This window comes from Pseudomonas artemisiae (genome assembly GCF_057128685.1).
The window spans coordinates 1-371,833 of record NZ_JBSKHS010000002.1; the positions used below are offsets into that span (position 1 = coordinate 1).

A 371,833-nucleotide genomic window follows, 5' to 3' on the forward strand; every position below is an offset into this window, starting at 1 on the left:
CAGCACAACGGCTTCGTACCGCCGGCTGTAGCAGAAGAAAAACTTAATTCTGTGTCCGGGAATTGTTGACCACTACATAGACCATTCTGAAAAATTACATGATTTTGTTTTGCCGGGCGTGAGGCTGATAGGCATACCAGGTGAGACCCCAAGAAAATCCTATTTCAGGAGAGCATCAATACGAAGCGGAAGATTCCAGCCCATTTAATTTGCAGCAGATCATAGTCCAATAGAGCGCTTGTGTAGAAGGTTACGATTTTCGCACCGAGCCATTCAATGGGCGGCACCACGAATGCCCATCTCTAGGCTTTCCTCAAACCACCGCACCCGGCTTAGGCTGAATTTTCACAGGAGCAGCTCACCATCATACGGAGGGCCATACACGATGTACTCCAGCCGACTCTAGAAGTCGTTCTAGGGGATCCCGCAGAAAACGGAAAAAATCGTACGTTAAGCGTTGCGATAGTAAGGCAATCCCTTACGCCCTGGGCCGTGTCTAATTGGAGTACACCTTAATTAGGCGTCAGGCAGATCACTCCTTAGCATCACATTATGGTCGGTTTATGCATTTTCTGACGCTTTCGCGTCACCCTCTATAGGCCTAACCTGACAGGCCGAATGCTTAGCGTACGATTTTTTCCGTTTTCTCTATCGTCCCCTTACCAAACATGCGGCTACAGCAAATCTCCTACTTGGGTGGGTCGGGCTCGTCCAGCTCCATACACGACACACCGGCCAGCTCGCGGGCCGTGCGTTCAAGGACCACGCTGAATTTGGCTCTCAAGGTCACAGGGTTGGCTTTGGCGACATCCATGGCCGACTGGATGCCCATGCCCTGTAGGTGCGCGCCCTCTCTTTGTGCTGAGGCTGCGCCCCGAGCGTCAGCCTAGACGCCTTTGACATCTATACCACTAAGTGGTACATTTTTCCCACTAGGAGAGTCTATGCCAATCAGGGTGTTCAAAACGAAAATCTTTGTTGCCGCAGCAAAGAAGGCCCAAATCCCTGATGCCGATCTGTGCGAAGCGATGCAGGAAGTGATGAAGGGGCAGGCGGTCGATTTGGGTGGGGGCGTTTGGAAAAAACGTCTCAATGAAAACCTTCATCGATCGATCATTTTGGCAAAGGGTGGCGACTACTGGGTGTATCAGTTTCTCTTTGCTAAAAGTGACCTGGGTAATATCAGTAAAAAGGAGCTGGACGGGTTCAAGAAGCTTGCCAAGGCCTATGAAGGCTTGAGCAACGATCAAATCCAGCTTCTATTGAAGCGAAAAGACTTCGCGGAGATCTGTAATGGCTAAAAAATTCAAAAGCGACGCTTTCGAGTCAATTCACAGCTCAGCCAATGCACTGTTAGCCATTGGCGCCATCGACAAGGCGACCATGCGCCAATTCGATGAATCCTGCATTGCCGAGGTGGCAGACATCAGGCCCGAGCAAATCAAGGAAATCCGTAAACGCAGCCACGTCAGTCAGCCGATCTTTGCCCGGTACTTGAACACTAGCGCATCAACAGTCAAACAGTGGGAAGCCGGCGATAAGCGCCCTAGTGGGATGGCGCTCAAGCTGCTAAGTATCGTGGAAAAGCACGGTATTGAGATTCTGGCCTAGCCCCTTGCTGGTGGGCGTGCAAGCCTTGCCCCGGCAGGGCTTTCTGGTGAGCACGATTTAACATATCACCCGTTATCTAAAGCGGCCGCCCGCGCATACTGAAATCCTAACCCACGTGGCCAGTACTCAAAGGGAAACTTAAGACGTCGACCGTGCGAGGTGGCGGGGCACGGTCTAGGCACGGGATGGGCACAAAAAAAGGGCTTAGGTTTTCACCTAAGCCCTTATCTGTATGGCGCACTCGACGGGATTCGAACCCATGACCCCTGCCTTCGGAGGGCAGTACTCTATCCAGCTGAGCTACGAGTGCAGCGCGGGCGCCATGATACCCATGTCGGCGGTGGCCGTCTATCCTGATCGGCCGCGCATCGTTTGCGAGTGTGTACGGTCCTATGCACACAGAGGGCAATCTCAACCCCCATGCGCACCGCTGTTCTTTTTTTCGAACGGCTATTGTCCTTTTTGGCCCCAGATCCTAGGATGCGTTTGAGATTTCAAACGCCCAGCCCTTGGGCAGCCTTCAGTCAACCTTAGGCTTCGCTGCGGCGAGGTCAGCTTAGGGAGCCGATATGCAACTCAAAGACGTGCAACTGTTCCGCCAGCAGGCCTACATCGATGGTGCCTGGGCGAACGCTGACAGCGGTCAAACCATTAACGTGAATAACCCCGCCACGGGCGAAGTGCTGGGCAACGTGCCGAAGATGGGCAAGGCTGAAACCCGCCGTGCCATTGAAGCGGCGGACCGTGCCCTGCCGGCCTGGCGCGCGCTCACTGCTAAAGAGCGTGGGGCCAAGCTGCGCCGTTGGTATGAGCTGATGCTGGAAAACCAGGACGACCTAGGCCGCTTGATGACCCTGGAGCAAGGTAAGCCGCTGGCCGAGGCCAAGGGCGAGATCGCTTATGCAGCGTCCTTCCTGGAGTGGTTCGCTGAAGAGGCCAAGCGGGTGTACGGCGACGTGATCCCGGGCCATCAGCCAGACAAGCGTTTGATCGTGCTCAAGCAGCCGATCGGCGTCACCGCAGCCATCACGCCCTGGAACTTCCCGGCGGCGATGATCACCCGTAAAGCTGGGCCGGCCTTGGCCGCGGGCTGCACCATGGTGCTCAAGCCTGCGTCGCAAACCCCGTATTCGGCCTTGGCCTTGGCCGAGCTGGCTGAGCGCGCGGGCATCCCCAAGGGGGTGTTCAACGTGATCACCGGCAGCGCCGGCGAAGTGGGTAGCGAGCTGACCAGCAACCCGACCGTGCGCAAGCTGTCATTCACCGGCTCCACCGACATTGGCCGCCAGTTGATGGCCGAGTGCGCCAAGGACATCAAAAAGGTATCCCTGGAGTTGGGTGGCAACGCGCCCTTTATCGTGTTCGACGACGCAGACCTGGATAAGGCCGTCGAAGGCGCGATGATTTCCAAATACCGCAACAACGGCCAAACCTGCGTGTGCGCTAACCGCCTCTACGTTCAGGATGGCGTGTACGACGCCTTTGCCGAGAAGCTTAAGGCGGCCGTGGCCAAGCTGAAGATCGGTAATGGCCTGGAAGAGGGCACCACCACGGGCCCAATGATCGATGAGAAAGCCGTGGCCAAGGTTAAGGAGCACATTGCGGACGCGGTGAGTAAGGGCGCCAGCGTGTTGACCGGTGGTGAGCAGATGGAAGGCAACTTCTTCCAGCCTACCGTGCTGCTGAACGTGCCGGCTAACGCCGCCGTGGCCAAGGAAGAGACCTTCGGCCCACTGGCGCCGCTGTTCCGTTTCAAGGACGAAGCTGAAGTGATCGCAGCCGCTAACGATACCGAGTTCGGCCTGGCGTCGTACTTCTACGCTCAAGACCTTAGCCGTGTGTTCCGCGTAGCCGAAGCCCTGGAATACGGCATGGTGGGCATCAACACCGGGCTGATCTCCAACGAGGTCGCGCCTTTTGGTGGGGTCAAGGCGTCGGGCCTGGGGCGTGAAGGCTCCAAGTACGGCATCGAAGACTACCTGGAAATCAAATACCTCTGCCTGAGCATCTAAGCACCGGCAGCTACAACCTGGGTGCTGGTAGGGCTGGGCAGTCGATCATCGTATGCTGCCCAGCGGCTCCCACCCCTTTTTCCTGATTAGCGCCGACGATGAGCGGCGAATAAGGAGCCTCCATGAGCAAGACCAACGAATCCCTGATGCAGCGGCGCATGGCCGCTGTTCCCCGTGGTGTTGGGCAGATCCACCCGATCTTCGCCGACCACGCGAAAAACTCCACTGTCACCGACGTAGAAGGCCGCGAGTTCATTGACTTCGCTGGCGGTATAGCGGTGCTCAATACCGGCCACCTGCACCCGAAGATTGTTGCGGCGGTGGAAGCGCAGCTCCACAAACTGACCCACACCTGCTTCCAGGTGCTGGCGTATGAGCCCTACGTTGAGCTGTGCGAAAAAATCAACGCCAAGGTACCAGGCGACTTCGCCAAGAAAACCCTGCTGGTGACTACTGGCTCCGAAGCCGTTGAGAACGCCGTGAAGATCGCCCGCGCCGCTACTGGCCGCGCTGGCGTGATCGCCTTCACCGGCGGCTACCATGGCCGCACCATGATGACCCTGGGCCTGACCGGTAAGGTTGTGCCGTACTCCGCAGGCATGGGCCTGATGCCCGGCGGTATCTTCCGCGCGCAATTCCCGTGCGAGCTGCACGGCATAAGCACTGATGACGCCATTGCCAGCATCGAGCGGATTTTCAAGAACGATGCCGAGCCGCGTGACATTGCCGCGATCATTATCGAGCCGGTGCAGGGTGAGGGCGGCTTCTACGTTGCGCCTAAAGACTTTATGCAGCGGCTGCGTGCCCTGTGTGACCAGCACGGCATTTTGTTGATTGCCGATGAAGTGCAGACCGGCGCTGGCCGTACCGGCACCTTCTTCGCCATGGAGCAGATGGGCGTTACCCCAGACCTAACCACCTTTGCCAAATCCATCGCTGGCGGCTTCCCCCTGGCTGGTGTGTGCGGCAAGGCTGAGATCATGGACGCCATCGCGCCAGGCGGCCTGGGCGGCACCTACGCGGGTAGCCCGCTGGGCTGCGCGGCTGCCTTAGCGGTGATGGAGGTGTTCGACGAAGAAAAGCTGCTGCAGCGTTGCCAGGGCGTGGCTGAACGCTTGACCTCCCGCCTGCGGGATATTCAAGCCAAGTACCCGGTCATCGGTGACGTGCGCGGCTTGGGCGCGATGATCGCGGTGGAGCTGTTCGAAGATGGCGATAGCCATAAGCCGAATGCTGCTGCGGTGTCTCAGGTGGTGGCCAAGGCGCGTGAGAAGGGCTTGATCCTGCTGTCCTGTGGTACTTACGGCAATGTGCTGCGCATCCTGGTGCCGCTAACCGCGCCGGATGACGTGCTGGAGCAGGGCCTGAACATTCTGGAAGCGTGTTTCGCTGAGTTGTAAGCCCTGGTTCGCCAGCTTGGCTGGCTCCTACGTTGATGGTAGGTGTATGCACAATCGCTGTAGGAGCCAACGTAAGTTGGCGAAAGGGGACAGGAACCCTTATCGGCAGGCGCGGTAGGCCTGGTTCGCCAGCTTGGCTGGCTCCTACGTTGATGGTAGATGTATGCACAATCGCTGGAGGAGCCAACGAAAGTTGGCGAACCTACCTTAGGACATAATGATCTGGTTCTTGCCCTGGCGTTTGGCTTGGTACATGGCCGCATCGGCCCTGGAATACAGGTTGTCCAAGGCTTCGTCGTCTTCCTTGAGGTTGGTTAACCCCTGGCTAACGGTAATACCGTAGGTTTTGCCACCGCTGGTGAAACTCAGGCGCTGCACTTCCCGTTGCAGGCGCTCGGCGATCTGCCGGGCCATGTCAGGGGCGCACCCTGGGAATACCGCGGCGAACTCTTCCCCGCCGATACGCCCGAACAGGTCCCCACGCCGGAGCGCGGCCTTGCCGCTTTCAGCGATGCGCTGCAACACCAGGTCACCGTCCTGGTGGCCATAGGTGTCGTTGATCATCTTGAAGTCATCAATGTCCAGCAACAGGAAAGCCAGGGGGGTGTCGTTAAGCCTGGACTGCTCGAACTCCCGGTGGGCGCAATCGAAGAAGTGTCGACGGTTGCTGCTCTGGGTGAGTACGTCGGTGGTGGCCAGGCGTTGCAGCTCATCTTCCAAGTGTTTTTTCTCGGTGATGTCTTCGGCAATGCCTACCACGATCACGCGCTGCCCAGCCTCGGGCTGGTGGCTGATAAAACACTTGTCGCTCAACCAGCGGATCTGCCCATCGGCGCGGATGATGCGGTATTCCCGATCCTCGATAGAGCCCTTTTCCAGCACTTCGGCCCGGCTGCGCTCGGCGTAATCCAGGTCGTCCGGGTAAATGCTATCGCGCCATTCGTTGAAGTCGGCCAGCAACAGCCCCGCCGAGCGACCAAAGATGCGCTCATAGGCTGGGCTGACATAAATCATTTGCTGGGTTTCCCAATCGAATGCCCACAGCACGGCATTCACACTGACCAGCAAGGCACTAAAAAGCTCTTCTCGCTCTTTAAGGCGTGCTACTTCGCCTTGGGCATGCATAAGCGCGAGCAAGGTCTGCGCGAGTTCAGGGGCTTGTTCGAGGGAGGTAGGGGGCGTTTGAGTGTTGGCCATCATCACGGCTTCTTGTGGAACACGGCGAGGAATGGCTTACCGGAGGGTGGCCATGACATGGCCCGCTGCAACAGCGAGTATGTGCCTCAGACCACTGGGCGCCTTTGGAGTTCCCTCCGGCGCCGTGGCCGCGGCGGGCTAGTCAGGCAGTGACGGGGCGTAGCGAGTAGGTTTTAAGCCCACTGGCGAAGTCCCGCAAACCTTGAATGCCACTCGCTTCTGCCTCATGGATCCAGTCCTTTATGGCGGCGAGCATATCATGACCATTGGAGCTAGTGCGCGCCCAGATTTGCTGCAGGGCCAAGCGTTTTTCGTAAATCACTTTCAGGGCTTGGCTGGTTTCCAGCATGCTATCGATACGGGCCTGATGGCGTTCTTGCAGCAGGCTAGGCTCGCGTGACAGCAGCCCCTTGGCCCGCCGCAGCCGATACCGCAGGGAGTGGTCCACCCGGGCCAGCTCCAGTTTTACCGAGGGCGCGATCACTTGCTTGCGGTACTGGGCCATGATTTGAAAACGGTTATTGAGGATGGCCATGGCGGTGTCCATGTCCAGCGAGCCTTTGCCGGGTACGCGGTGGGCGATAGGCGCCACGCGGTTGACCTTGGCCAGCTTCAAGGTGCTGAACAGGCGTATCCACAGCCAGCCTATGTCGAACTCCCAGGGGTGAACGGACAGTTTGGCCGAGTTGGGGTAGGTGTGGTGATTGTTGTGCAGTTCTTCCCCACCGATCACGATGCCCCAAGGCACCAGGTTGGTAGCCGCGTCTCGGCACTCGAAGTTACGGTAACCCACCGCGTGCCCCAAGCCATTGACTACACCGGCGGCCCACACGGGTATCCACATCATCTGTACAGCCCAAACGGTGATCCCTAGCGCGCCGAACAGCAGCAGGTCGATCACGGCCATCAGCGCCACGCCGCCGAAGGTGAAGCGGCTGTACAGGTTGCGCTCGATCCAGTCGTCCGGGCAGTTCTTACCGTAGATACGCAGGGTTTCCGGGTTTTTCGCCTCGGCCTGATACAGCTCGGCACCAGTACGCAAAACCGTACCCAAGCCCTTGACCACTGGGCTGTGAGGGTCGTCGACGGTTTCGCATTTGGCATGGTGCTTACGGTGGATCGCGGTCCACTCGCGGGTGTTCTGGCCGGTGGTAAGCCACAGCCAGAAGCGGAAGAAGTGTTTGAGCCCGGCGTTGAGTTCCAGCGAGCGATGAGCGGAGTAACGGTGCAAGTACACCGTAACGCCGATGATGGTGATGTGGGTCATCACCAAGGTAACGCCTACCAATTGCCAAGGGGTAAGGTCAAGCAAACCGTTGTGCCACATAGGCGTGAAGCCTCAATCAATGGAGAGTGCCGCTCGAATTTATCGGTTACTTGAGCTGAGCAGTAGGCATTTGCGACCACGACCCGACTAAATGGTAAGCAGTTGTGTAGGCGCAATAGTGGCCAACCTTCGCTTATGCTTTTATGAGCTATAAAAATTCTTAAATATTATTTTTGCGAATAAAACCACCCTCGTATAGTGGCAACAGGCTTGGTATGAGGCCAGGCAGTCCATTTCACAGGAGCGAACCATGAACGCACCGCTGCGTAGCGTCGACGGGCAGGACGAAGCCGCGATCCTTCGGGAAATTCAAAGCGCGCTGCGCGACCTGCGTTTCGGCGCGGTGGAGATAACCGTTCACAACGCCCAGGTTGTACAGATCGAGCGTAAAGAGAAATTCCGTTTGCAGCAGCCGGGCGCCAAGCCTAACTGACTGAGCGTTCCCCAACCGGGCCACCGGGGGGGGCACAGGTACTGTTCGGGGGAGCGGTGCCTGCGCCTTGTAAACGCACACTAAACCAGATCAGCCGCCATCAGGAGCCCTACCATGCCCACCCGCCGTTATGCGTTGGCAGCCATCGCCGCCGTTGTCTTCGCAGGTTCTGCCGTCGCCAAGGATTACGAACTGCTCAATGTCTCGTACGACCCTACTCGGGAGCTGTATCAAGAGTACAACACAGAGTTCGCTGGCTTCTGGAAGCAAAGCCACCCAGGCGACACAGTGAAAGTACAGCAATCCCACGGCGGTTCAGGCAAGCAGGGCCGGTCAGTGATCGATGGGCTGCGCGCGGATGTGGTCACGCTGGCGCTGGCTGGGGACATTGACGAGATCGCCAACCTGGGCAAGTTGCTGCCCACCGACTGGCAACAGCGCCTGCCGGAGGCCAGCACCCCTTACACCTCTACCATTGTGTTCCTGGTGCGCAAGGGCAACCCTAAGGGCATCAAGGATTGGGGCGACCTGGTAAAAGACGGCGTGTCGGTCATTACCCCCAACCCCAAAACCTCCGGCGGCGCCCGCTGGAATTTCCTGGCGGCCTACGCCTACGGCTTGAAGGCCAACAATGGCGATGAAGCCAAAGCCAAGGCCTATGTGAGGGAGCTGTTCAAGCACGTGCCCGTACTGGATACCGGCGCCCGTGGCTCGACCATTACCTTTGTTAACAACGGCCAGGGTGACGTGCTGCTGGCTTGGGAAAACGAAGCCCACCTGGCGCTCAAAGAAGAGGGCGGCGCGGACAAGTTCGAAATCGTTACCCCTTCGTTGTCCATCCTCGCCGAACCACCGGTTGCCGTGGTGGACAAAAACGCCGAGAAAAAAGGCAACACCGAGGTGGCCACCGCGTACCTCAAGCACCTGTATAGCCCGGCAGGCCAAGAAATTGCCGCTAAAAACTTCTACCGCCCGCGTGATGCCGAGGTGGCGAAGAAATACCAGGGGACCTTCCCGCAGCTGAACCTGGTGACTATCGACAAAGATTTCGGCGGCTGGAAAACTGCCCAACCGAAGTTCTTCAATGATGGCGGGATCTTCGACCAGATCTACCAGGCCCAGTAACGCTTGGCTTGACCAGGCCCGGAGCATTTCGGGCCTTGCTCGTTTACACAAGGACCGCTATGTCGCGCCGTATTTCCCCCGTCATACCCGGCTTCGGGCTGACGCTAGGCTACACCTTGGTGTACCTCAGCCTGATCGTGCTGATACCTCTGGTCGCCATGTTCGTCAACGCCGCGCAGCTTAGTGCTGAGCAGCTCTGGGTGATCATCACCGCGCCCCGGGTGATCGCGGCGCTCAAGCTGAGCTTCGGCACCGCCCTCTACGCCGCGGTGCTCAATGGCGTGATCGGTACCCTGCTGGCCTGGGTGCTGGTGCGCTACAGCTTCCCCGGTCGGCGCATCATCGACGCCATGATCGACCTGCCGTTTGCCTTGCCCACGGCCGTTGCCGGCATCGCCCTGACTGCGCTTTACGCGCCAGCGGGCCTGGTCGGCCAGTTCGCCACCGAGCTGGGCTTCAAGATCGCCTATACCCCCTTGGGTATTACCCTGGCATTGACCTTCGTGACCCTGCCGTTCGTGGTGCGCACGGTGCAGCCGGTACTGGCGGACATTCCCCGTGAAGTAGAAGAAGCCGCCGCGTGCCTGGGCGCCCGCCCTTGGCAGGTGTTTCGGCATATTCTGGCGCCGGCGCTGCTGCCTGCCTGGCTCACCGGCTTTGCCCTGGCCTTCGCCCGAGGGGTAGGGGAATACGGCTCGGTAATTTTCATTGCCGGCAACATGCCGATGAAAACCGAAATCCTGCCGCTGCTGATCATGGTCAAGCTGGACCAGTACGACTATGCCGGGGCTACGGCCATTGGCGTGTTGATGCTGGTGGTGTCGTTCATCTTGTTGCTGCTGATCAACCTGCTTCAGCGCCGCATCGAAACCCCTTAAGGAGGCCGCATGTCCAGTTCGACCGTTTCGGCCGCGCAGGCGGCCAATGCCGCGCGCCGTGGCAGCTCAGGCGCCCGCTGGGTATTGATCACGCTGGCGTGGGTGATCTTTGCGCTGTTTTTGCTGTTGCCGTTATTTATCGTGGTGTCCCAAGCGTTCAAGGCCGGGGTGGGCACCTTCTTCACCGCCATCCTGGAGCCGGACGCCTTGAGCGCGCTCAAACTCACGGTGCTGGCGGTGGCCATTTCCGTGCCCTTGAACCTGGTGTTCGGTGTGAGCGCGGCCTGGTGCGCCAGCAAATATGAGTTCCGGGGCAAAAGCCTGCTGATTACCCTGATCGACTTGCCGTTCTCGGTATCCCCAGTGATCGCGGGCCTGGTGTATGTGCTGATGTTCGGCGCGCGGGGGGTGTTCGGCCCTTGGCTGTCCGACCACGACGTGCAGATCGTCTTTGCCCTGCCGGGCATCGTGCTGGCGACCATCTTCGTGACCGTTCCCTTCGTGGCCCGCGAGTTGATTCCGCTGATGCAGGAGCAGGGCACGCAGGAAGAAGAAGCCGCGCGCTTGCTGGGCGCCAATGGCTGGCAGATGTTCTGGCACGTGACCCTGCCCAACATCAAATGGGGCCTGACCTATGGCGTGGTGCTATGCACCGCCCGGGCCATGGGGGAATTCGGCGCCGTGTCAGTGGTGTCGGGGCATATTCGTGGCGTGACCAACACCCTGCCGCTGCACGTGGAAATTCTTTACAACGAATACAACCACGTGGCTGCCTTTAGCGTGGCAAGCCTGTTGCTAGCCCTTGCCTTGTTCATTCTGCTGCTCAAGCAGTGGAGCGAAAGCCGTCTTGACCGCTTGCGCCATAGCGCCGCGGAGGAATAATTCATGTCGATCGAAGTTCGCAATGTCAGCAAGCGTTTCAACCAATTCCAAGCGCTGAACAGCATCGACCTGGACATCCGCAGCGGCGAGCTGGTCGCCCTGCTGGGGCCTTCCGGGTGTGGCAAAACCACGCTGCTGCGCATCATTGCCGGGCTGGAAACCCCCGACCAGGGCAACATTGTGTTCCATGGCGAGGACGTCTCCGGGCACGATGTGCGGGACCGCAACGTAGGCTTTGTTTTCCAGCACTACGCGCTGTTCCGGCATATGAGCGTGTTCGATAACGTGGCCTTCGGCTTGCGGATGAAGCCCCGTAGCCAACGCCCCAACGAAACCACCATCGCCACCAAAGTCCATGAGTTGTTGAACATGGTGCAGTTGGACTGGCTAGCGGATCGCTACCCGGAGCAACTCTCCGGCGGCCAGCGCCAGCGCATCGCCTTGGCGCGGGCCCTGGCGGTGGAGCCTAAGGTGCTGCTGCTGGACGAACCCTTCGGCGCCCTCGATGCCAAGGTACGTAAAGAGCTGCGGCGCTGGCTGGCGCGCTTGCATGAGGACATCAACCTGACCTCGGTATTCGTGACCCATGACCAGGAAGAAGCCATGGAAGTGGCGGACCGCATCGTGGTGATGAACAAAGGCGTGATCGAACAGATCGGCTCGCCAGGGGAGGTGTACGAGCACCCCGCCAGCGACTTTGTGTACCACTTTCTGGGGGACTCCAACCGCTTGCACCTAGGGGGCGACCAACCGCTGCAATTCCGCCCTCACGAAGTGTCCCTCTCCCGGGCCGAAGTGGAGGCGCATCATGCGGCGCAGGTGCGGGACATTCGCCCGTTGGGTGCTACCACGCGCATTACCCTTAAGGTAGAGGGCCAGGATGAGCTGATCGAGGCCGAAGTGGTAAAGGACCATGACAGCCTTACCGGGTTGAGCAAGGGCGATACCTTGTTCTTCAGGCCTAAAGGGTTCTAGGCCGGGCCATGCCCCGCTAGCGTTTCGCAGGCGGGGCGCACCTTGCGGCATAGCTCCAGAAGTTATTAATCAATAGCCTCTTATTCCTTAACCTCGCTATGACCGGCCTTTATACTTTGCCCATGCACGTACACTGGGCAGGAGAAGCCGCCATGCGCACAGATTCCATTCGCTACTTGATTGTCCCTGGCTGGCAGGGCTCACCTTCTGAACATTGGCAGCAACACTGGCATGCCAACCTGCCCAACAGCCATTGGCTGGAGCAGGCAGATTGGATGAACCCGACCCGCGAAGCCTGGGTAGCCGCGCTGGACCATGCCATTGCCAGCTCAAGCGCGCCTACGGTGGTCATCGCCCATAGCCTTGGCTGCATCACAGTCGCCCATTGGGCCGCACAAGCCCCCGCGCAATTGCTGCGCCGTATTCAAGGCGCCTTGCTGGTGGCCCCCGCCGATGTCGAACGCCCCAATCGGCCAGCCGCGCTTGCCAACTTCGCGCCAGTGCCCCGTGCGCCCTTGCTCTTTCCCAGCCAAGTGGTGGCGTCCGATAACGACCCTGCTGTAACCGTGCCTCGCGCCTTGGAAATGGCCCGGAACTGGGGCGCCGAGGCGGGGATTCTTGCCGGCGCGGGCCATATCAACGTGAAGTCCGGGCATCACCAGTGGGAGCAGGGCTTTGCCTACCTGTATCGCCTGCAAAGCCTTGCCCAGCGAGGCGTGCTTCGCCGCGCCTGATGGCCTGTTGTGTTAAGAGCCCAGCGAATTTAGCCATGAGCAGTCATTTCCCTTCAGCCCAAGCCTTTCTGACCTTCCCCGACGGGGACCGCAGCCCCTTGAGCATCCGCGCCAAGGCGCTTGTATTCGCTGACCCGCGCTCCCAAGCGTTGCGCGGGCGCATGGACGCATTGGCGTCCACTACATTGCCGGTGCTGATCCAGGGAGAAAACGGCACGGGTAAAGACATTCTTCCATTGCACCTCAATCAGGCCGGGGTAGCTGACCCTATCGCGGCCTTGGAGCGGCAACTGGCGTTGTGCCTAGGCGCGAGCAATGCTGAAACACAGCGAGCAGCGGTAGCGCTTATAGCCCGTTACACACCTTTGCTCGAAAAAAATTATAAGCAGCTGTAAAAAAGATATTTCATTGGCATAAGGGAATTGAGTATTGTCCCCGGCATGCCAACCTGCTGGCACATTGAACATTAAGGACCACTCATGAAAAAAGCGTTTCTGTTCACGGCGTTCGCCGCCGCGCTCTCTGTTGCCGGTTTCGCTCAGGCTGCTGAAAAACTGGTAGTAGCCGCTACCCCGATTCCTCACGCGGAGATTCTTGAGCTGGTCAAGCCGATTTTGGCCAAAGAAGGCGTGGAGCTTGAAGTAAAAGTCTTCACCGACTACGTTCAGCCCAACGTGCAGGTGGACCAAAAGCGCCTGGACGCTAACTACTTCCAAACCCTGCCTTACCTGAAGAGTTTCAACGAAGGCAAAGGCACCCACCTGGAAACCGTAATCGGCGTTCATGTGGAGCCCTTCGGCGGCTACTCCAAGAAAATCAAGAACCTGTCCGAGCTCAAGGATGGCGCCACCGTGGCAATCCCGAACGAGGGCAGCAACAGTGGCCGCGCGCTGATCCTGTTGCAGAAGAACGGCATACTGACTCTGAAAGACCCAAGCAATGCCTTGGCCACGCCTAAAGATATCGCCAGCAACCCTAAGAACCTCAAGTTCAAAGAGCTGGAATCGGCCATGCTGCCCCGCGTGCTGGACCAGGTAGACCTTGACATGATCAACACCAACTACGCCCTGGAAGCAGGCTTGAACCCTGCCAAAGATGCACTGGTGATCGAAGACAAAGACTCCCCATACGTGAACTACTTGGTTGCGCGCCCAGACAACAAGAACAGCGATGCCATCCAGAAGCTCGCCAAGGCCCTGACCTCCCCGGAAGTGAAGGCCTTTATCGAGAAGAAGTATAACGGCGCGGTATTGCCAGCCTTCTAAGCGCCTACAGCGATCGTGCCTCCGCCGATGTCAGCGTAGGAGCCAGCAAGGCTGGCGAACCAGGCCTACAGCTCTTTCTGACGTTAGCCCCTTGGCGCTAGGTTTTGTAAGTGTACAAAACCTAGCGCCAACCAGGGCTTCCCGCCTTGGTCGTTCGCTGAATTCCAAACCCCCCTCCGTTAACGCGTTAAAAGCGCGCCTTCCTGCTATCGGCACTCTCACAATCGGTTACAGTCGCATCCATGGTGTTAACCGTGCAAAAGGGAGTGTGCATGACGCGCGCGTGGGGAAGGGGAGCGGCCTGTGTGCTGCTGGCAATATTGTGTGGTTGTGGTGAAAAACCAGCGCCGCAGCCTGAGCGGCCGCGGGTGAGCGTACAGAAGGTGCAGGCCAAGGCCTTTGCGCCCACCGTGGAAGTCACTGGCGACGTGCAAGCGCGGGTGCAAACGCAACTGTCGTTTCGGGTGGGCGGGAAAATCATCGAGCGTAAGGTGGATGTAGGCGACCGCGTGACGCCACGCCAAGTGCTGGCCCGCCTCGACCCTAAGGACCTACAGATCAATGTGGATTCGGCCACGGCGGCGGTAGCGGCCGAGCAAGCCCGCGTGGCCCAGGCCAGCGCGGCGTTCGACCGTCAGGCCAAGCTATTGCCCAAGGGCTATACCAGCCGGAGCGAGTATGACAACGCCCAGGCAAGCCTGCGCAGCAGCCAAAGCGCCCTGGCGGCCGCCCGCGCGCAGTTGGCCAACGCTCGAGAACAGTTGGGCTATACCGACCTTGTGGCCGATGCCCCCGGTGTGATCACCGCGCGCCAGGCGGAGGTGGGCCAGGTGGTGCAGGCTACCCAGCCCATGTTCGACCTCGCCCGGGATGGGCAGCGGGACGCGGTGTTCAACGTGTTTGAAGGGCTGTTCGTGCAGCCAACTGGCGGCGCGCCCATTACCGTACGTTTGCTCGAAGACCCAAGCGTTGCGGTGCAAGGCAAGGTGCGCGAGGTCACCCCCACGGTGTCCGCGCAAACCGGCACCCTACAGGTTAAGGTTGCCCTGGACGCCCTGCCGCCGCGTATGCGCTTGGGCTCGGTAGTCAGCGGCGTGCTGGAGGCCCCTGCAAAACCTGCGGTCGAGCTGCCGTGGTCGGCCCTCACCAAAGCTGTCCACGACCCTGCGGTGTGGTTGCTCAAGGGCGATACGGTGAGCCTGCATAAGGTCACGGTGGGCCGCTATCTCACTGCCAAGGTGGTGATCATCGACGGGTTGGCCGATGGCGACCAGGTGGTAGTGGCTGGCGGGCAACTGTTGCACCCGGATATGCAGGTAGAAGTGGCCCAGGAGGCAGCACAATGAAACTGTGGCGGGCCCTTCCCTTATTGTTGTTGACCGGTTGCTCCGACGACGCGCCACCACCTGAACCCGTGCGCCCAGTGCTGGCTGCCCCGGTGGTGGCCGTGGATCGGCAAGCCCTCGGGCGCTTTGCCGGCAACATCGAGCCCCGCTACCAGAGCACCCTGGGCTTTAGGGTGAATGGACGTATTGCCCAGCGCCTGGTAGACGTAGGCAGCGAGGTCAAGCAGGGCGACCTGTTGGCCGTGCTGGACCCTATCGACCAACAAAACCAACTGCGCTCGCGCCAGGGCGACCTGAGCCGCGTAGAAGCCCAATGGATTAATGCCCAGGCTAACAGCCGTCGCCAGCAAGAGTTGTATGATCGGGGCGTGGGTTCCACGGCGCTGTTGGACCGCGCCACCGCCGACCTGAAAACCTCCCGCGCATCGCTGGAGCAGGCCAAGGCCGCCGCGAGCCAGGCGCAGGATCAGCTCAGTTACAGCGAGCTGCGCGCCGACCACGATGCTGTGGTCACCGGCTTGAGCGCTGAGGCGGGGCAAGTAGTGGCCGCCGGGCAGGAAGTGGTTACCCTGGCCCGGCCCGATGTGAAAGAGGCCGTGATCGACCTGCCGGAGTCGGTGGCTGAGCAGTTGCCGCCGGACGTGGACTTCTACGTTCAGGCTCAACTCGCCCCCGACGTGGGCACCCATGCCAGCTTGCGTGAGATAGAACCCCAGGCCAACAGCACCACACGCACCCGCCAGGTGCGCTTGAGCCTGACCGACACGCCCCCCGCGCTGCGGCTGGGTACGGCGATCAGCGTAACGGTCACCCGGCAAGTCGCGCTCCGTGGCGAAGTGCCCGTGCGCGCTTTGCAGGAACGCGACGGCCACACCCAGGTGTGGGTGATCGACGAGCAAGCCCGCACCGTAGCCCCTCGGCAGGTAAAGGTGCTTGAGCGCCGGCGCGAGGTGGCCATTGTCGATGCCAGCCTGCACGCCGGGGAGCGGGTAGTAATTGCCGGCCTGAACAGCCTCAAGCCGGGGCAACAGATCAAACTTGACCAAGGGAAGGGCCAATGAGCGGCAGTAAGTTCAACCTCTCGGACTGGGCCCTGCGGCATCAGTCGTTCGTGTGGTACCTGATGTTCGTGGCCTTGCTGATGGGCGTGTTCTCGTACATGAAGCTGGGGCGCGAGGAAGACCCGGCCTTCACCATCAAAACCATGGTGATTCAAACCCGCTGGCCTGGCGCTACTCAAGATGAAACCCTCAAGCAGGTCACCGACCGCATAGAGAAGAAGCTCGAAGAGCTCGATTCCCTGGACTACACCAAAAGCTATACCCGCCCAGGCGAGTCCACGGTGTTCGTATACCTGCGCGATACCACTCAAGCCGAGGCCATTCCGCACATCTGGTATGAGGTGCGGAAAAAGATCGACGACATTCGCGGTGATTTCCCCCAAGGGCTCCAAGGGCCAGCGTTCAACGATGAGTTCGGTGACGTATTCGGTTCCATCTACGCCTTTACCGCCGATGGCCTGAGCATGCGCCAGCTGCGTGACTATGTGGAACAGGTGCGCGCGGGGATTCGCCAGGTAGAAAACCTGGGCAAGGTGGAGATGGTCGGGGAGCAGGAAGAGGTTATCTACCTGAACTTCTCCACCCGCAAGCTGGCAGCTCTGGGCCTGGATCAACGCCAAGTGGTGCAAGCCTTGCAGGCCCAGAACGCGGTAACGCCCGCCGGGGTGATAGAGGCCGGGCCAGAGCGTATCTCCGTGCGTACCACTGGCCAGTTCCGCTCCGAGGCAGACCTGCGGGAGCTTAACCTGCGGGTGAACGACCGCTTCTACCGGCTGGCCGACGTGGCGGACATCACCCGTGGCTACGCCGAGCCGCCTACCCCGATGTTCCGCTTCAATGGCCAGCCTGCCCTGGGCCTGGCGGTGGCCATGCGCGACGGCGGCAATATCCAGGCCTTCGGCAAGGCCTTGCATGCCCGCATGACCGAACTCACCGGCGAACTCCCGGTAGGGGTAGGGGTGCATACGGTGTCAGACCAGGCGGCGGTGGTGGAAAAAGCCGTGGGGGGCTTTACCAGCGCATTGTTCGAGGCGGTGGTCATCGTGATGGTGGTGAGCTTTGTTAGCCTGGGTATTAGGGCAGGCTTGGTAGTGGCCTGCTCGATCCCCCTGGTACTGGCTCTAGTGTTCGTGTTCATGGAGTACAGCGGCATCACCATGCAGCGGATCTCCCTGGGAGCGTTGATTATTGCCCTGGGCCTGTTGGTGGACGATGCCATGATCACCGTGGAGATGATGGTGACCCGGCTCGAGTTAGGGGACAGCCGCAAAAAGGCAGCCACCTTTGCCTATACCTCCACCGCTTTCCCCATGCTGACCGGCACCCTGGTTACCGTGGCAGGCTTTACCCCCATCGGCTTGAACGCCAGCTCGGCCGGTGAGTACACCTTCACGCTGTTTGCCGTGATCGCGGTGGCCATGCTGGTGTCGTGGGTGGTGGCGGTGTTTTTCGCGCCGGTCATCGGTGTGCATATTCTCAGCGACAAGGTCGCCGGCAAGCACTCGGATGAGCCTGGGCGCATTGGCCGGGCATTCAATGGCGCGCTGGTAGGTTGCATGCGCCATCGCTGGCTGACCATTATTGGCACCTTGGTGTTATTTGCCTTGTCGCTGTTTTGCATGCGCTTCGTTCAGAACCAATTCTTCCCGTCCTCGGACCGCCCCGAGCTGCTGGTAGACCTTAACCTGCCGCAAAACGCCTCGATCCACGAAACGGAGCGGGCCGTGAACAAGCTCGAAGCCTTGATCAAGGATGACCCAGACATCGTTCACTGGAGCACTTACATCGGCGAAGGGGCGATCCGCTTCTACCTGCCCTTGGACCAGCAGCTGCAAAACCCTTACTACGCCCAGTTGGTAATCGTCAGCAAGGGCCTGGAAGAACGGGAAGGCCTAGCCCAGCGGCTGCGCGAAAAGCTGCGTAAAGACTTCGTAGGCATCGGCACTTACGTGCAACCCTTGGAAATGGGGCCACCAGTGGGCCGGCCTGTGCAGTACCGGGTCAGCGGGCGGGACCTGGACGAAGTACGCCGCCACGCCATTGACCTGGCTACCTTGCTGGACAAAAACCCCCATGTGGGGGACATGATCTTCGACTGGAACGAGCCGGGTAAGGTACTGCGCATCGATATCGCCCAAGACCGCGCGCGGCAATTGGGGCTGTCTTCCGAGGACGTGGCCAAGCTGATGAACACCATCGTCAGCGGCGCGCCGATCACCCAGGTGAATGATGATATCTACCTGGTGAACGTGGTTGGCCGGGCGGAAGATGCCGAGCGTAACTCGCCCGATACCTTGCAAAACCTGCAGATCGTTACCCCAAGTGGCGTGTCTATCCCACTGATGTCTTTCGCTACCGTGCGCTATGAGCTGGAACAGCCGCTGGTTTGGCGCCGCGATCGGATGCCCACCGTTACCCTTAAGGCCGCTGTGCGGGATGACTTGCAACCCACCGACCTGGTGGCGCAGCTCAAGCCTGAGATCGACCGTTTCTCCGCCGACCTGCCAGCGGGCTACCACGTGGCAACGGGCGGTACCGTAGAGGAGAGCGGCAAGGCCCAAGGGCCGATTGCCCAGGTAGTGCCGCTGATGCTGTTCCTGATGGCCACCTTCTTGATGATCCAGCTGCACAGTGTGCAGAAGATGTTCCTGGTGGCCAGCGTGGCGCCCCTTGGGCTGATTGGTGTGGTGGTGGCCCTGGTACCCACCGGCACGCCCTTGGGCTTTGTGGCGATTCTGGGGGTACTGGCGTTGATTGGGATCATCATCCGTAACTCGGTGATTCTGGTGACCCAGATCGACATCTTCGAGAAGGACGGCTATACGCCCTGGGATGCCGTGGTAGAAGCCACGCAACACCGGCGCCGGCCCATCCTGCTGACCGCAGCCGCGGCCAGCCTAGGCATGATCCCCATTGCCCGTGAAGTGTTCTGGGGGCCCATGGCCTACGCCATGATCGGCGGCATCATCAGTGCCACCTTGCTTACGCTGTTGTTCCTACCGGCGTTGTATGTGGCTTGGTACCGGATCAAGGAAGATGCCTAATTCATGGTCGCCGTCTTGATCCTTATCGCAATAGCGGAGCTGGTGTAGGAGCCAGCAAAGCTGGCGAACAGGCCTTGAATCGTCCCTTCGCAAGCTTGCGCTCGCGCCTACACGCGATAGAGGCCCGTGTAGCAACCGAGCCAGGCCGCCGCCGGTATCTAACGCGTGTTGAGGCGCTGGGCCAGCCTATCGCCACCGAATTGAATCACGGCTACCAGCGCTACCAGCAGCACGATGACGCTGAACATCACCTGCGTATCGAAGCGCTGGTAGCCATAGCGGTAGGCGATATCCCCCAACCCACCCGCGCCCACCGCGCCGGCCATGGCCGAGCTGTTGATCATGGCAACCAAGGTGATGGTAAAGCCCCCAACGATGCCCGGCCGGGCTTCGGGCAACAGTACATGCCAAACGATCTGCCAGCGGCGGCAGCCCATGGCCTGGGCCGCTTCGATCAGGCCGTGGTCTACCTCGCGCAGGCTGACCTCTACGATTCTGGCAAAGAACGGCGTGGCGGCCAGAGTAAGGGGCACTATAGCGGCCCACACCCCATAGGTAGTGCCCACGACCCAGCGGGTAAAGGGGATAAGCGCCACCATCAGGATCAGAAACGGCACAGAGCGGAATAGATTGACGAACCCGCCCAGCAGGCGGTTCAGCAAGGGCGCTTCGAACAGCCCGCCCCGGCCACTGGTTACTAGAATCACCGCCATGGGTATCCCCACCAGCAAGGCGATCAGCGACGACACCCCCACCATCAACAAGGTGTCCAAGGCCCCCTGGAGCAAACGGTCAAGCCACATAGCCCAGCACCTCCACTCGGTCTGCCCATTGGCTGGCACGCTCTAGCAACTGGTCCGGCTCCAAAGGGGAGCGCGCCACTGACAGCAACAAGTGGCCCAGGCTGCGCCCTTGAATAGCTTCCAGGCCGCCGTGCAACAGCCGCACTTGGCCGCCTACCGCCCGAAACAACCCTGCCAGGTCAGGTTCCTCGGCCCCCGCGCCGGTGAACCGCAACGCTAGCACTACGGCCGCGCCAGGTTGCGAGGTAGGCAGCAAGCGGCTTGTCAGGTCCGCTGGCAACGCCTGTTGCAGCGGCGCCAACAGGGTGCGACTCACCGCATGCTGGGGGTCGCCAAACACCTGCCACACCGGGCCCTGTTCTACGATAACGCCACGCTCAAGCACTACCACGCGGTCGCAAACCTCACGGATCACTGCCATTTCATGGGTGATCAGCACCAAGGTAAGGTTCAGGCGCTGGTTGATGTCTCGCAGCAGCGCCAGAATGGAGGCAGTGGTTTCAGGGTCCAGGGCAGAAGTGGCCTCGTCGCACAGAAGCACCGAAGGGTCATGCACCAGCGCCCGGGCAATGCCGACACGCTGCTTCTGCCCGCCCGACAGCTGCGCGGGGTAGGCGCCGTGCTTGTCCTCCAGGCCTACCAACGCCAGCAACGCTCGTACCTTGTGCTGGCGCACGGCCCGTGGCACACCCGCTACCTTTAGCGGTAATTCCACGTTTTGCGCAACGGTTTTGGCGGACATCAAATTAAAATGCTGGAAGATCATGCCTATGTCGCGGCGCAGCGCCACCAGGCGGTTTTCATCGAGCCCTGCCAGGCTCACATCGCCTACCCGCACGTCGCCTGCGCAGGGCTGTTCCAAACGGTTGAAGGTCCTTAACAAGGAGGATTTGCCCGCGCCGCTCCGGCCAATAATGCCGAAGATTTCCCCGCGCTGAATATCTAGGTCGATGCCTTGCAAGGCGGTGATCGGCCCTTGAAGGCCCTGATACACCTTGCTGACCCCGCGCAGGCGAATGTAGGGGGCTAGTGTGTCCGCAACGGGCAGGTTAGGTGCTTCAGCTAGAGAGCGTGGCACCAGCCGCACAGAAGGCAGGTTCATGGCTTACCCCTTCCAAGCAGGTTGGTAGAGCGTACCCAGTGACTTATCCAACGCCGCTTTCACTACCGGCGAATGCTGGTAGATGTCGATGAATTTGGCTAGCCGCGGGTCCTGCTGGTGGCTGGGCTGGATCACGAATTGAATCACGTATTCAGGGTGGTCCAAGCCATCGAACAGCAGGGCGGACTCGGCATCGAAGGTTTTAGCCAGGCGAATATAGGCCGGGTAGCCCTGTACCACGTCGGCGTCATCGTAAGCGCGCACCAGCTGAACCGCCTCTACCTGAAGGATCTTCAGGTGTCTGGGGTTGCTGACAATGTCATCTTCGGTGGCCTTGTAGCCCACCCCTGGTTTGAGCGCGATCAAGCCCGCCTTGGCCAACAGTTGCAGGCCCCGGCCGCTGTTAATGGGGTCATTGGCGATAGCTACGGAGGCACCCTCGGGCAAGGCATCAATGCTTTTGAAACGCTTGGAATACAACCCTACGTTATTGATGATCCCCGGCGCATAAGGCACCAAATCAAAGCCAGCCGCCTGCTTGGCGTTTTCCAGAAAGGGAATGTGCTGGAAGTAATTCACGTCGATATCCCCTGCGGCGAGGCTGACGTTAGGGGCGATCCAGTCGGTGTATTCCACCAACTCCACCTTCAAGCCCTGCTTTTCAGCTTCAGCGGCGGCCGCTTCCAGCGGGATGGCAAACGCTGCCGTGGTACCGACCTTCAGTGAAGGCTCGGCGGCGTGAGCGGGCCCAGCCAGCAGGCCTGCCGTGAGCAACAGGAAACGTATTGGAGTGAACACAGAAGCCCGAACCATACCGCCCTCACAATAAGAACGCCGCGCAGTGGCGGCCGGTGTGTGATGGTCCGGTGGTCCGGTGGTTATACCCTAGAGGAGCTTAAAGCCTTTTTGAAATAACCCTTTGTGCTTTGGATAGAAGGGATTTGAGCGCTCAACGTCCTTCACCCCAAAAACTTCCCCAAAAACTGCCGCGTACGCTCATGCTGCGGCGAGGCGAACATTTCTTTAGGGTCTCCCTGTTCGATGATCCGGCCTTTGTCGAAGAACACTACGCGATTGGCTACGTCCCGCGCGAAACTCATCTCATGGGTCACGATGATCATGGTGCGCTTTTCCTCGGCCAGGCCACGGATGGTGGCCAGTACCTCGCCGACCAATTCCGGGTCCAGGGCTGAGGTGGGTTCGTCAAACAGGATGACCTGCGGCTGCATGGCCAGGGCACGGGCGATAGCGACCCGTTGTTGCTGGCCGCCGGACAGCCTGCGGGGGTAGGCGGCTTCCTTGCCCGCCAGGCCAACCTTGGCCAGCAGCTCACGGCCCATGGCTTGGGCCTCGGCCAAGGGGGTTTTCTTTACGATCACCGGCCCCTCGATCACATTTTCCAACGCCGTGCGGTGAGGGAACAGGTTGAAGTTCTGGAACACGAAGCCTACCTGCTGGCGCAGCTGTCGCACCTGGGCTTGCTGCTTGGCAAGGGGCTGGCCGGCATTTATATGCACCTGGCCGAGCTGAATTTGCCCGGAGGAGGGGGTTTCCAGCAGGTTGAGGCAGCGCAGAAAGGTGGTTTTACCAGAGCCACTGGGCCCAATGATCGCCACCACTTCCCCTTCGGCGACCGTGAGGTCAATAGCGTCCAGCACTAGGGTGTCATTGAACCGTTTGGTCAGGTGTTCCACCACAATCATTGCTCAACGCTCCAAGTCGTGGCGGTTGGCACGCCGTTCCAAGCGGTTCTGGAAGTACGCAAGAATGCTGGCCAGCACCCAATAGATCAGCGCGGCGCTCAGGTACATGGCGAAGATCTCGAAAGTGCGGGCCGTGACCAACTGCGCCTGGCGGAACAGCTCCGGTACCTGAATGGTTGCCGCCAGGGCAGTGTCCTTGACCAGCGAAATGAAACTGTTACCCAAGGGTGGCAGGGCGGTGCGCGCCGCTTGCGGCAGGATGGTGCGGCGCAGGGTTTGCGCTCGGGTCATGCCGATGCTGGCAGCGGCTTCCCATTGGCCTCGGTCGATGGAGCCAATGGCTGCTCGCAAAATTTCGCAGGCATAAGCCGCCATGTTTAAAGAAAACCCGATCAGCGCCGCCATCAAGGGGCTTAACTCAAGCCCGACCGAGGGTAAGCCGTAATAGATCAGGAACAACTGCACTAGCAGCGGCGTGCCGCGGAAAAACGACACGTACACCCGCGAAATGCCCCGGGCGATTGCCAGGCGAGACAGGCGCATCATCGCCAGGGCAAAGCCCAGCAACAGCCCGAAGAACATGCCCCCCAGGCTGAGTATTACCGTGAACCAGGCGCCCTGAAGCAGAAACGGGAGAGACTCCAGGGCGACGCGCAGGCTTTCTTGGTTCATTGGGTCACGTCAGCGCCGAACCACTTTTGCGACAGTTTGGCCAGGGAGCCGTCCTTGCGCATAGTCGCCAAGGCATCGTCGAGGGCTTTGAGCATTTCAGGTTCGCCTTTGCGCAGGGCAATGCCAGATTCCTGCCGAGAGAACGCCTCGCCTGCCACGGCCAGCCGGTCGCCGGTTTTCTTCACGGTGTCCAGCGCGGCAAGGCGATCTACCAGGATTGCGTCGATACGCTTGTTCATCAGGTCCTGGAATTTGGTGGGGTCGTCTTCATAGGTGCGTACATCAGCGCCCGGTACGTTCGCCTTGACCCATTGCTCGTAGTTGGTCCCCAAGCCCACGCCTACTTTCTTACCCGACAGGTCGGCCGGCTTGGCGATGGTGTTGGCGTCGGCCTTGCGGGTCAGGGCTTGGATACCCGATACGGTGTAGGGCACGGAGAAGTCATACTTTTTCTTGCGCTCGTCAGAGATGGTCACTTGGTTGATCACCACATCCAGCCGCTTGGACTCCAGCGCCGCCAGAATGCCGTCCCACTTGGTGGGCTGTACCTTGGCCTTCACGCCCAGCTGTTTGGCCAGGGCCTCGGCCAGCTCCACTTCGAAGCCGGTCAGCTTGCCTTGGTCATCCACGTAACTGAAGGGCGGGTAGGTGCCTTCAAGGCCAACGTTGATCACGCCAGCATCTTTAACGTGCTGAAGTTGCTCGCCTGCTTGGGCCTGGTTCGCGAAAGCGGCCAGGGCAAGGGCGGTAAAAGCCAGGTGACGCAAAGCGTTCAAACGCATGAGAGGGTCCTTATAATGAAGGTCAAGCCGACCAAACGTCGGTATAAGCGAACAGCGCTGGAGTACCACCGGTGTGCAGGAACAACACCGGGCCGTCTTCGAAGCGCTGGCGGCCAACGCCGTCCAGCAACCCCGCCATGGCCTTGCCGGTGTATACCGGGTCCAGCAAGATGCCTTCTTGGGCGGCGAGCAGTTTGATCGCAGCCAGGCCCCCTGCGTTCGGTTCGCCATAGCCAGGGCCGTAGTATTCATCCCACAGGTGCACCTTGAACGCCCCTGGCAGCGGCACGCCCAACAGCTGCGCGGTGGCTTCGGCCAACCCTTGCACCTTGGGCCGCTGTTGATCTTCTTCGCGGGAAACCGTTACCCCAATGACCGGCAACTCAGGCAGACGTTCGCTAAGGGCCAGGGCCAGGCCGGCTTGTGTGCCAGCGCTGCCACTGGCCAGCACCACGGCAGCAAAGGTCACGCCGCTGGCTTCGATCTGGTCCGCCAGTTCCAGCCCTGCACGCACATAACCCAACGTACCGACCGGGTTCGATCCACCAATAGGCACGATATAGGGCTGCTTGCCGCCATTGCGCAAACGCGCGGCCAGCGCCTCCATGGACGCCTGGGCGTTGTCCAGGTTTTCCACCAGCTCGACCCGAGCCTCGAACAGCTCCAGCAGCAGGCGGTTGCCGTTGTGCAGGTAGTCAGTGTTCTCAGTGCCTGTGGGGTTTTCCAGCAGCGCGAAGCAGGACAGCCCCAGGCGGGCCGCCAGCGCTGCTGTTTGGCGCACGTGGTTGCTTTGGATGGCGCCAGCGGTGATCAGCGTATCGGCGCCTTGAGCCAACGCGTCGGCGACCAAGTACTCAAGCTTGCGCAGCTTGTTGCCACCCAACGCCAGTGGGGTCAGATCATCGCGCTTGATGTAGATATCGCGTGCTAGCCAGGCGCAGAGCCGGTCGAGCTTTTCCAGTGGGGTTGCGGCCGGCATCAGGTCCAGGCGGGCGAAACGGGAAAGCTGCTCGGTGATCATGGGGCTTCCGGGAAATGGCCAATGCGCGATCATAGGCATGGCACCACGCTCAGGCAATACGTTCCCTGCCCTATGATGAGCATTCGTATCCATATGCCTGTGAGTTCGCTCCACTGCTGAAAGGGTTATTTTTTCAGAGGTGTAATTTCCCGTAGAGTGGGCGCCGGAGCGGCGCCATGCGCAGCCTTAACGCAGGAGAAAGTATCGTGAGCGAACAGGGGCAAGGGCGGAGCAACGGCAAGGGCCATTGGCAGCTCCAAGGTATCGTCGCTGAATTGCGCGGCGCCCGGGAGCAATGGCGGCGGCAGAACGGCCGCAGCTGTGGGTATGGCGGGGGCCGGGAGCTGCCATCGCGCGAGGCGATGGCGACCATTCTCGAGCAATTGTGCGGGGCGCTCTTCCCCATGCGCCTGGGCCCGGTAGACCTGCGCGAGGAAAGCGAAGACTTCTATGTGGGCCATACCCTCGATGCCGCGCTTAACGGCCTGTTGGCCCAGGCCCGGTTGGAGCTGCGCTACGCCGGGCGTCATGGCCCGTGCAACGCCGAACAACTGGACGCCACCGCGCTGAGCATTACTCAGGGCTTCGCCGCGGCGCTGCCGGCGCTGCGTCAACTGCTGGATACCGACGTGCTGGCCGCCTACCAGGGTGACCCTGCGGCGCGCAGTGTGGACGAAGTGCTGCTGTGCTACCCCGGCGTGACCGCGATCATCCACCACCGCCTGGCGCATCACCTGTACCAGGCAGGGGTGCCGTTGCTGGCGCGAATTGCTTCGGAGCTGGCGCACTCCAGCACCGGTATCGATATTCACCCCGGCGCGCGGATCGGCCCAAGCTTCTTTATCGACCACGGCACCGGTGTGGTCATTGGTGAAACCGCGATCATTGGCGAGCGGGTGCGCATCTATCAGGCGGTTACCCTGGGCGCCAAGCGTTTCCCTTCCGCCGAAGATGGCACCTTGCAGAAGGGCTTGCCGCGCCACCCTATCGTGGAGGACGACGTGGTCATCTATGCCGGGGCGACCATTTTGGGCCGAATTACCATTGGCAAGGGCTCTATCATCGGGGGTAACGTGTGGTTGACCCGCAGCGTGCCACCGGGCAGCAACCTGACCCAGGCTAGCTTGCAGCAGAACGAAGGCAGCACTCGGTAAAGGCCCCGTACAGGCGCTGATCGGCGCCCCCGGTTTGGTCTCAGCGCATAATCGTGTTTAAATTGAACGCTCGTTCAATATAAAACATGTTCGCACGCTGCGTTCATCCGGAGGCCCGACCTGCCTGTGACCAGTCATTCCGCACCTGTTCGTATGAATCCACCGGTGTTTATATTCGCCGCCGGTGCCATCTTGCTGTTCGCCGCTGTCGTATTGGCGTTTCCCACTGAGGCCGGGGCCTGGCTCCAGGCTGCTCAGAGCTGGGCGGCCAACACCGTTGGCTGGTATTACCTGCTGGCGATGACGCTGTACCTGATTTTCGTGGTGGCCACGGCGCTGTCCGGCTATGGGCGGCTCAAGCTTGGCGCGGATCATGACGAGCCGGAGTTCAGCTACCTCTCTTGGGCCGGCATGCTGTTCGCCGCCGGTATCAGTATCACGCTGTTCTTCTTTTGCGTATCCGAGCCGCTGACCCACTTCGCCCAACCGCCTCAAGGCGAAAGCGGCAACCCCGCCGCCGCACGGCAGGCCATGCAGTTGCTGTTCCTGCACTGGGGTTTGCATGGCTGGGGGGTGTTCGCCTTCGTTGGCATGGCCCTGGGGTACTTTGCCTACCGCCACAACCTGCCGCTGGCGCTGCGCTCGGCCTTGTATCCGCTCATTGGCAAGCGCATCAACGGGCCTATCGGCTATGCCGTCGATGGCTTTGGCATTATCGCCACCGTATTTGGCCTGGGCGCGGACATGGGCTTCGGCGTGCTGCACCTCAATGCAGGCCTGGACCAACTGTTCGGTGTGCCCCATAACCATTGGGTACAGCTGGGGCTGATCACCCTGATGATGGGGGCGGCCATCCTGGTGGCGGTCTCCGGCGTGGACAAGGGCGTGCGGGTGATGTCCGACCTGAACATGCTGTTGGCCTGCGGGCTGCTGCTGTTCGTGCTGTTCGCCGGGCCCACCCAGCACCTGCTCAACACTCTGGTGCAAAATATCGGCGATTACCTCTCCGTGTTGCCAGGCAAGAGCTTCGACCTCTATGCCTATGGCGAGTCCGGCCACTGGCTGGGCGATTGGACAGTGTTCTACTGGGCGTGGTGGATTGCATGGGCACCGTTCGTGGGCCTGTTTATCGCCCGCATTTCCCGTGGCCGCACCATCCGTGAGTTCGTGTTTGGCGTGCTGTTTATTCCGCTGGGTTTTACCTTGGCATGGATGTCGATCTTCGCCAACAGCGCCCTGGACCTGCAACTGCATGGGGTGCTGAACCTGGCGGCCTCGGCCGTGGCAGACCCTTCGCAAACCCTCTACCTGATGCTCCAGCAGTACCCATGGAGCCGCGCGGTGATAGGCGTAACGGTGTTCGTCAGCTTCGTGTTTTTCGTAACCTCCGCGGATTCCGGCACCGTGGTGCTGTCTACGCTATCGGCCAGGGGTGGCGGGCCCGACGAAGACGGCCCCAAATGGCTGCGTGTGTTCTGGGGCACTGCCACGGCACTGGTAACCGGTGGTTTGTTGTTCGCCGGTAGCATCGACTCGCTCAAGTCGGCAGTGGTGCTGACCTCGCTACCGTTTTCGCTGATCCTGCTGCTGATGATGTGGGGGCTGCACAAGGCCTTCTATATGGAATCCCAGCGCAAAATCGCTCAGTTGTACTCCCTGGCGCCTACCACCCTGGCGGGCCGGGGCAAAGGGCGTGGCGGGTGGCGCCAACGGTTGAGCCAAGCGGTGCACTTCCCTTCCCGAGACGAGGTGTACCGTTTTATGGAGGGCTCGGTACGGCCGGCCTTGCAAGACGTCTGCGCCGAGTTCGTGGGCAAAGGGCTTAATGCCCGCGTAGAAGAAGACACCGGCCACGGCGCTGAAAGCCTGATCGTCACCCACGGGGAAGAGCGGCCGTTCATTTATCAGGTACGGATGCGCGGTTACTTCACGCCATCCTTTGCCAGGGGCGGCATGGGTAATCGCGAACTGAAGAACCGCCGCTATTACCGCGCCGAAGTGCACCTATCCGAAGGCAGCCAGGACTACGACCTGGTGGGTTACCACAAGGACCAGATCATTACCGACGTGCTGGACCAATACGAACGGCATATGCAGTTCCTGCACTTGGTGCGGTAAGCGTTGGTTTGTAGGAGCCAACGAAGTTGGCGAACCGGGGATGCTCTGAACCGTATTCGCCAACTGCGTTGGCGCCTACCCGCCGGTGAACACCGGCGTTGGTCAATGCCCTTGCTCAGACGATCCCGCCATTGGCCCGCAGTACCTGGCCATTGATCCAGCCGCCCTCTGGCCCTACCAAAAAGGCCACGATACCCGCAATATCATGGGGTTCGCCCAGGCGCTCCAAAGGCGGGCGCTTAGCCAGTTGCTGGATCAGCGCCTCGCTTTTCCCTTCGAAGAACAAATCAGTGGCCACAGGCCCCGGCGCCACGGCATTGACCGTGATGTCGCGCCCCCGCAATTCCTGGGCGAACACCTTGGTCAGGGATTCCACCGCAGCCTTACTGGCGATATAGAGCGAATAGTTCGGCAAGTTCATGCCTACGGTGCTGCTGGAGAAATTCACGATGCGCCCGCCATCGTTCAAGCGTTTGGCGGCTTCGCGCAAGGTATTAAAGGTGCCCCGGGTATTGATGTTGAAGGTACTGTCGTACAGTTCATCGGTGCTGTCGGCCAGCGGCACCATCTTCAGCACGCCAGCGTTGTTGATCAGTACATCCACCTTACCCAAGGCTGCCTCGGCTTGCTCGAATAGCCGGGCCACGTCCGCGCTTTTTGACACGTCTGCCTGCACGGCTACGGCCCGTCCACCCTCATCGGTAATGCGCTGTACGAGCGTTTCGGCATCCTTGGCGCTGTTGGCGTAATTGATGACGACCGCGAAGCCATCGTCCACCAGGCGCAAGGCCAGCGACGCGCCGATGCCACGGGAGGCGCCAGTGATCAAGGCGACTTTCTGAGCAGGCTTTATCATGGGGTGCTCCTTTTCATAGAGGGGTTGATAGGTAAGCTGAGTAAGGCTCAGCGCGTTAAGTTCGTTTCGAGCAACTTCACGGTGACAGGCGACGTATAGATGGCCTTGGCGCTATGCCCCGCGCCGGGTACCTGTGCTTGTACATGCTTGATAGGTACACGCCATTCTTTGCCGAGCAGTTGCTCATAGGCCAGGTATTGCTGCTGACGCGCCAAGCGGTTAGGGCCCTGGGCTTGCGCCGCGCAGCTTTTATCCAGCAAGCGGTGGTGCGGGTCGTCGTCCTGGGCACCCACCAGGTAGGTGATAGGGGTGCTGGCATAGCGTTGGAACAGTTCGCGGGCGCTGGCCGGTTGCTTCCCCAGGAAACTAGGTAGCCCTTCAAGCCCATAGCGGTAATGGTTGACCTCCGGGCATTGAGCGACCGCGCGCTCGGTAAAGCCAGCCCCGGCTGGGCGCCGATCGTCGAAGTAGAGGTAGCTGGAGGGGCTGGAGATCACATAGCGCAGGGCGATGCCATGGGCCGCCAACTGCTGTTGGGCCTGGCTGAACACCGCATGGCGCTGTACCAATTGGCCGCCCGCGGAGTGGCCGATGAGCACGATCTGCTTCAAGTTCGGGTAACGCTTGGTGTTGCCCACCCAAGCAAGCAGGTCATCCAGCGCCCGCAACGGCGTGATGCCTACCTGGCCCTGCACCGATGGGCGGCCCTGCATCCAGCGGCTGTCCCAAAGCGGCAGGTCAGCCCCGGCTGGGCGATCCCGCGCGGTAAAAAAGCCAGGTGCCAGAAGCAGCGTGCGGGTCTCAGCCCACTGAGTGGCGGCCAGCAGGTGCTCCCCCGTTTCGAAGTAATCCTGCGCGTTACGGCGTGCCCCGTGTACGACGATGACCGCCCGCTCAATGCCAGCATCGACAATAGCGGGCGCTTCCACGGAGTGGTTGGCATACACCGCCAGCGCATAATCTGGCGATACTTGGGCGGTTTGTGCCTCTTGCGCGAGCCCGGCGAGGGACCATAGCGACAGAACGAAGAGGGTCAGGTAGCGATAGCTCATTGGCAGGCTCCATGATTAGGCCCTGCTAGAGACTGGCTTACTCTGGCGGGCTGTCAATGTGGCACGTCACCAAGGATGGTAGCGCGGTGCATGACCCTTCGCGCGGGGCGGTAGTCGTCCACCGCATAATGTTGGGTAATGCGATTATCCCAGAAGGCAACATCGTTCGCCTGCCACTGCCAGCGCACGGTGAATTCAGGGCGCGTGGCGTGGGCGAAAAGCATGGGCAACAGCGCGGTGCTTTCCTGTTCGCTCAACTCATTTATGCGGGTGGTGAACCCGTCGTTGACGAAGAGCGCTTTGCGCCCGCTGCGGGGATGAACCCGCACCACCGGGTGGCTGACCGGTGGATGCCGCAGACGCGTCGCCTCCCAGCGGGCCAGGTCTTCTGCGGTAGTGCCGAAACGCGCCAGCGGAAACGATCTGGTGAAGTCGTGGGTGGCGGTTAGCCCTTCCAGTAGGTGCTGCATCGGCGCCGACAGTGCCTCGAAGGCCGCAATGCCACTGGCCCATAGGGTGTCCCCGCCATAGGCAGGCACCTCTTTGGCCGCCAGCACGGCGCCCATGGCCGGGGCCGGCAGGAAGGTTACGTCGGTGTGCCAGGTGGCGTTGTCACGCACATCGGTCACGGCGGTGTCCAGTATCAATATTTCAGGCTGTTCAGCCACGTTGGGGTAGATGGGGTGAATGTGCAGTTCGCCGAATGCCATGGCCAGTCGGGCGTGTTGTCGTGGCGTGAGAGGCTGACCACGGAAGAACAGCACGTGGTGCTCCAATAGCGCCTGTTTAAGGGCGCCCCGCAATTCGGGGGTAAGCGCGGTGGCAAGGTCGATGCCCTCGACCCGCGCGCCGATGGCCGGGTTAAGGGGCGTGATAGCAAGGCTCATAAGTCATTCGCTCGGTTGGCCCATATGAAAGGCAGTCAGTGGCTTTGCCCGTGCCAGGGCACCAGATGGCGTTGCAGGGCGCGCAGTCCAAGTTCCAAAGCGAAGGCCACCACAGCGATGATCAGGATCCCCAGCACTACCACGTCGGTGACCAAAAACTGAGCCGCTGACTGCACCATAAAGCCCAGGCCGCTGGTGGCGGCGATCAACTCGGCCGCCACCAGCGTGGACCAGCCCACGCCAAGGCCGATGCGGATGCCGGTAAGGATGTCAGGCAGGGCGCTGGGCAAAATCACATGGCGCACCAGTTGGGCGCGGGTTGCCCCCAGGCACTGGGCGGCGCGCACCCGGGCTGGGTCCACGGTACGTACGCCAGTGGCGGTGGCAATCGCGATAGGGGCAAAGATGGCCAGGTAAATGAGTAGCACCTTAGAAAATTCGCCAATGCCGCACCAGATCACGATCAACGGCAGATACGCCAGTGGGGGGATGGGCCGGTAGAACTCGATTAGCGGGTCCAGAATACCCCGAGCGATACGGTTACGGCCGATGGCGATGCCTAAAGGAATGGCCGTGACCACCGCCAGGTTCAAGGCAATGCCAATACGTTGCAAACTGGCGCCCAAGTGTTGCCAGAGGGTCGAATCCATATAGCCGGTGGTGGCCAGCAACCAGGCTTTGTTCGCTACCGCCGCCGGTGACGGCAGAAACAGCGGGTCGATCCAGCTCCAGCCCGTAGCGGCCCACCAGGTCAGCAGCAGGCTAATTGCGGTAAGGGTGCTGATCATCCGGGTGCTAAGGCGCCAGCGCGCGGGCGGCGCGGCTGGTAGGGAGGGTTCAAGGGCCAATTCGGCGCTGCTCATACGGCCTCCTCAGAAATGCCACGTTGAGAAAATACGCGGGCGAGTACGTGTTCACGGGTTTCAATGAAGCGCGGGTCGGATTTGATTGCCCGCACCGGCTCACCCTCGGCGAACCGTTGGCCGAAGCCAAGGGCCAGCCGCTCTACGATTCGGCCAGGGTTGGGGGCCAGCAGTATCAGCTCCGTGGCCAGGAACACGGCTTCCTCAATGTCATGGGTAATCAGAAACACAGGCTTGACTGTTTGCCGCCACACAGTGAGCAACAACGCTTGCATCTGCTCCCGAGTGAACGCATCCAGCGCGCCGAAGGGCTCATCCATCAGTAATACCCGTGGGTCCGCGGCTAAAGCGCGAGCCAGGCCCACCCGCTGCTTTTGCCCACCAGACAGTTCCCATACGCGGCGCTCGGCAAAGGCTTCCAAGCCAACCAGCCCCAGCAGCGACCTGGCGCGGGCCTCTCGCTCGGCGCGCGGCGCGCCTGCTAGCTCCAGGCCGAAAGCGACGTTCTGCAACACGTTCTGCCAGGGGAGCAGTACGTCATCCTGGAACACTACCCCACGGTCCGCGCCTGGCCCCTGTACCGGCGCGCCGTCCAGGCGAAGGCTGCCAATGCTGGGTGCCACGAAGCCTGCTATCAGGTTAAGTAGGGTGGTTTTGCCGCTGCCCGATGGGCCCAGCACCACTGTTAGTTGCCCAGGCCACAAGCGCAGGGAGATATCCTGCAATACTGGCAAGGTTGCATTCGGGTAGTGGGCGCTGACGCGGTCCAGTTCTAGCGCTGCCATGGCGTTAACCCCTCTCGCTGACAGCTTTCACTGGAGGTATTTGGCGCTGACATAGGGGCTGTAATCTGGCAGCACCGCCTCGACCTTGCCCTGTTCCTTGAGGAAGGTAGCGGTCTCGCTGATCGCCTTGGCGGTGCCCCCATTCAGCAGCGCAGCAGAAGCCTGCGCCTTGGCATCAGGGAAGGCGGAGCCGGCCAACAACTCCGGTACATCGCTGGCATTGGCGCCGGTTAATTTGGCGATTTTCTGCACAGCCTCGGAGTTAGCGGTCCAGCTGTCTTTATGGGCCGCATAGTCGGCATAAGCGTCCAGGGTCACGCGGGCGAACTTGGCGATTACCTCCGGGTGTTTTTCAGCGTAATCCTTGCGGGCGACCCACACTTCGAAGGTAGGCGCGCCCCATTGGCCTACTTGGGCCGCGTCGGTCAGTACAGTACCTGTTTTGCGGATTTCCCCGAGGGCAGGGGACCACACAAAAGCGCCGTCGATGTCACCGCGCTTCCAGGCGGCAGCGATTTCCAACGGTTGCAGGTTCACGACCTTCACTTGGCTGGTATTCAGGCCCCAGTGCTTGAGCGCACCTAGCAAGCTGTAGTGAGAGGTGGACACGAAGGGCGTGGCGATGGTTTTGCCGATCAGGTCTTCAGGCTTGGTAATGCCACTGCCGTTACGCACCACAAGTTGTTCAGAGCTGTTGATTTGCGCCGACACGATAAACGCCACAATCGGTAGTTTACGAGAAGCCGCGGCCGCCAATGGGCTGGAGCCCAAGTTGCCGATTTGCAGGTCACCCGAGGCCAGCGCGGTCACCACTTCCGGGCCGCTATTGAAGCGGCGCCAGTCGATTTTTTCGCCAATGGCTTTTTCGTAGGCGCCGTCGGCCTGGGGCACTTTGCTCGGGTCGATCCCGGTTTGATAGCCCACGGTAAGGCTGGCGGCCTGCGCGCACACTGCCGCGGCTAACGTGAAGGCGGTGAGCAGAAGGCGAGGGGCGAGGGTATGGGCCATAAAGGTGCCTAAGGTAGTTGACCGAGTGGCGCCTAGACTATCGTTATAAAAAAGCTGCGATAAATACCGTTTGGTTACTAGCTTATGGCCCTTGGTAGGCACTGCAACACCGCTGCGCGCGACGAATCCGTTACCCTGGGCTAAACCTAATCTGCGCCAGTACACTCCAACAGCAGGCACGGTACGGTTATAGCCTCATTGCTTTTTATTCTTTTTAAGTTTGCGAGCCTTGGCGCACCCTTCTCGCCAACGGACCGCTACCCTTTACAGGAGCTGACACCATGAGCCTCAAGCTCGGCGATATCGCCCCCGATTTTGAACAGGATTCCAGCTTTGGCAAGATTCGCTTCCATGAATGGCTGGGCAACAGTTGGGGCGTGTTGTTTTCCCACCCCGCGGATTTCACGCCGGTGTGCACCACCGAGCTTGGGCTGACCGCAAAGCTCAAGGGCGAATTCGACAAGCGCAATGTTAAAGCCATCGCCCTGTCCGTAGACGCCGTGGATTCACACAACCAGTGGATCGAAGACATCAACGAAACCCAGAACACCGTCGTTAATTTCCCGATTCTGGCGGACACCGACCGTAAGGTGTCGGGCCTTTACGACATGATCCATCCCAACGCCAACGACACCCTCACCGTGCGCTCGCTGTTCGTGATCGACCCGAACAAAAAAGTGCGGCTGATCATCACGTACCCAGCCAGCACGGGCCGCAACTTCAATGAAGTGCTGCGGGTGATCGATTCGCTGCAATTGACCGACACCCACAAGGTGGCCACCCCAGGCAACTGGCAGGACGGTGACGAAGTGGTGATCGTGCCTTCGATCAAAGACGAAGCGGAAATCGCCGAGCGCTTTCCCAAGGGTTACCGCGCGGTCAAGCCTTACCTGCGCCTGACACCGCAACCCAATCGCTGAGTCATTACCTAGCAAGGCTTTAGGGGTCACATGTGTGACCCCTTTTTTATGTCGGAAATTGGCCTGACGGGCCTGCTCTGAAGCTTTTGAACATCATTGCAGACAAGGGGCTTCAAGCACTCTTGTAGCCCCAATCAGGCGCTTTTAAACAAACTGCCTGAACAACCAATACAGGCCGGCCGACAGCGCAATGGCCGCAGGCAGGGTGAGCACCCAGGCCATCAGCAGGTTACGCACGGTGCGCATTTGCAGGCCGGAGCCATTGGCCGCCATGGTGCCCGCTACGCCGGAGCTGAGCACATGGGTGGTAGACACCGGTAGCCCGTACATATCCGCGGCGGCAATGGTCAGCATGGCAACGGTTTCCGCGCTGGCGCCTTGGGCATAGGTGAGGTGGGTTTTGCCGATGCGCTCGCCTACGGTGACCACGATGCGGCGCCAGCCGACCAGGGTGCCCAGCCCCAGGGCAATGGCCACCGCCACTTTCACCCACGGCGGGATAAACCGCGTGGCCTCACCGATATAGGCCTGGAAGGCCTTGAGCTTGTCCCGTGTATCGGCGTCGAAGGTGCCGATCTTGCCCTTGTCCATCAAACGCATGGCTTCCGTGGCCAGGTACATGTCGTTACGCACGTTGGAGCTGGCTTGGGCCGGTACGCGGTCCAACGAGCCATAGGCCCTTACCTGGTCGCCAATGCTGCCCACCACTGCTGCCAGTGCCGGCACCAGCGAAGGCGACGCTTTGTGATCGAGCAGGAAGTTCTCCAGGCGCTTGCGAGGTTCTTCGGTAAGCGGCTGAGGCTCGGCGCGTATCAAGGCTTGCTGGGTAACCACGGCCAAGGCGGCGAAACGCTGGGTTTCAGGTTCAGGGATCGCGCGGTTCAAGGCATAAGCCATGGGCAAGGTGCCGATAAGAATCAGCATGATCAAGCCCATGCCTTTTTGCCCGTCGTTGGAGCCGTGGGCGAAGGACACACCGGTACACGTAAGGATAAGCAACCCGCGAATCCAGAACGGCGGTGGGCTAGTGCCTTCCGGTGCCTGGTACAGCTCGCGGTTCTTGACCACTTTGCGCAGAAGCAGCAACACGCCACCGGCGCAGACGAAACCTATAAGCGGCGACAGCAACAGGGCGTAACCCACTTTGGCGGCCTGGCCCCAATCAACCCCGGAGGTGCCATTGCGGCCAGCCATCCAGGCATTGGCCACGCCCACACCGATGATCGAGCCGATCAAGGTATGGGAAGAGGACGCGGGCAAGCCCAACCACCAGGTGCCCAGGTTCCAGATGATCGCGGCAATCAACAGCGCGAAAATCATCGCGAAGCCCGCTGAAGACCCTACCTGCAAGATCAGGTCGACCGGCAGCAAGGCAATAATGCCGAACGCCACCGCGCCGCTGGAGGTAAGCACCCCGATAAAGTTGAAGCAGCCCGACCACATCACAGCCACATGGGCTGGCAGCGAGTGGGTATAGATCACGGTCGCGACCGCGTTGGCGGTGTCATGAAAGCCGTTCACGAACTCGAAGCCCAATGCGATGATCAGCGCCACACCCAGCAAAATGTACGGCGACCACGTGGCCGCTGATGCATTGCTGGTGTTCAGGTCGCGGCCTAGGCTCCAGAACATATATACCACGCCTACCAGCAGCAGCAGATAGAACACGCCTTTAACCAGCGGGCTGGCACGGCGATCAAGCACGGGCCCGCTGGTGCGGGCACCGGTACCTAACGTGTGAGTGGACATGAGCAGGCTCCAAGGCCAAGGGGGTTACCTCATGATCCGCGCTAATTGTGACAGAAAATTTCCAAATAACGGCTGCAATGGCTTGTTAGACGTGTGGTAATCACTTATTGGAATAACTACATGAATAAATATGATTTATGGATATAAAACTTTGCGCGTTACTCTCGGGGCTCGTTAGCTGAATGCGTAGAGGAGCCCTTGATGCTTGTCGTTTCAATTGGAGGAAGCCCAAGCCTGCGTTCTCGTTCGCAGGGGCGCTACCCCCGCAGCCTGGTTCCGGTCCTAGAGCAGCGCTTGGAAAACGCATTGGAAGAACTTCACCAAGCCATGACCCGACGGCCGCGCCCGTTGGCGCCAGGCCAGCTCAGCCGCAGTTTGATCGACGCGCGCTGGAGCATTTAACACTGTTATCCACCGTCTTCTGACCCGACCACGGGAAGCAGGCGCCGGAACCCCGCATTTTTTATCAAGGAGAGCGCTATGCGCCCATTTACCTTGCGTGGCGGTCTGGTCGCGCTGTTTACCCTGTCCCTTGCCTGGGGCACGTTGAGCCAGGCTCAGGCCGATACCCTGCGCATCGGCTATCAGAAGTACGGCACCCTGGTGCTGCTCAAAGCCAAGGGCACGCTTGAAAAGCGCTTGGCCGACCAAGGCGCCACCGTGCAGTGGACAGAGTTCCCGGGTGGGCCCCAGTTGCTCGAAGGCCTGAACGTCGGCTCCATCGACTTTGGCGTTACCGGCGAAACCCCGCCCGTGTTTGCCCAGGCCGCTGGCGCAGACTTGCTGTATGTGGCCCATGAGCCGCCGGCCCCTACCAGTGAGGCCATTCTGGTGCCCAAGGGTTCGCCCATCACCCGCGTGAAAGACCTCAAGGGCAAGAAGGTTGTGCTCAACAAGGGCTCCAACGTGCATTACCTGCTGGTTCGCGCGCTGCAAGACGCTGGCTTGGACTACCGCGACATCCAGACGGTGTTCCTGCCGCCGGCCGATGCCCGCGCGGCCTTCGAGCGTGGCAGCGTGGACGCTTGGGTCATCTGGGACCCGTACCAGGCCGCCGCCGAACAGCAACTCAATGCCCGCACCCTACGCGACGGTACAGGGTTGGTGGACAACCATCAGTTTTACCTGGCTACCCGGCCCTATGCTCAAGCCCACCCCCGGGTGATCGCCGCCCTGGTGGATGAAATACGCAAAACCGGCGAGTGGTCCCGTGCCAACCCCAGCGACGTAACCCAACAGGTGGCGCCCTTGCTTGGCCTGCCCGCGCCCATCGTGAAAACCACCGTAGAACGGCAAGGCTTCGGCGCCAGTTACCTCTCCCCAGACGTGGTCAGCGCGCAGCAAAAAATCGCCGACGCGTTTTACCAGCTCAAGCTGATTCCCAAGCCATTGAGCATTAAGGACGTGATCTGGGCCCCACCCGCGGGCCTGGCCGCTCAATGACTTGCGCCGGCCCGGCCGGTAACACACTTTGGAGACAACGCCCATGAGCCTGAACATCTTTTGGTTTCTGCCAACCCATGGCGATGGCCATTACCTGGGAACCTCCGAAGGCGCCCGCGCCGTCGATCATGGTTACCTGCAGCAAATTGCCCAGGCCGCTGACCGCCTGGGTTATGGCGGCGTGCTGATCCCTACCGGTCGATCCTGCGAAGACTCCTGGCTGGTGGCGGCGTCGCTGATTCCCGTGACCCAGCGGCTGAAATTCCTGGTAGCCCTGCGCCCCGGGATCATTTCGCCCACGGTGGCCGCGCGGCAGGCCGCTACCCTGGACCGGCTGTCTGGGGGCCGTGCCTTGTTTAACCTGGTTACCGGCGGCGACCCGGACGAACTGGCCGGTGATGGCCTGTTTCTTAGCCATGAGGAGCGCTACGAGGCCTCCGTAGAGTTCACCCGCATCTGGCGCCGTGTACTGGAAGGCGAAACCGTAACCTACGAAGGCAAGCACTTGCAGGTCAAAGGCGCCAAGTTGCTGTACCCGCCTATCCAGCAACCACGGCCGCCGTTGTATTTCGGCGGGTCGTCCGATGCTGCCCAAGACTTGGCCGCCGAGCAGGTAGAGCTGTACTTGACCTGGGGCGAGCCGCCGGCCGCTGTGGCCGAGAAGATCGCTCAGGTACGGGCCAAGGCCGCCGCTCAAGGCCGCAGCGTGCGCTTTGGTATCCGTTTGCATGTGATTGTGCGTGAAACCAACGAAGAAGCCTGGCGCGCGGCCGATCGGCTGATTGCCGAGCTGGACGACGCCACCATCGCCAAGGCACAGTCGGCCTTTGCCCGTTTCGACTCAGTGGGCCAGCAACGCATGGCTGCCCTGCACGGAGGGCGCCGCGACAACCTGGAAGTAAGCCCGAATCTGTGGGCTGGCGTTGGGCTGGTACGCGGCGGCGCCGGTACCGCCCTGGTGGGCGACGGCCCCACGGTAGCGGCGCGGGTCAAGGAATACGCAGACTTGGGCATCGATACCTTTATCTTCTCGGGTTACCCCCACTTAGAAGAGTCCTACCGCGTAGCCGAGCTGTTGTTCCCTCATCTGGACGTCCAGCGGCCACAGGCCCAGGGTGGTGCGGGCTATATCAGCCCATTTGGTGAGATGGTCGCCAATGACATCCTTCCCAAAGCGGCGGCGCAGCGTTAAGGGCGGCTATGAGCATTTTTCAGAAAACCGCTGACCGGCTTGCGCCTTGGGCGCTGCCCATACTGTTACTGGCGGCCTGGCAATTGGCCGTGAGTGCGGGCTGGTTGTCTACCCGGATCCTGCCCGCCCCCAGCGCGGTATTGGAAGCTGGCGTTCAGCTAGTGCGCTCCGGGGAGCTGTGGACGCACCTGGCCATTAGCAGCTGGCGCGCGGCTGTAGGCTTTGCCATCGGCGGCAGTATTGGCTTGGCGCTGGGCTTTATCACAGGGTTGTCTCGCTGGGGTGAGCGCTTGCTGGACAGTTCGGTACAGATGATCCGCAACGTGCCCCACCTGGCGCTTATCCCGTTGGTCATCCTGTGGTTCGGCATCGACGAGGCGGCGAAGATCTTCCTGGTTGCGCTTGGCACCCTGTTCCCTATCTACCTCAACACTTACCACGGCATCCGCAACGTAGATCCGGCCTTGCTGGAAATGGCCCGCAGTTATGGGCTGTCCGGTTTCGGGCTGTTCTGGCAAGTGATCCTGCCTGGGGCACTGCCTTCGATCTTGGTGGGTGTGCGCTTTGCGCTGGGCTTTATGTGGCTCACGCTGATCGTGGCGGAAACCATCTCTGCCAGCTCTGGCATTGGTTACTTGGCCATGAATGCCCGTGAGTTCCTGCAAACGGATGTGGTGGTGCTGGCCATCGTGCTGTACGCGGTGCTGGGCAAGCTGGCGGACTTGGCGGCACGGGGCCTGGAGCGGGTATGGCTGCGCTGGCACCCAGCCTATCAAACAGCGAAGGAGGGGCGTGCATGAGTGTCCTGAACAACACACCGCACCTCTTGCGTGGCATCCCTCTGGACCTTCAGCAGTTGGGTAAAACCTTTGGTGAGCGCCAGGTGCTGCAGGAGATAGACCTGCACGTACCGGCCGGGCAGTTCGTGGCCGTGGTGGGCCGTAGCGGTTGCGGCAAAAGCACCTTGCTGCGGCTGTTGGCAGGTTTGGACACGCCAACCGATGGCCGCTTGGGTAGCGGCACTGGAAACCTTGCCCAAGTGCGTGAAGGCACCCGGTTGATGTTCCAGGAGCCCCGCCTGCTGCCCTGGAAAACCGTGAGCGAGAACGTGGGCCTGGGCCTGAGGGGCGATTGGCGGCCCAAGGCGCTGGAGGCCTTGAATGCCGTGGGCCTGGCCGAGCGTGCCAAGGAATGGCCCGCGACGCTGTCTGGCGGGCAAAAGCAACGGGTGGCCCTTGCCCGCGCGTTGATTCACGAGCCTCGGTTGCTATTACTGGATGAGCCCCTGGGGGCGCTGGATGCCCTGACCCGCATCGAAATGCAGCAGCTGTTAGAGCGCCTATGGGCGCAACACCGGTTCACCGTGGTGCTGGTCACCCACGACGTGGCCGAAGCGGTGGCTGTGGCCGACCGTGTGATCTTGATCGAGGAAGGCCGCATTGGCCTTGACCTGGCAGTAGACCTGCCACGCCCCCGCCAGCGCGGCTCTCACGCCTTGGCGGCCTTGGAAAGCCGTGTGCTGGAGCGGGTGCTTGCCCTGCCTGGGCACGACACCCTCCGTGAACCTGACTACCCCCTGCCCGCGCAACTGCGCTGGGCCTACTGACACTCCCGAGGAAAACACCATGACCATTAAAGCCATCAACGTTCGCAACCAGTTCAAAGGCACCGTCAAGGAAATCATTGAGGGTTCGGTATTGTCGGAAATCGACGTACAAACCGCTTCGGGCATCGTCACCTCCGTGATCACCACCCGCTCGGTCAAAGAGCTGGAGTTGGTAGTAGGTAGCGAAGTGATCGCCTTCGTGAAGTCCACCGAAGTGTCCATCGCTAAGCTGTAACGGCAGTATGCCCCGTAGCAGCCGAGCTTGCTCGCGACCCGATTCAACACGATGCTAAGGCGGTCGCGGCCAAGGCCGGCTGCTACGGTGTGGCCTGTATGTTCCCGTAGCAGCCGAGCTTGCTCGCGACCAGATCAACACGGTGCTAAGGCGGTTGCGGCCAAGGCCGGCTGCTACGGTGTGGCCTGTATGTTCCCGTAGCAGCCGAGCTTGCTCGCGACCAGATTCAACACGATGCCGAGGCGGTCGCGGCCAAGGCCGGCTGCTACGGTATGGCCTGTATGTTCCCGTAGCAGCCGAGCTTGCTCGCGACCAGATTCAACAGCCCGCCGGCCTACACCGTATGCAGGTACCAGTTGTATTCCAGGTCGGAAATCGAATGCTCGAACTCCGCCAGTTCACTTTCCTTGCACGCCACGAAAATATCGATGTATTTGGGGTCGATATAGCGGGCCATGATCTCGCTGTCGTCCAGCGCCCGTAAGGCATCGCGCAGGTTGTTGGGCAGGCTGGGCTCGGTCTGCTCGTAAGCATTGCCTTCCAGCGGCTCACCAGGCTCGACCTTGGTGGTCAGGCCGTGGTGGATACCCGCCAGCACCGCGGACATTAGCAGGTAAGGGTTGGCATCTGCCCCAGCTACCCGGTGTTCGATCCGAACTGAATCCGGTGTGCCGGTAGGCACGCGCAGCGCGACGGTTCGGTTGTCCAGGCCCCAGGTAGGCGAGTTGGGCACGTAGAACTGCGCGCCAAAGCGGCGGTAGGAGTTGACGTTAGGGCAGAGGAAGGCCATGGAGGCCGGCAGGGTCTCGAGCACACCGCCGATTGCGTGACGCAATGCGGCGTTCTGCTCGGGATCCTCGCTGGTGAAGATATTCTTGCCGTCGCGGTCCAGGATCGAGATATGCACGTGCAAGCCATTGCCTGCCTGCCCTGGGTAAGGCTTGGCCATGAAGGTGGTGTCCATTTCATGGTCATAGGCGATGTTCTTGATCAGCCGCTTGAGCAGCACGGCATAGTCACAGGCTTTCAAGGGGTCGGCCACATGGTGCAGGTTCACCTCAAACTGGGCCGGGGCGCTTTCCTTGACGATGGCATCCGCAGGGATGTGCTGTTCCTTGGCGCCTTCGAGAATATCCTGCAGGCAGTCGACGTATTCATCCAGGTCATCGATCAGGTATACCTGGGTCGACTGTGGGCGTTTGCCAGAAATGGGCGAGCGGGGCGGTTGTGGTCGGCCGTTTACGTTTTCCTGGTCGATCAGGTAGAACTCCAACTCGAACGCGGCGCAGATGGTCAGGCCCATGTCATCGAACTTCTGCACAACCTGGCGCAATACTTCACGGGGGTCTGCAAAGAAGGGTTCGCCTTCGAGTTCGTGCATGGTCATCAACAGCTGGGCAGTGGGGCGTTTCTGCCAAGGCTCGTTGCTGAGGGTGTTGGGGATGGGATAACAGATGCGATCGGCGTCGCCGATGTCCAGGCCCAGACCGGTGCTTTCCACCGTGGACCCGTTGATGTCCAGAGCAAACAAGGAAGCGGGCAGGTTAATGCCTTTCTCGTACACCTTGTGCAGGCTAGTACGCTCAATGCGCTTGCCACGCACTACGCCATTCATATCTGCAATCAGAAGGTCGACGTACAGAACCTCAGGATGATCCTTAAGGAATGCGTTCGCTTCATTAAGCTGAACGGCACGCGGGGGTACCGACATGATGCAACACCTTTGTTGTTAAAAATATCAATCATTGGCTTACAATTACCTCAGTCAATCTGAAAGCCAACCTGAAGTCAAGCTGCCCCATGTTGCTCTTAAAGGGGGCATTTAAGCGATTTTTGTGCAATTAAGGTGCTTTTTCTGCTGCATTTATCGCCATGATATTAATCTCCAGTTATAGCGTGCTGAATTTTTTACAGGGTGTTGTGTAAAAAATTGAACAACGCTAAGCTCGGTCACATCCCATAACAGCAACAATAACGGGGACCTTCATGGCACGCCTGTTTTGTGCTGGCGCTAATGGCGCCGCGGCCGGTAACCAAGCGCCTAGCCTCGTACCCTACCATTACCACGCCTCCTGCTCGACTGGAGCGCGCCCCGAACCTGCATCGTTTCCTATTACCATACTGCCAGAAGTGCCCTTAGCCTGCCTGCTCGTCTTGCGAATGGTGGTGTACGCACGCATGTGGGAGCGCCGTTCGATAATGCCAGCGCGCTATGGGCTAGCTGATCAAGGCTGCGGCTCCAAGGAAAATACCGCACACTCTGATGCACCGGCATTAAACACTCCTGGCCCTCTGGCCTGGGCCTTTACCTCCTGAGGTATTTATGAGTACCAACCTCGACCAGCTCACTGATTGGTTGAAAAAACACAAGATCACTGAAGTTGAATGCTTGATCAGTGACTTGACCGGCATTACCCGGGGCAAGATCTCACCGACCAACAAGTTCATCGCCGAAAAGGGTATGCGCCTCCCTGAAAGCGTATTGTTGCAAACCGTGACCGGTGACTATGTAGAAGACGACATCTATTACGAGTTGCTGGACCCCGCCGACATCGACATGCTCTGTCGCCCTGACCAGAACGCGGTGTTTCTGGTGCCTTGGGCCATCGAGCCCACCGCTCAGGTGATCCACGATACCTACGACAAGCAGGGCAACCCCATCGAGCTGTCGCCCCGCAACGTGCTGAAAAAAGTACTGAAGTTGTACGCCGACCGTGGCTGGCAGCCGATCGTGGCGCCAGAAATGGAGTTCTACCTCACCAAGCGCTGCGATGACCCTGACTTCCCCCTGCAGCCGCCCATAGGCCGCTCTGGCCGGCCAGAAACCGGTCGCCAGTCGTTTTCCATCGAGGCAGCAAACGAGTTCGACCCGTTGTTCGAAGACGTATACGACTGGTGTGAGTTGCAACACCTGGACCTGGATACGCTGATTCACGAAGACGGCACCGCCCAGATGGAAATCAATTTCCGTCACGGCAGCGCCCTGGCCCTGGCGGATCAGATCGTGGTATTCAAGCGCACCATGCGCGAGGCCGCCCTCAAGCACAATGTGGCCGCCACCTTTATGGCCAAGCCCATGACCGGTGAGCCTGGCAGCGCCATGCACCTGCATCAAAGCGTAGTGGATGTGGCCACTGGAAAGAGCATCTTTTCCAGCGAAGACGGCTCCATGAGCCAGCTGTTCCTGCACCACGTGGGCGGCTTGCAGAAATACATTCCCGAGCTGCTGCCGCTGTTTGCGCCTAACGTCAACTCGTTCCGCCGCTTCCTGCCGGACACCTCCGCTCCGGTCAATGTGGAATGGGGCGAGGAAAACCGCACCGTTGGCCTGCGTGTGCCAGACGCAACCCCGCAGAACCGCCGAGTGGAAAACCGCTTGCCGGGCGCTGACGCCAACCCGTACCTGGCCATCGCCGCGAGCCTGCTGTGTGGGTACATGGGCATGGTCGAGGGCATTCCACCCAGCGCGCCGGTACACGGCCGGGGGTACGAGCGACGCAACCTGCGCCTGCCGCTGACCATCGAAGACGCCCTGGAGCGCATGGAAAACTCCAAGGCTGTGGAGAAGTACCTGGGGCACAAATTCGTGACCGGGTATGTGGCGGTCAAGCGTGCCGAACATGAAAACTTCAAGCGCGTGATCAGCTCATGGGAACGGGAATTCCTGCTGTTCGCGGTGTGATCGCTACCGGGCCTCCAGGGCCCGGCCCAGGAGAAACAGATGACCGACAACACTTCCCAAACCCAGCAATGGCAAACCCTTAGCGGCGACCATCACCTGGCGCCCTTCAGCGACTATAAACAGCTGAAGGAAAAAGGCCCGCGCATTATCACCAAAGCGCAGGGCGTACACCTTTGGGACAGCGAAGGGCACAAGATCCTCGACGGTATGGCAGGGCTATGGTGCGTCGCCATCGGCTATGGCCGTGAAGAACTGGTTCAGGCCGCGGCCAATCAAATGCGCGAGTTGCCGTACTACAACCTGTTCTTCCAAACCGCGCATCCGCCCGCTCTGGAACTGGCCAAGGCCATCACCGACGTTGCGCCTGCTGGCATGAGCCACGTGTTTTTCACCGGCTCAGGCTCCGAAGGCAATGACACCGTACTGCGGTTGGTGCGCCATTATTGGGCGCTCAAGGGCAAGCCCGAGAAAAAGACCATCATCAGCCGGGTCAATGGCTATCACGGCTCTACCGTGGCAGGCGCCAGCCTGGGCGGCATGAGTGGCATGCACGAACAGGGCGACCTGCCCATCCCCGGCATCGTGCACATCGCTCAACCCTACTGGTATGGCGAAGGCGGTGACCGGTCTCCTGAGGCTTTTGGCATCTGGGCGGCCAACCAGTTAGAAGAGAAAATCCTTGAGCTTGGCGAAGATCAGGTAGGCGCCTTTATCGCAGAACCCATTCAAGGGGCCGGTGGGGTGATCATTCCGCCGGCCAGCTACTGGCCGCGTATCAAGGAAATCCTCACCAAGTACGACATTCTTTTCGTGGCCGACGAGGTGATCTGTGGCTTTGGCCGTACCGGCGAGTGGTTCGGCAGCGACTACTACCACCTGCAACCAGACCTGATGACCATCGCCAAGGGCCTGACCTCCGGTTATGTGCCCATGGGGGGTGTGATCGTCCGTGATGAGGTCGCCCGTACCATTAGCGAAGGCGGGGACTTCAATCACGGCTTTACCTATTCCGGCCACCCCGTGGCGGCTGCGGTCGGGCTGGAAAACCTGCGGCTGATGCGTGAAGAGCAGATCATCGAGCGGGTAAAAAACGAAACGGCACCTTATTTGCAAAAGCGCTTGCGTGAACTCTCGGATCATCCATTGGTGGGTGAGGTCCGAGGGTTGGGCATGTTGGGCGCCATTGAACTGGTGAAGGACAAAACCACCCGTGAGCGGCATGAGGGCCGCGGTGTTGGCATGATCTGCCGTCAGTATTGCTTCGACAATGGGCTGATCATGCGGGCCGTGGGCGATACCATGATCATCGCGCCGCCCTTGGTGATCAGCCAGGGGGAGATCGACGAGCTGGTGGAAAAGGCCCGGTTGTGCCTGGACCTGACCCTTAAGGCGCTTAATGGCTAAATGCTAATTTGTGCGGCGGCGCTTTTCCGGAGCACGTGAACGAAGCGCCGGCGCACCTTAGGTGCTTATCAGAAAATATTTGGAGCAGACGCATGAAAAAATTAGGCAAGACGCTGGTCGCGCTGTCGCTGATAGCCGCTGGGGTTGGGGCGGCTCACGCTGACGATAAAGTGCTGCACGTTTACAACTGGTCTGACTACATCGCGCCGGATACCGTGAAAAAGTTCGAGCAAGAATCGGGCATCAAGGTGGTGTACGACGTGTTCGACAGCAACGAAACACTGGAAGCCAAGCTGCTCGCAGGCAAGTCCGGGTACGACGTTGTGGTGCCGTCGAATAACTTCCTGGCCAAGCAGATCAAGGCCGGCGTTTACCAAGAACTGGACAAATCCAAGCTGCCCAACTGGAAAAACCTGGATGAATCCCTGCTCAAGGCCGTGGGCGATGCCAGCGACCCAGGTAATACCCATGCCTTCCCTTATATGTGGGGCACCATCGGCATTGGCTATAACCCTGAGAAGGTCAAAGCCGCGCTGGGCGTGGACAAGATCGACTCCTGGGACGTGCTGCTCAAGCCTGAGAACATCGCCAAGCTCAAATCCTGTGGCGTGAGCTTCCTTGATTCACCCACCGAGATGCTGCCGGTAGCCTTGCACTACCTGGGGTTGCCAACCAATACCCAGAAGAAGGACGAGCTCAAGCAGGCTGAAGAACTGTTCCTGAAAATCCGCCCAAGCATTGGGTATTTCCATTCATCCAAGTACATCTCGGACTTGGCCAACGGCAATATCTGCGTGGCCGTAGGGTATTCGGGTGACATCCAGCAGTCGAAAACCCGGGCTGAAGAAGCCGGCGGCAAGGTGAAGGTCAGCTACACCATTCCGAAGGAAGGCGCTGGTACCTTCTATGACATGGTCGCCATTCCGAAGGATGCCGAGAACGTCGATGGGGCTTATAAGTTCATGGATTTCCTGCTCAAGCCGGACGTCATGGCTGAAATCACCAATGCCGTGCAGTTCCCCAACGGTAACAAAGCTGCCACCGCGTTCGTGGACGATGCCATCAAGACCGACCCTAATATCTACCCGTCCGACGAGGTGAAAGCCAAGTTCTATGCTATTTCGGATCTGCCCCAGCCGATTCAGCGGGAGATGACCCGTAGCTGGACCAAGATCAAATCCGGTAAGTAAACCCTGTACCCAGGGCAGCCAGGCAGAGTGCTTGGCGGCCTATCTGACTGTCCTGGTTAGCCTGTGCCAGCAAGCGCTGGGCCCTTGTGGTAAAGAATTAACTTTGCCCCCGCGGGTTATCGAAGGTAAGTTGCGCGCCGGTTTCTCATTCCGGTCGGTCCATGGCCGTCTGAAAAGAACACTTTCGAGAGGATTTCACGTGTCTGACTCCCTTTTTGGTAAGGCCATGCTGTTCGCCGCAACCCTGACCGTCACGGCAGGCGCTCAGGCGGCGGGTGCGGTGAAGGTTTATAACTGGTCCGACTACATTGGCGAGACCACCCTGGCCGACTTCGAAAAGGCTACCGGCATCAAACCGTCCTACGACGTGTTCGACTCCAACGAAACCCTGGAAGGCAAGTTGCTGGCTGGGCACACCGGCTATGACGTGGTAGTGCCCTCCAACCACTTTCTGGGCAAGCAGATCAAGGCCGGCGCCTTCCAAAAGCTGGATCGCAGCCAGTTGCCGAACTGGAACAACCTGGACCCGGCCCTGATGAAGCGCCTGGAAGCCAACGACCCAGGCAACCAGTACGCTGTGCCTTACCTATGGGGCACCAATGGCATCGGTTATAACCCGGCCAAGATCAAAGCCGTGTTGGGCGTGGACACCATCGATTCGTGGGCCACGCTGTTCGAGCCTGAGAACATGAAAAAACTGCAAAAATGCGGCGTGGCCTTTCTTGACTCACCCGATGAAATGATGCCCGCGGTACTGCAATATTTGGGGCTGGACCCCAACAGCACCAACCCGGACGACTACAAGAAGGCTGAGGCCAAGCTGCTGGCTGTGCGCCCCTACGTGCGCTACTTCCATTCGTCCAAGTACATCACCGACCTGTCCTCCGGCAACATTTGCGTGGCCGCAGGCTTCTCCGGCGATGTATTCCAGGCCCGCAACCGTGCCAAGGAAGCGAAGAACGGCGTTACCGTGGCTTATGCGGTTCCCAAGGAAGGCGGCAACCTCTGGTTCGACATGCTGGCGATCCCCGCGGACGCGCCGGATACCAAAGAAGCCCATGCCTTCATTAACTACCTGTTGGAGCCCAAGGTCATCGCCCAAGTGAGCGACTATGTGGGCTACGCCAACCCGAACCCCCAGGCCAAAGCTGACATGGATAAAACCGTGAGCGAGGACCCGGCGGTGTACCCGCCTCAAGCCGTGCTCGACAAGGCGTACGTCAACCATGAGCTGCCGCCGAAGATTCAGCGTTTGATGACCCGTTCCTGGACCCGAATCAAGACGGGCAAGTAATTAACCTACGCCCACCCGCTGCGGTGGGCATGCGAAACAGTTGGGAGTTCGTTGATGGCCGTTGCCTCCAGTGCCTACAAGAAAGCCCTCGAAGGCGGACAGCACCTCAAAGAAGTGCTGGTCAAGATCGACCGGGTAACCAAAAAGTTCGACGAGACGATCGCCGTGGATGACGTGTCCCTGCAGATCCACAAGGGCGAGATTTTCGCCTTGCTGGGTGGATCGGGTTCAGGTAAGTCGACCCTGCTGCGTATGCTGGCGGGCTTCGAACGGCCTACGGAAGGGCGGATTTTCCTCGACGGCGTAGACATTACCGACATGCCGCCCTACAAGCGGCCCATCAATATGATGTTCCAGTCCTATGCGCTGTTCCCCCACATGACCGTGGCCCAGAACATCGCCTTTGGCCTGAAACAGGACAAAATGCCCAGCGCCGAGATCGACGCGCGGGTCAGCGAAATGCTCAAGCTGGTGCACATGACCCAGTTTGCGCGGCGCAAGCCGCATCAGCTTTCCGGTGGCCAGCGCCAGCGAGTGGCCTTGGCTCGCTCACTGGCCAAACGGCCCAAGCTGTTGCTGCTCGATGAACCCATGGGCGCCCTGGACAAAAAGCTGCGTTCGGAAATGCAGTTGGAGTTGGTAGAGATCATCGAGCGGGTCGGCGTGACCTGCGTGATGGTGACCCACGACCAGGAAGAGGCCATGACCATGGCCCAGCGCATCGCCATCATGCACCTGGGCTGGATCGCCCAGATCGGCAGCCCCATTGATATCTACGAAACGCCCACCAGCCGCCTGGTGTGTGAGTTTATCGGCAACGTCAACTTGTTCGACGGCCAAGTAATAGAGGACATGGAAGGCTATGTGCTGATCAGCTCCCCGGAACTGGAACGCAGCATCTATATAGGCCATGGGGTCAGTACCGCCGCTGAGGACAAGAGTGTCACCTACGCTATTCGCCCCGAAAAACTCTTGGTCACCACCGAGCAGCCTACCGCTGAGCACAACTGGTCCAGGGGCAAGGTGCATGACATCGCCTATCTGGGTGGCCATTCGGTGTTCTACGTGCAATTGCCCAGCGGCAAGGTCGTGCAGTCCTTCGTGGCCAACGCCGAACGCCGTGGCGCCCGGCCGACCTGGGACGACGAAGTGTTCGTATGGTGGGAAGACGACAGCGGCGTGGTGCTTCGCTCATGAACAAAAAGCTCAAGCGTGTGTACAACCGTTGGATGCCTGGCGGCCGCCAGTTGGTGATCGGCATCCCCTTCGTATGGCTGTTCCTGTTCTTCATGCTGCCGTTTTTCATTGTGCTGAAGATCAGCTTCGCTGAAGCAGACGTGGCCATCCCGCCGTACACGGCTATTTGGCAGTATGCCGAAGGCAAGATCGACATTGCCCTGAACCTGGCCAACTACCTGCTGCTGGGCGATGACGAGCTGTATTTCTCGGCCTACCTGGGCTCGCTGAAAATGGCGTTTTTCAGCACCTTGCTGTGCGTGCTGATCGGCTACCCCATGGCCTACGCCATGTCGGTGGCCAAGAAAGAGACCCAGACCGTATTGCTGCTGCTGATCATGATGCCTACTTGGACGGCCATTCTGATCCGCGTGTATGCCTGGATGGGCTTGCTCAGCAATAACGGCTTGCTCAATGGTTTTCTGATGTACCTGGGTGTGATCGATCAGCCGCTGCAGATCCTCAACACTAACCTGGCGGTGTATATCGGTGTGGTGTACTCCTACCTGCCGTTTATGATCCTGCCGCTATTCGCCAACCTGGTAAAGCATGACCAGAGCTTGCTGGAGGCAGCCTCCGACCTGGGGTCGAGCCGGTTCAACAACTTCTGGAAAATCACCGTGCCCTTGTCGAAGAACGGCATCATCGCCGGCTGCATGTTGGTGTTCATTCCAGTAGTGGGCGAGTTTGTGATCCCCGAACTGCTGGGCGGCCCTGAAACCTTGATGATCGGCAAAGTGCTGTGGCAAGAGTTCTTCAACAATCGCGACTGGCCGGTGGCGTCTGCGCTGGCGGTGGTGATGTTGGGCCTGCTGATCGTGCCCATCATTCTCTTCAACCGCAGCCAGGCCAAAGAGATAGAGGGCAAGATATGACGTCCCGTTTCCGGTTTTCCACCTTTATGCTGTGGGTGGGCCTGATCTTTATCTACGCGCCCATGCTGATCCTGGTGATCTACTCGTTCAACGCTTCGCGGCTGGTTACCGTGTGGGGCGGCTGGTCAGTGAAGTGGTACGTTGGCCTGCTGCATAACGATCAACTGATGAGCGCGGTGTTCCGCTCCCTGGAAATCGCCACTTACACGGCGATTTCCTCGGTGGTGCTCGGCACCCTGGCTGCCTTTGTGCTGACCCGCGTGCCGCGCTTCAAGGGGCGGACCTTGTTCGGCGGGCTGGTGACGGCCCCGCTGGTCATGCCTGAAGTCATTACCGGTCTGTCGCTATTGCTGCTGTTCGTTGCCATGGCGCAAATCATCGGCTGGCCGCAGGAGCGCGGCGTGCCGACCATCTGGATCGCCCATACCACCTTTTGCGCGGCTTACGTGGCGGTGGTGGTGTCGGCGCGCTTGCGGGAACTGGACCTGTCCATCGAAGAGGCCGCCATGGACTTGGGCGCACGGCCCTGGAAGGTGTTTCTATTGATCACCATCCCGATGATCGCGCCCTCTTTGGCGGCAGGGGGCATGATGTCCTTCGCGCTGTCGCTGGATGACTTGGTACTGGCCAGCTTTGTTGCCGGCCCTGGCTCCACCACCCTGCCCATGGAGGTGTTCTCCCAGGTTCGCTTGGGCGTGAAGCCTGAAATCAATGCCATCGCCAGCTTGATTCTGCTGGTGGTCTCGATCTTCACCTTCTTCGTGTGGTTCTTCAGCCGCCGTGCCGAGGAGCGCCGCCGCCGTGCGATCCAGCAGGCCATCGAGGAAGCCGCCGCGGGCAATTCGTCCCAACCAGAACCTCGGCGCGCCAAAGCCGAGGTGACCGCGGCTTGATAGGCGTTGGTTAGTCAGCGTAGGGTTACCTGTATAGCCAGGTAACCCTTATGACTGCAACGTTCCACCCCGACCATCTGCGCGCAAGCCTTCGCCCCTGTAGCGAGGGCCTTCCCTTATGCGAGCAGGGCCGTGCCTACCAGCGCTTTTACGGGCTGGACTTCCCAGGCAGTGGCCTGGCCTTTGACACCTATTTGAGCGTGTTCGAGGCGGAGGGCTTCGAGTTGGTCTGTCAGGCCTGGGTGCCGCGCCAAGCCCGTGGCACCTTGGTGCTACTGCACGGTTTTTACGACCATATGGGGCTGTTCCGCCATCTGGTTGCCTGGGGGCTGCATTGTGGCCTTGCGGTGGTGTCGTGCGACCTGCCAGGCCATGGGCTGTCCAGTGGCGCGCGGGCAAGCATCCGAGACTTTTCCCATTACCAAGCGACCCTTGAGGGGCTATTTGACCAGGCGAGGGCCATGGGCCTACCACGACCTTGGCATGTGCTCGGGCAGAGTACCGGTGGGGCCATTGTTATTGACCATGCGCTGCACAGTGGCGGTACCAGCCCTGTGGATGGGCACCTAATGCTCTTGGCGCCCTTGGTGCGCCCGCGCTCATGGGGCGTGTCCAGGCTCAGCTATCACCTACTCAGCCCGTTCGTCAGCAGCATCGCCAGGCGCTTTAGTGAAAACAGCACTGACCCTGCGTTTTTGCCTTTTCTTCAAGCAGACCCATTACAGCCTCAGCGCTTACCTACCGCCTGGGTAGGCGCGTTGATACGTTGGATTGCCCGTATCGAGGCCGCCCCTGCGTGTGGCCTTAGCCCGATAATCGTGCAAGGTGAGCAGGACATGACCGTGGACTGGCGGCATAACCTGCGGGTGCTGGAAACAAAGTTCAAACAGCCCCAGGTGCTGCGTTTACCTCTGGCGCGTCATCACCTGGCCAATGAAACCACGGCCATACGGGAAACGTACCTGCCGTTTTTGGAGCGATACCTATAGAACCGGGCCAATAGGTTTTCTATCGCGCCCCGACGGCCAACCCGGCCTTCACCGCCGCCAAGGCAGCTTGGTAATAGGCATGCCCCTCGGGGGACTCGGCAAAGGCTACAAACGCCTCCAGCTCTGGATCGCTTAACCCTCGGTACACATACAACAGGGTGTTATCCAGGTCGACGCTGATCTGCTGCTGCAGGCGCTCGCGCTGCCCATCCAGCATCCCTTGGGCCGGGCCACTGCCCAACAGCCCGGGAATCATCGAGCTCAAGCTGTCGGCGGCCACGCCTGCGATGGCCAGGCTTACTTCCGCGCCGGCCTCTTTGGCGGGGATCGCGCGCGTCAGGTGCCCGATCAACAGCTGTCGAGTGTCACTCACTTGCATCTTCGGCAAGCCTTGGGCATTGCGGGCCAGTTGATCAGGGCGGGTGGCAAGCAATTCAGCGGCGACGATCTTGCGGCCCAAGGGCGACTGGAAAAACGCAAGGGCCGATTGAGGGTTAGGCAATGCCTTGCGCAGGCTGCCTTCGGCGCGCTGGTCTACTGCCTGGGGGGCGAAACGCTGGTTACTGTTGCTGACCAAGGCCTGGAACACCGCCGGCGGCAGGCTGTTTTGATAGCGTTGCTGGGCCGCCTTCAGTGCGTCCGTGAAATGAACCCGTTGCTCTGGCCAGCCTGCTGCCTTGTAGAGTTCGTCGTGCGTGTCCGCCCACGCCGGCAGGGCGCAGCACAGCAACACAACGCAAAGAAAACGACGCATGAGGGACTCCTGTCAGCAGGGCGCTATTGTCTGTGTCAAGGGCGGCATTTGTCGAGAGAGGCGAGACGGTCCCCGATGAACTCGATAACGCTATGATCATTGACGTGCTGAGCCACTGTTGGTTTGGTTCAAGGGTCGCTAACATGCGCCATGAACCTTTCTCCCTCGCATCCGTTGTTTTCCCTGATTGCCTCTGACCTGGCCGAACACGGCTGGTCGCAGCAAACTATCTTCATGCCTGAAGCGCTCACCCATGAGCTGGGCCAGGATTGCCGCCAGCGTGCCAAGGCAGGTCAACTGGTGCCCGCCGCCACAGGGCGGGGCGTTGGGGCACGAGTGCGCGAGGCTATCCGCGGCGATGCCATCGAGTGGGTGGAGCCCGGCCAAAGTAGCGCCATCGACCGTTATCTCGGGATCATGGAAGGCTTGCGGCAAGGCCTGAATCAGGCGCTCTACCTTGGGCTTGAGGCGTTCGAGGCGCACTTTGCGTGTTACCCCAAAGGTGCCTATTACCTGCGCCATGTGGACCGCTTCAACGATGACGACCGGCGCATGGTCTCCACCGTGCTGTACCTGAACACTGCCTGGCTGCCGGAGGACGGCGGCCAGCTACGGCTGTACCTGCCCAATAACCGAGTTCATGACGTGCTGCCTACGGGCGGTGCCTTGATCACTTTCCTGTCTGATCGCATCCCCCACGAGGTACTACCGGCCCGCCGCCAGCGCCTATCGCTCACGGGTTGGTTCCGCAGGCGCGGGGAGGGGGTGCTGTAGTGATGTGTAAAGCGTTGTTCGCCAACGGCGTTGGCTCATACAGAGAGGCGAGTTTCATGCCCGTGTAGGAGCCAACGCCAGTTGGCGAACAGGGCTTAGAACAACACCCGGCTACGGATGGTGCCTTTGATCTGCTGCAACTTGGCCTGTGCCAGGTCGGAGTAGTCGGCGTCCACGTCGATCACTACATAGCCAACGTTCTCGTTGGTTTGCAGGAATTGGCCAGAGATGTTGATACCGTTTTCAGCGAACACTTTGTTGATTTCGCTGAGCACGCCAGGAATGTTTTCGTGGATGTGCAACAGGCGGTGCTTGCCGGGGTGGGCGGGCAGGGCTACTTCCGGGAAGTTGACCGAGGATACCGAAGTACCGTTGTCGCTGTACTTCACCAGTTTCTCGGCCACTTCCAGGCCGATGTTGGCTTGGGCTTCGGCAGTGGAGCCGCCGATGTGTGGCGTAAGGATGACGTTGTCCAGGCCGCGTAGCGGGCTTTCGAAAATGTCATCGTTCGAGCGAGGCTCCACCGGGAACACGTCGATGGCGGCACCGATCAGGTGCTTGTCCTTGATGGCTTCGGCCAGGGCTTCGAGTCGAACCACAGTGCCACGGGCGGCGTTGATCAGGATGCCGCCTTTTTTCATGGCGCGGATTTCTTCTTCGCCAATCATCCACTTGGTGGAGGGCAACTCCGGTACGTGCAGAGATACGATATCAGCCATGCCGAGCAGTTCTTTGAGGGTAGGTACCTGAGTGGCGTTACCCAAAGGCAGCTTGGTGAGCGGGTCGTAGAAGTACACTTGCATGCCCAGGCTTTCAGCCAATACCGACAGCTGGGTGCCAATGGAACCGTAGCCAACGATACCCAGCTTCTTGCCCCGGATCTCGAAGGAATTGGCCGCGCTCTTGATCCAGCCGCCCCGATGGCAGGAAGCGTTTTTCTCTGGAATGCCACGCAACAGCAGAATGGCTTCGGCCAATACCAGCTCGGCCACCGAACGGGTATTAGAGTAGGGGGCGTTAAAAACCGCAATGCCGCGTGCGCGGGCGGCGCTGAGGTCGACCTGGTTGGTGCCGATGCAGAAGCAGCCTACCGCTACCAGCTTTTTGGCGCGCTCGAACAGGTCTTCGGTCAGATGAGTACGAGAGCGAATGCCGATAAAGTGCGCATCGGCGATCTTTTCCTTGAGGTCCGCTTCCGGCAGGGAACTGGGATGGTACTCGATGTTGGTGTAACCGGCCGCCTTGAGCGTATCAACGGCGGTCTGGTGTACGCCTTCGAGAAGAAGGAACTTGATCTTGCTCTTGTCGAGAGAAGTCTTGCTCATCTGCTTAAACCTGGTTCCAAAAAGTGGCAGGGAAGGAAAAGCCCGCTGCGCTCGGGCTGCGCTGTAAGCGCCATGGCAGGGGCCTATGCTAGCATGTTCACTTTCCTCGCCGCCCGCTTCGCATGTGAATATGGCTCAGGCATCCCATGAGCAGATCGCGGGTTCGCTTGCCCTTTCCGAGCCTGACTGGCCGTACCTGACTGGCCATACCGATTTCAATTCAGCATCACCCGTACAACTACATTTCGTGCACAGCCCAGGAGTCGATGATGAGCTACCAACACCAGTATGCCGACGGCACCCGCATTCATTTTCCGCTTGGGAAGGTGGTTTGCATCGGCCGCAATTATGCCGAGCACGCCAAGGAGCTGGACAACCCCGTGCCCAGCGAGCCGCTGCTGTTCATCAAGCCGGGTAGCTGCGTAGTGGGCACCGAGGGCGGTTTTAAAATCCCGACCGATCGGGGCTCGGTCCACTACGAAACCGAAATCGCCGTATTATTGGGCAAGGCGCTGTCCACCAACCCCAGCGAAGAGGAAGTACGGGATGCAATCTCAGGCTTTGCCCCGGCCCTGGACCTGACCCTGCGGGACGTACAAGCCAAGCTCAAGGAAAAGGGCCTGCCTTGGGAACTGGCGAAGTCCTTCGATGGCGCGTGCGTACTGGCCCCCTTCATGGCCGCCAGCACCTTCCCAGACTTCACGGACATTCCCGTGCGCCTGACCCTTAATGGCGAAGTGCGCCAGGACGGCAACAGTTCGCTGATGCTCAACCCCATCGTACCGATGATTCAGTACATGGCCAGGCACTTTTCGCTGCTGGCCGGGGACGTGATCCTGACCGGTACTCCAGCAGGGGTTGGCCCACTGAACCCTGGCGATGAACTGGTGATCGCGCTATCCAGGGATAGCGGGGTAACTACCCGAGTGCTATGAACCATTAGCGGAAAACAAGGTCAGGGGTTGCCATATTTTTCACATGGTTCACGCATAATACTTCGACCAGCGCCCCTGATCGAAGGTAAGACCATGCCCAGCACAGCCGCCCTACCCACTGCCGGTGCTCCGCGCCGTTCGCCGATGCGTATACGGCGCGTGTTGCTAGGGGTTGCCCTGCTGCTGGCGGCCTATGCCGGGGCTGCGGCGCTGCATTGGGATGACCGGGCAGTGCTGTGGCTAAAGGAATGGTTCGCCTCTCCAGCGGCACGCGCCCAGGCGGTGTGGCTGCCGGATTACCGCGTTAGCATTGAGGCCCGCCCACTGGTAGGCATGGAAAACGACGAAGCTTCGGACCTTACCTACGACCCCGCTACTCACACGCTTTTCGCGGTGATGGGCAAGCACCCCTTTTTAGTGCAACTGAGCCTTCAAGGCGATGTGCTGCGCAAGATCCCGCTACAAGGGTGGTCGAACCCCGAGGGTGTAGCGGCCCTGCCCAACGGCCAGTTGGCAATCACTGACGAGCGCTTGCATACCTTGGCGCAGGTAGAGGTAAGCGCCACAACCACTAGCCTCAACTACGCGGATTTTCCAAAGATCGACCTGGGCACCTCGCCTAACCAGAACAAAGGTTTCGAAGGGGCAGCCTGGGACCCACGGCGTGACCAGTTGCTGCTGGGCCAAGAGCGGCCCGCGGCCTTGTTTGGGTTGAAGCGAAGCGCCGACGGGCAATTGGCAGCGGATAAACACCCCCTGACCAGCGACGCGCTGGACCTGCGCAACCTGTCCGCCATGGGCATCGATCCACGCACCGGCAACCTGCTGCTGCTCTCGGCAGACTCTCACTTGCTGATAGAGGCTAATAGCGAAGGCGGCCCGGTGAGCTTCATGACCCTGCTCGGAGGCATGAATGGCCTTAAAGATACGATCCCCCGCGCGGAAGGCGTGGCCATCGACGAGCAAGGCACCCTGTACATGGTCAGCGAACCCAACCTGTTCTACGCCTTCAAGAAACAATAAGCCTGCGCCTTAAGAGGAAATTCAGCCAACTGTGGTTTCATCAGCAGGTTATCTACTGCTGGTGTTGCCATGTTCATGCGTCTTTCTTCCCGCCCAGGCCGTTTCGGTTTATTACTTGCTTTAGGGTTACTGGTTGCCATCGCCCTGGCATTGAACTGGAGCGGCACGGCACGCGCCTGGTTCGCCCTGAATCAGTGGGTATCACCCAGTGAGTCTGCACTAGGGCTGGCGCGCTATCAGGTGGCGGTGGAAGCCAAGCCCATCGACGGGCTCAGTGGCGATGTATCAGCGCTTACGTTCGATCCAGACCGCAATACCCTGTTTACCGTGACCAACAAAACGCCAGAGCTGGTGGAGCTATCCCTGGAGGGCGAGGTGGTGCGGCGTATTCCGTTGGCAGGCTTCGCCGACCCTGAAGCGGTAGAGTATGTGGCTCCCAATACCTATGTGATCAGCGACGAACGCCAGCAACGGCTGGTGCAAGTTGAGGTGACAGACGCCACCGAAGTTGTGAATGCCGCCGAGGGTAACCAACTGGCTTTGGGGTTGGGGCTCAATGGCAACAAGGGGTTCGAGGGGCTAGCCTACGATAGCGTGGGGCAGCGGTTGTTCGTGGCCAAGGAGCGGGACCCTGTGCGCATTTACGAGATACGAGGCTTCCCGCTACAGGATAAAAACGCCAACCTGGCCATCGAGGTGCGCGAAGACGCCGCCCGAGACCGGGCGCTGTTCGTTCGTGACCTTTCCAGTTTGCAGTTCGACCCTGGCAGCGGGCACTTGCTGGTGGTGTCGGACGAGTCGCGGGTGGTGGTAGAGCTTGGCGCCGATGGCAAGCCCGTGGGCAGCCTGTCGCTAGTGGCTGGCACCGCTGGGCTGAAAAACAAGGTGCCCCAGGCCGAAGGCATCGCCATGGATGCCGTCGGCGCCTTGTATATCGTCAGCGAACCGAACCTGCTTTATAAATTCAAGCCTCGGCCCGCCGAATAATTACGTTTAACGCTTGTAGGTTTTCACGCCTTTGGCGGTGCCCAGCAACAGCAGGTCGGCTGGGCGAGCGGCGAACAAGCCATTGGTCACCACGCCCACGATCTGGTTGATGCTGGCCTCAAGGCCAACGGGGTCGGTGATGTGCAGGTTGTGCACGTCCAGAATGATATTGCCGTTATCGGTTACGACCCCTTCACGGTAAACCGGGTCCCCACCAAGGGCGACCAACGCCCGCGCCACGTGGCCGCGGGCCATGGGCACCACCTCCACAGGCAAGGGGAACTGCCCCAGCACCGGCACCAGCTTGCTGCCATCGGCGATGCAGATAAACGTACGCGCCACGGCCGCCACGATCTTTTCCCGGGTCAGGGCCGCGCCGCCGCCCTTGATCAGGTGCAGGTGCTCGTCGGTTTCGTCAGTGCCGTCCACATAAAATTCCAGCTCACCCGCGGCGTTGAGGTCGTACACCGGAATGCCATGCCCCTTGAGCCGCGCGGCAGTGGCTTGCGAGCTTGCCACCGCGCCGTCAAATGCGCCCTTATGGCGCGCCAGCGCGTCGATGAACAGGTTGGCCGTAGACCCAGTGCCCACGCCGACGATGCTCTTGTCAGTCAGGCCGGGCAGAATGTGGTCCACCGCGGCCTGAGCCACGGCCTGTTTGAGTTGATCCTGGGTCATGCTGGCGCTCCACAAGCGGCTGGTGGTCAAAAAGGGCCGCATTATAGCCATACGGGCCGTACAAACCTTGCCCAAATGTGGTTTGCGAACCGAGCGCTGCGGTAGACTCGTTGACCCCGTCGTCGTCAGCAGTGACCGTGCGCCATGCTTGAGCAATACGTAAAGAAGATTCTGACCTCGCCCGTTTATGACGTCGCGGTCGAAACCCCGCTTCAGCGGGCCAACCAATTGTCCGAGCGCTTGAGCAACCACGTGTTGCTCAAGCGCGAAGACCTGCAGCCGGTGTTCTCTTTCAAGATACGGGGCGCCTACAACAAGTTGTCCCAGCTAACAGACAGCGAGCGCAGCCGTGGCGTGGTCACGGCCTCGGCGGGCAATCATGCCCAGGGGCTGGCCTTGGCCGCTCAGGCAATGGGCGTGCGGGCTGTCATCGTGATGCCAGTGACCACGCCGGAAATCAAAGTCGAAGGGGTGCGCTCCCGAGGTGGCGAGGTGGTCTTGCATGGGGACTCCTTCCCCGACGCCCTGGCCTGGTCGCTCAAACTGGTGGAAGAAAAAGGCTACGTCTACATACACCCCTACGATGACCCTGACACCATTGCCGGCCAAGGCACGGTGGCCATGGAGATCCTTCGCCAGCACCGTGGGCCGCTGGACGCCATTTTCGTGCCGGTAGGTGGGGGTGGGCTTATCTCCGGCATCGCCGCTTACGTGAAATACCTGCGCCCCGAGGTCAAAATCATCGGCGTGGAGCCAGACGATTCCAACTGCTTGCAAGCCGCTCTGGCCGCTGGCGAGCGGGTGGTGCTGTCACAGGTAGGGCTGTTTGCCGATGGCGTGGCGGTAGCGCAGATCGGCCACCACACCTTCGAGGTTTGCCGGCGTTATGTCGATGAGGTGATTACCGTCAGCAGTGACGAGATCTGCGCTGCCATCAAGGACATCTACGACGATACCCGCTCCATCACCGAGCCGTCGGGCGCCTTGGGCGTGGCGGGTATCAAGAAGTACGTGGACACCCAGGGCGTGGCAGGGCAAACCCTGATCGCCATTGACTCGGGCGCTAACGTCAACTTCGACCGGTTGCGCCATGTGGCTGAACGTGCCGAGCTAGGCGAGGGTCGCGAGGCCATCATCGCCGTGACCATCCCGGAGCGGGCGGGCAGCTTCAAAGCCTTTTGCGAAGCGGTGGGCAAGCGGCAAATCACCGAGTTCAACTACCGTTACCATACCGGCCATGAGGCACATATCTTCGTGGGGGTGCAGACTCACCCCGAGCGTGACCCGCGGGCGGGCTTGATCGCCAGCCTTACCGCGCAAGGGTTCCCGGTACAAGACCTGACCGATAACGAACTGGCCAAGCTGCACATCCGCCATATGGTGGGCGGCCATGCGGTGAAGGTCAGCGACGAGAGGGTGCTGCGCTTCGAGTTCCCGGAACGCCCAGGCGCCTTGTTCAACTTCCTCAACAAACTGGGCGGGCGTTGGAATATTTCGATGTTCCACTACCGCAACCATGGCTCCGCCGATGGGCGAGTAGTAGCGGGGCTGCAAGTACCCCAGGCCGAGCGTGGCCAGGTATATGCCGCCTTGGAGGAGATCGGTTATCCCTACTGGGATGAAACCGATAACCCCGCGTACCAATTGTTTTTGGGGTAAAGCTAAGGCCGCCCGCCCTCGTAGCAGCCTGGCTCGCCAGCGACCGGGCCGCACCACCGTGTTGAACCCGGTCGCGGCCAAGGCCTGCTGCTACAATCGCCACGGTGCGGGTACGGGTATATTGCGTAGCAGCCTGGTCGCCACGAACGTAGACCCAGTGCGCGGATCAATCCCGCAGGGAAATCACTTTCCAGCCCCGGCGCATGGCCTCACCCTGCAATACCGGGTCGGGGTCCACTGCCACGGGGTGTTGCACGCGCTCTAGCAGCGGCAAGTCGTTCATCGAATCGCTGTAGAAGTAACTGCCTTCCAAGCCCACGCCGGTTTCCTGCAACCAGTGCTCCAGGCGGGTGACCTTACCTTCGCGGAAGCAGGGCACCCCGGTGCCGCGGCCGGTATAGCGGTCGCCGTCCATCTCGCATTCGGTGGCCAGCAGCATGCTCACGCCCAGACGCTTGGCGATGGGCCCGGTTACGAAGCGATTGGTGGCGGTGATGATCATCAACTGATCGCCCGCGGCTCGGTGCTGATCGAGCAAGGCCAAGGCCTTGGGCAGGATCATCGGCTCGATGCAGTCACGCATAAAGGCCGCGTGCCAGTGCTCCAGCTGCGCGGGCTCGGTAGCGGCGAGGATTTCCAGGCTAAATGCCAGGTAGGCTTGCAAGTCCAGGCGCCCAGCCAGGTAATCCTGGTAAAAGGCGTCGTTGCGCGCTTTGTATTCCACCGGGTCGAGGATGCCTTTGGCGCATAGGTAGTCACCCCAGGCGTGGTCGCTGTCACCACCGAGCAGGGTGTTATCGAGGTCGAAAAGAGCCAGGGCCATGAATTCACTCGCCTAAACGCAAAAATGGCCTACAGAATACGGCCTTTTATTAATGCTGCACATAAGGCTGCAAGCTTCGTTGCCGCTCTGCCGGGCTTTGTGGAACAATGCGTGGACATGCGTTTGCGAGGTTGCCGCCGTGATCGACCCCGATGGATTCCGCCCCAACGTGGGCATCATTCTTACCAATGATGCTGGGCAGGTGCTATGGGCACGCCGGATCAACCAAGATGCCTGGCAGTTCCCTCAAGGTGGCATCAACTCAGAGGAAACCCCAGAGCAGGCCTTGTACCGCGAGCTGAATGAAGAAGTGGGCCTGGAGCGTGAAGACGTGGAAATCCTGGCCTGCACCCGTGGTTGGCTGCGCTACCGTCTACCCCAGCGATTGGTACGCACTCACAGCCAGCCGTTATGCATCGGGCAAAAACAGAAGTGGTTTTTGTTGCGCCTGGTGTCTAACGAGCAGCGGGTACGGATGGACCTCACCGGCAAGCCGGAATTCGACGGCTGGCGTTGGGTAAGTTATTGGTACCCGCTGGGGCAAGTAGTGACTTTCAAGCGCGAGGTATACCGCCGAGCCTTGAAAGAGCTGGCGCCACGCCTCTTATCGCGCGACTGACCACGGAGTCCGACCCCGAGCCATGCTCAATACGCTGCGCAAGATCGTTCAGGAAGTTAACTCCGCCAAGGATCTCAAAACGGCGTTGGGGATCATTGTCATCCGCGTACAGGAGGCCATGAGCAGCCAGGTCTGCTCGGTGTACTTGCTTGACCCGGAGAGCAACCGCTTCGTGCTCATGGCCACTGAAGGCTTGAACAAGCGGTCCATCGGTCGTGTGAGCATGGCGCCCAATGAGGGCCTGGTAGGCCTGGTGGGTACTCGGGAAGAACCCCTGAACCTGGAAGACGCCGCCGCTCACCCCCGCTATCGCTACTTTGCCGAAACCGGCGAGGAGCGCTACGCCTCCTTCCTGGGCGCGCCTATCATCCACCACCGCCGCGTAGTCGGGGTGCTGGTGATCCAGCAGAAAGAGCGCCGCCAGTTTGACGAGGGTGAAGAAGCCTTCCTCGTGACCATGAGCGCGCAGTTGGCCGGGGTTATCGCCCACGCCGAGGCCACCGGTTCTATCCGCGGCCTGGGCCGGCAGGGCAAGGGTACTCAAGAGGCACGTTTCGTGGGCGTTCCGGGTTCGCCCGGTGCCGCGGTGGGTACTGCGGTCGTGATGCTGCCGCCGGCCGATCTCGAGGTGGTCCCGGATCGCACGGTAACGGACGTGCAGGCAGAAATAACCCTGTTCGAAACCGCCCTGGAGGGTGTGCGCAACGACATGCGTACATTGTCGGCCAAGCTGGCAACCCAACTGCGGCCAGAAGAACGGGCACTGTTCGATGTCTACCTGATGATGCTCGACGATGCCTCCCTGGGCAGCGAAGTGCGCAATGTCATCAAAACCAGTCAATGGGCCCAAGGCGCGTTGCGTCAGGTGGTGAGCGAGCACGTCAGCCGCTTTGAATTGATGGACGACGCCTACCTGCGTGAGCGCGCCGCCGATGTGAAAGACCTGGGGCGCCGCTTGCTGGCCTACCTTCAGCAAGCCCGCCAGCAAACGCTGGTATACCCGGACAACACTATTTTGGTCAGTGAAGAGCTGTCCCCGGCAATGCTTGGCGAAGTGCCTGAAGGCAAGCTGGTGGGGCTGATCTCGGTAATGGGGTCCGGCAACTCCCACGTGGCCATTTTGGCGCGGGCCATGGGCATCCCTACGGTGATGGGGTTGGTAGACCTGCCGTATTCGAAGGTCGACGGCATCAATATGATCGTCGACGGCTATCACGGCGAGGTGTTCACCAACCCGAGCGAGATCCTCTCCAAGCAATACGCTGCCGTAATGGAAGAGGAGCGGGAGCTGGCCAAGGGCCTGGAAACCCTGCGTGAATTGCCTTGTGTCACCCTGGATGGCTATCGCATGCCGTTGTGGGTGAACACTGGGTTGCTGGCCGACGTGGCTCGAGCACAGCAGCGGGGTGCCGAGGGCGTGGGGCTGTACCGCACCGAAGTGCCCTTTATGATCAACCAGCGCTTCCCTTCGGAAAAAGAACAGCTGGCCATTTACCGTGAGCAACTGGCGGCCTTCCACCCGTTGCCGGTGACCATGCGCAGCCTGGATATCGGCGGCGACAAATCGCTGTCGTACTTCCCCATCAAGGAAGAAAACCCCTTCTTGGGCTGGCGTGGTATTCGTGTGACGCTGGACCACCCGGAGATTTTCCTGGTGCAGGCCCGGGCCATGCTCAAGGCCAGCGAAGGGCTCAACAACCTGCGCATCCTCTTGCCAATGATCTCTGGCATTCATGAACTTGAAGAGGCGCTGCACTTGCTGCACCGTGCCTGGGCCGAGGTGCGTGACGAAGGCACCGACGTGCCCATGCCACCGATTGGCGTGATGGTGGAAATTCCGGCGGCGGTCTATCAAACCCGAGACCTGGCTCGCCAGGTGGACTTCCTGTCGGTTGGCTCCAACGACCTTACCCAATACCTGCTGGCCGTGGACCGCAACAACCCACGGGTAGCGGACTTGTACGATTACCTGCACCCCGCCGTGTTGCAGGCCTTGCAGCATGTGGTGACCGAAGCCCATGCCGAGGGCAAGCCGGTGAGCATCTGTGGCGAAATGGCGGGCGACCCGGCGGCTGCGGTGCTGCTCATGGCCATGGGCTTCGACAGCCTGTCCATGAACGCCACCAACCTGCCCAAAGTGAAATGGATGCTGCGCCAGGTGAGCTACGAAAAATCCCGCGAACTGTTGGCCCAGTTGATGAAGATCGACAATCCTCGGGTTATCCATAGCTCGCTGCAACTGGCCCTGAAAAACCAAGGCCTGGCGCGGATGATCAACCCGGCGGCGCCCAAGGCGCTGTAACCGGCGCCTTACACCTCTACGGTTACCTGCCCCAATACTGCGCCGCCAGGGCCGAAGCTACGTTCGGTCAATGAGCGGCGGCCATCTTGATGGACGATCAATGCCGAGCTGGCACGAGTGCCATAGCTGGCAGTGGCGATAAAGGTGCTGGACAGCAGCCGTTCTGTGGCCAGGCCAACGCCGGTTTCGGGCAGCTCTGCGTCGCTGGTCGGAGTAGGGTCCGCCATGATGCCAAGCCATTGCTCCGCCGTGCCATCCAGCTGGGCCTCGAAAGCGCGGCGGGTGTTCAGTAGCTTCGGCCATGGGGTGTTCAGGGCCGCGTTGGACAGCCCGTATACCCCTGCGCCCAAGGCCTCGGGACCGGTGCTAGCGTTGGTCAGGTAGTACAGCTGCTGACCATCGCTCAGTAGCAGGTTAAAGCCTGCGTAATCACCGGCGTGGGTGCACAGGTGCCAAGCGTAATCATCTAGCGATTGCTCGCCTTTGAGGTAAGCGGCGCAGAGTTCGCCGCGGGACCGACGGCCGGGCCCGTTACGCCCACGAATGTTGGTAACCGTGGCGAAGCGCCCATTAGGCCCGACCCCCAACCAAGTGCCCCCAGCTTCCAGGTCTCGGCCAGCATACACGCCGGGTGCATCAGGCCATTGCGCCAAGGCCAGGGTAGGGCGGGCATAGAACTCATCCCGGTTGGCGGCCAGCACCAGCGGCTGCCCATGGCCGGGGCGCCAAGCAAATACGATCAAGCACATAGGGCAGGCATCCTGTTTTCGCTTACTGTACACGCTGGCCACCCTGCGCTTCTATCGCCGCAACTGGAGCGGACAGGGTCGATCCGGTACCATGCGCCCTCGCGCGAGGAACTTACATGGAATATGCGCTCTACCTGGCCCTTGGGGCTTGCGCTGGGGTATTGGCGGGGCTGTTCGGCGTAGGCGGTGGCATTATCATCGTGCCGGTGCTGGTGTTCAGCTTCGGTCTGCAAGGCTTTGCCCCCGACATACTGACGCACTTAGCGGTGGGCACATCGCTGGCCACTATCGTTTTTACATCGGTCAATGCCATACGCGAACACCACAAACGCGGCGCCGTGCGCTGGCCCGTGTTCGCCTGGATGACGCTGGGCATCGTGGTCGGCGGCGCCTTGGGCGCAAAGACCGCGTCCCTGATCCAAGGCCCTCACTTGCAGAAGATCATCGGCGTGTTCGCGTTGCTGGTTAGCATACAGATGTTCCTGGACTTCAAGCCAAAAGCCAGCCGTGATGTTCCCGGCAAGGGCGGGCTGACCCTGGCAGGCGTTGTGATTGGCTGGGCCTCGGCCATTTTCGGCATCGGGGGCGGTTCGCTGACGGTGCCTTACCTGAGTTGGCGCAGCGTGCCCATGCAGCAAGCAGTGGCCACCTCGTCAGCCTGTGGGCTGCCCATCGCTTTGTCGGGCGCTGCAAGTTTCATTCTGCTGGGCTGGCACCAGCCGCTGCTTCCAGCGCATAGTTTCGGCTTCGTTTATTTGCCAGCGCTGGTGGGTATCGCGATCACCAGTATGCTATGCGCCCGTTACGGCGCGCGCCTGGCTCACAAGCTGTCGCCTCGGCTGCTCAAGCGGTTGTTCGCGTTGTTGCTGTTTAGCGTTGGCCTTAGTTTTTTGCTTTGATCGAGGAAGATAGATGCTGCCTTACCCGCAGATAGACCCCGTGGCACTGGAGCTCGGGCCGTTGAAGATTCACTGGTACGGTTTGATGTACTTGGTGGGGATTGGCAGCGCCTGGCTGCTGGCGCCACGCCGCATGCACCGCTTCGACCCCACTTGGACCCGTGAAAAATTATCTGACCTGGTGTTTTGGGTCGCCATGGGGGTGATCATTGGTGGGCGCCTAGGCTATGTGCTGTTTTACGACCTGCCTGCCTACATTGCCCACCCGGCGCTGATCTTCGAGGTGTGGAAAGGCGGTATGTCCTTCCATGGCGGGCTGATCGGGGTAATGTTATCCACTTGGTGGTTTGGTAAGCGTAACGATAAAACCTTCTTCCAGCTGATGGATTTCATCGCACCTTTCGTACCCCTGGGCTTGGGCGCGGGCCGTATCGGTAACTTTATCAACGCCGAACTGTGGGGCAAGCCTACCGACCTGCCTTGGGCGATGATCTTCCCACCGTTCAGCGACCCCGCTCAGTTGCCCCGGCACCCCTCGCAGCTGTACCAGTTCGCGCTCGAGGGCGTGGCGCTGTTTATCATTCTCTGGCTCTACTCCAGCAAGCCGCGCCCCACCATGGCCGTATCGGGCATGTTTGCGTTGTTCTACGGCATCTTCAGGTTCTTGGTGGAATTCGTGCGGGTGCCGGACGCGCAACTGGGCTATCTCGCCTTTGGCTGGCTGACCATGGGCCAGGTACTATGCTTGCCGATGGTCTTGGGTGGCGCCGCTCTCATCTGGTGGGCCTATCACCGCGACCCCGCGGCTCGGCAGGCCGCCTAACGTTGCCGGCGGGGCTTCGGCCCCGCTGTGTTCAGGTTTAAAAGTCGCCTTTTTTATTGCGACGGATCAGAGGCATCATGAAAACGTATCTGGATCTCTTAACCGATGTCATCAGTAATGGCGTAGTCAAGGGTGACCGTACCGGAACAGGCACCAAGGCTGTGTTCGCTCGCCAGTTTCGACACAACTTGGCCAATGGCTTCCCGTTGCTTACTACGAAGAAGCTTCATTTCAAGAGTATTGCCAACGAACTGATTTGGATGTTGAGCGGCAATACAAACGTGAAATGGCTCAATGAACATGGAGTGAGCATCTGGGACGAATGGGCCACTGAAGAAGGGAATCTTGGTCCGGTTTACGGTGAGCAATGGACAGCCTGGCCGACCCAGGACGGTCGTAAAATCAACCAGATCGACTATATGGTCGAAACGTTGAAGACCAATCCAAACAGCCGGCGCATCCTATTCCATGGCTGGAATGTTGAATACCTTCCTGACGAGCGACTAAGCCCCCAAGAGAACGCACGCAACGGATTACAGGCATTGCCTCCTTGTCACCTGCTGTACCAAGCATTTGTACATGACAAGCACCTTTCCATGCAGCTTTACATCCGTAGTTCCGATGTGTTTTTAGGCCTTCCTTACAACACTGCGGCCCTGGCTCTGTTGACACATATGTTGGCGCAACAATGTGACCTTATACCTCACGAGATCATCGTCACAACGGGCGACACCCATGCTTACTCCAATCACATGGAACAGATCAAGGAACAGCTGAGCCGAACGCCAAAACCACTTCCCAAGCTAGAGATCCTTCGGCGCCCGGAATCCATCTATGACTATAAATTTGAGGATTTCCGGATTGTTGGATACGACGCAGACCCGAGTATCAAGGCACCCGTAGCAATATAAGTTCAATAGCGTAGGCGATCCCCTGCCGCCAGTAGGCTACGAGGAATATTTGCGCTCATAGGCCAATCTGTTTACGTTGATGCATTGCTCAAATGGACCTGGGAATGACTCGACAGAAAACCGCTTTGGGCCCCGCGTTGCCTGAATCTACCCGCCAGCGGCGAGCACCGAAGGGCGAAAAACGCCGTGAAGAGCTGCTCAATGCCGCATTGGAGATGTTTTCCGTGGAAGGTTACAGTGGCGCGTCAATCGCCAGGATCGCACAGAATGTAGGGATTACCGTGGCTGGCGTGTTGCATCACTTTCCTAGCAAGATCGCTCTGCTGACGGCCGTATTGAAGCGGCGCGACGAGGCTATGATACAAATGGCCGAAAACATCAGCAGCGATGAGAGCCTGAACGGTTTTTTCTCCGCGCTCAAGGCCATCAACCGGGCGAACATCAGCCATCCAGGTGTGATTCGGGCCTTCAGCATCCTTAATGCCGAGAGCCTGGCGGAAGGGCACCCTGCCTGGGAGTGGTACCAATCCCGTTATCAAGCCATCTATGCACGTATGCGTGAGCAGTTGTACGCTTTGATGGATAAGGGCGAGGTCCGCGGCGATGTGGACGTGGACGCGACTATCCAGCACATACTGGCCATGATGGACGGCTTGCAACTGCAATGGTTGAGGTTTCCAGAAAGGGTAGACCTGGCCCAATGTTTCGAGACCTATCTTGCCCAAGTAGAGCAGGCGATCAAGCAAACCAACGCGTGTGCGTAGATGGCTTAAAAGCAACCTACTGATGAATTCGAATATGTCGATGGGCATGCCAGCGTGGATGAAAAGGCTCGTCCCTGAGCCTGCAGCCCCGGCTATAACAACGCCGGAGCCTGTCCTTTAGTAGTTTGAGTTGCCGTAGTCGTCGGAATCGTTCGTGGTGGTTTCACCCGTGGCCTGGTCATACACGCCGCCGGTCTTCACCGCTGTCGATGTGACCTTGGTGGCGTTCAGCGCCGAACGTGGCAGGGGGTTGCTGGTGGTAGTGGACAGCTCCTGGCGGAATTGGTTGACCAGCTTGCCTTGCAGGCGGATATCCTGTGAAGAAGCACCCAGCGAGATGTTAAAGGTATCGGCATCGACCACCCACTGTTTGCTGGCTACGTCAAAGTAAGCCAGCGAGCGGTCGTTCAGCTCGATGGTCACGTGACGGGTTTCGCCCGGCTGCAGGAACACCTTCTTGTAGCCTTTGAGCTCTTTGAGCGCGCGGGCGACTTTCGGGTTGGCCTGGCCAACATACAACTCGGCAACTTCGGAGCCTGCGACCTTGCCAGTGTTGGTAAGGTCGAAGGACACCTTGATCGGCGTGTTGCCGACAGCCACGCCTGGCGTCACGCTGATGTTGCTATAGCCGAAGGAGGTGTACGACAGCCCGTAGCCGAACGGATACAGCGGCTTGGTGCCTTTCTTTTCATAGCCACGGTAACCCATGAACAGGTCGTTCTTGTAGCTGGTTTCCTTGAGGTTCAGGTTGTTGTCGTAGTTGGGGAAGTCCGCGTACAGCGGGTTGTCCTCGATGTTGCGTTCGATACTGATCGGCAGTTTGGCGGAAGGGTTGACCTTGCCGAAGAGGATCTCCGCCAGGGCCTGGCCGCCGTTCTGACCGGGGTAGAAGGCATGCAGCGCGGCAGGAACCGAATCGATCCAGTCGGCCATGTTCAAGCCGGTGCCACCATGCAGGGTAACGATGGTGTGCTTGTTGACCTTGCTGATGTTCTGGATGAGCTGGCCTTGGTACTCAGGCAGGTCGAACCCGTGGTCGAAGCCTTCGCCTTCGTACTCGTTGTTGTTACCGACCGCCACCACCACGGCATCGTACTTGGCCAGGTCTTGCGGGGCCGCCAAGGAAGCCCAGGCCAGTTGAACGCCTACCATGCCGCCCATGGTCGAGATGTAGCCGGCGCGACGCGAGTACTCAAGCTTGATGTCGTATGCCTTGCCAGCTTCGAGGGTCACCTTGCCCGACGCCGGAATGGTCGGCGGGATGCTGTTGGTCGGCAGCGGATGGCCGTCACCGTTATTGATGATTTCCTGGCCATTGACCCACAGGCGCACGGCGCCATCGGCACGTACCTTGAACACTTGCTCGCCACTGGTGGTCGGGGTGACCTTGCCGCTCCAGCGGATCGAGGTGTTGGACGTGTCACCATTGATCGGCAGCGTGTCGGTAGACCAGTCCATGTTCACATGGGTGTCTATCCGGGTAGCGGCGGCATCACCGGACCAGTTGGCATTGTTGAAGAACTCGGCCTTCAAGCCCGCGACGCTCGTGCCCTTGCTGTTTTCAGTAGTCCAGGAGGACACGGCCGGATCCAGCGACAGGCCGTCAAGGAATTCCACTTTGGCGTTCGGCGCGATTTGCTGCAAACCGCTCAGCTCGCTGATGTAGTGGGTGGCCTGAACATTGGCGCTGCCGAAACCGGTAGGTGGTGCGTACTTGGCCAGGTTACCGACCACCGCGATGGTCTTGACCGTGCTTTTGTTCAGCGGCAGCAGGCTGCTGTCGTTCTTGAGCAGCACGATACCTTCGCGGGCTACGTTCAGGGCGACCTTGTTGCTGGTGGCGCTGTTCATGTTGTGGGTGGTGAGTGGTGCGAACTTGTCGAACTGGTACAGGTAGATCGCCCGCAGAATACGGCGCACCTTGTCGTCGATGGTCGCAACGCTCAGCTCGCCGCTGTCTAGGTACGGCTTGAGAAGGGTGCTGTTCATCTGGTAGCCCATCATGTCCAGGTCAGTACCGGCCTGGGCAGCGGGCAAACCATGGACTACCGCGTTGTAGTCGCTCTGGATAAAGCCTTTGTAGCCCCATTCCTTCTTCAGAATCTGCTTGATCAGGTGCGAGTTTTCACAGACATACTCGCCGTTCACCAGCTGGAACGAGCACATCATCATCGCGACCAGGCCATTCTTCGAAGCCGACTCGAAGCTGGGTAGGGTCATTTCCCGGAGCACGCGTTCGGGGATCTTTTCGTTCAGGATGAACCGGTTGGTTTCCTGATCGTTCGCCGCATAATGCTTGGCCTCGGCCCATACGCGACGGGATTGAATACCGTTAATGGTGGCGGCACCGATGGTCGCGCCGATGAACGGGTCTTCACCGGACAAGTACTCGAACGCGCGGCCGCCGAACGGAGTGCGGTACAAGTTCATGCCAGGGCCGGTGATGAACTGGTAGCCACCGCTGGCGGTGTCGTAACCCAAGGCGCGGCCGAAGTCGATGGCTCTGCGTGGGTTCCAAGTGGCGGCAAGGTTCGGGCCGGAGGGGTAGACCACGCCTTGGTTATTACCCTGGCTGGTGTAGCGAACCCCGGCACCCCCGTCGGCACCGTTGATTTCAGGTACGCCGTATTGGGCCAGGGGCTTGACGTTCCAGCCACCCTTACCGCCGATATACGCAAGTTTTTCTTCCAGGCTCATCTTCGCCAGAGTAGCGGCGGCGGCCTTTTCGGCGCGCTGTTCCTTGGCTTCGAGCTGCGTCTGCGTGCTGTCTGCGGCGTGCACCTGGGAAATGGCCAAAGCCAATAACGCTAGGGCCGATTGGGCCCCTATAAGTGTTCGTTTGCGCATCTGTGATAACTCCATTTGCCGATCAAACCCCTGCGCTGTTATGCCGCAGGTCAGTAGCGCAACGCCTTGCTGCAGGCAAGCCTCCACCCCTCCCGTCATTATTGGGCAAGAAAGAAGCAGGCAGCAGCAGGCAACGCTATTGCCGTGCGATGCAGTGGGAAGTTAATTTTGTTGAAAATAAAACCGCCCTGGGTGTGCGGATAATTGCCGAGGCGGTTTGACCTTCTTTTAAATTAAGAAGGGTTTTTTCAAAATGTGTCAATACGGCTGTGTAAGAAAAATCAGGTTAAAAATTTATTTTCGCGATGTGTGAACCGACGCTAAACCTACAGGTCTGTTGGTTTAGCAAAATCCTGGGAGCCCCAGTTTTGCTGGGTTTGTAGCGAAAAATCGCCCGCCAGTGAGCCTGCTTGCGGCTTCACTCGCTTGTGAAGGCGGTCGGGCCGGTCGCTTGCGATTACTGCTTTTCCTCACACTGTATTGGAGTTGATAAGTATGAAATTGCCCCTCTTTGCCGCCTCGGCTGTATTGTCAATGCTCTTTGCGGGCGTCACTTTGGCTGATGACTCTGCTGATTCAACCAGTGCTTCCGGTACATCGGATTCAACTGTCATGACTCAAACTCACGACACTAAGGCCGAAAAGAAACAAGCGCAGCAAACTACTAAGGGCGGCCGCCCAATTGATACAGCTAAAACCACTCGTTAAATAAGCCATAGAATCTGAAGAGGGTTGCAAAGGCCCTCTTTATTTATAGCCCGCAGTATTTACACCCAGAAGCGCCTCCATGCCGTTACCCCCCATCGATGCCTTGCACGCGCAATTGCCTAGCGACGAGCAGATCTGCCAGTGGCTGCTCGCCCACGGCGGGCTGAAGCTCGCGGACCTGGAGCGGGCGCGGCGTCTCGGGCTGGAATCGGCGGGCAATGATTTGCTGGCGCTATTGACGCGCCTGGGGTTGGTTTCGGAATTGTCCCTGGCCCAGGCGTGGGCGGCTTGCCTACCGGCGCCTTTATGGAATGCAGAGGATGCGCCGATGGAAGCCGAGGCGCTGCCAGCCTTGAGTGAGCGCTTCCTGCGCCACCACCGGGTAGTGCCACTGGGCAGGGAACGCGATGGCGTGCATGTGCTGGCGGTTAACCCGGCGGCCCTTTACCCACTGCAAGCACTGGCATACGCCTATCAGGCGCCGGTGTACTTGTCGGTGGGCCCAGGCAACGAAGTGGAAGCGCTGATCGAGCGCTATTTTGGCCAGGGTCGTTCGGCCATGGGCTCGCTGATCGAGACGCTGGACGGGGAAGAGGGTACCAAGGAAGACATCGAGCACCTCAAGGACCTGGCCTCCGAAGCACCGGTAATCCGCCTGGTCAATCTGATTCTGCAGCGTGCCGTGGAACAGCGGGCGTCTGACATCCATATCGAACCCTTCGAAACCCAACTCAAGGTGCGCTATCGGATCGATGGCGTACTGCACGATGCCGAGGCGCCACCGTCTAGCTCCTCGGCTGCGGTCATTTCTCGCCTCAAGATCATGGCGCGGCTAGACATCGCCGAACGGCGCCTGCCTCAGGATGGTCGGATCATGCTGCGCATCCAGGGCAAGGCCCTCGACCTGCGGGTGTCCACGGTGCCCACCAGCTTTGGGGAGTCAGTGGTGATGCGCCTGCTGGACCGGCAGACGGTCAGTTTCGACTTCCAGAGCCTGGGCATGGACGGTGAGCGTCTGGACGGCTTCCTTGAAGTGCTAAGCAACCCCCATGGAATCTTGCTGGTCACCGGCCCAACCGGCTCGGGCAAGACCACCACCTTGTATACCGCGCTCTCGGGGCTCAATACCGCCGAGCGCAAGATCATCACCGTGGAAGACCCGGTCGAATATCAGCTCGAAGGGATCAACCAGATCCAGGTCAAGCCGTCGATTGGCCTGGATTTCGCCACCGCGCTACGCTCCATCGTGCGACAGGACCCGGACGTGATCATGATCGGCGAAATGCGCGACCTGGAAACCTGCCGCATCGCCATTCAATCCTCCCTCACCGGCCACCTGGTGCTGTCGACCCTTCACACCAATAGCGCGGCGGCCAGTATCACTCGCTTGCTGGACATGGGTGTGGAAAGCTATCTGATCGCCTCAACGGTCAAGGGCATTCTGGCTCAACGGTTAGTGCGCCGGCTTGATCCGCATACCCGCATCGCTTTTGAAGCGCCTGCGCAACTGATCGCCGAGCATGGCCTTGAGCGCTTTACCGACCAGCGCCCGATCAAGCTGTACCGGCCCGACACGGCCGCCATCGGTGGCGGCTATCACGGGCGCAGCGCGGTCACCGAGTTGCTGGTAATGAACGAAGAATTGCGCGGCCTCCTGATGCGCCAAGCCGATGCGGCCACCCTGGAGCACGCCGCGCGCCGTGGAGGCCTGCGCACCTTGTATGAGGAAGGCCTGCGCCAGGCAGTGACCGGTATCACCTCCCTCGAAGAGGTACTGCGCGTGACGCGCGGTGACTGACATGGCCCACTTCAACTATCACGCCTTGGATGGGGAGGGCGTTGCTCAACGCGGGACCCTCGCCGCCAGTGATCAGGCAGCCGCTGTCGCTTTGTTGCAAAAACGCGGGCTGATGGTACTCAGCATTGATGCGAGCCTGGGCGCACGCCGTGCTGGCGCCCGCAAAGGCGCCTTAGGGGGGGCAGCGCTGGTCAGTTTCACTCAGCAACTGGCAACCTTGCTCGGCGCCGGGCAACCCCTGGAAAAATCCCTAGGCATCGTGCTCAGGCAGAGCACCGAACCTCGGCGCCGGGCGTTGCTGGAACGGGTTCGTGAGCAGGTCAAGGCAGGCAAGCCGCTGTCCCAGGCGCTGGAAGAAGAGGGCGGGCAGTTCTCCACGCTGTACATCAGCATGATTCGCGCCGGGGAAGCCGGTGGCGAACTGGAGCGCACGCTGCGCCAGCTTTCCGACTACCTGGAGCGCAGCGAAACCGTGCGCGGCGAAGTCGTCAATGCCTTGATCTACCCGGTTTTCCTGGTGTTGGGCGTGTTGGGTTCATTGGCGTTGCTGCTGGCTTATGTAGTACCGCAGTTCGTACCGATCTTTCGCGATCTGGGCGTGCCGCTTCCGCTGATTACTGAAATCATCCTGCATGTGGGCCAAGTACTTAGCGACGATGGCCTGCTGCTGTTGGCCGGGGTGATCGCGCTGGCCTGGGGGTTGGCGTGGCGTCGGCGAGACCCGGCGCGACGCTTGCGCATGGACCGTCGGCTGTTAGCCGTAGGGGTCATTGGCCCCCTCCTGCAGCGTATTGAAGCGGCACGGCTGGCCCGTACCCTGGGCACCTTGCTGAGCAACGGCGTGCCCTTGCTACAGGCGTTGCTCACCGTGCGCCAGGTCTGTGGCAATCAGGCCATCGTTGAACAAGTGGGACAGGCCGGCGAGTGGGTCAAGGGAGGCGGCACCCTGGCCACGGCCTTCGGCCCGCAGCCGCTATTGCCCGAACTTGCCCTGCAGATGATCGAAGTCGGTGAACAGGCCGGCAACCTCCACATGATGCTGCTCAAGGTTGCCGACGTGTTCGACGTTGAAGCCAAGCGTGGCATCGACCGTTTGCTTGCCGCCCTGGTGCCGACCCTGACCGTTGTGATGGCGGTGATGGTGGCGGTCATCATGCTCGCCATCATGCTCCCGCTAATGAGCCTTACCAGTAATATCTGAGGACTTTCCATGCCCCGCACCATCGCTATTGCGCGCCGCCAGCAAGGCGGCTTTACCCTGCTCGAAATGCTTGCGGTGATCGTGCTGCTAGGCATCGTTGCCACCATCGTGGTCCGCCAGGTGGGCGGCAACGTGGACAAAGGCAAGTACGGCGCTGGCAAAGCGCAGTTGGCCAGCTTGAGCATGAAAATCGAAAGTTATTCCTTGGACATGGGCGCGCCACCGGCAAACCTGGCGCAACTGACCACCAAGCCTGCCAATGCTCAGGGCTGGATGGGCCCTTATGCCAAGCCATCGGACCTCAAGGACCCTTTCAGCCATGATTTTGGCTACCGTGTTCCAGGTGAGCATGGCAGCTATGACCTGATTTTCTTCGGCCAGGATGGCGTGACCGGCGGCGACGGCTATAAGGCCGACCTTGGCAACTGGCAGTAACCCTCCATGCACCTGTCAGCACGCGCTCGCGGCTTTACCCTATTCGAAATGCTAGTGGTGCTTATGTTGATCGGCATCACCATGGGCGTTGTCGCCTTTGGCGTAGGTAAAGGGCTGCACGCGGCCAGTGAGCGGCGGGTCTTGGCGCAAGTGGTGCTGGGCCTGCGCGCGGCGCGAGTGCAAGCCATTGTCAGTGGGCAACCAGCCCAGGCGCGTTTTGACTTGGTTACTCACCGCTTCGCCGCGCCCGGCCAGGCGTTGCAAACCCTGCCGGTCGACTTGGCCGTTGAGCTACACACCGCCCAAGCACTGGGTGCCGCCTTCGAGTTCTACCCAGATGGCGGCTCCAGTGGCGGCCAGGTGGTGCTCAGCCAGCCTGGCAAGCGTTGGCGCATCGATATCGGTTGGCTGGACGGCAGTGTGGCGCTGCGGGACTTGCCATGAACGCACCCGTTCTTCCACAGCGCGGGTTTACCTTGCTGGAAATGCTCGCTGCCTTGACCGTGCTGGCCTTGTGTTGTGCCGTGTTGCTTACAGCCTTTGGCCAAAGCGCCAGGTCCTTGGGGCAGGTTGAGCGCAGTGACCGGCTTAGCCTGGCGGCACGATCGTTCATGGATGAAGTGAACAGCGGCCCCTTGGCGCCGGGCCATAGCGCCGGGCAGTGGGATCAGAACGTGCGCTGGGAACTGGACATCCGCCAGCAGCCGAGCAGCGTGCCTCACGTGGCGCTCTATCGCCTTGACCTGAGCCTCGCCAACGGCGGCCAACGGGCGCGTTATAGCACCCTGCAAATACGCACCGTCGGCACGGGCGCTGTACCGGGGGGCGGCCAGTGAAGCGACGCGGCGCGGGCTTTACCCTGATCGAATTGCTTATCGTGATAAGCCTGCTGGGCGTGATGCTCACGTTGATCGGCGGGGCGATCGTGGGCGCCAACCGCGCGGTGGCTAAGGCCGACCGTTATAACGCCCGGCTCGACGAGGTTCGCGCCAGCCAGCAGTTTTTGCGCCGCTCGATCAGCCAGGCGCTGCCGCTGGCGGCCGGTGCCGTCAGTGACGGGCCGCCGGTGGTGTTTCGAGGCACGGCCCAGAGCCTGATGTTCTATGCACCGCTGCCTACGCGCATGGGCGGCGGGTTATATCAGTACCAACTGAGCTTGCAAGGCGAACGCGTGCAGCTTTACCTGGCGCGCCTGGACGGGCAGGCCTTACGCACCTTCGGTGAGCCCCAGGTGCTGCTGCATGAGGTTCGAGCGTTACACCTGAGCTACCGAGGGGTTACCCCTGGCGGGCAACCCAGCGGCTGGCTGGACGAGTGGCCGTGGCCGGCACGCCTGCCCCAGGCGGTACGCATCGATGCCAGCCTGAGCGGCCCGGTGCCTTGGGTGTTGCAAAGCGTTTCGATGAAGCTGGATTTATCCGCCCAAGCAGGTGGGTCATGAAGCTGCAACGGGGTGTCGCTTTGCTGGTGGTGCTGTGGGTATTGGCGTTGCTTAGCCTGTTGCTCGCAAGCCTTGCCGGCGGCGTGCGTCTGGAGGCCCGCCAGGCCCTCTGGCAACGCCAGCATACGCAAGGACTGTTGGCTGCCGAGGCCGGTATGAACCTGGCCGTTGTGGGGTTGCTAGAGCGCAACCCAACGCTGCGCTGGCGCGCCGATGGTCAGCCCCACTCGCTCACGTTCGACGACGCTCAGGTGCAGGTCCGCGTGTTCAGCGAGCGCGGGAAGCTGGACCTCAACGTTGCCGCCTCGGCGGATGTTGGCCGACTGCTTAAGGCGGTAGGCGCTTCTAACACCCAGGCCGACGACCTTGAGCACGCCCTCGACCAACGCCGCGGCGGCCTGCGGCCACCGCTGCGGCTGCTGGAAGAACTGCGTGAATTGCCAGGCATGAGTGAGCAGTTGTACAGCGCCCTGTTAAGTGAAGTAACGCTCTGGAGCGGCCTGGAAAGCCCTATGGCTGCCTTCGCCAGCCCGCGGCTCAAGCAGGCACTTGGGCTTGGACGGGCGGTGGGCGAGGGTGTTACCGATGCCAGTGATCCGGGCGACATTCTTACCCTCTACAGCCAGGCGCGCATGGCTGATGGTTTTACCTCGGCGCTTAGCGTCACGCTGTTACTTACGGCATCAAAGGAGGGGACGCGGCCGTACCGGGTCCTGCGTTGGCAAGAATGAACCCACTGAATTCGTCTTCATTGACACTGCTGCGGGGGCAACTTGAGCGCCTGCGCGGTCACTGGCATCGCAGCCCAGCCCAAGGGCTGTGGCGGGCCTGGCTGCGTGAGCTGCACGGCGCGTTGCCGGACCGCTGGCGCGCGCGGCTTAGCACGGCCCCGGCGGTATTGGTCCTCGACTGGCCCGCCAGCCCGGGTGTGGCGCCTGAGGGGGCGGTAGCCGGCGCCCAGGCAGTCTCGGCACAGCGTTACGTGCTGATGCTGCCAGCGTCGATGGTGTTGGCCCAGGAGTTGAGCGTGCCACTGATCGCTACACGCAGCCTGCATAACGTGCTTGGTTTCGAACTGGATAAACACACGCCCTTCAGCGCCGCCCAATTGTATTTCGACGCGCGCGTGCTCAACCGTACCAACCCGTATGCTCAAGTGCTGCTGGTGGCCGTGTTGCGCGACCGCCTGAACGGTATCCTTGATCACTACCGACAACAGGGCATTGCCTTGCACAGCGTCGATGCTCGCGACCTGCAAGGCGCGCCCCTGTGCATTGACCTGTTGCCTCCCGACCGCCGGCCTGTCGCGCCTGCTGGGAACCGGCTCAAGCGCGTGTTGCTGGCGGCGCTGGTGGCGTTGCTCCTGACCAGCATGCTGCTGTGGCTGAATGCCCGCCAAAGCCTGTTGAGCGACATGCAAGCCACGGTTGCCGAGCAACGCCAGCAGGTGGACCAACTGCAGCACTTGCGCAGCGAACTGCTCAATACCCGTGGCGCCGCGCGCTACTTGGCCCAGCAAAAAGCCGCGCAGCCGACCCTTAGCCGACTGCTTGCCGAGCTGAGCGACTGCTTGGGCGCTGATACCTGGCTCGAACAGTTGGAAGTCAACGAGAGCGGGGAAGTCCTGGTGTCTGGGCAAAGCGCCAAGGCCAGCGACTTGATCAGCCGTGTCAAGGCTTGCCCCAGCCTGGTCGATGCTCGGTTCCAAGGCATCATTGCGCCCGACAGCGAGAGCGGCAAGGACCGCTTTTCGTTGCACGCACAATTACGCAAGGAGGCTGCCGATGCGTCGCCCACTCAACGCCCGTGAACGCCGTGGCGCCGCGCTTATCGTTCTGGCATTGCTGCTTTGGGCGGCCTGGTGGTTGTTGGTGCAAAGCTGGTTCTCTGGCCCCCTGTACGACATCGAAGACCAGTTACAAAGCGTCCGCGAACAGCAGCAACGTTACGCAGGCCTGCTCGCGCAGCGCCCCGCACTACAGAAGCAACTTGAGCAGGCCCGGCAGGACCCCGCCAGCCGTAGCAGTCTGTTGCCCGGCGATGACCTCAGCGCCGTGGCCGCGCAACTGATGCAACACAGCGTTGAACGGGTAAACGCTTATGCCGGGACGGGGCCTGGGTGTGAGGTCGTCCAGCGCATGCCCATCACGCCAGAGCAGGACAGTGCCCAGCCCTATCGCCAAGTCAAGGTCAGCCTGACCCTGGACTGCGCCACGGAGCCGCTGGCTCGGCTGCTGCACGACTTGGAATACAGTCAGCCCGCGCTGTTCATCGATAATCTCAGCATTCGCCGCGCCAGTGGCGCGCTGCCCACCGGCGGGCCAGGCCGGTTGCGCGTACACTTGTTGATCCGCGGCTATCTCCAGCTACCTGCGGCGAAGGAGCAGCGGTGATGGCCACGTTATCCACCCCTCTTAAGGCATTGCGCGCTAACCTCCCATTGGTGGCCCTGTGTGCCACGCTCCTGATCCTCTGCGCCGGGCTGCTGGGCGGCGCCGGCCGTGACCCCCAGTGGTTGCCGCCGCAGTCGGCGCCCACGGCAACCGCCACCAGCGCTACTGGCATAAACATGCCAGGCCTGCCCGAGCAGCAGTTGGCGCTCATCTGGCGCCAGCCTCTGTTCAGCCCCGAGCGCAAGCCCGACGCCGCTGTCGTGGGCCGAGCCGCAGACGCTGGCCTTGCCGGGCTCACCCTCAGCGGCGTAATACTCAACGGCCAGGCCCAGTGGGCGCTGCTACGCCAGGGCCCACGCAGCTTCACGCTCAAGGTGGGCGACAGGTTAAGCAATGGCTGGCTGCTGGAAGTGCTTAGCCCCCGGGAGGCCACCTTCCGCTACCAGGGCCAGCAACGCCGCCTCGACCTGGCCACCCCACGCCTGCCCCCACAGGGCGAGGACGCCTCACCTCGTTTACCCGCCCCATCTGTTTCGCACAACGGCGAGCCCGACGAAGCCGAGCCTTTGGAAGACGCGCCATGAATTCAGTATTTTCAGGAGTCAGTAACATCGCCACTTTGCGCACCCCCCTGTTTTGCCTGGCCACCGCTGTGGCCCTGGCCGGCTGCGCCCTGCCGCCCAGCAAAACCGAAAACGACCCAGCGCTGATGCATGAGGCCTTGCGCGGGACAGGTGACCAGCGCCCAGTGATCGATGACGCGCCCCTCACCACACCCACTGCCAGCCCCAACACGCAGTCGGCGGCGCCTACCCGCCAACAGATCATCCGCGGCAACCAGCGCTTCATTCGCGCGCCGGGCACCCGCGCGCCCTTGGCATCCGGGCCAGCCCCGGGGCAGGATAGGGCGGGCGACATCATGTTCAACTTCACCAACCAGCCCATCGAGGCGGTGATCAACACGGTGATGGGCGACCTGCTACACGAGAACTACAGCATTACCCAAGGGGTGGCCGGCGACGTCAGCTTCTCCACCTCGCAACCGGTGAACAAGACCGAGGCGCTTTCGATTCTCGAAACCTTGCTGTCGTGGACCAACAACGCAATGATCCGCCAGGGTAATCGCTACGTGATCTTGCCGGCCAACCAAGCGGTCAGTGGCAAGCTCACCCCAACGCTGCCCGCGGCTCGGCCCGCCAGTGGCCTGTCGGCACGGCTGTTCTCGCTGCGCTACATTTCTGCCACCGAAATGCAGAAGTTGCTCAAGCCTTTCGCCCGGGAAAACGCCTTCCTGCTGGTAGACCCCGCGCGCAATGTGCTTAGCCTGGCCGGTACCCCTGAAGAGCTTGCCAACTACCAGGACACCATTGATACCTTCGACGTGGATTGGCTCAAGGGTATGTCCATCGGCGTCTACGGTTTGCAGCGCGCCACCGTTGGCGAACTCATGCCGCAGCTACAGAAGATGTTTGGCCCCGACAGTGGCATGCCTCTGGCTGGAATGGTGCGTTTCTTGCCTATCGAGCGGACCAACTCGGTGGTGGCTATCTCTTCGCAACCGCAATATCTGCACGAGGTAGGCGAGTGGATACAGACCATCGACGAAGGCGGTGGCAACGAGCCGCAGTTGTATGTGTATGACGTGCGCAACATGAAGGCCACGGACCTTGCCAGGTACTTGCGGCAGATCTACGGCAGCGGCCAGATCAAGGACGACTCCGCCGCCCGGGTAACGCCTGGCGTGCGTACCACCACCTTGTCCTCGCTCACTGGCAACAGTAGTTCGGGCGCAAGCTTTAGCAGTGGCGGCTTTAACGGTACCACCAGCCAGGGCCTGGGCAACCAGGGCATGAACGCCAGCACTGGCGTGCAAGCTACCACTAGCGATGAAGACCCCAGCCAGGCTGGCAGCGAAGCCGAAGACGGCAACGAAGAAGGCACCGATAGCAGTGGCCAGGCTAGCAGCGGCCAAGGCGCCCAGAGCCTGGACCAAAGTACCCGGATCACCGCGCAGAAAAGCAGTAACCAGCTGTTGATTCGTACACGCCCCGCCCAGTGGGCGGAAATCGAAGGGGCGATCAAGCGCCTGGATAACCCGCCGATGCAGGTACAGATTGAAACCCGCATCCTGGAGGTCAACCTCACCGGGGAACTGGACTTGGGCGTTCAGTGGTACCTGGGCCGGCTGGCGGGCAATTCCACCAGCACCACGGTTGCCAATGCCAGCGGTAGCCAGGGCGCATTGGGTAGCGGCGGGGCAGGCCTGGCCAGCACCGATACCTTCTTCTATTCGTTCGTGAGCAACAACCTGCAAGTGGCTTTGCATGCGCTGGAAAGCAATGGCCGCACCCAGGTGCTTTCGGCGCCGTCGCTGGTGGTGATGAACAACCAGCAGGCACAGATCCAGGTCGGCGAGAACATTCCAATCAACCAGACCACGGTGAACACCACCCTATCCGACACCACCTTGAGCAGCGTTGAATACGTGCAGACCGGGGTGATTCTGGACGTGGTGCCGCGCATTAACCCGGGCGGCCTGGTGTATATGGATATCAAGCAACAGGTCAGTAACGCCGACTACAGCAATGTCACCAGCACTTCGACCAACCCGGCGATCGCGGCACGGTCCGTTGCCACCCAGGTGGCCGTGCAAAGTGGGCAAACGGTATTGCTGGGGGGGTTGATCCAGCAGGACAACAGCGACACCAGCACCCGAGTGCCTTACCTAGGGCGTGTGCCGGGCCTGCGCTGGCTGTTCGGCAGCACCAGCAAATCCAAAGCGCGTACTGAGCTGATTGTGCTGATTACCCCGAGGGTGGTGACGGGGAATAGCCAGGCGCGGCAGGTCACCGATGACTATCGACAGCAAATGCAGTTGCTCAAGCCCTAAGGCAGTGGGCTGTGTTTGTAGCCATCATGCAGGCGGTGGTGAAAGGGGATCGGTGAGCCGGCCCCTGCAAGGACGGTATTCAGTGTTATGGAGTGGGCAACTGATTCCGGAGGCTGCGTTACCAGGGCCTTGGAGTCTGCGACTGCGCCGGTCGCCCTTCCGCTTATGGGTCATAACTCTCAGCGTTCAATTCAGTGCCCATGGCTGCGCCCCACATGGCTGCGCTCGGCGCAGGGCAACTCTACCGCGCCGTTGACTTCCAGCCGTTCCAGAATCCCGCAATGGGCATTGGCGTCAGTGGCCTGGCAGCGTTCGCGCAGGGTTAGCAGTTGGCCCTCCAGGGCCAGCAACCCGTTGATACGGGCGCGTACGTGCTCGATATGGGCATCCACCAGGCTGTTGACTTCGGCACAGGGCGCAATGCCCGTGTCGCGCAGGGCGAGCAGGGCGCGGATTTCGTCCAGGGTCATGTCCAGGGTGCGGCAGTTGCGAATGAACGTCAGTTGCTCCACATGCGCCTGGGTGTATTCCCGGTAGTTGCCCCCGGTTCGGGAAGGGGCGGGCAGCAACTGCTCTTTCTCATAGTAACGGATGGTTTCGACCTGACAGTCAGTGGCTTTGGCCAGTGCGCCGATTTTCATGAAGGGTCTCCAGAAGGCTTGACCCTATAGTGGCTACAGGGTGTTGACTAAGCAATAGTTAACCTTTGGAGCCGACCATGGACCGCATTACTTCCCCACAAGGCAACGCCGTAAGCCCAGGCGCAAGCGCCTGTGACCATGGGCATGCTCACCACGATCACGATCACGATCATGGAGGTAATGCTTCCAGTAGCGTCAGCTTCGGCGATGCCACCGAGGGCACCCTGAGCCGTTTCCGTATCGAGGCCATGGACTGCCCCACCGAACAGGTGCTGCTGGAAAAGCGCCTTGGCACGGTGCCGGGCGTTCATGGGCTGGAATTCAACCTGATCAACCGTGTGTTGGGTGTCAGGCATTCGTTGGCGGATACCGCACCTTTGGTAGCGGCCATCGCGGAGCTTGGCATGACCGCGATACCGCTGGCCCAGGCCCAAGCGGAGCAGGCCCAGGCACCTGCACCGAGCAGGCGTAGCCAAGGTGCGTTGGCACTGGGTTTCGTGACTGCGGCTGCGGCGGAACTGTGCCACTTGTTCAGCCTTGGGCCAAAAGGGCTGGTGGTTGGTTTGGCACTGGTGGCCATCGCCGTTACTGGGCTGGGCACCTACCGAAAAGGGTTGATTGCCTTACGCCAGCGTAACCTGAACATCAACGCGCTGATGAGCATCGCCGTGACGGGTGCGGCCTTGATCGGGCAGTGGCCCGAGGCGGCGATGGTCATGGTGCTGTTCGCTATCGCCGAGCGCATCGAGGCCCACTCCCTGGAGCGGGCGCGTAATGCCATCGGCGCCCTGATGAAGCTGGCGCCAGACACAGCCACGGTACGTGGCGAAGACGGCCAGTGGACTACCCAGGCCGTGGCGCCGCTTGCCGTGGGCAGCCTGCTTCGGGTGCGCCCTGGTGAGCGTATCGCGCTCGATGGCGTGGTGACCGCTGGCCGGTCGAGCCTGAACCAGGCGTCTATCACTGGCGAAAGCCTGCCTGTGGATAAAACCGTAGGCGATACGGTGTTCGCAGGCACCATCAACCAGGCTGGCGAACTGGAATACCGCGCGACTCAACCCGCCAGTGGGTCCACCCTCAGCCGTATTTTGCGTGTGGTGGAGCAAGCCCAGGGCAGCCGAGCACCAACTCAGCGTTTCGTGGACCGCTTCTCGCGTATTTACACCCCAGCTGTCATGGCCCTGGCTTGCGCCGTGGCTGTAATACCGCCTTTATTAGGCCTGGGCCCGTGGCTGGATTGGCTTTATCGGGCCTTGGTGTTGCTAGTGGTTGCGTGCCCTTGTGCGCTGGTGATTTCTACGCCGGTGACCTTGGTTAGCGGGCTGGCGGCGGCGGCCAAGCGGGGCATTCTGGTCAAGGGCAGTGCGTACCTGGAAACCGCTCACCGCTTACGCTGGCTAGCGCTGGATAAAACCGGCACCTTGACCCAAGGCGCGCCCAAGCTTACAGACACCTTGCCCTTGCAAGGGGAGCTGGCACACGCCAAAGCCATCGCCGCTAGCTTGGCTGACCGCTCCGACCATCCCGTTTCCAGAGCCCTTGCAGCTGGCTTGGTGGGTCATGAGCGCCGTGCCTTGACAGCGTTCGAAGCCCTGCCGGGGCACGGCAGCCGGGGGCGGGTCGATGGGCAAGTGTATACCCTCGGTAATCATCGGCTAGTAGAGCAGCAGGGGTTATGCACGCCTGCGCTTGAGGCCCTACTCGCTACGCTGGAGCAGGCCGGTAAAAGTGTGGCGGTGCTGTGTGATGCCCGTCAGCCCCTGGCTGTGTTTGCCGTGGCCGATACGCTGCGAGCGACCAGCGTGGCGGCGATTGCTGATTTGCACCAACTGGGCGTAAAAACCCTGATGCTTAGCGGAGATAACCCTTCGGCGGTGGCGGCGATTGCAACCGAAGTGGGCATCGACCAAGCCCGTGGCAATCTATTGCCCGAAGACAAGCTGACCGCCATTGAGGCGCTGGTGCATAAAGGCGAGGTGGTAGGCATGGTGGGCGATGGCATCAACGATGCTCCGGCCCTGGCAAGGGCGCATATTGGTTTTGCCATGGGGGCCGCAGGCTCGCATACCGCCATCGAAACGGCGGACGTGGCCTTGATGGATGACGACCTGCGCAAGGTAGGCGAATTCATCAGGCTGTCCCGTCGCACGCGCGCCTTGCTCCTTCAGAACATCGTGTTGGCATTGGGCATAAAAGCGGTGTTTCTCGGTTTGACCCTGGCGGGCATGGCCACCTTGTGGATGGCCGTATTCGCCGACATGGGCGTAAGCCTGCTGGTGGTGTTCAACGGTTTGCGCCTGCTGCGCGGGCAGCGCTAAGCTCGCGGGCTAAGGTGGTCAATGCGTCTTCGCGATCGGCGCGGCCTGGTTTAAAGCCAGGGTTGAGGCTGGACCATTCCGGGTGAGCGCGGGTGCGCTTGAGTACCGCGGGCAGCCGGCCCTGGCGCCAGTGCTGCGGGTCATGGGTAGGCAGTTGCAGGCTGTCTTGCGCCGCATGGCCCCGGCGAGCCAGGGCCAGTAGCAACGCCTGTTGCCGCAGGCCCAGCAAGCGCAATACGGCATCGTCCACGCTTAGTACGTGCTCGCCACGCCATTTGCCGATCAGCCGGCCACCGTAGCCCCGGGCGGTTTGTACGGCGCCCCCAGCCACGGCGCCAGCGAGCGTAGCCAGGCCTAAAGTCAGCCCGCCCGTAAGCAGGTCTACCCCGGCGCCAGCCGCCGCGCCAGCCGCCAGGCCGCCCCCCACCTTGATGCCCATCTGGCGCAGGGTTTCAGGGTTGAACAGGTCATCTCCCCAGCGGCCGTCAAGCAGCGGCAAGGCACCGGCCTCGGCATCCCCTGGGCGGAAGCCAAATACCGTCAGTAGCGCACTGACGCAGGCTTGCTCCCGTTGGCGCACGGCTGTTTGCAATGCTTGAATCCCCTCAGGCTGGGCGGTTTGTGGGACGGTTCGGCGGCAGGCGGCGCAGTCCACCAACAACTCGGCAATCAGCCGTCGGCCGGCCGCCAAGCGCTGCTCGGCTTGCTGACGCAAATCGTCTATCAACCGCTCCAAGGCAGGGCGCGCCCGTTCGATCAATAACGCCAGGCTTTCATACAGGCGACGCTCGCCATCTTCAGGCGGCGCCACGCTGTCGAACGCCACCAGGGCATGTAAACCCAGCCGCGCCAATGCCGCTTGCCATGCCTCGCGCCGCGCCGTGGGCGCGCTGACGAAATTGAGCACCGGCAGCAATGGCTTGCCGCAGCTAGCGAGAACGTGCAGCTCATCGCGGTATTTGGCCAGGATGGGCTCCCGGGCGTCGATCACGTACAAGCCTGCATCTGAAGCCCGGAGTTGGCGCACGACCTTGGCCTCTTGTTCGAAGCGCTGGCGCGACTCGCTCGAGCCTAAGAAGGCTTCAATCCGCCCAGGGCCATCCAGCCGTAGTTGGCCGCTGCCCAGCCGCTCCAGGTACTCCAGCAAGGCGACGGCATCCTCCAGGCCAGGCGTGTCGTAAAGCTCAAGCAGGGCTTGGCCGTCTACCAGCAAGCGCGCGCCTTCGACGTGCCGCGTGGTGCCTGGGCGATGGGATACATCCCCGAAGGTCACATCTCGGGTGAGGGTACGCAGCAATGAGGTCTTTCCCACGTTAGTGTGGCCCACTACAGCGAGCGTCAGTGCATCAGGCATGATCATGCTCCAACCAGGCCAAAGGAAACGTGGCTTCCTGGGGGAGTTTCAACTGCGCCAGGGTATCGAGCCAATCTGCCCAACGGGCAGCGTCCGCCACATGCCCCGCCGGCGGCGGTATCAGCCATACCCGTGTTTCGGCGGCGTTGCGTGACAGCTCGGCCAGCAGCGCCTGGGTGCCCCGGTCAGGTGAGCGGCGGGGGTCGCAGACCACTAGCAAGCGGTCGGCAGGCTGGGCGGCCAAGGCGTCCAGCAGGTACTGGCGGGAATGGCGATCATCCAAAATGCCGCCATCGGTAATGGCTGGGCTGGCCGTGGGCGGCCATGGGTGGTCGTCATCCAGTTCGATGCCAACCACCAGCGCACCCGTGCCTAGCGTGGCCTGGGCCGACAGCGGGGTTGCCCAGCTTTGTTCGGCTGGCAAGTCACTGACCCCTAGGCGCTCGGTGGAGGGCATCAAATGCTCACGCAGGCTGTTGACCTCTGGTGTTTCCAGGTCTGTACTCAGGCGGGCCACGCCATGACGCCAACGCAGCCAGCAGGCGGCTGCCAGCACTGCCCGGGGAAGCACGCCGTAACACACCAGTACCCCGACCAGCCAACCGGCCCAGGCCTGGCGAGCCCCTTCTAGGGCTGCTGGGCCGTCTCCGCTGGCGCGAATCAGCCCCTCTGCTGGCATGGGGAAGCCCAGCCACCCAGGGAATTTGCCCAGGTACGCGGTCAATGCCACGAAGGTATCGCTCTGCAACAGCGTGGTTTCCCACACGAAATCGTAACGGCGGGTGGCGAACATCAACAACAGCGTGATCAGGCTGGCCAGCAGGCACAGTGTCCACAGGCCGTTGACCGTGGCCCCGAAGAGCCAGCGGTTGAGCCTGTGCCGGTGCAGCATTACCAGCAGCGCGGCGCCCAAGTGCGAGGCCTTGGCGTCTCGCGCCAGGCGCTGACCTAACCCCACCCACACCCTGCCTAGCCAGGGGCCATGATCCCCACCCACTACCAGCCCCACCCACCAGCCCAGCAGCAACAGTAGGTTTACCCCCAATAGGCTGCCGGTGGCCCAGAACACGTTCACCGCTGCGGGCGAGCCGGCCAGCGCCGTGGCGGCCATGCCCGCACCGCTGACCAGCGCCAGTAGGGCCAACAGAATCAGCCCCAGCCGTGCGCCTTGCTTCCAGTGTTCCAAGGCTTCCACCAAGCCATCGCGCCGCGCTAACCACAAGGCACGAGCGTGCACCCGCTGGACAAAGTCGCCGCCAGCCTGACGGGCATGGCGGTTGGCTTCGCTGTCTTGAAGGGCGCCTGTCTGGCGTTCGCGGAGGCTGACGGCTTCGGTCAACCAGAGGGTATCCAGCCTGTTCACGGGTGCTCCTGTGGGCCTGCAAGCCGCCAGCATACCGTACCCCGGCTGCTCCAGGCGCGCGGCTCTGCTATCCTCGCGCCCATGAACAAGACCCTTACCCTAAGCCTGATCGCCGCCCATGCCGAGAACGGTGTGATCGGTATCGACAACCGCATGCCCTGGCATTTGCCTGGGGATTTTCGTTATTTCAAAGCCTGCACCCTGGGCAAGCCCATCATCATGGGGCGCAAAACCTGGGCTTCGCTTGGCCGGCCCTTGCCGGGGCGGCTCAACCTGGTGGTCAGCCGCCAGGCAGGCCTGGTGCTACCAGGCGCTGAGGTGTTCCCTTCGTTGGACGCGGCCATTGCCCGTGGCGAAACCTGGGCCTGCGAAAACAGCCAAAACGAAGTGATGCTGATCGGTGGCGCGCAGCTCTATGAACTGGGCCTGCCCTTTGCCGACCGCCTGTACCTTACCCGCGTAGAGGCCGCGCCAGCGGGTGACGCCTTCTTCCCCGTATTTGACCGTAGCGCATGGGTCAAGGTGACGAGCACGCCCAACCCCGCCGAAGGCGAGGCCCCGGCGTATCACTTTGAGGTATGGGAGCGGGCTCCGGCCTGACTCGGCCCTCGCCCTGGCGTTTGCCTGGTCCCAAGGGCGTTAACCCTGGGGCCAGGCAGGCAGGTTTAGCCGTCCAGCATCGCCTTGTTGCGCACCGCGCCCTTGTCGGCGCTGGTGGCTAACAGGGCGTAAGCCTTGAGCGCCGTAGTGACCTTGCGCGGGCGCGTTTCCGCAGGCTTCCAGCCCTTTTCGTCTTGCTCGGCACGGCGCGCTGCCAGCTCGCCATCGTCCACTAGCAGGTTGATGGCGCGGTTAGGGATGTCGATCAGCACCTTGTCGCCATCCCGCGCCAAGGCAATGATGCCGCCAGCCGCGGCTTCAGGCGACGCATGACCGATGGACAACCCCGAGGTACCGCCCGAGAAGCGACCGTCGGTGAGCAACGCGCACGCCTTGCCCAACCCCTTGGACTTCAAATAGGACGTGGGGTACAGCATCTCTTGCATGCCTGGGCCGCCCTTGGGGCCTTCGTAGCGAATGATCACCACGTCCCCGGCGTTTACCTCGTCATTGAGGATGCCGCGTACCGCGCTGTCCTGGCTTTCGAAAATCTTGGCGTTGCCTTCGAAGCGGTGGATCGACTCGTCCACGCCCGCGGTTTTCACGACGCACCCGTCGACTGCCAGGTTGCCGTAGAGCACCGCCAAGCCGCCTTCCAGGGAGTAGGCATGCGCCAGGTTGCGGATACAGCCCTCAGCGCGATCATCATCGAGTGAATCCCAGCGCGTGCTTTGGCTGAACGCCACCTGGGTAGGAATACCCGCGGGGCCTGCGCGGTAGAACTCATGCACGGCGGCATCGGTGGTTTGGGTGATGTCCCACTGGGCAATGGCCGTGGCCATGGTCGGGCTGTGAACGGTGGGTACATCGGTGTGCAACAGCCCGGCCCGGGCCAGCTCACCGAGAATGCCAAAGATGCCGCCGGCACGGTGCACGTCTTCCATGTGGTACTTGGGCGTATTGGGCGCGACCTTGCACAGCTGCGGTACCAGCCGGGACAGGCGGTCGATATCGCGCAGGTCGAAGTGCATCTCCGCTTCTTGGGCGGCTGCCAGCAGGTGCAGGATGGTATTGGTGGAACCGCCCATGGCGATGTCCAGGGTCATGGCATTCTCGAACGCCTTGAACGAAGCAATGTTGCGCGGCAACAGCGACTCGTCGTTATCGTGGTAGTAGCGCTTGGCAACGTCCACGATGGTGCGGCCCGCGCGCAGGAACAGTTGCTCGCGGTCTGCGTGGGTCGCCAGCAGTGAGCCGTTGCCGGGCAAGGCCAGGCCCAAGGCTTCGGTCAGGCAGTTCATGGAGTTGGCGGTGAACATGCCGGAGCACGAGCCACAGGTAGGGCAGGCGCTACGTTCGTATTCAGCGACCTTTTCGTCAGACGCCGTGCTGTCGGCAGCGATCACCATGGCGTCGACCAGGTCCAGGCCATGGCTCGCCAGTTTGGTTTTGCCCGCTTCCATCGGCCCGCCAGACACGAAAATCACCGGGATATTCAAGCGCAAGGCGGCCATGAGCATACCGGGCGTGATTTTGTCGCAATTTGAAATGCATACGATGGCGTCGGCGCAGTGCGCATTGACCATGTACTCCACCGAGTCGGCGATGATTTCGCGGCTCGGCAAGGAATACAGCATGCCGTCATGGCCCATGGCGATGCCATCGTCCACCGCGATGGTGTTGAATTCCTTGGCCACGCCCCCCGCGCGTTCTACCTCGCGGGCCACCAGTTGGCCCAGGTCCTTGAGGTGCACATGGCCCGGTACGAACTGGGTGAAGGAGTTGGCGATGGCGATGATGGGCTTTTTGAAGTCCTCGTCTTTCATCCCTGTGGCGCGCCACAGGGCACGGGCGCCGGCCATATTGCGGCCATGGGTAGATGTTTTCGAGCGGTAATCAGGCATGAAGCACTCCGGGCGGCTAATCAGGTTCCAGGGAAATTGAGCCTTGTGCGGTTCCAGGATGAAGTGGCCGTTGGGCTGCCCTCAGGGAAGTGGCCGACAGCTGCGCGGGATCGCCGCAAGCGCTGGCCTGGCTCATAAACCCGCCGGGGATATTTGGCGATGAATACGCCGATTCTACACCGCTAACCGCGGGAAGGAACGTGGTTGCTGACCATGAGCATGTGATAAACGCAAGTGGACATTATATGTAGGAAGTTTCAGAGAAACGTTTCAGCATCGCCTTATGGGGTGGCTCGTGCCCAGCACCCTTCCTATCATGCCCGCGCCGCATATGCGGTGATCAGAGAACTTCTATTAATGGACCTTCCCAGTTCATTGCACTTATACAACCTGATACAGGCGCACTGGCGCCTGGCCGGGGGAGCTGAGCGGTAAATGCCGCAGGCGTGTTCCGGCTGCGCTAGCTTGCCCGGAGAACGCCATGACTGACACTCTCTCCATGAACACCCTACACGGCCAGCCAGGCGCTGTGTCCCAGGCCAAGGCTCAATTGGCTGCGGATACCGCCCGTTATCTGGCACTTATGAGCTGTGAGGGCGCGCTGCAAACCCTTGAGAAAATAGACCTCACCAAGCGCGCGGAAGTCTTCGGCTACCTGCCCCTCGCACGTCAGGTAGAGCTCACTGAAAACATGCCTCGCGCGCAGTTGGCACGACTTGTCAGCGCAATGTCCGCCGATGAGCGGGCCGATCTGTTCCAGCGTCTGGGCGAGGGGGCCCGCGAGCCTCTTCTGACCGCACTGGCCCAGGCCGAGCGCGATGATCTGCTCAAGCTCAGCGCCCATCGCCAAGGTACGGCGGGCGCCATCATGACCAGTGAGTATTGCACCGTTGACAACGCCATGAGCGTGACCGAGGCCATTGCCGCGCTGCGCCGAAGCGCGCCAGCGGCCGAAACCATCTACCAGGCCTATGTGCTTGACGCCCAACGGCGGCTGATCGGCGTGTTGTCGCTACGGGATCTGGTACTGGCCGAGCCCAGCGCTCAGGTTGCCTCCTTGGTTCGCGAACAGGTGGTAAGCGCCCTGGCGGACTGCTCTCAGGAGCAGGCAGCCAGGCTGATCAACGATTACGACCTGTTGGCGCTGCCTATCGTCAATGAGCAACAGCAACTGGTGGGGATCGTTACCTGCGACGATGCCATGGATGTGGTGGTGGATGAAGCCACGGAGGATTTCCACAAAGGCGCGTCCATCGCGGTGCATATCGGCAACTTGCGTGATGCTACCGTGGGCCTGCTCTATCGTAAGCGGGTGCTGTGGCTAGTGCTGCTGGTATTCGGCAACCTCTTCTCTGGAGCCGGTATCGCTGCGTTCGAAGACGTGATCGCCGCCAATATCGCGTTGGTGTTCTTCCTGCCGCTGCTGGTGGACAGCGGCGGCAATGCCGGTGCCCAGTCCGCCACCTTGATGGTGCGAGCCTTGGCCACGGGCGAGGTCATGCTGCGGGATTGGATGAAGCTGCTGGGCCGTGAATGCGCGGTGGCCCTGGCGCTCGGTACGACCATGGCCGCCGCCGTGGCCCTGTTAGGCGTGATGCGAGGCGGCCCCGACATCGCCGTTATCGTAGCCTGCAGCATGGTAGTGATCGTGATGATTGGCAGCGTTATCGGCATGAGCCTGCCCTTTATGCTTAGCCGTCTACGGCTGGACCCCGCGACCGCCAGCGGCCCGCTGATCACCTCCATTGCCGACGCGGTCGGTGTGCTGGTGTACTTCGCCATCGCTACTCAGGTGTTGGAGTTGTAACTGTCATAGCGCGTGGCGTGGCCAGGGCAACTAAAACGAGCCCGGCCGTGCCCATTGCCAATAACATGCTGGGCAACCAGATAAGGGCTTGCCCAGCCATCAAGCTTAAGCCAAAACTGACAAGGCCCCCGCCAGCAAAGGTAATGGTATTCAAGCCAGCGGCTGCGGTGCCTGCCTGCCTGCCCTGGTAGTGCATTCATGGCTAAGGTGGTCGCTGCGGGGCGCGCCAGGGTCACACCAAAGGTCACCCCGCATGCGCCCGCAAGAACGGCCACTGCGTCGGCGGCGCCTATGGTCCGTAACGCCGCGATCACCAAGCCGCCCGCGATGATCAGGCCCATCCCCAGGCACATCTGCCTACTTTCACTGATATACCGCATAGCCCGGTTCGCTATCGCCCCTCCGACCACATAGCTGGCGCCATACACCAGCATCAGCAGCCCATAGGCCTTAGGGCTGAGCGCCAAGGTGTCCATAAACAAAAGAGGAGAGAGCAGCACGAAGGAGAAATGGCTGGCGAACGCGATCGTCGTCACCGCGCTAGCCAATATAAACCGTGCGTAGTGGGCAGGTTGTTTTACGGCCTCTGGGCACTGGCGGCTAAAAGCCTTGGGCTTGGCGGGCACTACGTTCACGGCCAGCAGGCCAGTGAACAGCGCTAAGGCCGCGAAGCCATAGAAGCTCCCTTTCCAGCCAAGGTAATACTCTAGAACCACGCCAAACAATGGCGAAATGGAGATAAACACGCCGCTGGCCATACTGAGCCAGATACGCTGTCGCGTGCGCTGGGCACCGTTGAACACGTCTTGAACCAGCGCGTTGGCCAGCACAAAGCCACCGCAGCCGATGGCCTGTACCGTTCGCCAAGCATGGAAGACCCCGCTACTGGTTGCCACCGTGCAGCCCATTGCACCAACCGTGGCTATTGCCATGCAGGCCAGTAACAAAGGCTTGCGCCCATACCGGTCTGACGCAGGCCCAATCACCAATTGAGCAAGGGCCACGGTTACGACGAACAACCCGATCCCCGCGGTAATCGCATGGGCAGGGGTATGAAATTGCCGAGCGAGTGCTGGCACCGAAGGCAAGATGACGTCCATTGCAAACACACCCAGGAACGTCATCACCACGAGCATGGCCGTGATAAGCCGAGGGGCTGACATAGGCAATCTCATCAATTGAAGAGAGAGCCAGATTAGCCCCGAGTGCCTTCAGGCTGGGAGCCGAAACTTATGTAGGAAAAGCCTGCAGTTGCAGGCTACTCAAAGAGGGGCCCCTCGCAGCGCCGCAAGGTGCGTAGGGCAACGAATTGCCCATGTCACAAGAGGGCGGTCGCATACGAGGCGAGGGGCAGGCTTAATTTCTCAGAAAATGCGTGGAAAAGAACCCCCCATCAGCTATTAGGCAGCAGCCGGCAGGTAATGCTTTTGATATAGCGGGTTTCCGGAATGGCTGGGTGTACCGGGTGATCGGGCCCTTGGCCGCCACGCTCGAGCAGCTGGATATTACGGTCCAGGTGCCGGGCACTGGTGAGCAGGATGTTTTGCAGGTCGTCTTCGGGCAAGTGCATCGAGCACGAGGCGCTTACCAGAATGCCGTCTTTGCTGAGCAAGCGCATGGCCTGCTCGTTGAGGCGGCGGTAGGCACCTTCGCCGTTTTTCAGGTCTTTCTTGCGCTTGATGAAGGCAGGCGGGTCCGCCACGATCACGTCGAAACGCTCCTCGGCGGCCTTCAGCTCTTTCATCGCTTCGAATACATCCCCTTCGATGCAGGTGACCTTTTCAGCGAAGCCGTTGAGCCCGGCATTGCGTTCCACGCCGTCGAGGGCAAACCCGGAGGCATCCACACAAAACACTTCGCTTGCGCCAAAGGCCCCGGCTTGCACACCCCAACCGCCAATATAGCTGAACAGGTCCAGTACCCGCTTGCCCTTCACATAGGGCGCCAAGCGCGCGCGATTCATGCGATGGTCATAGAACCAGCCGGTCTTCTGGCCCTGCATCACGGGCGCCTCGAACTTCACACCGTTTTCTTCCAGCGCGACCCATTCAGGCACCACGCCGAAAGGTGTTTCCACATAGCGCTGCAAACCCTCGGCATCCCGCGCGGAAGCGTCATTCTTGAACAGCACGCCCGTGGGCTTGAGCACCTGAACCAATGCGGCTAGCACGTCGCCTTTGTGTGCTTCCATGGTGGCCGAGGCCAACTGTACAACCAGCATGTCGCCGAAGCGGTCCACTACCAAGCCAGGGAGCAGATCGGAGTCACCATAGACCAGCCGATAGAAGGGCTTATCGAACAAGCGCTCGCGCAGGGAAAGTGCGACGTTAAGGCGGTGCACCAGCAGGGATTTGTCCAAGGCCAGCTTGGGGTCACGCGACACCAGCCGTGCGCAGATCAGGTTGTTGGGGCTGATCGCGACCACGCCCAGGGCCTTGCCACCAGCGGCTTCGAGTATTGCCTGGTCCCCAGCCTGGAAACCATTAAGGGGCGTTGCGGCAACGTCCACCTCATTGCTGAACACCCACAGGTGCCCCGCGCGCAACCGGCGGTCGGCGTTGGCTTTAAGGCGAAGGCTGGGCAGGGACATGGGGATACTCCGGGGAAAGGCAAAGGGCGCGATTATACCCACCTGTTCGGCCCTAGGCCCACGCATGGCTGACGTGCAGCAGGCTTATCCTTTTAATAGGAACGCTATGGGAACCCCATGGGCACGCCGGGGCTCGATTTAGGTAAGGCTGAGCGAATAGGATTACCCTGCCGAATGTAAATTGCCCCCGCGTGGGTACCCTTAGCCCTCTATCGAGCCCGTGCATGCCCGAATTACCAGAAGTCGAAACCACCCGCCGTGGCATTGCCCCTCATTTGGAAGGCCAGCGCGTCGACCGCGTAATCATCCGTGACCGACGGCTTCGCTGGCCAATACCCGATGACCTTGATGTGCGGCTGTCTGGCCAGCGCTTCTTGAGCGTAGAGCGGCGGGCCAAATATTTGCTGCTCAATGCTGAAGTGGGTACCTTGATCGCCCATTTGGGTATGTCGGGGAACTTGCGGTTGGTGCCCGTGGGCCAAGCGCCGCTCAAGCATGAGCATGTGGATATCGAGCTGGAGAACGGCCTGGCCTTGCGCTACACCGACCCTCGCCGGTTCGGCGCCATGCTCTGGAGCAGCGACCCCCATGCCCACGAATTGCTCACCGGACTGGGCCCTGAACCCCTGACCGATGCCTTCGATGGCGATCGCCTGTTCAAGCTGTCACGGGGGCGTAGCGCCGCGGTAAAGCCATTCATTATGGATAACCATGTGGTGGTGGGTGTAGGCAACATCTACGCCACGGAAGCACTCTTCGCCGCCGGCATCGACCCTCGGCGTGCAGCGGGCGGTATCTCACGCGGGCGCTACGTGCGGCTGGCCGTGGAGATCAAACGCATCCTGGCCTATGCCATTGAGCGTGGCGGCACTACCCTGCGGGACTTTATCGGCGGCGATGGCCAGCCAGGGTATTTTCAACAAGAACTGTTCGCCTATGGCCGAGGCGATGAGCCTTGCAAGGTCTGCGGGAAGGTATTGCGGGAGATACGCTTAGGCCAGCGTGCCAGTGTTTATTGCCCGGCATGTCAGAAATAATTCGCCGCCTGACATTCCAGCCCGCGCTGATATAGTGAAGTGACCTAGCCGTCGCATTCCCGGTGGGAAAAAGGAAGCCTCATGAAGCCGTTCCGCGCCCTGTCATTCGCCGTGGCCCTCGCCATGGCGACGCCGCCCCTGCCAGCCTTTGCCGAAGTGTCCCAAAGCAACACCAGTGGCAACCCGGCGTACGATGTACAGGGTCCTCCAGCCTTCGCGATGATCGGGGACCTGGTCATCGCCCGCCCATTGCTTATCGCCGCCACGGTAGTAGGCGCCGGGCTGTTCGTGGTGTCGTTACCCTTTACCGCGCTGGGCGGTAATGTAGGCGAAGCCGGCAAGGCGCTGGTGGTGGACCCTGGCAAGGCGGCCTTCGTGCGGTGCCTGGGGTGTACCGAGAGCGGCTACAAGCGATAACCGCCTGGCTCAGGCGTTGCCAGTGATTCGCTGGTACTTGGCCATAAGCTGGTCATGGCTCTCGGGGTTGGCTTCGTCCAGGGGAATGCAATCCACCGGGCACACCTGCTGGCATTGTGGCTCGTCATAATGGCCCACGCACTGGGTGCACAGGTTAGGGTCGATGACGTAGATTTCCTCGCCCTGGGAGATAGCGGCGTTCGGGCACTCGGGTTCGCAGACGTCGCAATTGATGCAATCGTCGGTGATGATCAAAGACATGGGAGCTCCAGCCCAGGGCTGCGCCAGGGCATTCAAAAACAAGTCCTGCATTTTGCCCCAATCGCTGACGCCTTGCACGCCAGCATGTCGGGTTCAGCCTTGGAAGCGCTGTTTCAAGGCCTCGGCGACCGCAGGGTGCACGAATTTGTTGATATCTCCGCCCAGCGCAGCGATTTCCCGCACTAATGTAGAAGAAATAAACGAATAACGCTCTGAGGGAGTTAAGAATAGGCTTTCGATATCTGGCGCTAACTGGCGGTTCATATTGGCCAACTGGAATTCATACTCGAAGTCCGACACTGCTCGTAGGCCACGCAGCAATACGTTAGCGCCCTGTTCCTTGGCAAATGTAGCCAAGAGCGTGGAAAAGCCTACTACTTCCACATTTGGCAAATGAGCGTTGACTTCACGAGCCAGCTCGACTCGTTTTTCCAACGTGAACAGCGGGTTCTTCTTCGGGCTGGCGGCGACAGCGATCACCACGGTGTCGAACAGGCGGGAAGCCCGCTCGACCAGATCGCCATGGCCCTTGGTAATAGGGTCGAAGGTGCCTGGATACAACACTCGGTTCATCGCGTCGTCCTGAAGGGGAAGCCGTTAGGGACTCGGATGGTAGCGCAGCCAGCGGCTGACGCGCCAGCGATGTAGCCACCGTAGTGCAATAAGTCATTCGTCTAGGTAGTGAGTGAACCCTGCTAAAAAGGCCATTTATTTGTAACAATGATACAAGGCCCAATCCATACAGGCCAAGGAGTACAGGTTGAGGGCCTCCGTAAGCACTCGCTCACGCATTACTCGCGTCAGCCTTGATTTGTTCAACGAACGGGGTGAGCGAAATATTTCTACTAATCACATCGCCGTGGCGGCAGATATTTCCTCGGGTAACCTCTATTACCACTTCGCTAACAAGCAACAGATCGTGGCGTTGCTGGTGGGCGAGTATCAGGCGCGCGTTCGTAGCGCGCTTACTCCAGTAGCAGGGGCCGTATCCGGGATAGAGCGCTTGCGAACCTGCTTGGACGGGGTGATAGCAGCACTATGGGAATACCGGTTCATTTATCGGGACCTTGAGCATTTGGTGCAGGCCGATCCGGCCCTTGCAGCGGCCCACCGAGGGTTCTCCATAAACTGTCTGCGCGACGCTCGGGTGCTTCTTGAAGCGCTCTGTGCCAATGGCCTATTAGCAATGACGGCCCAAGCACAGCAAGCATTGGCCATCAATGCGTGGTTGATTCTGACGTCTTGGGTGCGTTACCTGTACACCACCTCGCCCGCCCCAGTCGTTATTACGGCTGCCGCTGTACGCCGCGGGGCTTGGCAAGCGCTCAACCTGTTGCACGGGTTCATTACGCCCCAAGCGGCTTCTACCATGGCGGCACTGATGGAAGGCTTTAGAAATGGCAAAGCGCCCGAGCCGCTTGAACAGGCGCTTGCGCACACCCCAGGAACTTCGGCCTGACCGGCGACTCAATCCTCCAATTTCCCGGGAAACCTGCCATGTCCATCGCCCGATTGATTACGCCTACCCAGCTGTACCAGCGGCTTGAAGAGCCTGGTTTGGTTATCCTCGATTGCCGAGCTGCCTTGGACGACTTGGACTATGGCAGACGCAGCTATGCCCAAGGGCATATCGAAGGCGCCAGGCTAGCGGACCTGGAACGGGATTTAAGTGGGAAGGTCGTCAAGGGCGTGACCGGTCGACACCCGCTTCCCAGCCCTGGGCACCTGTTGGAACGCTTTCAGGCGTGGGGTATCAGCGCGGGCTCCGATGTAGTGCTGTACGACGATGGTCCCGGCGCCTTTGCGGCCCGTGCATGGTGGCTGCTGGTGTGGCTGGGCAAGCGCAATGGCTTGTATATCCTTGATGGCGGCTTGAAAGCCTGGCATGGGGCACATTTGCCGTTAAGCCTCAATGCACCCCCCGGCGAACGTGGGCATTTGAGGGGTAAACCGGATACCGAGCTTGTAGTCAGCGCGCAGCAAGTGCATGAACAGTTGGAAAACCCAGAATTGACCTTGCTCGATGCTCGCGCCCAAGCTCGCTATAACGGGGAAGTAGAGCCGATAGACCCTGTTGCTGGCCATATTCCAGGTGCCCATTGCATGGAGTTCACACAAAACTTGCAGCCGGATGGCACCTTCCTGGCGCCCGAGCAATTGCGAGAGCGGTTCCGCCCGTATACAGAGGGCGAGCAAGGCAATGCTAACGTGGTGGCCTATTGCGGTTCGGGGGTAACGGCCTGTCACAACCTCTTCGCAATGTGCCTGGCCGGGCTGCCGTTGGCGAAACTCTATGCGGGTTCTTGGAGCGAATGGATCACTGACCCTCGGCGCCCGTTGGCCCCCTCAAGCCGTTGAGCTCAAGCCTGAGATAGCCTCAGTTCCTGCAGCCACTGCGGTATGCGCCGCTCCAGATAGTACTCGGGGCGGCGCACGCTCCCCTCGATAAACCCTACATGCCCACCCTGCGCATGGCGCTCGAATGTGGTGCAAGCGGTAAGCTCATCAATTTGGGGCAAGCTGTGAGGGAATACGAAAGGGTCGTCCTCGGCCTGAATAAGCAGGCATGGCCGGTCGATGTGCTTGAGGTAATACCGGCTTGAGGAGCGACGGTAGTAATCCTTGGCATCGCTGAAGCCATGTAAGGGCGCGGTAATCCGCCCATCAAAGTCCCAGAAGGTGCGAATCCCATCCAAAGGACCGAGCGCAGCCAACGCGTCCAAATGTTGCCCGTGCCCCTCTTGCTCGAAACGCTGTTGCTTGTGCTTGAGGTAACCCAGCATCTCGCGCATGAAGTGTGCTTGGTAAATGCGTGAAAAGCCCAGCCCCATGCGGTCTGCGCATTCGTCCAGGCGAAACGGCACTGACACCGCGACAGCGCCCTGCAAAGGGCAGCTACTACCGGTTTCCCCCAAATATTTGAGCAAGATGTTGCCGCCTAAGGAGTAGCCCACGGCATAGAGCGGTGCCAGTGGCCGCCGCGCCTGTAGCAGCTGCGTGACTTCTGCCAGGTCTTCGGTGGCCCCTGAGTGGTAGCTGCGGGGCAGCAGATTGGGTTCACCCGAACAGCCGCGCCAGTTGAGGGCCACGCTTGCCCAGCCTTGCTCGGCCAGCCCCCGCTGCAAGCCCACTATGTAGGGGGAATGCGACGAGCCGGTCAGCCCATGCAAGACCATCACCAAGGGCGCTTGAGGGGTATGCGGGCCGTGCCAATCTACGTCAATGAAATCGCCATCGGCCAGCCAGAGGCGTTCACGCGTGCGGGCCAGAGTAGGCTGTTTGCGCCAGAGCGGCCCCCAAAGCGTTTGCAAATGAGGGTTACCCAGGCCCCGAGCAGGGCGGAACGATGGTGCGGTATTCGGCATCGAACTAGCGGCCTTTTGCCCAGAGCGCGTAGTACACCTGGCCAGCTTGTTTTTCCCGATGCAATTGCCAACCAGCCGGTAGGGCCAGGTTGGAGGGTGGCGCCTCACTTTCGGTATAGACCCAGGCCTGTTCAGCGAGCCAACCCTTGGTGTCGAGCAAGGCGCACACGGGCTCCAGGAGGCTCTGGTGAAACGGGGGGTCGAGGAATACCAGGTCGAACGGCTGAGACGGTTGGTTTTCCAGATAACGCACGGCGTCCCCTTGCATCAGCTGGCCTGTTGGGCATTTAAGCAAATCCAGGTTGCCACGCAGGCTCGCAATGGCCGCGGCATTGTTATCCAGTGCCAGGCCCATGGAGGCGCCGCGCGACAGCGCCTCAAGGTAGAGCGCGCCGCTGCCGACGAAAGGGTCGAGCACTCGGGCGCCCGCTACATAAGGGGCTAGCCAGTTGAACAGGGTTTCGCGTACCCGGTCTGGCGTTGGGCGAAGGCCCGGGCCATCAGGGAAGGTGACCCTGCGGCTGCGCCACTGGCCGCCGATGATGCGTAGTTGGCCTTGCCCACCACGGGGGCCGGATTTGGCAGGTTGAATAGCCATTAGTGCTCCGGAATACCGAGCGGTGGCTCGGTGGGATGGTCGGTTGGAGGAGGTAATGGGTCCTGGGGCACGGTGGGCCCTACGGTGACCACGAGCATTTTGTCCGCATCCAGGTGACGATTCATAGCGCTCTTCACTTGCTCCACGGTCAATTGCTGGGATTGAGCCATATAGTCCTCTAACCAAGAAGGCGGAAGGTTATAGAAGCCCATGCTCACCAACTGGCCAACGATGCTCGCATTACTGGCGTTGGACAGGGGGAAGCTCCCTGCCAACTCCTTTTTGGCTGCCGCCAGTTCGTTTTCCGTGGGGCCATCGCGTAGGTAATCACGCAGTACCTGGCGTACCAACTCCAGGGTACCGGTACTGACAGGGGCGCGGGTTTGCAGGCTGATGGTGAAAGGCCCCTGGGCCTGCATGGCCGTAAAGCCCGAGTACACGCCGTAAGCCAGGCCTCGCCGTTCCCGCACCTCGGTCATCAGGCGCGTACCGAAACCGCCCCCGCCTAGCATCTGGTTGCCCAGGGTAAGGGCTACGTAGTCTGGGTCGTCACGAGCAATGCCCAATTGGCCGATCAGCAGGTGGCTTTGCTTGGACGGGAACTCGATGTGCGTGATGGATGCCGCCAGCGGCTTTGCCGCGGGAATCGTTGGCAAGGCCGGGCCCGCGGGCAGCGCGCTGGACACGCGTTCAGCGATGGCTTCGGCGTGGGCGCGGTCCAGGTCACCCACCAGGGCGATCACGGCGTTGCCTGAGGCATAGGCACGCTTGTGGAAAGTGCGCATTTGCTCTGCGGTAATGGCTTGTATGGATTTCGGGGTGCCTTCGCTGGGGTGACCGTAGGGGTGGTTGCCGTACAGCTTGGCAAGGAAGGCCTGGTTGGCCAGGGTAGTAGGGCTTTGCTTCTGTTGCTCGAAGCCAGCCATCAGTTGGTTCTTGATTCGAGCGACCGAGTCGGCTGGGAACGTAGGTTTGCCTATCACCTGGGTAAACAGGCTCAGGGCAGGCTGGCGCTTGCTTTCATCCACCAGGCTGCGCAGGTTGACCACTGCCATGTCCCGGTAGGAGCCGTTGCTGAAGTCCGCGCCCAAGTCCTCGAAGCCACGGGCAATGGCGTCTACATTTTTGCCAGGCACACCTTCATTGAGCATGGCATTGGTCATCAGCGCCAAGCCCGGGGAGGGGCCGTCCTGGGCGCTGCCCGCGGCGAAGGTCACGCGTAGGTCGAACATCGGCAACTCATGGGCTTCGACGAACAATACCCTGGCGCCCCCCTTGGTTTGCCAGCGCTGTACGTCGAGCTTGCGGTAGGCAGGCGTTGCGGCTTCGGCGCTGGCCAGGGTTTCCAAGCGCGCGGATGTTGGCGTGGGCTCGGCGGCGCTCAGTGGGCCGCTGGCAATGGCGAGCAAGGCCAGCAGCAGGGCTGCGAACGGGCGGTGCTCAGTCATGGGATGAAGCCTCCGGAAGGATATGAGCGACGGTTAGGCGGTCGCGGGTGAACCAGGTACGGGCAGCCTGCTGAATGTCGGCGGGGGTGACCTGGGACAGGGCTTGGACTTCGTTGTCCAGCAAGGTCCAAGGCAGGCCAACGGTTTCCAGCTGGCCAAGGGAGGTGGCCTGGGCCGTGATCGAATCCTGCTCGTATACCAGCCCGGCAATGTATTGCGCGCGTACCCGCTCCAATTCCTGAGGCGAAGGCGGCGTGCGCTTGAGGTCTTCCAGCAGAGCCCACAGCGCTTTTTCAGCCTGTGCCAAGGTTTTGTGTTTTTCCACATTAGGCGTGGCGGAGAGGATGAACAGGCTATCGCCCCGGTCATAGGCGTCGTAGCTGGCCGAGGCACTGGACACCACTTCCGCGCCTCGCTCAAGCTGTGAGGCCATGCGTGCGCTGTAGCCACCGTCCAATAGCGCCACGATCAAGCGCAAGGCCTGAACGCTCCTGGGGTCGCTTGCGGTCGCCACGCTGGGCACATTGAAGCCCATAAGCAAGCTAGGCAGTTGGGTACGCACCTGCGCGTTCAGCCGCCGCTCGCCCGGTTGGGGCAGCTCGACAGGGCGCTTGGCCTCTGGAACGGGGCGACGTTCGATGCCCCCGAAAAACCGCTCGGCCAGGGCTTTGACTTCGTCGGGCTGCACATCCCCAACCACCACCAGTGTTGCGTTATTAGGCGCATACCAGGTGCGGTACCAGTTACGCAGGTCGGTGATGGTCATGCGTTGCAGGTCTGCCATCCAGCCGATGGTAGGCGTGCGGTAGCCGGTGGAGGGGTAGGCCGCGGCCTTGAACAGTTCGAACGCCTTTTGCGAAGGTTTGTCTTCGGTACGCAGGCGCCGCTCTTCTTTTATCACTTCTATTTCGCGGGTGAACTCCGCTTCGGGCAGCGCCAGGGTAGCCATGCGATCGGCTTCCATTTCCAGTGCAACGGGCAGGCGGTCGCGGGCCAGCACCTGATAGAAGGCGGTGTAGTCGTCGCTGGTAAAGGCGTTTTCGTCGGCGCCCAAGTCCCGCAGTATGCGGGACGCTTCACCTGGGCCCAGCTTGCTGCTGCCTTTGAACATCATGTGTTCCAAGGCATGGGACAGGCCGGTTTGGCCCGGGCCTTCGTAGCTGGAACCTACCTTGTACCAGAGCTGGGACACCACGACCGGGGCGCGATGGTCCTCGCGCACGATGACCTTGAGCCCATTGGCGAGTACGAATTCGTGGGTAGGCTGGGCGGCATGCGCGGCTGTGGCCAATATAGAGCAGGCCAAGCCTGCCAGCAGCCTGGCGAGGGAACGTGTAAGAACGGTCATTTTCGATGCGGAACCTGTACGGATGCCCCTTGCCTTAGCGTCGGCGGGCGAGGAGGTGCTAGGATACTGATCCGCCCGGCCTACGGCCACGCCTGCGGCAGCGGTTTGCCAGGTGTCTTGGCTCAAGATGTTGCACGAACGCGCCGGGCGAAAAAAGGTCTGTTTCGCGACCTCCAGACTCCCCGAAGCGCCCCGGCTGGCGCTTCGCTACCTTGAGATAGCCGCCTTCCATGTTTGGTTCCAGTGACGATAAGAAGACCCCGGCCGCGGCCGGAGAGAAAAAAGGCTTGTTTGGCTGGTTGCGCAAGAAGCCCCAAGAGGTGCCTGTGCAGCCCGAGCCCGCGCCGGCCGAGACCACGGTCGAACGGGCGCTAGACCTGGCGCCGGAGCCTGTACTGGCCCCTGAGCCCGCCGCTAGCCCAGAGCCGCAACCTACCTTTGAGCGGGTGGAGGTACCCGAAGCCAGGCTCGAATTGCCTGTGCCAGAAGAGCCCGTAGGGATCGACCCCGAGCCAGAGCCGGCGCCCCTGCCGCCACCTACCGCCGCGCAACAGGCCCAGGCAGAGGCCATCGCGCCACTATCAGCGCCCCTCGAAGCCCTGGCGCCTATGCCGGTAGCGGACGCACTCGCGCCTATGGCCGACCCGCCCGCCAAGGCCGGTTTCTTCTCGCGCCTCAAACAGGGCCTGAGTAAAACCAGCGCCAGCATTGGCGAAGGCATGGCAAGCCTGTTCCTGGGCAAGAAGGCCATTGACGATGACCTGCTCGATGAAATCGAAACTCGCCTGCTTACGGCTGACGTAGGCGTGGAGGCCACCTCGGTCATCGTGCGCAACCTGACCCAGAAAGTTGCCCGTAAGCAGCTCACCGACGCCCAGGCCTTGTACGCGTCGTTGCAGGGCGAACTGGCCGACATGTTGCGTCCCGTGGAGCAGCCTCTGGTGATCGACGCCCAACATAGCCCCTTCGTCATCTTGGTGGTGGGCGTGAATGGCGCGGGTAAAACCACCACCATCGGCAAGCTGGCCGCGCGCTTCCAGCGTGAAGGCAAGAAAGTCATGCTGGCCGCCGGGGATACCTTCCGCGCTGCCGCGGTAGAGCAGTTGCAGGTGTGGGGGGAGCGCAACAATGTTCCTGTTATCGCCCAACACACCGGCGCCGATTCCGCCTCGGTGATTTTCGACGCTGTACAGGCAGCCAAGGCACGGGGTATGGATGTGCTGATCGCCGATACCGCTGGCCGGCTGCACACCAAGGACAACCTTATGGAAGAGCTGAAAAAGGTGCGCCGAGTCATCGGTAAACTGGACGCGGCCGCCCCTCACGAGGTGTTGTTGGTGCTCGACGCCGGTACGGGCCAGAACGCGATCAACCAGGCCAAGCATTTCAACCAGTCCGTGGCACTCACCGGCCTGGCCTTGACCAAGCTCGACGGCACCGCCAAAGGTGGGGTGATCTTCGCGCTGGCCAAGCAATTCAACTTGCCTATCCGCTACATCGGTGTGGGTGAAGGTATCGACGACCTGCGTACGTTCGAGGCCGAGCCCTTTGTTAGCGCTCTGTTCGCCGAACGGGACCGCTCATGATTCGCTTCGAGCAAGTAGGCAAACGGTACGCTAATGGTCATGTAGGGCTGCACGAGCTGAGCTTTCGTGTGCGGCGGGGCGAGTTTTTGTTCGTAACCGGGCATTCCGGCGCGGGCAAAAGTACCCTGCTGCGGTTGCTGCTGGCCATGGAACGCCCCACCAGCGGCAAACTGCTATTGGCAGGGCAGGACCTGGGGCAGATCAGCAACGCTCAGATTCCCTTCCTGCGCCGGCAAATTGGTGTGGTGTTCCAGAACCACCAGTTGCTGTTCGACCGTACGGTCTTCAATAACATTGCCCTGCCGCTGCAAATCCTCGGCTTGGCCAAGACGGAGATCGCCCAGCGGGTGGATGCCGCCTTGGAGCGGGTATCCTTGGGTGACAAAGGCGACCTCTACCCTGGCGACCTCTCCACCGGCCAGCAGCAGCGCGTAGGTATTGCCCGCGCCATCGTGCATAAGCCGGCGTTGCTATTGGCGGACGAACCTACTGGCAACCTGGACCCACGCCTGGCGGCGGAAATCATGGGCGTGTTCGAAGACATCAACCGCCTGGGCACCAGCGTACTGATCGCCAGCCATGACCTGGCATTGATCGCACGCATGCGCCACCGCATGCTGACACTGCAACGTGGCCGCTTGATCGGCGACGGGGAGGCCGGGCAATGAGCGCGACACGCAGCCCCAAGGTTTCAGATCGAGTAGCCCCCAAGCCGGCCGACCCAAGCCCGAAAAAGCCCAAGCGGCGCGATGAAGACGAGGGCCCGGATTTCGGTACCCTGTTCCAGGCCTGGCTGGAAAGCCATAGGGCCAGCCTGGCCGATAGCTTCAAGCGGCTGGGTCGGCATCCCTTTGGCAGCTTCTTCACCTGCCTGGTGATGGCAGTGGCGTTGAGTCTGCCCATGGGGCTGTCGCTATTGCTCAAAAACGTAGAGCGGCTCGGTGGTTCCTGGCAACGGGCCGCGCAGATTTCGTTGTATATGCGCATGGAGGCCGGTGATCGCGAGGGCGAAACGCTAGTCGCCCAAGCCAAGGCGCTCGGTGGCGTAGCCGATGCCGAGTTCATCAGCCGGGAAAAAGCCCTGGAGGAATTCCAGCAGCAATCCGGCCTGGGCGAGGCAGTAAAAGAGCTGCCAGACAACCCTCTGCCGGGCGTGGTGGTGGTTACGCCCCATGAAGTGGATAAACCTGCACTGGAGGCCCTGCGCGAGCAACTGGCGCAATTGCCTAACGTAGCCCAGGCGCAGTTGGACCTCGTATGGGTAGAGCGCCTAGCGGCGATTCTCAAACTGGGGGACCGCTTCGTGTTTGGCCTGGCAGTGCTGTTGATTTCGGCCTTGTTGTTGGTCATCGGTAATACCATCCGGCTGCACATTGAAAACCGCCGTAACGAAATCGAAGTCATCAAACTCGTGGGCGGTACCGACGCCTACGTTCGCCGGCCTTTCCTCTATATGGGCGCGCTCTATGGCTTTGGCGCGGGCCTGCTGGCCTGGGGCGTACTGGCCTATGGGCTAGACTGGCTCAACGGGGCAGTGGTTAACCTGGCTGGGCTGTATGGCAGTGACTTTGCCTTGGAGGGGGTGCCTGCCTCGGACGGTCTTTCCCTATTGCTTGGGGCCGTATTGTTGGGGTATATCGGTGCGTGGATTGCAGTGGCTAGGCACCTTCGGGAGCTGGCGCCACGGTAAAAAATGCTTTTTTGACGTCAAAGCCCCTACGCCTGGAACTCACCCCAGGTGTGGGGGTCTATTGAGTCGGCGCTCACAAGGCGCATACCTGTTTGTTGGAGGTTTTTAAATGACCACGTCCTTGCAACCTGCCTATATGCTCGTCCCGGGTGCGAACCTTGAGGCCTACGTGCATGCGGTGAACAGCATCCCACTGCTGACACCGGAGCGGGAGCGTGAGCTGGCAGAAAAACTCTATTACGACCAAGACCTGGACGCAGCCCGGGAGATGGTACTTGCCCACCTGCGTTTCGTTGTTCACATCGCGCGCAGCTACTCAGGTTATGGCTTGGCTCAAGCCGACCTGGTTCAGGAAGGCAACGTTGGCCTGATGAAGGCCGTCAAGCGCTTCAACCCTGAAATGGGCGTTCGCCTGGTGTCCTTTGCCGTGCACTGGATCAAAGCGGAAATCCACGAATTCATCCTGCGCAATTGGCGTATCGTCAAAGTGGCTACCACCAAGGCGCAGCGCAAGTTGTTCTTCAACCTGCGTAGCCAGAAAAAACGCCTGGCCTGGTTGAATAACGAAGAAGTGCACCGTGTAGCGGAAAGCCTGGGTGTAGAGCCGCGCGAAGTACGCGAGATGGAAAGCCGGCTGACTGGTCAGGACATGGCCTTCGATCCGGCCGCGGAAGCGGACGACGACAGCGCTTTCCAGTCCCCGGCGCATTACCTGGAAGACCATCGCTACGATCCGGCCCGCCAGTTGGAAGATGCCGATTGGGCCGATACGTCTACCAGCAACCTGCACGAAGCCTTGGAAGTACTGGACGAGCGTAGCCGAGATATTCTCTACCAACGCTGGTTGGCCGAGGAAAAAGCTACTCTCCATGACCTGGCGGCCAAATACAACGTATCCGCCGAACGTATACGCCAGTTGGAAAAGAATGCGATGAACAAGCTCAAGGGCTCCATCGCCGCCTAAGCCACATAGCAATTGGGCAGGCCTGTTTCGTATGGGTCTGCCCAATAAATCTGCTGTTCGCTGGCTTCGCCAGCTCCTACGCCTTGCGCTTTAGGCGGTTACATGGCCCAAGGTGCCTGGCGGGCCTGGTTCAAGTTGGCCAAATAATCCGAACCGCCCAGTTGCCCCATTTGCTGACGAATCCACGCGGCCCTGCGTAGCACATAAGGGCTGGGATGCGCGGCACTCCACTCCCTTGGCGCCGGCAGAACGGCTGCCAAGAGGCTGGCCTGCTGGCGCGACAGGCTGGCTGCACCCACATTGAAGTGATGCCGCGCCGCGGCCTCGGCCCCAAATACCCCATCGTCCCACTCGGCGCTGTTGAGGTACACCTCCAAAATGCGCTGTTTGGGCCACAACACTTCCAACAACACGGTAAACCAGGCCTCTAGCCCCTTGCGCAGGTAACTGCGGCCGGACCACAGGAAGAGGTTCTTTGCCACTTGCTGGCTCAGGGTACTGGCGCCTCGAAGGGCACCGCCGCGCTCATTGTGAGAAAACGCTGCACGTATGGCAGGCAGGTCGAAGCCCCAATGGAAGGCGAACTTTTGGTCTTCTCCTGCGACCACCGCTACCTTGAGGTCATCCGGAAGGTTGTCCCAGGAACGCCATGAGCGCTGCAGGTCGATAGGCTGACCATCGAGCCAAGATTGGACCTTACGCTCGGCCATCAATGCCGTACCAGGCGGTGGCACCCAACGGAACACCACTACCAACGCCACGCTGAGCAACACAAAGCCTATCAGGAAGCGACAAACGAGCTTAAGTAACGTACCTAGCATGGTGAGCTTGGCCCCGACGGAAGAGCGGGCCATTATACAGACCTTGTTCCACGACAATCGGACCGACACCTATGTTGCGCAGTTTTCTCATGTTGGCCGCGGTTTTTGGCTTCACAGGCGTGGGGTTGGGCGCCTTTGCCGCTCATGGCCTGAAGGGGCGGCTGTCCGCTGAGTATTTGGCCATCTTTCAAACCGGTGTGCAGTACCAACTGGTCCATGCCTTGGCGCTACTAGGGGTTGCGCTACTGGCAAACCTGTTATCTGGCCGTTTGATTGGCTGGGCGGGTGGTTTGTTCTGCCTGGGTATCCTGTTATTTTCTGGCAGCCTCTATGCACTCACCTTAACCGGCATTCCTCGCCTGGGCATTATCACGCCCTTCGGTGGAGCGGCGTTTCTCGCGGGCTGGGCCTGCCTGGGTGTGGCCGCCTGGCGGCTAGGGTAGCCTTCGCGGGCGAGAGCGCCTTGGTCGTAGCCAGTGATCGGGCTAGAATGCACGCCCCACACGCCAAGGGCGCCCCACATGCGCATTCAGTTGAATGGAGACACCTTTGAGCTGCCCGAGGGCGAAACCATCGCAGGGCTGTTGGCTCGCATGGGTTTGGCCGAGCGGCGGGTCGCGGTAGAGCGGAACCTGGATATCGTACCGCGCAGTGAACACGCCAGCACGCCGCTTAGCGAGGGCGATCAGGTGGAAGTCGTGCAGGCCATCGGTGGCGGCTAGGCCGCTTGCCGCAATGCTTCCCTTACACTACGAGGACCTTCCATGAACACATCACGTAGCGACAAGCCTTTCGTTCTGGCAGGCCGCACCTATCAGTCACGCCTGTTGGTAGGCACCGGCAAATACCGTGACCTGGACGAAACCCGCCAGGCCATTGAGGCCTCGGGCGCGGAGATCGTGACCGTGGCGGTGCGCCGTACCAATATCGGCCAGAACCCAGGCGAGCCCAACCTTCTGGATGTGTTGCCGCCAGATCGCTACACCATCCTGCCCAACACCGCTGGCTGCTATGACGCCATCGAAGCGGTGCGCACCTGTCGCCTGGCCCGCGAACTGCTGGATGGCCACAAACTGGTGAAGCTAGAGGTATTGGCCGATCAGAAAACCTTGTTCCCCAACGTGATCGAAACCCTCAAGGCCGCCGACGTGCTGGTCAAGGAAGGCTTCGACGTAATGGTATACACCAGCGATGACCCCATCATCGCGCGTCAACTGGCGGAAATCGGCTGCATCGCGGTCATGCCTTTGGCGGGTTTGATTGGCACCGGCCTGGGAATCTGCAACCCCTACAACCTTCAGATCATTCTGGAAGAGGCCAAAGTGCCGGTGTTGGTAGATGCGGGCGTAGGTACCGCGTCTGACGCCACCATCGCCATGGAGCTGGGCTGCGAGGCGGTGCTGATGAACTCCGCCATTGCCCACGCGCAATACCCCGTACAAATGGCTGAGGCCATGAAACACGCGATCATTGCCGGGCGTTTGGCCTGGCTTGCCGGTCGCATGCCGAAAAAACTGTATGCCAGCGCGTCTTCGCCGCTCGATGGCCTGATCAAGTAAGAGCCCATGACAGATTTAACCCCTAACCCGGCCCAGGCCGAAGGCACCGAGCCGCATCGGCGCGCAATCAAAAGCTTCGTGATGCGTGCCGGTCGTATGACCGAAGGGCAGCAGCGCGGTCTTGATCAGGGTGGGCCTAGGTTTATCCTGCCATTGGCTGACGCACCTGTGGATTTCGACCACGTGTTCGGCCGCTCGGCGCCACGCACTTTAGAGATTGGCTTTGGCATGGGGCACTCCCTGCTGGAGATGGCCGCGGCGGCGCCTGAGCAGGATTTCATCGGCGTTGAAGTCCATCGCCCTGGCGTAGGCGCGCTGCTCAATGGCGTGCTTACCCAAGGCTTGAGCAATCTGCGGGTGTACGACTGCGATGCGATCGAGGTGCTTAAGCGCTGCATCGCCGACGCCAGCCTGGATCGTTTATTACTATTTTTCCCCGACCCTTGGCACAAAAGCCGCCACCACAAGCGGCGTATTGTGCAACCGGCCTTCGCCGAACAGGTGCGTACCAAGCTCAAGCCCGGCGGTGTGCTGCACATGGCAACCGACTGGGAGCCCTATGCCGATTACATGCTGGACGTGATGAGCGTAGCGCCGGGGTATCGCAACCAGGCCAGCGATGGCCGCTGGGTAGAACGCCCGAGCGAACGCCCGGTTACCAAGTTCGAGCGCCGGGGTGAGCGTTTGGGCCATGGGGTATGGGATTTGAAGTTCGAGCGGGTAGATTGACCAAGGCCGGGCGGAACCTACCGCCTGCAGGAGCGAGCGCAAGCTCGCGAAGAGACGGCACAGGTAATGAACCAATGACGTTCTGTTCGCCAGCTCTGCTGGCTCCTACAGCAATCCCGCTTCGGCTACTTGCGGTCCGCGACCACGCCGATGACCACCAATACCACCAGCAATACCGGCGCCAGGCTGTTGTTGCCGAACTGCTGTAGCCCTTTGAGCACCCAGGGCGTGGCGTAGATCAGCAGTGCTCCGCTGCCTACCATGCACGCCAGCGCCATCATGGGTATGCGCATAAAGCCGCCCATGCTACCAATCTTCTGCTCGCCCCAGGCTTTGACCTGGGCTCCGAACAACACCAGCACGCAACCTACCAACGCCAGGGCGATTTCCGAGAGGTTGCCTCGGCACCAGCGTGAAACGGTCGAAAGCACATCAAAAAGCTGATCCATCCAGGGTCCTTAACTTAAAAACAGTTGCAAAAGGTCATTGAGAAACAGCTGGCCCCGCTCGGTTGCGACCAGGCGCGTCGGTTCGGCCTGCAGCAGCCCCTTGTATTCGGCGCTGCGACGGCCCGCGTCCAGAGCAGACAGGGGCAAGCCGGTGCGTTCGGTAAACAGCAGCGCCGGTACACCCTCCGTCAGGCGCAAAGCATTGATCAGGAATTCAAACGGCAACTCATCCGGCGTCAGGATTTTCTCACCAGCGATATAGGGCTTGGTCAGGTTGAGGTAATCCTTGGGCAGGCGGGTTTTCCACGTACGGCGTATCACTCCATCCAGGCGCGTCAGCTTGCCGTGGGCCCCCGCGCCAATACCAATGAAATCGCCAAAGCTCCAGTAGTTGAGGTTGTGTCGCGCGGCACGCCCTGAACGGGCATAGGCCGAGACTTCGTACTGAGCGAAGCCTGCACTGGCCAAGAGGGCCTGACCTGCCTCCTGGATGTCCCACAGGGTGTCATCCTCGGGCAACTGGGGCGGCTGATTCCAAAACACCGTGTTCGGTTCCAGGGTCAACTGGTACCAAGAGAGGTGGGTCGGGGCCAAGGCGATGGCTTGGCGCAAGTCGTCCAAGGCCTCTTCCAAGCTTTGCCCAGGCAGGCCATGCATAAGGTCCAGGTTGACGTTATCGAACCCTGCCCGCCGAGCCATCTCAGTGGCGCGTAGCGCTTCATCGCCTGTATGAATGCGCCCTAGTGCTTCGAGTTTGCTTGCCTGGAAGCTTTGCACCCCGATCGATAGCCTATTGATACCAATCTTGCGGTAGGCAATGAACTTGCCCTGCTCGAAGGTCCCTGGGTTGGCTTCCAGGGTGATTTCCGCATCCGGCGCCAGGGGGGTGCGTTGAGCAATACCTTCGAGCAAGCGGCCCAGGGCCTGGGCGCTGAACAGGCTAGGTGTACCGCCGCCAAAAAAAATGGACGTGATAGGCCGGCCCAACACGGCTGGCAGTTCACGGTCCAGGTCGTCGAGCAAGGCGCTGACGTAGGCGTCTTCGGGTAGCTCGGGGCCTGCGGCGTGGGAGTTGAAATCACAGTAAGGGCATTTGCGCACGCACCACGGAATGTGGATATACAGCGCCAGCGGCGGCAACGGGCTCATTCGATACCCAAGCGCTGGCGCAGCAAGGCCATGGCCCTGGCCCGGTGGCTTAATTGGTTTTTTTCTGCCGGGGTGAGGTCGGCGCTGGAACACTTACGCTCTGGTACCCAGAACAGCGGATCGTAACCAAAGCCATTGGCGCCGCTGGCCGCAGGCAAAATGCGCCCATGCCATAGCCCCTCGCAGAGGATGGGCAGCGGGTCGTCCGCGTGGCGTACCAAGGCCAACACGCATACGAACTGCGCGCCACGTTCGGCTTCAGGTACACCGTCCAGCGCGGCCAACAGCTTGGCGTTGTTGGCGGTGTCGCCTTGACCGTCAGCGTAGCGGGCCGAGTAAATACCCGGCGCGCCACCCAAGTGGTCCACAGCCAAGCCGGAGTCATCGGCCAAGGCCGGCAAGCCTGACAAGCGCGAAGCGTTGCGCGCTTTGAGGATGGCGTTTTCCACGAAGGATAAACCGGTTTCTTCGGGTTCTAGCTGGCTGAATTCGCCAACTGAGCGCAGTTGCACCCTATCGCCCAGCATTGCTTGAAGCTCTTTGAGTTTGCCAGCGTTATGGCTGGCCAGTACTAATTGGCTGAAGGTCATCATAGGAGGATAAAGACGTTTAATAAGAGGGGCGGTGCTTGATAGCGGCAGGATGCCCCGCGCGGGCCGCCCCGGCAAGCGCACCAGCCCGGTGGTCACACCGCCATGTGCTCGGGTTTGAGTTGAGGGCTGCTCACTCGGTAGATGCCGATTTCACCCAACAGGTTAGGCCAGGCTTTGCTGGCCCAACCGTGGCGGTGCTGGTGGTCAACCGCCAAACGGTCCAATACCCGGGCATTGCGCTCCCTGCACAGTGCTTCGAAATCTTCGAAGGTGCAGAAGTGAATGTTGGGCGTGTTGTACCAAGTGTAGGGCAAGAACTCCGACACCGGCATGCGGCCCTTGGTTGCCAGGTGCCAGCGGCAGCGCCAATGGCCGAAATTGGGGAAGGTAATGATGCACTGGCGCCCGACCCTAAGCATCTCATCGAGAATACGGTCAGGGTACTCCATGGCCTGCAGGGCCTGAGTCATGACCACTACGTCAAAACTGTCGCTGGCAAAGTTGCCCAGCCCTTTATCGACGTTCTGCTCCACCACGTTCACGCCTTTGCGTACGCACTCGTTGATGTTGTCCGGGTCGATTTCCAAGCCATAACCGGTGACGTTCTTATGATCACGCAGCCAGGCCAGGAGCTCACCGTTGCCGCAGCCCAGGTCGAGCACCCGGCTACCGGCCGGTATCCATTCCTGGATAATTTCCAAGTCGGCTCTCATGGGGACCTCAGATCGAAATTCGGTTCATGTAACTACCAAAGGCCTGCAAGTATCGCGGGATGGGGATCAAAAACGCGTCGTGGCCTTGTGGGGCATCGATTTCCAGGTAGGAGACGTTCTTGCGCGCGGCGGTTAGGGCATCAACGATCTCCCGCGAGCGCGCCGGGGAAAAGCGCCAGTCGGTGGTAAAACTCATGATGCAGAAGTCTGCCGTGACCTGGGCCAGGGTTTTTGCCAAGTCATCGTTGTGCGCGGCGGCTGGGTCGAAATAATCCAAAGCCTTTGTCATCAGCAAGTACGTGTTGGCGTCGAAGCGGCCCGAGAACTCTTCGCCTTGGTAGCGCAGGTAGCTTTCGACCTGGAAGGCCACGCTGTGGAAATCATAGGCGAGCTGATCGTGCTTGAGTTCACGGCCGAATTTCTCGCCCATGGAGTCATCGGACAGGTAGGTAATGTGCCCGACCATCCGGGCCAGCATCAGCCCTCGCTTGGGGATCACGCCTTCGGCCTGAAAGTCACCGCCATGAAACTCAGGGTCGGACAGAATCGCCTGGCGCGCGACTTCGTTGAAGGCGATGTTCTGGGCCGATAGCTTGGGTGCCGAGGCGATTGCCACACAATGGCGCAGGCGTTGGGGGTAGCTGATTGCCCATTGCAGAGCCTGCATGCCGCCCAAGCTACCGCCTACCACCGCTGCCCACTGGCCGATGCCTAGGCGGTCAGCCAGGCGGGCCTGGCTGTTGACCCAGTCCTCGACTGTGAGCACCGGGAAGGTCGCGCCGAAGGGCTTGCCGGTCGTAGGGTCAAGGCTACTTGGCCCAGTGGAACCGTTGCACCCGCCCAGATTGTTCAACGCCACCACGAAAAACCGCCGAGTATCGATAGGCTTACCCGGGCCGATGGCGCTGTCCCACCAGCCGGGTTTGCGATCGCTTTCGCTGTGGTAGCCCGCGGCGTGGTGATGGCCCGATAACGCGTGGCAGATCAATACCGCGTTGCTGGCCTCGGCGTTGAGCTGGCCGTAGGTCTCGTACACCAGTTCATAGGCATTGAGCGAGCGGCCACAGGCCAAGGCCAGGGGCTCGTCGAAGTGCGCGACCTGTGGTGTGACCAAACCTACGGAATCTTCGGGGAAGACTGTGGACATCGACCCTGCTCTCACTTAAATGAGGCGTAAGGATAAGGAGGGGGTGCGGAGGGAGCAAGCGCGATTGTGGAGGGGAGGGTGGCTATGCGCGCAATCTTCTGATCCGTAACGACCCGGCCATACCATCGTGTTGAGCCCAGTCGCGGCCGAGGCCGGCTGCTACGGGGTGGTCTGTATGTTCCCGTAGCAGCCGAGCTTGCCCGCGACCAGGGTCTAGATCAGAGTACGGAGGATCTGCGGCATACCGGTCATGGCCGCCAGGTTGTTGATTACCAGCATGTCCAGCAGCTTCAGCACCATGAATGCCAGGATCGGCGAGATATCCAGGCCGCCCAGGTTTGGCAGCATACGCCGGAAGGGCGCTAGTATCGGTTCGCAGATCTGGTTGACCAATTCCGCCCCTGGGTTGTGGCTGGTTGGCGCGACCCACGAGAGGATGACGCTGATGATCATGGCAAAGAAGAAGATGTTCAGGAACAACGCGGTCACCCCAATCAGCGACCAGATGAGCAACTGCACCGGGTTGCCTGTGGTGCCGTAGGCCAGCAGCAGCGTGAGCGCCATAAGTATCATTTGGATGATGATTGCCAGAATCAACGAAGACATGTCCAAGCCGAACAGGCTAGGGATGATCCTGCGCAGCGGGCGTAACAAAGGCTGGGTTGCGCGCACGGCGAACTGGCTCAGCGGGTTGTAGAAATCCGCCCTGACCAATTGCAGTACAAAGCGCAGCAGCACGATGAGCAAGTACAGGCTGCCAATGGTTTGCAGCACATAAATCAACGCAGTGTTTAATCCAATCATCTAAGGCTCCTTAGCGGCCGAGTTGTTCGGCCAATTCCGCCGAGCGATGCGCTGCCGCATCCAGGGCCTTGTGTACCAATGCTTCGAAGCCCCCGGCCTGGAACGTTTTGATGGCGGCTTCGGTGGTGCCTGCCGGGGACGTGACCCGACGGCGAAGTTCGGCGGCATCCACGTCACTGGCGCTAGCCATGTGCGCTGCGCCAAGGGCGGTTTGCAGGGTAAGCCGAGCCGCGGTATCCCCAGGCAAGCCAAGGGCTTTGCCCGCTTGGGTCATGGCTTCGATCAGCAAGAAGAAATACGCTGGGCCGCTGCCGGACACCGCCGTAACGGCATCGAGCTGGGCTTCGGTATCCAGCCATAGCGCTAGCCCGACCGCTTCGAGCAAATGTTCAGCGGCGCCCCTTTGCCGGGGGGTAACGTCAGCGGTGGCGTAAAGGCCGCTCGCGCCCTGACCTACCAGCGAAGGCGTGTTGGGCATGCAGCGCACCAGTGGCCGCTCTCCGAGCCACGCGATCAGGCTGGAGCAAGCAAGGCCAGCGGCAATGGAAACGATCAATTGGTCTGGCCGCAACGCGGGGCGCAGGGCTTCGCACACGGCTCTCATGGCCTGAGGCTTGACCGCCAATACCACTACATCGGCATTGGCCACGGCCGCGGCATTGTCTTCAAAGGTTTCGACGCCATGGGTAGCGCTGATACGTTGGCGCGTTTCGGCACCGGGGTCGCTGGCGGTGATTCGGCTAGGGTCTACCCCTTTGGCGCGCAAGCCGCCAATCAGGCTCGCCGCCATGTTGCCGGCGCCGATGAACGCGATACGTGGTGAGTCCATGGAAAGTCCTATGATTCGGTATTCAAACTGAGGAAGCGGGCACGCCATAGTCGCGCGCGCCGAACAATGCAGTGCCAACACGTACCCAGGTCGCCCCCTGAGCAATGGCGGCTTCGAGGTCTTCGCTCATGCCCATGGACAAAGTGTCCAGGCCTAGATTCAGGCTTTCATTGAGTGCCCTGACTTCGGCGAAGACCGCGTTCTGCCGTGCAGGGTCGGCGCTGGGCTCGGGGATGGCCATCAACCCGCGCAGGCGCAACCCTGGCAGCGCGGCCACGGCCTTGGCCAGCTCGGGGAGGTCTGCCGGCGCGCAACCGGCCTTGCTGGCTTCGCCACTGATGTTCACCTGCAGGCAGATATTGAGCGGCGCAAGCCCGGCAGGCCGTTGCTCGGCCAAACGTTGGGCGATTTTTAGCCGGTCCACCGAGTGCACCCAGTCGAAATGCTCGGCGATGGCGCGGGTTTTATTGGACTGGATAGGCCCAATGAAATGCCAGGTAAGCGTTAGGTCGGCTAATGCCGCTTGCTTGCTCAGCGCTTCTTGCAGGTAATTTTCGCCAACGTCTCTAATCCCGGCGGCATAGGCCTCGCGCAGTGCTTGAGCGGGTTTGGTCTTGCTCACCGCGAGCAGGCCGACGCTGGTTGTATCCCGCCCGGCGGCGCGGGCGGCGGCGTCGATTCGCGCGCTCACCGAGGAAAGGTTGTCTGCTATGGTGGACATAACTTGGCGCCAGCGGCTTTAGGGGTCTGCGGCATTCTACCTGCTTGTCTGTTTTTGGGGAGCCTCATGGACATTACCGAGTTGTTGGCCTTCAGCGCGAAACAGGGCGCTTCGGACCTGCACCTTTCCGCTGGCCTGCCACCGATGATCCGGGTGGACGGCGACGTGCGTCGGATCAACCTGCCGCCCTTGGACCATAAAGCGGTGCAGGGGCTGATCTACGACATCATGAATGACAAGCAGCGCCAGGACTTCGAAGAAGCCATGGAAACGGACTTTTCCTTTGAAGTGCCTGGGGTGGCGCGCTTTCGGGTGAATGCGTTCAACCAGAACCGTGGCGCTGGGGCCGTGTTCCGTACCATTCCGTCAAAGGTACTGAGCATGGAAGATTTAGGCATGGGGGATGTGTTTCGGCGTATTACCGATGTGCCCAGGGGGCTGGTGCTGGTCACGGGCCCTACCGGCTCGGGTAAGTCCACTACCCTGGCGGCGATGATCGACTACCTGAACAACCATAAGCACCACCACATTCTTACCATCGAAGACCCGATCGAGTTCGTCCACGAGTCCAAGAAGTGCCTGGTTAACCAGCGTGAGGTGCACCGCGATACCCTGGGCTTCGCCAATGCGTTGCGCTCGGCGCTGCGTGAAGACCCGGACGTGATTCTGGTGGGGGAAATGCGCGATTTGGAAACCATCCGCCTGGCCCTTACTGCGGCGGAAACGGGCCATTTAGTGTTTGGCACTTTGCACACGACCTCCGCGGCCAAAACCATCGACCGGGTTGTAGATGTGTTCCCAGCCGAAGAGAAGGCCATGGTGCGATCAATGTTGTCCGAGTCGCTGCAAGCGGTGGTGTCGCAAACCCTGCTACGCAAGATAGGCGGAGGGAGGGTCGCGGCTCACGAGATCATGATAGGCACGCCTGCCATCCGTAACCTTATCCGAGAAGATAAGGTCGCCCAGATGTACTCAGCCATTCAAACCGGGGGCTCGTTGGGAATGCAAACCCTCGACGCCTGCTTGAAGGAGCTGCTGAGCAAGGGCTTGATCAGCAAAGAGGCGGCGAGGGAGAAGGCCAAGAGCCCTGATTCGCTTTAGCGCTGGCTTACGCGCAACGTTGGGGCGGCGGTCTGTTTGGGCAGTACGCGCTTGGCCACCACGTAGTGGCTGTTCCAGTAGGGCTTGCTCAGCGTGTCGATGGACACGGCCTTGCCACGGCGGGGCGCATGGATGAACTTGTCATCGCCCATGTAGATAGCCACATGGTTAACCTGGCGGCCTTTGATCTTGAAGAAGATCAGGTCGCCAGGTTTTAGGTCCGCGCGGGCGACTTTGATGCCGTGGCCGTCGGCCATGGCATTGGACGTACGTGGCAAGTTCAGGGCTTTAACATCGTTAAACGCATACTTGACCAAGCCGCTGCAATCGAAGCCCTTGCTTGGGCTGCTGCCACCCCATTTATAAGGGGTGCCCAGTACATTCACTGCGCGGCTAAGCACTGCATTGCTCTGGCGCGAAGCCATTTGCGCGGTGGCGGCTTGAGCAGAGTGGGGGGCTGACTTGTACAGCTTGCGTACTGGAGGGCGGGGGGCGGATTGGGTGTTGCCAGCTTGCGCGGTATAGCCTGAGAAGCTGGAGGGAAGCGATTGCTCACGGTTGGAGGCGTAAGCGGCCAGTGGACATAAAAGGCAAATAGTTAGCCATGTCTTGATCATTAGGTGCATTAGGCAGGGCTCAGTAGGTTGGCGCGAAACTTTATAACAGCTTTTTTGGCCAGGTTTGGGCCGCTGGTCGATGCGTCATCGAGCCAGGGCGAACCATTTCTAAGAATTCCTGTCTATGTTTGTCACCCAGCCCCCGTAATAGCGGCCTCTGCCGCCATTCGAGCTCGCCTGACCGCTTGTCGGAAAGCCGCGTAAAAGTCACACTCCTTCCAAGAAATTTTAATAATCGGGAGGCACGTCACACTTTATGAATACCTATCACCATGAGCCCCAACTGCACGATACCCACAGTATTGTGTTCGGATATGCGCTTTGGATTTTCGGATTCACTGGCGCCCATCGTTTTTATTATGGCAAGCCAGTGACCGGCACCTTGTGGTTCCTCACCTTTGGGTTGTTCGGCATTGGTTGGCTGATTGACCTGTTCCTCATCCCGGCCATGGACCGCCAGGCCGACCTGCGCTTCAACAGCGGCCCGCTCGATTACAACATCGCCTGGCTGTTGCTGACCTTCCTTGGCCTGTTCGGCGTGCACCGGCTGTACCAGCGCAAATGGATCACCGCCGTGCTCTACTTCTTCACGGGCGGGTTGTTTTTGGTGGGCGTGCTGTACGACTTCTGGACACTCAACAGCCAGGTGTCCCAGAGGAACTTAGAGGCGTATCGCGGGTAGGCGCTAGCAAAGCTAGCGAACGCGGTGTCTTAGCCAACGACGAGACGAGCTTTAGAACCAGATCGCCAACTGTCGTTGGCTCCTACACACGCTGGCGAGCAGTGCCGCAATGCCCGCCCAGGCATGCTTACGCTTGGTGGCTGATCTTCCCACCCATCAAGGTATAACGTACCGCTCCAGGCAAGCAGTGGCCTTGGAAGGGGTTGTTCTGCCCGCGCGACAGCCATTGCTCCCCAGCCACGGTGGTAGCGCCGGGGTCGAACAGCACGAGGTCTGCGGCGCCACCTACCTTGAGTTCACCCACAGGCAACCGCAACGCCTTGGCCGGGCCATGGGTCAAGCGGGCGAGCAGGGCAGGCAGGGTCAGCACGCCTTCCGCTACCAACGTCAGCGCCAGCGGCAGCAATAGCTCAACACTGCTGATGCCAGGCTCGGTAGCGCCGAAGGGCGCTTGCTTGGCGTCGCGCTCATGGGGTTGGTGATGGCTGGAGATGGCCTGGATCACACCCGCGCGTACGGCTTCGCGCAGGCCGTCACGGTCCTTGCGGGTACGTAGCGGGGGTTGCACGTGGTACAGGCTGGAAAAGCCTGTGAGCGCTTCGTCCGTCAGGATCAGTTGGTAAAGCGCCACGTCAGCGGTCACTGGCAAACCCCGGGCCTGCGCCTGGGCGATCATCTCAGCACCCCGTGCCGTGGTGAGTTGGCTGAAGTGCGCACGTACACCGCTTTGTTCTACCAGCAACAAGTCCCGAGCCAAGGCCACGGTTTCAGCGGTTTCCGGCACCCCGGTCAGGCCGAGAAAGCTGGCCGTTGGGCCTTCATGGGCCAGGCCGCCCGCTGCGAGGTCTCGGTCCTGAGAGTTGAACATCACCGTCAGGTCGAAGGTAGCCGCATATTCCAAGGCGCGGCACAGGGTGCGCGTATTGGGGAAGTTATTCAGCCCATTACCGAAAGCCACGCAGCCGGCGTCGCGCAGGGCGATCAGTTCGGCCAGTTGTTCGCCTTCCAACCCCTTGCTCAGGGCCCCTACCGGGAACACCCGGCAATGGCCAGCGTCCTGGGCACGGTCCAGTATCAGTTCGGCCACCGCCGAGGTATCCAGTACGGGGCGAGTTTGGGGTGGGCAGCACAGGGCCGTCACGCCGCCTGCGGCCGCCGCCCGGGTTTCGCTGGCGATGGTGCCTTTACGGCTGTAACCCGGTTCGCGCAGGGCTACGTTCAGGTCCACCAGCCCTGGCGCGGCAATCAGCCCCTGTGCCTGTAGCTGTTGATCTGCCACGAACCCCACCGGGGCCGTGCCGATGGCAACGACTAGGCCGTCGGCGATATGCAGGTCTGCCAGTTGATCAAGGTTCGAGGCAGGGTCGATAACCTGGGCGCCAATGATGCTTACACTCACTTAGAGGTCTCCTGCTCGATCTGCCGCTGGGCCGCTTGGCCACTCATGGCCATGGACAGCACCGCCATGCGTACGGCAATGCCATACGTGACTTGGTTAAGAATCACCGACTGCGGGCCGTCGGCCACCGCGGATTCAATCTCTACGCCACGGTTGATAGGGCCGGGGTGCATCACGATGGCATCCGGGCGGGCCAGGGCCAGGCGTTGCGTGGTCAGGCCGAACAAGCGGTAGAACTCACCCTCGCTCGGCAGCAGGCCGCCTTGCATGCGCTCACGCTGCAGGCGCAGCATGATCACTACGTCTACGTCCTTCAGCCCCTGGGCCAGATCGGTGTACACCTTCACACCGTATTGCTCGATACCCACCGGAAGCAGGGTTTTTGGCGCGATCACGCGAATTTCCGGGCAGCCCAAAGCCTTGAGGGCGATCATGTTGGAGCGCGCTACCCGCGAGTGGAGAATGTCCCCCACAATGGCCACCGACAAGTGCTCGAACCCGCCTTTATGGCGGCGGATGGTCAGCATGTCCAGCATGCCCTGGGTAGGATGAGCATGGCGGCCATCACCGCCATTGATCACGGCCACCTCGGGGCTCACATGCTCGGCGATATAGTGCGCCGCGCCGGAGTCGGCATGGCGCACCACGAACATGTCAGCGGCCATGGCTTCGAGGTTACGCAAGGTATCGAACAGGGTCTCGCCCTTACTGGTGGAGGAGGTGGACACGTTCAGGGTGATCACATCCGCCGACAGCCGCTGGGCCGCCAGTTCGAAGGTGGTTCGGGTGCGGGTGGAGTTCTCGAAGAACACGTTGCACACCGTTTTACCGCGTAGCAATGGGACTTTTTTCACCGCTCGCGCGCCTACCTCAAGGAAGGAGTCGGCGGTGTCGAGAATTTCAGTGAGTAGCGCGCGGGGCAGGCCGTCAAGGGAGAGGAAATGCCGTAGCTGACCCTGGTCGTTGAGCTGCAAGGGGCGCTTGGCGTCGGTTGGCATCATCGAGGGGACTCTTGAAGGCTAGAGGCGGTGTTGAGAGCCTGACGCTCCAGAGCGAGCGGGGCAGGGCCGATCAATTTTACCCGTTCATCCGGGCCCAGGGCCAGGGTAGCGCCAACGATGTCTGGGCGGATGGGCAATTCGCCAGCGTTCAGGTCCAGCAGGCTGATCAGGGTCACACTGGCCGGGCGGCCATAGTCGAACAGCTCATTAAGGGCAGCGCGTACTGTACGGCCACTCATCAACACGTCATCGATCAATACCAAGTGCTGGCCTTCGATTTCAAACGGCAATTCAGAGGGCCGAACCTGAGGGTGCAGGCCGTTCTGGCTGAAATCGTCGCGATAAAAGGAAACGTCCAGGGTGCCCAGGGGCGCATCGCTGCCCAGGCGTTCGAGAAGCGCCTTGGCGACCCACACACCGCCGGTGCGTATGCCAATGAAACGTGGTGTTTCGATCTTCCGGGCTTGCAGCCTGTCGGCCAGGGCGCTGGCCATCTGATCGATCAGGTCGGCGGGGTTGGGTAAGGTCATGCACGCTCCAAAGGGCCGCACCCGGCGGCCCGGCAGGTCAGGATTCAGAACGGCGGGCGGCATTGGCTTCCAGCCAGCCCTCCAATAACAGACGGGCAGCGATGGCGTCCACGGGGTTGTCCCGGTAACTGCCACCGCGCTGCCCTCGGGCCATCTGCTCACCCTTGGCCTCGAAGGTGGTCAGCCGTTCGTCGTGGGTGTGGACTGGCAGGTTGAAGCGGCCATTGAGCTGACGCGCGAACCGCTCAGCGCGGGCGCTCATGTCGCTAGGCGTGCCATCCATGTTCAACGGCAAGCCCACCACTAAGGCGTCGGGCTTCCACTCCTTGAGCAGGGCTTCGACCCGCGGCCAATCCGGTACGCCATTCTGCGCCTTGAGTACGCACAATTCACGGGCCTGGCCGGTGATGACCTGGCCCACGGCCAGGCCAATCTGTTTGCTGCCATAGTCGAAACCCAGCAGTAAGCGTACGGCCATCAGGCGTGGCCCGCCTGGCTGGTAAGCAGGCTCAGGTTCACGCCCAGCCGCGCCGCGGCGGCCCCCAGGCGCTGTTCATTGGGCACAGCAAAGAGGATATCGGCATCGAAGGGGCAACTGAGCCAAGCGTTCTCAGCAAATTCTTTTTCCAACTGGCCCGCTTCCCAGCCTGCGTAGCCCAAGGTAATGAGGCTATGTTCAGGGCCACTGCCGTCGGCGATGGCGAACAGCACGTCCTGGGAGGTAGACAGCGACACGCCACCTAGCTCCACGGTCGCGTCGAACACCGGGCCGCTGGTGTGCAGCACGAACCCACGGTCCATCTGCACTGGCCCGCCACCGTACACCGGCACTAGTTGCGAAGACAGCGGCGGCGCAGAGTCCGGGCGCAGTTGTTCGAGGATATCGGCCAGGTTGAGCTCCTGCGGCCGATTGACCACCAGGCCCATGGCGCCATGCTCGGTATGCTCGACGATATAGGTGAGGGTTTGCGCGAAGTTCGGATCGGCCATGTGCGGCATGGCGATCAGGAACTGGTGCTTGAGGTAGCTGGTTTCAAGGGTTTTCATAGGCGTAGTTTGGCGCTGCCTTGAGGGGCTTACAAGTGGCGAAAGAGGGTTATGCCCCCAGCGTCAGTGCTGTGCTGGGCGGGCCTGAGGGAAAGAGTGAAACCGTACAGGTTCGTATGAGAACGCGCTATGAAGTTCCCTCACTCGGCAAGGGGCCGTGGGCAACCAGCAGCGCGCCATGCAGATGATTGAACGCTTTGTGCGCTTGCTACCGGAAAACCGGCGGCGGCATGCCTTGGGTAGGAAGGACGAACTGCGGCAGCGAAGCGTATAGCTGCTACAGGACAGGGGCCGCCACTGTCGTTTCAAGATCGGCCATGCCGCGGCTAAGAATAATGCTGCAGCGCACGAGAGCGCTATTGGTAGGCCTTGGCTACTACTGGTCATTAGCATTGCGCTGACCAGTGGCCCTAGGAGACTGCCTACGCCCCACAACAGACCAGCACTGGCGTTAGCAGTAATCAAATCGGCGCCAGAGAAGCGCTCACCGATCAAGATAATCGCCAGCGTATACACGCCTCCTGCGACAGCCCTTAATACCGTCAGAATAAACCACAAAACAGGGCCTGCCCCCATTAACCATGGTAGGCACACACCGATCAACAACGAGAGAGCCCCGCACCCTAAGTAGAGGAACGGCCGGGGGAAGCTGATCCGATAACCAGCCTAGGGGGATCTGCAAAGCAGCATCCCCCAACAGGATTACAGTAACCATCAAGGCAGCCAGCTTTACTTCATAACCCTGGTCTGCTGCATACACCGGAAACATCTTAGCCCCCTAGTTACTCGACAACCGATCCCCTTTCGCAAACCGCCACGTTCTGATGATTTCAAGCCGGTCGATGTCGGAAAGGTCGCCAGTAAAGGGCGCGAAGGGCGCGGCCAGGCGCACGATGCGTTTGGCGGCTTCGTCCAGTAGGGGCTGGCCGGAAGATTCCAGTACCAGTACCTCGTACAGCGAGCCATCGCGGTTGATGGACACTAGCATGCGCAAGCTGCCGTAGATCTGCTGGCGGCGGGCTTCTTCGGGGTAGTTGAGGTTGCCGACGCGTTCTACTTTCTTGCGCCAGTCCTCTTTGTACCAGGCACCTTTGTCGCGCATGGTGGAAGCCGCGCTCAGGCGGTAGATCCGCGGGCGCTTGGCGTAGGCTTGCTGCTCGTTGGATAGCTCGGCTTCAAGGCTGGCGATTTCGCTGGAAAGCTGAGCGCTGTCGAAATCGGGCGTGGCGGCCTTGGGGCGTTCGTCCGCGGGTTGTTTTTGCGGGCGGGCTTCGGTTTTACGAGGTTGGCTGGCGGTGGTCGCCACTTCCTTGGTTTTCTGCGGCGCCTGTTCACGCACCGGGCGCGGGGCCGGGGGAGGGGTAACCCGGTTGATTTGCTCGCTCTGGAATGGCGCTACTTCCGTGGTCTTGGGCACGGCCTTGTATTCCAGGGTGCCGCTGCCTTGTTGGTTGTTCTGAGCAAGGTAATCGGCATTTTCCGGGGCCTTGTCGCTTTTGAAGGTCGACAGGGTCACTTCCAGGGTTTTACTGATCTGGGGCGGGGGCTCCCGGGTAAAACTCACGCCCAGTATCACCGCCAGGTGCAACAAGGCAGCAACCACCAAGGCAAAGCCAAGCCGGTCGGCGGGGCGCGCGGCCTTTGGCGCGAGTTTCGAGAAGTCGGTAAAGCTGGTCATCGGGAACCTGGCACCCTACCTGCGGATAGATGGTCGGGGCGGCATCATAGCGCAAAACCCCCGGCGCGGCTGTTCAGCGGCGCCGGGCGGAAAGCGATTAGCGCGAGCGTGCTGCCAGCTTGCGGTCAATGGCGTCCATCAACAAACCGCCGATATCAGTGCCGAAGGCTGCGTCAATCTCTCGGGCACAGGTGGGGCTGGTTACGTTGATTTCGGTCAGGTATTCACCAATCACATCCAGGCCTACGAACATCAAGCCCTTTTCACGCAGGCTTGGGCCTACTTGCGCGGCGATCCAGCGATCGCGCTCACTGAGCGGGCGCGCTTCGCCACGGCCGCCAGCGGCCAGGTTGCCTCGGGTTTCACCGGCAGCGGGGATCCGCGCCAGGCAATAGTCCACCGGCTCGCCGTCGATCATTAGAATGCGCTTGTCGCCTTCTGTGATAGCCGGAATGTACTTCTGCGCCATGGTTTGGTGGGTACCGTGCACGGTGAGGGTTTCCAGGATCACCGATAGGTTAGGGTCACCCTGGCGGTGGCGGAAGATAGACGCACCGCCCATTTCGTCCAGCGGCTTGAGAATCACGTCGCCGTGCTCGGCCACGAAGTCACGGATAATGTCTTGGCGGCGGCTTACCAGGGTAGGCGGGTTGCACTGTGGGAACTGGGTGGCGAACAACTTCTCGTTGCAGTCGCGCAGGCTTTGCGGCTTGTTGACCACCAGCACACCGGCTCGCTCGGCCTGTTCCAGGAAGTACGTGGCGTACACGAACTCGATATTGAAAGGCGGATCCTTGCGCATCAGGATCACGTCCAAATCTTCCAGGGCAATATCCTGGGGCTCGTCCAGGGTGTACCACTGTTCGGGGTTGGCGAACACGTTCAACCCGCAAGCCTTGGCGCGGGGCTGGCCGTTGGCCTGGTAAAGGTCTGGCAGCTCCATATAGGTCAGCTCCCAGCCACGGGCCTGGGCGGCGAGCAACAGGGCCAGGGAAGTGTCTTTCTTATAGGCAATGCGCGAAATGGGGTCCATGACGATGCCGACGCGAATGGGCATGGTGGTGAGTCTCCAGAAAAAAGGGCAGGCGTTATGGCTGTCAGGGTGGCCCGCCTGGCAGTTGCGGTCAAGGTGCATGCCAGGCGCCAACATGGAAGCGGCCGGGAGAGTGTGCTACAAAGCTTCGAGTAAAGGCTTCAAGGCACCGCCGGCATTACCTGAATGCGCCTGGCCTGCCCGCCGACGCACACCGAACGAGCAACCATGGAACAGCATTCGCGGCCCTTGCGGGTCATGGTGGTAGACGACTCCAAAACGATTCGCCATACGGCCGAAATCTTTCTGGAGCAAGCCGGGTGTGAGGTGGTGACCGCCGTGGATGGCTTCGATGCTCTGGCGCGGCTGACTGACCACCACCCCAAAGTGGTGTTCATCGATGTGATGATGCCCCGCCTGGACGGCTACCAAACCTGCCAACTGATCAAACAGAATGCGCGCTTTACCGGAACATCGGTGATAATGCTGTCATCACGCGAGGGTTTGTTCGATCGGGCCCGCGCGCGCGCGGTAGGCGCTGATCGGTTTCTCACCAAACCCTTCGACCGGGCGTCTTTACTGGCTGCGATTCAGGCCGAAGTACCAGAGTTTGAGCCTGTTTCACCTTCTTTTACTCGCGCGCCTAACATTCCAACGAACGAGGACCAGCATGGCTCGAATCCTGATCATCGATGATTCCTTGACCGAACTGCAAAGGCTGACCCAGATGCTTGAGCGGCTCGGTCACCAGGTGCTCAAGGCAGCCAACGGCGCCGACGGGGTGGCCTTGGCCCGCCAGGAAGTGCCCGACGCCGTGCTTATGGACATCGTGATGCCTGGGCTGAATGGCTTCCAGGCTACCCGTCAGCTCACCAAGGATGAGGCCACCGCGGGCATTCCAATCATCATCATCACCAGCAAGGATCAGGAAACCGACAAGGTATGGGGCGCGCGCCAGGGCGCCAGGGCCTACCTGACCAAGCCTTTCGAAGAAAGCGCGCTGATCGCCGCGCTCGACGACGCTTTGGCCCCCCAAGCCGGCGCATGAGCGCGTCCTACACCGCGTTTGAGCTACTGCTGGCCATGGACCAGCGCTGCCGGGCCCGTGCGGGCGAGTTGCCGGTGCAGCAAGGCACCGAGCAGCCCTGGAGCGGGATCAGCTTTCGCCTGGGCAATGGCTGGTTCGTGGCCCCCATGAGCGAAGTGGCCGAGGTATTGCCCGAGCCACGCATGACGCGAATTCCAGGGGCGAAGCCCTGGGTACTGGGAGTCGCCAACCTGCGCGGGCGCCTATTGCCGGTGATGAACCTGTCTGGATATTTCGGGGCGGCCTTGTCCAGTCATCGGCGCCAGCGGCGGGTCTTGGTGGTCGACCACGATGAAGTCTTCATTGGCTTGCTGGTGGACGAAGCCCCTGGTTTGCAGCATTTTCCCCCAGCGGACCTGGCTACGGTGCGCCCGGAAAACCTCGATGACGCCCTGGCGCCTTACGTAAAAGGTTATTTTTTCAACGACCGTGAGTGGGCGGTATTCAGCCCCGTGGCTCTGGTCACCGCGGCAGAGTTCCTGAATGTGGCGGCTTGACCCCTTGGCGGAGCGTAGTGAATGAGCAGTCACTCCAATAACGGCCTTAGCGTGCAGGGCTCGCGCAGCATGGCCCAGATTGCCGGCCTGTTCGTGGCCCTGGTCATTTTGATCGTTCTGTTGTTCGCCAACTTCGCTTACCTTAGTACCCAGGCCAACCACGACAAACAGTACATCGGCCATGCTGGCGAACTGCGAGTGGTGTCCCAGCGCATCGCTAAAAATGCAACCGAGGCCGCCGCGGGCAAAGGCGAGGCCTTCCAAGAGCTGACCGCCGCGCGTAACGAATTCGAGCGTCGCTGGGGCTACCTGATCGAGGGCGATACCCACACCGGGCTGCCACCGGCGCCCCACGCCATGCACGAGCAGATGGTTGCGGTGCAGCGCGATTGGGAGCGCCTGCGCAAGAGTGCGGATGCCATTCTGGCCAGCGAACAAACTGTGTTATCCCTGCACCAGGTTGCGGCCACGCTAGCCGAGACGGTGCCGCAGCTACAGCTGGAGTCCGAGAAAGTCGTAGACAGCCTGCTGAAACGGGGCGCCCCCGCGGATCAAGTTGCCGTCGCCCAGCGCCAATCCTTGCTGGCTGAGCGCATTCTGGGGTCGGTCAATATCGTGCTGGCCGGTGACGAAAACGCGGCCAGGGCCGCTGAGGCCTTTGGCCGAGATGCCAACCGTTTTGGTGTGGTGCTCAACGGCATGCTCAACGGCAGTACCAGCCAAGGGATCCGCCAGGTGCAAGACCCACTGGCCCGTGGGCGGCTGCAGGAGATCGCCGAGCTGTTCGCGTTCGTTTCCGGCTCGGTGGGTGAGATTCTGGAAACCTCGCCAGCGCTGTTCAAGGTACGTGCCGCCGCCACGGACATCTTCAACTTGTCGCAAACCCTGCTCGACGAAGCCTCGCGCTTGGCGGACGGCTTTGAAGGCCTGGCCGGCGGGCGCAAGCTGGACGTGGCCGGCGGTTACCTGCTGGGGTTGCTCGCATTGGGCTGCATCATCCTGATGGCCGTGGTCATGGTGCGCGAAACCAACCGCCGGCTGCGTGAAACCGCCGAAAAGAACGAACGTAACCAGCAGGCGATCATGCGCTTGCTGGATGAAATCGAAGGGCTGGCCGCGGGTGACCTGACCGTTACTGCCTCGGTGACCGAGGACTTCACTGGCACCATCGCCGATTCCATCAATTATTCCATCGATCAATTGCGGGATCTCGTGGCCACCATCAACCGCGCCGCCGAGCGGGTAGCCACCGCCGTGCAGGACACCCAAGGTACCGCTCGGCAGTTGGCCAAGGCTTCGGAGCATCAGGCACAACAGATCGGCGAAGCGTCCAAGGCCATCAGTGACATGGCGCAGTCCATCGACCATGTGTCCTCCAACGCGTATGAGTCCGCCAAGGTAGCCGAGCGCTCGGTCGATATCGCCAACAAGGGCAGTGAAGTGGTGAACAACACTATCCAGGGCATGGACGTGATTCGCTTCCAGATCCAGGACACCTCCAAACGCATCAAGCGCTTGGGTGAGTCCTCCCAAGAGATTGGCGACATTGTAGGGTTGATCGACGACATTGCCGAACAGACCAACATCCTGGCCCTCAACGCTGCGATTCAGGCCTCCATGGCGGGCGAGGCGGGGCGAGGGTTTGCCGTGGTGGCAGACGAAGTGCAGCGCCTGGCCGAGCGCTCCTCGGCGGCTACCCGGCAAATAGAAATGCTGGTGCGGGCCATCCAGGCGGATACCAACGAAGCCGTTATGTCCATGGAACAGACCACCTACGAGGTGGTACACGGCGCCCGTTTGGCGCAGGATGCCGGCGTGGCCCTGGAAGAAATCGAAAGCGTGTCACAGGATCTGGCTGCGTTGATCCAGCGCATTTCCAATGCCGCCGGGCAGCAAACGTCTTCAGCGGGGCAGATTTCCCACACCATGGCGGTTATCCAGGAAATTACTACCCAAACCTCCGCCGACTCCACCGCGGCGGCGGAAAGCATGAGCAACCTGGCGCAGATGGCCAGCGAAATGCGGCGCTCGGTATCAGGCTTTACCTTGCCCGCGACCGACGCGGATTGAGGCTACGATGAAACTCGACCGAGAAGGGCGCGCCGATATAGTGGGCCTGCAGTGGCTCCGCCCGGAGCTAACGGCCAATCTGACGCAGGCGCGGCAGTGTTTGGACGCCCTGCCGGTAGGTGGGCTAGGCGATTGCGCCCAGGCCTTGCACGAAGTGGTCGCGGCATTGGGGTTTGTGAATTTCCCAGGCGCGGCGCGGTTGGCCAGTGACCTTGAGCGCCTAGCCACGCTACCCAACCCTTCTGCCGCGGCGGTGGATGCGCTGCGTCACCTGATCGACCGCTTCCCCGGGTACCTGGATCGCGTCACCCAGGCTCGGCATGACTTACCTTCGTTACTGCAGCCTTGGCTCAATGAAATCTGCGCGGCCTTGGGTGAGCCGCCACTGTCCAATGCCGAAATCGCCACCTTGGTGGGCCAGCCGCTTGCCCATGAACCGTCAAAGAGCATGCCCGCGGTCACGCCAGACCGCGCTGGCCTTGGCCCTCTGATCGCCGCCCTGTGTGAAGAGCTGGTGCGCAATAAGGGCCGCTTGGACCAGTACCTTCAAGATGACACCCGCGACCGCGCAGGCTTGGCGGCCATCGCACCGTCCCTGCGGCGGATCGCCGATGCGCTGGCGGTACTGGGCTTTCAACAGCCCCGCCGAGCTATCCTCGACCAGATGGGCATCGTCAACAGCCTGGCCAGTGGGGAGGCGCCGGTGACTGACGCCAGCGTGCTGGATGCCGGGGGTGCGTTGTTGTACGTGGAAAGCACCCTGGCCGGCATGATCGGCCCCGAAGACTTGTTGCCCGGGGCTGCACAGGTTGCCGCCACCGAATTAGAGCGCATCCACCACCTGGCCATCGAAGAAGCCCTTACCGCCTTGGAGCGTATCGAGCAATCCATTAGCGAATGCGTGGACGGCGGCTGGAACCTTGTCCATCTCGCGGCCATACCCGCGCAACTGCTGGAGCTGCGCGGTGCCCTGGCCATGGTCCGCCCGGAAGCCCTGCTGACGTTGCTCGGTGCGTTGGAGCAGTACGTTCATCAGCGATTGCTGCCCGCGCGCCAACCACCGGCGCCTGGGGTGCTGGAAACCTTGGCCGATGCCCTGTGCGCCATCGAATGGATGCTACGGCGTTGGATGGTAGACCCCCGGGAGTCTGAGGAGGCGTTGCTGGCCAGCGCCCGTCACGCCTTGGCTGGGCTAACCATCGACCGCGCCCTGCCTGAAGGCGCCATAGGTAAGCCTGCGCAAACAGTGGCGGTCGATAGCGACGTGGTGGACGCTCAGCTGCTAGAGATTTTTCATCATGAAGCCCGGGTATACCTGGAAATAGTGCGTGGATTCTTGCGCAAGGCCGTGGCCCCCGCACAGGTTACCGAGGCCCTGCTGCGGGCCTTGCATACCCTCAAGGGCAGCGCCTTTATGGCGGGCGCCACCGGCCTGGGTGAAGTGGCCTCCACCGTATATCGCCTCAGCAAGGCCTTCCATGGGCGCCAATGGCCATTGGGGCATTCGGAGCTGTCGCTATTGAGCGATGCCTTAGGTTTGCTGGAAGTTGGCCTGGAACAGGTAGCCCGCCATGCCCCCGGGGTGATCCCTGGCGCGCCAGCCCTGGCCAGCCGGGTAGACGCTCTTCTGGCTAGGCCAGTGGAGGCCCAAGGGCGGCCGGGCGATGACATCCGCCAGGCGCGTTTAGGGTTGCTCACCGAGGGCATCGAATACCTGGACCAGGCTCAAACGGCCCTGGCCCGCTGGCAGCGCCAGCCTACGCTATTGCAAGAACTGCCTGGGCTGCTGGAAGCATTGGATGCGTTGGACGAGGCCATACACGCCGCAGACTTACCGCCCATGGACACGCTCTGCGAAGCGCTATTGGACCTATACGGTGCTATCGACGAAGCCAGCCTGGCAGCCTCGTCTGAGGTGCTGGATGATGCCGAGCAGGCCCAGGACGCGTTGTACGATATGTTCGATGAGCTGGCCGCAGGCCAGGATGTGGGCACCCGCGACCAGCCCTTGCGCCAGTTGCGGCGCTGGCTGGTGGGCGCGCTGGCACCGGGTGCCATGGGTGCGCCGGCCACCGGTAGCGGCTACTGGTCGCCCTTGCCGGGCAGCCCTGCGCTGCCTCAAGGCATAGAGGCCAATGCCGAGCTGTTGGCCTTCTTCCTCGACGAAGCCGGCGACCTGCTGGAAAGTGCCGATGAGGCCTTGCGCGTGTGGCTGCTGGACCCGCACCGCGACAGCGCGTTGGTGGCGCTGGAACGAGACCTTCGCACCTTGGCCGGTGGCGCGCGGCTAGCGTGCCTTAAGGCCCTGGCCGGGTATGCCGAAGCCCTGGGTACGTTTTACGGCCGCCTGCATGGTAACCCACGGGAAGCCCAGGCAAGGGCCCGGCAAGCCCATGAACGCTTGCACCGCTGGCTGGAGCAGTTGGCCCAAGGCCAGGCCGAGGCCCCTGGCTATCAAGCGTGGCTCAATGAACTGAACGCGCCCTTTGCTGCCGTACCTACTGAGCTTGCAGCCGCTGAGCAGGACGACGCACAAGCCGGCGAGCGTGAACTGTTGCAGGTATTCCTCGACGAAGGCGCGGACCTGATCGAAAGCGCCGGTGCTGCCCTGGCTCGCTGGCAAGCCGAGCCTACCAACAGCCTTGAGGTGGAAAACCTGCTGCGCGACCTACACACGCTCAAGGGCGGCGCGCGCATGGCCGAAGTAGGCCCGGTAGGCGACCTGGCCCATGAGCTGGAAACGCTTTATGAGCGGGTGTCGGTCGGCGAGATCCAAGCCGCGCCTGAGCTGTTCAAGCTGTTGCACAAAGGCCATGATCGCTTGGCACTGATGCTCGATGCCGCTCGTTCTGGTGAGCCTGCGCCAACGGATGTTCCGCTGCTGCATGCGGTACAAGGCTACGGCCCGGAGGCACCGCCGCTCTGGCGCGAACCCGCTCGCCCGGCCAGCGCAGACCTGACGGCAATGACCGACCGTGGAGGCAGCGATCAAATCAAGGTCGCCGCGCAAACCTTGGAGGACCTGGCCAACCTGGCGGGCGAGGCCTCCATCGCGCGCGGCCGTATCGAGCAGCAGGCCAACGATGGTCAAACCGCCCTGCTGGAGATGGAAACCACGCTTACCCGCATGCGGGACCAACTGCTGCGCCTGGACAGCGAGACGGTGCAACCTATGCCCGGCCGACTGGTTGCAGCACCCCTGGAGGAAGGCTTCGACCCGCTGGAACTGGAGCGCCAGACTCACCTGCGGGAGCTGACCCGCGCGCTGCTTGAAGCTGTCTCCGACCTCTCCGACCTTAAAGACACCCTGGCTGCGCGCAACCATGAAGCCCAAGCCTTGCTGGCCCAGCAGGGGCGTATTTGCTCCGGGCTGCAAGAAGGCTTGATGCGCACCCGCATGGTGCCATTCTCCAGGGTGTTGCCACGGCTGCAGCGCATCGTTCGGCAGGTGGCCGATGAACTGGGCAAAGACGTGGAATTCGAGACCACCGAGACCGAGGTGGAGATGGACCGCACAGTATTGGAGCGGATGATCGCGCCGCTCGAACACATGCTGCGCAATGCCATCGACCACGGCCTGGAGCAGGCTGCCGAGCGCGTGGCCGCTGGCAAGCCCGAACGGGGCTTGGTCAGGTTGCGAGTGGCCCATGAAGGTGGCGAGATCGTAATCGAGATGAGCGACGACGGTGCCGGTATTCCGCTCCAAGCCGTGCGGGACAAAGCCATCAAGCGTGGTTTGCTCAGCCCCAACAGCGACCTGCGTGACCATGACGTGTTGCAGTTCATTCTGCAGCCGGGGTTTTCCACCGCCCAGAAAATCACGCAGATTTCTGGCCGTGGGCTAGGTATGGACGTTGTCCATGAAGAGGTCAAGCAACTGGGCGGAAGCATGGTGATCGACAGCCATGCCGGGAGTGGCGCGCGCTTCCTGATCCACTTGCCCTTCAGCGTATCGATCAACCGAGCGCTGATGGTGCAATGCGGCGAGCAGTTGTACGCCGTGCCGCTCAATAGCATCGAAGGGATCGTTCGGGTGGCACTGGAGGCACTTGAGGCCGCTTACGCAACCCGCATGCCCAGGTACCGCTACGCACAGCTTTCCTATGACCTCTGCTATCTGGGCGAAGTACTGGGCGTAGCACCCAAGCCTGTGGAATTCGACGGTAATGTGCCCCAGCCCTTGCTGCTGGTACGCGCACCAGACCATCAGGTGGCCTTGCATGTGGATGCGTTGGTAGGGTCTCGGGAAATCGTAGTGAAAAGCCTGGGGCCGCAGTTCGCGGCGGTGCCAGGGTTGACCGGCGCGACCATTCTAGGCGACGGCCGTGTAGTGTTGATCATCGACCCCCTTGCGCAAATCCGCGCCGCCCATGCCCGGCCTGGGCCCACGGCGGTGACCCCTGCCCGGTACAGCTCTGCATTGGCCAAACCGTTGTTGGTGATGGTGGTGGATGACTCGGTTACCGTACGCAAGGTCACCAGTCGCTTGCTGGAGCGCCATGGTGTTCGAGTAATCACCGCCCGGGATGGAATAGAGGCCTTGCAGGCGCTGGCCGAGCAGCAGCCGGACGTGCTGCTGGTAGACATCGAAATGCCCCGTATGGACGGGTTCGAGTTGGTCGGCAGGCTGCGTGCGGACCCTCGTCTGGCGACCATTCCAGTCATCATGATCACCTCCCGTACCGGGGAAAAACACAGGCAGCGGGCCATGGCCTTGGGCGTCAGCGAGTTTCTCGGCAAGCCTTATCAGGAGTCCCAACTGCTGCACCTGATCCGTTTCTGGAGCAGCAAGCATGCCTGAGCGCGCGTTTTCCCGGCGAGACAGCCTCAGCGCCTTGCTGCTGCCGCTGGCCGAGCGACAACTGTTGGTGCCGGACGTGGCGGTGGCCGAGCTGATTGGCTATCGCACCGGCGTACCCACGGATGCCGGCCTGCCCTGGGACCTGGGCGACGTGGCCTGGCGCGGGCGGCAAGTGCCCTTGGTGAGCTTTGAAGGGGCCTGTGGGCAGCCGTTGCCCCGTGGCGAACGGGTGCGTATCGCGGTGATGCACGGCATAGGCAAGCGGTTGCCCTTCTTCGCGCTGGTTATTCAAGGCATCCCGCGCACCGTGCGGCTGGACAGCCAGCTCAGTTACATCGACGTACCCCTTACCCGACTGGAGCTGGCCGCAGTGGTAGTGGGTACCGAAGTGGCGCGGGTGCCGAACCTGGACGCCCTGGCCGAGACCATCGCCCAGGCACGCCTCACGGCTGAGTGAAATCCCCCCATAGTTGTTGTGCCACCGCCAATGCCACCACTGGGGCGGTTTCCGTACGCAATACGCGGGGGCCCAGGCGTGCCGAGTGAAAGCCGGCGTGCCGTGCCTGCGCCACTTCGCTGTCGCTTAAGCCGCCTTCTGGGCCGATCAAGAAAGCCAACGAGGCCGGGGCAGAGTGGCTGGTCAAAGGCTCCGCGATCGGGTGAAGCACCAGTTTAAGTTCGGCGTCGCACTGAGCCAGCCAATCGGCCAGCAGCTGTGGTGGGTGAATCAGCGGCACCGTGGAACGGCCACTTTGCTCGCACGCACTAATGGCCACTTGGCGCCAGTGGGCCAGGCGTTTGTCGGCCCGCTCGTCCTTGAGCCGTACCTCGCAACGCTCACTGATGATGGGCGTCAGCTCATTCACACCCAGCTCGGTCGCCTTCTGAATAGCCCAGTCCATGCGTTCACCTCGGGACAGCCCCTGGCCCAAATGGACAGGCAAGCGGCTGTCTGGCTGGCCAGGCAGCACCTCATCTACCCGCAGGCTGACGGTTTTTTTGCCAACCTGGACCAGCGTGGCCAGGTATTCCTCGCCCAGTCCATTGAACAACTGAACGCGATCCCCTTCGGCCAGGCGCAGCACACGGCCAATGTAGTGTGCCTGGGCTTCAGGTAATTGATGTTCACCGAGTGCCAGAGGCAGGTCGACGAAAAAACGAGAAAGTCTCATAGGCCAGAATCGCCAAACGAAGGAATGAAATAACGTGCAGATGCCGCGCAGCCACCGGTAGCAAACAGGCCGTCGGCATCAGGGTAAGAGTGTTAGCCTGGGTCTCGGAAGCCCGGGTACCTTCCGGTTGCAACACTTACCGGCGCTCGCGCCTGGGTGGCGATATCAATGCCTTCGGTGGCCACTTGTGCCAGGAAGTCGATCTGCTCCGGCGTGATCACATAAGGCGGCAGGAAGTACACCACGCTGCCCAATGGGCGTAACAGCGCGCCACGGGTCAAGGCGTGCTCGAACACTTGCAGGCCGCGCCGCTCTTGCCAGGGGTAAGCTTCCCGGCTGGCTTTGTCGCGTACCATTTCTATGGCCAGCACCATGCCGGTCTGACGCACCTCCGCCACATGGGGATGGTCCGCCAGGTGCGCCGTGGCCTCTGCCATGCGCGCGGCCAGGGCGCGATTGCGCTCGATCACCTGGTCTTGCTCGAAGATATCCAGGGTGGCGAGGGCGGCGGCGCAGGCCAAGGGGTTACCGGTGTAGCTGTGGGAGTGCAGGAACGCCCGGAGTGTGGAGTAGTCGTCATAGAACGCCTGGTACACGTCATCAGTGGTCAGGCATGCGGCCAGCGGCAAGTAGCCCCCGGTGAGGGCTTTGGACAGGCAAAGGAAGTCTGGCCGGATGCCTGCCTGTTCGCAGGCGAACATCGTGCCGGTACGGCCAAAGCCTACGGCGATCTCGTCATGGATCAGGTGCACGCCGTAGCGGTCGCACGCTTCCCGCAGCAGCTTGAGGTACACCGGGTGGTACATGCGCATGCCGCCAGCCCCCTGAATCAAGGGTTCGATGATCACGGCGGCGATGGTCTGGTGGTGCTCGGCGAGGGTTTGCTCCATGGCAGCGAACATGGTGCGCGAATGCGCTTCCCAGCTCATGCCTTCAGGGCGCAGGTAGCAATCGGGACTAGGCACCTTGAGGGTATCGAGCAACAGCGCCTTATAGGTTTCCGTGAACAGCGGCACATCACCTACCGACATCGCGGCGATGGTTTCACCGTGGTAACTATTGGTCAGTGTCACGAAGCGCTTTTTTTCGGGCTGGCCGCGATTGAGCCAGTAATGAAAGCTCATCTTCAGGGCCACTTCGATGCACGAAGAGCCGTTGTCTGCATAGAACACCCGGTCCAGCCCGTCGGGCGTGATAGCTACCAGGCGCTCGGACAGTTCGATGACCGGCGAGTGACTGAAGCCCGCCAATATCACGTGTTCCAGTTGGTCGACTTGATCTTTGATGCGCTGGTTGATACGGGGGTTGGCGTGGCCGAACACATTGACCCACCACGAACTGACGGCGTCCAAGTAACGCTTACCATCGAAATCTTCCAGCCATACGCCTTCGCCGCGCTTGATCGGCACGATGGGCAAGTGCTCATGGTCTTTCATCTGCGTGCAGGGGTGCCATAACACGGCAAGGTCCCGTTGCATCCACTGCTGGTTCTGGCTCATAAACACTCCGCCACGGCCCGAGGGGCAAAAAAATGATGGGCAAGCCTATGCAATGCGCCGCCCACAGACAACCCACAATCCGGCCAGTGGGCGTTGCCGCTGCTTGGATTAACGTTGCCTTAACCCCGATTAGGGAAGATTCCTATCGCAGGTTTAGATAGTTCAAAGCGAATTTTTTCGCTTTTTTTCGATAGATAAACCATTACTCTCTGCTTAGCTTTCTAGAGGATGCTGGCATGCAGCTTCGCAATTCGCCGTCCCGCTATGGGGCCGTTAGCATGGTGTTGCACTGGGGTGTGGCGCTTGCGGTGTTCGGTATGTTTGCTCTGGGCCTGTGGATGGTAGGCCTGGGCTATTACGACCCTTGGCGTAAAGCCGGGCCAGAGCTGCACAAAAGCATTGGCTTGGTGCTGTTTGGGTTAATGGTGTTAAGGGTGGTATGGCGCCTGATAAGCCCACCGCCGCCGCCTACACCTAACCAAGGCAAGCCTACCCGTGTAGCAGCAACCGCCGTACACCTGCTGCTGTACCTGGATATCTTTCTGGTCATGACCACCGGCTATTTGATCTCCACCGCAGATGGCGTTGGTATCTCAGTGTTTGGCCTGTTCGAAGTGCCTGCTTTGTATACCGGTTTTGAAAACCAAGCGGAGCGGGCAGGGGATATCCACCTTTACCTGGCCTGGGTGCTGGTGTCGTTTTCCGTGCTGCACGGGCTGGCCGCGCTCAAGCACCATTTCATCGACCGTGATGCCACCTTGGTGCGTATGCTGGGTCGCCAGGCTTAACGTTCACTTGATGCACTCACTGCAAAGGAAACCGCAAATGTTCAAGACTACCCTGGCCGTATTGGCCCTTGGTGCCGCCGCTCTCACTGCTGGGCAGGCCATGGCCGCCGACTACACCATCGATAAAGAAGGCCAGCACGCGTTCGTCAACTTCAAGATCAGCCACTTGGGCTACAGCTTTATCACCGGTACTTTCAAGGATTTCGACGGCAAATTCAGCTTCGATGCGGCTAAGCCTGAAGACAGCAAAATCGAGGTCAACCTCAAAACCGCTAGCGTGTTCACCAACCATGCCGAGCGCGACAAGCACATCAGCAGCAAGGATTTCCTCAACGTTGCCGACTTCCCGACAGCGACCTTCAAATCCACCAGCGTGAAGCCCACCGGCAAGAGCGCCGATGGTAAGCAGACCGCCGATGTGACCGGCGACCTGACCCTGCAAGGTGTAACCAAGCCTGTAGTGATCAAGGCCACCTTCCTGGGTGAAGGCAAAGACCCATGGGGCGGTTACCGTGCAGGCTTTGAGGGTACCACCAGCATCAACCGCAAAGACTTTGCGCCTAAAGCCATGGACCTGGGGCCGCAGTCCGATACCGTTGAGCTGTACTTCGTGTTCGAAGGCGTGAAGGCCAAGTAAGCCTCCCCTGTAATAAAAGACGCCGCGCTCTGTAAAAGGGCGCGGCGTTTTTATTGGCGCCTGCTAAGCGCATGGGACACCGTCTTGACCTTCACCTTGCAAGCGCAATATCTGGGGCTACACGCTCTGTAGCAGCAGGCCTTGGCCGCGAACGTGTTCAACACCGTGGTGCGACCGGTCGCCAGCAAGCTGGCACCGCGCAAAGTTGTGGGCATGCGGGAAAAGTATCCGCGCGCCCAGGTCATTAACGATTGCGAGTCAGCAATGCTGGTTTTTCACCGGCCTTGTTGCGATTTTGCAGGTCATCAAGCTGCTCGGCCGTGAGGGTACGGTCGAGCTTTGACTCTTTCATGATGATCTTCGGCTTTGGTGCTTCGCGCCGAGCATCGCTGACCGCTGGGGCGCCTGCTTCGTCGCGGGGGCGGTGATTGCGTGGGTTGTCGCGACGGTTCTGGCCGGTGCCGGCAGGTTTTTGACCTCCGTTGGTACGCGGACCGGTGCGCTTGGCCGCGCCTTCCGTGGCAGCACGTGGCGCGGCAGGCTGACGACGCGCGCCCTGAGCAGGTGCTTGGCTGACGGCGGCGGTACCTTGGCGACGGTTCCGGGCTTGGTTCTTCTGGTTCTGGTAAGGGCTCACATAGTCTGCCCGGTTACCAAAGTTATCCACTTCGTCGTCCAGGAACACTTCCGGGTCGCGGTTGCCCGCTTCGATCGGCGCACCCGCTTGAGCCTGTGCAGGGCGCTGCGGCTTGCGTTCACGCTGCTGGCGTGGCTCGCCGCGGTTCTCGGCACGGCTTTCTGAGCGGGCTTCGGTGGTTTTTTCCCGAGGCTTGTCTTTACCCTTGTCCTTGCCTTTGTCCCTGCGGCCACCACCGGAAGGCTTGTCGCCACCAGGGGTGCGGCCACGGGGCTTGTTGGCTGGCGCGCGCTCGCGCACTTCAGGTTTTTCCGCTTCGATGGTGCTGGCGTCGAAGCCCATCAGCTCACCGTCAGGGATTTTCTGCCGGGTCATCCGCTCGATGCCTTTAAGCAGTTTTTCTTCATCGGGCGCCACCAGCGAGATAGCTTCGCCATTGCGGCCCGCGCGACCGGTACGGCCAATACGGTGAACGTAATCTTCTTCTACGTTAGGCAGCTCGAAGTTCACCACATGGGGCAGTTGGTCGATATCCAGACCACGGGCCGCGATGTCGGTAGCGACCAACACCCGCACGGTGCTGGCCTTGAAATCGGCCAAAGCCTTGGTGCGAGCGTTCTGGCTCTTGTTGCCGTGGATTGCGGCAGCGGTCAGCCCGTGTTTTTCAAGGTATTCAGCCAGGCGGTTAGCGCCGTGCTTGGTGCGGGTAAACACCAATACCTGCTCCCAAGCGCCTTGGGTAATCAAATGAGCGAGCAGCGCACGTTTATGGCTGGCGCCGATATGGTAAACCCGCTGCTCGATACGCTCGACCGTGGTATTGGGCGGCGTGACTTCGATGCGCTCGGGGTTATGCAACAGCCGTTCGGCCAGCTCGGTGATTTCTTTGGAGAAGGTCGCCGAGAACAATAGGTTTTGACGCTTCTCGGGCAACCGGGCCAGGACCTTTTTCACATCATGGATAAAGCCCATGTCGAGCATGCGGTCGGCTTCGTCCAGCACTAGAATTTCCACATGGGCCAGGTCGACGCTGCCTTGACCGGCAAGGTCCAACAGCCGGCCTGGGCAGGCCACCAGTACGTCTACACCTTTGGACAGGGCTTGAACCTGCGGGTTGATGCCCACGCCGCCAAACACACAAGCGCTGACGAATTTCAGATCACGCGCATACACACGGAAGCTTTCATGCACCTGGGCCGCCAGTTCGCGGGTGGGGGTAAGCACCAGCACGCGAGGTTGCCGTGGGCCATGGCGCTGGGATTTGTCGGGGTGCCCAGCGGGGAACAAGCGTTCCAGGATAGGCAGGGCGAAGCCGCCGGTCTTACCAGTACCGGTCTGGGCGGCAACCATGAGGTCACGGCCCTGCAACACGGCGGGAATGGCCCGCTGTTGCACGGGGGTAGGCTGTGTATAGCCTGCTGCCTCGATGGCGCGGACTAGAGCCTCGGAAAGACCGAGGGAAGCAAAGGACATGGGCAATCCTGTTCATTATGGGGGCTTAAGCCCGGGGATCGTTTGCCTGGCGCGGGGGCGGATATCGACGCAACCGCGTCCGGTACTGCTGGCGCTCGCCAAAATTCGCAGCGGGCTGCCGGGGCTTAAGCCAGGCGCGGGCATGCGGTGAAGAGAATGCGAGGGGTCCAGCGTCCGGGCGTAAGCCTGGCGGGAGCCCTGGAGTATAACAGAGCCTCGGCGCAACGCTGGTTTTTGGCAGCTAAATGGCGGGTTTTTTATAACAAAGCGCGAAGTTCGCTCTAAAGACCGTAGCGCATCAGCAACTGAGCATAGGCCGGTTCCTGTTTGAACTGGCGCAATACGTTACTGAAACGCTCGGCCAAGGCAGGATTGTCAGCATTGCGCCGTAATGCCAAGTACAGCACCTCCGAGCTCAGGGCCCCTGGAATCTGATCGATTTTTTGATCGAGCCCCAATTGGCGCAAGGCAAAGTGGCCAGCCCTGCGATCCGAGATCACCAAGTCGATCCGGCCGAGCAATAGCTTGCCAAAGTTCGCTTCCAGGCTAGGCGCAGGTTCTTTTTCGGCCAACGACTCGGCAAACGCCTGGCCATACTCGAACCCTGGCGCCACGCCAACGCGCATGCCTTTAAGGTTCCGTAGGCCGCTAAGGGGTATAGGGCGTTCACTGGCCTGGTACAGTACTAAATCCACCTGAGAAAGCGCTTCGGTAGCGTACACCAGCCAGTGTTCGCGAGCGCTGGTATGGAAAATATCCATAACCGCGTCGGCCTCCCCTTGCTGAACCATCATCAGGCAGCGCCGCCACGGCAAGAATTCCCACTCTACCGTGATGCCAAGGCGCTTGAAGACCTCGCTAGTGATTTCGTAATCAACGCCCGCAGGCGCCTTGCCTTCCAGATACACATAGGGTGGCAAGGGTTCTGTAACAATACGCAGGGGCAGCGTTGACGCTTGGGTCAGCGAAGCCTGAGCGATTAAAAGGATGAAGCAGGCTATAGCGCGCATGTGCGCAGAGTAAGGGGCGGGGCCGCCCCTGACTAGTCGCCTGATGTCAGCGCCGAGCAAAGGCCCATGGAGAAGCTCTCCTAGGCCGTGCATTCAGCGAGCCAGGTTAAGGTTTCGCCAAATCGCCAGGCTAGCCTGGGCCTGGTTTAGCGTATAGAAGTGCAGCCCAGGTGCTTCGCCTTCGAGCAACCGCTCGCACAGACGCGTAATCACTTCTTCACCAAAGGCTTGGATGCTGTTGGTGTCGTCCCCGTAGGCCTCCAACTGCTTGCGCACCCAGCGTGGGATTTCCGCGCCACAGGCATCGGAAAACCGTGCCAGTTTGCTGTAGTTGGTGATGGGCATGATCCCCGGCACGATCGGCATTTCTACACCCAGCTTGCGCACGCGTTCAACGAAATAGAAGTAGCTGTCTGCGTTGAAGAAGTACTGCGTGATCGCGCTGTCAGCGCCTGCCTTGGCCTTGCGGGCGAAGTGGGCGAGGTCGTGCTCCATGTTGCGCGCCTGCGGGTGCATCTCAGGGTAGGCGGCGACTTCAAGGTGGAAATGGTCGCCAGTTTCCGCGCGTATGAACTCCACCAAATCGCTGGCATAGCGCAACTCCCCGGCAGACATGCCCATACCTGAAGGCAGGTCACCGCGTAGCGCCACGATGCGCTTGATCCCGGCCTCTTTGTATTGCGCCAGCAACGCCCGCAACTGGGCTTTACTGTCGCCTACGCAAGACAGGTGCGGTGCCGCGGGAACCTGTACATCTCGTTCCAGCTGAAGCACGGTTTCCAAGGTGCGGTCGCGGGTAGAGCCTCCAGCCCCGTAGGTGCAGGAGAAAAATACCGGGTCGCAGGCGATCATCTGGCGCGCGGCATCGATAAGTTTTTCGTGCCCTGCCTCAGTTTTGGTGGGGAAAAACTCCGCGCTGAAGCTTTTATTTGCAAAAGACATAGTCAGGCAGCTCTTCGTGGAAGAGCCGCAAGTTGCAAGCGCCAAGCAGCAGGCCAACCTAGGGGCCCGCCACTTGCGGCTTACCGCTTGCAGCGTATTAGTAGCGGTAGGTATCAGGCTTGAATGGGCCTTCCACGGTTACGCCGATGTACTCGGCCTGCTTGGGCGTGAGCTGAGTCACTACGCCGCCGAAGCCACGGACCATCTCCAGCGCCACTTCTTCATCCAGCTTTTTGGGCAGCACTTCAACGGTCAAGCGCTCAGCCTTGGTGGCTGGGGCGAGATCAGCGAATTTCTGCTCGAACAGGTGGATCTGGGCCAACACTTGGTTGGCGAAGGAGCCGTCCATGATCCGGCTTGGGTGGCCAGTGGCGTTGCCCAGGTTAACCAGGCGGCCTTCGGCCAACAAAATCAGGTAGTCATCGTTGTAGGCATCGAAGCTGCCTGCACCGGTACGGTGTACCTTGTGAACCTGCGGCTTGACTTCTTCCCATGCCCAGTTCTTGCGCATGAAGGCAGTGTCGATCTCGTTGTCAAAGTGGCCGATGTTACACACCACAGCGCGCTTTTTCAGCGCCTTGAGCATGCCAGCGTCGCAGACGTTAGCGTTGCCGGTGGTGGTGACGATCAGGTCGATCTTGCCCAGCAGGGCGGCGTCTACGCAGGCATCAGTGCCGTCGTTAAGGCCGTCTTTGTAAGGGGATACCACTTCGAAGCCGTCCATGCAGGCCTGCATGGCGCAGATCGGGTCTACTTCCGATACCTTGACGATCATGCCTTCCTGGCGCAGCGATTGCGCCGAGCCCTTGCCCACGTCGCCATAACCGATCACCAACGCTTGCTTGCCGGAGAGCAAGTGGTCGGTACCACGCTTGATGGCGTCGTTCAGGCTGTGACGGCAGCCGTATTTGTTGTCGTTTTTGCTCTTGGTTACCGAATCGTTGACGTTGATGGCCGGTACTTTGAGGGTGCCCTTGGCCAGCATGTCCAGCAAGCGATGCACACCGGTAGTGGTTTCTTCGGTGATGCCGTGGATACGGTCAAGCATCGCTGGGTATTTCTTGTGCAGGATTTCGGTCAGGTCACCGCCGTCATCAAGGATCATATTGGCGTCCCATGGCTGACCATCCTTGAGGATGGTCTGCTCGATGCACCATTCGTATTCGGCTTCGGTTTCACCTTTCCAGGCAAACACAGGCACGCCAGCGGCAGCGATGGCAGCAGCGGCTTGGTCCTGGGTGGAGAAGATATTGCACGATGACCAGCGTACTTCCGCGCCCAGGGCAACCAGGGTTTCGATCAGTACGGCGGTTTGGATGGTCATGTGGATGCAGCCGAGAATTTTCGCGCCCTTGAGCGGTTGCTCACTGGCGTATTTGCGGCGCAGGCCCATCAACGCGGGCATTTCCGATTCGGCGATGATGACTTCGCGGCGGCCCCAGGCGGCCAGGGAAATGTCGGCGACTTTGTAATCGGAAAAATCAGCAGGCGTCTGTACAGCACTCATTGAAGAGTCTCCATTCGTAGTATGCGAATGGGCGCCGTTGTGCGTTAGGGCTACAGGGGGTACCTGGCTTGCCCGGAGGCCGAACAGTGCCGGCCTTGCAAACGCCCCAACCGAGCCTGACAGGATGACCTGCTGCAGCGCCCCTCGGTCAGGTGGCGGGAGCGCCCGCGTAGCGCGCGGGCGGTAAAACGTTATGCAGTATATAGGGAGCCTGGGCACGGTGTCGAATGTGCTGATGGGCGTTTTTTGGTCATTTATGCCAGGGATACCGTCTTGATCTTCATCGCAAAAGCAGGCTTGCTGTAGAAGCCAGCAAAGCTGGCGAACAGTGGGTCATTGCGTACATGTCCCGTCTCTTCGCGAGCTTGCGCTCGCTCCTACGGGCGATAGATGCACTGTCGCAACAGGCCCTGGTAGACGGCAAGCCGGGCTGCTACGGTATGGCCTGTTGTTCCCGTAGCAGCCGAGCTTGCTCGCGACCAGCTCTGCTGCTAAGAGATGTATGGCTCCACTTGCGAGGTGAGAGCCAAGACGGTATCTACGGTAAAAGTAGACTCCACTCAGAAAAGGCTAGCCATGAATTTTCACACCCGCAAATGGGTAAAGCCCGAAGACCTCAACCCCAACGGCACGCTGTTCGGCGGTAGCCTTTTGCGTTGGATCGACGAAGAAGCGGCTATTTACGCTATCGTGCAGTTGGGCAATCAGCGCGTGGTCACCAAGTACATTTCCGAAATCAACTTCGTCAGCGCCTCTCGCCAAGGGGATATCATCGAGCTAGGTATCACGGCAACCGAGTTCGGCCGAACGTCCATTACCCTAATGTGCGAAGTACGCAACAAAATCACCCGCAAAAGCATTCTTACCGTGGATAAGCTGGTCTTCGTAAACCTGGGTGAGGATGGCTTACCCGCGCCCCATGGCCGTACGGAAATCCGCTATATCAAGGACCAGTTCGCTGAAGAAGGTATAAGTGCTGACAAGTTTTGAGGAAACGCCCTGCAGAGGTTTCCGCGCTTTCGCTAAAGGCACAGGTAAGGGGGAGGAGGACAATCTAGCTTCCATATTTACTTGGGTTGTTTGCCATGCGCTATTCATCACTGTTGGTGCTATTGCTGTTAACCGTCGGCTGCCAGCCAGTGTACTCCGAGCTTCCACCAGAGTACCCACGTGGTCCAAGGCCTCCTCCCGGGATCGACTGCCGTGACGCGCCCTTACAGCCGCGGTGCGTCCACGAAACCCCAAGTCATACAGCGGCCCCTCTGCTACCCTGCGTTACCTGAGCGAACCCCTGGGCATGCCTCGCTTACTCGCCTGCGGGCTAGTAGTAGCGGGCTTCATGATCATGAAATTCCATTGATTCGAGGCAACCATGACAACGGCTTATTGGTGTGTATTGATCGCTATCGTACTGCCCTATGTGTGCACGATTACAGCAAAACTGGCAGGTGGGCGCTTTGGCTCGAACGCTAACCGCGATCCGCGTGGTTACTTGGATAAACTCGAAGGCTTGCCCAAGCGTGCCCATGCCGCACAGCTCAATGGTTTTGAAATAACCCCGGCCTTCGCGGCGGCGGTGATTATCGCCCACCTGGCGGGTGGCGCCGAGCAAGGCACGCTAAACCTGCTGGCCGTGGTGTTCGTTATCAGCCGGGTACTGTACATCCTGTGCTACTTGGCGGACCAAGCCACCCTACGGTCCATTACATGGTTCGTAGGGATGGCAACAATAGTTGCGCTGTTCTGCGTGGGTGCCTGAGCCGCAAGCGCTTTACTTGTCGAGTTCGTCTACGGCCTCTTGTAGCTCCTTACGGGCCTCGCCGAGCTTGTCCTTGCGCTTGTTGATCTTCTCGGGATCGCCTTTTTTCATGGCCTTGTCGAGATCGGCCTGACGCTCGCTCACCTCGCGCTTGGCTTCTAGCACCTTGTTCTCACGTTCTTTCTTGAGGCCCTCATCGGTGCAGTTGGCTTGCAGTTCGCCTAACGCGATGTGCAAACCCTCCATTTGGCTTGTGTTGCCAGCTTGGCGAGCACGGGTGATTTGGTCCTGTACACGTTGTTCCTTCGCGGCGCAGCCCTTGAGTTCGCTGCTCTCATCCGGCGCCGCGGCAAGGGCCGGCTGAGCCATCGCGCTGAGAATAAGGGCCAGGGGAAGCAAAGCTTTCATGAAGTCTCCGGGGTGGTTACGCTGGGTTCGAGGCTATTGGAACGGAAGTGGGGGGGAAGTTCAAACCCTTCAACGAAGCCATCGACACCCAAGGCGTGCAGTGCCCGTGCCATTCGCCAGGCTGGAGGGTGTTGGAAAAACGCTACCCATTGCGCCGCTCGCCCTTTGCCGACGCCGGTTTCATTGACCCATTGCTCCAGCGTGCGAGTCGCCAGTCGGTTCCAATTGGCTGAAATATCAGCCTTACGCGTGGGTGGGACGCTCATCGCTTTCAGCCAATTCTTAAAAGGCTTTGTTCGTGCTTCGGCAAATTGCCGCGCGATGCGCTGCGCAGAGAGCGGGCCAATGCCATCGACGCTAGCCAGCATGGCTTCGTCCAAATGCAACCAACTGTGTAGCTCCGGCAACAAGCCCGCATCCAACAGCCGGCCCCAGGTGCCTTTGCCTACTTGAGGCATGCCTAAGCCATTTGGGCTGCTGAGCCATTGCAGGCGTGCCAGGTACTGGCTGCGACAGCCAGGTTCAGGTTGCCAGCAGGTTAATGTTGTATAACGTGCCCGGTCCGGAGGTTCTATGGGTTTACGCAAGGGGCTACGCCAAATCACTTCACTCACTTGTGGAATAGTCAGGCCAGCCAACGCCAAGGCTACTTGGTCGCCAGGTTGCACGTCCAGCCCCTCCCAACGGCGCACTGAACCCAGGCTCACACGGCTTACCATGCGGTCGTCAAGGCGTACAGGATGCAGCTCCAGCACAGGCGTCACGCGCCCGGTACGGCCAACTTCGAAGGTAATGTCCCGCACTTCTGCCAGCACGCTCTGCCACGGGTATTTCCAGGCGGCTATCCAATAGGGCGTTTGGGCCTTCCAACGGTGCGCGGCTGGCCTTCGGCTATCACGCAGGATGATGCCGTCCGTGGCAAAGGGTAGGGGGGCGTTGTACCAATAGTCGCGCCAAGTGGCCGCGTCTTCGAACGTGCCGATGCGGTGGCTGAATTGCTGAGGGGCACTGAAGCCCAGCTCGGCCAGCTCAGCCAGGCGCTCGGCCTGAGTACCGGGGCCGCTTGGCCACTCCCAAGGGAAGAATCCCAAGCGGCTGGCGTCTTCGGGGGCGAGGTCACGCCGGGCCATCATGCCGGCGACTTGGCTACGGGCATTCTTGCTACCGGCTTGTGCCTGAATATGGTTTTCCACCCGCAGATAAATTTCGCCTTGCAGAACCAAGTCCATTGGCTGGGGCAATTGCTTAGGCAGGCCAGCAATGGCGTGTGCCTGGTGGGTCCAGTCTTGACCGCGCAGCCCATCGCCGCGGCTGATAACTTGAGCGAGCTGGCCTTGCTTGTAAACAACGCTTACGGCCACGCCGTCCACCTTCGGCTGCACCCACACTTCGTCGCGCCCAGCCAACCAAGCGCGCGCATCCGCCGCATCCGCCAGCTTGCTAACCCCTGTGTGGGCCACGGGGTGGGCTTGAGGGCCACTAGGGCGGGTTACCGCGCCAGCGGGGGGCATGGCTGGGAAACACGACCGCCAGCGCTGCAGCCGGGCTTCAGCTTGGTCATACAACTCATCGGCGATCAGCGAAACCCCGTCGCGGTGGTACGCCAGGTTCCACTCATCCACCTGCTTTTGCAGGCCCTCGATTTTGCTGGCCGCCTCTTCAGGAGGCCATGAAGGGCAGGCCCATAGGGGTACCGAGAACAGAAGCGCGACCGCGCCAAGCCAACGGGAAGATAACCGCATGGTGAGCATCCTTGCTCTAGTGAGGTAGAGAACTGAAAGCCTAGAACGGAAAAAGCCTCCCGGGTAGGGGAGGCTTTTTCGAGGTGTTGCAACTAAGGCAACGCCAAGGGTTTACAACCCAGCCGCCGCCCGCAGCGCATCGGCGCGGTCAGTGCGTTCCCAGGTGAAGGCCGTGAAGGTGTCGTCGCCCACGGTCATTTCATAGGGGGTGCGGCCGAAATGACCATAGGCCGCGGTGGCCTGGTACATGGGGTGCAGCAGGTCGAGCATGCGGGTGATAGCGTACGGGCGCAGGTCGAAGTGCTCCCGTACCAGCTGAATGATCTTGTCGTCTGACAGCTTACCGGTATCGAAGGTGTTGATCGCAATGGAGGTAGGTTGGGCCACGCCGATGGCGTAGGACACTTGAATCTCGCAACGGTCGGCCAGGCCAGCAGCCACGATGTTCTTGGCCACATAACGGCCGGCGTAGGCGGCGGAGCGGTCCACCTTGGAGGGATCTTTCCCGGAGAACGCGCCACCACCATGGCGTGCCATGCCGCCGTAGGTGTCGACAATGATCTTACGGCCAGTCAGGCCGCAGTCACCAACGGGGCCGCCGATAATGAAGTTGCCCGTTGGGTTGATGTGGTACTGGGTGTCCTTGTGCAGCAGCTCGGTGGGCAGGCTGTGCTTGACGATCAGCTCCATCACCGCTTCGCGCAGGTCGCTGTATTTCACTTCAGGGTTGTGCTGGGTGGACAGTACGATCGCGTCGATACCAACCACGCGGCCGTTTTCGTAACGGCAGGTGACCTGGGATTTGGCATCCGGGCGCAGCCAAGGCAGCAGACCGGATTTACGGGCTTCGGCCTGGCGCTCCACCAGGGCATGGGAGAAGCGGATCGGGGCGGGCATCAATACGTCGGTTTCGTTGCTGGCATAACCGAACATCAGGCCTTGATCGCCCGCGCCTTGGTCTTCCGGCTTGCTGCGGTCAACGCCCTGGGCAATGTCTACGGACTGTTTGCCGATAATGTTCATTACCGCGCAGGTAGCGCCGTCGAAGCCTACATCCGAGCTGTTATAGCCGATGTCGATGATGACCTTGCGGACGATTTCTTCCAGGTCGACCCAGGCCGAGGTGGTCACTTCACCCGCGATGATGGCCACGCCGGTTTTGACCAGGGTTTCACAGGCCACGCGAGCGTGCTTGTCTTCAGCAATGATAGCGTCCAGTACCGCATCGGAAATCTGGTCGGCGATTTTGTCCGGGTGCCCTTCGGACACGGACTCTGAGGTGAAAAGGGAATATTCGCTCATCTCGAGGGCTTCCTGAAAAAATTACCGGTGGTGAGTGTTGCCAGCCGGCCGCCCGAAGGGGCGAACCTGGATCTGGAAACCGTTACGCAGGCCTACATAGAGGCCAACCCCAGGGCGCAGCCCCGCAGCGGTGGCCCAGCGGGCCAGTTCTTCCTGTTCAAAGCCCAACCAGAGATCTCCGCAGGCCGTCCTGGCCCAATCCTGGTCGTGGCTGCACAACTCGGTCACCAGCAAACTGCCGCCGGGGTTTACCCGCGCTGCCAGCCGCTGCATGGCGTGGGCAGGATCGCTGAAGTGGTGCAATACCATATTGAGCACCACGCAATCGGCGCTCAGGGGCAGCTCACTCAGTGCATCGCCCAGTTTCAATTCAACGTGGCCAAGCCCTTCGCGTTGGCACAACTGGCGAGCCAGTTCTAGCATCTCCGGGCTGTTATCCAGGGCGGTGACCTGACCGAAGCGCCGAGCCAGGTCTGGCAAAAAACCACCGTCGCCTGGGCCGACTTCCAGGGCCGTGGAGCCAGGCCCGAGCACCAGAGTGTCAAGCAGCGCCAATAGGCTCTCGCGGTATTGAGGCAACCCAGCGATCAAATCCTGCTGGGCGCGAAAGCGATCGGCTACCTTGGAGAAAAACACTTGGCTTGCCGCCGCGCGCTGGCGTTCGACTTCAGCCATGCGACGCTGGGCACTAGTGGGTAACTCCAGGGCATCGGCCTCTTGAAGCAGAGCACCGTGGAGCCGCCCACCCGGGCGTTGGTCAGTTGGGAGCGTGCGGCGATAGAAGATCGCGTTGCCTTCGCGGCGCGTGGCCACAAGCCCAGCCTGGGCCAAGACCTTCAGATGATGGCTCATGCCGGATTGGCCGATTTCGAAGATCTGTGCCAGCTCCAGCACGCCGAACGAGTCGCTGGCCAGGGCCCGCAGCACATTCAGGCGCAGTGGGTCGCCCCCGGCCTTGCACAGGCTGGCCAGGTCGTCGGCGGGTTCGTGGCGAATGGAAGGTACGCGCAAGCTCATAGGGAGCGGAGTCTAGACGGCACTCCAATGGCTCGCAAGGGTAATATCAAAAAGTTTTGATATTGTTTACGCCAATCTTTCCGGGCTAAAAACCATCCTGCCGGTGTTCTTCCATTGCGAGCATACTGACCATCGGCGAAAATACCGCCTTTGCAGTTTCATCATTGTCAGTGGAGATCAGCGATGCCCAGCCGTCGTGAGCGTGCCAACGCCATTCGTGCCCTCAGCATGGATGCGGTGCAAAAAGCCAACAGCGGCCACCCCGGCGCGCCCATGGGGATGGCCGATATCGCCGAAGTCTTGTGGCGCGACGTGCTTAAGCACAACCCCGCCAACCCCGCCTTCGTGGACCGCGACCGCTTTGTGATGTCCAACGGCCACGGCTCGATGCTGGTGTATTCGCTTCTGCACCTGACCGGCTACGACCTGTCCATCGACGACCTGAAGAACTTCCGCCAGCTTCACAGCCGCACCCCAGGCCACCCTGAATACGGTTACACCCCTGGGGTGGAAACCACTACCGGGCCCTTGGGCCAAGGCCTGGCGAACGCCGTGGGCTTCGCCATCGCTGAAAAAGCCCTGGGCGCCCAGTTCAACCGCCCTGGCCATAACGTTATCGACCACAACACCTATGTGTTCCTGGGCGATGGCTGCATGATGGAAGGCATTTCCCACGAAGTATGCTCCCTCGCAGGCACCCTGGGCCTGGGCAAGCTGATCGCGTTCTACGACGACAATGGCATTTCCATCGATGGTGAAGTCGAAGGCTGGTTCAACGACGATACCCCCAAGCGCTTCGAGGCGTATGGTTGGCAGGTCATCCGTAACGTGGACGGTCACGACGCGGACGAAATCCAGACCGCTATCGACACCGCCCGTAAAAGCACGCAGCCCACGCTGATCTGCTGCAAAACCACCATCGGTTTTGGCTCCCCAAACAAGCAAGGCAAAGAGGAATGCCACGGCGCGCCTCTGGGTAATGACGAAATCGCACTGACTCGCGCCAACCTTAAGTGGAATCACGGCCCGTTCGAGATTCCCGAGGACATCTATAAAGAGTGGAACTGCCGCGAGAAGGGCGCCGCCGCCGAGGCTGAATGGGACCAACGTTTCGCCGCGTACTCCGCCGCCCACCCGGACCTCGCCAATGAGCTGATCCGGCGCATGAGCGGCGAGCTGCCGGCAGACTTCGCCGAGCAGGCCGATGCCTATATCGCGCAAGTGGTCGCCAAGGGTGAAACCATCGCCAGCCGCAAGGCTAGTCAGAACACCCTTAACGCCTTTGGCCCGTTGCTGCCCGAGTTGCTGGGTGGCTCCGCTGACCTGGCAGGCTCGAACCTAACCTTGTGGAAGGGTTGCAAGGGCATCAGCGCCGAAGACGCAGCGGGTAACTACCTGTACTACGGCGTGCGCGAATTCGGCATGAGCGCCATCATGAACGGCATCGCCTTGCATGGCGGCTTCGTTCCCTACGGCGCAACCTTCCTGATCTTCATGGAATACGCCCGCAATGCGGTACGCATGTCGGCGCTGATGAAAAAGCGTGTGCTCTATGTGTTCACCCACGATTCCATCGGCCTGGGCGAAGACGGCCCTACGCACCAGCCTATCGAGCAGTTGGCCAGCCTTCGTGGCACGCCCAACCTGGATACCTGGCGCCCCGCGGATGCGGTTGAGTCGGCCATTGCCTGGAAATATGCCTTGGAGCGCCAGGACGGGCCTTCGGCGCTGATTTTCTCGCGACAGAACCTGACCCACCAGCCTCGCGATGCCGAGCAATTGGCCAACGTCGCCAAAGGCGGTTACATCCTCAAGGACTGCGCCGGGGAGCCAGAGTTGATTCTGATCGCCACCGGTTCGGAAGTAGGCCTGGCGGTATTGGCCGCGGATGCGCTAACTACTGCTGGCCGTAATGTGCGCGTCGTGTCCATGCCCAGCACCAGCGTGTTCGACGCACAGGACGCCAGCTACAAGCAGTCGGTGTTGCCGCTGGAAGTCAGCGCGCGTATCGCCATCGAGGCTGCCCACGCGGACTTCTGGTACAAGTATGTGGGCCTTGAAGGCCGTATCGTTGGCATGACTACCTTTGGTGAGTCGGCCCCAGCGCCCGCCCTGTTCGAAGCGTTCGGCTTCACCGTGGACAACATCGTCGGCCTGGCCAACGAGCTGCTGGAAGACTGAGCCCGCTGCGCTGCCACGGCCTTGCCTTACCAGGTGGGCGCCGTGGCGCATTGCCCATTTAAGGTGTGAACCGCGCCATGTCCTTATCACGCCCTTTTCGGGTTGCCCTCAACGGTTATGGCCGCATAGGCCGTTGCGTCTTGCGCGCGTTATACGAGCGCCGGGGCCGGGGCGGTATCGAGGTTGTTGCCCTTAACGACCTGGCTGATCTGCCTAGCCTGGAATACCTCACTCGCTTTGACTCCACCCATGGGCGCTTTCCGGGTGATGTACGGGTAGCTGATGGGCACCTGTGCATCAATGGCGACCATTTACAAGTGTTTCGCAGCGCCACCCCGGAAGGGGTGAACTGGGCCGGGTTGAATGTGGATCTGGTGATGGAGTGCTCTGGCGCCTGGGACAGCCGCGCGGACGGCGAGCGCTTTTTGGCCGCCGGTGCGCCGCGAGTGTTGTTTTCCCAGCCCATGGCCAGCGAGGCGGATGTAGACGCCACTGTGGTGTACGGCATCAACCAGCACCACTTACAGGGTAATGAGCGGCTGATCTCCAATGCCTCCTGTACCACCAACTGTGCGGTGCCATTGCTACGCCTGCTCGATGCCGCCTTCGGAATCGAGTATGCGTCCATCACCACCATTCATTCGGCCATGAACGATCAGCCGGTGATTGACGCCTATCACCATGACGACCTACGCCGCACCCGTTCGGCTTTCCAGTCGGTAATACCGGTGTCTACCGGCCTGGGGCGTGGAATAGAACGGCTGCTTCCGGAACTTGCGGGCCGAATTCAGGCCAAAGCAGTGCGCGTACCTACCGTCAATGTGTCTTGCCTTGACATCACCTTGCAGACTGCCCGCGACACCAACGCGGCGGAGGTCAACCGTGTGCTGCGCGAAGCGGCGGCAGGCGGGCCTTTGCAAGGGTTATTGGCGTACACGGAGTTGCCGCACGCCAGCTGTGATTTCAACCATGACCCGCACTCGGCCATCGTCGACGCCAGTCAAACCCGGGTCTCTGGGCCTCGGCTGGTCAACTTGCTAGCCTGGTTCGACAACGAATGGGGCTTTGCCAATCGAATGCTGGATGTCGCGGGGCATTTTCTCGACATCGCTACTACAAAAACGAATACGCCTAAGGACTGACACATGACCGTGTTGAAAATGAGCGACCTGGATCTGCAAGGCAAGCGCGTGCTGATTCGCGAAGACCTGAACGTCCCGATCAAGGAAGGTGCGGTGGCCAGCGACGCCCGTATTGTCGCTTCCTTGCCGACCATCCGCCTGGCCTTGGAAAAAGGCGCCGCCGTGATGGTGTGTTCGCACCTGGGCCGGCCCGTGGAAGGTGAGTTCTCCGCTGAAAACAGCCTTAAGCCTGTGGCCGAGTACCTCAGTAAGGCGTTGGGCCGTGAAGTCCCCCTGGTAAACGATTACCTGGGCGGCGTTGCGGTAGAGCCTGGCCAAGTGGTGCTGTTCGAAAACGTACGCTTCAACAAGGGCGAGAAGAAAAACGCCGATGAGTTGGCCCAGCAATACGCCGCATTGTGCGACGTATATGTGATGGACGCCTTCGGTACCGCCCACCGCGCGGAAGGCTCGACCCATGGCGTGGCCAAGTTCGCCAAGGTCGCGGCGGCAGGCCCCTTGCTCTCGGCTGAACTGGACGCGTTGGGCAAGGCCCTCAAAACCCCAGCGCAACCCATGGTGGCCATCGTTGCGGGCTCCAAGGTATCCACCAAGCTGGACGTGCTTAACAGCCTGAGCGCTGTGTGCACCCAGTTGATCGTGGGCGGTGGTATCGCCAACACCTTCCTGGCTGCCGCGGGCCACAAGGTCGGTAAGTCGCTGTACGAACCAGACCTGCTCGATACCGCCAAAGCCATCGCCAGCAAGGTGAGCGTGCCGCTGCCGGTAGACGTAGTCGTTGCCAAGGAATTCGCCGAAACCGCGCAAGCGACCGTCAAGGCCCTGGATGAAGTGGCTGACGACGATATGATCCTGGATATCGGCCCCAAGACCGCCGCACACTTTGCCGAGCTGCTGAAGAAGGCCGGCACCATTCTATGGAACGGCCCTGTAGGGGTGTTCGAGTTCGACCAATTTGGCAACGGTACCAAAGTGCTGGCCCAAGGGATCGCTGAAAGCTCGGCCTTTTCCATTGCCGGTGGCGGGGATACCCTCGCAGCGATCGACAAGTACGGGGTGGCCCAGCAGATTTCTTACATTTCCACTGGTGGTGGCGCGTTCCTGGAATTCGTCGAAGGCAAGGTATTGCCCGCGGTCGAAATGCTGGAACAGCGCGCCAAGGGCTGAAGCCATGTACCGCTTCGCAGCCACCTGTGTGCTGGCCTTCGGGTTGGCCGCTTGTAGCCATGACCCTTCTCCAGACCAGCCTGGGGTAGCCACGGGTGAAGCCACAGGGCCTAGCTCGCAAGCGTGCGCCTTGGCACGCTGGCAGGCGCAAACGGCACCGGTCATTGGCAAGCGTGATGGCCAGGAAGCATTGGATACTGGCGAGGCAGAGAGCGTAGACGGCACCGTGCCTTGCCGTTAGGCAACGAACCGGCAGGTAGGTGGTCTTTAGGTTCTGTACCTAACGTACATGTCCCGGTTCATGAATGGAGTCTGCTATGAAGCCCCTATTTGCCTTAGCCTGTTCCATGTTTCTGCTCACTGGCTGTTCGATGTTCGGGGGCGAGCGCAGTGCGTGTGAAGTCTTCACGCCAGCCCCGGTGGACTTGCCCAGCAACCAGAACGATCAGCGTGTTCAAACCAATGCGACCGGTGATCCGACTGGAGGCAGCAACAATTTGCAAAATTGCGGGTCGCATTGACCTGGCCTGTTTTCAGGCAGGCAGGGAGTTGCGTGATTTGATCGGCCGGGGTCGCAAGCCCCGTGAACATACGCGGGCCGCATGACGGCCTGTGACTAGCCTGTAGGGTGGCCGCCGCGGTGGCCGCGCTTGCACTTTTAACGACCCTGGACCGGGAGAGAAATACACCATGGCACTGATTAGCATGCGCCAATTGCTGGACCACGCCGCCGAATTTGGCTACGGCGTACCGGCGTTCAACGTGAACAACCTTGAGCAGATGCGCGCGATCATGGAAGCGGCTGACAAGACCGACTCGCCGGTGATCGTGCAGGCTTCGGCCGGTGCCCGTAAATACGCGGGCGCTCCGTTCCTTCGCCATCTGATTTTGGCAGCAGTGGAAGAATTCCCGCATATTCCAGTGGTCATGCACCAAGACCACGGGACCAGCCCTGACATCTGCCAGCGCTCCATCCAATTGGGCTTCAGCTCGGTGATGATGGACGGCTCTCTGAAGGAAGACGGCAAAACCCCGTCGGACTACGAGTACAACGTACGTGTCACCAAGCAGACTGTTGCCTTCGCCCACGCCTGTGGCGTGTCCGTAGAGGGTGAGCTGGGCTGCCTGGGTTCACTGGAAACCGGCCAGGCCGGTGAAGAAGATGGCGTGGGCGCCGAAGGCACCCTGGATCACAGCCAAATGCTGACCGACCCAGAAGAAGCCGCCGACTTCGTCAAGCAAACCCAGGTCGATGCTTTGGCCATCGCCATCGGCACCAGCCACGGCGCCTACAAGTTCACCAAGCCGCCTACCGGCGACATTCTGGCCATCGACCGTATCAAGGAAATCCACAAGCGCATCCCCAATACCCACTTGGTAATGCACGGTTCGTCCTCAGTGCCTCAGGACTGGTTGGCGATTATTAACGAGTTTGGCGGTGATATTAAAGAAACCTATGGCGTGCCGGTTGAAGAAATCGTCGAAGGCATCAAGTATGGCGTGCGCAAGGTAAACATCGACACCGACCTGCGTCTGGCTTCCACTGGCGCGATCCGTCGCTTCATGGCGCAGAACCGCAGCGAGTTCGACCCGCGTAAATACCTGGGCCATACCGTAACTGCCATGCGCGACGTGTGCATCGACCGCTACGAAGCCTTCGGCACTGCCGGTCAAGCATCGAAGATCAAACCCCTGTCGTTGGAAGTTATGTTCCAGCGTTATGCCAAGGGTGAATTGGCCGCCAAGGTCAACTAAGCCTCTGTAATACCCACGGCAAAAAGAAAGCGGCGGGCCCGCTCCATTATTGGAGCGAGGACCGCCGTTTTTTTATGGCGCTTTAACACGGCAGTGAATAAGGCCTGCATTACAGGTTATGGCTAATAGCCAGCTTATTGAATGTAACTTTACCGCCCTCGGTGGCATAACCGGCATTGTCCTGTACATATACGCCGGCCTTAAAATACAGGTTCTTGGTTTTCCAGCCTGAGCTAAGCTGGGTACTCCATTGGTAATTGGCAGCGTTAACCGTAAGCAGGCCAGTTTTATCCAGATGAATGGTGTAATCAAAAGCACTGTTGAGTTTCACACCGGTACCGACCTGGATGACCGTTGGTTCATCCTGGGAAGGTGAGGGCCTCAGTTTGATGACGATGTTGCCGGTTTTGCTGCTTGTCTTGTACTGATACTCCAGCTTCATTAGCGGCTCATTGCTATCGTACTGGTGAATCTGACCGATCACGACCTTGCCTGTGGAGGGCACTTGGTTAACGGTAAGGGTGGCGCGCAGGTAGTTATCTGCCCCTGTGTATTTCCAGTTTCTCAAGGAGCCGTCGGTATTGGTTTCCCGCAGTTCACTGCGCGGGTACTTGGCGCTTTTGGTCGTGCTGCCGGTTACAGGCGCCCAGAAAAACAACGCACCGCTATCAGCATGGAAGTAGGGGTCTTGATAGCCTTTTACTAGCATTGGTGTTTCGATAGTTTTCGCAGGAGCGCCAACAGGAATGCTAAGGTTCCAGGTAGAGAGATCGATCATGGCAAGTCACCTAAACTAATAATGCTGGGAGAAGTAGATGTCCGACTTAAGTGGTAGAAAACCCCAGGGTTATCTGGGTAAGTAAAGGGCGGCCCCCTTTATGTGAAAAAGACGATACACTTTCCACGGGTATGCGCCATCCCGTTGGCGCCAACCGTTTGTCGGCATTGCATAACTTATTGATTTAAGCCGTTTCAGCAAAAAACCGTTCGTCAGGTACGTCACATTTTTAGAATTTTCCCGTTGCGTTAAGCGACAAATGCAGGGCTAGAGTGTCCCTTACCTGGGTCCAGCAAATAATGGCTTGTAGCCACCTTGTAGATGAGAAGTAGCATGGATCGCGCGACCACTAAACCCACTGAAGATCGCTCGACCATTCTGGTGGTGGACGACTATCCAGAGAACCTGCTGAGCATGCGAGCGCTGTTGGAACGACAGGACTGGCAGGTGCTAACGGCTGCTTCCGGCGTAGAAGCCTTGGGCTTACTGTTGCAGCACGAGGTGGACCTGGTTCTGCTGGATGTGCAAATGCCTGGCATGGACGGCTTTGAAGTCGCGCGCCTGATGAAGGGCAGCCAGCGCACCCGGCTGACGCCAATCATCTTCCTTACGGCTAATGAGCAATCCGATGCCGCCGTATTGAAGGGCTATGCCAATGGCGCCGTGGACTACCTGTTCAAGCCTATCGACGCTGAAATCCTCAAGCCCAAGGTGCAGGCCATTCTCGAGCAGCAGCGCAGCCGCCGAGAATTGCAACGCCTTACCCGTGACCTCGAAGCGGCCCGTGCTTTCAACGCATCGGTATTGGAGAACGCGGCTGAAGGCATACTGGTCATCGACGAAATAGGCAATATCCGCTTTGCGAACCCGGCCATTTCGCGCTTGCTGGGCGCGACCATCGACGAGCTGCAAAGCGCGCGCCTGCTGGATTTTATCGAAAAGCCCAGCGTCACCAGCTGGCACGAGTCAGAGTTTTTCCGCGCCTATACCCTCAGAGACATTCATCGGGTACACGACGCGGTGCTGCGGACCTTCTCCGGGCAATCCCTTCCGGTGTCGTTGTCGTGCGCCCCATTGGCAGGCGAAAAGGCCATGGTCCTTACCGTTCAGGACATGTCCGTGGTGCGCAACCTGCACCAGCAGTTGGAGTTCCAGGCGGTCACCGATCCCCTCACCGGCTTGCTTAACCGGCGAGGGTTCTACCAGACGGTAGAAAGCGCGTTGGTGCGTAATGAGCGGCCCGAGAAGAGCCAGGCGTTGCTGTACCTGGACATGGACGGCTTCAAACGCATCAATGACACCCACGGCCATGACGCCGGGGACAGGGTATTACGTTGGGTGGCCAATCAGCTCAAAGAGCTGTTGCGCCCGTACGACATCATCGGCCGTATTGGTGGCGATGAATTCACCGCGCTGCTCGACACCTTGGATTACCCCGAGCAGGCGGCCAAGGTGGCAGAGAAAATTCTTGAGCGTATGCGCAGTTGCAGCCAGATCGATGGGCTGGAAGTCACCCTGGGTGTGAGTATTGGTATCGCTACCTACCCTGAGTGCGGCGTTAACCTCGATCACTTGTTACGGGCCGCGGATATTGCGATGTACGCCGCCAAGCAAGCGGGTAAACAGCAGTACCGGTATTACGACCAAGACCTGAACGTACGTGCCCGCTCTCGGCTGCTGCTGGAGGAAAGCGTATCAGCGGCCATCGAACACAAGGAGTTCTCGCTGGTTTACCAGCCACAGGTGCGTGTCGCGGATGGCCGTCTGCGAGGCTTCGAAGCCCTGCTGCGCTGGCAGCACCCAAGCGTTGGCGACGTGCCGCCAGGCTTGTTCATTCCCCTGCTTGAAGAGGCGAGGTTGATCAGCCGGCTTACGTCCTGGATCTACCAGGAAGGGGCGGCACAGCGGCGCCAATGGCGTGAGCGCTTTGATGACGACCTGGTATTGGGCGTTAGCCTGAGCAACGCACAGTTCAGCATGCCCAATCTGGTGACAGAGCTACAGCACGCCATTTCCGCCAATGGCCTAATGCCCCACCAACTGGAAATAGAAGTGGTTGAACCTTCGTTGCTGCATAACCTGGGAGAAACCAAGCGGCAGTTGTCCTTGCTACGTGGGCTAGGGGTGCGCGTGGCGCTGGATGACTTCGGCTGGGCGCACTGCTCGTTGCAGATTCTTCGGGACCTGCCTATCGACACCCTCAAGCTTGATCGCCAACTGGTCGCCCGACTGCCTCATTCAGCCCGCGACGCAGGTATTGCCCGAGCGGTCATCGACTTATGCCGGCAGTTCTCCATTACCGTGATTGCCGAAGGTGTGGAAAACGCCGAGCAATACCGCTGGCTGGAAGACAACGGCTGTGAGTACATTCAGGGCTTCGTGGTTGCGCACCCGCTTACCGCGGACGCCGCCACCCAGTTCCCCCCTGCGGCCCCGCCAACTTCACCTGGGCGCTAGGTGGCCTATAGGCCAGGCGCCGCGGTAGGCAATGGCCTGGGCTGCGCCAGGTGTGCCGCCATGGTGCGCAGCGGCGCCAACTGACGGGCAATCAACGCCAGTTGTGCCTGCACCAGGCGCTGGCTTTCATCCAGCTCTTCAGGCATTTGCTCAAGCTGCTCGGCCAGTACTTGCTCCTGTTCGTTATGCACCGATACAGGCCCGCGCTCGGCCAGGCCCTGGGCAATTTCATCCAGGCTTGCGGCCAACTGCTCACCGACGCCGGTTACCAGTTCTTCACGCACGGCCTCGGGCAAATCCGTGCCTCGGTGGGCACCCAGGCCCGACAGGTAGCTCAGCAGAGTATGGGAGAGCACCAGGAAACGGAAGCCAGCGTCAGCTTCCTTACGGAAATGGCCGGGCTCCAAAAGCATGTTGGATAAGGTGGTTGACAGCGCCGCATCCGCATTGTGGGCATTACGGCGAGCCAGGCGATAAGTGAGGTCGTCCCGTTTGCCCTCGGCGTACTGGCGCAGAATCTGCCGAAGATAGGCGCTACTGCAGCTCAAGGTATTGGCCAGTACTTTGTTCAGGCGCCTGCCTTGCCAATCCGGCAAGAACAGGAACACCGCCAGGCCCGCGATCAAGCTGCCCAGCAGGGTATCCAGCAGGCGCGGGAGGAACAGCCCGTAGCCGTTGCCGGTCTGGTTAAAGCAGAACAGGATCATCAGCGTGATCGCTGCCGTGGCCAGGGTGTAGCGGGTGGTGCGATTGACGAAGAACACCAGCCCCGCCGCTACCGCGAACAAGGACTGCACCACCGGGCTTGGGAACAGATCGAACAGCGCCCAGCCCACGGTCAGGCCAATAGCGGTACCAATGATGCGCTGGCCCAATTTTCGCCGAGTAGCGCCATAGCTGGGCTGGCACACGAACAAGGTGGTGAGGATGATCCAGTAGCCTTGGCTGGGGTGGATCAAATGAACCATCACATAGCCCACGGTGAGGGCCAGCGGCAGCCGGAGGGCGTGGCGGAATAATAGCGAGGTAGGGGTAAGGTGCTGGCGCAGGCGTAGCCCTACGTCTTTGAGGCTGCGAGGCGAGCGGTCCAACAGGCTGCTGTCAGTGGCTTCGGCCAGGGTATCGGGGTTGCTTGCATCACTGAGCAAACGGTCTAGCGTTCCAAGGTTGGTGGCCAAGGCCCGCAGTGACCGTAGCAAGCCCTTCCAGGCTGGGTTGCTCTGGATACGCAGGTGCTCCAGGGACGCATGCAAATCACTCAAGGCTTCAGCGAAGGTAGCGTCGTACACAAAGGGCTGGCGCAGTTGCAGGGTTTCTGACAGCCGTTGGCACGCGCTGCCTTGCTGGCGTAGCAGGCGCTGACAGCGGAACAATACGTCGCTGTGGAAAAACGCCTCAGCCAGGGCGTTGTAAGGATAGTGGCTGGAACTGGCCCGCTCGTGAATGTCTTGGGCGAGGAAATACAGCTTCAGGTAGAGGCTGACCTTCGACCCCGGGCGTGTACTGCCCACGCGGTTGAAGATGATCTCCTTGGAGGTGTTGAGTGCTGCTACCACGCGGCCATTTTGCCGTGCCAATTCCAGGCGCCGACCTTCTACATCCAGCCCACGAACAGGCTCGAACAAACTGGATTTTATCTTCAGGTACAGCCCCAGCTCACGGAAGACCCGCGCCAGCCCCTGCTGCACCGGTTGATTGGCAAACAGCGCTTGCCACAGGACCGACAGCACCCCATACCAAGCTGCCCCGGCCACCAACAGCGCCGGTTCGTGCCAGTAGCTGTTGAGTTCGCCTCCTCGCTGGTCCACTCCGATCATGGTGTACACAGACAGAATCAGCGTGGCATAGGCAATAGCCCCGTAGCGCTCCCCCAAGGCTCCCAGCATGGTCAGCGCGAAGCTTGCCAGGGCCATGGAGGTGACGAAAAGAATGGGGTAGGGGAATAGCAGCTCGACCGAGAAGGCCGCGATGCTGAAGCACGCCAGCGTCACCAACAGAGCGCTCAGGCGACCTTGCCAGTTGTCGTCGGTTTCAGCGAGCGCACTGGCAATAATCCCTAGAAACAGCGGAATGAGCATATGCAGCTGGTTTAGGTGCCAGCACAGGACCATGCTCCCTGTCAGAGCAATGAACACCCGTACGCTGTAGCTGAATTTATCGCGCGCCCAAAGGCGGCGCAGGGTGTTCCCGAAAGGTTTCGACGCCATGAGGGTAGGGCCTGGTCCTGATGGGGCGATCATACAGCACAGCCCAGGCCTTTGAATCCCTGTTTACGTTGCAACCCACTACCTGCCAGGGATGCCTCAGGAAGAGCAACTGATCTCCAAATGTTTGCCCCAATCCGGTGGCCGTTGGGCATAGGCATCCATACCCGGTTGGGCTTCGAAGGGACGACTTAACACTTGGTGCAACCGGCGCACTTCACTGTAGTCACCGGCTTGCGCGGCCTCGATAGCGTTCTGCGCCAAATAGTTGCGCAGTATGTACAGCGGATTGACGCTGTGCATGCGCTGGGTTCTTTCCTCGCTGGCCTCGGCGGGCTGCCGCTGTAAACGGCTAAGGTACGCCGTGGCCCAAGCGTCAAAGCCAGCCAGGTCTACAAAGTCATCGCGCAAGGTCGCCAGCGCCGCGTCAGGTGCCTGGTCACCCAGGCGTCGGAAAAACAGGGTGTAATCCACAGCGCTGTTCTGCATCAGTTTCAGCAAGCGCTCGACCAGCCCTTGATCGTCCTCCTCCGCGGTGGTCAGGCCCAGCCGCTGACGCATAAGGCCCAGGTATCGCGCTTGGAACAAAGGCAGGAACAGCTCTAGCGCGCCGCGCAACGCCTCTACTTCTATCAGTGGTGTGAGCGCCTGGGCCAAGGCGCTGAGGTTCCAGTGCGCTACCGGCACTTGGTTGCTGTAAGAATAGCGGCCTTGATGGTCGGAGTGATTGCAGATGAATTGGGCGTCAAAATCGTCCAGAAACGCATAAGGCCCAAAGTCAAAGGTCAGCCCTAAAATGGACATGTTGTCCGTGTTCATCACCCCATGGCAGAAGCCGTAGGCCTGCCACTTGGCGATCATTTCGGCCGTACGCTCTACCACCTTCTGGAACATCGCCAGGTAAGGCTGCTCGGCCTGCTGGCACTCAGGAAAATGCTCGCTCAGTACATGATCGGCCAGTTGCTTATGCAGCTCAGGCTTGCGTGTGTAGTAGAAATATTCGAAGTGGCCAAAGCGTATGTGGCTAGGGGACAGGCGCACCAGCATGGCGGCCCGTTCCTGTTGCTCACGCCACACTGGGGTGTCCGAGCCGATTACGCATAGGGCTCGGGTGCTGGCAACGCCCAATGCATGCAGCGCCTCGGACGCCAGGAACTCTCGAATGGAAGAGCGCAGCACCGCGCGCCCATCGCCCATGCGCGACCATGGGGTTTGGCCCGCGCCTTTGAGGTGCAAGTCCCAATGTTCGCCAGCGTCATTGAGTACTTCGCCCAGCAGCACCCCCCGCCCGTCTCCTAGCTGTGGGGTATAGCCGCCGAATTGATGCCCGGAATACACCATGGCCCGCGGTTCGGCCTCGGCCCACAGTTTGTGCCCGCTGAACACCTCGGCGAACAAGGGCGTGTCGGCTTGATCAGGGGCTAGGTCCAGCAATGCCATGACCGATTCGCTGGCCACGACCAGCCGGGGCGCTTCAACCGGTTCGGGCAATACCTCCGTGGAAAAAGCGTCCCCTAGCCGGGCGAAGCGGTTATCGAATTCAAGTTCGTCCAGCGTTTTCATCAGGGGCTCCTGGCAGATAGGCCATAGCAGATGGACCCCCTCAGGTTGGATCGGTTTGATCGGGTTGTTGCTTGGATACCAATAGTTGCTCGAAGCCTTGCGGGTTCTTCAAGTGAACCTCCAGTTGGCGGAAGGAGATATCCACGCCATGCTTCTTGAACTCGGTGTTAATGAAGCGGTTGATTTCATCCAGCGCTGGGTTACGGTCACCCAGGTCCCGCACATGCATGCGCAGTTCGTGATCCAGGCTGCTTTCGCCGAAGGCCAGGAAGTACACCAATGGGGCGGGCTCCTTAAGCACGCGGGGGTTTTCGTCCGCGGCCTTGAGCAGCAACTCGCGCACTACCTCCAAGTCCGAACCGTAGTCCACACCGATTTTCAGCGTGACGCGGGTAATGGTGTCGGTAAGCGACCAGTTGATCAGTTGGCCGGTGATGAAGGTTTTGTTGGGGACGATGATGTCTTTGCGGTCAAAGTCGGTAATGGTAGTGGCGCGGATGCGGATTTTGCTGACCGTACCGGACAGGTTGCCGATGGTGATGGTGTCCCCGATGCGTACCGGCCGCTCGAACAGGATCATAATGCCGGAGATAAAGTTGGCGAAGATCTCCTGCATCCCGAAGCCCAGGCCTACCGAGAGGGCTGCCACCAACCATTGCAGCTTGTCCCAGCTCACGCCTAATGTGGACAAGGTGGTCACAAAGCCGATGCCGGCGATGGTGTACGACAGCAGGGTAGTGGTGGCGTAGGCGCTGCCCTGGGCCAGGTTCAGCTTGGATAGCACGAACACTTCCAGCAGCCCAGGCAGGTTCCCGGCCAGTACGAAGGTAATCCCGATGATCACCAAGGCTCCCAGCAGGTCGCCCAGGCTGATAGGCACCATGCTCATACTGGTACCGGTGCCGCTGGTGTATTCGTAAAGAGTGATGTTGTCCAGGTAGGCAAAAACGCTGATCAAATCAGACCATACCCAATAGAGCGCGCCCAGGAAGCTGCCCAACAGTACCAGGCGAATCAATCGTAGGGATTGCTGGTTCACCTGGTCGATATCCAGCGTAGGTTCTTCGATCAGGGTTTCCGGGTCGCCACCCACGTCCCGGGCGGCTTGGCGCTTGCTCAGGGCGCGGTTATAGGCCAGGCGCCGCGCCGCCACGCTCAGGCCGCGTACAAAAGCGGCCTCAATCACCAGCCAGAACATCATCAGGTACAGCGTGGCGATCAGCCGGTCGGTGAGCTTGAGGGCGGTGTAGTAGTAGCCGAAGCATACCGCAAGGAACAGGCCTACCGGCAGCAGGGTGAACAGCACCGCGATAAGCTTGCGGAACAGCGAAGCGTTCTGGTGGGCGGGGCTAGACAGTAACAAGCGGCTAAGCAGCCAGGCCATGAGGCCAAAACAGGTAAGCACCACCAATATGCCCAGGGTATCTTCCGCCAGGCCTGAGGGTTGCAGTTCGGCCACCGCCACCACGGCCACCAGCGCCATTACCACGATGCCCAGGCGGCGCGCCCACCCTTGAAGGAAGGCGACCTGGGCTTTTTCCCAGCGGAAATGCAGCTGCGCCACGCCACCGGGCGCCAGTATTCGGTAGGCGGTATAGAACATCAGCCAGGCCTGGGCCATTTGCAACAGCGCCGAGCCCAGGCTGAGGTTTTGCCCTCGGGCGTCGATCTGCAAGGCAATGCCGCACACGGCCAGGGCCAAGGCCACGGGCATGGCCAGAAGCACATTGATCAAAATGGCCAATGGTGTGTTCCATTGGCTGTCCCGACGGAAGTGCCCCACGTTGCGGTGAACCTGGCTGAGCTTGCCGTAGAGGTATTTGCGCCGCCACAGTAGGGCGCCTATTACCAACAGCAACGGCAGAAACAGCAGTGGGCGCTGGGCCAGGCCATCGGCCAGCTCGTTAAAGCTCGACGCCCAGGGCAGTGTGGTCACTTGGTGGACCATGCGGCGCGGCAGGTTACCGAGCCATTCGATGTCCAGCGGCCGGTTGCTGGGAATCCAGAACATTTGCTCATCCAGGGTCGAGCGCAACCCTTGGGCGGTATCGAGCAATTGCTTCTGGTTCAGCTGGAGGGTGATGGATTCATTGAGCAATGCACTCAGCTCGCGGTTGAGCCGCTCCAGCAGGTCGGCTCGGGTAACCGCGATGTCCAGCAAAGACTTACGCAACTGCGGGGTGATGTCTTCGGCCGGATGGCCGGCAATCAGGTTGTCGACATAGGTCGCGGGGCTGCTGAGGGCTTCGCGTTGCTGGCTAACCTCGAACTGATAAAGCCGAATGTCGGCGATTTTGTCAGCCAGGTTACGGTCCACCTTCAGTGCGGGCAGGGCCTGCTTCTGGGTGTAGAGGATCTTGGACAGCAGTAGGCTGCCCTTAAGCACGCTGATCTGCTCGTCCAAGGCTTGGTCGGCCTGGGTAAGGGTATCGAGTTGCTGACGGGTGTGCAGGTTGCGCTGAGTCAACTCGTTGAGCTCATCGGTGCTGCGCAGCAGGTAGTCCGATAGCTTTACATTGGTGGTGCTTTCCGTGGCCAGCAGGCTGCTATTGCCGGCTTTTTGCGCCTCCAGGGACTGTTGGGTCACGGTTTGCTGAGACTGGGCCAGGCGCTTTTGGTTGATCAGCGACTGAAGGTCTTGCACTTCCTGGGCGAGGCGACCGATTTTCTCCATCAACAGGTCGTGCCGGCTATTGCCCAAGTCTTGCAGCAGGCTGTTGCCGGCGAGCTCCTGACGGCGGAGTGCGATCACGGCATTGAGCGACGCTTGCTCGGCCAGGTACTGGTTGCGCAGGTCGGCGCTGATTGGCTTGCCGCTTTCCTTGCCGGCCTTGAGTTGGGCGTTGATCTGCTGGATGCGCGATTGCGCATCGGCGATCTCGGTTTGCGCCCGCTCGGGGCGGGTTTGCGCGGCGATGGTCAGGGTGTTGGCCTCGCCCAAGGCTTTTTGCAGCTCGCTCTGTTGGGTGCCGCGGTCGGCTAGCAGCTGTTCCAGCTGCGGTACGCTCTGGCTGGCATAGCGTTGCGCCACCGGCAGAGTGCGGCTGGCTTTGAGCCGGTCAAGCTCGTGCTGATTGTCAGCGGTTTGCTTGGGGGCTTCGGTGATCTGCTGTTTGACGGACGCCAGTTGCTGCTCGTGATCGGCTTTGGTTCCTAGAAACGTTAGGGTTTGCTCAAGCACCTGGGTCAGGGCTTTTTGATCAGCCTCCGCAAGCTTGCGGTCAGCGATGTGGTCCAGGCTTTGCTGGACGGACTCCAGGGTAGGAGCGTCGGCGGCGAGGGCGGGGGCCGTGAACAGCCCCAACATCAAGGTGCACAGCAGGGCGCGCAAAATAGACATGGCGTAAGGCAGGTCGATTGACTAAACGCAGTATTTTACGGGCTTACGCGGCCTCTGTGTCAGGGATATATTTCTCGATGCCAAGCGGGCCTGTTGCACAGGCCCGCATAAGGATGTTCCACGCCGTTACAGGAACATTCCGAGGCCGGGTTTGGCGCCTTCGGGGAAACGAACGCCGACCTTGGCCACGCGTTTTGCATCCATGGCTGCTACCGTCCAGAGCGTGCTGTTCCATTCCACCTGATCGCCCACGACTGGCGCGCCCCCTACCTTGTGGCTGATAAACAAGCCCAGCGTGGTCTGTGGGTTTTCGCCTTCGAGTTGCAAACCGTAGAGGGCCGCCACCGCGCCCAGTTCGGCATCGCCCTCAAGCACGAAGTCACCGAAAAAGCGCAGGTCCAAGCCGCGTTCGGGGGCTTGGCTGAACAGCTTGCCCAAGGCCGGCAAGTCGTGTTCATGGCCAATCACACAGAGAATGTCGCCGACGTCCAGCACCGTACTACCGGACGGGTGGAGCAGTTCCTCATTGCGAAACAGTGCCGCGATACGCGTGCCTTCAGGCATCTTGAGTTCGCGCAAGGTAGCCCCGATACACCACTTTTCTACACCCAGGCGGTAGACGAACAGCTCCCATTCGCTGGTGTGGTGCACTTCCAGCGCCGAACGTGAGATTGGCGCTGGGTCTGGTGGTACCGTTACTTTCAGCCAGCGAGCCACCCAGGGCAGGCTGGTGCCTTGCACCAATAGCGATACCAATACGATAAAGAAGGCAAGGTTGAAGTACAGCTGCGCATGGGGCAGGCCTGCCATCAAGGGGAAGACCGCCAGGATGATGGGCACCGCGCCGCGCAGCCCTACCCAACTGATGAACACTTTTTCGCGACCATGGAAGGCTTTGAAGGGGATAAGGCCCACGGCCACGGACAGCGGCCGAGCGAACAGGATCATCCACAAGGCCAGGGCCAATGCCGGCAACGCGATGGGCAGCAGTTCATGGGGAGTAACCAGTAGCCCCAGTACCAGGAACATGCCGATCTGCGCCAGCCAGGCCATGCCATCGAGCATGTGTAGGATGTTGTGACGACTACGGATTGGCCGGTTGCCCATTACCAGGCCACACAGGTATACCGCCAGGAAGCCGCTACCGTGCAGCGCGTTGGTTAGGGCGAAGATCGCCAGGCCGCCGCTGATCACCAACAATGGATACAAGCCATGGGCCAGGTTGATGCGATTGACCAGATACAGCATCAGCCAGCCACCACCGAGCCCCAACAAGCCGCCAATACCAAATTCCTGACCTAAGTGCAGCAGTAGATTGAAGTGGAAGCCGGTTTCGCCACTGGCAATCATGTCAATCAGGGTGACGGTCAGAAATACCGCCATGGGGTCGTTGCTGCCCGACTCGATCTCCAGGCTGGCGCTGACCCGTTCGTTCAGGCCCTTGCCGCCGAGCAGCGAGAATACCGCGGCGGCATCGGTAGAACCAACAATGGCGCCGATCAGCAGGCCTTGCATCAGGTTAAGGTCAAATAGCCAGGCCGCCGCCATGCCGGTGAGGCCTGTGGTGATGAGTACCCCCACGGTCGCCAGCGACAGTGCGGGCCAGAGGGCTACCCGAAAGCTGGCCACCCGTGTGCGCAGGCCACCGTCGAGCAGAATCACTGCCAAGGCCAAGTTACCTACCAGGTAGGCCGTGGGGTAATTGTCAAAAATCAAGCCTGCGCCATCTACGCCTGCCACCATCCCCACGGCAAGGATGATCACCAGAATGGGAATCCCCAATCGGGATGACAGCGAGCTCACAAGAATACTGGCACCGACCAGCAACGCGCCGATGAGAAACAGGCTGTTGATGGTTGAGGCATCCAAAGGCAGTACTCCATTTAAAATCGAAAGAGGGCACGTGCAGAGAACGTGCCAACCGATTCTAACCTGTGAGTTCGGGCTTATGTCAAAGCGCGCCACTGATAAAGCCGCGCCCAGTGGTGTTTTGCTATAGAGAAATGTATAGACCTGCGCGGTAGCAGCAGGCCTTGGCCGCGACCGGGTTCAACCCGGTGGTGCGGCCGGTCGCCAGCAACAGCCAGGCTTGTCCACGACGAGCCTGGCGCGGTGGCCAATTCGCTGGCTGGCGCCAGCTCCCACAGAGGGAGTGGTGCCTGTAGCAGCAGGACCGGGGCGGGTGCCCGGGGCCATTGTATTAACCGATGGTCATCAGGCTGGCGTTGCCACCGGCGGCGGCGGTGTTCACGCTTACCGCACGCTCAATGACCAGCCGCTCCAGGGCAATGTTGGTTTCCCCTTGAGACAGGCCCTGTACGCCAACGATAGCGCCACCGCGTGCCGCGATCACTTCACATACACCACGCAGTTGGTCGGAATCACCATGGTGGAGCACGGCATCGAAGGCGGCCTCGTCCCGCTTCCAGTCAGCAATCACTTGCACGCGGGCTTGCACGTCCCGAGGCAAGCGCGCCAGCAGAGCGCGAGCAGGCTCACCCTCGACCCAGACCGCACGGCTGCCCACGGCCAATACCGCGGCCAATTGAGTTAAGAGATCGGCTTCGTTATCCGCCAGGCAAAGCACATGCTCCCGAGGCAGGATCACATAGCTGTTGCGCTCGCCCGTGGGGCCCGGCAGCAGCCGTGATACACCGCTCTGGGACTGGCTTGCGAACTGTTCGCACAGTTCCACCAAGGCTGGCTGCTGGCTGCTCTGGGCCCAGGCCTTCAGGGCGTGCAGCGGCTTGAGCAACGCATCATGCACCCGTGCGTCTGGCGTACTGATGTCACTGCGCGCGAAGGTGCGGCTTACCGCGTCCGTTGGGCGCGTGGACAGCAAACGGTACAGGTACAGCGGGCCGCCTGCTTTCGGGCCCGTACCGGACAGGCCTTCGCCGCCGAAGGGTTGCACGCCCACCACCGCGCCAACGATATTGCGGTTCACGTAAATGTTGCCTGCACTGACCTTTTCGGTGACCTTGGCGATGGTTTCGTCGATTCGGGTATGCACGCCCAGGGTAAGGCCGTAACCAGAAGCGTTGATCTGGTCGATCAGGGTATCGAGTTCCCTGCGCTTGTAGCGCACCACGTGCAGCACCGGGCCGAAAATTTCACGCTTGAGTTCATCGAAGCTTTCCAGCTCGATCAGCGTTGGCATCACAAAGGTGCCACGGCGGCATTCAGCGGTATCGGCTATCGCTACCTGGTAAACCGTGCGGCCTTTCTCACGCATCCCCTGGATGTGTTGCTCAATGCCTGCCTTGGCTTCGGCATCGATTACCGGGCCGATGTCCACGGACAGCCGCTCTGGGTTGCCCAGGCGGGCTTGAGCCATCGCGCCTTTGAGCATTTCGATCACACGGTCGGCGCTGTCTTCTTGCAGGCACAGCACCCGCAAGGCGGAGCAGCGCTGGCCGGCGCTATCGAAGGCAGAGGACACCACGTCGATCACGACCTGCTCGGTGAGGGCCGAGGAGTCTACGATCATTGCATTCTGGCCGCCGGTTTCGGCGATCAGCGGAATCGGCCGCCCTTGGGCGTCCAGCCGACCCGCGACGTTGCGTTGCAGTAGCCGGGCAACCTCGGTAGAGCCGGTGAACATCACGCCTTTGACGCGCTCGTCACCCACCAGGCCCGCGCCCACGGTTTCACCACGCCCAGGCAGCAGTTGCACCACGCCTTCGGGAATGCCTGCTTCCAGCAGCAGGCGAACCGCTTGGGCGGCGACCAACGGCGTTTGCTCGGCGGGTTTGGCCAGCACAGGGTTGCCCGCGGCCAAGGCAGCGGCCACCTGGCCGGTGAAGATGGCCAAGGGGAAGTTCCAAGGGCTGATACACACCACCGGGCCCAACGGGCGGTGATCATCGTTGTTGAGGTCGTGACGGGCCTGTACTGCGTAGTAGCGCAGGAAATCCACCGCCTCGCGTACTTCCGCGATGGCATTGGTAAAGGTTTTACCGGCTTCGCGTACCAGCAAGCCCATCAGGGGCTGGATCTGCGCTTCCATCAGGTCGGCGGCGCGTTCGAGCACGGCGGCACGCTCGGCCGGGGGCGTGGCCTGCCAGATGGGGCCGTTGATCAAGGCGCATTGGATCGCGGCATCTACGTCAGCCACGTCGGCCTCTTGCACATGGCCCACGATGTCGCGGTGGTCGGAGGGGTTAAGTACCGGTTGCGCCGTGCCAGGGGCAGCCTCGCAACCCATGATCGGCCCTGCTCTCCAGTCAGCGTGGGCAGTGGCCAGCAGGGCACTGCTCAGGGAGGCCAGGCGGTGTTCGTTGGCCAGGTCGATCCCCGCGGAGTTGCTGCGTTCGCTCCCGTACAGGTCGCGAGGCAGCGCAATGCGCGGGTGTGGCAAACCGAAGGCACCTTCCTGGGCACCCAGGCGCTCGATGGTAGCCACAGGGTCGGCTACCAACTCCTGGATGGAAATGCTGTGGTCGGCAATGCGGTTGACGAACGAGGTGTTCGCGCCGTTTTCCAACAAGCGCCGTACCAGGTAGGCCAGCAGGGTTTCATGGGTGCCTACGGGGGCGTATACCCGGCAAGGGCGGTTCAGTTTGCCGTCGGCGATTTTCCCGACCACTTGTTCATACAGCGGCTCGCCCATCCCATGCAGGCACTGGAACTCGTACTGACCCGGGTAGTAGTTCTGCCCGGCGATCTGGTAGATGGCCGCCAACGTGTGGGCGTTGTGGGTGGCGAACTGCGGGTAGATGGCTTCTGGCACCGACAGCAGCTTGCGCGCGCACGCCACATAGGACACATCCGTATACACCTTGCGGGTATACACCGGGTAGCCTTCCAGGCCTTCCATTTGAGCGCGCTTGATTTCGCTGTCCCAATAGGCACCCTTCACCAGGCGGATCATCAACCGATGACGGCTGCGACGGGCCAGGTCGATCACATAGTCGATTACGTACGGGCAGCGCTTCTGGTAAGCCTGGATCACGAAGCCGATACCGTTCCAGCCCGCCAGTTGCGGTTCGAAACACAGACGTTCGAGCAGGTCCAGCGACAGCTCCAGGCGGTCAGCTTCTTCGGCATCGATGTTCAAGCCGATATCGTATTGCTTGGCTAGCAGGGTCAGGGACAGCAGGCGTGGGTAGAGTTCGTCCATCACCCGCTCGTATTGCGCGCGGCTGTAACGGGGGTGCAGGGCGGACAGCTTGATGGAAATGCCTGGCCCTTCGTAGATCCCGCGACCGTGGGAGGCTTTGCCGATCGATTGGATGGCCTGCTCGTAGGAGGCCAGGTATTTCTGGGCATCGTGCTCGGTCAGCGCGGCTTCACCAAGCATGTCGTAGGAATAACGGAAGCCTTTGCTTTCGAACTTGCTGGCATTGGCCAGGGCTTCGGCGATGGTTTCGCCAGTAACGAATTGCTCGCCCATCAGGCGCATGGCCATGTCCACGCCCTTGCGGATCATGGGCTCGCCGCTCTTGCCGATGATCCGGCTCAAGGATGACGTAAGGCCGGCCTCGTTATGGGTAGACACCAGCCGGCCCGTGAGCAACAGCCCCCAGGTGGCGGCGTTGACGAACAACGATGGGCTGTTGCCCAGATGCGGTTGCCAGTTACCGTTGCTGATCTTGTCGCGAATAAGAGCGTCGCGGGTGCCTTTGTCCGGGATGCGCAGCAGTGCTTCGGCCAGGCACATCAAGGCCACGCCTTCTTGAGACGACAGCGAGAACTCTTGCAGCAAGCCCTGTACCAGGCCAGCGCGGCCGGTAGCGTTCTTCTGGTTGCGCAGTTTCTCGGCGATACCAGCAGCCAGTTTATTGGCCGCCTCTGCCATGGGCACGGGCAAGCGCGCCTGCTCAAGCAGCATGGGCACCATTTCTTGCTCCGGGCGACGATAGGCGCCAGTGATCGCGGCGCGCAGCACCGACTGCGGCAGGATGCTTTCGGCAAATTCCAGGAAGCACTGGTGGGCAGGGTCGGCTTGCACTTCGCCCGCTTCTTCCACGCCGGCCGTGCTGGCGCTGGCCAGTTCGGTCAGGGAAGCGCCACCCTCGAGTTTCTCCAGGTAATTGAAGATCGCCTGCTTGATCAGCCAGTGGGGAGTGCGGTCGATGGACTGCGCCGCTGTCTTCAAGCGCTCGCGGGTCGGGTCGTCGAGTTTGACCCCAAGGGTGGTCGTCGCCATGTTTTTGTCCTCATCGATGCCACTGTAGCGTGGCTTGGGTGGGGCAAGATTATCCGGGCGATCTGTAGGGTGCAACCCGGTGCAACCCAAATAATTGAACTATTTTCTAGGCGGTCACGACGCTCATCGGAGCCAACAGAATCTGGCGGCTGGGCAAGGCCTGAGGAAGGTGCCGAAATGTTTGTAGGACTATTCCGAAAGTGCCTTAGGCGCCTTGAAAGGGCAGGGGGCGCCTCCCTAGGATGCCCGTTCTTGGTGCAACCCAAGGTGCACCTCCAATAACAAGGGACCCGCCGACAATGAGCCTGAGTAACCCCACCCTGATCGCTTTTATGGTGTACATCACCATCATGCTGCTGATAGGCCTATTAGCCTGGCGCGCCACACGTAATCTATCGGACTACATCTTGGGCGGCCGTCGCCTCGGGGGCCTGGTTACGGCATTGTCCGCCGGTGCTTCGGACATGAGTGGCTGGTTGCTGATGGGCCTGCCCGGTGCCATTTACCTGAGCGGGCTGTCGGAGGTGTGGATCGCCGTGGGGCTGACGGTAGGCGCCTACTTGAACTGGCGGCTGGTCGCAGGGCGCTTGCGCGTTCACACCGAACACAGCGGTGATTCGCTTACCCTGCCGGATTACTTCGCGGCGCGCTTCAATGACCGCAGCGGCGTGTTGCGGGTCATTTCCGCGGTAGTGATCCTGGTGTTCTTCACCATTTATTGTGCCTCTGGGATAGTAGCGGGTGCGCGGCTGTTCGAAAGCACCTTCGGTGTACCTTACGAGCAAGCGCTGTGGGTCGGTGCCGGGGCAACCATCGCCTATACCTTTATCGGTGGCTTCCTGGCGGTAAGCTGGACCGACACCGTGCAGGCATCGCTGATGCTCTTCGCGCTGATTCTCACGCCCATCGTGTTGCTGTTGGCCTCCGGGGGCGTGGACACTACCTTCATGCATATCGACATGGCCGACCCCGCGCACTTCGACATCCTGCGGGGTACCACCTTGATAGGCATCATCTCGCTGCTGGCCTGGGGCCTGGGCTACTTCGGCCAGCCGCACATCCTGGCTCGTTTCATGGCGGCCGACTCGGTGAAATCCATTACCAAGGCACGGCGTATCTCCATGACCTGGATGATCCTGTGCCTGGTCGGTACCTGCGCGGTGGGCTTCTTCGGCATTGGCTACTTCCAGCTCAACCCTGAGCAAGCCAGCGCGGTGGCCGCCAACCCCGAGCGTATCTTTATCGAGTTGACCCGCATCCTGTTCAACCCTTGGGTGGCTGGCGTGCTGCTGTCGGCGATCCTGGCCGCGGTGATGAGCACCTTGAGCTGCCAATTGCTAGTGTGCTCCAGCGCTCTGACCGAGGACTTCTACCGTCACTTTGTCCGCAAAACTGCGTCGCAACGTGAGCTTGTGTGGGTGGGCCGTGCCATGGTGCTGTTGGTGGCGGTGATTGCCATTGCCCTGGCGGCCGACCCGAATAGCCGCGTACTGAGCCTGGTGAGCTATGCCTGGGCCGGTTTCGGCGCGGCCTTCGGCCCGGTTGTGATCATTTCGGTCTTGTGGAAGGGTATGACCCGCTATGGCGCATTGGCAGGGATCGTGACCGGTGCTGTTACTGTGGTTGTATGGAAAGTACTTGGCGGGACCGAAGGGTATGAGGCCATGGCGCAGGTATACGAAATCATCCCTGGGTTCGTGCTGGCCTGTTTGGCCATTCTGTTGGTGAGTTCGCTCACGGACACCAGCGAGGCCGTCAAGCAACGCTTCGATGCTGCCGATAAAGCCTGGCGCGCCCAGCGCAGCTGACACCTGGCCGGCCCCTGGCCTTTGGCTAAGGGGCTGGCGCACGGTAAACTCATGCTCTGCCCAGGAGTAACCATGAATTACCGCCACGCCTTTCATGCCGGCAACCACGCCGACGTTTTCAAGCACCTTGTGTTGAGCCGCCTGATTGCCCTGATGGCACGCAAGGAGCAGCCTTTCGCTTATCTCGATACGCATGCGGGCGTTGGCCTGTACGACCTACACGGCGACCAGGCCAGCCGCACGGGTGAGTATCGCGAAGGTATCACGCGGTTATGGCAGGTTGAGCAGCCGCCGGCCTTGGCCGCTGATTACTTGCGGGTCGTGCGCAAATTGAACCCCGATGGCGAGCTGCGCTATTACCCTGGGTCGCCCGAAGTCGCTCGCCGCCTGGCCCGGCAACAAGACAGCCTGCAATTTAACGAAAAACACCCGGACGACGGCCTGGCGCTCAAAGACAACATGAAGCGCGACCCGCGCGTGGCCGTGCACCGGGGCGAGGGGTGGCATGTGCCCAGGGCCTTGCTGCCTACGCCGGAAAAGCGCGCGATCATGCTGATCGACCCCCCCTTCGAGCAGCCAGATGAGTTGCAGCGCTGCGCTAAGGCTGTAAAAGAAGCCATTGCCCGGATGCGGCAAACCGTCGTAGTGGTGTGGTACCCCATCAAGGATGAAAAAAGCCTGCGCCGCTTTTATCAAGAACTGACCAGCACGGGCGCGCCCAAGCTGCTCAAGGTCGAGTTGTTCATTCACCCCGCCGACAGCGGTGAGCGCTTGAACGGCTCGGGGCTGGCCATCGCTAACCCGCCTTGGGGTTTGGAAGACGAGCTAAAGGCGCTGCTACCCTGGCTGGCCCAGTTGCTTGGGCAGAGCGGCGGCAGTTGGCGCATGGACTGGCCAATTCCGGAATAGCCCTTGTTCATGACCCGTTCAACCGTCTGTAGGAGTGAGCAATAGCTCGCGAACAAGGGCCGTGAGTCCAACCTAAGTTCCCGGGTGTAGCCCTTGTTCGCCAGCTTCGCTGGCTCCTACAGAGGTAGCATTTTCAAGCCGGTAAGCATACCCCGGTGCCGCCAATGCCACAGTAACCCGCTGGGTTTTTGGCCAAGTATTGCTGGTGGTAGGCTTCAGCGTAATAGAAGGCTGGCGCCTCTTGCACTTCAGTGGTGATGTCCGGATGGCCTGCCTTGCGCAATTCTTCCTGGAAGGCCTCGCGAGTGGCTAGCGCGGTATGCAACTGAGCCTCGCTGGTCGTGAAGACTACTGACCGGTATTGGGTGCCAATGTCGTTACCCTGACGCATGCCTTGAGTAGGGTTGTGAGATTCCCAGAACACTTTCAACAGGTCTTCGTAGCGGGTTTCTTTAGGATCGAACACCACTTTGACCACTTCGCTGTGGCCGGTCAGGCCAGAACACACCTCTTCATAAGTAGGGTTAGGCGTATAGCCACCGGCGTAGCCCACGGCGGTGGCGTACACGCCGGGTTGCTGCCACAGGCGCCGCTCGGCACCCCAGAAGCAGCCGAGCCCGAAGTAGGCCACTTCCTGCCCTTCAGGGTAAGGGCCTTGCAGCGTACGGCCATTGACGAAGTGCTCGGTTGGCACGGCCATGGGCGTGTCGCGGCCAGGCAATGCCTGTTGCGCGGTGGGCAGTTCGTTTTTGTTTACAAGAATTTCCGAGCGCAGCGCCATGGGGGTTACTCCGCAAAAACTGATACAGCGCTACATACTGCCTGAGCCGCGCGCTGCTGTCAGGTAGCGGGGCCACGCGGGTAGCGCTTGAGCGCGTCCACCAGTCGAGCGGAAGGAATAGGGCGGTCGAACAGGTAGCCCTGGCCCACATCACAGCGATGGCGACGCAGGAAATTCAACTGCTCAGCAGTTTCGATGCCCTCGGCTACCACCTTGAGCTTGAGGTTATGGGCCATGGCGATGACCGCGGAGGTGATTTCCATATCGTCCTGGCTGGTAGGGATATCGTTAATAAAGCTGCGATCGATCTTGATGATGTCGATCGGGAATTTCTTCAGGTAACTCAACGAAGAATAACCTGTGCCGAAGTCGTCCATGGCCAACGACAAACCCAGGCTTTTCAGCTGGCCCAGCAACAGACGTGTGTCCTCGGTGGCTTCGAGTAGCAACCCCTCGGTCAGCTCCAGCTCCAGCAGGTTGGGCGGGAGCTGCTCCTCAGTAAGGATCTGACTGATGGACGCCACCAGGTCAGGGTCGGAAAACTGTTTGGGCGACAGGTTGATCGCCACATGAAGCGGCCCATGGCCCGCGGCGGTCAGTTGCTTGCTCATTCGGCAGGCCTGGCGCACCACCCATTTCCCGATAGGGATGATCAGGCCGGTTTCTTCCGCCACGCTAATGAATTGATCCGGGCCGATCATACCCTTTTCAGGATGATTCCAACGCAGCAGCGCCTCCATGCCCAATAGCCGACCAGAGCGCAGGCACAGCTTGGGCTGGTAGAACACTTCCAGCTCGTTCTGGGTCAGGGCGCGGCGCAGGTTGTTTTCCACAAACAGTTTGTAGCTAGCTTCGGCATTCAGGGCTTCGGTGAACATCTGCACTTGATGCTTGCCGTTGGCCTTGGCCTTGTGCAGGGCCAAACCCGCGTTTTTCATAAGGGTTTGCGGGTCACGCCCATGCAGAGGCGCGCAGGCCAAGCCTACCGAGGCGGTCACGTTGATCAATTGGTTGTCCACGAACATGGGCTTGTCGAGGGTCTTGAGTACCTGGAAGGCCAATTGCTGGGCGGCTTCCGGGGCGGTGTCGTCAAGCAGCACGGCAAACTCGTTACTGGCGAAGCGAGCCAAGGTACCGGCAGGGCTTAAGCTGTTTTGCAGGCGCCGGGCCAGGCTGATCAACAGCTTGTCGCCGGTTTGATGGCCGAGGCTGTCGTTGATCCGCTTGAAGTTGTCGATGTCCACCAGCATCAGCGCGATAGGGGTGTCTACATCACTGGCAAAACGTTCGTCCAAGGTGCGAATGAACGCGGGGCGATTGCCCAGGTTGGTGAGGTTGTCTGTGTACGCCAGCCGTTCAATGCGCTGCTGCGCCAGCTTGGACTGGGTAATGTCCTCGTAGATGCCTATGTAATGGGTCAGCTCCCGATGGTCGTTGAATACCTTGGAGATCGACAGCTGGCCCCAATAGGGTTCCAGGTTCTTGCGACGACTCTTGAATTCGCCCTGCCAACTGTTGCTCTTGGCCAGGCTGGAGGGCGCATCGAACAACAGCTCATTAAGGTTTTCCAACGCGGGCAGCTCGGAAAGGCGGTGGCCGCGTACTTCATCGGAGCTGTACTGGGTGATTGCGGTAAAGCTTGGGTTGACGTACTCCACCACGCCGTCGCAGTTAACCAACAGGAAGGCATTGGCGCTTTGCTCTACCGCGCGCTGGAACAAATGCAAGGCGCTAGCCGCGGTGCGGCGATTGTGGCTGGTAATCACCTGGGCGAACTGATCGGCCAGCTCGCCAGCGAAGGCGATGTCGTCCGACTGCCAGGCGTGGCCGGCGGCGCGGGCCTCCAGGCAAAGCACCCCTACCACCTGACCATCCACCCGGATGCTGACGTCGAGCACCGACCCGGCATCGTTGCGGCGCGACGCCGTGGGTAGGCCAGGGGCACGTTGATTGGCCAGAGACGTATTCGCATCCACCGCGCGGCTGCGATGGAGGGCGTCCAGGTAATCCGGGTAGCGGCCCGCATCGATGGGGGCTGGCAGGCTGTATCGCTTGGAAAGGGCGTCATACGCCACTATGGGTAGCAACCGTTGATCTTCCAGGTGCCAGATACTGGTTGCGTCTATCTGGTAAATCTCGCAAGCGCTGCGGGTAATGAGTTCGGCGGCTTCACGCAGAGAATCGTTCGTGGTGTAGCGCTGGCGTGCCAACTTCAGAATCAAATCCTGCTGGGCACGCACCCGTTCAAGGTGCTGCAGTTGGTCTTGCTGGGCTCGCTGATTGAGTTCCAGCGCTATCTGAAGACGACCCTGTTGGCTGTCTCGCCCGTTCCATGAAAGCGCCACGGCTTCATCGATAGGGCCCTCGATCACCAGCAAGTAACCTCTCAAGAGTTGGCGGCTGTGGTGTTTGTAAGGTTCACCTACTTCGAGCATGTGGACAGGCCCGTTAGGCGAATGGGCTACGTACTGCACCAGATAACGGGCACGTTTGGCCAATTGAGCCTGGATGGTGTTGTGCAGCCGATGACGCGTATCGGGCTCCATCAGGCTGGCGTAAGGGGCGCCCAGCAATGCGCACAAATCGGAAGCTGAGTAACCGAGAGCCTTCTCGCAGTGCGAATCCAGGTACAGCAAGGCCCAATTGGGCTCGTTGAGCCGTTCGAAACGCAGCATGCCCAGACGCGAAGGCACCGGAAGCTGCGTAACGACCTCGGCTGCCAGTTTAGCGGCAGCATCCGGGTGGCTTTTCATCGAGAACTCGCTTCAAGGAAACTGGTTGGCGCAGATCCATCTGGCTAATGATGACACGTCCAGCAAGGTTGCATGATGACATCACGGCTTACAAGAGAAGCAATGGCTTTATGCCTTCATTCGAACGGTTACGCGTCGGTTTTTTACAACAGCCAGTGAAACCGGACCTGGAAACCGCATCACTATAGTTGACATTTGATTGACGTCAAACCCTGTGACAGGGTGCAAAAAAAGCCCTACGCGAGCAGGGCTTGTGGCAGCTGGGTTTTTAGGCCTGGCTACCTGAAACGAACTGCCGCGCCAGGGCGGACGCGGCGGCATTTTTACAGCAACATCGTGCGAATATCGCCCAGCACATCGCTCAACCGCTTGGTAAACCGAGCAGCAGCGGCACCATTGATTACGCGGTGATCATAGGATAGGGACAAGGGCAGCATGAGCTTGGGCTGGAATGCTTTACCATCCCAAACAGGCTGCATGGTGGCCTTGGACACACCCAAGATAGCTACTTCCGGTGCATTGACGATCGGCGTGAAGCCGGTGCCGCCAATGTGACCAAGGCTGGAGATCGTGAAGCACGCCCCCTGCATGTCATCGGAGGCCAGCTTTTTGCTGCGTGCTTTTTCCGCCAGGGCAGCGGCTTCGGCAGCCAATTGCAGCAGGCTCTTCTGATCGACGTTCTTGATCACGGGCACCAACAAGCCATCAGGGGTGTCCACGGCAAAGCCGATGTTCACGTACTTCTTGCGAATGATGGCTTTACCGCTCGGCGCCAGCGAGCTGTTGAAGTCTGGCAGCTCCTTGAGCAGGTAGGCGCACGCCTTGAGCAATAAAGGCAGCACGGTGAGCTTTACCCCGGCCTTTTCAGCAACGGCCTTTTGGCCCACGCGGAAGGCTTCCAGCTCGGTGATATCAGCCTGGTCGAATTGAGTGACGTGCGGCACGTTGAGCCAGCTGCGGTGCAGGTTGGCGGCGCCTACCTGCATCAAGCGGGTCATCGGCACTTCTTCCACTTCCCCGAAGCGGCTGAAGTCTACGGTTGGAATCGGAGGGATGCCCGCGCCGCCAGTGGCCGCGGCGGCGGCAGGCGCCTCTTTGGCCTTGTTCATCATGGTTTTGACGTAGGCCTGTACGTCTTCCTTGAGGATACGGCCATGGGGGCCGGTAGCACCGACCTGAGCCAGATCTACCCCAAACTCACGGGCCAATTGGCGGACCGCCGGGCCTGCATGGACCTTACCGCTTGGCGCGGCCGGTGCAGGTGCGACCGCTGGTGCCGGAGCGCTGGCAGCTTTGGGTGCGCTGGCGGTAGGTGCGTCAGCCTTGGGGGCCGAAGCAGGTGCCGCAACGGGGGCGCTGCCAGCGACCTTGAGCTTAAGGATCAAATCACCGGTGCCGACATCGCTTTCCAGTTGGGCAATGACGCTTTCCACCACGCCGGCTTCTGGAGAAGGGATCTCCATGCTGGCCTTGTCGGATTCCAGGGTAATCAGCGACTGGTCCTTCTCGACCTTGTCACCCGGCTTGACCAACACTTCGATGATCTTGGCTTTGCCTGACGAGCCGATGTCTGGCACGTGGATATCTTTTACGGTGTCACCCGCCGGTGCTGGTGCAGCGGCGGCTTCGGCAGGCGCCGGAGCGCTGGCTGCCTGGGCCGGTGCAGCGCCAGAACCGGAACCAGCAGCCTTGAGGGTGAGGATCAAGTCACCGGTACCCACTTCGTCGTTCAGGTTCACACTGATGCGTTCGACCACGCCAGCGGCTGGAGAGGGGATCTCCATGCTGGCTTTGTCGGACTCCAGGGTGATCAGCGACTGATCGGCCTCGACGGTATCGCCTACCTTGACCTGGATTTCGATAATTTGAGCCTTGCCCGACGAGCCAATATCCGGCACGTGGACGTCCTGGCTCGCACCCTGGCTGCTGTCGCTTGGCGCGGCGGCAGCGGACGGGCGGGTTTCCTCGGCTTCATCCGGCGCGCTGGCTGGCGCGGCCTCGGTTTCAGCAGCCGGGGCCGGGGCAGCAGCGGCCTGGTCACCTTCGACCTCCAGCTCCAGCAGCTCGTCGCCTTCCTTGAGCCGGTCACCCAGCTTCACCTTGATGGTTTTGACAACGCCCGCTTTCGGTGCCGGCACTTCCATGCTGGCTTTGTCCGATTCGAGCGTGACCAGGCTTTGTTCGGCTTCGATGCGGTCGCCGACCTTGACCTGTATCTCGATAACTTCCCCTTCACCGCTGCCGATGTCAGGTACGTGAATAAGCTCGCTCACGAATGTTCTCCTCAGCAGTCCAGGGGGTTGCGCTTGTCAGGATCGATGCCGAACCGAACGATGGCCTCAGCCACCACTTTAGGTTCGATATCGCCACGGTCTGACAAAGCTTCAAGCGCGGCCAGCACGATGAAATGGCGATCCACTTCAAAGAAGTGACGCAGTTTCTTACGGCTGTCGCTGCGACCGAAGCCATCGGTACCCAGGACCTTGAACTCTTTGCTCGGCACCCACTGGCGAATCTGTTCGGCGAACAGCTTCATGTAGTCGGTAGAGGCGATAACGGGCCCCTTGCGGCCGCTCAGGCACTGTTCCACGTAGCTCTGCTCAGGCTTCTGGCCAGGGTGTAGGCGGTTGCTGCGCTCCACGGCCAGGCCGTCGCGGCGCAGTTCGTTGAAGCTGGTAACGCTCCACACGTCCGAGCCCACGCTGAACTCCTCGCGCAGGATCTTCGCCGCTTCGCGCACTTCCCGCAGAATGGTACCCGAGCCCAGCAGTTGCACGTGATGCGCCGCTTCACGGGTGTCTTCTTCGAGCAGGTACATGCCTTTAATGATGCCGTCTTCAGCGCCAGCTGGCAGGGCAGGCTGGGCGTAGGCTTCGTTCATCACGGTGATGTAGTAGAAGATGTCCTGCTGCTCTTCCATCATCTGGCGCATGCCTTCGCGGATGATCACCGCCAGTTCATAGCCATAGGTGGGGTCGTAGCTGCGGCAGTTCGGAATGGTCGCCGCCATCAGATGGCTATGGCCATCTTCGTGTTGCAGGCCTTCACCGTTGAGGGTGGTACGCCCCGCGGTGCCGCCGATCAGGAAACCACGGGTGCGGCTGTCGCCAGCGGCCCAGGCCAGGTCGCCGATACGCTGGAAGCCGAACATCGAATAGAAGATGTAGAACGGCAGCATTGGCTGGTTGTGGGAGCTGTAGGCGGTACCGGCGGCAATGAAGGACGACATGGCGCCGGCTTCGTTGATGCCTTCTTCGAGGATCTGGCCCTTCTTGTCCTCGCGGTAGAACATCACTTGGTCTTTATCCACCGGGTCGTACAGCTGCCCCACGGACGAATAGATACCCAACTGGCGGAACATGCCTTCCATACCGAAGGTACGGGCTTCGTCCGGAATGATCGGGACGATGCGATGGCCCAGCTCCTTGTCCTTGACCAGTTGGGTCAGGATGCGCACAAAGGCCATGGTAGTGGAGATTTCGCGGTCGCCTGAGCCATCGAGAATGGCCTTGAGGGTGTCCAGTGGCGGCACCGGCACACTGAAGCTCTTGGCGCGGCGCTGCGGTACGAAACCGCCCAGGGCATTGCGGCGTTCGCTCAGGTACTTGGCTTCGGCGCTACCAGGCTCGGGCTTGAAGAAGGCCATTTTTTCCAGGTCTTCGTCACGCACGGGGATATCAAAGCGGTCGCGGAATTTGCGCAGGCTGTCTACATCCACCTTCTTGGTGTTATGGGCGGTGTTCTTCGCCTCGCCAGCACCGGTGCCGTAGCCCTTGATGGTCTTGGCCAGCACCACGGTCGGTTGGCCCTTATGGTTCACGGCCTGATGATACGCCGCATAGACCTTGTACGGGTCGTGGCCGCCACGGTTGAGCTTCCAGATCTCGTCATCGGACAGGTCAGCGACCATGGCCTTGAGTTCCGGGGTGTTGAAGAAGTGTTCGCGCACAAAGGCGCCATCCTTGGCTTTGTAGTTTTGGTACTCGCCGTCGATGACTTCGTCCATGCGACGCTGCAGGATGCCGTCGGTGTCCTTGGCCAGCAGCGGGTCCCAGAAGCGGCCCCAGACCACTTTGTTTACGTTCCAGCCGCCACCACGGAACACGCCTTCGAGTTCCTGGATGATCTTGCCGTTACCGCGAACCGGGCCGTCGAGGCGTTGCAGGTTGCAGTTGATGACGAAGATCAGGTTATCCAGCTTCTCGCGACCCGCCAGAGAGATCGCGCCGAGGGATTCTGGCTCGTCGCACTCGCCGTCGCCCATGAAGCACCAGACTTTCTGCTTGCCTGCGGGGATATAACCGCGGCTTTCCAGGTACTTCATAAAGCGCGCCTGGTAGATGGCCTGGATTGGCCCCAGGCCCATGGATACGGTGGGGAACTGCCAGAAGTCAGGCATTAGCCAGGGGTGTGGATAGGAGGATAGCCCTTGGCCGTCCACTTCCTGACGGAAGTTATCCATCTGCGCTTCGCTGATACGGCCTTCCATGAAGGCACGGGCATACACGCCCGGCGAGGCATGGCCCTGGAAGAAGATCAGGTCGCCGCCATGCTCCTCGGTAGGGGCCTGGAAGAAGTAGTTGAAGCCAATGTCATACAGCGTGGCGCTCGAGGCGAAGCTGGAGATGTGTCCGCCCAGGTCCGGATCCCTGAGGTTAGTGCGAACGACCATGGCCAACGCGTTCCAGCGCACCAGCGATCGGATGCGGCGTTCCATGAACAGGTCGCCAGGCATACGCGCTTCGTGGGTAACGGGAATCGTGTTGCGATAGGGGGTAGTGATGGCGTAGGGGAGTTGAGAACCACTGCGGGTGGCCAATTCGCCCATTCGGGTCATCAGGTAGTGAGCGCGGTCTTCGCCTTCTTTGTCGAGAACCGACTCCAGGGCGTCCAGCCATTCCTGGGTTTCGACGGGATCGAGGTCTTGCATGGCTTGCTCCAGGGCGGAAAGGCCACCAGAATCGATGACCTGAGTTTGCGACTGGCCTTGTGGGCAGACGACATGAATTCTTGGATCACCGGTGGTTGGGCCCGGTGTCCTGTAGTTTTACTACAAATCAGCACTTATTTCATGTGCCGCGGTACGGGGGGCAGGTGGAAACCTATAGCGCGCGGCGGCAAAATGCCGCGGTACATTGCACGCGCAATGCCTTCGCTATATCTAAAACAAGCTCCAGAAGGGTTTCCCTTGATGGCTACTGCCAAAATTAAGCAGGTTTTAGCTATTTCCAACCTTTGTTGGACAGTCCGATCACGCGTCCCCTTTCATTTTTGCTCTCTGCGGCCGCCCGTGGGCGAGCTCAAGGATAGACCATGCCCCGTCCCGAGCTGATCCCGTTATCCGACGTACTGCAGGCCAATGCTGTTTCTCGTTTGGCCAGCCTGCGAGAGGCTGTGGCCGCTCTGGGCACTCCCGGGCCGCTCGCGTTCCCTTGCGGGGATCAGGCGTTGGGCCGTGTGTGCGCGCTCAGTGACTTTGTCTTCGAGCAATTGCTCCGGGACCCGGCCCTGTTGCCGGCGCTGGTCGAGAGCGGCGAGTTGCTGCGGGAGTTCGCGCCGGGGGAGCTGCGAGGGCAAGTACAAGCGGCCCTGGCGAGCTGCGATAGCGAAGATGCCCTGGCCAGCGCGTTGCGTCGCCAACGCAACCGCCAGCAGGTGAGAATCATCTGGCGTGACCTACTGCGCCTGGCCGACCTGCAGCAAACCTGCCGTGACTTGTCCGAGCTAGCCGATAGTTGCATTGATGAAGCCTACCAATGGCTCTACCCGCAGCATTGTCAGCAATTTGGGACGCCCATGGGGCGGCGCTCTGGCGAGCCTCAACAGTTGATCGTGCTGGGCATGGGGAAGCTCGGTGCCGGAGAGCTCAACCTGTCTTCGGACATCGACTTGATTTTCGCCTACCCCGAAGGCGGCGAAACCCAAGGCGCCCGCCGCTCTGAAGATAACCAGGCGTTTTTCATCCGCTTGGGCCAGCGCCTGATCAAGGCACTCGATCCGGTCACGGTGGATGGCTTTGTGTTTCGCGTGGACATGCGCCTGCGCCCTTACGGTTCAAGTGGCGCGTTGGTGCTCAGCTTCAATGCGCTGGAGCAGTACTACCAAGACCAAGGCCGAGACTGGGAGCGCTATGCCATGATCAAGGCGCGGGTTGTGGCCGGGGATCAGCCAGCCGGCGCACAGTTGCTCCAGCTACTGAAGCCCTTCGTCTATCGGCGCTACCTGGACTTCTCCGCGATCGAAGCCCTGCGCACCATGAAGCAGTTGATTCAACAGGAAGTACGGCGCAAGGGGCTGGCCCATAATATCAAGCTGGGTGCCGGGGGGATCCGCGAAGTAGAGTTCATCGCGCAGGCTTTCCAGTTGATCCATGGCGGGCGGGACCTGAGCCTGCAACAACGGCCATTGCTTAGCGTATTGGCCACTCTGGAGCGCCAGGGCTACCTTCCCGCGCAGGTAGTGGACGAGCTGCGCGACGGCTATGAATTCCTGCGTTATACCGAGCATGCGCTGCAAGCGATCGGCGACCGTCAGACTCAGATGCTTCCGGACACCGAACTGGATCAGGCGCGGGTGGCCAGTATGCTCGGCTTTGCCGAATGGGCGCGGTTCCACGCGGAGTTGATGCGTTGGCGGGAGCGGGTGGCCTGGCATTTCCGAGGTGTGATCGCCGACCCGGATGAAGACGAAGACAGCGGTGATCTGGTAGTAGGGGCGGAGTGGCTGCCGCTGTGGGAAGAGCGTCAGGACGACGAGGCTGCACGCCTGCAATTGGCCGAAAGCGGCTTTGCAGAGCCTGCCAAGGCCCTGGAGCGGCTGGCCAGCCTGCGCAACAGCGGCCAATTGCGAGCCATGCAGCGCATGGGGCGTGAGCGGCTGGATGCCTTTATTCCCCGGTTGTTGGCCCAAGCCAGCGAGCACGCCGAGCCTGACTTGGTACTGGAGCGGGTATTGCCCCTGGTGGAAGCCGTGGCCCGGCGCTCGGCCTACCTGGTACTGCTGACCGAGAACCCTGACGCCCTGCGTCAGTTGCTTACCCTCTGCGCCGCCAGCCCCTGGATCGCCGAGCAGATGACCCGCTTCCCCTTGCTACTCGACGAGCTGCTTAACGAAGCCCGGCTGTTTCACCCGCCCTTGGCGCCTGAGCTGGCGGCGGAGCTGCGCGAGCGCTTGGCGCGTATTCCCGAAGACGACCTTGAGCAACAGATGGAAGCCCTTCGCCACTTCAAGCTGGCCCATAACCTGCGGGTAGCGGCCGCGGAAATCGCCGGTACCTTACCGTTGATGAAGGTAAGCGATTACCTTACATGGCTGGCCGAAGCGATCTTGGCCGAAGTGCTGGCGCTGGCCTGGCGCCAGACCGTTGCCCGTCATGGCACGCCCTTGCGCCCTGATGGCAGCCCGTGCGACCCAGGGTTTGTGATCCTGGGCTACGGCAAAATGGGCGGGCTGGAGCTGGGCCATGGTTCAGACCTGGACCTGGTGTTTATCCACGACGCCGACGGCGTGGCCGAAACCGATGGCGCCAAGCCCATCGACGGCGCCCAGTTCTTCACCCGGCTGGGGCAGCGGATCATTCACCTGCTTACCGCCCAAACCAACTCAGGCCAACTCTACGACGTGGACATGCGCCTGCGGCCATCCGGTGCCGCTGGCCTGCTGGTGAGCTCATTGGCCGCGTTCGAGCGTTACCAGCAACAGCAAGCCTGGACCTGGGAACACCAGGCGTTAGTCAGGGCACGGGTATTGGTCGGGGACTCCGGCGTGGCCGGCGCGTTCGAAGCTATCCGGGCGACGGTGCTGCGCCGAGCGCGCGACCTGCCGCGCCTGCGCGAGGAGGTGTCGGAGATGCGCGCGAAAATGCGTGACAACCTGGGCAGCCGGTTGACCGCCGCCGGGCGGGGTGCCAATGCCTTCGAGGCCCAGTCGCCCTTTGATATCAAGCAGGACGCCGGAGGTATCGTCGATATCGAATTTATGGTGCAATACGCCGCCTTGGCGTGGTCGCGGGAACACCCCGCGCTGCTGCGCCATACCGACAACATTCGTATCCTCGAAGGCCTGGAGCAGGCACGCTTGATGGCTCAGGCCGACGCGAACCTGCTGCGTGAGGCCTACAAGGCTTACCGTTCCGTGGCGCACCGGTTGGCCCTGCAAAAGCAGGCTGCGGTGATTGCCGGGGACCAGTTCATTGCCGAGCGTCGCGAAGTCATGCGTCTCTGGGCGGAGCTAGGGTTAGCGTAATGGGTGAACGCCCGCTGTCGCGCTACGTTAAACTTAGAAAATCTTGAAAGGGAGGCGTTGGCCTCCCTGATCGTTTGCGGAATACCCATGAGAATTCTGATCATCGGGCCCAGCTGGGTCGGCGACATGGTGATGGCCCAGACGCTGTTCCAGTGCCTGAAGGCTCGCCATCCTAAGTGCCAGATCGACGTGCTAGCCCCAGAGTGGAGCCGGCCGATCCTTGAGCGCATGCCTGAAGTACGTCAGGCGCTGAGCTTCCCTTTGGGCCATGGCGTGCTGGGCCTTACCATTCGGCGGCGCATTGGCCGGTCGTTCAAGGGCCAGTACGATCAAGCCATCGTGCTGCCCAACTCGCTCAAGTCCGCCCTGGTGCCGTTTTTCGCACGCATACCTCGCCGCACCGGTTGGAAAGGTGAGTTTCGCTATGGGCTGCTCAATGATGTGCGGCAGCTCGATAAAACGCAGTATCCGTTGATGATCGAGCGTTTCATGGCCCTGGCCTTTGCCCCTGGTGAAACATTGCCAACGCCTTATCCTCAGCCGCGCCTGCGAATCGACCCTGCCAGCCGGGCGCAGGCTTTGGAGCGCTTTGGGCTCGCACTGGACCAGCCGGTGCTGGCGCTGTGCCCTGGCGCGGAGTTTGGAGAGTCCAAACGCTGGCCTGCCGAGCATTACGCCGATGTAGCAGAAGCCCGCATCCGCCAGGGGTGGCAAGTGTGGCTGTTCGGTTCACAGAAAGACCAGCCAGTGGCCGAGGCCGTCCGCGATCGGTTGATCCCTGGCCTGCGCGAGGAAGCGGTCAACCTCTGCGGCAATACCTCCCTGGCCGAAGCCATCGATTTGATGTCCTGTGCCAGCGCCGTCGTGTCCAATGATTCGGGGCTGATGCATGTGGCCGCGGCACTGAACCGCCCCCTGGTTGCGGTATATGGGTCGACCTCACCGGGCTTCACTCCGCCCTTGGCCGATCAAGTGGCGGTGGTGCGACTGGGGCTGGATTGCTCGCCTTGTTTCGAGCGTACATGCCGCTTTGGCCATTACAACTGCTTGCGTCAGTTGGACCCGCAGCGGGTGGTGGAGGCCCTTAAAGGCATGGAGCCCGCCGAAATGATTTCAGTGATGGCGGGGGCCGATTAAGTGCGGGTACTGCTGATCAAGACGTCTTCTTTGGGTGACGTTGTCCATGCCCTGCCGGCCCTCACCGACGCGGCCCGTGCCATTCCAGGCATTCGCTTCGATTGGGTGGTGGAAGAGAGTTTCGCTGAAATCCCTACCTGGCACCCGGCCGTAGACAAGGTGATTCCGGTGGCTATCCGCCGTTGGCGTAAAGGCCTGTGGAACACCTTGAAAAGCGGAGAGTGGAGCCGCTTTAAACAGCAGGTGCGCGAGCGGCAATACGACCTGGTGATCGATGCCCAGGGCCTGCTCAAAAGCGCTTGGCTCACGCGTTATACCAAGGCGCCGGTGGCGGGTTTGAACAAAGCCTCTGCCCGCGAGCCCCTGGCGGCGCGTTTTTATGATCGCAAGCTGGGGGTGGTGCGCGGGCAGCACGCGGTAGAGCGGGTGCGCCAGCTGTTTGCCTTGGCCTTGGGCTACGACTTGCCACAAACCCTAGGGCAGTATGGCCTGAGCCGCTCCCGTCAACTCGCGGTACCGCACCCAGTTCCCTTCGTGGTGTTTTTGCACGGCACCACCTGGGACAGCAAACACTGGCCGGAGGCCTACTGGCGAGAACTGGCCGAGCGTTTGGGCTTGGCCAATATTGGCGTACGCCTGCCGTGGGGCAACGAGGCCGAATTTCGCCGTGCCCATCGAATCGCCGCGGGCCTGGGCAATGTGGCGGTGTTACCCAAGCTCAACCTGGCTGGGGTGGCTGAGGTGTTGATCAAGGCGCGGGCCTGCGTGGCGGTGGACACCGGCCTGGGGCATCTGGCCGCGGCCCTGGACGTGCCTACGCTGTCGCTCTATGGCCCTACCAATCCTGGGTTGACCGGTGCCTACGGCCGAGCTCAGGAGCACTTGGGCAGCGACTGGCCCTGTGCGCCCTGCCTGCAAAAAAACTGCACCTACAAGCCGACGCCAGAAGACCTGCGCCGGCACAACATCACTCGCGAGTGGCCGCTGTGCTTCACTCGCGTGAACCCTGAGCGGGTGGCAGGGCGCCTGAGCGCGCTGTTATTGGCCGAGGACCTGCGTTAATGCAACTGGCTTTTGTGCTGTACAAGTATTTCCCATTCGGCGGCCTGCAACGCGACTTCATGCGCATTGCCCTTGAATGCCAGCGGCGTGGCCACCAGGTACGGGTGTACACATTGATCTGGGAGGGCGAGGTGCCCGCGGGCTTCGAAGTGCTGGTTGCACCCGTGAAAGCCCTGTTCAATCACCGGCGCAATGAAAAACTCAGCGCTTGGATGGCCGCAGACCTGGCGCGCCGCCCCGTGGACCGGCTTATCGGTTTTAACAAAATGCCGGGGCTGGACGTGTACTACGCCGCCGACGGCTGTTTCGAAGACAAAGCCCAAACCCTGCGTAACCCACTTTATCGGCGCTGGGCCCGTTATCGGCACTTCGCCGAATACGAGCGCGCGGTGTTCTCACCTCAGTCCACCACCCAGGTGTTGATGATTTCCGAGGTGCAACAGCCTTTGTTCGTAAAGCATTACGGTACGCCGCCGGATCGCTTCCACCTGCTGCCTCCAGGCATCTCCCAAGACCGCCGCGCTCCTGACAATGCCGGTGAGGTGCGCGCGGCTTTTCGCCAGGAGTTTGGCCTGGGCGAGCAAGACCGCCTCTTGGTGCAGATCGGCTCGGGGTTCAAGACCAAGGGCGTGGATCGCTCGCTCAAGGCCCTGGCCGCGTTGCCGTCAGCGTTGCGCCAGCGTACCCGACTGTTCGTGATCGGCCAGGACGACCCTAAAGTCTTCCAACTGCAAAGTACGGCCCTGGGGCTCAACGACCAGGTGCGGTTCATGAAAGGCCGCAGTGATATTCCGCGCTTCCTGCTGGGCGCCGATGCCTTGATTCACCCGGCCTACAACGAAAACACCGGCACCGTGCTGCTGGAAGCGGTTGTAGCCGGCCTGCCGGTGTTGGTAACCGCAGTGTGTGGGTATGCCCATTACATCGATGAAGCCCAGGCAGGTGTAGTGGTGCCTGAGCCTTTCGACCAAGGCGAGCTTAACCGTCAACTGCAACGCCTGCTGGAAGATGACAGCGCGCGCGCGCAATGGTCACGCAATGGCCTGGCCTTCGCCGATACCGCTGACCTGTACAGCATGCCGGAGCATGCCGCCGATGTGATCCTGCGGGAGCGTAACCCATGAAAGTGATGCTGGCCGAGCCCTTCAAGCGCCTATGGGCGGGCAGCGACCCCTTCGTGGCCGTGGAAGCACTTCAGGGGCAGGTTTACCGCGAACTGGAAGGCCGCCGTACCCTGCGTACCGAGGTCGACGGCCGTGGCTATTTTGTGAAGATCCACCGTGGCATCGGCTGGGGCGAAGTGTTCAAAAACCTCTTTAGCGCCAAGTTGCCGGTGTTGGGCGCCGGTCAGGAGTGGGCGGCGATCAAGCGCCTGCACCAGGCCGGCGTGCCCACCATGACGGCAGTGGCCTATGGCGAGCGTGGCGCCAACCCTGCGGCGCAGCATTCGTTCATCGTGACCGAAGAATTGGCGCCTACGGTCAGCCTGGAAGACTACAGCCTGAACTGGGCCACCCAGCCACCCCCGGCGCCACACAAGTGGGCGTTGATCCAGCGGGTAGCCGACATGACCGGCGGCATGCACAGGGCCGGCGTCAATCACCGGGACTGCTACATCTGCCACTTCTTGCTGCATACCGATCAAGGCTTCGATCCCGAGCATTTTCGCCTGTCGATCATTGACCTGCACCGTGCCTATACGCGTCAGCGCATCAGCCGCCGCTGGCGCGACAAAGACCTGGCCGCGCTGTATTTCTCGGCGCTGGATATCGGCCTTACCCGTGGCGACAAGCTGCGTTTCCTGAAGGCGTACTTCCAGCAACCGCTGCGCCAGGTACTGCGCGACGAAGCGCAATTGCTCGCCTGGTTGGAGCGCAAGGCCACCCAGCTGTATGCCCGCAAGCAACGTTATGGGGATGCGCTCTGATGGCAGGCTGGACACTGGACCCGGAGTATCAGAACCTAGCGACCGTTTTTGGCAGCCTGGACGCGGTGTTCGCTCTCAAAGGGGAGCAGTTGACCCGTGACCCGATGTCCGAGCTGGTGCGGGTAATGCACGAAGGCGTGGCCTACTACGTGAAGCGCTACACCAGCGCCGGCAAGGGCCTGCGCCGCTACTTGGGCAAGCCTCGGGTCAAGGCCGAGTGGCAAAACCTCAAGCGTTTCGCCAAATGGGGCATACCTACCGCTCAGGTGGTGGGCTTTGGCCTGGAGCGGGACAACGGCTCGTTCGGACGCGGGGCGATGATCACTCGGGAGCTGCCCGCCACCGAAGACCTGTGGGTGCTGACGCGCCGTGATGATCCACGCCTGCGCGACCGGCAATGGGTGGACCAGGTTAGCCAGCAGTTGGCGCGCCATACCCGCAACCTGCATGACCACCACTTCACCCATAACGACCTGAAGTGGCGCAACCTGCTGGTGGATGCCAACGCCAAGGTGTACCTGATCGACTGTCCCAATGGCGCGTTCTGGTGGGGCTTTATGCTCCGGTATCGCATTACCAAAGACCTGGCCTGCCTGGACAAAGTCGCCAAGTATCAGTTGTCGGCCACCCAGCGGCTGAGGTTCTACCTTCAGTACCGTGGGCGGCAGCGGCTGAACGTTTCGGATAAAAAACGCATCCGGCATATCGTCGGTTTCTTCGAGGGCCGCGAATGACGCCGTTTATCGCGCCGGGGGATGAGCCAGTGTTGGCCAGCCACGGTTTTACTACGTTCGATGCGCTCTGGGCGCTGCCCTTGACCGCAGTGGACGAAGCCAACGTAGGCCGTGGCGGCTGGAGCCAGGTGTTTCGGCTGGACCTGGGTGGCCAGGGTTTCTACCTCAAGCGCCAGGCCAATTACCTGACCCGCAGCCTCGGCCACCCCTTGGGTGAACCCACGGTCGCCCGTGAATTTCGCAGCATTCAGCGCTACCAGCAGTTGGCGGTTCCGGCCCTGGAGGCCAGTTACTTCGCTGAGCGTCGTCATGCCGGGGAATGGCAAGCGATGCTGCTGACCCGGGCCTTGGATGGCTGGAGCGAGCTAGGCGCCTGGCTGGCACAATGGCCTGTGCTCAACCCCGAGCGGCGCGCGGCCTTGTTGAAAGTCTGCGGGGGGTTGGCGCGCCAGCTGCACGCGGCTGGTCTGGTCCACGGTTGCTTTTATCCCAAACATATTTTTTTGCGGCGTGAAGGTGAAGGTTTCGAGGCACGGCTGATCGACCTTGAAAAAACCCGACGGGCCTGGTTTGGTCAGCGCGACCGGGTGCGTGACCTCGAACCTCTGCTACGACGGGCTACGGTGTGGTCTGAGATGGACATCCGAGGTTTCCTGGCGGCCTACCTTCAGGCACCTGCGTCCGATCCGCAGGTCACTGCCTGGATGGAGCGGCTGTTGGTGCGTCGTCGTCACAAGGAGGCCCGTTGATGGACCTGCAACACTTGGCGAGATCAGGCCGAACCCCCGCGCTGCCTATGACCCTGGCCCTGGCCGATGCCGCCGGGCCGGCGGAATTGCAATTGCTCAGCCTGTTGCGGGTATTGCCGGGGCAACGTTACGTCGGTGCTGGCGTGTGGCGGGGCCGTCCGGTGCTGGCCAAGTTGCTGGTCGGGCCGCGCGCGGCACGGCAGTTCCAGCGTGAACGAGAAGGCGCCAGGCTCTTGGCCAGCCAGAAGGTCACCACGCCCAGGCTACTGGCCGAGGGGCTGCGCGAAGGCGAGGGTGGCTGGTTGCTGTTTGAATTCTTGGAGGGCGCCGAAAGCTTGGCCGTGGCCTGGGAGCGAGTAGCGGCGCTGGCCCCCTTGGCCGATGCTCAAAGCGCGGTGCTTGGTGAAGCCCTCGAAGCGATCGCCGGGCTGCATGCCAAAGGCCTTTGGCAGGAAGACCTGCACTTGGACAACCTGCTACGCGCTGAGGGCAAGCTCTATGTGGTAGACGGTGGCGGCGTACGCGTCGAGCAGCCGGGTGTGCCGCTTTCCCGCCAACAGGTGCTGGAAAACCTAGGGGTGTTTTTCGCCCAGCTACCACAGACGCTTACGCCTTTTTTCGAAGAGTTGCTGGTGTATTACCTGCTTGCCAACAACGAGCATGCATTACCCGTTGAAGCGCTGGAAAAGCAAATCGCCAAGGTTCGTGCATGGCGATTGGCGGATATCCTCAACAAGGCCGGGCGTGATTGCAGCCTGTTCAGCGTCAGCCGCAGGCTTTCTGGGCTGCGAGTTGTGGTGCGTGCGCAAGAAGCATCAATCCTTCCTGTGCTTACCAATGCCGATGCCTTGATCGAGCAAGGTTACTTGTACAAGACCGGTGGCGCGGCCACGGTGGCACAAGTCAATGCCCAGGGCCGTGCGCTGCTGATCAAACGCTACAACATCAAGGGCATAGCCCATTGGCTCAAGCGATTCTGGCGCCCAAGCCGCGCCTGGCATTCCTGGATAGAGGCCCAGCGCCTGATGTTTCTGGGCATTGCCACGCCCAAGCCGCTAGGGGTGCTAGAAACCCGCACCCTGGGATTGCGTGGCACAGCCTACCTGGTGACCGAGCACCTTAATGGCCCAGACTTGATGGCGTGTTTCACTCCCTATGTGGACGACGGGCAGGTACCCGAGGCGCAACTCCTGGCCCTGGATGCGCTGTTCGCCAGGTTGATCGCCGAGCGCATCAGCCATGGTGACCTCAAGGCGCACAACTTGTTCTGGGAGCAGGGCCAGTGGTCGCTCATCGACCTGGACGCCATGCAGCAGCATGGCAGTCAAGGCAGCTTCGCTCCCGCCTACGCCCGAGACCGGGCCCGCTTCCTGCGCAATTGGCTCCCCACCAGCGCGCTGTACCAATTGCTGGATAAGCGCCTGCCTCGCTTGTAACCGTTGGTCACAGGGGGGGGGGCCACCAGCGGCGTGCGCGAACCGGCTGGGCGTATCGAGCGGATCGGCCTTATCGGCCCAGGTCAAACCACTCACTGCTCATCAGGGTTTGGCGGGCCTTGGCCTGCCAGCCACCGGTTTCCGTGCGCCGAAAGATCACCGTAAGCGAGCCCTCCGGACGCTGCTGAGGTGGGATCAATACCGTATACCTGCCCGGCAGCAGGCTTGGCCGCACCTCCAGTACGCTGTCATCGATGCGCAGGTAATACTTGCCGTCGATCTGGGCAGGCCGCCCGGCGGTCACCCCTGCCGGTGGTTCGGCCAGCCGGATTTGCTCAAGCAGCGCGGGGATGTCCGGGGTTACCCCGCGCCAGCGGATTTCATCTACCGCTTCCCAGTCGCCGGCCTGGTTACGCCGCACGATGGGCTTGTACATCGCTTGGGGCATGCGAGCATCCACTACCCGCCAATGTTCGCCATCATTGAGCACCTCGTACTGGCGCCCGTCGCGATCAGTGATGAAATAGCCCGAGCTACCGGCTTTGTCTTTGCGCCCTTCATAAACGCCTTCGGCGTATTCCGTGGTCAGTCGGTAGCGCAAATAATTGCGCTCATGCTTGAGCGCATAATGAGTGTGCAATGGAATCGGCGCGCCCAGGGGAATCCTTCGCGCCAGCGTGCCGAATAGCGGGCTTGTGATGAGGGACACCGAGGCTTCATACAGGTTTGCGTAGCCGTCGAAAGCGTGTAGAAGCACGACGTTGGCGGGCTCTTCGCCGATAGCGCTCCAGGCCTGGAGAAATGACCAGATCGCCCGACTGAGGGAGAGCACGCCGCCAATCCGCCCCGGCAGTACCATGCAGATGATCTCGGTAAGGGTGATCGCCAGTTCCGCGAAAGCCTGGAGGTTAAGTTCTCGGTTCGAGGCGCTCATGGCGTCCGCGTTGGCCATGACCAGGCGTGTTTCAGAGCGGTAGGCGTTGTCGAAGAAATCATGTCTGATCAGCCGGGCCTTGACCAAGGTGGCCAGGGCCGGTGTGCCCAATAGTTTGCCGATAGATTCCCGTTCGGCCAGGGCCACGCGCTGGAGGATGTAATCCTTGAACGCCGCCTGGTTGAGCCATTCCATGGTCATGGCCTGGCGGCTGGAGAACCAGCGCCAGCTTTGTCGGGAGGGGCTTTCCGGCGTATATAGCAGCACAGGCTGCATACTGGAAGGGGCATTGGGGCCGAACAGGTAGACCCCGTCCAGGGGGGTATTTCGGATCAGCAACTGCCACACACCTACGGGCCTGCCATTAACCGGCGCGCGCGTGGCCTGCGCTGGTTGCGCCAAGACGTTTTCGATCCACTGCCAGCCATCGTCGCCAGGGCCCAGTTGGCCGCGGTGACCAGCCTTTAGCGTTTCCACGCGCAGCTTGGCGCGTAGCACCCTGGCATGATGTTCACGCCGCCATTCGGCTTCTGGGCCATAACGCAGGCGCCCCAGCAAATAACGCCCGTAGCTGCCGCCCACATTGGCCCGGCGTATCAGCTTGCGCGCCTTGCTGGCGCCAAAGCCAGGGATGGGGTCGCCCTTGAGGTCTCGCACTTTGGCGGTAAGCAAATAGTCCCAGTCCAGTGGCGATATGTTTTCGATGGCCAGTTGCACCAGGGTGCGAGTTTTGGTGTTGAGTTCGATGGTGGGCGTGCTGTGTGCTGGCGCGCGAGCAGCCACCGAGCTGCTGGGGTTGAGCGGGTTCACGATAGGGCCGCTTGACAGCGCCGAGGTGACCGTCACCAGAATATGCTCCGGTGCCAGGAGGATGCCCTGGCCTCGCAGCAGTCGGGTGAGTTCTTCATGGGCGTACTGCCGTAGCCACACCCGATTGGCGAACTGGCGAGACAAGGGAAGCCCAGGGGCAATGGCGCTGGCGGTGGCCAGCCCCAGTTCCCGCATGGCGATGATCAGCTCCAGCCGTTGTGCCTGGGACAGGCCTACCATCCAGGTCGGCATGTCCCGCTCCAGCAGGTGGACGTAGCGGGTAAGGCGCGGACCATCACTGGAAACCAGGCCATAGAGCGCGGCCGCGCGGGCAAGGGTATCGCTGGCGGCGTCCAGGTCTCTTAGATCGAAGTGCGTCTTGGCCTGTTCCCAGGCCTGGGTGACGGTGGCTTGCTGGCGCCGCTCCAGGCTGGTTTGCAAGAAGTCGAACAGTTTGCCCGGTATCGGCTCGAAGGTAAGGCCGTCACAGCGCAGGGAGGCCTCCTGCCGCTGTGGGTCCAGCGCGGCCAGCAAGGCGGCGCCCTGGCGGTCGTCTTCCAGCCGTTCGGCAAGCTCCTGATACAGGGCCGATAGCGAATCGAAGCTCTCCAAGCCATGGGTCAGCGTGCTGAGCAGTACAGGGGCCGATGACGCCTGGCGAGGGTCTTTGTCGGAGAAGACAAAAGCGCCGGGCAGTATCCAGCGGGCCCCCTCACTGTAGAGCGTTACGGCGCCCTGCCAAGGGTGCTCGGCGCTGGAGGACCCGCTGCCGGTAAGCTGGGTAACCAGCGACCAGGCCGCTTCTGGCAAGGTGCCGTCCGTGTGGCGCAAGCGCGCCTGCGCCAGCATGTGTTCGACACAGAGGTTCTTCAGCCATTGACGCGCGGGCTGCCGGTCCAGGGTGGTGAACGCCCAGAACCGTTTGAGGGCATCGAGGTGCAATTGCAACAGGTCGTTTCCCGTTTGCGTGAGAAAGCGCCGAGCCCAACGATTTTCCTGCTCGGTCACAGGCTCGAAGCCGTCGGCGGTCAGCCGCAGGACCGGTGCTTCCGGAAGCGGCTCCCCCAGGGCCACGGCACAGATACGATGAGTCAGCGGCGCTTCGTCCAGGTACAGCTGGTCCAGCGGCACGGCGCCAAGAGGGCTGGGCATGGCGTCGCGGTAGCGTTCCTCGATGGTGGACAGTAACGTGGGCATTTGTCGTAAGCCCTGCTTGAGCGCGGTGTCCAGGGTGTTGAGGTAGGACAGCGGATCGATTTCAGCCATGGGCGGGCTCCTTACAAAAGCCCACAGCCTGAGGCCCGCGGCAAGCAGCTGGGCGTGCATAGGTATTGAGCTGCCGATGGTTGGGTTATACTCGCGCGCTTTCGATTAACAGCAATGTCGCGCTCACGTATGCGCGTATTGAGTAACCAGAGGCTCTGACCCTTGGCATTGACGATTCTCGGGCTGTCCGGCGCCCTTAGCCACGACCCCTCCGCTGCGTTGTACATCGACGGCAAGCTGATCGCTGCCGCTGAAGAAGAGCGCTTCGTGCGGGACAAGCATGCCAAGAACCGCATGCCCTACGAATCGGCGAAGTTCTGCCTCGAACAGGCCGGTATCACGCCCGCGGACGTCGACGTGGTGGCCATTCCATTTGCGCCCATCAGCCTGTTTGGCAAGGCCCGTTGGCATTACGCCAAGCGCTACTGGTATGCACCGGATCGAGCCCTCGACGCCATCCTGATGGGCAACCGCCGTTACAAGCGCTACCGCAAAAAAATCGTCTGGTGCCTGGAGCAGTTGGGCTTCGACCCCAAAAAGGTGAAGATCGAGCCGGTAGAGCACCACTTGGCCCACGCCTCCAGCGCCTATCACTGCTCCGGCTTCACCGAAAAAACCGCCATTCTCGGCATCGACGGCAAGGGCGAGTACGCCACCACCTTCTTTGGCTACGGTGAAAACGGCAAGATCCACACGCTCAAGGAGTTCTTCGACCCTGACTCCCTGGGCGGCCTGTACGGCGCGATCACCGAGTTTTTGGGGTTCGAAATGCTCGACGGTGAGTTCAAGGTCATGGGCATGGCGCCGTACGGCGATGCCAGCAAATATGACTTCTCCCGCTTGGCCAGCTTCGAAAATGGCGAACTGGTGATCAACACTGATTACGCTAACGTGATCGGGCTGCGCCGCTACAAAGAGAAGGGCAAGGGCTTTTACTTCTCGCCCAAGCTGATCGAGTGGCTGGGGCCCAAGCGTGAAGGAGATATCGCCGACGAGCCGTACATCCACTACGCCGCCAGCATGCAGGCGCTGTTTGAAAAGCTCGCCTTGCAGATGATTGATCATTACCTGGGCGACGTGCTCAAGGAGACCGGCAAGCTGGCGTTCGCTGGCGGTTGCGCCCTGAACGTCAAGCTCAACCAGAAGATCATCGCCCGCCCGGATGTAAAAGAGCTGTTCGTGCAGCCGGCCTCGGGCGACGCCGGTACCGCCGTGGGCGCCGCGGCCTATGTGTCCCATGCCCGCGGCGTGCCGGTGGAGAAAATGGAGCACGTGTACCTGGGGCCGTCCTATACCAACGAAGACGTGATCGCCGCCTGTGCGCGCCACCCTAGCAAGCCTGCCTGGCAGCAGATTGAAAACATGCCCGAGCGGATCGCCCAGATCATGGTCGAAGGCAACCCGGTGGCCTGGTTCCAGGGCCGCATGGAGTTCGGCCCACGCGCCCTGGGTGGGCGCTCGATCATCGGCTGCCCAAGCGTGCCGGGGGTGGCAGACCGTATCAACCACCAAATCAAGTTCCGCGAGCGCTGGCGCCCATTCTGCCCGTCCATGCTCGATACCGTGGCGCCGCAGATGATCAAGGTCGACCACCCGGCGCCCTTCATGACCTTCACCTTCGAAGTGGCCGAGGAATGGAAAAGCCGCGTGCCGGAAGTGGTGCATGAGGACGGCACGTCACGCGCCCAAGTGCTTAAGCGTGAGTACAACCCGCGCTACTACGACATGATGAAAGCCCTGGAAGGCCTCACCGGTAACGGCGTGTCGCTCAACACCTCGCTCAACCGCCGCGGCGAACCCATGATCTGCTCGCCTACCGATGCCTTGAACATGTTCTTTGGGTCGGACCTGCAATACCTGATCATGGAGGATATCTTGGTGGTGAAGTCTGCGGAGCGGGAATGAGCTCGGGCACTATCTTGATCAGCGTGGTTATACCTACCTACAACTACGCTCACTACCTGCCGCGTGCACTAGGCTCAGTAACCTCGCAGCTTGAGGCTGATGTCGAAGTCATTGTGGTAGACGACGGGTCGGTGGATGGAACGGCTGAGCTGCTCGAAGAATATGCCAACCGTTGGCCATCCCTACGTGTTGTTAACCAAGCCAACGCGGGCGCCGCGGCGGCAAGGAATACCGGCATCCGCGTGGCACGTGGAGAATACGTGTTGCCTTTGGATGCGGACGATGAATTAACACCAGGCGCGTTGCAGGCCTTCCGGCGCGCGCTAATCGCCCAACCTGTGCTTGACCTTGTTCTTGGCGCGCACTTATCGGTCACTTCGGATAAGCGAGAAAAGCTAAGGCTTGCCACTCCAATTCCCCAGAAGCCTGCGAGGAGCCTGATCCGGCAATACCTGCTGCAAAAGCGGATAGTGATGTGCCACAGCTGCATGCTGGTTCGCCGTACGTTGTTGATAGCACGCCCGTATCCTGAAAACCTCAAGGCGGGGGAAGATATCCCGGTATTTGCGTATCTGCTGGTAAACGGGCGTATCGCTACGATAAGCGAGCCCATCGCACGTATTCACAAGCACTGTGACAGTCTACGCAATTTGCGTGATGACGAAGCCTCGGCCATGACAATCGTAAAAGAGGTATTTGCCAGCTTGCCCCCGGCATGCCAAGGGTTACAACCCCGTTATAAGGCCCAGCGCTACCTTTCGCTGTTTCGTAATTCGGTGTTGGCAAGAGACTGGAATGCAGCCAAGCGCTTCTATTGGCTGGCCTTCACTTACAGCCCAAGCCAAGCCCTGCGTTGGGGCTACTTGCGCAAGCTACCCAGGATGCTCCTCAAGGGCTGAGCTTGGCCACTTAGCTCAATAGCGCACCGAGGCGAGACATCAATAGCGAGCTGTTGGTAGTGGAGTCCATTTCCGCCTCATATCCTTCCAGAAATGGCCGAGCGCCGGCTGCCACCAGCCACTGTACGTCCTTTGTATAGCGCAGCATGTGCTGGAAATTACGCAACCGCTTGGCTATGGATAAGGCATTGCGTTGACACGTCATGTCAGCGATATCTATGAGGCCAAGCTGCTGGGCAGGTGTGACCACCACGTTACCCAAGTGCAGTGAGCGAAAATACACCCCTTTGGCATGAAGCCTGGCTATGAAGGCACCCAACTCACGGCGCAACCCGGATTCGTGTGCGTTGCTGAAGACTTGTCGAACCGTTTGGCCTGGCAAGGGTTGGTAATGGACCGCGTCTCGCTTTATCGAACGAATGCGATACACCGCAAGGACTTCAGGGCAAGGAATGTGGCGCTGGCGCAATGCTTGAGCATTGCCAGCAAAGCGTTTGGCGTACGGAAACAGCAATGCAGAACTTATCAAGCGCTTGCGTCTGAAGAACTTCAACATGCTGCCGTCCGCCAGTATCAGCACCTTATCGCCTGAGCCGTCGGCCTCTATGACCCGCGCGCCTTCACGTAGGGCGAGATAGGCTAAGTGATTGAGCGCTTGCATCGATGCTCCTCGAAAAGGGGTCGAACATCTTACCTGAGTTGTCTGCGCTTGGCCCGCTGGCTTCATTCATGAGGCAGGGGGATTGTGCTAGAGTGGCCCTTTTTCGTGCACGGAACACCATGAGCAATCCGCCCCCTCAGCCTCAGTCGACCCTGAAAATCTATCTACGCCTGCTCACCTATGTACGGCCTTATATAGGGCTATTTTTGCTGAGCATTTTGGGGTTTCTGATTTTTGCCTCTACCCAGCCTATGTTGGCGTATATCCTCAAATACTTCGTAGATGGCCTTTCCAATCCTGAGGCGTCCCTGTTCCCTGGCAACCCATGGTTAGGGGACCTGCAACTGCTTCAGGCTGTCCCGTTGATGATCGTTGTCATCGCCATATGGCAAGGTGCTGGGTCGTATATAGGTAACTTCTTTCTGGCACGCGTATCGCTTGGCCTAATACAGGACTTGCGCATCGTATTGTTCAACAAACTGCTTGAGTTGCCGAATCGATATTTCGACAATCACAACTCGGGGCACCTTATTTCTCGCATCACGTTTAACGTTACGATGGTGACGGGCGCGGCCACAGACGCTATCAAGGTAGTAATCCGGGAAGGCATGACGGTTATTTTCCTTTTCATTTCGCTGTTGTGGATGAATTGGAAACTTACCTTGGTAATGCTTGCGATATTGCCGCTGATCGCAGTAATGGTGAGCAGCACCAGCAAAAAATTCCGCAAGCAAAGCAAAAAGGTCCAGGATGCCATGGGTGATGTTACCCATGTGACCTCCGAGACCATTCAGGGTTATCGCGTAGTGCGTAGCTTCGGCGGCGAGACCTATGAGCAGGCCCGCTTCCAGCGGGCCACCCAGAGCAACACTGACCGTCAACTCAAGATGACCAAGACGGGTGCCGTGTATACGCCTATGCTGCAATTGGTCACCTATTCAGGCATGGCAATCGTCATGTTTCTGGTCCTTTACCTGCGCGGCGATTCGTCCGCCGGCGATCTCGTTGCCTATATCACCATGGCTGGGCTGTTGCCAAAGCCCATCCGCCAGCTTTCGGAAGTCAGCTCCACTATCCAAAAAGGCGTAGCAGGGGCCGAGAGCATTTTCGAACAATTAGACGAAATGCCAGAGGTGGACAAGGGTACCGTGGAAGTGGCGCGTGTCACTGGCCGATTGGAAGTGCGGGACTTAAGTTTCATTTATCCAGGTACGGACAAGCGAGTGCTCGATGGCATTAGCTTTGTGGCGGAAGCTGGCCAAATGGTTGCATTGGTTGGCCGTTCAGGAAGTGGCAAGTCTACCCTTGCCAGCCTGGTGCCTAGGTTCTACCAACACAGTGAAGGCCAAATACTGCTCGATGACGTAGAAATCCAGGACTACACCTTGCGCAATTTGCGCCATCACACTGCTTTAGTAACTCAGGCCGTGACCCTGTTCAACGATACCGTAACCAATAACATTGCCTATGGAGATCTAGCAGGGGCGCCTATTGAAGAGGTGAGGCGCGCCGCTGCCGCTGCCTATGCAGATGAGTTCATCGACCGCATGCCAGAGGGTTACCAAACCTTGGTAGGGGAAAACGGGGTACTGCTGTCCGGTGGGCAACGTCAACGCTTGGCCATTGCTCGAGCCTTGCTGAAGAACGCACCGTTGCTGATTCTCGATGAGGCCACGTCAGCCCTGGACACCGAGTCTGAGCGCCACATTCAATCCGCGCTCGATGAAGTGATGAAGAACCGTACCACGTTGGTAATCGCTCATCGACTGTCCACTATTGAAAAAGCGGATCTGATCCTGGTCATGGACCAAGGGCGGATTGTGGAGCGCGGCACACATGCCGAGTTGCTTGCCATGAACGGTTACTATGCGCGCCTTCACGCTCGCCAATTCGAGAAAGCTAACGTGACTGAAGCCCAATCGGAAGGCGACCCGTGCTAAGGGCGTTGCGATGGTGGAGGGAGCGTGATTGGGAAGAAATCGATGCCCTGACTTACGAAGGGCTATGGCAACGTTTCGGCGGCAGCGTGGCTACTCACCCAGCCGTTGTGCAGCGACTTTCAGCTTTAGCGGGTATCGAGCCACGCTACCTGGGCTACCGGGTAAATGATGTGCTGGTCGCGGGTATTGCATGTTGGGGGCGTTACCTGGCCTTGAGCAAAGAGGTACTTAAACAGCAGCGCAAGCGTGGAATCTTTGACCTCGGAAACGCAGAGGTGATTTTGCCTATTGCCCCTGGAACCCAGGTCCCTGTTCGACAGCAAGTGAGGTATGTGTCTGCCCTCAATGAAGCTACCGTGAGTACCCTGCGGCCTCAAACCGAAACCCTGGCCATGGCCCGAGCACCCGAAGATTACTCGAAAAAGTTTCGTTACAACCAACGGCGTGAACTGCGATTGCTTGAAGAAGCCGGTGGCGAGGTTCGTCCAGTCCAGGCACTTACCTCTAAAGAAATGGCCGCCGTCTATGCGGACTTGTTCCAACGCCGATGGGGTGCGGCAGCGCCAGGTGTCGATCATCTTGTAGACGTGTTCGGATCACTGCGTGAGTTCATGACCGGTTCGGTAATTTTCCTCGATGCAGCGCCTATTGCGGTTCAGGTTCTTTATAGGGTAGAGAGCCCTGAATGGGTATCTGTTGAATATATCAACGGTGGGGTAGACCCCCAAAGCCGAGCATTCAGCCCAGGTAGCGTGCTGAGCTTTTTAAATACGCAGCAAGAATGGGATTACGCCCGAGGCCTAGGGAGAACCTTGCGTTATTCTTTTGGCCGCGGGGATCGCGAATACAAGGATCGCTGGTGCCATGGGGTACCGGTGTTCGAGACCTAAACCATGGCTGAGCGCAAACAACGGCTGTTGAAGGCTTACCGTAGGCGCAAACGCATGGCGCTATTGGCCTTCGTTGCAGTAACCCTGGGGCTAGGCGTATTGACAAGTCCATGGGTGGCGATAGTTTTCGTTGCCTTCTGCTGGGTGGCCCACGAGGCTTGGTTTGCCGATCATTTGTTTTATAGCCCCACTGACGATTATCACTATGCCTTTCCTGATCAGGTGCAACCGTATGTCGTGCACTTGGCGCAGGAAGGCCAAGTTGTGATTGAGGGGCTATTGCCACCCGGTGAGACGCTGATTCTGGAAGTGCACGTGCGCTGCCGCTGGTTAGGCTGGTTACTCGACCCTGGAGTAATTGTTGGCGATGATCGCCAAGACTTCGAGCGAGGCGTAGGTGGCGTTCGTTATCTCAACCTCTCTGGGCAACGCGAAACTTTGGAGGACGGTCGCCTGCGGGTGAAAGGCCGCCATTGCAGGTTGCATGGGCAGGCCCGGCTGTTCGTGATGAGCAGCCCCGATTTTACCGACCTGCGCATGATGATCATCGCGCCCCACGCTGACGATGCCGAGCTGGCTGCGTTCGGACAGTACCAGCGGTGCCCGGATGTCAGTATCGTTACGCTGACCCAGGGGGAGATCGAAGCACACGCGTACGAAGCCCTGGGCTTGTCATCTGAGCAAGCCGCGCAGCTCAAAGGGCGGCTGCGTACATGGGACAGCTTGGCTGCGCCACTATGGGGCGGCGTAGCGCAAACCCACTGCGTGCAGTTGGGTTACTACTGCTTGCAACTGCCGAAAATGGCTGCTGACCCACGGCTGGTATTCGGATCGATGGCATCCGGCGAGTCCGATATACGCTCGGTACGCAAGCACAACCCGCTCAGCCTTCCAGGCGACGAAAATGGTGAGCCGAACTGGGTCAATCTGGTTGCTGACCTGGTAGCGCTGTTGGAGCATTATCGTCCTGAGGTCGTCCTAACTCCCCATCCAGCGCTCGACCCTCATGCAGACCATATAGCCAGTACTCAGGCACTGGCTGAGGCTATAAGGGCCAGTACGTGGAAACCTAGTTATGCCCTTTATTATGCGAACCATCTGCATGACAACGACCGATGGCCCATGGGGCCCGCGGGTAATGGCATAGCACTACCCCCTGTTATCGAAGCCATGCCCGCTTATGCCCTATGGAGCCCGCTTTTGCCTCCCGCGACGCAGCTCGATAAAGCCATGGCCTTGCGCATGCAACACGACCTCCAGGGACCTCTGCCCTGGAAGCGGCGTGCCCGGCGCTTGATCCAACGGTACCTTGTTGGCCGTGAATGGCCGCAAACGGGAGAGGATGAGTTTTTCCGCAAGGCGGTCAGGCGCCACGAGCTGTTCTGGGTCCATCCACTGTAGCGGCGCAATCAGGCAGGCGATGCCCCTGTGCTAGACTCCGCAGCCGTTTGCGCCGCTCCGCAGTGGCCTGTTTCTGTGAGATAAGGAATTGACCATGAAAGTCATGCTTTTGGTAATGGACGAACAGCGTGTTATCTTGGATCGCCTGTACGAAATCCTTCAGCAACATTGCCAAGACTGCACTATTCATCGGCTCAATAAACAGCAGCAGATGAACTTGGGTGCTTTTCTAGCCTCGGTCAATTACCACGCTTTTGATCGTATAGTGATGTTTTTCCGGGTTAAGCGGATCGCACGCCAAGTCGGTGTCCTCAAGTGCATTCCTGGGCTAGTATTTATCGAGCACGACGCCTATCAGAATTACATGGTAGGCAGCAAGTACAAGGGCACTTATTCTCGCTTGTACCACCAGTTGCCTTGGTGTCGCGCCTTGGTTTCAGGCGCGGTTGTAGCGCGCAAGCTGCAGGAAGAAAACATCGATGCGGTATTCGTATCCAAAGGCTATGACGAGCAGATGCTTCATAACCTGAACCAGCCGCGTGATATACCGGTGGGCTTCCTCGGTAGCCTCAAAAGCACCGAGTACGCTCAGCGTAAGGCCCTGCTTACAGCACTGGCCGCACGTACAGGAATGCTGGTCACACGCACCGCATCCGGCGACGAATATTTGCAAATGCTCAATCGTATCGAAATCTTCGTGAGTGCCGACCTCGGCATGGGCGAATTTATGATCAAAAACTTCGAGGCCATGGCGTGCGGTTGCGTTCTTCTGGCCTGGAGCCAAGGTGAAGAAGATCGCCTGCTAGGGTTCGAAGACATGCATAACGTGGTGTTCTACAGCTCCGAAGACGATGCCATTGCCAAATTGAAACTTCTTCAAGAAAACCCAGCGCTCGCCCAGCGAATTGCCCGTAATGGTCAGGCTTTCGCAGAAAGCCGCTATGCGTTTTCGAAAGTAGGTCAGGACTTGGCACATGAGGTAGAGCGCGAAATGCGCCCTTGGTCGCCGCCCTCGGCGTTGTTACGGGCATGGGTAAAGGTGCGCTATGGGATGAAGGTGCCGCCGTTGTCATGAGTGATCAACCCCGAAACCCAGATGAACTGGACCTGACGGTATTACCCGGAGGGGAACAGGACATCATTTCTGCATTGCCACCTGCGCTTGCGGCTTGCTTAGCGCGGGCTAGGCGGGTCGTATTCATCGCTAACAACCCGGCAATCAGCGCCCTTGACATAGACACGTTGCAGTTGAGCGAGGCTGATATCGTGGTCTCATTCAATACGTGCATAAAATACGATCTTCTTCAGAGGACCCCCGTCAACGTTTTCGTTCATGGCTTTAACGCGCCAGACCAATATTTTTTTGGCCTGCCATATCGACTGGAAATACAGCAGTTTTTTCATCACCATGGTCATCGTTGTTTTACCCTGTTGGTAGGTTGCGCCGCGCCCATGTCCGCTGTCCCAGGTGTAATGCTGTTGCGCGAGCGAATTCCTTTGCCAGCGTTATGGAATTACCCGGTACAGCGGCCCAACGGCAAACGTTTCGTGGGCCCTTCTACGGGATTCAATGCCATGGTGTTGCTGAGCGCTTTGCGACAACGGCTTGGGTATGACTATCAGCTGTTCGCCCTGGGGTTTTCCAACGAAGCAGGAAAGCTCTGGGGCGGTCATGCCTGGAATTATGAGCGAGAATGGTTGCTGCGCTCTGATGTACATTCAATAGCTTTGAAAGCGGCTCAGAAGGGTACGTTTTTCGCGTGGTTGAAGAAGCTTATTCGTAGTCGCTAAGCGTAGGTAGCGGCATAGGGTGAAAGAGGAAGAACAGTGTTGAAAGTTGCAGTGGCTTTTTTTGGCATTCCCCGGCAATCGGAGAAATGCTTCCCTTCGATCGAGGCGAATCTTCTCGGTGTACTGCCTACAGATTGTACGGTTAAATGTTTTTATCACTTGTACAAGCTTGACCAGGTCCATAATCAACGGTCAGGAGAGAGCGGAGCGTTAGGCGAAGACAACTACAGCGTGTTCGAGCATATGACAGGTGTGCTTGATACCAACGAAGGTGTATTGGAGCGCTGGGACTTCGACCGCATAAAGGCGCTGGGTGATACTTGGGCAGACCAACACGCTTCATTACGGAATCTTGTTTACCAACTCAATTCCCTTAGAGCTGTAACTGAGCTGTTAGAGCCGTGGGAGCCAGACTTTGTAATTTTCGCCAGGCCTGATCTGTTCTACCACGATGCGCTGCCGACCTATATGCTTGCAAGCGCGCCTACGCACGGTCGTCATGCGTATATTCCGGAGTGGCAATGGTGGGGGGGTGTTAATGACCGTTTCGCACTATGTGGTCGGGATATCTACCGTAGTTATGGCAGACGGATAGAGTGTATTTTCGAATTCTGCGAAGCAACAGGGCGAAAGCTGCATTCGGAGCGGTTGCTGAAATACGTATTGCAGCGAGCCGGCGCCAAAGTGCGTGTGTTACCAACACGTGCGTCCAGAGTTCGAATAGACGGCACTATGGTTGATGAATCCTTTTCATCCACGTCAGGCATGGGCAAACGGGAAAACAGGTTCTTTCAGCCGAAGGTCGAATTCCTCACTTGGTTGGAACGAAAAGGCACGGATAGCCGATAGCATCCATCGCTGGCTTACGTCTTTCAGACGAAGCGCTAATGCCCTGGATGTGGCTATTTGCTACTGTTCGGCTTGAATACAGCTAGCGGCACGAACATCATGGGATTGAACACCATCGCAACCCGGTCTGTGCAGGGTCAGGCAAGCCGCGTTATGGCATTCCCTGAAAGCAATCGGCTGCTTGTAGGCACCAAACCCTTCCCACAGCCCACTCGCTTCCCAGAAGCCTTCCGGGCTCAGCGCTGCTTGTTCCTCAACGTGCCCCATTGCGAGGGCGAGGTCATCCACAGTGCCCTGTTCGGCGGTTCGAACCCTGGCCATGTACCATTGCACTGGTATGAGCGCCAGTTTCCTAGGGAGTGCGCGACCAGTTTTACCTTTACGTTCGTGCGCGACCCGGTAGAGCGGGTGTATGTAGCGTGGGCGCGCTGGATGGAAAGCCGGCTGTTCGTTACTGCTGAATCCGGCGAAGACTTTGACATGGACGAAAGCTTCGAGGGCTTTGTTAGCCGCTGGCTGCGGGAAGAGCATGTGCGTGGCCATGTGGCCTTCGCCCCCCAGACGGACTTTCTGCTAAACGCCCAGGGTGCGTTGGCGCTGGATTTCATTGGGCGCTTCGATCGCCTTGAGCGAGATTTCGCTTCGTTGCGGGATTTTCTCTGCATCAGCGCCGAGCTTCCTTGGTCTGCCCTGGCCTACGAACGGCCACGTGGGCCGCGGTATGCCGTTAGCACCTGGGCACGCAAGCGTATCCGCCGAGTATACGCCGCCGATTACGCCTTGCTGGGCTTTGACTGAGGCCCTGCATCGCCGCTGACAAGCCCTGCTCACGCCCTGTGGTACTATCGCCGCCTTTGTTAATTGGTAGATGGGTTGGGCCATGAAGTTGTCGATGCCGCGTTTCGATCAAGCACCTGTTCTGGTGGTCGGCGATGTGATGCTCGACCGCTATTGGCATGGCGGCACGTCTCGGATTTCTCCGGAGGCTCCAGTGCCGGTTGTGCGGGTCGATCAGATTGAAGACCGCCCCGGCGGCGCCGCCAACGTGGCGTTGAACATCGCCGCCTTGGGCGCGCCAGCATCGCTGGTGGGCGTGACCGGCGAAGACGAAGCCGCCGCGAGCCTGTCAGCCAGCCTTGGCGCCGCTGGGGTCAAAGCGCACTTTCAGCGCATCGCCCATCAGCCTACTATCGTCAAGCTGCGGGTGATGAGCCGGCATCAGCAATTACTGCGTATTGACTTCGAAGAGCCTTTTGCCACGGACCCGCTGCAAATGAGCGCGGATGTAGACGCCTTACTGGCGGGCGTAAAGGTGCTGGTACTCTCCGATTACGGCAAGGGCGCGCTGCAAAACCACCAGGCCTTGATTGCGGCTGCACGTCAGCGGCAGATCCCGGTACTGGCAGACCCTAAAGGCAAGGACTTCAGCCGTTACCGTGGCGCCAGCCTGATCACCCCGAACCTAAGCGAGTTCGAAGCCATCGTGGGCCGCTGCGTGGACGAGGCAGATCTGGTGGGTAAGGGTGCGGCCTTGATGGCCGACCTGGAACTAGGAGCCCTGCTCGTGACCCGTGGCGAACATGGCATGACCTTGCTCAGGGCTGACCATCCGCCCTTGCACCTGCCAGCCCGTGCGCGGGAAGTGTTCGATGTTACCGGCGCCGGTGACACGGTAATTTCTACCTTGGCCGCGGCTATCGCCGCCGGGGAGGAGCTGCCTCACGCGGTAGCCCTGGCTAACCTCGCCGCGGGTATCGTGGTGGGCAAACTGGGGACCGCGGCGATCAGTGCCCCTGAGCTGCGCCGAGCGATTTCTCGCGAACAGGGCTCGGAGCGCGGTGTACTGACCCTGGAGCAGCTACTATTGGCGATCGATGATGCCCGGGCCCACGGAGAAAGGATCGTATTCACCAATGGCTGCTTCGATATCCTCCACGCAGGCCATGTGACCTATCTGGAGCAGGCTAGGGCCCAGGGCGATCGGCTGATCGTGGCCACTAACGACGATGCGTCCGTCTCCAGGCTCAAAGGGCCGGGCCGCCCCATCAATAGCGTGGATCGGCGCATGGCGGTCTTGGCTGGCCTTGGCGCGGTGGATTGGGTCGTGAGCTTTACCGAAGACACCCCCGAAGCGCTGCTGCGCCACGTCAAGCCTGACGTATTGGTAAAAGGCGGTGACTACGGCGTGGAGCAGGTGGTCGGCGCGGATATCGTGCGGGGCTATGGCGGCATAGTGAAGGTGTTAGGGCTGGTCGCCAACAGCTCTACCACTGCCATCGTCGAAAAAATTCGTAACCGCTAACCCTGGTAGGAGCCAGCAGCGCTGGCGAAGCGGTTCATAGCCTAGGGCTTGCGTTGTGCGTGCCCATCTTCGCCAGCTCGGCTGGCTCCTACAACAGCCTGGAACCATACCGGGCAACGCTACCCTTTGTCCCCCGTACGCCCCTTCCTCGCCAGCCGTATCAAGGCCTTGGCGCGGTGAGTGATGCGGCCTATGCGGGATTTAGGCTTGGCCGGGGCGTTGATTCCCTGGCGAGATAGCCATTCGCGCCAGCGCACGCGGTCTTCGTTGACCACCCAGCCCTCCTGGCGCCCGAAGCTCTCCGCCAGGTACAGGCCACGGGTGGCGGCAGGCACCAATTTGCCCTTGCGCAGGGTATAGAGCTCGGCCAGGGGTACACCCTGCTTGAGGGGGATCAGGTACAAGTCTGGGTGGCTGCGGCTGAGTCGGGTAACCAGCTCGCCGTTCTCCAAGCGCTCGTCTACGTGGTAAAGGCTCAAGTCCTTGGCTTCTTTGGGTACTTCCAGCCGCATGTCGTACACCAACTGCAGCGACGCGGTAGGCAGGTGAACATAGGCCCTGGGCCGCTCGATCAAGGTCAGATTACCGCCGCGCACTGGCAGCGCTTCGCCGGTATCCGGGCGCAGAATGAACGGGGCGTTCTCACGGTAGCGCAGGGCACCACTGTAAGGCGCCGGCAGCCAGGTGTCCTTGAAGCGCCCATTGAGCCAGCCTTCCGGGGTTTCCAGCAGGCATTCTTCAGCTATTTCCTGCACCGCCGTGTGCAAGGGCAGGTTCAGTTCATGGGCCGGTACGTAGCCAGAGATCAGCTTGAGGACCACATCGCCTCGGTCCACTCGCTGCTGGCGTACCAGCACCCAGTAATCGCGCCCTTGCCAAGCCAGGGTCATGCGCACGGACACCCCCAAATTAGCCAGCTCCACCTGGAAGCGTTCAGGATCGTCCACTGTAATGGGCCGGCGCTTTTCAAGGGTTTGGCTGAAATTGATGGGCATGCCGGTGGCCTGATAGGTCAACCCCTCGGGGCTAGCCTCCACGGCCAGGGTTTGGGTCTTGAAGTTGCCAGGGTTGCTACGGCGCAAGGTACGTGGCATTGAAATTCCCTTCGGTACGGGCGCAGCCTCGGCCGCCGCCCTTTCAGCGTTTGCTCAGGACCGCGGCGGCAGTGGCCACGTTATGGGCCAGGTGCACGGGATTGATGGTGCCAACGATGGCGGCGGTAACCCCAGGTTGAGTGAACAGTGCATCGAAACTGGCTCGAACCGGGTCAATGCCTGGCTGTTGGCAAGCATGACCACTGGCCAAGGCCTTCTTGATCAATAGGGCCTTACCATGTAACGCCGCGTATTCAATGACCGGCCGCTGCGTCTGATCGTTCAGATTGTAGGTGACCATGGCGCAGCCCCCCTGTTCCAAGGCCTTTAGCCCGCCTTCCACGGTTTTGCCGGAAAACCCGTACGCGCGTAGTTTTCCTTCCTCTTTTAGCCGGGCGAGTGTTTCATAAACGGCGGTCTGCTCAAGGATGTACATATCGTTACCGTCCGAGTGCACCAGCACCAGGTCAATGCACTCGGTGCCCAAACGAGTAAGGCTGCGCTCCACGGAGTACCGGGTATGTTGGGCGCTGAAGTCAAAATGCGATTGATTGTTTTCGAACTCTTCGCCCACTTTGCTCACGATCACCCAGTGGTCGCGTTGGCCCCGTAGCAAGGGGCCCAGGCGCGTTTCGCTGTGCCCATAGGCTGGGGCGGTATCCAGTAGGTTGATGCCCAGTTGCCGCGCTTGGCGCAATAGCCCTTCGGCTTGCTGATCATCGGGGATGGTAAAGCCATTGGGGTATTTCACTCCCTGGTCGCGCCCGAACTTCACCGTGCCCAAGCCCAGGGGCGACACCATCAGGCCAGTATTGCCCAGGGGCCGGTGCAGGCCATGCAAGGACGGCAGGCTCATGGTAGGGCCTCCCAGGCAGGCGTACCCAGCGGTGGTTGGGGCAGGGCAGGTAGGGGTGAGCCAGGCAGGGGCTTGAGCCCAGCGTCTTCAAGAGAGGCGATCACCCGATCGGCGAAATCCGGGGCCAGCGCCAGCTTGGTGGGCCAGCCCACCAGCAGCGGTGGCTCGTTGGCCAGGAAGGCGTTATCTGGCCGCGCCAAGCCGGACTGCGCAGGCTCGGCGCGATCTACCCGCAGCGTTGCCCAATGCACCTGGGTAAGGTCTACCCAAGGTAGCAACTGGCTGATTTCTTTACGCGCCACGGCGATTTGCTCCGCTTCGCTGCGCGCTACGCCGTCTGCCTCGGCCAGCTCGCCGCCCAGGTACCATACCCATTGGCCGTCCGCCGCCGGGTGGGTGGTTACGGTAATGCGAGGCTTAGGCCCGCCACCCAGGCAGTGGGCGTATAGCGGCTTGAGCGCCGCGCCCTTGGCCATGACCATATGCAGTGGGCGCCGTTGCATCGCCGGTTGTTGAATGCCCAAGGCCGAGAGCAGGGCCTCGTTGCCGGCCCCCGCGCTCAGCACGATCCGCTGGGCTCGCACGTCACGCCCATCGATGCGTAGGCCTACCACCGCCTCGCCTTCGCGCAATGGCTCGATCTGCCGGGCCGCCAGCAAGCTACCCTCAGCCAGTTCGGCCAGCCGCGCCACCAGGCTAGGTACATCTACTACCAGCTCAGCCAAGCGATACACTTTGCCTTTGAACCTGGGGTTTTGCAGTGCGGGGGGAAGCTGATCGCCTTTTACCGCGTCTACCCGACCGCGCACGGCCTTGCTGGCGAAGAAACTGGTGAGGTTGCCCGCCAAGGTGCCGGGAGACCATAGGTAATGGGCTTCGGACAACAGGCGCACGCCGCGAAGGTCTAGCTCGCCGGTACCGGCCAGGGCCTCGCGCCAACGCCGGGGCATATCGGCGATGGCTTCGGACGCGCCGGTAAGCGCGCCGTGCAGGGCGTACTTGGCGCCGCCATGGATGATCCCCTGGGCTTTGAGCGTCTGCCCGCCGCCGAGGCTGCCCTGCTCCACCAGCAGGGTAGACCAGCCGGCCTGGCGCAGGCGCGCGTTGAGCCACAGGCCGGCGACGCCAGCGCCGACGATCAGAACATCAGTGGAGAGGGGAGACGACATGGGTTACCTCGAAACGCAAACAGGTGCCCAGTATACCTGCCCGTCGAGCGGTCAGTGGCCAGCGGTGCGCGAGAACAGTTGAATCACCACCACGCCCGCCACGATCAGGCCCATGCCCAAGATAGCCGGCAGGTCCAGCCGCTGCCCATAGATAAACAGTGCCGCGATGCTGACCATGACGATGCCCAACCCCGCCCAGATGGCATAGGCCACGCCCACCGGGATGGTGCGCACCACCAGGGTGAGCATAAATAGCGCGGTGAGGTAACCTACCACCACCAGAATGAGCGGCAGCGGCGTGCTGAAGCCCTTGACCGCCTTCATTGAAGCCGTGGCGATGACTTCGGCCACAATGGCGATTCCAAGGTAGTAATAAGCGGTCATACCGGTTCCTCTCTGAATGGTCGGAGCATTCTGGGCGCACGCTTGGCTCGCCACAACTACCCTCAATGCTATGACGCCCCGTACTTACCAGCATTACGCGTGTTGCTTACCCTTGAGTTACACTCCCGCGCTATGAACAGAACGCTTTATACCGCCTTGTTTTACCTGGGTTTACCGCTGATTGCGCTGCGCCTGTGGCTGCGCGCGCGCAAGGCCCCGGCCTATGCCCAGCGTATCGGCGAGCGCTTCGCCCATGGCCTGCCGCCCATGACCCAAGGGGGGATTTGGGTGCATGCGGTATCGGTGGGCGAAAGCATCGCCGCCGCGCCTTTGGTGCGCGCGCTGCTGGAGCGCTACCCGGAGGCGAGCATTACCCTCACCTGCATGACCCCTACCGGCTCCGAACGCATCCAAGCCCTGTTCGGCGGCAACCCCCGCGTGCAGCACTGTTATTTGCCCTATGACCTGCCCTGGGCCATGGGGCGGTTCCTGGACCATACGCGCCCACGGCTGGGTATCGTGATGGAAACCGAGTTGTGGCCCAACCTGGTGGCCCAGTGCGCCAAGCGCGGTATACCCCTGGCCCTGGCCAATGGCCGTTTGTCTGCCCGCTCGGCGCGTGGCTATGCCCGTTTCGCCAAGTTGACCGCGCCGATGCTGCGTCAGATGAGCCTGCTGGCGGTGCAGACCGAAGCCGAGGCCCAACGCTTTCTACAACTGGGTGCCCGTGCCGAAACCGTGGAGGTGACCGGGTCCATCAAGTTCGACCTGGCGCCAGATCCTGCGCTACCCGAGCGTGCCCAGCTTCTGCGGCAACACTGGCAGGCAAACCAGCGGCCGGTATGGATCGCTGCCAGCACCCATCAGGGCGAAGACGAAATCATTTTGGCGGCCCATCAACAGCTGCTGCGCACCCATGGCGACGCCTTGCTGATCCTGGTGCCGCGCCACCCCGAGCGTTTCGCTCAGGTGGGCACCGCGGTTGAGCAGGCAGGGTTAAGCCTGGCCTGGCGGGCTAATGACCAGCCGGTAACGAGCCAGGTGCAGGTGGTGTTGGGCAATACCATGGGCGAGCTGATGTTGCTGTATGCCGTAGCGGATATCGCCTTTGTGGGCGGCAGCCTGGTGCCTAATGGTGGCCATAACCTGTTGGAGCCCGCAGCCTTGAGCAAGCCGCTGCTCAGCGGGCCCCATCTGTTCAATTTTCAGGACATCGCCGCGCGCCTGACCGAGGCCCAGGCGCTAACGCTGATCGATAACGCTGAGGGCCTGGCGGACGCTGTGCGCCACCTGATCGAGCTGCCCCAGGACGCTCGCCGCATGGGCGAAGCAGGGTTAGTTGTGATGCGTGCCAATCAGGGAGCATTGGCATGGTTGCTGGCGGCGTTGGAGCGGTTGTAGAGGCGCATGTCCGCGAGCTGCGTTCGCGCTCATTAAAAACTATAACGCTTTGGCCCCAGCTGCTAGGGTTATAGATCATTCGCCAGCTTTGCTGGCTCCCACAGGATGAGCTGCGCTCGCTCAGGCGGGCAGGGCTATTTGTTCGGTTTCAAAAGGGCCTTGGCCTGGCGCTCCAGGTCTGGCGGTAGAAAGTCCTTGTCGGGGTTGTAGTCCGGTTTCAGGTACTGCCCCAGGTCTTGCAGGTCTTGAGGGCTCAGCGTGCCCGCCGCTTGCTTGAGCCGCAGGTTATCCAGAATGTAATCGTAGCGGCTATTGTTGTAATCCCGCACCGAGGCATACAACTGGCGCTGGGCATCGAGCACGTCGACAATGTTGCGGGTGCCCACCTGATAGCCGATTTCAGTAGCCTCCACCGCGCTCTGGTTCGAGATGATCGACTGGTGCCGGGCCTGTACCAGTTCTACGTCGGTATTCACGGCACGGTGCAGGTTACGGGTGTCCTCCACCACCTGCCGCCGTAGGCCTTCACGACGATACCCGCTCTGGCTGAACCGTTGGTAGGCCTCGCGCGCCTGGGAGCTGGTCAAGCCGCCACTGTACAGCGGAATGTCCAAACGCAGGCCAATGGTGCGCCGCTCCACATCGCCACTGTAGGCCAGGCCATTGATGCCCGTAGGGTTGCTTAGCTGGAAGTTGTCGTTGTCGCCTTTTTCGTACTGGGCAATGGCGTCCAGTGTGGGGGCGTGCCCGGCTTTGCGTTGGCGCAGGGTTTGCTCGGCGGCCTCTACCGCGAAATTGCTGGCCAGTAGTTGCAGGTTTTGTTGAATCGCGGTGTCTACCCAGGCGCGAGCGTCATTAGGCAGCGGGGGCAATATGGGCAACGTATGCACCACCCCTTGCAAGGCGTTGTATTCCCGGTTGGTCAGCGTTACCAGGGCTTGGAAGGCGTCATCCACCTGGCGCTCGGCCGTGCTGCGATTAGCCCGGGCGGTGTCATAGCTGGCCTGGGATTGAAGGGTGTCAGTCTTGTCCGTAAGGCCTACGTTGAAGCGCTCGTTGGACTGGTCCAGCTGGCGGCGGAAGGCGTTTTCCTCGGCCCGCGCCGTGGCCAGTGCGTCCTGGGCACGCAACACCGCGAAGTAACGCTCGGCGCTTTGCAAAATCAGGTTTTGCTCGGTCGCCGAGAGCTCCAGGCCTGCCTGCTGGTCACTGGCCTGGGCGGCCTTGAGCTGGAACCAGCGGTCGACGCGGAAAATCGGCTGGCTCAGCGTGGCGCGGTACGAGGTGCCACTGCGGTTGGCCGTCATGGCGGGTTTATCCAGCGACTGTCGAGTGTCGTTCACGTCGGCACCTGCGGACAGGTTCGGCAGCAACCCCGCCCTGGCCTGGGGTACGGCTTCCTGACGCGCGGCAAAATCCGCGCGCGACGCTGCCAGGTCCGCGTTGTTATCCACGGCTTGCTGGTAAACGCTCATCAAGTCGGTTTGGCTTGCCAGGGGCGCGACGGCCGCCTGCGCGCCATTGGCCAGCAGCCCGCCCACGGCAGCAGCCAGCAGTTTGGCGTTAAACATAAGCAATCCCTTGTAATGAATTCTGCCGCCGGAGCTTACCCGGTGGTGCACGCTACTGTCTCAGTGCCACGCTGCGCTGAGCGGCAGGGCAGTATTACCTACGGCAGTTGGCGTTACCACAGGATAAGGCTAGACTCTTGGCTGTTCTTGTCGGGGTGCCCCATGTAAGGGGCTGAGATCGGAAGTTCCGGATCCCGTTGAACCTGATCAGGTTGATGCCTGCGTAGGGAACAAGATTTCTCGCTTCCCGGCGAGTCCTCTTTGTGCTCGGTCCGGGATGTCGTTCGTTCGAACGCCTCTTTGCGTACCGGCACCGCTCGTGCCCCTGCCTATGCTTGCCCTCAGGTTCGCTCCGACGCCCCTTAGCCTGGCTGGAGAACCTGTATGAGCGAACAACAACACGCCACGCCCCACCTGAGCGAATCGGCCCAAGTAGACCTGCAATCGGTGCAGCCCTTCCCACGGTCTCGGAAAATCTACGTACAGGGCTCCCGCCCGGACATCCGCGTGCCTATGCGGGAGATCAGCCTGGATGCCACGCCTACGGATTTTGGAGGTGAAATCAATCTGCCGGTGCTGGTATACGATACCTCCGGCCCGTACACCGACCCGACGGTGGCCATCGACGTGCGCAAGGGGCTGGCGGACGTGCGCTCCAGCTGGATCGACAGCCGTGGAGATACCCAGCGGCTGACCGGGCTAAGCTCCCGCTTCGGCCAAGAGCGCCTGGCAGATCCTTCCCTGGCGGCCCTGCGCTTTGCCCATGTGGGCCAACCGCGCCGGGCCAAGGCCGGGGCCAATGTGACCCAGATGCACTACGCCCGGCAGGGGCTCATTACCGCGGAAATGGAATATGTCGCCATCCGCGAGAACCTCAAGCTGCAGGAAGCGCGCGCCGCCGGCCTGCTGACCGAACAACACGCCGGTCACAGTTTCGGTGCCAGCATTCCCAAGGAAATCACCGCCGAATTCGTGCGTGATGAAGTGGCCCGTGGGCGTGCGATTATCCCGGCCAATATCAACCATCCAGAATTAGAGCCGATGATTATTGGCCGCAACTTCCTGGTGAAGATCAACGGCAATATCGGCAATAGCGCCCTGGGTTCGTCCATCGAAGAGGAAGTGGCCAAGCTCACCTGGGGTATTCGCTGGGGCTCGGACACAGTGATGGACCTGTCCACCGGCAAGCACATCCACGAAACCCGTGAGTGGATCATCCGTAACTCGCCCGTGCCCATCGGTACCGTGCCCATTTACCAGGCGCTGGAAAAAGTCGGCGGGGCCGCCGAAGACCTGACCTGGGAGCTGTTCCGAGACACTTTGATCGAGCAAGCCGAGCAGGGGGTGGATTACTTCACCATTCACGCCGGGGTGCTGCTGCGCTACGTACCGTTGACGGCCAAGCGTGTCACCGGCATCGTCAGCCGGGGCGGCTCGATCATGGCCAAGTGGTGCCTGGCGCACCATCAGGAGAACTTCCTGTATACGCACTTCGATGAGATCTGCGAAATCATGAAGGCCTACGACGTGAGCTTCTCGCTGGGCGATGGCCTGCGCCCGGGGTCAATCGCCGATGCCAACGATGAAGCGCAATTCGGCGAGCTGGAGACCCTCGGCGAATTGACCAAGATTGCCTGGAAGCATGACGTGCAGTGCATGATCGAAGGCCCTGGCCACGTGCCCATGCAGTTGATCAAAGAGAACATGGACAAGCAGCTTGAGTGCTGCGACGAGGCGCCGTTTTACACCTTGGGCCCGCTGACCACGGACATTGCCCCAGGCTACGACCACATCACCTCGGGCATCGGCGCGGCCATGATCGGCTGGTTCGGCTGCGCCATGCTCTGTTACGTTACCCCCAAGGAGCACCTAGGGCTGCCCAACAAGGATGACGTAAAAACCGGGATCATCACCTACAAGATCGCCGCCCATGCCGCGGATTTGGCCAAAGGCCACCCGGGTGCCCAATTGCGCGACAACGCGCTGTCCAAGGCGCGTTTCGAATTCCGCTGGGAAGACCAGTTCAACCTAGGGCTGGACCCAGATACCGCGCGGGCATACCACGATGAAACCTTGCCCAAGGAATCGGCCAAGGTGGCGCATTTCTGCTCTATGTGCGGGCCGAAGTTCTGCTCCATGAAAATCACCCAGGAAGTGCGTGAATACGCTGCCACGCACATCCCTAGCGTGAACGTCAGCGCCGAGAAGGGCATGCGCGAGCAGGCGCAGCGGTTCAGGGAGGCGGGTAGTCAGCTGTACCACAAGCTTTAAGACCGCCAGGTTCCCGGGCGTGATGCCGGCCCAGCCCTGTGGGGCCGGGCAAAGCCCGGGAACAAAACGCCTATTCTCTGACCGAGCACCGAACCTTGACCCAATACTCTCCCGACCTTCCTGTCGCGCCCGAGGGGCGCGTTTTCGGCGCGCGCGACCTGTTCACCCTGTGGTTCTCCCTCGGGGTGGGCTTGATGGTGCTGCAAACCGGGGCCTTGCTGGCTCCGGGCCTGGGCTTGGCCCATGGTGTACTCGCCATTGTGCTGGGCACGGTGGTCGGCGTGCTGTTGCTGGCCGCCGCCGCCGTGGTGGGCACTGACACGGGCTTGTCCGCCATGGCCTCTATGAAAACCAGCCTGGGCCGCCATGGCGCAGCCTTGCCTGCCTTGCTCAACCTGCTGCAACTGGTGGGCTGGGGCGCGTTCGAGCTGATCGTAATGCGAGACGCGGCAAGCCTACTGGCCACTGATCAGTGGGGGGAGGCCAGCACGTGGGCGAACCCATTGCTGTGGACCGGGGTATTCGGTGGGCTGGCGACCCTCTTGGCAGTCAGCGGCCCCTTGGCGTTCGTGCGCAAGGTGTTGCGCAAATGGGGCATCTGGCTGCTGCTGGCAGCTTGCACCTGGCTTACTTGGCACCTGTTTCAGGCAACGGATCTGCCTGCGCTCTGGAATCGCGCCGGTGATGGTTCCCTGACACTGGCTGCCGGTTTTGACGTCGCCATCGCCATGCCGCTGTCCTGGCTGCCGTTGGTGGCGGACTACTCCCGGTTTGGCAGGGCACCAAGCAGGGTATTCAAAGGCACAGCCCTGGGCTTCTTGCTGGGCAATGTGTGGCTAATGGGCCTAGGGGTGGCCTACACCTTAGCGTTTGCTCCAGCCGGGGAGGCCAACGCCTTGCTGCTAGCGTTGGCAGGGGCGGGCATGGGTATCCCACTGTTACTCATCTTGCTGGATGAGACCGAAAACGCCTTTGCGGATATTCACTCAGCGGCGGTTTCGGTGGGCCTGCTAGTACGGGTGAAGGTCGAACACCTGGCCTTGGTGGTTGGGCTGGTGTGTACCTTGATCGCGGCTTTCGCGCCCCTGGCCCAGTACCAAAATTTCCTGCTGCTGATCGGTTCGGTGTTCGCGCCGCTGTTCGGCGTGGTGCTGGCGGATCATTACCTGTTGCGCCAACGCCGTGCTGTGGTGGCTGGCCCGGCGTGGCGTATTCCCGCGTTGGTGGCCTGGGTAGCGGGGGCCGCCTTGTATCAGGCGCTGGCCCGGTATTGGCCGAATCTGGGCGCTACCTTGCCGTCGCTGCTGCTGGCCGGGGTGTTGCACCTGGCCTTGAGTCGCCTGTTTAGCGCCGCGGGCGCAGCTCCGGCCGGATCACACCGTTGAGCCGTGCATAGGGGATTTTCAGCTCGATGTGCCCCATGGCGTAGGGCGCGATGCTATATACATTGTATTTGAGCACCACCGCGTCGGACGCCAGGGCAATGTTGTCGGTACGCTGGAACGGCCAGTTCTTGACGAATTCCGGGTCTTGGTCCAGCTTCGAGGCAATCATCCAGCCCCGGTGAGCTTCCTGGGCCGCTAGCCAAAAAGTTGACTCCTGGCCTGGCATTACCATGTCGGCCAGGCTCAAGGCTTTATGCCGCGCCTTGGACCACGTAATAAATCCCCGCCCCGGCATGCCGTGCGCACCGCCAGTGTCTAGGTAGCTGGACAGCTCCACGATCACCAGCCCGTCATGCTGTTCCCGTACCTTCGCTTGCAGGTAGGTCGAATTGCCTGTTTGCGCCTGGCCTAGGAATTGTTCCTGGTAGGCCTGCAGGGTCGGGGCAGGGGGAAGGTCTGGGGTGTCCTGGGTCAAGGCCAGCAAACGCTGCTGTACCAAGGTGTCGAGCGTGGGTTCTTCGGGGAAATGCACCGTATCCAGGTTCACCAATGGGCAGTCGGCGGAGGTGCAGCCGGGCTTGATATGTTCCCAGGCTTCGCGCTCGGTTTTGAGCGGTTTGTCGTAATCGGGTTGAAAAAGGCTTTGGCAGGCGCCAAGACTCAACGCGAGAAGCGCCAGCGCGGAAACTTTCAAGGGTGACATGGAATTCCTTGGCGAGTATTAAGTCGGGGTTGGACTATAAACGTAACGTTCGGTTCGTCACCACACATGCGCGACGGCCGTCGGCACAATGGTTGCATCGGCTATCGTTGCCAGTGACCTGAAGATGGGAAAAGAGGATTCGTATGACAGACGCTAACCAATCGGTGCCTACACAGGTGGAAATCACCCGCCGGGAAAACTGCTTCACCGGGTTCTACAAGGTGGACAAACTGTTCCTGCGCCATGAACTGTTCTCCGGTGGCATGGGCAAGGAAATCAGCCGCGAGCTGTTCGTGCGGCACGACGCCGTATGTGTGCTGCCTTATGACCCCATACGAGACGAAGTGGTGCTGATCGAGCAGTTCCGAGTGGGTGCCATGAACAAGGTCAGCAACCCCTGGTTGATCGAGATGGTTGCCGGTCTGATCGACAAGGACGAAACCCCCGAAGAAGTTGCGCACCGCGAAGCGGAAGAGGAAGCTGGGCTCACATTCAAGGGCCTTTGGCCGATTACCAAGTATTTCCCCTCCCCGGGGGGCAGTGATGAGTACGTGCACCTTTACCTGGGCCGTTGCGAAAGCTCGGACGCTGGCGGGTTACACGGGCTAGAAGAGGAAGGGGAGGATATTCGCGTGCGGGTCTGGGCATTCGAGGATGCGCTTCAGGCCGTGCGCGACGGTAGGATCATTAACGCGGCCGCGCTGATCGCCATTCAATGGCTGGCGCTGAACCGCGAAGAAGTCAGGGGGTTGTGGAAGTGAATGTGTTGCGTGAACGCTATCGGGTCGACCTGGCCGCTTTGCAGGCAGCCTGCGAGGCCAACTATGCTCGCCTCATGCGCCTGTTGCCAGGCATGCGTGGAGAGCAGCGTTCGCGCCAGATCGCAATGACCCAGGGCGATCAGATGCTCGGCGTGCTGAACATCGAAGTTATTCAGGCCAGCCCTTACACCACCACGGTAAGCGTTAGCCAGAAGCACAGCCTGCCCTGGCTGCCGGTGCCGCGCATGGAGGTTCAGGTCTATCACGATGCCCGCATGGCTGAAGTGATAGGCGCCCAACATGCGCGGCGCTTTCGAGGTATTTATCCGTACCCCAACGCGGCCATGCACCAGCCCGACGAAAAAGCCCAGCTCAACCTGTTCCTTGGGGAGTGGCTAAGCTACTGCCTGGCCTGTGGGCATGAGTATGAGTATGTGAGGTAAGTCGGCGGTCAATGAGCAGAATAGTTGGAGTGAACAAGGCGCCATAGTTGGAGTGCCTTGTCACATCTGTTCAACATTGCTGCTAGTAGCCATCGTGGCTATTATCCAAAATTATGTATAGTCAATAATTATTGTCAGCTCATAATTTTGGATAAAGTTATGATTTTTCATCGACACACGTTGGCCGAGCAAATGGCTAGCCAGCTCCTTAACCCTGGAGTGCTCGACGAAAATCTGCGCTCTGGTCTGTTTATTTCGGGGCTGCGCAGAACCGGAAAGACAACCTTTCTGATGGCTGATCTGATGCCCGCCTTGGAGTCTCAGGGGGCCCTAGTCATTTATGTGGACCTCTGGACCGATACGCTGACTTCTCCCTCTGCATTGCTGCAGCAGGCCATCACGGACAAGCTTCAGGAGTTGCAACAGCCGGAATCCAAGGCGCTGAGGACGCTCAAGCGTGTCAATGGCCTGGATCTCGGTGGTTTTGGTTTCAAATTCGGGTTCAAATTGCAGGATATAGGCAAGGCAGGAGGCGTACCCCTGGCAGACGCTTTGAAAGCGGTAGTTGATCTTGCTAAAACCGATGTAGTCCTGATCGTAGATGAGGTGCAGCAAGCTATTGCAAGCGAGGAGGGGCAGAACATGATGTTCGCCCTAAAGGCAGCTCGTGATGCTATCAACCCTAGGAACGATATGCCTGGTTACCTGATCTTCATTGGCACAGGCTCGCATCGAGCCCAAGTTGGCGAAATGACCGCTAAGCATAATCAGGCTTTCGCTGGTGCAGAGTCCGCAAGCTTCCCGGTGTTGGGCGAGGACTACGTAGAATTTCTCTTGAACCGCTATGAAGCAGAGATTGGCTCAGACAGGCTTCCGAGCCGAGCAATTGCCATTGAAGCGTTCAATTCATTGGGCAATCGCCCAGAGGAACTCAAACGCGCAATTGGTCATGTGATCCGCCAAGGTGGAAACCCAGACGTGGCAATGCCCATCGTCGCCCAGACGCTACGTTCTGCTATTGCCGACATTGAAATTTCTAAAGTCGAGAACTTGGGGAGCCTGGCCATGGAAGTCTTTGGACGAATTGCGTCTTCTGATAAACCGGTAAAGAAGCTTTACTCTGCTGAAGCGGCCGCGGATTACTCGAAGGCCATTGGCAGGGAAGTAAAGATCGAGGAAATCCAGCCTATCTTGAACGCGCTTGTGGCCGAGAATCTGGTCATGCGCATGGGGCACGGGATCTTTACCCTTTCTGACCCCTATGTTGGCGAGATCTGGAAGGATACTCAACGTCTGATCAACGCTGAGTACGTAGGCGCAGCTGAAGAAAGTGCACCATAATGCTTGCTGTGTTTTCCTTGGAGCCGCGTCTTGCCGAACCGCCATAACACCCGTGATTCATCCATCCTGCTGTTGCAGTTGACCGATAGCCATCTGTTCGCCGAGGCCGAGGGTAACCTGCTGGGGATGAACACCGCTGACAGCTTGGGTCAGGTGGTAAGCCTGGTCATGGCAGAGCAGCCGACGGTGGACCTTATGGTTGCGACCGGGGACCTGTCCCAGGATGGCACGCTGGAGTCGTACGAGCGCTTTCGGCAAATGACCGCGTGCATTGACGCGCCTCATTATTGGATGGCAGGCAATCACGACGAAGCCGCGGTGATGGCCGAGCATTACAGTGACAGCGACCTGATGCGCCAGGTGGTGGACGTAGGGAACTGGCGGATTACCTTACTGGACTCTTCGGTATCAGGGTCGGTCCCCGGTTGGCTTGCCGAGGGTCAACTGCGCACCCTTGAAGCAGCACTGGAAGGCGCGCCGGATCGGCATCACCTGGTGTGCCTGCACCATCACCCGGTGTCCATCGATTGCCCGTGGATGGCGCCCATCGGTTTGCGCAACGCCGAGGCTTTCTGGGCAGTGGTAGACCGCTATCCACAGGTGCGTGGCATACTTTGGGGCCATATTCATCAGCACCTGGACCGTCAGCGCGACGGTGTTCGATTATTGGCCAGCCCGTCGACCTGCGTGCAGTTCAAGCCCTTGAGCGAAGACTTTGCCGTGGACCGTATCGCGCCGGGCTACCGTTGGTTGCGGTTGCAGCCCAATGGCGACATAGAAACAGGCATTTCCCGCGTAACGGATTTTCAGTTCGCGCCCGAGTTTGGTGGCAGCGGTTATTGAACGGGATACACTCGGGTGTCTCGATTCGACCGCAGGAGGCCGTGTGTCCCCTTCTTTGTTGTATATCCACGGGCTTAACAGCGCCCCCAGCTCGCACAAGGCGCGGCAGCTGTCCACCGCCGTGGCCCAGGCAGGGCTGAGCGGCCAGTTGCAGGTGCCCGCCTTGCATCACCATCCCCGCCAGGCCATGGCTCAGCTGGAGGCGGCAATTGTAACCCTGGGCAAACCGCTGCTGGTCGGTAGCTCCCTGGGCGGCTACTATGCGACCCACTTGGCGCACCGGCACGGCCTGAGCGCCGTGCTGATCAACCCCGTGGTAAACCCGCACCGGCTGTTCGACGGGCGCTTGGGTACCCAGCGCAACCTCTATACCCAGGAGGAGTGGCAGCTCACCCACGACCACGTACATGCCCTGGCTGAACTGGAAGTGCCGCCACCGAACGCAGGTGAGCGTATCCGCGTGTGGCTGCAAACCGGGGACAGCATCCTCGACTACCGCTTCGCCCAAGCGTTCTACAAGGGCTGTGCGGTCGAGGTGCGCCAGGGCGGCGACCACAGCTATCAAGGCTTCGCCGAGCGGGTCCCGGAATTGCTACGACTGGCCGGGTTCGAGGCCGCAGGTTGCGCCGCCATCGACCCTGCCACTTTGTGACTTTTTATAACGATTGACGAAGAGAACCCATGGCCACCCCCAGCGCTAGCTCTTATAACGCCGACGCCATCGAAGTCCTCTCGGGCCTCGACCCGGTACGTAAACGCCCGGGCATGTACACCGACACCCAGCGGCCCAACCACCTTGCCCAGGAAGTGATCGACAACAGCGTCGACGAAGCCCTGGCGGGCCATGCCAGCAGCATCCAGGTGATCCTTCATGCCGACCACTCCCTGGAAGTGATCGACGATGGTCGAGGCATGCCGGTGGATATCCACCCCGAAGAGGGTGTGCCGGGCGTAGAGTTGATCCTCACCAAGCTGCATGCCGGCGGCAAGTTCTCCAACAAGAACTACCAGTTCTCCGGCGGCCTGCACGGTGTGGGCATCTCGGTGGTGAACGCGCTGTCCAACCTGGTACGGGTGAGGGTCAAGCGCGACGGCCAGGAATATGAAATGACCTTCGCCGATGGCTTCAAGGCCACGGACCTGAAAGTCATCGGTACCGTGGGCAAGCGCAACACCGGCACCAGCGTGTACTTTGCGCCGGACCCTAAGTATTTCGACTCGCCCAAGTTTTCCATCAGCCGCCTCAAGCACGTGCTCAAGGCCAAGGCCGTATTGTGCCCTGGGTTGTCGGTCACCTTCGAAGACAAAGCCAGCGGCGAGAAAACCGAATGGCATTACCAGGACGGCCTGCGCTCCTACCTGGCCGACGCGGTCAGTGAATTCCAACGCCTGCCCGCCGAGCCGTTCTGCGGCAGCCTGTCAGGCAACAAGGAAGCAGTGGATTGGGCGCTGCTGTGGTTGCCTGAAGGCGGCGACAGCGTGCAGGAGAGCTACGTCAACCTGATCCCTACCGCCCAGGGCGGCACCCATGTGAACGGCTTGCGCCAGGGCCTGCTCGATGCCATGCGCGAATTCTGTGAGTTCCGCAACCTGCTGCCACGGGGCCTGAAGCTTGCACCCGAAGACGTGTGGGAGCGCATCGCTTTCGTGCTGTCCATGAAAATGCAGGATGCGCAGTTCTCTGGCCAAACCAAGGAGCGGCTGTCATCCCGTGAGGCCGCGGCTTTCGTGTCTGGCGTGGTCAAGGATGCCTTCAGCCTGTGGCTCAACGCCCACCCCGAACTGGGCTTGCAGTTGGCCGAGCTGGCCATCAACAACGCCGGGCGGCGCCTGAAGGCCAGCAAGAAGGTCGAGCGCAAGCGCATCACCCAGGGCCCGGCTTTGCCCGGCAAGCTGGCCGACTGCGCGGGGCAGGACCCGGCCCGTGCGGAGCTCTTCTTGGTAGAGGGTGACTCCGCCGGTGGTTCGGCCAAGCAGGCGCGGGATAAAGAATTCCAGGCGATCCTTCCGCTACGCGGGAAAATCCTTAATACCTGGGAAGTGGACGGCAACGAAGTGCTGGCCAGCCAAGAGGTGCATAACATCGCCGTGGCGATCGGTGTGGACCCTGGCGCCGCCGACATGAGCCAGTTGCGTTACGGCAAAATCTGCATTCTGGCCGATGCCGACTCCGACGGCCTGCACATCGCAACCTTGTTGTGCGCGCTGTTCGTGCAGCACTTCCGCCCCTTGGTCGATGCAGGGCATGTGTACGTGGCCATGCCGCCGCTGTACCGCATCGACTTGGGCAAGGAGATTTACTACGCTCTGGATGAAGCCGAGCGTGACGGTATTCTCGACCGCCTGGTGGCGGAGAAGAAGCGGGGCAAGCCCCAGGTCACTCGCTTCAAAGGGCTGGGTGAGATGAACCCACCGCAGCTTCGGGAAACCACCATGGACCCGAACACTCGCCGCCTGGTACAGCTGACCCTGGGCGATTTCGCCCAGGCCAGCGAGGTGATGGACATGCTCCTGGCCAAAAAGCGCGCGGGTGATCGCAAGAGCTGGTTGGAAGCCAAGGGTAACCTGGCCGAGGTGCTTAGTTGATCCGTGCTGGGCTCGTAGCCTTGTTGTTATGGGGCAACCTCGCCATGGCCCAAGGGGAGGCCGGGTTGCCCGAGCTCATGCTGCAAGCGGAATACCCGGTCGAGGGCATGCGTGGCGGTAATCTGTCGGGGCTGGCGCTGTGTGCGGGCCAGCTGTGGGCAGTGTCGGACCGCGATGATGATCAGGTTTACCGCCTGGAACGCTCCGGGCCGGTATGGCAAAGCCAGCCGCTGGTGTTCAGGGCACCGTCCGCGCCGGACATGGGTTTGCCTCCGAGCCTTAGTGTACCCGCTACCGCAGCCAGCCTGGTGCGCGGAGGCAGCCTGGATTTCGAAGGCATTGCCTGTGATGGTCAGCAGCAGCTTTACTTGGTCAGCGAAGCCAAGGCCAGCGTATTACGGGTCAGCCCGAGCGGCGCCGCTCAATGGTTGCCATTGCCTGCAACCATAGTGGCCGAGGCTCGCCAACAGGCCTTGCTGCACCACCTCAATGCTCTGTTCGAAGGCTTGGCCCTAGACCCAGAGGCACACCACCTGTGGCTGGCGGCGGAGCGGGAGCAACGGGGGCTGGTGTACACGCGCCTGGGGCCTGACGGCTGGGTATGCGGCGTGCCTTGTGTGTTGCTCAGCGAAGGCGGTGCCGAGCAGGCGCCGGCCGACATGCGCACTGGCTCGAACTACGTGAAGGACTTTGCCGACCTGACCTACTTCAAAGGCAAGTTGTTCACCTTGGAACGCAATGGCTACCGTGTCTGCAGGCGCGATGCGAACACCGCCCAGGTCGAGCGCTGCTGGTCTTTTGCTCAAGCCGCGCTGCAACCGGCGCGGCGCTATGACCAGCCCTATGGGCTAACGGAAGCGCTGGCCCTGGATGAAACCGGCGCCTGGATCGGTACTGACAATAACGGCGGTGCACGCGCCGACGGTGAGCAGCGGCCTGTGGTATGGCGCTTCACCGCGCCCGCCGGCGGTTGGGAGGCGCCGTGAGTACGCCGCCAAGTTCACCGCCAGGGCGCAAGGCCGGCCGCTGGTTGTTGGTGCTGGCGTGGATCGCCGGGTTGTTTCTGGCTTCACGGTTTTTCGGCGACTGGGAACAGCGCCAGGAAAACCCAAACCGCGAAGTCAGCTCCAGCCATGGCGCAGGCTTTGTAGAGGTACGGCTGCAAGGCAATCGGCAGGGCCATTTCATGGCCGACGGCAAGGTCAATGGCCAAGCGGTGACCTTCATGCTCGACACTGGCGCCACTGAGGTGGCTATCCCCCAAGCGGTAGCCAGCCGCCTGGCTTTGGACAAGGGCCTGCCGGTCACTCTCAATACTGCCAATGGCGCCACTCAGGGCTACCGCACGCGGCTGGCTAGCCTCGCACTCGGCGACATCCACCTGACCCAGGTCAGCGCGGTGGTGGTGCCGGGGTTGCCGGGCGAGCAGATATTACTGGGCATGAGTGCCCTTAAACGTCTTGAATTCACCCTGCGCGACGGCACCATGCTGTTGCGCCAGAACACCACTCGATGAGGCTTGCATGAGCGAATCAACCGATCTCAGCCTGGACGGCGTGGAACGCCGGTCCTTGGCTGACTTCACTGAACAGGCCTACCTCAACTACTCCATGTACGTGATCATGGACCGGGCCCTGCCGCACATCGGCGACGGCCTCAAGCCTGTGCAGCGGCGTATCATCTACGCCATGAGCGAACTGGGCCTGGACGCCGACGCCAAGCACAAGAAGTCGGCCCGTACCGTGGGTGACGTGCTGGGTAAATTCCACCCCCATGGTGACTCGGCCTGTTACGAAGCCATGGTGTTGATGGCCCAGCCCTTCAGCTACCGCTACACCCTGGTGGACGGCCAGGGCAACTGGGGCGCGCCGGATGATCCCAAGTCGTTCGCCGCCATGCGCTATACCGAAGCGCGCCTGTCGCGCTACTCCGAGGTGCTGCTCAGCGAACTGGGCCAGGGCACGGCCGACTGGGTGCCCAACTTCGACGGCACGCTGGACGAACCCGCGGTATTGCCAGCCCGTTTGCCTAATATCCTGCTCAACGGCACCACCGGCATTGCCGTGGGCATGGCCACCGACGTACCTCCCCATAACCTGCGGGAGGTGGCCACCGCCTGTGTGCGCCTGCTGGACGAGCCTGGGGCGAGCATCGAGCAGTTGTGTGAGCACTTGCCTGGGCCGGACTACCCTACCGAGGCTGAAATCGTCACGCCTCGGCATGAACTGCTGAAGATGTACGAAAACGGCCGGGGCTCGGTGCGCATGCGCGCTATCTACCGGCAGGAAGACGGCGACGTGGTGGTGACCGCCTTGCCGCATCAGGTGTCCGGCGCCAAGGTGCTGGAGCAGATCGCCGCGCAGATGCAGGCCAAGAAGCTGCCCATGGTGGCTGATCTGCGGGATGAGTCGGACCACGAAAACCCCTGCCGCATCGTGATCATCCCGCGCTCCAACCGCGTGGACGCGGCCGAGCTGATGCAGCATCTGTTCGCTACCACCGATCTGGAGTCCACTTACCGGGTCAACATGAACATCATTGGCCTGGATGGCAGGCCGCAGCTGAAAAACCTGCGTACCTTGTTAACTGAGTGGCTGGCGTTCCGGGTGCGCACCGTCCGCCGCCGCTTGCAGTTCCGGCTGGACAAGGTCGAACGGCGCCTGCACCTGTTGGAAGGCTTGCTGGTGGCTTTTCTTAACCTAGATGAAGTGATTCATCTCATCCGTACCGAGGACCATCCCAAGGCCAAGCTGATTGAGCGCTTCGGGTTGTCGGATACCCAGGCCGACTACATTCTCGATACTCGGTTGCGTCAGCTGGCGCGCCTGGAAGAGATGAAAATCCGCGACGAGCAGGATGCCCTGGCCAAGGAGCGGGACAAGCTGATGGCCTTGCTGGCCAGTGAAAGCAAGCTCAAGAAACTGGTACGCACCGAGTTGCTGGCCGATGCCAAAACCTACGGCGACGAGCGTCGCTCGCCGATCGTCGAGCGGGCCGAAGCCCGTGCCTTGTCGGAAAACGAGCTGATGCCTACCGAGCCGGTAACGGTAGTGTTGTCGGAAAAAGGCTGGGTGCGCTGCGCCAAGGGCCATGACATCGATGCCACGGCCTTGTCGTACAAAGCCGGTGACGGCTTTAAGGCCGCTGCCCCCGGCCGCTCCAATCAGTACGCGGTGTTTATCGACTCCACCGGGCGCAGCTACTCCTTGCCTGCCCATAGCTTGCCCTCGGCGCGAGGGCAGGGCGAACCCCTGACCGGCCGACTGACCCCGCCGCCTGGGGCGCAGTTCGAGTGCCTACTGCTGCCGGACGACAGCGCCTTGTATGTAATTGCCTCGGATGCCGGCTACGGCTTTGTGGTTAAGGGCGAGGACTTGCAAGCCAAAAACAAGGCCGGCAAGGCCCTGCTCAGCCTGCCCAAGGGAGCCAAGGTCATGGCCCCGCGCCCGCTCACTGACCGTGACCAGGAGTGGGTCGCGGCCGTTACCACTGAAGGTCGCTTGCTGGTATTCAAGGTGGCCGATCTGCCACAGTTGGGCAAAGGCAAGGGTAACAAGATCATTGGCGTGCCGGGGGAACGGGTCGCCAGCCGTGAGGAATACGTCACCGACCTGGCTATTCTTCGGGAAGGCGCTACCTTGGTATTGCAGGCGGGCAAGCGAACGCTGTCGCTCAAGGCCGATGACCTGGATCATTACAAGGGTGAACGTGGGCGGCGCGGCAATAAGCTGCCTAGAGGCTTTCAGCGTGTTGATGCGCTGTTGGTCGAACCCTCCGTCTGATTCCAGCCGGTCCAGTGGTCGTTTCTGCATGGGCGACCACTGGGCACTGGAGTCCTGGGCGGTATTCACGGATGATATGGGCCCTGTGGCGTACACCCGATAAGCGCCCATTGCATCGGTATCACTGCGGCCTGGCCTAAATGGGCCGCCTGGACGGAATCATGAGCTTTCTGCGCATCCCTCTCGCTGCTGTTCTGACTGGTGTGCTAGGCCTGGCGGGCTGCAGCACGCATCAGCCGGTCACGCTGTATCAGCTCGACAGCGGCAACCCCGGTCAACCCAAGCGCGCCAGTGGCATGGCCGTATTGCTGGGGCCTGTGTCGGTCGCGGATTACCTGCATCGTGAAACCTTGCTGCAGCGGCAGAAAGACGGCAGCCTGCGCGCCGCCGCCGATGGCCGTTGGGCGGGCAGCCTCACGGCGGACATCGACCAATTGCTGTTGCGGCAACTGGCCTGGCGGCTCGATAGCCAGCGCGTGATGCTGGCCCCTAGCAAAGCCAGCTTCAGCCCCGATGCTCAGGTACTGCTGTCCATCACCCGGCTGGATTCCGGTGGCAATCAACCCGCGGTACTGGACGCTCAATGGCGCGTGCTGGACAGGCGTGGTCAGGTGCGGGATACCCGCTTGGTTCACTTGGAAGAGAAGCATGCCGGTGGCACCGCCGCCCAGGTGCAAGCCCAAGGCATATTGCTGCAACGCTTGGCTCAGCAGCTGAGCGTGGCGGTCAAGCCGTTGGCCAGCCAACCAGCCCTGGCGGAAGAGTCGCGCAAGGCCAGCGCGGCACAGGCCAAGAAAGAAGTGCCCGACGCCCAGCAAATGCCTCAGGCAACGCCGGTGCGGGGCAATACGGAAGTGTTCAGGTTCTAAGGCTGTGACCGCTGCCTTATACGCCTGCGGGGGTTCTCGCGTAGCAGCCCAGCTTGCTCGCGACCAGCCACGGCACGGTGTTGAACCTAGTCGCGGCCAAGGCCCGTTGCTACAGCACAGGCTGGCGTATATCCGTAGCAGCCGGCCTTGGCCGCGACCGTCTCAGCATTGTGTTGAATCTGGTCGCGAGCAAGCTCGGCTGCTACGGGAACATACAGGCCATACCGTAGCAGCCAGCGAGGTTGCTGTCAGGCCCTATTCGCCAGCTTTGCTGGCTCCTACAGCTAAGCGGGGCTAGCGCCCCCGGCGATCCGCCATACGGCCCAACTGCCGTTCCAGCAGCGAAGGGTAGGGTTCCAGCAAGCGCTCCACACAAGACGCACCTTCAGGGCTAGCGATGGAGCGGATACGCGCGCGCTGGCGAATGAGCATATCTTCGTTCACCTTGCGTTCCACCAACAGCAGGTTGCGACTGTGCTGGGACAGGGCCAATGCGGCGCGAGCGGGCTCGGTACCTACCAGCGCTTCAAGGTCCATGGCCTGTAGGCCGTCCGCCAGGGCCAAGCCCAATTGCAGTTGCAGGGTCACGCCGCTGTCGGCTACTTCGATCTGCAGTTCATGACCCAGGGCCCGTAATAGCTCGCCGCAGCAGATGGCGTTGGTGAGGTAGTCATCACCAGCGTCGTTACTGTGGAAAAGCACCAGATTGCTGCCGTCGGCCAAGGCGTGTACGTGGCCTTGGTATAACGAGGCTGCTTGCCCCAGGTAATCCCGATAGCGCTCGATAAGCTCCAGCAGGCGTGCCCGAGGCAGGCGCCGCAGTTGTTCTTGGGAGCCTAGCTGCACCGCCAGTACCGCGCTGTATTGAGGAATCACAGGCACCACAGGCGCCGCCGTAGTGGGCGCGTGGGCCGCGGGGATCGACAGATCGCCCAGGTCGGCGAAAGCCGCGTCATCCTCTTCGTCTTCATCGGCCATTACCCGGCGCGCGACGGGCGCGGGCTTGGCGGCAGGAGCACCGGTAAAGGGCGCAAAGGCAGGGGCGGGCGCGTCGTCTTCGAGTTCCTCTTCGGGCTCGGGCTCGGGCTCCGGCGGTGGCTCTGGCGCGAACTGGGCGTGCAGGTCACGGGCTACGTCGCCGATTTCGTCCTGACGCTCGATAGCCGGGGTATAGGGCGTGATATCCCGCAGCCATACCCGCAATTGCAGCAAGGGAGTCGTGAGGTTGCGGCCGATGCGCAAGCTGAACGCCAAGGTCAGAACCAACAGAATCAGGCTGAGGATGCCCATGCTCTGCAGGCTGATGGTCATCGGCTGCTGAAATTGCTCCATGTTCAGGCTAACGCGCAAGGTGCCGGTGCTCACGTCTTGGAAGGACAGCCGGCTTTCGTACACGCCGCCGGCCATGGTCAGCATCCCAGCCTTGGGCTTTTGCCCTGCCTCGGCGATTACCCGATTGTCGCCGCTATAGATGGCCGCATGGGCCACCAGCGGGTTTTTCGCCAGGTTGTTGAGCAGCACGTTCAAGCTCAGGATGTCATTGGACACCAGCAGCTCGGTAGCGGACACCGCGGTTTGGCTGGTCAGGCTCTGCCCCAGGGCGTCAGCTTGATCATGCATGGCCTGCTTGAACTGCAGCCCCATCACGCAGGCGTAGATCACCAGCGCGACGGCAACGAGAATCACGTTGTGGGTGGCGATACGCAGGGCGATCGGTACGCGGCGATGACGCAAGGCGCGAAAGATCAGCAGAAAGAAATTATCGTTTTTAACGGGCGTGGGCCGGTTCACTGCGCTCGGCTCTTGAGGCTGGAAGTTGCTGCGCAGTATAACGATCGACCCCTGGGGTTCAAAGCGCCGCCAGGCAAGGAATCTGGTTAGAATGCGCTTTTTTTGCCAATACCGAGGTGGACTTTGCGCGAATTCGTCCTGATCAACATCACAGGCCTCGATCGCCCAGGCTTGAGTGCCAAGCTCGTTGGCGCCTTGGCCGGGTGCGGCGTGAGCCTTTTGGACATCGCGCAGACGGTGGCCCATGGGGCCTTTAGCCTGATGGCGGTGGTAGAGCAGGGCGCCGAGGAATCGCCGGTACAAGACGGGCTGCGCGGGATCTGCGAGCGGCTTGAGCTACACGCGAGCTTTGCGCCGTTGAGTGCCCTGGCCTATCAAGCCTGGGCCGAGGCTCAAGCACAGCCGCGCCACGTATTGAGCCTGTTTGGTGAGGGGTTGACCGCACACCAGTTGCACCGCGTTACCCACATCGCCAGCACCCATGGCCTTGAAGTAGAACGCATCGACCGGTTGTCGGCCCCGGCACGCCTGAATGCGCCTCAGGGCGGGCCAGGTTGCGTGGAGCTCCGCTTGCAGGGCGCCCCCACCGACCCGCAGGTATTGCGTTCGGAATTACTCGCCGCGGCGGGGGAGTTGAACGCCGACGTGACTTTGCAGTTGGACGACCTGTGCCGTCGGCACCGGCGCTTGGCGGTATTCGATATGGACTCTACCTTGATCCAGGCCGAGGTGATCGACGAGTTGGCCAAGGCGGCGGGGGTCGGGGAACGTGTGGCGGCCATTACCGAGCGGGCCATGCGCGGCGAGCTGGATTTTCGCGCCAGCTTCAAGGAGCGCATGGCGTTGCTCAAGGGCCTGGACGTCAGCGTACTGGATGAGATCGGCGCGTCCTTGCGCCTGACCGATGGCGCCGAGGCCTTGTTCGCCGGGCTTAAACGCTTGGGTTACAAAACCGCGATTCTTTCCGGCGGCTTTACGTACTTTGCCCGCCAGGTGCAGGCCCGCCTGGGCATCGACTATGTGTTCGCCAATGAGCTGCAGGTAGAAGACGGTAAATGCACGGGGGTGGCGGTGGAGCCTATCGTGGATGCTGAGCGCAAGGCGCTGCTGCTGCGCGAACTGGCAGCCAAGGAAGGCCTGACGTTGGAGCAGACCATCGCCGTGGGTGATGGCGCTAATGACCTGCCAATGCTGGCGCTGGCCGGCCTGGGGGTGGCATTCCGTGCCAAGCCGTTGGTGAAGGCCTCGGCCCAGCACGCCATCTCAACCCTGGGGCTGGATGGGGTGCTGTATATGCTTGGAATCGAACAGCGTTTGTTGTAACGCTGTTGTCTAGGTAATACCGCTGTTCGCAGGCTTCGCCGGCGCCTACCGTCAGGCGCGGGCTACCTGGCGCGCCGGAGTGCCACGCACGGGTGCGTTACCGGCCACGTAATAGCTGGCGGTGCTGCGTGGCAGCGGTGCTCGGCCGCGAATACGGTCGGCGATCTTTTCCGCGATCATGATGGTTGGCGCGTTCAAATTACCAGTGGTGATGATCGGCATGATAGACGCATCCACTACCCGCAGGCCTTCCATCCCATGCACCCGGCCCTGATCATCGACCACGGCCATGTTGTCCATGCCCATCTTGCAAGAGCAGGACGGGTGGTAGGCGGTTTCGGCGTGCTCACGGATGAACGCATCGAGTTGTTCGTCGGTTTGCACATGGGCGCCAGGGGAGATTTCCCGCCCACGGTACGGGTCCAAGGCCGGCTGGGCCATGATCTCGCGTGTGATGCGAATACCGTCGCGAAATTCTTGCCAGTCCTGCTCGGTGGCCATGTAGTTGAACACAATGCTAGGGTGCTGGCGCGGGTCGCGGGATTTGATCTGCACGCGGCCCCGGCTTGGGGAGCGCATGGAGCCTACGTGGGCCTGGAAGCCGTGCTCCTTCACGCCCTTGCTACCGTTGTAATTAATGGCCACTGGAAGGAAGTGATACTGGATGTTCGGCCACTCGAATTCTTCCCGGCTGCGGATAAACCCACCCGCTTCGAACTGATTGCTGGCACCAATGCCCGTGCCATTGAACAACCATTCGGCGCCGATGGCTGGCTGGTTCCACCACAGCAATGAAGGGTAGAGGGACACCGGCTGGGTGCAGGCGTATTGCAGGTACATTTCCAGGTGGTCTTGCAGGTTTTCACCTACCCCCGGCAGGTCGTGCACCACGGGCACGTCCATGGCCTGGAGCAGCGAAGCGGGGCCCACACCGGAGCGTTGAAGGATCTGCGGCGAGGCAATGGCGCCGGCGCACAACAGCACTTCCTTGCGGGCACGGGCTTGCACGGTAGCGGTGCTGTCGCCTTCTAGCCAGGCCACGCCCAAGGCACGCTTGCCCTCAAACACGATGTGGTCGGTCAAGGCATGGGTGATGATGGTCAGGTTGGCTCGCGCCCGGGCTTGGTCCAGGTAACCGCGCGCGGTACTGGCACGGCGGCCCTTGGGGGTCACGGTGCGGTCCATGGGGCCGAAACCTTCCTGCTGATGGCCGTTCAGGTCGTCAGTCCGGGGGTAACCGGCCTGCACACCCGCCTCTACCATGGCATTGAACAGCGGGTTATTGCCGGCCTTGGGCGTGGTCACGCTCACCGGGCCATCGCCGCCATGGTAATCGTTGGGGCCGATGTCACGGGTTTCGGCCTTGCGGAAGTAAGGCAGGCAGTCCAGGTACGACCAGCTTTCAAGCCCTGGCAGCCTGGCCCAGCCGTCGTAATCCAAGGCGTTGCCGCGGATGTAGCACATGCCGTTGATCAGCGAGGAGCCACCCAGGCCCTTGCCGCGCCCGCATTCCATGCGGCGGTTGTCCATATGGGGCTCTGGCTCGGTTTCGTACGCCCAGTTGTAGCGCTTGCCTTGCAAGGGAAACGCCAGGGCTGCCGGCATTTGGGTACGGAAGTCGGCACGGTAATCCGGGCCGCCTGCTTCGAGCAGCAGCACACTGACATTGGCGTCTTCGGTCAGGCGGGTAGCGAGCACGTTACCCGCGGACCCTGCGCCAATGATGATGTAATCGTATTCTTTACTCATGACCATGCTCCTTCAGGCTCAGAACACCGAGCTGTAATCGCCCAGCTCGACCTGTACGGACTTGACCCGGGTGTACTGAGCCAACGAACTGATGCCGTTCTCGCGGCCAACGCCGGACTGCTTGTAACCCCCTACTGGCATCTGTGCCGGGGACTCGCCCCAGGCGTTGATCCAGCAAATACCGGCTTCAAGCTGATGAATGATGCGGTGAGCGCGGTTCAGGTCTGGCGTGACTACCCCGGCGGCCAGGCCGAAATCAGTGGCATTGGCACGCTGGACAGCTTCGTCTTCGCTGTCGTAGGTCAAAAGGCTCATCACTGGGCCAAAGATCTCTTCACGCACGATGGTCATTTCATCATGGCAGTCGGTGAACACCGTAGGCGCCACGTAAGCGCCCTGGGCCAGGGCACCTTCGCTCAAACGCTCGCCGCCGCACAGCACGCGCGCGCCTTCGGCTTTACCCTTGGCCAGGTAGCCCAGCACGCTTTCCATGTGAGCGAAGCTTACCAATGGGCCGAAATTGGTGTTTTCATCCAGCGGGTCACCGATGCGAATGCGCTGCACGCGCTCCAGCACCTTGGCTTCGAACGCAGCCTTGAGAGAGGCCGGTACGAAGACGCGGGTACCGTTGGTGCACACCTGCCCGGAGCTGTAGAAGTTGGCCATCATGGCGATGTCAGCGGCTTTATCCAGGTCGGCATCAGCGCAGATGATCAACGGCGACTTGCCGCCCAGTTCCATGGTCACTTCTTTGAGCGAAGAGCTCGACGCGCTGGCCATCACGTTCTTGCCAGTGTCCGTGCCGCCGGTGAAGGACACTTTTTCGATGCGTGGGTGCTCGGTCAGCCAGGTGCCCACTTCACGGCCACTGCCGGTCAGCACGTTGAACACACCGTTGGGCAAACCGGCCTCGGTGTAGATTTCCGCCAGCTTCAAGGTGGTCAGGGAGGTGACTTCGCTGGGCTTGAAAATCATGGCATTGCCCGCGGCCAAGGCTGGGGCGGATTTCCACAGGGCGATCTGGATCGGGTAGTTCCAGGCGCCAATGCCCGCGGTCACCCCCAATGGCTCACGGCGGGTATACACGAACGAAGTGTCGCGCAGGGGGATCTGCTCACCTTCGATGGCGGGCACCAGGCCTGCGTAGTACTCCAGCACGTCCGCGCCGGTGACCACGTCCACGTAGCGGGTTTCCGAGTACGCCTTGCCCGTGTCCAGGGTTTCCAGCATGGCCAGTTCGTCGTTGCGCTCGCGCAGCAGGTCCACGGCCCGGCGCAAGATGCGCGAACGCTCCATGGCGGTCATGGCGGCCCATACCTTTTGGCCCTTCTCAGCGCTGGCCACGGCCTTTTCAACATCGGCCTGGGTCGCGCGCTGCACCTGGGCAAGCACTTCGCCAGTGGCTGGGTTAACGGCGTCGAACACGGCGTCACCACTGGCGCTCACGTAGCCACCATCGATGTACAGTTTTTGCAAGCCGAAACGGGACATGTCGTTCCTCATGAAGTTGGTCAGGCGCCCGGCCAAGCCGAGGGCGTGGGGTTAACGGCGAAAACGGCGTGCCAGCTCATGGCTGGGCGAGGGGGTTCGCCAATTGCAGATCCACATATTCATAGGCGATACGCAGCGCTTGCTCGGTATCGAAGGCGTCGCCGGAAAGCGCACCGCGCAGCCATAGGCCGTCGATCAACGCCGCCAGGCCGCGTGCCGCATGGCGCGCTTGGGGCACTGGCAATGCCCGGCGGAATTGACAGCACAGGTTGGAATACAGCCGATGGTCGTTGATGCGCTGCAGGCGGTGCAGCGAAGGCTGGTGCATGCTGGCGGCCCAAAACGCCAGCCAGGTTTTACGGGCGGGGCCGTTGACCTGGCTGGCGTCGAAGTTGCCTTCGATGATTACCCGCAGATGGGCGCGCGGGTTGCTGTCAGTCAAGGCCTGGCGACGGGTAGTTATGTTGGTGCCTAAGGCACGCATAAGGTAGCCCATGGTGGCCTGGATCAGGCCGTTCTTGTCCTGAAAGTAATGGCTGATGATGCCATTGGACACACCGGCGGTTTTGGCGATGACGCCGATACTGGCATCGGCCATGCCGACTTGATCCACCGCCTGCAGCGTGGCCTCGATCAACTGCTGGCGACGTATGGGCTGCATTCCCACCTTTGGCATTGCGTACTCCTATGAGCGGTCCGCGTCATTGGAGAGGCAGTCTAGTTTATTTTGATTGATCGTTCAAATAAGAACGCGGAAGTGCTAGGACCAGGTAAAGCCTGGGAACTGTTCACCTAGAACCGGTGATCAGACCCCGACTTGTTCCCGGGCTTTGCCCAGCTCCACGGCCTGATGTCAATTGACCTTGCGCAGCGGCACTACAGCCTCATGGGTAGGCGCGGCTTCGGCGGGGTGGCCCAGGCTTTTACCCAGCAGCGCGTGGTACAGCTCGGTATCCCCCAGCACGCCTACCACGCGGTTCTGCTCATGCAGCACCAGCTTATGGCCGGTGTGGTAGCGGATCTCCAGCGCCTCGCGCATGCCAATCTGCGCGCCTACCACGGTAGGGCGGCGGCTCAGGGTTTCCACGGGCTGGCCCGGTTGCCAGCTTTGCAGGTCCAGTGGCAGGTCGCCCAGGCGCGCGCTCTTGAGCGTGTCTTGGTCGCCCAACCGCAGCCAGGCTTGGCTGCCAGGGTCCAGGCATACCTCGCCGTCTAGCCGCTTGCACTCGGCCAAGGGGCGCATCAGGCTGCGGCCACAGAGTACGTTCAACGGGTTGGTATGCGCCACGAAGGTGCGCACATAGTCATCTGCCGGGCTGAGCACGATTTGCTCGGGCCGGGAATACTGGATGATCTTGCCGTCTTTCATAATGGCAATACGGCTACCCAGCTTGAGGGCTTCGTCCAGGTCATGGCTGACGAACACGATGGTTTTTTGCAGCTTGCGCTGCAGGTCCAGCAACTCATCCTGCAAGCCTTGGCGGATCAGCGGGTCTAGGGCAGAGAAGGGTTCGTCCATTAGTAGGATGTCCGCGTCCATCGCTAGCGCCCGGGCCAGGCCGACGCGCTGCTGCATGCCACCGCTGAGTTCGCTAGGCTTTTTATTGCGCCACTGGGTCAGGCCCACCAGTTCAAGCTTTTCGTCCACTAGGCGGCGACGCTCATCCGCGGGGCGGCCTTGCATCTCCAGGCCGAAGCTGATGTTTTCCCGCACGGTGAGCCAAGGCATAAGCGCGAACTTCTGGAACACCATGGCAATACGCTTGGTGCGCATCATTTTCAACTCCGCCGGAGTACAGGAAGCGATGTCGATCTGGCTGCCTTCATGTTCCACGAACAACTTGCCACGGCTAACAGTGTTAAGCCCATTGATGCAGCGTAGCAGGCTGGATTTGCCGGACCCAGACAGCCCCATTAGCACGCAAATCTCGCCTTTGTTCACTTCCAGGTTGGCTTTTTCCACCCCCACCACCTGACCGGTACGCTTGAGGATTTCCGGGCGGCTTAGGCCTTCGTCCAATAAGCGTAAGGCTTCCTTGGGCTGGCGGCTGAACACCACGTCCACGTCTTCGAAACGAATGATGCTCATGCGTCACCTCTAAGCTTGGCATCTGGCTGTTTGCAGATGCGATCGAGCATGATTGCCAGCAGCACGATTGCCAGGCCTGCTTCGAAACCCAGTGCGATATCGGCCGTGTTCAAGGCATTGACCACCGGTTTGCCCAAGCCATCGGCGCCTACCAGGGCGGCGATCACCACCATCGACAGCGACAGCATGATGCATTGGGTCACCCCGGCGGCGATACTTGGCATGGCGTGCGGCAATTCGATGCGCGCCAGCAGCTGGCGCCGCGAGCAGCCGAACGCTTTGCCAGCGTCCATCAATTCCTCGGGAACGTCGCAAATGCCCAGGTAGGTCAGGCGGATAGGGGCGGCGATGGCAAACACTACGGTGGAGATCAACCCTGGCACCACACCCAGGCCGAACAGCGTAAGGGTAGGGATCAAGTACACGAAGGTAGGGACCGTTTGCATCAGGTCCAGTATTGGCCGCAGGCAGGTATAGAAGAACGGTTTGTGCGCGGCCACGATGCCCAAGGGTACCCCCAAGGCGACGCACACCACGGTGGCGAAGGTGACCTGGGCCAGGGTTTCCATGGTTTCCTGCCAATACCCCAGGTTAAGGATCAGCAGAAACGACAACGCCACAAATATCGCCAGGCTGACCTTGCGTTGGATGACATAGGCCAGCCCGGCAAAGATCACCACCAGGGCCAGCGGCGGGAACCAGGTGAGGGCAGCGGTAAGGCCGTGGATCATTGCTTCGAGGGTGGAGGCGATCCAGTCGAATACCCCGGCGCCGTGCTGGGTCAACCAGTCGACGAAGGCGGCGATGTGTTCGCCAAGGGGAAGTTTATGGTCTGTCAGCATGGTATTGGCACCCATCTGCGTGGAGTAAGGGCGGTACCCGGCAAGCGAGCCCGTCGAGGGTCGGCAGTTATTGCGAAAGCTTGGCCTTGGCCGCTTCAAGCCCGGGCTCGCCACTTAGCGTGGTTACGCCAGCCAGCCAGGTGTCCAGCACCTGCGGGTTGTTTTTTAGCCAGGCCTTGGCGGCCACCTCTGGCTTGATCTTGTCGTCGAGCACCTTGCCCATCAGCTCGCTTTCCATGTTCAGCGTGAACACCAGGTTTTTCAGCAACTGCCCAACGTTTGGGCACTCCTGGGCGTAGCCCTTGCGGGTGTTGGTGTAAATAGTGGCCTGGCCGAAGTTGGGGCCGAAGACGTCATCGCCACCGGTGAGGTACTTAAGCTTGAAGCGGGTATTCATCGGGTGGGGCTCCCAACCTAGGAATACGATACCGGTGTGGCGCTTCTGCGCGCGGTCCACTTGCGCCAGCATGCCGGCCTCGCTGGATTCCACCATCTTGAAACCGGCGTCCTTCAGGCCAAAAGTGTTTTTGTCGATCATCGACTGGATCAGCCGATTGCCGTCGTTGCCGGGCTCGATGCCATAGATCTTGCCGTCGAGCTGGCTTTTAAATTTAGGTAGGTCGGCAAAGTCCTTCAACCCTTGGTCCCACAGCGCCTCAGGCACCGCCAGGGTGTATTTAGCGTTTTCCAGGTTGGCCCGCACCGTGTCCACGGTGCCTGCCTCGCGGTAGGGCTTGATGTCGTTCTCCATGGTGGGCATCCAGTTGCCCAGAAACACATCCATGTTCTTGCCATCGGCCAAGGACTTGTAGGTCACCGGCACGGAAATCATCGTTGTACGGGTGGTGTAGCCCAGTGATTGCAGCACCGCGCTGGTAACCGCGGTGGTCACGGTAATGTCCGTCCAGCCCACATCCGAGAAATTGACCTTGGCGCATTGGGGCGGGTCCGCGGCCTGGGTGGCCAAGGGTAAACACAGCGCGGCGGCCAGCAGTAACGAGGGTGCAGCTCTCATCGGGTGGACTCCTTGGTGTTTTCTGCGGCGAATGCCTTCTTTTTTAGCCCTAGGCGCAATGGCTTGCAGGAGGGCGCGAAGCGCTCGGCCGCACCGCCGCATAAGCGGGGCGCTTTTGATCATCCAACAGCGCCGGGCAAACGCCTACTGGGTGAGTCGCAACCAGTACAGGGAGGGTCGTATCCAGTACCAGTGGGGTCGTATCTGGCCTGCCGGCTGGGCAAAAGGGCCCTATTCGCTGGGGTTTGCGGCAAAACCGACCTGTCCACCGGCTCGACGCTGGCGAACAAGGGCGGGTCGGTTGCAGACTCTCGGGCCTTGGGCAAAAGGCGAATGATGCCTCGCAAGCGAAGGCCACCCCGCACGCTGCGGGCGGTCACCAGAGGGTTTGCGATAATGGCTATCAGCGTGTTCGACCTGTTCAAGATCGGCATCGGGCCTTCGAGCTCACACACCGTGGGGCCTATGCGTGCCGCGGCCTTGTTCACTGAGCACTTGCGCCAGCAACAGGTCATGGCTCGGGTCAAGCGTATTGAGGTACGGCTGTATGGCTCGCTGGCGGCTACCGGTATTGGTCACGGCAGCGACAACGCGGTGATCATGGGCCTGACGGGGGCCTGGCCCGACACGGTAGACCCTCACACCATCATCCCCACCGTCGCTGGCGTGAAGAAAACCGGCCAATTATGGCTGGGCGGCCAGTTCACGGTGGCTTTCGATTGGCAACGGGACATGCGATTGCTGGACGAAAACCTGCCTTACCACCCCAATGCCATGACCCTGGTGGCCGAAAGTGCCGACGGGCCCCTGCTGGAAGATACCTATTACTCGGTGGGCGGTGGCTTTGTAGTGGATGCCGCTCAAGCCGCGGCCGGTACGCTGGACGCCGACACCGCTGAGTTGCCGTATACTTTCGACACTGCCGCGCAATTGCTCGAGCTGTGTGAGCGGCATAATCTGCGGGTGTCCGCGTTGATGCTGGAGAACGAAAAAGTCTGGCGCAGCGAGGCGCAGATCCGTGCTGGGCTGCTGGAGCTGTGGCAAGCCATGCAGGCCTGCGTGCGCCAAGGCTTGGCCGAGGAGGGCATACTGCCTGGCGGGTTGAATGTACGGCGCCGGGCCGCTCGCTTGCACCGTAGCCTGCTGGAGCTTGGCAAACCCAATGTAATTGGGTCTACCTTGACGGCCATGGAGTGGGTAAACCTGTTCGCACTGGCCGTAAACGAAGAAAACGCCGCAGGCGGCCGTATGGTCACAGCCCCCACCAATGGCGCGGCGGGCATCATCCCGGCGGTACTGCATTACTATATGAAGTTCAGCGAGCAGCCCAGCGACGACGACGTGGTCAATTTCTTCCTGGCCGCTGCCGCCGTGGGCATTTTATGCAAGAAAAACGCGTCCATTTCCGGGGCCGAGGTGGGCTGCCAAGGTGAAGTAGGCTCAGCCTGCGCCATGGCCGCCGCCGGCCTTGCGGATGTCCTCGGTGCTACCCCTGCGCAATTGGAAAATGCTGCCGAAATTGGCCTGGAACACAACCTGGGCCTGACCTGCGACCCCGTTGGCGGGCTGGTGCAAGTGCCTTGCATCGAACGCAACGCCATTGCCGCCGTTAAAGCCATCAACGCTGCCCAGATGGCACTGCGTGGGGACGGCACCCATTTTATTTCCCTGGACCGAGTGATCCGCACCATGCGCGATACCGGTGCCGATATGCACGATAAGTACAAAGAGACCTCAAGGGGTGGCTTGGCGGTGAGCGCGGTGGAATGTTAACGCCCATCGACCTGGATGCACACCAGCTTGTTGCCTTCGTTTCTGCAGGGCCAGTTGTCGTTGATATATTCATCGGGTTTAAAACAGACACGTTCGTCGTTGACCCAGAAGACTTGCCAGCCTGAGCCTGACGGCCTTAGATCTCGGCACGTCCAGTAACCTTTGGCCTTGAGGGTAAAGGTTGTTAGGGTGGCGACGGTGGGTACAACATAGATAAGCGTATAGCCTGAAATGGAAAGCATCAGTACGGAAAAGCGATAGACCCATGTGTTTTTTGGTGGTTCGAATACTTTTCCTGTTATTGCTGCTGTTATTGCGCCAAAAACAGCAATGATTGCACCCGTAGGAGCCATTAAAAGCCCGAACGCCATGTAAGGTGTCTCTACTACTGGCGCATCTCGATATAGCCTCCCGTAAATAGAAAATACCATAGTCCATATCCAGTAAGTCGAGATCACGCCTACAAATAACATCATAACTGCGCTAAGCACAGCTACTAGCCTGAGTCGTGGAGTGAGTGTGTTAGTTTTCGGTCCGTAGAATTTAGAAGCCATGTTTCAAGGCTCTGAATGTTTTAGGTTAAAAAATCTCGGCAGCCGGGGCGCATGGGGCCAGCCAGATGTGCCGTGCCATTGTTGGTTAAGCCGGCGTAATATCCGGTTTTTGGGATCTTCGTATTGACTGTCAGCTATTGCCGTAGCAACGCCAATAAGTTTATTTTCCAAGTAATTTTTCAGTTCTGATAAGTCTATCTTGGAGAGCTTTTGAACAAGATTTTTTAAGTTGGCAATAGCATAACGTGCGCTAGCCTTAACCGAGTCTTTTATGTCAAGACGGCTATCAGCGTAGTTCAGACCTACTCCTACAAAGAAAACCAAGATTGCGCCTAAAGCAACCGGCGCAGCTGCAAACCCTAGCGCCGTTCCGAGCATTACCGCACCCGCATACCCCACCGCCGAAGCAATCCCTGCCTTGATCAACTCCACCCCCATCCCGGCAAATAAATCCGTCATTACGGCATGGTCATTGAAAATCCATTCCAGTACTTCGATACCCACCGCCACATAGCAGGACAGTTTGAAGCCTGAAATGGAGGTACCTCGCACGCCGTACTTGCCGATGCCCATTTCAACCAGTTGAGGGTTACGCAGGGCGTAGCGGGTGCCCTTGAGGCGGTTACGCAGGCCAGGGTAGCCGGTGAGTACAAGGTACTGCTTGCCATGCACGGTGGAGATACGCACTTGGGTGCCGAAGCCGCCGATGTCACGCAGCAGCCGGTTGATGTTGTAAAGGTCGTACCCGGCCAGGGCCACGGGTACGCCCCAGGGGGTACTCACGAACGCATGCACGGTGGCGTTGTAATCGGCCTGGGCCTGCCGCCATAACACATTCATTAACCCCGGGTAGGGCCGGGTGCACATTTGTGGGGGGCGAACCGGGGCTGAAAACGAACCGGCATTGGCCGTCGGGGTGGTGACTACATTTAGGGGGAGGACGACCATTTCCCGCTGGTTGTGGTCCAGCTCGCGATCCAACTGAGCCAGCTGGGCAGAGGTTAGACTCATGACGCGCGTCCTTGTCGGCATGGTTGATAGCCAGGGGCTTGATAGCAGGCGCTGGTAAGGCCCATCCCAGGCCGGTCAGCAGCTAAGTTGGAAGCAAGTCTGCGCCCTTGGGCGAATGGGCGATATCGGGGGATTCAGTAGTAAGGAGGGTTAAGTTCGCCGGTATAGGTAGGAAATTCGGCAGGTCCAAGCCACCTATAAGCCTTAAATGGGCGATGGGGTCTGTAGGCGCTCACACCCGCACGTTTTTCGCCCATGGCTAGCAAAGTCGCCACCTTTTAGCGCGTAGCAGCAAGCTATGCTGGTGGTAGAAGGGCATTACCGCCACAGGTGACAGCTGTGGCGGTGGCGCCCGTTTTTGGCCGTAACATGCTACCGAAGTGCTCACCCATTGGGGCTTGTAGCGGCATGTGGTGGCCAGGCGAATACCTGCCGAACGCTTATTCCAGACCGATTGCGACGTCGCTTTTAGGACTTGCCCCGGTTGGATTCAAATTGCGGCATGGCAATTGCTCCATTTTCATTACAAAAAAGAGCCCTGTCCCTGGGGCCGTCCTTGCGCTGATTCAAAGGAGAGACCGTGATGACATCGTCCAACACCGGGGCCCAGCCTCAAATCCGCACGCCGCAATCCATTGGCTTCCTGTTGTTGGATAATTTCACACTTATTTCCCTGGCCTCGGCGGTAGAACCGCTGCGCATGGCAAACCAGTTATCCGGGCGCGAGCTGTACCGCTGGACCACCCTCAGCGCCGACGGTGGCCAGGTATGGGCCAGCGATGGCCTGCAGATCACCCCAGACTCGGCCATGCACAAGGCACCGGCCATGGACACAGTGATCGTATGCGGCGGGGTAGGTATCCAACGTACCGTGACCCGCGAACATGTGGGTTGGCTTCAGGCGCAGGCCCGGCAATCCCGGCGCCTCGGCGCTGTATGCACAGGCAGTTGGGCCTTGGCTTGCGCGGGCCTGCTGGATGGCTTCGATTGTAGCGTGCACTGGGAGTGCCTGGCTGCGATGCAGGAAGCCTTCCCTCGGGCCACGATCAGCACTCGGCTGTTTACCCTCGATCGCAACCGCTTCACCAGTTCGGGAGGCACCGCGCCCTTGGACATGATGCTGCACCTGATCAGCCGAGATCATGGTCGTGAGCTGTCGGCCGCCATCTCGGAAATGTTCGTATACGAGCGCATTCGCAACGAGCAGGACCATCAGCGGGTGCCGCTCAAGCACATGCTCGGCACCAACCAGCCCAAGCTGCAGGAAATCGTGGCCCTGATGGAAGCCAACCTGGAAGAGCCCATCGACTTGGACGAACTGGCAGTGTATGTGGCGGTTTCACGCAGGCAGCTGGAGCGGTTGTTCCAGAAGTACCTGCACTGCTCGCCCTCGCGCTATTACCTCAAGCTGCGGCTGATCCGCGCCCGACAACTGCTCAAGCAAACCCCCATGTCCATCATCGAGGTGGCCTCGGTATGCGGTTTCGTTTCTACTCCACACTTCTCCAAGTGCTATCGCGAGTACTTTGGCATCCCGCCGCGGGATGAGCGCGCCGGTTCCAATACCACCCAGCAAGTGGCGATGGTGCCTATTTCTCAAACCATGGTACTGCCGCAATTGTCTGGCCCGCTGGCGGCGTTGGGGCAAGCGCGGAACGAGTCTACCTTTGCCAGTGTGAGGGTGTAGGGTTGGCGGTACCAGCGAGCACTGGCTACCAAAAGCCCAGAATTACCTTCTGTCGACAAAAGCACCTATGCATACTTGGCGAAATAATCGGTATGGGTAGGATGCTTTTGCTTCATCCGTGGGACTGAAATGCTACCGATCCCGCTCAGGGAACGTTTGTCTCGTCTTGCCAATAACCGTCCATGCCCTGTTTGCTGATGTGTAGTGCTTGTTTGAAATTAGAGGCGCTCTTCCGGTTCATGAAGTGCCATCGCCAGCTGAACGGGCTTGAGCTATCAGCTCAATCGGCGAGAAGCTTTTTCAGGAATACCTGACAGATCTGCTAGCTAGTAAATGCCTAATGCGCATGTTCAGCTGGATTCACAAATGTCAGCTTACATAAGGTATTCGAAATGTCTTCCAGTGATTCGGAGCAACAACCGCAGCCCTTGATGACCTATCATGATAACAAAGTCAAATTAGATGTTGGTGGAGGATACCGCCTGCTTAGCGGTACCTTTGTTGTTGATGGCTATAAGATAACCAGCGGGCAGGACCCCGAGAACCGTAATTGGATAGGCATGGAAAAAGAGTTTGGCGCAGATGGGGAGATTAATTTCCGCGTGGGCAGGAAAAGCTCCGAGGAGGTTGCACTGTGGTTTAAGGGCAAAGCGCCGGGCAGAAAGAATACATTTGGCGACCTGCCTGAGGAGCTTAATTGTGTTCAAAGGAACCTTGGTGTTATTGCTAAAGAAGGAGCAAGATGGCAAGAACTACGCTTATGTATTTCCCGAAATAGTTTTTGCTCAGGGGCATACTGGAACTGCTAATAACTGGTGGTTCGGTGGTCAAGACTCATATTACTTGGGGGATCATAAGGTCACTTGCGGTGGAACAAATATGGTTGGAGGGGGCGTCAGCATGGAGGCGCGTCGAGGGGGTAATGAAGTAAATGTTATCCAAATAAGAAACGTCCTTGACGTTAACCTGACCAATTGGATGAGACCTTTTAAAGATGCAAGGTTAGGTGCTCTTACGCTGCCAGGAAGCCATGACGCCGGCATGGGGGTGACTCACAATTGTACATTTCCCATTGACGTTCCTGAGTACGCTAAAACTCAGGACCTGACAGTGCGCGGGCAATTGTTGAGTGGTGTCCGCTATCTGGATCTTCGAATAGATTACGATCACGATAGCTTAGTCACTTATCACCGTGAGGGAGCCTGGGGATGTAACGGTCAATCGCTGATTGGGGTATTATCGGACGTTGCCCTATTCCTCGCTGACCATGATACTGAAGTTGTTATCTTGAAGTTTTCTCATATCCGTGACTATGGCGATCACAATCCTCGGGATATCAAGGAGCGCATTAACGCATTAATTGATTTTTATAATTCCTTTTTTCCAGCAGTTATATATAGATCTCCGTCGGGAGATCTTCTGAATTTGAAGGTGGGTGACGCCGCTGGAAAAGCTATACTTGTGTTTGACTATGATGAATACATAAGCCCCGCACAGGGTAAATTCCGCTATGGTGGCCCAAGTCATTCGGGTGCACACCTGAAGGTATATGATAGTTATTCCAATACGCAAAACTTCTCAAGCATGAAAGCTGACCAGATCAAGAAGTGGAGAGAAAACAATAATCCTGGGGTCAATCACATTTTCCTGTTGTCATGGACGCTTACTCCAATGCTCGAGTACGCCGCTATCGAGGCAAATGAGAAACTGGAGTCTGTGCTCAGGGAGTATTCACCAACGTTAAAGCGCCCCGGTATTGTGTTCCTGGACAAGGTTTCCTCGGTATTCTGCGCAGGAGTAGTGCAACTGAACTGGTCGAGTTAAAAGCTGAGCGCAACACAGGGCCGTTAGGTTAAGGATGGGCTCTTGTAACGCTTGGCCGTCATCGCAACCAGACGTTTGCTTGGTTGCAAGCGCTGGCGCACATGCAACTTGGCGCGCCGGCGGGGCGAGAGTGTTCGCGAGCTAGCGCCTACGCGGCCCGGCCGCTTCTCACAGGCATAGCAACTTCTGGGGTGCACCCCAGAATACCAAGCGTTGCTACGCACGGCCAAACTGCGCCAGGGCAGGCAAGAGGTTTTTGTCGAGGGCCTGGCGCACGGCTGGGAGGATGGCCGCGCGGCCGGTCAGCATTTGCTCGACCATCCCCCGCAGCGCTCTGGCCTTGGCGGGGTCAAGCCCTCGCACCGCACAGTCGCACGCCTGTTCAGCGCTGGCCCCGGCGGGCATTTCGAAGCCCAGGGCACGCAGTTGGCTTAGCAGGTCCTCCTGGTCGATCAGGTCGGCATGCATCATGGTCAATGTCCTCTTGCTTGAGTTTTCAGGATTCTGGCCAAGCTGAGCCGGCGCCACAACAAGCGGCTCGCCGGTTGGCAGCGACGGGCATGAACAGGTCGTTTTCAGCCTTGTCCTGGCTGCCGGGGCAGGGTCATGACGCGCCCTATCCAGACAGGCGGCTCAAGCTTCGATTGCCGGCTGGCTATCTGTTGCACATCCTTGAGCGTGGCCGCTGCAAAGGGCGTTGACTTCGGCCCCTCCAGTGTCACATGCAACAGCATCTGCTCAGACGCAGCCAACTCAGTGTCGGCACCGCCTCGGTGAAGGCTGTGGTACAGGTGCACGCGCTTGTGATCATGGCTGAGCACACGGGTGCGCACCCTCACCTGCTCGCCCTGTTTCACTTCATACAGGAAATTCAGATGGCACTCCAGGGTGAACAGCGAGTGGCCGCTGGCCTCGCGCTTTGTGGCATCGAGGCCAATACAATCCATGAAACCGTCAGTGGCATAACTGAATATCAGTAGGTAGAAGGCATCACGCAGGTGGCCGTTGTAGTCGACCCATTCGCCGAGTACTTCGCCTTGATAGGTGATCAGCGGCTCACTCATCGGCCGCGATCCTATGCGCCTGTTGGGCCTGGCGAACGGCAGCCAGCACGCCAAGCAGGGCGTCGTCTCGGTAACGCTCCAGTGCGCCGATGCTGTGCTGGCCCAGTTGCACAGTGGTGCCGTCGACCACATCCTCGATCAGCTTGTCCGTCAAAGGCGGCGCCGGTAGGTACGTCCATGGCAGTTGCAGTGACGGGCCGAATTGCTGCATGAAGTGCCGCATGCCAGCGTCGCCACCCGCCAGGGTGTAGGTCAGGAAGGTGCCCATGAATGACCAGCGCAGGCCCGCGCCAAAGCGTATGGCATCGTCTATCTCACCCGTGGTGGCCACGCCGTCATTCACCAAGTGCAGGGCCTCGCGCCAGAGCGCTTCGAGCAGGCGGTCGGCGATAAACCCGGGCACTTCCTTGCGCACATGCAGCGGCCGCATACCTAGCCGTTGATAAACAGCCTTGGCTGCGTCTATCGCCTCAGGCGTGGTGTGCTGGCCACCTACAACCTCTACCAAGGGCAGCAGGTAGACTGGGTTGAACGGGTGACCCACCACGCAGCGCTGCGGGCGAAGCGCGTTGGCGTAAAAGTCACTGGGCAACAGGCCGGAGGTACTGGAGGCAATGATCGTCTCGGGCCGGGCCGCGGCGCTGATGGCAGCATGAAGCTCCAGTTTCAGGGCCAGGCGTTCCGGCGCGCTTTCCTGGATAAAATCGGCATCGACCACGCAGGCTTCGAGGCTGCTGGCGATGCGCAGCCGGTCCTGGCTGGCCCCTTCGGCCAACCCCTGTTTTTGCAGTGCCGGCCAGGCATTGGCAACGCGCTGGCGCAGGTTGAGTTCCGCATCCGGGGCAGGGTCCCAGGCAACCACGTCCAGCCCACGGGCCAATGCGCGCGCCACCCAGCCGCTGCCTATCACGCCGCCACCCAAGGCTGCGAAGGTCTTTACATCAGTGATATAGCTCATGTGCAGGCTCCGTTAACGACGGCTGAGGTTCATGCGGGCACGGCCTTCGGCAGGGGTGAGGATGCGCGCGCCAAGGCGCGTGAGGATCTCTCCAGCCCGTTCAACCAGTTGCCCGTTAGTGGCCAGTACGCCTTTTTCCAGCCACAGATTGTCTTCCAGACCTACCCGTACGTTGCCGCCGAGCAGCACCGCCTGGGCCGCCATGGGCATCTGCATGCGGCCGATGCCAAAGCCGGCCCAAGTGGCACCGGTTGGGAGGTTGTCCACCATGGCCTTCATGGTGGTGGTATCTGCTGGCGCCCCCCATGGAATCCCCAGGCACAACTGGAACAGCGGGTCCTCCAGCAGCCCTTCCTGGATCATCTGCTTGGCAAACCACAGGTGCCCGGTGTCGAAGATCTCCAGCTCTGCCTTCACCCCAAGTTCGGTGATGCGGCGGGCGCCAGCTCGCAACTGGGCTGGGGTAGACACGTAAATGCCATTGCTGTCGCCAAAGTTGAGGGTGCCGCAGTCCAGGGTGCAGATTTCAGGCAGCAGGGCCTCTATGTGGGCCAGGCGTGCCAAGGGGCCTACCAAGTCGGTGCCAGGGCCAAAGGCCATGGGCCGCTCGGCCGGGCCGATCTCCAGATCGCCCCCCATGCCAGCGGTAAGGTTGACGATCACATCTACGTTAGCTTCCCGGATGCGTGTCATCACCTCTCTGTACAGCGCTGCTTCGCGGCTGAAACGGCCGGTGTCTGGGTCGCGCACATGGCAATGCACCACGGTGGCCCCTGCTTTGGCGGCCTCTACTGCCGCTTCGGCGATTTGCTTGGGGGTAATGGGCACGTGAGGGCTTTTGCCTGTGGTATCACCAGCCCCGGTCAGGGCACAGGTGAGTATTACATCGCGGTTCATGGCTTTTCCTTGGGCGAGCTTGCCCGTGCGCCGGGTACGGCGCGGGACAGGGCGAGGGTCAGTGGGTGGTCAGGCGAAGGTTGGTGTCAGCGGGCTGGCCCTCTAGTGTGGTCACGCCTTCGAGCCAGCGAGTGCGGTCCTGGGGATGGTCCTTGAGCCATTGGCGAGCGGCGTCGAGGGGGGGCGTATGGTCGAGGATCGGCTGCATCATTCGGCTCTCGTCCGCGGCGGTGAAGGTCAGGTTGTTCAACAGCCGATCTACATTGGGGCAGCGGCTGGCGTAGTCGGGTGCAGTGACCGTCCACACGGTGGCTTTGCCCTCATCAGGGCCAAGCGCGCCTTCGCTGCCACTGAGATACGTCATTTGCAGGTTGACGTTCATGGGGTGGGGTGCCCAGCCAAAGAACACCACGGCTTCCTTGCGCTTTACCGCGCGGCTGACCGCCGACAACATGCCCGCCTCGCTTGATTCCACCAATTGAAAGCCACCCAGCCCAAATTGGTTTTTGGCGATCATCTCTTTGATTTGAGTGTTGGCGCCGGAGCCTGGCTCGATACCGTAGATCTTCCCACCCAACTGGGTCTTGAAGCGGGCAATGTCGGCGAAAGTCTTCAGGCCCTGGTCGGCCAGGTAAGTGGGCACCGCAAGGGTGGCCCGGGCGTCGGCCAGGCTTGGCGCTTCCAGTACGCGCACCTGCTTCTGGTGGACGAAGGGGGTCAGGGTAGCGGTCATCAGCGGGTTCCAGTAACCCAGGAACAGGTCAAGGCGCTGATCACGAATGCCCGCAAAAATGATCTGCTGCGACGCACTGGTTTGGCGTGTTTCATAGCCCAGGCCATCGAGCAGCACTTGGGCCAGGCTGCTGGTGGCAATTACGTCGGTCCAGTTCACCACACCCAGACGCACGCTTTTACAACTGGCGGGGTCTGCGGCGTGAGCCAAGGGCGCGGTAATAGCGAGCGCGAGTAAACAGCAGCGGGTTAACCTGAACATGGCGGTGCTCCTGCGGCAGGGCAATATTGTGAGGAGGGTGTCTATGCACCTTGGCCACTAAGGTACGCCGGCAAACGGGGTGGCAAGCGCACTGTGGCGACGGGGACTTGCACCCCGGCGACCGCCGCGTTATTACAACCCATTGCCGCGGAGCCCATGCCATGCCTGAGGTGTTCCACTTTCTGTTATTACCAGGTTTTTCCGCGCTGGGGTTTATCAGCGCCATCGAGCCCCTGCGCGTGGCGAACCGCTTTCATGCCGGGCTGTATGAGTGGCGGGTACTTAGCCTGGATGGGGGCCCGGTAGCGGCTAGCAATGGGATGTCGGTCAATACGGACGCAGGGCTGCAGGCGTTACCTAAAGGCGCCTGGGTATTTGTAGTCGCAGGGTTTGACCCTCTTAAAGCCTGTGGCCCGGTATTACGTGGGTGGTTGCGGCAAGTATCGGCCGGGGCGGGCACCCTAGGCGGCATCGACACCGGCGCGTTCGTACTGGCGCATGCCGGGTTACTAGAGCACGCGCAAGTCACCTTGCACTGGGAGGCCGTGGAGGCCTTCAAGGAGCGGTGGCCAAAGGTGGCGGTAACTCAAGAATTGTTCGAGATCAGCGGGCGGCGCATTACCTGCGCAGGCGGTACGGCGTCTATCGATCTGATGCTGGATCTGATCGGCCAAGCCCATGGTACCGAGCTAGCCATTCAGGTATCGGAGCAGTTTGTGCTGAGTCGGATCCGCCCCCGCCAAGACCATCAACGCATGGCCGTGGCGTCGCGGTGTGGCACCCGCAACAAGAAGTTGGCCCAGGTCATCGGCACCATGGAACAACACACCGAATCGCCACTGAGCACCGCGGCGCTGGCTGAACTGATACACGTCACCCGGCGCCAACTTGAGCGATTGTTTCGCGAGCATTTGCAGGTCACGCCCAGCCATTTCTATCTTGCCCTGCGGCTGGACAAAGCCCGCCAGCTGTTGCGCCAGACGGATCTGAGCGTTACGGAGATCAGTATCGCCTGTGGCTTTGAACTGCCCTCTTATTTTGCCCGCCGCTATAGGGGGCGTTTTGGCCGCTCGCCACGGGAAGATCGTCAGTGACTATCACTATAATAAGCCTTATAGCTCACTCAAAATGTGCTCGGACGTAATAAGCGTAGCTTCGAACTGCGATCGCTGGGCCTCGAAGCGCTGAGCATCGAAGGTGGCCTCCCAATGGGTTCTGGCCAACGGTAGCCGGGTTTTAGGCGCTTCGGGGGCCGGGGTTCCGGCTAACTGCACAAGCCGGAACCGAGGGCGGCCCGCGGTGGGCAATTGCAGTTCGGTCCGTAAGTGCGCGAAGTTGTTACCATCGCTGATGCTAGGCGGCAAGGGTTGGGAGCCGTCGGCCTTCGCATCGAGCACATGCCTGACGAGCGTACGAAACCGGGTATTGGGTGCTTGCGCAGGTGGCAGCTGCCCGTTGAATACATCTACCCATAACCCAGGCGCCGGGGTATAGAGGTGTTCGGTTCGCTGGCGATCGATCGTGACCCAGCCAAATCGCTGCATGCAACTGATAAACAGATCCAGCCACGATTGTGGCGAGTGTTCAGGATGATGCTGGAGCCGCGCAAGCAAGGCGGCCATGCGCACAGTGGCCAACAGGTCCTCGTACAGGCTGGCTTCAGGTAGGGGGGTTGGTGTGCTCATAGGGCATTCCTGGCTGGCGGGGCAACAGGCGAGCATAGGGAAAGCGCCGGCTACCAGGGCAGCCGGCACTCGTGCCGATGGTCAGATGTCCAGGTCTAGAATGTCATCAGCCTGGGAGGCCAGTTTCTTAGTCACGGCATCACGCAGCACGCGGAACTGACGCGTGCTGAAGGTGCCTTGTTGCGAAGCGCGATAAACCCGAGTAGAGGCTTTTTCGAACTCACGATTGATGGCGTCACCGGTAGAAACGGCTCGATCGTAGGCAATCTGGAAGCTCTTCATATGCATGATAGGCATGCCTTGAGGGCTGATCTCGCAATCCACCGCCTGGAAGGTACTGGATTTGCCCGTAGTGCTGGTAGTGCTGCGTTCGAACAGGTTGTGGGCCGCTGGTTGTTGGGCAATGGCAACGAAGCTGCGGCCCAGGCACCGAGCCATGCGGTGATTGGGGCCCAAATCACGAGCGATGAGGGTCACGGCAACGTCAGCCAGGGTGGTTCTTTCCTGCTCCATGGCTTCCTCGGCGTGCGCCGCACCGGTCATGGTCCAGCCTAGTTTTGCCAGGCCATTGGTGTAGTGGTTGTACCATTGGCGTTGCTGGGTTTCCTTGTTGAAGGCTTTTTCAGACGACAGGCCAATCAGGCGCATGCTTGCGGCTACGTCTTCAGCCAGGTCCGCCGGTACATTTTCGGCAAAGATGCAGACAGTGTTGCCAATCAGCAGTACTCGCTCCTCACCTTCTTTTTTCAGCGCTTCGATAGCCTGCTCTACAGGCGATTTGGGCATTGGCAATTGGCTTACAAAGGCTTCGGTAGTCATGGTGTCCATTCCTTGAGAGGTGGGGCAGAGGGCGCCCCGAGTGTGTTCCGGCCGGTCAATAGGCCGGCGGCCACTATGGCAAGGAGGGATAAAAGCGATAACTGGCAAGCAGTTCCACCCTTCCAGGGCACACGTGTAGGGGATGGATAGGGAGAGCGCCCGGCTATCCAGGGCAACTGACTGATGTAATGGAACCGTCACAGGCATGGCGTCACTCACCCCTGTCATCACGCTCAACGGTTGCCTATAGGGAGATACCCATGCCGCCCCACATCACTCGCCATGCAATGCCGGTTTCGGCCACCCTTTCAAGCGGGTTGCCTGAGCCTGAGCGTCGAGACACCTCGCCACAGCAGGCGCAAACGCTCGCATTTGTCGCGTCAGGGGAGCTGGGCCCGCTGTTAGGTCGCACCGCCGTGGCTCCCCGGCACGCAACTGGCGAGGTACTGGAACAGCTTAAGCAGCACTTAAGCCGCGCCCAGCCATCCTTGGCTAACCTCGCGCAGCTTAGTCAGAGCCTTGCGCAGGCTGCTGGCACAGACAAAGGCGGGCAGGCACTGGCTGCTCCTGAACAGCAACAGGCCCTGCAATCGTTATTGGAACAATGTAAAGCCAGGCTTAAGCAAACCCCTACCCGGCACCCAAGCCATGAGCCGTTGTTGTACGCCCACGGCCAGCTACGCCGGGCGCGGTTTCACCAGGCAGTCAACCAGTGGGGGGCTGAAACGAACATGCCGGTGCGTTGCCTGCCGGATCTGTTCGCTCTGGCCCGGCTGGATGCGCAGGCATTGGTCGAGCGCCCAGAAGGCGCCGCGCCTTATATGTTATTTGGCAACTTCATTCGCATGGCCAAGCACCGCAGCGTGGAATTGGCCGATACCCTGCGTCGCCGCCCCGAGCAGGTGGAGCCGCTGCTTTGGCCTCACGTAGATACCCTCGAAGGGTTAAGCACCGTACCCCTAGCTCTTGAGGCACTGAAGCACGCTTGCCCAGATTTAGCCATTAAGCAGGACCTGAGCGACCTGCTCGGCGTGGTGGATACCCTGTTGCAGCAGCTGGGCGCCAGCCATTTGCTTCCGGCCCTGGATGAACCTGACCACGGTTCGTTGCAGGCTGCCCCTGAACCTAGGCCAAAGGTGACCGCGGGCCAAGGCCTGCGTAACGCCGGCTCCAACCTGATGCATAAGTTTGACGGTTACGGGGCGGTTGCGCCTATGGACGACCGATCGTTATTGGCCCTTATGCGCCGCCCGGCCCCGCATTTAACGCCCGAGCAGATGCATGCATTTTTGAATAAGCATGTAATTGAGTTTAGCGATGAGCAACTGAGCGTGATTGATAACACTCAGCTGCCGCTGGCCCAGAGCAGCGACCCGGAAGCAGGGTCTGCTGCTTCTTTCGATGAAAGACTGCGCGTGGCGCTGGCCAGCGGGGCGTTGGTATTGAGCCAAGGGCAATTGGAAAGCTTAAAAGCGCAGCCAGCGTCGAACGGGACCAACGCCCCTGGCTTGAAAGCGTTGATGGACAGGCCCACCGCGGCATTAAGCGAAACCGACCGGCAAATGCTGGACTCGATTCTCCACGCCAACGCAGCCGGTCAAATCGATACCTGGCTAGCGCACAACAAGCAGCTGCCAAGCGTGCTGGGCCGTTCTGGCTTGCCTGAGCCAGTGCGCAAAGAACTATTAAGCCTCAACCAAGCAATGGACAGTGAACTCAACACCCTAAAGCAGGGGGCGTCTTTGATCGGCCGCTTGACCGACAGCCCTGCCATGCTGCTGGCGCTGGCGCCGCTGCCCCTGGCCGGAGCCTTTGTGAGTGGGGATAAACCCTGTAGCGCCTCACTGATTGCACACTTTTCCAAGAACGCTGTGTTCATGGCGGGCTTGATGATGAACGAGCTGACCAACAACCGCGCTAACCTCGATCACGCCCTGAACCGCTACTTTGTGACGGTGTTGGCCAACGTGCTGGTGGTGCAACCAACCTTCGCCCACAACGAGCACCTGCTGGAAAAAGTGGGCTTTGGCATGGCCACGGCGGTGGTGTCCGGTGGTGTGACGTTAGGGGTGTTCAACCAAGACGCCATCTGGTTGGCGATCAAAACCGCCAAGAACACGCTCTTTAAGACAGAGCCGGGTGAACCGGGCATCAGTGAGCAAAACCGTGCCGCCGTGGCTCAACACTTCGACAAGGGCGGGCACATTGCCCAGCAGGTGAAGGTGGCGGCCGAGGTGTTCAAGAAAGACAAGGCCGTGCCGGATATCCTTAACTCCAGCCTCACGTTTCTGGGCAGTAAAAGCCGCGAAATCAAAGCAGTCTATGAAACAGGCGAGGCTCAGCGTGTAGGCGTGGGGCTGCCCAGTACCCTGCTCAAGGACGACCCGGACTTTTATCCCAAAATGGGCCTGGTGGTACTGACGGGTAGCATCAGTGCCGCCTTGGTGGTGTTGATGGAGAGCCTGGTGGGCAAAGCGGACTACGCCGCCGACGGCATGTGGTGTACGTCCGAGATGCTCAAGCTGGCGCTCAACCCAGAGGCCGATATGCAAAAAGCCGTACAAACCTTCAAGGAAATCGTGGGGCTGAACCTGGTGCTGACCGCATTCCTGGGCGTGAACAAGGCCTGGGACTTTCTCGATAAAGGCGCCAAGGGTTACATCGGTGGAGCCGCTGTGCTCAGTGCCGCTAACCTCACCTTGCCGGGCATGGTCGGCGAAGCCGCCGGTAGCGCCGCGGGAAAGGGTTTGAGCTACTTGGTGGACAAAGGCAAAGCCGCCCATCAGGCGAGTCAGTCAGCTATCACCCAGGGGGGAGACTATGCCAGTGCTCGCCTAGGCGGTATGACGCGCACGGTTCGCCAACAGGGAGCGGCATTGAGGGCGCGCAACCCAGGCACGCTGGTGCCCGGCCTTTACCAACAATGGCACGAGCTGAGCCAAAAGGCGGGCGCCACGCGTACTAACCGGCCTACGACCGCTGCCGAGGCCGAGGAAGGCCAAGGCGAGCCTTCGGCTTCTTAAGGTTAACGGCTACTGATCCGGGGCGTCGTTTTCGTCGCCCTGGGTGCCGATGGTCTGCAGGTATTCACTGCGCTCGTCGCTGCGCTGGGCCATGCAGTCGTTGAGGGCGGTTTGGTTGGCGTTACCGTCCTTGTCGGCTTCGAGCATTTCCACCGAGCAGTCCGCATCGCGCAGCTTACGCCATAGCTCCTGAGCGGCCTTGACCTTGCCGAGGTAGTCTTTCAACACCGCTGGCTGGTCGCCGTACTGGGCGCTAACGCGAGCGTTGAGGCCGTTGTAGGCATCGTTGAGCTCGCTTTCAGCGGTTTTGCGGTTGTACACCGAACAGTCCAGGCTTTGCTGGCTAGTCTCCACGTTGTCGCAAGGGGTAGGGCCGTCGTCATCAGCGGCCTGTGCGCCAACGGCGATGAACGCCAGTATCCATAACCATGATTTCATCGCCACGCCCCTAGGCCTGCCTCCAAAGATTGCTGGATTCTGGCGCAAGGGCAGGCGTATGAACAGCGGGGCGCGTGGATTTCATCTTCGTCCACAGAATTACCCCGCGTTTCCCCAAAAGGTGCTTTGACGCTTTCGGTAATACCCCTGTCGTTTTTGCATCCGGGCGCATAGCCGCGGGGGCATATGCTGGCCCCAAAGCGCCGGCGAACGATTCGGCGCACCGCTGAATAGGGGACTGCCTGATGAGCCCAGCTTCAAGCCCGGCCGAACTGCACGCCGACAGCATCGTCATTGACGGGCTGATCATTGCCAAATGGAACCGTGAGCTGTTCGAGGACATGCGCAAGGGTGGGCTGACGGCGGCCAACTGCACCGTGTCGGTGTGGGAGGGCTTCAAAGCCACGGTCGACACCATCGCTGCCAGCCAGAAGCTTATCCGCGAGAACAGCGACCTGGTGATGCCGGTACGCACCACTGCCGACATTCGCCGGGCCAAGGAGCAGGGCAAGACCGGCATTCTGTTCGGCTTCCAGAATGCCCACGCGTTCGAAGACCAGTTGGGTTATGTGGACATCTTCAAGCAACTGGGCGTGGGCATCGTGCAGCTGTGCTACAACACCCAGAACCTGGTAGGCACCGGCTGTTATGAACGGGACGGCGGGCTGTCTGGCTTTGGCCGGGAGGTGGTGGCCGAGATGAGCCGGGTAGGGATCATGTGTGACCTCTCTCATGTGGGCTCTAAAACGTCAGAGGAAGTCATCCTCGAATCGAAAAAACCCGTGACTTACTCCCACTGCCTGCCTTCGGGCCTGAAAGAACACCCGCGCAACAAGTCCGATGCGGAGCTTAAGTTCATTGCCGACCATGGCGGCTTCGTGGGCGTGACCATGTTTGCGCCTTTTTTGGCCAAGGGGATCGATTCCACCATCGACGACTACGCCGAAGCCATCGAATACGTGATGAATATCGTCGGCGAAGACGCCATTGGCATCGGCACCGACTTTACCCAGGGCCATGGGCAGGAATTCTTCGAATACCTTACTCACGACAAGGGCTATGCCCGTCGTTTGACCCGCTTCGGCAAGATCATCAACCCGCTGGGCATCCGTACCGTGGGCGAATTCCCCAACCTTACCGAGACGCTGCTCAAGCGCGGCCACTCCGAGCGGGTAGTGCGCAAGATCATGGGTGAGAACTGGTTGGGCGTCCTTAAGGACGTTTGGGGTGAGTAATGCCCCCCTACCTAAATACCTGTAGGCGCGGGCTATGCCCGCGAATAACGCCTCAGGCATGCGTCCGCAGGTTTGGCCCATCGCGGGCAAAGCCCGCTCTTACACCCAATGCGATTACTTATTTTCGGAGCCCCGAACCATGGCCAAGCACGCCCCCGAATTGCCGATCGAAGTGGACAGCGAGACCGGTATCTGGACGTCCGATGCCCTGCCCATGCTGTATGTACCGCGGCATTTCTTTGTGAACAACCACATGGGTATCGAAGAGGTGCTAGGCGCGGACGCTTACGCCGAGATTCTTTACAAGGCCGGTTACAAGTCTGCCTGGCACTGGTGCGAGAAAGAAGCCGAGTGCCACGGATTGGAAGGTGTAGCGGTGTTCGAGCACTACATGAAGCGTTTATCCCAGCGCGGCTGGGGCCTGTTCAAGATCCAGGACATCGACCTTGACCGAGGCACGGCCAGCGTGAAGCTGGAGCACTCGGCCTTCGTGTACGTGTACGGCAAAGTGGGGCGCAAGGTGGACTACATGTTCACCGGCTGGTTTGCCGGAGCCATGGACCAGATTCTCGAAGCGCGTGGCAGCGACATTCGCACGGTGGCCGAACAGGTGTACAGCGGCGCCGAGCAAGGGCATGACGATGGGCTATTCGTGGTCAAGCCACGTTAATCGATTGGCCTTGAGGATCGGAGAAAAACAATGGCGTTCGAAGCGATGTTCCAGCCGATCCAGATCGGCAAATTGACGGTCCGTAACCGCGTGCTCAGCACCGCCCACGCCGAGGTGTATGCCACCGACGGTGGCATGACCACCGACCGGTACGTGAAGTACTACGAAGAAAAAGCCAAGGGCGGTATTGGCCTGGCCATCTGTGGTGGCTCATCCAGCGTGGCCATTGACAGCCCTCAAGGCTGGTGGAAGTCGGTGAACCTGGCCACCGACAAGATCATCCCGCACTTCCAGAACCTGGCCGATGCCATGCACAAGCACGGCGCCAAGATCATGATTCAGATTACCCACATGGGCCGCCGTTCGCGCTGGGATGGCGAGCACTGGCCTACCTTGATGTCACCGTCTGGCATCCGCGAGCCGGTGCATCGCGCTACGTGCAAGACCATCGAGCCGGAAGAAATCCAGCGGGTGATCGACAACTATGCCCAGGCCGCGCGGCGGGCCATGGAAGGTGGCTTGGACGGGGTAGAGCTGTCTGCCGTGCACCAGCACATGATCGACCAGTTTTGGAGCCCACGGGTCAACAAGCGTACCGATGAATGGGGTGGCAGTTTCGAAAACCGCATGCGCTTTGGGCTAGAGGTGATCAAAGCGGTGCGCGCGGCGGTGGGCAGGGACTTTTGCGTAGGCTTGCGCATCTGTGGTGATGAGTTCCACCCCGATGGCCTGAGCCATGAGGATATGAAACAGATCGCCGCCTACTACGATGCCACCGGCTTGTTGGATTTCTTTGGCGTGGTGGGCTCGGGCTGCGATACCCACAACACCCTGGCCAATGTAATCCCCAACATGAGTTACCCGCCGGAACCCTTCCTGCACCTGGCGGCCGGGATCAAAGAAGTAGTCAAGGTGCCGGTGCTGCACGCGCAGAACATCAAGGACCCGAACCAGGCCACGCGTATCCTCGAAGGCGGTTATGTGGACATGGTAGGCATGACCCGCGCGCACATCGCCGACCCGCATTTGATCGCCAAGATCAAGATGGGCCAGGTGGACCAGATCAAGCAATGCGTGGGCGCCAACTATTGCATCGACCGCCAGTACCAAGGGCTGGATGTGCTGTGCATCCAGAACGCGGCCACCTCGCGGGAATACATGGGCGTGCCCCATCTCATCGAAAAAAGCACCGGCCCCCAGCGCAAGGTGGTGGTGATTGGCGCCGGTCCTGCGGGTATGGAGGCGGCGCGGGTATCGGCCGAGCGCGGCCACTCGGTAACCCTGTTCGAGAAAAAAGAGCAGATTGGCGGGCAGATCAGCATCGCCGCCAAAGCCCCACAACGGGACCAGATCGCGGGTATTACCCGTTGGTTCCAGCTAGAGCTGGCGCGGCTGAGCGTGGATTTGCGCCTGGGTACCGCCGCCGATGTGGACACCATCATGGACCTGCGCCCGGACGTCATCGTGCTGGCCAATGGCGGCCATCCCTTTATGGAACAGAACGAACACTGGGGGGCGGACGAAGACCTGGTGGTCAGCAGCTGGGACATCCTCGACGGCAAGGTGGCACCGGGCAAGAACGTGCTGGTGTACGACACCATCTGTGAGTTCACCGGCATGAGCGCGGCGGACTTCCTTGCCGATAAGGGCAGCCAGGTGGAAATCGTCACCGACGATATCAAGCCGGGCGTGGCCATGGGCGGCACGACCTTCCCGACCTACTACCGCAGCCTTTACCCCAAGGAAGTGATCATGACCGGGGACCTGATGCTGGAAAAGGTCTACCGCGAGGGGGACAAGCTCGTTGCGTTGCTGGAGAACGAGTACACCGGTGCCAAGGAAGAACGGGTAGTGGATCAGGTGGTGATCGAGAACGGCGTACGCCCGGACGAAACCCTGTACTACGCGCTCAAGCAGGGTTCTCGCAACAAGGGGCAGATCGATATAGACGCGCTCTTTGCCATCGAGCCCCAGCCTGCCCTTAGCCAACCCGGGGAAGGTTACCTGCTGTTCCGGATCGGCGACTGCGTGGCCCAGCGCAATATCCATGCGGCCATCTATGACGGGCTGCGGTTGTGCAAGGATTTTTAATAAACAGCCCGTAGGCGCTGGCGCCAGCCTGCGAACCGGGTGCAGCCCACCCTTCGCGAGCTGACGCTCACTCCTACAGGGGCACGCGTTCGGAGCCTCAGGCCCATGCTAAACACGATCCTTCCGATGCTGCTGCTGGCTGCCGTGGCGCTTACCTTACTGGGCGCTGTTCGGCGCGTAGGGTTATGGCGCCAGGGGCGCCAGGCTAAGGTCAACCTGTTGGGTGGGTTATTGGCCATGCCCCGGCGTTACCTGGTAGACCTTCACCATGTGGTTGCGCGGGACCGTTATATCTCCAATACCCACGTGGCGACCGCTGGCGGCTTTGCTGTGGCGGCGCTACTGGCCATCGCCGTACATGGGTTCGGGCTGCATAACCAGGTGCTAGGTTATGCCTTGCTGCTGGCCACGACGGTAATGTGCTGCGGCGCGTTGTTCGTTTACAAGCGCCGTATCAACCCGCCGGCGCGCCTGTCCAAAGGGCCCTGGATGCGGTTGCCCAAAAGCCTGCTGATGTTCTCGGCCAGCTTCTTTATCGCAACCTTGCCGGTTGCCGGTGTGTTGCCAGCGGACTTTGGCGGTTGGGTGCTGGCTGTGGTACTCACCTTGGGTGTGCTGTGGGGAGTGAGTGAGCTCTTCCTGGGCATGACTTGGGGTGGCCCGCTCAAGCATGCCTTCGCTGGCGCATTGCACCTGGCCTGGCATCGTCGACCCGAGCGGTTTGGCGGCGGGCGCTCCAGCGGCTTGAAGGCCCTGGACCTGACCGACCGTACCTTGCCCCTGGGCGTAGAGAAGCCCGAAGATTTTACCTGGAATCAACTGCTGGGCTTTGATGCCTGTGTGCAATGCGGCCGCTGTGAAGCCATGTGCCCCGCGTTCGCTGCTGGCCAGCCGTTGAACCCGAAAAAACTTATTCAGGACATGGTCGTAGGCCTGGCCGGCGGTACCGATGCACGCTTTGCCGGCAGCCCTTATCCCGGGAAGCCCATTGGCGAGCACGGTGGTAATGCCCATCAGCCCATCGTCAGCGGCCTGGTGGAAGCCGACACCCTCTGGGCCTGCACCACGTGCCGGGCCTGCGTGGAAGAGTGCCCGATGATGATCGAACACGTGGACGCCATCGTCGACATGCGTCGCCATCTCACCCTGGAAAAAGGCGCCACCCCCAACAAGGGCGCCGAGGTGCTGGAAAACCTGATCGCCACCGACAACCCCGGTGGCTTTGCGCCGGGTGGCCGGCTGAACTGGGCCGCCGACTTGGACCTGCCCGTGTTGGCTCAGGTCAAGCAGGCCGAGGTGGTGTTCTGGGTAGGCGATGGCGCCTTCGACATGCGTAACCAGCGCACCCTGCGCGCGTTCGTGAAGATTCTCAAAGCCGCTGCGGTCGACTTCGCCGTGCTGGGCCTGGAAGAACGCGACAGCGGCGACGTGGCGCGGCGGCTGGGTGATGAGGCCACCTTCCAACAGCTGGCCAAGCGCAACATTGACAGCCTGGCGCAGTACCGCTTCAGCCGCATCGTGACCTGCGACCCCCACAGCTTCCATGTGCTCAAGAACGAATACGGCGCCTTGGGCGGCCATTATCACGTGACCCACCACAGCGGGTATATCGCCGAACTGATGGCCGCCGGGCGCTTGAACACCGAAGCGCACCAAGGCGCTAGCGTGACCTACCACGACCCCTGCTACCTGGGCCGTTACAACGGCGAGTACGAGGCGCCTCGGCAGGTATTGCGCGGGCTGGGCATCGAGGTGAAAGAGATGCAGCGTTCCGGCTTTCGGGCTCGCTGCTGTGGCGGCGGGGGTGGCGCGCCCATTACTGACATTCCCGGCAAACAGCGAATTCCCGATATGCGTATGAATGACATCCGTGAAACCGGAGCTGAAGTGGTGGCCGTGGGCTGCCCTCAATGCACCGCCATGCTCGAAGGCGTGGTGGCGCCGCGCCCGGTAATCAAAGACATCGCCGAACTGGTGGCCGAAGCATTGATAGAGGCACCCGCGCCTGCCGCCAAGACGCAACGCCCGGCGCCACAGCGTGAACTGGAGCAGGTAAGCGAATGAGCGACATTACTCGCAAAGACCCCCACGCGGCGTGGATCGCTCGTAACCGCCTGCATCCGCTACATGCCACGTTGCAAACGCAACAGGCACGTTGGACCGGCCCTTCTGGGATTACCCGGAAAAACCCCCATGCGGTGGGGTTTATCGGCCCTGCCGGCATTCGCCGCATCGATCGCAGCGGCGCTGAGCAGGGCGGCAGCGTCAAACGCTTGGCCACTGCCGAAGCACCTAAGCCCCTGCATCGGGTAATGGAGCCGGCGTTCTACCTGGCGGTAGTGCCAGATATGATCGGCGGCCGGCTGACGGCTCATGACCGTGACTTATTGGGCCTGGCTCACCAGTTAGCCGGCAGCGAGGGTGCGGTGCTGGCGGTGGTATTCGGGGAACATAAGGAAACGGCATTCGATACCGCAGGCGTGGACCGCTTGCTGCTGCTAGACGGCCAGGAGTATGCAGGCTACGCGCCAGAGCAGCGCACCCAAGCCTTGCAGGCGGTGCATCAGGCCTTCAGCCCTCGGCATTGGTTGTTTCCGGACAGCCGTGACAGCGGCGCGGAAACCGGCCGACGCTTGGCGGCGCGCTTGGGCGAACGCCCGGCCACGCGAGTATGGCAAGTGAAGGACGGCCTGTGCACCCGGCGCGCCGGTGCGGGCCAGCAAGACCTCATCCAGCCTTTGCCACGGCTGATCTTGGCAGTGGCCGAATGTGCCGAGCCTGTGGACGACACTCGCCATGAAGCCTTGCCGGTAAGCCTGACAGGCGCGGTGGCGCGCATGTTGCCGCGTATCGAGGATGGCGGCGCGGTAGCGGTAGACCCGGCCGCGGTGCCCATGGCGGAGTCTGAATTTATTGTGTCTGGCGGCAACGGCGTAAAGGATTGGCCGTTGTTTCACCGGGCGGCACTTATCTTGGGCGCCACCGAAGGCGCGTCGCGGGTAGCGGTAGACGATGGCTTTATGACCCGAGACCGCCAGGTGGGCGCCAGTGGTACCTGGATCACGGCCAGGGTGTATGTGGCGGTGGGGATCTCGGGCGCTATCCAGCACCTGCAAGGCATCGCCACCTGCGACAAGGTGATCGCGGTCAACATGGACCCGAGTTGCGACATGATCAAACGCGCGGACCTAGCCATCGTGGGCGACAGCGGCCAGATACTGCAGGCGCTAATCGAGGCCGTGAACGCCTGGCGCAATGGCGCTAACCGTAATGCTGCCTGAGGCCTGCCCTATGAACAGCAAGATCGTCACGCTGGTATCGGTCGGGGCCCACCCCAGCTCGGGCCGGCCCCGTCGCGCCGAACAGGATGCACGCGCCGTGGAGTTGGGCTTGGCCCTGGCTGGCGATGCCCTGGAGGTACTGCATGTGGGTGATATCGCCGAACCCGCGCTGAGGGATTACCTAGGCATGGGCTTGCTCAGCCTGCAGGTGCTTGAGCAACCCCAAGGCGCGGATGCCTTGCCTGCGCTGGTGGAGTACCTGCAAGACGCAGGCGTACAGATGGTGCTCACCGGCAGCCAAGCCGAGACCGGGGAGGGCTCGGGCTTGTTGCCTTACCTGCTGGGGGAGCGCCTGGGCTGGCCAGTGGTAACGGGGTTGGCTCAAATAGAGCGCATTGAGAACGGCATGGCTCAGGTGCTGCAAGCGCTGCCTAGGGGCCAGCGTCGACGGCTCAGTGTACGGCTGCCCTTGGTGGCCACCGTGGACAACGCCGCGCCCAAGGCCCGGCAAAGTGCCTACGGCCCCGCCCAGCGTGGTGCGTTGCAACTCCATGAGGTCGAGGTAGTAGCCGACCCATTGCTACAAGAGGCCACGCTGCAACCGGCCAAACCTCGCCCCAAGCGCCTTAAGGTGATCAAGGCTAAAAGCGGCGCCGACCGTATGAAGGCAGCCACCGCCAAGGCCTCCGGCGGCGGGGGGCAGGTGCTCAAGGGCGTAAGTGCCCAAGAAGGCGCCCAAGCGATCCTCAAGCTATTGGTGGAGGAGGGTGTAGTGCGCTAAAGCGGGTGTGGGCCCGGGCAAAGCCCAGAACTTAAAAGCTCATGCTAGCCGTAAGCCTCATGGTGCGCGGCGCTCCAACATTCACCTGCAAATCGCTGCTGCCAGTGCTGGAGGGGTAATACTCACGGTTGAACAGGTTGTCCACGTTCAACTGTAGCCTGGTCTGGTACCCGGTGGTGGGCAGGTCCCAGCGCAGGAAGGCATCAGCCACGGTGTAGCTGCTCATCCAATAACTGTTGGCGTTATCGCCGGCCCGCTCGCCCACATAGCGCGCGCCAGCGCCTGCGTGCCATTGGCCGGTGCGTTCAGGGGCCGCCACGTGGTGGCTCAGGTACAGGCTGGCGGTGTGTTTGGGCGCGTTGTTCAGGCGATGCCCTTCGTTGGTACGGTCTTCAAGGATTCGCGTGTGGGTATAGGCGTAGGTACCGATCATCTCCCAGCGCGGCGCCAGTTGGCCGGTGATATCCAGTTCGAGCCCTCGAGAACCCACCTTGCCCGCTGCGTCTGCGGGTGTATCCGTACCCGTTACGGCGGGATTTACCACATTGGTCTTCTCGATATTGAACAGCGCCAGGTTCATATTGAGCGCCTTCGATGGGGTGTACTTCGCACCCACCTCATAGCTGCGGCCTTCTTCAGGGTCGAAGGTTTTTCCGCTGTCGTCAACCGTGTCATTGGGCACGAACGAGCGGCTGTAGTTGCCATACAAGGCCCAAGCCTCATTGGGCTGATACACCAAGCCGGCAAAGGGGATAAACGCGTCGCCGTTATCGTCGCGGTTCAGTGCCCGCTTTGCGCCTAGCCCCTGGTCGCTGAACTGGTCGTAATGTTGCTGGCGCGCGCCGAACACGGCGATCCAGCGCTCGTTCAAGTGCCAGTTATCCTTGAAGTACACCGAGGTGGACGTTAGCTGGTTGCGCAGGTTGCTGGTGGTATCGCTCACCGCGCTGGGTTCGGCCAGGTTGCCGTAGGTAGGGTAGTAAATATCAAAGCCCGCCCTGGCACTGTTGCGGTAGGTCTTGCCGCGGTATTTGTCACTGGCTTCGTTGTCGATGCCTACCAATAGATCGTGGCGCTGGCCCAATAGCCGCTGTTCGCCGATGAAGTCCAAGCTGGTGTAGCGAGTCTCGTAATCGTAATGGCCGCCGTTCGCCTGGCGCGTCAGGGTGCTGCCGGCCAGTTTCGTGGGCTGGGCGATGGCCAGGCTATAGCGGTCGTTGTTCCAGCCGTAGGTGGCGCGAGCTTTCCAGTCATCGGTGAGTTGGTACTCAAAACGCGCCTGGGCGGATTGTGAAATGCCTACGGTTTTCGCCCATTTTTCATCCAGGCGTTTGTGGTAGCTGACGTTCGCTGGGTGCCCACTCACGAATACCGTGCCGCGGTCAAAAGGGCTGCTGTAATCGTTGTACTCATAAGCCAACGTCAAGCTAGCGCGGTCCCCCGTCCAGGTCAGCGAAGGTGCTACCAGGGTGTGTTCGTTAGCGCCGTAGTTACGCCAGTAATCCTCATGGCCTCGTTCGGCAATCAAGCGATAGGCCAGGCCAGTTTCGCCCAGGGAGCCTGTGGTATCCACGCCCAGGCTGCCGCCGCCCTCGCTGAAGGCGGAGCCGGTGAGGGTGGTGCTTTGCACATACTCAGGCTGCTTGCTAATGATATTGATCAGCCCGCCGGGGTCCAGCGCGCCATACAACAAAGAGGCCGGGCCTTTGAGTACTTCAACGTGGTCCGTGGTGGCGCTGAGGTTATGCCCCACCACCGAGCGCACGCCATCATGCAGGATGGAGCCGTCGTCGTTGGTACCAAAACCGCGCTTGACCAAGGCGTCCTTGGTGTTGCCCAGGGTATTGCCCTGGGACACGCCGCTAACGAACTTCAAGGCGTCGTCCAGGGACTGGGCGCGGTAATCCTGCAAGGTTTGTTGAGTGACTACGCTGATGCTTTGCGCTTCGTCGCGAATGGGCACCTCGGCTTTGCTGGCCGTGCTGGCCTGGTTGCGTGCATAACCGCTGGGCTCTGTGACGGCGCTGTCCTGGATCTGAATCGTACCTAGCTCTACCGTAGCGGCGTCTGCTTGAGCAAACGTTGCGAAAGTAGCGAGAGCTAGCGCACACAATGCGAATGGGGATTTCGAGGAGGGAAAGAACATAAAAGCAAGGTGCCCGATAAAAATCTGTCAATGCGAACGATTCTAATTTGAATATCGCACGCAGCCTAGATAAATCCCACCGAAAACAGCTGCCACCTGACAAAACTGCCAGCTTGTACGCACTCTTAATACCCTTCAGGCTCTGGAAAGTCTTTGTAGGAATTGCCATGACCACCTTGTTACTGGGCGTAGAGTTAAACGGCAGCGTGCACAAACGGTTACAAGGCGCCATGGCGCGCCCTATAGCGTATTTACCCTTTGGCCATTGCGCCGAGGCTGGCATCGGCGCCTCTGCCTTTACTGGGCAGTGGCTGGAGCCAGCGAGCAGGGTATACCTGACAGGTAACGGGTATCGTGCTTACCTTCCGCGCCTGGCACGGTTCATTCAACCCGATAGGTACAGCCCCTTCCTGAAAGGGGGGTTGAATGCTTACGCTTATTGCGCGGCAGACCCCGTGAACCGCATTGACAAATCGGGGGCCAGTTTCACGGCGTTGATAATCGGTACACTGATTGGGGCTCTTGGAACGACCACCCTGCATGCTGCCACCTTGGGTAGTAAGAGCACAAAGGCTACGCCCCGAGCCACGGCGGCAGGTCTTCGCTTGGGGCTGGTCGCAGGCTTGGTGTCAATCGCATCTACTATCGCCGCTGGCACTCTGCCCGATAACCAGTGGCCACAAAACGTATTGAAATGGATCAGCATAGGCCTTGTTGCTACCTCGGCATCTTTGAGGTTTTACGCCCTTGCACCTGCGCTCCACGAAGCAGGTGCTAGAAGGGTACTCGGTAGGGTAGTAGGCTGGCGAAGCGATAGACATGCCCCAGCCACTGCCAATACCTATAGGGCCCGGGTAGAGGGTCGCCCCTAGGCCGCCCGGCTGTACGTGTACGGTGTCGAGATAGCGGCTATTCGTGAGCCACAACACCCTTTAAATAAGGCGCTGCTTCCGCACCCAGGTTATTGAGCATCCGCTCGCTGTACCAGTCGATGAAATTCACCACCCCAAATTCATAGGTTTGGGAGTAGGGCCCAGGCTGGTAAGCGGTCGAGTTGATGCCGCGCTGGTTTTCCTCGGCCAGGCGGCGGTCCTGGTCATTGGTGGCGTCCCACACTTGGCGCAGGCGGGCAGGGTCATAATCCACGCCTTCCACGGCATCCTTGTGCACCAGCCATTTGGTGGTGACGATGCTTTCCTGGGCGCTGATGGGCCACACCGTAAACACGATTACATGGTCGCCCATGCAGTGGTTCCAGGCATGGGGCAGGTGCAAGATGCGCATGGAACCCAGGTCCGGGTTCTTGATACGGCCCATCAGCTTGTTGCAGCCAGGCTTGCCGTCCATGGTCATGGAAACCGTGCCTTTGAGCAGCGGCATGCGCACGATGCGGTTACGCAGGCCGAAACTGGCATGCAGGTAAGGGATTTTTTCCGCGTCCCAGGCCGCCGCGGATTCGGCCACATGGTCCTTGAAGGCCTGGCTGGCGCGGGGATCGTTGGTGTCGTCCCACTCCAGCAGGCTATTGAGCAACTCGGGGTGCGAGCCGTTGCAGTGGTAGCACTCGCGGTTGTTCTCGATCACCAGTTTCCAGTTGGCTTTCTCACGCAAGGTGGTTTGTACCGCTACCTTGGTGTTTTCCATGTCGTAGGGCTCCATGTAATGGCCCAGGGTGTGGAGAAATTCATCGATGGCCGGTGGAGTGACGGCCAGGCTGATAAAAATGTAACCGCCCGCGCTTTTCACATGCACCGGCTTCAGGCCATACGCTTTCATGTCGAACTCGCTGCCCATTTCACTGCCAGCGAACAGCAAGCGGCCGTCCAGTTCATAGGTCCACTGGTGGTAAGGGCACACCAACTTGGCCACCTTGCCCTTTTCACCCGTGCACAGCCGCGAACCGCGGTGGCGACACACGTTATGGAAAGCATGAATAGCGTCATTCGCACCGCGCACTACCACGATAGGGTTCTTGCCGATTTCCAGCGTAAGGTAATTGCCCTTCTTTGGGATCTCACAGGTCATGCCCGCGATCAGCCACTCCTTGTGGAAAATTTCCTGCATATCGATTTCGAACACACGCTCGTCGCTGTAAAACGGCTGTGGTAACGAAAATGTGCGCTCCCGGGTTTGCAGCATATGTGCCGTGGCGTTGCGCGCCGGCTCTAGCGGATCGCCGAGGCTCAAGGTCTGGGTAACATCCATCGTGTTCATCCTCTAGGCCGGCGCGCCGGCGAACATAGGCTGTAGGGGAGCGCGTAGCGCTTTACGGGGCGAGGCAACCTTATCCAAAAGCTGCGCCGCAATGGGGTGGAGTGTGCTTGGGCGGCGCGCCAGAACCTTATCCATGGGCGACATAGCCCGATCCGTTTCCGACGGCGCAACCCAGCCCTGGCAAGGCTGGTCGCCATAAGCATGCCGATGTCGCGAACAGGTAAGACCCGCCCCATGGCGCCCCGCAGAATCCCCGCAAAGGCCGGTGGTCGGCTGTGGAGGAACATGCATGTCCAGTAGCTTCCTAAACCCGGTGAACACCCAGACGTGGGCCAACGGTCGTCATGTAGTGCGGTGCGTCAAGGTGATTCAGGAAACCTGGGATGTGCGGACCTTCTGTTTCATGGCCGACCAGCCGGTGATGTTCTTCTTCAAGCCGGGGCAGTTCGTCACCCTGGAGCTGGAAATCGATGGGCAGGCGGTGATGCGTTCCTACACCATCTCCAGCGCGCCCTCGGTGCCTTACAGTTTCTCCATTACCATCAAGCGTGTGCCGGGTGGGCGGGTATCCAACTGGCTACACGACACCCTCCATGAGGGCCAAGAGCTGGCGGTGCATGGGCCGGTGGGGCTGTTCAATGCCATCGACTACCCCTCGGAAAAAGTCCTCTACCTCAGTGGAGGGGTTGGCATCACGCCGGTGATGTCCATGGCCCGTTGGTTCTATGACACCAATGCCAACGTGGACATGATTTTCGTACACAGCGCCCGTTCCCCCAAGGACATCATTTACCAGCGCGAACTGGAGCATATGGCGGCGCGCATCCCTAACTTCGCATTGCACGTGATTTGCGAGAAACACGGCTTGGGTGAGCCGTGGGCGGGCTATCGTGGCTACCTTAACCTACCCATGCTGGAGCTGATGGCCGCGGACTTTCGTGAGCGCGAAGTGTTCTGTTGTGGGCCCACGCCCTATATGCAAGCGGTCAAGCGCCTGTTGGAACAAAGCGGCTTCGATATGCGCCGCTACCACGAAGAATCCTTCGGCGCCACGCCGGCCGATGCCCGCGCCGACGCTGTGGAGCAGGCCGAGCAAGCCGCCGATGCGCCTGAGGTGCCAGCCTCGGAACTGCACCAGGTGGAATTCGTGGACACCGGCAAGAGCATCCGGGTCAGCCCCGGCGAAACCGTGCACGCCGCTGCCGCCAAGCTTGGGCTGACCATTCCCAAGGCCTGTGGCATGGGCATCTGCGGTACCTGCAAGGTGCTCAAGCTCAGTGGCGAGGTAGAGATGGAACACAATGGCGGCATCACCGAGGACGACGAAGCCGAAGGCTACATTCTGGCGTGCTGCAGCGTGCCGAAAGGGGATGTGCAAATCGAGTACTGAACCACCTGGCAAGACCGTCCGTCCAGTGCGAGGTTTTGTGGGGAACCTCACACTTTTCTGCCAGTCCATCGCCCAACGCGCAGTGTTGAACCCTTTTCATTTACCTGGTTACCTGTCTTCGCGCTGGCGAGGCGCGCGCTTTTTTCTTATCGTACGCGCCATTCATATTTACCCCTGGTTTCGAGTACCCCCCCATGTTGGAAGCATCCCTTAACAAACTAGAAGCACTGGTTGGTCAACTGCTGGAGCAAAACCGTCAATTGGTAGAGGTGAACGGCAAGCTGAGCGCGGAATTGGCTCAGGCGCGGGATGAGAACGATAGCCTGCAGCTCAGCCTGCTGGAGCAAGAAGAACAGCAAGGCGCCACCGCGGCCCGTATCCAGGCGTTGATCGAACGGGTCAGCCCCGAGCCGGTTGGCGCATGAGCCAGAACACGACCCGGGTGGTCGAGATCCTCGGCAACGACTACACCTTGCGCGCCCCAGCCGATCAGGAAGAAACCCTGTTCGAAGCGGCCATGATGCTCAAGGCAAGCTTGGCGGACACCAAGAAAAAGCACCCCACTTTGTTAGGTGATCGGCTGCTGGTGCTTACGGCCATGAACATCTGCTCCCAACTGCTCGAAGCCCGTCGTGAGCACCGTCAGGCCATTGCTGAGTACGAACAAAAAGTGGACGCCACCGTGGCGCATTTGGAGCGCACCGTGGGCCGCGCGGCGGACTGATCGGGTAAGGGTTTAGGGCGCTGCTTTACGGTGCCTTGGCTACACGGTGGTATTGGACCCGGTCGCGGCCAAGGCCGGCTGCTACGGGGCCCTGGTCATACCAGGGTATTGAACCTGATCGCGGCCAAGGCCGGCTGCTACGGGGCCCTGGTCATACCAGGGTATTGAACCCGATCGCGGCCAAGGTCGGCTGCTACGATCATTACAGCTTCACCCTTACCGCGTAGACGCGCCGACTACTTCCCTGATCGCCTCCGCCAATTCCCGCACACGGGTTTCACGGGTGTCCCACGAGCACATAAAGCGCGCCCCGCCGCCAATGAAGGTATAAAACCGCCAGCCTTGGTTGCGCAGGGCTGCGATGGCAGGCTCCGGCATGGTCAGGAACACCCCGTTGGCCTCCACCGGGAACATCAGGCTCACCCCTGGGATGCCCTGTACCAGGTCGGCCAGCAGGCGCGCGCAGGCATTGGCATGTTGCGCATGGCGTAGCCAGGCGTCGTTCTCCAGCAGGCCAACCCAAGGGGCGGACAAAAAGCGCATCTTCGACGCCAGTTGCCCGGCCTGCTTGCAGCGGTAGTCGAAGTCCTCGGCCAGCGCCTTGCGGAAGAACAGAATCGCTTCACCCACTGCCATGCCGTTCTTGGTACCGCCAAAGCACAGCACATCCACGCCGGACTTCCAGGTCAACTGCGCCGGGCTGCAACCTAGGGACGCACAGGCGTTGGCGAAACGGGCGCCATCCATATGCAGGCTCAGGCCCAGTTCCTTGCAGGTGGCGCTGATGGCTTGCAGCTCGGTCGGGTGATACAGCGTACCCACCTCGGTAGCTTGGGTAAGGGTGACGACCCGCGGCTTGGGGTAGTGGATGTCCTGGCGCTTTAGGGCCACCTCGCGGATGGCCTCGGGCGTGAGCTTGCCGGCCTCGCTGCGGGCGGTCAGCAACTTGGAGCCGTTGGAGAAAAACTCCGGCGCGCCGCATTCATCGGTTTCCACATGGGCCGTGTCCGAGCAGATTACGCTGTGATAGCTCTGGCACAACGCCGACAGCGCCAACGAGTTCGCCGCCGTGCCGTTGAAGGCAAAGAACACTTCACACTCAGTCTCGAACAGGCGCCGAAAATGGTCCGACGCTCGCGCCGTCCAGTCATCTTCGCCATAGGCGCGCTGATGGCCTTGGTTGGCGGCCTCCATCGCTGCCCACGCTTCGGGGCAGATGCCCGAGTAGTTATCGCTGGCGAACTGTTGGGTTTTGTCGTGCATGAGATTTCCCTAATCGTTGACCCGGCTACTGTACGCCGGGTGGGGGGATAGGGGTATGGGTGAGGGCAGCGAAGCGTTAGCTAACGTCACCCGGACTACATTCGTTTGAGCTCAGGTAATGGCGAAGGCAGACTTTGGGAAAATTCCCCAGTCTTCTTGGGAAACGCCCTACAGCGTTTCCGCCGTCCATTGGTTAGCGGTTAGCGTTGATAAAACCTAAAAGTAGCCTCCCATGAGCACGACGCTTTCCACACTGTTATTCCTAGTGCTCACTGCCGACGCGCTGCTCGTATTTCTTATCCCCGTGATGATCTATGCCCTCACCGGCAGCTTGGCACTGTCAGGCCTTACATTTGCTATGGCCTGGCTACCGCGTATTGTCATTTCGCCTTTGGTCGGCGCAGCCATTGACCGCTGGGGCGTGAGATTGGTTTCTGTCGTATCTGACGCGGCCAAGCTAAGTGGGTGCGTGGGGGCGATAGCTGTACTCTTGAGTGAACCCAAGCCCCTTGTAGTGACCTTGGCAGGTGGGGTTTTGAGTGGGCTGGTAGCCATCGGCAATGCGCAAAGTTTGATTGCCTACGAAAAGATGATCGCCCTGGCGAGCAAGGCCATAGACCGCGACTTCAATTTACTGTGCCGGGTCGACCAATTAGCGATGGTGGCAGGGCCGCTACTGGGTTTTATTGGGTTCACGGCAGGTGCTGTGAGTTTGTTGAGCGTGGCTGCGGTGATGTACGCCATCAATGGAGGTTGTTATTTCTTTAGCCGTTCCATACCCAAAAACCCGCACATTGAGCCCATAAGTGGCGAACCAGCCAGCGTCGGCAATGTAAGGCTGATTTTGCTTACGCCCTTGCTGTTGGCTTCGGTGATGTTGGCGGTCGGCAACAATGCCTTTGATGGGTTGGTGGAGGCCAGCGCGGTAGCCTTGATCGACCGTGCCATGCAACTGCCTGTCGAGTATTTCGCCTTTGTAGATATCTGTGCGGGATTGTGTGGCGTGGCAGCGACGTTGCTGTACCCACGCTTTGCCCAGGCCGCTACCCCCGTGCGGTTGTTTGTAAGTGCTGCGCTGATTACCAGTACGGCTAGTGCCTTGATGATTGCCGCACAGGGCCATTTGGTAGGTTTTCTAGCGCTTCATGCCATAAACGTGGGCGGGAAGGTATTTGTCTTCAACTTCACTCGCAACCTGCGCATCCGCCTTGTGCCAACCCACCGTCTGGCTGGGGTGTCCTCGTTGATGACGCTAATGAATCAAGCCGTACTCCCAATGGTAGGGCTGGCCCTGTATGCCATGGGTGAGCGCACTTCCATGGTCTCGATGCTGATGGCCCTGGCGATTGGTATCAGTGTGTTGGCGACCTATCGTATTTATCGGTTGATGCAGGCAAGCCCCCCTTTGTCGTAATCGCGCCGCTGCGTGGCGCCCATAGGCATCTGGCGCATTGGGCCCGGCCCTACCATCGTTGTCATTGCACCGACAACAAGGCGCCGCTCGCGCTGGGAGATCCGCGATGTTCAGCAAGCAAGACCAGATTCAGGGATATGACGATGCACTGCTGGCGGCGATCAATGCCGAGGAGCAGCGGCAGGAAGACCATATCGAGCTGATCGCGTCGGAGAACTACACCAGCAAGCGGGTGATGCAAGCCCAGGGCAGCGGCCTGACCAACAAGTACGCCGAAGGCTACCCCGGCAAGCGTTACTACGGTGGTTGCGAATACGTAGACCAAGTAGAGCAACTGGCCATCGACCGCGCCAAGGAATTGTTCGGCGCAGGCTATGCCAATGTGCAGCCCCACTCGGGTTCCCAGGCCAATGCCGCCGTGTACCTGGCGCTGTTGCAGGCGGGCGACACCGTGTTGGGCATGAGCCTGGCCCATGGCGGGCACCTGACCCACGGTGCCAAGGTGAGCTTCTCGGGCAAGCTGTACAACGCCGTGCAATATGGTATCGACACGGCCACCGGGCTGATCGACTACGACGAAGTCGAGCGCCTGGCGGTGGAGTGCAAGCCAAAGATGATCATCGCGGGCTTTTCTGCCTACTCCAAAACCTTGGATTTCCCACGCTTTAGGGCGATTGCCGACAAGGTAGGGGCGTACCTGTTCGTGGACATGGCCCATGTGGCCGGCCTGGTGGCGGCAGGGCTGTACCCCAACCCCTTGCCCTATGCCGACGTGGTGACCACCACCACCCACAAAACCCTGCGCGGGCCTCGGGGTGGGCTGATCCTGGCGCGAGCCAACGAAGCGCTGGAAAAGAAACTCAACGCCGCGGTATTCCCTGGTGGCCAGGGCGGCCCGCTGATGCATGTGATCGCCGCCAAGGCCGTGTGCTTCAAGGAAGCGCTGGAGCCAGGCTTTAAGGCCTACCAGCAGCAGGTGATCGACAACGCTCAGGCTATGGCCGGGGTCTTTATCGAGCGCGGCTACGATGTCATTTCGGGTGGCACCGATAACCATTTGTTCCTGGTCAGCCTGATCCGCCAGGGGCTCACCGGCAAGGCCGCCGACGCCGCCTTGGGGCGTGCCCATATCACCGTGAACAAGAACGCCGTGCCTAATGACCCGCAGTCACCGTTCGTGACGTCTGGCCTGCGCATCGGCACCCCAGCGGTGACCACCCGTGGCTTCAAGGTGGAACAGTGCCAAAGGCTGGCAGGCTGGATATGCGACCTTCTCGACAACCTCGGCAACACTGACCTGGAGGCCACCATCGCCGCCGAGGTCACCCAACTGTGCGCCGAATTCCCGGTTTACCGCTGAGCTGGAGTACCGATCATGCAGCGCTATTCAGGCTTTGGCCTTCTCAAGCACTCCCTCAGCCACCACGAAAACTGGCAGCGCATGTGGCGCACGCCCACGCCCAAACCCGTCTACGACGTGGTGATCGTGGGCGGTGGCGGCCACGGGCTGGCCACGGCTTACTACCTGGCCAAGGAGCACGGCATCACCAATGTGGCCGTGATCGAAAAAGGCTGGCTGGGTGGCGGTAACACCGCCCGCAACACCACCATTGTGCGCTCCAACTACCTGTGGGATGAATCCGCCCGCTTGTACGAACACGCCATGAAGCTCTGGGAAGGGCTGTCTCAAGACATCAACTACAACGTGATGTTTTCCCAGCGCGGGGTCTACAACCTGTGCCACACCTTGCAGGACATTCGCGATTCGGAGCGACGGGTAAGCGCCAACCGCCTTAATGGCGTGGATGGCGAATTGCTTAACACCGCTCAAGTGGCTGAAGAAATTCCTTACCTGGATTGTTCGAAAAACACCCGCTATCCTGTGCTGGGCGCGACAGTGCAGCGCCGTGGCGGCGTGGCCCGACATGACGCCGTGGCCTGGGGTTATGCCCGGGCCGCCGATGCCTTGGGTGTGCACTTGATTCAAGAAACCGAAGTGATCGGTTTTCGCAAAGAGAACAACACCGTCACTGGCGTGGAGACCAATAAAGGCTTTATCGGCGCCAAGCGTGTGGGTGTGGTTACCGCAGGCAACTCCGGGCATATGGCCCGCCTGGCGGGCTTCCGCCTGCCGCTCGAATCCCACCCGTTGCAGGCGCTGGTGTCCGAACCCCTCAAGCCGATCATCGACAGCGTGATCATGAGTAATGCCGTACACGGCTACATCAGCCAGTCCGACAAAGGCGACCTGGTCATAGGCGCGGGGATCGACAGCTGGCTCGGTTATGGCCAGCGCGGTTCATATCCGGTGATCGAACACACCTTGCAGGCCATTGTGGAGATGTTCCCAGTGTTGTCGCGGGTGCGCATGAACCGCCAATGGGGCGGCATCGTCGACACCTGCCCCGACGCCTGCCCGATCATTTCCAAAACCCCTGTGACCAACCTGTTCTTCAACTGCGGTTGGGGCACCGGCGGGTTCAAGGCCACGCCGGGCTCGGGTAACGTGTTCGCCGCCAGCTTGGCCAAGGGCGAAATGCACCCGCTGGCCAAGCCGTTTTCCATCGACCGCTTCCACACCGGGGCGCTGATCGACGAGCACGGCGCCGCCGCTGTCGCCCACTAACAGGAGGCCCACCCTATGTTGCAGATCTTCTGTCCCCATTGCGGCGAACTGCGCTCCGAAGAAGAGTTTCATCCTGCTGGCCAGGCGCACATTCCCCGGCCCCTGGACCCTGCTGCCTGCTCGGATGCCGAGTGGGGCGAGTACATGTTCTTCCGCGACAACCCCCGAGGCATTCACCACGAACTGTGGGACCACACCGCCGGCTGCCGCCAATACTTCAACGTAACCCGCGACACCGTGACCTACGAGATTTTCGAAACCTACAAGATTGGCGAGCAGCCACAGGTCACCGCCAAGCCAATGGCGGCCGTACCTGAAAGCGCGGCGCGGGAGGAATAGCATGAGCCAAGTCAATCGCTTGCCCACGGGCGGCCGCATCGATCGCGCCAAAACACTCTCGTTCACCTTCAACGGGCAAACCTACGCAGGCTTCGAGGGCGATACCCTGGCGTCGGCCCTGCTGGCCAATGGGGTGGACATTCTCGGCCGTAGCTTCAAGTACTCAAGGCCGCGCGGCATCGTGGCCGCGGGCGCCGAAGAGCCCAATGCCGTGCTGCAGATCGGCTCTACCGAAGCGACCCAGATCCCTAACGTGCGGGCCACCCAGCAGGCGCTGTACAACGGCCTGGTGGCCACCAGCACCAACGGCTGGCCGAACGTCAACAGCGACATGATGGGCATACTGGGCAAGGTAGGCGGCAAGCTGATGCCGCCAGGCTTCTACTACAAGACCTTTATGTACCCTAAGTCTTTCTGGATGACGTACGAAAAGTACATTCGCAAGGCGGCGGGCCTGGGCCGTTCACCCACCGAGAACGACCCCGACAGCTACGACTACATGAACCAGCATTGCGATGTGCTGGTGGTAGGCGCGGGGCCTGCTGGCCTGGCCGCTGCCTTGGCCGCCGCGCGCAGTGGTGCCCGGGTGATCGTGGCGGACGAGCAGGAAGAGTTCGGCGGTTGCCTGCTGGACACCCGGGAAACCCTCGATGGCCAACCGGCCAGCGAATGGGTAGCCAAGGTTGTTGCCGAGTTGGCCGAGCTGCCTGGGGTGACCTTGCTGCCGCGGGCCACGGTCAACGGCTACCACGATCATAACTTCCTCACCATTCACCAGCGCCTGACTGACCACCTGGGTGACCGTGCGCCGATCAGCCTGGTGCGCCAGCGGGTGCATCGGGTGCGCGCGGGCCGGGTAGTACTGGCCACCGGCACCCACGAGCGCCCCTTGGTGTATGGCAATAACGACGTACCGGGCAATATGCTCGCCGGTGCCGTGTCGGTATACCTGCGCCGTTACGGTGTAGCGCCGGGCAAGAAACTGGTGCTCTCTACCAACAACGACCATGCCTACCGCGTGGTGCTGGACTGGATCGACGCAGGCCTCATCGTTGTAGGGGTGGCTGATGCCCGGCCTAACCCACGTGGCGCGCTGGTGGAAGAAGCCCGCGCCCGGGGCGTGCGCATTCTGACCGGCAGCGCGGTCATCGAGGCCCGTGGCATCAAGCGTGTGAGTGGTGCCCGGGTAGCGGCCATCGATACCAAGGCCATGAAGGTATTGAGCAACGGCGAGTGGCTCGATTGCGACCTGATCGTCAGCTCCGGTGGCTATAGCCCAGTAGTGCACCTGGCCTCGCACTTGGGTGGGCGGCCTGTATGGCGTGAAGACATTCTCGGCTTCGTGCCTAGCGAAGCGCCCCAGAAGCGCGTGTGCGTAGGTGGCATCAACGGCGTGTTCAGCCTGGCCGATGCCTTGGCCGATGGCTTCGAAGGTGGGGCGCGGGCAGCGGCAGAAGGGGGGTTCAAGATCGTCGAGGGTGTGGTGCCAGCCGTGCGCACCGTTGCCGAAGAAGCGACCCTAGCGCTCTTCCAAGTGCCCCACGACCGGCCCAGCGCTCGTGCGCCTAAACAGTTCGTGGACATGCAAAACGACGTGACCGCCGCGGGTATCGAGCTAGCGACCCGCGAAGGTTTCGAGTCGGTGGAGCACGTGAAGCGCTACACCGCCTTGGGCTTCGGCACCGATCAGGGCAAGCTGGGCAATATCAACGGGCTAGCTATCGCCGCGCGCAGCCGGGGTATCAGCATTCCCGAGATGGGCACCACGATGTTCCGCCCCAATTACACCCCGGTGACCTTTGGCGCCGTGGCCGGGCGCCATTGTGGCCACCTGTTCGAGCCGGTGCGCTTTACCGCGCTGCATGCCTGGCATGTGAAGCAAGGCGCCGAATTCGAAGACGTAGGCCAATGGAAGCGGCCCTGGTATTTCCCCCGCACCGGCGAGAGCCTGCATACGGCGGTACTGCGCGAATGCAAAGCCGTGCGCGAAAGCGTGGGCCTGCTGGATGCCTCCACCCTGGGCAAGATCGACATCCAAGGGCCGGATGCCCGGGAATTCCTCAACCGCGTGTACACCAACGCCTGGACCAAGCTGGACGTGGGCAAGGCGCGCTATGGGCTGATGTGCAAGGAAGACGGCATGGTCTTCGACGACGGTGTGACCGCCTGCCTTGCCGATAATCACTTCCTGATGACCACCACCACCGGCGGCGCTGCCCGCGTGCTGCAGTGGCTGGAGCTGTACCACCAGACCGAATGGCCAGACCTAAAGGTGTATTTCACGTCGGTTACGGATCACTGGGCCACGCTCACGCTCTCAGGCCCTAATAGCCGCAGACTGTTGAGCCAGGTCACCGATATCAACCTGGATAAAGACGCCTTCCCCTTTATGACCTGGCAGGAAGGCACGGTGGCAGGCGTTCCAGCGCGGGTGTTCCGGATTTCCTTCACCGGCGAGCTTTCCTACGAGGTGAACATCCAGGCCGATTACGCCATGGGCGTACTCGAAGCCATCGCCGAGGCCGGTAAAGCTTACAACCTCACCCCTTACGGCACCGAGACCATGCACGTTCTGCGCGCCGAGAAGGGCTTTATCATCGTGGGCCAGGACACTGACGGTTCGGTGACCCCGGACGACCTCAACATGGGCTGGTGCGTGGGCCGTAGCAAAGCCTTCTCTTGGATCGGCTGGCGCGGCATGAACCGCGAAGACTCCTTGCGGGAGAACCGCAAGCAACTGGTAGGGCTCAAGCCGGTGGACCCGAACCGCGTACTACCCGAAGGCGCGCAACTGGTATTCGACCCCAAGCAGCCCATCCCCATGGACATGGTTGGCCATGTGACCTCCAGCTACATGAGCCCCACCCTGGGCCGTTCCTTCGCCATGGCGGTGGTCAAGGGCGGGCTTAAGCGCATGGGTGAGAAGGTGTGGGCGCCCATGGCCGACGGCAGCGCCATCGAGGCAGAGATTTGCGCCTCGGTATTCGTGGACCCTAAAGGCGAGCGCCAGAACCTATGACCGACCGCGGCCACCATTCCTGTTTTGAAGGGCGATGACATGAGCACAGCCAACGTTTACCAACAGCGCCCCCAGGGCGCGGTACCCGCTGAGTCCCCGCTGCACCATGCCGGCTTGTCGAGCTTGGCTGGCAGAGGCCCCGCGGGTGCCGGCATTACCTTGCGTGAGAAAGCCTTGCTGGGCCACCTCACGCTGCGCGGCGATGGCCATGACGCGGCCTTTGCTGGCGGCGTGCATAAGGTGCTGGGTTTGGAGTTGCCCACGGCACTGACCGTGGTGGGCAGTGGCGATACCACACTGCAATGGCTGGGCCCGGATGAGTGGCTGTTTATCTGCCCCCGTGGCGAAGAATTCGAAGCCGAACAGCGCCTGCGCGAAGCCCTGGCCGGGCAGCACATTCAGGTGGTCAACGTCAGTGGCGGGCAAAGCGTGCTGGAGCTTAGGGGCCCTAAGGTGCGCGAGTTGCTGATGAAGTCCACCAGCTACGACGTACACCCCGATAACTTCCCCGTGGGTAAGGCCGTTGGCACCGTGTTCGCCAAGTCTCAGCTGGTCATTCGGCACATGGCCGAAGACACCTGGGAGCTGGTGATCCGCCGCAGCTTTGCCGATTACTGGTGGCTGTGGTTGCAGGACGCCAGTGCTGAGTATGGGCTAGCTGTGGTGGAATGACTGGCTTATGCCTCTGTAGGAGCGAGCGCCAGCTCGCGAACAACTGATCTACCCAATTCGCGAGCTATCGCTCGCTCCTACGGGTTTTTAATTGGAGAACACCATGAGCCGTGCCCTTGATACCTGGATTCTCGCTGCCGACTGCCCCAGCCGGCTTGGCACGGTGGATGCGGTGACCCGCTACCTGTTCGAGCAGGGTTGTTACGTTACCGAGCATCATTCTTTCGATGACAGGCTCTCGGCGCGGTTTTTCATTCGCGTGGAGTTTCGCCAGCCAGAGGGTTTCGACGAGCAAGGCTTCAGGGCAGGGTTGGCCGAGCGGGTAGAGGGCTTTGGCATGCGCTTCGAGCTTACCGCCCCGCAATACCGGCCCAAGGTAGTGATCATGGTGTCCAAAGCCGATCACTGCCTAAACGACTTGCTCTACCGCCAGCGCATTGGCCAGTTGCCCATGGACGTGATGGCGGTGGTTTCCAACCACCCAAACCTCGAACCCCTGGCGCGCTGGCACGGCATTGATTACCACCATTTCCCCCTCGACCCTGCCGACAAGCCGGCGCAAGAGCGCAAGGTGATGGACGTGGTCGACGCCACAGGCGCAGAGCTGGTTATCCTCGCCCGCTATATGCAGGTGCTGTCACCGGAACTGTGCCGCCGCCTGGATGGCTGGGCCATCAATATTCACCACTCCCTGCTGCCAGGGTTCAAGGGCGCCAAGCCCTATCACCAGGCCTATAACAAGGGCGTGAAACTGGTGGGCGCCACGGCGCACTACATTAACAACGACCTGGACGAAGGGCCCATCATCGCCCAGGGCGTGGAAGCGGTAGACCATGCCCACTATGCCGAAGACCTGGTTGCCAAAGGCCGCGACATCGAATGCCTGACCCTGGCCCGCGCGGTGGGCTACCACATCGAGCGGAGGGTATTTCTCAACGCAAACCGCACGGTCGTGCTTTAGCGTCAAACCGTAGGCGCGAACACAGCTCGCGAACCGACTACCACGCGGTAAAGGGTGGTAGCCGATTCGCAGGCTTCGCCAGCACCTACCGCTAAAAACAACAACAACTAGAGGTGAACGAACATGGCTGACAATCGTGGCGTGGTGTACCTAGGGGCCGGTAAGGTCGAGGTGCGGAACATTGCTTACCCGAAGATGCAGGACCCGCGCGGGCGCAAGATCGAGCACGGGGTGATTCTACGGGTGGTGTCTACCAACATCTGTGGCTCGGACCAGCACATGGTCCGTGGCCGTACCACCGCCCAAGTGGGGCTGGTGCTGGGCCATGAAATCACCGGCGAGGTGATCGAAAAGGGCAGCGACGTGGAGCACCTGCAAATCGGCGACCTGGTGTCCGTGCCCTTTAACGTGGCTTGCGGGCGCTGCCGCTCGTGCAAGGAGCAACACACCGGCGTGTGCCTGACCGTGAACCCTGCGCGAGCCGGTGGCGCCTATGGCTATGTGGACATGGGCGACTGGACCGGTGGCCAAGCCGAGTACGTGCTGGTGCCTTATGCAGACTTCAACCTGCTCAAGCTACCCAATCGTGACAAAGCCATGGAGAAAATCCGAGACCTTACCTGCCTGTCGGACATTCTGCCCACCGGCTACCACGGCGCCGTCACGGCAGGTGTAGGCCCCGGCAGCACTGTGTACGTGGCAGGCGCTGGCCCCGTCGGCCTGGCGGCCGCTGCCTCGGCACGCCTCTTGGGCGCGGCCGTGGTGATCGTAGGTGACGTAAACCCCACCCGGTTAGCGCATGCCAAATCAGTAGGCTTTGAGATCGCCGACCTGTCCCAGGACACCCCGCTGCATGAACAGATCGCCAGCCTGTTGGGCGAGCCAGAAGTGGATTGCGCCGTCGACGCCGTTGGCTTCGAAGCCCGCGGCCACGGCCACTCCGGCGCCCAACACGAGGCGCCCGCCACCGTGCTCAACTCCCTGATGCAAGTGACCCGCGTGGCTGGGAAAATTGGCATCCCAGGGCTGTATGTCACCGAAGACCCCGGCGCCAAGGACGCCGCCGCCAAGGTCGGTGCGCTGAGCATCCGCTTCGGCCTGGGCTGGGCCAAGTCCCACAGCTTCCACACCGGCCAAACCCCGGTCATGAAATACAACCGTCAGTTGATGCAGGCCATTATGTGGGACCGCATCAATATCGCCGAGGTAGTAGGGGTACAGGTAATTAACCTGGATCAGGCGCCCCAAGGGTATGGGGAATTCGATGCGGGCGTGCCGAAGAAGTTTGTGATTGATCCGCATAAGTTGTTTAGCGCGGCGTAGGGACTATAAGCGCCAATAGCAAGCGACCCGACCTAGGCAAAGCAACAACATGTTGGCTCGGTCGGGTTTAACCCCTATTAATTACATAATAATTGTTGAAGCCTTCGTAGTGATCACGACCACCTCGGCCAGTTTGCAGAATGCCGTCAGAGCACTGTTGATGAGACGCGCCAAATAAATAGTGGTTTGTTTGCATAATTACTTCATGCGTATAGCTAATAATTTTTCACGGTGCTTCCTTATGGTGTTTCCGACGTTAACGAGGCGTAAAATAAACGGGCTGATATGAAATATCAGGAAGTCCATCCTCGGCGTAAGATTTTTTGATTACAAAAATTTTTTTCCGCTGAGCTCTGCTGGAAAATCTGCTACCTATATCAGGTGCTATCTTCCTAAGCTTCTGAGGGTTCAGATGTACGCTATCAACTGTTCCGATGTATGATTTGGTTTTCAGTCTGGTCAGGTCTGCTATCGTTTGTCCTATTGAATTTCCCGAAGCTGAAGTCTGACCGGAGTAACATATTATGGTTCTTGCTGAGCTGTAATGGTTGAACTCAATGCCTGAGTTCACCAGTAAACCATGTAATGCCTGGGCGTCGGTGCGTTTTTTATTAATCCTTATGTATGTTTCGCCATTGCGTAATCCGCCATGTGCCTGAATATTGAGTACGGGGCCTCCTTTGCTAGGAGTAGTAAATATGGTGACACCTTGAGAAACTACCTTCTTGTCGTAGATATTCCCGGCTTTTGGACTTAGGAACTTCGGAAAGTCATCAAGCATGGAAGCCAATAATTTGAAAGGCTGGGGTGTTTCGCCTGTCCTGTCATGATAATTTATCGGGTCCATTAATGCATAGTTATAACTATTTGAGCAATTGGGTTCGAAGGGGCTAAGTCCATCTGGTTGTATGAAGCGCATCAATGTTGGAGAGTAGGTTCGTTTACCATTGCCCAGGCAGTAGTATCCGTTGCCGTATTCCCTATGTTCACCTGTAAAGGCCATTTTTCGAGCCATGGCAGGCAGGAAGCCAAATGGGGAGTAGTTGTGCGTGAAAATTTTTTTAGCTGATGGCAGCGAATAAGTCACAGAGGAATCATGGTTGCACGCAAGAAGCTGGGCTTTCATAGTGGTTCATCCGGCGGGAGTAAGGCTTTGAGTAGGTATCAAGGAGTTGAAGTGTTGAAAGGTGGGGCACCGATATTAAGTCAGAAATCGGCTGTCAGAAAAGCAAGCTTATTGATTTTTGTAAACCTATTAAAACGCTAGGGCGCAACAGGCTGACGATCTAGGCCTTGACCAGGAAAACTGACCTCGTCTGGTTGTTAAGACGTTTCACCCCAAGTTTGGATTGTTTCTCCACAGGTTGAACCCTTCGGCCCGGCCGCGTCCAATGCAGAACGTTTATTTGCTGGAGCAGTACCGATGCGCATCTCCCCAAGCCTGCTGGCCCTGTCGTTCACCCTGATGGCCGGGCAGGCCATGGCGTTCAACCTTAACGACGCGGTAAACGCCGCGGCGACCTTGCAGAATGGTAAACAAAATGGCGCGCCAGTCACTGCAGCGCCTCAGGCAGCAGGGTTGCTCAATACCTTGGGCAAGCAGCTGAACATCACCCCTGAGCAGGCCATCGGCGGCACCGGGGCCATGCTGGGGCTGGCCAAGCACCAGTTGCCCCAGGCGCAATACACCGAGCTGAGCAAATCCGTGCCGGGGTTGGACAAACTCTCTGGCAGCAATGCCCTGGGCGGGCTGGTAGGCTTGAGTGGGCTGATGGGCAAGGCGGATAGCAACAAGGTGAACGCCTTGAACAATGCCCTGAGCAATGTAAAAACCACCCAGGACATGAACAGCGCCTTTAGCCAGCTGGGCATGAACAGCGGCATGGTCAGCCAGTTCGCGCCCATCATTCTTCAGTACCTGGGCCAACAAGGCGCCACGGGCTCGGCCCTTTCAAGCCTGGCCTCGGTGTGGGGCACTGGCAAGTAAACGGCTTTAGCCGTGCTGCGCCCGCAAGGCCTCAATGCGGGCGTCCTTTTCGGCCCATAGCTGGTTAACCCAGGCCTGCACCTGTTGGCGAAAGGCCGGGTCGTTTTCATAGTCACCCTGTACCAGCGCCGGGTCGATAGGGCGAGATTGAATATCCACGATCACCGTGCTTACCCGGCCACAGAGCAAATCCCAGAACCCAGGTATGCGTTTACCTGGGTACACCACGGTCACATCCAGCAGCTGATTGAGCTGCGCGCCCATGGCCGCCAGCACGAAGGCCACACCGCCGGCCTTGGGCTTAAGCAGGTGGCGGAAAGGCGAGGCTTGCTGGTCATGCTTGGCCTGGGTAAAGCGTGTGCCTTCCAGGTAGTTCACCACGGTGACCGGCTGGCGCTTGAACAGCTCACAGGCTTTGCGGGTGATTTCCAGATCCTTCCCCCGCAGGTGCGGGTGTTTTTCCAAAAAGGCTTTGCTGTAGCGCTTCATAAAGGGGTAATCCAGCCCCCACCAGGCCAGGCCCAGCAAGGGCACCCAGATCAGCTCTTTTTTGAGGAAGAACTTAAAGAAGGGCGCGCGCCGGTTGAACGCCTGGATCAGCGCCGGAATGTCCACCCACGATTGGTGATTGCTCACCACCAGGTAAGAGGCGTCCAGGTGCAAGGCTTCGAGCCCGCGGATGTCCCAGCGGGTAGGGGTACAGAGGGCAAAAATGGCCTTGTCTATTTCCGCCCAGGTTTCGGCGATCCACATCACCGCGCGCGAGGCACGGTCTCGCAGGCGTATAGGCGCTACCAGCTTGAGCAAGGCCAACAGAATCAGCGGGCCCACAAGCACCAGCGTATTGAGCAGCAGCAGCGAGCCAGTGAGGCAGCCGTTAAGCAGGCGAAGCATGGAAACACTCATATGCAGGGTTGGGCTGGCAATGATAAAGCCCCAGGGTACCTGCGCCAAATTTGGCCGGCTGAGCGGGACTTCACGAAAGTTTTATGCTTTTCCCGGTAGCTTGGCCTTACCTTAGGTTTGGCGAACTCATCTGGGCGCCGGCCTCTAATGCGGGTGCCCCCAACAAGGAACCCTCCTACGTGAAAGCTGTTCTTGCGCTCTTGTCATTGTTGTCGATTCCCGCCCTGGCGGCCGAGCCTACCCTGTATGGCCGGTACGAGTACTTCAAGCTCCCGGAGATCGGCCAAACCCTCAAGGCCAAGATGGACACCGGTGCCCTGACTGCGTCGCTGTCAGCCCGTAATATTCAAACCTTTACGCGCAATGGCGAGGATTGGGTGCGCTTCGAGCTGGCCACGCGGGACGCCGACGGCAAGGTGTTCGAGCATAAGGTATCGCGCATGAGCCGGATCAAAAGCCGCGCCGATGAAAACGACGGTGAAGAAGAGAACGTAGAAGTGGCTCATCGCCCGGTGATCGACCTGGACATGTGCCTAGGGGAAGTAAAGCGCACCATCGAGGTTAACCTGACCGACCGCAGCAGCTTTAACTACCCGCTGCTGATCGGGGCCAAAGGGTTGCGTGAGTTTGGCGCGTCGGTGAACCCGGCCCGGCGCTATACAGCCGGCCAGCCTGAGTGCTGAGTCACCTATACGCGTAATGCTTTTTCAACGATCGCCTACTAAGGTGTGAAGGGTGGCTCCCCAACTTGCCCTTGACCCGTCGCCTGAGCCGTATCGGTTATTTGCGTTGGCAACTCTGGAACTATGATGCACCTTAGAGAGCCAACCGCGTAGCCATGGCATCTCACCGATGCCCACGGCGCATGTGTTCGACGGTAAAGGATGGCCATTACCATGTCTGACCTGGATATCCTCAGCGACGAGGAACGCGAGGCGCTAAACGAGTTACTACTGGTGCCCAGTTTGGCGCCTTTGCGGGTGTTGGTGGTCGACGATGACCCCGACTGCCGGGCGCTGATCGCCGAAGTGTTGAAGCTGCATGGCCTCGGCTGCCGCACGGCTAGCGACGGTGATACGGCGTTCGACCTGTTGCTTGAGGATCGCACACTGGGGCTGTTGATTACTGACCTGCGTATGACGCCGGCCTCGGGGCTGGACCTGATTCGGCGGATACGAGGGTCGGTACGGGCAGCGCTGCCGATCGTCATTATCTCCGGCGATGCCGGGGTAAGGGACGCCATAGAAGCCATGCACCTGAGCGTAGTGGACTTTCTACTCAAGCCCATTGATGCCTATCAACTGGTTGAGTTGGCACGTAAAGAGCTTGGCATACGCTAATGAAAGGCTATTTTGGTTCAACATTTCTAGAATAAATTGAATTTTTTTTAGACTGTTTAGTTATAGACTCTGCCATGATTAATTCGCTAAAAACTTGCGCTCAATGCGATGGATTTCGTGAAAAAATAGTGAAAATTCAGGCCGTTACTAAGGGTTAAAGCTTAAGGGCCGGCATTGGTGACGTAAAAACGGCTCAAAAAATGGCAAATTTGTTACGGAACTTTTATTACCGCCCCTGTAACGCACCGTTGCAAGGGCGTGTCGCTACTGATATCTATGCTCCCGCAAAAATTAGAAACACAAATGGGGAGCACCAAATGACCGTTACTACCAAGGCCACTCTTGGCGCGCTGGCTGCTTTAAGCGCCGGCTTGTGCCTGCCTTCGCTGGCCTATGCTGACTTCATCAAGGACAGCAAAGCCACGTTGTCTACGCGTAATTTTTACTTCAATAATGATTACCGTGACCAAGTTTCTAACGCTGGAAGCAAGGTGGAAGAGTGGGGCCAGGGCTTTATTCTGGACTACAAGTCTGGCTTCACCGAGGGTACCGTAGGCTTTGGCCTCGATGCTCAGGCGTTGGTGGGTGTGACCTTGGACAGCGGCTCGGGCCGCCATCAGGGCAGCGGCATGATCCCGTCGGAAAGCAACGGTGACCCGGTTGATTCCTGGACCCGTGCCGGTGCTACCGCCAAGGCGCGCTTCTCCAAAACCGAATTCCGCTACGGCAATCTGCAGCCCAAGCTGCCGATTCTGGTGTCCAACGACGGTCGTCTGCTGCCCCAGACCTTCGAAGGCGGCATGATCAACTTCAACGAAATCGACCACCTTAAAGTGGTTGCCGGCCGCCTTGAGCATGCCGTGGGCCGTGCCTCCAGCAACCGGACCGGCCTGTCCGTGAATGGTGCTACTCAAGAAAGCAACGAGTTTTGGTTCGGCGGCGCGGACTATCAGGTCAACGACCAGCTGACCGTGCAGTACTACTACGCCAACTTGGAAGACTATTACAAGCAGCACTTCGCCGGCCTGGTACACGTGTACCCGATCAGCAAGGACCAGTCCTTCAAGACTGACCTGCGCTACTTCAAAACCGACGCTGACGGCGCCAACGACTCGGTCTATGGCCGTGCCCACGGTTACGGTACCAGCGGCTATACCAGCACCAAGGGTAAGATCGATAACGATACCTGGAGCGCGATCTTCACCTATAGCCTGGGTGGCCATGCGTTTACCGCCGGTTACCAGAGCGTATCGGATGACAGCAACTTCATTCAGTTGAACCAAGGCAGTCTGCCGAACGAAGGTGCTGGTGGCGCAAGCTACTACCTGTTCACCGACCGTTTAGTCAGCAGCTTCATTCGGGCCGGGGAGAAAACCCGCTTCGCGCAGTACGCTTATAACTTCAGCACCATCGGCGTACCTGGCCTGACCGCTTCGGTCACCTACCTCAAAGGTTCTGGTTTCGAAGCCGCTAGCGTTGGTAGCAGCACCGAATGGGAACGTGACTTCGCTTTGGACTATGTGGTTCAGGGCGGTACCTTTAAGGGCGTCGGCCTGGGCTGGCGCAACGGCAGCTTCCGCACCAACGCCGCGGGCACGACTGAAGCCGACCAGGACCAAAACCGCCTGATCGTAAGCTACACCCTGCCGCTGTTGTAAGCATTACAGGCAATAAAAAACGGGGCCCTTGGGCCCCGTTTTTTATTGCCTGGCGTAAAGCCTGCGGCTTGCACACCTTGCCCGTAGCAGCCGGCCTTGGCCGCGACCGCCTCGGCATCGTGTTGAGTCTGGTCGCGAGCAAGCTCGGCTGCTACGGGAATATATAGGCCACACCGTAGCAGCCGGCCTTGGCCGCGACCGCCTTAGCACCGTGCTGAATCTGGTCGCGAGCAAGCTCGGCTGCTACGGGACATACAGGTCACACCGTAGCAGCCGGCCTTGGCCGCGACCGCCTTAGCACCGTGTTGATCTGGCCGCGAGCAAGCTCGGCTGCTACGGGAACATACACCGTAGCAGCCGGCCTTGGCCGCGACCGGGCTTAACACGGTAGCGTGGTCGGTCGCGAGCAAGCCAGCGTGGCCCGGCTCGGCGGCTACGGTGGGGTACAAGCGCAGCCAATTGACGTACAGCGCCTATACTCGTTGTTTACTCAATAGGGAGCGTACCCGTGGAACAACTGGTGCTGACAGTGCTGGCCCAAGACAAAGCCGGGCAAGTGGAGCGAATCGCCAACTGCGTGGCAGAGCATCACGGCAATTGGCTGGAAAGCCGCATGGCGCGCATGGCAGGGCAGTTCGCGGGGATCCTGCGTGTGGAAGTACCAGTGGTTTCCCGGCCAGCCCTGGTGGGCGCCTTGGAGCGTTTGGGCGAGTTGGGCATCCGCATATTGGTGGAACACAGTGAAAACCCTCAGGGTGACCCGCGCAAGCGGGTGGTACTTACGCTGACAGCCAATGACCGGCCTGGCATTGTGCGAGATATCTCCCGGGTGCTTGCCAGCCAGGGCGTGAACGTAGAGCAGTTATCCACCGACGTATGCCCCGCGCCTATGAGCAGTGGGTTGTTATTTCGTGCTGAGGCCCAACTGGCCGTCCCCGACGCTTTGCATCTAGAAGTGCTACAAGATGCCTTCGAAGCCCTGGCCGATGAATTAGTAGTGGATCTACAGCTTCAGGCCCAGCTGTGAGTTGTTCATCTAAAACTTGAACGTGCCTGTGGATAAGCTGGGGGCCATCGCCGCGAGCCCAGGAGGGCCGTGGCTTACAAGCGGATGATCAAAAAATGATCAGCTTTTCGAGCTTGTGCACAACCGGCGTGGACCAGCCTGTGGATAACCTTGGGAAAGCCTGCCGTAGGCCCCGTTGGGTATGGCTTACGGCAGGTTGATCAAAAAATGCTCAGGCGCTACGACGCAGCACGCGCCAGACGTCCACGCTGTACACAGCCAGCGCAGCCCAGATGAAACCAAAGGCCGTGAGATTGGCAACGCTCAAGTGTTCATCGTAGAAGGTCACTGCGAGGATAAGTACCAACGTGGGCGCCACATACTGCAAGAACCCCAAGGTGGCATAGGGCAGGTTGCGTGCCGCAGCGGTAAAGCACAGCAATGGCAGCAAGGTCACCGGCCCTGCGGCGATCAGCAAGAAGCTCACAGGCGTGCCCCAGAAGGATGGTTGTGCCGTGACCGCGCTACCGTGAAGCAATAGCCAGCCCAGTGCTAAAGGCAGCAGCAGCCAGGTTTCCACCAGCAAACCTGGCAAGGCCGGTACCGGAGCTTGCTTGCGGATGATTCCGTAGAAGGCAAAGGTCAGCGCCAGAACGAGCGATACCCACGGCAAGCTGCCCACCAGCCACAGTTGCTGTACCACGCCAATCACCGCCAGCCCTACCGCGACCCACTGCAGGCGCCGCAAGCGTTCGCCCAACAGCAGCATGCCCAGCAATACGTTCACCAAGGGGTTGATGTAATACCCAAGGCTGGCTTCGAGCATGCGCCCGTTGTTTACCGCCCATACATACACCAGCCAATTGCAGGCAATGAGCGAACCGCTGACCATCAGGATCAAGAACCGCTTGGGGTTATCCACAAGTGCCCGCCACCAGCCTGGATGCTTCCAGACCAAAATGGTGAGCCCTGCGAACAGGGCCGACCACAGCACCCGCTGGACAATGATCTCCATGGCGGGAACGCTTTGCAGGGTTTTAAAGTAAATGGGGAACAACCCCCAGGTGATATAGGCAATAAGGCCCAATACATACCCTCGCCGCGGGTTGGCGGTTTGCATGACATTTCCTTTTTAGTTTTGGGTTTAACCAACAGCACCGCACACCAGGCGACCATGATCACAGGCTTCATGCCTTGGCCTGTTCGCCTATTTGAGTCAAGGCCTGATGCCCGTGGAATATTAGCCGTACAGGCGCAGCGGCTCTTCATCGAGGGCGGCGGTTTGCTCACGCAAGGTCAGGATCTGGTCCCCCCAATAACGCTCGCTGCCGAACCAAGGGAAGCTATGGGGAAACGCAGGGTCGTCCCAGCGGCGCGCCAACCAGGCGCTGTAGTGTAATTGACGCAGGGCACGCAAGGGTTCGATCAGGCCCAACTCGCGGGGGTCGAAGTCGTGAAACTCGTGATAGCCCTCCATAAGCTCAGCCAACTGGCCCAGGCGTTCTTGTCGATCACCGGCCAACATCATCCACAGGTCCTGGACCGCCGGGCCCGTTCGGCAGTCATCCAAGTCCACCAGGTGGAACACTTCATCCCGGCACATGATGTTGCCGGGGTGGCAGTCGCCATGCAGGCGAATGCTATTAAAGCGGGTAGTGGCGAACGCCGCCTGGATCTTATCCAGCAAATGGCGGGCTACGGACGAATACGCCGGCAACAGGCTCTTGGGGATAAAATCGCCATCAAGCAGTGTGGCCAAAGAGGCAATGCCGAAGTTATCCACCGTCAGTGCTTCGCGGGCCACGAATGCGCGACTAGCGCCAACCCCATGCAAACGCCCCAGCAACTGGCCCAAGCGGTAGAGTTGGTCCAGGTTTCCCGGCTCGGGCGCCCGCCCACCGCGCCGAGGAAATACCGCAAAGCGAAATTCCCCATGGCGGAACAGGCTCACCCCATCGCGTACCAGGGGTGCGACCACGGGCACCTCGCAACTCGCCAGTTCGGCAGTGAAGGCGTGTTCCTCCAGAATGGCTTCGTCGGTCCAGCGGCCTGGGCGGTAGAACTTGGCGATCAGGGGCTCGGCGTCGTCGATCCCCACTTGATACACGCGGTTTTCATAGCTATTAAGGGCCAGCACGCGCGCATCGCTCAGGTACCCGATGCTTTCGATGGCATCGAGTACCCGGTCAGGGGTGAGGGTGTCGAAGGGGTGGGACATGCAAGCTCCTGGGCGCGTATGGCGTCACATGGTAACGCACGCGCGCCTGGCTCACGCGCCTATCACGCCCCCATCCTCACGGGTAATGGCCATGACCGACGAGCGCGGCTTGCCGTTGGGCAGGTGTTCGGGGAAGGTCGAACCGCCGTTTTCCCCAGGGTGCTGAATGCCCACGAACAACGTGCGGTAGTCTGGCGCGAAGGCGATGCCTGTGACCTCACAGCCCACCGGCCCTACCATGAAGCGGCGGATTTCCCCGGTAGCAGGGTTGGCCGTGAGCATCTGGTTGTTGCCCATGCCGGCAAAGTCCCCGGTGTTGCTGGTATCACCGTCGGTCAGTATCCATAGGCGGCCGGCGGCATCGAAGCCTAAGCCATCGGGGCTGTTGAACATGTTCTGCGCCGTGACGTTGGCCGAACCACGCTTGGCGCCTTCTGGGTAGCTGGTGGGGTTGCCCGCGATCACGAACAGGTCCCACTCAAAGGCCATGGCGCCATGGTCGTTGGCCTGCTCGGCCCAGCGCAGCACCTGCCCGTATACGTTTTTCTCACGGGGGTTAGGGCCACCCACCGGCTGGCCGTCTTCGCCACGCTTGCTGTTGTTGGTCAGGGTGCAATACACCCGACCATCCAGCGGGCTGACCACAATCCACTCAGGGCGGTCCATGCGCGTGGCCTTGAGGGCGCTGGCGGCCAGGCGAGCGTGCACCAGTACCTGCGCCTGGCTGGTAAAGCCACTGGCGGCATCCAGCCCAGGCTGGCCGTGCACCAAAGGCACCCATTGGCCGGTGCCTTTGGGGTGGTCTGGGTTACCGTCGCCGGCGTCGAAGCGGGCCACATACAAGGTGCCATGGTCCAGCAGGTCGCGGTTGGCTTTGGGGTTGGCGTGGTCGATGCGGTCACGGCTGATGAACTTGTAGATAAACTCACCGCGTTCATCGTCCCCCATATACACCACGGCGCGGCCGTCGGCGGTTTCGGCCAGGGCGGCGTTTTCGTGCTTGAAGCGGCCCAGGGCCGTACGCTTGACGGGCACGGATCTAGGGTCGAAGGGGTCGATTTCCACTACCCAACCGTGGCGGTTCAGTTCGTTGGGGTTGCGGCTAATGTCGAAGCGCTCATCGTGCGGGTGCCAGCCCACTTCTTTGCTGGCGGGGGTTACGCCGTAGCGTTTTTGTACCGCGTCCAGGGCTTGGTCCGGCTTGCTGCTGCCGAAGCAGTCCGTGAAGTTTTCTTCGCAGGTCAGGTAGGTGCCCCAGGGGGTCTTGCCATTGGCGCAGTTCTGGAAGGTGCCCAGTACCTTGAGCCCGCTGGCATCCGCGCTGGTTTTAAGCAAGGCATCACCCGCCGCCGGGCCGCTGAAGCGCAGTGGGCTGTTGCCATGGATGCGGCGGTTGTAGCGCGAGCCTTGTACAAACTGCCACTGGCCATCCTGTTGGCGCACTTCGATCACCGACACCCCTTCATTGGCCAAGGCCTTTTGCACCTCGGCCTTGGAAACAGGCTGGCCGCCATGCTCGAACAGGTAACGGTAATTGGTGTATTCGTTGTTGATGGCCATCAGCGCCCGGCCCGGCTCGCCCGGGAAAGGGAAGAAGCTCATACCGTCGTTGTTATCCCCGAACTGCTGCTCGTGAACCTCGGCACTGGCCCGGCCGCTAGGGTCGAAGGCCGGCCCCTTGGCCTGCAGGGGCTGGCCCCAACTGATCAACACCTTGGCCTTGTAGCCCGGTGGCAGCGTTAGGGTATCGCTAGTGGCCGCGGCGATGCCGTCAAAGCCTAGTAGCTCGCTATGGGCGGCCTCCACGGCTTGCGCCAGGGTACTGCGGGCCAGCAGCCCACCACCGAGAAACATGGCCGCGCCGCACAGGGCGCCGGCACCTATAAACCTGCGCCGGCTCAAGCCTGCGTAACGTTCCAGGTCGGTGGGCTGATCGTTGTCTTGATGCTGTTGCATGGTGAGGGGTCCCTGCGGTTCAGTGGAGTTACCCTAAACAGCCCCCATGACGTTTTTGTTACCTTCGAATGCAGTAGAACCTTGATCAACGCTTTCCTAGGCCAGGCTCACTCCACTGGCCCTACCCCTGGGGTACGCGCCAGGCAGTAAACGTCCACTCGGCGGGCGCCAGCTTTAAGCAGAAGTGCCGCCAGCGCCCGAGTGGTGGCGCCTGTGGTGAGTACGTCGTCCACCAGCGCTACATGCTGGTCGGCCACCTTGGCGCCTGGGCCCAGCTCAAACGCGGCTTGTAAGTTTTGCTGGCGCGCGGCCAACCCCAGGCCTTGTTGAGAGGGCGTGTGCTTGGTGCGAACCAGCGTACGATCGCACAGGGGAATGGCTAGCCGTTTGGACAGCCACTGCCCCAGCATCTGCGCCTGATTGAACCCGCGCTTGCGCTGCCGCGCGGCGGCGAGGGGCACTGGCAGCAATTGCTGGGCGGGCACCAGGCCGTCTTCGAATCGATACGCCAACCAGGCAGCCAGGCGCTCGGCCAGCAAATGCCCCATGGGCCAGTCTTGTCGGTGCTTGAAGCGCTTGATGGCGGCGTCCAAGGGAAAGTCATAGGCCCAAGGGGCTTCTACCCGTTCGAAGGGTGGTGGAGAGCCCTGGCATTGACTGCAACAAAGGCCGTCGAAGGTCAGTGGTAGCGCGCAGCGTTCACAAGCAGCCGTTACCCACGGCAGCTCGTTTTCACAGCTACTGCATAGCGGATAAGCGTTATCCCCAGGCCCTAGGCATAGATAACAACGCTGGTTAAACTTTGAGCATATGTTGACCATAAAATCGCATAACGGTTGACAGTGCATAGGCCTTCCCTGACCATTTGTTACATCCCGTGACCCGCTGCGCGTTCGCGCTAGCAGCCCTGCATAGAACAAGGAACCCCCGATGAGCGCCAGCCTGCAAAGCCCGCTGCGTCATGATTGGACCCTGGCCGAAGTAAAGGCTCTTTTTACTCAGCCCTTCAACGACCTGTTGTTTCAGGCCATGACGGTACACCGCGCCCATTTCAACCCTAACCAGGTGCAGGTCTCTACACTGCTGTCTATCAAAACCGGGGCTTGCCCCGAGGACTGCAAGTACTGCCCGCAGTCGGGGCACTACAACACCGGCCTTGAGAAAGAAAAACTGCTGGAAGTGCAGAAGGTGCTCGAAGAGGCCGCGCGGGCCAAGGCCATTGGCTCTACGCGCTTCTGCATGGGTGCTGCCTGGAAGCACCCCTCTGCCAAGGACATGCCCTATGTGCTGGAAATGGTCCGTGGCGTTAAAGCGTTGGGGATGGAAACCTGCATGACCCTGGGCCGCCTGGACCGTGACCAGACCACCGCCCTGGCCGAGGCCGGGCTGGACTACTACAACCACAATCTGGACACCTCGCCAGAGTTCTACGGCAGCATCATCACTACCCGCACCTACGGCGAGCGCTTGCAAACCCTGGCTTATGTGCGCGACGCGGGCATGAAAATCTGCTCCGGCGGCATCCTGGGCATGGGAGAGTCCCTGGACGACCGCGCCGGGTTGTTGATTCAGCTGGCCAACCTGCCGGAGCATCCAGAGTCCGTACCGATCAACATGTTGGTGAAGGTGGCCGGTACGCCCCTGGCCAATGCCGAAGACATCGACCCCTTCGATTTCATCCGCATGCTGGCGGTGGCGCGCATTCTAATGCCGCAGTCCCATGTGCGGCTGTCCGCCGGGCGTGAGCAGATGAACGAGCAGATGCAGGCGCTGGCCTTTATGGCCGGGGCCAACTCGATCTTCTATGGCGAGAAGCTGTTGACCACCGGCAACCCCCAGGCCGATAAAGACATGCTGCTGTTCGCGCGCCTGGGTATCGCTCCGGAGGCCCGTGAAGAACATGACGACGAAGTGCACCAGGCCGCTATCGAGCAGGCCTTGGTAGAGCAGCGCGATAGCGAGTTGTTCGTTAATGCGGCGCCCGCTTAAGGCCATGGCGTTTGACCTTCAGGCGCGCCTGGCCGAACGGCGCGCCGCCAGCTTGTATCGCCAGCGGCCCTTGCTGGAGAGCCCCCAAGGCCCGAATGTAGTGGTAGACGGCCAGCCGTTGTTGGCCTTCTGTAATAACGACTATCTGGGCCTGGCTAACCACCCCGAGGTTATCGCCGCCTGGCGGGCGGGTGCAGAACGGTGGGGGGTAGGCGGTGGCGCGTCACACTTGGTGATCGGCCACAGCACGCCCCATCATGCCCTGGAAGAGGCCCTGGCGGACCTTACCCAGCGGCCCAAGGCACTACTGTTCTCCACCGGCTACATGGCCAACCTCGGCGCGGTCACTGCCTTGCTGGGCAAGGGCGATAGCGTGGTGCAAGACCGCCTTAATCACGCCTCTTTGCTGGACGCTGGACTGTTAAGCGGCGCGCGGTTCTCTCGTTACCTGCATAACGACCCGGCCAGCCTGCGCACGCGGCTGGCCAAGAGCACGGGCGATACCCTAGTGGTCACCGACGGCGTGTTCAGCATGGACGGCGACCTGGCGGACCTGCCGGCATTGGCGCAAGCAACCAAGGGCCATGGCGCCTGGCTGATGGTGGACGACGCCCATGGCGTTGGCGTGCTGGGCGCCCAGGGTGGTGGCGTGGTCGAGCATTTCGGCCTGGGCATCGATGACGTGCCTGTGCTGGTAGGTACCCTGGGCAAGGCCTTCGGTACGGCCGGTGCATTCGTTGCCGGAAGCGAGGCGTTGATCGACTGCCTGGTGCAGTTCGCTCGCCCCTATATCTACACCACCAGCCAGCCTCCGGCCCTCGCCTGCGCCACCCTCAAGAGCCTGGAGCTGTCACGGGCGGAAGGTTGGCGGCGCGGGCATCTTGCGGCGTTGGTGAAGCAGTTTCGCCACGGTGCCCAGGCCTTAGGCCTGGCGTTGATGAACAGCGGTACCCCCATCCAGCCCATTCTGCTGGGCGATAGCGCCCGGGCCTTGGCATGGTCTCAGCGCCTGCGTGAGCTGGGCCTGCTGGTCACCGCCATTCGCCCACCCACGGTACCGGCGGGCAGTGCGCGGTTACGGGTGACCTTGTCCGCGGCCCATACCGACACGCAGGTGGCGCGGCTGCTGGAGGGCCTGGCGGCCTGCCTGGCAATGGAGCCCGCCCATGGCTGACAGCTTATTAGTGCTATTGCCGGGGTGGGGCCTTGGCCCGGCCGCCCTGGTGCCCTTGAAGCATGCGCTCCAAGGCGCTTTACCCAGCCTGCCCGTTAGGATTGAGCCGTTACCTTTGGCCGACAGCGCACAACAGGCATTGGATGCACTGGATGCTGCCCTGCCAGTAGGTGCCTGGTTGCTGGGCTGGTCCCTGGGCGGGATGTTGGCGGTGGCCCTGGCGGCACGGCGTGGCGCGGGTTGCCCTGGCGTGATCACGCTGGCCAGCAATGCGTGCTTCGTCGCCCGGGAGGGATGGCCCACGGCGATGGCCCACGCCACCTTTGAAGGGTTTTCAGCCCTGTGCGCAACGGATCGCGCCGCTACCCTTAAACGGTTTGCCCTGCTCTGTGCTCAAGGCAGCTACGAATACCCGGATCTCGCAAACGAAGCCATAGATCCCGTAGCAGCCAGCCTTGGCCGCGACCGGGTTCAACACCGTCGCGCGGCCGCCCGCGCCCTGGCCAAGCAGTTGCTGCCCGTCAACGACCAGTACGCAGACCCTGCCAGCCTTGCCCTGTTAGGCGCCTTGGATAACCGCGCCGTGCTGGCTGAGCTAGGCATGCCCCAGCTTCACCTATTCGCCCAAGGGGATGCCTTGGTGCCCGAGCAGGCAGCGCTGGCATTGGAGCACGCTGTACCCCAGGCGCGCGTGAGCCGGCTGGCAGGCAGCCATGCCTTGCCCATGGAGGCGCCTTCGCAGGTAGCGGCGCACGTCATCGCGTTTATCGAGGAATGCAATCATGCGTGAGGCCCCCGTGGGGTTGCCCCACAAGCTTCAGGTCGCGGCGTCGTTCTCCAAGGCGGCCCCTACCTACGACAGCGTGGCCGCGTTCCAGCGAGCCGTGGGCGAGCGCTTGCTGGCATTGTTAGGCACCGAGGTAGCGCCTGAGCGCTGGTTAGACCTGGGCAGCGGCACCGGCCACTTTAGCCGCCACTTGGCGCAACGCTGGCCAGATGCCCAAGGGCTGGCGGTGGACATCGCTGAAGGCATGCTCAGCCACGCCCGCGACCAGGGTGGAGCCACCTGGCACATAGCAGGCGACGCGGAACACCTGCCTATCGCCAGCGCCAGTGTAGACCTGCTATTCACCAGCCTGGCGGTGCAGTGGTGTGAGCACTTTACCCAGGTGTTGGCCGAAGCGCGCCGCGTGCTACGGCCTGGCGGGCGCATGGCGTTTGCCAGCCTCTGCACCGGCACCCTGGCCGAGCTGCGTGCCAGTTGGGAGGCCGCCGACGGTGAGGTGCATGTAAACCGCTTTCGTAGCCTGGAGCAGTACCAGCAGCAGTGCGCCGCCAGTGGCTTACGCGTGAACCACGTGCTACGCGAGCCCCATGTGCTGCATTACCCAGACGTTCGTGGCTTGACCCATGCGTTGAAAGCCCTAGGCGCCCACAACCTTAACCCTGGGCGGCCGGGCGGCTTGACCGGGCGCGCGCGTATCGCCGCCATGGTCGCCGCCTATGAACACTACCGTCAGCCTGCGGGGCTGCCTGCCACCTATCAAGTGGTCTACGGGCTACTGAGCAAAGACCGATGACACTCGTGAAACAACAGGCTTACTTCATCGCCGGCACAGATACCGAAGTCGGCAAAACCACGATTTGCGCAGGCCTCTTGCACGCCGCAAGCAGGGCAGGGCTCAGCACCCTCGGAGCCAAACCGATCGCCTCGGGCTGTGAGCGTACGCCCGAAGGGCTGCGCAACAGCGATGCTTTGGCGCTGATGGCCGAAAGCAGCGTGCAGCTTGCTTACGAGGCCATTAACCCCTTGGCCTTCGAGCCTGCCATCGCGCCCCATATCGCAGCACATGAAAGCGGTATCGCCCTCACGGTAGAAGCCTTGCGGCTCCCCATGCAGCAAGTGCTCGAACACAAGGCTGACTTTACCTTGGTCGAAGGCGCTGGCGGCTGGCGCGTGCCCTTAAGCGGGGAGGGCAACCTCTCCGACCTAGCCATAGTCTTGGGCCTGCCGGTAATACTTGTCGTAGGGGTAAGGCTTGGCTGCATTAACCACGCCGTGCTTACCGCCGAAGCCATCGCCCGGGACGGCCTACAGCTCGCAGGCTGGGTGGCCAATATCGTAGACCCGCATACCGCTCGGCTGGAAGACAACCTGGCCACCCTGACGCAAAGGCTGCCAGCCCCGTGCCTCGGGCATGTGCCCTACCTGACTAACCCCAGCGCCGCGGCCGTGGCCGATACCCTCTGCCTCAGCGCGCTGGGCATATAAGCCTCGCCGAGCATTGTCTTTAGCTGACCAACGTCCCTTTACGGGCCCAGCCAAGGGCGTACACTGATGGCACATAGCCAATGAGGTGCAGTATGCAGATTTCCTCGCTTACATCCGGGCTTAGCCCCATCCAAGCCGCCGCCGCCCGCTTCGACAACGCCGCCACCCGCGTGGCCGGTATCGCCAATGACAGCAGCGCCCTGAACCAGTCCACCGGCTACCAGGCCCAGCGCCTAAACGCCGTAGACCCCAGCCAGCAAAACGACCTCGCTGCCGCTACCGTGGAGATGACCCAGGCGTTATTGCAGGTGCAAGCCGGGGCCAAGGTAGAGAAGGCGTCGGACCGGGCGTTGGGGATGATGATTGATACTTACGCCTGACCTACGCCACCCGTCGCTTGAGCCCGAGCTGACGTCCACGCCCCGCCCGCGCAGTCCCGCTGGCGGGGCGTTTGCTATTTATGACGCGTTATTTGCTTGAGGTAGGCCCCTTGACAACCCAGTTGGCATAAACGTATGTTTCAAACACCTGTTTGACGCGTCCGCCGCGGGTGGATGAGTCGATTATGCGGTTCTTCCCCTTACCGGATTCAGCACAGAGGTTTTCGTTATGCCCGATTACAAGGCCCCCTTGCGTGATATTCGCTTCGTACGCGACGAGCTGCTCGGCTACGAAGCCCATTACCAAAGCCTGCCGGGTTGCGAAGATGCGACGCCAGACATGGTCGATGCCATCCTGGAGGAAGGCGCGAAGTTCGCTGAGCAGGTGCTGGCGCCGTTGAACCGTGTAGGCGATCTGGAAGGCTGCACCTGGTCACCGGAGGGCGTAAAAACCCCGACGGGTTTCAAAGAGGCTTATAAGCAGTTCGTGGAAGGCGGCTGGCCAAGCCTGGCCCATGACGTGGCCCACGGCGGCCAAGGCCTGCCAGAATCGCTCGGGCTGGTGATCAGCGAACTGGTCGGTACCGCCAACTGGTCCTGGGGCATGTACCCTGGCCTGTCCCATGGCGCTATGAATACCATCTCCGCCCACGGCACCGAAGAGCAGCAGCACCAGTACCTGACCAAGCTGGTGTCCGGCGAATGGACCGGCACCATGTGCCTGACCGAACCACACTGCGGCACTGACCTGGGCATGTTGCGCACCAAGGCCGAGCCCCAGGCCGATGGCAGCTTCAAGATCAGCGGCACCAAGATCTTCATTTCCGCTGGCGAACACGACATGGCCGATAACATCGTGCATATCGTGTTGGCACGCCTGCCCGATGCACCGGCCGGCACCAAGGGCATTTCGCTGTTTATCGTGCCTAAATTCCAGCCCAACGCCGAAGGCGGCGTAGGTGAGCGCAACGGTGTGGCCTGTGGTTCCCTGGAGCACAAGATGGGTATCCACGGTAATGCCACCTGCGTGATGAACTTCGACGGTGCTACCGGGTTTTTGATCGGCCCGGCCAACAAGGGCCTGAACTGCATGTTCACCTTTATGAACACCGCGCGCCTGGGCACTGCCTTGCAAGGCCTGGCCCATGCGGAGCTGGCGTTCCAGGGCGGCTTGAAATACGCCCGCGACCGCCTGCAAATGCGCTCGCTCACCGGCCCCAAGGCACCGGACAAAGCCGCTGACCCGATCATCGTGCACCCGGACGTACGGCGCATGCTGCTGACCATGAAAGCCTTCTCCGAAGGCAACCGGGCCATGGTGTACTTCACCGCCAAGCTGGTGGATATCGTTAAGTTCAGCCAGGACGAAGACGAGAAAAAACGCGCCGATGGTTTGTTGGCCTTTATGACGCCCATCGCCAAGGCTTTTATGACCGAGGTGGGCTTCGAAGCCGCCAACCACGGTGTGCAAGTGTACGGGGGCCACGGCTTTATCGCCGAGTGGGGCATGGAGCAGAACGTGCGTGATGCACGGATTGCCATGCTGTACGAAGGCACCACCGGCGTGCAGGCCTTGGACTTGTTAGGCCGTAAAGTGCTGATGACCCAGGGTGAAGCGCTCAAGGGCTTTACCAAGATCGTGCACAAGTTCTGCCAGGCTCAGGAAGGCAATGCCGCGGTTGCGGAGTTCGTGGCACCCCTGGCCCAGTTGAACAAAGAGTGGGGCGAGCTGACTCTGAAAGTGGGCATGGCCGCCATGAAGGATCGTGAGGAAGTGGGGGCCGCCTCGGTGGATTACCTAATGTATTCCGGTTACGCTTGCCTGGCTTACTTCTGGGCCGACATGGCCCGGGTAGCCGCCGCCAAGCTAGCCGAGGGCACCGCCGAAGAGGCCTTCTACACCGCCAAGTTGCACACGGCGCGTTTCTACTTCCAGCGCATTCTGCCCCGCACCCGCACCCATGTGGCCGCGATGCTCAGCGGTGCTGGTAATCTGATGGCCCTGGAAGAGGCTGCGTTCGATCTGGGTTATTAATAGTCAGCATTGCAGGCAAAAAACCGCTGCTCTTTATAGGGGTAGCGGTTTTTTGCTAAGCCTAAAGCGATAAAAAGCATTTCTAGCGACTATCTTAATCTACTTCATCAATTTAACGGCGAGTGCGGAAAGTTCTTTGGCTAGTTGCGCATCAGTTTCGTCTATATCACCGTCTCCATCAAAATCTACTGTGGCATTTACCTTGTCGTAGTTTCCATCTTTCGCTGAGGAGGATACGAAAAAAGAATAATCCGATTTTTCTGATTTTTCTGATTTTTCTGATTTTTCTGATTTTTCTGATTTTTCTGATTTTTCTGATTTTTCCGATTCTTCGGATTCTTCGGATTCTTCCGATTTCTTAGATTTTTCAGGGTAATAAAGCTCTAACAGCAGTTCGGGATACTCATCTTTATCGATGTTAACCAAAGAAATTTTCAATTTTTCGTAAGTTGTCACGCTCATGATGCTGCCTCATTTTGTTTAACTCGATTTAACTCTATAGCTCTAGCGTTCATTAGGCGACTGACAGACTTGCCAGGTTGACAAGCCGTGAAGGTAGTGCTAATTGAGTCTGTACTCAGAGACGACTTGCCATTTTCAGACCAAACATCCGCCGCAGACCTGCTGCTTTGCTAAAGTTTTGTTCCGACCCTTGACCCGTGCCACAGTCTTGACCGGTACGGCAGGTACAAATAAAGGCACAATGCCACCAAACCCTAGCCGGGCCGGAGCCAGTCCTTTTGTTGCGTTCACCTACCTATCGTATAAGCCATTTCGTGCCGTCGATTCTGCTGCTGCTGGCAGGGTTGGCGGCTGCCTATATCCGGGACCTCAGCGTTTTTTTTACTTCGCTGTTCAACGTATTGCCCACCTTGGTGCTGTTGCTGGGCGGCGCTTATTGCGCGGTGTACCGGCGTCAGCGCGAGCTGTTTCTGATGGTCACGGTGTACGTGGCCTATTTCTTGTTGGACACTCAAACCGATTACTACCGAGACCACGGTAAGGTGCGGGAAGACGCCGCGGTGATCTTCCACCTGTGTTGCTTGTTACTGCCCATGCTCTACGGGCTGTTTGGATTGTGGCAGGAGCGTACCCACCTGGTGCAAGACATGGTGGCGCGGTTTGCTGTGCTGGTGGCGGTGGGTAGCGTGGCCGTGGGGCTTGAGCAGAGCTTTCCCCAAGCGCTGTTAGGCTGGCTGGCGGTGATTCGTTGGCCAGCCCTGCATGGGGAGTGGATGAGTTTGGTGCAGCTGGCGTACCCCGTATTTTTGCTGATGTTCGTATTGCTCGGCATGCAATACGTGCGCAACCCCCGGCCGCTGCATGCCGCGCAGGTGGTAGGCATGGTCGGTGTGTTCTGGATGTTGCCTAAAACCTTCATTTTGCCGTTTACGCTAAATATCATGTGCAGCCAGGTAATGCTGATGATCGCCGCGGCAGTGGCCCACGAAGCGTATCAAATGGCCTTCCGGGACGAGCTGACCGGCCTGCCAGGGCGCCGTGCCCTTAATGAGCGGCTGCAACGGCTGGGCCGGAACTATGTGATCGCCATGAGCGACGTGGACCATTTCAAGCGCTTCAACGACACTCACGGCCATGACGTGGGCGACCAGGTATTGCGCCTGGTCGCCAGTAAGCTAGGGCAGATCAGTGGAGGTGGCAAAGCTTACCGATACGGCGGTGAAGAGTTCGCCCTGGTGTTTGCCGGCAAAACGCTGGAAGAGTGCTTGCCGTACTTGGAAGCCGTACGGGAAGTAATCGCCAATTACATCATTCACTTGCGCGACCCTGATCGCCCAGCCGATGACCAGCAAGGTCGCCAGCGCCGAGGGGCCAGCGTGGCATCCCAAGTGTCGGTCACCGTCAGCATTGGGGTAGCGGAGCGGCAGCTGGACCAGCGCACGCCTGAGGAAGTGTTCAAGGCCGCGGACCAGGCGCTTTATGCCGCCAAGGGTGCGGGTCGCAATTGCGTGATCAGCCAGGGGTACAACCGACGTGGTGCCGTCCGTACCAAAACCGCCGCGTGACCATTATTGATTTTTTGGTCACGCCATGACGCTACGTCTCTAGTCTGTTGTTGGGATACACTGGCCCGCACCCTATTCGTGTTCTTGCGAGGTTCCCATGGCTGAGTACAAAGCGCCCTTGCGCGACATGCGTTTCGTCCTGGAGGACGTGTTCGACGCACCCGCGCTTTGGGCCAGCCTGCCTGCCCTGGCCGAGGTGGTAGACGCCGAAACCGCCATGGCTGTGCTGGAAGAAGCCGGAAAGCTCACCAGCACCGTCATCGCGCCCCTCAGCCGGGCCGCGGATGAAGAAGGTTGCCATTACGCCGACACTGTGGTCACCACGCCCAAGGGCTTTATCGAGGCTTACGCCACCTATGCCGAAGGTGGCTGGGTGGGTGTAGGCGGAGATCCGCGTTTCGGTGGCATGGGTATGCCCAAGGCGATTTCTGCCCAGGTCGAAGAGATGGTCAACGCCGCCAGCCTGGCCTTTGGCTTGTACCCCATGCTGACGTCCGGCGCATGCCTGTCCATCAGTGCCCATGCCAGCGAAGCCCTCAAGGCGCGATACCTGCCGAACCTGTATGCAGGGGTGTGGGCCGGCTCCATGTGCCTGACCGAACCCCATGCCGGCACGGACCTCGGGCTCATCCGCACCCGCGCCGCACCCCAGGCCGATGACAGCTATCGAGTCAGCGGTACCAAGATCTTCATCACTGGCGGTGAACACGACCTCACGGAAAACATCATTCACCTGGTGCTGGCCAAGCTACCGGACGCTCCCCCGGGCCCCAAGGGCATTTCACTGTTCCTGGTGCCTAAATACCTGGTGAACGACGACGGCAGCCTGGGTGCGCGCAATGCGGTAACCTGCGGCTCCATCGAGCACAAAATGGGTATCCAGGCGTCCGCCACCTGCGTAATGAATTTCGACGATGCCGAAGGCTATCTGGTGGGTGAGCCACACAAGGGCTTGGCGGCGATGTTCACCATGATGAACTACGAGCGCCTGGGCGTTGGCATCCAGGGGCTGGCCTCGGGCGAGCGCTCTTACCAGAACGCCATCGAGTATGCCCGCGAGCGCTTGCAGAGCCGTTCCCCCACTGGCCCGCAAGCGACGGACAAAGTAGCCGATCCGATCATCGTGCACCCAGACGTACGCCGCATGCTGTTGACCATGAAGGCCATGAACGAAGGTGGGCGAGCATTCTCTACCTATGTGGCGCTGCAGTTGGACGTGGCCAAGTATGCCGAGGACCCACAGGCCCGGGCCCGTGCGGAAAACCTGGTGGCCTTGCTCACGCCAGTGGCCAAGGCGTTTCTTACGGACGTAGGCCTTGAAACCACCGTGCACGGCCAGCAGATATTCGGCGGTCATGGGTATATCCGTGAATGGGGCCAAGAGCAGCTGGTGCGGGACGTGCGCATCACCCAGATTTACGAAGGCACCAACGGTATCCAGGCGCTGGACTTGATGGGGCGCAAGGTCGTAGGTAATGGCGGCGCCTTCTACCGGGTCTTCTCGGATGAAGTGCGGGCCTTCGCGGTTGAATCAGCCACTGACCTGAACGAGTTTACCGGCCCTCTGATCAACGCGTTGGACCTGCTGGATTCGCTTACCGCCTGGGTACTGGACCATGCCGCCGCCAATCCCCAGGAAATCGGCGCGGCCTCCGTAGAGTATTTGCAAGCCTTTGGGTATACCGCCTACGCCTATATGTGGGCACGTATGGCCAAGGCGGCAACGGCAGGCACTGATGAGGCTTTTTATGCTAGTAAATTGGGCACCGCGCGTTTTTACTTCGCCCGTTTGCTGCCCCGTGTTCATTCCTTGAGCGTATCAGTCAAAGCCGGAAGTGAGTCGCTGTATCTGCTGGACGTTGAACATTTCTGACGCGGCTTACAGGCTGTAAGCCATCGCTTACAGAGGCTGGTGCGGATGGCTGATTGGCGCCAACCCTGGGGTTAGGTATCTTGTGCACATGGACGTAGCGCAGGAAGCGCCGAACAGAACAGGGACACGAAAGGATTACTGCCAAGGTTGGCGGGACGATAAGGAATTCAGGGAAACAAGTCTGCAAACCCCGCCTCGGCGGGGTTTCTTGTTTGTGCGCGCCTATATTCCGCAGTGCAGCCTGTTTCAGCCCCGTAACCGGGCAATTGAGCGCTGAACCGCAACGGCGAGCCAGGGTCTGTGAGGTATACCCCTTAGAAGGAACATACCCCATGGACATCATTCGCATTATCTTCGCTATCTTGCTGCCACCCCTAGGCGTGTTCCTGCAGGTCGGGTTCGGTGGCGCGTTCTGGCTGAACATCCTGCTCACGCTGTGCGGGTATATCCCCGGGATTGTGCATGCCATTTATATCATCGCCAAGCGCTAGGTTTTTCTAAGCACTAGGCTTTATAAGCCCAGCGTAGAACAGCCATTCTTGCTCCAGCGCGTGCGCCAGGTTAGTCGCCTGCCGAAAGCCGTGACGCTCCTCTGGGTAATAGTGGGCCTGCACTTCGATCCCATTGGCTTCCAGTGACGCTACCATGTCTCTGGTTTGCTGAGGCACTACCACGGAGTCCAATTCACCTTGGAAGAAAATAACCGGCACGCGGATACGATCGGCATGGCGCAAGGGGGTGCGTTCTTCGTATCGCGCTCGATCCTGCTCGGGGTCGCCGATCAGCCAATCCAGGTAGTCAGCTTCGAACTTGTGGGTTTCTCGCGCTAACGTCATGGGGTCGCTAACGCCGTAAAGGCTTGCGCCCCCGTTGAAGGTATCCAGGAACGCCAAGGCGCAGAGGGTGGTATAGCCCCCTGCGCTGCCGCCTCGCACAAAAGCGTAGCGATCGCCCACCCACCCTTGCTTGCGCAACCAACCTACCACGTTCCCGGCATCTTCGACGTCACTCACGCCCCAGTTATGCCGCAAGGCCATACGGTAAGCGCGGCCGTAGCTACTGCTGCCTCGGTAATTGAGGTCGGCCACGGCAAAGCCGCGTTGGCACCAGAACTGAATACGCGGCTCTAGCACGGGATAACACGCCGACGTCGGGCCGCCATGGGCAAACACCAATAAGGGCGCATCGCTCGGGTTGCCCTGGGCCGGATAGAAAAACCCGTGAGCTTCACCGCTACCGCTAGGGTAGGTAAAGGCTTTGGGCAGGCTGACTCGATCGGCGGGCAGCAAGGGCTCACCCCCGGCGAGTACGTCCACCTGACCACTGGCCCGGTCCACAGCGATTACCGCCGGAGGCAGCAAGGGCGAGGCAGCGATGGCGTAGAGCCGATGCTGGTCGGCAGCCAGGCTACGGAAGCGGGTATAGCCCCCAGTGACGTCTTGCTGGGCGCCTTGGGCGTCTACTACCCCTAGAGCACCCACGCCGTCGTTGAACCAGGTTGCTACATAGCCGCCGCCTTGCAACGGCAGCCAAGTGATGGCGCCCAACTGCCAGGGCGCGGCGGCATGGTCGGCCTCCTGGCTAGGCACCATGGACCACCCCTTCGCGCCTTCTGCCCAGGGCTGCCAAAAGCCGTGACGATCGCTTAGGCACATCAGCCGCCCATTGGCATCGAAGCGGGGTTGTTGCAAGGATTCCTCGGCACGGTTGCCAGCGATGCATGCCGGTGTTTCCCACCGCCCACCGGGGGCGCGTTCCGCGCACATCAACCGGGTACGGGTCCAGGGCAACTCGGGGCGAATCCATTCGACCCAGGCCAGGCGCTGGCCGTCGGGGCTGATCGTTGCGGTCGCGTAGAAGTCCGCGCCTTCGGCTAATACTTGACGCTCGCCCGTGGCGGCATTCAGGCTGACCAGCCGATGAACGGGGTAGGGCGTGTCAGGGCATTCCTCGACCGCCAGTACCTGGCCGTGGTGCCAGGCCAGGCCGCCATAATGGTAGCCCCCACCGCTAACCAGTTGTGGCGCCGCCCCGGTCAGGGGTTGGCAGTACACCTGTTGGTCTTGCTCATTGACGAAATAAAGCGCTTCCGGGCCTGCGCAAAAGGAACCGCCGCCGTATTCGTACACGCGGCTACGTACGCTAAAGCCAGAGGGCGTGATGCAGTGCGCCTGGTTGTCTCGCCAATGGTAAAGGCGGCAACCGCCCTCCTCGGGGCGGTATTCGTTCCAGAACAGCCCTGCGCTGCTCAGGGCCAGCTCGGCGAAATCTCGGCCAGCGGCAACTACATCGGCAGCGCCTAGCGGTTCAGCCTCGGGCAATGAGTTTTGAGTTTCGGTCATTTCGGTAGGTGAGCTCTTCGATAGCAGTGGTACTGCGTTCGGCGTCCTCCCGTGCGGCGAGGATCACCCCGTGATGTGGGGATTTGGCGCATACCGGGTCGGCGTTACTGGCATCTCCGGTGAGCATGAACGCCTGGCAGCGGCAGCCGCCGAAGTCCTTTTCTTTTTCATCGCAGGAGCGGCACGGCTCGGGCATCCAGTCAAAGCCGCGGAAACGGTTGAACCCTAGTGAGCGGTACCAGATGTCATCCAGGGACTGGTTGCGCACGTTGGGGAATGCCACTGGCAATTGGCGGGCGCCATGGCATGGCAGCGCAGTACCATCTGGGGTGACTGTCAGGAACAGGCTCCCCCAGCCGTTCATGCAGCCTTTGGGGCGCTCTTCGTAGTAGTCAGGGGTGACGAAGATCAGCTTGCAGGGGTGGCCTTGGGCTTCGAGCCGCGCGCGGTATTCGTTGGTCACCCGCTCGGCCCGCTCCAACTGTTCGCGGGTAGGTAACAGGCCCACGCGATTAAGTTGTGCCCAGCCGTAGAACTGACAGGTCGCTAGCTCTACGAAGTCCGCTTCCAGGGCCAGGCACAACTCGATAATGCGGTCGATGCGGTCGATGTTATGCCGGTGAGTAACGAAGTTCAGCACCATGGGGTAACCCCGTGCCTTTACGGCGCGGGCCATGGCCAGCTTTTGCGCGAACGCTTTTTTGGACCCGGCCAGCAGGTTGTTCACCTCTTCGTCGCTGGCTTGAAAGCTGATTTGAATATGGTCCAGGCCAGCGGCTTTGAAAGTATCCAGGCGCGTTTCGGTCAAACCAATGCCAGAGGTAATCAGGTTAGTGTAGTAGCCCAGGCGCCGGGCCTCGCCGATCAGCTCGGCCAAGTCTTGGCGCACCAAAGGCTCGCCGCCGGAAAAGCCAAGCTGCGCCGCGCCCATTTCGCGGGCCTCGGCCATTACCCGAAACCACTCCTGAGTGGTCAGCTCCTGGCCTTGGGCAGCGAAATCCAAGGGGTTGGAACAGTACGGGCATTGCAGTGGGCAGCGGTAGGTCAGCTCAGCGAGCAGCCACAGCGGTAGCCCGGCCTTGGCGCCGCCCGGCTCAGGCGAGTTGGAGCCAGTGCTTTGCACGCGCCACCTCCATGAACTGCTCGACGTCGTCGGCCAGCTCCGGGACGCCAGGGAATTGCGCATCCAGGCTGGCGATGATCTGCGCAACACTGCGCCGACCGTCGATCAGCCCGCCGATGGCCGAGGCGCTTTCGTTAAGTTTGATCATGCCCTCTGGGTACAGCAGCACGTGGCCCTTTTGCGCGGGCTCGTACTGAAAGCGATAGCCGGGGCGCCAGGCAGGTACCTGTTCACGGTCGAAGCTCATAGTGGAATGCCTTTATGCCAAACCCGTTCGTGGGTCACGCTGTGATAAGGAGGGCGGTTCAGTTCGTAGGCCATGCTCATGGCGTCAAGCATGGACCAGAGGATGTCCAGCTTGAACTGCAAGATCTCCAGCATACGCTGCTGGCCCTCCACTGTGGTGTAGTGGGCCAGGGTGATTGCCAAGCCGTGCTCCACATCACGCCGGGCCTGGCCCAGGCGGGTGCGGAAGTATTCATACCCGGTCGGGTCGATCCAGGGGTAATGGGCAGGCCAGCTGTCGAGCCGAGACTGGTGGATCTGCGGCGCGAAGAGTTCGGTCAGCGAACTGCTGGCAGCTTCTTGCCAGTTGGCGCGGCGAGCGAAGTTGACATAAGCGTCTACCGCGAAGCGCACGCCAGGCAATACCAGCTCTTGCGAGCGCAGCTGGTCCGGGTCCAGCCCCACGGCCTGGCCCAGCCGCAGCCAGGCTTCAATGCCACCTTCCTCGCCGGGGGCGCCGTCATGGTCGAGCAGGCGCTGAATCCACTCGCGGCGCACTTCCCGATCCGGGCAGTTGGCCAGGATCGCCGCATCTTTAAGCGGGATGTTCACCTGATAGTAGAAGCGGTTGGCGACCCAGCCCTGGATTTGCTCACGGGTGGCGCGGCCCTCATACATGGCCACATGGAATGGGTGGTGAATATGGTAGTACGCACCCTTGGCGCGCAGGGCGTACTCGAACTGTGCCGGGGTCATGGGTTGTGCGCTCATCGCGGGCTCCTACAACTCGATGCTCATGCCATCGAACGCGACCTCTACCCCATGGCTCAATACCTGAGCGCGTTCGGGGGAGTCTTCGTCGAGAATGGGGTTGGTGTTGTTGATGTGGATCAGCACCTTGCGCGGTACGTTCAGCCCGTCGAGCACCTCCAGCATGCCGCCAGGGCCATTTTGGGCCAGGTGGCCCATTTCCCGGCCCGTGCGGGTGCCTACACCACGGCGCTGCATCTCGTCATCTTCCCACAAGGTGCCGTCCACCAGCAGGCAGTGGGCCTCGCCCATGCGTGCCAGCAGGTCGGCGCTCACCTGGCCAAGGCCTGGGGCGTAGAACAGGCGGCCGCCGGTGTTCACATCCTCGACGATCAAGCCGATGTTGTCCCCTGGGTGCGGGTCGAAGCGGTGCGGGGAGTAGGGTGGGGCGGCACTGCGCAGGGGCAGGGGGGTAAAGCGCAGCCCAGGGCAGGCGGGTACCACGAAGCTTTTATCCAGGGCGATACGTTGCCAGGCCAGGCCACCGTTCCAATGGCTGAGCATAGTGAACAGCGGGAACCCGGTAGTGAGGTCTTGATGAACCATGTCGGTACACCACACCAAGTGCGGGCAACCCTCGCGCAGGCTCAGCAGGCCGGTAGTGTGGTCGATTTGACTATCCAGCAAAATGATGCCGCCAATGCCGGTATCCCGCAGCGCTCGGCCCGGCTGCAAGGGCGCAAAGCTGTGCAACTGCGCGCGGATATCAGGGGAGGCATTGCACAGTACCCAATTGACGCCATCGTCAGACAGGGCAATGGAGGACTGGGTCCGTGGGCTGGCGCGCAACGTGCCATCACGCAGGCCGCGACAATTGGGGCAGTTACAATTCCACTGAGGGAAACCACCGCCCGCGGCGGAACCCAGGATTTGAACGTACATGATGGCTCCGTACACACCGGAAATAAAAACGCCCCGGCTGACCGAGGCGTAGGGCAACACACAAATGATTAACGATTGGCGAAGTACATGGTGACTTCAAAACCAATACGCAGGTCGGTGTAGGTCGGCTTGGTCCACATAGTGATCATCCTCGATGAGAAAGAAGGGCAGGCAAGGTTTAGTCCTCAGGTTAGCGGGGACGTTCACGCCAAGTCAGGGCGTATTGTAACCAAACTGCTCCGCCGGTCAGGTGAAAAATGCAGGAAAGCCTGTTGCGGGTTTGGTAAGAATGCGCGGCCCATGATGGCGGCGCCTATAAGGCGCCGCTTTGGCCTTAACGGCCCATGGCCTCCCAGCCGTCCGGTGGCTCGCCGCCATTGGCCAAGGCCAGCCAGCCATGTTCGGCATTGGCCAGGCGCCAGGCCGCGCTGACCAGCTCCGTTGACCGCAATGCGCCCAGGGCTTTTTGCAGGCGGTTGAGGTAATCCACGCCATGGCCGCTGAGGTGTGCCTGCCACAGGGTGTCGGCCAACTGGGTGGTGTCCAGTTCTTCCGGCTTGAGCCGGTTGATCAGCGCCTGGCGTTGGCCCGCCAGTTGTTCGCTGCCCAGATTACCGATCAACCGTGGTAGCTGCTTGAAAAAGTGCTCGAAGTGGCCGAGCAATGCCGCGTGGTCCGCGCTCGGCGACTGCACGCCAAACACCAACCCAGGCAGGCCGGCGATTTGCCGAAAGCTACTGAACACCGCGTAGCCCAATTGCAGCTCAACGCGCAGGCGCTGGTAAAAAGGCGCCTGGGCGATCTGTGCGATCAGCCGCCAGGCAGCGTCCTCACTGATGGACGCAGGCGGTGTGGGGCAAAACAGCAGCAGGGCATGCTCGCCTCCTGGCCCAGGTAGCGTGCTCCAGCGCTTGCCCTGCATGGGGCGAGCACGCGCTGGCATCTGCGGGTCTGGCCTGCCAGGCATGGTCCGTAGCGCATGATTCAGAGCGCTGCGGCTGACCTCGCAGAACCCTACCGCCAAGCCTTCCCAATGGGCATCGCTCCATAGCTTTAGCAGCTTTCCCGGCTGAGCGTCCTCGGGGCGTTGCCGCGCGGCCGCGCGCCCGTTTTCCACACAGTGCTCGGGTAGCTGGCGTAGTAGCTCGCGAATAGGCGTTTGCGCGGGTGTAGGAAGCGGTTCGGCGTGGCGCCATGCCTCTGGCGGCGGTGCGTTGCATAGAGCAAGCACATGCTCCAGCAAGGGCGCCATGGGCTCGCGTACGCCACTCAAGCGTAACTGCCAATCGTCGCCTAAACGCGTGAACAGTACTTTTACGCCCGCTTGCTTGGCTTCTTGGGTCAGCCGCTGCAGGCTACGCTCTACCACTTGCCATAACCCATTGCGATGCGCCGCACCCACCTGCCAGCGCAGTAGCAGTTCAGCATCCTGGCCGTTGCTTTCACTGCCGCTGGCGTAACGCATGGCAGGTAGGTCTGGAGCGGGGTGAGCCGGGCGGCGGCTTGGCCGCAGGAAGCGGTTGCGCTGTGGCAGCCGCCAATGGGCCCCGGTTAAAACGGGGGCTTGCGTCGCCGCTACGGGTAAAGGATGCAGCACGCCTTCCGGGCGCAATTGGGCTAGCAAGGCCCTTAATGCGCTCAGGCCCTGTTCATCTATCACGGGAGCATGCCACTGCGGTTGCGCCAGCCGTTGGGCCAGCTCTAGCGCCCCGCTGATCATGCTTTGTCGGCGTTGCAGCAGAGCGTACTCCTCGCGCAGCATCGGCCAGTCATCCAAGGCCTGGAAAAACTCTAGCCAGTCGAAGGTCAGCGCCGCCAAGGTAGGCAAGGCCTGCTGGCCGTTGGCAGTGAGGGCGAATTCGAGGTCTAGCAGGGCCTGGCCTTGATAGCGATAGTGTGTGGTTATGCGCAGGCTTTCGATCAGTTCACGGCGTAACAACTCGGCCTGCAGGCCGCCAGGCTGAGCGCTGGCGCACCAGGTGCTGAAGAAGGCCAGGGCCTGGGCGTTGCCTTCGGGCAACTCTTGGCAGGCAAACGCCAGGTTGAAGCGTGCCCCGGGGGGTTGCGGTAGGGGCTCGGCGCTTGCGTCTAGCATGGCAAGCGGTGCAGGCCTTGCGCGTGGCATGCCACGGGGCAGGGCCAGGCAGGTTCGCTGAGCGACGCGAGCGAGGTAGTCCGCAGGCTGCGGGCCAACCAGTGTCAGGGTCATCTGCCCGGTATGGTAGTGGTCCAGGTGAAACTGACGCAAGGCGATCTGAAAGTCCGGCCGCTCCAAGGGTAGGCTGTAGCGGTTGCCCGCATGGAACGCCCGCAACGGGTGCCTGGCCGACAGCGCGCAGGTCAGCCACTGCTGGTGGTGAGCCTCGTTGCCCCGTGCCCAACTGATGAACTCGGCATGCAGCACTTCGCGCTCACGGCGCTGATCTGTGATGCTTAACCTAGGGTTGGCCAACATCTCGCACAGGCGTTCCAGGGCGCCAGCAAACGCAGATATGGGGACCTCGAAGAAATAGTCCGTGGTGCGCTCGGCGGTTTTGGCATTGAGCTGGCCACCCTGGCGCTGCACGAACGGCATCAATGCCTGGTCGTTGGCGAAGCGAGTAGTCCCCAAAAAGAATAAATGTTCCAGAAAATGCGCCAGGCCAGGCCAGGCAGGGTCGACATCATGGCTACCGGCATCGACTCGCAGGAATGCAGCCGCGCGCTTAAGGCGTGGCTCATGACAAATTCGTACGCGTAGCCCGTTGTCGAGTACCAAAGTGTCGCTTGCGGCTAAAGAAGCAGCAGACATAGGGATCCGATCCAAAGGCAACAGGCCTTTATCGTAGCGGATCTTCGGGAAAGCGAGGGGAATTTTCGTACAAAAGAAACGGCTGCATCGGCAGCCATTCCGGGCTGTTCCTTAGAGAAATGGGCCTTTTGCCACTATTCATGGGGCGAATCAATCCATCGCTTGGCTTTCCGGGCCTTATTGCAACTCCCGCGCGTGCTGGTTTTCTGCCTTCGCCGGGCGGCGTGCCCTGAGGTTGCCACCGTCTAAGGCATTGAGCCGCTCGTTTACCAGCCTGGCGGAAGCATGCCAGCTGAACCGCGCTACGTTACGCAGCCCAAGGGTGCGCAGGTGATCGGCAATGGCAGGGTTATCCAGCACCAAGGCCATGGCGCGGGCCATTTGGTCGATGTCCAAAGGCTCGAAATACAGCGCACTTGATTGCAACACTTCGGGGATAGACGCTGCGTTGGCGGCCAGCACCGGGCAGCCACAGGCCTGGGCTTCCAAGGGCGGAATGCCGAAACCTTCATACAGCGAAGGGAACACGAATGCCGAAGCCAGTTGGTACTGCTCGATCAGTTGTGTATCGGTCAGCCGCCCGAGCATGCGTATCCGTGGGTTATCCACACGCTGCTGACGCACGCTGGCATGGCCAAACAGATTATTACCACCCTCGACGATACGCAGTTCCACTTCAGGGTGGCTTTTGAGGCGCAAGAAGGCTTCGATCAGCCGGCCAATGTTTTTATGGGCACTTGGCGAAGCCACGGCCAGCAAGTAGGGCCGGGGGATTTCCAGCCGTCGTGGCTTGAATGCATCGCCTACCGCGTTGGGCACCACTAATACTCCGGGCTGAGGCATGCCGTAGAATTCAGCCAGTTCGCGTTTGGAGAACTCGCTTACGGTGATCAGGCCTTGAGCGTGCTTGAGCATTAGCGGCGTCATCAAACGCTGGGCCGTGCGCGCCGCTCGGCTGTAGCTTTCCGGATAACGCACATGGCTAAGGTCGTGCTGAGTGACCAGTTGCCGGCGATAGAACAGCGGCGCCGTGGCGCATAGCGACAGCAGCCAAGGAGTACCCTGGCGCCTAAGGTACAAGGGCAGGTCCAGTTGCTCCCACAGGTGCCCACTGCGACGGCCTACCACTTGGGCGCCCAGGGCCTTGGCTGTTTCCTCCCGAACGATACCCGGCGGAGAGACAAAAACCAGGTCGTTGCGCATGGCTTTGAGCGACAGACAAATCTGCTCGGCAAAGCGTTGTACGCCACGAAGCTCCTCAGTCAAAAAGCGAGCGTTGATGACGATCATATCCAATACATCCTTGCGCAACGTTTTATGGAAAGCAGGAGGGGGATGCAGGTGAACATCGACGTAAGGGCTGAGCTAAGCAGCCTATGGCCTAAGAGCAGCACGCATGAAGCTCTGATAACCTGCAAGAAAGGGCTATATCCACCCTAAGTAGAAAGGTGTCAATCCTTTGCAACGGAAAAAATTGCGCAACAATACTTACATTGCTATTTACTATTTAAACTATTGATTAGTAAGCAATTTTATTTTTGGCGCCATCACTTTGATGGCTCTCGGTGCTTTTAAGCCCGTAGGCCTTTCAGGACGCCTTTTTCAAAGTGCTATCTGAGCCCAATTAATTGATTTTTAAGTAAATATCTTCAAGGTGCGGAGAGCGGCTTGTGCTAGGCCGTCATTTAACGATGGCGCCATTTAAGCGGCACGGGGCCATTACCGGTACAAGGCCGCGTCGGAATATTGGCCAGGCTTTAAGGCCGTAGGTACAAGCTTGCGCGGCGGTCCGTCAAATAGGGGGTGGCTTTGCGTACCTTTAGCAGGTGCTCAGCGCTCAGCTCTGTGATCAGTAAGCACTCTTCGGCACCTGCTAGTGCCAATTGGGCGCCATCTGGACCGCTCAGGCTGCTGAGGCCGCAGTACTTAAGTGTGCCTTCCTTGCCACAGTAATTGGCGTAGGCGAGGTAACAACCGTTTTCGTAAGCCCGGGCGCGTACGGTGACTTCAGCCACTAGCTCAAAGCCTGCCATGTTCGCAGTGGGCACCAGTACCAGTTGCGCCCCCGCCAAGGTTAACTGGCGTACGGCTTCAGGAAACTCCACGTCGTAACAGATCAGCAGCCCGAGCTTCCAGCCGTTCAATTCAGCTACCTCAAAGCCCCCGTCCCCTGGGCTGAACATGGCGCTGTCCAACTCACCGAACAGGTGGGCCTTGCGGTAATCCAGCAATCGCGTGCCGTGGGCGTCGACCAACTGAGCAGCGTTATAGATCGCGCCATCGGTGCCCGCTTCAGGATAGCCATAAGCAATGGCTATCCCCTGAGCCTTGGCAATAGCAGCCACCTCACTGGGCACCGCGCCATCCGAGCGCTGGGCGTGGCGGGCCGCGGCCTGCGGGCCGATGTTGTAGCCGCTGGTGAACATTTCGGGGAACACCACCAATCCCGCGCCTTGCCGCGCTGCCTCGGTGGCCCAGGTTTCCAGCCGGGCAAGATTGGCCGCCGGCTGGTTGGGCCCCGCTGGGCCTTGGTAAAGCGCGATTCGCATAGGGTTAGTCCGGTAGGGCCACGGGGCCCAGGGTGTCGAATACATCCCCAGGGCCAGGGTTGGCCGCGGTGGTTTTGCCGCCGAAGTGGTTCATGATGCCCCATACCGCATTGAGGGATGTTTGTACCGCCCCCTCTACCCAGGCAGGGGTCCAGGACACGTCATCCCCTGCAATGAAGATCCCGCGCTGTTCAGCAGGCATGTCCTTCTGGATAAAGTGCGCGTACATCCGCCGGTTATAGCGGTAATGGCCAGGAAGCGCCCCTTTAAAGGCGCCCAGGAAGTGTGGGTCGGCCTCCCAGGACACCGTAATGGGGTCGCCGATAATGTGCCCGGCAATGTCCACGGTGGGGTAAATTTTTTTCAGTGCATCCAGGGCCAGCTTCACGCGTTTTTCCACAGGGTGAGGCAGCATTTTCAGCGCGTCGCTCATCCACGAATACGATAGGCAGATTACCCCCGGCTTGCCTTCGCCGTTATCGAACAGGTAAGTGCCGCGGGTAAGCCGGTCGGTCAGCGTCATGCTCATGGTGTCGCGGCCGGTGACTGGGTCTTTATCCTTCCAGAAGGGGCGGTCCACCATCACGAAGGTTTTTGACGACTGCATATAGCGGGTGCGGTCCAAGGCCATCCACATCTTCTGCGAGAACAAGGATTCTTCACATTCGATCTGAGTGGTCAGCAGCCAGCTCTGGCAGGTGGCGAGCACGGCAGGGTAATGGCGCACATGGCCCCATACGTCGGTGACCGCGAACTGGCCATCGTTTCCACGGGTAACCTTTTGCACGCCACAGCGGGGCGCGCCGCTGTGCAGGCTGCTCAGGCTGGTGCCCTCCGGCCAATGGGCGCAACGCTCCGGCACATGCTGCCAGATGCCCAACGGCACCTGCTCGACCCCGCCCACCACCAAGTGCTGGTGGTCGTCACAGTTGGTCATGACCACCCGCAGGATTTCCAGCATGGAGTTGGGGAAGTCCGAATCCCAGCCACCGGTGCCAAAACCTACCTGGCCAAACACCTCGCGGTGCTGGAAGGTCAGCCCTGCGAAAGATTTAGACGTGGCCACGAAGTCATAAAAGGTGCGGTCGTCCCATAATGGCACCAGCGTGTCCCACAGTGTTTTAAGGCGGGTTACATCACGGTCGCGGATCGCTTGCTGAATGTCTTTGAAGTGCGCCCGTTCTTCCAAGGCATCCGCCCAAGCATCGGCAACCTCCTGGAACATGGGAGGTAATTCGGCGGCGCTCTCGGCGTAGTAGGTTTGGCCCTCCAAGTCGATGACCGTGCTGCCAGAAGCCGCCGTCAACGGGTTAGGGAAGGGCTTGGTCTCCAGGCCGAGCATGTCCACATAGTGGTAGAAGGCCGTGGAGGATACTGGAAAACGCATGCCGCCCAGTTCTGCGATGATGCCTTGGCCGCCTTCGAAGGGCTTGGAGCGCAATCGCCCACCTAGCCGCGATGCCTCGTATACCACGGGCCTTAGCCCCAGCTTCATCAGCTCATAAGCCGCCACCAAGCCAGCGATACCCGCGCCAATGATGGCGACTTCCTTGCCATGGTTGGCCTCGGGAATGCTGCCCAAGCCATCGGGGTGTTCGATCCACTGATCAAAGGCGAAGGGGAAATCCGGCCCGAACACTGTGATCGGCTTATCGAAGCCGGCGGGATGGCGGTTGGGCTTGAGCATGAGCACCTCACGAAAATACGGTGATGACAGTATAAAAAACACTGCAGGGCATTCTAGGGAGGCGCGGGCACGTTATTAAGGCGCAGAGTGCAGGCTTTCTGCGCAATTTTTAGTCATTTTGCATAAAAGGTAGAAAGAAACGACGAAGGTTGGCCGTTTGGCTTCACGCCCGCCCGCGATCGACCTTGGTGCTGAGAATGATAGAAGTGGTGGTTTTCTCCACGCCTTCCAGGCCGCCGATTTGATCCAGCAGTTGATCGAGCTGCTCGGGAGAATCACTTCGCAGCCATGCCACGTAGTCGAATTCGCCACTGACCGCGCACAGTTGCTGAACCTGCGCCATGGTGCCCAAGTGCTTGAGCACTTCACGGCCCGCCTTGGGCTGCACGGTGATACCCACATAGGCCTGCAAGCCGCCGGTGAGCACCCGCTGGGCCAGGCGCACGCCATAACCGACAATAATGCCGGTACGTTCCAAGCGGGCCAGCCGAGAGGTTACCGTAGTGCGAGCGATACCCAGTTTACGCGCCAGGGTAGCCACGCTCTCGCGGGCATTGACCTGCAAGGCGGCGATCAGTTGACGGTCTACACCATCCAGGGAAAAGGCGCTTTGATCGTTCATAGGGCTCGGCAGGCAAGGGCTTGGGACTATCCTAGTAAACCAAGCGGCGGCAGTCACTGGTTATCTTCTCTGAAATATTTGTACATATGAAGCCATGCAAGTTTGTCTATCAACGCTTAGCGCGCGTCAGTATTCAAGCGTATCAGTGGGTATACCTATCACAACGAAGTTTATAGGTGCCTGGGCTAACGACACCTGTATGTCTTCGAGTAAATAAGAAAGTTTGTTTCTACAGGTAAGCATTACCCGCTTCGCAAACGTTGCCCACTGCTGACATCACCCTTCTAAAGGCTGCAGAGGGTGACACTGTTTCTACCTGCCACGGTCATCTGAAGGGTGCGTTTCCTCGAAGCCAGGACGAAGTACCTACCGTTGATCCGCGAAGTGGCAATGTGCCCTGAACGCCGCTTCGTCTGCTTCTTCAAATAGATACGCGGGCTGCCTTGCATGCTCGTACCGGTTGGCACTCCCGCCCGGCCGTGTCCTAGTTTGAGGAACTTGCTTATGCGTTCATCCCGTTTGCTCCAATGCGCCTTGGTAGTCGCCGTGGCCGCAGGTGTCGCCACACTGACCGGTTGCGCCCGTGACCCTGAAAAGCCCACGCTCTCTGAGCTGGCGGTCAGCTCTACTAAAAGCCTGTTCCGCACTGACAGCGATATGCAGAAAGTACTAAACGCCCAGGCGGCGTTCGACCCCAAGGCCATTGAGAAAACGACTCCGGATGAGGCGCGCAAGCAGCCCACCGTGGCGGATGCCGTCAAGCGTGTACTGGCCGACCAAGGTAAAGACGCCAGCCCAACCGCACTCGTACCGGGCGTTTCCAGCAAGGACATCACGGTCACTGGCGCGGCGGGTAACCTCCCTGCAACTGTGTATACCCCAGCGGGCACTGGCCCGTTCCCGGTGGTGTTGTACTTCCACGGTGGCGGCTGGGTAATCGCTGACCGCACCGTGTACGACGGCGGCGCACGCGGCCTGGCCAAACAGGCCAACGCCATTGTGGTGTCGGTCGACTACCGCCGCGCCCCGGAAGCCAAGTTCCCGGCTGCCCATGAGGATGCCGTGGCAGCCTGGAAGTGGCTGGGCAGCAACGCCGCTAGCCTGGGTGGTGACCCCAAGCGCCTGGCCTTGGCGGGTGAAAGTGCCGGTGGCAACCTGGCGGTCGCTACTGCCATCGCAGCCCGCGACAAAGGCTTGAGCGTGCCTAAGCATGTGTTGGCGGTATACCCGGTTGCCCAAACCAACACCGATACCCCGTCGTACCTGAAGTACGCCGACGCCAAGCCGCTGAATCGCCCGATGATGCTGTGGTTCGTGGCTAACGTGACCAAAGGCGCGGCTGATTTGAAAGACCCGCGCCTGGACTTGGTACACGCCAACCTGCGCGGCTTGCCACCCGTTACCCTGATCAACGCCGAGATCGACCCCCTGCGTGACGACGGTGCCCAGCTTGAGCAAGCCCTGCGCGCCCAAGGTGTGCCGGTGGAGCGTAAGCTTTACGACGGTGTGACCCATGAATTCTTCGGTACCGCGGCAGTGGTGCAGAAGGCTCAGGAAGCCCAGGCCTACGGTGGCGAGCGCCTCAAATCCAGCTTCTGATATACCTACAACGGCCTTGCGCTGTTAGGTAGACGAAAGGCCGTACTCCCAGGGGTATGGCCTTTTGCTTAGGGGCAGGCTGGCTCAACGGCATTGATCACATACCGTGTGCTGCGCCCGCCTCCCGCCAAGCGTGTGATGCAACCTTTGTCCAGAAGGTCGGTTAGGTGCCGAGTTGCCGTGGCTTTGGACACCTTGGCTACCGCTTAGTATTGAGCCGCGCTGATGCCTGATTCGAATCCTCGTTCCCCTCCATCGAGCAGCCGGTTTAGTACTTTGGTTTGCTCCGCCATTAGTTCGTCCGTGCGATGCAGCTGCCAGAAGCGTGCTTTGGCGACTACCCTGTGGATGCGTTCAAGGGCAGCGTTCTGGCTACGCAATAGCGTGTGCAGGAACCAGGTCAGCCAAGGGGTGATATCCAGGCCGCTTTTTTGGCTAGATTCAAGTATTTGGTAATAACCTGCGCGGTCTTCCAAAATGCTGGCAGAGAGCGCAAACAGGCGAATGCCTTGGTTGTCTGACTGGGCAAGAGCAAGATCAGTCAAGGCGCGGGTCAATCGCCCGTTACCATCGTCGAAAGGGTGTAGCGTCACAAACCAGAAGTGAGCGATACCTGCTCGTAGCAATGGGTCTAGGGTAGATTCGGTGCGGCTATGGTTGAACCATTCCATGAAACGTTGCAATGCGTCTTCCAAGCCCTTCCGGGGCGGCGCCTCAAAATGGACCTTAGGCGGGTCTAGCCGCCCGGACACTACCTGCATAGGGTCACTGCCGCGCAACTCGCCTACCTTCAAAGAAGTACCTAGCAGCGTGGGCTCTGTTGGGAATAGCCAGCGATGCCACTTAAACAACCGCTTTACTGTAAGCGGGCGATCGTAGTTGCCGGTGACATCGAGCAATAGTTCTGCCAACCCTTCGCTGCGCGCGCTAGGCGCCCCGTTGTCAGGAACACCTAACCGTCGTGCCAGTGAAGAGCGCACAGAGCGTGCGTCTAGTGGCTCTCCTTCGATGGCTGAGGAGGTAAGGATATTTTGTAAGAGCGCGTTGAGTTGCTGCTGCGCGTCGGTTGCCCCTTCTACCGCGCCGGCCATACCGAGTAGCCGACCTTGAGCCTGCAAGCAGGCACGCAGAGCAGGCGCTAGCGTGCCTGTGCCCCATGTAAATTGCGGCCAGTCTGGGTGTTGCCAGATCCAATGGGAATGTGCATACCTTGAGCCTCGAAGTGTGAGCCGAATAGATCGGCTAATCGGCTCATCATTGCCCTCATGAAAGCCAAAGGCCAGCCGATGAGCAATGGGCAGCCTACCGTTCGGCCAATTATGGCCAACCCTGCGCACCAATTTTCCAATGCAGTGTCATACTGCCACTATTGGCGCGTTAGCTGAGGCGCTGCGTTCCGTCGGCACCGTTCAGGGCATGTAATGCATAGTCTTATTCTGCAAATCGAGCATGAACTCACCAAACCTAACCAGATAGCGCCTTTTAGTAAGGCCTTGGAGCAACGCTATCAGCGTGACAACCACGCAAGCCGTTGCCGCCACGTCATTTTGTGCCTGGTGTTGGGGTCGGTCAGCTTCAACAGTTTCCTGATCTGGAAGCTACTGTTGCAACCTGAGGATTTCCTCTGGGCCGCGGCGCAGATGTTGGGCGTTTCGCTGCCGTGCACCTTGGGTGTCGCGTTGTTGCTACGCCGGCTGTCTGAGCGTTGGCGTGAACATGCCGCTCTACTGCCTTCTTATGTCGGGCTGTTGGTGGTGTACAACATCATCATCAACGGCCTCCACCTCAGTGAGGTGGATCAAACGCTGTTTATTTTCTGCTGGCCACTGATGACCATCTACGTCAACGCGTGCATGAAAAGCCCTTTTCATGTAGCGCTGAGGTTTAACGTTTTTGCGTTGGTGCTCACGGGCCTGGCTATTTATCAGGCGCCCGTATCCTGGATCCTCGGAGGGCTGATGTTCACCACCGCCGGGTCCTCCGCGTTTTTCTCCTTGCTCGGTAACTACTGGGCCACTATCGAAGGGCGCCGCAGCTACCTGTATAGGCTGCGCGAAGAGCTACGGGGCGTGCTGCTCAGAAACGCCAACCAAGACCTGCAACGCCTTTCGGAAACCGATGCCCTTACCGGCCTGGCCAACCGCCGGCAAATGCAGCCGCATATGGAGCAGCTATGGGCGCGCCACTTGCGGGGGGAGGCCGAGGGCGCGGTACTGCTTATCGACGTGGACCACTTCAAGCGCTTCAACGACCATTATGGCCATTTGCTGGGCGACGACTGTTTGCGCAGCGTAGCGGCAACCCTCAAGCATGCATTGCGCCCTCAGGACGTTATTGCGCGCTTCGGCGGCGAGGAGTTCGTAGTGCTGCTGACCGATGTGGACCCAGGCACTGCCAGGCAGCTGGCCGCTGGCTTACTGGAAAGCGTGCGCACGCTGAAGATCGCACACCTGGGCCGCCAAGATAGCCTAGGCGTGCTTACCGTGAGCATTGGGTTGGCCCATACCACCATGGCCGACCTAGCCCATGGCGAAGCCTTGCTCGAACAAGCCGACCGCGCGCTGTACCGAGCCAAGCGTGGCGGGCGTGACCGCTTGGAGGCGGCTGATTGCCCCCTTGCCGCTGCCAACGAAACCTTGCCTACGCCGGCGGACTTGCGCGCAGCCCTGGCTGAAGACCAATTCGAACTGCACTTCCAGCCACTGTACCAGTTGATGCCCCATGGCTTGACCGGCTACGAATGCTTGCTGCGCTGGCAACACCCTCGGTTGGGCGTGATCTCGCCCGATGTATTTATCGACTTGGCTGAACGCAGCGGCCTGATGGGTGTATTGGGTGACTGGGTGCTTGAGCAGGCCTGCCTTAAGGCCCGCGAGTGGCCTGCGCACCTGAGCCTGTCGGTTAATCTTTCGCCCTTGCAACTGGCCGATGCCGAACTGCCTGGGCGCATAGCCGGCATACTGGCGCGCACAGGCTTACCCGGTGAACGCTTGCTATTGGAGTTGACCGAAGGCGCGCGTTTGCACATCGACGCCCAAGTGCAGGAAAGCGTTGCCCGGCTAAGCCGTCTAGGGGTGCACCTGGCACTGGATGACTTCGGCACCGGCCACGCCAACCTGGCCTACCTGCTGCAATTGCCCTTCCGCGTATTGAAGATCGACCGCCAGGCCTTGCGCATCGAAGACCCTGCCCAGCGCCGCCAAGTGCTTAGCGCGCTCCTGGCGCTGGGCCGTGCCTTTAACCTGGAAGTATTGGCCGAAGGGGTGGAAACGGTTGAGGATTTGGCGTTGCTTCGCGAACTGGGCTTCGACCATGCCCAAGGGTATTTGCTGGGTAAGCCACAGCCGATGATTACCAGCGTGGCGCAGACGCGAACAGGGTAACGGGGTAAGGCAATAGCTTAAGCGCAGCGCACACCTGCGCTTAGCTGTGCGGGGACCGTACCGCCGTTAAGCAACGGATTTGACCTCCTCCCGTATAGTGCTAGCCGCGCCCTTGGCGGTCTCACTGGGTTTTTCCCCGGTAATGTTTTCGTAAACCTGCGAAGCCGCTGCCTGGGCCTCTGATTTACCTGCCGCTTGCGCGGTGCCCTTAGCCAGTTCCTTGGTCCCTTCCTTGAGAGCCATCTCTGTAAACTCCTTGGTGCCGGCTTTCAAACCCGCCTTCAAGGCCATTTCCGCACCGAATTTGGCAGCCATCACCGCCACGGACAGTTCAGTACCCACGCCCGGAATCGCATTCAACAACAGCGGTCCCAATTCCTCAGCGATGGTCCCCAACTGCTGGAAGCCATCTTTAATATCATCCCCCAACTTTGAACCGTTATCGCGTGCTTCGGCCCACTCTTTTTCTTTGCCTGCCTCGTCACCTCGAATGGCATCGCCAATACCTTCGAAACCGTGCTTGACCATTTGGCCGAAGTGATTAAAACCATTAGCGATGTCATGGCCTAAGTTAGAGAAGGCATTACCGATTTTCTTAGCGGTATCGACGATCATGTTGCCGAAGTCTTCAAAGCCGTACTTCACGTTGTTAGCGAAGGTTTGCAAGCCATTGGTGCCGCCGCCGTTCTCGCCACAATGAGGGTCCCGCTGGTCTTCGCGCTTGGCCGGCGTGCGGCCTTTTACAAGGTAATCCTGCAAGCTACCGGCTTCTGAGCCACCCGCCGCATCCCCCCAACTGCCCCGAGTAAAGCCGCCGATACTCCCGTTATGGCGGAAGTCCGCGGGCTTGTCTGAGCCGTCTGGGTTCTTTTCATTTTTTACCGCGGTCAGCACTCGATACGCCCGCCACGCTGCGTCAGGATCATTGTCGATATCGCCATGAACGTTCGGATCCTTGGCAAGAACATCGCGCAAGTGCCCCACGCTTTTATCGTCCTTTTTCACGTCTTGGTTGTTACCCAACTTACCAAGGATGCCACCATTCAATTCGTTAATCTTTTTAACGTCAAAGCCAGGCGGTGCTTTTTCGTCGGGCGATGGGATATCTGTAGAGTCACCTTCAATTGCCTTCTGCTGGTCAGCCGTCGGGCCCGTTGGAGCGGCTGGCGCTTCAGTAGCCGCAGGTTTTCCGCCGGTACGCTGCGCCTCGGGGGTACTCGCCTTTTCAGAGCGGGCGAGGGGCTTTTGCTCTGAGTTCTCAGCACTCGCGCTTGCGCCTTTCAGTGCTGTGATCAATTTACCCAATACCGCTGTGAGGGCGGTCAGGCTTGACGACGAGTTGCCGTCATTGACCCCCATAGGCGCACCGTTGTGCGGGGTAGCATTGCCGAACTGAATCACGCCACCACGTGTATCCAGAGTGTTTGCTTGCGTAGTGAAGCCCTGTGAAGGCCCAGATGACCGTGCGTCTGGCAAGGTTAACGGGAGTTGTGGTGCGTTCTCACCAGAAACACGCATAGTCATCATCTCGATAAGCTTTATGTTTCAAGATGTGTGGCAAAGAGGGCTATGTGGTTCCGCAGCGATTGAAATATGCGATTTCTAGCACCTCCCTGCCTGCCATCCGTCCGTCCGACGCGGGCACCTAAAGGCCATCCCAACGGCGCGTGTTATGGTTATACTGTATATCCATACACTATAAGCGGAAAGCCACCCATGGACGCACAGTCACGTACAGCCCAAGCCAATGATGCCCAAGAACCGTTCGCCCTAGGCGTACCGTCTCTGCTGGAAACCTGGAAGCACCATAACCGGTTGCTCACCCATGAGTTGGACGAAGCCTCTCGTGAACTGGGCCAAGCCCGACGCCGGATAGCGCAGCTAGTGTTCAACCACGATCTAGACCAAAAAAAGCTCAAGCAGCAGGAAAAGCGGATCGTTGAGCTGGAGAGCCAGGTAGAGCGGCTGAGGGGTACGGCTATGACGGCTGTTGCTCATGAGGCGGCGGGACGGCATGCGGCGGCTTTTCAGGGGGCTTATAAAGGGGTGTGAGTGGGGGCAGTTTGGGCTTGGCGGTGTTTATCGACACCCTGGTTAGGCGAGTCTTAATGCTACGGTTTGAGTGTGCCTGATGTTGATGTTTGGGAGCTTGCAAAGTCTGTGATTCACGACGGTGAATAGGCGTACCTCGTAGATACCGTCTTGGCCCTTACCTCGCAAGTGGTGGGTGATTACGTGTGTGAAAAGTTCGAACACGAGCATAGGTTTCTTGAGAGCGCCCGCGCTACGCTGCCTTTCGACGAGCTGTATCGTTAGCTCATGGCCTGTGACGGTTCTTGTCCCAAGGGGGTATCAGAGATGCGTCAATCACTAATTGACTCCGGCCGTGAATGCGCCCTCAAACTGATGAGCGATGCCGTGTTGCAAGCCATTGAAGAAAACGATGGCTCTGGCGTTTTGCGCAAAGCAAAAACAGCCGAAGTGGTTGATAGCGTCCAGTGCGTCGGCGAGGATGGCCGCCACTCTCCTCCGGTTGCCGTTCGATAACCAGCATTTCGATCGCTCAGCAAACAAATCCCTATTGCATGATGAGTCTATACCCGGTTTGGCAGCCTATCGCTGAGCTTGGGAAGCCCGCAGAATTTGGGAAATCGTACGTTAAGCCTGCGTCTAATTGATTTTATGTGATTTATAAAATACAATCTGCTGATGATCGAAATCAAACAAACCGCTACTTTCATGACCTGGGAAAGCAAGCTGAAGGATCAGCGGGCAAAGGCCGCAATTGCCGCCCGCATCTTCCGCTTGGCGAATGGTCTACCCGGCGACGTGTCACCAGTCGGTCAGGGAGTGAGCGAGTTGAGGATTCACTATGGCCCTGGCTATCGGGTGTACTTCCAACAGCGCGGGACGGAAATCGTCATCTTGCTATGTGGTGGAGACAAGAGCAGTCAGGCAAGGGACATAGAAACGGCGAAACGCCTGGCAAATGAGTGGAGCCCACAATGACCGAGCCAATTTATGATTACGACCCCGCGCAAGCGCTGGACGGCCCGGAGGCGATAGCGGTGTTCATCGCGGACGCCCTGGACACTGGAGACGCCGCCTACATCGCTAAGGCTATGGGAGTGGTTGCCCGCGCCAAGGGGATGACAGAGCTGGCCAAGGAAACAGGGTTGGCCAGAGAGCAACTTTACAAGTCGTTCAGCGAGCACGGGAACCCTACACTGAAAACCATGCTGGTAGTGATGCGAGCGCTGGGGGTTGATTTGACCGCCCGCCCGCATGCGCAGTAGGAACAGGCCCAGTTGAAGTAAACCCTATATAAGTGCCAGGCCCGCACCCTGCGTAACGTCAGGATAGGGCCAATCCCGGCGCTTCTGATGCTTCGCCAGCAACTTCTCTGTCCTCAACCTGCCAGGTTGCATGATTAACGTACGATTTTTGTACGTATTCTCTAATGTCTCCAGCTTGATGGTTTTGAATTCAGATAGTCGCTACTCGGGCTTATGAGTCTCAAAAGACGCAGGTTCGCCCGCTCCTGGAGTAGGTTTACGCGCCCCAAGCTCGGTCAAAGTCTTTACCCCATGTACCTGCAAAATTGATTGAAGAGTCGTGCGTGTCACGAATGCGGGCAAGGAAACGCTGACATCGTTCTGCTCGTCAATGAAGTGCGATTTTACTGGGGAAGTGGGCTTCATTCTTCTGCTCATGTACCTGTGGCGGGAAAGTGTGGTGGACCACCCAGAAACGCAAAAAGCCGCGCAATGCGCGGCTTTGAAGTTGGTGGGCCCACACGGACTCGAACCGTGGACCAAAGGATTATGAGTCCTCTGCTCTAACCAACTGAGCTATAGGCCCTTTAGAGGAGGGCGATTATAACGAGGGTTTTGGTTGGGTGCTATCTGAAAGAACCATTGAGTTGATAGGTATGAGTTCCCTGGGCGAGGGAAGGGCCTGTTTGCGAGATTGGAAGCAGGCTGGGGAGAGGCATTTGGCGGAGCGGGTAAGGGATTTTACGGGATAGATGGTTGTGCCTTGGCTTGTTCGCGAGCTTTGCTCGCTCCTACACCCTACAGTAGGCAGGGGTGGGGAATGAAAAAAGCCCTGGGTTTGGCCAGGGCTTCTTGTACGGCGGTGTGCTTACTCGTCGAGGAACGAGCGCAGGTGTTCGCTGCGGGTGGGGTGGCGTAACTTGCGCAGGGCCTTGGCTTCGATCTGACGGATACGCTCACGGGTAACGTCGAACTGTTTGCCCACTTCCTCAAGGGTGTGGTCAGTGTTCATGTCGATACCGAAGCGCATGCGCAGCACCTTGGCTTCGCGGGCGGTAAGACCGGAAAGTACTTCGCGAGTCGCTTCCTTGAGGCTTTCCACCGTGGCCACGTCGATCGGAGACTGCATGGTGGAGTCCTCGATGAAGTCGCCCAAGTGGGAGTCTTCATCGTCGCCGATGGGCGTTTCCATGGAGATCGGCTCTTTAGCGATCTTCAGTACCTTGCGGATCTTGTCCTCAGGCATTTCCATGCGCTCGCCCAACTCTTCCGGGGTCGGCTCGCGGCCCATTTCCTGAAGCATCTGCCGGGAAATACGGTTGAGCTTGTTGATCGTCTCGATCATGTGCACCGGAATACGGATGGTGCGCGCCTGGTCGGCGATGGAGCGAGTGATCGCCTGGCGAATCCACCAAGTGGCGTAGGTGGAAAACTTGTACCCACGGCGGTATTCGAATTTGTCCACCGCCTTCATCAAGCCGATGTTGCCTTCCTGGATCAGGTCCAGGAACTGCAAACCACGGTTGGTGTACTTCTTGGCGATGGAGATTACCAAGCGAAGGTTGGCCTCGACCATTTCCTTCTTGGCGCGGCGGGCCTTGGCTTCGCCGATGGACATGCGACGGTTGATGTCCTTGACCTCAGCGACGTTCAGGCCGGTTTCAGCCTCCAGGTCGATGAGCTTCTGCTGGCAACGCTGTACATCGGCCTGAACGCGACCCAAGGCTTCGGCGTATTTTGCCTTGCCCTTGGCCAGGAACTCGCTCCAGCCCTGGTCCACTTCGTTGCCGGGGAACAGGCGCAGGAAGTCGGCGCGGGGCATACGGGCGTCACGCACGCACAGCTGCATGATCGCGCGCTCTTGAGCACGAACGTGGTCCAAGGCGCCACGGACCAGCTCGACCAATACTTCGTACTGCTTGGGCACCAGCTTGATGGGCATGAAAAGCTCAGCCAGCAGCAGCATTTGCGCCTTGGCGTCTTTGCTGTCGCGGCCGCTTTTCTTCAGGGCCTTGCGGGTCACTTCAAGCTGATCGGCAACGGCACCAAAGCGCTGCTGGGCCACCACGGGGTCCGGCCCGCTTTCTGCTTCTTCCTCGTCGTCAGTGCTGGCTTCCTCTTCTTCCTCGTCGTCGTCCTTGGCGGCGGCAGGAGCCTTCGGGTCCAGGGGGACGGGGGTGTCAGAGGGGCTGGCGATGGCGTCATCAGGGTCGATGTAACCGCTGAGTACGTCCGACAGGCGGCCACCTTCGGTGGTCACGCGGTTGTATTCACTCAGGATATAGTCGACGGTACCCGGGAAGTGAGCGATAGCGCCCATGACTTCTCGAATGCCCTCTTCGATACGCTTGGCGATTTCGATCTCGCCTTCGCGAGTGAGCAGCTCCACGGTGCCCATTTCACGCATGTACATGCGGACAGGGTCCGTGGTGCGGCCGATATCGGTTTCAACGGCAGCCAACGCGGCGGCGGCTTCTTCAGCGGCAGCCTCGTCGGTGTCGGCTTCAGCCAATAGGAGAGCATCCGCATCCGGAGCAGTCTCGAATACGTTGATCCCCATGTCGTTGATCATGCGGATGATGTCTTCCACCTGCTCCGGATCTGAAATATCCTCAGGCAGGTGGTCGTTGACCTCGGCGTAAGTCAGGTAACCCTGCTCACGGCCACGAGTGATCAACTCTTTGATACGAGATTGCTGTTGCGCTTTTCCGGACATAACACCCTATCCACTGAAGGTCTTGGCGGGCAAAAAACAAGCCGAGGATTATACCCGAGCTAGGACCTCACGCGCCAGTTGAGGTCGGGTTTTATGCGTTCGCGTTTCGGCTAAAGAGCTCCCGCAGCAGGTCTTTTTCCTCCGCGCTGAGCTCGCCCTGCTTGGATTTTCGAAGCAAAAGCTCCAGGCTGCGCTCACGTTGGCGGGCTGACAGTCTAGAAATGGTGTCGAAAAACTGTTGTTCAAGGTTGTCGGCTTCAATCAGCCATTCTTTCTCGGCCAGGGCCCGCAAAAGCCTGCCCTGGTCAGTCCCGTGCCATCTGGCAATGAGCTGCAATGAACGCAGCATCGGGTTTTTCTGTAACGCTTCCAGCAACGCCACCAGTAACTGGGCGTGTACTTGATCTTCATCGGCCAACCGGCTGGCATCTTCAACTTTCGTGGCCAACTGTGGGTGATGCAGGAGCGTACGCAAGGCACTTAGCGTTGGCGGCTCCACCGAGGTGGGCGTGCGCGGTGCCCGGGGCTCGAAGTCACGGCGTTGGCCGCTTTTGTCCCAGCCCTTGCCGTCGCGCTTTTTGCCATTGCCCTGGCGGCCCTTCCATTGCGGTTCCGGCTCAGGCTGCGGCGCGTCCAGGTACGCCGGCGCATAATCATCCGGCAGCTCGACATTCCCATGGCCGCTTGGCCCGCTATTGGCCGTGGCCTCTCTAGGGGCCTGCTGGGCCAACTGGCTCATGGCTTCCCCGCTAAGGCCGGTGATCTCGCCCAGTCGCGCGCGCATCAGCGCCTTGAGGTTTGCCCCCGGTACTTGGTCTATCAGCGGCGCCGCCAGTGTTGCCATATGAGCCTTGCCTTCCAGCGAGCGCGGGTCGGCTTCGGCGGCCAGTTGCTCGAAGAAGTAGTCTGCCAGCGGTTGCGCATGCTGCGCGATCCGGGCACGGAAGGCGTCCAGGCCCTCGGCGCGGATCAGCGTGTCCGGGTCTTCGCCTTCGGGCAAAAACAGAAACCGCGCCTTGCGCCCATCCTGCAGGCTGCCCAGCGCCGCTTCCAATGCGCGCCAGGCGGCGTTGCGGCCGGCTTGGTCGCCATCGAAGCAGAACAGGATGCTTGGCACAATACGAAATAGCCGCTTGATGTGTTCTTCACTGGTGGCAGTGCCCAAGGTTGCCACTGCGTTGCGCAGGCCTTGCTGCGCCAAGGCAATAACGTCCATGTAGCCTTCAACCACGATGATTTCATCGAGGTTGCGATTGAATTTGCGTGCTTCATACAGGCCATACAGCTCTTGGCCCTTATGAAATACCGGGGTTTCCGGGGAGTTCAGGTACTTGGGCTTGTCGTCGCCCAATACTCGGCCGCCAAAGGCAATCACGCGGCCACGGCTGTCGCGAATAGGGAACATTACCCGGTCGCGGAAGCGGTCGTAGCGCTTGCCGGTGTCGGCGTTTTCCACCAGCAGCCCGGCGTCGATCATGGCCCGTTGTTGCAAGGTGTCGCTGCTCAAGTGGCGCAGCAGGTTATCCCAGCCCGGTGGCGCGAAGCCTAAACCAAAGTCCCGAGCAATTTCGCCGGTCAGCCCGCGGCCTTTGAGGTATTCCACCGCGCTTTTGCGCGCCGGGTGCTGCCGTAATGCCTGCCGGTAGTACTCAGCCGCCGCCGTGAGCAGCGGGTACAAGGGCGAATCAGTAGGCTGGCGAGGTTTACTACCTCGGCGCGACTCTTCCCGGGGCACTTCCATGCCCGCGGCCTTGGCGAGGTCTTCCACGGCCTGGACGAAATCCAGGTTGTCGTGATCCATCACGAAGCCCAAGGCATTGCCACCCGCGCCGCAGCCGAAGCAGTAATAGAACTGTTTGTCGGGGCTTACGCTGAAGGACGGGGTTTTTTCTTTGTGGAAGGGGCAACAGGCGGTGAAGTTCTTGCCGGCTTTTTTCAGCTGAACGCGGCTACTCACCACATCAAGGATGTCGGTTCGGTTGAGAAGGTCGTCGATAAAGCCTTGGGGGATCAGCCCTGCCATGCTAAGCCCTCGGGCGAGGCGGGTAATGCGGTGAAGTGTATCCGCGCCTGTTATCGACGCTACGCGGTGCACAGCCGCGCGGGGCTTCGGCTGCTCAACGCAAGGCCAGTGGCATGGGAGCTACTGGCCAGATTTTCAGGCGACACAATTGCCAATGGCCCGGCTTTTTAGGGCCAGGCCAGACAATGCTTGCAGCGAACGCTTATATCAGTACAGGCGAACGGCGCGGCGCTGTTCGCGCTGAACTTTCTTGGCGTGACGCTTAACTGCGGCTGCAGCCTTGCGCTTGCGCTCGGAAGTCGGCTTTTCGTAAAACTCGCGGCTACGAACTTCAGCCAGTACACCGGCTTTTTCGCAGGAGCGCTTGAAACGACGCAGAGCTACGTCGAAGGGTTCGTTCTCTTTAACTTTGACGGCTGGCATCCAGAGCTACCTTAATTCATTACCGGGGCAACGTACCCCTGCATTAAAGCGCGGTGGAATACGTCGGTTTTCAAGGGTTGCGGATGTTACCCTTTGGATGCGTAGAATGCAAAGCCTCTGATCGAAAACCGCTGGTCGGCACGTCAGGGCGCGACTATCATGCGCGCCTTCTTTACCGCCTCGGCAAGGCTTTTGATACCCATGCTAGTACTGGGACTGGAAACATCCTGCGATGAAACCGGCGTCGCGCTCTATGACAGCGAGCAAGGCTTGCTTGGCGACGCGCTATTCAGCCAGATCGACCTACACCGTGTCTACGGCGGTGTTGTGCCTGAACTGGCTTCCCGTGATCACGTCAAGCGCATGCTGCCGCTGATCCGCGAAGTGCTTGGCCAGGCTGGGCGCGAAACCCACCACATCGACGCTATCGCCTACACTGCCGGCCCTGGCCTGGTGGGGGCATTGCTGGTGGGCGCCTCTTGCGCGCAAGCCATGGCGTTCGCCTGGGGAATACCGGCGTTGGGCGTACACCATATGGAAGGTCACTTGCTTGCGCCCATGCTGGAAGATCAGCCCCCTGCGTTCCCATTCGTGGCCTTGCTGGTCTCCGGAGGCCACACCCAGCTAGTGCGGGTAGACGGCATCGGTCGCTATCAACTGCTAGGGGAAAGCCTGGACGATGCCGCGGGCGAGGCCTTCGATAAAACAGCCAAGCTAATGGGCTTGCCCTACCCGGGCGGGCCAGAGATCGCCCGCCTGGCCTTGAGCGGCACGCCGGGGCGCTTTACCTTCCCACGGCCAATGACCGATCGGCCAGGGTTGGATTTCAGCTTCAGCGGCCTAAAAACCTTCACCCTCAATACCTGGCAGCAGTGCAAGGCCGCCGGGGACGACAGTGAGCAAACCCGCTGCGACATCGCACTGGCCTTCCAGCAGGCAGTGGTGGAGACTCTGGCCATCAAGTGCAAGCGCGCCCTGAAGCAAACCGGGCTCAAGCAGTTGGTGATCGCCGGTGGCGTGAGCGCCAACCAGGCCTTGCGCTCCAATCTGGAAGCCATGACGGGCGCGTTGGGCGGCCATGTGTTCTATGCGCGGCCACGGTTCTGCACCGACAACGGCGCGATGATTGCCTATGCCGGTTGCCAGCGGTTACTGGCGGGGCAGCACGACCGCCTGGGGATCGAAGTTCACGCGCGCTGGCCCATGGAGCAACTGCCAGCAATTTAAGATTGCCTAGGCTTTATAGCGAATCGTGCAGAGCACTAGAAGTGCCGCTCACGGCCTGCCAACAAGGCTCTTAAGTTGGCTCGGTGACGCCATACGATCAACACTGTCAGCAGGGCCATGGGCAGCAAGGCCTGGGGCGCTTGCCAAGCCAGTAGCGGCAAGGTGAGGGGCATGGCCGTCAGTGCCGCCAGGGAGCTGGTACGGCTCAGGCTGAAGGTCAGCAGCCACAAGGCTACGGCCAGCAGCAGGGCAGGGGGGTAGAGCCCCAGCAACACGCCCGCTGCGGTGGCCACGCCCTTGCCACCCCGGAAGCTGAAATACAGGGGGAACAGGTGGCCGAGCACCGCGCACAGGCCAATCCAGCCTTGGGCGTGCAGGCCGAGCCCCAAGGTTTTGGCCAAAAGTACGGGAACCAGCCCTTTGCTAAGGTCCCCAAGCAGGGTCAGCAAGGCGAGCTTGCGCCCGGCCAGGCGTAGCATGTTGGTGGCCCCGGCATTGCCCGAGCCGCTGGCGCGGGGGTCCGAGATTCCAGCGCTAAGGCTGAGTAGGATGGCGAAGGACAGTGAGCCGAGCAGGTAAGCCATAACGGCCAGTAACCAAGACATGCTAACTATTCCGAGCGTGGACGTTCGGATTCTAACGGCGCAATGCGCCTTTGTCGTCAAAGGAGAGAGTGCTTGGATACCGTGTTCATCGAAGGCCTGGAAGTCGACACCGTGATCGGTGCCTACGACTGGGAGCGCGATATTCGCCAATGCCTGCGGCTGGATTTTACCTTCGGCTGGGATAACCGGCCCGCGGCGGCAGGCGATGACCTGACCCTGGCGCTGGACTACGCCAAGGTCTCCCAGGCGGTTGAGGCTTTCGCCCAAGGCGCGCGCTTCGAGCTGGTGGAAACTTTTGCCGAGCGGTTGGCCGCCAGCCTGATGAGCGAGTTTGGCATCCCTTGGCTGCGCCTGCGGGTAACCAAGCCCGGCGCGGTGCCACAGGCCCAGGGCGTAGGCGTGGAGATCGAGCGCGGATGTCGCTGACACGGGTATACCTGGGGCTTGGCAGCAACATAGACCGCCATGCCCACCTTCGCGCCGGCCTCGACGCGCTGAATACATGCCTGCAAGGGCTGCGCTGCTCGCCGGTATTTGAAAGCGAGCCCATTGGCATCAAGAGCGGCCCTTTTTTGAACATGGCAGTGACCGGCTTGACCGACCTGCCACTGATGACGCTGGACCGTAAGCTCAAGTTCATCGAAGCGGACAACGGCCGCTATGCCCCGGACCGCCAAGGGCTGCCCTTGGACATTGACGTATTGATGTATGGTCAGTTGGCGGGCACGTTCGACGGGTTGGTGCTGCCCAGGGCAGAAATCCTGCGTAATGCTTTTGTGCTATGGCCCCTGGCGTTGCTGGCGCCAGACGAGATACATCCCAGGGAGGGGCGGCGCTTTGCGGATCTCTGGGCCGAAGCCCGTATCGGCCAGCGACTGAAGCAAGTGCCCTTTGACTGGCCACAAGCTTCGCCGCTCCTGTAGGAGCCAGCCAAGCTGGCGAATCCAGTATGACCAACTGAACGATTGACCTGCAGCACATGTTCGCGAGCTTGCGCTCGTTCCTACAAGGGGGTGCGAGGTGTGGTAAAGGCCTGTAGGGCTTGTAGTCGGCTTTGGCGCAGGGCATCTCCCAGGGCCTGGCCCTTGTACCCTGCGTCCACCAGCGGCTTTACAGGCACCTCTCTGGCTACCGCAGCGGCGCTGCGCAGGTACTGCCCTTTTGGGAAGCTTGAGTGCCCCTGGGCAAGGGTCAGCATCTCACAGGCGTTTACAAATTCTTCGAAGCGCTGGGGGCGGCGGTATACGTCGAAGGCATGCAGCAGCTCCAGCAAGGCCTGCGCGCTCAGCGTGGTAGCTCGCAAGGCTTGGCCATGATACTGGCCGGTTAGCTGGGCCAGCTCTTGGCAATCTCGCGGCACCTTGAAACGCTGGCCTACCACGCCTATAGCCTGAGGGCTTTCCAGATGCAGCAGCAGGCACGCCCAGCGGACGGTCAGGGGCTGATCCGCCAAGGCTGCCTTATGCAACGGCTCTAGGGAAGCCACTTCCGGAAAAAATACGTCCAGTGCCCCGCAGGCCTTGAGCACCTCGAAGAACACCTGGGGCGCGGCTTCCATCAGGGCGCGGGAGATTTCTTTCCAACTGCGCTCGGGTGTCAGCGCGTGCAGCTCACCCGAGGCGCCGAGCGTCTGCATCAGTGTCAGGGTCTCTGGCGCGATACGAAAGCCTAATGGGGCATAGCGCGCGGCGAAGCGGGCCACCCTCAGTATGCGCAACGGGTCTTCCCCAAAGGCCGGCGACACATGGCGCAGCCAGCGCTGTTGCAAGTCAACGCGGCCGCCATAGGGGTCGATCACGTGGCCGTTGTCGTCTTCGGCCATGGCGTTGATGGTCAAGTCCCGTCGGCGCAGGTCTTCTTCCAGGGTTACTTTGGGGCTAGCATGGAACACAAAGCCCCCGTACCCCTTGCCACTTTTGCGTTCGGTCCGCGCCAGAGCGTACTCGGCGCCGGTATCAGGGTGGAGAAACACTGGGAAATCGGCCCCCACCGGGCGGTAACCCAAAGCTTGCATCTGCTCGGCGGTGGTACCTACCACCACCCAGTCCACATCGGCTACCGGCAGGCCAAGTAGGCGATCGCGCACGGCGCCACCAACTTTGTAAATCTTCATAAAGGTCTCCTTCAGCGCCCTAGGATATACCCCAGGCGCTGAAGGATCAGCTCACAGGTGCACCACGGCCATGTCCAGGCGGCCATAGTCGCCTTCGCCAGGCGCAGCGCGCGGCGGCACATGGTGGGTTTTTACCACCTGGTCGCCCTGTACGGTTTCCAGATGGACGTCAAAGCCCCATAGCCGGTGCAGGTGCTTGAGCACTTCCTCGGTGGACTCGCCCAACGGTTTGCGGTCGTGCTGCTGATGGCGCAGCGTGAGGGAACGGTCGCCGCGGCGATCGATGCTCCAGATTTGTACGTTCGGCTCGCGGTTACCCAGGTTGTACTGCGCGGCCAAGGTTTCGCGGATCAGCCGGTACCCACTGTCGTCGTGAATGGCAGGCACTAGCAGGTCGTCTCGCTGGTCATCGTCCAGGATGCTGAACAGCTTAAGGTCGCGAATCACCTTGGGGGAGAGGTATTGCAGGATAAAACTTTCGTCCTTGAAGCTGCCCATGGCGAACTTCAGGGTCGACAGCCAATCGCTGCCGGCGATTTCCGGGAACCAGCGGCGGTCCTCTTCATCGGGGTGTTCACACATCCGGCGAATGTCCCGGTACATGGCAAAACCCAGGGCGTAGGGGTTGATGCCGCTGTAATAGGGGCTGTCATAACCCGGTTGGGCCACTACGCTGGTGTGAGACTGCAAGAACTCCATCATAAAGCCGTCGGTAACCAGGCCTTCATCGTAAAGGTCGTTCATCAAGGTGTAGTGCCAAAAAGTGGCCCAGCCTTCGTTCATTACCTGGGTTTGCCGCTGCGGGTAAAAATACTGGGCGATCTTGCGCACGATGCGTACTATTTCGCGCTGCCAGGGCTCTAGCAGGGGCGCGTGTTTTTCAATGAAATAGAGGATATTTTCCTGAGGTTCGGCGGGGAAGCGCGCCTGATCCTGCTCGGTAAACTTTTCCATCGCCTTGGGAATAGTGCGCCATAGGTCGTTGATCTGCCGCTGCAAGTGTTCTTCGCGATCTTTCTGGCGACGGCGCTCTTCCTCGGCGGAAATAGGATAAGGGCGTTTGTAACGGTCTACGCCGTAGTTCATCAAGGCATGGCAAGAGTCCAGCAAGTCTTCCACAGCGTCGATACCGTGGCGCTCTTCGCACTGCATGATGTACTGCTTGGCGAATACCAGATAATCGATGATGGAACTGGCATCGGTCCACGTGCGGAACAGGTAGTTGCCCTTGAAGAAGCTGTTATGGCCATAGCAAGCATGAGCGATCACCAGCGCCTGCATGCACATGGTGTTCTCTTCCATCAAATAGGCAATGCAGGGGTCGGAGTTGATCACGATTTCGTAGGCCAAGCCCATCTGCCCGCGGGTGTAGGATTTCTCCGTGCTAAGGAAGTGCTTACCGTAGGACCAATGATGGTAACCCAGTGGCATGCCCACCGAGGCGTAGGCATCCATCATTTGCTCAGCGGTAATCACTTCGATCTGGTTGGGGTAGGTATCCAGCGCGTAGCGCTCGGCGATACGGCTGATTTCGCGGTCGTAGGCGCGAATAAGCTCGAAGGTCCATTCCGAGCCCGTGGAGAGGGGTTGGCGCTTTTGCTCTCTCGAGGTCATGTCACTAGCCTGCGCTGGAAGAGTTCACGGAACACTGGGTAGATATCACCAGCAGTCACCAATTGTTGCTGGGCGAAGGTGTCAGGGAAATGCTCGCCGATGCGCTCGTATTCGAACCACAGCGCCTGGTGTTCGCGCGGGGTGATTTCCACATAGGTGTAATACTGCACGTGAGGCATGATTTGCCGGGTAAGGATGTCCCGGCAAATGGGCGAGTCATCGTTCCAGTTGTCCCCGTCGGAAGCCTGCGCCGCATAGATATTCCACTCATTGGTGGGGTAACGCTCGGCCATGATCTCCTGCATGAGTTTCAGGGCGCTGGAGACGATGGTCCCACCGGTTTCCCGGGAATAGAAAAACTCCTCTTCGTCCACTTCCTTGGCACTGGTGTGATGGCGGATGAACACCACTTCGATCTTGTCGTAGTTTCGCTTCAGGAACAGATACAGCAGGATGAAAAAGCGTTTGGCGATATCCTTGGTGGCTTGGGTCATGGACCCAGACACGTCCATCAAGCAGAACATTACCGCCTTGGAACTAGGGTTGGGTTGCTTGACCAGCAAGTTGTACTTCAGGTCAAAGGTATCTAAAAACGGCACCCGGTGAATACGTGCGCTGAGCTTTTCGATTTCAGCTTCCAGCGCCTGGATATCACCAAAGTTGTCTGGCTCCTCGCGCCTGAGCCGTTCAAGCTCTGTGCGTACCTCTCGCAAACGCGCACGGCTGCTGCCGGACAGCGCAATGCGCCGAGCATGAGCCGAACGCAGGGTGCGTACAATGTTAATGCGGGACGGGTTGCCCTCGTTGGAAATGCCCGCGCGCACGGTTTTGAAGGTTTCTGTGCCGGTGAGCTGGCGCTTGACCAAGTTAGGCAGCTCCAGGTCCTCGAACATGAATTCGAGAAATTCCTCCTGGGTGATCTGGAATACGAACTCATCCATGCCCTCACCGGAATTCCCAGCTTTGCCAGGGCCTTTACCCCCGCCCCCGCCGCCTTGTGGGCGGGGAATGTGCTGGCCGGACGTAAACTCCTTGTTACCCGGGTGTACAGTGGCCTGTTTGCCACCTCGGCCATGGTGAAGCACCGGCTCGTCAATGTCGCGGCCTGGAATGCTGATTTGCTCGCCGTGTTCCATGTCGGTGATGGAGCGCCGGCTTACGGCTTCTTCCACGGCCTTTTTGATGTGATCACGATAACGCCGCAAGAAACGCTGGCGGTTCACCGTGCTCTTGTTCTTTCCGTTCAAGCGTCGGTCGATCACATAACTCATGGCCCCTCCAGGAGTTCGGGGCAGCTTCAAGCCTCAAGCTTCAAGCTGCAAGAAAGAGCAGCCACCATCACCGTATGCTGATGCGCAGAGCGGTCGCCCAGCACGGATCAGCTTGCAGCTTGCGGCTTGTCGCTTGCCACTTATTGAGACTTGCGCACGCGCAGGTACCATTCTGATAACAACCGCACTTGCTTGTCGGTATACCCGCGCTCGACCATCCGGGTAACGAAATCGTTGTGTTTCTGCTGGTCCTCCTTGCTGGCCTTGGCGTTGAAGCTAATGACAGGCAGCAAGTCCTCGGTGTTGGAGAACATTTTCTTCTCGATCACTACGCGCAACTTCTCATAGCTGAGCCAGGTAGGGTTCTTGCCGTTGTTGTTGGCCCGAGCACGTAGCACGAAGTTGACGATTTCGTTGCGGAAGTCCTTGGGGTTACTGATGCCCGCGGGTTTCTCGATTTTTTCGAGTTCCTCGTTGAGCGCCACACGATTGAGGATCTCGCCGGTTTCCTGGTCCCGGTACTCTTGGTCCTGAATCCAGAAATCCGCATACAGCACATAACGGTCGAAGATGTTCTGCCCGTATTCGCTGTAAGATTCCAAGTAAGCGGTCTGAATTTCCTTGCCAATGAACTCGATGTAGCGGGGTGCCAAGTACTCTTTAAGAAAGCGCAGGTAACGTTCGCGCACTTCGGCCGGGAATTGCTCCTGTTCGATTTGCTGCTCAAGCACGTACAGCAAGTGAACCGGGTTGGCAGCGATTTCTACCGCGTCGAAATTGAACACTTTAGACAAAATCTTGAAAGCAAAGCGCGTGGACAGGCCCGTCATGCCCTCATCCACGCCAGCGGAATCTCGATATTCCTGAATGGACTTGGCTTTAGGGTCGGTGTCCTTGAGATTTTCGCCGTCGTACACCCGCATCTTTGAATAGATATTGGAGTTGTCCGGCTCTTTCAAACGCGACAGTACGGTGAACTGAGCCAGCATGCGCAGGGTATCGGGCGCGCAATGGGCTTTGTCCAGGGAGCTGTTGATCAATAGCTTGTCGTAGATCTTGATCTCGTCGCTGACCCGCAAGCAATAAGGCACCTTCACGATGTAAATACGGTCGATGAAGGCTTCGTTGTTCTTGTTGTTGCGGAAGGTGTGCCATTCAGATTCGTTGGAGTGAGCCAGCAGCACCCCGTTGAACGGAATCGCGCCCAATCCTTCAGTGCTGTTGTAGTTACCTTCTTGAGTGGCAGTCAGCAAAGGGTGCAGCACCTTGATGGGCGCTTTGAACATCTCTACGAACTCCATCATGCCCTGGTTGGCACGGCACAGCGCGCCCGAGTAGCTATAGGCGTCGGCATCGTTCTGGGGGTATTCCTCCAGCTTGCGGATGTCCACCTTGCCTACAAGGGCAGAGATATCTTGGTTGTTCTCGTCCCCGGGTTCTGTCTTGGCGACCGCGATCTGATTAAGGATGGAAGGGTAGAGCTTTACCACTTTGAACTGGCTGATATCGCCACCGAATTCAGCCAGGCGTTTGGTCGCCCAGGGCGACATGATGGTGTTGAGGTAGCGACGGGCGATGCCAAAGTCCTCCTCTAGAATGGCACCGTCCTCGGTCACGTTGAACAGCCCAAGGGGCGACTCGAATACCGGAGAGCCCTTGATGGCGTAGAAGGGCTGCTTTTCCATAAGCTGTTTGAGCTTTTCAGCCAAGGAGGACTTACCGCCCCCTACCGGGCCAAGCAGGTAAAGGATTTGTTTCTTTTCTTCCAAGCCTTGGGCAGCATGTCGGAAGTAGGACACGATTTGGTCGATGCACTCTTCCATGCCGTGAAAATCCCGGAACGCCGGGTAACGGCGGATGACCTTGTTGGAAAAGATGCGAGACAGCCGGGAATCCGAGGCGGTGTCCACCAACTCGGGTTCGCCGATTGCCATGAGTAGACGTTCGGCCGCCGAAGCATAGGCAGTGCGGTCTTTTTTGCAGAGCTCCAGGTATTCTTGCAGCGACAATTCTTCCTGTTTCGTGCTTTCGAAACGCTGTTGGAAGTGGCTAAAAATACTCATGACGTCACCTCGCTCGATACCGGAGCCGACGTCGGATCACTCAGCCGATGCTTGGAGGCAGCCGGAGCCAGCCGGTCGCCCTTTCCCCCCAGAACACCCGAAATACCCTACCGATGACCCGCGCGCCGGTGTGCCGGCTCTCTCCTGTTTTGGATGGCCTGGGCTTAAGGATAGTTGGTAATCGGAGAATTCAAGGCTAGCCATGCCCCGGCGAGCCTAGGTAGGCCCTCCGCACGCCCCAGGGCGCCCGAAAATCGGGCTATGCGGGTGTTAAAAAAAAATTAGTTGGCTGCTTGGGTAGCGATTTCGCCTGGGTAGGTCTGGCGCCACAGCTCAAAGCCGCCATCGAGGCTATACACGTCAGAAAAACCTTGGCTGACCAGGTAGGCCGCCGCGGACTGGCTGGAGTTGCCGTGATAGCACACCACGACGAGTGGCGCGTCCAGGTCGGCCTGAGTAATGAAGTCGTGCAGCGAGTGGTTATCCAGGTGCCGCGAATCACTGATATGGCCGTTGGCATAGGTTTGCGGGTCGCGGATATCCACAACGACCGCGCCTTGTGCGCGCAAGTCCTGGGCCGCTTGCGGAGGGATGCGCTTGAATTCGGACATAGTGGCTCCTGTGTGTAGCCTAACGAGTGGGCGGGCAGTTGCAGCGGTGCATCTGCAAGGTATCGACGTTCATCAGGGTCATGGCGTTGCCCCACACGCAGCCGGTATCTAGCGCGTAAACCCCAGGCGCGTCGCAACGGCCTTCCAGCGCCGCCCAATGGCCGAAGATGATACGTGTGTGGCGGCTGCGGCGGTCCTTGTGGCTGAACCAAGGCGCATAGCCGGGCAGGGCGCTGTCCGCGCCTTCCTTGCCCTTGAGGTCCAGCTTGCCCTCGCGGGTGCAGAAGCGCATACGTGTGAAATAGTTAGTGATCACACGCAGGCGTGTGGCGCCGTGCAGGTCCTTGTTCCACTTGGTTGGCTCATTGCCATACATGCCATCGAGGTAGGGCTTGATCAGGTTGTCGTCACGCAGGGCGGCTTCTACCTCCGCTGCATAGCGCAGGGCTTTGCTCAAGGGCCACATGGGTGGAATACCCGCATGGACCAAAGCAAAGTTACGCGCTTCGTCATAGTGCAACAGCTTTTGCTGGCGCAGCCATTGGATCAGCTGCGGGCCATCAGGCGCTTCCAGCACTTCAGCCAGGGTATCGCCCTTTTTGAGCCGCTCGATGTTGTACCAGGCCGCGATCAGGTGCAGGTCGTGATTGCCCAAGGTGCATACAATTGCATCCCGAATCCCATACAGGTAACGCAAGGTTTCAAGAGATTGCGGCCCACGGTTCACCAGGTCGCCTACTAGCCATAGCTTGTCCTGAGCGGGGTTGAACGCTACGTCTTCAAGCAAACACTTGAGTGGGTCAAGGCAACCCTGCAAGTCACCTACGGCATACACCGCCATCAGTGAAGAACTCCAGGGACCGCCAAGCGGAAGGGGGCAATGATGGCGTCGAATTCCTGGCCGTCCTCAGCCACCATTTGATAAGTGCCCTGCATGTTGCCTACTTGAGTGTGCATCAGCGTGCCGCTGCTGTAGGTATGGCTTTCCCCCACGCCAATCAATGGCTGTTGGCCAATGACGCCAGGGCCGCGAACTTCCTCGACCTTGCCATTGCCATCGGTGATCACCCAGTGGCGGGACATCAGCCTGGCGGGTACTTGCCCTTTATTGCTAACGGTAACGGTATAGGCAAAGGCATAACGCCCTTGCTCGGGGCTAGATTGTTCCGCCAGAAAGCGAGTATCGACGGAGACGTCTATGTAATAGCGCGGGTCGGACATGGTGCAGCCTTAAAAGCAGGAACGAGGGACAGAAGAGTACTGATGAGTCTAGGCCATGGAGCCGCTGGCGGCTGACGGCTGGTCAGGAAGCTTCGGGCTGATCGGCCAATTGGTCGGCCAGGCGCACGAAGGCGGCCAGGTCCAGTTGTTCCGGCCGCAGGCTACCGTCCACGCCCGCGGCTTCGATCGCCGTAGCTGGCAGCAGGGCCTTGAGGGTATTGCGCAGGGTTTTACGCCGTTGGTTGAAAGCCTCGCGCACTACGCGTTCGAGCAGCCGATGGTCTTTGGCCGGGTGCGGCAGCGTTTCATGAGGCACCAGGCGCACGATGGCCGAATCCACCTTCGGCGGTGGATTGAAGGCCCCAGGGCCTACGTTGAACAGGTGTTCCACGCGGCAGTGGTACTGCACCATGATCGACAGCCGGCCCCAGTCACCGCCACCAGGGCCCGCGGCCAGGCGTTCCACCACTTCTTTCTGCAGCATGAAGTGCATGTCTCGAATAACCGAGGCATTGCCCAGCAGGTGGAAGATCAGTGGCGTGGAAATGTTATAGGGCAGGTTACCCACTACACGCAGGCTTCTTGGTGCCGGGTTGAGCGTGGAGAAATCGAATTTCAAAGCGTCACCCTGGTGCAGGCTAAAGTTGCCACGCCCAGCGAAGCGCTGATGGAGTAGGGGTACCAGATCTTTGTCCAGTTCGATCACGTCCAGTTGGGCGCCGCTGTCGAGCAAGCCTTCGGTAAGCGCGCCCTGGCCGGGGCCGATTTCCAGCAGCCGATCGCCTTCACGCGCATGAATAGCACGCAGGATACGGTCGATCACCCCAGCATCGTGAAGGAAGTTTTGCCCGAAACGCTTGCGCGCTCGGTGTTGGTATTGCTCAGTCATTAACGTGCCTCGGCCATTTGATAGGCAGTTTCCAATGCAACGTGCAGGCTACCGGTGTCGACCTTGCCGCTTCCGGCCAGGTCCAGGGCAGTGCCATGGTCGACCGAAGTGCGGATGATCGGCAGGCCCAGGGTGACGTTGACCGCCGCGCCAAAGCCTTTGTACTTCAACACCGGCAGGCCCTGATCGTGGTACATGGCAAGCACCGCGTCGCAGTGCTCCAAGTGTTTGGGGGTAAAGAGGGTATCGGCTGGCAGCGGCCCGATGAGGTTCATCCCTTCGCCGCGCAGCGTGTGCAGCACTGGCTCGATCACGTCGATTTCCTCGCGGCCCAAGTGCCCGCCCTCGCCGGCATGGGGGTTTAGCCCGCACACCAGAATACGCGGATTGGCGATCCCGAACTTGTTGCGCAGGTCGTGGTGCAGAATGCGCGTCACTCGCGTCAGGCGGTCCGCCGTGAGCGCATCGGCAACGCTGCGCAGCGGCAGGTGAGTGGTCACCAGCGCTACCCTCAGGCCTCGGGTGGCCAGCATCATCACCACCTGCTCGGTACCCGTCAGCTCGGCCAGGAACTCGGTATGCCCGGAAAACGGCGTACCGCCTTCGTTGATCACGCCCTTGTGCACGGGTGCGGTGATCATGCCCGCGAACGCCCCTTGCAAGCAGCCTTCGCCAGCTACCTTGAGCGTTTCAAGCACGTAGCCTGCGTTGGCGGCATTGAGTTGCCCTGCCACCACAGGGGCCGCTACGGGCACGTCGAGCACATACAGGCTTCCGGCCGGTGCAGGCGTGTTAGGCAGTGCCGAGGGGGTAACCGCCTGCAAGTCGACCGCCAGCCCCAGTTGGATGGCCCGCTCGGCAAGCAGAGCACGGCTGGCAATGGCGATCAGAGGGTAGGGCTGCGCCTGGGAGGCCAACAGCAGGCACAGGTCGGGGCCTATGCCTGCCGGTTCACCAGGCGTGAGCGCGAAACGAAGTACACTCACTCTTTGACTTCGACGTAGGCCTCGTCACGGATCTGACGGAGCCAGGTTTGCAGTTCTTCGTCGTATTTGCGGTTACGCAATACGTTGAGGGCCTGCTGTTCGCGTGCCTGCTGGGTGGCATCCGTGGCGCGACGGCCCAGAACTTCCAGAATGTGCCAGCCAAACTGGGTTTGGAAAGGCTGTGAAACCGTGTCTACCTGAGTTTGCGCCATCACTTCGCGGAACTCGGGTACCAGCGACTGCGGGTCGATCCAGTTCAGGTCGCCACCGTTTAGGGCCGAACCTGGGTCTTCGGAGAAGCTCTTGGCCAAGGTGCCAAAATCCTCACCATCCTTGATACGGGTATACAAGGTGTCAATCAAACGCTTGGTTTCGGCCGGGCTACGCACTTCGCTTGGCTTGAGCAAAATATGGCGCACGTGGACTTCTTCACGCATCTCGGCCTGGCCGCCACGGGCTTCCAGCAATTTGATGATGATGAACCCCCCTGGCGTACGCACGGGCTGAGTCACTTGACCGGGTTGCATGGCCGCCAGCATATGGTCGAACGGCGGGGGTAACTGAGCGGCTTTGCGCCAGCCCATGTCACCACCTTCCAAAGCGTTGTCGCTCGCGGAACGGGTGGTGGCCAGCTGGGCGAAATCCGCACCCTCACGCAATTGCTGATACAGGTTACCCGCTTGTTGAGCGGCAGCCTGAATTTGCTGCGAGTTAGCGCCTTCCGGCGTAGGAATAAGGATATTGGCCAGGTGGTATTCCTGGGACAGCTGCGCCTTGCCCATATCGGAAGCCAAAAAGTTTTTCACTTCCTGCTCGCTGACCTGGATGCGCTCGGCCACTCGGCGCTGCCGTACCCGGCTAATGATCATCTCGCGGCGCACCTGATCCCGGGCAGCGTCGTACGACAGGCCATCATGGGCCAAGGCCGCGCGGAACTGGTCCAGGCTCATGTTGTTACGCTGGGCAATGGTGCCCATGGCGCCATTGAGCTCTTCATCGGTAATGCGGATGCCGGAGCGTTCACCGATCTGAATCTGGAGGTTTTCCAGAATCAGGCGATCGAGGACCTGCTTTTGCAGCTCCTCCATCGGCGGCTCTCCACCGCCGCGCTTGGCAATGGTTTGCCGCACTTCCTGCATGCGCTGCTGGAGTTGACTTTGCATGATCACGTCGTTGTCGACGATGGCCACTACTTTATCCAGTTGCTGGACCTGGGCATGCGCCAAGGTACCCAGAAACAGTGCGCCCAACAGCAGGGGGCGCAGTCGATCACATAGCTTGGTCTTCACGTTCACGATAACCCTGAATGCCTTGGTCGAGGAAACTTTCGACTTTAGTGCCTACTACGCCGCCCAGGCCCTTGAGCACGATCTGGAGGAAGATGCCGTGATCGCCCTTTTCGTTCTCAGGGGCGTTCTGGCTGTATTCGTCGTAATCAACCCAGTAACGGTTGATCAGGCGCAGTTTCCAGCAGCAATTGTCGTACTCGAAGCCACCGAAGGCCTCCAGCGTGCGGTTGCGGTTGTAGTCGTACTGCCAGCGGCTGATGAGGTTCCACTGGGGCACCAGCGGCCACATGACGGAGAAGTCGTGCTGCTGGATTTTGTAGTAGTCCTTTACATAGTTGTCCTGACCGGGCGCACCGTAGTCACCACCGAACTGCCAGCGGCCAGTGGCCGTGTCGTAATGGATGGTGTCGTCGCGGTAGCGGAAGCCGGCGTTGACGATCTTGTTCGGGTTGTCTTCAGGCTGGTAGTGGAACATTGCGCTGCCCGAGCGGGTGCTGCGGCTGTCCGGGTCCCAGTTGAAGTCCGAGGTAAAGCGCCAATCGCGGTTGAAGCGGTATTCGTATTCCAACGCGTAAGGGGAAACGTCCGATTGGGCGTCGTCGCGGTCGGCGTAGGCAATATCCGGCAACTGTACCTTGCGGTCGCGGAAGTACAGCGCTTGGCCGATGCTGAAGCGCTGGCGTTCGAAGCCGTTGTCTTCGATCCAGCGGCTGGTCACGCCCAGGGACAGCTTGTTTTCGTCGCCAATACGGTCCGAGCCGCTGAAGCGGTTGTCACGGAACAGCGAGGAGTAGCTAAACACGCTCTCCCCGGTATCAAACACTGGAATGTCGCTCTGGTCCTTGTAGGGCACGTACAGGTAGAACAGGCGCGGTTCGAGGGTTTGACGGTACGGCGTGCCGAACAGGGTGGTGTCGCGATCGAAATACAGGCCGCTGTCGATGCTGGCGATCGGCACGCTAATATTCTGTGAACTGTCGAAGCGCTGACCCTCGCCTAGCTGGCTCTTGCCACGGCTGTCCAGGCTCAAGTCGTACTGGGTGTACTTGTACTTAAGCGTGGGCTTGATATAGCCGTAGGCCCAGTCCATTGGCAGGCTGACTGCCGGCTCGGCGTCGAAGCGGTCGCCATTGGCGCGGTTCAGGCCACGGACGTTTTGATCCAGGCGGGGGCTACTGAGGCCGTCCTGATCAGTGAACAGGCCACTACGCAGATCCCGGTCGAAGCGTACCGCCTCGGTGTGGTAGGTGAACTCCAACCCGCCCGGGTTGTACGGCAGCTTGCCATCCAGGGTCAGCTGGGGCATGCGATCGTAAGGGGTGATGTCCGACACGGTCGCCAGCTGATAGGACTGCACGTTCAGCCGCGCGGTATAAGTTGGGCCGCGGTAGGTGAGGGCACCTTGCTGGTTGATGGAGTCCCGGTCTTCGACGCCGATCTGGTCGGTTTGCAGATCCTGGAAGTAGTACGGGTCACTGATGCGGGTGTAGTCCACCTCGGTCATCAGGCGCGAATCCAGGCCGCCCTTATGCTGCCAATTGATCATCCAGCGGCGGTCTTTGTAGTCCGACTGATCCTTGCGGTCGTCGTTTTCGTCGTTCAGGTAAGCCGCGCCGAACTGCCCCTCGCTGGTTGGCGTAAGGTAGCGGAACTCGCCTTCCATCAGCAGGCCGCGCTTGGCCATGTAGCGTGGGTACAAAGTGGCGTCGTAGTTAGGCGCCAGGTTGAAGTAGTACGGTGTGACCAGGGTCAGACCGCTGTCGCTGCTGCTCGAGATGCTTGGCGCCAGGAAGCCGGATTGGCGGCGATCGTCGATGGGGAAGTAGAAGTACGGCGTGTACAACACCGGAATGTCCTTCACCCGCAATGTAGCGTTGGTGGCGGTACCGAAACCAGTGGCCGGGTTCAGGGTAATATTGTTGCCCTTGATCGACCAGGCGTTGCTGTTGGGCTCGCAGGTGGTATAGGTGCCGTCCTTCAAGCGAATGATCGCGTTCTCGGCGCGCTTGGCGTACAGGGCCGACCCCCGCGCCCGCTGCTTGTGCAGTACATATTCAGCGTTGTCGATCTGGGCCGCGCCAGTGTCGAGCTGCACTTCGGCGTGGTCGCCTACGAGCAGTGCGCCGTTGTCGCGAATCTTCACGTTGCCGTTAAGCTCGCCGCGGTTTTCCGCTTGGTGCAGCGCGGCTTCGTTGGCCTCGACCTGCATGCTGCCTTGGCGCATCACCACGTCACCGGCGAGGGTCGCGGTTTGCGACTGCTCTTCGTAACGCGAGGCGCGGGCATTGATGTAGGTAGGCGCGTCGGACTTGGACGTTTTATCGCTCATGCCTGGGCGAAGCGGCTCAACGTAGGCACCCGCGCAATAAGGCCCGGTTTCGGCCAACTGCGCCGGGGTAAGCTTTTCGCGCGGTACCCAGTCCAGGTGGCTGTAGTCTGCGCTGCGAGACTTGAGCCCACGGCCCTTGCTTTCGGTCACCAGCGTGGTGGCCGCGGCCTCGCCTTGCTGGCCCGAAGCGTTGTCGCCTGCCGCCGTACTCACGGAGGTGGCATTATGCTGGGGGCGTGGCGGAAGGGCTGCGGTAGTGTCACGGGTTTTGCAATCCCAGGCCCCAGAAGCGGACACTTGGCAGTCATACTGCGGCGCGGCGCTTACATAAGGTACGGCCAAGGGTTGCATCGCCAGCAGACTGCCGGTGACCAGCAACGGAAACTTTCTACGAAACGCGGGGGATTTCAATGCCATCTTATTAGTCCGGGCTTCCTGCGTGCCATCTGCCCGTGCGGGTGTGCACGCCTCTCGATGGTCTGAAAAAGATGCTGGATAATAAAGCATGACCCGCTTGACGGCTAGCGCCGTCGGAGACTCTGTAAATGCCCGATCAAGATGTACGCCTCGAACTGCTGCGCCCCTGGCTTCAGGTTCAATTGCACAGCCTCTATAAGGAGCACGGTTGGGGTGAGGTGCCCGAAGGCGAGTTGACCCCCGCCAGCAGTGACGCAAGCTTCCGCCGTTATTTTCGCTGGGCTACCCCTGAGCGCAGTTTTATCGTGATGGACGCACCGCCCCCACAGGAAAACTGCAAGCCATTCGTGGACATCGCCGCGTTGCTCGCAGGGGCTGATATTCATGTGCCTGCCATTCTTGCCCAAGACCTGGAGCGCGGGTTTCTATTGCTGAGCGACATGGGCAAGCAAACCTACCTGGATGTCATCACGCCAGCCAATGCCGAGGCTTTGTTCAAGGATGCCATCGCGGCGCTGCTTAAATTCCAGGCACTGCCGATGACCGCGTCATTGCCCAGCTATGACGAAGCGCTACTACGCCGGGAGCTGGAGCTGTTTCCCGAATGGTATGTGCAGCGCCATCTGGGTATCACCTTCAACGAAACCCAGCAGGCTCAGTGGGCCGCCGTCAGCCGCCTGCTGATCGACAGCGCGCTGGCCCAGCCCAAGGTGCTGGTGCACCGCGACTACATGCCCCGCAACCTGATGGTCAGCGAGCCGAACCCTGGCGTGCTGGATTTCCAGGACGCGGTCTATGGCCCGATCACCTACGACGTAACCTGCCTGTTCAAGGATGCCTTCCTGAGCTGGCCTGAAGCCCGAGTGGGGGATTGGCTCAGCGAATATTGGCGCGCCGCCCAGGCCCAAGGCTTGCCGGTGCAGAGTACGCTCACGGATTTTCTGCGGGCTAGCGACCTGATGGGCGTGCAGCGCCACCTTAAGGTCATCGGCATCTTCGCACGCATTTGTCATCGCGACGGCAAGCCCCGGTACCTGGCGGACGTGCCGCGCTTCTTTACTTACATCGGCTCGGTGGTCAAGCGCAGGCGCGAATTGGCCGACCTTGCCGCGCTCATGGCCAGCCTGCCGCTGCCTGGCGAGGGTGATGCATGAAGGCGATGATTCTGGCCGCCGGCAAAGGGGAGCGCATGCGCCCCCTTACCCTGCATACCCCCAAACCCTTGTTGAAGGCTGCGGGCATACCGCTGATCGAGCATCACCTGCTGGCGCTAAAGGCGGCGGGCTTTACCGAGCTGGTGGTCAACCATGCCTGGCTGGGTGAGCAGATCGAAGCTTACCTGGAAGATGGTGCCCGTTTCGGCGTACACATTCTTTATTCCCCGGAAGGCGAGCCCCTGGAAACCGGCGGGGGGATCTATCGAGCCCTGCCATTGTTGGGGGCCGAGCCCTTTGCGGTGGTCAATGGCGATGTGTGGGCCGATTATGATTACACCCACTTGAAATTACCCGAAGGCGCCTTGGCGCACCTGGTAATGGTGAATAATCCGCCCCACCATCCAGGCGGTGACTTTGCCTTGGAAAATGGCTACCTGCGTGACCTGCCGGCGCCTGGGCAAGCCTTGACCTATAGCGGCATTGCCGTGCTGTCGCCCGAGCTGTTCCAAGGGTGTACAGACGGAGTCTTCAAGCTGGCGCCCTTGTTGCGCCGCGCCATGGCCGAGAGGCGGGTGACGGGGGAGCATTTCGACGGCCGTTGGGTGGACGTCGGCACCCCGGAGCGCCTGGCTGAAGTGGAGCGCTTGCTAGCGCCCGGCGGGGAGGGCCGCCACTGATGCTGTGGCCCGTCACACTGGTAGGCGCGGCGGCAGGCTATGCCCTGGCCAATATCCCGGGCGCTATCCTTGGGGCCTTGGTGGGCCAATGGGTTGATCGGCGGCTGGCGCTGGACAGTTGGCCAGCCTTTTGGGCGCGTTTTACCGGGCGGGGTGGTTTGGCTGACGAAGAGTTGCTGTTCGTACTGCTAGGGCGCCTGGCCAAGGCTGACGGCCACGTAAGGCAAAGCCACATCGCCCAGGCTCGTAACGAGATGACGCAGCTGGGGCTTGATGAGCCTGCCTGCAAGCGGGCTATCGCGGCCTTCAACCGTGGTAAAACCGGCAAGGACGCATTGGGTGGGCACCTGCGCCGGCTGCAAGGGCACCTGACCACCTCCGAAGGCCTGTTACGCGCCTGTTGGCGCATGGCCTGGGCGGACGGTCGAGTAAGCGCGGCCGAGCATCAACTGTTGCTTGAGTGGGGCAACTGGCTAGGGTGGGCCGCGCCTCGGGTGCGTGGGATAGGGAAGGAGTATGCGCCAGCTGCGGGCGGCTCTGCCGGGTTAGCTGAGGGTTATACGCATGCCTTGCGTATGCTAGGCGTGCCCCCGGAGGCCAGCCCTGAACAGATCAAGCGTGCCTACCGCCGGCTGCTGAGCCGCCATCACCCGGACAAACTCCAAGGCATGGGCGCCTCGCCAGCCCAGGTGCGGGAAGCCACGGAACGGACTGGCGAGCTGCACCGGGCCTTTGACCTGGTGCGCAAGCGGCGAGGCTTTTAGGCGCACATCAGGATTGCGGGTTCAGCCACCCGCGCACGCGCCGGTACAGCTGCTCGCCTGCCTGGTCGCCAGGCAACGGGTTGAGTTCGGTCTGGCTGTATTGGCTACCTTGCTGGCGCTTGCTGGCCTGGAAACGCTGTAACGCGGCCGTGCGCAGGTTGGGGCTGGTCGCGTAATAAATGTCAGCCACGGGCACTTTTAGTTGGGGGGCAAGCTGATCGAGCCCTGCGGGTGCGGCCTCTGGCGTTTTGCCTGCCACCATCACCAAGCGCTGCGCGCGTGACGGTTGGCGCTCGCTCAGGTAGCGGGCGGCCCAATAGGCGCCCGTGCCATGGCCCAATAACACGATGCTGCGGGCTTTTACTTGCTGAGCGAAGGCAATGCCAGCATCGATGCGGGCGAATATCCGGGCGGCATCGGTTTTGAGTTGATCATCCGCAGTAGGGGCTTGCGCCGGAGCAGTTGGGTCTGCGCCGTCGGCGGCGGCCTGCTCAATGGGCGCATTGGCATCGGCGGGCGTGGCCGAGCTACCCGCGGCGGCGGGGGCAGGGGGTTCGATGCCTCTGGGTTGCATGGCTTCGCTGAGCAAATCCGGTAGTGTCAGGCTCAGGGTACCCCAGCGGGCATCCGGCAGCTTGTTGCGCAATGGCGCCACGGCATCTGGCCAGTTTGCCGTTTCACCGGCGCCAGGCACGATGATCACCAATCCGGCAGGGTCAGCGTCATTGGCAGGGCGCCACAGCGCCAAGAAGCTATCCCCGCTGGCCTGCAGCATTTGCTGTTCTTCAGCCGGCAGCTGACGCGTCAGTGCTTGGGCTTCCTGCTCGCTACGCTCGAGTAGCGGGGGGCGCTCCGTAGCCGCCGCCGGCGGCTCGGCCGGGGCGTCCGCGGCATAGGTAAACAAAGGTAAGGAAAGGGCGGCAGCCAGCGTAAGGAACATGGCAGGGCGAAGGGCACGCATCGTGGGATTCCATTCAGTTGATTGCAGCAGCCTAAGGCCATTTCAAGGCCTCCGCTAGTGGGCATGCGCCTCGGCCCTGCCATCGGCTACAATGCGCGCCATTGTGTCCAGCCTACAGGTCCAACATGCAGCCCTTCGCTATTGCGCCTTCCATTCTCTCCGCAGACTTCGCTCGTCTTGGCGAGGAAGTCGACACCGTACTCGCCGCCGGAGCGGACGTGGTGCATTTTGATGTCATGGACAACCACTACGTGCCAAACCTGACCATCGGCCCGATGGTGTGCGCGGCCTTGCGCAAGTACGGCGTGAGCGCCCCTATCGACGTGCATCTGATGGTCAGCCCCGTGGACCGCATCATTGGTGACTTCATTGAGGCGGGCGCCACCTATATCACGTTCCATCCTGAAGCCACTCAGCATATCGATCGCTCGCTGCAGCTGATTCGCGATGGTGGTTGTAAGGCCGGCCTGGTGTTCAACCCCGCCACGCCCTTGAACATGCTTGAATATGTGATGGATAAAGTAGACATGATCCTGCTGATGAGCGTAAACCCTGGGTTCGGCGGCCAGAAGTTCATTCCTGGTACCTTGCGCAAGTTGCAGGAAGCCCGGGCGCTGATCGATGCCAGCGGCAAGGACATTCGCCTGGAAATCGACGGCGGAGTGAACGTGCACAACATTCGCGAAATTGCCGCTGCCGGCGCTGATACCTTCGTAGCGGGCTCGGCGATCTTCAACGCGCCTGATTACCGCGCGGTCATCGAGCAAATGCGCGCCGAGCTCGCCCTGGCCCGGCCATGAGTGGGTTAGAGCAGCTATTCCCTGGGCACCTGCCAAAGCTGGTAATGTTCGACCTGGACGGCACCCTGGTGGATTCCGTGCCGGACCTTGCCGTAGCCGTCGATAGCATGCTGGCTCAGTTGGGCCGCCCCCCGGCGGGGATCGAAGCCGTGCGCCTATGGATCGGCAACGGTGCGCGGGTGCTGGTGCGCCGCGCGCTGGCCGGGCGCCTGGAGCATGCTCAGGTAGATGAAGCCCTTACGGATCAAGCCTTGGCGCTATTTATGGCTGCTTACGGCAAAGCCCATGGCAATACCCAGGTTTACCCTGGGGTGCGTCAAACCCTCAAATGGCTGTCAGACCAAGGCGTGGAAATGGCGCTGATCACCAACAAGGCCGAGCAATTCGTAGCGCCCTTGCTGGACGAACTCAAGCTGGGCCGGTATTTCCGCTGGATCATTGGGGGAGACACCCTGCCTCAGCAAAAGCCAGACCCGGCCGCGTTGTTGCATGTGATGCAGATGGCGGGTGTGTCCCCTCGGCAGGCGTTGTTCGTTGGGGATTCGCGCAATGACATTCTGGCCGCCAAGGCCGCTGGGGTGGCCTGCGTGGGGCTGAGTTATGGCTATAACCACGGGCGGCCCATCACTGAAGAAGCGCCCTCATTGGTAACAGATGATCTCAGAACGCTGTTGCCTAGTTGCTTCGAGCGAAGCGCTGATATAACGTTGGGCAACACCCCTGCCTCTTCAGGTCGAGAATCCATCGTGGCGGTTACCTGCAAACTCTGGATGAAAGTTATCAAGGCCCTGGCCCGCTGGCGCTGGCGCGCCTGACACTTTCTAGCCGGCCTGCCGGCGCGTTTGCTCGTTTTCCCGTTTTCTGCTCCGCCACGAGGCAGCTATGACCCGCGATGAATTCTTGCGCTTGGCCGAATCCGGCTTTAACCGCATCCCCCTGGCCCGTGAAACCCTGGCCGACTTTGACACCCCACTGTCCATTTACCTGAAGCTGGCCGACCAGCCCAACTCATACCTGCTTGAATCCGTGCAGGGCGGCGAGAAGTGGGGCCGTTACTCGATCATCGGTTTGCCCTGCCGCACGGTGCTGCGGGTGCATGGCCATGGGGTTCGCATCACCCACGATGGCGTGGAAGTAGAGCGCCATGAGGTAGAAGACCCGTTGGCCTTCGTCGAAGCTTTCAAGGCCCGCTACGCAGTGCCTACCATTCCCGGCTTGCCTCGGTTCAATGGCGGCCTGGTGGGCTATTTCGGCTATGACTGCGTACGTTACGTGGAGCCACGCCTGGGCGCTTGCCCGAACCCGGACCCAATCGGCGTGCCTGACATTCTGCTGATGGTGTCCGATGCCGTGGTGGTGTTCGACAACTTGGCGGGGAAAATCCACGCCATCGTGCTGGCGGACCCAAGCCAGACCGATGCCTATGACCAAGGCCACGCGCAACTGGCCGAGTTGATGGAGCGCTTGCGCCAACCCATCACTCCACGCCTGGGGCTGGACTTCACCCAGCCCCTTGGGAAAGAGCCAACCTTCCGCTCCAGCTTTACCCAGGAAGATTTCCAGCACGCCGTGACTACCATCAAGGACTACATCCTGGCGGGCGACTGCATGCAGGTGGTGCCGTCACAACGCATGTCTATCGACTTCAAGGCAGCGCCCATCGACCTCTACCGGGGGCTGCGCTGCTTCAACCCCACGCCTTATATGTACTTCTTCAATTTCGGCGACTTCCACGTGGTTGGCAGTTCGCCGGAAGTGCTGGTACGGGTGGAAGATAACCAGATCACCGTGCGCCCCATTGCCGGCACCCGTCCCCGTGGCGCCACCGAAGAGGCTGACCACGCGCTGGAAGTAGACCTGCTCAGCGACCAGAAAGAACTGGCCGAGCACTTGATGCTCATCGACCTGGGGCGCAACGACACCGGGCGGGTATCGGAAATCGGCAGCGTAAGGCTCACCGAAAAAATGGTGATTGAACGCTACTCCAACGTGATGCATATCGTGTCCAACGTGACCGGCCAGTTAAAGCAAGGTTTGACGGCCATGGACGCACTGCGCGCGATTCTGCCAGCCGGTACCTTGTCCGGCGCGCCGAAAATCCGTGCGATGGAAATCATCGACGAACTCGAGCCGGTCAAGCGCGGCGTGTATGGCGGCGCGGTGGGGTATTTTGCCTGGAACGGCAACATGGACACCGCCATCGCTATTCGTACTGCGGTTATCAAGGATGGGGAGCTGCATGTGCAGGCCGGCGCGGGCATCGTGTCGGACTCGGTGCCAGCCCTGGAATGGGAAGAAACCCTGAACAAGCGGCGGGCCATGTTCCGCGCCGTGGCCTTGGCCGAACAAGGCCAGGGCTGAACCCCCCTTTGGCGTACCTGCCCGATTCCAGATTCAAGAGGTTACCCCCATGCTATTGATGATCGATAACTACGACTCCTTCACTTATAACGTTGTGCAATACCTGGGCGAGCTAGGCGCCGATGTGAAGGTGGTACGCAACGACGAACTGACGGTGGCTGATATCGAAGCCTTGGCGCCGGAGCGTATCGTGGTGTCGCCTGGGCCGTGCACGCCGAGCGAGGCGGGCATTTCCATTGATGCCATCCTGCATTTTGCCGGCAAGCTGCCGATTCTAGGCATCTGCCTAGGCCATCAGGCGCTCGGTCAGGCCTACGGCGGCGAGGTGGTACGTGCTCGCCAAGCCATGCATGGCAAGACGAGCCCCGTGCATCACCGTAATCTGGGTGTATTCGAAGGCTTGGCGCAGCCACTGACCGTGACCCGGTACCATTCTTTGGTGGTGAAGCATGAACAGTTGCCTGACTGCCTGGAGGTCACTGCCTGGACCCAGCACGAGGATGGCCGTACCGACGAGATCATGGGCTTGCGCCATAAAACCCTGAATATCGAGGGCGTGCAGTTCCATCCCGAATCCATCCTCACCGAGCAGGGCCATGAGCTGCTGGCCAACTTCCTCAAGCAAACCGGCGGCACCCGCCAGGGTTAAGGACAGGCAATGGACATTAAAACAGCCCTCGGACGGGTGGTCAGCCAACTGGACCTGACCACTGAGGAAATGCGCGATGTGATGCGCCAGATCATGACCGGCCAGTGTACCGAGGCGCAGATCGGCGCGTTCCTGATGGGCATGCGCATGAAGAGCGAAACCATCGACGAAATTGTCGGCGCGGTGGCCGCTATGCGTGAATTGGCCGGGCGCGTGGAATTAGCCTCCCTGGACCGGGTGGTGGATATCGTAGGCACCGGTGGCGACGGGGCCAATATCTTCAACGTGTCCACCGCATCAGCCCTGGTAGCGGCGGCGGCCGGTTGCACCGTGGCCAAGCATGGCAATCGCGCGGTGTCCGGGAAAAGCGGCAGCGCAGACCTGCTCGAGGCTGCCGGGGTATACCTTAACCTCACGCCGGTACAGGCGGCACGTTGCATCGACAGCATCGGCATCGGCTTTATGTTCGCCCAGGCCCATCACGGGGCCATGAAGTTCGCCGCGGGCCCCCGTCGGGATCTGGCGCTACGCACACTGTTCAACATGCTCGGCCCCCTCACCAACCCTGCGGGCGTGGTGCACCAAGTGGTGGGTGTATTCACGCCGGCGTTATGCCGCCCCTTGGCGCAAGTGCTTATGCGCCTGGGGAGCAAGCATGTGCTAGTGGTGCATTCCCGGGATGGTTTGGACGAATTCAGCCTGGCCGCGCCCACGACCGTCGCGGAGCTGAAAAACGGCGAAGTGACCGAATATACCGTAGAGCCGGAAGACCTTGGCCTGAACAGCCAAAGCCTGCATGGGCTGACCGTGGACAGCCCACAGGCGTCTTTGCAGCTGATTCGCGATGCATTGGGGCGGCGCCAGACCGAGAACGGCCGTAAGGCGGCGGAAATGATTATCCTCAACGCTGGCGCCGCGCTGTACGCGGCGGATCACGCCTCTACGCTAAAGCAAGGCGTGGAATTGGCCAGCGATGCGCTCCACACGGGCCTGGCCCGGGAAAAGCTCGAGGAATTGGGTGCCTTCACGGCAGTATTCAAGCAGGAGAACGAAGCATGAGCGTGCCAACAGTGCTGGAGAAGATCCTTGCCCGCAAGGCCGAGGAAGTGGCTGAGCGCAAAGCCCGGGTCAGCCTTGCCGAGCAGCAGGAAGCTGCCCGTGCCGCCACTCGCGCGCGTGGGTTCGCCGAAGCGCTGCTGGCCCAGAAAGCGCGCAAGCAAGCAGCGGTGATTGCCGAAGTCAAGAAGGCCTCGCCTAGCAAAGGCGTGATCCGTGAAGTGTTTCACCCTGCTGAAATCGCCCAAAGCTACGAGGCCGGCGGTGCCACCTGCCTGTCGGTACTGACCGACGTGGATTTCTTCCAAGGGGCAGACCTGTACCTCCAGCAGGCTCGCGAGGCCTGTGCGCTGCCGGTCATCCGCAAGGACTTCATGATCGACCCCTACCAGATCTACGAGTCTCGCGCCCTGGGTGCCGACTGCGTGTTGCTGATCGTCTCGGCCTTGAGTGATGGGTTGATGGTAGAGCTGGCGAGTGCCGCCAAGGACGCAGGCCTGGATGTGCTGGTCGAAGTTCACGACGGCAATGAGTTGGAGCGTGCCTTAAGTCACCTGGACACGCCGTTGATTGGCATCAACAACCGTAACCTGCATACCTTCGAAGTGAACCTGGAAACCACGCTTGACCTGCTTCCAGGCATCCCCACTGATCGCATGGTGATTACTGAAAGCGGCATTCTCAACCGCGCCGACGTGGAGCTGATGGAAATCAACGACGTGTACGGCTTCCTGGTGGGTGAGGCCTTTATGCGGGCCGAGCACCCAGGGGACGAACTGGCGCGGTTGTTCTTCCCCAGCCGTTAACGGCAGCCAGGTTGAAGGGCGCATCAATGGATGAATTGCAGCGGCTGACTACCGAACAAGGCTTGCGGGTGGAACTCATGTTACTGGCGCAGGTATGCGAAGGGCACCGCGACGACGGCGTGCTGTTCTGGCAGCCGACCGACCAAGCGTTGGTAATGCCTAGGCGCATGGAGCGCTCGCCAGGTTTCGCCCAGGGCGCCGCCGCCGCGCGAGCCTTGGGTTGGCCGGTGCTGCTTCGTGAAACCGGCGGGGAGCCCGTTCCGCAGTCCGTCGCTACGCTCAATGTGGCGCTGGTGTATGCCGCGCCCCGCGCCGAAGGCGACTTCAATCGCCTGGAACGCGCCTACCTGCGCCTTTGCGAGCCACTGTGCGGCGTATTGGAAAGCCTGGGGGGCACGGCAAGCCTTGGCGAGGTGCCCGGTGCTTTCTGTAACGGGCGCTATAACGTAAACCTGGACGGGCGTAAATGGGTAGGCACGGCCCAACGCTGGCGCCAGTCCCGCTCTCATGGCGGGCCGGTTGTATTGGTCCATGGGGCAGTACTGATGCGCGATCAACGGTCCGAAATGGTCGCCGCGGTCAATGCGTTCAATCAGGGGTGTGGTTTACCCCAGCGGTGCTTGGCCGATAGCCATATCGCCTTCGAAGAGCGATTTGGCCACGCGGCGGTGTTGTCGCCGCTGTCGAGCGCGCTAGGGCAAATTTTAGAGCAGGTAAGGGCCGCGCATCAGCGCGTGCCATAGATGACCATGGTCTTGCCTTTTACGTGAATCAGCTGCCGCTCTTCCAAGTCTTTTAGTACACGACCAACCATTTCCCGAGAGCAGCCCACGATCCGGCCAATTTCTTGACGGGTGACCTTGATCTGCATGCCATCCGGGTGGGTCATGGCGTCTGGTTCTTTGCACAGATCGGTCAGGCACCGGCCTACGCGCCCCGTAACATCATGGAACGCCAGGTCACCTACTTTACGAGTGGTTCGGCGTAGCCGATAGGCCATCTGGCTGCTAAGGCTGTACAAGATGTCCGGCTCTATCCGAGACAATTCGCGAAAGCGTGCGTAGCCGATTTCAGCCACTTCGCATTCGGTTTTGGCACGCACCCAGGCATTACGCTCGCCTTCCAGGTGCGGCGGGTCGAACAACCCTAGTTCACCAAAGAAATCGCCTTGGTTGAGGTAGGCGATCACCATCTCACGACCATCGCTGTCCTCGATAAGGATAGTTACCGACCCCTTGAGGATGTAAGACAGCACAGTGGCCTTGTCGCCGGCACAAATGATATTGCTCTTGGCCGCATAGCGGCGCCGTTGGCAGTGGGCCAACAGCTTGTCGAGCGGAGTGATTTTGGTGGCTGACGCGGCCATGGGCAAGGTTCCGATGCAGGACGACGTTAAGTGCGGTTCCGGTGGATGCCATCAATTTGGCGTCAGCATAACAGCACTTCCTATGTATCGCGATATTTCCTTAAAACTTGAGGTCCGTCGCACTTTTGAGCGAATTTTGCGGCTGAACGGCTGTGGTAAGCTGGCCGCCTTTAATCGGAGGTCAGTATGAAGGCACGTATCCAGTGGGCCGGTGGGGTTATGTTCATCGGCGAGTCCGGCAGCGGCCATGCCGTCGTGATGGACGGCGCGCCCGAAAACGGTGGTCGCAACCTCGGCGTGCGCCCTATGGAAATGGTATTGATCGGGCTGGGCGGCTGCAGTAGCTTCGACGTTGTGACCATCTTGAAAAAAGCCCGTCAGCCTGTGGAAAGCTGCGAGGCTTTTCTTGAAGCCGAGCGTGCTGACAGCGAGCCGAAGGTCTTTACCCGCATTCACCTGCGCTTTGTAGTGAAGGGGCGCGGGCTGAAAGAAGCGCAGGTCAAGCGCGCGGTGGAATTGTCTGCAGAAAAATACTGCTCGGCATCGATCATGCTCGCCGCAGGCGGCGTGAACATCACCCATTCCTACGAAATCGAAGAACTGGGCGACGCTGCCATCCAGGCATCATAAAAGCTGCGCATACTCTGGCATACGGTGGCGCGGGTCTGCATAATGCGCCACTTTTTCAAGGCCACCCTTGAAACCGGGCACTCCCCGGACAGACAACCAAAATCGCCAACGCGAAGAGGTGTAAATCGTCCTACGCAGGTACCTGTCGGTACTTGACGGGCATGCTTGATCACGCGGCACGGCCGCATACAAAGAGAGTTTTCAGACGGTGAAAAGCAAACTCAAGCTCCACGGGTTCAACAACCTGACCAAGACCTTGAGCTTCAACATCTACGACATCTGCTATGCGCAGACGCCGCAGGATCAACAGGCTTACGTTGAATACATCAACCAAGAGTACGACGCGGCTCGCCTGACTCAGATCCTTACGGATGTTGTCGATATCATTGGGGCCAATATCCTGAACATCGCACGTCAGGACTACGAGCCACAGGGTGCCAGTGTAACGATCTTGATTTCCGAGCAACCGGTAACCCCCACCGAGAGCCAGATCGAAGAGTCCCCAGGCCCATTGCCCGACACTATCTTGGCGCACTTGGACAAAAGCCATATCACTGTCCATACCTACCCGGAAATCCACCCGGACAACGGTATCGCCACCTTCCGCGTAGACATTGACGTGTCCACCTGCGGTGTAATTTCGCCGTTGAAGGCGCTGAATTACCTGATTCACCAGTTCGACTCAGATATCGTGACCGTGGACTACCGCGTGCGCGGCTTCACGCGAGACATAGAAGGGCGTAAGCACTTTATTGATCACGAGATCAACTCGATCCAGAACTACCTTTCCGAAGATACTCGGGGCGCCTACCAGATGGTGGACGTAAACGTGTATCAGGAGAACCTGTTCCACACCAAGATGCTGCTCAAGGAATTCGAACTGGATAATTACCTGTTTGGCGATGCCACCCGTAATTTCTCCGTCGAGCAGCGAGCGCAGGTCACGGAGCGGGTGAAGCATGAAATGCTGGAAATCTTCTACGGCCGCAACATTGGCTGATTTGGCGTGAGGTAGGTGTTCGCCAGCTTTGCTGGCTCCCCCTGTAGGAGTCAGCAAAGCTGGCGAACCGTGCGTCACTGGTTGCCTATGCCGTATCTTTGCCCGCTCCGCCGGCGCCTATACCCGATAGGTGCTCTTGGTCATCACCTTGGCCATCAAGCTCATCCCAAACTTGATCGGCAATGGAAAGCGCAAACCGCCTGCGTCCAGTGCTGCTTGCGCGTGGCCGGCTTCGTCGTCGCGCATCTGTTCCAGAATCGCTCGGGACTTCTGGTCTTCAACCGGGAGCTTTTGCAGGTGCTCATCCAAGTGCTTGCACACTTGCTGTTCGGTAGCGGCGACGAACCCCAGGCTTACCCTATCGCTGATCAACCCTGCGATCGCACCCATGCCAAAGGACATTCCGTAGAATAACGGGTTAAGCACGCTGGGCCGGCTGCCTAACTGCCGTATGCGCTGTTCGCACCAGGCCAGATGGTCCACTTCTTCGTCCGCCGAATGTTCCATGGCTTCACGAATCTGTGGCAGCTTGGCAGTAAGGGCCTGCCCCTGATACAGCGCTTGGGCGCAAACTTCACCGGTATGGTTGATACGCATCAGGCCCGCCACATGCTTGGCCTGGCTGTCGCTCAGCGGCGCGTCCGGTTGTAGCAGGGCAGGGGAGGGCCGGGCAGGTTGGCCGCTGAAGGGCAGCAAGGTGCGGGCTATGTTGTCGGCCTGCAATAGCAGCCTATCTACGGTGGTGTACTGACGCTCGTTGGGCACATTGACCTCCAAAATTTCAATAAAGCGTTGGGGCCGAGCCTATTAACCCGGTGGCCAGTGCATTTGCCGTCGGCCAAGCACATGCAAGTGAATGTGATAGACCGTTTGGCCGCCCAACTCATTGCAATTCATTACTACGCGAAAGCCCTCTTCACAGCCCAATTCCTGTGCCAGGCGTTGCGCGGTGAACAGAATGTGGCCAGCCAGTGGTTTGTCTTCTTCGGACATGTCCGCCAGCGTACGGATGCGTTTCTTTGGGACTACCAAAAAATGCACGGGTGCCTGGGGAGCTATATCATGAAAGGCGATGACTTGGTCGTCTTCGTAAATGATGTTCGCGGGTATCTCCCGCTTGATAATCTTGTCGAAAAGGGTATCCACACAGTACTCCCTGATTTTCGTTGAACCCCAGTGTACTCAAGCAGGCGCCTATACGCCCAGCGCTGTTTTCACGCCTAAGGCCGCGTGTAGACACGGTTGAGCGCTGCTGCCGTTTTACGGGCCAGCCACCGAGGCGCGAACCTTGCCGCTCGCGAAAGCCACCGTGCACGCCAGCCGGGGATGATCAGCGCGCGATTACGCTCCAGTGCCAATACTGCCTGCCGCGCAACTTCCTCGGGCAGCAACGGCAGGCGGCTGCGCTGTAGCTTGCGCGGCATCCCGCTGGACCAGCGCAACGGGCCGGGGCAAAGGACGGACACACTAACACCGGTTTGCCTGAGTTCTTCTCTCAAGCCTTCGGAAAGGTGTAGCACATAGGCGCTGCTGGCAGCATAGCTGCTCATCCAGGGCCCAGGTTGGAAGGCGGCGATGGAAGCAACGTTGAGGATCTGCCCGCCGCCGTGAACCGCCATGGCGTTGCCGATCGCATGGCACAACCGGGCCAGCGCCAGAACGTTCAGTTCGATAAGGTCTTGTTCACGCAACCAGTCTTGCGCCAGAAAATGCCCTTGGGAGGTAAGCGCCGCGCAGTTCACCAACAGGTCGATACGCCGTTCGCTTTCTTCAAGCTCCAGCAGGAACCCGGTCAGGCGCAGCGGTTCGCTTAGGTCGCAGGCGCGGAACAGCACCTCTACCCCAAAGCGTTGGGTGAATTCGATGGCAATGGGCTCAAGGTCGTCACGGTAGCGGGCAACCAGCAGTACGTTGCGCCCCCGCCGCGCCAAGGCCTCGGCCAACGCCAGGCCCAGGCCACTGGAAGCACCGGTTACCAGCGCGTAGGAAGAAAACATAAAGGTATGGAAACACCGCGATGGCTGTAAACAGCGAAGTTTACCGCCATGCCCGAGGAGCGAACAGCGGCGTTAGAAGGGCTTGACCACTACCAGCACGACCACCAGCAGCAACACGACCACCGGCACTTCGTTGAAAAATCGGTAAAACGTGTGGGTATGACGGCTCTCCCCACGCTCCAAGCGCTTGCGATGGGCACCACAGACATGGTGATAGCCGATCAGCAATACCACCAGGGCCAGCTTGGCATGCAGCCACCCCATGGTCATCCAGCTAGGGTTCAGGTACACCAGCCAGGCGCCAAACACTAAAGTGAGCACCATGGAGGGGGTCATGATGCCCCGGTATAGCTTGCGCTCCATGATCACGAAACGCTCGCGGCTGAGGGTGTCTTCGCTCATGGCGTGGTACACGAACAGGCGAGGCAGGTAGAAGAGCGCCGCGAACCAGCAAACCATGCTGATGATGTGCAGGGCTTTGATCCATAGATAGAGCATGTAAGGGTTTCCCACGGTTAAGGACGGTTCGATAGTAGAGCGCCAAGGGCGCTGCGTCATCCCACGGTTGTGACGCAGGCGCCTGGCCCCTATTATCGACGGCTTCCAGTATCGCGTCAGGGCGGGCATGTAGATGGTCAAGGTCGGTATCGTTGGGGGCACGGGGTACACCGGTGTCGAGCTGTTGCGCTTGTTGGCGCAGCATCCACAGGCTGAGGTGGCGATCATCACCTCCCGCTCGGAAGCCGGTGTAGCGGTGGCGGATATGTACCCGAACTTGCGAGGCCATTACGACAACCTGACGTTCAGCCAGCCGGATACCCGTGCCCTGGGTGCCTGTGACGTGGTGTTTTTCGCAACCCCCCACGGCGTGGCCCATGGCTTGGCCGGCGAGCTGCTGAACGCAGGCACACGAGTCATCGACCTGTCCGCGGATTTCCGCTTGCAAGACGCGGACGAATGGTCGCGTTGGTATGGGCAGCCCCATGGCGCGCCTGAGTTACTTGAAGAGGCGGTGTACGGCCTGCCAGAGGTCAACCGTGAGCGTATACGGCCGGCACGCTTGATCGCGGTGCCGGGCTGTTACCCAACCGCCGCTCAGCTGGGCTTGCTTCCTCTGCTCGAAGCCGGGCTGGCGGATGCGTCGCGGTTGATCGCAGACTGTAAGTCTGGGGTAAGCGGGGCGGGGCGGGGCGCCAGTGTGGGTTCGCTGCTGTGCGAAACTAGCGAAAGCATGAAGGCTTACGCGGTCAAGGGGCACCGGCACTTGCCAGAGATCACTCAAGGGCTGCGCCTGGCGGCCGGCGGCGAGGTTGGCCTGACCTTTGTGCCTCACCTTACCCCGATGATTCGCGGCATTCATGCCACTTTGTATGCGACCGTGGCGGACCGTTCGGCTGACCTGCAAGCGCTGTTCGAGCGCCGCTATGCCAATGAGCCGTTCGTGGATGTAATGCCTGCCGGGAGCCACCCCGAAACCCGTTCCGTGCGTGGGGCCAACGTCTGCCGTATCGCGGTGCATCGGCCGCAGGGTGGGGATTTGGTCGTGGTGCTGTCGGTGATCGACAACTTGGTGAAAGGGGCCTCTGGTCAGGCGGTGCAGAACCTCAACATCATGTTTGGCTTGGATGAGCGCCTGGGGCTGTTCCATGCGGGCTTGATGCCATAAGGCCGAAGGGGGTGAGCAATTGTTGACCGTTTTGCTCGGATAAGCGGATAATATCCGCATTTCGCAATAGCGTTCGGCTTGCGCCGGGAGAGTCAAATGAGTGTCGAAACCTTCACCCCCACGGTTTTGCAATTTACACAGGGTGCCGCCCATAAGGTGAAGACCCTGGTCGACGAAGAGGGCAATGATCGCCTCAAGCTTCGAGTCTTCGTCACCGGCGGTGGCTGCTCAGGTTTCCAGTATGGCTTTACCTTCGATGAAGACATCGCCGAGGACGACACCATCGTCGAGCGCGAGGGTGTAAGCCTGGTAGTGGACCCGATGAGCTTCCAGTATTTGGCGGGTGCCGAAGTGGATTATCAGGAAGGGCTTGAGGGGTCACGCTTTGTGATCAACAATCCTAATGCCAGCACCACCTGTGGTTGCGGCCAGTCATTCTCGATCTAAGGCACGGCCAGTTAGGCACGGCCGGTTAGGCACGGCCGGTTAGGCACGGCCGGTTAGGCACGGCCGGTTAGGCACGCCCCGCTTCATTCAAGCTGGGTAGATTGCCCCAAGTACTCTAAGGCCTTTGGCGCCCGTCACCTCTGGCCGGTTGGCAGGGGTGCCCTCCAAACAGCAGTGTGCCAACCAGGCGAAGGCCATGGCTTCCATCCAGTCTGGGTCAACCTTCAGTGCTTGGGTGCTACGTACCGGTGCATTGCCGACCAATGCTTGCAAACGTTTCATCAGCGCCCGGTTATGGGCGCCGCCGCCACAGACAAACAGGCCGTCTGGGCGCGGCATCTCATGCACAAGCGCATCCACTACAGTGCGTGCTGTAAGCTCCAGTAGCGTGGCTTGCACATCGGCCTGCGCGACCTTGGGGTGGTAGCTCAGGTGTGCCTTCAGCCAAGACAGGTTGAATACCTCGCGCCCCGTGCTTTTGGGGCCAGTGGCGGAAAAGAACGGGTCGGCCAGTAAGCGCTGGAGCAAGGCGTCATCCACTGCTCCGCTGGCGGCCCAGGCGCCATCTTGGTCAAAGGCCTGGCCATGGCAAGCGTTGATCCAAGCGTCTAGCAATACATTCCCCGGGCCACAGTCGAAGCCCAGTACCGGGCGTTTGGAACGAATCAAGCTCAGGTTCGAAAACCCACCCAGGTTCAACACCGCAATAGCCTCGCCTTGACCAGCGAACAGCGCCTCATGGAAGGCTGGCACCAATGGCGCACCTTGGCCACCGGCAGCCACGTCACGGCGGCGGAAATCCCCTACCACGGTTATGCCACAGCGCTCGGCGAGCAAGGCAGGGTTGCCGATCTGTACGGTAAACCCGCGCGCCGGTTCATGTCGGATAGTCTGGCCATGGCTGCCTACGGCCCTTACCGCGCTGGGCGAGACACCCGCCGAGCGCAGCAATTGCTCGATGCCCTCGGCGGCCAAACTTGCCCAAGCGTTCTCCGCCAGGGCGACCCGTGCTACTTCATCGGGACCAGGCGTGCACAGTGCGAGCAATTCGGCCTTCAATAAAGCGGGCAAGGGTACATAGTGAGAGGCCATCAACTGGGTGGACTGCTCCTGCGTTACCAGGGCGATGTCGAGCCCATCAAGGCTGGTGCCGGACATCACGCCGATATACAGGGCCATCTCAGCGCTTGCTCGCAACCAAGGTGGCGCGCTCTTGATCCATGCGCGCCATCAAGGGCTGGGCTACCTGCAGGAAGCGCTGACGCTCGTTACGCGCGATGGGGTCAGCCATTGGCAACTTCTGGCCAAGTGGGTCCACATGAACGCCATTGACCTGGAATTCATAGTGAACATGAGGGCCGGTGGACAGGCCGGTAGTGCCGATATAGCCGATCACTTGACCCTGCTTCACCGCGCTGCCATCACGAATGCCCTTGGCAAACCCCTGCATGTGGCCATAAAGGGTGCGGTAGGTATTGCCGTGTTGTATGACTACGGTATTGCCGTAGCCGCCTTTGCGACCAGCCAGAATGACCTTGCCGTCGCCCGTGGCCTTGATAGGGGTGCCGCGCGCCGCAGCGTAATCCACGCCCTGGTGGGCACGGATCTTGTTCAGAATCGGGTGCTGGCGGCTACCCGAGAAGCGTGAACTGATGCGTGCAAAGTCTACCGGAGAACGGATGAATGCCTTGCGCATGCTATCGCCGTCTGCGGTGTAGTAGTTGGTGTTGCCTTGCTTGTTGGTGTACCGAACCGCGGTATACACCTTGCCACGGTTGATGAAACGGGCGGACAACACGTTGCCGGTGCCGATCACCTTACCATTGAGCACCTTTTGCTCATACACCACGTCGAATTGGTCCCCGGGGTGAATATCCTGAGCGAAGTCCACGTCATAACCAAAGATGCTTGCCAGGTCCATTACCTGGGCATGGGACAGGCCCGCGCGCTGCGCCGAAGCCGAGAGAGAGCTGGTGATGGTCCCGTGTACATAGGCCGCGCGCATGACAGGGGTTTCCACCGTACGCTGGAAGGCAAGGGCGCCATCGGCACCGCGCTCCAGGCGGATGGATTCCACGCGGGACAATTTGGTGTGCAGGCTTTGCAGCGTGCCGTCTGCGGCAAGTTCGAATTCGAGCACTTGACCTTTTTTCAGGTGGGCGAACTGCTTGGCTTGCTTATCGCTGCTCAGGGCTAATTGGGCTTCGCTGCCCGGTAGGCCTACTTTTTCGAACAGCGCCGACAGCGTATCGCCACGGCCTACCACTACCTGACGATGGGTTTGCCCCACGGCCGGCGCGGCGGCTTCTGCTACGGCCGGCGTATCTTGCGTGAGGGGCGTGGTCTCGCTGGCGGTGCTGTCGACAGGATCTGCGTCGCCTTCGATTTGTGCGAAGGGTGAGTCAGCTGGGACAGGCTCGCTTGCGGTAGGGGCCTGTTGCTGATCCTGGAAGGCTTGCGCGGGCGGTTCGAGATCCAGGGCCAAGGATGTTTTCTTGGCTTCGACGTCACTGGAGGGGAATACCAGCAGGGCCAGGCTCAACAGCGCGGCGATTCCGCTAGCCGCAAGAAGGTGTGTTTTGGGGTATAGGGGCGGCGCTTTAGGTGGGGCGTCGGTCATAGTTTTTGGCTTTTAAAAGAGGAATGAAAATGAATTGGAAAAGATGAATGACATGATGAATATGAAATAACTGCCTAAAATATAACCAATTCATTCCCGAGGCAAGCTTTCCCAGACGCTTTAAGACAAGGCCTGAGTCACATCACCGCGCTACTTGGGTTTGAGGCGGTGATCTTGTATGTTGGGCGTTTTTGAATCGCAGGCTTAGGGGCGTATATGTACTCTTTTGACGAGCAGCTCGCGCTGATCAAGCGTGGCGCTGAGGAGGTACTGGTCGAAGCGGAGCTGATCGAGAAGCTCAAGCGCGGTCAACCTTTGCGGATCAAGGCCGGTTTCGACCCTACCGCGCCAGATCTGCACTTGGGCCACACGGTACTGATCAACAAGCTCCGGCAATTCCAGGAGTTGGGGCACCACGTCATCTTTCTGATTGGTGACTTCACAGGGATGATTGGCGACCCTAGCGGCAAGAGCGCGACTCGCCCGCCGCTGACGCGCGAGCAGGTACTGGAAAATGCTGAAACGTATAAGACCCAGGTGTTCAAAATCCTAGACCCGGCGAAAACCGAGGTGGCGTTCAACTCCACCTGGATGGACCAGATGGGCCCAGCGGATTTCATCCGGCTAACGTCCCAGTACACCGTGGCGCGCATGCTTGAGCGCGATGACTTCCAGAAGCGTTACAGCACCAGCCAGCCTATTGCCATTCACGAATTCCTTTACCCGCTGGTGCAAGGCTATGACTCGGTAGCCTTGCGCGCGGATGTAGAACTCGGTGGTACGGACCAGAAATTCAACCTGCTGATGGGGCGTGAGCTTCAGCGCGGTTACGGGCAAGAGCCCCAGAACATCCTCACCATGCCCTTGCTGGAAGGCCTGGATGGGGTGAAGAAGATGTCCAAGTCGTTGGGCAACTATATAGGCATCCAGGAAGCGCCTGGGGTGATGTTCAGCAAGCTGCTGTCCATTCCCGACACCTTGATGTGGCGTTACTTTGAGTTGCTGAGCTTCCGTTCCATGGCGGAAATCGACGCCTTCAAGGCGGACGTGGCTGCGGGTAGCAACCCACGAGACATCAAGATTAAGCTGGCTGAAGAGATCATCGCGCGGTTCCATGGCGAAGAAGCGGCTGCTAATGCGCACCGTGGCGCAGGTAACCGTATGAAGGATGGTGAACTGCCAGACGACTTGCCCGAGGTGAGCTTGACCTCTATGGAAGACATGCCTATCGCTGCGGTATTGAACCAGGCAGGGTTGGTGAAGAATTCGGCTGCGGCCAGGGACCTCTTGAGTGCGGGCAGCGTACGTATAGATGGCGAAGTCGTAGACCGAGGCTTTGTGTTTGCCTTGGGCGCGACTCACGTATGCCAGGCCGGTAAGAAGGCCTTTGCGCGCATTACCCTGTCCCTGAAGTAAGTCCTTGTAAAAAGGTGTTGACGGCCTTCCGAAACCCTTTATACTGCGCCCCACTTCCAGCGGCAACGGAACGGCAAACGCCTTGAGTATCAATGGGTTAGCCGGTTCGAAGGGGTTGGAAGCGGCTTCGGTCTCCGGATCGGCGCGGTGAAAAAGGCAGTTGACAGCAGGTTGTAGTGCTGTAGAATTCGCCTCCCGCTTCGAGAGGTT

The 371,833-nt window shown here is 60.3% G+C and carries 323 protein-coding genes, 2 tRNA genes, 6 pseudogenes and 2 riboswitches; of the genes and pseudogenes, 185 read left to right on the forward strand and 146 right to left on the reverse strand.

Going from position 1 to position 371,833, the window contains the following annotated elements; translation table 11 throughout:
- Positions 1 to 691: 691 nt before the first annotated feature.
- A pseudogene (locus tag ACWKV4_RS02695) lies at positions 692 to 844 on the reverse strand (DNA polymerase V subunit UmuC); the annotation flags it as partial.
- A 100-nt stretch (positions 845 to 944) separates the two neighbouring features.
- Between ACWKV4_RS02695 and ACWKV4_RS02700 the strand changes: the two are divergent.
- Together ACWKV4_RS02700 and ACWKV4_RS02705 are read left to right on the forward strand one after the other, a co-directional pair.
- Entirely contained in the window at positions 945 to 1,301 is a 357-nt protein-coding gene (locus ACWKV4_RS02700) for a type II toxin-antitoxin system RelE/ParE family toxin (protein WP_483833879.1), read from the forward strand.
- Positions 1,294 to 1,611: a helix-turn-helix domain-containing protein gene (locus ACWKV4_RS02705; protein WP_483833878.1), complete on the forward strand. Its 318-nt coding sequence runs from the start codon at positions 1,294 to 1,296 to the stop codon at positions 1,609 to 1,611. The genes ACWKV4_RS02700 and ACWKV4_RS02705 overlap by 8 nt, the downstream gene beginning before the upstream one ends.
- Before the next feature lie 233 nt (positions 1,612 to 1,844).
- Here ACWKV4_RS02705 and ACWKV4_RS02710 read toward each other — a convergent pair.
- Positions 1,845 to 1,921, reverse strand: a tRNA-Arg gene (locus tag ACWKV4_RS02710).
- Positions 1,922 to 2,180: 259 nt separating this feature from the next.
- Here ACWKV4_RS02710 and gabD point away from each other — a divergent pair.
- Together gabD and gabT are read left to right on the forward strand one after the other, a co-directional pair.
- The gene (gene gabD / locus ACWKV4_RS02715; RefSeq protein WP_483833877.1) at positions 2,181 to 3,623 is read left to right on the forward strand and encodes an NADP-dependent succinate-semialdehyde dehydrogenase; all 1,443 of its coding nucleotides are present in this window, start codon (positions 2,181 to 2,183) and stop codon (positions 3,621 to 3,623) included.
- A gap of 122 nt (positions 3,624 to 3,745) precedes the next feature.
- Positions 3,746 to 5,023: a 4-aminobutyrate--2-oxoglutarate transaminase gene (gabT, locus tag ACWKV4_RS02720; protein ID WP_483833876.1), complete on the forward strand. Its 1,278-nt coding sequence runs from the start codon at positions 3,746 to 3,748 to the stop codon at positions 5,021 to 5,023.
- 207 nt (positions 5,024 to 5,230) lie between these two features.
- On the opposite strand, the gene ACWKV4_RS02725 is transcribed toward gabT, so the two are convergent.
- The gene (locus ACWKV4_RS02725; RefSeq protein WP_483833881.1) at positions 5,231 to 6,220 is read right to left on the reverse strand and encodes a GGDEF domain-containing protein; all 990 of its coding nucleotides are present in this window, start codon (positions 6,218 to 6,220) and stop codon (positions 5,231 to 5,233) included.
- Between the two features lie 142 nt (positions 6,221 to 6,362).
- Positions 6,363 to 7,547 carry a delta-9 fatty acid desaturase DesA gene (desA, locus tag ACWKV4_RS02730; protein ID WP_483833875.1) on the reverse strand — a complete coding sequence of 395 codons (1,185 nt, stop codon included), beginning with the start codon at positions 7,545 to 7,547 and terminating at the stop codon, positions 6,363 to 6,365.
- A 250-nt stretch (positions 7,548 to 7,797) separates the two neighbouring features.
- Here desA and oscA point away from each other — a divergent pair, with 250 nt between their 5' ends.
- From oscA to ACWKV4_RS02785, 11 genes are all read left to right on the forward strand, one after another.
- Positions 7,798 to 7,980 (forward strand): sulfur starvation response protein OscA, encoded by a 183-nt coding sequence (gene oscA, locus ACWKV4_RS02735; protein WP_483833874.1) that lies wholly within the window; start codon positions 7,798 to 7,800, stop codon positions 7,978 to 7,980.
- Between the two features lie 114 nt (positions 7,981 to 8,094).
- Positions 8,095 to 9,105 carry a sulfate ABC transporter substrate-binding protein gene (locus tag ACWKV4_RS02740; RefSeq protein ID WP_483833873.1) on the forward strand — a complete coding sequence of 337 codons (1,011 nt, stop codon included), beginning with the start codon at positions 8,095 to 8,097 and terminating at the stop codon, positions 9,103 to 9,105.
- 59 nt (positions 9,106 to 9,164) lie between these two features.
- Entirely contained in the window at positions 9,165 to 9,983 is an 819-nt protein-coding gene (gene cysT / locus ACWKV4_RS02745) for a sulfate ABC transporter permease subunit CysT (RefSeq protein ID WP_483833872.1), read from the forward strand.
- A gap of 9 nt (positions 9,984 to 9,992) precedes the next feature.
- Positions 9,993 to 10,865 carry a sulfate ABC transporter permease subunit CysW gene (gene cysW / locus ACWKV4_RS02750; protein WP_483833871.1) on the forward strand — a complete coding sequence of 291 codons (873 nt, stop codon included), beginning with the start codon at positions 9,993 to 9,995 and terminating at the stop codon, positions 10,863 to 10,865.
- A gap of 3 nt (positions 10,866 to 10,868) precedes the next feature.
- Entirely contained in the window at positions 10,869 to 11,840 is a 972-nt protein-coding gene (locus ACWKV4_RS02755) for a sulfate/molybdate ABC transporter ATP-binding protein (protein WP_483833870.1), read from the forward strand.
- A 152-nt stretch (positions 11,841 to 11,992) separates the two neighbouring features.
- Positions 11,993 to 12,574, forward strand: coding sequence for an RBBP9/YdeN family alpha/beta hydrolase (locus ACWKV4_RS02760; RefSeq protein ID WP_483833869.1), 582 nt, complete (start codon positions 11,993 to 11,995; stop codon positions 12,572 to 12,574).
- A 35-nt stretch (positions 12,575 to 12,609) separates the two neighbouring features.
- Positions 12,610 to 12,969 (forward strand): sigma 54-interacting transcriptional regulator, encoded by a 360-nt coding sequence (locus tag ACWKV4_RS02765; protein ID WP_483833868.1) that lies wholly within the window; start codon positions 12,610 to 12,612, stop codon positions 12,967 to 12,969.
- An 84-nt stretch (positions 12,970 to 13,053) separates the two neighbouring features.
- Positions 13,054 to 13,839, forward strand: coding sequence for a MetQ/NlpA family ABC transporter substrate-binding protein (locus ACWKV4_RS02770; protein WP_483833867.1), 786 nt, complete (start codon positions 13,054 to 13,056; stop codon positions 13,837 to 13,839).
- Between the two features lie 272 nt (positions 13,840 to 14,111).
- Complete coding sequence (locus ACWKV4_RS02775) at positions 14,112 to 15,185, forward strand: efflux RND transporter periplasmic adaptor subunit (RefSeq protein ID WP_483833866.1); 1,074 nt, start codon at positions 14,112 to 14,114, stop codon at positions 15,183 to 15,185.
- Positions 15,182 to 16,246 (forward strand): efflux RND transporter periplasmic adaptor subunit, encoded by a 1,065-nt coding sequence (locus ACWKV4_RS02780; protein ID WP_483833865.1) that lies wholly within the window; start codon positions 15,182 to 15,184, stop codon positions 16,244 to 16,246. The genes ACWKV4_RS02775 and ACWKV4_RS02780 overlap by 4 nt, the downstream gene beginning before the upstream one ends.
- Positions 16,243 to 19,290 (forward strand): efflux RND transporter permease subunit, encoded by a 3,048-nt coding sequence (locus ACWKV4_RS02785; protein WP_483833864.1) that lies wholly within the window; start codon positions 16,243 to 16,245, stop codon positions 19,288 to 19,290. Before ACWKV4_RS02780 ends, ACWKV4_RS02785 begins: the two co-directional genes overlap by 4 nt.
- Positions 19,291 to 19,448: 158 nt before the next feature.
- On the opposite strand, the gene ACWKV4_RS02790 is transcribed toward ACWKV4_RS02785, so the two are convergent.
- The 7 genes and pseudogenes from ACWKV4_RS02790 to ACWKV4_RS02820 all read right to left on the reverse strand — a co-directional run bounded on the left by ACWKV4_RS02790 (position 19,449) and on the right by ACWKV4_RS02820 (position 25,373).
- A complete protein-coding gene (locus tag ACWKV4_RS02790; RefSeq protein ID WP_483833863.1) occupies positions 19,449 to 20,093 on the reverse strand; it encodes a methionine ABC transporter permease in 645 nt (214 codons plus the stop codon).
- Positions 20,083 to 21,093 (reverse strand): annotated as a pseudogene (locus ACWKV4_RS02795) (methionine ABC transporter ATP-binding protein); the annotation flags it as partial. The pseudogene ACWKV4_RS02795 and the gene ACWKV4_RS02790, both read right to left, overlap by 11 nt.
- 105 nt (positions 21,094 to 21,198) lie before the next feature.
- Positions 21,199 to 22,008: a MetQ/NlpA family ABC transporter substrate-binding protein gene (locus tag ACWKV4_RS02800; protein WP_483833862.1), complete on the reverse strand. Its 810-nt coding sequence runs from the start codon at positions 22,006 to 22,008 to the stop codon at positions 21,199 to 21,201.
- Between the two features lie 146 nt (positions 22,009 to 22,154).
- On the reverse strand, positions 22,155 to 22,898 hold the full coding sequence (tcyN, locus tag ACWKV4_RS02805) for an L-cystine ABC transporter ATP-binding protein TcyN (RefSeq protein ID WP_483833861.1): 744 nt from the start codon (positions 22,896 to 22,898) through the stop codon (positions 22,155 to 22,157).
- Positions 22,899 to 22,901: 3 nt separating this feature from the next.
- Positions 22,902 to 23,570, reverse strand: a complete 669-nt coding sequence (gene tcyL / locus ACWKV4_RS02810) for a cystine ABC transporter permease (protein WP_483833860.1) — start codon at positions 23,568 to 23,570, stop codon at positions 22,902 to 22,904.
- On the reverse strand, positions 23,567 to 24,352 hold the full coding sequence (tcyJ, locus tag ACWKV4_RS02815; RefSeq protein WP_483833859.1) for a cystine ABC transporter substrate-binding protein: 786 nt from the start codon (positions 24,350 to 24,352) through the stop codon (positions 23,567 to 23,569). Before tcyJ ends, tcyL begins: the two co-directional genes overlap by 4 nt.
- Before the next feature lie 22 nt (positions 24,353 to 24,374).
- Positions 24,375 to 25,373: a D-cysteine desulfhydrase gene (locus ACWKV4_RS02820; RefSeq protein ID WP_483833858.1), complete on the reverse strand. Its 999-nt coding sequence runs from the start codon at positions 25,371 to 25,373 to the stop codon at positions 24,375 to 24,377.
- Positions 25,374 to 25,549: 176 nt separating this feature from the next.
- Here ACWKV4_RS02820 and epsC point away from each other — a divergent pair, with 176 nt between their 5' ends.
- Positions 25,550 to 26,527 carry a serine O-acetyltransferase EpsC gene (gene epsC, locus ACWKV4_RS02825; protein ID WP_483833857.1) on the forward strand — a complete coding sequence of 326 codons (978 nt, stop codon included), beginning with the start codon at positions 25,550 to 25,552 and terminating at the stop codon, positions 26,525 to 26,527.
- Between the two features lie 153 nt (positions 26,528 to 26,680).
- A complete protein-coding gene (gene betT, locus ACWKV4_RS02830; RefSeq protein WP_483833880.1) occupies positions 26,681 to 28,645 on the forward strand; it encodes a choline transporter BetT in 1,965 nt (654 codons plus the stop codon).
- A gap of 115 nt (positions 28,646 to 28,760) precedes the next feature.
- On the opposite strand, the gene ACWKV4_RS02835 is transcribed toward betT, so the two are convergent.
- From ACWKV4_RS02835 to tauA, 6 genes are read right to left on the reverse strand one after another with little or no spacing between them, the layout of a single operon-like run.
- On the reverse strand, positions 28,761 to 29,501 hold the full coding sequence (locus ACWKV4_RS02835) for an SDR family oxidoreductase (RefSeq protein WP_483833856.1): 741 nt from the start codon (positions 29,499 to 29,501) through the stop codon (positions 28,761 to 28,763).
- Positions 29,502 to 29,548: 47 nt separating this feature from the next.
- Positions 29,549 to 30,553, reverse strand: a complete 1,005-nt coding sequence (locus tag ACWKV4_RS02840; RefSeq protein ID WP_483833855.1) for an alpha/beta fold hydrolase — start codon at positions 30,551 to 30,553, stop codon at positions 29,549 to 29,551.
- Between the two features lie 53 nt (positions 30,554 to 30,606).
- Positions 30,607 to 31,440, reverse strand: a complete 834-nt coding sequence (tauD, locus tag ACWKV4_RS02845) for a taurine dioxygenase (RefSeq protein ID WP_483833854.1) — start codon at positions 31,438 to 31,440, stop codon at positions 30,607 to 30,609.
- A 35-nt stretch (positions 31,441 to 31,475) separates the two neighbouring features.
- Positions 31,476 to 32,303 (reverse strand): taurine ABC transporter permease TauC, encoded by an 828-nt coding sequence (gene tauC / locus ACWKV4_RS02850; RefSeq protein ID WP_483833853.1) that lies wholly within the window; start codon positions 32,301 to 32,303, stop codon positions 31,476 to 31,478.
- The gene (tauB, locus tag ACWKV4_RS02855; RefSeq protein ID WP_483833852.1) at positions 32,300 to 33,088 is read right to left on the reverse strand and encodes a taurine ABC transporter ATP-binding subunit; all 789 of its coding nucleotides are present in this window, start codon (positions 33,086 to 33,088) and stop codon (positions 32,300 to 32,302) included. The genes tauC and tauB overlap by 4 nt, the downstream gene beginning before the upstream one ends.
- Before the next feature lie 27 nt (positions 33,089 to 33,115).
- A complete protein-coding gene (gene tauA / locus ACWKV4_RS02860) occupies positions 33,116 to 34,096 on the reverse strand; it encodes a taurine ABC transporter substrate-binding protein (RefSeq protein ID WP_483833851.1) in 981 nt (326 codons plus the stop codon).
- 281 nt (positions 34,097 to 34,377) lie between these two features.
- On the opposite strand from tauA, the gene ACWKV4_RS02865 reads away from it, so the two are divergent.
- Complete coding sequence (locus ACWKV4_RS02865) at positions 34,378 to 35,016, forward strand: peroxiredoxin (RefSeq protein ID WP_483833850.1); 639 nt, start codon at positions 34,378 to 34,380, stop codon at positions 35,014 to 35,016.
- Between the two features lie 144 nt (positions 35,017 to 35,160).
- Here ACWKV4_RS02865 and ACWKV4_RS02870 read toward each other — a convergent pair whose 3' ends face one another.
- Complete coding sequence (locus ACWKV4_RS02870; RefSeq protein ID WP_483833849.1) at positions 35,161 to 36,765, reverse strand: inorganic phosphate transporter; 1,605 nt, start codon at positions 36,763 to 36,765, stop codon at positions 35,161 to 35,163.
- Positions 36,766 to 36,966: 201 nt separating this feature from the next.
- Here ACWKV4_RS02870 and ACWKV4_RS02875 point away from each other — a divergent pair, with 201 nt between their 5' ends.
- The 6 genes from ACWKV4_RS02875 to ACWKV4_RS02900 all read left to right on the forward strand — a co-directional run bounded on the left by ACWKV4_RS02875 (position 36,967) and on the right by ACWKV4_RS02900 (position 41,241).
- Entirely contained in the window at positions 36,967 to 37,167 is a 201-nt protein-coding gene (locus ACWKV4_RS02875; protein WP_483833848.1) for a hypothetical protein, read from the forward strand.
- Positions 37,168 to 37,245: 78 nt separating this feature from the next.
- Complete coding sequence (locus tag ACWKV4_RS02880; protein ID WP_483833847.1) at positions 37,246 to 38,208, forward strand: sulfonate ABC transporter substrate-binding protein; 963 nt, start codon at positions 37,246 to 37,248, stop codon at positions 38,206 to 38,208.
- Positions 38,209 to 38,251: 43 nt separating this feature from the next.
- A complete protein-coding gene (gene ssuD, locus ACWKV4_RS02885; protein WP_483833846.1) occupies positions 38,252 to 39,400 on the forward strand; it encodes an FMNH2-dependent alkanesulfonate monooxygenase in 1,149 nt (382 codons plus the stop codon).
- A gap of 8 nt (positions 39,401 to 39,408) precedes the next feature.
- Entirely contained in the window at positions 39,409 to 40,200 is a 792-nt protein-coding gene (ssuC, locus tag ACWKV4_RS02890) for an aliphatic sulfonate ABC transporter permease SsuC (protein WP_483833845.1), read from the forward strand.
- A complete protein-coding gene (gene ssuB, locus ACWKV4_RS02895) occupies positions 40,197 to 41,006 on the forward strand; it encodes an aliphatic sulfonates ABC transporter ATP-binding protein (protein ID WP_483833844.1) in 810 nt (269 codons plus the stop codon). Before ssuC ends, ssuB begins: the two co-directional genes overlap by 4 nt.
- 19 nt (positions 41,007 to 41,025) lie before the next feature.
- On the forward strand, positions 41,026 to 41,241 hold the full coding sequence (locus tag ACWKV4_RS02900; RefSeq protein WP_483833843.1) for a TOBE domain-containing protein: 216 nt from the start codon (positions 41,026 to 41,028) through the stop codon (positions 41,239 to 41,241).
- 334 nt (positions 41,242 to 41,575) lie between these two features.
- Here the strand turns inward: ACWKV4_RS02900 and ACWKV4_RS02905 are convergent, their stop codons facing one another.
- Positions 41,576 to 42,952, reverse strand: coding sequence for a glutamine synthetase family protein (locus tag ACWKV4_RS02905; protein WP_483831194.1), 1,377 nt, complete (start codon positions 42,950 to 42,952; stop codon positions 41,576 to 41,578).
- Positions 42,953 to 43,564: 612 nt separating this feature from the next.
- Between ACWKV4_RS02905 and ACWKV4_RS02910 the strand changes: the two genes are divergently transcribed.
- The 8 genes from ACWKV4_RS02910 (at position 43,565) to bipL (ending at position 52,804) form a co-directional block, all read left to right on the forward strand.
- On the forward strand, positions 43,565 to 44,923 hold the full coding sequence (locus tag ACWKV4_RS02910; protein WP_483831193.1) for a glutamine synthetase family protein: 1,359 nt from the start codon (positions 43,565 to 43,567) through the stop codon (positions 44,921 to 44,923).
- Positions 44,924 to 44,962: 39 nt separating this feature from the next.
- Entirely contained in the window at positions 44,963 to 46,327 is a 1,365-nt protein-coding gene (locus ACWKV4_RS02915) for an aspartate aminotransferase family protein (RefSeq protein ID WP_483831192.1), read from the forward strand.
- Positions 46,328 to 46,419: 92 nt separating this feature from the next.
- Positions 46,420 to 47,517, forward strand: coding sequence for a polyamine ABC transporter substrate-binding protein (locus ACWKV4_RS02920; RefSeq protein WP_483831191.1), 1,098 nt, complete (start codon positions 46,420 to 46,422; stop codon positions 47,515 to 47,517).
- 199 nt (positions 47,518 to 47,716) lie between these two features.
- Positions 47,717 to 48,811, forward strand: coding sequence for a polyamine ABC transporter substrate-binding protein (locus tag ACWKV4_RS02925; protein ID WP_483831190.1), 1,095 nt, complete (start codon positions 47,717 to 47,719; stop codon positions 48,809 to 48,811).
- A gap of 54 nt (positions 48,812 to 48,865) precedes the next feature.
- A complete protein-coding gene (potA, locus tag ACWKV4_RS02930; RefSeq protein ID WP_483831189.1) occupies positions 48,866 to 50,008 on the forward strand; it encodes a polyamine ABC transporter ATP-binding protein in 1,143 nt (380 codons plus the stop codon).
- 32 nt (positions 50,009 to 50,040) lie between these two features.
- Positions 50,041 to 50,922: an ABC transporter permease subunit gene (locus ACWKV4_RS02935; protein ID WP_483831201.1), complete on the forward strand. Its 882-nt coding sequence runs from the start codon at positions 50,041 to 50,043 to the stop codon at positions 50,920 to 50,922.
- On the forward strand, positions 50,919 to 51,815 hold the full coding sequence (locus ACWKV4_RS02940) for an ABC transporter permease subunit (protein WP_483831188.1): 897 nt from the start codon (positions 50,919 to 50,921) through the stop codon (positions 51,813 to 51,815). The genes ACWKV4_RS02935 and ACWKV4_RS02940 overlap by 4 nt, the downstream gene beginning before the upstream one ends.
- Positions 51,816 to 51,865: 50 nt before the next feature.
- A complete protein-coding gene (gene bipL / locus ACWKV4_RS02945) occupies positions 51,866 to 52,804 on the forward strand; it encodes a phospholipase BipL (protein WP_483831187.1) in 939 nt (312 codons plus the stop codon).
- A gap of 19 nt (positions 52,805 to 52,823) precedes the next feature.
- Here bipL and ACWKV4_RS02950 read toward each other — a convergent pair whose 3' ends face one another.
- Complete coding sequence (locus ACWKV4_RS02950) at positions 52,824 to 53,558, reverse strand: hypothetical protein (RefSeq protein WP_483831186.1); 735 nt, start codon at positions 53,556 to 53,558, stop codon at positions 52,824 to 52,826.
- Positions 53,559 to 53,708: 150 nt separating this feature from the next.
- Here ACWKV4_RS02950 and ACWKV4_RS02955 point away from each other — a divergent pair, with 150 nt between their 5' ends.
- Positions 53,709 to 54,332 carry a 2OG-Fe(II) oxygenase gene (locus ACWKV4_RS02955; protein ID WP_483831185.1) on the forward strand — a complete coding sequence of 208 codons (624 nt, stop codon included), beginning with the start codon at positions 53,709 to 53,711 and terminating at the stop codon, positions 54,330 to 54,332.
- 95 nt (positions 54,333 to 54,427) lie between these two features.
- Here ACWKV4_RS02955 and serA read toward each other — a convergent pair whose 3' ends face one another.
- Entirely contained in the window at positions 54,428 to 55,657 is a 1,230-nt protein-coding gene (gene serA / locus ACWKV4_RS02960) for a phosphoglycerate dehydrogenase (protein WP_483831184.1), read from the reverse strand.
- 269 nt (positions 55,658 to 55,926) lie between these two features.
- Here serA and ACWKV4_RS02965 point away from each other — a divergent pair, with 269 nt between their 5' ends.
- From ACWKV4_RS02965 to ACWKV4_RS02975, 3 genes are all read left to right on the forward strand, one after another.
- Positions 55,927 to 56,592, forward strand: a complete 666-nt coding sequence (locus ACWKV4_RS02965) for a fumarylacetoacetate hydrolase family protein (protein WP_483831183.1) — start codon at positions 55,927 to 55,929, stop codon at positions 56,590 to 56,592.
- 93 nt (positions 56,593 to 56,685) lie between these two features.
- The gene (locus ACWKV4_RS02970; RefSeq protein WP_483831182.1) at positions 56,686 to 57,615 is read left to right on the forward strand and encodes an SdiA-regulated domain-containing protein; all 930 of its coding nucleotides are present in this window, start codon (positions 56,686 to 56,688) and stop codon (positions 57,613 to 57,615) included.
- Between the two features lie 75 nt (positions 57,616 to 57,690).
- The gene (locus tag ACWKV4_RS02975; protein WP_483831181.1) at positions 57,691 to 58,602 is read left to right on the forward strand and encodes an SdiA-regulated domain-containing protein; all 912 of its coding nucleotides are present in this window, start codon (positions 57,691 to 57,693) and stop codon (positions 58,600 to 58,602) included.
- Positions 58,603 to 58,608: 6 nt separating this feature from the next.
- On the opposite strand, the gene rpiA is transcribed toward ACWKV4_RS02975, so the two are convergent.
- Positions 58,609 to 59,280: a ribose-5-phosphate isomerase RpiA gene (gene rpiA / locus ACWKV4_RS02980; RefSeq protein ID WP_483831180.1), complete on the reverse strand. Its 672-nt coding sequence runs from the start codon at positions 59,278 to 59,280 to the stop codon at positions 58,609 to 58,611.
- A gap of 144 nt (positions 59,281 to 59,424) precedes the next feature.
- Between rpiA and ilvA the strand changes: the two genes are divergently transcribed.
- Positions 59,425 to 60,939, forward strand: a complete 1,515-nt coding sequence (gene ilvA, locus ACWKV4_RS02985) for a threonine ammonia-lyase, biosynthetic (protein ID WP_483831179.1) — start codon at positions 59,425 to 59,427, stop codon at positions 60,937 to 60,939.
- Positions 60,940 to 61,105: 166 nt separating this feature from the next.
- Here ilvA and ACWKV4_RS02990 read toward each other — a convergent pair whose 3' ends face one another.
- Positions 61,106 to 61,762 (reverse strand): histidinol-phosphatase, encoded by a 657-nt coding sequence (locus ACWKV4_RS02990; protein WP_483831178.1) that lies wholly within the window; start codon positions 61,760 to 61,762, stop codon positions 61,106 to 61,108.
- Between the two features lie 139 nt (positions 61,763 to 61,901).
- On the opposite strand from ACWKV4_RS02990, the gene ACWKV4_RS02995 reads away from it, so the two are divergent.
- Positions 61,902 to 62,381: an RNA pyrophosphohydrolase gene (locus ACWKV4_RS02995; RefSeq protein ID WP_483831177.1), complete on the forward strand. Its 480-nt coding sequence runs from the start codon at positions 61,902 to 61,904 to the stop codon at positions 62,379 to 62,381.
- Positions 62,382 to 62,403: 22 nt separating this feature from the next.
- A complete protein-coding gene (gene ptsP / locus ACWKV4_RS03000) occupies positions 62,404 to 64,683 on the forward strand; it encodes a phosphoenolpyruvate--protein phosphotransferase (protein ID WP_483831176.1) in 2,280 nt (759 codons plus the stop codon).
- A gap of 8 nt (positions 64,684 to 64,691) precedes the next feature.
- Here the strand turns inward: ptsP and ACWKV4_RS03005 are convergent, their stop codons facing one another.
- The gene (locus tag ACWKV4_RS03005) at positions 64,692 to 65,432 is read right to left on the reverse strand and encodes an NRDE family protein (protein ID WP_483831175.1); all 741 of its coding nucleotides are present in this window, start codon (positions 65,430 to 65,432) and stop codon (positions 64,692 to 64,694) included.
- A 116-nt stretch (positions 65,433 to 65,548) separates the two neighbouring features.
- On the opposite strand from ACWKV4_RS03005, the gene ACWKV4_RS03010 reads away from it, so the two are divergent.
- The 4 genes from ACWKV4_RS03010 to ACWKV4_RS03025 all read left to right on the forward strand — a co-directional run bounded on the left by ACWKV4_RS03010 (position 65,549) and on the right by ACWKV4_RS03025 (position 68,829).
- The gene (locus ACWKV4_RS03010) at positions 65,549 to 66,331 is read left to right on the forward strand and encodes a sulfite exporter TauE/SafE family protein (RefSeq protein WP_483831174.1); all 783 of its coding nucleotides are present in this window, start codon (positions 65,549 to 65,551) and stop codon (positions 66,329 to 66,331) included.
- A 13-nt stretch (positions 66,332 to 66,344) separates the two neighbouring features.
- The gene (gene lgt, locus ACWKV4_RS03015; RefSeq protein WP_483831173.1) at positions 66,345 to 67,154 is read left to right on the forward strand and encodes a prolipoprotein diacylglyceryl transferase; all 810 of its coding nucleotides are present in this window, start codon (positions 66,345 to 66,347) and stop codon (positions 67,152 to 67,154) included.
- Between the two features lie 77 nt (positions 67,155 to 67,231).
- Positions 67,232 to 68,065, forward strand: coding sequence for a thymidylate synthase (locus ACWKV4_RS03020; RefSeq protein ID WP_483831172.1), 834 nt, complete (start codon positions 67,232 to 67,234; stop codon positions 68,063 to 68,065).
- A 104-nt stretch (positions 68,066 to 68,169) separates the two neighbouring features.
- Positions 68,170 to 68,829, forward strand: a complete 660-nt coding sequence (locus ACWKV4_RS03025) for a TetR/AcrR family transcriptional regulator (protein ID WP_483831171.1) — start codon at positions 68,170 to 68,172, stop codon at positions 68,827 to 68,829.
- A 117-nt stretch (positions 68,830 to 68,946) separates the two neighbouring features.
- Here ACWKV4_RS03025 and ACWKV4_RS03030 read toward each other — a convergent pair whose 3' ends face one another.
- A complete protein-coding gene (locus ACWKV4_RS03030) occupies positions 68,947 to 71,676 on the reverse strand; it encodes a beta-glucosidase (RefSeq protein WP_483831170.1) in 2,730 nt (909 codons plus the stop codon).
- Positions 71,677 to 72,171: 495 nt separating this feature from the next.
- Here ACWKV4_RS03030 and ACWKV4_RS03035 point away from each other — a divergent pair, with 495 nt between their 5' ends.
- The 12 genes from ACWKV4_RS03035 (at position 72,172) to gspD (ending at position 82,542) form a co-directional block, all read left to right on the forward strand.
- A complete protein-coding gene (locus ACWKV4_RS03035) occupies positions 72,172 to 72,384 on the forward strand; it encodes a hypothetical protein (protein WP_483831169.1) in 213 nt (70 codons plus the stop codon).
- Between the two features lie 79 nt (positions 72,385 to 72,463).
- Positions 72,464 to 74,182 (forward strand): type II secretion system ATPase GspE, encoded by a 1,719-nt coding sequence (gene gspE / locus ACWKV4_RS03040; RefSeq protein ID WP_483831168.1) that lies wholly within the window; start codon positions 72,464 to 72,466, stop codon positions 74,180 to 74,182.
- Position 74,183: 1 nt separating this feature from the next.
- Positions 74,184 to 75,383, forward strand: a complete 1,200-nt coding sequence (gene gspF / locus ACWKV4_RS03045) for a type II secretion system inner membrane protein GspF (protein ID WP_483831167.1) — start codon at positions 74,184 to 74,186, stop codon at positions 75,381 to 75,383.
- 9 nt (positions 75,384 to 75,392) lie between these two features.
- Positions 75,393 to 75,818, forward strand: a complete 426-nt coding sequence (gene gspG, locus ACWKV4_RS03050; RefSeq protein ID WP_483831166.1) for a type II secretion system major pseudopilin GspG — start codon at positions 75,393 to 75,395, stop codon at positions 75,816 to 75,818.
- Positions 75,819 to 75,824: 6 nt separating this feature from the next.
- Positions 75,825 to 76,262, forward strand: coding sequence for a GspH/FimT family pseudopilin (locus ACWKV4_RS03055; protein WP_483831165.1), 438 nt, complete (start codon positions 75,825 to 75,827; stop codon positions 76,260 to 76,262).
- Positions 76,259 to 76,654, forward strand: coding sequence for a type IV pilus modification PilV family protein (locus ACWKV4_RS03060; protein ID WP_483831164.1), 396 nt, complete (start codon positions 76,259 to 76,261; stop codon positions 76,652 to 76,654). The genes ACWKV4_RS03055 and ACWKV4_RS03060 overlap by 4 nt, the downstream gene beginning before the upstream one ends.
- Entirely contained in the window at positions 76,651 to 77,259 is a 609-nt protein-coding gene (locus tag ACWKV4_RS03065; RefSeq protein WP_483831163.1) for a type II secretion system protein GspJ, read from the forward strand. Before ACWKV4_RS03060 ends, ACWKV4_RS03065 begins: the two co-directional genes overlap by 4 nt.
- Positions 77,256 to 77,990: a type II secretion system minor pseudopilin GspK gene (locus ACWKV4_RS03070; protein WP_483831162.1), complete on the forward strand. Its 735-nt coding sequence runs from the start codon at positions 77,256 to 77,258 to the stop codon at positions 77,988 to 77,990. The genes ACWKV4_RS03065 and ACWKV4_RS03070 overlap by 4 nt, the downstream gene beginning before the upstream one ends.
- A complete protein-coding gene (locus ACWKV4_RS03075) occupies positions 77,987 to 79,069 on the forward strand; it encodes a PilN domain-containing protein (protein WP_483831161.1) in 1,083 nt (360 codons plus the stop codon). The genes ACWKV4_RS03070 and ACWKV4_RS03075 overlap by 4 nt, the downstream gene beginning before the upstream one ends.
- Positions 79,044 to 79,652 (forward strand): type II secretion system protein GspM, encoded by a 609-nt coding sequence (gspM, locus tag ACWKV4_RS03080; RefSeq protein ID WP_483831160.1) that lies wholly within the window; start codon positions 79,044 to 79,046, stop codon positions 79,650 to 79,652. Before ACWKV4_RS03075 ends, gspM begins: the two co-directional genes overlap by 26 nt.
- Positions 79,652 to 80,236: a hypothetical protein gene (locus tag ACWKV4_RS03085; RefSeq protein ID WP_483831159.1), complete on the forward strand. Its 585-nt coding sequence runs from the start codon at positions 79,652 to 79,654 to the stop codon at positions 80,234 to 80,236. The genes gspM and ACWKV4_RS03085 overlap by 1 nt, the downstream gene beginning before the upstream one ends.
- On the forward strand, positions 80,233 to 82,542 hold the full coding sequence (gene gspD, locus ACWKV4_RS03090) for a type II secretion system secretin GspD (RefSeq protein WP_483831158.1): 2,310 nt from the start codon (positions 80,233 to 80,235) through the stop codon (positions 82,540 to 82,542). The genes ACWKV4_RS03085 and gspD overlap by 4 nt, the downstream gene beginning before the upstream one ends.
- Positions 82,543 to 82,733: 191 nt before the next feature.
- Here gspD and cadR read toward each other — a convergent pair whose 3' ends face one another.
- Entirely contained in the window at positions 82,734 to 83,183 is a 450-nt protein-coding gene (gene cadR, locus ACWKV4_RS03095; RefSeq protein ID WP_483831157.1) for a Cd(II)/Pb(II)-responsive transcriptional regulator, read from the reverse strand.
- A 77-nt stretch (positions 83,184 to 83,260) separates the two neighbouring features.
- On the opposite strand from cadR, the gene ACWKV4_RS03100 reads away from it, so the two are divergent.
- Positions 83,261 to 85,501, forward strand: a complete 2,241-nt coding sequence (locus tag ACWKV4_RS03100) for a heavy metal translocating P-type ATPase (protein ID WP_483831156.1) — start codon at positions 83,261 to 83,263, stop codon at positions 85,499 to 85,501.
- Here the strand turns inward: ACWKV4_RS03100 and ACWKV4_RS03105 are convergent.
- A complete protein-coding gene (locus ACWKV4_RS03105) occupies positions 85,467 to 86,855 on the reverse strand; it encodes a DUF3482 domain-containing protein (RefSeq protein ID WP_483831155.1) in 1,389 nt (462 codons plus the stop codon). The genes ACWKV4_RS03100 and ACWKV4_RS03105 overlap by 35 nt on opposite strands.
- The gene (locus tag ACWKV4_RS03110; RefSeq protein WP_483831154.1) at positions 86,848 to 88,218 is read right to left on the reverse strand and encodes a DUF2868 domain-containing protein; all 1,371 of its coding nucleotides are present in this window, start codon (positions 88,216 to 88,218) and stop codon (positions 86,848 to 86,850) included. The genes ACWKV4_RS03105 and ACWKV4_RS03110 overlap by 8 nt, the downstream gene beginning before the upstream one ends.
- Positions 88,219 to 88,299: 81 nt before the next feature.
- Here ACWKV4_RS03110 and ACWKV4_RS03115 point away from each other — a divergent pair, with 81 nt between their 5' ends.
- The gene (locus ACWKV4_RS03115; protein WP_483831153.1) at positions 88,300 to 88,818 is read left to right on the forward strand and encodes a dihydrofolate reductase; all 519 of its coding nucleotides are present in this window, start codon (positions 88,300 to 88,302) and stop codon (positions 88,816 to 88,818) included.
- A 65-nt stretch (positions 88,819 to 88,883) separates the two neighbouring features.
- Here ACWKV4_RS03115 and ilvD read toward each other — a convergent pair whose 3' ends face one another.
- A complete protein-coding gene (gene ilvD, locus ACWKV4_RS03120; protein WP_483831152.1) occupies positions 88,884 to 90,722 on the reverse strand; it encodes a dihydroxy-acid dehydratase in 1,839 nt (612 codons plus the stop codon).
- Positions 90,723 to 91,203: 481 nt separating this feature from the next.
- Between ilvD and mgtE the strand changes: the two genes are divergently transcribed.
- A complete protein-coding gene (gene mgtE / locus ACWKV4_RS03125) occupies positions 91,204 to 92,529 on the forward strand; it encodes a magnesium transporter (RefSeq protein ID WP_483831151.1) in 1,326 nt (441 codons plus the stop codon).
- Here mgtE and ACWKV4_RS03130 read toward each other — a convergent pair.
- The gene (locus ACWKV4_RS03130; protein WP_483831150.1) at positions 92,511 to 93,692 is read right to left on the reverse strand and encodes an MFS transporter; all 1,182 of its coding nucleotides are present in this window, start codon (positions 93,690 to 93,692) and stop codon (positions 92,511 to 92,513) included. The two genes, mgtE and ACWKV4_RS03130, sit on opposite strands and share 19 nt — an antisense overlap.
- 230 nt (positions 93,693 to 93,922) lie before the next feature.
- Positions 93,923 to 95,119 carry a class I SAM-dependent rRNA methyltransferase gene (locus ACWKV4_RS03135; RefSeq protein ID WP_483831149.1) on the reverse strand — a complete coding sequence of 399 codons (1,197 nt, stop codon included), beginning with the start codon at positions 95,117 to 95,119 and terminating at the stop codon, positions 93,923 to 93,925.
- A 224-nt stretch (positions 95,120 to 95,343) separates the two neighbouring features.
- Between ACWKV4_RS03135 and mutM the strand changes: the two genes are divergently transcribed.
- The gene (gene mutM / locus ACWKV4_RS03140; protein ID WP_483831148.1) at positions 95,344 to 96,156 is read left to right on the forward strand and encodes a bifunctional DNA-formamidopyrimidine glycosylase/DNA-(apurinic or apyrimidinic site) lyase; all 813 of its coding nucleotides are present in this window, start codon (positions 95,344 to 95,346) and stop codon (positions 96,154 to 96,156) included.
- Positions 96,157 to 96,237: 81 nt separating this feature from the next.
- On the forward strand, positions 96,238 to 96,573 hold the full coding sequence (locus ACWKV4_RS03145) for a multidrug transporter (RefSeq protein WP_483831147.1): 336 nt from the start codon (positions 96,238 to 96,240) through the stop codon (positions 96,571 to 96,573).
- A 9-nt stretch (positions 96,574 to 96,582) separates the two neighbouring features.
- Here the strand turns inward: ACWKV4_RS03145 and ACWKV4_RS03150 are convergent, their stop codons facing one another.
- Both ACWKV4_RS03150 and coaD read right to left on the reverse strand, forming a co-directional pair.
- Entirely contained in the window at positions 96,583 to 96,834 is a 252-nt protein-coding gene (locus ACWKV4_RS03150; RefSeq protein ID WP_181113750.1) for a YfhL family 4Fe-4S dicluster ferredoxin, read from the reverse strand.
- 93 nt (positions 96,835 to 96,927) lie between these two features.
- On the reverse strand, positions 96,928 to 97,407 hold the full coding sequence (gene coaD / locus ACWKV4_RS03155; protein ID WP_483831146.1) for a pantetheine-phosphate adenylyltransferase: 480 nt from the start codon (positions 97,405 to 97,407) through the stop codon (positions 96,928 to 96,930).
- A gap of 187 nt (positions 97,408 to 97,594) precedes the next feature.
- On the opposite strand from coaD, the gene ACWKV4_RS03160 reads away from it, so the two are divergent.
- Positions 97,595 to 98,293, forward strand: coding sequence for a TetR/AcrR family transcriptional regulator (locus ACWKV4_RS03160; RefSeq protein WP_483831145.1), 699 nt, complete (start codon positions 97,595 to 97,597; stop codon positions 98,291 to 98,293).
- 38 nt (positions 98,294 to 98,331) lie between these two features.
- Positions 98,332 to 99,192, forward strand: a complete 861-nt coding sequence (locus ACWKV4_RS03165) for a sulfurtransferase (protein WP_483831144.1) — start codon at positions 98,332 to 98,334, stop codon at positions 99,190 to 99,192.
- A gap of 2 nt (positions 99,193 to 99,194) precedes the next feature.
- Here the strand turns inward: ACWKV4_RS03165 and ACWKV4_RS03170 are convergent, their stop codons facing one another.
- Genes ACWKV4_RS03170 through ACWKV4_RS03185 form a run of 4 tightly spaced genes read right to left on the reverse strand, consistent with a single transcriptional unit; the run spans position 99,195 to position 103,593 of the window.
- The gene (locus ACWKV4_RS03170; protein WP_483831143.1) at positions 99,195 to 100,199 is read right to left on the reverse strand and encodes a hydrolase; all 1,005 of its coding nucleotides are present in this window, start codon (positions 100,197 to 100,199) and stop codon (positions 99,195 to 99,197) included.
- A 4-nt stretch (positions 100,200 to 100,203) separates the two neighbouring features.
- Positions 100,204 to 100,797: a 16S rRNA (guanine(966)-N(2))-methyltransferase RsmD gene (gene rsmD, locus ACWKV4_RS03175; protein WP_483831142.1), complete on the reverse strand. Its 594-nt coding sequence runs from the start codon at positions 100,795 to 100,797 to the stop codon at positions 100,204 to 100,206.
- A complete protein-coding gene (locus ACWKV4_RS03180; protein WP_483831141.1) occupies positions 100,797 to 102,245 on the reverse strand; it encodes a M16 family metallopeptidase in 1,449 nt (482 codons plus the stop codon). The genes rsmD and ACWKV4_RS03180 overlap by 1 nt, the downstream gene beginning before the upstream one ends.
- On the reverse strand, positions 102,238 to 103,593 hold the full coding sequence (locus ACWKV4_RS03185) for a M16 family metallopeptidase (RefSeq protein WP_483831140.1): 1,356 nt from the start codon (positions 103,591 to 103,593) through the stop codon (positions 102,238 to 102,240). Before ACWKV4_RS03185 ends, ACWKV4_RS03180 begins: the two co-directional genes overlap by 8 nt.
- Before the next feature lie 230 nt (positions 103,594 to 103,823).
- Here ACWKV4_RS03185 and ftsY point away from each other — a divergent pair, with 230 nt between their 5' ends.
- The 4 genes from ftsY to rpoH all read left to right on the forward strand — a co-directional run bounded on the left by ftsY (position 103,824) and on the right by rpoH (position 107,833).
- The gene (gene ftsY, locus ACWKV4_RS03190; RefSeq protein ID WP_483831139.1) at positions 103,824 to 105,179 is read left to right on the forward strand and encodes a signal recognition particle-docking protein FtsY; all 1,356 of its coding nucleotides are present in this window, start codon (positions 103,824 to 103,826) and stop codon (positions 105,177 to 105,179) included.
- On the forward strand, positions 105,176 to 105,847 hold the full coding sequence (gene ftsE / locus ACWKV4_RS03195) for a cell division ATP-binding protein FtsE (RefSeq protein ID WP_483831138.1): 672 nt from the start codon (positions 105,176 to 105,178) through the stop codon (positions 105,845 to 105,847). The genes ftsY and ftsE overlap by 4 nt, the downstream gene beginning before the upstream one ends.
- A complete protein-coding gene (gene ftsX, locus ACWKV4_RS03200; protein ID WP_483831137.1) occupies positions 105,844 to 106,869 on the forward strand; it encodes a permease-like cell division protein FtsX in 1,026 nt (341 codons plus the stop codon). Before ftsE ends, ftsX begins: the two co-directional genes overlap by 4 nt.
- A 109-nt stretch (positions 106,870 to 106,978) precedes the next feature.
- Positions 106,979 to 107,833 (forward strand): RNA polymerase sigma factor RpoH, encoded by an 855-nt coding sequence (gene rpoH, locus ACWKV4_RS03205; protein WP_483831136.1) that lies wholly within the window; start codon positions 106,979 to 106,981, stop codon positions 107,831 to 107,833.
- A gap of 98 nt (positions 107,834 to 107,931) precedes the next feature.
- On the opposite strand, the gene mtgA is transcribed toward rpoH, so the two are convergent.
- Positions 107,932 to 108,654, reverse strand: coding sequence for a monofunctional biosynthetic peptidoglycan transglycosylase (gene mtgA, locus ACWKV4_RS03210; protein ID WP_483831200.1), 723 nt, complete (start codon positions 108,652 to 108,654; stop codon positions 107,932 to 107,934).
- Positions 108,655 to 108,725: 71 nt separating this feature from the next.
- Between mtgA and ACWKV4_RS03215 the strand changes: the two genes are divergently transcribed.
- The 4 genes from ACWKV4_RS03215 (at position 108,726) to trmB (ending at position 110,942) form a co-directional block, all read left to right on the forward strand.
- Positions 108,726 to 109,097, forward strand: a complete 372-nt coding sequence (locus ACWKV4_RS03215) for a DUF423 domain-containing protein (protein ID WP_483831135.1) — start codon at positions 108,726 to 108,728, stop codon at positions 109,095 to 109,097.
- Between the two features lie 78 nt (positions 109,098 to 109,175).
- Positions 109,176 to 109,376 (forward strand): sulfur carrier protein ThiS, encoded by a 201-nt coding sequence (gene thiS, locus ACWKV4_RS03220; RefSeq protein WP_483831134.1) that lies wholly within the window; start codon positions 109,176 to 109,178, stop codon positions 109,374 to 109,376.
- A gap of 42 nt (positions 109,377 to 109,418) precedes the next feature.
- Positions 109,419 to 110,213: a thiazole synthase gene (locus tag ACWKV4_RS03225; RefSeq protein ID WP_483831133.1), complete on the forward strand. Its 795-nt coding sequence runs from the start codon at positions 109,419 to 109,421 to the stop codon at positions 110,211 to 110,213.
- A 6-nt stretch (positions 110,214 to 110,219) separates the two neighbouring features.
- The gene (gene trmB, locus ACWKV4_RS03230) at positions 110,220 to 110,942 is read left to right on the forward strand and encodes a tRNA (guanosine(46)-N7)-methyltransferase TrmB (protein ID WP_483831132.1); all 723 of its coding nucleotides are present in this window, start codon (positions 110,220 to 110,222) and stop codon (positions 110,940 to 110,942) included.
- Between the two features lie 125 nt (positions 110,943 to 111,067).
- Here trmB and ACWKV4_RS03235 read toward each other — a convergent pair whose 3' ends face one another.
- The 8 genes from ACWKV4_RS03235 to ACWKV4_RS03270 form a co-directional block, all read right to left on the reverse strand.
- Positions 111,068 to 111,391, reverse strand: a complete 324-nt coding sequence (locus ACWKV4_RS03235) for a DUF3392 family protein (protein ID WP_483831131.1) — start codon at positions 111,389 to 111,391, stop codon at positions 111,068 to 111,070.
- A 9-nt stretch (positions 111,392 to 111,400) separates the two neighbouring features.
- A complete protein-coding gene (gene hemW, locus ACWKV4_RS03240; protein WP_483831130.1) occupies positions 111,401 to 112,540 on the reverse strand; it encodes a radical SAM family heme chaperone HemW in 1,140 nt (379 codons plus the stop codon).
- On the reverse strand, positions 112,537 to 113,133 hold the full coding sequence (gene rdgB, locus ACWKV4_RS03245) for an RdgB/HAM1 family non-canonical purine NTP pyrophosphatase (RefSeq protein ID WP_483831129.1): 597 nt from the start codon (positions 113,131 to 113,133) through the stop codon (positions 112,537 to 112,539). Before rdgB ends, hemW begins: the two co-directional genes overlap by 4 nt.
- A 92-nt stretch (positions 113,134 to 113,225) precedes the next feature.
- Positions 113,226 to 113,846 (reverse strand): methionine biosynthesis protein MetW, encoded by a 621-nt coding sequence (gene metW, locus ACWKV4_RS03250; protein ID WP_483831128.1) that lies wholly within the window; start codon positions 113,844 to 113,846, stop codon positions 113,226 to 113,228.
- A gap of 7 nt (positions 113,847 to 113,853) precedes the next feature.
- Positions 113,854 to 114,993, reverse strand: a complete 1,140-nt coding sequence (metX, locus tag ACWKV4_RS03255) for a homoserine O-succinyltransferase MetX (protein ID WP_483831127.1) — start codon at positions 114,991 to 114,993, stop codon at positions 113,854 to 113,856.
- 213 nt (positions 114,994 to 115,206) lie between these two features.
- A complete protein-coding gene (locus tag ACWKV4_RS03260; RefSeq protein ID WP_483831126.1) occupies positions 115,207 to 115,797 on the reverse strand; it encodes a YggT family protein in 591 nt (196 codons plus the stop codon).
- A 10-nt stretch (positions 115,798 to 115,807) separates the two neighbouring features.
- Positions 115,808 to 116,626, reverse strand: a complete 819-nt coding sequence (proC, locus tag ACWKV4_RS03265) for a pyrroline-5-carboxylate reductase (RefSeq protein WP_483831125.1) — start codon at positions 116,624 to 116,626, stop codon at positions 115,808 to 115,810.
- 22 nt (positions 116,627 to 116,648) lie between these two features.
- The gene (locus ACWKV4_RS03270) at positions 116,649 to 117,347 is read right to left on the reverse strand and encodes a YggS family pyridoxal phosphate-dependent enzyme (protein ID WP_483831124.1); all 699 of its coding nucleotides are present in this window, start codon (positions 117,345 to 117,347) and stop codon (positions 116,649 to 116,651) included.
- 66 nt (positions 117,348 to 117,413) lie between these two features.
- Between ACWKV4_RS03270 and ACWKV4_RS03275 the strand changes: the two genes are divergently transcribed.
- Entirely contained in the window at positions 117,414 to 118,448 is a 1,035-nt protein-coding gene (locus ACWKV4_RS03275; protein WP_483831123.1) for a type IV pilus twitching motility protein PilT, read from the forward strand.
- Here ACWKV4_RS03275 and ACWKV4_RS03280 read toward each other — a convergent pair.
- Entirely contained in the window at positions 118,445 to 119,074 is a 630-nt protein-coding gene (locus tag ACWKV4_RS03280) for a C40 family peptidase (protein ID WP_483831122.1), read from the reverse strand. The two genes, ACWKV4_RS03275 and ACWKV4_RS03280, sit on opposite strands and share 4 nt — an antisense overlap.
- A 247-nt stretch (positions 119,075 to 119,321) precedes the next feature.
- On the opposite strand from ACWKV4_RS03280, the gene ACWKV4_RS03285 reads away from it, so the two are divergent.
- A complete protein-coding gene (locus ACWKV4_RS03285; RefSeq protein ID WP_483831121.1) occupies positions 119,322 to 119,747 on the forward strand; it encodes a TM2 domain-containing protein in 426 nt (141 codons plus the stop codon).
- A gap of 127 nt (positions 119,748 to 119,874) precedes the next feature.
- Here the strand turns inward: ACWKV4_RS03285 and ACWKV4_RS03290 are convergent, their stop codons facing one another.
- The 7 genes from ACWKV4_RS03290 to gshB form a co-directional block, all read right to left on the reverse strand.
- The gene (locus ACWKV4_RS03290; protein WP_483831120.1) at positions 119,875 to 121,146 is read right to left on the reverse strand and encodes a dihydroorotase; all 1,272 of its coding nucleotides are present in this window, start codon (positions 121,144 to 121,146) and stop codon (positions 119,875 to 119,877) included.
- Positions 121,143 to 122,144 carry an aspartate carbamoyltransferase catalytic subunit gene (locus tag ACWKV4_RS03295; protein ID WP_483831199.1) on the reverse strand — a complete coding sequence of 334 codons (1,002 nt, stop codon included), beginning with the start codon at positions 122,142 to 122,144 and terminating at the stop codon, positions 121,143 to 121,145. The genes ACWKV4_RS03290 and ACWKV4_RS03295 overlap by 4 nt, the downstream gene beginning before the upstream one ends.
- Positions 122,144 to 122,677, reverse strand: coding sequence for a bifunctional pyr operon transcriptional regulator/uracil phosphoribosyltransferase PyrR (pyrR, locus tag ACWKV4_RS03300; RefSeq protein WP_483831119.1), 534 nt, complete (start codon positions 122,675 to 122,677; stop codon positions 122,144 to 122,146). The genes ACWKV4_RS03295 and pyrR overlap by 1 nt, the downstream gene beginning before the upstream one ends.
- 37 nt (positions 122,678 to 122,714) lie before the next feature.
- The gene (gene ruvX / locus ACWKV4_RS03305) at positions 122,715 to 123,155 is read right to left on the reverse strand and encodes a Holliday junction resolvase RuvX (protein WP_483831118.1); all 441 of its coding nucleotides are present in this window, start codon (positions 123,153 to 123,155) and stop codon (positions 122,715 to 122,717) included.
- The gene (locus tag ACWKV4_RS03310; protein ID WP_483831117.1) at positions 123,155 to 123,724 is read right to left on the reverse strand and encodes a YqgE/AlgH family protein; all 570 of its coding nucleotides are present in this window, start codon (positions 123,722 to 123,724) and stop codon (positions 123,155 to 123,157) included. Before ACWKV4_RS03310 ends, ruvX begins: the two co-directional genes overlap by 1 nt.
- 778 nt (positions 123,725 to 124,502) lie before the next feature.
- On the reverse strand, positions 124,503 to 125,402 hold the full coding sequence (locus ACWKV4_RS03315) for a TonB family protein (RefSeq protein ID WP_483831116.1): 900 nt from the start codon (positions 125,400 to 125,402) through the stop codon (positions 124,503 to 124,505).
- Between the two features lie 97 nt (positions 125,403 to 125,499).
- Positions 125,500 to 126,459, reverse strand: a complete 960-nt coding sequence (gene gshB / locus ACWKV4_RS03320; RefSeq protein ID WP_483831115.1) for a glutathione synthase — start codon at positions 126,457 to 126,459, stop codon at positions 125,500 to 125,502.
- A gap of 204 nt (positions 126,460 to 126,663) precedes the next feature.
- Between gshB and ACWKV4_RS03325 the strand changes: the two are divergent.
- The 6 genes and pseudogenes from ACWKV4_RS03325 to ACWKV4_RS03350 form a co-directional block, all read left to right on the forward strand.
- Positions 126,664 to 127,056: pseudogene (locus tag ACWKV4_RS03325) on the forward strand (response regulator); the annotation flags it as partial.
- A gap of 49 nt (positions 127,057 to 127,105) precedes the next feature.
- Positions 127,106 to 127,483 (forward strand): twitching motility response regulator PilH, encoded by a 378-nt coding sequence (gene pilH, locus ACWKV4_RS03330; protein ID WP_483831114.1) that lies wholly within the window; start codon positions 127,106 to 127,108, stop codon positions 127,481 to 127,483.
- Positions 127,480 to 128,019 (forward strand): chemotaxis protein CheW, encoded by a 540-nt coding sequence (locus ACWKV4_RS03335; protein ID WP_483831113.1) that lies wholly within the window; start codon positions 127,480 to 127,482, stop codon positions 128,017 to 128,019. The genes pilH and ACWKV4_RS03335 overlap by 4 nt, the downstream gene beginning before the upstream one ends.
- A gap of 21 nt (positions 128,020 to 128,040) precedes the next feature.
- Positions 128,041 to 130,089 (forward strand): methyl-accepting chemotaxis protein, encoded by a 2,049-nt coding sequence (locus ACWKV4_RS03340; protein ID WP_483831112.1) that lies wholly within the window; start codon positions 128,041 to 128,043, stop codon positions 130,087 to 130,089.
- 7 nt (positions 130,090 to 130,096) lie between these two features.
- Positions 130,097 to 134,890, forward strand: a complete 4,794-nt coding sequence (locus tag ACWKV4_RS03345) for a hybrid sensor histidine kinase/response regulator (protein ID WP_483831111.1) — start codon at positions 130,097 to 130,099, stop codon at positions 134,888 to 134,890.
- Positions 134,883 to 135,347 (forward strand): chemotaxis protein CheW, encoded by a 465-nt coding sequence (locus ACWKV4_RS03350; RefSeq protein ID WP_483831110.1) that lies wholly within the window; start codon positions 134,883 to 134,885, stop codon positions 135,345 to 135,347. Before ACWKV4_RS03345 ends, ACWKV4_RS03350 begins: the two co-directional genes overlap by 8 nt.
- On the opposite strand, the gene ACWKV4_RS03355 is transcribed toward ACWKV4_RS03350, so the two are convergent.
- Entirely contained in the window at positions 135,334 to 136,062 is a 729-nt protein-coding gene (locus tag ACWKV4_RS03355; protein ID WP_483831109.1) for a 16S rRNA (uracil(1498)-N(3))-methyltransferase, read from the reverse strand. The genes ACWKV4_RS03350 and ACWKV4_RS03355 overlap by 14 nt on opposite strands.
- 92 nt (positions 136,063 to 136,154) lie before the next feature.
- Entirely contained in the window at positions 136,155 to 137,561 is a 1,407-nt protein-coding gene (locus ACWKV4_RS03360) for an adenosylmethionine--8-amino-7-oxononanoate transaminase (protein ID WP_483831108.1), read from the reverse strand.
- Positions 137,562 to 137,797: 236 nt separating this feature from the next.
- On the opposite strand from ACWKV4_RS03360, the gene ACWKV4_RS03365 reads away from it, so the two are divergent.
- Together ACWKV4_RS03365 and ACWKV4_RS03370 are read left to right on the forward strand one after the other, a co-directional pair.
- Positions 137,798 to 138,349 carry a cytochrome b gene (locus tag ACWKV4_RS03365; protein ID WP_483831107.1) on the forward strand — a complete coding sequence of 184 codons (552 nt, stop codon included), beginning with the start codon at positions 137,798 to 137,800 and terminating at the stop codon, positions 138,347 to 138,349.
- Positions 138,350 to 138,386: 37 nt separating this feature from the next.
- Positions 138,387 to 138,986, forward strand: a complete 600-nt coding sequence (locus tag ACWKV4_RS03370) for a YceI family protein (protein ID WP_483831106.1) — start codon at positions 138,387 to 138,389, stop codon at positions 138,984 to 138,986.
- A gap of 244 nt (positions 138,987 to 139,230) precedes the next feature.
- Here the strand turns inward: ACWKV4_RS03370 and rhlE2 are convergent, their stop codons facing one another.
- From rhlE2 to ahcY, 4 genes are all read right to left on the reverse strand, one after another.
- Positions 139,231 to 141,096 (reverse strand): RNA helicase RhlE2, encoded by a 1,866-nt coding sequence (rhlE2, locus tag ACWKV4_RS03375; RefSeq protein WP_483831105.1) that lies wholly within the window; start codon positions 141,094 to 141,096, stop codon positions 139,231 to 139,233.
- Positions 141,097 to 141,377: 281 nt separating this feature from the next.
- On the reverse strand, positions 141,378 to 142,106 hold the full coding sequence (locus tag ACWKV4_RS03380; protein ID WP_483831104.1) for a substrate-binding periplasmic protein: 729 nt from the start codon (positions 142,104 to 142,106) through the stop codon (positions 141,378 to 141,380).
- Between the two features lie 93 nt (positions 142,107 to 142,199).
- On the reverse strand, positions 142,200 to 143,048 hold the full coding sequence (gene metF / locus ACWKV4_RS03385) for a methylenetetrahydrofolate reductase [NAD(P)H] (RefSeq protein ID WP_483831103.1): 849 nt from the start codon (positions 143,046 to 143,048) through the stop codon (positions 142,200 to 142,202).
- A gap of 97 nt (positions 143,049 to 143,145) precedes the next feature.
- Positions 143,146 to 144,555 (reverse strand): adenosylhomocysteinase, encoded by a 1,410-nt coding sequence (gene ahcY, locus ACWKV4_RS03390; RefSeq protein WP_483831102.1) that lies wholly within the window; start codon positions 144,553 to 144,555, stop codon positions 143,146 to 143,148.
- Between the two features lie 22 nt (positions 144,556 to 144,577).
- A riboswitch (S-adenosyl-L-homocysteine riboswitch) is annotated at positions 144,578 to 144,707 on the reverse strand.
- Between the two features lie 424 nt (positions 144,708 to 145,131).
- On the opposite strand from ahcY, the gene ACWKV4_RS03395 reads away from it, so the two are divergent.
- Both ACWKV4_RS03395 and ACWKV4_RS03400 read left to right on the forward strand, forming a co-directional pair.
- On the forward strand, positions 145,132 to 145,545 hold the full coding sequence (locus ACWKV4_RS03395; protein ID WP_483831101.1) for an acyl-CoA thioesterase: 414 nt from the start codon (positions 145,132 to 145,134) through the stop codon (positions 145,543 to 145,545).
- Positions 145,546 to 145,927: 382 nt separating this feature from the next.
- Complete coding sequence (locus ACWKV4_RS03400) at positions 145,928 to 146,314, forward strand: MAPEG family protein (protein WP_483831100.1); 387 nt, start codon at positions 145,928 to 145,930, stop codon at positions 146,312 to 146,314.
- Between the two features lie 12 nt (positions 146,315 to 146,326).
- On the opposite strand, the gene ACWKV4_RS03405 is transcribed toward ACWKV4_RS03400, so the two are convergent.
- The 4 genes from ACWKV4_RS03405 to ACWKV4_RS03420 all read right to left on the reverse strand — a co-directional run bounded on the left by ACWKV4_RS03405 (position 146,327) and on the right by ACWKV4_RS03420 (position 150,783).
- Positions 146,327 to 146,722, reverse strand: coding sequence for a DUF1090 domain-containing protein (locus tag ACWKV4_RS03405; RefSeq protein ID WP_483831099.1), 396 nt, complete (start codon positions 146,720 to 146,722; stop codon positions 146,327 to 146,329).
- A complete protein-coding gene (gene ligB / locus ACWKV4_RS03410; RefSeq protein WP_483831098.1) occupies positions 146,719 to 148,464 on the reverse strand; it encodes an NAD-dependent DNA ligase LigB in 1,746 nt (581 codons plus the stop codon). Before ligB ends, ACWKV4_RS03405 begins: the two co-directional genes overlap by 4 nt.
- Positions 148,465 to 148,575: 111 nt before the next feature.
- The gene (gene metK, locus ACWKV4_RS03415) at positions 148,576 to 149,766 is read right to left on the reverse strand and encodes a methionine adenosyltransferase (RefSeq protein WP_483831097.1); all 1,191 of its coding nucleotides are present in this window, start codon (positions 149,764 to 149,766) and stop codon (positions 148,576 to 148,578) included.
- A gap of 21 nt (positions 149,767 to 149,787) precedes the next feature.
- On the reverse strand, positions 149,788 to 150,783 hold the full coding sequence (locus ACWKV4_RS03420; protein ID WP_483831096.1) for an ArsR/SmtB family transcription factor: 996 nt from the start codon (positions 150,781 to 150,783) through the stop codon (positions 149,788 to 149,790).
- A 183-nt stretch (positions 150,784 to 150,966) separates the two neighbouring features.
- Between ACWKV4_RS03420 and tkt the strand changes: the two genes are divergently transcribed.
- The 5 genes from tkt to fba all read left to right on the forward strand — a co-directional run bounded on the left by tkt (position 150,967) and on the right by fba (position 157,028).
- A complete protein-coding gene (gene tkt / locus ACWKV4_RS03425; RefSeq protein ID WP_483831095.1) occupies positions 150,967 to 152,964 on the forward strand; it encodes a transketolase in 1,998 nt (665 codons plus the stop codon).
- 77 nt (positions 152,965 to 153,041) lie between these two features.
- Positions 153,042 to 154,106: an erythrose-4-phosphate dehydrogenase gene (gene epd, locus ACWKV4_RS03430; RefSeq protein WP_483831094.1), complete on the forward strand. Its 1,065-nt coding sequence runs from the start codon at positions 153,042 to 153,044 to the stop codon at positions 154,104 to 154,106.
- 3 nt (positions 154,107 to 154,109) lie between these two features.
- The gene (locus ACWKV4_RS03435; protein ID WP_483831093.1) at positions 154,110 to 155,273 is read left to right on the forward strand and encodes a phosphoglycerate kinase; all 1,164 of its coding nucleotides are present in this window, start codon (positions 154,110 to 154,112) and stop codon (positions 155,271 to 155,273) included.
- Positions 155,274 to 155,277: 4 nt separating this feature from the next.
- Complete coding sequence (locus tag ACWKV4_RS03440; protein ID WP_483831092.1) at positions 155,278 to 155,514, forward strand: hypothetical protein; 237 nt, start codon at positions 155,278 to 155,280, stop codon at positions 155,512 to 155,514.
- A 449-nt stretch (positions 155,515 to 155,963) separates the two neighbouring features.
- Positions 155,964 to 157,028: a class II fructose-bisphosphate aldolase gene (gene fba, locus ACWKV4_RS03445; protein ID WP_483831091.1), complete on the forward strand. Its 1,065-nt coding sequence runs from the start codon at positions 155,964 to 155,966 to the stop codon at positions 157,026 to 157,028.
- A gap of 109 nt (positions 157,029 to 157,137) precedes the next feature.
- Here the strand turns inward: fba and ACWKV4_RS03450 are convergent, their stop codons facing one another.
- Entirely contained in the window at positions 157,138 to 157,806 is a 669-nt protein-coding gene (locus ACWKV4_RS03450) for a polysaccharide lyase family 7 protein (protein WP_483831090.1), read from the reverse strand.
- Positions 157,807 to 158,139: 333 nt separating this feature from the next.
- On the opposite strand from ACWKV4_RS03450, the gene ACWKV4_RS03455 reads away from it, so the two are divergent.
- Positions 158,140 to 160,263: a putative bifunctional diguanylate cyclase/phosphodiesterase gene (locus ACWKV4_RS03455; protein ID WP_483831089.1), complete on the forward strand. Its 2,124-nt coding sequence runs from the start codon at positions 158,140 to 158,142 to the stop codon at positions 160,261 to 160,263.
- Between the two features lie 5 nt (positions 160,264 to 160,268).
- On the opposite strand, the gene yccS is transcribed toward ACWKV4_RS03455, so the two are convergent.
- From yccS to putA, 5 genes are all read right to left on the reverse strand, one after another.
- On the reverse strand, positions 160,269 to 162,470 hold the full coding sequence (yccS, locus tag ACWKV4_RS03460; protein WP_483831088.1) for a YccS family putative transporter: 2,202 nt from the start codon (positions 162,468 to 162,470) through the stop codon (positions 160,269 to 160,271).
- A 96-nt stretch (positions 162,471 to 162,566) separates the two neighbouring features.
- Entirely contained in the window at positions 162,567 to 164,030 is a 1,464-nt protein-coding gene (gene selO / locus ACWKV4_RS03465; RefSeq protein ID WP_483831087.1) for a protein adenylyltransferase SelO, read from the reverse strand.
- A gap of 40 nt (positions 164,031 to 164,070) precedes the next feature.
- Complete coding sequence (mscK, locus tag ACWKV4_RS03470) at positions 164,071 to 167,370, reverse strand: mechanosensitive channel MscK (protein WP_483831086.1); 3,300 nt, start codon at positions 167,368 to 167,370, stop codon at positions 164,071 to 164,073.
- A 126-nt stretch (positions 167,371 to 167,496) separates the two neighbouring features.
- Positions 167,497 to 169,239 carry a potassium/proton antiporter gene (locus ACWKV4_RS03475; protein ID WP_483831085.1) on the reverse strand — a complete coding sequence of 581 codons (1,743 nt, stop codon included), beginning with the start codon at positions 169,237 to 169,239 and terminating at the stop codon, positions 167,497 to 167,499.
- 331 nt (positions 169,240 to 169,570) lie between these two features.
- Positions 169,571 to 173,521 (reverse strand): trifunctional transcriptional regulator/proline dehydrogenase/L-glutamate gamma-semialdehyde dehydrogenase, encoded by a 3,951-nt coding sequence (gene putA / locus ACWKV4_RS03480; protein ID WP_483831084.1) that lies wholly within the window; start codon positions 173,519 to 173,521, stop codon positions 169,571 to 169,573.
- A gap of 299 nt (positions 173,522 to 173,820) precedes the next feature.
- On the opposite strand from putA, the gene putP reads away from it, so the two are divergent.
- Positions 173,821 to 175,329, forward strand: a complete 1,509-nt coding sequence (gene putP, locus ACWKV4_RS03485) for a sodium/proline symporter PutP (protein WP_483831083.1) — start codon at positions 173,821 to 173,823, stop codon at positions 175,327 to 175,329.
- A 72-nt stretch (positions 175,330 to 175,401) separates the two neighbouring features.
- Positions 175,402 to 176,238: a 23S rRNA (adenine(2030)-N(6))-methyltransferase RlmJ gene (locus ACWKV4_RS03490; RefSeq protein WP_483831082.1), complete on the forward strand. Its 837-nt coding sequence runs from the start codon at positions 175,402 to 175,404 to the stop codon at positions 176,236 to 176,238.
- Positions 176,239 to 176,371: 133 nt separating this feature from the next.
- Here ACWKV4_RS03490 and msrA read toward each other — a convergent pair whose 3' ends face one another.
- The 4 genes from msrA to aceE all read right to left on the reverse strand — a co-directional run bounded on the left by msrA (position 176,372) and on the right by aceE (position 184,702).
- A complete protein-coding gene (gene msrA / locus ACWKV4_RS03495) occupies positions 176,372 to 177,019 on the reverse strand; it encodes a peptide-methionine (S)-S-oxide reductase MsrA (protein ID WP_483831081.1) in 648 nt (215 codons plus the stop codon).
- A gap of 59 nt (positions 177,020 to 177,078) precedes the next feature.
- On the reverse strand, positions 177,079 to 179,772 hold the full coding sequence (locus tag ACWKV4_RS03500; protein ID WP_483839541.1) for a sensor domain-containing protein: 2,694 nt from the start codon (positions 179,770 to 179,772) through the stop codon (positions 177,079 to 177,081).
- 323 nt (positions 179,773 to 180,095) lie between these two features.
- Complete coding sequence (gene aceF / locus ACWKV4_RS03505; RefSeq protein WP_483831080.1) at positions 180,096 to 182,045, reverse strand: dihydrolipoyllysine-residue acetyltransferase; 1,950 nt, start codon at positions 182,043 to 182,045, stop codon at positions 180,096 to 180,098.
- 11 nt (positions 182,046 to 182,056) lie between these two features.
- Positions 182,057 to 184,702 (reverse strand): pyruvate dehydrogenase (acetyl-transferring), homodimeric type, encoded by a 2,646-nt coding sequence (aceE, locus tag ACWKV4_RS03510; protein WP_483831079.1) that lies wholly within the window; start codon positions 184,700 to 184,702, stop codon positions 182,057 to 182,059.
- A 515-nt stretch (positions 184,703 to 185,217) separates the two neighbouring features.
- Here aceE and glnE point away from each other — a divergent pair.
- From glnE to ACWKV4_RS03550, 8 genes and pseudogenes are all read left to right on the forward strand, one after another.
- Positions 185,218 to 188,016 (forward strand): annotated as a pseudogene (glnE, locus tag ACWKV4_RS03515) (bifunctional [glutamate--ammonia ligase]-adenylyl-L-tyrosine phosphorylase/[glutamate--ammonia-ligase] adenylyltransferase); the annotation flags it as partial.
- Positions 188,017 to 188,103: 87 nt separating this feature from the next.
- Positions 188,104 to 189,153, forward strand: a complete 1,050-nt coding sequence (gene waaF, locus ACWKV4_RS03520; RefSeq protein WP_483831078.1) for a lipopolysaccharide heptosyltransferase II — start codon at positions 188,104 to 188,106, stop codon at positions 189,151 to 189,153.
- Positions 189,154 to 190,215: a lipopolysaccharide heptosyltransferase I gene (gene waaC / locus ACWKV4_RS03525; protein ID WP_483831077.1), complete on the forward strand. Its 1,062-nt coding sequence runs from the start codon at positions 189,154 to 189,156 to the stop codon at positions 190,213 to 190,215.
- The gene (locus tag ACWKV4_RS03530) at positions 190,215 to 191,339 is read left to right on the forward strand and encodes a glycosyltransferase family 4 protein (protein ID WP_483831076.1); all 1,125 of its coding nucleotides are present in this window, start codon (positions 190,215 to 190,217) and stop codon (positions 191,337 to 191,339) included. Before waaC ends, ACWKV4_RS03530 begins: the two co-directional genes overlap by 1 nt.
- Positions 191,336 to 192,142, forward strand: a complete 807-nt coding sequence (rfaP, locus tag ACWKV4_RS03535) for a lipopolysaccharide core heptose(I) kinase RfaP (RefSeq protein WP_483831075.1) — start codon at positions 191,336 to 191,338, stop codon at positions 192,140 to 192,142. The genes ACWKV4_RS03530 and rfaP overlap by 4 nt, the downstream gene beginning before the upstream one ends.
- A complete protein-coding gene (locus ACWKV4_RS03540) occupies positions 192,142 to 192,876 on the forward strand; it encodes a lipopolysaccharide kinase InaA family protein (protein ID WP_483831074.1) in 735 nt (244 codons plus the stop codon). The genes rfaP and ACWKV4_RS03540 overlap by 1 nt, the downstream gene beginning before the upstream one ends.
- Positions 192,873 to 193,625 (forward strand): lipopolysaccharide kinase InaA family protein, encoded by a 753-nt coding sequence (locus ACWKV4_RS03545; protein ID WP_483831073.1) that lies wholly within the window; start codon positions 192,873 to 192,875, stop codon positions 193,623 to 193,625. The genes ACWKV4_RS03540 and ACWKV4_RS03545 overlap by 4 nt, the downstream gene beginning before the upstream one ends.
- Complete coding sequence (locus ACWKV4_RS03550; RefSeq protein WP_483831072.1) at positions 193,625 to 195,061, forward strand: lipopolysaccharide kinase InaA family protein; 1,437 nt, start codon at positions 193,625 to 193,627, stop codon at positions 195,059 to 195,061. Before ACWKV4_RS03545 ends, ACWKV4_RS03550 begins: the two co-directional genes overlap by 1 nt.
- A gap of 70 nt (positions 195,062 to 195,131) precedes the next feature.
- Here ACWKV4_RS03550 and ACWKV4_RS03555 read toward each other — a convergent pair whose 3' ends face one another.
- Positions 195,132 to 198,071, reverse strand: coding sequence for a dermonecrotic toxin domain-containing protein (locus ACWKV4_RS03555; RefSeq protein ID WP_483831071.1), 2,940 nt, complete (start codon positions 198,069 to 198,071; stop codon positions 195,132 to 195,134).
- Between the two features lie 162 nt (positions 198,072 to 198,233).
- Between ACWKV4_RS03555 and ACWKV4_RS03560 the strand changes: the two genes are divergently transcribed.
- Positions 198,234 to 199,976, forward strand: a complete 1,743-nt coding sequence (locus ACWKV4_RS03560; RefSeq protein ID WP_483831070.1) for a carbamoyltransferase family protein — start codon at positions 198,234 to 198,236, stop codon at positions 199,974 to 199,976.
- Complete coding sequence (locus tag ACWKV4_RS03565; RefSeq protein ID WP_483831069.1) at positions 199,973 to 200,875, forward strand: glycosyltransferase family 2 protein; 903 nt, start codon at positions 199,973 to 199,975, stop codon at positions 200,873 to 200,875. Before ACWKV4_RS03560 ends, ACWKV4_RS03565 begins: the two co-directional genes overlap by 4 nt.
- A gap of 10 nt (positions 200,876 to 200,885) precedes the next feature.
- On the opposite strand, the gene ACWKV4_RS03570 is transcribed toward ACWKV4_RS03565, so the two are convergent.
- A complete protein-coding gene (locus ACWKV4_RS03570) occupies positions 200,886 to 201,536 on the reverse strand; it encodes a BUD32 family EKC/KEOPS complex subunit (RefSeq protein WP_483831068.1) in 651 nt (216 codons plus the stop codon).
- A 119-nt stretch (positions 201,537 to 201,655) separates the two neighbouring features.
- Between ACWKV4_RS03570 and msbA the strand changes: the two genes are divergently transcribed.
- The 8 genes from msbA (at position 201,656) to hldE (ending at position 210,709) form a co-directional block, all read left to right on the forward strand.
- Entirely contained in the window at positions 201,656 to 203,476 is a 1,821-nt protein-coding gene (gene msbA / locus ACWKV4_RS03575; protein WP_483831067.1) for a lipid A export permease/ATP-binding protein MsbA, read from the forward strand.
- Positions 203,470 to 204,366 (forward strand): GNAT family N-acetyltransferase, encoded by an 897-nt coding sequence (locus ACWKV4_RS03580; RefSeq protein WP_483831066.1) that lies wholly within the window; start codon positions 203,470 to 203,472, stop codon positions 204,364 to 204,366. Before msbA ends, ACWKV4_RS03580 begins: the two co-directional genes overlap by 7 nt.
- A gap of 3 nt (positions 204,367 to 204,369) precedes the next feature.
- Positions 204,370 to 205,767 carry a PIG-L deacetylase family protein gene (locus tag ACWKV4_RS03585; RefSeq protein WP_483831065.1) on the forward strand — a complete coding sequence of 466 codons (1,398 nt, stop codon included), beginning with the start codon at positions 204,370 to 204,372 and terminating at the stop codon, positions 205,765 to 205,767.
- Between the two features lie 94 nt (positions 205,768 to 205,861).
- Positions 205,862 to 206,842, forward strand: a complete 981-nt coding sequence (locus tag ACWKV4_RS03590; RefSeq protein WP_483831064.1) for a glycosyltransferase — start codon at positions 205,862 to 205,864, stop codon at positions 206,840 to 206,842.
- A complete protein-coding gene (locus tag ACWKV4_RS03595; protein ID WP_483831063.1) occupies positions 206,839 to 207,558 on the forward strand; it encodes a hypothetical protein in 720 nt (239 codons plus the stop codon). Before ACWKV4_RS03590 ends, ACWKV4_RS03595 begins: the two co-directional genes overlap by 4 nt.
- 36 nt (positions 207,559 to 207,594) lie before the next feature.
- Positions 207,595 to 208,407: a hypothetical protein gene (locus ACWKV4_RS03600; protein ID WP_483831062.1), complete on the forward strand. Its 813-nt coding sequence runs from the start codon at positions 207,595 to 207,597 to the stop codon at positions 208,405 to 208,407.
- A 153-nt stretch (positions 208,408 to 208,560) separates the two neighbouring features.
- The gene (locus tag ACWKV4_RS03605) at positions 208,561 to 209,205 is read left to right on the forward strand and encodes a sulfotransferase family 2 domain-containing protein (protein WP_483831061.1); all 645 of its coding nucleotides are present in this window, start codon (positions 208,561 to 208,563) and stop codon (positions 209,203 to 209,205) included.
- Between the two features lie 82 nt (positions 209,206 to 209,287).
- The gene (hldE, locus tag ACWKV4_RS03610; protein WP_483831060.1) at positions 209,288 to 210,709 is read left to right on the forward strand and encodes a bifunctional D-glycero-beta-D-manno-heptose-7-phosphate kinase/D-glycero-beta-D-manno-heptose 1-phosphate adenylyltransferase HldE; all 1,422 of its coding nucleotides are present in this window, start codon (positions 209,288 to 209,290) and stop codon (positions 210,707 to 210,709) included.
- A 119-nt stretch (positions 210,710 to 210,828) separates the two neighbouring features.
- Here hldE and ACWKV4_RS03615 read toward each other — a convergent pair whose 3' ends face one another.
- The 4 genes from ACWKV4_RS03615 to ACWKV4_RS03630 are packed head-to-tail and all read right to left on the reverse strand — an operon-like array spanning position 210,829 to position 214,212.
- Positions 210,829 to 211,803: a metal ABC transporter ATPase gene (locus ACWKV4_RS03615; protein WP_483831059.1), complete on the reverse strand. Its 975-nt coding sequence runs from the start codon at positions 211,801 to 211,803 to the stop codon at positions 210,829 to 210,831.
- Positions 211,804 to 211,846: 43 nt separating this feature from the next.
- Positions 211,847 to 212,659, reverse strand: a complete 813-nt coding sequence (locus ACWKV4_RS03620) for an aldo/keto reductase (protein ID WP_483831058.1) — start codon at positions 212,657 to 212,659, stop codon at positions 211,847 to 211,849.
- Positions 212,656 to 213,828, reverse strand: a complete 1,173-nt coding sequence (locus ACWKV4_RS03625) for an NAD(P)/FAD-dependent oxidoreductase (protein ID WP_483831057.1) — start codon at positions 213,826 to 213,828, stop codon at positions 212,656 to 212,658. The genes ACWKV4_RS03620 and ACWKV4_RS03625 overlap by 4 nt, the downstream gene beginning before the upstream one ends.
- Positions 213,829 to 213,879: 51 nt before the next feature.
- A complete protein-coding gene (locus tag ACWKV4_RS03630; RefSeq protein ID WP_483831056.1) occupies positions 213,880 to 214,212 on the reverse strand; it encodes an SMR family transporter in 333 nt (110 codons plus the stop codon).
- 132 nt (positions 214,213 to 214,344) lie between these two features.
- On the opposite strand from ACWKV4_RS03630, the gene waaA reads away from it, so the two are divergent.
- Positions 214,345 to 215,613 carry a lipid IV(A) 3-deoxy-D-manno-octulosonic acid transferase gene (gene waaA / locus ACWKV4_RS03635; protein ID WP_483831055.1) on the forward strand — a complete coding sequence of 423 codons (1,269 nt, stop codon included), beginning with the start codon at positions 214,345 to 214,347 and terminating at the stop codon, positions 215,611 to 215,613.
- 134 nt (positions 215,614 to 215,747) lie between these two features.
- On the opposite strand, the gene ACWKV4_RS03640 is transcribed toward waaA, so the two are convergent.
- Positions 215,748 to 217,184 carry a TolC family outer membrane protein gene (locus ACWKV4_RS03640; RefSeq protein ID WP_483831054.1) on the reverse strand — a complete coding sequence of 479 codons (1,437 nt, stop codon included), beginning with the start codon at positions 217,182 to 217,184 and terminating at the stop codon, positions 215,748 to 215,750.
- 141 nt (positions 217,185 to 217,325) lie between these two features.
- Positions 217,326 to 217,431, forward strand: a riboswitch (TPP riboswitch).
- 137 nt (positions 217,432 to 217,568) lie between these two features.
- Here ACWKV4_RS03640 and thiC point away from each other — a divergent pair.
- Together thiC and cytX are read left to right on the forward strand one after the other, a co-directional pair.
- Positions 217,569 to 219,455: a phosphomethylpyrimidine synthase ThiC gene (thiC, locus tag ACWKV4_RS03645; protein ID WP_483831053.1), complete on the forward strand. Its 1,887-nt coding sequence runs from the start codon at positions 217,569 to 217,571 to the stop codon at positions 219,453 to 219,455.
- A gap of 95 nt (positions 219,456 to 219,550) precedes the next feature.
- Positions 219,551 to 220,840 carry a putative hydroxymethylpyrimidine transporter CytX gene (gene cytX, locus ACWKV4_RS03650; protein WP_483831052.1) on the forward strand — a complete coding sequence of 430 codons (1,290 nt, stop codon included), beginning with the start codon at positions 219,551 to 219,553 and terminating at the stop codon, positions 220,838 to 220,840.
- Here cytX and ACWKV4_RS03655 read toward each other — a convergent pair.
- The gene (locus ACWKV4_RS03655; protein ID WP_483831051.1) at positions 220,800 to 221,543 is read right to left on the reverse strand and encodes an RsiV family protein; all 744 of its coding nucleotides are present in this window, start codon (positions 221,541 to 221,543) and stop codon (positions 220,800 to 220,802) included. The genes cytX and ACWKV4_RS03655 overlap by 41 nt on opposite strands.
- Before the next feature lie 143 nt (positions 221,544 to 221,686).
- On the opposite strand from ACWKV4_RS03655, the gene ACWKV4_RS03660 reads away from it, so the two are divergent.
- The 10 genes and pseudogenes from ACWKV4_RS03660 (at position 221,687) to ACWKV4_RS03705 (ending at position 232,168) form a co-directional block, all read left to right on the forward strand.
- Positions 221,687 to 222,304 (forward strand): NUDIX domain-containing protein, encoded by a 618-nt coding sequence (locus ACWKV4_RS03660; RefSeq protein ID WP_483831050.1) that lies wholly within the window; start codon positions 221,687 to 221,689, stop codon positions 222,302 to 222,304.
- Positions 222,295 to 222,747, forward strand: a complete 453-nt coding sequence (locus ACWKV4_RS03665; protein WP_483831049.1) for a DUF1249 domain-containing protein — start codon at positions 222,295 to 222,297, stop codon at positions 222,745 to 222,747. The genes ACWKV4_RS03660 and ACWKV4_RS03665 overlap by 10 nt, the downstream gene beginning before the upstream one ends.
- A gap of 159 nt (positions 222,748 to 222,906) precedes the next feature.
- Positions 222,907 to 224,088, forward strand: a complete 1,182-nt coding sequence (locus tag ACWKV4_RS03670; RefSeq protein ID WP_483831197.1) for an ATP-binding protein — start codon at positions 222,907 to 222,909, stop codon at positions 224,086 to 224,088.
- A 30-nt stretch (positions 224,089 to 224,118) separates the two neighbouring features.
- Complete coding sequence (cpdA, locus tag ACWKV4_RS03675; protein WP_483831048.1) at positions 224,119 to 224,931, forward strand: 3',5'-cyclic-AMP phosphodiesterase; 813 nt, start codon at positions 224,119 to 224,121, stop codon at positions 224,929 to 224,931.
- A gap of 43 nt (positions 224,932 to 224,974) precedes the next feature.
- Positions 224,975 to 225,583, forward strand: coding sequence for a YqiA/YcfP family alpha/beta fold hydrolase (locus ACWKV4_RS03680; protein WP_483831047.1), 609 nt, complete (start codon positions 224,975 to 224,977; stop codon positions 225,581 to 225,583).
- A 29-nt stretch (positions 225,584 to 225,612) separates the two neighbouring features.
- Positions 225,613 to 227,517, forward strand: coding sequence for a DNA topoisomerase IV subunit B (parE, locus tag ACWKV4_RS03685; RefSeq protein WP_483831046.1), 1,905 nt, complete (start codon positions 225,613 to 225,615; stop codon positions 227,515 to 227,517).
- On the forward strand, positions 227,517 to 228,503 hold the full coding sequence (locus ACWKV4_RS03690) for an esterase-like activity of phytase family protein (protein ID WP_483831196.1): 987 nt from the start codon (positions 227,517 to 227,519) through the stop codon (positions 228,501 to 228,503). Before parE ends, ACWKV4_RS03690 begins: the two co-directional genes overlap by 1 nt.
- Positions 228,500 to 229,033, forward strand: coding sequence for a retropepsin-like aspartic protease family protein (locus ACWKV4_RS03695; RefSeq protein ID WP_483831045.1), 534 nt, complete (start codon positions 228,500 to 228,502; stop codon positions 229,031 to 229,033). Before ACWKV4_RS03690 ends, ACWKV4_RS03695 begins: the two co-directional genes overlap by 4 nt.
- A 7-nt stretch (positions 229,034 to 229,040) precedes the next feature.
- Positions 229,041 to 231,300: pseudogene (gene parC, locus ACWKV4_RS03700) on the forward strand (DNA topoisomerase IV subunit A); the annotation flags it as partial.
- Positions 231,301 to 231,460: 160 nt separating this feature from the next.
- A complete protein-coding gene (locus ACWKV4_RS03705; RefSeq protein WP_483831044.1) occupies positions 231,461 to 232,168 on the forward strand; it encodes a PqiC family protein in 708 nt (235 codons plus the stop codon).
- A 294-nt stretch (positions 232,169 to 232,462) separates the two neighbouring features.
- Here the strand turns inward: ACWKV4_RS03705 and ACWKV4_RS03710 are convergent, their stop codons facing one another.
- Positions 232,463 to 233,959 (reverse strand): AhpA/YtjB family protein, encoded by a 1,497-nt coding sequence (locus ACWKV4_RS03710; RefSeq protein WP_483831043.1) that lies wholly within the window; start codon positions 233,957 to 233,959, stop codon positions 232,463 to 232,465.
- 123 nt (positions 233,960 to 234,082) lie between these two features.
- Between ACWKV4_RS03710 and serB the strand changes: the two genes are divergently transcribed.
- Complete coding sequence (gene serB, locus ACWKV4_RS03715) at positions 234,083 to 235,282, forward strand: phosphoserine phosphatase SerB (protein WP_483831042.1); 1,200 nt, start codon at positions 234,083 to 234,085, stop codon at positions 235,280 to 235,282.
- A gap of 51 nt (positions 235,283 to 235,333) precedes the next feature.
- Here the strand turns inward: serB and betA are convergent, their stop codons facing one another.
- The 6 genes from betA to choX (ACWKV4_RS03745) all read right to left on the reverse strand — a co-directional run bounded on the left by betA (position 235,334) and on the right by choX (ACWKV4_RS03745) (position 242,468).
- A complete protein-coding gene (gene betA / locus ACWKV4_RS03720; protein WP_483831041.1) occupies positions 235,334 to 237,031 on the reverse strand; it encodes a choline dehydrogenase in 1,698 nt (565 codons plus the stop codon).
- An 18-nt stretch (positions 237,032 to 237,049) separates the two neighbouring features.
- Positions 237,050 to 238,522 (reverse strand): betaine-aldehyde dehydrogenase, encoded by a 1,473-nt coding sequence (betB, locus tag ACWKV4_RS03725; RefSeq protein WP_483831040.1) that lies wholly within the window; start codon positions 238,520 to 238,522, stop codon positions 237,050 to 237,052.
- Positions 238,523 to 238,598: 76 nt separating this feature from the next.
- Positions 238,599 to 239,198, reverse strand: coding sequence for a transcriptional regulator BetI (gene betI / locus ACWKV4_RS03730; protein WP_483831039.1), 600 nt, complete (start codon positions 239,196 to 239,198; stop codon positions 238,599 to 238,601).
- A 177-nt stretch (positions 239,199 to 239,375) separates the two neighbouring features.
- Positions 239,376 to 240,611, reverse strand: a complete 1,236-nt coding sequence (choV, locus tag ACWKV4_RS03735) for a choline ABC transporter ATP-binding protein (RefSeq protein ID WP_483831038.1) — start codon at positions 240,609 to 240,611, stop codon at positions 239,376 to 239,378.
- Positions 240,608 to 241,453 carry a choline ABC transporter permease subunit gene (gene choW / locus ACWKV4_RS03740; RefSeq protein WP_483831037.1) on the reverse strand — a complete coding sequence of 282 codons (846 nt, stop codon included), beginning with the start codon at positions 241,451 to 241,453 and terminating at the stop codon, positions 240,608 to 240,610. The genes choV and choW overlap by 4 nt, the downstream gene beginning before the upstream one ends.
- 67 nt (positions 241,454 to 241,520) lie before the next feature.
- Complete coding sequence (gene choX / locus ACWKV4_RS03745) at positions 241,521 to 242,468, reverse strand: choline ABC transporter substrate-binding protein (protein ID WP_483831036.1); 948 nt, start codon at positions 242,466 to 242,468, stop codon at positions 241,521 to 241,523.
- 396 nt (positions 242,469 to 242,864) lie between these two features.
- Between choX (ACWKV4_RS03745) and ACWKV4_RS03750 the strand changes: the two genes are divergently transcribed.
- Entirely contained in the window at positions 242,865 to 244,241 is a 1,377-nt protein-coding gene (locus ACWKV4_RS03750; protein WP_483831035.1) for an L-serine ammonia-lyase, read from the forward strand.
- On the opposite strand, the gene ACWKV4_RS03755 is transcribed toward ACWKV4_RS03750, so the two are convergent.
- Both ACWKV4_RS03755 and ACWKV4_RS03760 read right to left on the reverse strand, forming a co-directional pair.
- Positions 244,238 to 244,795 carry a hypothetical protein gene (locus ACWKV4_RS03755; RefSeq protein ID WP_483831034.1) on the reverse strand — a complete coding sequence of 186 codons (558 nt, stop codon included), beginning with the start codon at positions 244,793 to 244,795 and terminating at the stop codon, positions 244,238 to 244,240. The genes ACWKV4_RS03750 and ACWKV4_RS03755 overlap by 4 nt on opposite strands.
- A gap of 3 nt (positions 244,796 to 244,798) precedes the next feature.
- Positions 244,799 to 245,806 (reverse strand): hypothetical protein, encoded by a 1,008-nt coding sequence (locus ACWKV4_RS03760; RefSeq protein WP_483831033.1) that lies wholly within the window; start codon positions 245,804 to 245,806, stop codon positions 244,799 to 244,801.
- A gap of 583 nt (positions 245,807 to 246,389) precedes the next feature.
- Here ACWKV4_RS03760 and gbdR point away from each other — a divergent pair.
- The 3 genes from gbdR (at position 246,390) to ACWKV4_RS03775 (ending at position 249,317) form a co-directional block, all read left to right on the forward strand.
- On the forward strand, positions 246,390 to 247,493 hold the full coding sequence (gene gbdR / locus ACWKV4_RS03765) for a choline metabolism transcriptional regulator GbdR (RefSeq protein ID WP_483831032.1): 1,104 nt from the start codon (positions 246,390 to 246,392) through the stop codon (positions 247,491 to 247,493).
- A gap of 392 nt (positions 247,494 to 247,885) precedes the next feature.
- The gene (locus tag ACWKV4_RS03770) at positions 247,886 to 248,302 is read left to right on the forward strand and encodes a hypothetical protein (protein ID WP_483831031.1); all 417 of its coding nucleotides are present in this window, start codon (positions 247,886 to 247,888) and stop codon (positions 248,300 to 248,302) included.
- Positions 248,193 to 249,317 carry a PI-PLC domain-containing protein gene (locus tag ACWKV4_RS03775; RefSeq protein WP_483831030.1) on the forward strand — a complete coding sequence of 375 codons (1,125 nt, stop codon included), beginning with the start codon at positions 248,193 to 248,195 and terminating at the stop codon, positions 249,315 to 249,317. The genes ACWKV4_RS03770 and ACWKV4_RS03775 overlap by 110 nt, the downstream gene beginning before the upstream one ends.
- Positions 249,318 to 249,533: 216 nt before the next feature.
- Here ACWKV4_RS03775 and ACWKV4_RS03780 read toward each other — a convergent pair whose 3' ends face one another.
- The 5 genes from ACWKV4_RS03780 to choX (ACWKV4_RS03800) all read right to left on the reverse strand — a co-directional run bounded on the left by ACWKV4_RS03780 (position 249,534) and on the right by choX (ACWKV4_RS03800) (position 253,230).
- Complete coding sequence (locus tag ACWKV4_RS03780) at positions 249,534 to 249,788, reverse strand: hypothetical protein (protein ID WP_483831029.1); 255 nt, start codon at positions 249,786 to 249,788, stop codon at positions 249,534 to 249,536.
- 104 nt (positions 249,789 to 249,892) lie between these two features.
- Complete coding sequence (locus ACWKV4_RS03785; protein ID WP_483831028.1) at positions 249,893 to 250,381, reverse strand: thioesterase family protein; 489 nt, start codon at positions 250,379 to 250,381, stop codon at positions 249,893 to 249,895.
- Entirely contained in the window at positions 250,374 to 251,339 is a 966-nt protein-coding gene (locus ACWKV4_RS03790; RefSeq protein WP_483831027.1) for an L-carnitine dehydrogenase, read from the reverse strand. Before ACWKV4_RS03790 ends, ACWKV4_RS03785 begins: the two co-directional genes overlap by 8 nt.
- 12 nt (positions 251,340 to 251,351) lie before the next feature.
- Positions 251,352 to 252,236, reverse strand: a complete 885-nt coding sequence (gene cdhC, locus ACWKV4_RS03795; protein ID WP_483831026.1) for a 3-dehydrocarnitine:acetyl-CoA trimethylamine transferase CdhC — start codon at positions 252,234 to 252,236, stop codon at positions 251,352 to 251,354.
- A 58-nt stretch (positions 252,237 to 252,294) separates the two neighbouring features.
- Complete coding sequence (gene choX / locus ACWKV4_RS03800; RefSeq protein WP_483831025.1) at positions 252,295 to 253,230, reverse strand: choline ABC transporter substrate-binding protein; 936 nt, start codon at positions 253,228 to 253,230, stop codon at positions 252,295 to 252,297.
- 161 nt (positions 253,231 to 253,391) lie between these two features.
- On the opposite strand from choX (ACWKV4_RS03800), the gene ACWKV4_RS03805 reads away from it, so the two are divergent.
- Positions 253,392 to 254,324: a GlxA family transcriptional regulator gene (locus ACWKV4_RS03805; RefSeq protein ID WP_483831024.1), complete on the forward strand. Its 933-nt coding sequence runs from the start codon at positions 253,392 to 253,394 to the stop codon at positions 254,322 to 254,324.
- Between the two features lie 18 nt (positions 254,325 to 254,342).
- On the opposite strand, the gene ACWKV4_RS03810 is transcribed toward ACWKV4_RS03805, so the two are convergent.
- Together ACWKV4_RS03810 and ACWKV4_RS03815 are read right to left on the reverse strand one after the other, a co-directional pair.
- On the reverse strand, positions 254,343 to 254,915 hold the full coding sequence (locus tag ACWKV4_RS03810) for a hypothetical protein (protein WP_483831023.1): 573 nt from the start codon (positions 254,913 to 254,915) through the stop codon (positions 254,343 to 254,345).
- Between the two features lie 81 nt (positions 254,916 to 254,996).
- Entirely contained in the window at positions 254,997 to 255,734 is a 738-nt protein-coding gene (locus ACWKV4_RS03815; protein WP_483831022.1) for a hypothetical protein, read from the reverse strand.
- Positions 255,735 to 255,994: 260 nt separating this feature from the next.
- Here ACWKV4_RS03815 and ACWKV4_RS03820 point away from each other — a divergent pair, with 260 nt between their 5' ends.
- Positions 255,995 to 258,757 carry a HopW family type III effector protein gene (locus ACWKV4_RS03820; RefSeq protein WP_483831021.1) on the forward strand — a complete coding sequence of 921 codons (2,763 nt, stop codon included), beginning with the start codon at positions 255,995 to 255,997 and terminating at the stop codon, positions 258,755 to 258,757.
- A 9-nt stretch (positions 258,758 to 258,766) separates the two neighbouring features.
- On the opposite strand, the gene ACWKV4_RS03825 is transcribed toward ACWKV4_RS03820, so the two are convergent.
- Complete coding sequence (locus tag ACWKV4_RS03825) at positions 258,767 to 259,195, reverse strand: lysozyme inhibitor LprI family protein (protein ID WP_483831020.1); 429 nt, start codon at positions 259,193 to 259,195, stop codon at positions 258,767 to 258,769.
- Positions 259,196 to 259,440: 245 nt separating this feature from the next.
- Here ACWKV4_RS03825 and ACWKV4_RS03830 point away from each other — a divergent pair, with 245 nt between their 5' ends.
- The 6 genes from ACWKV4_RS03830 to etfB all read left to right on the forward strand — a co-directional run bounded on the left by ACWKV4_RS03830 (position 259,441) and on the right by etfB (position 267,253).
- Positions 259,441 to 260,430 carry a dipeptidase gene (locus tag ACWKV4_RS03830; protein WP_483831019.1) on the forward strand — a complete coding sequence of 330 codons (990 nt, stop codon included), beginning with the start codon at positions 259,441 to 259,443 and terminating at the stop codon, positions 260,428 to 260,430.
- Positions 260,431 to 260,569: 139 nt separating this feature from the next.
- Positions 260,570 to 261,100: a DUF5943 domain-containing protein gene (locus tag ACWKV4_RS03835; RefSeq protein WP_483831018.1), complete on the forward strand. Its 531-nt coding sequence runs from the start codon at positions 260,570 to 260,572 to the stop codon at positions 261,098 to 261,100.
- Between the two features lie 30 nt (positions 261,101 to 261,130).
- Positions 261,131 to 263,191, forward strand: coding sequence for a dimethylglycine demethylation protein DgcA (gene dgcA, locus ACWKV4_RS03840; RefSeq protein ID WP_483831017.1), 2,061 nt, complete (start codon positions 261,131 to 261,133; stop codon positions 263,189 to 263,191).
- Between the two features lie 105 nt (positions 263,192 to 263,296).
- Positions 263,297 to 265,255 carry a dimethylglycine demethylation protein DgcB gene (gene dgcB, locus ACWKV4_RS03845; protein WP_483831016.1) on the forward strand — a complete coding sequence of 653 codons (1,959 nt, stop codon included), beginning with the start codon at positions 263,297 to 263,299 and terminating at the stop codon, positions 265,253 to 265,255.
- On the forward strand, positions 265,252 to 266,472 hold the full coding sequence (gene etfA / locus ACWKV4_RS03850) for an electron transfer flavoprotein subunit alpha (RefSeq protein ID WP_483831015.1): 1,221 nt from the start codon (positions 265,252 to 265,254) through the stop codon (positions 266,470 to 266,472). The genes dgcB and etfA overlap by 4 nt, the downstream gene beginning before the upstream one ends.
- A gap of 10 nt (positions 266,473 to 266,482) precedes the next feature.
- The gene (gene etfB / locus ACWKV4_RS03855) at positions 266,483 to 267,253 is read left to right on the forward strand and encodes an electron transfer flavoprotein subunit beta (protein ID WP_483831014.1); all 771 of its coding nucleotides are present in this window, start codon (positions 266,483 to 266,485) and stop codon (positions 267,251 to 267,253) included.
- 31 nt (positions 267,254 to 267,284) lie between these two features.
- Here etfB and ACWKV4_RS03860 read toward each other — a convergent pair whose 3' ends face one another.
- Positions 267,285 to 269,399, reverse strand: coding sequence for a TonB-dependent siderophore receptor (locus ACWKV4_RS03860; protein ID WP_483831013.1), 2,115 nt, complete (start codon positions 269,397 to 269,399; stop codon positions 267,285 to 267,287).
- 230 nt (positions 269,400 to 269,629) lie between these two features.
- Here ACWKV4_RS03860 and ACWKV4_RS03865 point away from each other — a divergent pair, with 230 nt between their 5' ends.
- Positions 269,630 to 270,271, forward strand: a complete 642-nt coding sequence (locus ACWKV4_RS03865; protein ID WP_483839542.1) for an RHS repeat-associated core domain-containing protein — start codon at positions 269,630 to 269,632, stop codon at positions 270,269 to 270,271.
- Positions 270,272 to 270,308: 37 nt separating this feature from the next.
- Here the strand turns inward: ACWKV4_RS03865 and gbcA are convergent, their stop codons facing one another.
- Positions 270,309 to 271,604: a glycine-betaine demethylase subunit GbcA gene (gene gbcA, locus ACWKV4_RS03870; RefSeq protein ID WP_483831011.1), complete on the reverse strand. Its 1,296-nt coding sequence runs from the start codon at positions 271,602 to 271,604 to the stop codon at positions 270,309 to 270,311.
- A gap of 298 nt (positions 271,605 to 271,902) precedes the next feature.
- On the opposite strand from gbcA, the gene gbcB reads away from it, so the two are divergent.
- From gbcB to zapA, 3 genes are all read left to right on the forward strand, one after another.
- A complete protein-coding gene (gene gbcB / locus ACWKV4_RS03875) occupies positions 271,903 to 273,003 on the forward strand; it encodes a glycine-betaine demethylase subunit GbcB (protein WP_483831010.1) in 1,101 nt (366 codons plus the stop codon).
- A 194-nt stretch (positions 273,004 to 273,197) separates the two neighbouring features.
- Positions 273,198 to 273,428, forward strand: coding sequence for a hypothetical protein (locus ACWKV4_RS03880; RefSeq protein ID WP_483831009.1), 231 nt, complete (start codon positions 273,198 to 273,200; stop codon positions 273,426 to 273,428).
- Complete coding sequence (gene zapA / locus ACWKV4_RS03885; RefSeq protein WP_483831008.1) at positions 273,425 to 273,727, forward strand: cell division protein ZapA; 303 nt, start codon at positions 273,425 to 273,427, stop codon at positions 273,725 to 273,727. Before ACWKV4_RS03880 ends, zapA begins: the two co-directional genes overlap by 4 nt.
- 216 nt (positions 273,728 to 273,943) lie before the next feature.
- Here the strand turns inward: zapA and ACWKV4_RS03890 are convergent, their stop codons facing one another.
- Positions 273,944 to 274,990, reverse strand: a complete 1,047-nt coding sequence (locus tag ACWKV4_RS03890; RefSeq protein ID WP_483831007.1) for a threonine aldolase family protein — start codon at positions 274,988 to 274,990, stop codon at positions 273,944 to 273,946.
- A gap of 232 nt (positions 274,991 to 275,222) precedes the next feature.
- Here ACWKV4_RS03890 and ACWKV4_RS03895 point away from each other — a divergent pair, with 232 nt between their 5' ends.
- The 8 genes from ACWKV4_RS03895 to fdhA all read left to right on the forward strand — a co-directional run bounded on the left by ACWKV4_RS03895 (position 275,223) and on the right by fdhA (position 285,344).
- Positions 275,223 to 276,404: an MFS transporter gene (locus ACWKV4_RS03895; RefSeq protein ID WP_483831006.1), complete on the forward strand. Its 1,182-nt coding sequence runs from the start codon at positions 275,223 to 275,225 to the stop codon at positions 276,402 to 276,404.
- A 106-nt stretch (positions 276,405 to 276,510) separates the two neighbouring features.
- Entirely contained in the window at positions 276,511 to 277,764 is a 1,254-nt protein-coding gene (gene glyA, locus ACWKV4_RS03900; protein ID WP_483831005.1) for a serine hydroxymethyltransferase, read from the forward strand.
- A gap of 15 nt (positions 277,765 to 277,779) precedes the next feature.
- The gene (locus tag ACWKV4_RS03905) at positions 277,780 to 279,030 is read left to right on the forward strand and encodes a sarcosine oxidase subunit beta family protein (RefSeq protein ID WP_483831004.1); all 1,251 of its coding nucleotides are present in this window, start codon (positions 277,780 to 277,782) and stop codon (positions 279,028 to 279,030) included.
- Positions 279,031 to 279,045: 15 nt separating this feature from the next.
- Entirely contained in the window at positions 279,046 to 279,369 is a 324-nt protein-coding gene (locus ACWKV4_RS03910; RefSeq protein WP_483831003.1) for a sarcosine oxidase subunit delta, read from the forward strand.
- Position 279,370: 1 nt separating this feature from the next.
- Positions 279,371 to 282,388 carry a sarcosine oxidase subunit alpha gene (locus ACWKV4_RS03915; protein WP_483831002.1) on the forward strand — a complete coding sequence of 1,006 codons (3,018 nt, stop codon included), beginning with the start codon at positions 279,371 to 279,373 and terminating at the stop codon, positions 282,386 to 282,388.
- A gap of 39 nt (positions 282,389 to 282,427) precedes the next feature.
- On the forward strand, positions 282,428 to 283,060 hold the full coding sequence (locus ACWKV4_RS03920) for a sarcosine oxidase subunit gamma (RefSeq protein ID WP_483831001.1): 633 nt from the start codon (positions 282,428 to 282,430) through the stop codon (positions 283,058 to 283,060).
- 103 nt (positions 283,061 to 283,163) lie between these two features.
- The gene (purU, locus tag ACWKV4_RS03925; protein ID WP_483831000.1) at positions 283,164 to 284,021 is read left to right on the forward strand and encodes a formyltetrahydrofolate deformylase; all 858 of its coding nucleotides are present in this window, start codon (positions 283,164 to 283,166) and stop codon (positions 284,019 to 284,021) included.
- Positions 284,022 to 284,144: 123 nt separating this feature from the next.
- On the forward strand, positions 284,145 to 285,344 hold the full coding sequence (gene fdhA / locus ACWKV4_RS03930) for a formaldehyde dehydrogenase, glutathione-independent (RefSeq protein ID WP_483830999.1): 1,200 nt from the start codon (positions 284,145 to 284,147) through the stop codon (positions 285,342 to 285,344).
- 256 nt (positions 285,345 to 285,600) lie between these two features.
- On the opposite strand, the gene ACWKV4_RS03935 is transcribed toward fdhA, so the two are convergent.
- Entirely contained in the window at positions 285,601 to 286,470 is an 870-nt protein-coding gene (locus tag ACWKV4_RS03935; RefSeq protein WP_483830998.1) for an RHS repeat-associated core domain-containing protein, read from the reverse strand.
- Positions 286,471 to 286,767: 297 nt separating this feature from the next.
- Here ACWKV4_RS03935 and ACWKV4_RS03940 point away from each other — a divergent pair, with 297 nt between their 5' ends.
- Positions 286,768 to 287,331, forward strand: a complete 564-nt coding sequence (locus ACWKV4_RS03940; RefSeq protein WP_483830997.1) for a DUF2780 domain-containing protein — start codon at positions 286,768 to 286,770, stop codon at positions 287,329 to 287,331.
- A gap of 6 nt (positions 287,332 to 287,337) precedes the next feature.
- Here ACWKV4_RS03940 and ACWKV4_RS03945 read toward each other — a convergent pair whose 3' ends face one another.
- Entirely contained in the window at positions 287,338 to 288,225 is an 888-nt protein-coding gene (locus ACWKV4_RS03945) for a 1-acylglycerol-3-phosphate O-acyltransferase, YihG family (RefSeq protein WP_483830996.1), read from the reverse strand.
- A 191-nt stretch (positions 288,226 to 288,416) separates the two neighbouring features.
- On the opposite strand from ACWKV4_RS03945, the gene rloA2 reads away from it, so the two are divergent.
- The 4 genes from rloA2 (at position 288,417) to ACWKV4_RS03965 (ending at position 292,262) form a co-directional block, all read left to right on the forward strand.
- Complete coding sequence (gene rloA2 / locus ACWKV4_RS03950; RefSeq protein WP_483830995.1) at positions 288,417 to 288,920, forward strand: retropepsin-like aspartic peptidase RloA2; 504 nt, start codon at positions 288,417 to 288,419, stop codon at positions 288,918 to 288,920.
- Between the two features lie 213 nt (positions 288,921 to 289,133).
- On the forward strand, positions 289,134 to 289,577 hold the full coding sequence (locus tag ACWKV4_RS03955; protein ID WP_483830994.1) for a response regulator: 444 nt from the start codon (positions 289,134 to 289,136) through the stop codon (positions 289,575 to 289,577).
- 317 nt (positions 289,578 to 289,894) lie between these two features.
- Complete coding sequence (locus ACWKV4_RS03960; RefSeq protein ID WP_483830993.1) at positions 289,895 to 291,235, forward strand: OprD family porin; 1,341 nt, start codon at positions 289,895 to 289,897, stop codon at positions 291,233 to 291,235.
- A 508-nt stretch (positions 291,236 to 291,743) separates the two neighbouring features.
- Complete coding sequence (locus ACWKV4_RS03965; RefSeq protein WP_483830992.1) at positions 291,744 to 292,262, forward strand: glycine cleavage system transcriptional repressor; 519 nt, start codon at positions 291,744 to 291,746, stop codon at positions 292,260 to 292,262.
- Between the two features lie 211 nt (positions 292,263 to 292,473).
- On the opposite strand, the gene rarD is transcribed toward ACWKV4_RS03965, so the two are convergent.
- From rarD to ACWKV4_RS03985, 4 genes are all read right to left on the reverse strand, one after another.
- Complete coding sequence (gene rarD / locus ACWKV4_RS03970; RefSeq protein WP_483830991.1) at positions 292,474 to 293,361, reverse strand: EamA family transporter RarD; 888 nt, start codon at positions 293,359 to 293,361, stop codon at positions 292,474 to 292,476.
- A 120-nt stretch (positions 293,362 to 293,481) separates the two neighbouring features.
- Positions 293,482 to 294,459 (reverse strand): serine/threonine protein kinase, encoded by a 978-nt coding sequence (locus ACWKV4_RS03975; RefSeq protein ID WP_483830990.1) that lies wholly within the window; start codon positions 294,457 to 294,459, stop codon positions 293,482 to 293,484.
- 51 nt (positions 294,460 to 294,510) lie between these two features.
- Positions 294,511 to 296,415, reverse strand: coding sequence for a PhoX family protein (locus tag ACWKV4_RS03980; protein ID WP_483830989.1), 1,905 nt, complete (start codon positions 296,413 to 296,415; stop codon positions 294,511 to 294,513).
- A 107-nt stretch (positions 296,416 to 296,522) separates the two neighbouring features.
- Positions 296,523 to 297,263 carry a phosphoribosyltransferase family protein gene (locus ACWKV4_RS03985; RefSeq protein WP_483830988.1) on the reverse strand — a complete coding sequence of 247 codons (741 nt, stop codon included), beginning with the start codon at positions 297,261 to 297,263 and terminating at the stop codon, positions 296,523 to 296,525.
- Between the two features lie 82 nt (positions 297,264 to 297,345).
- Here ACWKV4_RS03985 and bioB point away from each other — a divergent pair, with 82 nt between their 5' ends.
- From bioB to ACWKV4_RS04020, 7 genes are all read left to right on the forward strand, one after another.
- A complete protein-coding gene (gene bioB / locus ACWKV4_RS03990; RefSeq protein WP_483830987.1) occupies positions 297,346 to 298,404 on the forward strand; it encodes a biotin synthase BioB in 1,059 nt (352 codons plus the stop codon).
- Positions 298,405 to 298,408: 4 nt separating this feature from the next.
- Positions 298,409 to 299,578 carry an 8-amino-7-oxononanoate synthase gene (bioF, locus tag ACWKV4_RS03995; RefSeq protein WP_483831195.1) on the forward strand — a complete coding sequence of 390 codons (1,170 nt, stop codon included), beginning with the start codon at positions 298,409 to 298,411 and terminating at the stop codon, positions 299,576 to 299,578.
- Complete coding sequence (locus ACWKV4_RS04000) at positions 299,571 to 300,368, forward strand: alpha/beta fold hydrolase (protein ID WP_483830986.1); 798 nt, start codon at positions 299,571 to 299,573, stop codon at positions 300,366 to 300,368. Before bioF ends, ACWKV4_RS04000 begins: the two co-directional genes overlap by 8 nt.
- Entirely contained in the window at positions 300,361 to 301,158 is a 798-nt protein-coding gene (gene bioC / locus ACWKV4_RS04005) for a malonyl-ACP O-methyltransferase BioC (protein ID WP_483830985.1), read from the forward strand. Before ACWKV4_RS04000 ends, bioC begins: the two co-directional genes overlap by 8 nt.
- Positions 301,155 to 301,850, forward strand: coding sequence for a dethiobiotin synthase (bioD, locus tag ACWKV4_RS04010; RefSeq protein ID WP_483830984.1), 696 nt, complete (start codon positions 301,155 to 301,157; stop codon positions 301,848 to 301,850). Before bioC ends, bioD begins: the two co-directional genes overlap by 4 nt.
- Positions 301,851 to 301,942: 92 nt before the next feature.
- Positions 301,943 to 302,230, forward strand: coding sequence for a pyrroloquinoline quinone biosynthesis protein PqqE (locus ACWKV4_RS04015; protein WP_483830983.1), 288 nt, complete (start codon positions 301,943 to 301,945; stop codon positions 302,228 to 302,230).
- A 229-nt stretch (positions 302,231 to 302,459) separates the two neighbouring features.
- Positions 302,460 to 304,265 carry a phenylacyl-CoA dehydrogenase gene (locus tag ACWKV4_RS04020; protein ID WP_483830982.1) on the forward strand — a complete coding sequence of 602 codons (1,806 nt, stop codon included), beginning with the start codon at positions 302,460 to 302,462 and terminating at the stop codon, positions 304,263 to 304,265.
- A gap of 99 nt (positions 304,266 to 304,364) precedes the next feature.
- Here ACWKV4_RS04020 and ACWKV4_RS04025 read toward each other — a convergent pair whose 3' ends face one another.
- Entirely contained in the window at positions 304,365 to 304,727 is a 363-nt protein-coding gene (locus tag ACWKV4_RS04025) for a hypothetical protein (protein ID WP_483830981.1), read from the reverse strand.
- Between the two features lie 278 nt (positions 304,728 to 305,005).
- Between ACWKV4_RS04025 and ACWKV4_RS04030 the strand changes: the two genes are divergently transcribed.
- The 3 genes from ACWKV4_RS04030 (at position 305,006) to ACWKV4_RS04040 (ending at position 308,656) form a co-directional block, all read left to right on the forward strand.
- Positions 305,006 to 306,292 (forward strand): GGDEF domain-containing protein, encoded by a 1,287-nt coding sequence (locus ACWKV4_RS04030; RefSeq protein ID WP_483830980.1) that lies wholly within the window; start codon positions 305,006 to 305,008, stop codon positions 306,290 to 306,292.
- A gap of 97 nt (positions 306,293 to 306,389) precedes the next feature.
- Complete coding sequence (locus ACWKV4_RS04035) at positions 306,390 to 308,165, forward strand: acyl-CoA dehydrogenase C-terminal domain-containing protein (protein WP_483830979.1); 1,776 nt, start codon at positions 306,390 to 306,392, stop codon at positions 308,163 to 308,165.
- A 332-nt stretch (positions 308,166 to 308,497) separates the two neighbouring features.
- Positions 308,498 to 308,656: a YqaE/Pmp3 family membrane protein gene (locus tag ACWKV4_RS04040; RefSeq protein WP_168085420.1), complete on the forward strand. Its 159-nt coding sequence runs from the start codon at positions 308,498 to 308,500 to the stop codon at positions 308,654 to 308,656.
- 6 nt (positions 308,657 to 308,662) lie between these two features.
- Here the strand turns inward: ACWKV4_RS04040 and ACWKV4_RS04045 are convergent, their stop codons facing one another.
- The 11 genes from ACWKV4_RS04045 to ACWKV4_RS04095 form a co-directional block, all read right to left on the reverse strand.
- The gene (locus ACWKV4_RS04045) at positions 308,663 to 310,507 is read right to left on the reverse strand and encodes a S9 family peptidase (RefSeq protein WP_483830978.1); all 1,845 of its coding nucleotides are present in this window, start codon (positions 310,505 to 310,507) and stop codon (positions 308,663 to 308,665) included.
- The gene (pqqE, locus tag ACWKV4_RS04050) at positions 310,473 to 311,630 is read right to left on the reverse strand and encodes a pyrroloquinoline quinone biosynthesis protein PqqE (RefSeq protein WP_483830977.1); all 1,158 of its coding nucleotides are present in this window, start codon (positions 311,628 to 311,630) and stop codon (positions 310,473 to 310,475) included. The genes ACWKV4_RS04045 and pqqE overlap by 35 nt, the downstream gene beginning before the upstream one ends.
- Positions 311,602 to 311,877 (reverse strand): pyrroloquinoline quinone biosynthesis peptide chaperone PqqD, encoded by a 276-nt coding sequence (pqqD, locus tag ACWKV4_RS04055; RefSeq protein ID WP_483830976.1) that lies wholly within the window; start codon positions 311,875 to 311,877, stop codon positions 311,602 to 311,604. The genes pqqE and pqqD overlap by 29 nt, the downstream gene beginning before the upstream one ends.
- A complete protein-coding gene (gene pqqC, locus ACWKV4_RS04060; protein ID WP_483830975.1) occupies positions 311,874 to 312,626 on the reverse strand; it encodes a pyrroloquinoline-quinone synthase PqqC in 753 nt (250 codons plus the stop codon). Before pqqC ends, pqqD begins: the two co-directional genes overlap by 4 nt.
- Positions 312,627 to 312,635: 9 nt before the next feature.
- Positions 312,636 to 313,547, reverse strand: coding sequence for a pyrroloquinoline quinone biosynthesis protein PqqB (gene pqqB, locus ACWKV4_RS04065; protein WP_483830974.1), 912 nt, complete (start codon positions 313,545 to 313,547; stop codon positions 312,636 to 312,638).
- A gap of 68 nt (positions 313,548 to 313,615) precedes the next feature.
- Complete coding sequence (gene pqqA / locus ACWKV4_RS04070) at positions 313,616 to 313,687, reverse strand: pyrroloquinoline quinone precursor peptide PqqA (RefSeq protein WP_124086857.1); 72 nt, start codon at positions 313,685 to 313,687, stop codon at positions 313,616 to 313,618.
- Positions 313,688 to 313,881: 194 nt separating this feature from the next.
- Complete coding sequence (pqqF, locus tag ACWKV4_RS04075) at positions 313,882 to 316,338, reverse strand: pyrroloquinoline quinone biosynthesis protein PqqF (protein ID WP_483830973.1); 2,457 nt, start codon at positions 316,336 to 316,338, stop codon at positions 313,882 to 313,884.
- Positions 316,339 to 316,515: 177 nt separating this feature from the next.
- Positions 316,516 to 317,628 (reverse strand): glycosyltransferase family 4 protein, encoded by a 1,113-nt coding sequence (locus tag ACWKV4_RS04080; RefSeq protein ID WP_483830972.1) that lies wholly within the window; start codon positions 317,626 to 317,628, stop codon positions 316,516 to 316,518.
- A 467-nt stretch (positions 317,629 to 318,095) separates the two neighbouring features.
- Complete coding sequence (locus ACWKV4_RS04085; RefSeq protein WP_483830971.1) at positions 318,096 to 318,887, reverse strand: carbon-nitrogen hydrolase family protein; 792 nt, start codon at positions 318,885 to 318,887, stop codon at positions 318,096 to 318,098.
- A 4-nt stretch (positions 318,888 to 318,891) separates the two neighbouring features.
- On the reverse strand, positions 318,892 to 320,574 hold the full coding sequence (locus tag ACWKV4_RS04090; protein WP_483830970.1) for a flavin monoamine oxidase family protein: 1,683 nt from the start codon (positions 320,572 to 320,574) through the stop codon (positions 318,892 to 318,894).
- A 163-nt stretch (positions 320,575 to 320,737) separates the two neighbouring features.
- Entirely contained in the window at positions 320,738 to 321,196 is a 459-nt protein-coding gene (locus ACWKV4_RS04095; protein ID WP_483830969.1) for an Lrp/AsnC family transcriptional regulator, read from the reverse strand.
- 504 nt (positions 321,197 to 321,700) lie between these two features.
- On the opposite strand from ACWKV4_RS04095, the gene ACWKV4_RS04100 reads away from it, so the two are divergent.
- Entirely contained in the window at positions 321,701 to 322,795 is a 1,095-nt protein-coding gene (locus tag ACWKV4_RS04100; RefSeq protein ID WP_483830968.1) for an alpha/beta hydrolase, read from the forward strand.
- A 68-nt stretch (positions 322,796 to 322,863) separates the two neighbouring features.
- Here ACWKV4_RS04100 and ACWKV4_RS04105 read toward each other — a convergent pair.
- Positions 322,864 to 324,030: pseudogene (locus ACWKV4_RS04105) on the reverse strand (Fic family protein).
- A 186-nt stretch (positions 324,031 to 324,216) separates the two neighbouring features.
- Here ACWKV4_RS04105 and ACWKV4_RS04110 point away from each other — a divergent pair.
- The gene (locus ACWKV4_RS04110) at positions 324,217 to 326,178 is read left to right on the forward strand and encodes a putative bifunctional diguanylate cyclase/phosphodiesterase (protein WP_483830967.1); all 1,962 of its coding nucleotides are present in this window, start codon (positions 324,217 to 324,219) and stop codon (positions 326,176 to 326,178) included.
- A 66-nt stretch (positions 326,179 to 326,244) separates the two neighbouring features.
- Here ACWKV4_RS04110 and ACWKV4_RS04115 read toward each other — a convergent pair whose 3' ends face one another.
- Entirely contained in the window at positions 326,245 to 327,537 is a 1,293-nt protein-coding gene (locus tag ACWKV4_RS04115) for a hypothetical protein (RefSeq protein WP_483830966.1), read from the reverse strand.
- 357 nt (positions 327,538 to 327,894) lie between these two features.
- On the opposite strand from ACWKV4_RS04115, the gene ACWKV4_RS04120 reads away from it, so the two are divergent.
- The 4 genes from ACWKV4_RS04120 (at position 327,895) to ACWKV4_RS04135 (ending at position 329,474) form a co-directional block, all read left to right on the forward strand.
- On the forward strand, positions 327,895 to 328,230 hold the full coding sequence (locus ACWKV4_RS04120) for a hypothetical protein (protein WP_483830965.1): 336 nt from the start codon (positions 327,895 to 327,897) through the stop codon (positions 328,228 to 328,230).
- Between the two features lie 306 nt (positions 328,231 to 328,536).
- Entirely contained in the window at positions 328,537 to 328,725 is a 189-nt protein-coding gene (locus ACWKV4_RS04125) for a hypothetical protein (protein ID WP_483830964.1), read from the forward strand.
- A gap of 162 nt (positions 328,726 to 328,887) precedes the next feature.
- Positions 328,888 to 329,187 (forward strand): type II toxin-antitoxin system RelE/ParE family toxin, encoded by a 300-nt coding sequence (locus ACWKV4_RS04130; RefSeq protein ID WP_483830963.1) that lies wholly within the window; start codon positions 328,888 to 328,890, stop codon positions 329,185 to 329,187.
- A complete protein-coding gene (locus ACWKV4_RS04135) occupies positions 329,184 to 329,474 on the forward strand; it encodes an addiction module antidote protein (RefSeq protein WP_249679458.1) in 291 nt (96 codons plus the stop codon). The genes ACWKV4_RS04130 and ACWKV4_RS04135 overlap by 4 nt, the downstream gene beginning before the upstream one ends.
- Before the next feature lie 488 nt (positions 329,475 to 329,962).
- On the opposite strand, the gene ACWKV4_RS04140 is transcribed toward ACWKV4_RS04135, so the two are convergent.
- From ACWKV4_RS04140 to rpsU, 4 genes are all read right to left on the reverse strand, one after another.
- A tRNA-Ile gene (locus tag ACWKV4_RS04140) sits at positions 329,963 to 330,039 on the reverse strand.
- 282 nt (positions 330,040 to 330,321) lie between these two features.
- The gene (gene rpoD / locus ACWKV4_RS04145; protein WP_483830962.1) at positions 330,322 to 332,169 is read right to left on the reverse strand and encodes an RNA polymerase sigma factor RpoD; all 1,848 of its coding nucleotides are present in this window, start codon (positions 332,167 to 332,169) and stop codon (positions 330,322 to 330,324) included.
- A gap of 91 nt (positions 332,170 to 332,260) precedes the next feature.
- Positions 332,261 to 334,192: a DNA primase gene (gene dnaG / locus ACWKV4_RS04150; protein ID WP_483830961.1), complete on the reverse strand. Its 1,932-nt coding sequence runs from the start codon at positions 334,190 to 334,192 to the stop codon at positions 332,261 to 332,263.
- Positions 334,193 to 334,399: 207 nt separating this feature from the next.
- On the reverse strand, positions 334,400 to 334,615 hold the full coding sequence (gene rpsU, locus ACWKV4_RS04155) for a 30S ribosomal protein S21 (protein ID WP_002551877.1): 216 nt from the start codon (positions 334,613 to 334,615) through the stop codon (positions 334,400 to 334,402).
- Between the two features lie 201 nt (positions 334,616 to 334,816).
- Between rpsU and tsaD the strand changes: the two genes are divergently transcribed.
- The gene (gene tsaD, locus ACWKV4_RS04160) at positions 334,817 to 335,842 is read left to right on the forward strand and encodes a tRNA (adenosine(37)-N6)-threonylcarbamoyltransferase complex transferase subunit TsaD (RefSeq protein ID WP_483830960.1); all 1,026 of its coding nucleotides are present in this window, start codon (positions 334,817 to 334,819) and stop codon (positions 335,840 to 335,842) included.
- 35 nt (positions 335,843 to 335,877) lie between these two features.
- Here the strand turns inward: tsaD and plsY are convergent, their stop codons facing one another.
- The gene (plsY, locus tag ACWKV4_RS04165; protein ID WP_483830959.1) at positions 335,878 to 336,447 is read right to left on the reverse strand and encodes a glycerol-3-phosphate 1-O-acyltransferase PlsY; all 570 of its coding nucleotides are present in this window, start codon (positions 336,445 to 336,447) and stop codon (positions 335,878 to 335,880) included.
- A 72-nt stretch (positions 336,448 to 336,519) separates the two neighbouring features.
- On the opposite strand from plsY, the gene folB reads away from it, so the two are divergent.
- Both folB and folK read left to right on the forward strand, forming a co-directional pair.
- Positions 336,520 to 336,873 carry a dihydroneopterin aldolase gene (gene folB / locus ACWKV4_RS04170; RefSeq protein ID WP_483830958.1) on the forward strand — a complete coding sequence of 118 codons (354 nt, stop codon included), beginning with the start codon at positions 336,520 to 336,522 and terminating at the stop codon, positions 336,871 to 336,873.
- A complete protein-coding gene (gene folK, locus ACWKV4_RS04175) occupies positions 336,864 to 337,370 on the forward strand; it encodes a 2-amino-4-hydroxy-6-hydroxymethyldihydropteridine diphosphokinase (protein WP_483830957.1) in 507 nt (168 codons plus the stop codon). The genes folB and folK overlap by 10 nt, the downstream gene beginning before the upstream one ends.
- An 80-nt stretch (positions 337,371 to 337,450) precedes the next feature.
- Here the strand turns inward: folK and ACWKV4_RS04180 are convergent, their stop codons facing one another.
- From ACWKV4_RS04180 to ACWKV4_RS04230, 11 genes are all read right to left on the reverse strand, one after another.
- Complete coding sequence (locus ACWKV4_RS04180; RefSeq protein WP_483830956.1) at positions 337,451 to 338,560, reverse strand: tRNA nucleotidyltransferase/poly(A) polymerase-related protein; 1,110 nt, start codon at positions 338,558 to 338,560, stop codon at positions 337,451 to 337,453.
- Between the two features lie 51 nt (positions 338,561 to 338,611).
- On the reverse strand, positions 338,612 to 340,174 hold the full coding sequence (locus ACWKV4_RS04185) for a SpoVR family protein (protein ID WP_483830955.1): 1,563 nt from the start codon (positions 340,172 to 340,174) through the stop codon (positions 338,612 to 338,614).
- Positions 340,171 to 341,445, reverse strand: a complete 1,275-nt coding sequence (locus ACWKV4_RS04190) for a YeaH/YhbH family protein (RefSeq protein ID WP_483830954.1) — start codon at positions 341,443 to 341,445, stop codon at positions 340,171 to 340,173. The genes ACWKV4_RS04185 and ACWKV4_RS04190 overlap by 4 nt, the downstream gene beginning before the upstream one ends.
- A gap of 140 nt (positions 341,446 to 341,585) precedes the next feature.
- A complete protein-coding gene (locus tag ACWKV4_RS04195) occupies positions 341,586 to 343,508 on the reverse strand; it encodes a PrkA family serine protein kinase (protein WP_483830953.1) in 1,923 nt (640 codons plus the stop codon).
- A 281-nt stretch (positions 343,509 to 343,789) separates the two neighbouring features.
- On the reverse strand, positions 343,790 to 344,119 hold the full coding sequence (gene glpE / locus ACWKV4_RS04200; RefSeq protein WP_483830952.1) for a thiosulfate sulfurtransferase GlpE: 330 nt from the start codon (positions 344,117 to 344,119) through the stop codon (positions 343,790 to 343,792).
- Positions 344,120 to 344,138: 19 nt separating this feature from the next.
- The gene (locus ACWKV4_RS04205; protein WP_483830951.1) at positions 344,139 to 344,960 is read right to left on the reverse strand and encodes a symmetrical bis(5'-nucleosyl)-tetraphosphatase; all 822 of its coding nucleotides are present in this window, start codon (positions 344,958 to 344,960) and stop codon (positions 344,139 to 344,141) included.
- Positions 344,960 to 345,340, reverse strand: a complete 381-nt coding sequence (gene apaG / locus ACWKV4_RS04210) for a Co2+/Mg2+ efflux protein ApaG (RefSeq protein WP_483830950.1) — start codon at positions 345,338 to 345,340, stop codon at positions 344,960 to 344,962. The genes ACWKV4_RS04205 and apaG overlap by 1 nt, the downstream gene beginning before the upstream one ends.
- An 82-nt stretch (positions 345,341 to 345,422) precedes the next feature.
- Complete coding sequence (gene rsmA, locus ACWKV4_RS04215; protein ID WP_483830949.1) at positions 345,423 to 346,229, reverse strand: 16S rRNA (adenine(1518)-N(6)/adenine(1519)-N(6))-dimethyltransferase RsmA; 807 nt, start codon at positions 346,227 to 346,229, stop codon at positions 345,423 to 345,425.
- Positions 346,229 to 347,215 carry a 4-hydroxythreonine-4-phosphate dehydrogenase PdxA gene (gene pdxA / locus ACWKV4_RS04220; RefSeq protein WP_483830948.1) on the reverse strand — a complete coding sequence of 329 codons (987 nt, stop codon included), beginning with the start codon at positions 347,213 to 347,215 and terminating at the stop codon, positions 346,229 to 346,231. The genes rsmA and pdxA overlap by 1 nt, the downstream gene beginning before the upstream one ends.
- Positions 347,212 to 348,510, reverse strand: coding sequence for a peptidylprolyl isomerase (locus ACWKV4_RS04225; RefSeq protein WP_483830947.1), 1,299 nt, complete (start codon positions 348,508 to 348,510; stop codon positions 347,212 to 347,214). The genes pdxA and ACWKV4_RS04225 overlap by 4 nt, the downstream gene beginning before the upstream one ends.
- Positions 348,485 to 351,250: an LPS-assembly protein LptD gene (locus tag ACWKV4_RS04230; protein WP_483830946.1), complete on the reverse strand. Its 2,766-nt coding sequence runs from the start codon at positions 351,248 to 351,250 to the stop codon at positions 348,485 to 348,487. Before ACWKV4_RS04230 ends, ACWKV4_RS04225 begins: the two co-directional genes overlap by 26 nt.
- A 128-nt stretch (positions 351,251 to 351,378) precedes the next feature.
- Here ACWKV4_RS04230 and ACWKV4_RS04235 point away from each other — a divergent pair, with 128 nt between their 5' ends.
- From ACWKV4_RS04235 to ACWKV4_RS04245, 3 genes are read left to right on the forward strand one after another with little or no spacing between them, the layout of a single operon-like run.
- Positions 351,379 to 352,404 (forward strand): aminoglycoside phosphotransferase family protein, encoded by a 1,026-nt coding sequence (locus tag ACWKV4_RS04235; protein WP_483830945.1) that lies wholly within the window; start codon positions 351,379 to 351,381, stop codon positions 352,402 to 352,404.
- The gene (gene murU / locus ACWKV4_RS04240; protein ID WP_483830944.1) at positions 352,401 to 353,084 is read left to right on the forward strand and encodes an N-acetylmuramate alpha-1-phosphate uridylyltransferase MurU; all 684 of its coding nucleotides are present in this window, start codon (positions 352,401 to 352,403) and stop codon (positions 353,082 to 353,084) included. The genes ACWKV4_RS04235 and murU overlap by 4 nt, the downstream gene beginning before the upstream one ends.
- Complete coding sequence (locus ACWKV4_RS04245; RefSeq protein ID WP_483830943.1) at positions 353,084 to 353,848, forward strand: TerB family tellurite resistance protein; 765 nt, start codon at positions 353,084 to 353,086, stop codon at positions 353,846 to 353,848. The genes murU and ACWKV4_RS04245 overlap by 1 nt, the downstream gene beginning before the upstream one ends.
- 7 nt (positions 353,849 to 353,855) lie before the next feature.
- Here ACWKV4_RS04245 and ACWKV4_RS04250 read toward each other — a convergent pair whose 3' ends face one another.
- On the reverse strand, positions 353,856 to 354,809 hold the full coding sequence (locus ACWKV4_RS04250) for an alpha/beta hydrolase family protein (protein ID WP_483830942.1): 954 nt from the start codon (positions 354,807 to 354,809) through the stop codon (positions 353,856 to 353,858).
- Positions 354,810 to 354,934: 125 nt separating this feature from the next.
- Here ACWKV4_RS04250 and rpe point away from each other — a divergent pair, with 125 nt between their 5' ends.
- The 7 genes from rpe (at position 354,935) to ACWKV4_RS04285 (ending at position 361,224) form a co-directional block, all read left to right on the forward strand.
- Positions 354,935 to 355,609 (forward strand): ribulose-phosphate 3-epimerase, encoded by a 675-nt coding sequence (gene rpe / locus ACWKV4_RS04255; RefSeq protein ID WP_483830941.1) that lies wholly within the window; start codon positions 354,935 to 354,937, stop codon positions 355,607 to 355,609.
- A complete protein-coding gene (locus tag ACWKV4_RS04260) occupies positions 355,606 to 356,424 on the forward strand; it encodes a phosphoglycolate phosphatase (protein WP_483830940.1) in 819 nt (272 codons plus the stop codon). The genes rpe and ACWKV4_RS04260 overlap by 4 nt, the downstream gene beginning before the upstream one ends.
- Before the next feature lie 67 nt (positions 356,425 to 356,491).
- On the forward strand, positions 356,492 to 357,970 hold the full coding sequence (trpE, locus tag ACWKV4_RS04265) for an anthranilate synthase component I (protein WP_483830939.1): 1,479 nt from the start codon (positions 356,492 to 356,494) through the stop codon (positions 357,968 to 357,970).
- Between the two features lie 49 nt (positions 357,971 to 358,019).
- Positions 358,020 to 358,619, forward strand: coding sequence for an aminodeoxychorismate/anthranilate synthase component II (locus tag ACWKV4_RS04270; RefSeq protein WP_483830938.1), 600 nt, complete (start codon positions 358,020 to 358,022; stop codon positions 358,617 to 358,619).
- A gap of 9 nt (positions 358,620 to 358,628) precedes the next feature.
- Positions 358,629 to 359,678 (forward strand): anthranilate phosphoribosyltransferase, encoded by a 1,050-nt coding sequence (gene trpD, locus ACWKV4_RS04275; protein WP_483830937.1) that lies wholly within the window; start codon positions 358,629 to 358,631, stop codon positions 359,676 to 359,678.
- Positions 359,675 to 360,481 (forward strand): indole-3-glycerol phosphate synthase TrpC, encoded by an 807-nt coding sequence (trpC, locus tag ACWKV4_RS04280; protein WP_483830936.1) that lies wholly within the window; start codon positions 359,675 to 359,677, stop codon positions 360,479 to 360,481. The genes trpD and trpC overlap by 4 nt, the downstream gene beginning before the upstream one ends.
- A 26-nt stretch (positions 360,482 to 360,507) precedes the next feature.
- Complete coding sequence (locus tag ACWKV4_RS04285; protein ID WP_483830935.1) at positions 360,508 to 361,224, forward strand: lipoyl protein ligase domain-containing protein; 717 nt, start codon at positions 360,508 to 360,510, stop codon at positions 361,222 to 361,224.
- On the opposite strand, the gene crp is transcribed toward ACWKV4_RS04285, so the two are convergent.
- On the reverse strand, positions 361,209 to 361,847 hold the full coding sequence (gene crp / locus ACWKV4_RS04290; RefSeq protein WP_483830934.1) for a cAMP-activated global transcriptional regulator CRP: 639 nt from the start codon (positions 361,845 to 361,847) through the stop codon (positions 361,209 to 361,211). The two genes, ACWKV4_RS04285 and crp, sit on opposite strands and share 16 nt — an antisense overlap.
- A 186-nt stretch (positions 361,848 to 362,033) precedes the next feature.
- Between crp and ACWKV4_RS04295 the strand changes: the two genes are divergently transcribed.
- On the forward strand, positions 362,034 to 362,477 hold the full coding sequence (locus tag ACWKV4_RS04295) for an OsmC family protein (RefSeq protein ID WP_483830933.1): 444 nt from the start codon (positions 362,034 to 362,036) through the stop codon (positions 362,475 to 362,477).
- A gap of 208 nt (positions 362,478 to 362,685) precedes the next feature.
- Positions 362,686 to 363,477: an adenosylmethionine decarboxylase gene (speD, locus tag ACWKV4_RS04300; RefSeq protein WP_483830932.1), complete on the forward strand. Its 792-nt coding sequence runs from the start codon at positions 362,686 to 362,688 to the stop codon at positions 363,475 to 363,477.
- A 117-nt stretch (positions 363,478 to 363,594) separates the two neighbouring features.
- Here speD and coq7 read toward each other — a convergent pair whose 3' ends face one another.
- The 4 genes from coq7 to hemJ form a co-directional block, all read right to left on the reverse strand.
- Positions 363,595 to 364,242 (reverse strand): 2-polyprenyl-3-methyl-6-methoxy-1,4-benzoquinone monooxygenase, encoded by a 648-nt coding sequence (gene coq7, locus ACWKV4_RS04305; RefSeq protein WP_483830931.1) that lies wholly within the window; start codon positions 364,240 to 364,242, stop codon positions 363,595 to 363,597.
- Between the two features lie 42 nt (positions 364,243 to 364,284).
- Positions 364,285 to 364,623, reverse strand: coding sequence for a histidine triad nucleotide-binding protein (locus tag ACWKV4_RS04310; RefSeq protein ID WP_483830930.1), 339 nt, complete (start codon positions 364,621 to 364,623; stop codon positions 364,285 to 364,287).
- A 74-nt stretch (positions 364,624 to 364,697) separates the two neighbouring features.
- Entirely contained in the window at positions 364,698 to 365,474 is a 777-nt protein-coding gene (locus ACWKV4_RS04315) for an SDR family NAD(P)-dependent oxidoreductase (RefSeq protein WP_483830929.1), read from the reverse strand.
- A 72-nt stretch (positions 365,475 to 365,546) separates the two neighbouring features.
- Positions 365,547 to 365,972 carry a protoporphyrinogen oxidase HemJ gene (gene hemJ / locus ACWKV4_RS04320; RefSeq protein ID WP_483830928.1) on the reverse strand — a complete coding sequence of 142 codons (426 nt, stop codon included), beginning with the start codon at positions 365,970 to 365,972 and terminating at the stop codon, positions 365,547 to 365,549.
- A 133-nt stretch (positions 365,973 to 366,105) separates the two neighbouring features.
- Between hemJ and argC the strand changes: the two genes are divergently transcribed.
- The gene (gene argC, locus ACWKV4_RS04325; protein WP_483830927.1) at positions 366,106 to 367,140 is read left to right on the forward strand and encodes an N-acetyl-gamma-glutamyl-phosphate reductase; all 1,035 of its coding nucleotides are present in this window, start codon (positions 366,106 to 366,108) and stop codon (positions 367,138 to 367,140) included.
- Positions 367,141 to 367,236: 96 nt separating this feature from the next.
- Complete coding sequence (gene erpA, locus ACWKV4_RS04330; protein ID WP_483830926.1) at positions 367,237 to 367,587, forward strand: iron-sulfur cluster insertion protein ErpA; 351 nt, start codon at positions 367,237 to 367,239, stop codon at positions 367,585 to 367,587.
- Positions 367,588 to 367,674: 87 nt separating this feature from the next.
- Here the strand turns inward: erpA and ACWKV4_RS04335 are convergent, their stop codons facing one another.
- Both ACWKV4_RS04335 and ACWKV4_RS04340 read right to left on the reverse strand, forming a co-directional pair.
- Positions 367,675 to 368,766: an anhydro-N-acetylmuramic acid kinase gene (locus ACWKV4_RS04335; RefSeq protein WP_483830925.1), complete on the reverse strand. Its 1,092-nt coding sequence runs from the start codon at positions 368,764 to 368,766 to the stop codon at positions 367,675 to 367,677.
- Position 368,767: 1 nt separating this feature from the next.
- Positions 368,768 to 370,207, reverse strand: coding sequence for a peptidoglycan DD-metalloendopeptidase family protein (locus ACWKV4_RS04340; protein WP_483830924.1), 1,440 nt, complete (start codon positions 370,205 to 370,207; stop codon positions 368,768 to 368,770).
- Positions 370,208 to 370,423: 216 nt separating this feature from the next.
- Here ACWKV4_RS04340 and tyrS point away from each other — a divergent pair, with 216 nt between their 5' ends.
- The gene (gene tyrS, locus ACWKV4_RS04345; protein ID WP_483830923.1) at positions 370,424 to 371,623 is read left to right on the forward strand and encodes a tyrosine--tRNA ligase; all 1,200 of its coding nucleotides are present in this window, start codon (positions 370,424 to 370,426) and stop codon (positions 371,621 to 371,623) included.
- Positions 371,624 to 371,833 lie beyond the last annotated feature (210 nt).

Coding starts and splice junctions, on each gene's coding strand:
- ACWKV4_RS03815 (WP_483831022.1), bottom strand. CDS start 255,734: ATGACTACCGAAGCCTTTGTAAGCCAATTGCCAATGCCCAAATCGCCT.
- parE (WP_483831046.1), top strand. CDS start 225,613: ATGGCCACCCCCAGCGCTAGCTCTTATAACGCCGACGCCATCGAAGTC.
- purU (WP_483831000.1), top strand. CDS start 283,164: ATGAGCCGTGCCCTTGATACCTGGATTCTCGCTGCCGACTGCCCCAGC.
- ACWKV4_RS03270 (WP_483831124.1), bottom strand. CDS start 117,347: ATGTCCACCATAGCAGACAACCTTTCCTCGGTGAGCGCGCGAATCGAC.
- thiS (WP_483831134.1), top strand. CDS start 109,176: ATGCGCATTCAGTTGAATGGAGACACCTTTGAGCTGCCCGAGGGCGAA.
- bipL (WP_483831187.1), top strand. CDS start 51,866: ATGACTGCAACGTTCCACCCCGACCATCTGCGCGCAAGCCTTCGCCCC.
- bioD (WP_483830984.1), top strand. CDS start 301,155: ATGACACTCGTGAAACAACAGGCTTACTTCATCGCCGGCACAGATACC.
- ACWKV4_RS03280 (WP_483831122.1), bottom strand. CDS start 119,074: ATGCACCTAATGATCAAGACATGGCTAACTATTTGCCTTTTATGTCCA.
- mutM (WP_483831148.1), top strand. CDS start 95,344: ATGCCCGAATTACCAGAAGTCGAAACCACCCGCCGTGGCATTGCCCCT.
- ACWKV4_RS03625 (WP_483831057.1), bottom strand. CDS start 213,828: ATGTCGTCTCCCCTCTCCACTGATGTTCTGATCGTCGGCGCTGGCGTC.
- betB (WP_483831040.1), bottom strand. CDS start 238,522: ATGTCCCGTTTCGGCTTGCAAAAACTGTACATCGATGGTGGCTACGTG.
- potA (WP_483831189.1), top strand. CDS start 48,866: ATGGCCGTTGCCTCCAGTGCCTACAAGAAAGCCCTCGAAGGCGGACAG.
- ACWKV4_RS03915 (WP_483831002.1), top strand. CDS start 279,371: ATGAGCCAAGTCAATCGCTTGCCCACGGGCGGCCGCATCGATCGCGCC.
- cdhC (WP_483831026.1), bottom strand. CDS start 252,236: ATGAACCGCGATGTAATACTCACCTGTGCCCTGACCGGGGCTGGTGAT.
- ACWKV4_RS03550 (WP_483831072.1), top strand. CDS start 193,625: ATGGACCTGCAACACTTGGCGAGATCAGGCCGAACCCCCGCGCTGCCT.
- tauB (WP_483833852.1), bottom strand. CDS start 33,088: ATGGCAGCGCTAGAACTGGACCGCGTCAGCGCCCACTACCCGAATGCA.
- ACWKV4_RS03010 (WP_483831174.1), top strand. CDS start 65,549: ATGGAATATGCGCTCTACCTGGCCCTTGGGGCTTGCGCTGGGGTATTG.
- ACWKV4_RS03865 (WP_483839542.1), top strand. CDS start 269,630: ATGGCGCGCCCTATAGCGTATTTACCCTTTGGCCATTGCGCCGAGGCT.
- ACWKV4_RS02910 (WP_483831193.1), top strand. CDS start 43,565: ATGAGTACCAACCTCGACCAGCTCACTGATTGGTTGAAAAAACACAAG.
- ACWKV4_RS04080 (WP_483830972.1), bottom strand. CDS start 317,628: ATGATCGTCATCAACGCTCGCTTTTTGACTGAGGAGCTTCGTGGCGTA.
- ACWKV4_RS03180 (WP_483831141.1), bottom strand. CDS start 102,245: ATGACTGAGCACCGCCCGTTCGCAGCCCTGCTGCTGGCCTTGCTCGCC.
- ACWKV4_RS02770 (WP_483833867.1), top strand. CDS start 13,054: ATGAAAAAAGCGTTTCTGTTCACGGCGTTCGCCGCCGCGCTCTCTGTT.
- ACWKV4_RS03455 (WP_483831089.1), top strand. CDS start 158,140: ATGGATCGCGCGACCACTAAACCCACTGAAGATCGCTCGACCATTCTG.
- ACWKV4_RS02755 (WP_483833870.1), top strand. CDS start 10,869: ATGTCGATCGAAGTTCGCAATGTCAGCAAGCGTTTCAACCAATTCCAA.
- ACWKV4_RS02875 (WP_483833848.1), top strand. CDS start 36,967: ATGCTTGTCGTTTCAATTGGAGGAAGCCCAAGCCTGCGTTCTCGTTCG.
- crp (WP_483830934.1), bottom strand. CDS start 361,847: ATGGCCGCGTCAGCCACCAAAATCACTCCGCTCGACAAGCTGTTGGCC.
- ACWKV4_RS04195 (WP_483830953.1), bottom strand. CDS start 343,508: ATGAGTATTTTTAGCCACTTCCAACAGCGTTTCGAAAGCACGAAACAG.
- ACWKV4_RS03340 (WP_483831112.1), top strand. CDS start 128,041: ATGAGCAGTCACTCCAATAACGGCCTTAGCGTGCAGGGCTCGCGCAGC.
- ACWKV4_RS03705 (WP_483831044.1), top strand. CDS start 231,461: ATGAGCTTTCTGCGCATCCCTCTCGCTGCTGTTCTGACTGGTGTGCTA.
- ACWKV4_RS04025 (WP_483830981.1), bottom strand. CDS start 304,727: ATGAGCGTGACAACTTACGAAAAATTGAAAATTTCTTTGGTTAACATC.
- pilH (WP_483831114.1), top strand. CDS start 127,106: ATGGCTCGAATCCTGATCATCGATGATTCCTTGACCGAACTGCAAAGG.
- gabD (WP_483833877.1), top strand. CDS start 2,181: ATGCAACTCAAAGACGTGCAACTGTTCCGCCAGCAGGCCTACATCGAT.
- ACWKV4_RS03670 (WP_483831197.1), top strand. CDS start 222,907: ATGATTTTTCATCGACACACGTTGGCCGAGCAAATGGCTAGCCAGCTC.
- ACWKV4_RS03620 (WP_483831058.1), bottom strand. CDS start 212,659: ATGAGCCTGCCGTCCTTGCATGGCCTGCACCGGCCCCTGGGCAATACT.
- epd (WP_483831094.1), top strand. CDS start 153,042: ATGTCCTTATCACGCCCTTTTCGGGTTGCCCTCAACGGTTATGGCCGC.
- ACWKV4_RS03070 (WP_483831162.1), top strand. CDS start 77,256: ATGAAGCTGCAACGGGGTGTCGCTTTGCTGGTGGTGCTGTGGGTATTG.
- ACWKV4_RS04110 (WP_483830967.1), top strand. CDS start 324,217: ATGCATAGTCTTATTCTGCAAATCGAGCATGAACTCACCAAACCTAAC.
- pqqD (WP_483830976.1), bottom strand. CDS start 311,877: ATGAGCTTCGACCGTGAACAGGTACCTGCCTGGCGCCCCGGCTATCGC.
- rhlE2 (WP_483831105.1), bottom strand. CDS start 141,096: ATGTCCTTTGCTTCCCTCGGTCTTTCCGAGGCTCTAGTCCGCGCCATC.
- epsC (WP_483833857.1), top strand. CDS start 25,550: ATGCGCAGCCTTAACGCAGGAGAAAGTATCGTGAGCGAACAGGGGCAA.
- ACWKV4_RS03655 (WP_483831051.1), bottom strand. CDS start 221,543: ATGTCACCCTTGAAAGTTTCCGCGCTGGCGCTTCTCGCGTTGAGTCTT.
- gspF (WP_483831167.1), top strand. CDS start 74,184: ATGGCCCACTTCAACTATCACGCCTTGGATGGGGAGGGCGTTGCTCAA.
- waaF (WP_483831078.1), top strand. CDS start 188,104: ATGAGAATTCTGATCATCGGGCCCAGCTGGGTCGGCGACATGGTGATG.
- ACWKV4_RS02765 (WP_483833868.1), top strand. CDS start 12,610: ATGAGCAGTCATTTCCCTTCAGCCCAAGCCTTTCTGACCTTCCCCGAC.
- ACWKV4_RS02740 (WP_483833873.1), top strand. CDS start 8,095: ATGCCCACCCGCCGTTATGCGTTGGCAGCCATCGCCGCCGTTGTCTTC.
- ACWKV4_RS04090 (WP_483830970.1), bottom strand. CDS start 320,574: ATGCTCAAGCCCAACCGCCATCCCGCCGGCTTCGATAAGCCGATCACA.
- mtgA (WP_483831200.1), bottom strand. CDS start 108,654: ATGCTAGGTACGTTACTTAAGCTCGTTTGTCGCTTCCTGATAGGCTTT.
- rpsU (WP_002551877.1), bottom strand. CDS start 334,615: ATGCCAGCCGTCAAAGTTAAAGAGAACGAACCCTTCGACGTAGCTCTG.
- ACWKV4_RS02800 (WP_483833862.1), bottom strand. CDS start 22,008: ATGGTTCGGGCTTCTGTGTTCACTCCAATACGTTTCCTGTTGCTCACG.
- putP (WP_483831083.1), top strand. CDS start 173,821: ATGAGCCTGAGTAACCCCACCCTGATCGCTTTTATGGTGTACATCACC.
- ACWKV4_RS03025 (WP_483831171.1), top strand. CDS start 68,170: ATGACTCGACAGAAAACCGCTTTGGGCCCCGCGTTGCCTGAATCTACC.
- ACWKV4_RS03370 (WP_483831106.1), top strand. CDS start 138,387: ATGTTCAAGACTACCCTGGCCGTATTGGCCCTTGGTGCCGCCGCTCTC.
- mgtE (WP_483831151.1), top strand. CDS start 91,204: ATGACTGACACTCTCTCCATGAACACCCTACACGGCCAGCCAGGCGCT.
- ACWKV4_RS04245 (WP_483830943.1), top strand. CDS start 353,084: ATGCTGTGGCCCGTCACACTGGTAGGCGCGGCGGCAGGCTATGCCCTG.
- ACWKV4_RS04285 (WP_483830935.1), top strand. CDS start 360,508: ATGGATGAATTGCAGCGGCTGACTACCGAACAAGGCTTGCGGGTGGAA.
- msbA (WP_483831067.1), top strand. CDS start 201,656: ATGAGCAATCCGCCCCCTCAGCCTCAGTCGACCCTGAAAATCTATCTA.
- ACWKV4_RS03215 (WP_483831135.1), top strand. CDS start 108,726: ATGTTGCGCAGTTTTCTCATGTTGGCCGCGGTTTTTGGCTTCACAGGC.
- ACWKV4_RS03365 (WP_483831107.1), top strand. CDS start 137,798: ATGCAGCTTCGCAATTCGCCGTCCCGCTATGGGGCCGTTAGCATGGTG.
- ACWKV4_RS04335 (WP_483830925.1), bottom strand. CDS start 368,766: ATGGCCCTGTATATCGGCGTGATGTCCGGCACCAGCCTTGATGGGCTC.
- bioF (WP_483831195.1), top strand. CDS start 298,409: ATGGCGTTTGACCTTCAGGCGCGCCTGGCCGAACGGCGCGCCGCCAGC.
- ACWKV4_RS03755 (WP_483831034.1), bottom strand. CDS start 244,795: ATGGCTTCTAAATTCTACGGACCGAAAACTAACACACTCACTCCACGA.
- choX (WP_483831025.1), bottom strand. CDS start 253,230: ATGTTCAGGTTAACCCGCTGCTGTTTACTCGCGCTCGCTATTACCGCG.
- ACWKV4_RS02835 (WP_483833856.1), bottom strand. CDS start 29,501: ATGATAAAGCCTGCTCAGAAAGTCGCCTTGATCACTGGCGCCTCCCGT.
- ACWKV4_RS03825 (WP_483831020.1), bottom strand. CDS start 259,195: ATGAAATCATGGTTATGGATACTGGCGTTCATCGCCGTTGGCGCACAG.
- ACWKV4_RS03640 (WP_483831054.1), bottom strand. CDS start 217,184: ATGTTTAACGCCAAACTGCTGGCTGCTGCCGTGGGCGGGCTGCTGGCC.
- choX (WP_483831036.1), bottom strand. CDS start 242,468: ATGAGAGCTGCACCCTCGTTACTGCTGGCCGCCGCGCTGTGTTTACCC.
- ACWKV4_RS03145 (WP_483831147.1), top strand. CDS start 96,238: ATGAAGCCGTTCCGCGCCCTGTCATTCGCCGTGGCCCTCGCCATGGCG.
- betA (WP_483831041.1), bottom strand. CDS start 237,031: ATGAGTAAAGAATACGATTACATCATCATTGGCGCAGGGTCCGCGGGT.
- fba (WP_483831091.1), top strand. CDS start 155,964: ATGGCACTGATTAGCATGCGCCAATTGCTGGACCACGCCGCCGAATTT.
- ACWKV4_RS02915 (WP_483831192.1), top strand. CDS start 44,963: ATGACCGACAACACTTCCCAAACCCAGCAATGGCAAACCCTTAGCGGC.
- tcyJ (WP_483833859.1), bottom strand. CDS start 24,352: ATGCGTTTGAACGCTTTGCGTCACCTGGCTTTTACCGCCCTTGCCCTG.
- ACWKV4_RS03030 (WP_483831170.1), bottom strand. CDS start 71,676: ATGCGCAAACGAACACTTATAGGGGCCCAATCGGCCCTAGCGTTATTG.
- ssuD (WP_483833846.1), top strand. CDS start 38,252: ATGAGCCTGAACATCTTTTGGTTTCTGCCAACCCATGGCGATGGCCAT.
- ACWKV4_RS03490 (WP_483831082.1), top strand. CDS start 175,402: ATGAATTACCGCCACGCCTTTCATGCCGGCAACCACGCCGACGTTTTC.
- ACWKV4_RS03185 (WP_483831140.1), bottom strand. CDS start 103,593: ATGACCGTTCTTACACGTTCCCTCGCCAGGCTGCTGGCAGGCTTGGCC.
- ligB (WP_483831098.1), bottom strand. CDS start 148,464: ATGCGGTTATCTTCCCGTTGGCTTGGCGCGGTCGCGCTTCTGTTCTCG.
- waaA (WP_483831055.1), top strand. CDS start 214,345: ATGAACAGAACGCTTTATACCGCCTTGTTTTACCTGGGTTTACCGCTG.
- ACWKV4_RS04100 (WP_483830968.1), top strand. CDS start 321,701: ATGCGTTCATCCCGTTTGCTCCAATGCGCCTTGGTAGTCGCCGTGGCC.
- ACWKV4_RS04045 (WP_483830978.1), bottom strand. CDS start 310,507: ATGACCGAAACTCAAAACTCATTGCCCGAGGCTGAACCGCTAGGCGCT.
- ACWKV4_RS03440 (WP_483831092.1), top strand. CDS start 155,278: ATGTACCGCTTCGCAGCCACCTGTGTGCTGGCCTTCGGGTTGGCCGCT.
- rfaP (WP_483831075.1), top strand. CDS start 191,336: ATGAAAGTGATGCTGGCCGAGCCCTTCAAGCGCCTATGGGCGGGCAGC.
- ACWKV4_RS04125 (WP_483830964.1), top strand. CDS start 328,537: ATGCGTCAATCACTAATTGACTCCGGCCGTGAATGCGCCCTCAAACTG.
- ftsX (WP_483831137.1), top strand. CDS start 105,844: ATGAGCGCGACACGCAGCCCCAAGGTTTCAGATCGAGTAGCCCCCAAG.
- ACWKV4_RS03820 (WP_483831021.1), top strand. CDS start 255,995: ATGCCGCCCCACATCACTCGCCATGCAATGCCGGTTTCGGCCACCCTT.
- ACWKV4_RS02780 (WP_483833865.1), top strand. CDS start 15,182: ATGAAACTGTGGCGGGCCCTTCCCTTATTGTTGTTGACCGGTTGCTCC.
- gbcB (WP_483831010.1), top strand. CDS start 271,903: ATGTCCAGTAGCTTCCTAAACCCGGTGAACACCCAGACGTGGGCCAAC.
- ACWKV4_RS02775 (WP_483833866.1), top strand. CDS start 14,112: ATGACGCGCGCGTGGGGAAGGGGAGCGGCCTGTGTGCTGCTGGCAATA.
- ACWKV4_RS03085 (WP_483831159.1), top strand. CDS start 79,652: ATGGCCACGTTATCCACCCCTCTTAAGGCATTGCGCGCTAACCTCCCA.
- ACWKV4_RS03760 (WP_483831033.1), bottom strand. CDS start 245,806: ATGAGTCTAACCTCTGCCCAGCTGGCTCAGTTGGATCGCGAGCTGGAC.
- ACWKV4_RS03910 (WP_483831003.1), top strand. CDS start 279,046: ATGTTGCAGATCTTCTGTCCCCATTGCGGCGAACTGCGCTCCGAAGAA.
- ACWKV4_RS03055 (WP_483831165.1), top strand. CDS start 75,825: ATGCACCTGTCAGCACGCGCTCGCGGCTTTACCCTATTCGAAATGCTA.
- ACWKV4_RS03985 (WP_483830988.1), bottom strand. CDS start 297,263: ATGCACTGTCAACCGTTATGCGATTTTATGGTCAACATATGCTCAAAG.
- ACWKV4_RS04180 (WP_483830956.1), bottom strand. CDS start 338,560: ATGAAGATTTACAAAGTTGGTGGCGCCGTGCGCGATCGCCTACTTGGC.
- tauA (WP_483833851.1), bottom strand. CDS start 34,096: ATGGCCCATACCCTCGCCCCTCGCCTTCTGCTCACCGCCTTCACGTTA.
- ACWKV4_RS02920 (WP_483831191.1), top strand. CDS start 46,420: ATGAAAAAATTAGGCAAGACGCTGGTCGCGCTGTCGCTGATAGCCGCT.
- glyA (WP_483831005.1), top strand. CDS start 276,511: ATGTTCAGCAAGCAAGACCAGATTCAGGGATATGACGATGCACTGCTG.
- metW (WP_483831128.1), bottom strand. CDS start 113,846: ATGAGAGCCGACTTGGAAATTATCCAGGAATGGATACCGGCCGGTAGC.
- murU (WP_483830944.1), top strand. CDS start 352,401: ATGAAGGCGATGATTCTGGCCGCCGGCAAAGGGGAGCGCATGCGCCCC.
- pqqB (WP_483830974.1), bottom strand. CDS start 313,547: ATGTACGTTCAAATCCTGGGTTCCGCCGCGGGCGGTGGTTTCCCTCAG.
- ACWKV4_RS03830 (WP_483831019.1), top strand. CDS start 259,441: ATGAGCCCAGCTTCAAGCCCGGCCGAACTGCACGCCGACAGCATCGTC.
- cadR (WP_483831157.1), bottom strand. CDS start 83,183: ATGAAAATCGGCGCACTGGCCAAAGCCACTGACTGTCAGGTCGAAACC.
- ACWKV4_RS03405 (WP_483831099.1), bottom strand. CDS start 146,722: ATGAAAGCTTTGCTTCCCCTGGCCCTTATTCTCAGCGCGATGGCTCAG.
- ACWKV4_RS03235 (WP_483831131.1), bottom strand. CDS start 111,391: ATGGATCAGCTTTTTGATGTGCTTTCGACCGTTTCACGCTGGTGCCGA.
- tyrS (WP_483830923.1), top strand. CDS start 370,424: ATGTACTCTTTTGACGAGCAGCTCGCGCTGATCAAGCGTGGCGCTGAG.
- ACWKV4_RS03785 (WP_483831028.1), bottom strand. CDS start 250,381: ATGAGTGAGCCGCTGATCACCTATCAAGGCGAAGTACTCGGCGAATGG.
- ACWKV4_RS02880 (WP_483833847.1), top strand. CDS start 37,246: ATGCGCCCATTTACCTTGCGTGGCGGTCTGGTCGCGCTGTTTACCCTG.
- ACWKV4_RS03790 (WP_483831027.1), bottom strand. CDS start 251,339: ATGAGCTATATCACTGATGTAAAGACCTTCGCAGCCTTGGGTGGCGGC.
- ACWKV4_RS03935 (WP_483830998.1), bottom strand. CDS start 286,470: ATGAAAGCCCAGCTTCTTGCGTGCAACCATGATTCCTCTGTGACTTAT.
- ACWKV4_RS03310 (WP_483831117.1), bottom strand. CDS start 123,724: ATGAAAACCCTTGAAACCAGCTACCTCAAGCACCAGTTCCTGATCGCC.
- proC (WP_483831125.1), bottom strand. CDS start 116,626: ATGGACTCACCACGTATCGCGTTCATCGGCGCCGGCAACATGGCGGCG.
- tcyN (WP_483833861.1), bottom strand. CDS start 22,898: ATGATTGTGGTGGAACACCTGACCAAACGGTTCAATGACACCCTAGTG.
- ACWKV4_RS03420 (WP_483831096.1), bottom strand. CDS start 150,783: ATGAGCTTGCGCGTACCTTCCATTCGCCACGAACCCGCCGACGACCTG.
- ACWKV4_RS03150 (WP_181113750.1), bottom strand. CDS start 96,834: ATGTCTTTGATCATCACCGACGATTGCATCAATTGCGACGTCTGCGAA.
- ACWKV4_RS04260 (WP_483830940.1), top strand. CDS start 355,606: ATGAGTGGGTTAGAGCAGCTATTCCCTGGGCACCTGCCAAAGCTGGTA.
- ACWKV4_RS03660 (WP_483831050.1), top strand. CDS start 221,687: ATGACAGACGCTAACCAATCGGTGCCTACACAGGTGGAAATCACCCGC.
- fdhA (WP_483830999.1), top strand. CDS start 284,145: ATGGCTGACAATCGTGGCGTGGTGTACCTAGGGGCCGGTAAGGTCGAG.
- tauC (WP_483833853.1), bottom strand. CDS start 32,303: ATGAGCAGCGCCGAATTGGCCCTTGAACCCTCCCTACCAGCCGCGCCG.
- ACWKV4_RS03895 (WP_483831006.1), top strand. CDS start 275,223: ATGAGCACGACGCTTTCCACACTGTTATTCCTAGTGCTCACTGCCGAC.
- lgt (WP_483831173.1), top strand. CDS start 66,345: ATGCTGCCTTACCCGCAGATAGACCCCGTGGCACTGGAGCTCGGGCCG.
- betI (WP_483831039.1), bottom strand. CDS start 239,198: ATGCCAAAGGTGGGAATGCAGCCCATACGTCGCCAGCAGTTGATCGAG.
- ACWKV4_RS03135 (WP_483831149.1), bottom strand. CDS start 95,119: ATGTCCCTGCCCAGCCTTCGCCTTAAAGCCAACGCCGACCGCCGGTTG.
- putA (WP_483831084.1), bottom strand. CDS start 173,521: ATGGCGACGACCACCCTTGGGGTCAAACTCGACGACCCGACCCGCGAG.
- folK (WP_483830957.1), top strand. CDS start 336,864: ATGTCGCTGACACGGGTATACCTGGGGCTTGGCAGCAACATAGACCGC.
- choV (WP_483831038.1), bottom strand. CDS start 240,611: ATGAGCATCATTCGTTTCGAAGACGTGGACGTGGTGTTCAGCCGCCAG.
- ACWKV4_RS04035 (WP_483830979.1), top strand. CDS start 306,390: ATGGCTGAGTACAAAGCGCCCTTGCGCGACATGCGTTTCGTCCTGGAG.
- rarD (WP_483830991.1), bottom strand. CDS start 293,361: ATGCAAACCGCCAACCCGCGGCGAGGGTATGTATTGGGCCTTATTGCC.
- ACWKV4_RS03890 (WP_483831007.1), bottom strand. CDS start 274,990: ATGCACGACAAAACCCAACAGTTCGCCAGCGATAACTACTCGGGCATC.
- dgcA (WP_483831017.1), top strand. CDS start 261,131: ATGGCGTTCGAAGCGATGTTCCAGCCGATCCAGATCGGCAAATTGACG.
- ACWKV4_RS04230 (WP_483830946.1), bottom strand. CDS start 351,250: ATGGCATTGAAATCCCCCGCGTTTCGTAGAAAGTTTCCGTTGCTGGTC.
- ACWKV4_RS03545 (WP_483831073.1), top strand. CDS start 192,873: ATGACGCCGTTTATCGCGCCGGGGGATGAGCCAGTGTTGGCCAGCCAC.
- ACWKV4_RS03360 (WP_483831108.1), bottom strand. CDS start 137,561: ATGAGCCAGAACCAGCAGTGGATGCAACGGGACCTTGCCGTGTTATGG.
- tkt (WP_483831095.1), top strand. CDS start 150,967: ATGCCCAGCCGTCGTGAGCGTGCCAACGCCATTCGTGCCCTCAGCATG.
- aceE (WP_483831079.1), bottom strand. CDS start 184,702: ATGCAAGACCTCGATCCCGTCGAAACCCAGGAATGGCTGGACGCCCTG.
- ACWKV4_RS03350 (WP_483831110.1), top strand. CDS start 134,883: ATGCCTGAGCGCGCGTTTTCCCGGCGAGACAGCCTCAGCGCCTTGCTG.
- thiC (WP_483831053.1), top strand. CDS start 217,569: ATGAGCGAACAACAACACGCCACGCCCCACCTGAGCGAATCGGCCCAA.
- rdgB (WP_483831129.1), bottom strand. CDS start 113,133: ATGATGACCTTCAGCCAATTAGTACTGGCCAGCCATAACGCTGGCAAA.
- tcyL (WP_483833860.1), bottom strand. CDS start 23,570: ATGAACCAAGAAAGCCTGCGCGTCGCCCTGGAGTCTCTCCCGTTTCTG.
- glpE (WP_483830952.1), bottom strand. CDS start 344,119: ATGTCCGAATTCAAGCGCATCCCTCCGCAAGCGGCCCAGGACTTGCGC.
- erpA (WP_483830926.1), top strand. CDS start 367,237: ATGAGTGTCGAAACCTTCACCCCCACGGTTTTGCAATTTACACAGGGT.
- selO (WP_483831087.1), bottom strand. CDS start 164,030: ATGAAAACGCTGGACGAACTTGAATTCGATAACCGCTTCGCCCGGCTA.
- ACWKV4_RS02975 (WP_483831181.1), top strand. CDS start 57,691: ATGCGTCTTTCTTCCCGCCCAGGCCGTTTCGGTTTATTACTTGCTTTA.
- ACWKV4_RS03170 (WP_483831143.1), bottom strand. CDS start 100,199: ATGCCGAATACCGCACCATCGTTCCGCCCTGCTCGGGGCCTGGGTAAC.
- ACWKV4_RS03565 (WP_483831069.1), top strand. CDS start 199,973: ATGAGCTCGGGCACTATCTTGATCAGCGTGGTTATACCTACCTACAAC.
- plsY (WP_483830959.1), bottom strand. CDS start 336,447: ATGTCTTGGTTACTGGCCGTTATGGCTTACCTGCTCGGCTCACTGTCC.
- ACWKV4_RS02760 (WP_483833869.1), top strand. CDS start 11,993: ATGCGCACAGATTCCATTCGCTACTTGATTGTCCCTGGCTGGCAGGGC.
- ftsE (WP_483831138.1), top strand. CDS start 105,176: ATGATTCGCTTCGAGCAAGTAGGCAAACGGTACGCTAATGGTCATGTA.
- ACWKV4_RS03500 (WP_483839541.1), bottom strand. CDS start 179,772: ATGAAAAGCCACCCGGATGCTGCCGCTAAACTGGCAGCCGAGGTCGTT.
- ilvD (WP_483831152.1), bottom strand. CDS start 90,722: ATGCCTGATTACCGCTCGAAAACATCTACCCATGGCCGCAATATGGCC.
- dnaG (WP_483830961.1), bottom strand. CDS start 334,192: ATGGCAGGGCTGATCCCCCAAGGCTTTATCGACGACCTTCTCAACCGA.
- hemJ (WP_483830928.1), bottom strand. CDS start 365,972: ATGCTCTATCTATGGATCAAAGCCCTGCACATCATCAGCATGGTTTGC.
- ACWKV4_RS02865 (WP_483833850.1), top strand. CDS start 34,378: ATGAGCCTCAAGCTCGGCGATATCGCCCCCGATTTTGAACAGGATTCC.
- ACWKV4_RS03585 (WP_483831065.1), top strand. CDS start 204,370: ATGGCTGAGCGCAAACAACGGCTGTTGAAGGCTTACCGTAGGCGCAAA.
- ACWKV4_RS03115 (WP_483831153.1), top strand. CDS start 88,300: ATGAACAAGACCCTTACCCTAAGCCTGATCGCCGCCCATGCCGAGAAC.
- ACWKV4_RS03100 (WP_483831156.1), top strand. CDS start 83,261: ATGGACCGCATTACTTCCCCACAAGGCAACGCCGTAAGCCCAGGCGCA.
- trpD (WP_483830937.1), top strand. CDS start 358,629: ATGGACATTAAAACAGCCCTCGGACGGGTGGTCAGCCAACTGGACCTG.
- ACWKV4_RS02725 (WP_483833881.1), bottom strand. CDS start 6,220: ATGGCCAACACTCAAACGCCCCCTACCTCCCTCGAACAAGCCCCTGAA.
- trpE (WP_483830939.1), top strand. CDS start 356,492: ATGACCCGCGATGAATTCTTGCGCTTGGCCGAATCCGGCTTTAACCGC.
- ACWKV4_RS04120 (WP_483830965.1), top strand. CDS start 327,895: ATGGACGCACAGTCACGTACAGCCCAAGCCAATGATGCCCAAGAACCG.
- ACWKV4_RS03595 (WP_483831063.1), top strand. CDS start 206,839: ATGAGTGATCAACCCCGAAACCCAGATGAACTGGACCTGACGGTATTA.
- gshB (WP_483831115.1), bottom strand. CDS start 126,459: ATGCCCATTCGCGTCGGCATCGTCATGGACCCCATTTCGCGCATTGCC.
- ruvX (WP_483831118.1), bottom strand. CDS start 123,155: ATGGCCGTACGCTTACTGCTGGGTTTCGACTATGGCAGCAAACAGATT.
- pyrR (WP_483831119.1), bottom strand. CDS start 122,677: ATGACCTTACCCAACCCCGCCGACCTGATCGATCAGATGGCCAGCGCC.
- msrA (WP_483831081.1), bottom strand. CDS start 177,019: ATGGCGCTGCGCTCGGAAATTCTTGTAAACAAAAACGAACTGCCCACC.
- ACWKV4_RS03555 (WP_483831071.1), bottom strand. CDS start 198,071: ATGGCTGAAATCGATCCGCTGTCCTACCTCAACACCCTGGACACCGCG.
- hldE (WP_483831060.1), top strand. CDS start 209,288: ATGAAGTTGTCGATGCCGCGTTTCGATCAAGCACCTGTTCTGGTGGTC.
- ACWKV4_RS03975 (WP_483830990.1), bottom strand. CDS start 294,459: ATGTCCCACCCCTTCGACACCCTCACCCCTGACCGGGTACTCGATGCC.
- coaD (WP_483831146.1), bottom strand. CDS start 97,407: ATGAACCGAGTGTTGTATCCAGGCACCTTCGACCCTATTACCAAGGGC.
- tauD (WP_483833854.1), bottom strand. CDS start 31,440: ATGAGCCTTGCTATCACGCCCCTTAACCCGGCCATCGGCGCGCGGGTC.
- ACWKV4_RS04000 (WP_483830986.1), top strand. CDS start 299,571: ATGGCTGACAGCTTATTAGTGCTATTGCCGGGGTGGGGCCTTGGCCCG.
- ACWKV4_RS03770 (WP_483831031.1), top strand. CDS start 247,886: ATGTCTTCCAGTGATTCGGAGCAACAACCGCAGCCCTTGATGACCTAT.
- ACWKV4_RS03020 (WP_483831172.1), top strand. CDS start 67,232: ATGAAAACGTATCTGGATCTCTTAACCGATGTCATCAGTAATGGCGTA.
- ACWKV4_RS04295 (WP_483830933.1), top strand. CDS start 362,034: ATGAAGGCACGTATCCAGTGGGCCGGTGGGGTTATGTTCATCGGCGAG.
- ACWKV4_RS04095 (WP_483830969.1), bottom strand. CDS start 321,196: ATGAACGATCAAAGCGCCTTTTCCCTGGATGGTGTAGACCGTCAACTG.
- ACWKV4_RS03960 (WP_483830993.1), top strand. CDS start 289,895: ATGACCGTTACTACCAAGGCCACTCTTGGCGCGCTGGCTGCTTTAAGC.
- ilvA (WP_483831179.1), top strand. CDS start 59,425: ATGCTTGAGCAATACGTAAAGAAGATTCTGACCTCGCCCGTTTATGAC.
- dgcB (WP_483831016.1), top strand. CDS start 263,297: ATGCTAAACACGATCCTTCCGATGCTGCTGCTGGCTGCCGTGGCGCTT.
- ACWKV4_RS04190 (WP_483830954.1), bottom strand. CDS start 341,445: ATGAGTTATGTGATCGACCGACGCTTGAACGGAAAGAACAAGAGCACG.
- ACWKV4_RS03630 (WP_483831056.1), bottom strand. CDS start 214,212: ATGACCGCTTATTACTACCTTGGAATCGCCATTGTGGCCGAAGTCATC.
- gbdR (WP_483831032.1), top strand. CDS start 246,390: ATGACATCGTCCAACACCGGGGCCCAGCCTCAAATCCGCACGCCGCAA.
- ACWKV4_RS03035 (WP_483831169.1), top strand. CDS start 72,172: ATGAAATTGCCCCTCTTTGCCGCCTCGGCTGTATTGTCAATGCTCTTT.
- ACWKV4_RS04315 (WP_483830929.1), bottom strand. CDS start 365,474: ATGTTTTCTTCCTACGCGCTGGTAACCGGTGCTTCCAGTGGCCTGGGC.
- rpe (WP_483830941.1), top strand. CDS start 354,935: ATGCAGCCCTTCGCTATTGCGCCTTCCATTCTCTCCGCAGACTTCGCT.
- yccS (WP_483831088.1), bottom strand. CDS start 162,470: ATGGCGTCGAAACCTTTCGGGAACACCCTGCGCCGCCTTTGGGCGCGC.
- gspE (WP_483831168.1), top strand. CDS start 72,464: ATGCCGTTACCCCCCATCGATGCCTTGCACGCGCAATTGCCTAGCGAC.
- ACWKV4_RS03130 (WP_483831150.1), bottom strand. CDS start 93,692: ATGTCAGCCCCTCGGCTTATCACGGCCATGCTCGTGGTGATGACGTTC.
- ACWKV4_RS03345 (WP_483831111.1), top strand. CDS start 130,097: ATGAAACTCGACCGAGAAGGGCGCGCCGATATAGTGGGCCTGCAGTGG.
- rpiA (WP_483831180.1), bottom strand. CDS start 59,280: ATGACCCAGGATCAACTCAAACAGGCCGTGGCTCAGGCCGCGGTGGAC.
- ACWKV4_RS04130 (WP_483830963.1), top strand. CDS start 328,888: ATGATCGAAATCAAACAAACCGCTACTTTCATGACCTGGGAAAGCAAG.
- ACWKV4_RS04135 (WP_249679458.1), top strand. CDS start 329,184: ATGACCGAGCCAATTTATGATTACGACCCCGCGCAAGCGCTGGACGGC.
- mscK (WP_483831086.1), bottom strand. CDS start 167,370: ATGTCTATTTTGCGCGCCCTGCTGTGCACCTTGATGTTGGGGCTGTTC.
- cysT (WP_483833872.1), top strand. CDS start 9,165: ATGTCGCGCCGTATTTCCCCCGTCATACCCGGCTTCGGGCTGACGCTA.
- ftsY (WP_483831139.1), top strand. CDS start 103,824: ATGTTTGGTTCCAGTGACGATAAGAAGACCCCGGCCGCGGCCGGAGAG.
- ACWKV4_RS02955 (WP_483831185.1), top strand. CDS start 53,709: ATGAACCTTTCTCCCTCGCATCCGTTGTTTTCCCTGATTGCCTCTGAC.
- ACWKV4_RS03395 (WP_483831101.1), top strand. CDS start 145,132: ATGAATTTTCACACCCGCAAATGGGTAAAGCCCGAAGACCTCAACCCC.
- betT (WP_483833880.1), top strand. CDS start 26,681: ATGAATCCACCGGTGTTTATATTCGCCGCCGGTGCCATCTTGCTGTTC.
- ACWKV4_RS03060 (WP_483831164.1), top strand. CDS start 76,259: ATGAACGCACCCGTTCTTCCACAGCGCGGGTTTACCTTGCTGGAAATG.
- gspD (WP_483831158.1), top strand. CDS start 80,233: ATGAATTCAGTATTTTCAGGAGTCAGTAACATCGCCACTTTGCGCACC.
- ACWKV4_RS04085 (WP_483830971.1), bottom strand. CDS start 318,887: ATGCGAATCGCGCTTTACCAAGGCCCAGCGGGGCCCAACCAGCCGGCG.
- gspG (WP_483831166.1), top strand. CDS start 75,393: ATGCCCCGCACCATCGCTATTGCGCGCCGCCAGCAAGGCGGCTTTACC.
- ACWKV4_RS03435 (WP_483831093.1), top strand. CDS start 154,110: ATGACCGTGTTGAAAATGAGCGACCTGGATCTGCAAGGCAAGCGCGTG.
- ACWKV4_RS03980 (WP_483830989.1), bottom strand. CDS start 296,415: ATGCAACAGCATCAAGACAACGATCAGCCCACCGACCTGGAACGTTAC.
- ACWKV4_RS03570 (WP_483831068.1), bottom strand. CDS start 201,536: ATGCAAGCGCTCAATCACTTAGCCTATCTCGCCCTACGTGAAGGCGCG.
- apaG (WP_483830950.1), bottom strand. CDS start 345,340: ATGTCCGACCCGCGCTATTACATAGACGTCTCCGTCGATACTCGCTTT.
- ACWKV4_RS03945 (WP_483830996.1), bottom strand. CDS start 288,225: ATGCTTCGCCTGCTTAACGGCTGCCTCACTGGCTCGCTGCTGCTGCTC.
- ACWKV4_RS04205 (WP_483830951.1), bottom strand. CDS start 344,960: ATGGCGGTGTATGCCGTAGGTGACTTGCAGGGTTGCCTTGACCCACTC.
- ACWKV4_RS02785 (WP_483833864.1), top strand. CDS start 16,243: ATGAGCGGCAGTAAGTTCAACCTCTCGGACTGGGCCCTGCGGCATCAG.
- ACWKV4_RS04040 (WP_168085420.1), top strand. CDS start 308,498: ATGGACATCATTCGCATTATCTTCGCTATCTTGCTGCCACCCCTAGGC.
- serA (WP_483831184.1), bottom strand. CDS start 55,657: ATGAGCAAGACTTCTCTCGACAAGAGCAAGATCAAGTTCCTTCTTCTC.
- ACWKV4_RS02990 (WP_483831178.1), bottom strand. CDS start 61,762: ATGGCCCTGGCTCTTTTCGACCTCGATAACACCCTGCTCGGTGGTGAC.
- ACWKV4_RS04270 (WP_483830938.1), top strand. CDS start 358,020: ATGCTATTGATGATCGATAACTACGACTCCTTCACTTATAACGTTGTG.
- ssuB (WP_483833844.1), top strand. CDS start 40,197: ATGAGTGTCCTGAACAACACACCGCACCTCTTGCGTGGCATCCCTCTG.
- ACWKV4_RS02790 (WP_483833863.1), bottom strand. CDS start 20,093: ATGTGGCTTGACCGTTTGCTCCAGGGGGCCTTGGACACCTTGTTGATG.
- gabT (WP_483833876.1), top strand. CDS start 3,746: ATGAGCAAGACCAACGAATCCCTGATGCAGCGGCGCATGGCCGCTGTT.
- ACWKV4_RS03075 (WP_483831161.1), top strand. CDS start 77,987: ATGAACCCACTGAATTCGTCTTCATTGACACTGCTGCGGGGGCAACTT.
- ACWKV4_RS03530 (WP_483831076.1), top strand. CDS start 190,215: ATGCAACTGGCTTTTGTGCTGTACAAGTATTTCCCATTCGGCGGCCTG.
- ptsP (WP_483831176.1), top strand. CDS start 62,404: ATGCTCAATACGCTGCGCAAGATCGTTCAGGAAGTTAACTCCGCCAAG.
- ACWKV4_RS03400 (WP_483831100.1), top strand. CDS start 145,928: ATGACAACGGCTTATTGGTGTGTATTGATCGCTATCGTACTGCCCTAT.
- choW (WP_483831037.1), bottom strand. CDS start 241,453: ATGCTGACAGACCATAAACTTCCCCTTGGCGAACACATCGCCGCCTTC.
- trpC (WP_483830936.1), top strand. CDS start 359,675: ATGAGCGTGCCAACAGTGCTGGAGAAGATCCTTGCCCGCAAGGCCGAG.
- ACWKV4_RS03780 (WP_483831029.1), bottom strand. CDS start 249,788: ATGATGCATGCCGACCTGATCGACCAGGAGGACCTGCTAAGCCAACTG.
- ACWKV4_RS02870 (WP_483833849.1), bottom strand. CDS start 36,765: ATGTCCACTCACACGTTAGGTACCGGTGCCCGCACCAGCGGGCCCGTG.
- oscA (WP_483833874.1), top strand. CDS start 7,798: ATGAACGCACCGCTGCGTAGCGTCGACGGGCAGGACGAAGCCGCGATC.
- ACWKV4_RS04015 (WP_483830983.1), top strand. CDS start 301,943: ATGCAGATTTCCTCGCTTACATCCGGGCTTAGCCCCATCCAAGCCGCC.
- rsmD (WP_483831142.1), bottom strand. CDS start 100,797: ATGGCTATTCAACCTGCCAAATCCGGCCCCCGTGGTGGGCAAGGCCAA.
- ACWKV4_RS04340 (WP_483830924.1), bottom strand. CDS start 370,207: ATGACCGACGCCCCACCTAAAGCGCCGCCCCTATACCCCAAAACACAC.
- ACWKV4_RS03335 (WP_483831113.1), top strand. CDS start 127,480: ATGAGCGCGTCCTACACCGCGTTTGAGCTACTGCTGGCCATGGACCAG.
- ssuC (WP_483833845.1), top strand. CDS start 39,409: ATGAGCATTTTTCAGAAAACCGCTGACCGGCTTGCGCCTTGGGCGCTG.
- hemW (WP_483831130.1), bottom strand. CDS start 112,540: ATGAGCCCGTTGCCGCCGCTGGCGCTGTATATCCACATTCCGTGGTGC.
- rsmA (WP_483830949.1), bottom strand. CDS start 346,229: ATGACTGAGCAATACCAACACCGAGCGCGCAAGCGTTTCGGGCAAAAC.
- gbcA (WP_483831011.1), bottom strand. CDS start 271,604: ATGGATGTTACCCAGACCTTGAGCCTCGGCGATCCGCTAGAGCCGGCG.
- ACWKV4_RS02840 (WP_483833855.1), bottom strand. CDS start 30,553: ATGAGCTATCGCTACCTGACCCTCTTCGTTCTGTCGCTATGGTCCCTC.
- metX (WP_483831127.1), bottom strand. CDS start 114,993: ATGTCCACAGTCTTCCCCGAAGATTCCGTAGGTTTGGTCACACCACAG.
- ACWKV4_RS03880 (WP_483831009.1), top strand. CDS start 273,198: ATGTTGGAAGCATCCCTTAACAAACTAGAAGCACTGGTTGGTCAACTG.
- ACWKV4_RS03165 (WP_483831144.1), top strand. CDS start 98,332: ATGTCCATCGCCCGATTGATTACGCCTACCCAGCTGTACCAGCGGCTT.
- ACWKV4_RS02705 (WP_483833878.1), top strand. CDS start 1,294: ATGGCTAAAAAATTCAAAAGCGACGCTTTCGAGTCAATTCACAGCTCA.
- ACWKV4_RS03540 (WP_483831074.1), top strand. CDS start 192,142: ATGGCAGGCTGGACACTGGACCCGGAGTATCAGAACCTAGCGACCGTT.
- etfB (WP_483831014.1), top strand. CDS start 266,483: ATGAACAGCAAGATCGTCACGCTGGTATCGGTCGGGGCCCACCCCAGC.
- ACWKV4_RS04235 (WP_483830945.1), top strand. CDS start 351,379: ATGCCCGATCAAGATGTACGCCTCGAACTGCTGCGCCCCTGGCTTCAG.
- ACWKV4_RS03615 (WP_483831059.1), bottom strand. CDS start 211,803: ATGCCACGTACCTTGCGCCGTAGCAACCCTGGCAACTTCAAGACCCAA.
- ACWKV4_RS03380 (WP_483831104.1), bottom strand. CDS start 142,106: ATGCGCGCTATAGCCTGCTTCATCCTTTTAATCGCTCAGGCTTCGCTG.
- ACWKV4_RS03295 (WP_483831199.1), bottom strand. CDS start 122,144: ATGCCAACCGACGCCAAGCGCCCCTTGCAGCTCAACGACCAGGGTCAG.
- ACWKV4_RS03450 (WP_483831090.1), bottom strand. CDS start 157,806: ATGATCGATCTCTCTACCTGGAACCTTAGCATTCCTGTTGGCGCTCCT.
- ACWKV4_RS03275 (WP_483831123.1), top strand. CDS start 117,414: ATGGACATTACCGAGTTGTTGGCCTTCAGCGCGAAACAGGGCGCTTCG.
- ACWKV4_RS03940 (WP_483830997.1), top strand. CDS start 286,768: ATGCGCATCTCCCCAAGCCTGCTGGCCCTGTCGTTCACCCTGATGGCC.
- ACWKV4_RS04115 (WP_483830966.1), bottom strand. CDS start 327,537: ATGGGGGTCAATGACGGCAACTCGTCGTCAAGCCTGACCGCCCTCACA.
- ACWKV4_RS03750 (WP_483831035.1), top strand. CDS start 242,865: ATGGCTATCAGCGTGTTCGACCTGTTCAAGATCGGCATCGGGCCTTCG.
- ACWKV4_RS03835 (WP_483831018.1), top strand. CDS start 260,570: ATGGCCAAGCACGCCCCCGAATTGCCGATCGAAGTGGACAGCGAGACC.
- ACWKV4_RS03315 (WP_483831116.1), bottom strand. CDS start 125,402: ATGACCAGCTTTACCGACTTCTCGAAACTCGCGCCAAAGGCCGCGCGC.
- metF (WP_483831103.1), bottom strand. CDS start 143,048: ATGTCTTTTGCAAATAAAAGCTTCAGCGCGGAGTTTTTCCCCACCAAA.
- ACWKV4_RS04020 (WP_483830982.1), top strand. CDS start 302,460: ATGCCCGATTACAAGGCCCCCTTGCGTGATATTCGCTTCGTACGCGAC.
- trmB (WP_483831132.1), top strand. CDS start 110,220: ATGACAGATTTAACCCCTAACCCGGCCCAGGCCGAAGGCACCGAGCCG.
- zapA (WP_483831008.1), top strand. CDS start 273,425: ATGAGCCAGAACACGACCCGGGTGGTCGAGATCCTCGGCAACGACTAC.
- pqqF (WP_483830973.1), bottom strand. CDS start 316,338: ATGTCTGCTGCTTCTTTAGCCGCAAGCGACACTTTGGTACTCGACAAC.
- ACWKV4_RS03860 (WP_483831013.1), bottom strand. CDS start 269,399: ATGTTCTTTCCCTCCTCGAAATCCCCATTCGCATTGTGTGCGCTAGCT.
- ACWKV4_RS02900 (WP_483833843.1), top strand. CDS start 41,026: ATGACCATTAAAGCCATCAACGTTCGCAACCAGTTCAAAGGCACCGTC.
- ACWKV4_RS03810 (WP_483831023.1), bottom strand. CDS start 254,915: ATGAGCACACCAACCCCCCTACCTGAAGCCAGCCTGTACGAGGACCTG.
- ACWKV4_RS02700 (WP_483833879.1), top strand. CDS start 945: ATGCCAATCAGGGTGTTCAAAACGAAAATCTTTGTTGCCGCAGCAAAG.
- ACWKV4_RS02935 (WP_483831201.1), top strand. CDS start 50,041: ATGCCTGGCGGCCGCCAGTTGGTGATCGGCATCCCCTTCGTATGGCTG.
- ACWKV4_RS03355 (WP_483831109.1), bottom strand. CDS start 136,062: ATGAGACTTTCTCGTTTTTTCGTCGACCTGCCTCTGGCACTCGGTGAA.
- ACWKV4_RS03005 (WP_483831175.1), bottom strand. CDS start 65,432: ATGTGCTTGATCGTATTTGCTTGGCGCCCCGGCCATGGGCAGCCGCTG.
- ACWKV4_RS02820 (WP_483833858.1), bottom strand. CDS start 25,373: ATGATCACCGAGCAGCTTTCCCGTTTCGCCCGCCTGGACCTGATGCCG.
- bioB (WP_483830987.1), top strand. CDS start 297,346: ATGAGCGCCAGCCTGCAAAGCCCGCTGCGTCATGATTGGACCCTGGCC.
- argC (WP_483830927.1), top strand. CDS start 366,106: ATGGTCAAGGTCGGTATCGTTGGGGGCACGGGGTACACCGGTGTCGAG.
- pqqC (WP_483830975.1), bottom strand. CDS start 312,626: ATGAGCGCACAACCCATGACCCCGGCACAGTTCGAGTACGCCCTGCGC.
- ACWKV4_RS03605 (WP_483831061.1), top strand. CDS start 208,561: ATGGCATTCCCTGAAAGCAATCGGCTGCTTGTAGGCACCAAACCCTTC.
- rpoH (WP_483831136.1), top strand. CDS start 106,979: ATGACCACGTCCTTGCAACCTGCCTATATGCTCGTCCCGGGTGCGAAC.
- cysW (WP_483833871.1), top strand. CDS start 9,993: ATGTCCAGTTCGACCGTTTCGGCCGCGCAGGCGGCCAATGCCGCGCGC.
- etfA (WP_483831015.1), top strand. CDS start 265,252: ATGAGCGACATTACTCGCAAAGACCCCCACGCGGCGTGGATCGCTCGT.
- gspM (WP_483831160.1), top strand. CDS start 79,044: ATGCGTCGCCCACTCAACGCCCGTGAACGCCGTGGCGCCGCGCTTATC.
- tsaD (WP_483830960.1), top strand. CDS start 334,817: ATGCTAGTACTGGGACTGGAAACATCCTGCGATGAAACCGGCGTCGCG.
- ACWKV4_RS03285 (WP_483831121.1), top strand. CDS start 119,322: ATGAATACCTATCACCATGAGCCCCAACTGCACGATACCCACAGTATT.
- ACWKV4_RS03105 (WP_483831155.1), bottom strand. CDS start 86,855: ATGCCTGATGCACTGACGCTCGCTGTAGTGGGCCACACTAACGTGGGA.
- ACWKV4_RS03590 (WP_483831064.1), top strand. CDS start 205,862: ATGAAAGTCATGCTTTTGGTAATGGACGAACAGCGTGTTATCTTGGAT.
- ACWKV4_RS03260 (WP_483831126.1), bottom strand. CDS start 115,797: ATGATTGGATTAAACACTGCGTTGATTTATGTGCTGCAAACCATTGGC.
- ACWKV4_RS03225 (WP_483831133.1), top strand. CDS start 109,419: ATGAACACATCACGTAGCGACAAGCCTTTCGTTCTGGCAGGCCGCACC.
- ACWKV4_RS03955 (WP_483830994.1), top strand. CDS start 289,134: ATGTCTGACCTGGATATCCTCAGCGACGAGGAACGCGAGGCGCTAAAC.
- ACWKV4_RS03905 (WP_483831004.1), top strand. CDS start 277,780: ATGCAGCGCTATTCAGGCTTTGGCCTTCTCAAGCACTCCCTCAGCCAC.
- ACWKV4_RS03805 (WP_483831024.1), top strand. CDS start 253,392: ATGCCTGAGGTGTTCCACTTTCTGTTATTACCAGGTTTTTCCGCGCTG.
- ACWKV4_RS02905 (WP_483831194.1), bottom strand. CDS start 42,952: ATGTCGGTACCCCCGCGTGCCGTTCAGCTTAATGAAGCGAACGCATTC.
- metK (WP_483831097.1), bottom strand. CDS start 149,766: ATGAGCGAATATTCCCTTTTCACCTCAGAGTCCGTGTCCGAAGGGCAC.
- ACWKV4_RS04250 (WP_483830942.1), bottom strand. CDS start 354,809: ATGCGTGCCCTTCGCCCTGCCATGTTCCTTACGCTGGCTGCCGCCCTT.
- bioC (WP_483830985.1), top strand. CDS start 300,361: ATGCGTGAGGCCCCCGTGGGGTTGCCCCACAAGCTTCAGGTCGCGGCG.
- ACWKV4_RS03920 (WP_483831001.1), top strand. CDS start 282,428: ATGAGCACAGCCAACGTTTACCAACAGCGCCCCCAGGGCGCGGTACCC.
- ACWKV4_RS04185 (WP_483830955.1), bottom strand. CDS start 340,174: ATGACCTCGAGAGAGCAAAAGCGCCAACCCCTCTCCACGGGCTCGGAA.
- ACWKV4_RS02970 (WP_483831182.1), top strand. CDS start 56,686: ATGCCCAGCACAGCCGCCCTACCCACTGCCGGTGCTCCGCGCCGTTCG.
- rpoD (WP_483830962.1), bottom strand. CDS start 332,169: ATGTCCGGAAAAGCGCAACAGCAATCTCGTATCAAAGAGTTGATCACT.
- desA (WP_483833875.1), bottom strand. CDS start 7,547: ATGTGGCACAACGGTTTGCTTGACCTTACCCCTTGGCAATTGGTAGGC.
- ACWKV4_RS02950 (WP_483831186.1), bottom strand. CDS start 53,558: ATGCGTCGTTTTCTTTGCGTTGTGTTGCTGTGCTGCGCCCTGCCGGCG.
- ACWKV4_RS02965 (WP_483831183.1), top strand. CDS start 55,927: ATGAGCTACCAACACCAGTATGCCGACGGCACCCGCATTCATTTTCCG.
- ACWKV4_RS02940 (WP_483831188.1), top strand. CDS start 50,919: ATGACGTCCCGTTTCCGGTTTTCCACCTTTATGCTGTGGGTGGGCCTG.
- ahcY (WP_483831102.1), bottom strand. CDS start 144,555: ATGAGTGCTGTACAGACGCCTGCTGATTTTTCCGATTACAAAGTCGCC.